The organism is Streptomyces sp. SID8374 (assembly GCF_009865135.1).
GTDB lineage: Bacteria > Actinomycetota > Actinomycetes > Streptomycetales > Streptomycetaceae > Streptomyces.
Genome location: NZ_WWGH01000001.1, coordinates 3,428,313 through 3,888,187, shown reverse-complemented (window position 1 = coordinate 3,888,187; position 459,875 = coordinate 3,428,313). Strand labels below are relative to the sequence as shown.

General features: G+C 70.9%; 403 protein-coding genes, 17 tRNA genes, 3 rRNA genes, 1 other RNA gene, 4 pseudogenes and 3 riboswitches (2 of these 431 cut by a window edge). Of the genes and pseudogenes, 236 read left to right on the top strand and 192 right to left on the bottom strand.

Going from position 1 to position 459,875, the window contains the following annotated elements; translation table 11 throughout:
• The 3 genes from GTY67_RS17075 to GTY67_RS17065 all read left to right on the top strand — a co-directional run.
• Positions 1-338: the 3' portion of a Uma2 family endonuclease gene (locus tag GTY67_RS17075; protein ID WP_161279235.1), read on the top strand. 289 nt of this gene lie to the left of the window's left edge; 338 of the gene's 627 nt are visible here — the last part of the coding sequence; its start codon lies off the left edge, out of view; the stop codon is at positions 336-338.
• Between the two features lie 63 nt (positions 339-401).
• Positions 402-1,700 carry a M18 family aminopeptidase gene (locus GTY67_RS17070; protein ID WP_161279234.1) on the top strand — a complete coding sequence of 433 codons (1,299 nt, stop codon included), beginning with the start codon at positions 402-404 and terminating at the stop codon, positions 1,698-1,700.
• Positions 1,701-1,801: 101 nt separating this feature from the next.
• On the top strand, positions 1,802-2,023 hold the full coding sequence (locus tag GTY67_RS17065) for a DUF6458 family protein (RefSeq protein WP_093687583.1): 222 nt from the start codon (positions 1,802-1,804) through the stop codon (positions 2,021-2,023).
• A gap of 70 nt (positions 2,024-2,093) precedes the next feature.
• Here the strand turns inward: GTY67_RS17065 and GTY67_RS17060 are convergent, their stop codons facing one another.
• Positions 2,094-3,911, bottom strand: a complete 1,818-nt coding sequence (locus GTY67_RS17060; RefSeq protein ID WP_161279233.1) for an NHL domain-containing thioredoxin family protein — start codon at positions 3,909-3,911, stop codon at positions 2,094-2,096.
• A gap of 236 nt (positions 3,912-4,147) precedes the next feature.
• On the opposite strand from GTY67_RS17060, the gene GTY67_RS17055 reads away from it, so the two are divergent.
• Together GTY67_RS17055 and GTY67_RS17050 are read left to right on the top strand one after the other, a co-directional pair.
• Positions 4,148-5,044, top strand: coding sequence for an SGNH/GDSL hydrolase family protein (locus tag GTY67_RS17055; protein ID WP_237502637.1), 897 nt, complete (start codon positions 4,148-4,150; stop codon positions 5,042-5,044).
• Between the two features lie 129 nt (positions 5,045-5,173).
• Positions 5,174-5,665 carry an LURP-one-related family protein gene (locus tag GTY67_RS17050; RefSeq protein WP_093687579.1) on the top strand — a complete coding sequence of 164 codons (492 nt, stop codon included), beginning with the start codon at positions 5,174-5,176 and terminating at the stop codon, positions 5,663-5,665.
• Between the two features lie 72 nt (positions 5,666-5,737).
• Here GTY67_RS17050 and GTY67_RS17045 read toward each other — a convergent pair whose 3' ends face one another.
• Positions 5,738-6,532, bottom strand: coding sequence for a carbon-nitrogen family hydrolase (locus tag GTY67_RS17045; protein WP_161279232.1), 795 nt, complete (start codon positions 6,530-6,532; stop codon positions 5,738-5,740).
• A 213-nt stretch (positions 6,533-6,745) separates the two neighbouring features.
• Here GTY67_RS17045 and GTY67_RS17040 point away from each other — a divergent pair, with 213 nt between their 5' ends.
• Positions 6,746-7,570, top strand: coding sequence for a maleylpyruvate isomerase family mycothiol-dependent enzyme (locus GTY67_RS17040; protein ID WP_161279231.1), 825 nt, complete (start codon positions 6,746-6,748; stop codon positions 7,568-7,570).
• Between the two features lie 71 nt (positions 7,571-7,641).
• Here the strand turns inward: GTY67_RS17040 and GTY67_RS17035 are convergent, their stop codons facing one another.
• On the bottom strand, positions 7,642-8,952 hold the full coding sequence (locus tag GTY67_RS17035; RefSeq protein WP_161279230.1) for an MFS transporter: 1,311 nt from the start codon (positions 8,950-8,952) through the stop codon (positions 7,642-7,644).
• The gene (locus tag GTY67_RS17030) at positions 8,949-9,632 is read right to left on the bottom strand and encodes a GntR family transcriptional regulator (RefSeq protein WP_161279229.1); all 684 of its coding nucleotides are present in this window, start codon (positions 9,630-9,632) and stop codon (positions 8,949-8,951) included. The genes GTY67_RS17035 and GTY67_RS17030 overlap by 4 nt, the downstream gene beginning before the upstream one ends.
• Positions 9,633-9,760: 128 nt before the next feature.
• Here GTY67_RS17030 and GTY67_RS17025 point away from each other — a divergent pair, with 128 nt between their 5' ends.
• The 3 genes from GTY67_RS17025 to GTY67_RS17015 all read left to right on the top strand — a co-directional run bounded on the left by GTY67_RS17025 (position 9,761) and on the right by GTY67_RS17015 (position 11,919).
• Entirely contained in the window at positions 9,761-10,096 is a 336-nt protein-coding gene (locus GTY67_RS17025) for a metalloregulator ArsR/SmtB family transcription factor (protein ID WP_093687715.1), read from the top strand.
• 3 nt (positions 10,097-10,099) lie between these two features.
• Positions 10,100-10,840, top strand: a complete 741-nt coding sequence (locus tag GTY67_RS17020; protein WP_161279228.1) for a cation transporter — start codon at positions 10,100-10,102, stop codon at positions 10,838-10,840.
• Positions 10,841-11,016: 176 nt separating this feature from the next.
• Positions 11,017-11,919 carry a D-alanyl-D-alanine carboxypeptidase gene (locus GTY67_RS17015; RefSeq protein ID WP_093687567.1) on the top strand — a complete coding sequence of 301 codons (903 nt, stop codon included), beginning with the start codon at positions 11,017-11,019 and terminating at the stop codon, positions 11,917-11,919.
• 75 nt (positions 11,920-11,994) lie between these two features.
• Here GTY67_RS17015 and GTY67_RS17010 read toward each other — a convergent pair whose 3' ends face one another.
• Positions 11,995-12,183 carry a DUF397 domain-containing protein gene (locus GTY67_RS17010; protein WP_161279227.1) on the bottom strand — a complete coding sequence of 63 codons (189 nt, stop codon included), beginning with the start codon at positions 12,181-12,183 and terminating at the stop codon, positions 11,995-11,997.
• A complete protein-coding gene (locus GTY67_RS17005) occupies positions 12,180-13,067 on the bottom strand; it encodes a helix-turn-helix transcriptional regulator (RefSeq protein ID WP_093687563.1) in 888 nt (295 codons plus the stop codon). The genes GTY67_RS17010 and GTY67_RS17005 overlap by 4 nt, the downstream gene beginning before the upstream one ends.
• Before the next feature lie 165 nt (positions 13,068-13,232).
• Here GTY67_RS17005 and GTY67_RS17000 point away from each other — a divergent pair, with 165 nt between their 5' ends.
• Positions 13,233-13,661: an ATP-binding protein gene (locus GTY67_RS17000; protein ID WP_093687561.1), complete on the top strand. Its 429-nt coding sequence runs from the start codon at positions 13,233-13,235 to the stop codon at positions 13,659-13,661.
• Between the two features lie 61 nt (positions 13,662-13,722).
• Here GTY67_RS17000 and GTY67_RS16995 read toward each other — a convergent pair whose 3' ends face one another.
• Genes GTY67_RS16995 through pdhA (GTY67_RS16985) form a run of 3 tightly spaced genes read right to left on the bottom strand, consistent with a single transcriptional unit; the run spans position 13,723 to position 17,306 of the window.
• Positions 13,723-15,150 carry a dihydrolipoamide acetyltransferase family protein gene (locus GTY67_RS16995; protein WP_161279226.1) on the bottom strand — a complete coding sequence of 476 codons (1,428 nt, stop codon included), beginning with the start codon at positions 15,148-15,150 and terminating at the stop codon, positions 13,723-13,725.
• A 12-nt stretch (positions 15,151-15,162) separates the two neighbouring features.
• Positions 15,163-16,143 (bottom strand): alpha-ketoacid dehydrogenase subunit beta, encoded by a 981-nt coding sequence (locus GTY67_RS16990; RefSeq protein WP_030563182.1) that lies wholly within the window; start codon positions 16,141-16,143, stop codon positions 15,163-15,165.
• Positions 16,144-16,145: 2 nt separating this feature from the next.
• Positions 16,146-17,306, bottom strand: coding sequence for a pyruvate dehydrogenase (acetyl-transferring) E1 component subunit alpha (gene pdhA, locus GTY67_RS16985; protein ID WP_093687555.1), 1,161 nt, complete (start codon positions 17,304-17,306; stop codon positions 16,146-16,148).
• Between the two features lie 349 nt (positions 17,307-17,655).
• Here pdhA (GTY67_RS16985) and GTY67_RS16980 point away from each other — a divergent pair, with 349 nt between their 5' ends.
• The 3 genes from GTY67_RS16980 (at position 17,656) to GTY67_RS16970 (ending at position 20,109) form a co-directional block, all read left to right on the top strand.
• Positions 17,656-18,315, top strand: coding sequence for a response regulator transcription factor (locus tag GTY67_RS16980; protein ID WP_093687553.1), 660 nt, complete (start codon positions 17,656-17,658; stop codon positions 18,313-18,315).
• 261 nt (positions 18,316-18,576) lie between these two features.
• Positions 18,577-19,014 (top strand): pyridoxamine 5'-phosphate oxidase family protein, encoded by a 438-nt coding sequence (locus GTY67_RS16975; RefSeq protein WP_161279225.1) that lies wholly within the window; start codon positions 18,577-18,579, stop codon positions 19,012-19,014.
• Positions 19,015-19,077: 63 nt separating this feature from the next.
• Entirely contained in the window at positions 19,078-20,109 is a 1,032-nt protein-coding gene (locus GTY67_RS16970) for a phosphotransferase (protein ID WP_093687549.1), read from the top strand.
• Positions 20,110-20,190: 81 nt separating this feature from the next.
• On the opposite strand, the gene GTY67_RS16965 is transcribed toward GTY67_RS16970, so the two are convergent.
• Positions 20,191-21,783 carry a protein kinase gene (locus tag GTY67_RS16965; protein WP_161279224.1) on the bottom strand — a complete coding sequence of 531 codons (1,593 nt, stop codon included), beginning with the start codon at positions 21,781-21,783 and terminating at the stop codon, positions 20,191-20,193.
• 357 nt (positions 21,784-22,140) lie between these two features.
• Here GTY67_RS16965 and GTY67_RS16960 point away from each other — a divergent pair, with 357 nt between their 5' ends.
• The 6 genes from GTY67_RS16960 to GTY67_RS16935 all read left to right on the top strand — a co-directional run bounded on the left by GTY67_RS16960 (position 22,141) and on the right by GTY67_RS16935 (position 29,783).
• Positions 22,141-23,784, top strand: a complete 1,644-nt coding sequence (locus tag GTY67_RS16960; protein ID WP_093687545.1) for a protein kinase — start codon at positions 22,141-22,143, stop codon at positions 23,782-23,784.
• 162 nt (positions 23,785-23,946) lie between these two features.
• Positions 23,947-24,669 (top strand): hypothetical protein, encoded by a 723-nt coding sequence (locus GTY67_RS34590; RefSeq protein ID WP_202461473.1) that lies wholly within the window; start codon positions 23,947-23,949, stop codon positions 24,667-24,669.
• 94 nt (positions 24,670-24,763) lie between these two features.
• Positions 24,764-25,387, top strand: a complete 624-nt coding sequence (locus GTY67_RS16950; RefSeq protein WP_093687543.1) for a PadR family transcriptional regulator — start codon at positions 24,764-24,766, stop codon at positions 25,385-25,387.
• Between the two features lie 81 nt (positions 25,388-25,468).
• On the top strand, positions 25,469-26,278 hold the full coding sequence (locus GTY67_RS16945) for an ABC transporter ATP-binding protein (RefSeq protein WP_093687541.1): 810 nt from the start codon (positions 25,469-25,471) through the stop codon (positions 26,276-26,278).
• Positions 26,275-29,130 (top strand): FtsX-like permease family protein, encoded by a 2,856-nt coding sequence (locus GTY67_RS16940; RefSeq protein WP_161279223.1) that lies wholly within the window; start codon positions 26,275-26,277, stop codon positions 29,128-29,130. Before GTY67_RS16945 ends, GTY67_RS16940 begins: the two co-directional genes overlap by 4 nt.
• Positions 29,131-29,231: 101 nt before the next feature.
• Positions 29,232-29,783 (top strand): bacterial proteasome activator family protein, encoded by a 552-nt coding sequence (locus GTY67_RS16935; RefSeq protein ID WP_093687537.1) that lies wholly within the window; start codon positions 29,232-29,234, stop codon positions 29,781-29,783.
• 63 nt (positions 29,784-29,846) lie between these two features.
• On the opposite strand, the gene GTY67_RS16930 is transcribed toward GTY67_RS16935, so the two are convergent.
• The 7 genes from GTY67_RS16930 to pdhA (GTY67_RS16900) form a co-directional block, all read right to left on the bottom strand.
• The gene (locus GTY67_RS16930) at positions 29,847-30,833 is read right to left on the bottom strand and encodes an NAD(P)H-quinone oxidoreductase (RefSeq protein WP_161279222.1); all 987 of its coding nucleotides are present in this window, start codon (positions 30,831-30,833) and stop codon (positions 29,847-29,849) included.
• Between the two features lie 48 nt (positions 30,834-30,881).
• A complete protein-coding gene (locus GTY67_RS16925; protein WP_093687533.1) occupies positions 30,882-32,039 on the bottom strand; it encodes a potassium channel family protein in 1,158 nt (385 codons plus the stop codon).
• Positions 31,997-33,619 carry a molybdopterin molybdotransferase MoeA gene (locus GTY67_RS16920; RefSeq protein ID WP_161280131.1) on the bottom strand — a complete coding sequence of 541 codons (1,623 nt, stop codon included), beginning with the start codon at positions 33,617-33,619 and terminating at the stop codon, positions 31,997-31,999. Before GTY67_RS16920 ends, GTY67_RS16925 begins: the two co-directional genes overlap by 43 nt.
• 65 nt (positions 33,620-33,684) lie before the next feature.
• On the bottom strand, positions 33,685-34,599 hold the full coding sequence (locus GTY67_RS16915; protein WP_161279221.1) for an NTP transferase domain-containing protein: 915 nt from the start codon (positions 34,597-34,599) through the stop codon (positions 33,685-33,687).
• Positions 34,600-34,691: 92 nt separating this feature from the next.
• Positions 34,692-36,125, bottom strand: a complete 1,434-nt coding sequence (locus GTY67_RS16910; RefSeq protein WP_161279220.1) for a dihydrolipoamide acetyltransferase family protein — start codon at positions 36,123-36,125, stop codon at positions 34,692-34,694.
• A complete protein-coding gene (locus GTY67_RS16905) occupies positions 36,125-37,156 on the bottom strand; it encodes an alpha-ketoacid dehydrogenase subunit beta (protein WP_093687777.1) in 1,032 nt (343 codons plus the stop codon). The genes GTY67_RS16910 and GTY67_RS16905 overlap by 1 nt, the downstream gene beginning before the upstream one ends.
• Positions 37,153-38,310 carry a pyruvate dehydrogenase (acetyl-transferring) E1 component subunit alpha gene (gene pdhA / locus GTY67_RS16900; RefSeq protein ID WP_161279219.1) on the bottom strand — a complete coding sequence of 386 codons (1,158 nt, stop codon included), beginning with the start codon at positions 38,308-38,310 and terminating at the stop codon, positions 37,153-37,155. Before pdhA (GTY67_RS16900) ends, GTY67_RS16905 begins: the two co-directional genes overlap by 4 nt.
• 239 nt (positions 38,311-38,549) lie before the next feature.
• Here pdhA (GTY67_RS16900) and GTY67_RS16895 point away from each other — a divergent pair, with 239 nt between their 5' ends.
• On the top strand, positions 38,550-39,155 hold the full coding sequence (locus GTY67_RS16895; RefSeq protein ID WP_093687773.1) for an Lrp/AsnC family transcriptional regulator: 606 nt from the start codon (positions 38,550-38,552) through the stop codon (positions 39,153-39,155).
• Positions 39,156-39,170: 15 nt separating this feature from the next.
• Here the strand turns inward: GTY67_RS16895 and GTY67_RS16890 are convergent, their stop codons facing one another.
• Positions 39,171-39,767 carry a TetR/AcrR family transcriptional regulator gene (locus GTY67_RS16890; RefSeq protein WP_093687771.1) on the bottom strand — a complete coding sequence of 199 codons (597 nt, stop codon included), beginning with the start codon at positions 39,765-39,767 and terminating at the stop codon, positions 39,171-39,173.
• Positions 39,768-39,922: 155 nt separating this feature from the next.
• On the opposite strand from GTY67_RS16890, the gene paaN reads away from it, so the two are divergent.
• Positions 39,923-41,623, top strand: a complete 1,701-nt coding sequence (gene paaN / locus GTY67_RS16885) for a phenylacetic acid degradation protein PaaN (RefSeq protein ID WP_161279218.1) — start codon at positions 39,923-39,925, stop codon at positions 41,621-41,623.
• On the opposite strand, the gene GTY67_RS16880 is transcribed toward paaN, so the two are convergent.
• The 3 genes from GTY67_RS16880 to GTY67_RS16870 are packed head-to-tail and all read right to left on the bottom strand — an operon-like array spanning position 41,624 to position 44,519.
• Entirely contained in the window at positions 41,624-42,364 is a 741-nt protein-coding gene (locus tag GTY67_RS16880; protein ID WP_161279217.1) for a TrmH family RNA methyltransferase, read from the bottom strand. It abuts the gene before it with no gap.
• A complete protein-coding gene (locus GTY67_RS16875) occupies positions 42,361-43,647 on the bottom strand; it encodes an HTTM domain-containing protein (protein WP_202462100.1) in 1,287 nt (428 codons plus the stop codon). The genes GTY67_RS16880 and GTY67_RS16875 overlap by 4 nt, the downstream gene beginning before the upstream one ends.
• A 41-nt stretch (positions 43,648-43,688) precedes the next feature.
• The gene (locus GTY67_RS16870; RefSeq protein WP_202462099.1) at positions 43,689-44,519 is read right to left on the bottom strand and encodes a DUF5819 family protein; all 831 of its coding nucleotides are present in this window, start codon (positions 44,517-44,519) and stop codon (positions 43,689-43,691) included.
• A gap of 115 nt (positions 44,520-44,634) precedes the next feature.
• On the opposite strand from GTY67_RS16870, the gene paaA reads away from it, so the two are divergent.
• The 6 genes from paaA (at position 44,635) to GTY67_RS16840 (ending at position 49,500) form a co-directional block, all read left to right on the top strand.
• A complete protein-coding gene (paaA, locus tag GTY67_RS16865) occupies positions 44,635-45,690 on the top strand; it encodes a 1,2-phenylacetyl-CoA epoxidase subunit PaaA (RefSeq protein ID WP_161279214.1) in 1,056 nt (351 codons plus the stop codon).
• Positions 45,687-45,977, top strand: a complete 291-nt coding sequence (gene paaB, locus GTY67_RS16860) for a 1,2-phenylacetyl-CoA epoxidase subunit PaaB (protein ID WP_093687759.1) — start codon at positions 45,687-45,689, stop codon at positions 45,975-45,977. Before paaA ends, paaB begins: the two co-directional genes overlap by 4 nt.
• Positions 45,974-46,690: a 1,2-phenylacetyl-CoA epoxidase subunit PaaC gene (paaC, locus tag GTY67_RS16855; RefSeq protein ID WP_161279213.1), complete on the top strand. Its 717-nt coding sequence runs from the start codon at positions 45,974-45,976 to the stop codon at positions 46,688-46,690. The genes paaB and paaC overlap by 4 nt, the downstream gene beginning before the upstream one ends.
• Positions 46,684-47,181, top strand: coding sequence for a 1,2-phenylacetyl-CoA epoxidase subunit PaaD (gene paaD / locus GTY67_RS16850; RefSeq protein WP_093687755.1), 498 nt, complete (start codon positions 46,684-46,686; stop codon positions 47,179-47,181). Before paaC ends, paaD begins: the two co-directional genes overlap by 7 nt.
• The gene (locus tag GTY67_RS16845) at positions 47,182-48,240 is read left to right on the top strand and encodes a 2Fe-2S iron-sulfur cluster-binding protein (RefSeq protein ID WP_161279212.1); all 1,059 of its coding nucleotides are present in this window, start codon (positions 47,182-47,184) and stop codon (positions 48,238-48,240) included.
• Between the two features lie 111 nt (positions 48,241-48,351).
• A complete protein-coding gene (locus tag GTY67_RS16840) occupies positions 48,352-49,500 on the top strand; it encodes an acyl-CoA dehydrogenase family protein (RefSeq protein ID WP_161279211.1) in 1,149 nt (382 codons plus the stop codon).
• 58 nt (positions 49,501-49,558) lie between these two features.
• Here GTY67_RS16840 and GTY67_RS16835 read toward each other — a convergent pair whose 3' ends face one another.
• From GTY67_RS16835 to GTY67_RS16820, 4 genes are all read right to left on the bottom strand, one after another.
• A complete protein-coding gene (locus tag GTY67_RS16835) occupies positions 49,559-49,903 on the bottom strand; it encodes a rhodanese-like domain-containing protein (protein WP_093687749.1) in 345 nt (114 codons plus the stop codon).
• 69 nt (positions 49,904-49,972) lie between these two features.
• Positions 49,973-50,890, bottom strand: coding sequence for a hypothetical protein (locus GTY67_RS16830; protein WP_161279210.1), 918 nt, complete (start codon positions 50,888-50,890; stop codon positions 49,973-49,975).
• 131 nt (positions 50,891-51,021) lie between these two features.
• Positions 51,022-52,515 carry a DUF2252 domain-containing protein gene (locus tag GTY67_RS16825; RefSeq protein ID WP_202461471.1) on the bottom strand — a complete coding sequence of 498 codons (1,494 nt, stop codon included), beginning with the start codon at positions 52,513-52,515 and terminating at the stop codon, positions 51,022-51,024.
• Positions 52,516-52,636: 121 nt separating this feature from the next.
• Positions 52,637-52,990, bottom strand: coding sequence for a helix-turn-helix domain-containing protein (locus GTY67_RS16820; protein ID WP_093687745.1), 354 nt, complete (start codon positions 52,988-52,990; stop codon positions 52,637-52,639).
• A gap of 133 nt (positions 52,991-53,123) precedes the next feature.
• On the opposite strand from GTY67_RS16820, the gene GTY67_RS16815 reads away from it, so the two are divergent.
• A complete protein-coding gene (locus GTY67_RS16815) occupies positions 53,124-53,735 on the top strand; it encodes an NAD(P)H-dependent oxidoreductase (RefSeq protein ID WP_093687743.1) in 612 nt (203 codons plus the stop codon).
• A gap of 126 nt (positions 53,736-53,861) precedes the next feature.
• On the opposite strand, the gene GTY67_RS16810 is transcribed toward GTY67_RS16815, so the two are convergent.
• Together GTY67_RS16810 and GTY67_RS16805 are read right to left on the bottom strand one after the other, a co-directional pair.
• Positions 53,862-54,674, bottom strand: a complete 813-nt coding sequence (locus tag GTY67_RS16810; protein ID WP_093687741.1) for a ScbR family autoregulator-binding transcription factor — start codon at positions 54,672-54,674, stop codon at positions 53,862-53,864.
• 333 nt (positions 54,675-55,007) lie between these two features.
• Positions 55,008-55,090: transfer RNA gene (locus GTY67_RS16805), tRNA-Leu, on the bottom strand.
• Positions 55,091-55,408: 318 nt separating this feature from the next.
• Between GTY67_RS16805 and GTY67_RS16800 the strand changes: the two genes are divergently transcribed.
• The 6 genes from GTY67_RS16800 to pknB all read left to right on the top strand — a co-directional run bounded on the left by GTY67_RS16800 (position 55,409) and on the right by pknB (position 63,433).
• Positions 55,409-56,266 (top strand): DUF3662 and FHA domain-containing protein, encoded by an 858-nt coding sequence (locus GTY67_RS16800; protein WP_161279209.1) that lies wholly within the window; start codon positions 55,409-55,411, stop codon positions 56,264-56,266.
• Positions 56,267-56,276: 10 nt separating this feature from the next.
• Positions 56,277-56,795: an FHA domain-containing protein gene (locus GTY67_RS16795; RefSeq protein WP_003967913.1), complete on the top strand. Its 519-nt coding sequence runs from the start codon at positions 56,277-56,279 to the stop codon at positions 56,793-56,795.
• Positions 56,796-56,930: 135 nt separating this feature from the next.
• Positions 56,931-58,376: a Stp1/IreP family PP2C-type Ser/Thr phosphatase gene (locus GTY67_RS16790; protein WP_161279208.1), complete on the top strand. Its 1,446-nt coding sequence runs from the start codon at positions 56,931-56,933 to the stop codon at positions 58,374-58,376.
• A 22-nt stretch (positions 58,377-58,398) separates the two neighbouring features.
• Entirely contained in the window at positions 58,399-59,808 is a 1,410-nt protein-coding gene (locus tag GTY67_RS16785; protein WP_161279207.1) for an FtsW/RodA/SpoVE family cell cycle protein, read from the top strand.
• Entirely contained in the window at positions 59,805-61,262 is a 1,458-nt protein-coding gene (locus GTY67_RS16780) for a penicillin-binding transpeptidase domain-containing protein (RefSeq protein WP_161279206.1), read from the top strand. Before GTY67_RS16785 ends, GTY67_RS16780 begins: the two co-directional genes overlap by 4 nt.
• A 173-nt stretch (positions 61,263-61,435) precedes the next feature.
• Positions 61,436-63,433 carry a Stk1 family PASTA domain-containing Ser/Thr kinase gene (pknB, locus tag GTY67_RS16775; protein WP_093686713.1) on the top strand — a complete coding sequence of 666 codons (1,998 nt, stop codon included), beginning with the start codon at positions 61,436-61,438 and terminating at the stop codon, positions 63,431-63,433.
• A gap of 91 nt (positions 63,434-63,524) precedes the next feature.
• Here the strand turns inward: pknB and GTY67_RS16770 are convergent, their stop codons facing one another.
• The 6 genes from GTY67_RS16770 to GTY67_RS16745 form a co-directional block, all read right to left on the bottom strand.
• A complete protein-coding gene (locus GTY67_RS16770; RefSeq protein WP_161279205.1) occupies positions 63,525-64,253 on the bottom strand; it encodes a class E sortase in 729 nt (242 codons plus the stop codon).
• Between the two features lie 25 nt (positions 64,254-64,278).
• Positions 64,279-65,682, bottom strand: coding sequence for a class E sortase (locus GTY67_RS16765; protein ID WP_161279204.1), 1,404 nt, complete (start codon positions 65,680-65,682; stop codon positions 64,279-64,281).
• Entirely contained in the window at positions 65,679-66,317 is a 639-nt protein-coding gene (locus GTY67_RS16760; RefSeq protein WP_018513899.1) for an aminodeoxychorismate/anthranilate synthase component II, read from the bottom strand. The genes GTY67_RS16765 and GTY67_RS16760 overlap by 4 nt, the downstream gene beginning before the upstream one ends.
• Entirely contained in the window at positions 66,314-66,502 is a 189-nt protein-coding gene (locus GTY67_RS16755) for a hypothetical protein (protein ID WP_093686716.1), read from the bottom strand. Before GTY67_RS16755 ends, GTY67_RS16760 begins: the two co-directional genes overlap by 4 nt.
• Positions 66,503-66,591: 89 nt before the next feature.
• A complete protein-coding gene (locus GTY67_RS16750) occupies positions 66,592-67,326 on the bottom strand; it encodes a class E sortase (RefSeq protein ID WP_161280129.1) in 735 nt (244 codons plus the stop codon).
• Positions 67,327-67,374: 48 nt separating this feature from the next.
• The gene (locus tag GTY67_RS16745) at positions 67,375-68,142 is read right to left on the bottom strand and encodes a DUF881 domain-containing protein (RefSeq protein WP_093686718.1); all 768 of its coding nucleotides are present in this window, start codon (positions 68,140-68,142) and stop codon (positions 67,375-67,377) included.
• Between the two features lie 142 nt (positions 68,143-68,284).
• Here GTY67_RS16745 and crgA point away from each other — a divergent pair, with 142 nt between their 5' ends.
• Positions 68,285-68,539, top strand: a complete 255-nt coding sequence (crgA, locus tag GTY67_RS16740) for a cell division protein CrgA (protein WP_093686719.1) — start codon at positions 68,285-68,287, stop codon at positions 68,537-68,539.
• A 292-nt stretch (positions 68,540-68,831) separates the two neighbouring features.
• On the opposite strand, the gene GTY67_RS16735 is transcribed toward crgA, so the two are convergent.
• Together GTY67_RS16735 and GTY67_RS16730 are read right to left on the bottom strand one after the other, a co-directional pair.
• The gene (locus GTY67_RS16735; protein ID WP_093686720.1) at positions 68,832-69,737 is read right to left on the bottom strand and encodes a rhomboid family intramembrane serine protease; all 906 of its coding nucleotides are present in this window, start codon (positions 69,735-69,737) and stop codon (positions 68,832-68,834) included.
• A gap of 188 nt (positions 69,738-69,925) precedes the next feature.
• The gene (locus GTY67_RS16730; RefSeq protein ID WP_093686721.1) at positions 69,926-70,453 is read right to left on the bottom strand and encodes a peptidylprolyl isomerase; all 528 of its coding nucleotides are present in this window, start codon (positions 70,451-70,453) and stop codon (positions 69,926-69,928) included.
• Between the two features lie 279 nt (positions 70,454-70,732).
• Here GTY67_RS16730 and GTY67_RS16725 point away from each other — a divergent pair, with 279 nt between their 5' ends.
• Both GTY67_RS16725 and GTY67_RS16720 read left to right on the top strand, forming a co-directional pair.
• Positions 70,733-71,449 (top strand): DUF5324 family protein, encoded by a 717-nt coding sequence (locus tag GTY67_RS16725; protein ID WP_093686866.1) that lies wholly within the window; start codon positions 70,733-70,735, stop codon positions 71,447-71,449.
• Between the two features lie 228 nt (positions 71,450-71,677).
• A complete protein-coding gene (locus GTY67_RS16720) occupies positions 71,678-72,190 on the top strand; it encodes a DUF3515 family protein (RefSeq protein WP_161279203.1) in 513 nt (170 codons plus the stop codon).
• Between the two features lie 153 nt (positions 72,191-72,343).
• Here the strand turns inward: GTY67_RS16720 and GTY67_RS16715 are convergent.
• Positions 72,344-72,416, bottom strand: a tRNA-Ala gene (locus tag GTY67_RS16715).
• Between the two features lie 178 nt (positions 72,417-72,594).
• Between GTY67_RS16715 and GTY67_RS16710 the strand changes: the two genes are divergently transcribed.
• Together GTY67_RS16710 and GTY67_RS16705 are read left to right on the top strand one after the other, a co-directional pair.
• Positions 72,595-73,143, top strand: a complete 549-nt coding sequence (locus tag GTY67_RS16710; RefSeq protein WP_073875146.1) for a DNA-binding protein — start codon at positions 72,595-72,597, stop codon at positions 73,141-73,143.
• A gap of 102 nt (positions 73,144-73,245) precedes the next feature.
• Positions 73,246-74,610: a serine/threonine-protein kinase gene (locus tag GTY67_RS16705; RefSeq protein WP_093686723.1), complete on the top strand. Its 1,365-nt coding sequence runs from the start codon at positions 73,246-73,248 to the stop codon at positions 74,608-74,610.
• 9 nt (positions 74,611-74,619) lie between these two features.
• Here the strand turns inward: GTY67_RS16705 and GTY67_RS16700 are convergent, their stop codons facing one another.
• Together GTY67_RS16700 and GTY67_RS35010 are read right to left on the bottom strand one after the other, a co-directional pair.
• Positions 74,620-75,930, bottom strand: a complete 1,311-nt coding sequence (locus GTY67_RS16700) for a hypothetical protein (RefSeq protein ID WP_202462093.1) — start codon at positions 75,928-75,930, stop codon at positions 74,620-74,622.
• A gap of 423 nt (positions 75,931-76,353) precedes the next feature.
• Positions 76,354-76,488 carry a DLW-39 family protein gene (locus GTY67_RS35010; RefSeq protein ID WP_003958712.1) on the bottom strand — a complete coding sequence of 45 codons (135 nt, stop codon included), beginning with the start codon at positions 76,486-76,488 and terminating at the stop codon, positions 76,354-76,356.
• Positions 76,489-76,779: 291 nt separating this feature from the next.
• Here GTY67_RS35010 and GTY67_RS16690 point away from each other — a divergent pair, with 291 nt between their 5' ends.
• Positions 76,780-77,148 (top strand): DUF6344 domain-containing protein, encoded by a 369-nt coding sequence (locus GTY67_RS16690; protein WP_093686725.1) that lies wholly within the window; start codon positions 76,780-76,782, stop codon positions 77,146-77,148.
• Between the two features lie 125 nt (positions 77,149-77,273).
• Here the strand turns inward: GTY67_RS16690 and GTY67_RS16685 are convergent, their stop codons facing one another.
• From GTY67_RS16685 to dnaA, 10 genes are all read right to left on the bottom strand, one after another.
• Positions 77,274-77,441, bottom strand: a complete 168-nt coding sequence (locus tag GTY67_RS16685; protein ID WP_161279201.1) for a hypothetical protein — start codon at positions 77,439-77,441, stop codon at positions 77,274-77,276.
• Between the two features lie 88 nt (positions 77,442-77,529).
• Positions 77,530-77,603, bottom strand: a tRNA-Ile gene (locus tag GTY67_RS16680).
• 71 nt (positions 77,604-77,674) lie between these two features.
• A complete protein-coding gene (locus tag GTY67_RS16675; protein WP_093686788.1) occupies positions 77,675-78,277 on the bottom strand; it encodes a DUF3566 domain-containing protein in 603 nt (200 codons plus the stop codon).
• A gap of 93 nt (positions 78,278-78,370) precedes the next feature.
• Positions 78,371-81,013 (bottom strand): DNA gyrase subunit A, encoded by a 2,643-nt coding sequence (gyrA, locus tag GTY67_RS16670; protein ID WP_093686789.1) that lies wholly within the window; start codon positions 81,011-81,013, stop codon positions 78,371-78,373.
• 47 nt (positions 81,014-81,060) lie between these two features.
• Positions 81,061-83,130, bottom strand: coding sequence for a DNA topoisomerase (ATP-hydrolyzing) subunit B (gene gyrB, locus GTY67_RS16665; protein WP_093686790.1), 2,070 nt, complete (start codon positions 83,128-83,130; stop codon positions 81,061-81,063).
• A 420-nt stretch (positions 83,131-83,550) separates the two neighbouring features.
• The gene (locus tag GTY67_RS16660; protein ID WP_093686874.1) at positions 83,551-84,054 is read right to left on the bottom strand and encodes a DciA family protein; all 504 of its coding nucleotides are present in this window, start codon (positions 84,052-84,054) and stop codon (positions 83,551-83,553) included.
• Positions 84,055-84,146: 92 nt separating this feature from the next.
• Positions 84,147-85,277, bottom strand: coding sequence for a DNA replication/repair protein RecF (gene recF / locus GTY67_RS16655; RefSeq protein ID WP_030563077.1), 1,131 nt, complete (start codon positions 85,275-85,277; stop codon positions 84,147-84,149).
• A 66-nt stretch (positions 85,278-85,343) separates the two neighbouring features.
• Complete coding sequence (gene gnd / locus GTY67_RS16650; RefSeq protein WP_073875172.1) at positions 85,344-86,228, bottom strand: phosphogluconate dehydrogenase (NAD(+)-dependent, decarboxylating); 885 nt, start codon at positions 86,226-86,228, stop codon at positions 85,344-85,346.
• A gap of 141 nt (positions 86,229-86,369) precedes the next feature.
• Positions 86,370-87,500, bottom strand: a complete 1,131-nt coding sequence (dnaN, locus tag GTY67_RS16645; protein ID WP_093686791.1) for a DNA polymerase III subunit beta — start codon at positions 87,498-87,500, stop codon at positions 86,370-86,372.
• A 905-nt stretch (positions 87,501-88,405) separates the two neighbouring features.
• Positions 88,406-90,253: a chromosomal replication initiator protein DnaA gene (gene dnaA / locus GTY67_RS16640; RefSeq protein WP_093686792.1), complete on the bottom strand. Its 1,848-nt coding sequence runs from the start codon at positions 90,251-90,253 to the stop codon at positions 88,406-88,408.
• A 381-nt stretch (positions 90,254-90,634) separates the two neighbouring features.
• Here dnaA and rpmH point away from each other — a divergent pair, with 381 nt between their 5' ends.
• The 9 genes from rpmH (at position 90,635) to GTY67_RS16595 (ending at position 97,536) form a co-directional block, all read left to right on the top strand.
• The gene (gene rpmH, locus GTY67_RS16635; protein ID WP_003967884.1) at positions 90,635-90,772 is read left to right on the top strand and encodes a 50S ribosomal protein L34; all 138 of its coding nucleotides are present in this window, start codon (positions 90,635-90,637) and stop codon (positions 90,770-90,772) included.
• A gap of 19 nt (positions 90,773-90,791) precedes the next feature.
• On the top strand, positions 90,792-91,163 hold the full coding sequence (gene rnpA, locus GTY67_RS16630) for a ribonuclease P protein component (RefSeq protein ID WP_073875176.1): 372 nt from the start codon (positions 90,792-90,794) through the stop codon (positions 91,161-91,163).
• Positions 91,160-91,519 (top strand): membrane protein insertion efficiency factor YidD, encoded by a 360-nt coding sequence (yidD, locus tag GTY67_RS16625; protein ID WP_015609841.1) that lies wholly within the window; start codon positions 91,160-91,162, stop codon positions 91,517-91,519. Before rnpA ends, yidD begins: the two co-directional genes overlap by 4 nt.
• Before the next feature lie 3 nt (positions 91,520-91,522).
• Positions 91,523-92,776, top strand: a complete 1,254-nt coding sequence (yidC, locus tag GTY67_RS16620; RefSeq protein ID WP_093686793.1) for a membrane protein insertase YidC — start codon at positions 91,523-91,525, stop codon at positions 92,774-92,776.
• A 14-nt stretch (positions 92,777-92,790) separates the two neighbouring features.
• On the top strand, positions 92,791-93,303 hold the full coding sequence (locus GTY67_RS16615) for a R3H domain-containing nucleic acid-binding protein (RefSeq protein WP_093686794.1): 513 nt from the start codon (positions 92,791-92,793) through the stop codon (positions 93,301-93,303).
• Between the two features lie 109 nt (positions 93,304-93,412).
• A complete protein-coding gene (gene rsmG, locus GTY67_RS16610) occupies positions 93,413-94,129 on the top strand; it encodes a 16S rRNA (guanine(527)-N(7))-methyltransferase RsmG (protein ID WP_018513875.1) in 717 nt (238 codons plus the stop codon).
• 317 nt (positions 94,130-94,446) lie between these two features.
• Positions 94,447-95,520 carry a ParA family protein gene (locus GTY67_RS16605; protein WP_093686795.1) on the top strand — a complete coding sequence of 358 codons (1,074 nt, stop codon included), beginning with the start codon at positions 94,447-94,449 and terminating at the stop codon, positions 95,518-95,520.
• Positions 95,517-96,596, top strand: coding sequence for a ParB/RepB/Spo0J family partition protein (locus GTY67_RS16600; protein WP_093686796.1), 1,080 nt, complete (start codon positions 95,517-95,519; stop codon positions 96,594-96,596). Before GTY67_RS16605 ends, GTY67_RS16600 begins: the two co-directional genes overlap by 4 nt.
• 322 nt (positions 96,597-96,918) lie before the next feature.
• A complete protein-coding gene (locus GTY67_RS16595) occupies positions 96,919-97,536 on the top strand; it encodes a GNAT family N-acetyltransferase (protein ID WP_093686797.1) in 618 nt (205 codons plus the stop codon).
• An 82-nt stretch (positions 97,537-97,618) separates the two neighbouring features.
• On the opposite strand, the gene trxA is transcribed toward GTY67_RS16595, so the two are convergent.
• From trxA to GTY67_RS16560, 7 genes are all read right to left on the bottom strand, one after another.
• Positions 97,619-97,951, bottom strand: a complete 333-nt coding sequence (trxA, locus tag GTY67_RS16590) for a thioredoxin (protein WP_093686798.1) — start codon at positions 97,949-97,951, stop codon at positions 97,619-97,621.
• 43 nt (positions 97,952-97,994) lie between these two features.
• Positions 97,995-98,966: a thioredoxin-disulfide reductase gene (trxB, locus tag GTY67_RS16585; protein WP_161279200.1), complete on the bottom strand. Its 972-nt coding sequence runs from the start codon at positions 98,964-98,966 to the stop codon at positions 97,995-97,997.
• Positions 98,967-99,109: 143 nt separating this feature from the next.
• Positions 99,110-100,114, bottom strand: a complete 1,005-nt coding sequence (locus GTY67_RS16580) for a hypothetical protein (protein WP_161279199.1) — start codon at positions 100,112-100,114, stop codon at positions 99,110-99,112.
• Positions 100,111-100,827, bottom strand: a complete 717-nt coding sequence (gene sigM, locus GTY67_RS16575) for an RNA polymerase sigma factor SigM (RefSeq protein ID WP_161279198.1) — start codon at positions 100,825-100,827, stop codon at positions 100,111-100,113. Before sigM ends, GTY67_RS16580 begins: the two co-directional genes overlap by 4 nt.
• A 100-nt stretch (positions 100,828-100,927) precedes the next feature.
• Positions 100,928-102,661, bottom strand: coding sequence for a serine/threonine protein kinase (locus GTY67_RS16570; RefSeq protein WP_161279197.1), 1,734 nt, complete (start codon positions 102,659-102,661; stop codon positions 100,928-100,930).
• Positions 102,662-102,789: 128 nt separating this feature from the next.
• Positions 102,790-104,952: a murein biosynthesis integral membrane protein MurJ gene (gene murJ, locus GTY67_RS16565; RefSeq protein WP_161279196.1), complete on the bottom strand. Its 2,163-nt coding sequence runs from the start codon at positions 104,950-104,952 to the stop codon at positions 102,790-102,792.
• 50 nt (positions 104,953-105,002) lie between these two features.
• The gene (locus tag GTY67_RS16560) at positions 105,003-107,297 is read right to left on the bottom strand and encodes a DUF6049 family protein (RefSeq protein WP_161279195.1); all 2,295 of its coding nucleotides are present in this window, start codon (positions 107,295-107,297) and stop codon (positions 105,003-105,005) included.
• A 182-nt stretch (positions 107,298-107,479) separates the two neighbouring features.
• On the opposite strand from GTY67_RS16560, the gene GTY67_RS16555 reads away from it, so the two are divergent.
• Complete coding sequence (locus GTY67_RS16555; RefSeq protein ID WP_161279194.1) at positions 107,480-108,922, top strand: CCA tRNA nucleotidyltransferase; 1,443 nt, start codon at positions 107,480-107,482, stop codon at positions 108,920-108,922.
• A 101-nt stretch (positions 108,923-109,023) separates the two neighbouring features.
• Here GTY67_RS16555 and GTY67_RS16550 read toward each other — a convergent pair whose 3' ends face one another.
• From GTY67_RS16550 to GTY67_RS16540, 3 genes are all read right to left on the bottom strand, one after another.
• On the bottom strand, positions 109,024-110,292 hold the full coding sequence (locus GTY67_RS16550) for an MFS transporter (protein ID WP_093686806.1): 1,269 nt from the start codon (positions 110,290-110,292) through the stop codon (positions 109,024-109,026).
• Positions 110,293-110,415: 123 nt separating this feature from the next.
• A complete protein-coding gene (locus GTY67_RS16545) occupies positions 110,416-111,498 on the bottom strand; it encodes an inositol-3-phosphate synthase (protein ID WP_161279193.1) in 1,083 nt (360 codons plus the stop codon).
• Positions 111,499-111,557: 59 nt separating this feature from the next.
• Positions 111,558-112,241, bottom strand: coding sequence for a helix-turn-helix transcriptional regulator (locus GTY67_RS16540; RefSeq protein ID WP_161279192.1), 684 nt, complete (start codon positions 112,239-112,241; stop codon positions 111,558-111,560).
• A gap of 399 nt (positions 112,242-112,640) precedes the next feature.
• On the opposite strand from GTY67_RS16540, the gene GTY67_RS16535 reads away from it, so the two are divergent.
• Both GTY67_RS16535 and GTY67_RS16530 read left to right on the top strand, forming a co-directional pair.
• Positions 112,641-115,343, top strand: a complete 2,703-nt coding sequence (locus tag GTY67_RS16535; RefSeq protein ID WP_202461467.1) for a transglycosylase domain-containing protein — start codon at positions 112,641-112,643, stop codon at positions 115,341-115,343.
• Positions 115,344-115,514: 171 nt separating this feature from the next.
• Positions 115,515-117,017 carry a glycosyltransferase 87 family protein gene (locus GTY67_RS16530; RefSeq protein ID WP_161279191.1) on the top strand — a complete coding sequence of 501 codons (1,503 nt, stop codon included), beginning with the start codon at positions 115,515-115,517 and terminating at the stop codon, positions 117,015-117,017.
• Positions 117,018-117,033: 16 nt separating this feature from the next.
• On the opposite strand, the gene GTY67_RS16525 is transcribed toward GTY67_RS16530, so the two are convergent.
• From GTY67_RS16525 to GTY67_RS16515, 3 genes are all read right to left on the bottom strand, one after another.
• Positions 117,034-118,065, bottom strand: a complete 1,032-nt coding sequence (locus GTY67_RS16525; protein ID WP_093686810.1) for an alanine racemase — start codon at positions 118,063-118,065, stop codon at positions 117,034-117,036.
• 61 nt (positions 118,066-118,126) lie between these two features.
• Positions 118,127-119,245, bottom strand: a complete 1,119-nt coding sequence (locus tag GTY67_RS16520) for a peptidoglycan bridge formation glycyltransferase FemA/FemB family protein (RefSeq protein WP_161279190.1) — start codon at positions 119,243-119,245, stop codon at positions 118,127-118,129.
• Between the two features lie 161 nt (positions 119,246-119,406).
• Positions 119,407-119,748 (bottom strand): hypothetical protein, encoded by a 342-nt coding sequence (locus GTY67_RS16515; RefSeq protein WP_093686812.1) that lies wholly within the window; start codon positions 119,746-119,748, stop codon positions 119,407-119,409.
• A 345-nt stretch (positions 119,749-120,093) separates the two neighbouring features.
• Between GTY67_RS16515 and rpsF the strand changes: the two genes are divergently transcribed.
• From rpsF to rplI, 4 genes are all read left to right on the top strand, one after another.
• Positions 120,094-120,384 (top strand): 30S ribosomal protein S6, encoded by a 291-nt coding sequence (rpsF, locus tag GTY67_RS16510; protein WP_015609864.1) that lies wholly within the window; start codon positions 120,094-120,096, stop codon positions 120,382-120,384.
• A gap of 74 nt (positions 120,385-120,458) precedes the next feature.
• Positions 120,459-121,088 (top strand): single-stranded DNA-binding protein, encoded by a 630-nt coding sequence (locus GTY67_RS16505; protein ID WP_093686813.1) that lies wholly within the window; start codon positions 120,459-120,461, stop codon positions 121,086-121,088.
• Between the two features lie 45 nt (positions 121,089-121,133).
• The gene (rpsR, locus tag GTY67_RS16500) at positions 121,134-121,370 is read left to right on the top strand and encodes a 30S ribosomal protein S18 (protein ID WP_003967857.1); all 237 of its coding nucleotides are present in this window, start codon (positions 121,134-121,136) and stop codon (positions 121,368-121,370) included.
• Positions 121,371-121,388: 18 nt separating this feature from the next.
• Positions 121,389-121,835 carry a 50S ribosomal protein L9 gene (gene rplI, locus GTY67_RS16495; RefSeq protein WP_018513854.1) on the top strand — a complete coding sequence of 149 codons (447 nt, stop codon included), beginning with the start codon at positions 121,389-121,391 and terminating at the stop codon, positions 121,833-121,835.
• A 150-nt stretch (positions 121,836-121,985) separates the two neighbouring features.
• Here the strand turns inward: rplI and GTY67_RS16490 are convergent, their stop codons facing one another.
• Positions 121,986-123,323 (bottom strand): MATE family efflux transporter, encoded by a 1,338-nt coding sequence (locus GTY67_RS16490; RefSeq protein WP_161279189.1) that lies wholly within the window; start codon positions 123,321-123,323, stop codon positions 121,986-121,988.
• A 459-nt stretch (positions 123,324-123,782) separates the two neighbouring features.
• On the opposite strand from GTY67_RS16490, the gene dnaB reads away from it, so the two are divergent.
• The 8 genes from dnaB to GTY67_RS16450 all read left to right on the top strand — a co-directional run bounded on the left by dnaB (position 123,783) and on the right by GTY67_RS16450 (position 135,272).
• Entirely contained in the window at positions 123,783-125,261 is a 1,479-nt protein-coding gene (gene dnaB / locus GTY67_RS16485) for a replicative DNA helicase (RefSeq protein ID WP_093686815.1), read from the top strand.
• A gap of 195 nt (positions 125,262-125,456) precedes the next feature.
• Positions 125,457-126,179 (top strand): TnsA-like heteromeric transposase endonuclease subunit, encoded by a 723-nt coding sequence (locus GTY67_RS16480; protein ID WP_202461466.1) that lies wholly within the window; start codon positions 125,457-125,459, stop codon positions 126,177-126,179.
• Positions 126,176-128,311 (top strand): helix-turn-helix domain-containing protein, encoded by a 2,136-nt coding sequence (locus GTY67_RS16475; protein WP_161279188.1) that lies wholly within the window; start codon positions 126,176-126,178, stop codon positions 128,309-128,311. Before GTY67_RS16480 ends, GTY67_RS16475 begins: the two co-directional genes overlap by 4 nt.
• The gene (locus GTY67_RS16470) at positions 128,308-129,426 is read left to right on the top strand and encodes an ATP-binding protein (protein WP_161279187.1); all 1,119 of its coding nucleotides are present in this window, start codon (positions 128,308-128,310) and stop codon (positions 129,424-129,426) included. The genes GTY67_RS16475 and GTY67_RS16470 overlap by 4 nt, the downstream gene beginning before the upstream one ends.
• Positions 129,423-132,104, top strand: coding sequence for a TniQ family protein (locus GTY67_RS16465; protein ID WP_161279186.1), 2,682 nt, complete (start codon positions 129,423-129,425; stop codon positions 132,102-132,104). The genes GTY67_RS16470 and GTY67_RS16465 overlap by 4 nt, the downstream gene beginning before the upstream one ends.
• Positions 132,104-132,439 carry a hypothetical protein gene (locus GTY67_RS16460; protein WP_093686820.1) on the top strand — a complete coding sequence of 112 codons (336 nt, stop codon included), beginning with the start codon at positions 132,104-132,106 and terminating at the stop codon, positions 132,437-132,439. Before GTY67_RS16465 ends, GTY67_RS16460 begins: the two co-directional genes overlap by 1 nt.
• 279 nt (positions 132,440-132,718) lie before the next feature.
• A protein-coding gene (locus tag GTY67_RS16455) for an IS5 family transposase (protein WP_343238740.1) occupies positions 132,719-133,548 on the top strand; the annotation gives its coding sequence in 2 pieces (ribosomal slippage) (positions 132,719-133,058 and positions 133,058-133,548; 831 coding nt in all).
• Positions 133,549-133,892: 344 nt separating this feature from the next.
• Positions 133,893-135,272 carry a serine hydrolase domain-containing protein gene (locus GTY67_RS16450; RefSeq protein ID WP_161279185.1) on the top strand — a complete coding sequence of 460 codons (1,380 nt, stop codon included), beginning with the start codon at positions 133,893-133,895 and terminating at the stop codon, positions 135,270-135,272.
• A 94-nt stretch (positions 135,273-135,366) separates the two neighbouring features.
• On the opposite strand, the gene GTY67_RS16445 is transcribed toward GTY67_RS16450, so the two are convergent.
• Together GTY67_RS16445 and GTY67_RS16440 are read right to left on the bottom strand one after the other, a co-directional pair.
• Positions 135,367-135,819: a GNAT family N-acetyltransferase gene (locus tag GTY67_RS16445; protein ID WP_161279184.1), complete on the bottom strand. Its 453-nt coding sequence runs from the start codon at positions 135,817-135,819 to the stop codon at positions 135,367-135,369.
• A gap of 10 nt (positions 135,820-135,829) precedes the next feature.
• The gene (locus GTY67_RS16440; protein ID WP_093686824.1) at positions 135,830-136,306 is read right to left on the bottom strand and encodes a MarR family transcriptional regulator; all 477 of its coding nucleotides are present in this window, start codon (positions 136,304-136,306) and stop codon (positions 135,830-135,832) included.
• Positions 136,307-136,445: 139 nt separating this feature from the next.
• Here GTY67_RS16440 and GTY67_RS16435 point away from each other — a divergent pair, with 139 nt between their 5' ends.
• Both GTY67_RS16435 and GTY67_RS16430 read left to right on the top strand, forming a co-directional pair.
• Positions 136,446-137,660, top strand: a complete 1,215-nt coding sequence (locus GTY67_RS16435) for an MFS transporter (protein WP_161279183.1) — start codon at positions 136,446-136,448, stop codon at positions 137,658-137,660.
• 62 nt (positions 137,661-137,722) lie between these two features.
• Positions 137,723-138,145 (top strand): heme-binding protein, encoded by a 423-nt coding sequence (locus GTY67_RS16430; protein WP_093686826.1) that lies wholly within the window; start codon positions 137,723-137,725, stop codon positions 138,143-138,145.
• A gap of 24 nt (positions 138,146-138,169) precedes the next feature.
• Here GTY67_RS16430 and GTY67_RS16425 read toward each other — a convergent pair whose 3' ends face one another.
• The 4 genes from GTY67_RS16425 to GTY67_RS16410 all read right to left on the bottom strand — a co-directional run bounded on the left by GTY67_RS16425 (position 138,170) and on the right by GTY67_RS16410 (position 141,265).
• The gene (locus GTY67_RS16425; RefSeq protein ID WP_093686827.1) at positions 138,170-139,063 is read right to left on the bottom strand and encodes a GNAT family N-acetyltransferase; all 894 of its coding nucleotides are present in this window, start codon (positions 139,061-139,063) and stop codon (positions 138,170-138,172) included.
• A gap of 126 nt (positions 139,064-139,189) precedes the next feature.
• Positions 139,190-139,669 carry an NUDIX hydrolase gene (locus GTY67_RS16420; RefSeq protein WP_093686828.1) on the bottom strand — a complete coding sequence of 160 codons (480 nt, stop codon included), beginning with the start codon at positions 139,667-139,669 and terminating at the stop codon, positions 139,190-139,192.
• Positions 139,670-139,713: 44 nt separating this feature from the next.
• On the bottom strand, positions 139,714-140,838 hold the full coding sequence (locus GTY67_RS16415; RefSeq protein WP_093686829.1) for a cystathionine gamma-lyase: 1,125 nt from the start codon (positions 140,836-140,838) through the stop codon (positions 139,714-139,716).
• Between the two features lie 49 nt (positions 140,839-140,887).
• A complete protein-coding gene (locus GTY67_RS16410) occupies positions 140,888-141,265 on the bottom strand; it encodes a phage holin family protein (RefSeq protein ID WP_161279182.1) in 378 nt (125 codons plus the stop codon).
• Between the two features lie 91 nt (positions 141,266-141,356).
• Between GTY67_RS16410 and GTY67_RS16405 the strand changes: the two genes are divergently transcribed.
• From GTY67_RS16405 to GTY67_RS16390, 4 genes are all read left to right on the top strand, one after another.
• The gene (locus GTY67_RS16405) at positions 141,357-141,674 is read left to right on the top strand and encodes a cupin domain-containing protein (protein WP_015609880.1); all 318 of its coding nucleotides are present in this window, start codon (positions 141,357-141,359) and stop codon (positions 141,672-141,674) included.
• A gap of 139 nt (positions 141,675-141,813) precedes the next feature.
• Positions 141,814-142,026 carry a DUF5326 family protein gene (locus tag GTY67_RS16400; RefSeq protein WP_093686876.1) on the top strand — a complete coding sequence of 71 codons (213 nt, stop codon included), beginning with the start codon at positions 141,814-141,816 and terminating at the stop codon, positions 142,024-142,026.
• 269 nt (positions 142,027-142,295) lie between these two features.
• Positions 142,296-143,066 carry a helix-turn-helix domain-containing protein gene (locus GTY67_RS16395; RefSeq protein WP_305125180.1) on the top strand — a complete coding sequence of 257 codons (771 nt, stop codon included), beginning with the start codon at positions 142,296-142,298 and terminating at the stop codon, positions 143,064-143,066.
• A gap of 101 nt (positions 143,067-143,167) precedes the next feature.
• Positions 143,168-143,605 (top strand): SsgA family sporulation/cell division regulator, encoded by a 438-nt coding sequence (locus GTY67_RS16390; RefSeq protein ID WP_015609883.1) that lies wholly within the window; start codon positions 143,168-143,170, stop codon positions 143,603-143,605.
• 30 nt (positions 143,606-143,635) lie between these two features.
• Here the strand turns inward: GTY67_RS16390 and GTY67_RS16385 are convergent, their stop codons facing one another.
• On the bottom strand, positions 143,636-144,979 hold the full coding sequence (locus GTY67_RS16385; protein ID WP_093686832.1) for a YibE/F family protein: 1,344 nt from the start codon (positions 144,977-144,979) through the stop codon (positions 143,636-143,638).
• A gap of 70 nt (positions 144,980-145,049) precedes the next feature.
• Positions 145,050-145,183: riboswitch (TPP riboswitch) on the top strand.
• Here GTY67_RS16385 and thiC point away from each other — a divergent pair.
• Positions 145,176-146,978 (top strand): phosphomethylpyrimidine synthase ThiC, encoded by a 1,803-nt coding sequence (gene thiC / locus GTY67_RS16380; protein WP_161279181.1) that lies wholly within the window; start codon positions 145,176-145,178, stop codon positions 146,976-146,978. It overlaps the preceding riboswitch by 8 nt.
• Before the next feature lie 304 nt (positions 146,979-147,282).
• The gene (locus tag GTY67_RS16375; RefSeq protein ID WP_093686834.1) at positions 147,283-147,639 is read left to right on the top strand and encodes a DUF805 domain-containing protein; all 357 of its coding nucleotides are present in this window, start codon (positions 147,283-147,285) and stop codon (positions 147,637-147,639) included.
• An 88-nt stretch (positions 147,640-147,727) separates the two neighbouring features.
• Here the strand turns inward: GTY67_RS16375 and GTY67_RS16370 are convergent, their stop codons facing one another.
• From GTY67_RS16370 to GTY67_RS16360, 3 genes are all read right to left on the bottom strand, one after another.
• Positions 147,728-148,549, bottom strand: a complete 822-nt coding sequence (locus GTY67_RS16370; protein ID WP_093686835.1) for a hypothetical protein — start codon at positions 148,547-148,549, stop codon at positions 147,728-147,730.
• 181 nt (positions 148,550-148,730) lie between these two features.
• Positions 148,731-149,897, bottom strand: coding sequence for a metallophosphoesterase (locus GTY67_RS16365; RefSeq protein WP_161279180.1), 1,167 nt, complete (start codon positions 149,895-149,897; stop codon positions 148,731-148,733).
• Positions 149,898-150,071: 174 nt separating this feature from the next.
• A complete protein-coding gene (locus GTY67_RS16360; protein ID WP_093686837.1) occupies positions 150,072-151,184 on the bottom strand; it encodes a LacI family DNA-binding transcriptional regulator in 1,113 nt (370 codons plus the stop codon).
• A 393-nt stretch (positions 151,185-151,577) separates the two neighbouring features.
• Here GTY67_RS16360 and hisC point away from each other — a divergent pair, with 393 nt between their 5' ends.
• The 5 genes from hisC (at position 151,578) to GTY67_RS16335 (ending at position 161,032) form a co-directional block, all read left to right on the top strand.
• A complete protein-coding gene (hisC, locus tag GTY67_RS16355) occupies positions 151,578-152,657 on the top strand; it encodes a histidinol-phosphate transaminase (RefSeq protein ID WP_161279179.1) in 1,080 nt (359 codons plus the stop codon).
• Between the two features lie 300 nt (positions 152,658-152,957).
• Positions 152,958-154,469, top strand: a complete 1,512-nt coding sequence (locus GTY67_RS16350; RefSeq protein WP_161279178.1) for a cytochrome ubiquinol oxidase subunit I — start codon at positions 152,958-152,960, stop codon at positions 154,467-154,469.
• Positions 154,470-154,487: 18 nt separating this feature from the next.
• Entirely contained in the window at positions 154,488-155,489 is a 1,002-nt protein-coding gene (gene cydB / locus GTY67_RS16345) for a cytochrome d ubiquinol oxidase subunit II (RefSeq protein ID WP_093686840.1), read from the top strand.
• Positions 155,490-155,567: 78 nt separating this feature from the next.
• Complete coding sequence (gene cydD / locus GTY67_RS16340) at positions 155,568-159,257, top strand: thiol reductant ABC exporter subunit CydD (protein WP_161279177.1); 3,690 nt, start codon at positions 155,568-155,570, stop codon at positions 159,255-159,257.
• Between the two features lie 68 nt (positions 159,258-159,325).
• Complete coding sequence (locus tag GTY67_RS16335; RefSeq protein ID WP_161279176.1) at positions 159,326-161,032, top strand: GAF domain-containing protein; 1,707 nt, start codon at positions 159,326-159,328, stop codon at positions 161,030-161,032.
• A gap of 19 nt (positions 161,033-161,051) precedes the next feature.
• On the opposite strand, the gene GTY67_RS16330 is transcribed toward GTY67_RS16335, so the two are convergent.
• Positions 161,052-161,897, bottom strand: coding sequence for a Cof-type HAD-IIB family hydrolase (locus GTY67_RS16330; protein WP_161279175.1), 846 nt, complete (start codon positions 161,895-161,897; stop codon positions 161,052-161,054).
• A gap of 155 nt (positions 161,898-162,052) precedes the next feature.
• Here GTY67_RS16330 and GTY67_RS16325 point away from each other — a divergent pair, with 155 nt between their 5' ends.
• Complete coding sequence (locus GTY67_RS16325; protein ID WP_161279174.1) at positions 162,053-162,925, top strand: DUF72 domain-containing protein; 873 nt, start codon at positions 162,053-162,055, stop codon at positions 162,923-162,925.
• Between the two features lie 10 nt (positions 162,926-162,935).
• Positions 162,936-163,832, top strand: coding sequence for an LLM class flavin-dependent oxidoreductase (locus GTY67_RS16320; RefSeq protein ID WP_161279173.1), 897 nt, complete (start codon positions 162,936-162,938; stop codon positions 163,830-163,832).
• 12 nt (positions 163,833-163,844) lie between these two features.
• On the opposite strand, the gene GTY67_RS16315 is transcribed toward GTY67_RS16320, so the two are convergent.
• From GTY67_RS16315 to GTY67_RS16300, 4 genes are all read right to left on the bottom strand, one after another.
• Positions 163,845-164,387, bottom strand: a complete 543-nt coding sequence (locus tag GTY67_RS16315) for an RNA 2'-phosphotransferase (RefSeq protein WP_093686845.1) — start codon at positions 164,385-164,387, stop codon at positions 163,845-163,847.
• Positions 164,388-164,535: 148 nt separating this feature from the next.
• A complete protein-coding gene (locus GTY67_RS16310; RefSeq protein ID WP_161279172.1) occupies positions 164,536-165,465 on the bottom strand; it encodes a MerR family transcriptional regulator in 930 nt (309 codons plus the stop codon).
• A complete protein-coding gene (locus GTY67_RS16305) occupies positions 165,462-167,234 on the bottom strand; it encodes an SDR family oxidoreductase (protein WP_161279171.1) in 1,773 nt (590 codons plus the stop codon). The genes GTY67_RS16310 and GTY67_RS16305 overlap by 4 nt, the downstream gene beginning before the upstream one ends.
• Positions 167,231-168,130 (bottom strand): M24 family metallopeptidase, encoded by a 900-nt coding sequence (locus tag GTY67_RS16300; RefSeq protein ID WP_237502632.1) that lies wholly within the window; start codon positions 168,128-168,130, stop codon positions 167,231-167,233. The genes GTY67_RS16305 and GTY67_RS16300 overlap by 4 nt, the downstream gene beginning before the upstream one ends.
• 186 nt (positions 168,131-168,316) lie before the next feature.
• On the opposite strand from GTY67_RS16300, the gene GTY67_RS16295 reads away from it, so the two are divergent.
• From GTY67_RS16295 to GTY67_RS16275, 5 genes are all read left to right on the top strand, one after another.
• The gene (locus GTY67_RS16295; RefSeq protein WP_161279170.1) at positions 168,317-169,471 is read left to right on the top strand and encodes an ABC transporter ATP-binding protein; all 1,155 of its coding nucleotides are present in this window, start codon (positions 168,317-168,319) and stop codon (positions 169,469-169,471) included.
• On the top strand, positions 169,461-170,369 hold the full coding sequence (locus GTY67_RS16290) for an ABC transporter permease subunit (protein WP_161279169.1): 909 nt from the start codon (positions 169,461-169,463) through the stop codon (positions 170,367-170,369). Before GTY67_RS16295 ends, GTY67_RS16290 begins: the two co-directional genes overlap by 11 nt.
• Entirely contained in the window at positions 170,366-171,277 is a 912-nt protein-coding gene (locus GTY67_RS16285; RefSeq protein WP_161279168.1) for an ABC transporter ATP-binding protein, read from the top strand. The genes GTY67_RS16290 and GTY67_RS16285 overlap by 4 nt, the downstream gene beginning before the upstream one ends.
• Before the next feature lie 30 nt (positions 171,278-171,307).
• Complete coding sequence (locus GTY67_RS16280; protein WP_018513726.1) at positions 171,308-172,027, top strand: ABC transporter permease; 720 nt, start codon at positions 171,308-171,310, stop codon at positions 172,025-172,027.
• A 327-nt stretch (positions 172,028-172,354) separates the two neighbouring features.
• Complete coding sequence (locus GTY67_RS16275; protein WP_161279167.1) at positions 172,355-173,062, top strand: hypothetical protein; 708 nt, start codon at positions 172,355-172,357, stop codon at positions 173,060-173,062.
• Between the two features lie 103 nt (positions 173,063-173,165).
• On the opposite strand, the gene GTY67_RS16270 is transcribed toward GTY67_RS16275, so the two are convergent.
• From GTY67_RS16270 to GTY67_RS16230, 9 genes are all read right to left on the bottom strand, one after another.
• On the bottom strand, positions 173,166-173,990 hold the full coding sequence (locus GTY67_RS16270) for an HAD family hydrolase (RefSeq protein ID WP_093686851.1): 825 nt from the start codon (positions 173,988-173,990) through the stop codon (positions 173,166-173,168).
• The gene (gene serS, locus GTY67_RS16265) at positions 173,987-175,264 is read right to left on the bottom strand and encodes a serine--tRNA ligase (protein WP_161279166.1); all 1,278 of its coding nucleotides are present in this window, start codon (positions 175,262-175,264) and stop codon (positions 173,987-173,989) included. The genes GTY67_RS16270 and serS overlap by 4 nt, the downstream gene beginning before the upstream one ends.
• A gap of 749 nt (positions 175,265-176,013) precedes the next feature.
• Positions 176,014-176,949, bottom strand: a complete 936-nt coding sequence (pheA, locus tag GTY67_RS16260; protein WP_093686853.1) for a prephenate dehydratase — start codon at positions 176,947-176,949, stop codon at positions 176,014-176,016.
• 87 nt (positions 176,950-177,036) lie between these two features.
• Complete coding sequence (efeB, locus tag GTY67_RS16255; RefSeq protein ID WP_161280125.1) at positions 177,037-178,287, bottom strand: iron uptake transporter deferrochelatase/peroxidase subunit; 1,251 nt, start codon at positions 178,285-178,287, stop codon at positions 177,037-177,039.
• Positions 178,288-178,351: 64 nt separating this feature from the next.
• Positions 178,352-180,268, bottom strand: coding sequence for a copper resistance protein CopC/CopD (locus tag GTY67_RS16250; RefSeq protein ID WP_161279165.1), 1,917 nt, complete (start codon positions 180,266-180,268; stop codon positions 178,352-178,354).
• Between the two features lie 10 nt (positions 180,269-180,278).
• Positions 180,279-180,728, bottom strand: a complete 450-nt coding sequence (locus GTY67_RS16245; RefSeq protein WP_093686856.1) for a copper chaperone PCu(A)C — start codon at positions 180,726-180,728, stop codon at positions 180,279-180,281.
• The gene (locus GTY67_RS16240) at positions 180,725-181,384 is read right to left on the bottom strand and encodes an SCO family protein (RefSeq protein ID WP_161279164.1); all 660 of its coding nucleotides are present in this window, start codon (positions 181,382-181,384) and stop codon (positions 180,725-180,727) included. Before GTY67_RS16240 ends, GTY67_RS16245 begins: the two co-directional genes overlap by 4 nt.
• Before the next feature lie 173 nt (positions 181,385-181,557).
• On the bottom strand, positions 181,558-182,313 hold the full coding sequence (locus GTY67_RS16235; protein ID WP_161279163.1) for a YcnI family protein: 756 nt from the start codon (positions 182,311-182,313) through the stop codon (positions 181,558-181,560).
• Positions 182,314-182,508: 195 nt separating this feature from the next.
• Positions 182,509-183,357 (bottom strand): hypothetical protein, encoded by an 849-nt coding sequence (locus GTY67_RS16230; protein WP_161279162.1) that lies wholly within the window; start codon positions 183,355-183,357, stop codon positions 182,509-182,511.
• 294 nt (positions 183,358-183,651) lie between these two features.
• Here GTY67_RS16230 and GTY67_RS16225 point away from each other — a divergent pair, with 294 nt between their 5' ends.
• A complete protein-coding gene (locus tag GTY67_RS16225; RefSeq protein WP_161279161.1) occupies positions 183,652-184,266 on the top strand; it encodes an ATP-binding protein in 615 nt (204 codons plus the stop codon).
• A 32-nt stretch (positions 184,267-184,298) separates the two neighbouring features.
• On the opposite strand, the gene GTY67_RS16220 is transcribed toward GTY67_RS16225, so the two are convergent.
• Positions 184,299-185,780: an aminopeptidase P family protein gene (locus GTY67_RS16220; protein ID WP_161279160.1), complete on the bottom strand. Its 1,482-nt coding sequence runs from the start codon at positions 185,778-185,780 to the stop codon at positions 184,299-184,301.
• A 113-nt stretch (positions 185,781-185,893) separates the two neighbouring features.
• Entirely contained in the window at positions 185,894-187,267 is a 1,374-nt protein-coding gene (locus tag GTY67_RS16215; RefSeq protein WP_161279159.1) for a PP2C family protein-serine/threonine phosphatase, read from the bottom strand.
• Positions 187,268-187,950: 683 nt separating this feature from the next.
• Between GTY67_RS16215 and GTY67_RS16210 the strand changes: the two genes are divergently transcribed.
• Together GTY67_RS16210 and GTY67_RS35525 are read left to right on the top strand one after the other, a co-directional pair.
• Positions 187,951-188,691: a bifunctional DNA primase/polymerase gene (locus tag GTY67_RS16210; protein WP_161279158.1), complete on the top strand. Its 741-nt coding sequence runs from the start codon at positions 187,951-187,953 to the stop codon at positions 188,689-188,691.
• A 500-nt stretch (positions 188,692-189,191) separates the two neighbouring features.
• Positions 189,192-189,479 carry a hypothetical protein gene (locus GTY67_RS35525; RefSeq protein WP_202461463.1) on the top strand — a complete coding sequence of 96 codons (288 nt, stop codon included), beginning with the start codon at positions 189,192-189,194 and terminating at the stop codon, positions 189,477-189,479.
• 258 nt (positions 189,480-189,737) lie between these two features.
• Here the strand turns inward: GTY67_RS35525 and GTY67_RS16200 are convergent, their stop codons facing one another.
• From GTY67_RS16200 to GTY67_RS16190, 3 genes are all read right to left on the bottom strand, one after another.
• Positions 189,738-190,703 (bottom strand): DUF5926 family protein, encoded by a 966-nt coding sequence (locus tag GTY67_RS16200; RefSeq protein ID WP_093686864.1) that lies wholly within the window; start codon positions 190,701-190,703, stop codon positions 189,738-189,740.
• 111 nt (positions 190,704-190,814) lie between these two features.
• A complete protein-coding gene (locus GTY67_RS16195; protein WP_161279157.1) occupies positions 190,815-191,426 on the bottom strand; it encodes an ATP-binding protein in 612 nt (203 codons plus the stop codon).
• A gap of 154 nt (positions 191,427-191,580) precedes the next feature.
• Positions 191,581-192,417 (bottom strand): glycerophosphodiester phosphodiesterase, encoded by an 837-nt coding sequence (locus tag GTY67_RS16190; RefSeq protein WP_176727383.1) that lies wholly within the window; start codon positions 192,415-192,417, stop codon positions 191,581-191,583.
• 201 nt (positions 192,418-192,618) lie between these two features.
• Here GTY67_RS16190 and GTY67_RS16185 point away from each other — a divergent pair, with 201 nt between their 5' ends.
• Positions 192,619-194,334, top strand: coding sequence for a trypsin-like peptidase domain-containing protein (locus tag GTY67_RS16185; protein WP_161279156.1), 1,716 nt, complete (start codon positions 192,619-192,621; stop codon positions 194,332-194,334).
• A gap of 76 nt (positions 194,335-194,410) precedes the next feature.
• Here GTY67_RS16185 and GTY67_RS16180 read toward each other — a convergent pair whose 3' ends face one another.
• Positions 194,411-194,728 carry a hypothetical protein gene (locus GTY67_RS16180; protein ID WP_237502630.1) on the bottom strand — a complete coding sequence of 106 codons (318 nt, stop codon included), beginning with the start codon at positions 194,726-194,728 and terminating at the stop codon, positions 194,411-194,413.
• Between the two features lie 7 nt (positions 194,729-194,735).
• Between GTY67_RS16180 and GTY67_RS35000 the strand changes: the two genes are divergently transcribed.
• Entirely contained in the window at positions 194,736-194,948 is a 213-nt protein-coding gene (locus GTY67_RS35000; RefSeq protein WP_237502629.1) for a hypothetical protein, read from the top strand.
• On the opposite strand, the gene GTY67_RS16175 is transcribed toward GTY67_RS35000, so the two are convergent.
• Positions 194,943-195,233 carry a hypothetical protein gene (locus tag GTY67_RS16175; protein WP_202461461.1) on the bottom strand — a complete coding sequence of 97 codons (291 nt, stop codon included), beginning with the start codon at positions 195,231-195,233 and terminating at the stop codon, positions 194,943-194,945. The two genes, GTY67_RS35000 and GTY67_RS16175, sit on opposite strands and share 6 nt — an antisense overlap.
• 497 nt (positions 195,234-195,730) lie before the next feature.
• Here GTY67_RS16175 and GTY67_RS16170 point away from each other — a divergent pair, with 497 nt between their 5' ends.
• Both GTY67_RS16170 and GTY67_RS16165 read left to right on the top strand, forming a co-directional pair.
• Positions 195,731-196,255, top strand: a complete 525-nt coding sequence (locus GTY67_RS16170) for a DUF6221 family protein (protein ID WP_161279155.1) — start codon at positions 195,731-195,733, stop codon at positions 196,253-196,255.
• A 257-nt stretch (positions 196,256-196,512) separates the two neighbouring features.
• Positions 196,513-196,602, top strand: a tRNA-Ser gene (locus tag GTY67_RS16165).
• 104 nt (positions 196,603-196,706) lie between these two features.
• Here GTY67_RS16165 and GTY67_RS16160 read toward each other — a convergent pair.
• Together GTY67_RS16160 and GTY67_RS16155 are read right to left on the bottom strand one after the other, a co-directional pair.
• On the bottom strand, positions 196,707-197,603 hold the full coding sequence (locus tag GTY67_RS16160; protein WP_161279154.1) for a bifunctional DNA primase/polymerase: 897 nt from the start codon (positions 197,601-197,603) through the stop codon (positions 196,707-196,709).
• Between the two features lie 169 nt (positions 197,604-197,772).
• A pseudogene (locus GTY67_RS16155) lies at positions 197,773-198,354 on the bottom strand (hypothetical protein); the annotation flags it as partial.
• A gap of 232 nt (positions 198,355-198,586) precedes the next feature.
• Between GTY67_RS16155 and GTY67_RS16150 the strand changes: the two are divergent.
• The 8 genes from GTY67_RS16150 (at position 198,587) to GTY67_RS16115 (ending at position 206,534) form a co-directional block, all read left to right on the top strand.
• A complete protein-coding gene (locus tag GTY67_RS16150; protein WP_161279153.1) occupies positions 198,587-198,901 on the top strand; it encodes a hypothetical protein in 315 nt (104 codons plus the stop codon).
• 217 nt (positions 198,902-199,118) lie between these two features.
• Positions 199,119-200,333 carry an acyl-CoA dehydrogenase family protein gene (locus GTY67_RS16145; RefSeq protein WP_093686335.1) on the top strand — a complete coding sequence of 405 codons (1,215 nt, stop codon included), beginning with the start codon at positions 199,119-199,121 and terminating at the stop codon, positions 200,331-200,333.
• Positions 200,334-200,380: 47 nt separating this feature from the next.
• Entirely contained in the window at positions 200,381-201,304 is a 924-nt protein-coding gene (locus GTY67_RS16140; RefSeq protein ID WP_161280122.1) for an OB-fold domain-containing protein, read from the top strand.
• Between the two features lies 1 nt (position 201,305).
• The gene (locus tag GTY67_RS16135; RefSeq protein WP_161279152.1) at positions 201,306-202,355 is read left to right on the top strand and encodes an acyl-CoA dehydrogenase family protein; all 1,050 of its coding nucleotides are present in this window, start codon (positions 201,306-201,308) and stop codon (positions 202,353-202,355) included.
• On the top strand, positions 202,352-202,858 hold the full coding sequence (locus tag GTY67_RS16130; protein ID WP_161279151.1) for a MaoC family dehydratase: 507 nt from the start codon (positions 202,352-202,354) through the stop codon (positions 202,856-202,858). The genes GTY67_RS16135 and GTY67_RS16130 overlap by 4 nt, the downstream gene beginning before the upstream one ends.
• Positions 202,855-204,021, top strand: coding sequence for a lipid-transfer protein (locus tag GTY67_RS16125; RefSeq protein ID WP_161279150.1), 1,167 nt, complete (start codon positions 202,855-202,857; stop codon positions 204,019-204,021). The genes GTY67_RS16130 and GTY67_RS16125 overlap by 4 nt, the downstream gene beginning before the upstream one ends.
• Positions 204,022-204,180: 159 nt before the next feature.
• On the top strand, positions 204,181-204,747 hold the full coding sequence (locus tag GTY67_RS16120; protein WP_161279149.1) for a SigE family RNA polymerase sigma factor: 567 nt from the start codon (positions 204,181-204,183) through the stop codon (positions 204,745-204,747).
• A gap of 134 nt (positions 204,748-204,881) precedes the next feature.
• On the top strand, positions 204,882-206,534 hold the full coding sequence (locus GTY67_RS16115; protein ID WP_093686330.1) for a long-chain fatty acid--CoA ligase: 1,653 nt from the start codon (positions 204,882-204,884) through the stop codon (positions 206,532-206,534).
• A 92-nt stretch (positions 206,535-206,626) separates the two neighbouring features.
• Here GTY67_RS16115 and GTY67_RS16110 read toward each other — a convergent pair whose 3' ends face one another.
• Together GTY67_RS16110 and GTY67_RS16105 are read right to left on the bottom strand one after the other, a co-directional pair.
• Positions 206,627-210,856 carry a PAS domain-containing protein gene (locus GTY67_RS16110; RefSeq protein ID WP_161279148.1) on the bottom strand — a complete coding sequence of 1,410 codons (4,230 nt, stop codon included), beginning with the start codon at positions 210,854-210,856 and terminating at the stop codon, positions 206,627-206,629.
• A 246-nt stretch (positions 210,857-211,102) separates the two neighbouring features.
• Positions 211,103-211,654 carry an SSI family serine proteinase inhibitor gene (locus tag GTY67_RS16105; RefSeq protein WP_161279147.1) on the bottom strand — a complete coding sequence of 184 codons (552 nt, stop codon included), beginning with the start codon at positions 211,652-211,654 and terminating at the stop codon, positions 211,103-211,105.
• Positions 211,655-211,949: 295 nt separating this feature from the next.
• Here GTY67_RS16105 and GTY67_RS16100 point away from each other — a divergent pair.
• Both GTY67_RS16100 and GTY67_RS16095 read left to right on the top strand, forming a co-directional pair.
• Positions 211,950-212,040, top strand: a tRNA-Ser gene (locus GTY67_RS16100).
• Positions 212,041-212,264: 224 nt separating this feature from the next.
• Positions 212,265-212,337, top strand: a tRNA-Arg gene (locus tag GTY67_RS16095).
• Between the two features lie 45 nt (positions 212,338-212,382).
• On the opposite strand, the gene GTY67_RS16090 is transcribed toward GTY67_RS16095, so the two are convergent.
• Positions 212,383-213,693, bottom strand: coding sequence for an FAD-dependent oxidoreductase (locus tag GTY67_RS16090; RefSeq protein WP_161279146.1), 1,311 nt, complete (start codon positions 213,691-213,693; stop codon positions 212,383-212,385).
• Between the two features lie 94 nt (positions 213,694-213,787).
• Positions 213,788-214,732 carry an RNA polymerase sigma-70 factor gene (locus tag GTY67_RS16085; RefSeq protein WP_161279145.1) on the bottom strand — a complete coding sequence of 315 codons (945 nt, stop codon included), beginning with the start codon at positions 214,730-214,732 and terminating at the stop codon, positions 213,788-213,790.
• Between the two features lie 52 nt (positions 214,733-214,784).
• On the opposite strand from GTY67_RS16085, the gene GTY67_RS16080 reads away from it, so the two are divergent.
• The 8 genes from GTY67_RS16080 (at position 214,785) to GTY67_RS16045 (ending at position 224,123) form a co-directional block, all read left to right on the top strand.
• Complete coding sequence (locus tag GTY67_RS16080; RefSeq protein ID WP_343238693.1) at positions 214,785-215,336, top strand: excalibur calcium-binding domain-containing protein; 552 nt, start codon at positions 214,785-214,787, stop codon at positions 215,334-215,336.
• 99 nt (positions 215,337-215,435) lie between these two features.
• On the top strand, positions 215,436-216,056 hold the full coding sequence (locus GTY67_RS16075; RefSeq protein WP_237502627.1) for a hypothetical protein: 621 nt from the start codon (positions 215,436-215,438) through the stop codon (positions 216,054-216,056).
• Between the two features lie 149 nt (positions 216,057-216,205).
• Positions 216,206-217,096, top strand: coding sequence for a DUF2797 domain-containing protein (locus GTY67_RS16070; RefSeq protein WP_161280121.1), 891 nt, complete (start codon positions 216,206-216,208; stop codon positions 217,094-217,096).
• A gap of 34 nt (positions 217,097-217,130) precedes the next feature.
• The gene (locus GTY67_RS16065; RefSeq protein ID WP_161279143.1) at positions 217,131-218,030 is read left to right on the top strand and encodes an amidohydrolase family protein; all 900 of its coding nucleotides are present in this window, start codon (positions 217,131-217,133) and stop codon (positions 218,028-218,030) included.
• 79 nt (positions 218,031-218,109) lie between these two features.
• Positions 218,110-218,856 carry a response regulator transcription factor gene (locus GTY67_RS16060; RefSeq protein WP_093686315.1) on the top strand — a complete coding sequence of 249 codons (747 nt, stop codon included), beginning with the start codon at positions 218,110-218,112 and terminating at the stop codon, positions 218,854-218,856.
• A gap of 19 nt (positions 218,857-218,875) precedes the next feature.
• Positions 218,876-220,579 (top strand): HAMP domain-containing sensor histidine kinase, encoded by a 1,704-nt coding sequence (locus tag GTY67_RS16055; protein WP_202462064.1) that lies wholly within the window; start codon positions 218,876-218,878, stop codon positions 220,577-220,579.
• A gap of 26 nt (positions 220,580-220,605) precedes the next feature.
• Positions 220,606-221,985, top strand: a complete 1,380-nt coding sequence (locus tag GTY67_RS16050; protein ID WP_161279142.1) for a bifunctional glycosyltransferase family 2/GtrA family protein — start codon at positions 220,606-220,608, stop codon at positions 221,983-221,985.
• Positions 221,982-224,123 (top strand): glycosyltransferase family 39 protein, encoded by a 2,142-nt coding sequence (locus GTY67_RS16045; RefSeq protein WP_202461460.1) that lies wholly within the window; start codon positions 221,982-221,984, stop codon positions 224,121-224,123. Before GTY67_RS16050 ends, GTY67_RS16045 begins: the two co-directional genes overlap by 4 nt.
• 43 nt (positions 224,124-224,166) lie before the next feature.
• Here GTY67_RS16045 and GTY67_RS16040 read toward each other — a convergent pair whose 3' ends face one another.
• Positions 224,167-225,423: a serine hydrolase domain-containing protein gene (locus GTY67_RS16040; protein ID WP_161279141.1), complete on the bottom strand. Its 1,257-nt coding sequence runs from the start codon at positions 225,421-225,423 to the stop codon at positions 224,167-224,169.
• 164 nt (positions 225,424-225,587) lie between these two features.
• Positions 225,588-226,517: an endonuclease/exonuclease/phosphatase family protein gene (locus GTY67_RS16035; RefSeq protein WP_237502626.1), complete on the bottom strand. Its 930-nt coding sequence runs from the start codon at positions 226,515-226,517 to the stop codon at positions 225,588-225,590.
• Positions 226,518-226,707: 190 nt separating this feature from the next.
• On the opposite strand from GTY67_RS16035, the gene GTY67_RS16030 reads away from it, so the two are divergent.
• Positions 226,708-228,369: an MFS transporter gene (locus tag GTY67_RS16030; protein WP_093686310.1), complete on the top strand. Its 1,662-nt coding sequence runs from the start codon at positions 226,708-226,710 to the stop codon at positions 228,367-228,369.
• Positions 228,370-228,523: 154 nt separating this feature from the next.
• Positions 228,524-229,309: a TetR/AcrR family transcriptional regulator gene (locus GTY67_RS16025; protein WP_093686309.1), complete on the top strand. Its 786-nt coding sequence runs from the start codon at positions 228,524-228,526 to the stop codon at positions 229,307-229,309.
• Here the strand turns inward: GTY67_RS16025 and GTY67_RS16020 are convergent.
• The 5 genes from GTY67_RS16020 to GTY67_RS16000 all read right to left on the bottom strand — a co-directional run bounded on the left by GTY67_RS16020 (position 229,303) and on the right by GTY67_RS16000 (position 235,095).
• The gene (locus tag GTY67_RS16020; RefSeq protein WP_161279140.1) at positions 229,303-230,256 is read right to left on the bottom strand and encodes an NAD(P)-dependent oxidoreductase; all 954 of its coding nucleotides are present in this window, start codon (positions 230,254-230,256) and stop codon (positions 229,303-229,305) included. The genes GTY67_RS16025 and GTY67_RS16020 overlap by 7 nt on opposite strands.
• 107 nt (positions 230,257-230,363) lie before the next feature.
• Entirely contained in the window at positions 230,364-230,834 is a 471-nt protein-coding gene (locus GTY67_RS16015; protein ID WP_161279139.1) for a PPOX class F420-dependent oxidoreductase, read from the bottom strand.
• A 76-nt stretch (positions 230,835-230,910) separates the two neighbouring features.
• Positions 230,911-231,726, bottom strand: a complete 816-nt coding sequence (locus GTY67_RS16010; RefSeq protein WP_093686306.1) for a YceI family protein — start codon at positions 231,724-231,726, stop codon at positions 230,911-230,913.
• 263 nt (positions 231,727-231,989) lie between these two features.
• Positions 231,990-234,551: an MFS transporter gene (locus GTY67_RS16005; protein WP_161279138.1), complete on the bottom strand. Its 2,562-nt coding sequence runs from the start codon at positions 234,549-234,551 to the stop codon at positions 231,990-231,992.
• Positions 234,552-234,582: 31 nt separating this feature from the next.
• Entirely contained in the window at positions 234,583-235,095 is a 513-nt protein-coding gene (locus GTY67_RS16000) for a MarR family transcriptional regulator (protein ID WP_093686304.1), read from the bottom strand.
• Between the two features lie 225 nt (positions 235,096-235,320).
• On the opposite strand from GTY67_RS16000, the gene GTY67_RS15995 reads away from it, so the two are divergent.
• Positions 235,321-235,536 carry a hypothetical protein gene (locus GTY67_RS15995; RefSeq protein WP_093686303.1) on the top strand — a complete coding sequence of 72 codons (216 nt, stop codon included), beginning with the start codon at positions 235,321-235,323 and terminating at the stop codon, positions 235,534-235,536.
• Positions 235,537-235,687: 151 nt separating this feature from the next.
• Here the strand turns inward: GTY67_RS15995 and GTY67_RS35520 are convergent, their stop codons facing one another.
• The 9 genes from GTY67_RS35520 to GTY67_RS15955 form a co-directional block, all read right to left on the bottom strand.
• Complete coding sequence (locus GTY67_RS35520; RefSeq protein WP_343238692.1) at positions 235,688-235,930, bottom strand: hypothetical protein; 243 nt, start codon at positions 235,928-235,930, stop codon at positions 235,688-235,690.
• Between the two features lie 797 nt (positions 235,931-236,727).
• A complete protein-coding gene (locus tag GTY67_RS15985) occupies positions 236,728-237,594 on the bottom strand; it encodes an RNA polymerase sigma factor SigF (RefSeq protein ID WP_093686301.1) in 867 nt (288 codons plus the stop codon).
• Between the two features lie 234 nt (positions 237,595-237,828).
• Positions 237,829-238,635 (bottom strand): RNA polymerase sigma factor SigF, encoded by an 807-nt coding sequence (locus tag GTY67_RS15980; RefSeq protein ID WP_051104691.1) that lies wholly within the window; start codon positions 238,633-238,635, stop codon positions 237,829-237,831.
• 375 nt (positions 238,636-239,010) lie between these two features.
• A complete protein-coding gene (locus tag GTY67_RS15975; protein ID WP_065486566.1) occupies positions 239,011-239,304 on the bottom strand; it encodes a Dabb family protein in 294 nt (97 codons plus the stop codon).
• Positions 239,305-239,323: 19 nt separating this feature from the next.
• The gene (locus tag GTY67_RS34585; RefSeq protein WP_176727355.1) at positions 239,324-239,488 is read right to left on the bottom strand and encodes a hypothetical protein; all 165 of its coding nucleotides are present in this window, start codon (positions 239,486-239,488) and stop codon (positions 239,324-239,326) included.
• A gap of 405 nt (positions 239,489-239,893) precedes the next feature.
• Positions 239,894-239,981, bottom strand: a tRNA-Ser gene (locus tag GTY67_RS15970).
• A gap of 67 nt (positions 239,982-240,048) precedes the next feature.
• Positions 240,049-240,477 carry a tRNA adenosine(34) deaminase TadA gene (gene tadA / locus GTY67_RS15965; RefSeq protein WP_093686299.1) on the bottom strand — a complete coding sequence of 143 codons (429 nt, stop codon included), beginning with the start codon at positions 240,475-240,477 and terminating at the stop codon, positions 240,049-240,051.
• Between the two features lie 328 nt (positions 240,478-240,805).
• Positions 240,806-241,399: a hypothetical protein gene (locus GTY67_RS15960; protein WP_093686298.1), complete on the bottom strand. Its 594-nt coding sequence runs from the start codon at positions 241,397-241,399 to the stop codon at positions 240,806-240,808.
• Positions 241,400-241,631: 232 nt separating this feature from the next.
• On the bottom strand, positions 241,632-241,904 hold the full coding sequence (locus GTY67_RS15955; protein ID WP_202461458.1) for a hypothetical protein: 273 nt from the start codon (positions 241,902-241,904) through the stop codon (positions 241,632-241,634).
• 107 nt (positions 241,905-242,011) lie between these two features.
• On the opposite strand from GTY67_RS15955, the gene upp reads away from it, so the two are divergent.
• Positions 242,012-242,647 carry a uracil phosphoribosyltransferase gene (upp, locus tag GTY67_RS15950; RefSeq protein WP_018513622.1) on the top strand — a complete coding sequence of 212 codons (636 nt, stop codon included), beginning with the start codon at positions 242,012-242,014 and terminating at the stop codon, positions 242,645-242,647.
• A 91-nt stretch (positions 242,648-242,738) separates the two neighbouring features.
• On the opposite strand, the gene GTY67_RS15945 is transcribed toward upp, so the two are convergent.
• Together GTY67_RS15945 and GTY67_RS15940 are read right to left on the bottom strand one after the other, a co-directional pair.
• Complete coding sequence (locus tag GTY67_RS15945; RefSeq protein ID WP_093686296.1) at positions 242,739-243,365, bottom strand: LytR C-terminal domain-containing protein; 627 nt, start codon at positions 243,363-243,365, stop codon at positions 242,739-242,741.
• Between the two features lie 184 nt (positions 243,366-243,549).
• Positions 243,550-243,846 carry a type II toxin-antitoxin system VapB family antitoxin gene (locus GTY67_RS15940; RefSeq protein WP_003967677.1) on the bottom strand — a complete coding sequence of 99 codons (297 nt, stop codon included), beginning with the start codon at positions 243,844-243,846 and terminating at the stop codon, positions 243,550-243,552.
• Between the two features lie 672 nt (positions 243,847-244,518).
• Between GTY67_RS15940 and GTY67_RS15930 the strand changes: the two genes are divergently transcribed.
• A complete protein-coding gene (locus tag GTY67_RS15930) occupies positions 244,519-244,692 on the top strand; it encodes a CsbD family protein (RefSeq protein WP_093686294.1) in 174 nt (57 codons plus the stop codon).
• Positions 244,693-244,891: 199 nt separating this feature from the next.
• On the opposite strand, the gene GTY67_RS15925 is transcribed toward GTY67_RS15930, so the two are convergent.
• The 4 genes from GTY67_RS15925 to GTY67_RS15910 all read right to left on the bottom strand — a co-directional run bounded on the left by GTY67_RS15925 (position 244,892) and on the right by GTY67_RS15910 (position 249,338).
• Positions 244,892-246,430 carry a M28 family metallopeptidase gene (locus tag GTY67_RS15925; RefSeq protein ID WP_161279134.1) on the bottom strand — a complete coding sequence of 513 codons (1,539 nt, stop codon included), beginning with the start codon at positions 246,428-246,430 and terminating at the stop codon, positions 244,892-244,894.
• 186 nt (positions 246,431-246,616) lie between these two features.
• On the bottom strand, positions 246,617-247,303 hold the full coding sequence (locus GTY67_RS15920) for an HhH-GPD-type base excision DNA repair protein (RefSeq protein WP_161279133.1): 687 nt from the start codon (positions 247,301-247,303) through the stop codon (positions 246,617-246,619).
• 328 nt (positions 247,304-247,631) lie between these two features.
• Positions 247,632-248,921 carry a DUF6596 domain-containing protein gene (locus GTY67_RS15915; RefSeq protein WP_161280117.1) on the bottom strand — a complete coding sequence of 430 codons (1,290 nt, stop codon included), beginning with the start codon at positions 248,919-248,921 and terminating at the stop codon, positions 247,632-247,634.
• Positions 248,922-248,930: 9 nt separating this feature from the next.
• Positions 248,931-249,338 carry a YciI family protein gene (locus tag GTY67_RS15910; protein WP_161279132.1) on the bottom strand — a complete coding sequence of 136 codons (408 nt, stop codon included), beginning with the start codon at positions 249,336-249,338 and terminating at the stop codon, positions 248,931-248,933.
• Positions 249,339-249,584: 246 nt separating this feature from the next.
• Here GTY67_RS15910 and cbiE point away from each other — a divergent pair, with 246 nt between their 5' ends.
• Both cbiE and cobM read left to right on the top strand, forming a co-directional pair.
• Positions 249,585-250,856: a precorrin-6y C5,15-methyltransferase (decarboxylating) subunit CbiE gene (gene cbiE, locus GTY67_RS15905; RefSeq protein ID WP_161279131.1), complete on the top strand. Its 1,272-nt coding sequence runs from the start codon at positions 249,585-249,587 to the stop codon at positions 250,854-250,856.
• Complete coding sequence (gene cobM, locus GTY67_RS15900) at positions 250,853-251,602, top strand: precorrin-4 C(11)-methyltransferase (protein WP_161279130.1); 750 nt, start codon at positions 250,853-250,855, stop codon at positions 251,600-251,602. Before cbiE ends, cobM begins: the two co-directional genes overlap by 4 nt.
• Positions 251,603-251,612: 10 nt before the next feature.
• Here the strand turns inward: cobM and GTY67_RS15895 are convergent, their stop codons facing one another.
• Entirely contained in the window at positions 251,613-253,109 is a 1,497-nt protein-coding gene (locus GTY67_RS15895) for a Fic family protein (protein WP_161279129.1), read from the bottom strand.
• 531 nt (positions 253,110-253,640) lie between these two features.
• Between GTY67_RS15895 and GTY67_RS15890 the strand changes: the two genes are divergently transcribed.
• Positions 253,641-254,357, top strand: a complete 717-nt coding sequence (locus tag GTY67_RS15890; protein WP_161279128.1) for a class I SAM-dependent methyltransferase — start codon at positions 253,641-253,643, stop codon at positions 254,355-254,357.
• A 99-nt stretch (positions 254,358-254,456) separates the two neighbouring features.
• Here the strand turns inward: GTY67_RS15890 and GTY67_RS15885 are convergent, their stop codons facing one another.
• The 4 genes from GTY67_RS15885 to GTY67_RS15875 form a co-directional block, all read right to left on the bottom strand.
• Positions 254,457-255,278, bottom strand: coding sequence for an aminoglycoside phosphotransferase (locus GTY67_RS15885; protein ID WP_161279127.1), 822 nt, complete (start codon positions 255,276-255,278; stop codon positions 254,457-254,459).
• Between the two features lie 101 nt (positions 255,279-255,379).
• Positions 255,380-255,517, bottom strand: coding sequence for a hypothetical protein (locus tag GTY67_RS34580; protein WP_176727354.1), 138 nt, complete (start codon positions 255,515-255,517; stop codon positions 255,380-255,382).
• Complete coding sequence (locus tag GTY67_RS15880; RefSeq protein ID WP_161279126.1) at positions 255,514-256,632, bottom strand: radical SAM protein; 1,119 nt, start codon at positions 256,630-256,632, stop codon at positions 255,514-255,516. The genes GTY67_RS34580 and GTY67_RS15880 overlap by 4 nt, the downstream gene beginning before the upstream one ends.
• A complete protein-coding gene (locus tag GTY67_RS15875) occupies positions 256,620-256,946 on the bottom strand; it encodes a hypothetical protein (RefSeq protein ID WP_161280115.1) in 327 nt (108 codons plus the stop codon). Before GTY67_RS15875 ends, GTY67_RS15880 begins: the two co-directional genes overlap by 13 nt.
• A 63-nt stretch (positions 256,947-257,009) precedes the next feature.
• Here GTY67_RS15875 and GTY67_RS15870 point away from each other — a divergent pair, with 63 nt between their 5' ends.
• From GTY67_RS15870 to GTY67_RS15855, 4 genes are all read left to right on the top strand, one after another.
• Positions 257,010-258,263 carry a helix-turn-helix transcriptional regulator gene (locus GTY67_RS15870; RefSeq protein WP_161279125.1) on the top strand — a complete coding sequence of 418 codons (1,254 nt, stop codon included), beginning with the start codon at positions 257,010-257,012 and terminating at the stop codon, positions 258,261-258,263.
• A gap of 15 nt (positions 258,264-258,278) precedes the next feature.
• Positions 258,279-258,644, top strand: a complete 366-nt coding sequence (locus GTY67_RS15865; RefSeq protein ID WP_161279124.1) for a hypothetical protein — start codon at positions 258,279-258,281, stop codon at positions 258,642-258,644.
• Between the two features lie 288 nt (positions 258,645-258,932).
• A complete protein-coding gene (locus GTY67_RS15860; RefSeq protein ID WP_161279123.1) occupies positions 258,933-260,039 on the top strand; it encodes a hypothetical protein in 1,107 nt (368 codons plus the stop codon).
• Complete coding sequence (locus GTY67_RS15855) at positions 259,930-260,505, top strand: UDP binding domain-containing protein (protein WP_343238753.1); 576 nt, start codon at positions 259,930-259,932, stop codon at positions 260,503-260,505. The genes GTY67_RS15860 and GTY67_RS15855 overlap by 110 nt, the downstream gene beginning before the upstream one ends.
• 37 nt (positions 260,506-260,542) lie before the next feature.
• Here the strand turns inward: GTY67_RS15855 and GTY67_RS15850 are convergent, their stop codons facing one another.
• The gene (locus tag GTY67_RS15850; RefSeq protein ID WP_161279122.1) at positions 260,543-261,652 is read right to left on the bottom strand and encodes a cobalt-precorrin-5B (C(1))-methyltransferase; all 1,110 of its coding nucleotides are present in this window, start codon (positions 261,650-261,652) and stop codon (positions 260,543-260,545) included.
• 30 nt (positions 261,653-261,682) lie between these two features.
• On the opposite strand from GTY67_RS15850, the gene GTY67_RS15845 reads away from it, so the two are divergent.
• Positions 261,683-262,447 (top strand): cobalt-precorrin-6A reductase, encoded by a 765-nt coding sequence (locus GTY67_RS15845; protein WP_161279121.1) that lies wholly within the window; start codon positions 261,683-261,685, stop codon positions 262,445-262,447.
• Here the strand turns inward: GTY67_RS15845 and GTY67_RS15840 are convergent.
• The 3 genes from GTY67_RS15840 to GTY67_RS15830 are packed head-to-tail and all read right to left on the bottom strand — an operon-like array spanning position 262,432 to position 265,904.
• Positions 262,432-263,943, bottom strand: coding sequence for a precorrin-2 C(20)-methyltransferase (locus GTY67_RS15840; protein ID WP_093686278.1), 1,512 nt, complete (start codon positions 263,941-263,943; stop codon positions 262,432-262,434). The genes GTY67_RS15845 and GTY67_RS15840 overlap by 16 nt on opposite strands.
• Positions 263,944-263,945: 2 nt before the next feature.
• Positions 263,946-264,572, bottom strand: a complete 627-nt coding sequence (locus tag GTY67_RS15835) for a precorrin-8X methylmutase (RefSeq protein ID WP_161279120.1) — start codon at positions 264,570-264,572, stop codon at positions 263,946-263,948.
• Between the two features lie 54 nt (positions 264,573-264,626).
• Positions 264,627-265,904: a nitrite/sulfite reductase gene (locus tag GTY67_RS15830; protein WP_161279119.1), complete on the bottom strand. Its 1,278-nt coding sequence runs from the start codon at positions 265,902-265,904 to the stop codon at positions 264,627-264,629.
• 189 nt (positions 265,905-266,093) lie between these two features.
• Positions 266,094-266,173: riboswitch (cobalamin riboswitch) on the top strand.
• A gap of 121 nt (positions 266,174-266,294) precedes the next feature.
• Here GTY67_RS15830 and cobN point away from each other — a divergent pair.
• Together cobN and GTY67_RS15820 are read left to right on the top strand one after the other, a co-directional pair.
• Positions 266,295-269,900, top strand: a complete 3,606-nt coding sequence (gene cobN, locus GTY67_RS15825; RefSeq protein WP_161279118.1) for a cobaltochelatase subunit CobN — start codon at positions 266,295-266,297, stop codon at positions 269,898-269,900.
• Between the two features lie 69 nt (positions 269,901-269,969).
• Positions 269,970-271,115 carry a DUF3592 domain-containing protein gene (locus GTY67_RS15820; RefSeq protein WP_202461457.1) on the top strand — a complete coding sequence of 382 codons (1,146 nt, stop codon included), beginning with the start codon at positions 269,970-269,972 and terminating at the stop codon, positions 271,113-271,115.
• 54 nt (positions 271,116-271,169) lie between these two features.
• On the opposite strand, the gene GTY67_RS15815 is transcribed toward GTY67_RS15820, so the two are convergent.
• On the bottom strand, positions 271,170-273,035 hold the full coding sequence (locus GTY67_RS15815; RefSeq protein WP_202461456.1) for a lysyl oxidase family protein: 1,866 nt from the start codon (positions 273,033-273,035) through the stop codon (positions 271,170-271,172).
• Positions 273,036-273,642: 607 nt separating this feature from the next.
• Between GTY67_RS15815 and GTY67_RS15810 the strand changes: the two genes are divergently transcribed.
• A complete protein-coding gene (locus GTY67_RS15810) occupies positions 273,643-276,579 on the top strand; it encodes a BTAD domain-containing putative transcriptional regulator (protein ID WP_237502625.1) in 2,937 nt (978 codons plus the stop codon).
• 26 nt (positions 276,580-276,605) lie between these two features.
• Here the strand turns inward: GTY67_RS15810 and GTY67_RS15805 are convergent, their stop codons facing one another.
• From GTY67_RS15805 to GTY67_RS35320, 3 genes are all read right to left on the bottom strand, one after another.
• Entirely contained in the window at positions 276,606-276,965 is a 360-nt protein-coding gene (locus tag GTY67_RS15805) for a hypothetical protein (RefSeq protein WP_161279116.1), read from the bottom strand.
• 241 nt (positions 276,966-277,206) lie between these two features.
• Positions 277,207-278,244 (bottom strand): hypothetical protein, encoded by a 1,038-nt coding sequence (locus tag GTY67_RS15800; protein ID WP_161279115.1) that lies wholly within the window; start codon positions 278,242-278,244, stop codon positions 277,207-277,209.
• Entirely contained in the window at positions 278,241-278,480 is a 240-nt protein-coding gene (locus GTY67_RS35320; RefSeq protein WP_161279114.1) for a 4-oxalocrotonate tautomerase family protein, read from the bottom strand. The genes GTY67_RS15800 and GTY67_RS35320 overlap by 4 nt, the downstream gene beginning before the upstream one ends.
• A 290-nt stretch (positions 278,481-278,770) precedes the next feature.
• Between GTY67_RS35320 and epsC the strand changes: the two genes are divergently transcribed.
• From epsC to GTY67_RS15745, 10 genes are all read left to right on the top strand, one after another.
• Entirely contained in the window at positions 278,771-279,484 is a 714-nt protein-coding gene (epsC, locus tag GTY67_RS15790; RefSeq protein ID WP_237502624.1) for a serine O-acetyltransferase EpsC, read from the top strand.
• 73 nt (positions 279,485-279,557) lie between these two features.
• Positions 279,558-280,532, top strand: coding sequence for a cysteine synthase family protein (locus GTY67_RS15785; RefSeq protein WP_161279113.1), 975 nt, complete (start codon positions 279,558-279,560; stop codon positions 280,530-280,532).
• Positions 280,533-280,534: 2 nt separating this feature from the next.
• Positions 280,535-281,089, top strand: a complete 555-nt coding sequence (locus GTY67_RS15780) for a cupin domain-containing protein (protein WP_161279112.1) — start codon at positions 280,535-280,537, stop codon at positions 281,087-281,089.
• A gap of 64 nt (positions 281,090-281,153) precedes the next feature.
• Complete coding sequence (locus GTY67_RS15775) at positions 281,154-282,104, top strand: DMT family transporter (RefSeq protein WP_161279111.1); 951 nt, start codon at positions 281,154-281,156, stop codon at positions 282,102-282,104.
• Positions 282,105-282,443: 339 nt separating this feature from the next.
• Positions 282,444-283,271: a cupin domain-containing protein gene (locus GTY67_RS15770; RefSeq protein ID WP_093686267.1), complete on the top strand. Its 828-nt coding sequence runs from the start codon at positions 282,444-282,446 to the stop codon at positions 283,269-283,271.
• A gap of 8 nt (positions 283,272-283,279) precedes the next feature.
• The gene (gene asnB / locus GTY67_RS15765) at positions 283,280-285,139 is read left to right on the top strand and encodes an asparagine synthase (glutamine-hydrolyzing) (RefSeq protein WP_161279110.1); all 1,860 of its coding nucleotides are present in this window, start codon (positions 283,280-283,282) and stop codon (positions 285,137-285,139) included.
• The gene (locus GTY67_RS15760; protein WP_093686265.1) at positions 285,136-286,227 is read left to right on the top strand and encodes a PrpF domain-containing protein; all 1,092 of its coding nucleotides are present in this window, start codon (positions 285,136-285,138) and stop codon (positions 286,225-286,227) included. Before asnB ends, GTY67_RS15760 begins: the two co-directional genes overlap by 4 nt.
• The gene (locus GTY67_RS15755; RefSeq protein WP_161279109.1) at positions 286,206-287,447 is read left to right on the top strand and encodes an acyl-CoA dehydrogenase family protein; all 1,242 of its coding nucleotides are present in this window, start codon (positions 286,206-286,208) and stop codon (positions 287,445-287,447) included. The genes GTY67_RS15760 and GTY67_RS15755 overlap by 22 nt, the downstream gene beginning before the upstream one ends.
• Positions 287,444-288,904 (top strand): dihydroorotase family protein, encoded by a 1,461-nt coding sequence (locus GTY67_RS15750; protein ID WP_161279108.1) that lies wholly within the window; start codon positions 287,444-287,446, stop codon positions 288,902-288,904. The genes GTY67_RS15755 and GTY67_RS15750 overlap by 4 nt, the downstream gene beginning before the upstream one ends.
• Positions 288,901-289,521: a flavin reductase family protein gene (locus GTY67_RS15745; RefSeq protein WP_093686263.1), complete on the top strand. Its 621-nt coding sequence runs from the start codon at positions 288,901-288,903 to the stop codon at positions 289,519-289,521. The genes GTY67_RS15750 and GTY67_RS15745 overlap by 4 nt, the downstream gene beginning before the upstream one ends.
• Positions 289,522-289,993: 472 nt before the next feature.
• On the opposite strand, the gene GTY67_RS34575 is transcribed toward GTY67_RS15745, so the two are convergent.
• Positions 289,994-292,165: a hypothetical protein gene (locus GTY67_RS34575; RefSeq protein WP_202461455.1), complete on the bottom strand. Its 2,172-nt coding sequence runs from the start codon at positions 292,163-292,165 to the stop codon at positions 289,994-289,996.
• Positions 292,166-292,507: 342 nt separating this feature from the next.
• Here GTY67_RS34575 and GTY67_RS15735 point away from each other — a divergent pair, with 342 nt between their 5' ends.
• Both GTY67_RS15735 and GTY67_RS15730 read left to right on the top strand, forming a co-directional pair.
• Positions 292,508-292,969, top strand: coding sequence for a GntR family transcriptional regulator (locus tag GTY67_RS15735; RefSeq protein WP_343238691.1), 462 nt, complete (start codon positions 292,508-292,510; stop codon positions 292,967-292,969).
• Entirely contained in the window at positions 292,966-293,538 is a 573-nt protein-coding gene (locus tag GTY67_RS15730; RefSeq protein WP_161279106.1) for an HD domain-containing protein, read from the top strand. Before GTY67_RS15735 ends, GTY67_RS15730 begins: the two co-directional genes overlap by 4 nt.
• Here the strand turns inward: GTY67_RS15730 and GTY67_RS15725 are convergent.
• Together GTY67_RS15725 and GTY67_RS15720 are read right to left on the bottom strand one after the other, a co-directional pair.
• Entirely contained in the window at positions 293,526-293,999 is a 474-nt protein-coding gene (locus GTY67_RS15725; RefSeq protein WP_161279105.1) for an NUDIX domain-containing protein, read from the bottom strand. The two genes, GTY67_RS15730 and GTY67_RS15725, sit on opposite strands and share 13 nt — an antisense overlap.
• A gap of 2 nt (positions 294,000-294,001) precedes the next feature.
• Entirely contained in the window at positions 294,002-294,763 is a 762-nt protein-coding gene (locus GTY67_RS15720) for a helix-turn-helix domain-containing protein (RefSeq protein WP_161279104.1), read from the bottom strand.
• A gap of 706 nt (positions 294,764-295,469) precedes the next feature.
• On the opposite strand from GTY67_RS15720, the gene GTY67_RS15715 reads away from it, so the two are divergent.
• The 15 genes from GTY67_RS15715 to GTY67_RS15645 all read left to right on the top strand — a co-directional run bounded on the left by GTY67_RS15715 (position 295,470) and on the right by GTY67_RS15645 (position 306,253).
• Positions 295,470-295,739 (top strand): DUF6284 family protein, encoded by a 270-nt coding sequence (locus GTY67_RS15715; protein WP_161279103.1) that lies wholly within the window; start codon positions 295,470-295,472, stop codon positions 295,737-295,739.
• 80 nt (positions 295,740-295,819) lie between these two features.
• On the top strand, positions 295,820-296,167 hold the full coding sequence (locus tag GTY67_RS15710) for a hypothetical protein (protein ID WP_237502623.1): 348 nt from the start codon (positions 295,820-295,822) through the stop codon (positions 296,165-296,167).
• Entirely contained in the window at positions 296,164-297,003 is an 840-nt protein-coding gene (locus GTY67_RS15705; protein WP_161279101.1) for a DUF2637 domain-containing protein, read from the top strand. Before GTY67_RS15710 ends, GTY67_RS15705 begins: the two co-directional genes overlap by 4 nt.
• The gene (locus GTY67_RS15700) at positions 297,003-297,320 is read left to right on the top strand and encodes an RRQRL motif-containing zinc-binding protein (protein WP_161279100.1); all 318 of its coding nucleotides are present in this window, start codon (positions 297,003-297,005) and stop codon (positions 297,318-297,320) included. The genes GTY67_RS15705 and GTY67_RS15700 overlap by 1 nt, the downstream gene beginning before the upstream one ends.
• 11 nt (positions 297,321-297,331) lie before the next feature.
• Complete coding sequence (locus GTY67_RS15695; RefSeq protein ID WP_161279099.1) at positions 297,332-297,712, top strand: DUF6251 family protein; 381 nt, start codon at positions 297,332-297,334, stop codon at positions 297,710-297,712.
• A 75-nt stretch (positions 297,713-297,787) separates the two neighbouring features.
• On the top strand, positions 297,788-298,111 hold the full coding sequence (locus GTY67_RS15690) for a hypothetical protein (RefSeq protein ID WP_161279098.1): 324 nt from the start codon (positions 297,788-297,790) through the stop codon (positions 298,109-298,111).
• Positions 298,112-298,189: 78 nt separating this feature from the next.
• Positions 298,190-300,268: a cell division protein FtsK gene (locus GTY67_RS15685; protein WP_161279097.1), complete on the top strand. Its 2,079-nt coding sequence runs from the start codon at positions 298,190-298,192 to the stop codon at positions 300,266-300,268.
• 151 nt (positions 300,269-300,419) lie between these two features.
• Entirely contained in the window at positions 300,420-300,680 is a 261-nt protein-coding gene (locus GTY67_RS15680; RefSeq protein ID WP_161279096.1) for a hypothetical protein, read from the top strand.
• Positions 300,671-300,859 (top strand): hypothetical protein, encoded by a 189-nt coding sequence (locus GTY67_RS15675; protein ID WP_161279095.1) that lies wholly within the window; start codon positions 300,671-300,673, stop codon positions 300,857-300,859. Before GTY67_RS15680 ends, GTY67_RS15675 begins: the two co-directional genes overlap by 10 nt.
• A 10-nt stretch (positions 300,860-300,869) precedes the next feature.
• Positions 300,870-301,133 (top strand): hypothetical protein, encoded by a 264-nt coding sequence (locus GTY67_RS15670; protein WP_161279094.1) that lies wholly within the window; start codon positions 300,870-300,872, stop codon positions 301,131-301,133.
• An 85-nt stretch (positions 301,134-301,218) separates the two neighbouring features.
• Positions 301,219-301,914 carry a DNA cytosine methyltransferase gene (locus tag GTY67_RS15665; RefSeq protein WP_161279093.1) on the top strand — a complete coding sequence of 232 codons (696 nt, stop codon included), beginning with the start codon at positions 301,219-301,221 and terminating at the stop codon, positions 301,912-301,914.
• A complete protein-coding gene (locus GTY67_RS15660; RefSeq protein ID WP_161279092.1) occupies positions 301,911-302,738 on the top strand; it encodes a bifunctional DNA primase/polymerase in 828 nt (275 codons plus the stop codon). Before GTY67_RS15665 ends, GTY67_RS15660 begins: the two co-directional genes overlap by 4 nt.
• Positions 302,739-302,741: 3 nt before the next feature.
• On the top strand, positions 302,742-304,226 hold the full coding sequence (locus GTY67_RS15655; protein WP_161279091.1) for an ATP-binding protein: 1,485 nt from the start codon (positions 302,742-302,744) through the stop codon (positions 304,224-304,226).
• A gap of 442 nt (positions 304,227-304,668) precedes the next feature.
• Entirely contained in the window at positions 304,669-304,896 is a 228-nt protein-coding gene (locus GTY67_RS15650; RefSeq protein ID WP_161279090.1) for a helix-turn-helix domain-containing protein, read from the top strand.
• 76 nt (positions 304,897-304,972) lie between these two features.
• Entirely contained in the window at positions 304,973-306,253 is a 1,281-nt protein-coding gene (locus GTY67_RS15645; RefSeq protein ID WP_161279089.1) for a site-specific integrase, read from the top strand.
• Positions 306,254-306,317: 64 nt separating this feature from the next.
• Here the strand turns inward: GTY67_RS15645 and GTY67_RS15640 are convergent.
• A tRNA-Ser gene (locus GTY67_RS15640) sits at positions 306,318-306,405 on the bottom strand.
• A 143-nt stretch (positions 306,406-306,548) separates the two neighbouring features.
• Here GTY67_RS15640 and ffs point away from each other — a divergent pair.
• From ffs to GTY67_RS15610, 6 genes are all read left to right on the top strand, one after another.
• An RNA gene (gene ffs / locus GTY67_RS15635) (signal recognition particle sRNA small type) lies at positions 306,549-306,643 on the top strand.
• A 114-nt stretch (positions 306,644-306,757) separates the two neighbouring features.
• On the top strand, positions 306,758-309,049 hold the full coding sequence (locus tag GTY67_RS15630; RefSeq protein WP_161279088.1) for a DNA polymerase III subunit gamma and tau: 2,292 nt from the start codon (positions 306,758-306,760) through the stop codon (positions 309,047-309,049).
• Between the two features lie 148 nt (positions 309,050-309,197).
• Positions 309,198-310,448, top strand: a complete 1,251-nt coding sequence (purD, locus tag GTY67_RS15625) for a phosphoribosylamine--glycine ligase (protein ID WP_093693571.1) — start codon at positions 309,198-309,200, stop codon at positions 310,446-310,448.
• Between the two features lie 329 nt (positions 310,449-310,777).
• Positions 310,778-312,490, top strand: coding sequence for a hypothetical protein (locus tag GTY67_RS15620; RefSeq protein ID WP_161279087.1), 1,713 nt, complete (start codon positions 310,778-310,780; stop codon positions 312,488-312,490).
• Between the two features lie 170 nt (positions 312,491-312,660).
• Positions 312,661-314,115 carry a N,N-dimethylformamidase beta subunit family domain-containing protein gene (locus GTY67_RS15615; RefSeq protein WP_093693569.1) on the top strand — a complete coding sequence of 485 codons (1,455 nt, stop codon included), beginning with the start codon at positions 312,661-312,663 and terminating at the stop codon, positions 314,113-314,115.
• A gap of 95 nt (positions 314,116-314,210) precedes the next feature.
• Entirely contained in the window at positions 314,211-315,125 is a 915-nt protein-coding gene (locus GTY67_RS15610; protein ID WP_161279086.1) for a phosphoribosylaminoimidazolesuccinocarboxamide synthase, read from the top strand.
• A 64-nt stretch (positions 315,126-315,189) separates the two neighbouring features.
• Here the strand turns inward: GTY67_RS15610 and GTY67_RS15605 are convergent.
• The 8 genes from GTY67_RS15605 to GTY67_RS15570 form a co-directional block, all read right to left on the bottom strand.
• A tRNA-Gly gene (locus GTY67_RS15605) sits at positions 315,190-315,265 on the bottom strand.
• Between the two features lie 23 nt (positions 315,266-315,288).
• A complete protein-coding gene (locus tag GTY67_RS15600) occupies positions 315,289-315,921 on the bottom strand; it encodes a response regulator transcription factor (RefSeq protein WP_093693567.1) in 633 nt (210 codons plus the stop codon).
• Positions 315,922-315,952: 31 nt separating this feature from the next.
• Positions 315,953-317,257 (bottom strand): histidine kinase, encoded by a 1,305-nt coding sequence (locus GTY67_RS15595; RefSeq protein WP_161279085.1) that lies wholly within the window; start codon positions 317,255-317,257, stop codon positions 315,953-315,955.
• Between the two features lie 65 nt (positions 317,258-317,322).
• On the bottom strand, positions 317,323-318,135 hold the full coding sequence (locus GTY67_RS15590; RefSeq protein WP_093693566.1) for an ABC transporter permease: 813 nt from the start codon (positions 318,133-318,135) through the stop codon (positions 317,323-317,325).
• On the bottom strand, positions 318,132-319,154 hold the full coding sequence (locus GTY67_RS15585) for an ABC transporter ATP-binding protein (protein ID WP_093693565.1): 1,023 nt from the start codon (positions 319,152-319,154) through the stop codon (positions 318,132-318,134). The genes GTY67_RS15590 and GTY67_RS15585 overlap by 4 nt, the downstream gene beginning before the upstream one ends.
• Positions 319,155-319,284: 130 nt before the next feature.
• Positions 319,285-319,360 (bottom strand) — tRNA-Gly (locus tag GTY67_RS15580).
• Between the two features lie 79 nt (positions 319,361-319,439).
• A tRNA-Gly gene (locus GTY67_RS15575) sits at positions 319,440-319,511 on the bottom strand.
• Between the two features lie 247 nt (positions 319,512-319,758).
• Complete coding sequence (locus GTY67_RS15570; RefSeq protein ID WP_093693564.1) at positions 319,759-320,094, bottom strand: Lsr2 family protein; 336 nt, start codon at positions 320,092-320,094, stop codon at positions 319,759-319,761.
• A gap of 422 nt (positions 320,095-320,516) precedes the next feature.
• Here GTY67_RS15570 and purS point away from each other — a divergent pair, with 422 nt between their 5' ends.
• The 9 genes from purS to purM all read left to right on the top strand — a co-directional run bounded on the left by purS (position 320,517) and on the right by purM (position 329,988).
• Positions 320,517-320,768: a phosphoribosylformylglycinamidine synthase subunit PurS gene (gene purS, locus GTY67_RS15565; RefSeq protein WP_015610108.1), complete on the top strand. Its 252-nt coding sequence runs from the start codon at positions 320,517-320,519 to the stop codon at positions 320,766-320,768.
• Positions 320,765-321,445: a phosphoribosylformylglycinamidine synthase subunit PurQ gene (gene purQ, locus GTY67_RS15560; RefSeq protein WP_018513563.1), complete on the top strand. Its 681-nt coding sequence runs from the start codon at positions 320,765-320,767 to the stop codon at positions 321,443-321,445. The genes purS and purQ overlap by 4 nt, the downstream gene beginning before the upstream one ends.
• A complete protein-coding gene (gene purL, locus GTY67_RS15555) occupies positions 321,442-323,691 on the top strand; it encodes a phosphoribosylformylglycinamidine synthase subunit PurL (protein WP_161279084.1) in 2,250 nt (749 codons plus the stop codon). The genes purQ and purL overlap by 4 nt, the downstream gene beginning before the upstream one ends.
• A gap of 119 nt (positions 323,692-323,810) precedes the next feature.
• On the top strand, positions 323,811-324,335 hold the full coding sequence (locus GTY67_RS15550) for a helix-turn-helix domain-containing protein (protein ID WP_093693562.1): 525 nt from the start codon (positions 323,811-323,813) through the stop codon (positions 324,333-324,335).
• A 36-nt stretch (positions 324,336-324,371) separates the two neighbouring features.
• Positions 324,372-325,262, top strand: a complete 891-nt coding sequence (locus tag GTY67_RS15545; protein WP_161279083.1) for a M23 family metallopeptidase — start codon at positions 324,372-324,374, stop codon at positions 325,260-325,262.
• A gap of 10 nt (positions 325,263-325,272) precedes the next feature.
• Entirely contained in the window at positions 325,273-326,076 is an 804-nt protein-coding gene (locus tag GTY67_RS15540) for a maleylpyruvate isomerase family mycothiol-dependent enzyme (RefSeq protein ID WP_093693560.1), read from the top strand.
• A gap of 50 nt (positions 326,077-326,126) precedes the next feature.
• A complete protein-coding gene (locus tag GTY67_RS15535) occupies positions 326,127-326,996 on the top strand; it encodes an META domain-containing protein (RefSeq protein WP_161279082.1) in 870 nt (289 codons plus the stop codon).
• Positions 326,997-327,327: 331 nt separating this feature from the next.
• Complete coding sequence (gene purF / locus GTY67_RS15530; RefSeq protein ID WP_030076797.1) at positions 327,328-328,854, top strand: amidophosphoribosyltransferase; 1,527 nt, start codon at positions 327,328-327,330, stop codon at positions 328,852-328,854.
• 60 nt (positions 328,855-328,914) lie between these two features.
• Positions 328,915-329,988, top strand: coding sequence for a phosphoribosylformylglycinamidine cyclo-ligase (gene purM, locus GTY67_RS15525; protein WP_161279081.1), 1,074 nt, complete (start codon positions 328,915-328,917; stop codon positions 329,986-329,988).
• A gap of 136 nt (positions 329,989-330,124) precedes the next feature.
• Here purM and GTY67_RS15520 read toward each other — a convergent pair whose 3' ends face one another.
• Positions 330,125-330,382, bottom strand: a complete 258-nt coding sequence (locus tag GTY67_RS15520) for a DUF3073 domain-containing protein (RefSeq protein WP_073875479.1) — start codon at positions 330,380-330,382, stop codon at positions 330,125-330,127.
• 281 nt (positions 330,383-330,663) lie between these two features.
• Entirely contained in the window at positions 330,664-331,755 is a 1,092-nt protein-coding gene (locus tag GTY67_RS15515; RefSeq protein WP_161279080.1) for a Glu/Leu/Phe/Val dehydrogenase dimerization domain-containing protein, read from the bottom strand.
• Between the two features lie 176 nt (positions 331,756-331,931).
• Between GTY67_RS15515 and GTY67_RS15510 the strand changes: the two genes are divergently transcribed.
• Positions 331,932-332,777, top strand: a complete 846-nt coding sequence (locus tag GTY67_RS15510) for a hypothetical protein (RefSeq protein WP_093693556.1) — start codon at positions 331,932-331,934, stop codon at positions 332,775-332,777.
• Between the two features lie 667 nt (positions 332,778-333,444).
• A complete protein-coding gene (gene bldC / locus GTY67_RS15505) occupies positions 333,445-333,651 on the top strand; it encodes a developmental transcriptional regulator BldC (RefSeq protein WP_003949541.1) in 207 nt (68 codons plus the stop codon).
• Positions 333,652-334,288: 637 nt separating this feature from the next.
• On the opposite strand, the gene GTY67_RS15500 is transcribed toward bldC, so the two are convergent.
• The 3 genes from GTY67_RS15500 to hrpA form a co-directional block, all read right to left on the bottom strand.
• Positions 334,289-334,585, bottom strand: coding sequence for a DUF6274 family protein (locus GTY67_RS15500; RefSeq protein ID WP_161279079.1), 297 nt, complete (start codon positions 334,583-334,585; stop codon positions 334,289-334,291).
• Positions 334,586-334,745: 160 nt separating this feature from the next.
• A tRNA-Asp gene (locus tag GTY67_RS15495) sits at positions 334,746-334,820 on the bottom strand.
• 115 nt (positions 334,821-334,935) lie between these two features.
• The gene (gene hrpA / locus GTY67_RS15490) at positions 334,936-338,868 is read right to left on the bottom strand and encodes an ATP-dependent RNA helicase HrpA (protein WP_161279078.1); all 3,933 of its coding nucleotides are present in this window, start codon (positions 338,866-338,868) and stop codon (positions 334,936-334,938) included.
• A 195-nt stretch (positions 338,869-339,063) separates the two neighbouring features.
• Between hrpA and GTY67_RS15485 the strand changes: the two genes are divergently transcribed.
• The 3 genes from GTY67_RS15485 to GTY67_RS15475 all read left to right on the top strand — a co-directional run bounded on the left by GTY67_RS15485 (position 339,064) and on the right by GTY67_RS15475 (position 341,217).
• Positions 339,064-339,480, top strand: a complete 417-nt coding sequence (locus GTY67_RS15485) for a hypothetical protein (RefSeq protein ID WP_161279077.1) — start codon at positions 339,064-339,066, stop codon at positions 339,478-339,480.
• Positions 339,481-339,544: 64 nt separating this feature from the next.
• Entirely contained in the window at positions 339,545-340,360 is an 816-nt protein-coding gene (locus GTY67_RS15480; protein WP_161279076.1) for a DsbA family protein, read from the top strand.
• Positions 340,357-341,217, top strand: coding sequence for a cytochrome c biogenesis CcdA family protein (locus tag GTY67_RS15475; RefSeq protein ID WP_161279075.1), 861 nt, complete (start codon positions 340,357-340,359; stop codon positions 341,215-341,217). Before GTY67_RS15480 ends, GTY67_RS15475 begins: the two co-directional genes overlap by 4 nt.
• 42 nt (positions 341,218-341,259) lie before the next feature.
• On the opposite strand, the gene GTY67_RS15470 is transcribed toward GTY67_RS15475, so the two are convergent.
• From GTY67_RS15470 to GTY67_RS15455, 4 genes are all read right to left on the bottom strand, one after another.
• Positions 341,260-341,333, bottom strand: a tRNA-Phe gene (locus GTY67_RS15470).
• Between the two features lie 22 nt (positions 341,334-341,355).
• Positions 341,356-341,430 (bottom strand) — tRNA-Asp (locus tag GTY67_RS15465).
• A 38-nt stretch (positions 341,431-341,468) separates the two neighbouring features.
• Positions 341,469-341,541, bottom strand: a tRNA-Glu gene (locus tag GTY67_RS15460).
• 80 nt (positions 341,542-341,621) lie between these two features.
• Positions 341,622-343,232 (bottom strand): metallophosphoesterase, encoded by a 1,611-nt coding sequence (locus GTY67_RS15455; protein ID WP_161279074.1) that lies wholly within the window; start codon positions 343,230-343,232, stop codon positions 341,622-341,624.
• Positions 343,233-343,400: 168 nt separating this feature from the next.
• Between GTY67_RS15455 and GTY67_RS15450 the strand changes: the two genes are divergently transcribed.
• The 6 genes from GTY67_RS15450 (at position 343,401) to GTY67_RS15425 (ending at position 348,568) form a co-directional block, all read left to right on the top strand.
• Positions 343,401-343,751, top strand: coding sequence for a metallopeptidase family protein (locus GTY67_RS15450; RefSeq protein ID WP_015610126.1), 351 nt, complete (start codon positions 343,401-343,403; stop codon positions 343,749-343,751).
• Complete coding sequence (crcB, locus tag GTY67_RS15445) at positions 343,748-344,257, top strand: fluoride efflux transporter CrcB (RefSeq protein WP_161279073.1); 510 nt, start codon at positions 343,748-343,750, stop codon at positions 344,255-344,257. Before GTY67_RS15450 ends, crcB (GTY67_RS15445) begins: the two co-directional genes overlap by 4 nt.
• The gene (gene crcB, locus GTY67_RS15440; protein ID WP_161279072.1) at positions 344,254-344,628 is read left to right on the top strand and encodes a fluoride efflux transporter CrcB; all 375 of its coding nucleotides are present in this window, start codon (positions 344,254-344,256) and stop codon (positions 344,626-344,628) included. The genes crcB (GTY67_RS15445) and crcB (GTY67_RS15440) overlap by 4 nt, the downstream gene beginning before the upstream one ends.
• A 444-nt stretch (positions 344,629-345,072) precedes the next feature.
• Positions 345,073-345,663, top strand: coding sequence for a hypothetical protein (locus tag GTY67_RS15435; protein WP_161279071.1), 591 nt, complete (start codon positions 345,073-345,075; stop codon positions 345,661-345,663).
• 239 nt (positions 345,664-345,902) lie between these two features.
• Positions 345,903-348,242: a DEAD/DEAH box helicase gene (locus GTY67_RS15430; protein ID WP_161279070.1), complete on the top strand. Its 2,340-nt coding sequence runs from the start codon at positions 345,903-345,905 to the stop codon at positions 348,240-348,242.
• Between the two features lie 252 nt (positions 348,243-348,494).
• A tRNA-Lys gene (locus tag GTY67_RS15425) sits at positions 348,495-348,568 on the top strand.
• Between the two features lie 84 nt (positions 348,569-348,652).
• Here the strand turns inward: GTY67_RS15425 and GTY67_RS15420 are convergent.
• Positions 348,653-349,279 (bottom strand): annotated as a pseudogene (locus GTY67_RS15420) (alpha/beta fold hydrolase).
• Between the two features lie 103 nt (positions 349,280-349,382).
• Between GTY67_RS15420 and GTY67_RS15415 the strand changes: the two are divergent.
• The 5 genes from GTY67_RS15415 (at position 349,383) to GTY67_RS15395 (ending at position 354,394) form a co-directional block, all read left to right on the top strand.
• Positions 349,383-349,456: transfer RNA gene (locus tag GTY67_RS15415), tRNA-Met, on the top strand.
• A 117-nt stretch (positions 349,457-349,573) separates the two neighbouring features.
• A complete protein-coding gene (locus GTY67_RS15410) occupies positions 349,574-350,320 on the top strand; it encodes a MerR family transcriptional regulator (RefSeq protein ID WP_161279069.1) in 747 nt (248 codons plus the stop codon).
• A gap of 139 nt (positions 350,321-350,459) precedes the next feature.
• Positions 350,460-351,782, top strand: coding sequence for a PP2C family protein-serine/threonine phosphatase (locus GTY67_RS15405; protein WP_343238690.1), 1,323 nt, complete (start codon positions 350,460-350,462; stop codon positions 351,780-351,782).
• 210 nt (positions 351,783-351,992) lie between these two features.
• Positions 351,993-352,145: riboswitch (cyclic di-AMP (ydaO/yuaA leader) on the top strand.
• A gap of 11 nt (positions 352,146-352,156) precedes the next feature.
• Entirely contained in the window at positions 352,157-353,200 is a 1,044-nt protein-coding gene (locus GTY67_RS15400) for a M23 family metallopeptidase (RefSeq protein WP_093693543.1), read from the top strand.
• Between the two features lie 249 nt (positions 353,201-353,449).
• Positions 353,450-354,394, top strand: coding sequence for an aldo/keto reductase (locus GTY67_RS15395; RefSeq protein WP_093693542.1), 945 nt, complete (start codon positions 353,450-353,452; stop codon positions 354,392-354,394).
• Positions 354,395-354,414: 20 nt separating this feature from the next.
• Here GTY67_RS15395 and GTY67_RS15390 read toward each other — a convergent pair whose 3' ends face one another.
• From GTY67_RS15390 to GTY67_RS15375, 4 genes are all read right to left on the bottom strand, one after another.
• The gene (locus GTY67_RS15390) at positions 354,415-355,947 is read right to left on the bottom strand and encodes a PrsW family intramembrane metalloprotease (RefSeq protein WP_161279067.1); all 1,533 of its coding nucleotides are present in this window, start codon (positions 355,945-355,947) and stop codon (positions 354,415-354,417) included.
• A gap of 182 nt (positions 355,948-356,129) precedes the next feature.
• Complete coding sequence (gene trmB, locus GTY67_RS15385; protein ID WP_161280109.1) at positions 356,130-356,996, bottom strand: tRNA (guanosine(46)-N7)-methyltransferase TrmB; 867 nt, start codon at positions 356,994-356,996, stop codon at positions 356,130-356,132.
• 172 nt (positions 356,997-357,168) lie between these two features.
• The gene (lhgO, locus tag GTY67_RS15380) at positions 357,169-358,425 is read right to left on the bottom strand and encodes an L-2-hydroxyglutarate oxidase (protein ID WP_093693540.1); all 1,257 of its coding nucleotides are present in this window, start codon (positions 358,423-358,425) and stop codon (positions 357,169-357,171) included.
• Positions 358,426-358,555: 130 nt separating this feature from the next.
• Entirely contained in the window at positions 358,556-360,139 is a 1,584-nt protein-coding gene (locus tag GTY67_RS15375) for a sporulation protein (protein WP_161279066.1), read from the bottom strand.
• Positions 360,140-361,008: 869 nt separating this feature from the next.
• Between GTY67_RS15375 and GTY67_RS15370 the strand changes: the two genes are divergently transcribed.
• Positions 361,009-363,120: an asparagine synthase-related protein gene (locus GTY67_RS15370; RefSeq protein WP_107439787.1), complete on the top strand. Its 2,112-nt coding sequence runs from the start codon at positions 361,009-361,011 to the stop codon at positions 363,118-363,120.
• Between the two features lie 33 nt (positions 363,121-363,153).
• Here the strand turns inward: GTY67_RS15370 and GTY67_RS15365 are convergent, their stop codons facing one another.
• A complete protein-coding gene (locus GTY67_RS15365) occupies positions 363,154-365,271 on the bottom strand; it encodes a sigma-70 family RNA polymerase sigma factor (protein WP_161279065.1) in 2,118 nt (705 codons plus the stop codon).
• 260 nt (positions 365,272-365,531) lie between these two features.
• A complete protein-coding gene (locus GTY67_RS15360) occupies positions 365,532-366,383 on the bottom strand; it encodes a helix-turn-helix domain-containing protein (protein ID WP_237502622.1) in 852 nt (283 codons plus the stop codon).
• A 432-nt stretch (positions 366,384-366,815) separates the two neighbouring features.
• On the opposite strand from GTY67_RS15360, the gene GTY67_RS15355 reads away from it, so the two are divergent.
• Complete coding sequence (locus tag GTY67_RS15355) at positions 366,816-368,282, top strand: NAD(P)/FAD-dependent oxidoreductase (protein WP_202461452.1); 1,467 nt, start codon at positions 366,816-366,818, stop codon at positions 368,280-368,282.
• A 192-nt stretch (positions 368,283-368,474) separates the two neighbouring features.
• Positions 368,475-370,175 (top strand): SpoIIE family protein phosphatase, encoded by a 1,701-nt coding sequence (locus tag GTY67_RS15350; RefSeq protein WP_093692634.1) that lies wholly within the window; start codon positions 368,475-368,477, stop codon positions 370,173-370,175.
• A gap of 27 nt (positions 370,176-370,202) precedes the next feature.
• Here GTY67_RS15350 and GTY67_RS15345 read toward each other — a convergent pair whose 3' ends face one another.
• Positions 370,203-371,546 (bottom strand): MFS transporter, encoded by a 1,344-nt coding sequence (locus GTY67_RS15345; protein ID WP_161280105.1) that lies wholly within the window; start codon positions 371,544-371,546, stop codon positions 370,203-370,205.
• A gap of 185 nt (positions 371,547-371,731) precedes the next feature.
• On the opposite strand from GTY67_RS15345, the gene GTY67_RS15340 reads away from it, so the two are divergent.
• The 4 genes from GTY67_RS15340 (at position 371,732) to rrf (ending at position 378,144) form a co-directional block, all read left to right on the top strand.
• Positions 371,732-372,289 (top strand): MarR family transcriptional regulator, encoded by a 558-nt coding sequence (locus GTY67_RS15340; RefSeq protein WP_093692632.1) that lies wholly within the window; start codon positions 371,732-371,734, stop codon positions 372,287-372,289.
• A 710-nt stretch (positions 372,290-372,999) separates the two neighbouring features.
• Positions 373,000-374,525 (top strand): 16S ribosomal RNA (locus GTY67_RS15335).
• A 299-nt stretch (positions 374,526-374,824) separates the two neighbouring features.
• Positions 374,825-377,949 (top strand): 23S ribosomal RNA (locus GTY67_RS15330).
• 78 nt (positions 377,950-378,027) lie between these two features.
• A 5S ribosomal RNA gene (rrf, locus tag GTY67_RS15325) occupies positions 378,028-378,144 on the top strand.
• Together the 16S, 23S and 5S rRNA genes form the textbook arrangement of a ribosomal RNA operon.
• 79 nt (positions 378,145-378,223) lie before the next feature.
• Here the strand turns inward: rrf and GTY67_RS15320 are convergent.
• From GTY67_RS15320 to GTY67_RS15305, 4 genes are all read right to left on the bottom strand, one after another.
• Positions 378,224-378,895 carry a response regulator transcription factor gene (locus GTY67_RS15320; RefSeq protein ID WP_161279063.1) on the bottom strand — a complete coding sequence of 224 codons (672 nt, stop codon included), beginning with the start codon at positions 378,893-378,895 and terminating at the stop codon, positions 378,224-378,226.
• A complete protein-coding gene (locus tag GTY67_RS15315) occupies positions 378,892-380,196 on the bottom strand; it encodes a histidine kinase (RefSeq protein ID WP_343238752.1) in 1,305 nt (434 codons plus the stop codon). Before GTY67_RS15315 ends, GTY67_RS15320 begins: the two co-directional genes overlap by 4 nt.
• Before the next feature lie 96 nt (positions 380,197-380,292).
• The gene (locus tag GTY67_RS15310) at positions 380,293-381,105 is read right to left on the bottom strand and encodes an ABC transporter permease (RefSeq protein WP_161279061.1); all 813 of its coding nucleotides are present in this window, start codon (positions 381,103-381,105) and stop codon (positions 380,293-380,295) included.
• The gene (locus GTY67_RS15305; protein WP_161279060.1) at positions 381,102-382,046 is read right to left on the bottom strand and encodes an ABC transporter ATP-binding protein; all 945 of its coding nucleotides are present in this window, start codon (positions 382,044-382,046) and stop codon (positions 381,102-381,104) included. Before GTY67_RS15305 ends, GTY67_RS15310 begins: the two co-directional genes overlap by 4 nt.
• A 195-nt stretch (positions 382,047-382,241) precedes the next feature.
• On the opposite strand from GTY67_RS15305, the gene GTY67_RS15300 reads away from it, so the two are divergent.
• Complete coding sequence (locus GTY67_RS15300; protein ID WP_161279059.1) at positions 382,242-382,811, top strand: GNAT family N-acetyltransferase; 570 nt, start codon at positions 382,242-382,244, stop codon at positions 382,809-382,811.
• 9 nt (positions 382,812-382,820) lie between these two features.
• On the opposite strand, the gene GTY67_RS15295 is transcribed toward GTY67_RS15300, so the two are convergent.
• The 6 genes from GTY67_RS15295 to GTY67_RS15270 all read right to left on the bottom strand — a co-directional run bounded on the left by GTY67_RS15295 (position 382,821) and on the right by GTY67_RS15270 (position 390,235).
• On the bottom strand, positions 382,821-384,464 hold the full coding sequence (locus GTY67_RS15295; RefSeq protein WP_202461450.1) for a type IV secretory system conjugative DNA transfer family protein: 1,644 nt from the start codon (positions 384,462-384,464) through the stop codon (positions 382,821-382,823).
• Between the two features lies 1 nt (position 384,465).
• Positions 384,466-385,884, bottom strand: a complete 1,419-nt coding sequence (locus tag GTY67_RS15290; protein ID WP_093690961.1) for an ATP-binding protein — start codon at positions 385,882-385,884, stop codon at positions 384,466-384,468.
• 84 nt (positions 385,885-385,968) lie between these two features.
• Positions 385,969-387,519, bottom strand: coding sequence for an SCO6880 family protein (locus GTY67_RS15285; RefSeq protein WP_093690963.1), 1,551 nt, complete (start codon positions 387,517-387,519; stop codon positions 385,969-385,971).
• Positions 387,516-388,883 carry a hypothetical protein gene (locus GTY67_RS15280; protein ID WP_161279058.1) on the bottom strand — a complete coding sequence of 456 codons (1,368 nt, stop codon included), beginning with the start codon at positions 388,881-388,883 and terminating at the stop codon, positions 387,516-387,518. The genes GTY67_RS15285 and GTY67_RS15280 overlap by 4 nt, the downstream gene beginning before the upstream one ends.
• Positions 388,873-389,745 (bottom strand): hypothetical protein, encoded by an 873-nt coding sequence (locus tag GTY67_RS15275; RefSeq protein ID WP_161279057.1) that lies wholly within the window; start codon positions 389,743-389,745, stop codon positions 388,873-388,875. The genes GTY67_RS15280 and GTY67_RS15275 overlap by 11 nt, the downstream gene beginning before the upstream one ends.
• A gap of 181 nt (positions 389,746-389,926) precedes the next feature.
• Entirely contained in the window at positions 389,927-390,235 is a 309-nt protein-coding gene (locus tag GTY67_RS15270; protein ID WP_015610155.1) for a hypothetical protein, read from the bottom strand.
• A gap of 534 nt (positions 390,236-390,769) precedes the next feature.
• Here GTY67_RS15270 and GTY67_RS15265 point away from each other — a divergent pair.
• The 7 genes from GTY67_RS15265 (at position 390,770) to GTY67_RS15235 (ending at position 398,881) form a co-directional block, all read left to right on the top strand.
• The gene (locus GTY67_RS15265; protein WP_343238689.1) at positions 390,770-391,201 is read left to right on the top strand and encodes a hypothetical protein; all 432 of its coding nucleotides are present in this window, start codon (positions 390,770-390,772) and stop codon (positions 391,199-391,201) included.
• Between the two features lie 32 nt (positions 391,202-391,233).
• Positions 391,234-393,036 (top strand): alpha/beta hydrolase, encoded by a 1,803-nt coding sequence (locus GTY67_RS15260; RefSeq protein ID WP_161280101.1) that lies wholly within the window; start codon positions 391,234-391,236, stop codon positions 393,034-393,036.
• Entirely contained in the window at positions 393,033-393,593 is a 561-nt protein-coding gene (locus GTY67_RS15255; protein WP_161279055.1) for a hypothetical protein, read from the top strand. Before GTY67_RS15260 ends, GTY67_RS15255 begins: the two co-directional genes overlap by 4 nt.
• A gap of 232 nt (positions 393,594-393,825) precedes the next feature.
• Positions 393,826-396,117 carry an alpha/beta hydrolase gene (locus GTY67_RS15250; RefSeq protein WP_161279054.1) on the top strand — a complete coding sequence of 764 codons (2,292 nt, stop codon included), beginning with the start codon at positions 393,826-393,828 and terminating at the stop codon, positions 396,115-396,117.
• 11 nt (positions 396,118-396,128) lie between these two features.
• A complete protein-coding gene (locus GTY67_RS15245) occupies positions 396,129-396,698 on the top strand; it encodes a hypothetical protein (RefSeq protein WP_161280099.1) in 570 nt (189 codons plus the stop codon).
• A 125-nt stretch (positions 396,699-396,823) separates the two neighbouring features.
• Complete coding sequence (locus tag GTY67_RS15240) at positions 396,824-397,843, top strand: bifunctional lytic transglycosylase/C40 family peptidase (protein WP_343238688.1); 1,020 nt, start codon at positions 396,824-396,826, stop codon at positions 397,841-397,843.
• A gap of 306 nt (positions 397,844-398,149) precedes the next feature.
• Positions 398,150-398,881, top strand: coding sequence for a phosphatase PAP2 family protein (locus GTY67_RS15235; RefSeq protein ID WP_093690974.1), 732 nt, complete (start codon positions 398,150-398,152; stop codon positions 398,879-398,881).
• 116 nt (positions 398,882-398,997) lie between these two features.
• Here the strand turns inward: GTY67_RS15235 and GTY67_RS35515 are convergent, their stop codons facing one another.
• Complete coding sequence (locus GTY67_RS35515; protein WP_343238687.1) at positions 398,998-399,210, bottom strand: hypothetical protein; 213 nt, start codon at positions 399,208-399,210, stop codon at positions 398,998-399,000.
• 166 nt (positions 399,211-399,376) lie between these two features.
• Here GTY67_RS35515 and GTY67_RS15230 point away from each other — a divergent pair, with 166 nt between their 5' ends.
• Both GTY67_RS15230 and GTY67_RS35315 read left to right on the top strand, forming a co-directional pair.
• The gene (locus tag GTY67_RS15230; RefSeq protein ID WP_093690978.1) at positions 399,377-400,246 is read left to right on the top strand and encodes a hypothetical protein; all 870 of its coding nucleotides are present in this window, start codon (positions 399,377-399,379) and stop codon (positions 400,244-400,246) included.
• A gap of 185 nt (positions 400,247-400,431) precedes the next feature.
• The gene (locus GTY67_RS35315; RefSeq protein ID WP_202462321.1) at positions 400,432-400,866 is read left to right on the top strand and encodes a hypothetical protein; all 435 of its coding nucleotides are present in this window, start codon (positions 400,432-400,434) and stop codon (positions 400,864-400,866) included.
• A gap of 40 nt (positions 400,867-400,906) precedes the next feature.
• On the opposite strand, the gene GTY67_RS15225 is transcribed toward GTY67_RS35315, so the two are convergent.
• Positions 400,907-401,311, bottom strand: a complete 405-nt coding sequence (locus GTY67_RS15225) for a metal-sensitive transcriptional regulator (protein WP_093690982.1) — start codon at positions 401,309-401,311, stop codon at positions 400,907-400,909.
• Between the two features lie 280 nt (positions 401,312-401,591).
• Here GTY67_RS15225 and GTY67_RS15220 point away from each other — a divergent pair, with 280 nt between their 5' ends.
• Entirely contained in the window at positions 401,592-402,212 is a 621-nt protein-coding gene (locus GTY67_RS15220) for a DUF47 family protein (protein WP_007449359.1), read from the top strand.
• A gap of 5 nt (positions 402,213-402,217) precedes the next feature.
• The gene (locus GTY67_RS15215) at positions 402,218-403,216 is read left to right on the top strand and encodes an inorganic phosphate transporter (RefSeq protein WP_093690984.1); all 999 of its coding nucleotides are present in this window, start codon (positions 402,218-402,220) and stop codon (positions 403,214-403,216) included.
• Positions 403,217-403,353: 137 nt separating this feature from the next.
• Here the strand turns inward: GTY67_RS15215 and pstB are convergent, their stop codons facing one another.
• From pstB to GTY67_RS15150, 13 genes are all read right to left on the bottom strand, one after another.
• Positions 403,354-404,130, bottom strand: coding sequence for a phosphate ABC transporter ATP-binding protein PstB (gene pstB, locus GTY67_RS15210; RefSeq protein ID WP_006125735.1), 777 nt, complete (start codon positions 404,128-404,130; stop codon positions 403,354-403,356).
• Positions 404,131-404,170: 40 nt separating this feature from the next.
• The gene (gene pstA / locus GTY67_RS15205) at positions 404,171-405,253 is read right to left on the bottom strand and encodes a phosphate ABC transporter permease PstA (protein ID WP_093690986.1); all 1,083 of its coding nucleotides are present in this window, start codon (positions 405,251-405,253) and stop codon (positions 404,171-404,173) included.
• Positions 405,250-406,251 (bottom strand): phosphate ABC transporter permease subunit PstC, encoded by a 1,002-nt coding sequence (pstC, locus tag GTY67_RS15200; protein WP_093690988.1) that lies wholly within the window; start codon positions 406,249-406,251, stop codon positions 405,250-405,252. Before pstC ends, pstA begins: the two co-directional genes overlap by 4 nt.
• 150 nt (positions 406,252-406,401) lie before the next feature.
• The gene (pstS, locus tag GTY67_RS15195; protein WP_093690990.1) at positions 406,402-407,541 is read right to left on the bottom strand and encodes a phosphate ABC transporter substrate-binding protein PstS; all 1,140 of its coding nucleotides are present in this window, start codon (positions 407,539-407,541) and stop codon (positions 406,402-406,404) included.
• A gap of 205 nt (positions 407,542-407,746) precedes the next feature.
• Positions 407,747-408,208: an NUDIX hydrolase gene (locus tag GTY67_RS15190; RefSeq protein ID WP_161279053.1), complete on the bottom strand. Its 462-nt coding sequence runs from the start codon at positions 408,206-408,208 to the stop codon at positions 407,747-407,749.
• Entirely contained in the window at positions 408,205-409,560 is a 1,356-nt protein-coding gene (locus GTY67_RS15185) for a CHAD domain-containing protein (protein ID WP_202461448.1), read from the bottom strand. Before GTY67_RS15185 ends, GTY67_RS15190 begins: the two co-directional genes overlap by 4 nt.
• Positions 409,529-411,781, bottom strand: a complete 2,253-nt coding sequence (locus GTY67_RS15180; protein ID WP_161279051.1) for an RNA degradosome polyphosphate kinase — start codon at positions 411,779-411,781, stop codon at positions 409,529-409,531. The genes GTY67_RS15185 and GTY67_RS15180 overlap by 32 nt, the downstream gene beginning before the upstream one ends.
• 342 nt (positions 411,782-412,123) lie before the next feature.
• The gene (locus tag GTY67_RS15175) at positions 412,124-413,113 is read right to left on the bottom strand and encodes an ABC transporter permease (protein ID WP_161279050.1); all 990 of its coding nucleotides are present in this window, start codon (positions 413,111-413,113) and stop codon (positions 412,124-412,126) included.
• Complete coding sequence (locus GTY67_RS15170) at positions 413,110-414,033, bottom strand: ABC transporter ATP-binding protein (RefSeq protein WP_161279049.1); 924 nt, start codon at positions 414,031-414,033, stop codon at positions 413,110-413,112. The genes GTY67_RS15175 and GTY67_RS15170 overlap by 4 nt, the downstream gene beginning before the upstream one ends.
• Positions 414,030-414,518 carry a GntR family transcriptional regulator gene (locus tag GTY67_RS15165; protein WP_161279048.1) on the bottom strand — a complete coding sequence of 163 codons (489 nt, stop codon included), beginning with the start codon at positions 414,516-414,518 and terminating at the stop codon, positions 414,030-414,032. The genes GTY67_RS15170 and GTY67_RS15165 overlap by 4 nt, the downstream gene beginning before the upstream one ends.
• A gap of 115 nt (positions 414,519-414,633) precedes the next feature.
• Positions 414,634-414,957: a MerR family transcriptional regulator gene (locus tag GTY67_RS15160; protein ID WP_093690998.1), complete on the bottom strand. Its 324-nt coding sequence runs from the start codon at positions 414,955-414,957 to the stop codon at positions 414,634-414,636.
• A 487-nt stretch (positions 414,958-415,444) separates the two neighbouring features.
• Complete coding sequence (gene mshD, locus GTY67_RS15155) at positions 415,445-416,368, bottom strand: mycothiol synthase (RefSeq protein ID WP_161279047.1); 924 nt, start codon at positions 416,366-416,368, stop codon at positions 415,445-415,447.
• 717 nt (positions 416,369-417,085) lie between these two features.
• Entirely contained in the window at positions 417,086-417,562 is a 477-nt protein-coding gene (locus tag GTY67_RS15150) for a DUF3515 family protein (RefSeq protein ID WP_093690213.1), read from the bottom strand.
• 205 nt (positions 417,563-417,767) lie between these two features.
• Here GTY67_RS15150 and GTY67_RS15145 point away from each other — a divergent pair, with 205 nt between their 5' ends.
• Positions 417,768-418,277, top strand: coding sequence for an RICIN domain-containing protein (locus GTY67_RS15145; RefSeq protein ID WP_093690215.1), 510 nt, complete (start codon positions 417,768-417,770; stop codon positions 418,275-418,277).
• Between the two features lie 182 nt (positions 418,278-418,459).
• A complete protein-coding gene (locus GTY67_RS34985; RefSeq protein WP_343238686.1) occupies positions 418,460-418,942 on the top strand; it encodes a TlpA disulfide reductase family protein in 483 nt (160 codons plus the stop codon).
• A gap of 4 nt (positions 418,943-418,946) precedes the next feature.
• Here the strand turns inward: GTY67_RS34985 and GTY67_RS15135 are convergent, their stop codons facing one another.
• Positions 418,947-421,451: a DEAD/DEAH box helicase gene (locus GTY67_RS15135; RefSeq protein ID WP_161279045.1), complete on the bottom strand. Its 2,505-nt coding sequence runs from the start codon at positions 421,449-421,451 to the stop codon at positions 418,947-418,949.
• 79 nt (positions 421,452-421,530) lie between these two features.
• Between GTY67_RS15135 and bldG the strand changes: the two genes are divergently transcribed.
• From bldG to GTY67_RS15070, 14 genes and pseudogenes are all read left to right on the top strand, one after another.
• Positions 421,531-421,872 carry an anti-sigma factor antagonist BldG gene (bldG, locus tag GTY67_RS15130; protein ID WP_093690221.1) on the top strand — a complete coding sequence of 114 codons (342 nt, stop codon included), beginning with the start codon at positions 421,531-421,533 and terminating at the stop codon, positions 421,870-421,872.
• A 205-nt stretch (positions 421,873-422,077) separates the two neighbouring features.
• Entirely contained in the window at positions 422,078-422,527 is a 450-nt protein-coding gene (locus GTY67_RS15125; RefSeq protein WP_161279044.1) for an ATP-binding protein, read from the top strand.
• A gap of 395 nt (positions 422,528-422,922) precedes the next feature.
• The gene (locus GTY67_RS15120; RefSeq protein WP_161279043.1) at positions 422,923-425,376 is read left to right on the top strand and encodes a sodium-translocating pyrophosphatase; all 2,454 of its coding nucleotides are present in this window, start codon (positions 422,923-422,925) and stop codon (positions 425,374-425,376) included.
• Between the two features lie 274 nt (positions 425,377-425,650).
• On the top strand, positions 425,651-426,289 hold the full coding sequence (locus GTY67_RS15115; RefSeq protein ID WP_161279042.1) for a small secreted protein: 639 nt from the start codon (positions 425,651-425,653) through the stop codon (positions 426,287-426,289).
• A gap of 421 nt (positions 426,290-426,710) precedes the next feature.
• The gene (locus GTY67_RS15110) at positions 426,711-428,243 is read left to right on the top strand and encodes a methyltransferase (RefSeq protein ID WP_161279041.1); all 1,533 of its coding nucleotides are present in this window, start codon (positions 426,711-426,713) and stop codon (positions 428,241-428,243) included.
• Between the two features lie 453 nt (positions 428,244-428,696).
• Positions 428,697-429,107 (top strand): annotated as a pseudogene (locus GTY67_RS34980) (transcriptional regulator); the annotation flags it as partial.
• A 233-nt stretch (positions 429,108-429,340) separates the two neighbouring features.
• Positions 429,341-429,712 (top strand): annotated as a pseudogene (locus GTY67_RS35510) (ATP-binding cassette domain-containing protein); the annotation flags it as partial.
• Positions 429,713-429,797: 85 nt separating this feature from the next.
• Complete coding sequence (locus GTY67_RS35505; RefSeq protein ID WP_343238751.1) at positions 429,798-430,256, top strand: ATP-binding cassette domain-containing protein; 459 nt, start codon at positions 429,798-429,800, stop codon at positions 430,254-430,256.
• 130 nt (positions 430,257-430,386) lie between these two features.
• Complete coding sequence (locus GTY67_RS15095; protein WP_161279040.1) at positions 430,387-431,199, top strand: ABC transporter permease; 813 nt, start codon at positions 430,387-430,389, stop codon at positions 431,197-431,199.
• 148 nt (positions 431,200-431,347) lie between these two features.
• Positions 431,348-432,052, top strand: a complete 705-nt coding sequence (locus GTY67_RS15090; protein ID WP_161279039.1) for an ABC transporter permease — start codon at positions 431,348-431,350, stop codon at positions 432,050-432,052.
• Between the two features lie 78 nt (positions 432,053-432,130).
• Complete coding sequence (locus tag GTY67_RS15085; RefSeq protein ID WP_237502621.1) at positions 432,131-432,382, top strand: hypothetical protein; 252 nt, start codon at positions 432,131-432,133, stop codon at positions 432,380-432,382.
• A gap of 281 nt (positions 432,383-432,663) precedes the next feature.
• Entirely contained in the window at positions 432,664-435,549 is a 2,886-nt protein-coding gene (gene topA, locus GTY67_RS15080; RefSeq protein ID WP_161279038.1) for a type I DNA topoisomerase, read from the top strand.
• Between the two features lie 154 nt (positions 435,550-435,703).
• Positions 435,704-438,988 (top strand): dTMP kinase, encoded by a 3,285-nt coding sequence (gene tmk, locus GTY67_RS15075; protein ID WP_161279037.1) that lies wholly within the window; start codon positions 435,704-435,706, stop codon positions 438,986-438,988.
• A gap of 172 nt (positions 438,989-439,160) precedes the next feature.
• Positions 439,161-440,366, top strand: a complete 1,206-nt coding sequence (locus GTY67_RS15070; protein ID WP_093690235.1) for a DNA polymerase III subunit delta' — start codon at positions 439,161-439,163, stop codon at positions 440,364-440,366.
• 9 nt (positions 440,367-440,375) lie between these two features.
• Here GTY67_RS15070 and GTY67_RS15065 read toward each other — a convergent pair whose 3' ends face one another.
• On the bottom strand, positions 440,376-440,723 hold the full coding sequence (locus GTY67_RS15065; protein WP_141712253.1) for a hypothetical protein: 348 nt from the start codon (positions 440,721-440,723) through the stop codon (positions 440,376-440,378).
• A gap of 152 nt (positions 440,724-440,875) precedes the next feature.
• Between GTY67_RS15065 and GTY67_RS15060 the strand changes: the two genes are divergently transcribed.
• From GTY67_RS15060 to GTY67_RS35495, 17 genes are all read left to right on the top strand, one after another.
• Positions 440,876-443,590, top strand: coding sequence for a BTAD domain-containing putative transcriptional regulator (locus tag GTY67_RS15060; protein ID WP_161279036.1), 2,715 nt, complete (start codon positions 440,876-440,878; stop codon positions 443,588-443,590).
• A gap of 474 nt (positions 443,591-444,064) precedes the next feature.
• Positions 444,065-445,063 (top strand): LuxR C-terminal-related transcriptional regulator, encoded by a 999-nt coding sequence (locus GTY67_RS15055; RefSeq protein WP_237502620.1) that lies wholly within the window; start codon positions 444,065-444,067, stop codon positions 445,061-445,063.
• On the top strand, positions 445,060-445,686 hold the full coding sequence (locus tag GTY67_RS15050; protein ID WP_161279034.1) for a pyridoxamine 5'-phosphate oxidase family protein: 627 nt from the start codon (positions 445,060-445,062) through the stop codon (positions 445,684-445,686). The genes GTY67_RS15055 and GTY67_RS15050 overlap by 4 nt, the downstream gene beginning before the upstream one ends.
• Before the next feature lie 204 nt (positions 445,687-445,890).
• Positions 445,891-446,763 (top strand): diiron oxygenase, encoded by an 873-nt coding sequence (locus tag GTY67_RS15045; RefSeq protein ID WP_093690245.1) that lies wholly within the window; start codon positions 445,891-445,893, stop codon positions 446,761-446,763.
• Entirely contained in the window at positions 446,760-447,659 is a 900-nt protein-coding gene (locus tag GTY67_RS15040; RefSeq protein WP_202461446.1) for a hypothetical protein, read from the top strand. The genes GTY67_RS15045 and GTY67_RS15040 overlap by 4 nt, the downstream gene beginning before the upstream one ends.
• Complete coding sequence (locus GTY67_RS15035; protein WP_093690247.1) at positions 447,656-448,087, top strand: holo-ACP synthase; 432 nt, start codon at positions 447,656-447,658, stop codon at positions 448,085-448,087. The genes GTY67_RS15040 and GTY67_RS15035 overlap by 4 nt, the downstream gene beginning before the upstream one ends.
• A complete protein-coding gene (locus GTY67_RS15030) occupies positions 448,084-448,317 on the top strand; it encodes a phosphopantetheine-binding protein (RefSeq protein WP_018514263.1) in 234 nt (77 codons plus the stop codon). The genes GTY67_RS15035 and GTY67_RS15030 overlap by 4 nt, the downstream gene beginning before the upstream one ends.
• A gap of 82 nt (positions 448,318-448,399) precedes the next feature.
• Entirely contained in the window at positions 448,400-449,227 is an 828-nt protein-coding gene (locus GTY67_RS15025; RefSeq protein WP_161279033.1) for an SAM-dependent methyltransferase, read from the top strand.
• Entirely contained in the window at positions 449,224-450,216 is a 993-nt protein-coding gene (locus GTY67_RS15020; RefSeq protein WP_161279032.1) for a 3-oxoacyl-[acyl-carrier-protein] synthase III C-terminal domain-containing protein, read from the top strand. Before GTY67_RS15025 ends, GTY67_RS15020 begins: the two co-directional genes overlap by 4 nt.
• Complete coding sequence (locus GTY67_RS34975) at positions 450,216-450,608, top strand: acyl carrier protein (RefSeq protein WP_237502619.1); 393 nt, start codon at positions 450,216-450,218, stop codon at positions 450,606-450,608. The genes GTY67_RS15020 and GTY67_RS34975 overlap by 1 nt, the downstream gene beginning before the upstream one ends.
• Entirely contained in the window at positions 450,605-451,417 is an 813-nt protein-coding gene (locus GTY67_RS15010; protein ID WP_161279031.1) for a hypothetical protein, read from the top strand. Before GTY67_RS34975 ends, GTY67_RS15010 begins: the two co-directional genes overlap by 4 nt.
• A gap of 149 nt (positions 451,418-451,566) precedes the next feature.
• Entirely contained in the window at positions 451,567-452,940 is a 1,374-nt protein-coding gene (locus GTY67_RS15005; protein WP_161279030.1) for a condensation domain-containing protein, read from the top strand.
• On the top strand, positions 452,937-454,001 hold the full coding sequence (locus tag GTY67_RS15000; RefSeq protein WP_161279029.1) for a polysaccharide deacetylase family protein: 1,065 nt from the start codon (positions 452,937-452,939) through the stop codon (positions 453,999-454,001). Before GTY67_RS15005 ends, GTY67_RS15000 begins: the two co-directional genes overlap by 4 nt.
• Before the next feature lie 51 nt (positions 454,002-454,052).
• A complete protein-coding gene (locus GTY67_RS14995) occupies positions 454,053-455,357 on the top strand; it encodes an MFS transporter (protein WP_161279028.1) in 1,305 nt (434 codons plus the stop codon).
• A 47-nt stretch (positions 455,358-455,404) separates the two neighbouring features.
• The gene (locus GTY67_RS14990) at positions 455,405-456,004 is read left to right on the top strand and encodes a 4'-phosphopantetheinyl transferase superfamily protein (RefSeq protein ID WP_161279027.1); all 600 of its coding nucleotides are present in this window, start codon (positions 455,405-455,407) and stop codon (positions 456,002-456,004) included.
• A gap of 174 nt (positions 456,005-456,178) precedes the next feature.
• The gene (locus tag GTY67_RS35500; protein WP_343238685.1) at positions 456,179-457,153 is read left to right on the top strand and encodes a serine/threonine-protein kinase; all 975 of its coding nucleotides are present in this window, start codon (positions 456,179-456,181) and stop codon (positions 457,151-457,153) included.
• A gap of 750 nt (positions 457,154-457,903) precedes the next feature.
• Complete coding sequence (locus GTY67_RS35495; protein WP_343238684.1) at positions 457,904-458,191, top strand: hypothetical protein; 288 nt, start codon at positions 457,904-457,906, stop codon at positions 458,189-458,191.
• Between the two features lie 29 nt (positions 458,192-458,220).
• Here the strand turns inward: GTY67_RS35495 and GTY67_RS14980 are convergent, their stop codons facing one another.
• A complete protein-coding gene (locus tag GTY67_RS14980; protein WP_141712254.1) occupies positions 458,221-458,487 on the bottom strand; it encodes a hypothetical protein in 267 nt (88 codons plus the stop codon).
• Between the two features lie 240 nt (positions 458,488-458,727).
• On the opposite strand from GTY67_RS14980, the gene GTY67_RS34970 reads away from it, so the two are divergent.
• Positions 458,728-459,030: a DUF6444 domain-containing protein gene (locus GTY67_RS34970; protein WP_343238683.1), complete on the top strand. Its 303-nt coding sequence runs from the start codon at positions 458,728-458,730 to the stop codon at positions 459,028-459,030.
• A gap of 234 nt (positions 459,031-459,264) precedes the next feature.
• Here the strand turns inward: GTY67_RS34970 and GTY67_RS34965 are convergent, their stop codons facing one another.
• Positions 459,265-459,875: the 3' end of a DEAD/DEAH box helicase gene (locus GTY67_RS34965; RefSeq protein WP_161279026.1), read on the bottom strand. Its footprint extends 4,762 nt past the window's final position; 611 of the gene's 5,373 nt are visible here — the last part of the coding sequence; the start codon falls outside the window, past its right edge; its stop codon occupies positions 459,265-459,267.

Sequence of the window (459,875 nt, the reverse complement as noted above, 5' to 3'; positions counted from 1 at the left end):
CCCCGGAGCCCGACCTCCTCGTGGTGACCGCCGCGGCGGACGGCGACCAGCGCACCACCCGCTACCAGGCCGCCGACGTCCTCCTCGCCGTAGAAGTCGTCTCCCCCGAATCCGAGGACCGCGACCGGGGCACCAAGCCGCACAAGTACGCGGCGGCGGGCATCAAGCACTTCTGGCTCGTCGAGATGACCGGCGAGAGGGACCGCCCCATGGTCATCACCTACGAACTGGACCCGGTCAACAAGACGTACGTCTCCACCGGCGTCCACCACGACCGCCTCAAGCTCTCCGCCCCGTACGACATCGACATCGACCTGACCGCGATCGACGAGCTGTAGCCCCGGGCAGCGCCCAGCCGGTCACCGGATAGCGGACGCGGGTCCCTCGATACAGTGAAGACCATGATTTCTCGCCACCGGTTCGACCGTGCGCACACCGATGATCTGATGTCCTTCCTGGCGGCGAGCCCGTCCCCGTACCACGCCGTGGCCAACGCGGCCGCCCGGCTGGAGGTGGCCGGATTCCGCCGGGTCGAGGAGACCGCCGCCTGGGACGCGAGCGCCGGCGGGAAGTATGTCCTGCGCGGCGGGGCGATCATCGCCTGGTACGTGCCGGAGGGCGCGGCCGCGCACACCCCGTTCCGGATCGTCGGCGCGCACACCGACTCCCCGAACCTGCGGGTGAAGCCGCTGCCCGACACCGGCTCCCACGGCTGGCGGCAGATCGCCGTCGAGATCTACGGCGGCACGCTGCTGAACACCTGGCTGGACCGGGACCTGGGCCTCGCCGGCCGGATCTCGCTGCGGGACGGGACGGACCGGCTGGTCAACATCGACCGGGCGCTGCTGCGGGTGCCCCAGCTGGCCGTGCACCTGGACCGGTCGGCCAACACCGACGGCCTGAAGCTGGACCGGCAGCGCCATATGCAGCCGATCTGGGGGCTCGGCGAGGTGGCCGAGGGCGACCTGATCCGGTTCGTCGCCGAGGAGGCGGGTGTCGACGCTGAGGACATCACCGGCTGGGACCTCATGCCGCACGCCATCGAACCGCCGTCCTACCTGGGCCGCGACCGCGAGCTGGTCGCCGGGCCGCGCATGGACAACCTCCTCTCCGTGCACGCCGCGACCGCCGCCCTGGCCGCCGTCGCCGGAGAGCCGGACGAGGAGCTGCCGTACATCCCCGTACTGGCCGCCTTCGACCACGAGGAGAACGGCTCCCAGTCCGACACCGGGGCCGACGGGCCGCTGCTCGGCACGGTCCTGGAGCGCTCGGTCTTCGCCCGGGGCGGTACGTACGAGGACCGCGCCCGCGCCTTCGCCGGGACGGTCTGCCTCTCCTCCGACACCGGCCACGCCGTGCACCCCAACTACGCCGAGCGGCACGACCCGACGCACCACCCGGTCGCCAACGGGGGCCCGATCCTCAAGGTCAACGTCAACATGCGGTACGCCACCGACGGCAGCGGCCGCGCGGTGTTCGCCGCCGCCTGCGAGAAGGCGGGCGTGCCGTGGCAGACGTTCGTCTCCAACAACTCCATGCCCTGCGGCACGACGATCGGCCCGATCACCGCCGCCCGGCACGGCGTCCGGACCGTGGACATCGGCGTCGCGATCCTCTCCATGCACAGCGCGCGCGAACTGTGCGGCGCGGATGACCCGTATCTGCTGGCCAACGCGCTCACGGCGTTCCTGACGGACTGACACCCGGGTTCAACGGCCGCCTCGCACATGGTTGTTGCCGGGCCGGGTACCCGACCCGTACACCGGTCCGGATTCACCGGATCGTCGAGGAGGCGGGATTCATGGGACTCGGAGGATGCATTCTCCTGATCGGTGGTGGCGCGATTCTGGCGTTTGCCACCGACTGGAAGGTGGACACCGTCAATGTCGACCTGGTCGGCTGGATCATGATGCTCGTCGGCCTCGTCGGGGTCTTCGTCTACATGAGCATCGCGCGCCGTCGGCGCATGATCATGCCGCCCACCACCACGGTCGTCCAGGACGACGAGCAGCGCTACCACTGACCGGGGCGGGCAAGGCCGAGCCTTGCCCGCCCGGCGGTGTCCTCGCCCGCCCGGCCGGCGGCACGCGGCCTCAGTCCTGCTCGTCCATGCCTGCCAGCACCAGCGGCAGCCGGGGCGTTCCCTCCGCACTCACGCGGACGGGGACGCCCCAGTCCTGTTGGTGGACGTGGCAGGCCGGGTACTCGTTGGCCGGGTCGTCGTCGCAGGACGCCGCCATCGCGGAGACGTGCAGCACGCCCTCGGTCACCCCGTCCGCGAGGACCAGGTCGCGCCCGAGGTCCGTGCCCGCGCCGGACCCCTCGGCCAGCAGCTCGGGCGGGGTGGCGGAGACCAGCAGCCGGGTGGAGGGCCCGTAGCGGGTGTCCAGCTTCTGGCCCGCCGGTGCCTGGAAGACCACGTCGAGGCGGAGGGTGCCCGGGGCGATCTCGGTGGCGGCGCGCTGGGTGCGGTGCGCCTGCTCGGCGACGCGTACGGCCTCCTCGGGCAGCCGGAGGCGGGTGAGGCGGTGGCGGGCCGACTCGACGACGACCAGGTCACCGTCGACCAGCACCGCGTCGCTGGGTTCGCGTACGTCGGTGGCGAGCGTGGTGACCTCGTCGGAGGCCGGGTCGTAGCGGCGCAGGGCGTGGTTGTACGTGTCCGAGATGGCCACGGACCCGTCGGGCAGCGCGGTCACGCCGATCGGGTGCTGGAGGAGCGCCTGGGCGGCCGCCCCGTCACGGTGGCCGAAGTCGAAGAGGCCGGTGCCGACGGCGGTGTGCACGTGCTCGTCCCGGTCGACCCAGCGCAGGGCGGAGGTCTCGGAGTCGGCGACCCAGAGCCGCTCGCCGTCGGCGGAGACCGCGAGCCCGGACGGCTGGGCGAACCAGGCCTCGGCGGCCGGTCCGTCGACCAGGCCCTCGTTGGTGGTCCCGGCGGCGACCTGTACGGTCCCGGCCTCGGGGTCGTATGTCCACAGCTGGTGCACGCCCGCCATGGCGATCCAGAGCCGGTCGCCGAACCAGGCCAGGTCCCACGGCGAGGAGAGGTCGACCTCGCGGGCCGGGCCGCCGGTCGCCGTCCCCTGCCACCACTGGCGGCCGGTCCCGGCGAGGGTGACGGTCACCCCGGTCGTGAGGTCCAGGGCGCGGATCGCGTGGTTGACGGTGTCCGCGACGGCGATGCGGCCGTCCGGCAGCACGGCGAGCCCCTGCGGCTCACTGAACCGGGCCTCCTCCGGACCGCCGTCGTGCAGCCCGCGCTCGCCCGTGCCGAAGTGGCGCCGTACGGTCTCGCCGTCCGCGTCCAACTCGACCAGGCGGTGGCGGGTGGTGTCGGAGACGAGGAAGCCGCCGTCGGGCAGGAGCAGCGCCTTGCCCGGGAAGCGCAGATGCGTGGCGACGGGCTCGGGCGCCACGTACGGGCCGTCGCCCCGGCGGAGCGTGCCCTTGGCGCCGTGCTCGGCCTCCAGCTCCTCGACCAGCTTCTCGATGGCGTGCGCGTGGCCCTCGCCCGCGTGCTGGGCGACGACATAGCCCTCGGGGTCGATGACGACGAGCGTCGGCCAGGCCCGTACGGCGTACTGCTTCCAGGTGGCCAGCTCGGGGTCGTCGAGGACCGGGTGGTGGACCTCGTACCTCTCGACGGCGTCGACGACGGCCTGGTGCTCGGCCTCGTGGACGAACTTCGGCGAGTGGACCCCGATGATCACCACGGTGTCGCGGTGCTTCTCCTCCAGCTCCCGCAGCTCATCCAGGACATGCAGACAGTTCACACAGCAGAAGGTCCAGAAATCGAGGATGACGATGCGTCCTCGCAGTTCGGAGAGGGTGTACTGCCGGTCGCCTGTATTGAGCCAGCCGCCCTTGCCGATGAGTTCGGGGGCGCGGACGCGTGCACGTGTTGCCATGCCACAAGTCAACACCGCCCCCGGCCGGACGCATTCCGCCGGGGGCCGTTCCGGGTCGACGGCGGTGAGCTCCGTGGACCGTCGTCCTCGGTGTGGTGAACCCCGGGGCCGGGGGCGGCGTAGTCGAAGGGTGGACCCCATCTTCTCCCGGAACGAGGCCCCACGTGAGATCACGCTCCACCTCTCCCGCGCACCTTGCACGTCTTCCCCGGCTCCCGCACCGGCGGACCGCCGCGTTGGGCGCCGTGATCGCCTCCGGCGCGCTGGCGCTCGGTATGGCCACCGCACCCATGGCAGCGGCAGCGCCGGCTCCACCCACAGCCGCGCCGGCCGGGCACCGCACCGTCCCGTTCCCTTACGTCGCGCTGGGCGACTCCTACGCCTCCGCGCCCGGGGTTCCCGAGCAGATCGACGCCGCGTGCGCCCGGTCGAACAGCAACTACCCGCATCTCGTGGCGGCGAAGAAGGGCGCCCGGCTGACCGATGTCACGTGTTCCGGGGCGACCACGGCCGACCTGTCCCTGGCCAAGGGAACAACGCCCGCGCAGTACGACGCCCTCTCCCGCGCCACCGCCCTCGTGACCGTGACCGTGGGCGGCAACGACATCGGTTTCTCCTCCGTGCTCGGGCGCTGTGCGGCCCTGGGCGCCGACGCTCCAGCGGCCGCCCCCTGCCGCGACCAGCTCACCGAGGGCGGCACCGACCAGGTCGAGCAGAGCATCGCGGCGACCGGTCCGAAGGTTTCCCGGGTACTTGCCGAGATCCACCGCCGCTCTCCCCGCGCCAAGGTCCTGCTGGTCGGCTACCCCTCGCTCTTCCCCGACGACGGGGTCGGCTGCACGAGCCCGGCCGTCCCCTTCGCCATGGGCGACTTCCCCTACCTGCGGGACAAGACGAAGTCCCTCAACTCCATGCTCGCCCACCGGGCGAGGCTCGGCGGGGCCACGTACGTCGACACGTACAGGCCGACCGTCGGCCACGACATGTGCCGTCCGGCCGGGGAGCGGTGGATCGAGACGCTCGCCCCCGCGACCCCGGCCGCGCCCGCCCACCCCAACGCACAGGGCGAGCAGGCCATGGCGGCGGCCGTGAACCGGGCCCTGGCCTGGTGCCCGGTGTTCCGCACCGCCTGATCGCACGCGGCGACCGGCACGCCCCGGCCCGTCCACCCGCAGCGCTGCGGGTGGACGGGCGACCCCGACCCGGCGAACGACCCGCCCGCCTCCCCGCATTGCACCGGCGCCCGGGGGAACCTGGAGGACATGAGACTTCTCGTACGTGAGCGCCTGTTCGCCATCGGTGACGACTACTGGATCGAGGACACCGAGGGCCGCAAGGTCTTCCTGGTCGACGGCAAGGCCATGCGGCTGCGCGACACCTTCGAGCTGAAGGACGCCGACGGCCGCGTGCTGGTGGAGCTGCGGCAGAAGCTGATCAGCCTGCGCGACACGATGCTCATCGAGCGCGGCGGCGAGGAGCTGGCCAAGGTCAAGCGCAAGCGGCTCTCGCTGCTCCGCAACCACTACCGGGTGACCCTGCTGGACGGTACGGAGATCGACGTCAGCGGCAAGATCCTGGACCGCGAGTTCGCCATCGAGTACGAGGGTGAGCTGCTGGCCCAGATCTCGCGGCGCTGGCTGACGATCCGGGACACGTACGGCATCGACGTGGTCCGGGAAGACGCGGACACCGCGCTGCTCGTCGCCGTGGCGATGTGCGTGATCGTGCTGGCGGACAAGGAGAACGAAGACTGATCGCCTTGCCGGGCACGGAAGTTCGTTGTTTCACGTGAAACAGGGCGTTTCACGTGAAACAACGAAAGGCGCTCAGATGCTCGGCGGCGCGAGCCCCAGGCGGCGGTCCTTCAGGGCCGGGAACTGCTCCCGGGTCGCGGCCACCTTTGCCGGGTCGAACTCCACGGTCAGGACCTCCTCGCCCGCCCCGGCCTCGGCGAGCACCTCGCCCCAGGGGTCGACGACGATGCTGTGCCCGGCCTGCGGGACATCGGCGTGGGTCCCCGCCGTGCCGAGGGCGAGGACGTACGCCTGGTTCTCGACGGCACGGGCCTGTGCGAGGAGCGTCCAGTGGGCGCGGCGGCGCTCGGGCCACCCCGCCGACACGACGAGCGTCTCGGCGCCCGCGTCGACCAGGGCGCGGAACTGCTCGGGGAAGCGGAGGTCGTAGCAGGTGGCCAGGCCGAGCGTGGTCTGCGGCAGGGCGACGGTCACCAGTTCGTCGCCCGCGCCCATCATCACCGCCTCGCCCTTGTCGAAGCCGAAGCGGTGGATCTTGCGGTAGGCCGCCGAGGGCTCGCCGTCCGGGGAGAAGACCAGCGCGGTGTTGTAGAGGGTGCCGTCCGGTGCGCGCTCCACGAACGAGCCCGCGTGCAGCCAGACCCCGGCCTCGGCGGCCGCCTTCGCCATCACCTCGTGCGTGGGGCCCTGGAGCGGCTCGGCCTCCTGCTCGAAGACGGTGTAGGCGAACGCCCCGACCGGCCAGAGCTCGGGAAGGACCACCAGGTCCGCGCCGCGCTGGGCGACCACCAGGGAGGCGGCCCGCTCGCGGCGGGCCTCGACGGATTCGTCCGGGTCTACTGCGATCTGGATGAGGGAGGCGCGCACACTACCACCGTCCTGGCATTCGAGCCGTCAACACGGGCCTACGATCGTCACACGAAAGCACTGCCGGGGTGCCTGCTCGCAGCGTAACTTAGGCGACTGAACCTCCCACGCAGCAAGCAGACAGCAGCCCGCAGACAGCGTCGTCCGTGCCGGCCCGCCCGCCGGCACTCCCTGCTCTCCAGCCCATGCACCGAAGAACCGCCGAGGGGTCCCGTGACCGTCCATCCCAGCCTCCAGACCTACGCCGACTCCGCGACTCACTCCATCGAAGCGATAGCCGACCTGGTCAAGCCACTCGCGGAGGGGGAGTGGAACCGCCGCACACCGTGCCCCGGATGGTCGGTGCGGGACATCGTGTCGCACGTCATCGGCATGGAGTGCGAGATGCTCGGCGACCCGCGGCCCATCCACACGCTGCCGCGCGACCTGTACCACGTACAGAGCGACTTCGCCCGGTACATGGAGATGCAGGTCGACGTCCGGCGCCACCACACCGCGCCCGAGATGACGTCCGAGCTGGAGTACGTCCTCATCCGCCGCGCCCGCCAGCTGCGCAACGAGTCCCGCTCCCCCGACGCCACGGTCCGCGCGCCGCTGGGCGCCGAGCAGACCCTCGAAGTGGCGCTCAACATGCGGGCCTTCGACGTCTGGGTGCATGAGCAGGACCTGCGGACGACGCTCGGTCAGCCGGGCAACCTGGACTCCCCCGGCGCGCACATCACCCGGGACGTGCTGCTCGCCGCGCTGCCGAAGGTGGTCGCCAAGGACGCGGGCGCGCCGGCCAACTCGGCGGTGGTGCTGGACGTGCACGGTCCGGTGGAGTTCCTGCGGACGGTACGGGTCGACGCGGAGGGCCGCGGTTCGATAGACGGTTCGCCCTCGCTGGGCCCGGCCGTGACGCTCTCGATGGACTGGGAGACGTACGTACGCCTCGCCTGCGGCCGGGTCCGTCCGGCGGCGGTGGCCGACCGGATCAAGGCCGAGGGCGACCAGGAGCTGGCCACGGCGATCCTGGACCACTTCGCCGTCACCCCGTAGCTCCCGGCGGCGCCCGCCCCGGAGTTGACGGGTGGGCGGGCGCGCCGCCGGGCACGACGTACCGCAGAGGCCTACGCCGGTACGTGCACGGCCTCCACCCGGCTCACCACATGGTGGTCGCGTTCCCTGAGCGCCGCACGACGGCGCAGCCGCAGGATCTGGGCGACGCCGAGCGCCTCCAGGACGAAGACCGAGGCGAAGGCGGCGCGGTAGTTGCCGCCTGTGGCGTCCAGCAGCACCCCGACGGCGAACAGCGTCGTCATGGAGGCGATGAACCCCCCCATGTTGACGATCCCCGACGCGGTGCCCTGACGCTCCGGCGGATTGGCGGGCCGGGCGAAGTCGAAGCCGACCATCGAGGCGGGGCCGCAGGCGCCCAGCACCACGCACAGGACGGTCAGCAGCCACACCGGCGTGTGAGCGGCCGGATACAAGATCGCGCACGCCCAGAGGAGGGCGGTCGTCGCGACCGTACCCAGCGCGATGGGGGCCCGCGCCCCGTGGTGCCGGGCGATGATCTGCCCGTAGACGAGCCCCACCACCATGTTGGAGAGCACCACCAGGGTCAGCAGCGTGCCCGCCGTCCCCCGGCTGAGCCCCTGCGCCTCGACGAGGAACGGCATCCCCCAGAGCAGCAGGAACACCATCGCCGGGAACTGGGTGGTGAAGTGCACCCACATCCCGAGCCGCGTCCCCGGCTCCCGCCAGGCGGCGGCGATCTGCTTGCGTACGTAGGCGGCACCCGCGTGCTCGGCGGGCGGCGGCTCGTGGCCGTCGGGGTGGTCCTTGAGGAACAGCAGGAGCGGGACGAGCACGACGACCCCCGCCAGCGAGCTGCCGACGAAGGTCGTCGTCCAGCCGAAGCTGTGCAGGGCCCGCGCGATGAAGAGGGTCGAGACGAGGTTGCCCGCCATCCCGAACAGCGCGGCGACCTGGCCGATCAGCGGCCCTCGCCGGGCGGGGAACCAGCGGCTGCCGAGCCGCAGCACGCTGATGAACGTCATCGCGTCACCGCAGCCGAGCAGGGCGCGTGCGGCCAGCGCCATGCCGTACGAGGGGGAGAGCGCGAACCCGAGCTGACCGACCGTGAAGAGGACGGCCCCGATGGTGAGGACCCGCTTGGTGCCGAGCCGGTCGACCATCAGCCCCACGGGTATCTGCATGCCCGCGTAGACGAGGAGCTGGAGGATGGAGAAGGTGGAGAGGGCCGAGGCGTTGACGTCGAACCGGTCGGCGGCGTCGAGACCGGCCACACCCAGGCTCGTACGGAAGATGATCGCGACGAAGTAGACCGCGACGCCGATCCCCCAGACCCAGGCGGCACGTCGGCCCCCGGGTGGATCGCCGGGCAGCGGGAGCGGGGGGGCGGCGGCCGAACTCACCGGTCCTCACCCCGGACCAGCACCCGCACGCGGCTGACATGGCGCCGCACGACCTGCGCGGCCTCCTCGGCGTTCCCGCCCCGGATCGCCTCCAGCAGCTCGCTGTGCTCGGTGATGTTGGCCTCGATCCTGCCCGGATGCGCCTCCATCACCGCGACGCCCATCCGCAACTGGCGGTCGCGCAGCTGGTCGTAGAGGCGCGAGAGGATGTCGTTGCCCGCGTTCTTGACGATCTCGGCATGGAAACAGCGGTCCTTGACGGCCACCTCCGCCAGATCCCCGACCTCCGCGAGCTGCCGCTGCTCCTCCAGGAGCTGTTCGAGCCGCGCGATCAACCGGGGTGACGCGGGAACGGCTTTACGCGCCGCGAACTCCTCCACCAGCAGCCGGGTCTCCACCACGTCCTTGATCTCCTGCGCGGAGACGGCCAGCACGAGGGCGCCCTTCTTCGGGTAGAGCTTGATCAGCCCTTCGACCTCCAGCCGCAGCAACGCCTCCCTCACCGGCGTACGCGACACCCCTACCGCATCCGCGAGCCCACCTTCGGTGAGCAGCGTGCCGCCCTCGTAGCGACGGTCGAGAACCGCCTCCTTGATGTGCGCGTAGACGCGCTCGGCGGCGGGCGGCTGCTTGGGGGAAGTGGTCGTCGGCTGTACGGGGGCGGGGGCTGCGGCAGGCATGCGCACAGCATAGATACAACATGCACGCATCGAGGAGGGGCGTCCGGATTCTGGAATCCAGGGAAGGCCGCACGACATCCGACGATTCACGCTTCCCTGAATTCACGATGAGCTGTACCGTCGTCCTCATGCTGACTGTCGCTTCCGACATCGAGGTGCTCGCACGGTTCGGCCGCGCGCTCGCCGACCCGATCCGCTGCCGCCTGCTGCTCGCACTCCGCGAGGCCCCGGCCTACCCTTCCGACCTCGCCGACGCCCTGGGCATCTCGCGCCCCCGGCTCTCCAACCACCTCGCCTGCCTGCGCGACTGCGGCCTGGTCGTCACCGTGCCGGACGGCCGGCGAACGCGCTACGAGCTGGCCGACGAACGCCTGGGCACCGCCCTGGACAGCCTGCGCACGGCCGTGGTGGCCGTGGAGACCGACCGCACCTGCGCGGACGCCGACACGGAAGGGTGCTGCTGAGCGATGACCGCGCTCTCCCTGGGGCCCTCCCCGGCCCGCCGTGACACGCTGGCCCGCCGGATACGGCTGCTGGTCGTGGCGACCATCGCGTACAACCTCATCGAGGCGGTCGTCGCCCTCACCGCCGGAACGATCGCCTCCTCCAGCGCACTGGTCGGCTTCGGCCTGGACTCCGTCATCGAGGTCTCCTCGGCCACCGCCGTCGCCTGGCAGTTCTCCGCCCGCGACCACGCGGTGCGCGAGGCCCGGGAGAAGACCGCCCTGCGGATCATCGCCCTCTCCTTCTTCGCGCTAGCCGCGTACGTCTCCGTCGACGCCGTCCGGGCACTCGTGGGCGACGGCGAGGCCGACCGATCCCTCACCGGCATCGTGATCGCGGCGCTCTCCCTGGCGGTCATGCCGTTCCTGTCGGCCGCGCAGCGCCGGGCCGGCCGCGAACTCGGCTCCGCCTCCGCCGTCGCGGACTCGAAGCAGACCCTGCTCTGCACGTACCTCTCCGCCGTCCTCCTCGTCGGCCTCCTCCTCAACGCCACGCTCGGCTGGTCCTGGGCGGACCCGGTCGCCGCCCTCGTCATCGCCGTCATCGCGGTCAAGGAGGGCCGGGACGCCTGGCAGGGCAAGGGCTGCTGCGCGCCGTCGGCCCCCGTGGCGGCCGACACCGCTCCGGCGGGTGCCCCGGCGGACGCGTGCGGCTGCCGGCCCGGTTGTACGTGCTGCGCCCCGGCGGAGACCGGCGGGCGCTGACCGGGCATCAGGCCGGCATTCCGACCCGGCCGGCTCACGGTCAGGCCGACCGGGCTCAAGGTCAAGTCTGCGCAAATTCACCCGTTCGGGAACGCATCCATTCACCCGCCCCAGGAGTCTCACCACCGAGCGGCACCCTTATGTGGCCGCATATCAGGGGCATTTGGAGCGTTCAGTTGAAATTCGGGATCAAGCGCATAAATCGCGTCACCATCACGAGCACGGTGGCCCTCACCGCGGGTGCGGTGCTCGCGAGCGGTGCCTTCGCTTCGACGGCCCAGGCCGCCACGGCGCCGCCGGTTCCGACGATCGTCGCCAAGGGCGGCTTCGTGATGAACAACGGCACCGGCAAGGCGCTCTACACCAAGACCGCGGACACCCGCCGCTCCACCGGTTCCACCACGAAGATCATGACCGCCCTCGTGGTGTTGCAGCAGAAGAACGTGAACCTCAAGACCAAGGTCACGATCCAGAAGGCGTACAGCGACTACATCGTCTCGAAGAACGCCTCGTCCGCCCGGCTCATCGTCGGCGACAAGGTGACGGTCGGCCAGCTGCTCTACGGCCTGATGCTCCCGTCCGGCTGCGACGCGGCGTACGCCCTGGCGGACAAGTTCGGCTCCGGCAAGACCCGTGACGCCCGCGTCAAGTCGTTCATCGGCAAGATGAACTCCACGGCGAAGACGCTGAAGCTGAAGAACACCAAGTTCGACTCGTTCGACGGCATCGGGGGCGGGAACAACTACTCGACTCCCCGGGACCTGACGATCATCGCCAGCCAGGCGATGAAGAACCCCACGTTCCGCACGATCGTCAAGACGAAGTCGACCACGCAGAAGGTCACCACGAAGAGTGGCGGCTACCGCAACATGGCGTGGACCAACACCAACAAGATGCTCAGCAGCTACAGCGGGGCGATCGGCGTGAAGACGGGCTCGGGCCCGACCGCCAAGTACTGCCTGGTCTTCGCCGCGACGCGCAACGGCAAGACGGTCATCGGCACGGTCCTCACGTCCACCAACGAGACGACCCGCACGGCCGACGCGAAGAAGCTCATGGACTACGGCTTCAAGAAGTAACCGGCCCGCGCGTACGGAAAGGGGCCCGGCCCGCACACACCGTGCGGGCCGGGCCCCTTCGTCGTACGTACGGCCCTACGGGTGCTGCGGCCGGCGCAGGTCGGCCGTGAAGGCATCCCACGCGGCGGGCGCGACGGTGAGCAGGGGGCCGCCGGGACGCTTGGAGTCGCGGACGGCGACGGTGGTGGGGATGTTGCGGGCGACCTCGACGCAGTCGTGTTCCTTGGTGCTGTGGCTGGACTTGGTGAACTGGAACGTTCTCATTCACTCATCCCTTTGGCGATGCTCTGCATGAGCTGTACCGAATCGTGTGGCGACAGGCTCGAGGTCACCAGGCTGTTGAACATCCCGACGAAGACCGCACTCCGCTCCGCATCCTCGATCCAGATCTCGGAGCGGGACGCGTCCATGTGGACCACGTCCACAGCCTTGTCCTCGCTGAACGACAGGATATTGAACGGGCCGCCGACGCCGCTGTGTCCACCTGCCCGGAACGGCAGCACCTGGATGTGGATGTTGGGGAGCTCCGACAGCTCGCACAGGTGGTTGAGCTGGCGCCGCATGACGTCAGGCCCTCCGATGAGCTGCCGCAAGGCGGCCTCCCAGATGACGGCATGCATCAGCAGCGGGTTGTCGCCGTGCAGTCTTCGCTGGCGCCGCGCCCGAGCCTCGACCACGGCTTCGAGCTGGTCGATGTCGTCCCAGGGCAGATCCGCCACGCCCATCGCCCTGATGTACTCGGCCGTCTGGAACAACCCCGGAATCAGGGCCACCTGCCACTGCCTGTTGCGCAGGGCGCCGTCCTCCATCGCGATGTAGTCCACGCCGCCTGGCACGAGGCCGTTGTCCCACCAGCCCTTTACCTTCCGGCGCTCACGGTCCGTCTTCGCGATGTCCAACAGCCCTGCGACAACCTGGTCGTCCGTCACTCCGTACAGCTGGCACAAGGCCCGGATGTCCGGATCGCGGATCGGAACCCACCCGCTCTCCATCTTCACCACCTTGGTCGCCGTCGCGCTCAGGTACTCGGCGGCCTGCTGCTGCGTCATGCCTGCTCCGATCCGCAGGCGTTGCAGCTCGCCACCGAGGCGTCGCCCAAGCACGGTGGACGTCCGATTGCCACGTGCAGCGGCTCCGGAACTGCGCATCTCGTCCTCCCGATGATCGCGCCCAGTGTGCCAGCAAGCGCACCGACAACGCCCCCATTCGCTCGTTCGGGGAATATATTCCCCAAACTGCTTGAGCACGAGAGCTTTCTGTCACTACGGTCGGCACTCTGCTGACCACCCCACCCCACCCGGAGGCAAGCGACCATGACCGCAGCCCAAGAGCTCTCCGCCCCCGCCCCCGAGCCCGTCCTCCGGGAGGACCGGGTCGACTACACGCCCACCGCTCGCAGCGTGTCCCTCAGCCGGCATCGGGCCGCTCGGCTCGTCCTTCAGTGGGGGCAGCCGGGGATGGCCGGGGACGCGGCGCTGCTCGTCAGCGAGCTGGCCACCAACGCCCTGCTGCACGGGGCCATCCGGGGGCGGCTCTTCCGGGTCCACCTCACGCTCACCGAGTCCGTCCTCCGGATCACCGTCAGCGATCCGCGCGGGGAGCGGTTGCCCTGCCTCCAGCGGCCCGGCGCCGACGACTGCTACGGGCGCGGGCTCCTGATCGTCGCTCAGCTCGCCGACCACTGGGGCGTGGAGCCGCGCACCGTCGGCAAGTCGGTGTTCGCCGAGCTGTCCGTACGGTGATGCCCGGACATGCCGGTGGGCCCGTACGCAGAGCTGCGTACGGGCCCACCGACCGAGCGACCTACGCCCAGGTGATCAGGCGCTTCGGCTGTTCCAGGATCGCCGCCACATCGGCCAGCACCTTGGAGCCCAGCTCGCCGTCGACCAGGCGGTGGTCGAACGACAGGGCCAGCGTGGTGACCTGACGCGGCTTCACCTTGCCCTTGTGCACCCAGGGCTGGAGCTTGATCGCGCCGACGGCCAGGATCGCGGACTCGCCCGGGTTCAGGATCGGGGTGCCCGTGTCGACGCCGAAGACGCCGACGTTGGTGATCGTCACCGTGCCGCCCGCCATCGCCGCCGGGGACGTCTTGCCGTCCCTCGCCGTGGTGACCAGCTCGCCCAGGGCCGCCGCGAGCTGCGGCAGCGTCTTCTCGTGCGCGTCCTTGATGTTCGGCACGATCAGACCGCGCGGGGTGGCCGCCGCGATGCCCAGGTTGACGTAGTGCTTCTGCACGATCTCCTGGTTGGCCTCGTCCCAGGCCGCGTTGACCTCGGGGTTCCGCTTGATCGCGACCAGGAGGGCCTTGGCGATGATCAGGAGCGGGTTGACCCGCACCCCCGCCATCTCCTTGTCCTCCTTCAGCTCCGCCACCAGCTTCATCGTGCGCGTCACGTCGACCGTCACGAACTCGGTGACGTGCGGGGCGGTGAACGCGCTGCCCACCATCGCCTGCGCGATCGCCTTGCGGACCCCCTTGACCGGGATACGGGTCTCCCTCGCGGAGGCCGTGGCGTCCACGACCTCCACGGCAGCCGCCACCGGCTCAACGGTCTCAGGCGCCACAGCCGCGACCGCAGCCGCGTGCACGTCCTCGCGGGTGATGATGCCGTCCTTGCCGGTCGGCACCACCGTCGCCAGGTCGATCCCCAGGTCCTTCGCCAGCTTCCGTACCGGCGGCTTCGCCAGCGGGCGGCCGACCGGAGCCTCAGGAGCGGCGGGAGCGACAGGCGCAGCGGGCGCCGGCGCTCCGTGTCCGTTCAGCTCCGCCTGTACCGCCGCCGCGACCGCAGCCGCCTCCGGAGCAGCCGCCCCCTTGCGCGGGCGGCGCTTGGTGGAGGACTCCGCGACCCCGTAACCGACCAGGACCGGCGTACGGCCCTTCGGCTCGTCGGCGGCGGGAGCGGGAGCCTCCACCGGCTCCTGCACCGGAGCCGGAACCGGAGCCTCCTCACCGCTCCCCGGCGCCACATCCACCGTGATGATCACCTGGCCGACATCGACCGTCGTACCTTCGGAGAACCGCAGCTCGTGCACCACGCCGTCGAACGGGATCGGCAGCTCCACCGCCGCCTTCGCCGTCTCGACCTCGCACACGACCTGGCCGTCGGTGACCGTGTCGCCGGGCTGGACGAACCACTTGAGGATCTCGGCCTCGGTGAGCCCCTCGCCCACGTCGGGCATCTTGAACTCGCGGAAGCGAGCGGACGTCTGTGTCATCGTCGTCACGACTCCTGTCCCTCAGTACGCAAGCGAGCGGTCGACGGCGTCGAGTACCCGGTCCAGGCCGGGCAGGTACTCGTCCTCCAGCCGGGCCGGCGGGTAGGGCACGTGGTAGCCGCCGACCCTGAGCACCGGCGCTTCGAGGTGGTAGAAGCTGCGCTCGGTGATGCGGGCGGCGATCTCCGCGCCGGAGCCGTAGAAGACGGGCGCCTCGTGGACGACGACGAGCCGGCCGGTCTTCTCGACCGAGGTCTGGATGGCGTCGAAGTCGATGGGGGACATGGAGCGCAGGTCCAGGACCTCGACCGACTTGCCCTCCTCCTGGGCGGCCGCGGCCGCTTCCAGGCAGACCTTGACCATCGGACCGTACGCGACGAGCGTCAGGTCGCTGCCCTCGCGGACGGTGACGGCCTTGTGGAGCGGGCCGGGGATGGACTCGGTGTCGACCTCGCCCTTGTCCCAGTAGCGCCGCTTGGGCTCGAAGAAGATGATCGGGTCATCGCTCTGGACGGCCTGCTGCATCATCCAGTAGGCGTCGCTCGCGTTGGACGGCGAGACCACCTTCAGGCCCGCGACGTGCGCGAAGAGCGCCTCGGGGGACTCGCTGTGGTGCTCCACCGCGCCGATGCCGCCGCCGTACGGGATACGGACGACGACCGGGAGCTTGATCTTGCCGAGCGCGCGGGCGTGCATCTTCGCGAGCTGCGTGACGATCTGGTCGTACGCGGGGAAGACGAAGCCGTCGAACTGGATCTCCACGATCGGGCGGTAGCCGCGCAGGGCCAGGCCGATCGCGGTGCCGACGATGCCGGACTCGGCGAGCGGGGTGTCGATCACCCGGTCCTCGCCGAAGTCCTTCTGGAGACCGTCGGTGATCCGGAAGACGCCGCCGAGCTTTCCGACGTCCTCGCCCATGATGAGGACCTTGGGGTCGGTGTCGAGGGCCAGACGCAGCGACTCGTTGAGCGCTTTCGCGATGGACATCTTTTCCACGGCCATGGCTACTTGCCCTCCTCGGCGGAGTCTGCGAACGATGCCTGGTAGGCGGAGAACTGGGCGCGCTCCTCGTCGACGAGGGAGTTGCCGTCGGCGTAGCCGTGCTCGAACAGGGAGAGCGGCTCCGGGTCGGGCATCGCCCGTACGACCTCGCGTACGCGCTTGCCGAGGGTCTCGCTCTCCGTCTCCAGCCCGGTGAAGAACGCCTCGTCGGCGAGCTTCTCCTTCTCCAGGTACGTGCGCAGGCGCAGGATCGGGTCCTTCGCCTCCCAGGCGGCCCGCTCGTCGTCGGCCCGGTACTTCGTCGGGTCGTCGGAGGTGGTGTGGGCGCCCATGCGGTACGTGAACGCCTCGACCAGGGTGGGGCCTTCGCCTCGGCGGGCGCGCTCCAGCGCGGAGCGGGTGACGGCCAGGCAGGCGAGGACGTCGTTGCCGTCGACCCGGACGCCGGGGAAGCCGTAACCCTGCGCGCGCTGGTAGAGCGGCACGCGGGTCTGGCGCTCGGTGGGCTCGGAGATGGCCCACTGGTTGTTCTGGCAGAAGAACACGACCGGGGCGTTGTAGACGGCGGAGAAGGTGAACGACTCCGCGACATCGCCCTGGCTGGAGGCACCGTCACCGAAGTACGCGATCACGGCCGAGTCCGCGCCGTCCTTGGCGACGCCCATGGCGTAGCCGGTGGCGTGCAGGGTCTGCGAGCCGATGACGATCGTGTACAGGTGGAAGTTGTTGGTCGTCGGGTCCCAGCCACCGTGGTTGACCCCGCGGAACATGCCCAGCAGGTTGGTGGGGTCGACCCCGCGACACCAGGCCACCCCGTGTTCCCGGTAGGTCGGGAAGACGTAGTCGTCGTCGCGCAGCGCCCGGCCGCTGCCGATCTGCGCGGCCTCCTGGCCCAGCAGCGAGGCCCACAGGCCCAGCTCCCCTTGCCTCTGGAGGGCGGTCGCCTCGGCGTCGAAGCGGCGGGTGAGGACCATGTCCCGGTACAGGCCGCGCAGCTCGTCGGCGCTCAGGTCGATGCTGTAGTCCGGGTGTTCCACCCGCTCGCCCTCGGGCGTCAGCAGCTGCACGAGCTGGGGCTCGGAACTCTGCGGCTTCTTCGCGGCGCTGGTCCGCTTACTGGCGCGTCGCGGTTTACGCGCGGCGGCAGTGCTCTCCACGGTCACGTGCGTGCTCCTCCGTCGGTCCGGCCCCCGGGGTCTGCCGGGAAACCAGTGCGGCTCGCCTGTGTCCGGACCCGTGCACGGGGTGGGTGCTTCTCGGCCGGGATACAGGCGTGACAGGTGCCCCGGCGAGCGCCCTGTCATAGGCACGTTACCCAGTGCATCGCATAACTGCGAAACCCTATCTGACCTGCGTTTTTGCTTGGATTTCCAAGTAAATCGAAAAAATCACGAAGCTCTGCTGGTCACAGCACTGGTAACAGCCTTGCAGGCCGCCGGAACAACGGCACGTTATCCCGCGGATCAGCGGCTGGGAAGAGCGGAGGAGAGGCGAGTGTGTGAGACTGCGACCGTGCGCGAAGATGGAAAAATCACCGTATTTCTGCTGGACGATCACGAGGTCGTCCGGCGTGGCGTCCATGAGCTGCTGGCCTCCGAACCCGACATCGAGGTGGTCGGCGAGGCGGGTACGGCCGCCGACGCCCTGGTCAGGATCCCGGCGACGCGTCCCGATGTGGCGGTTCTCGACGTCCGGCTGCCCGACGGCAGCGGGGTGGAGGTGTGCCGGGAGGTCCGTTCGCTGGACGAGAACATCAAATGCCTGATGCTCACCTCGTACGCCGATGACGAGGCACTTTTCGACGCCATCATGGCCGGTGCGTCGGGTTATGTGCTGAAAGCGATCCGGGGCGATGAACTGCTCAATGCCGTACGGGACGTCGCCGCCGGAAAATCCCTGCTGGACCCCGTCGCGACCGCCCGGGTGCTGGAGCGGCTGCGCGACGGCGGCACCGCCAAGGGCGACGAGCGGCTCGCCAACCTCACCGAGCAGGAGCGCAAGATCCTGGATCTGATCGGGGAGGGGCTGACCAACCGGGTCATCGGGGAGCGGCTGCACCTCGCCGAGAAGACGATCAAGAATTACGTCTCCAGCCTGCTGTCCAAGCTGGGCATGGAGCGCCGCTCGCAGGCGGCCGCGTACGTCGCACGGCTCCAGGCCGAGCGCCGCTGACGCCCGGGGGCCTAGGGCCTGTCGTCAAACTGCCGTCGTCGCCCGAAGGGCGGCCGCGCGGCGTCTGGTGCGTGCGATCGCAAGGCGCCGGAATGGCCTCGTAGCGGAGCTACTTGGCCATTTCGGCAACGCCGCGAGCGTGCGTGCCAGGCGTCGCACGGCAGACGGCAGTTTGACGACAGGCCCTAGGGACTTTGGTCCCGGGCCGCCCGGGGCCGGGGACTCTTACCCGGCCCCTACGCGTGCCGGAGAGTGGACCGTATGCCCTCCGACGAAACCCCCGCGCCCACGGCGATGGAGCTGCTCCGCCGGGTCCCGTACGGCCGTCTCGCCACCAGCATGCGCGCCCTGCCGTTCCTGGCGGTGGCCCGGCACATCGTGAGCGACGGCCGCATCCTGCTGCGGATGCACAGCGGCTTCGGCTACCACGAGGCGTGCGACGGGAGCGTCGTCGCCTACGGGGCGGACAACTACAACGCGGCCTCCTCGGGCGACGGCGGGGACCTGTGGTCGGTGCAGTTCACCGGGCCCGCCGAGATCGTCCATCCCTGCCCCGAGCAGGCGGAACTCTTCGGTACCGCCCCCGTCCTCGCCAACGGTGAGCCCTTCGCTCCGGCCTACCTCCGGGTCGACCCGCACTTCGTCACGAAGCACACTCTTGACTTCAGCGCAAGTCAGCTTGTCCGCCACGCAGCGTGATCTACCATTTGGTAAGTGCCGCGCTCATATGTAACCCGCCCACCAGTTCCTCCGGTCGGCGAGGTGCTGCGCCGCTACCCGGAGGTGGGAGAACCGCTCGCCTGCGAGCCGATCACCAAGGGCCTGCTGAACCACGGATACCGCGTCTCCACCACCCGCGGCTCCTACTTCCTCAAGCACCACCTCGACAAGAAGCACATCGACGACGCCACCGGTGAACGCGCCACGATCGTGCGCCAGCACCGCGCCACCCAGCGCCTGGCCTCCCTCGGTGTGCCCGTCGTCCCGCCGCTGACCGACGCGGAGGGCACCACGGTCACCGTCATCGGCGACCGCTGCTACGCCCTGCACCCCTGGGTCGACGGACTGCACCGGGTCGGATCCCAGCTCACCCCCCACCAGTCCCGGCGTCTCGGGACGCTCCTCGGAGCCGTACACACCGCTCTTGAGCAGGTCATGCCGACGGACGGTGAACCCGAGCCCGCGGTGGGGCCGTTACCCGCCGGGTACGGCAGCCCGCACGCCGCCGACACCTTCGCGCTGATCGACGAACTGCTCGCCGTGGCGCGGGGGCAGCGGCCCCGGGACACCCCGCGCGACGCCTTCGACGAGCTGGCCGTGCACCGGCTCGTGGAGCGCCGGGTGCTGCTGGAGCGCCATGCGCACCGCCGGCCGCCGACGCCGGACGGGCCCGCGACCGGGTGGGTGCACGGGGACTTCCATCCGCTCAACCTGCTCTACCGGGGCGCCGATCCGGTCGCGATCGTGGACTGGGACCGGCTGGGGGTGCAGCCGCGCGCCGAGGAGGCGGTCCGGGCTGCCGCCATCTTCTTCGTGCAGCCGGGCGGGGAGCTGGACCTGGCGAAGGTACGGGCGTACGCGCGCGCCTACCGGCGTGCGGCGGGGGCGGGGGCCGCCGAACTGGCCGCCGCCGTGCACCGGGTGTGGTGGGAGCGGCTCAACGACTTCTGGATACTCCGCTGGCGCTACCGCCTGGACGACCGAAGGGCCGACCCGCAGTTCCCTGCGGTGTCGGCCCTGGCGGTCTGGTGGACCCGTGAGTACGAGGCGGTCTGCGCGGCCTTCACGGAGTGAGACGGGCGGCCGAGAGGTCACGCGTGCGGCTGGAGGGTCACGCGTGCGCCTCAAGAGGTGACGCGTGACCCGTGCGGGCTGCTACGGGGTGAGGCCAGCCGAGGAGCCGGGGGTCGTTCCCGTACCCCCGTCGTCGCCACCGCCGGCTCCGCCGCCCGGCTCCCCGCCGTTGCCGCCGCCCGGGGTGCCCGGGTCGGTCGTCGGCGTGCTGGGGTCGCCGCTCGGTTCGCCGCTGCTGCCCTCGTTGGTGTTGCCGTCCGTCGTGCCCGCGTCCGTGTTGTCGGACGGGGTCGGCGAGGGCGTGAACGTGGGCTGGCTCCGGGTCGGGGGCGGGGTGTACGGCGGCGGGTTCGGCTGCGTCTGGCCGCCCGTCGGGTCGCTCGGCTGCTCCGGCTCCTCGGACTCCTCCTCGGACGGCTCCTCCGAGGGCGTCTCCTCGGACGAACTCACCGACGGCGACGGCTTGACCGGCTGCTTGTCGTTGTCGTCGCCCTTGGACGCGCTGATGGCGAAGGCGACCCCGGCACCGATCGCGACCAGGGCGAGCACCACGAACAGCCACATCTTGTTGCGCCCGCCACCGCCGCGCTGACCGCCGTCGTAGCCGCCGTCGTCCGGGTTGTACGGGGGCAGGATCGGGCCCTGCGAGGTGTCCCCGTGCACCGGGTGGCCCATCGCCCGGGTCGACCCCGTCATCCCGTGCGGCGGGGTCTGGCCGCCCTCGTGGAGCGCCACCGGACCGGTGTTCCAGGTCCCCGTGTGACCGCCCTGCACCTGGAGCATCTGAAGGCTGTACTGGACCAGCCCGCGCATCTCCTCCGCGCTCTGGAACCGGTCGTCCGGGTCCTTCGCCAGCGACCGCATCACCATCCCGTCCAGCTCCGGCGGCACCACGTCCGAGACCTCGGACGGCTGCACCGGGATGTCCTGGACGTGCTGGTAGACCACCGAGAGCGGGGTCTCACCGGTGAACGGGGGCCGCAGCGCCAGCAGTTCGTAGAGCAGGCAGCCCGTCGCGTAGAGGTCGGAGCGGTGGTCGACGGCCTTGCCGAGCGCCTGCTCGGGGGAGAGGTACTGCGGCGTGCCCATGACCATGCCGGTCTGGGTCATCGTCGACTGGGCGCCGTGCAGCGCCCGCGCGATGCCGAAGTCCATCACCTTGACCGCGCCGGAGTCCGTGATGATCACGTTGGCGGGCTTGATGTCGCGGTGCACGATGCCGTGCTGGTGCGAGTAGGCCAGCGCCTCCAGCACCCCCGAGACGATGATCAGCGCCTGCTCGGGCGGGGGTGCCTCGGCGGTCAGGAGGAGGTCGCGGATGGTGCGGCCCTCGACCAGCTCCATCACGATGTACGGGACGGTCTGGCCGCCCACGGTGTCCTCGCCGGAGTCGTACACGGCGACGATCGCGTGGTGGTTGAGCCCGGCGACGGACTGCGCCTCGCGCGTGAAGCGGGCCTTGGAGACCGGGTCCTCGGCCAGGTCCGAGCGGAGCAGTTTGACCGCGACCGTACGTCCGAGCCGGACGTCCTCCGCCGCGTACACCTCTGCCATGCCGCCCCGGCCGAGCCGGTAGGTCATCCGGTAGCGTCCGTCACCGACGACGCCGCCGACACCCCAGGCGTCGGAGCCATCCGAAACTCCGCCGCCGTTTGCTTCGGAATCGGGTGCCATCAGTCCTCGCCGTCGTATCTGTCCGCGCGTCCGCGGGTTCTCACGGTGCCTTGCTGCATTGCCACGTCACGCTACAGCCTCCACCGGACACCCAGGTTCCGCTCCGGACGGATCATCCGACCGGTCGGCGCGTCCTGCACCTGCCATCGACGCCTTTCCTGTAACGCTTCCGAGACGCTTCCTGTGCGTAGGGTCACGGAACGGGCACCCGGCTTGACGTGTCGGACCCCTCGGGCAGACTTGGCGCGTAATCGCGTTGTACGGAACCGGATCGCACCCGACCGCGTCCTACAAAAACATTGTGTGTGCATCACAGCGCGTGCCAAGGGATGCGCGCCGCCGAGGGGGAAGCAAGTCATGAGCCAGGACGGCGCACAGGGCCGCTACGCGGGCGGGGCGGTGGCAGGCGGCCGCTACCAGCTGCGTGACCTGCTCGGCGAGGGCGGCATGGCCTCCGTCTACCTGGCCTACGACTCCGCCCTCGACCGCCAGGTCGCGATCAAGACCCTCCACACCGAGCTCGGGCGCGAGCAGTCCTTCCGCGAGCGGTTCCGCCGCGAGGCGCAGGCCGTCGCCAAGCTCCAGCACACCAACATCGTCTCGGTCTTCGACACCGGCGAGGACGAGCTCGGTGGCGCGCTGATGCCGTACATCGTCATGGAGTACGTCGAGGGCCAGCCGCTCGGCTCCGTCCTGGCCGACGACATCCGGCAGCACGGCGCGATGCCCGCCGACAAGGCGCTCAAGGTGACGGCCGACGTGCTGGCCGCGCTGGAGACCAGCCACGAGATGGGCCTGGTCCACCGCGACATCAAGCCCGGCAACGTGATGATGACCAAGCGCGGCGTCGTGAAGGTCATGGACTTCGGCATCGCCCGCGCCATGCAGTCCGGTGTCACCTCGATGACGCAGACCGGCATGGTCGTCGGCACCCCGCAGTACCTCTCCCCCGAACAGGCTCTCGGCCGCGGTGTGGACGCCCGCTCCGACCTGTACTCGGTCGGCATCATGCTCTTCCAGCTGCTCACCGGGCGCATCCCGTTCGACGCGGACTCGCCGCTCGCCATCGCGTACGCGCATGTGCAGGAGGAGCCGGTCGCGCCGTCCACCATCAACCGGTCGGTCACCCCGGCGGTGGACGCGCTCGTCGCCCGCGCTCTGAAGAAGAACCCGAACGAGCGCTTCCCGAGCGCCGCGGCGATGCGGGACGAGATCTCGCGGGTGCTGAACGCCTCCGGCGGCCAGACCGGGGCCCCGGCGATCGTGGCCGGCGGCGGACCGGCCAACAGCGGTGCGGGCGTCGGCTCGGCCGTGTTCCCGCCCGTCGACCAGGCCGCCCCGGCCCCGCAGAGCGTCCAGACGCCGTACCAGCCGCACCCGCAGTCGCCGTACCCGTCGGGCCCGTACAACCAGCCGGCCCCCACTCCCGCGCCGAGCTACGGTTACCCGCAGGCGGCCCAGGGCTACCCGGGCCCGCTCGCCCACCAGACCCCGCCGCCGTACACGATCAACCCGCAGCACCAGACGGCCGTCACCACCACGGGCGGCTCCTCGTCCAAGCGGAACATGCCGGTCATCGTCGGCTCCATCGTCGTCGCGCTCCTCGCCGTCGGCGGCCTGATCACCGCCCTCGCGCTCCAGGGCGGCGGCAAGGACGACGAGGCGGGCAAGGGCGGCGACCCGGGCACCAGCGAGACCTCGACGGACGACGGCTACCGGCCGCCGGAGCGCAACCGGACGATGAAGACGACGGCCTGCACGGACGCCACCGAGGACTCCAACGACCCGCAGAAGGTCCAGGCGCCCAACTTCGTCTACAAGGACATCTTCTCGGCGAAGGAGTGCGCGGCGGCCGCCGGGTGGACGATCAAGGAGATCGAGGAGCCCGGCAACACGTACGCGGAGGGCCAGGTCGTCGGACAGTTCCCGTCCTCGGGTGCGGCCGTCGCCGAACGCGGCGCCCACTTCGAGCTGAAGGTCTCGACGGGGCGGCCGTCCTAGCCCGACGGGGCGGGCTTCCCCAGTGGTCCTGAAGGACCGTTTCTGATCACTGTGGGCCTGTGGATCTCCGTTCCGAGGTGGCAATCGACCCCTGAACGGCCGGTTATCTCCTCCTCGCCCGTCCGGGATGCCGGATGCCGGAGCCCATGTGACGCTGATCTCATGGCTCCAGGACTTCCGGCCGTGTGGCCGTCGAGGTGCGCGGTCTGTCTGCTGGTGGCGGTCGGCACGGCGCTGGGGCCGTGGGAGCCGCTGGGCGGGACCGCCTCCGCATCCACCTCCGCATCCGCCTCCGTCGACGGGCCGTCCGTCAGTGCGACGCCCTCCGGGGCGTCGAGTCCCGCCGTCACGCCCGTTCCGCCGGGTGCCTCGCCCGCCGCCACGCTTCCCTCGGGGCTGCCCGGCCTGCCCGTGCCGCCGTCCGAGGCCCCCGGCGCGAGCGGGGCCGTGCAGCCGGCCGAGACCGACGCCGGCCCCTCCGCGGACGCCGGTGACGTCGAAGGCGCCGAGGCCCCCGAAGGTTCCGCATCGCCCTCTCCCAGCCGTTCCGCTTCCGTCGAGGTGTCGGGGTCGACCGCACCGATGGCCGGGCGCGAGGCCGGGGCCGGGAAGGCACGCCCCGGGCGTTCGCTGACCCCGCTGGAGCTGGCGCGGGCCGAGACACCGGACGAGCCGGAACCCTCGGACGAGTCCGAGGAGGCCGCCGCCGACCTGCTGGTCTTCACCCCGCCGCCCGAGGCGTTCAGCGAGCAGGGACCTCCGGCCGTACGTGCCCTGGACGCCGCCGCCGTACGTCAGGTCCAGCAGGTCTCGCTCGGTTCGGGCCTCACCCTGGTCGGGCTCGGAATCGCCTTCCTCGCCTTCCGGCTGCGCCGTGTGAACTGATTCCGCTTCACGCCGTGTGAGCGGCCTCCACCACCCCGTGGCCGTACCCCCAGGAGACTTGCCAGGAGCGACATACTCGGTATACATACTCAGTATGTCGATCCGCCACGGGCTGCTGGCCCTCCTGGAGCGGGGCCCTCGGTACGGCTCCCAGCTCCGCACCGAATTCGAGTCCCGCACCGGCTCCACCTGGCCCCTCAACGTCGGCCAGGTCTATACGACGCTCAGCCGTCTGGAGCGCGACGGCATGGTCGTGCAGGAGGGGGCCGACGAGGCCGGGCACGACCTCTACGCGATCACCGACGGCGGCCGGGCCGAGCTGCGCAGCTGGTTCGAGACCCCGGTCGACCGGACCAACCCGCCCCGCGACGAGCTGGCCATCAAGCTCGCCATGGCCGTGGGCGCCCCGGGTGTCGACATCCGCGAGGTCATCCAGTCCCAGCGCCACCACACGCTCAAGGCCATGCAGGACTACACCCGGCTCAAGGCCCAGGCCCTGGCCGACGTCCCCGCCAACCGGGACGAGGTCGCCTGGCTCCTCGTGGTGGAGCAGCTGATCTTCCAGGCCGAGGCCGAGGCCCGCTGGCTGGACCACTGCGAGTCGCGGCTCGTCCGCCTCGCCGAAGCCGCCGCCACCGAGCCCTCGGCCGAACCCGGCCCGGCGGCTACCCGGGGCCCGGCCCGGTCCCTGGCCGGACGCACGAAGGCCCGGCGCTGACCCCGGACCCGCCTTCCGCCACCGCGCCTCGCCACCCCACGTACCAGAACCGCACGCACGCCTCAGGGGGAACCACCCGCCATGTCCCTGCCCGCCGCCACACCTCCGCCGCCGTCCTCCGGGACACCCGCAGGCGACCCCGTACTCGAACTGCGGGCCCTGACCCGTACCCATGGCTCCGGCATCGCCGAGGTGCACGCCCTGCGCGGGATCAGCCTCTCGGTGCACCCGGGTGAGCTGGTCGCCGTCATGGGGCCCTCCGGCTCCGGCAAGTCCACCCTGCTGACCCTGGCCGGGGGCCTCGACAACGCCACCAGCGGCCAGGTGATCATCGAGGGCCAGGACATCGCCGCCCTCGGCCGCAAGGGCGTCGCCGCCCTGCGCCGCCGCAGCGTCGGCTACGTCTTCCAGGACTACAACCTCATCCCCGCCCTGACCGCCGCCGAGAACATCGCGCTGCCCCGCGAACTCGACGGCGTCTCCGTGCGCAAGGCCCGCAAGGAAGCTCTCGCCGCACTGGCCGAGATGAAGCTGACCGAGATAGCCGACCGCTTCCCCGACGAGATGTCCGGCGGCCAGCAGCAGCGCGTCGCCATCGCCCGCGCCCTCGTCGGCGACCGGCGCCTCGTCCTCGCCGACGAACCGACCGGCGCCCTCGACTCCGAGACCGGCGAGGCCGTCCTCGCCCTGCTGCGCACCCGCTGCGACCAGGGCGCGGCCGGGGTGATGGTGACCCATGAGCCCCGGTACGCGGCCTGGGCCGACCGGGTCGTCTTCCTCCGCGACGGTTCGATCGTCGACCAGACGCTGACCACCGGGGCCGAATCGCTGCTCGCGGCGGGAGCCACGGGTGCGGCCGGAACCTCCGGATCGACCGAGGGCGCCAAGTGAGCCTCTTCTCCGGATGGCGCGCCGCCTTCCGCATAGCCAGACGTGACGCGGCGCGGGCCAAGGCCCGCAGCGCCCTCGTCGTCGCGATGATCGCTCTGCCGGTCCTCGGTGTGACCGCCGCCGACCTGACGTACCGCAGCGCCCTGCCCACCGTGGCGGAGGAGCTGACGGCGGCTCTGGGAGCGGCCGACGCCCTCTTCGAGGACCAGGGGATGGGCCCGGTCCGGCTGGAGCAGATGCCCGACGGCATCATGTGGCAGACGCCGGAGGACGCCCCGGAGACGCTTCCCGGGGACGAGCGGAAGCCCGTCGACGTACCGGCGACCTTCCCGAAGGGCTCGCGGTACCTCACCGAGCAGTCCGTGCCCGCTTCCGTGACGACCCGCCACGGCATCGCCGACACCCAGATCACCGAACTGGACGTCGCGGACCCGCTGCTGCGCGGCCGCATCGAACTGACCGACGGCGCCTACCCGCGGGCCGGGGACGAGATCGCGGCGACCGATGCCTTCCTCAAGGCGTCCGGGCTCTCCGTGGGCGACCGCATCACCGTGCGCGGCCCCCAGCAGGTCTACACCCTCACCGGCGCGGTGGAACTCCCCGCCGACCTGAAGGACGAGTCGCTGTTCGCCGTCCCCGGCGCGGTCGTCGCCCCGTGGCAGAAGGCCGCCGACGGCGACAAGAAGATCCTGCCGCCCCAGGCGAGCGACCTGAAGTGGCTGGTCCAGGGCCCGCCCGGGGCGGGTGTGACCTGGCCGGACGTGCTCGCCGCCAATGAGAAGGGCGTAGTGGTACGGGCCCGGCAGGTCGTCCTGGACCCGCCGCCGGACTCCGAGGTCCCCATGGCCGCCAACCGGCAGGACTGGGAGGTGAACAACGCGGAGATGACCGCCGCCGCCCTCACCGTGGCCGCCATGGCGGTCCTGGAGATCGTGCTGCTGGCCGGTCCGGCGTTCGCCGTGGGCGCCCGCCGTTCGCGCCGCCAGCTGGGCCTGGTCGGCTCGTGCGGCGGCACCCGCAGCCAGGTCAGGGCCGTGGTGCTCGCGGGCGGTGCGGTGCTCGGCGGGGTCGGCGCGGTCGTCGGCGTCGGGGCCGGGTTCGGTCTCACCGCCCTGTTCCGCCCGATGATCGAGGACTTCACCGGCCGCCGCTTCGGCGAACTGACCGTCCGGCCCTGGGAGATCCTCGCCATCGCCGTGCTCGGCCTGGTCACCGGTGTCCTCGCCGCACTCGCCCCGGCGATCGTGGCGGGCCGCCAGTCCGTCCTGGAGTCGCTCACCGGCCGGCGCAGCTCCCGCCGCAGCTCCCGCGTCCTGCCGGTCGTCGGCTCCGTCGTGCTCGTGGCCGGGATCGCCCTCGCGGTGTACGGAGGCCTCAGCGGCAGCACCAAGCTGGTCGCGGGCGGTTCCGTCCTCGCCGAACTGGGCCTCCTCGGCTGCATCCCGGTCATCGTCGGCTTCCTCGGCCGGCTCGGCCGCCGGCTGCCGCTGACGCCCCGGATGGCCCTGCGCGACGCGGCCCGCAACCGGGGCCGTACCGCCCCGGCCGTCGCCGCCGTCATGGCCGCCGTCGCGGGCAGCGTCGCCATCGCCACGTACACCAGCAGCAGCGCCGCCGAGCAGGCGTACGACCAGCGGCCCAACCTGACCGAGCGCACGGCGGCGCTGCTGACCTTCGACACCACCGAGAAGGCCAACCTGCCCCGTGCCCGGGCCGCCGTGGAGCAGAACTACCCGGTCAGCGGCGGCCGTTCCGACCTCGGCAGGGTCTGGGCGGGCAGCGACTGCTCGGTCTACTACGAGGAGGACGGCTGCGGGACCCTGACGCTCGTCAAGCCCGCCGGAAAGGCCCACTCCTGCCCCCTGAAGGGCAAGGGCGCCAAGGAGCTGGCGCTGCGGATCTCCGCCGACGAGCACAAGCGGCTGATGAACTCCCCCGCCTGCATGGACGAGCAGTTCACCTCGGTCTCCCTCGGCACCGACGACAACAAGATCGTCATCGGTGACGCCGGGCTGCTCACGTCGTACGTGAAACTCGACGACCCGGCGGCGGCGAAGGCCCTCGCCGAGGGCACGCCCGTCCTGCTCAACTCGGCGTACGCGCAGGACGGCGAGGTCACCCTCAAGGCCGTCCACACCTACAACGACCGGGACAGGAAGAACCGGGCCCTGCACCCCGGCAAGGCCCGCACCACCACGGACCGGCTGAAGGTGTACGTCGCCCCGGACCGGTACGCGGCGACCCCGGGCATCCGGATGATCCTGCCGCAGCGCACCGCCGACGGGCTCGGCCTGCACACCGAGGACCACGGCAGCATCTACGCGCTGAGCCGCGAGCCGAACGACGCCGAGCGGCAGGCGGCCGACGCGGCGATCGAACAGGCCGGGAACCGGTCGTACGTGATGACCTCGGACCCCGCCCAGCAGGGTGACGACGAGGCGATCCTGCTGATCCTCGCCCTCTTCGCCGGGGTCGTGACCCTGGGCGCCGCCGCCATCACGACGGGGCTCTCCAAGGCCGACGCGGAGGCCGACCTCACCACCCTCAGCGCGGTGGGCGCGCCCCCGGGCGTACGGCGTTCGCTCTCCGGCTTCCAGTGCCTGGTGGTCGCCCTGACCGGGGTGCTGCTGGGGACGGCGGCGGGGATCGTCCCGGCGGTCGCGCTGCGCCTGACCGACCTGCGGGCGGCCCTGGCGGAGATGCGGGCGGATCCGATGGAGTCGGCGTACACTCCGATCGTGCTGCCGTGGCCGACCATCGCGCTGCTGGCCCTGGTGGTCCCGGTGCTGGCCGGGCTGCTGGCCGCCGGGCTCACCAGCTCCCGGCTGAAGCTGGCCCGCCGGGCGGGGTAGCGAGCGGCACCTGGGCCCTGCCGGTGCCCCCGGAGACGGTGGATCATCCGTTTCCGGGGGCACCAACGTGGTGTACGGCATGTGTGCGAGACAATGGCGGCATGGAAATGCCGAGGAATGACCGGTCGCAGGAGCACCCCCAGGTCCTTGTCGTGGGCCAGGACGGAATGGCTGTCGGCGGCGGTGCCAGTGACGACGAGTCGCGCGAGGTCCCGGTGACGGAAATGGTCGAACAGCCCGCGAAAGTCATGCGCATCGGCAGCATGATCAAGCAGCTCCTGGAAGAGGTCAGGGCGGCCCCTCTCGACGAGGCGAGCCGGGTCCGGCTCAAGGAGATCCACGCCAGCTCCGTGAAGGAGCTGGAGGACGGTCTCGCACCGGAGCTGGTGGAGGAGCTGGAGCGGCTCTCGCTGCCGTTCACCGAGGAGTCGGTGCCCTCCGAGGCCGAGCTGCGGATCGCGCAGGCCCAGCTGGTGGGCTGGCTGGAGGGCCTCTTCCACGGCATCCAGACGGCGCTGTTCGCCCAGCAGATGGCGGCCCGCGCGCAGCTGGAGCAGATGCGCCGCGCGCTGCCGCCCGGGATGGCCCACGAGGACGAGGAAGGCGGCGGCGGGGACCCGCACGGACCGATCCGTTCGGGCCCGTACCTGTAAGCAGACGGCGTGAAAGCTGCGGGGCCCGGCACACGGTGGTGTGTGCCGGGCCCCGCAGTGGTTCTACGCGCCCGGTGCGACCAGCAGCACCTTGCCGATGTGGGCGCTGGATTCGAGGACCCGGTGCGCCTCGGCGGCGTCCTCCATCGGCACCTTACGGTCCACCACGGGCCGGACCACCCCGTCCGCGATCAGCGGCCAGACATGCTCGCGTACGGCGGCGATGATGGCGGCCTTCTCGGCGAGCGGGCGGCCCCGCAGCGAGGTCGCGGTGACGGCGGCCCGCTTGGTCAGCAGGGCGCCGAGGTTCAGCTCGCCCTTGGCGCCACCCTGGAGGCCGATGATCGCCAGGCGGCCGTTGACGGCGAGCGCCTTCACGTTCCGGTCCAGGTACTTGGCGCCGACGATGTCCAGGATGACGTCGGCCCCCGCCCCGTCGGTCGCCTTCGCCAGCTCCTCGACGAAGTCCTGCTCGCGGTAGTCGATGAGGATGTCGGCGCCGAGCGCGGCGCACTCGGCGAGCTTCTGCGGGCTGCCCGCCGTGACCGCCACCCGGGCGCCGACCGCCTTCGCCAGCTGGATCGCCATGGTGCCGATGCCGCTGGAGCCGCCGTGGACGAGGAGGGTCTCGCCGGGGCGCAGGTGGGCGACCATGAAGACGTTGGACCAGACGGTCGCGGTCACCTCGGGCAGCGCGGCCGCCGTCGCCAGATCCACACCGTCCGGTACGGGGAGGAGCTGGCCCACCGGTACGGCGACCTTCTCCGCGTAACCGCCGCCCGACAGCAGGGCGCACACCTCGTCGCCGACCGCCCAGCCGGTCACCCCCGGGCCGAGCGCCGCGATCCGGCCCGCGCACTCCAGACCGGGGTAGGGGGAGGCGCCGGGCGGCGGGTTGTAGAAGCCCTGCCGCTGGAGGACATCGGCACGGTTGACGGCACCGGCGACGACCTCGACGAGGACCTCGCCGTCGCCGGGTACGGGATCGGGCACCTCGGCCCAGACGAGCGCCTCGGGGCCACCGGGTTCGGGGATCGTGATCGCATGCATGGCCGCGAGGCTACTCCCGCCACCGGCCACATGCCCCGTGTCCCCGGGTCAGGAGCGGTGCGGCGGCAGCGGCAGGTGGGGCAGGGAGGGGCCGGACGGACCGGAGCCGGGGGGCGGGGTGGCGCGCACGATGGTGATGACCCGGTCCGTCAGCTGCAACGGACTGGCCGCCGGGTCGTCGTAACCGAGCAGCCGGTGGCCGCGCAGCACGCTGACGACCAGATCGTCGGTCTCCCGGACGCTCTTGCCCACCTCGGCCTTTATCACCGGCCGCTCCACCAGATCGAGGCCGCTGCCCTGCTGGATCAGGTCCTCCATCACCGTGCCCGCGCTCGGGCTGAGGACGGAGAGGCCGAGCAGCCGCCCGGCCGCGCTGGCGCTGGTGATCACCGCGTCGGCGCCGGACTGCCGCAGCAGGGGCGCGTTCTCCTCCTCGCGGACCGCCGCCACGATCTTCGCGCCCCGGTTCAGCTGGCGCGCGGTCAGCGCCACCAGGACGGCGGTGTCGTCGCGCTGGGTGGCGATGATGATCTGACGCGCCTTCTGGAGCTCGGCCCGCAACAGCACATCGCTGCGCGTGGCGTCGCCGAGCACGCCGGTGTAGCCCTCGGCGTTGGCGGCCTCGATCACCTTGGAGGCCGGATCGACGACGACGATCTGCTCCTTGGCCAGGCCGGTGGCCCGGAGGGTCTGGATCGCCGAACGGCCCTTGGTCCCGAAGCCGACGACGACGGTGTGGTCACGCAAGTTGGATCTCCAACGCTTCAGCCGGAAGTCCTCCCGGGTCCGTTCCGTGAGGACCTCAAGAGTGGTGCCGACCAGGATGATCAGGAAGAGCACGCGCAGCGGTGTCACGAGCACCACATTGATGAGCCGGGCGCCGGAGCTGAACGGCGTGATGTCGCCGTACCCGGTGGTGGAGAGGGTGACCGTCGCGTAGTAGATCGCGTCCAGCAGGTCGACCTTGCCGTCGGCGGTGTCGTTGTACCCGTCGCGGTCCAGCCAGACGATCAGCACCGTCGCGGCCAGCACGAGCAGCGCCATCAGCAGCCGCTTGCCGACCTGGCGCGCCGGACCGTCGACGACCCGGCGGGGGAGCATCACCCGCGTCGGCACGACATGTTCGTCGGCCCGCCTGGCCATCGCGTCGTGGCCGGGAAGTTTCACGTGAAACACCCTTCCGTCCACGGCGTCGCCGGGGCCCATGGGAGATCCAGAATCTCCACCTCGGTGCCGGACCGTACCCCGCCGGCCGGTACGACGGCCAACCCGTCCGCCACCGCGATCCCGCGCAGCATGGCGGGACCGTTGTAGCGCAGGGGCGCCACATGGTCCCGGCCGCCCGCCCGGCCCGCGCGGTGGACCACGGGGACGAGGCGGGTGTCGTGCGGATGGCCGGGCACCTCGGCGTGGACGAGCGCCCGGTACGCGTCCTGGGCCGGGCGGCCCGCGAGCCCGGCTAGGAGCGGTTCGGCGAGGGTCAGCAGCCCCGATACGGCCGCGAGCGGATTGCCGGGCAGCCCGACCAGGTACGGCCCCTCCGGGGCGAGGAGCGCGAGCAGCATGGGGTGGCCGGGGCGTACGGCGACGCCGTCCACGAGCAGTTCGGCGCCGAGAGCCGCCAGGACCGGGTGCACATGGTCGACCGGGCCCGAGGCGGTCCCGCCCGTGGTGACGATCAGGTCGGCGTCGGAGGAGGTGAGGGCCTCGCGCAGGGCGTCGGCGTCGTCCCCGAGGCGGCGGGGGGCGGAGACCTCGGCACCCAGGGCCCGCAGCCAGGGGCCGAGCATGGGGCCGAGGGCGTCGCGGATGAGGCCGTCGTGCGGGAGGCCCGAGGCGAGGAGTTCGTCACCGAGTACGAGGACGTCGACGCGGGGGCGGGGGACGGCGGGCAGGGCGTCGTACCCGGCGGCCGCGGCGAGCCCGACCACCGCCGGGGTGACCACCGTGCCGGCCGGCACCAACTGGTCGCCCGAGCCGCACTCCTGGCCCCGGGGGCGGATGTCCTGGCCGGTGACGACGGGCCGCCGGGCGGAGAGCAGCCCCCTGGCCTCGTCCACGTGGGCGTGCTCGCTGCGGATGACCGCAGTGGTGTCGGCGGGGACACGGGCGCCGGTGGCGATGCGTACGGCGGTGCCGTCGGGGAGGGGCGCGGTGGGGTCCCCGCCTGCCCGCAGCCCGGTGCCCTCCTCGTACGACCAGGGGCCCGGTCCGGCGACGGCCCAGCCGTCCATGGCCGAGGTGTCGAAGGACGGCAGGTCGGTGAGGGCCGCGAGGGGCTCGGCGAGCACATGGCCCAGCGCCCGTTCCAGCGGCAGCCGCACCACGGCGGTCGCCCCGCCCCGCCCGGCCCGCGCGGCAACGGCCCGCGCCCGGTCCCAGGGGAGGTCCGGGGCGGGGGAGGCGGGGGTGGAGGCGGCGGAGGTTGCGTACGGGGAGGGGTGCGGGTCGGTGGGCTCGCTGGGGGGCTGGTTGCGCGGCCGGTCGTCGGCCGGGGCGCCCGCCTGATCGTTCACAGGGGTGCGCGGCCGGCGGTTCGCCTGGTCGTCGGCTTGGTCGCGCGCATGGCGGTTCGCCTGGTCGTCCGCCGGGGTACGTGTCCGGTCGCCCGCCTGGTCGCCGCCTCGGTTACGCACCCGGTCGTTCGCCTGGTTGCGCGCATGGTTCCGGCCGCCGACCAGTGCCAGGGCCTGTTCGACGGCCAGCTCCTCGGCCTCGGCGCGCGCCAGAGCACTGTCGGGGCCGGTCGTGCTGCCCGTGCCGCGCGTACCGCTCCTGCCGCGCATGCCGTTCGTACCGCCCATGCCACTCGTACCGCTCGTACCGTTCCGATCCGGCAGATCGCCGCCGGTCATGGCGTCCCGGCCCCTTCGCCGCTCGCCTCCGCCTGGGTCTCCTTCTTCGCCCCCTCCGCCGCCTCGGCCTCCGCCTCCCAGCGCAGGGCGAGCGCGGCAGCCTTGCGGGCGAATTCGGCGACCGCGGCCGCGCCTTCCTCCGGCCCCGCTCCGGCGCTCGCCCGGGCCGCCGCGTACCCGACCAGGAAGGTCGTCAGCGGTGCGGCAGGCCGCGCGACCCCGTGCGCGGCGTCGCGGGCGAGGTCGAGCAGGACGTCGGTGTCGACGTCGAGTTCGATTCCCAGTTCGTTCTTGACCGAGGTGATCCATTCGTCCAGCACGGACCCATGCTCCCTGATCCGGGCGCGGGCGGCGGCGATGTCGTCCCAAGTGTCGCAGTCGAACGCGGCGTGCGGCCCGGCATCGACCCGGGCGAGGTCCAGCTCCCCGGTCAGCAGCCGGAGCGGCAGCCCGGCCAGGGAGCCGTGCTCGGTGGCGATGAGGGCCAGCTCGCGGCGGAGCGGCTCGCCCCGGTAGACGGCGACGAGCGGCTGGTCGCGGCCGTCGGGGTCGGTGCAGAGCGCACCCTCGCGGCCGTCCTCACCTGCGGCGGCGAGCAGCGCCTCGACCGTGGCGGGGCCGAGGAACGGGAGGTCGGCGGAGAGTACGAGCACCCGCTCCGCGGTCGTCAGCCGCACGCCCGCCCCGAGAGCCGCCAACGGACCGCCGCCTTCCGGGACTTCGCGGGTCCAGATGACCGGCCGGGAGGTGGGCCTGCGGCCGCCCACCACGACGGTGGTGCCCGCACCGGAGCAGGCCGCCAGCACCCGGTCCAGCAGCGCGCGGCCACCGACCCGCACAGCCGGCTTGTCGGCGCCGCCGAGCCGCTTCGCGGCCCCTCCGGCCAGGATGATCACGTCGTAGGCGGTCATACGTCGAGTATGGGCACCGCCCGACGCCGACGCCCCCTCCGGGGTGGCCGGGCAGGCCGGATCCGGAGAGGGCGTCCGCGTGACGACGGGCCCTACAGAGTGCGCAGCAGGACCGCGGGCTGCTCCACGCAGTCGGCCACGTACCGGAGGAATCCCCCGGCCGTTCCGCCGTCGCACACCCGGTGGTCGAAGGTGAGCGAGAGCTGGACGACCTGACGTACGGCCAGCTCACCGTTGTGCACCCAGGGCTTGGGCATGATCCGGCCGACGCCGAGCATCGCGGCTTCGGGGTGGTTGATGATCGGCGTCGAACCGTCGACCCCGAACACCCCGTAGTTGTTCAGCGTGAACGTGCCGCCGGTCAGCTGCGCCGGGCTGAGCTTCCCGGTCCGCGCCAGCTCGGTCAGCCGGGCGATCTCGGCCCCGATCGACTCGGCGTTGCGGGTGTGCGCGTCGCGGACGACCGGGACGACGAGGCCCCGCTCGGTCTGCGCCGCGAACCCGAGGTGCACGCCGGGCAGGCGCACGATCTCCCGCGCGGCCGTGTCCACCGTGGAGTTGAGCTCCGGGTACCGGGCGAGCGCCGCCGTGCAGATCCTCGCCAGCAGCGCCAGGACCGACACCTTGGGCCCGCCGGACGGACCCGACGCGGCGTTCATCGCGGCCCTCGCGGCCATCAGCTCGGTGGCGTCCGCGTCCACCCAGCAGGTGGCGTCGGGGATCTCGCTCCGGCTGCGCGACAGCTTGTCGGCGACCGCGCCGCGCACCCCGCGCAGCGGAATGCGCTCGGCGGCCGCCGGTGCGGCCGTGCCCGCGTGGACCGTGGGCGCCGCGGCCACGACGGATTCGGCGGTCGTACGCGCCTCCGGCTCCGTGGCGCTCCCGGCCTCCCCGGCCCGCCGGATCGCGGAATCGACGTCGGCCCGCAGGATCAGCCCGTCGGGGCCCGAGCCCGTCAGCTGCCGCAGATCGATCTCGTGCTGCCGGGCCAACCGGCGTACGAGAGGGGAGACCACGGCCACAGGACCCTGCCGCCCGTTCACTTCGCCCACGGCCACCGCGACCGGTGCGGGCCGGACGGGCGCGGGATCCACGGCGGCCACAGGCGCGGGAGCGGCAGCGGCCACGGGTGCGGCCGCGCCGACCCCCGCCGGCCGGATACGCCGACGCCGCGCGGCCGGGGCGCCGGTCCCGTACCCCACGAGCACGTTCCCGGACCCGGACCCGGCGGAAGGCTCCTCATCCGCCGAGGGCTCCGGGGATGCCGAGGGGGCCTCCGTCGCACCGACCGCGACCGTCAGCAGCGGTGCACCGACCGGGAGTTCGGAACCCTCCTCGCCGAACCGCGCGGTCACCACACCCCCGTAGGGGCACGGGACCTCCACCATCGCCTTGGCCGTCTCGACCTCGACGACGGGCTGGTCGATGGCGACGACATCGCCGACCTCCACCAGCCAGCGCACGATCTCCGCCTCGGTCAGCCCCTCGCCGAGGTCCGGCAGCTTGAATTCGAGGACCTGGGCCATCAGCTGTCCGCCTCCCACTGCAACCGGGCCACCGCGTCGAGAACCCGGTCCACTCCCGGCAGATGGTGCCGCTCCAGCATGGGCGGCGGGTACGGGATGTCGAAGCCGGCCACCCGCAGCACCGGGGCCTCCAGGTGGTGGAAGCACCGCTCGGTGATCCGGGCGGCGATCTCGCCGCCGGGGCCCCCGAAGCCGGGGGACTCGTGGACGACGACCGCACGGCCGGTGCGCCGCACCGAGGCCGCGACCGTCTCGTCGTCGAACGGCACCAGCGAACGCAGGTCCACCACTTCGAGGTCCCAGCCCTCCGCGACGGCGGCCTCGGCGGCCTCCATGCAGACCGGCAGGGACGGCCCGTACGTGATCAGCGTGGCGCTGCGGCCGGTGCGGCGGACCACGGCCTTGCCGATCGGTCCGACCTCGGCCGGAGCCTCGGGCGACCAGTCGGCCTTGGACCAGTAGAGCCGCTTGGGCTCCAGGAAGACCACCGGGTCGTCCGAGGCGATGGAGGCCCGCAGCAGGCCGTACGCGTCCTCCACCGTGGCCGGTGTGACGACGTGGAGGCCCGGGGTGGCCATGTAGTACGCCTCGGAGGAGTCGCTGTGGTGCTCCACCCCGCCGATGCCACCGCCGTAGGGCACGCGCACGGTGATGGGGAGCGGCATGGCTCCCCCGGTGCGGTTGCGCATCTTGGCGACGTGGCTCATCAGCTGCTCGAACGCCGGGTAGGCGAACGCGTCGAACTGCATCTCCACCACGGGCCGCAGCCCGTACATCGCCATGCCGACGGCCGCCCCGAGGATGCCCGCCTCGGCCAGCGGGGTGTCGGTGCACCGGTCGTCGCCGAACTCCTCGGCCAGCCCGTCGGTGATCCGGAAGACCCCGCCCAGGGTGCCGACGTCCTCGCCGAGCACGTGCACGGTCGGGTCCTCGGCCATCGAGTCGCGCAGCGCACGCCCGAGGGCCTGCGCCATGGTGGCCGGTTTCGCCTTCGCCGTACGTGCGCCGGCTTTCGTCGCCGCAGTGGTCATCGGCCTTCCTCCGCGCTGTGCTCGTGGTCCTGCTCGGCGTCCAGCTCGGCGCGGAGGGCGGCGGCCTGCTCGCGGAGCTGGCTGGTCTGCTCGGCGTAGACGTGGGTGAAGAGGTCCATCGGTGCCAGCTCCGGGTCGGCGTTCATCCGGTCGCGGAGTGCGGCGGCCATGCGCTCGGCCGCTTCCTTCGCCTGCGCGATGCCCTCGTCGTCCAGCAGCCCGCGGCCGGTCAGCTCGCGCTCCAGGAGCTGGACCGGGTCGTGTGCCCGCCAGGCCTCGACCTCGCTGTCGACCCGGTAGCGGGTGGCGTCGTCGGCGTTGGTGTGGGCTTCCATGCGGTAGGTGACGGCCTCGATCAGCGTCGGCCCTCCGCCCCTCCGGGCCCGGGCCACGGCCTCGCTGAGCACCTGGTGCACGGCGGGCGCGTCGTTGCCGTCGACCAGCCGGCCCGGCATCCCGTACCCCACGGCCTTGTGCGCGAGGGAGGGGGCGGCGGTCTGCTTGGCCAGCGGCACGGAGATGGCGAAGCCGTTGTTCTGCACGAGGAAGACCACGGGGGCCTTCCAGACGGCCGCGAAGTTCAGCGCCTCGTGGAAGTCGCCCTCGCTGGTGCCGCCGTCGCCGACCATGGCGAGCGCGACGACGTCGTCGCCCTTGAGCCGGGCCGCGTGCGCCAGGCCCACCGCGTGCGGCAGCTGGGTGGCGAGCGGGGTGCAGAGCGGGGCGATGCGGTGCTCACGCGGGTCGTAGCCGGTGTGCCGGTCGCCGCGCAGCAGGGTCAGCGCCTCGACCGGGTCGAGTCCGCGCGCCACGGCCGCCAGCGTGTCCCGGTAGCTGGGGAAGAGCCAGTCGCGCTCCTCCAGCACCAGGGCGGCGGCGATCTCGCACGCCTCCTGGCCGGTGCTGGAGGGGTAGACCGCCAGCCGGCCCTGCTTGGTCAGCGCGGTGGCCTGCGTGTTGTACCGGCGGCCGCGCACCAGCTCGGCGTGGAGCCGGAGCAGCAGCTCGGGGTCGGCATCCGCGATCGCGTCCGTACCGAGCACCCGGTAGGGCTCCGGGTCCGGGAGCAGCGGGGCGGGGTCGGTGATCGGCTTCCAGGCCGGGGGCGGCGTGGGCCGGTAGGTGGCCGCGCCGGGCAGCTCTTGGACCGTCATGGAAAGCACCTCCAGGCATCGATGGAGATCAAGAGATCGAGGGTGTCGATATGTGTGGTGATGGCAAGAGATGTCGCGAGGGTGTCGCGGGGCAGGCAAGGCACCGGTGTGGTGTGCCTCACCTACCGATTGTTCGGTCGCGAGCGCATTTTGGCTACAGGCACCTTCAGCCTGTGGACAAACGGTTCTCCACAGCCTGGGATAGAGGCAGGTCGTCCACAACAGGGAGGCGCGGGCAGATGGCAGCTGAACAAATGGCCGACACGGGCGAGGAGCCCGGCCGGACCCCGCCCCCGGCGACGCCCGCAGCGGCCCCCACGGCCACCCCGGCGGCTTCCTCCCCGTCACCGGGCCCGGCGTCCCCCACGCCCCCGCCTCCGCGCCCCCTGGACGCCATCGACCGCGACATCCTGCGCATCCTCCAGACGGACGGCCGCGCCTCGATACGGTCGGTGGCCGAGCGGGTCCATGTCTCGCGCGCCAACGCCTACGCCCGGATCAACCGGCTCGTCGAGGACGGCGTGATCCGCGGTTTCGGCGCGCGGGTCGACCACGAGCGGGCCGGGCAGGGCGCGTCGGCGTACATCACGCTCAAGATCGTGCAGAACTCCTGGCGTACTGTGCGCGAGCAGCTCCAGGCGCTGCCCGGTGCCACGCACATCGCGCTGGTCAGCGGCGACTTCGACGTTCTGCTGCTGGTGCACACGCCGGACAACCGGGCGCTGCGCGAGCTGGTCCTCACCCGGATCCAGTCCATCCCCGAGGTGCTGTCGACGCGCACCCTGCTGGTGTTCGAGGAGACCGACCTCGGCCCCCGCCCGGACCGCCCGGCCGAGCTGGCCTGACCGGGCCGGACGGGCTCAGCGGCCGGTCGCCCGCATCCCCTCGAAGGCGAGCTGGACGACCGTGTCGGCGAGCTGTTCCTCGCCCGGGAAGCCGCCCGGCTGCGGCCGGTACCACTCGACCAGCGAGTTGACCATGCCGAAGAGCAGCCGGGTGGCCAGCCGTATGTCCACATCGGCCCGGAGGTCCCCGTCGGCGACCGCGGCCTTCAGCAGCTCCGCCACCCGCTGGTCGAACTCGCGCCGCCGCTCCAGCGCCCAGCGCTCGGTCTTCGTGTTGCCGCGCACCCGCAGCAGCAGCGTGACGTACGGAACCTCCGCCATCAGCACCTCGACGGTCCGGCGCGTGACGTACTCGACCCTCTCGATCGCGCGCCCGCGCACCGCCCCCGGCTCGTCGAGGACGGCGAAGAGCCCGTCGAGTGCCCGGCTCACGGCCCGGCGCAGCAGCTCCTCTTTGCCCGCCACATGGTGGTAGATGGAGGACTTGGAGATGCCCGCCGCTTTGGAGAGGTGCTCCATGGAGGTGCCGTCGTAACCGCGCTCGTTGAAGACACGGACGGCGACGGTGAGCAGAGTCTCCGGGGTGTACGTGTCCCGCTTGGCCGTGGTCATGTCCGCGATCCTCCCCCATGAGGGGCCTTCCCCGCGCAGCCGGGGACCTCCGAAGTTGTCCACAGGTTCGCCGGGCCCCTTGTCCCGACCGATCGTTCGGTTACTCTGACTCCGTCCGTACGTCCCCGCCCGGCTCGATGAGGAGTTGGTCCGCCATGGCCGCCGCGCTCACCCCCCAGCAGCTGTCCGAGACCCACCGGCCCACGCTCGACCAGGCCCTCGACACGATCGGTACACGCGCGTACTGGTCCCCGCACCCCGAGCACCCGAAGGCGTACGGCGAGGGCGGCGCTCCGGGCAGTCTGGGGGCGCCCGAGGGCAAGGCCGCGTTCGACGCGGTGCTGAACACCCGCCTCGACCTGGACCAGCCGGGCACCGACGGCTGGACGGGCGGGGAGGTCTCGCCGTACGGCCCCGAGCTCGGCGTCGAGTATCCGCATGCCGACCTGGACGTCCTGCTCCCCGCGATGAAGGCCGGCACGGCCGCCTGGCGCGCCGCCGGTCCCGAGACCCGGGCCCTGGTCTGTCTGGAGATCCTTTCGCGGATCAGCGCCCGCACCCACGAGCTGGCCCACGCCGTGATGCACACGAGCGGCCAAGCCTTCATGATGGCGTTCCAGGCGGGCGGCCCGCACGCCCAGGACCGGGGCCTCGAAGCCGTCGCGTACGCCTATCAGGAGCAGGTCCGCACGCCGGAGACGGCCGACTGGTCCAAGCCGCAGGGCAAGCGCGATCCGCTGAAGCTGACCAAGACGTTCACCACGACCGGCCGCGGGATCTCGCTGCTCATCGGCTGCAACACCTTCCCCACCTGGAACGGCTACCCGGGCCTGTTCGCCTCGCTCGCCACCGGCAACCCGGTGCTGGTGAAGCCGCACCCCCGGGCCGTGCTGCCGCTCGCGCTCACGGTCAAGATCGCCCGTGAGGTGCTCACCGAGGCGGGATTCGACCCCGACCTGGTCGCGCTCGCCGCCGAGCGTCCCGGCGAGGGCATCGCCAAGACCCTCGCGGTACGCCCCGAGATCCGGATCATCGACTACACGGGCTCCACCGCCTTCGGCGACTGGCTGGAGGCCAACGCCCGCCAGGCGCAGGTCTACACGGAGAAGGCCGGCGTCAACACGATCGTCGTCGACTCCACCGACGACTACCGGGGCATGCTCGCCAACCTGGCGTTCTCGCTCTCGCTCTACAGCGGCCAGATGTGCACCACCCCGCAGAACCTGCTGATCCCCCGGGACGGCATCACCACGGACGACGGCCCCAAGTCGTACGACGAAGTGGTCGCCGACATCGCGGCGGCCGTCACCAAGCTCCTCGGCGACGACGCCCGCGCGGCGGCCCTGCTCGGCGCGCTGGTCAACCCGGACGTCAAGGCCCGGGTGGAGGCGGCCGGTGAACTGGGCGAGGTGGCCCTGGAGTCGCGTACGGTCGCCAACGCCGAGTTCCCCGACGCCGTCGTGCGTACGCCGGTCGTCGTCAAGCTGGACGGCAGCAAGACCGACGAGGACGCGGCGTATCTCTCGGAGTGCTTCGGCCCGGTCTCCTTCGCCGTGGCGGTCGAGTCGACGTCCGCCGCCCTGGAGCTGCTGCGCCGCACCATCCGCGAGAAGGGCGCCATGACCGTCGGCGCCTACACCACCTCCCCCGAGGTGGAGCGGGCCATCGAGGACGTCTGCCTGGACGAGTCGGCCCAGCTCTCGCTGAACCTGACCGGCGGGGTCTACGTCAACCAGACGGCGGCGTTCTCCGACTTCCACGGCTCCGGCGGCAACCCGGCGGCCAACGCGGCCCTGTGCGACGCGGCCTTCGTCGCCAACCGCTTCCGGGTGGTCGAGGTGCGCCGCCAGGCGTAGCTAGAGGGCGTCGCGGGGATCGGGGACATCGGCGTAGCGCTGCACCCACGCGTGCATCGCGATCGCCGCCGCGGCCCCCGCGTTGATGGACCGGGTCGATCCGAACTGGGCGATGGAGCACACCATCGAGGCGTGCTTCCGCGCCTCCTCGGTCAGGCCGGGACCCTCCTGCCCGAACAGCAGCACACACCGGCGCGGCAGCTCGGTCCGCTCCAGCGGTACGGCGCCGGGGAGGTTGTCGATCCCGATGATCGGCAGCCCCTCGGCCGCCGCCCACGCGGTCAGGTCCGCCGTGTCCGGGTGGTGGCGCACATGCTGGTAGCGGTCGGTGACCATGGCGCCGCGCCGGTTCCAGCGCCGTCGGCCCACGATGTGGATCTCCTTGGCGAGGAAGGCGTTGGCGGTGCGCACGACGGAGCCGATGTTGAAGTCGTGGCCCCAGTTCTCCACGGCCACGTGGAAGTCGTGGCGCCGCAGGTCGAGATCGGCGACGATCGCCTCCCGCGTCCAGTAGCGGTACTCGTCACCGACGTTGCGCCGGTCGCCGTGGGCCAGCAGCTCGGGGTCGTACCGCTCGCCCTCCGGCCAGGGCAGCGGGTGCGGCCCGACGCCGATCTCCTGGCCGTAGCCGTCGTCGTACTGGACGGGCTCCGCCGGTACGGGGTCCTCGGGCGGGGGCTCCGGTGCCGAGGAGTCTGAGGAGTCTGGGGTACTGCCGGTGCTGCCGGTCTCGCTGCTCACCCGACGAGCGTATGGCCCCCGCCGGTGCCGTGCGGCGGGGCCTCCCCCGTACCGCCGCGTTCCTCCGGCGCCGAGCGTGCGGTGGGCACCTCCTGCGGGCCGCCGGCCTCAGGGGAGCGCGACCGCCGCGGCAGCCGCGCGAGCAGCCGCTGACGGCCCAGCGCGGCCCGGCCTCCCAACCGGACGAGGAAGACCGTCGGCAGGAACACCGCGTCCGCCGCGATCATCGCCATCGAGAAGAACGGCAGCCCCAGCAGCAGGGCGATCCCGGCGTGCTCGCCGATCATGATGACCAGCAGGACGTTCTTGAGCCGCCGGTTGAACAGCGTGAACGGGAACGCCACCTGGACGATGACCGTCGCGTACGTCAGCACCATCACCATCAGCCCGCTGGAGGCGAGCACGTCCGAGAGGGCGGGCCAGGGGGCGAAGTAGTCGAGTTTGAGCGGGTAGTAGAGCGCGGTGCCGTCCTGCCAGCGCGAGCCCTGGATCTTGTACCAGCCGGCGGTCGCGTAGATCAGGCAGACCTCGACCATGATCACGAGGAGCGTCGCGTTGTGGGCGAGGTTGGCGAGCACGTCGAGGAGGGCGCGCTGCTGTCCCTGCGGCGCGAAGCGGTTCGCGGCCCACCAGGCGGCGGCGGAGAGCCAGAGGATCCACAGCAGGACCGGGAGCCACCAGGTCCCGCCGAGGCCGTCCGTCAGGGTGGCCCCCAGCAGGACCGGGCCGAGGACCGCCCAGAGCACCGGGCCCGTGACGTCCCGCCGGGACGGCAGGCCGCGCGCGGTGCGCTCCGCGTCGCGGGCCGCGCGGCGGGCGTCCAGCGACCAGACCTGGGCGCAGCGCGTCAGGACGAGGTAGATCGCCATCAGGTGGATGACGTTGTCGCCGCCGTCGCCCATGAAGACGCTGCGGTTCTGTACGGAGAGCACGCCGACCATGAAGAGGACCGACGTGGTCCGGGTGCGCCACCCCAGGAGCAGTCCGGCGGCGGACAGCACGGTGAGCGCGTAGACCACCTCGAACCAGAGCGCGCTGTCCGACCAGAGGAGGACGGAGAAGGCCTCGTTCCCGGCCGTGAGCTGCCGGGCCAGGTCCCAGTGCCACGGGCTGTCGGGGCCGTACAGCTCATGGCGGTGCGGCAGCTCGCGGACCAGGAAGAACAGGTAGGTGGCGGCGAAACCGATCCGGATGACGGCGCTCTGGTACGGGCCGAGGGCCGATGCGGTGACGCGCTGGATGGCACGGGCCAGAGCGGTCCCGGCGGTGGCGATCCGGTCCAGTGCGGGCGGGCTCGCAGGCGGTGCGGTGGGCGGGGTGCTGGTCACTTGTCCCCCTCCTCGGCGCGCGCCGCGTCACGCGGTGCGGGCAGATCGTCGGGGGTCACGGACCACCAGGGGAGCACGCGGTAGCTCGGGCGGGTGTTGACCTTCTCGGTGGACCACGGGGGCGGGGCGATCATGCTGGTGGCCGACCTCATCTGGATCCGTTCGACCGTGCCGCCCAGATCGCGCTCGCCCAGCCGCAGCATCGCGATGCGCCGGATGTAGCGCTCGGAGAGGTCGCCGCGCAGACCGTTGGGCTTGTTCTGGTCGTCGTGCGAGTTCAGGTAGAAGTCCCAGCCCCGGCGCAGCTCGTTCTGGTTCACATGGCTGGGGAGGAGGTTGCCGCGTATCGCCTCGGCGTCGGCCTCGGTGAGGCTGATCCAGTCGGTGGTGCGGGGCCCGTCGGTGCCGGACACCTCGGCCCGGACGTGGACGGCGATGTTCTGCTGGAGCGGATTGGGGGCGAAGAGCTTCCAGTTCTGCTCGAACTCCGGGTAGATCCAGTCGTCGACCGTCTTGCCGTGCTGCTTGGTCAGCGTGTTGGACGGGGCGACGTGCAGGAAGACCATGGCCACCTGTGCGCAGGCCAGCAGCCCGACGAGGGAGAGGGCGAGGGCGGCGACGACCTGGTAGCCGAAGGAGAGGCCGGCTATGCCGGTCCCGGTCCCGGGGGGTTGCGCGGCGTCCGGAGTACGGGGCGCCGGGGCCTCCGCTTCGGGCGCCGGAGCCTCCGGTCCGGCGGGCCCGGGCTTCACGGCCTGCGGCCGGTCGTCCTCGTGCACGCTGCCGGAATCCCCGCGCCCGGAGCTCCCGCCGTGGTCCGCATCCATCCCGCCCCGCTCACGATCGATCACCACTCGGTTATCCACAGGGTTGACACCCTACGGGCCTCCGACCGACCATTGAAGTCAATGAACCGAACGATCGGTCGGTAGGGAGCCCGGGATGGCGGCAGTGACTGCGGACCAGAAGACGCAGAGCACCTCAGGCACGGCAAAAGCGGCAGGGCAGCCCGCGGGCACGGCCCCGGACGCGGCGGACGCGGCACGCCTCGCGGTCTTCGACGCCGCCGTGGCGGCCGACGACCGCATCGAGCCGCGCGACTGGATGCCCGAGGCGTATCGGGCCACGCTGGTCCGCCAGATGGCCCAGCACGCCCACTCGGAGATCATCGGCATGCAGCCCGAGGCCAACTGGATCACCCGCGCGCCCTCGCTGCGCCGCAAGGCGATCCTGATGGCCAAGGTCCAGGACGAGGCCGGCCACGGCCTGTATCTCTACAGCGCGGCCGAGACGCTGGGCACCAGCCGCGAGGAGCTTCTCGACAAGCTGCACGCCGGCCGCCAGCGCTATTCGTCGATCTTCAACTACCCGACCCTGACCTGGGCCGACGTCGGCGCGATCGGCTGGCTGGTGGACGGCGCGGCCATCACCAACCAGGTGCCGCTCTGCCGCTGCTCCTACGGCCCTTACGCCCGCGCGATGGTCCGCATCTGCAAGGAGGAGTCCTTCCACCAGCGCCAGGGGTACGAGCTGCTGCTCGCCCTCAGCCGTGGCACCGAGGCCCAGCACGCGATGGCCCAGGACGCGGTGGACCGCTGGTGGTGGCCGTCCCTGATGATGTTCGGCCCGCCCGACGACGCCTCATCCCACTCCGAGCAGTCGATGGCCTGGAAGATCAAGCGGCACTCCAACGACGAGCTGCGGCAGCGCTTCGTGGACATCTGTGTGCCGCAGGCCGAGGCCCTGGGCCTGACCCTGCCGGACCCGGACATCCGGTGGAACGAGGAGCGCGGGCAGCACGACTTCGGCGCGATCGACTGGACGGAGTTCCAGGAGGTCCTCAAGGGCAACGGCCCGTGCAACGAGCAGCGGATCACCCAGCGGCGCAGGGCCCACGAAGAGGGCGCCTGGGTCCGGAACGCGGCCGCCGCGTACGCGGCCAAGCACACCACCACCCCCTCGGCACCGCAGGCACAGCACGTGGAGGAGACGGCATGAGCAACTCGACCGACTGGCCGCTGTGGGAGGTGTTCGTGCGCTCGCGGCGCGGGCTGTCCCACACCCACGCGGGCAGCCTCCACGCGCCCGACGCCGAGATGGCCCTGCGCAACGCGCGCGACCTCTACACCCGCCGCTCCGAAGGTGTCTCGATCTGGGTGGTCCCCTCCACACAGATCACCGCCTCCTCCCCCGACGAGAAGGACTCGTTCTTCGAGCCGGCCGGCGACAAGCCCTACCGCCACCCGACCTTCTACGAGATCCCGGACGGGGTGAAGCACCTGTGAGCGCGGCCCTCGCCCTCGGCGACGACGCACTGGTGCTCTCCCACCGGCTGGGGGAGTGGGCGGGCCACGCCCCCGTCCTGGAGGAGGAGGTGGCGCTCGCCAACATCGCCCTGGACCTGCTGGGCCAGGCGCGGGTGCTGCTCTCCCTCGTCGGCGACGAGGACGAGCTGGCCTACCTCCGCGAGGAGCGGGCCTTCCGCAACCTCCAGCTGGTGGAGCAGCCCAACGGGGACTTCGCCCACACCATCGCCCGGCAGCTCTACTTCTCGGTCTACCAGCACCTGCTGTACGAGCGGCTGGCGGCCGGGGGCGGCGAGTTCGCGGACCTCGCGGCGAAGGCCGTCAAGGAGGTCGCCTACCACCGCGACCACGCCGAGCAGTGGACCCTGCGGCTCGGCGACGGCACCGGCGAGAGCCATGAGCGGATGCAGGCGGGCCTGGAGGCGCTCTGGCGGTTCACGGGCGAGATGTTCCAGCCGGTCGAAGGACTGGACGCCACCGGCTCCGGCGTCGACCGGGAGGAGCTGGAGAGCGCTTGGCTCTCCTCCGTCACCACCACCGTGGAGCGGGCCACGCTGACGCTGCCGACCGGTCCGCGCACGGGCGCCTGGACGGCGGGCGCGGGCCGGCAGGGCGTGCACACCGAGTCGTTCGGCCGGATGCTCGCCGAGATGCAGCACCTGCACCGCAGCCACCCGGGGGCGTCATGGTGACCGACACCCCGCTGGAGGCGGAGCTGCGCTCGCTCGCCGGTTCCGTCCCGGACCCCGAGCTGCCGGTGCTGACCCTGGCCGAGCTGGGCGTCCTGCGGGGCGTGGAGGTGGAGGGCCCGGGCCGGGTGACGGTCCGGCTCACCCCGACGTACACGGGCTGCCCGGCGATCGAGGCCATGTCCGCCGACATCGAAAGGGTGCTGCATGAGAACGGCGTGCCCGAGGTCTCCGTGGTCACGGTGCTCGCACCGGCCTGGTCGACCGACGACATCAGCGCCGAGGGCCGCCGCAAGCTCGCCGAGTTCGGCATAGCGCCCCCGCGCGCCCACAGCGCCGACGGCGGCCCCGTGCCCCTGACGCTCTCGGTGCGCTGCCCGCACTGCGGCTCCACCGACACGGAGCTGCTCAGCCGGTTCTCCTCCACGGCGTGCAAGGCCCTGCGCCGCTGCGTCGCCTGCCGCGAACCGTTCGACCACTTCAAGGAGTTGTAGATGTTCCATCCGCTCCGGGTCAGCGCGATCGAACGGATCACGGACGATGCGGTGGCCGTGACCTTCGCCGTGCCGGCCGAGCTGCGCGAGATCTTCCGCCACAAGCCGGGTCAGCACCTCAACGTGCGCTACAGCGTGGACGGCAAGGAGATCCGCCGTTCGTACTCGATCTGCGCACCGGCCACCGAGCAGCCCGCCGAGCCGGTGGTCCGGGTCGGCATCCGCGGGGTCGAGGGCGGGGCCTTCTCCACCTACGCCCTCACGGAGCTGTCCGTCGGGGACCAGGTGGAGGCCATGCCCCCGATGGGCCGCTTCGTCCTGGAGCCGCGCCCGGGGCTCTTCGCGGCGGTGGTCGGCGGCAGCGGGATCACACCGGTGCTGTCCATGGCGGCCACGCTCCTGGCGCAGGAGGAGAAGGCGCGGTTCTGCCTGATCCGCAGCGACCGTACGGCGGCCTCCACGATGTTCCTGGACGAGGTGGCCGACCTCAAGGACCGCTATCCGGACCGCTTCCAGCTGATCACCGCGCTCTCGCGGGAGGAGCAGTCGGCCGGGCTCCCCTCCGGCCGCCTGGACACCGAGCGGCTCACCGCCCTGCTGCCGGCGGTGCTCCCGGTGGCGGAGGTGGACGGCTGGTTCCTGTGCGGGCCGCTCGGTCTCGTACGGGGGACGGAGAAGGCCCTGCGCGCGCTGGACGTCGACCGGGCCCGGGTCCACCAGGAGATCTTCCACGTCGACGACGGCCCGTCCGATGTCACGGTCGTCAAGGTGGCCGCGCCCTCGGACGCCACGCTGACGGCCACCCTGCACGGCCGCTCGGGCAGCTGGCCCGTGAAGGACGCGGAGTCGCTGCTGGAGACGGTGCTGCGGAGCCGGTCGGACGCTCCGTACGCCTGCAAGGGCGGGGTGTGCGGGACCTGCCGGGCGTTCCTCGTCTCGGGAGAGGTCCGGATGGAGCGGAACTTCGCGCTGGAGCCGGAGGAGACGGACGCGGGCTTCGTGCTGGCCTGCCAGTCGCATCCGCTCACCCCGGAGGTGGAGCTGGACTTCGACCGCTGACGCCGCCCCCTCCCGCAGGGGACACCCTGTTCCCGTAGAACCTGTTCCCTTCTCCTAGAACCTGTTCTATCTTGACGGCCCGCCAGCGACCGCCAACGGGAGGCCGGGACAGTGGACTTCACCTTCACCGAGGAACAGCAGGCAGCCGTGGAGGCGGCCCGGGCGGTCTTCTCCGGCACCGCGCCCGACAGCGTGCCCAGCCCGGCCCTGACCCCGGGGGCCGTGGCCGAGGACATCGACCGCCGGCTGTGGGGCGAGCTGGCGAGCGCGGACCTGCTCGGCCTCACGCTCTCCGAGGAGTACGGCGGCGCCGGTCTCGACCCGGTCGCGCTCTGCCTGGTCCTGCGTGAGTCGGCCAAGGTCCTGGCCAGGGTGCCGCTGCTGGAGAGCTGCGCGGTGGCGATGGCCGTGGAGCGGTACGGGGAGAGCGGCCTCGCGGCCGAGCTGCTGCCCCGGGCGGTCAGGGGCGAGCTGATCCTGACGGCCGGGGCCAACGGGCGCACCGGCCACGACCCGGCCGAGCTCGCCGTCACCGCGCGGCCCGAGGGCCCCGGGGCGGCCCCTTCGGGCTGGGTGCTGGACGGCGCGCAGTCGGCGGTCCCCTGGGCGCAGGTGGCCGACCGGATCGCCGTCCCCGCCCACACCGGCGAGGGCCGGGCCGTTGTGGCCCTCGTGGACCCCGCCCAGGAGGGCGTCACCCTCGCGGACCAGGTCTCCACCAGCGGCGAACGCCTGGCGGAGGTCCGCCTCGACGCCGTACGCATCGACGCCCGCGACCTCGTCGACGCACCCGGCGCCTGGGAGTGGCTGCGGGCCCTGCTCACCACGGGCACCTGCGCCCTGGCCCTGGGACTGGGCGAGCGGGTGCTGGCGATGACCGCCGAATACACCGGAGAGCGCGAGCAGTTCGGGTTTCCCGTCGCCACGTTCCAGGCGGTGGCGGTGCAGGCCGCCGACCGGTACATCGACCTGCGGGCGATGGAGGTGACGCTCTGGCAGGCCGCCTGGCGGATCTCCACCGAAGCCGGGGGCCCGCTGCCCGCCGCGGGCGACATCGCCGTGGCGAAGATCTGGGCCTCCGAGGGGGTGCGCCGGATCGTGCAGACCGCCCAGCACCTGCACGGCGGCTTCGGCGCGGACACCGACCACCCGCTGCACCGCTTCCACGCCTGGGCGAAGCAGATCGAACTCTCCCTGGGCCCGGCGGCGGCCCATGAGGAGGCGCTCGGCGACCTGCTGGCCGCCCACCCACTGGCCTGAGGCGGGCAGGAGACGCCCGACCATCACATGGCCCGACGCGGGCAGGAGACGCCGAACGTCACAGGACGAAGGCCGAGGCCCCGTCGTCCGCCACCATCGGGCGCCCGGCCCCGTCCCAGGCGAGCATGCCGCCGTCGATGTTCACGGCGTCGATCCCCTGCTGGACCAGGTACTGGGTGACCTGGGCTGACCGGCCGCCGACCCGGCACATCACATGGACGCGCCGACCGTCCCCGGCGGCCTCGGTCAGCTCACCGAACCGGCCCACGAAGTCGCTCATCGGAATGTGCAGCGCACCCTCGACATGACCGGCCGCCCACTCGTCGTTCTCACGCACGTCCAGGACGAAGCCGTCCGACGGCACCTGGGCGACGTCCACCGAGGGCAGCGGGGCGAAATTCATGGGTCATGCCTTCTCTCGTACGTACGCGGGCCAGGGGTCCGCCGGAGACCCCCCAAGTCACCGGGAACGCTACTGCACCAGCTCCGCCAGCTCGGCCTCACGCCGGGACACCTCGCCGAGCAGCTGCTCCCCGATGTCCTCCAGCAGCTGGTCCGGGTCGTCCGGGGCCATCCGGAGCATCGACCCGATCGCGCTCTCCTCCAGCTCGTTCGCCAGCACCGTCAGCAGCTCCTTGCGCCTGCTGAGCCACTCCAGCCGGGCGTAGAGCTCCTCGCTCTCGCTCAGCGGGGCGAGCGGCTGGGCCGGACCCGCCGCCCACTCCGCGGCCAGCTCCTTGAGCAGCTCCACGTCACCGCGACCGTAGGCGGCGTTCACGCGGGTGATGAACTCGTCCCGGCGCTCCCGCTCCGGCTCGTCCTGCGCCAGGTCCGGGTGGGCCTTGCGGGCCAGCTCGCGGTAGAGCTTGCGGGCCTCCTCGCTGGGCCTGACCCGCTTCGGCGGCCGCACCGGCTGCTCGGTGAGCATGGCGGACGCCTCGGGGGAGAGGCCGTCGGAGTCCATCCAGTCGTGGAAGAGCTCGTCGACGCCGGGCATCGGCATGACGATGTCCCGCGCCTCCTTGGCCTTGCGCAGGTCCTCGGGGTCGCCGGTCTTCGCCGCCCGCGCCTCGGCGATCTGCGCGTCCAGCTCGTCGAGGCGCGCGTACATCGGGCCGAGCTTCTGGTGGTGCAGCCGGGAGAAGTTCTCGACCTCCACCCGGAAGGTCTCCACCGCGATCTCGAACTCGATCAGCGCCTGCTCGGCGACCTGCACGGCCCTGGCCAGCCGCGCCTCGGGACGCGGCGCGGCGCCCTGCGGGTCACCGGCTTCCGACGCGCCCTGCGGATCACCCGCTTCCGGTGCGGGCTGCGGCTCGGCGGGCCGGGCGTCGTCCTGCCGGTCATCATCGTTCCGGGTGGGAGGCACCCCGGCGGCTTCGTGGGTCACCCGTCCAGCGTATGGCCACGGCCGCACGCCCCGTACCGCACGGCCCTCACCGGGGCCCGTCACGGAGGGCGCCCCGGCCCCGGAACCGGGCGCCGGCCGTGACGGGACCTACGTCCAGGCCCGGAAACCCCTCATATCCCCCGCTCGGCGGCCACCCGCCCCGTCTTGATCGCCCGCTCCAGCTCCGCGTGGTCCGCCTCCGTACGATCCGCGTAGGCCACCGCGAAGTCGGCCACCGCAGCGTCGAGTTCGTCGTTCTTGCCGCAGTACCCCGCGAGCAGCCGGGGGTCGGCGCTGTGGGAGTGCGCGCGGGCCAGCAGGGCGCCGGTCATCCGGCCGTAGTCGTCGACCTGTTCGACGGTGAGCGCGGCGGGGTCCACGCTGCCCTTGCGGTTACGGAACTGGCGCACCTGGTACGGCCTGCCGTCCACATCCGTCCAGCCGAGCAGGATGTCGCTGACGACCTGCATCCGCTTCTGGCCGAGCACCACCCGGCGCCCCTCGTGGCCCTCCGGGGGCGCCTCGAAGCCGACGGGCGGCAGATAGGGGGCCAGCGCCGAGGGACGCGCCTCCTTCACCTGGAGGACCAGCGGCTCCCCGCGGTGGTCGAGGAGCAGCACCACGTACGACCGGGTCCCGACGCTGCCCGTGCCGACCACCCGGAACGCCACGTCGTGGATCGCGTACCGCGCCAGCAGCGGCACCCGGTCCTCGGAGACCGTGGAGAGATAGCCGCCGAGCCCGGCCGCCACCGCCGCAGCCTCCGCGTCCGGCACCCGGCGCAGCACCGGCAGGGCGTCGACGAAGCGCCGGCCGCCGTCGAGGCAGTCCTCGGTGGACCGGGCGGCGAACCGGGCGCTGGTGTTCCTGCGGGCCTTCTCCGAGACCTTCTCCAGGGTGCCGACCAGATCCCGGGCGTCCGTGTGCGAGACGAGCTCCTCGTCCGCGATGGCGTTCCAGGCGTCGAGGGCGGGCAGCCGTGCCAGCAGCCGCATCGTGCGCCGATAGGCGCCCACGGTGTCGTACGCGCCCTTGCGGCAGGTCTCCTCGTCCGCCCCGGCGGCCCGGCCGGCCAGGACGAGGGAGGTGGCGAGCCGCTTGAGGTCCCACTCCCAGGGGCCGAAGACGGTCTCGTCGAAGTCGTTGAGGTCGATGACGAGGTTGCCCCGGGCATCGCCGTAGAGGCCGAAGTTGGCCGCATGGGCGTCGCCGCAGAGCTGGGCGCCCACCCCGGTGACGGGGGTCCCCATCAGGTCGTGGGCCATCAGCCCTGCCGAGCCGCGCAGGAAGGCGAAGGGCGAGGCGGCCATCCGCCCCACCCTGATCGGCGCGAGCCCCGGCACCCGGCCCCGGTTGGACTCCTCGACGGCCCGCACCGCGTCCGGACGGCCCGACGGCAGGACCAGCGAACTGTGCGCGGAGCGCGGCACCCGGCCGCGGAGCGCCTTGCCCGCCGCCCTCGGTGACCCCGCCTCCCCGCGCCGGGCGAACCCGGGCACGACCGGTATGCGGGCATCCGCCCCCACGGGCCGCCGGTCCGGCACCGGCCCCTCGTCGGAGCCTGCCCCTTCACCGAGGCCCGCCCCCGCGCCGCCGTCCACGCCCATGCCTTCGATGACGCCCATGGAGCGTCGCCTCCCCCGCCTCGTCAACTCTCGGACCGAGCACGACCGTACCGCCGTTCCCCCGCGTCCGCCCGCCCCTGTGGACAACTCCGCAGCGGCCCTGTGCGCCCCGCTGCGGCCCTCAGCAGCCGGTGCCCGGCTCCGGTTCCGCGAGATACGTGTCCGCCCACTGGCCGAGCTCCTTGAGCGCCGGCTCCATCGCGGCGCCGGCTTCGGTGAGGCGGTACGCGACGCGCAGCGGCGGCCCCTCGTCGACCTCACGGATCACCAGGCCGGCCGCCCCCAGTTCGGTCAGCCGGTCCGAGAGCATCCGCTCGCTGATGCCCGGAATCGCGCGGCGCAACTCCGCGAAGTACACCGGCCGTTGCAGCAGCACCGAGACGATCGGCCCGGTCCAGCGCTTGCCGAACAGCTCGAAGACGCGGCTGATGCCGACATCGACCCGCCGACAGGTCTGCTCGCTGTGATCTGCCATATCCCTAGGGTACTGCGCCGCCGTAGGTCGCTTATGAAAAGTAAGGGACTATGCTATTAGTAGTTACGTACGGAAAAGAGCGGCGGGTGAACATGCGCCGCCGCCCTCCCCCTTCGCTCCCTGTGGAGACCCCATGGCCACGCTTCTGCACCTCGACTCCGCCGTCCTCCCCCAGGGCTCCGCGTCCCGCGACGTCACCGCCGCGTTCGTCCAGGCCTGGCGCGACGAGAACCCTGACGGGACCGTCGTCCGCCGCGATCTCGCCGCCGACCCGGTACCCCACCTGAACGCGGCGGCGGTCGTCGCGGGCGCCGAGGACCCGCTGCGCCGGGAGCTGGCCGAGGAACTGGCCGCGGCGGACGCCGTGCTGATCGGCGCACCCATGTACAACTTCACGATCCCGTCCACCCTCAAGGCCTGGCTGGACCAGGTGATCATCGTCGGGCACAACACGGGACCGGACTCCCCCGTCGCCGGAACCCCGGTGACCGTCGTCGCCAGCCGCGGCGGCTCGTACGCGCCGGGCACCCCGCGCGAGAGCTTCGAATTTGTCCAGAATTACTTGGAGAAGCTGCTCACGAGCATGTTCTCCGCTGAGGTGGACTTCATCGTTCCGGAGCTGACCCTCGCCCACACACAGCCGTCGATGGCCGAGCTGATCCCGCTCGCCGAGGCCTCCCGTACCAAGGCGTTCGACGAGGCCCGGCAGAAGGCCAAGGCCCTCGCCACCCGCCTCGCCGCCTGACCCGGCAGGCACCGCGACAACCGAAGAACAGGGCGGCGGAACTCGATCGAGTTCCGCCGCCCTGTGATGTCGGCAACGATGTCAGCAACCGGACGTTTCACGTGAAACCAAGCACGCACGCTCCGGTCAGAGCCGCCCGCCGGCCGTCACAGCGGCCCCGGCAGGTTCATCGGCACCTTCCGCCTCGGCCTGGTCCCGCGTACCGCGACCGGCAGCGCGCGGGCCGCCTCCGCTGTTCCGCCCCGCTGCCGCGGACCCCCGGGCCGCCTCCGCCGCCGCGGCGATCTCCCGGGCCTCCCGCTCCGCCTGCTCCGCCTTCTCGCGCGCCTGGGCCGCGAGATCCACGCGGCCCTCGGGCTTGATGTGGGCGATGACACCGGGGTGGGCGATCGACGGAAGGAGGTGGCGCCACATCTCGGCAACCTGCTCCCGCAGATCGGCTCGTCCGGAGTCGGCTTCCGATATCAGCTGGATACCCGTGAAGGAGGCCACGATGACCTTGGCGGACACCATCGGATCGACATGGGGCAGCACCTCGCCCCGCTCCTTGCCCAGCTCCAGCATCCGGGCCGTCGCATCGATCCAGTCGCCCCACGGGTGGGGCCCGCCGAGGAAGACGCCTTCGATGGAGAGGCGGGTCCCGGCGCGCGCCATCGCGTTGTGGCGCAGGGCGTAGGCGAACTGCTGGCCGCCGTCCACCAGCGACTGGAGCGGCGACCCTTCCTGGGCGAAGTCGACCGTGGAGGTCTGCTCGTCCATGATCGCCTGGGCGATGGCCTCCTTGGAGGCGAAGTGGAAGTACAGCGCACCCTTGGTCACCTTGGCGCGGCGGAGGATCTCCGAGATGGCGGCGCGCTCGTAGCCGTAGTCGTCGAAGACGCTCGCCGCGGCATCCACGATCGACCGCCACGTCTGCACCGCGCGAGCCTGCTTCGCCATTTCCTGCCTCCGGGACGTTCTGTGCGCTCAGCCCTTCACTGCCGAGCAGCCGTCGATCCAGCCTCTGCGGTCAGCGTATGCATGTATGCCGCCTCGCAGACCATCGGTCTGTCCGGAAACCGCTCCAGTAACCGCCGGGCCCCGGCGGGGCATACCGACCGCCCTGCCTGTTTACCCCGCCGTTCGGCAGCCGACACAGCGGGCGGATCAGCAGCCGGCACAGCGAGCGGACCGGCGACGGAACAGAGGAACAACGAAGAACCCCCGCTCCGGATCTCTCCGGAGCGGGGGTTCTCTCGATTCAACCTCAGCGGCTGCAAGCAACCGCCGTTGTGCGCGAGGGGGGATTTGAACCCCCACGTCCCTAAGGACACTGGCACCTGAAGCCAGCGCGTCTGCCGTTCCGCCACTCGCGCAAGAGTGGTGTTTCCAGAATCTCTCTCACCTGTGTGGTGCGAGCGCCTGGCGACATCCGGAAGATTAGCACGGTGGACAGGGTGGATTCACATCCGTTGTTTTGCCGAACCCTGGACGGGAAACGGGAACGCGGAGCCACCGCCCCCACTCCTCCAGAGAGCATCGCGTGTGCGGGACACTGTGAGGAGGCCACCTCTACGATCCGTGTGAGGGGTGACACTCATCCACAGGGCAGAGAAGGGGAACCAGCCGATTTCCCGACGCGTGGATACGATCAGTAAGCAGTACAGGGACGATGACACCGGAGGAGGTGCCCCATGGGGGTCATGAAGCGTTTCGAGCAGCGCCTCGAGGGGCTGGTCAACGGCACCTTCGCCAAGGTCTTCAAGTCCGAGGTGCAGCCGGTCGAGATCGCGGGCGCCCTCCAGCGGGAGTGCGACAACAACGCGACGATCTGGAACCGCGAGCGGACCGTCGTCCCCAACGACTTCATCGTGGAGCTCAGCACCCCCGACTACGAGCGGCTCAGCCCGTACTCGGGCCAGCTGGGCGACGAGCTGTCCGGCCTGGTGCGCGACTACGCCAAGCAGCAGCGCTACACCTTCATGGGCCCGATCAAGGTCCACCTGGAGAAGGCCGACGACCTCGACACCGGCCTCTACCGGGTGCGCAGCCGCACCCTGGCGTCGAGTTCGTCACAGCAGGACCAGTTCGACCAGCCCCAGCGGCCCGCCCCCGGGCGGCCCGCCGCCCCGCAGGCCCCCGGCGGCTACGGCTACCCCCCGGCCGCCGCTCCGCCGATGCCCGCGGCCCCGCCGCCCGGCGGTGGGCGCCCGGCGGCCCCCATGAGCGACCGGCGCCCGCCGGCCGGGCCCGGCGCACTGCCGGACGCCCAGGTGCGGCGCTGGATCGAGATCAACGGCACCCGCCATCAGATTTCCCGCCCGACGTTGGTGATGGGACGATCCACCGACGCCGACGTGCGGATCGACGACCCCGGCGTATCGCGCCGGCACTGTGAGATCCGGACCGGAACGCCCTCGACGATCCAGGATCTCGGGTCCACCAACGGCATCGTGGTGGACGGGCAGCACACCACCCGCGCTACGCTCCGCGACGGCTCACGGATCGTCGTGGGAAGCACCACCATCGTTTACCGGCAAGCCGAAGGGTGAAGCGGGGGCAATGTCAGAGCTGACCCTGACGGTCATGCGGCTAGGTTTCCTGGCTGTTCTGTGGCTGTTCGTGATCGTGGCCGTCCAGGTCATCCGCAGCGACCTGTTCGGAACGCGCGTCACGCAGCGCGGCTCACGCCGCACTGCCGCCGACGCGCGCCCGCAACAGGGCCGCCAACAACAACAAGCGGCGCCGCCCCAGCAGCGCCAGCAGCCCGGGCGCCAGCGCCGCGGGGCACCCACGAAGCTCGTCGTGTCCGAAGGCACCCTCACGGGCACCACGGTCGCACTCCAGGGCCAGACCATCACCCTGGGCCGGGCGCACGACTCAACGATCGTGCTGGACGACGACTACGCGTCCAGCAGGCATGCCAGGATCTATCCCGACCGGGACGGCCAGTGGATCGTGGAGGATCTCGGGTCCACCAACGGCACGTATCTGGAACGGACCCGGCTCACCACCCCGACGCCTGTTCCGCTGGGCGCGCCGATCCGTATCGGCAAGACCGTCATCGAGCTGCGGAAGTAGTACGACAATGAGCGAGCGGAGCGAGCGAGCCGCGGCGGCCCCGACGACGGACGCTGCCCGGTTCCCGACCGGAGGGTGGGCAGTGTGGCTCGAGACAGGCTGTACCCCGAGGCGGCGTCGACGGGGCAGGTGCGCATGAGTCTGTCCCTGCGCTTCGCCGCCGGATCGCACAAAGGCATGATCCGGGAGGGGAACGAGGACTCCGGCTATGCCGGCCCGCGCCTGCTCGCCATCGCCGACGGCATGGGCGGCCAGGCGGCCGGTGAGGTCGCCAGCTCCGAGGTGATCTCCACGCTCGTCCAACTCGACGACGACGTACCGGGTTCGGACATCCTGACCTCCCTGGCCACGGCGGTGCAGCAGGCCAACGACCAGCTGCGCGTCATGGTCGAGGAGGACCCCCAGCTGGAGGGCATGGGCACCACGCTCACCGCCCTGCTCTGGACCGGCCAGCGGCTCGGCCTGGTGCACGTCGGCGACTCCCGCGCGTATCTGCTGCGCGACGGCGTCCTGACGCAGATCACCCAGGACCACACCTGGGTGCAGCGCCTCGTCGACGAGGGCCGCATCACCGAGGAAGAGGCCACCACCCACCCGCAGCGCTCCCTGCTGATGCGGGCGCTGGGCAGCGGCGACCACGTGGAGCCGGACCTCTCCATCCGCGAGGTCCGCGCCGGTGACCGCTACCTGATCTGCTCCGACGGCCTCTCCGGCGTGGTCTCGCACCAGACGATGGAAGAGACCCTGGCCAGCTACCAGGGCCCGCAGGAGACCATCCAGGAGCTGATCCAGCTCGCCCTGCGTGGCGGCGGCCCCGACAACATCACGTGCATCGTGGCCGACGTCCTGGACGTCGACAACAACGACACCCTGGCCGGCCGGCTCAACGACACCCCGGTCGTCGTCGGCGCGGTCGCGGAGAACCAGGCGGCCCAGCTGAGCGACGGCGGGGCTATGCAGACCCCCGCCGGACGCGCGGCCGGCCTCGGCCGCCCCGTACCGCCCCCCTCGGGCGGCTTCGGCCCGCCCGGCAGCGGTGACTCCGGTTACGGCGCCATGCCGGACGGCTCGTACGACTCCTACACGGACGACGACCTCACCAAGCCGCGCGGCGGCCGCAAGTGGCTCAAGCGTTCCGTCTTCACCGTGCTGGCCCTGGCCGTGATCGGCGGCGGCCTCTACGGCGGCTACCGCTGGACGCAGACCCAGTTCTACGTCGGCGCGCAGAACGAGAACGTGGCGCTGTTCCGGGGCATCAGCCAGGACCTCGCCTGGATCTCGCTCTCCAAGGTCGAGAAGAACCACCCGGAGATCGAGCTCAAGTACCTGCCGCCGTACCAGCGCAAGCAGGTCGAGGCGACGATCGCCGAGGGCAACATCACCGACGCCCGCCAGAAGGTCGACGAGCTGGCCGCCCAGGCATCCGCCTGCAAGAAGGACGCGCAGCGCCGCGCGGCCGAGGCCGAGACTTCCGCCACTCCCCCCGCGACGGGGACCAAGCCGAACACCGCGACTCCCACTCCCGGCCCCAGCCTCTCGGAGGAAGAGAAGAAGCTGGTCCCGCAGTGCGGTAAGCAGTAAGCCGTAGGGGGCCTTCAGCACCATGAGCGTTGTCACCAACACGACCACCATCGGCGCGATCGACGCACCGAGCCGCCGCAACACCGAGCTGATGATGCTGGTTTTCGCCATCGCCATCTCGGTCTTCGCCTACGCCAACGTCGGCCTCGCGCTGGACGGTTCACTGCCGTCGGGCATGTTCGGCTACGGCGCCGGGCTCATCCTGCTCGGCGGCGTGGCCCACCTCGTGGTGCGCAAGTTCGCGCCGTACGCGGACCCGCTGCTGCTGCCGCTCGCGACTCTGCTCAACGGGCTGGGCCTGGTGCTGATCTGGCGGCTGGACCAGTCGCCGCGGCTGATCCAGCGGGCGGAGCAGCTGTACGGGGCGTACAGCCCCGACGCACCCAAGCAGCTGCTGTACTCGGCGATCGGCGTCGCCTTTTTCGTCGCCGTGCTGATGATCCTCAAGGACCACCGCATCCTCCAGCGCTACACCTACATCTCCATGGTGGCCGCGCTCATCCTCCTGATCATCCCCATGTTCTTCCCCGCCGTGAACGGCGCGAAGATCTGGATCAGCCTGGGCCCCTTCTCCATCCAGCCGGGTGAGTTCGCCAAGATCCTCATCGCGGTCTTCTTCTCCGGCTATCTCATGGTGAAGCGGGACGCACTGGCGCTGGCCAGCCGCCGCTTCATGGGGATCTACCTGCCGCGTGGCCGCGACCTCGGACCGATCATCACGATCTGGGCGCTGTCGATCCTGATCCTGGTCTTCGAGACCGACCTCGGTACCTCGCTCCTCTTCTTCGGCATGTTCGTGGTGATGCTCTACGTCGCCACGGAGCGCACCAGCTGGATCGTCTTCGGTCTGCTGATGTCGGCGGTCGGCGCGGTCGGTGTGGCCTCCTTCGAGTCGCACGTGCAGCAGCGTGTGAGCGCCTGGCTCGACCCCTTCTCCGCGGAGACCTGGGCGCAGAGCGACCAGCTCGGCCAGTCCCTCATGGCCTTCGCCTCGGGCGGCACGCTCGGCACCGGCCTCGGACAGGGCCACTCCGACCTGATCATGTTCGCCGCCAACGCCGACTTCATCCTCTCCACGGTCGGCGAGGAGCTGGGACTGGCCGGGATGATGGCCGTCCTGCTGGTCTACGCCCTGATCGTCGAACGGGGCGTCCGTACGTCGCTGGCCGCCCGTGACCCCTTCGGCAAGCTGCTCGCCATCGGCCTCTCCGGGGCGTTCGCCATCCAGATCTTCGTGGTCGCCGGCGGCGTGATGGGCCTCATCCCGCTCAGCGGTATGACCATGCCGTTCCTCGCGTACGGTGGTTCGTCCGTGCTCGCCAACTGGGCGCTGATCGCCATCCTCATCCGCATCAGCGACACCGCCCGGCGGCCCGCCCCCACGCCCTCACCGTCCACCGACGCCGAGATGACCCAGGTGGTCCGACCGTGAACAAGCCCCTGCGCCGGATCGCCATCTTCTGCGGCATCCTCATGCTGGCGCTGATGGTGCGGACCAACTATCTGCAGTACGTCCGCGCCGACGAGCTCAACACCCGCGACGAGAACCGCCGCATCCGCATCGAGAGGTACGCCCACGAGCGCGGCAACATCATCGTCGACGGCAAGGCCGTCACCGGGTCCGTCGAGACCAACGGCAGCGACTTCAAGTACAAGCGGGTCTGGAAGGACGGGCCCCTGTGGGCCCCCGTGACCGGCTACTCCTCGCAGGCCTTCGACTCCTCGCAGCTGGAGAACCTCGAGGACGGCATCCTCACCGGCAACAGCGACCAGCTCTTCTTCAACCGCACCCTGGGGATGTTCACCGGGGAGAAGAAGCAGGGCGGCAACGTCGTGACCACGCTCAACGGGGCCGCCCAGAAGGCCGCGTTCAAGGGGCTCGGGGACAAGAAGGGCGCCGTCGTCGCCCTCGACCCGCAGACCGGCGCCATCCTCGCGCTGGCGAGCACCCCCTCGTACGACCCCTCGGTCTTCGCGGGCAACTCCAACAAGGACTCCGAGGCGCGGGAAAAGCTCCTGAAGGACAAGGACAAGCCGATGCTCAACCGGGCATTGCGCGAGACCTACCCGCCCGGCTCCACCTTCAAGGTCGTCACCGCCGCCGCCGCCCTGGAGAACGGGCTCTACGACGACATCGACGCCAAGACGGACTCGCCGCTGCCCTGGACGCTGCCGCAAACCACCGTTCCGTTGCAGAACGAGGGCAACATCCCCTGCGAGAACGCCTCGTTGCGCGAGGCCCTGCGCTGGTCGTGCAACACCGTCTTCGGGAAGATGAGCGACGACCTCGGCAACAAGAAGATGATCGAGCAGACGGACAAGTTCGGCTTCAACAAGGAAGTCTTCACGCCCGTCCGCGCCGACGCGAGCATCTACCCCGAGGACAACAAGCCGCAGAACGCGATGGCCGGTATCGGCCAGGCGTCCAACCGGACCACCCCGCTCCAGATGGCCATGGTGGCCTCCGCCATCGCCAACGACGGCAAGCTGATGCAGCCGTACATGGTCGCCAAGCGCCAGGCGCCCAACCTGGACGACATCTACACCGCCGAACCCGAGGAGCTGAGCCGGGCGCTGTCCGGCGAGAACGCCCAGAAGGTCCAGCAGATGATGGAGACCGTCGTCAAGGACGGTACGGGAACCAGGGCACAGATCCCCGGCGTCACAGTGGGCGGCAAGACCGGTACCGCCCAGCACGGCCTGAACAACAGCGAGAAGCCGTACGCCTGGTTCATCTCGTACGCGAAGACCGACAACGGCTCCCCGGTCGCCGTCGCCGTCGTGGTCGAGGACGGCAACGCCAACCGGGACGACATCTCCGGTGGCGGACTGGCCGCCCCGATCGCGCGCGACGTGATGAAGGCGGTCATCGACAGCAAGCAGTGAGACCCGTCACGGCGGCCGCCCGTCCATACCGGACATCGCATACCGGTCGGATATCGGCTTGCCGGGTGCGGGCTGATCACCTGCCGCGTGCCCGGTAGCGTATGCGCGAACAGCGCACCGCCGGACCACACACACGGGTGCGGTCAGGACTGACGGAGAGGGCTGGAACAGTTATGGAAGAGCCGCGTCGCCTCGGCGGCCGGTACGAGCTGGGCTCGGTGCTCGGCCGTGGTGGCATGGCCGAGGTCTACCTCGCCCACGACACCCGGCTCGGCCGCACCGTAGCTGTGAAGACGCTCCGGGCCGACCTGGCCCGTGACCCGTCCTTCCAGGCCCGGTTCCGCCGTGAGGCCCAGTCGGCCGCCTCGCTCAACCACCCCGCGATCGTCGCCGTCTACGACACCGGCGAGGACTACGTCGACGGGGTCTCCATCCCGTACATCGTGATGGAGTACGTCGACGGGTCGACCCTGCGGGAGCTGCTGCACTCCGGGCGCCGGCTGCTGCCCGAGCGGACGCTGGAGATGACCGTCGGCATCCTCCAGGCGCTCGAATACTCGCACCGCGCCCAGATCGTCCACCGTGACATCAAGCCGGCCAACGTCATGCTGACGCGCACCGGCCAGGTCAAGGTCATGGACTTCGGCATCGCCCGCGCCATGGGCGACTCCGGCATGACCATGACGCAGACCGCCGCGGTCATCGGCACCGCCCAGTACCTCTCCCCGGAGCAGGCCAAGGGCGAGCAGGTCGACGCGCGCTCCGACCTGTACTCCACCGGCTGCCTGCTCTACGAGCTGCTCGCGGTCCGGCCCCCGTTCGTCGGGGACTCGCCCGTCGCCGTGGCCTACCAGCACGTGCGCGAGGAGCCGCAGCCGCCGAGCACCTTCGACCCGGAGATCACGCCCGAGATGGACGCGATCGTGCTGAAGGCGCTCACCAAGGACCCGGACTACCGCTACCAGTCCGCCGACGAGATGCGGGCCGACATCGAGGCCTGCCTCGACGGCCGGCCGGTCGCGGCCGCGGCGGCGATGGGTGCCGTGGGGTACGGGGGCTACGACGGCTACAACGCCGACCAGCCCACCACCGCCCTGCGCCCGACCGACCCGAACAACGCGCCCACGTCGATGCTGCCCCCGGTCAACCCGGACGACGGCGGCTACGGCTACGACGACCGGGCGGGCCGCCGGCGCCAGCCGCAGAAGAAGAGCAACCTCTCGACGATCCTGCTGGTCATCGCGGGCATCCTGGTGCTCGTCGGCGCGATCCTGATCGGCAAGGCCGTGTTCAGCGACAACGGCAGCGACGGCCAGGTCCCGGTGCCGAACATGGTCGGCTCCACCGTCAAGGAGGCGGAACAGCTCGCCGAACGGGCGGGGGTGGTCCTCAAGGTCGCCGGCGAGGAGCCGTGCGAGCAGCAGGAGAAGGGCAAGATCTGCTCGCAGACCCCCACGAACGGCAGCACCATGGAGGAGAACGGGACCGTCGAGGTCAAGGTCTCCACCGGCGCGCCGAAGATCGAGGTGCCCGACGTCCTGGAGAAATCCGAGGACAGCGCCCGCAAGGCCTTGGAGGACAAGGGCTTCACGGTCAACGTGACCGCGGTCGAGTCCGAGAAGACCGAGGGCACGGTGATCGAGCAGAAGCCCAAGGGCGGTTCGCAGGCGGAGGACGGCTCCGAGGTGACCATCACGGTCGCCAAGAAGGAGACCCTGGATCTGCCCGACATGCGCACCCGCACCTTCGCGGCCGCCGAACAGCAGCTGCGGGGCATCGGCTTCACCAACATCTCGCGCACCGACGTCGACTCGGAAGAGCCGAAGGACGTGGTCATCGACCAGACCCCGCAGCCCGGCAAGCACGCCAAGGACGCGCAGATCGTCCTCAAGGTCTCCAAGGGCCCGGCGGAGCCGCCGGAGCCCGAGAAGACCCAGGTCCCGCAGATCCAGGGCATGAAGCTCGGCGAGGCCAAGGCGAAGCTCCAGGAGGCGGGCCTCCAGGTCGGCAACGTCCAGGGCTCGCAGGACGACAACGCCACGGTGGTCGTCGTGCAGCCGGGGGTCGGCGAGACCGTCGACAAGAACTCGGCGGTCAACCTGATCGCCACCCCGGGCGGCGGCGGGGACCAGGGCGGCGGCGGCATCTTCGGAGGCCCGTCCGGCAGGTAGCGCCTGGACAGCTGTACGAGGAAGGGCCCCGGTCACCATCCACGGTGACCGGGGCCCTTCGCCGTAACCGGCGGGCACATGAAGCGGAGGGCTAGAGGAGCTCCACCGGCTTCGTACGGTCCTTGTCGACCTTCTCCGTACGCTCCAGCTCGCCCCAGACGATGTACCGGTACTTCGACGTGTAGACCGGGGTGCAGGTCGTCAGCGTGATGTAGCGGCCGGGCTTCTTGACGCCCGACTCCTCCGGGACCGGCTGGATCACGTCGACGTTGAACTTCGACGTCTCGGGGAGGGACTTGTAGACCTTGTAGACGTACCAGGTGTCCTTGGTCTCGAAGACGACCGCGTCACCGTTCTTCAGCTTGTCGATGTTGTGGAACTTGGCGCCGTGCCCGTCCCGGTGGGCGGCCAGCGTGAAGTTGCCCTGGTCGTCCCAGGGGAGGGCGGAGGGGACCGGGTCGGTGTAGTAGCCCGCGATGCCGTTGTTCAGGGTCTTGGGGTCGGTGCCCTTCTTGACCAGCACCTCGCCGTTCTTCATGGCGGGTACGTGCAGGAAGCCGATGCCGTCCTTGGTGTCCAGGGCGCCCGGGCCCTCCGCCCACTTGCTGCGGACCGTGTCGCCCTGCTTGTCGGCCTCGCGGTCGGCGAGCACGTTGGTCCACCACAGGGAGTACGCGACGAAGAGCGCGAGCACCAGGCCCGCGGTGATCAGGAGCTCGCCGAAGACGCTGACGGCCGTGGCGATGGGGTGCCTGCCGGGCCGGGGTGCGGGAGGCGCGGACGCGTCGGTCCGCTCGTCGTGCTCGGTCCTCGCTGCCACCGCACCGCCCCTGTCGTGATGATGTTCAGCCCACGAGCGCCTTGGGCTTCCCCTCGCTGCGCGGCCGTTCGTCGACCATCTTGCCCCAGACGATCAGCCGGTAGGTACTCGTGAACTCCGGTGTGCAGGTGGTCAGCGTGATGTACCGGCCCGGCTCGGTGAACCCGGATCCGACCGGGATCGGTTCGATCACCGAGATGTTGGACGGTGAGGTCTGCGGCAGGACGCTGGTCATCTCGTACGTGTAGTACGCGTCCCGGGTCTCGACGACGATCGGGTCGCCGGGGCTGAGCTTGTTGACGTAACGGAACGGTTCCCCGTGGGTGTTCCGGTGGCCGGCCACCGCGAAGTTGCCCTGCTCGTCCTCGGGCATCGCCGTCTTCAGCTTGCCCTCGCCGTAGTGGCCGAGCATGCCCCGGTCGAGGACCTTCTCCTTGTTGATGCCCTCGGCGATCGGGACGACGACGTCCAGCTTGGGGATGTGCATGATCGCGAAGCCCTGGCCGGGCGCGAACACCCCTGGCTTGCCCGCCCCCTTGGCCCACTCCTCCTGGATCTTGTTCGTCTCCTTGCCGGCGATCTGCTCGGCCCGGACGTTGGTCCACCAGAGCTGGTAGGTGACGAACAGCAGCATCAGGACGCCCAGCGAGATGAAGATCTCGCCGACGGCCCGGCTGGCGACCACGGCCGGACTGTCCTTGGCCGCCTTCGCCGCGCGCCGCGCCTCCATCCGGGACATGGGGGCGGCGGGCTTGGTGCCCGCTGCCGCGGCCGTGGGGGCGGGGCGGCGGCCGCGCCCCTTGGCCGCCTTGCGCCGCTCGGCCCGACCGCCGGTGACCGGTTCGGCCGGCGCGGACCGCTCGGGCCGTTCAGCCGGCTCGTACGGCTCCGGCGGCTCGAATCGTCCGGTCGGCTCGTACGTCTCGGACGGCTCCGGTCTTTCGCCCGGCTCCGCCACTATTCGCCGGGTGTCCGCCGTCCGCAGCCCCAGGGTCTCGTCGGCCGGAGGCACCGGGGCGGAGGCCGCCACGGAAACGGGAGCGGACACAGGAGCGGGCGCGGGCGCGGGAGAAGGCCCGGGGGAGGGCGCAGGCGCCTGCTGGGAGCCGTACCAGTCCCGTCGGTACCCCTCGGGGTCGTACCACTCGCTCGGGGCCCCCTGGGGCTGCTCAGGCCCCCCGTACGCCAACGGCCCGCCGCCCGCGTCCCCCTGGGCGGACTCGCTCCGGAACCACGGGGAGGCGTGCTGCCCGGACAGCGGATCGTGGAGCGGGTCCGGCAGGGGGTCCTTGAGCGGGTCCGGCAGCGGATCGCTGAGCGGGTCCGCGAGGCCGTCCACCGCCGCGACGAACGCCCCGTCGGCCCCGTACGCCCCGTGCGCGTACGGGCCCTGAGGTCCGGTGCCGTCCTCGGGGCGGGGTGCGGTCACGCGGCGGCCTTGCCCACCACCGGCGCGAGACCCGCCGACCGCGCCACGGCCCCCTGGTCGCCGCACTGCTCCAGCCAGTTGGCGAGCATCAGGTGGCCGTACTCGGTGAGCACCGACTCGGGGTGGAACTGCACGCCCTCCACGGCCCGGTCCCGGTGGCGCAGCCCCATGATGATGCCGTCCGCCGTGCGGGCCGTGACCTCCAGCTCCGGGGGCAGCGCGGCCGGTTCGGCGGCGAGCGAGTGGTAGCGGGTGGCGGTGAAGGGGGAGGGCAGCCCGGCGAAGACGCCCTTGCCCTCGTGGTCCACGGGCGAGGTCTTGCCGTGCAGCAGCTCGGGGGCCCGGTCGACGACCCCGCCGTACGCGACCGCCATCGACTGCATCCCCAGGCAGACGCCGAAGACCGGAACGCCGGTGTCCGCGCAGTGGCGCACCATCTCGACGCAGACCCCGGCCTGCTCCGGTGTGCCGGGGCCGGGGGAGAGCAGGACGCCGTCGAAGCCGTCCTGGGCGTGGGCGGTGGTCACCTCGTCGTTGCGCAGCACCTCGCACTCGGCGCCGAGCTGGTAGAGGTACTGGACGAGGTTGAAGACGAAGCTGTCGTAGTTGTCCACGACGAGGATGCGTGCGCTCACTGCCCGGCTCCTGCCCCACCGGCGCTCGCGCCGTCGACGGTCACATCACCGAACGGGAGCAGCGGCTCCGCCCAGGGGAAGACGTACTGGAACAGCGCGTAGACGACCGCGAGAACCAGCACGAGCGCGATGACGCCGCGCACCCATGCGTTGCCCGGCAGATGCCGCCAGATCCAGCCGTACATGCTGACCCCTCCATTCGGTACCCGCACCAGACTAGAGGGCCGCGGCCGGAGAGTGGGTCAGCCTGTGGAAAACCCCGGCCCGGCCCAGGTCAGCCGGTAAGCTCCGGCGGCCTCCCCTCGCCCACCGGCCGGGTCGCGTCCAGGTGCGCCCAGGCGATCAGCCGGTGGCTGCTGCCCCACTCGGGCTCGCAGGTGGTGAGCGTCAGGTAGCGGCCGGGCCCCTCGAAGCCGGAGCGGCGGGGGACGGGGTCGACGACGGCCGTGTCGGTGGGCACGGTCCGGTAGGGCTCCTTCGCGATGCGGTACGTGAACCAGGTCGTGCCGTCGTTGACGATCACCGCGTCCCCGGGGCGGAGCCGGGGGAAGTCCTTGAAGGGGTCCCCGTACGTCCGGCGGTGCCCGGCCACCGCGAAGTTTCCCCTCTCGCCCGGCCGGGCGGTACCGCTGTAGTGGCCGAGGCCCTTCTGCAAGGTCCTGGCCTCGGTGTTCTCCAGGACGGGCCACTCCCAGCCGGCGCCGAAACGGGGGATGTGCAGGGTCGCGAACGGCTCTCCGTCGCGGTACGGGGACGGGGCCGGTGACACGGAGGGGCCGGGGCCCGGGGCGGGGGCCGCGGGCTGCTCCTGGGCCCAGCGGCTGCGGAGTGTCTCGATCTCGCCCCCGGCCGCATCGGCGGCCTTGACGCCGGTCCACAGCAGGACGTAGGCGACGAACAGGACGATCACCGCGCCCACGGTGATGCACAGTTCGCTGAAGGTCCTGACGACGAGCCGTACCGCTCGCGTCGTACGCGCGGTCCGCGCCCCTCGCGCCGATGGCCGCACCGACAGTCGTGACGACACCGGACGGCCTCCCGGGGGCTCAGCGCGGGTTCACTCCACAGGCTTCGCGTAGTGGAGATCCACTGTGCCCGAGTAGCCGGGAAGAGTCACCGCGTCGTCCTGGTCGACTTTCCAGCCCAGCCCGTACGCCTTCACGTACAGCTGGTAGTTCTGGATCGCCGTGGAGTTGTCGAGGGCCCGCCTGAGCTTGCCGGGGTCACCCACGGCGGTGACCTTGTACGGCGGGGAGTAGACGCGGCCCTGGAGGATCAGGGTGTTGCCGACGCAGCGGACCGCGCTGGTGGAGATCAGCCGCTGGTCCATCACCTGGATCCCGCGCGCCCCGCCCTGCCACAGGGCGTTCACCACGGCCTGGAGGTCCTGCTGGTGGATGACCAGGTCGTTGGGCTGGGGGTCGGGGTAGCCGGGGTTGGCGGTGGCGTCCGGGGGCGCGTCGTCGAGTGTGACGCTGACGGCGTCGCCGGTGATCTTCGTGGTGCCGGCCGCCTTCTCCAGGGCCTTCAGCTTGGCGTCCTCCGCCGCGGTGGAGCCGTCGTCGCGCTGGGCGAGCGCGTCGATGTCCGCGCGGGCGGAGGCGACCGCGTCGTTCAGCCCGGCGTTGTTCTCGCTGCGCTCCCTGATCAGGTCGGAGAGCTTGAGCAGGGAGGAGTCGCTGCGCAGATTGGTGCCCTTGGCGGTGTTGGCGCTGGTGACGAAGATCAGGCCGGCCAGGGCGAAGACAGCAGCGGTGAGCCCCCGGACCGCCCACGCGGAGGTGTGCCGGACCGGGCCTTCGGGAGAGTCGGCAGAATTGCTCAACGTACCCTTATCTCATCGGGCGCCATGGAAGCACTACGCTAACGGACGCCCGGGGGAGGCAGCATTCCCCCTGGCACCACCGCCCCGGCGCCCGCCACAGATCCCTGCGCGGTCACGCAGCGCATCGACAGGAGAGTCCCTCGTGCCGAAGTCACGTATCCGCAAGAAGGCCGACTTCACGCCGCCCTCGGCGAAGCAGGCAACCGCTATAAAGCTGACCAACCGCAGCTGGGTCGCTCCGGTGATGCTGGCCCTGTTCCTCCTCGGGCTGGCCTGGATCGTGGTGTTCTACGTGACCGAGGGCGATCTGCCGATCGACGCCCTGGGCAACTGGAACATCGTCGTGGGCTTCGGCTTCATCGCCGGTGGCTTCGCCGTCTCCACGCAGTGGAAGTAGCGCGCGCTCACAGCACATGGGGCGCACCCGCACAAGCCTTGCCCTGAGTTACCCACAGAGTTATCCACAGCTGGGGGAAAAGGTCAGACGATCTGTGGATAACCTCCACTCAAGTTGACGCCGGTGTGACCGCAGCCTCCCTCTTCCGAGGGGGGCTGCGCCGTGTGCTGCCAAGGAAAAACCCAGCTCAGCGATGGCGGGCACAGATGTTCCCCTTGCCATGCACAAGGTTGGGGGCTCACTGTGGACAACTGGGGTCTGCCCTGGGGGCGGCGCCCCCTTTCCACCCGGCTCAGGTCAGGGACATCGTGCGCGCGACGACGATCGCGACGCAGGCCAGCAGCACCAGCGCACAGGTCCCGGCCTGCACCGCCGTACGCCGCTCACGCGGTGCGTGCACCATCCCGACCGCGATCAGGGCGCCCGCGACAAGGCCGCCCACATGCGCCTCCCACGCGATCCCGCCCATGGTGAAGGTGAAGACCAGGTTGATCGCCAGCAGCACCAGCACCGGACGCATGTCGTAGTTCATCCGGCGCATGAGGACGGCGGTGGCGCCGAACAGGCCGAAGACCGCACCGGACGCACCCAGCGAGGGCTGGTTCGGCGCGGCGATCAGATACATCAGCGCGCTGCCCGCGAGGCCGGAGAGCAGATAGAGCGCGAGATAGCGGACGCGGCCGAGCGCCGCCTCCAGCGGCCCGCCGAGCCACCACAGACCCAGCATGTTGAACCCGATGTGCCACACCTCCTGGTGCAGGAACATCGAGGTCACCAGGCGGTACCACTGCCCCTCGGCGACGCCTTCGATCGAACCCGGCGGCGGGGTCGGGTCCCAGGCCCGGCCGAGCAGCACCAGGTCGTCGAGGAGGGACTCGGGGGCGGCCGCGACCAGGATGAAGACCGCGAGATTGATGCCGAGCAGGATCTTGGTGATCAGCCGGGGATCGGCGGCCACGGTGCCGCCGGCCAGCGTGCGGGGCGTGCTGGCTGCCGGGTGGTGGCCGGTGCCCGAGCCCTGGCGTACGCAGTCGGGGCACTGGAAGCCGACGGAGGCGCTGACCATGCACTCCGGGCAGATCGGCCGCTCGCAGCGCGTGCAGCTGATCCCGGTCTCCCGGTCGGGGTGCCGGTAGCAGACCGGCAGGGCCGTCCCGTCCTGCCGTATGCCCCGGTCCGCCGGTGGCTGCTGGTCCATCGGCCTGGCCTGCCTCTCGGTCTCGCCCCGGGCGCCGCACACACGGACGCCCCGCTGGTCCGCTATGTAACAGTACGGACGGGCGGGGCGGTTGGTTCCCGTACGGATCTCTCCCGCGGGCTCTGCCGACAGGTCTCCTGCGGGCTCCGGCGACAGGTCTCCTGCGGTCTCCGCCGGGGAGCGGGCCGTCAGCGGGTCTCGACGACCACGGACTCGATGACCACGTCCTGCACGGGGCGGTCGGTACGCGGGTTGGTCGGGGTGGCCGCGATGGCGTCGACGACCTTGCGGCCCGCCTCGTCGGCGACCTCGCCGAAGATGGTGTGCTTGCCGGTCAGCCAGGCGGTGGGCGAGACGGTCAGGAAGAACTGCGAGCCGTTGGTCCCCGGGCCCGCGTTGGCCATGGCCAGCAGATACGGCTTGGTGAAGGCCAGCTCCGGGTGGAACTCGTCGGCGAACTTGTAGCCCGGGCCGCCCGTCCCGTTGCCCAGCGGGTCGCCGCCCTGGATCATGAACCCGCTGATGACCCGGTGGAAGACGGTGCCGTCGTACAGCCGGTCCGTGGACTTCACACCGGTCTCGGGGTTGGTCCACTCCCGCTGTCCGGTGGCCAGCTCGACGAAGTTCCTGACCGTCTTGGGGGCGTGGTTCGGCAGGAGCCGGATCTCGATGTCGCCCTGGTTCGTCTTCAAGGTGGCGTAAAGCTGCTCGGCCACGATCTGCCTTCCGTAATCCTTCGCTGACGTCCGCCGATCCTCCCACGTACCGGGAAATGTACGGCCGGATGCCTGGTGGAACGGCGCGTTCACCGCCGAACCATGGCATTGTCGTCGGCACACTTCACTTGCACTGTTTTACCCACTTGCACGGTTTTGACGGATATAGCGATCATGACCCGGATGCCCGTCCCGAGTGCCGGTCATGGCCGCGACAGGCATGATTTCGAATTGGGCGGAAAGGCGGAGTACCTACCCGCCACCAAGGAGGAGGATCCCGTGACCCGCATCGACAGCGTGCGCGCCGCAACCGACTCGGCCAGGGACAGCGCGCAGCACGCCGCGGAAGTGGTGGCGCCGTACGCCGACACGGCCAGGGAGCAGGCTGCCCACTATGCGCACGAGGCCCGTGTACGGCTCGCGCCCAAGGTGACCAAGGCCGCCAAGCAGGCCCGTGTCCAGTACGAGTCCCATCTCGCACCGCGTCTCGAACAGGCCCTGACCCACGTACCGCCGAAGGTCGACGAGGCCGCACAGCGTGCGGCGCACTCGACCCGCAAGGCCGCCCGGACCGCCGCCGACTACACCGCACCGCGCGTGGAGCAGGCCCGGGCGGCGGCCGCGCCGGTCGCCGAGCAGGCGAGCGCCCGCAGCGCCGCCGCGCTGGCCGCGCTGCGGAGCAACGTCACGGCCAAGGAGATCCAGAAGCTGGCCCGTAAGCACGAGCGGCGGGCCAAGGCCGGCCGGGCGACCAAGGGGCTGCTGGTGCTGGGTGTCCTCGCCGGTGGCGCCTATGCCGCCTGGCGCTGGTGGGACAAGCAGGCCAACCCGGACTGGCTGGTGGAGCCGCCCGTCGCCACCGAGGTGGGCGACGAGCGTTCGCCGCTGAGCTCGGTCGACGGCAGCGGCCAGGCCGTACTCGACCCGGAGGTCAAGGCCAAGCAGGCCGAGGCCGAGGCCGACGGGGACACCCCGGGCCTGGACGACCGCCCCTGACGGCGGCGGTGGTCCCGTAACCGCGTGACAACGTAAAACGCTGGTCCGCCGCAGACCCCCGACGGGGCTGCGGCGGACCAGCGTTTTACGTTGTCACCGCCGCGGGGGCCTTCTCATTGCCGCCCCAGGACGCCGCGGGGACCTTCCCGTCGCCGCCCCAGGACGCTGGTGTAGCTTCCGATGAGTACCTGCTCCCATGAGTACCTGCTCCCACGAAAGGCCCTTCCTGTGGTCCGAGTCCCCCGGCCGCGGAAGGCCGTCGTCGCGGTGGCGGCCTGCGCCCTGACCGCCGGTGCCCTGGTGTCGTGCGGAGCGGACTCCCCGGGGGAGGGCGTCACCTCCGCCCCGCACGCCGAGGACGCGGCCTGCGAGCAGCTCGCCGACCGCTACCCGGACCGCCTCGGCGGCCAGGAGCTGACGTTCACCGACCGACCCGGGGTCGCGGTCTGGGGCGAGAACACCATCGTGCTGCGCTGCGGGGTCGAGTTGCCCGTCCCCACCACCGACCCGTGCGCGACCGTCGACGGCGTGGACTGGGTCCTGCGCGAGGACCGCTCGAAGGACGGCGGGAAGGTGGTCGTCACCTACGGCCGCGACCCGGCCGTGGAGGCCGTGATCTCCGACGGCATCGTGGCCGTCGACGACGTGATGGTGGACCTGTCCGCGCTGGTCAGGCCGGTGAAGACGTACACGAAGTGCATCAGCCTCGACGACGTCCAGCCCCCGTCGCCCTCCGGCTGACCGAGCCCCCGCCCGGACCCGTCGGCCCCGCTTGCCAGTCGCGAAGGAGTCGCGATGGCCGTGGCCCCCTGCTCCGCAGGGGCGGACGGACCGGCAGCCGAAAAAGACCCCCCTGACCGGAGGAGAACAGGTCAGGAGGGTCTTTCCTCGATGTGGAGCCTAGGAGATTCGAACTCCTGACATCTGCCTTGCAAAGGCAGCGCTCTACCAACTGAGCTAAGGCCCCGAAACACAGCAAACAAGGACAACGCCGAACACGTCCGTGCCACGGCGGCCGTCGCAGACAAGAGTACCGGGTGCCCGGCGAATCTTGTAAAAGGATAGGGACTGCCGGTGGGCGACCACTCTCCGTAAGATGCTCGACGAGGTTCGCAGCAGCGAAGCCGCAGCGAAGGGGAGACGCAATGGACGCAGCGCAACAAGAGGCGACGGCAAGAGCCAGGGAGCTTCAGCGCAGTTGGTACGGGGAGCCGCTGGGGGCGCTCTTCCGTCGGCTGATCGATGACCTCGGCCTGAACCAGGCACGGCTCGCCGCGGTTCTCGGGCTCTCGGCCCCCATGCTCTCCCAGCTGATGAGCGGTCAGCGGGCCAAGATCGGGAATCCGGCGGTCGTCCAGCGCGTCCAGGCACTTCAGGAGCTGTCGAGTCAGGTCGCGGACGGCAGCGTCAGCGCGGGGGAGGCCACCGACCGCATGGAGGAGATCAAGAAGTCGCAGGGCGGGTCCGTCCTGACCGGCACCGGCCAGACCACCTCGACCGGCGGCGCCCCCACCGTCCGCCGCGTGGTGCGCGAGATCCAGTCCCTGCTGCGGTCGGTCTCGGCGGCCGGCGACATCATCGATGCCGCCGACGCCCTCGCCCCGACCCACCCGGAGCTGGCAGAGTTCCTCCGGGTGTACGGGGCCGGCCGCACGGCGGACGCGGTCGCGCACTACGAGGGACACCAGAGCTAGCGGCTCAGGAGCACGACGGAACCAGGGCCTCGCACACGACCGGGGTCCCTGGTCCCGGCAGAGCCGTGGCGACGAACAGGAACTGGGAGCGGGCACAGCGCAATGGGTGAGGTCTTCGCCGGTCGGTACGAGCTGATCGATCCGATCGGACGTGGTGGGGTCGGTGCCGTCTGGCGGGCCTGGGACCACCGGCGCCGCAGGTACGTCGCCGCCAAGGTCCTGCAACAGAGCGACGCGCACACGCTGCTGCGCTTCGTCCGCGAGCAGGCCCTGCGCATCGAACACCCGCATGTCCTGGCCCCGGCCAGCTGGGCCGCCGACGACGACAAGGTCCTGTTCACCATGGACCTGGTCAGCGGCGGTTCGCTCGCCCATGTCATAGGCGACTACGGCCCGTTGCCGCCGCGCTTCGTCTGCCTGCTCCTGGACCAGCTGCTCTCCGGGCTCTCCACGGTGCACGCCGAAGGGGTGGTGCACCGTGACATCAAGCCGGCCAACATCCTGATGGAGGCGACCGGAACGGGCCGCCCGCATCTGCGCCTCTCCGACTTCGGCATCTCGATGCGCAAGGGCGAGCCCCGGCTGACCGAGACCAACTACGTGGTCGGCACGCCCGGTTACTTCGCCCCCGAGCAGATGATGGGCGCCGAGCCCGACTTCCCCGCGGACCTCTTCGCGGTCGGCCTGGTCGCCCTCTACCTCCTCCAGGGCCAGAAGCCCGACTCCCAGGCGCTGGTGGAGCACTTCGCCGCCCACGGCACCCCGGGCGCCCCCGAAGGCATCCCCGAGCCGCTCTGGCAGGTGCTCGCCGGGCTGTTGCAGCCCGACCCGCAGGCCCGGTTCCGTACGGCGACGGGGGCGCGCAAGGCCCTGACCGCGGCGGTCGAGATGCTGCCCGAGCCCGGCCCGGACGACGAGCCGGTGGAGGTGTTCGACCAGATCGGGCCGCTGCCCGCGGGGTTCGGCCCCGACGGCCCCGTAAAGGCGCCTACATCTCCTGCGTCTCCTGCGTCCCCCGCGCCCCTGTCGCCCCCGGAGCCCCAGCAGCCCTCACAGACGCCTCAACCGCCCGTCCAGGAGCCTCCCGTACCGCCGCCGCCCGTCTCCATGTCGGAGACCGGCAGCTTCCACCTGGCGCCCCCGCCCCAGCAGCAACCCCCGCAGCCCCAGCCCCAGTTCCACCAGCCCGCTCAGCCCGCCGCGCCTTCCCCGTACGCCGTCGGAGCCCCGGACCTCTCCCAGGCGCCGACCTCCGGCGTACCGCACGACGCCTCGGCGACCCGGCCCTACACCGCCCAGCAACACCAGCAGCAGCACGCCTTTTCCGCCCACGCTCCGGCGCACGCCCCCGCTCCCGTACCCGTACGGCAGACGCGGCCGGGACCGCCCCCGAAGGTGGCGGTCCCGGTCCTGGTGGTGGCGCTGATCTGTTTCGCGGTCGGCATCTGGGCGCTCACCCAGATGTGAGGGCGGCCGCTACCAGCCCTGCGGCGGCGGCCCCCCGAACGGCGGCTGCTGGTGGGCCGAGGCCACCCCGGCGGCCGCGCGGCGGCGGGCCAGCAGCGTCCAGGCGCCGAGGCCGAGCACCAGCACGGCACCCGTCCCGAACGCCCCGGCCGCGACCACCTGCATCGTCGCGCTCTTCGCGGCCTTCGGAGCGCTGTCCCCGCTCTTGGCCAGCTCCTTGTCCTTGCCGGTCACCGCGAAGATCCCGGGGTCACCCTCGTACGGCGACGCACCCGCCTCGTTCTTCACCTGGACCGTGGTCGTCAGCACGATCGGGTCCTCGCCGTAGGCCTCGGCGACCTTCGGGCTGAGCGTCACCGACAGGTAGTACCAGCCGGCGAAGCGCATCGCGCTGACCTGGGTGCCGTAGTCGTACCGATTGCGGTACGCCACCGGGGGCAGCGGTTTCAGCGCCGTGCTCGCGGACTTGCCGGCGTACGAGAGCGTCGTGTCCACGATGTGGCCCTGGGCGGGGTTGTCCAGCGAGAGCGTGAGCGCGTTGCCCACGAAGTCGGACTTCCCGCCCGGGGTGTTGCTCAGCACGGCGGAGGCGTAGATCTGCTGGCCCCAGTCCACCGGGACCCGGTAGAAGCGGGTCTGGCCCGGGGCGATCTCGTCGATCCACTCGCCGGTCTCCAGGCTGGTGGCGTCGTAGTAACTGCTGCCGCCCGTACGCTTCTTGGCCTCGACGGCCGGCGGGGCGGGGGTGGCGGAGGGCCAGTCCTTGGGCGCTGCGGTCTCCGTGGGTCCGCCGCTCCGCAGCCCGGGCTCCTCGACGAAACGCAGCTCCAGGTCCCACGCCTCGGGACTGGAGGCGGGCTTGCTCTCGCGCTCGATCAGGACGTCGTAGGGACCGGCGTCCCGGCAGGTGGTGCTCGTGCTCTTACCGATGGTCCGGTGGGCGTACGCGGCGATCGGCCGGGGGGTCTCGCCCGAGCCGAAGTTCACGCTGTTCGAGCTGCACCGGGAGTCGTTGAGGTCGCGGATGCTGATGGTGATCCCGTCCCCGTACGCCACCGTGCCGTCGCTCTTGGGGACCGCGACCGCCGAGACGTAGGCGTCGGTGAGGCTGTCGAGTTTCACCCGGTAGTAGAGCTTCTCGCCCGGCTTGATGGAGCTGCGGTAGACCGCCCCGGGCTGTAGGACGGATGCCTCGGCGTTGAGCTCCGCGCCCTGCACGTTCTTCGCGCCGGGGTCGAAGGCGTACGCCGGCGGCCCGGCCGCGTACGCCTGTCCCGGCAGCGCCGCCACCGCGCACATCGCGGCCACTGCCGCGAGCATCGCCCGCCCCCTGCTGCGCTGCCTTTTCACGCGCTTCCCCTCGTCGTCCGCATGGCCGCCCTGCGACGGCTGCGTACGAAGAGGCTCCCCCGGCCAGAATCGCCGGGCGCCCGCTCCGGCAGCGACCGCAATGCCGGTCCATCCTGCCCCGCCCGCACCGCCGCTGTCTCCGGCCACAGCCGGATTGCCCTACTTGTCCGTTCCCGCTCCCACCAGCGTCTTTGCTTCAGCAAGCTACTGATTTGCTCGGGTGAACTCAAGGGCAGGGCGTCACGGTCCCGCAACAGCACCGCGCTCCGCGTACGGCACCCACTGCACATCCGGCACCCGCCGCGCGTTCGGCACCCCCCTGCGCGTACACCCCCGGACAGCACGAAGCCCCGGCCGCTTCAGCGACCGGGGCCCCTAACAGACTGTGCCGTCTCACACACCCGAACCTGCGGGCACGGAGTCGGTCGCCTCCGTCCACAGATCCTGCTCGGCGCGATCCGCCTGGATCTGGCGGTACACGAGGAGCCCGCCGATGGCAGCCAGTGCGACCAGGAGAAGCTTCTTCACCGCGCGACCTCGTCTTTCCTTGGAATAGGGGCCTTCTGTCGCCGACTATACACACCGGCCGATACCGATCGGTGACCTGCATGGAACCCGAAAGCGGCCCGTCCCCGGCACCCCGACAGGGCTCGCACCGGCCCCCGTGACGCGTTCCGGACGGTCCGTCAGGCCCGGTTGCACCATACGAGTGGTGTTAATCCGAAGATCGGCGCAGCGCGGGCGTCGCTCCCCGAAATCGCGGTCCGGATCCACATGATCGGAGAAGTCAGCAACCGGACCACCTGAAAGCGAGGGGCCATGAGCACCTTCCAGCCCAAGAGCATCTGGACCGCCTTCATCACCGCCTTCTTCGCCCTGCTGGCGTCGCTGGGCCTCGCCACCGCCACGGCGAGCGCCGCGAACGCCACGAACGCCGCGCAGCCGAGCGCCACGACCCAGGAGCACACGGGTGCCACCGCGGCAACTCCACTCGCCCCCTCGGTCCGATGGACCCTTCCGCGTGACCGGGCCCTGCCGCCCACGATGAAGCAGCGCATCCGGGCGGAGGCCCACGGCTCCTCCCCGGCCACCCGCCACCTGTCGGCCGACACGACGGCCGCCGCCCGCACCACCGGCTCCTCCCACCACACAGCCCCGGAAGGCGACTCCCCGGTGCCACCCCCCTGATCCCGGCACCCACCGCACTCCGGGGCCCCTGGCCGGTACACACCGGCCAGGGGCCTCTCCGTATGTCCGGGCGCCGTTTCCCCTACGTCACCCGGCTTCTCCTACGTCACCCGACTTCTCCTACGTCAGCCGGCTCGGAACAGCGCCAGCTCCAGCAGCGCGTCCAGTCCCAACGCCCCCGCGACCGCCAGCGCGATCACCACGGAGAGGCACCCCAGCGCGCCCACCACCGACGCCCAGCCGCAGCCGACCGCCTGGTAGTAACCGCTGTCGTCGTCCCAGTCGTCCTGCACAGCCCCGCCCCGCGCCGCCCCCTGAGTCCCGCCGTCCTCCGCCAACGCGAAGACCCCCAGTCACTGCTGACTGGGGGTCTTCGTTCTGTGGGGCTAACAGGATTTGAACCTGTGGCCTCATCCTTATCAGGGATGCGCTCTAACCAACTGAGCTATAGCCCCGCCGCGCTCTCGCGCTGACTTCTGAAGATTAGCGCACGTCGGGGCCAGTCCCAAAATCGATACTCGGCGCGCTACTCGTCCTCGGCCAGCGTGAGCTCCACGCCGCCCACGAAGCCCGCCGAGAGGTTGTAGATGAAGGCGCCCAGCGTCGCCAGCGCGGTGGCCAGCACCACGTCGATCACGGCGATGACCGACGTGAAGATGAGCACGCGCGGCAGCGACAGGAACGACTGGAGGTCGAAGCCGTTGCTCTCGTTCGAGCCGGTGGCCTCGCTGATCGTGCCGCCCACGGTGGAGAAGACGCCCATCGCGTCCATCACCATCCACAGGACCGCCGCCGCCACCACCGTGCAGATGCCCAGGGCGATCGACAGCAGGAAGCTGACCTTCATCACCGACCACGGGTCGGCCTTGGCCACCCGCAGTCGGGCCTTGCGGGTACGCGGAGTGGTCCGCGCCCCCGTGCGCGGCTTGCGCGTCGCCTGCACGCCGCCCAGAGTGTCCCCGCCCTGCCCGGGGCGCTGCTGGCCGCCCTGGGTCCCGCCGCCGGGCGCCTGGTACGCCTGAGGCGGGTGGTACGGCCCCGACGGCCCCGGTGCGGGCTCACGCTCGCCGGGCAGCGGCCCGGTCGCGTAACCCTCGTACTGGGGCTGAGGCCCTCGTGTGTCCGTCACAGTGCCCCCTTGGGAGTCCGTGGCAGGGCCACGGGCACCGTTCGCTCCTGCTCCGGAAGCGGCCGAACCGGCGCCCGTGGCTCCACTCACGCTCTACTCCTCGTGCTCCCCGGTCGAGGGCTCCGTGCCCTCGACAGTGCCCTCTACCACGCTCTCGGCGTGGACCTCGGCCGTCTCGCCATCAGCATCATCGGCCCCATCGACCTCTTCCGCCTCACGACCGGCCTCGGCATTGCGCGCGATGCCGACGACGGCATCCCGCTTGCCCAGATTGATCAGTTGGACGCCCATGGTGTCACGGCCCGTCTCCCTGACTTCATTGACTCGCGTACGAATCACACCACCGCCGAGCGTGATGGCGAGGATCTCATCCGTCTCCTCCACCACCAGCGCACCGACGAGCGAACCGCGGTCCTCGACGATCTTGGCAGCCTTGATGCCGAGGCCGCCACGCCCCTGGACGCGGTACTCGTCGACGGGGGTGCGCTTGGCGTACCCGCCGTCGGTTGCGGTGAAGACGAACGTACCGGGCCGGACGACATTCATCGAGAGCAGTTCGTCCCCCTCGCGGAAACTCATGCCCTTGACACCCGAGGTCGCACGGCCCATCGGGCGCAGCGCGTCGTCCGTCGCGGTGAACCGGATCGACTGCGCCTTCTTGCTGATGAGCAGCAGATCGTCCTCGGCCGACACCAGCTCGGCGCCGATCAGCTCGTCGTCGCTGCCGTCCGGCATCTCGCGCAGGTTGATCGCGATGACACCGCCCGAGCGCGGCGAGTCGTAGTCCTTGAGCGCGGTCTTCTTCACGAGACCGCCCTTCGTCGCCAGGATCAGGTACGGCACGGCCTCGTAGTCGCGGATCGCCAGGATCTGGGCGATCTTCTCGTCCGGCTGGAAGGCCAGCAGGTTGGCGACATGCTGGCCGCGCGCGTCCCGGCCGGCGTCCGGGAGCTCGTAGGCCTTGGCCCGGTAGACGCGGCCCTTGTTGGTGAAGAACAGCAGCCAGTGGTGCGTCGTCGATACGAAGAAGTGGTCGACGATGTCGTCTTCCTTGAGCTTCGTCCCGCGCACGCCCTTGCCGCCGCGCTTCTGCGAGCGGTAGTCGTCCGTCTTCGTGCGCTTCACATAGCCGCTGCGGGAGATCGTGACGACGATGTCCTCCTCGGCGATCAGGTCCTCGATGGACATGTCACCGTCGAAGGGCACCAGCTTGGAGCGCCGGTCGTCGCCGAACTTCTCGACGATCGCGGCCAGTTCCTCGCTGACGATCTGGCGCTGCCGCTCGGGCGAGGCCAGGATCGCGTTGTACTCGTTGATCTTCGCCTGGAGCTCGTCGTGCTCGGCGGTGATCTTCTGGTGCTCCAGCGCGGCCAGCCGGCGCAGCTGCATCTCCAGGATCGCGTTCGCCTGGATCTCGTCGATCTCCAGCAGGCCCATCAGGCCCTCACGCGCGATCTCCACGGTGTTGGAGCGCCGGATGAGGGCGATGACCTCGTCGATGGCGTCCAGGGCCTTCAGCAGGCCGCGCAGGATGTGCGCCCGCTCCTCGGCCTTGCGCAGCCGGAACCGCGTACGCCGGACGATGACCTCGATCTGGTGCGTCACCCAGTGGCGGATGAACGCGTCGATCGACAGCGTGCGCGGCACCCCGTCGACGAGCGCCAGCATGTTGGCGCCGAAGTTCGACTGGAGGTCGGTGTGCTTGTACAGGTTGTTCAGGACGACCTTGGCGACCGCGTCCCGCTTGAGCACGACGACCAGGCGCTGCCCCGTACGCGAGGAGGTCTCGTCGCGGACGTCCGCGATGCCGCCGACCTTGCCGTCCTTGACCAGGTCGGCGATCTTCTGCGCGAGGTTGTCGGGGTTGGTCTGGTACGGAAGCTCCGTGACGACCAGGCACTGGCGGCCCTGGATCTCCTCGACCGCGACGACCGCGCGCATCGTGATGGAGCCGCGCCCGGTGCGGTACGCCTCCTCGATGCCCTTGCGGCCCACGACCAGCGCGCCGGTGGGGAAGTCGGGGCCCTTGATGCGCTCGATCAGCGCGTCCAGCAGCTCCTCGTGCGAGGCGTCGGGATGCTCCAGATACCACTGGGCACCGGCGGCGACCTCGCGCAGGTTGTGCGGCGGGATGTTGGTCGCCATGCCGACCGCGATGCCCGCGGAGCCGTTGACCAGCAGGTTCGGGAAGCGCGCCGGCAGGACCGTCGGCTCCTGGTTGCGGCCGTCGTAGTTGTCCTGGAAGTCGACGGTCTCCTCGTCGATGTCCCGGACCATCTCCATGGACAGCGGCATCATCTTGCACTCGGTGTACCGCATGGCGGCGGCCGGGTCGTTGCCCGGGGAACCGAAGTTGCCGTTGGAGTCCACCAGCGGCATGCGCATCGACCAGTGCTGCGCGAGGCGCACCAGGGCGTCGTAGATGGAGGAGTCGCCGTGCGGGTGGTACGTACCCATGACGTCACCGACGACGCGGGCGCACTTGTAGAACCCCTTCTCGGGGCGGTACCCGCCGTCGTACATCGCGTACAGCACCCGGCGGTGGACGGGCTTGAGGCCGTCCCGTACGTCGGGCAGCGCACGCGAGACGATGACGGACATCGCGTAGTCGAGGTAGGAGCGCTGCATCTCCGTCTCGAGCCCGACCGGCTCGACACGCATGCCCACGCCGGGGATCGCGGCTTCCTCGTCGGGCATCACGGGTTCAGGTGTCACAGGGGTGTTCTCGTCGGCCATTGCTGGTCAAAGTCCTTTCGAGCTGCGGCGTCGCTGGTACGGCCGACTCAGATGTCGAGGAAGCGGACGTCCTTGGCGTTGCGCTGGATGAACGAGCGCCGTGCCTCGACGTCCTCACCCATGAGCACCGAGAACAGGTCGTCGGCCTGCGCCGCGTCGTCCAGCGTGACCTGGCCGAGGACCCGGTGGTCGACGTCCATGGTCGTGACGCGCAGCTCTTCGGCGTTCATCTCGCCGAGGCCCTTGAAGCGCTGGATCGAGTCTTCCTTGATCCGCTTGCCGTTCTGCTTGCCGAGCGCCACGAGCGCGTCGCGCTCCCGGTCCGAGTACGCGTACTCGAAGTCGTCCCGGCCCCACTTGATCTTGTAGAGCGGCGGGCGCGAGAGGTAGACGTTGCCCTGCTCCACCAGCGGCCGCATGAAGCGGAAGAGGAAGGTCAGCAGCAGGGTGTTGATGTGCTGGCCGTCGACGTCGGCGTCCGCCATCAGAATGATCTTGTGATAGCGGAGCTTCTCGATGTCGAAGTCCTCGTGGACCCCGGTGCCGAAGGCCGAGATCAGCGCCTGGACCTCGGTGTTCTGGAGGATCTTGTCGATCCGCGCCTTCTCGACGTTCAGGATCTTGCCTCGGATGGGCAGGATCGCCTGGTACATCGGGTTGCGGCCGGACTTCGCCGAACCACCGGCGGAGTCACCCTCGACGATGAAGATCTCGCACTTGGTGGGGTCGTTCGACTGGCAGTCGCTCAGCTTGCCGGGCAGCGAGGCGCTCTCCAGGAGCCCCTTGCGCCGCGTCAGGTCGCGCGCCTTGCGGGCCGCCACACGGGCGGTCGAGGCGGCGATGCCCTTGCGGATGATGTCGGCGGCCTCGTTCGGGTTCCGGTCGAACCAGTCCGTCAGCTGCTCGTGGACGACCTTCTGCACGAAGGTCTTGGCCTCCGTGTTGCCCAGCTTGGTCTTCGTCTGGCCCTCGAACTGCGGCTCGCCCAGCTTCACCGAGATGATCGCGGTGAGACCCTCGCGCACGTCCTCACCGGTGAGGTTGTCGTCCTTCTCGCGCAGCAGCTTCTTCTCGCGCGCGTACCGGTTGACCAGGGAGGTCAGCGCCGCACGGAAGCCCTCCTCGTGCGTACCGCCCTCATGCGTGTGGATGGCGTTGGCGAAGGAGTAGACACCTTCGGTGTACTGCGTGTTCCACTGCATGGCGATCTCGGCCGAGAGGAGACGGTCCTTGTCCTCGGCCTCGATGTCGATCACCGACTGGTGGATGACGTCGCCCTTGCGGGAGTTGAGGTACTTGACGAAGTCGACGATGCCGTTCTCGTAGTGGTACGTGACGGAGCGGGTCGTCTCCTCCTCGGGCACGTCGACGGCCTCGGCGCTGTCGGCGCCCGCCGTGGCCTTCGCCGACTCGCGCTCGTCGGTCAGCTTGAGGGTGAGGCCCTTGTTGAGGAACGCCATCTCCTGGAAGCGGCGCGAGAGGGTCTCGAAGCTGTACTCGGTGGTCTCGAAGATGTCCCCGTCGGCCCAGAAGGTGACCGACGTACCCGTCTCGTCCGTGGCCTCGTGCTTGGCCAGCGGGGCGGTGGGGACACCGAGCTTGTAGTCCTGGGTCCAGCGGTAGCCGTCGGTCTTGACCTCGACGGCGACCCGGGTGGACAGGGCGTTGACGACGGAGACACCGACGCCGTGCAGACCGCCGGAGACGGCGTAGCCGCCGCCGCCGAACTTGCCGCCCGCGTGCAGCACGGTGAGGACGACCTCGACGGCCGGCTTGCCCTCGGACGGCACGATGCCGACCGGGATGCCACGGCCGTTGTCGATCACGCGCACGCCGCCGTCGGCGAGGATCGTGACGTCGATGGTGGTCGCGTGACCCGCCATCGCCTCGTCGACCGAGTTGTCGACGACCTCCTGCACGAGGTGGTGCAGGCCGCGCTCACCGGTCGAGCCGATGTACATACCAGGCCGCTTGCGGACCGCGTCCAGCCCTTCCAGCACGGTGATCGCGCTGGCGTCGTACGAGGCGGAGGCCTCGCCCGGCTCACCGGCTGTGGACGGAATGTTCTCGTTGGGGTTGCCGGAATCGGCCACGAAGCGCCCTTTCTGGCACAGCACAGGCCGTCTTCCGGACAGGCGGGAGCGGCTGCGTCGTTCGGCTTGTATCGACGACTCCCGCCTCAGCAGCGGGATTACTCACCAGTCTACCGGTAGCACTGACATGAATGGGGGTTTGCCGGTACCTGAGTACGCATGTGCCGCCCTGAATCAGCGGTTGACGACTCCCCATATTCAGGGAGGGGCCCCAAGAGGCCCTGACGGGCATGGAGCGCTTCGGCCTGTCAACCTCCCGCTACGGTGAGGGACACTCCGGCCGCACCCCCCGGTTTCCGCCGGTACGAACCCCGCCGAACCGGGAGCTCCGGGCGGCCCCGAGCCCCGTGCGAAGACATCAGGAACACGACAAGTTTCAGCCAGAAGTGCAGCTCAGAGCCGGGGAGCGGCGAGACGATCAGAAGGCGGGCGGGAGCGGGGACCTCACCCGTAGGTGTCCCCGGGGCCCTTGCTGCCGGGCGCCCGCAGCGGCCCGTACCGGCGCTCGGGGCCCGCCGGACCGACCACCTTGATCATCCGTACGGTGCCCTGTCCCAGATCCGCGTTGAGCCGGGCCACCAGTTGCGGGGCCAGCAGCCGCAGCTGGGTCGCCCACGCCGTGGAGTCGCAGCTCACAGTGAGCACCCGCGCGGCCGGGTCCTCGTCGTAGCGCAGGGGCACACAGTGGTTGGCCAGATCGTCGCCCACGATCTGCGGCCACCGCCCCATCACACCGCCCACCGCCGCCGGGGTCTCCCAGCCTCGCTCGGTGATCAGCCGGTTGATCGCGGAGCCCAGCGGCTGCGGGTCGCGGCCGTCCGAGCGGGCCCCGGAACGCAGCCCGCCGCCCCGCCGGGCCTGCCGCTTCTGCTGGGCCGCCGCACCTCGCGCCCGGGCCTGCTCCTTCGCCGCGCGCAGCGCGACCCGGGCGAGGTCGACCCCGGACACCTCGGGCGGCGCGGGGCCCCCCGCCGGCGTACCGCCTGAGGCACCGTCCGCACCGGGGACGCGCGCGCCCCCCGCCTCCTCACCCAGGCCGGTCATACGCGCTCCACCTCGCCCGCCGACACCGCGTACCGCGCACCCGCCAGCACGCCCGGGACGTCCTCCGCCACCGCGGCCGTCACCAGCACCTGCTCGCCCGGGGCCACCAGCTCCGCCAGCCGCTCCCGGCGGCGCGCGTCCAGCTCGGCGAAGACGTCGTCCAGGACCAGCACCGGCTCGTTGCCCTCGGCGCGCAACAGCTCGTAACTGGCGAGCCGCAGCGCCAGCGCGTAGCTCCAGGACTCCCCGTGGCTCGCGTACCCCTTCGCGGGCATGGACCGCAGGCCGAGCAGCAGGTCGTCCCGGTGCGGGCCCACCAGCGTCACGCCGCGTTCGATCTCCTGCTTACGGACCCCGACGAGCGCCGCGATCAGCCGCTCGTACAGCTCGTCACGGGTGCTCGCCGGGTCGATGTCCTCACCCACCGAGCTGCGGTACTCCAGGGTCACCGGACCGCCGCCCGGCGCCACGTCCCCGTACGCCTTGTCGGCCAGCGGCTGGAGCGTGGCGATCAGGTCCAGGCGCTGCGCGAGCAGCTCGGCGCCGACCCGGCCCAGGTGCTGGTCCCAGACGTCGAGGGTGGACAGGTCCATGGAACGGCCGCCGTGCCGACGGGCCATCGCGGCGGACTTCAGCAGGGTGTTGCGCTGCTTCAGCACCCGCTCGTAGTCGGAGCGGACCCCGGCCATCCGGGGCGAGCGCGCGGTGATCAGCTCGTCCAGGAACCGCCGCCGCTCCCCGGGGTCGCCCTTGACCAGGGCCAGATCCTCCGGCGCGAACAGCACCGTCCGTACGATCCCCAGCACATCACGCGGTCTGACCTGCGAGGACCTGTTGATACGGGCCCGGTTGGCGCGGCCGGGATTCAGCTCCAACTCGATCAGCTGCGAGCGCTCGCCCTGGGTCACCGCAGCCCGGATCACGGCCCGCTCGGCGCCCATCCGCACCAGCGGGGCGTCCGAGGAGACCCGGTGGCTGCCGAGGGTGGCGAGATAGCCGACGGCCTCGACGAGGTTGGTCTTGCCCTGTCCGTTGGGCCCCACGAACGCGGTGACGCCCGGGTCGAGAGGGACCTCGACCCGGGCGTACGAGCGGAAGTCGGCCAGCGAGAGATGGGTGACGTGCATGGTGGCCGACCTCTCCCGATGGTGCTTCCGGATCGTCGCGGCGCCGGCTCGAGGCCGGCGGCGCGATCAGTTCTCGTTCTTGGACTCGACCGCGTGGCCGCCGAACTGGTTGCGCAGCGCGGCGATCATCTTCATCTGCGGCGAGTCGTCCTGACGCGAGGCGAACCGCGCGAACAGGGACGCCGTGATCGCGGGCAGCGGCACCGCGTTGTCGATCGCGGCCTCCACCGTCCAGCGGCCCTCGCCCGAGTCGGCGGCGAAGCCCCGGAGCTTGTCCAGGTGCTCGTCGTCGTCGAGGGCGTTGACCGCGAGGTCCAGCAGCCAGGAACGGATGACCGTGCCCTCCTGCCAGGAGCGGAAGACCTCGCGTACGTCGGTGACGGAGTCGACCTTCTCCAGCAGCTCCCAGCCCTCGGCGTAGGCCTGCATCATGGCGTACTCGATGCCGTTGTGGACCATCTTCGCGAAGTGGCCGGCGCCGACCTTGCCCGCGTGGACGGAGCCGAAGTCACCCTCGGGCTTGAGCGCGTCGAAGATCGGCTGGACCTTCGCCACGTTCTCCGCGCTGCCGCCGTACATCAGGGCGTAGCCGTTCTCCAGGCCCCAGACGCCGCCGGAGACACCGCAGTCGACGAAGCCGATCTCCTTGAGCCCCAGCTCGACCGCGTGCTTCTCGTCATCGGTCCAGCGCGAGTTGCCGCCGTCGACGACGACATCGCCGGGCGAGAGCAGCTCGGCCAGCTCGTCGATCGTGGACTGGGTCGCGGCACCGGCCGGGACCATCACCCAGACGACCCGCGGGCCCTTCAGCTTGCCCACAAGCTCTTCGAGACTGTGGACATCGGCGACATCCGGGTTGCGGTCGTAACCGATGACGGTGTGGCCTGCGCGGCGGATGCGCTCGCGCATGTTGCCGCCCATCTTGCCGAGGCCGACGAGACCGAGCTCCATCAGAGATTCCTTAAGCGTCGTGGCGATAGCGTCGGGGCGTGTCCCGCCCGGGACCGAGCCTACGCCCGGCGGGGCGGAGCACGGCCGGGACAGCGCGGTGGGCCCGCTCCGCGACGGACGGGCCCACCGGAAACCGTCCGATCAGCCGGAGAGACGCACCGGCATGATCAGGTACTTGTACGCGTCGTCCGCCTCGGCGTCCACGGCCGGGCGCCCGCTGAGCAGGGCGGGCTTGGTGGACGTGGTGAAGGAGAGCTGGGCGACGGGGGAGTCGATCGCGCTCAGACCGTCCAGCAGGAACGTCGGGTTGAAGGCGATCGAGATGTCGTCGCCCTCCAGCACCGCGTCGACGCGCTCCACAGCCTGTGCGTCGTCGCTGGAACCGGCCTCCAGGATGAGCACGCCCTGCTCGAAGCTGAGCCGGACCGGGGTGTTGCGCTCGGCGACCAGGGCCACACGCTTGACGGCCTCGACGAAGGGGGCCGTCTCGATGACCGCGACCGAGTTGAACTCGGTGGGGAAGAGCGTGCGGTACTTCGGCAGGTCGCCTTCGAGCAGCCGCGTGGTCGTCGTGCGGCCCGCGCCCTCGAAACCGATCAGCCCCTCACCGGCACCGGTCCCCGAGAGCGCCAGGGTGACCGTGTCACCGCTGGTGAGCGCCTTGGCGGTGTCCAGGAGCGTCTTGGCGGGCACCAGGGCGACCGCCGAGGCCTCCGGGTCCTCCGGCTTCCAGAGGAACTCGCGGACCGCGAAGCGGTAGCGGTCGGTGGAGGCGAGGGTGACGGTGTCGCCCTCGATCTCGATGCGCACACCGGTCAGCACGGGCAGCGTGTCGTCGCGGCCCGCGGCGATGGCGACCTGGGCGGCGGCCGAGGCGAAGACCTCACCGGGGACGGTGCCCGTGGCGGTGGGCATCTGCGGCAGCGCCGGGTACTCCTCCACAGGCAGTGTGTGGAGGGTGAAGCGCGAGGAGCCGCAGACCACCGTGGCCCGTACACCGTCGGTGGAGATCTCCACCGGGCGGTTGGGCAGGGCGCGGCAGATGTCGGCGAGCAGCCGGCCGGAGACGAGCACCGTGCCGTCCTCGTCGACCTCCGCGTCCACGGAGACCTTGGCCGAGACCTCGTAGTCGAAGCTGGAGAAGGAGAGGGCTCCGTCCTCGGCCTTCAGCAGAAGGCCCGCGAGAACGGGCGCCGGCGGACGGGCCGGGAGGCTGCGGGCCACCCAGGCCACCGCCTCCGCGAGTACATCGCGCTCCACCCGGATCTTCACCGGAACCGCCTCCTGCTGTTGCTCGCTCGCCCTGCTGGCCTTCGTCGTCTGGACCGGAGCTCCCTGCCGACGGCCGGGGTGGCTCCGGGGTCCAGTCTGACGCACGGCACCGACAGTCGTTGCTGCTCGGGGTCAAGTCGCGCAGAACGCGGCGAGGCGGTCGCCGGTCGAGTTGTACACAGGCCCCACTTCGAAGCTGATTCCTGGCTAACTCTGAGTGGTAGTAGTAGTAGGCCCTGTGGAAACCGTGGATAACGTCGTTTGCGCAGGTCAGCATCGGTTTTTTGTCCACCGGTCCTGTGGGCGGCACCCGTGGACAACCAGGGCTTTCTGTGGACGGGCGGAAGTTCTGCACACCCGATGCACAGGAGGGGGTCACTTCTCCCCAGGCCTGTCCCCAGCTTTACCCACGTTCCCCACAGCCCAATCAGGCAGCTTGGTGTGACGCCTTTCACTCCGGGCGGTGAGAGCGGGTGTTGTGTTGCCGAACAGTGGACGAAGGTGTGGAGAAGCGGCCAGAAGCTGGGGACAAGACCGCCCAGCCTGTGGGCCGCCGGTGGACAACTGCGCGACCCTCCTGTGGACGGAAACTCTGTCCACAGGCTGTGGATCAAGGTTGACCACAAATCCCCAACCACGTGACCTGGCCTGATGGAGTATCGGCAGCCGGCCCTGTGGACGCAATATGGACAACTTCCCGGTCCCCAGGCTGTGGACGGAAGAAACTCCGCACATCTGTGGAGAAGGGCCTCTGAGCAGCCCGTATTCGAACAGTCCCGGTGCGGAGGAGACCGCCGCGACGGCTCCCGGGACCCCTCAGGAACGACGAAGGCGCCTCGCGCGGACCGTGGGAGGTCGGTGCGAGGCGCCTTGTGAGGCCTTGAGCGGTCTTGCGGGAGCCTTCGTCAGCCGTTCTTGATGCGGTTGGTGAGCTCGGTGACCTGGTTGTAGATGGAGCGGCGCTCCGCCATCAGCGCCCGGATCTTCCGGTCCGCGTGCATCACCGTCGTATGGTCGCGGCCGCCGAACTGGGCGCCGATCTTCGGCAGCGAGAGATCGGTGAGCTCCCGGCACAGATACATGGCGATCTGGCGCGCCGTCACCAGGACCCGGCTGCGCGAGGATCCGCAGAGGTCCTCCACGGTGAGGCCGAAGTAGTCCGCGGTGGCCGCCATGATGGCCGGCGCGGTGATCTCCGGCGCCGACTCCTCGCCGCCCGGGATCAGGTCCTTCAGCACGATCTCCGTCAGCCCGAGGTCCACCGGCTGCCGGTTGAGGGAGGCGAAGGCCGTCACCCGGATCAGGGCGCCCTCCAGCTCACGGATGTTGCGCGAGATCCGCGAGGCGATGAACTCCAGCACCTCCGGAGGCGCGTTCAGCTGCTCCTGCACCGCTTTCTTACGGAGGATGGCGATCCGGGTCTCCAGCTCGGGCGGCTGGACGTCGGTGGTCAGACCCCACTCGAAGCGGTTGCGCAGCCGGTCCTCCAGCGTCACCAGCTGCTTGGGCGGCCGGTCCGAGGAGAGCACGATCTGCTTGTTCGCGTTGTGCAGCGTATTGAAGGTGTGGAAGAACTCCTCCTGCGTCGACTCCTTGCTCGCCAGGAACTGGATGTCGTCGACCAGGAGGATGTCGACATCGCGGTACCGCTTGCGGAAGGTGTCGCCCTTGCCGTCGCGGATCGAGTTGATGAACTCGTTGGTGAACTCCTCCGAGCTCACGTACCGCACCCGGGTGCCCGGGTAGAGGCTGCGGGCGTAGTGCCCGATCGCGTGCAGCAGGTGGGTCTTGCCGAGCCCCGACTCCCCGTAGATGAAGAGGGGGTTGTACGCCTTGGCGGGTGCCTCGGCGACGGCCACGGCCGCGGCGTGCGCGAACCGGTTGGAGGCCCCGATCACGAAGGTGTCGAAGAGGTACTTCGGGTTCAGCCGGGCGTGCGGCTCCCCCGGTCCCGGCGCGGGCGCCGGCTGGGCGCCCATCGGGCCGGGACCCGGGCCACCGGTGCGCCCGGGGCCCGGCCCGCCCTGGCGGTGCTGCTGGTCGTGCTGGTCGTGGCGGTCGCGCTGCTGCTCGTACCCCTGGCGCTCGGGCGGCTGCGACCGGTAGTCGTGCTGCGGCTGCTGGGGGCGGCCGGTGCCGTAGGGCTCACGCCACTGCTCGGAGGGCTGGTCGCGGTACGACTCGGTCTCGCGGTAGGTGTCGGACGGGGGCTGCTCGCGGTCCTGGTAGCCCCCGTGGCGCGGCTGCTGCCAGGAGAGGTCCTCCTGGGTACGCGGCCAGGCGCCCGGCTCGGGGCGCTGCTGCTGGTAGTCGGGGTAGGCCGGGCGGGCCGTCGGCATGCCGTCGTCGGAGGGGCGGTGGCCGTAGCCGTCGTAGCCGTCGTCGCGTGAGTCGTCGCGCGGCTGGCCCTGGTAGCGGTGTCCCTGCTGGCTCTGGTGCGACTGGTGCATCGGAGGCGCAGGCGGGGAGGGCGGTTCGCCCGCGGAGTCGTCGACGGTGATCGCGATCCGGATGGGGCGGCCGCACTCGCGGGTCAGCGTCTCGCTGAGGAGCGGCGCGAGGCGGCTCTCGAGCACGCGCTTGCCCCATTCATTGGGGACGGCCAGGAGTGCGGTGTCGGCGACGAGTGCCAGCGGCTGGCAGCGTTCGATCCACTGCTTGTCCTTCGGCTCGATGCCCTGCTGGCCCTCCCCGAGGAGTTGTTCCAGCACTCGTGGCCACACTGCGGCAAGATCGGCAGGTACGTCAGCCACAAGGCACGCTCTCTCGCATGTCCCACGAATGTGTGGTTCTCGGGACGGGATGGGTCGGGATGGGTGAGGCCCGGCAGTCGGGAAGGAAAAGAACCGGAGTTCAGCCACGGTAGTCAGGCCGGGCCGCGTGGTTCAAGTTGTTGTCCACAGGCTGTGCACAATGGGGGGTCGTGCGGAGCCGGTTTGACCGGATGGCGTAGCCGCGCGTACCGTGACCAGGTCGAGTTGTCGATGGCTGCTGCCGCCTGCCTCCGATGGGCAAAGATCACGATCTGTGATTGTGAAGCGGTGCACTAAGGCGTTTACGCGAGTTCCTCGTGGGCGCACGGTGACAGCCAGGCGATGTCCCGCCAAGACACGAATCATTTCTGGAGCCCCCGAGTGAGCAAGCGCACCTTCCAGCCGAACAACCGCCGTCGCGCCAAGACCCACGGCTTCCGTCTGCGCATGCGTACCCGTGCCGGCCGCGCGATCCTCGCGAACCGCCGCGGCAAGGGCCGCAGCAGCCTGTCCGCCTGATCGCTCACAGGTCCATGACGTGCTGCCTACCGAGAATCGGCTGAGGCGGCGCGAGGACTTCGCGACCGCGGTACGACGAGGACGCCGAGCCGGACGTCCACTGCTCGTCGTCCATCTACGCAGCGGTGAAACGGACCCGCACGTGACTGGGGAGACTGTTCCCCCGCCGCGTGCGGGTTTCGTTGTCAGCAAAGCGGTGGGAGGTGCGGTCGTCCGCACCGCGGTGAAGCGCAGGCTTCGCCATCTGGTCCGTGACCGGCTGGCGCAGTTGCCCCCCGGTAGCCTTGTTGTCGTACGAGCGCTGCCCGGTGCGGGCGACGCCGACCATGCACAGCTGGCCCGAGACCTGGACGCCGCCCTTCAGCGGCTGCTGGGAGGGGGCGCGAGATGAAGTACCCGCTGCTTGCCCTCATCAAGCTGTACCAGTGGACGATCAGCCCACTCCTCGGGCCTGTCTGCCGTTACTACCCGTCGTGTTCCCACTATGGATATACGGCTATCGACCGGCACGGTGCGATCAAGGGAACAGCGCTGACCGCCTGGCGCATCCTGCGGTGCAATCCGTGGTCACCCGGCGGTGTGGACCATGTCCCGCCACGCAAGCGTCCGCGGTGGCACGAGCTGCTGCGCAACGGCCTGCGCGGCGGCAAGGGCGGGGAGCCCGCCGCTGATGTGCCGTCCGGGGGGTCGGTCTCCGAACCTCCGAGCCCGGCCACAGAGACCTCGCCCAATGCTCAAGGAGCCTGATTAGTGGACACGATTGCCAGTCTGTTCAGCTTTATCACCACGCCTGTCTCGTGGGTCATCGTCCAGTTCCACAAGGTCTACGGAGCGCTGTTCGGCGATGACTCCGGGTGGGCCTGGGGCCTGTCCATCGTGTCCCTGGTGGTGCTGATCCGGATCTGCCTGATCCCGCTCTTCGTGAAGCAGATCAAGTCGACCCGCAACATGCAGGTGCTCCAGCCGAAGATGAAGGCGATCCAGGAGCGCTACAAGAACGACAAGCAGCGTCAGTCCGAAGAGATGATGAAGCTGTACAAGGAGACGGGTACCAACCCGCTCTCCTCGTGCCTTCCGATCCTGGCGCAGTCCCCGTTCTTCTTCGCCCTGTACCACGTGCTGTCGTCCATCGCCTCGGGCAAGAAGATCGGCGCGATCAACCAGGACCTCCTCGACAGCGCCCGTCAGGCCCACATCTTCGGTGCACCGCTCGCCGCGAAGTTCACCGACAGCGTCGACAAGCTCACCTCCCTCGACGCCACGCTGCTGGACGTCCGGGTCGTCACCGCCGTCATGATCGTGCTGATGTCGGCCTCGCAGTTCTTCACCCAGCGCCAGCTGATGACGAAGAACGTCGACCTGACGGTGAAGACCCCGTACATGCAGCAGCAGAAGATGCTGATGTACATCTTCCCGGTCATCTTCGCCGTGATGGGCGTCAACTTCCCCGTCGGTGTCCTCGTCTACTGGCTGACCACGAACGTCTGGACCATGGGTCAGCAGATGTACGTGATCAACCAGAACCCGACGCCGGGCAGCAAGGCGCAGGACGCCTACCTCCAGCGGGTGCTCAAGACCGTGGACTCCCGCGGGCAGGTCCGTGGCCGGACCCAGCGCAGGACCGTCAAGGCGATCGTGGCCAAGGGCCCCGACCGCAACGACATCGAGCGCAAGTTCATCACCGGGCTGAGCAAGAAGGGCCTCGCGGCTCAGGAGGACGGCACCGTCCAGAAGAGCGAGACGGCCGTCCTCGAGGCCGAGGGCGGTGCGGCTCCCAAGCGCCAGCAGCCCAAGCGGCAGACCAAGGCGAAGCGCCAGACGGCCGCCACCGCCGGTGCGCCCAAGGACGAGCCCGCGGCCGGCTCCAAGACCTCGCTCCAGAAGCAGGACGCACCGCAGGACAAGCCGACGTCGGCGGGCAAGTCCGCCTCCGGCTCCTCACGCCAAGCCAAGTCCGGACAGCGCAAGGGCCCGCAGCGGCCCAAGCACCCGTCCAAGAAGTAAGAAGGAGTCCACCCGTGACGGAAGGCACCACCTCCACGGCCGCCGCCGAGGGCAGCGACACTCTGACCCGCCTGGAGCAGGAGGGTGAGATCGCGGCCGACTACCTCGAAGGCCTGCTGGACATCGCCGACCTCGACGGCGACATCGACATGGACGTCGAGGCGGACCGGGCAGCGGTCTCGATCATCAGCGACTCGGCGCGTGAGCTCCAGAAGCTCGTGGGCCGCGACGGTGAGGTGCTGGAGGCGCTCCAGGAGCTGACCCGGCTGGCGGTCCACCGGGAGACCGGCGACCGCAGCCGTCTGATGCTGGACATCGGCGGCTTCCGGGCCAAGAAGCGGGAGATCCTCGCCGAGCTGGGCGCCAAGGCGGCCAACGACGTCAAGACCTCGGGGCAGCCGGTCAAGCTGGACCCGATGACGCCGTTCGAGCGCAAGGTCGTGCACGACGCGATCGCCGCAGCCGGTCTCCGGAGCGAGTCGGAGGGCGAGGAGCCGCAGCGCTTCGTCGTCGTTCTCCCGGCCTGACCGGATCCTTGTACTGTCGGCCCCGTCTGTTCGCAGGCGGGGCCGATCTTTGTCAGCCTGATAGTCAGCCACCCACAGTGCGCTAGTGCGGTACGGAAGGACGGTCCCCGTGACGGACGCTGCAGAGCTCCCCCAGGCACCTGAAGAGGCGCAGGCGGTATTCGGAGAGCTCTTCCCGGAGGCTGTCCGGTACGCGGAGCTCCTCGCCGATGCCGGGGTGAAGCGTGGCCTGATCGGACCGCGTGAGGTGCCCCGGCTGTGGGAGCGGCACCTGCTGAACTGCGCGGTGCTCTCCGAGGTGGTGCCGGAAGGCGTCACGGTCTGCGATGTGGGCTCGGGCGCGGGCCTCCCCGGCATCCCGCTGGCCCTGGTACGCCCCGACCTCAAGATCACCTTGCTGGAGCCGCTCCTGCGCCGGACGAACTTCCTCCAGGAGGTCGTCGAACTGCTCGGCCTGGACCATGTGACGGTGGTACGCGGGCGGGCCGAGGAGGTCCTCGGGACGCTCCAGCCCGTCCATGTCGTGACCGCCCGCGCCGTGGCGCCGCTGGACCGGCTGGCCGGCTGGGGTGTGCCCCTGCTGCGTCCCTACGGGGAGATGCTCGCGCTGAAGGGCGACACGGCCGAGGAGGAGATCAACGGTGCCAGGGCCGCTCTGAGCAAGCTCGGTGTGCTGGAGACCGAGGTGCTCCAGGTCGGTGAGGGCGTGGTCGATCCGCTCTCCACGGTGGTGCGTGTGGTGGTGGGCGAGAGCCCGGGCGGTGTGAGGTTCGCCGCAAAGAGGGCCAAGGCCGCGCGGGTGGGGCGCACCCGTCGGCGCCGCTGAGGGGCGGCCGGCTGTGCCACGGCCGGGCCGACGGGGAACGTCCGCCCTGGCCCCTTCCGGGTGATCTCTGCCGTCTAGCAGGGAAATGCCGGAAAAGTAGCCATTCGTACCCCCTGCGGAGTGTCGTGGCCTGGTAGTTGCGCCGCGGGGGCATCGTGTTTCACGTGAAACGTCGCTCTCTGCTGCAGGGAATCATCGGCCGCGGTCGTGCGGCTGCTACACCGCGCGACCGGAAGCCCGTACGGGTTACCGAGTTGTCCACACACGCGGATTCATCCACAGAACAGCGGGCCTCGCTGGTTCACGACCCCGAAAGCATGGCAGGCTCTGCTCATTGCGAGCCTGTAGTCGAGGAGAGTGAACCGTTGCGGTCCGACGCCAACATCGCGGGACCGATGACCGATCCGGTCCCCGGTCCCCGAAGCGAGTCCGTGGGGGAGGGTGTTTCACGTGAAACACCGCCGCCGATGGACGACACCCCCATCGGTCGCGCCGCCCAGCTGGCCGTAGAGGCCCTCGGCCGTGCCGGTGAGGGGCTGCCTCGCCCTGACCGGACACGCGTCATGGTGGTGGCCAACCAGAAGGGCGGGGTCGGCAAGACGACCACGACGGTCAACCTCGCTGCTTCGCTGGCCCTGCACGGTGCGCGCGTCCTGGTGGTCGACCTCGACCCGCAGGGCAATGCCTCCACGGCGCTGGGGATCGACCACCACTCCGACGTCCCCTCCATCTATGACGTCCTGGTGGAGAGCCGTCCGCTCTCCGAGGTGGTCCAGCCGGTCCCGGATGTCGAGGGTCTCTTCTGCGCCCCCGCCACGATCGATCTCGCCGGTGCGGAGATCGAACTCGTGTCGCTGGTGGCGCGCGAGAGTCGGCTCCAGCGCGCCATCCAGGCGTACGAGCAGCCCCTCGACTACATCCTCATCGACTGCCCGCCCTCTCTCGGCCTTCTCACCGTGAACGCGATGGTGGCCGGGGCGGAGGTGCTGATCCCCATCCAGTGCGAGTACTACGCGCTGGAGGGCCTGGGGCAGCTGCTGCGGAACGTCGATCTGGTGCGGGGCCACCTCAACCCCGACCTGCATGTCTCCACGATCCTGTTGACCATGTACGACGGCAGGACCAGGCTCGCGTCCCAGGTCGCCGATGAGGTCCGTACCCACTTCGGCAATGAGGTGCTGCGGACGAGCATCCCGCGTTCCGTACGTATCTCCGAGGCGCCGAGTTACGGGCAGACCGTGCTGACCTACGATCCCGGGTCCAGCGGCGCGCTCTCCTACCTCGAAGCCGCCCGTGAGATCGCCCTGCGGGGTGTCGGGGTGCACTACGAGGCCCAGCACGCCCACGCGATTCAGAACAGCCAGCAGAACGTTTCGGAGGGCATTCAGTGAGTGAGCGACGTAGAGGGCTGGGGCGTGGGCTCGGTGCGCTGATCCCCGCCGCTCCCCAGGAGAAGCAGGTGCCGGGGCCCGGAGGTATTTCGGCGCCCGGTGGGGGGCCGGTTCTGACGGCGGAGCGGGGGGTGGCCGCCGCGAAGGTGACCGCACTCCCGTCGTCCCCGGTGGTGCCGGAGCCGGCGTCCGCGCCGGAGCAGGAGGTGGGCACGTCCGGTGCGTACTTCGCGGAGCTGCCCATCGGTTCGATCACGCCGAACCCCCGCCAGCCCCGTGAGGTGTTCGACGAGGACGCTCTGGCCGAGCTGGTCACCTCCATCAAGGAGGTGGGTCTTCTCCAGCCGGTCGTCGTACGCAAGGTGGGGGCGGACCGCTACGAGCTCATCATGGGTGAGCGTCGGCTGCGGGCCTGCCGCGAAGCGGGGTTGGAGCGCATTCCGACCATCGTCCGGGACACGGACGACGAGAAGCTCCTCCTGGACGCGCTGCTGGAGAACCTGCACCGGGCCCAGCTGAACCCGCTGGAGGAGGCTGCCGCGTACGACCAGCTCCTCAAGGACTTCAAGTGCACCCATGACCAGCTGGCCGACCGGATCGGGCGGTCCCGGCCCCAGGTGTCCAACACGCTGCGGCTTCTGCGGCTCTCGCCGCCGGTGCAGCGGCGGGTGGCGGCGGGCGTTCTCTCGGCCGGCCACGCGCGGGCCCTGCTGTCGGTGGACGACTCCGAGGAGCAGGACCGGCTGGCCCACCGCATCGTGGCGGAGGGGCTCTCGGTCCGCGCGGTCGAGGAGATCGTGACGCTCATGGGGTCGCGGCCCACGAGTTCGCAGAAGCCGAAGGGCCCTCGGGCCGGTGCGCGGCTGTCCCCCGCGCTGACCGATCTGGCGACCCGGCTCTCCGACCGCTTCGAGACCCGGGTGAAGGTCGATCTGGGCCAGAAGAAGGGGAAGATCACCGTCGAGTTCGCCTCGATGGAGGATCTGGAGCGGATTCTCGGATCCCTCGCCCCGGGTGAGGGAAAGGTGCTGGAGCGTGGGCTCGCCGAGGCGCCCGGCGAGGACGACGAGAGCTGAACTCCCTGGCAGCCGCTCGCCCGTAGGACCGCGTGAAGGGCGGGCCGTGTTCCGGTACTCACCGGAACACGGCCCGCCCTTTGCCCTTTCTCGGTATCCGCATCACGTCTGGGTGGATACGATGCGATCTGGGATGGCGCATCCACGGTGATCGACCTCGGAGGAGGGCGGGGACCTTGCGAACAGTGAGCCGCAGCCGGCTGGTGACGGTCGGGCTGGGCCTGGGAGCCGTCGGGGGATTCGTCGGCAGTCTGTTCCACGAACGGAACGCGCTGGCGGCCGCACGTGATGCGGCGGGCGAGAGAAGTGAGGGATCGCCGCCATGGGGCGTCGGCTTGTACCGCTCACCCTGGACAACCTCCAGGATCTCCCCGAGCGCTGCCGTGCGTGCGTCTTCTGGGAGCTTGACCCGGTCAGCGGGGAAGCCGCGGTAAAGGCGGGCAAGCCGGAGCTGGAGAAGGAAGCCTGGATCTCCGCGGTGCTCCTGGAATGGGGCTCCTGCGGCCGGGTGGTCTATGTGGACGACGTCCCGGTGGGGTTCGTTCTCTACGCGCCGCCGGCCTACGTCCCTCGCTCCACGGCCTTTCCCACCAGCCCGGTCTCCCCCGACGCCGTTCAGCTCATCACCGGGCTGATCGTTCCGGGGTACCAGGGCCAGGGGCTGGGCCGTGTCATGGTGCAGACGGTGGCCAAGGACGTCCTACGCCGGGGCTTCAAGGCGATCGAGGCGTTCGGGGATGCCCGGGCGGAGGAGTTCGGCTGTGTGCTCCCGGCGGATCATCTGCTGGCGGTCGGCTTCAAGACCGTACGGCCCCACCCCCGCTACCCGCGGCTGAGGCTGGAGCTGCGGACGACGCTCTCCTGGAAGGAGGACGTCGAGATGGCTCTCGACCGACTGCTGGGAGCAGTGCAGAAGGAACCCGTGCTCCGCCCGCTCTGATCGGACCCGGCCGACACGCGAACGGGCCCGCCCCCGGTGCGGGGGTGGGCCCGTTTCACGTGAAACATCGCGCCGGGTGCGACTACTTCGTGATGAAGGCGTCGAGGTCGCGGAGGATCGCGGCCTTCGGCTTGGCGCCGACGATGGTCTTGGCGACCTCGCCGCCCTGGTAGACGTTCAGGGTGGGGATGGACATCACGCCGTACTTGGCGGCGGTGGCCGGGTTCTCGTCGATGTTGAGCTTGACGATCTCGATCTGGTCGCCGTGCTCGGCCGCGATCGCTTCCAGCGAGGGAGCGATCTGACGGCAGGGGCCGCACCAGGCAGCCCAGAAGTCGACCAGGACGGGCTTCTCGCTCTTGAGGACGACCTCGTCGAACGTGTCGTCGGTTACGTGCTTCAGGTCGCCGGCCACGGCGGCCTCCTTAGTCTCTCGGGGTGGGCGTGCGGTGGGAAGTTCAGACGGCCGGGGTCTTCTCCGGCTCGGCGGGCTCGGCGTCGGCCAGCGCGGCGAGGAAGCGCTCGGCGTCCAGCGCCGCGGAGCAGCCGGTGCCCGCTGCGGTGATGGCCTGGCGGTAGGTGTGGTCGACCACGTCACCGGCGCCGAAGACACCGGTCAGGTTGGTGCGGGTGGAGGGCGCCTGGACCTTCAGGTAGCCCTCGTCGTCGAGTTCCAGCTGGCCCTTGAAGAGCTCGGTGCGCGGGTCGTGTCCGACGGCGATGAAGAGACCGGTCACGGGAAGCTCGGAGAGCTCGCCGGTCTTGGTGTTCCGCAGGGTCAGGCCCGAGAGCTTCTGCTCGCCCTTGACCTCGGCGACCTCGCTGTCCCAGGCGAACTTGATCTTCGGGTCGGCGAAAGCCCGGTCCTGCATCGCCTTCGAGGCACGCAGGGTGTCGCGGCGGTGGACGATCGTGACCGACTTGGCGAAGCGGGAGAGGAAGGTCGCCTCCTCCATGGCCGTGTCGCCGCCGCCGACCACGGCGATGTCGTGGTCCTTGAAGAAGAAGCCGTCACAGGTGGCGCACCAGGAGACGCCGCGTCCGGAGAGCGCGTCCTCGTTGGGCAGGCCGAGCTTGCGGTGCTGGGAGCCGGTGGTGACGATGACGGCCTTGGCACGGTGCACGGTGCCTGCCGTGTCGGTGACCGTCTTGATGTCACCGGTGAGGTCGACCGCGACGACATCGTCGGGGACCAGCTCGGCGCCGAAGCGCTCGGCCTGGGCCCGCATGTTGTCCATGAGCTCGGGGCCCATGATGCCGTCCTGGAAGCCGGGGAAGTTCTCCACGTCGGTGGTGTTCATCAGTGCGCCGCCGGCCGTGACCGCGCCCTCGAAGACCAGCGGCTTCAGTGAGGCACGAGCGGTGTAGAGCGCGGCGGTGTACCCGGCCGGTCCGGAGCCGATGATGATCACATTACGGACGTCGCTCACGGGTTTCTTCCTCGTCTCTGCAGACTGCCTACTGCCTACGGGGGTCGGTTCAACGACTCTCACCCCACCCAACGGATCCTACGGGTGATGCATTCCCGTGGTGCAATCCCACGTTGCAACACCGGGGCGTGCCGTAGAGGCCCTCAGGGGCGGTCGTACGCCTCCGTGAGCAGCAGTCGACCGGTCCCCCCGGGAGCGGTGTCCACACAGGAGGCGGCGACGACATAGGCCTGCACGCGGGCGGGGTCGCTCGGGTGCGGAAGGACGACGAGGAAGGCGTCCGTCCCCTGATAGGTCCCCTCGTCGATGGCGAGGGCCTGGGTGGTGCGGCCGGTCGCCTGCTGGACGCACGGGGGTACGGCGGCGGCAGAGGCGATGAGCGGGCTCCTGGAGGCCTTGGTGCCGGGAGACTCCGCTTCGGGTACCGCCCGCTCGTCCCCGCTCGGTGACTGCTTCTGCCCGTGGAAATCCTCGGTGCTCGCCCCGCCGGCCAGGAGCTCCTGGACCTTGCTTTCGAGTGTGTTCCGGGCGTAGCTGTGGGTTCCGTCCTCGGAGGCGGCGGCGGGCATGTCGGCCGACGTCGTCGAGTCCTGGGACGAGGGCAGGTTCTGGAGGAAGAGGACGCTCAGGCCGATGAGTGCGGCGCCGCAGGCGGTGCCCAGGAACACCGCACGCCCCCTGCGCCGGGCACGGCTGCGCCCGGGGCCTGTGGAGCCCTGGGGGCGGCCTGCGGGGCGGTCCTGGGGGGAGCTGGTGCGAGCCCTCACGGGAGCTGCGTCGGCGGTCTCCGTGTTCTCTGTTTCACGTGAAACGCTCGAAGCGCTCTTCGTTTCACGTGAAACATCGCCATCGTGTGGAACGGCTGTGGCTCGGGGGCCGTCGGCCGTCTCGGGGGCGTCCGTACGGGCCTCGGCGGCGAGCGCCGCGTCGATACGGGCGGCGATGTCCTCGGGCATGGGCTCGGGGTCCGGGAGGTCACCGAGCAGCTCGCGGATCTCCTCCAGGGAGTCCCGTACCTCGGAGCACAGCGCGCACCGGTCGAGGTGGTCGCGGATTTCGTCGGCGCGGGAAGCGGGGAGCAGCCCTTCGGTGAGATCGGAGATCTCGGAGACCTCCGGGTGCTGATCCGTGTCGGTCGTGGATGTCACGGGCGTCCACCTCCTCCCTTCGCAGCGGCCGGGTCGTTGGCTCCTGTGTCCTTCGGTCCTGACGCAGGTGGGACGGATGGGCCGGGCGTCCGGTTCCTTGCCGTGACGCGGGTCTCTCCGTCGGTCTCCTCGTCGCCTGTCGCGGAGCGCAGGTGCCGGACCAGGGGGGCCAGCCTCGCCCGTCCCCGGGCGCACCGGCTCTTCACGGTCCCGGTCGGTACGTCGAGGATGCGGGCGGCCTCGGCCACCGGGTAGCCCTGCATGTCGACCAGGACGAGTGCCGCGCGCTGTTCGGCGGGGAGGGTGGCCAGGGCGGCGAAGAGCTGGCGGTGCAGATCCTGCCGTTCGGCGGGGGCCTCGGCCGACTCGTGGGGTTCCAGGAGCTGGTCGAGTCGTTCCGCGTCGTCCACCGGTGACGTCTTGCGGGAGGCCGCCTTGCGTACCCGGTCGAGGCAGGCGTTGACGGTGATGCGGTGCAGCCAGGTCGTGACGGTGGACTGGCCGCGGAAGGTGTGGGCGGCGCGGAAGGCGGAGACCAGGGCGTCCTGGACGGCGTCGGCCGCCTCCTCCCTGTCCCCGAGGGTGCGCAGCGCCACGGCCCACAGCCGGTCGCGGTGGCGGCGTACGAGTTCACCGAAGGCGTCGGGGTCGCCCGCCACATGGAGGGCGAGCAGGTCCGAGTCGCCCGGTGCCTCTGGTGGAACGGAATCCACCGTGCTCCCCCTCCGAACCGGATCCGATGTCGTGTGCCACATTAACCGGCCCGGCGCCCGGTGATCAGGGCCGGTGCGGAGTCTCCACACCGGCTCCCGATCAGCCGAGTACGGAGATGTCGGTGATCCCGCCCCGGTAGCCACCGGTGCCGTCGGCGGGCAGCTCCGTGATGTGGATGAGGATGTAGCGCGTCCGGAGGGGCTTCTCCAGCTCTTCCTTGAGCGTCTTCCCCGCGACCTGCTTCGGGGCGATCCGCTGGGGGAAGTCCGCGGAAGAGGTGGGTGACGAGGCGTCCGGTCCCGCGGCGAACACCGCGGTCGTCTGGCCGCTGCGGTACATGTCCACATCGATGGCGCGGACGTCCTGGACCTTCCCCAGGTCGACGATGATCCCGCTGCCCTGCCGGCGCTGGGGGAGGTTGCCGAAGTTGGCGAAGCCCAGGTAGCGGTTGGTGACCCACGCCGTGGAGGAGTTGTCGTCGATGGCGTTCGGTACGTCCCCCGGCTGGATGCCCGAGCCGTCGGGCATGAACTCGGTGGCCTTCGCGATGGTCAGCGGCTTGGGCGGCGCGGGTGCCGGATCCTTCTTGTCCTCGGTCGTCTCGGTGACGCCGTTGTCGTCGGAGCCCTTGCGCTGGTCGAGGAGGGTCTCCGCGAGCTGCCAGCTGCCGAGGCCGAGGGCGGCGATGAGGAGCGCCGAGACGCCCCACTTGAGCACCCGTCCGGTACGGCTCTGGAGGGGCGCCGGAGGGGCCGCCAGCACCGGCTGGGGCACGGACGACGGGTGGCTGGACGGCCGCCCGTAGGTGCCCTGCTGATAGGTCGTCGGGTAGACCGGCTGCTGGTAGACGGGCTGGGCGGCGAACGTCGGCTCCGGCGGCAGGACGCGCGGCATGGCCGCGACGGCCTTGGCCAGCTCGTCCGGGGTCGTGCAGGGCGGTTCCTGCCGGGAGGCGGTGGCCCCGTCGTTGGCGAGCGCGCGCATGGCGAGCTCCGAGAGGCCGCGGTGGACGCCGGCGCGGACCTGGTCCGGGGCGATGAGCCCCATGCCCTTGGGCAGCCCGGAGAGGCCGTACGCATCGCTCTCGTAAGGCCAGCGCTTGGTCAGCGCCGCGTACAGGAGCGCGCCGATCGCCTCGGTGTCCTGACGCAGGGGGCGTTCGGAGGTGACGCCGCGCAGGGCGGCGTTCACCGCGAGGCCGCGGATCCGGTACTGGCCGGTGGAGCTGCGCAGTACGGCACCGGGGGTGAGCCGAAGGTGCGTCAGGCCCTCGCGGTGGGCGGCGGCCATGGCGTGGGAGAGCTGGCTGACGAGCTGGTAGGCGTCGTGGGCCTCCATCGGTCCGGCGGCCAGCAGAGCGGTGAGCTCCGTGGCGTCCGGGAGCCATTCGTGGACGACGTAGACGAGGTCGTCCTCCTCCACGGCGTCCAGCACCTGGACGAAGCGTGGGTCGCCGAGCAGCGCGGAGGACCGGGCCGCGGCCAGCACGGAGCGGGCCCGGGGGTGGTTGGCGGGCAGCAGGTGGACGCCGACCGCGCGGCGCAGTTTCTCGTCGACCGCCCGCCAGCTGCTGAAGCCGTCCAGACGGGTGACGCACTCCTCCAGGCGGTAGCGCTCGGCCAGTTTGTGTCCGCTGTGTACGTCAGGGGTCGCCGGAACGGTCTCGGAACGTGCCCGTCCGCCGCCGTCACCCTCGGACTTCTCGGGGCTCGCGCCCTCGGTCTCCTCGGCCTGAGCCGTTCCGTCGTTCGTGGCCTCGTCCGCCTTGGCGGCCGGCGGCTCGTCGCCGCCGTTGTCGGCCACGTCGACGGCAGCCGTGCTACGTTCCGCCACCGTCGTCCTGCCTCCCCATCCGTTGCGCGAAGCCGGCCAGCTCGCCACAGTCACGCCAATTGTGCCCACACTCCGGCGCTATCCACGACACGCGGAGTCCGGCGATGGTTGTGCGGCCGTGCGCTCATTCAGCGCCCGAGCCGTCCACGGACCATGCCGACCAGGCCGTTGACCTCTTCGATGCGCATCTTCTTCGCCGCGACGAAGAAGATGCCCATGAGGAGGACGCCGCCGCAGATCAGCGCGGCCAGCGACCCGAGGGCGCCGGTGCCGAGAAGTTCGAGGATCGCGAAGCCGATGCCGCCGCCGATGAGGGCCGCGGGTACCGCCGCCATGCAGAGCCGGGCGTAGGTCCGCACGATATGCGCACCGTCCAGGTCGCCGCCGAGCCGGGTGCGCAGTCGGCGCCAGGCGACCCCGACCCCGACCGCGTAGGCCAGACCGTAGGAGAACGCCATGCCGACGACGGCCCAGCGGGCGGGCAGGACGACGTAGCAGAGGGCGGAGGCGGCGGCGTTGACGGCGGCCACGATGACCGTGTTGTAGAAGGGGGTGCGGGTGTCCTCGTACGCGTAGAAGCCGCGGAGGACGACGTACTGCACGGAGTACGGGATCAGGCCGAGGGCGAACGCCATCAGGATGAAGCCCATGGACCGGGCGGCCTCGGCGCCGCTGGAGGCGTACAGCAGGGTGCACATCGGCAGGCCGAGCGCCAGGAAGGTGAAGGCCACCGGGACGATGGCGACGGCGGAGTTGCGCAGCCCCTGCGAGATGTCGTCGCGGACCGCTCCGGGGTCGTTGTCGTGGGCGGCCCGGGAGATGCGGGGCAGCAGCGCGGCCATGACGGAGACGGTGATGATGGCTTGCGGCATGCCCCAGATCAGCTGGGCGTTGGAGTAGGCCAGGAAGCCGGTGCCGTCCTTGCCGGCCAGCTTGCCCGCCGAGGTGGCGAGCTGGGTGACGACCAGGACGCCCGCCTGGTTGGCCAGGACGAACAGCACGGTCCACTTGGCCAGCTTGACCGTCTTGCCGAGCCCGTGGCCCCTCCAGTCGAAGCGGGGGCGGAAGCGGAAGCCGGCCTCGCGCAGGTACGGGATCATCGCCAGCGCCTGGACGACCAGTCCGAGGAGGGTGCCGATGCCCAGCAGCCGCACGCCCTCCGGCGGGATGGTGTCCACGCCCATCCGGGACTCGGCGGAGGTGCCGTAGACCCAGATGAAGAGGCCGAACGTGATGATCATGACGATGTTGTTGAGGACCGGGGTCCACATCATCGCGCCGAACTTGCCCCGGGCGTTGAGGATCTGACCCATCACCACGTGCACGCCCATGAAGAAGATGGTGGGCAGGCAGTACCGGGCGAAGGTGACGGCGACGCTGTTGGCCGCGACGTCGTCGGCGATGGTGTTCGACATCAGCTGGATCAACACCGGCGCGACGAGGACCGCGACGGCCACGATCAGCCCGAGCGCGACCATCACCAGGGTCAGCAGCCGGTTGGCGAAGGCCTCGCCGCCGTCCTCGTCGTCCTTCATGGCGCGGACGAGCTGCGGGACGAAGACCGAGTTGAGGCCGCCGCCGACGGTGAGGATGTAGATCATCGTCGGCAGGGTGTACGCGATGGTGAAGCTGTCACCGAGGAGCGCGGCGCCGAGAGCGGCGGTGATCACCAGGGACCGGATGAAGCCGGTGAGCCGGGAGACCAGGGTGCCGGCCGCCATCAGCGCGCTGGACTTCAGCACTCCGGAGACCCGGCCGCCGCCGGACTTCTGCGGGACGGGGGCGGGCGCCGGTTCCGGCTCGGGCGGGCCCGGGACCTTCCCCGACCCCTCCTGGTCCCGGAAGAGGTGGGCGAAGGCGTCCGGCTCCCGCCGGTCGTCCGACGCCTGCGTGACCAAGTCGTCGACGCCGACGAACTGCGTGGTCGCCGGACGGTCGCCGTAGGGGAGGTGGCGCGAGGGCCCTGAGGGCTCCGGAGGAGGCGTCTGGGCCCAGATGCGCGGGTCGGGGGCGTGCGGGGCCACGGGCGGCTGCTGGTACAGCGCCTGCGGCTCCTGGTAGGTGCCGGGGGGCGGCGGCGGGTGCGAGGCCCGGTCGTAGAGCGCCTCACCCACCGGGTCCTGGGCCGCGAGGTCCTGAGCCCGGTAGGGATCGTCCTCGTAGGCGTGCTGGAGGTACGGGTCGGGCGGCACCTGGCCGTCCTGGCCGGGGCCCGGAGGCACCGGGGGGCCGGACGGAGACCCCGCTCCGCCGGCGCCCTGGCCGCGGTCACCGTCGTACGGCGCGTTCATCGAAACCCCTACCTCATCGTCCCCGGCCGACCGGCCACGCCAGACATCGCTCAACGGTCCACTTTCTCACCCGTTCCCGACGGGGCCCCGCTTTCCGGTCCGGTGTCCGGGGTCGGGTCACTCGGCTGCTCGGGTTCGCCGCCGTCGCCGTTCGCCGTGTCGCTTGCCACGGCGCGTTTGCGGGCTGTGTACATCCGGACCCCGGCCAGCACCAGGAGCAGCAGGCCACCGGCGATGACGAGCAGGACGGTGGGTGTGACCTCGGAGACCTTCACGGTGAAGGTCATCTCCTCGCCGTACGGGGTGCCGTCCTCGGTGAAGAGGCGGGCGGTCACCTGGGCGCGTCCGTTGGCGCTCGTCGCCGTGTCGAACTTCACCGACTGGCTGTGGCCGCCGCCGATGCGGACCGGCAGCTCCGCCATCGTGCCGTCGTCGTTGAACTTCAGGCGGATGTTGTCCGAGGTCAGCCTCAGGACGAGCCGGTCGACACCCTGCACCAGCTTGTTCTGGACCGTCACGGGGATCGTCGCGCTGCGGCCGGAGAGCGTGACGTCCGACTTGTCGATCAGCTGGACCTCGCCGGTGAGGTCCTTCAGGTACTCGAGCACGTCGTCCCGGTAGTCCTGTGCCTCCTGGGCGCGGCCCCGCCAGGACGTCGACATGGAGCGGTTGACCGCGTTGCCGAAGGGCGTCACCACGCGCTCGGGCTGCGTGAGGATGGTCTCGAAGCTGTCGATGGAGGCCTGGGTGGTCCGGATGTCCTGGAACGCCTGGGTGGGCAGCTCCTCGTTGCGGAGCTTCTTCGGGTACGCGGAGGCGCGCGGCACCTTGGTGGTCGCCAGCGGGTCCGGCTTCGCCTCGGAGGCGGCGACCAGGTCCTGCGGCTGTGTCCAGCGGTCGCCCGACAGGGCCTCCAGGGCGCGGGCCATCGACTGCGCCTGGGCGGCCGTGGGCATCCGCTGCGGGGCCACGACGATGGAGCGCTCGTTGTCCGGTGCCTGCTCGGTCAGCGCGAGGGTCTGGGCGAGGAACTTCTGGACCGCGAGGGTCGAGGCGCCCGCCCGGAGCAGGCTGCCGCCGAACGCGGTCGACAGCCGGGAGTCGGCGACGACGGCGGTGGTGCCGCCGCCGATCGGCCGGGCCGCCGTCGGGGTGTACGGCAGGCTGCCGGTCTCCTGGAAGCTGTCGCTGCGGGCGATCACATGGTGGGCGCCCGCGGAGGTCGCCACGTCCACGATGCCCGGGTCGACCGCGCCGTTCACGGGCCAGGCGAAGTCGGTGGACGGCTTCACATGGAGGATCGTCTCCACCGTGGTGGCGCCCACCGTGGAGGCGGTCTGCAGATGGCTGAGCGTGCCCGAGACGCCCTTGCCGCGGTGCGCGATGGAGGCCAGGTCCGTGTCGCCGAACGGCAGCGCGATCACCTTGCCGTCCTCCACCACCTTCTGCAGGGCGGTGATCCACTGCCGGGCGACGGCCCGGTCCTTGCCGGGGACGGTCGTGTCACCGGACTTGACCTGGTACCCCCCGGCCATCGCGGCGACGCTCGCCAGCAGGTCCGGGTCGATGACCCAGGTGACGGGGAGCCGGCTGCCCAGGGCGACCATCTGCTCCAGCCGTCCGCCCGGCGCCAGCTCCTCGGCCAGCTTGTCGTCGGTGAACACCGGCGTCTGCTGTTCGTCCGAACCCGTCTCCGCGGTGACGTGCGGGGAGGCGATCAGCGGCCACAGGAAGGTGAGCTTCGTCCTCTTGTCGCCCTTCTCGGGCTGCCACGGAAGGAACGAGCGCTCGATGCCCAGCACCTGCTCGTAGGGGGCGGCCGCGGTACGGCCGGAGACCGAGACGCCCAGCTGGTAGACGCCCGACGCGTCGAGGTCCAGCTTGTCGACGGGAACGGCGAGCGTGAAGTTCTGGCTGACCCCCTTGGCGAGCTTCGGGATCTTCACCGTGTACTTGTCGTCGATCGCGGCCGGGTCGGCGCCGGGCGTGTACCCCTTGCGCTTGGCGGCGTCGTCGACCTCGCCCCGGCCGGAGAGCCGGGGGCCCACCCGCAGGCCGACCTCGGCGTCGTCGATCGTCTCCTTGCCCTTGTTGGTGAGGGTGCCGGAGACGGTCAGGGTGTCGCCCTCCACGGGGGCGGCGGGGGAGAGCGTGTCCAGGGACACATCGACCGTGCGGGAGCCCGTGGGGGCCTTCGCCGGTTCGGCGGCGCCCGCGCTCCCGGCGGCCGGGACGGTCAGCAGACCGGCCAGCAGAGGCGCTCCGAGAACCACGGAGGCCGTGCGCCGCAGCCACCGGCGGGCAGGAGAGGGACGCATCCCCTGGATGTCTGCCGCCTGGGCCACGCGCCTACCCGTCCCTCGTCGTCATCGGAGTCCGTCGATCGTTGTCGGTCCTGCGTCCCCGCATGGTAACGAGGTGCGGAGGGCCGAAGTGCTGGGGTCCGGCTCACATGATCGCGGGAGGCCCGCAGGGTCCGGATAAACGATGACGTCGCGACCGGTCCGTGCACGTACCCTTTTCTGTTGTGCCGAACGCCAACGAAGAGAACGCCAGTGCACTGAACCAGGTGCAGCATCGCGCGGTGAGTGAGCTGCTGCGAGTGTCCCCGGTCGCCGACGACCTCGCCCGCCGCTTCCAGGAGGCCGGATTCAGCCTCGCGCTGGTCGGCGGCTCGGTCCGCGACGCGCTGCTCGGCAGGCTCGGGAACGACCTGGACTTCACCACCGACGCCCGCCCCGAGGACGTACTCACCATCGTCCGTCCGTGGGCCGACGCGGTGTGGGAGGTCGGGATCGCCTTCGGCACCGTCGGATCCCAGAAGGACGGCTACCAGATCGAGGTCACGACCTACCGGTCGGAGGCGTACGACAGGACCTCGCGCAAGCCGGAGGTCTCCTACGGCGACTCCATCGAGGACGACCTCGTACGCCGGGACTTCACGGTCAACGCGATGGCCGTGGCGCTGCCGGAGAAGACGTTCATCGACCCGCACGGCGGTCTGAAGGACCTTGCCGAGGGCGTGCTGCGTACCCCCGGGACGGCCGAGGCGTCCTTCTCGGACGACCCGCTGCGTATGCTGCGGGCCGCCCGGTTCGCGGCGCAGCTGGACTTCGAGGTCGCCCCCGATGTCATCACCGCGATGACGGAGATGGCCGGCCGGATCGAGATCGTCTCCGCGGAACGGGTCCGGGACGAGCTCAACAAGCTCCTGCTCTCCGGCCACCCCCGCAAGGGCCTGGGGCTCCTCGTCGACACCGGGCTGGCCGACCATGTGCTGCCCGAGCTTCCCGCGCTCCGGCTGGAGAGTGACGAGCATCACCGTCACAAGGATGTCTACGAGCACTCGCTGACCGTCCTGGAGCAGGCCATCGACCTGGAGGAGGAGGGCCCCGATCTCGCTCTGCGGCTGGCGGCCCTGCTCCACGACATCGGCAAGCCGAGGACGCGGCGGTTCGAGAAGGACGGCCGGGTCTCCTTCCACCACCACGAGGTGGTCGGCGCCAAGATGACCAAGAAGCGCATGACCGAGCTGAAGTACTCCAACGAGCTGGTCAAGGACGTGTCGAGGCTGGTCGAACTCCACCTGCGCTTCCACGGGTACGGAGACGGGGAGTGGACCGACTCCGCCGTCCGCCGGTATGTGCGCGACGCCGGACCGCTCCTCGACCGCCTCCACAAGCTGACCCGGTCGGACTGCACGACCCGGAACAAGCGCAAGGCGAACGCCCTCTCCCGTACCTACGACGGGCTGGAGGAGCGGATCGCCCTGCTCCAGGAGCAGGAGGAACTCGACTCCATCCGCCCGGATCTGGACGGCAACGAGATCATGCGGACCCTCGGGGTGGGCCCCGGGCCGGTGATCGGCAAGGCGTACGCGTTCCTGCTGGAGCTGCGGCTGGAGCACGGGCCGATGGAGCACGACGCGGCGGTGGCAGCGCTCAAGGCGTGGTGGGCGGAACAGAGCTGAAGCGGTGCGGGTGATGTTTCACGTGAAACATCACCCGCACCGGATGCACTGAGGGGCGTTGTTTCACGTGAAACAACGCCCCTCAGTGCATCCGGGACCGGCTACCCGCCGCTGCTGCTGTACCGACGGCGGAACATCGCCACCGCGACGGTCGCGTAGAGCACGGCCACTCCCGTCACCACGGCGACGGACCTGCCGTCCGGCGGGAGCAACAGAGCGGCGACCCCGGCCGCGCTCACGAACGCGACGTTGAAGAGCACGTCGTAGAGCGAGAAGACCCGGCCGCGGAAGGAGTCGTCCACCGAGGTCTGGACGACCGTGTCCGTCGCGATCTTCGACCCCTGGGTCACGACACCGAGCACGAAGGCGGCGATCAGCATGGGCACCGGGGCGAAGGAGAGCCCCAGGGCCGGCACCAGGACGGCCGCGGATCCGGCGCAGGCCACGATCCATCCGTACCGCCCGAACCGTCCCACGGCCCAGGGGGTCACCACGGCGGCGACGAAGAAGCCCGCACCGGAGGCCCCGACCGCCAGGCCGAGGAGTGCCAGCCCGTCGGACTCCTCGTCCGACCAGGCGTAGCGGCAGAGCATGAGCACCATCACGGTGAGCGCGCCGTAGCAGAAGCGGAGCACCGTCATCGCGGCCAGCGCCCGGGCCGCGTGGGTGCGCTCTCCCAGGTGGCGCAGCCCGGCCACCAGCCCGCGGGCCGTGATGGCCAGTGCGGCCCGCAGCCGGAGAGGCGTTCCGTCGGGATCGGGCCCCAGCAGTGTTTTCGGCAGGCTCAGCGACGCCAGGGCGGAGAGCAGATAGAGCATGGCCCCGAGCAGGACGACCGCCGCATCGGACTCGTCGGCCACCAGGCGTACGACGAAGGCGAGGCCGCCGCCCGCGGTGGCGGCCAGCGTGCCGGCCGTCGGGGAGAGCGAGTTGGCGACGACAAGCCGCTCGTCGTCGACCACCCGCGGCAGTGCGGCGGAGAGCCCTGCCAGCACGAAGCGGTTGACGGCGGTGACGCAGAGGGCCGAGGCGTAGAAGAGCCAGTCCGGCACCGAAGCGAGGATCAGCAGGGCCGTGCAGGAGGCCAGGGAGGCACGCAGGAGGTTCCCGTACAGGAAGACCTGGCGGCGGGGCCAGCGGTCCAGCAGGACTCCGGCGAAGGGGCCGATCAGCGAGTACGGGAGGAGGAGTACCGCCATGGCCGAGGCGATGGCGGCCGCCGAGGTCTGCTTCTCCGGCGAGAAGACGACGTACGCGGCGAGGGCGACCTGGTAGACGCCGTCGGCGGACTGGGAGAGGAGCCGCACGGCGAGCAGGCGGCGGAAGTTCCGCAGGCGCAGGAGGGTGCGCAGATCACGCGCGACAGACATGGGAGCAAGCGTCACACACGTCGGGGGTCCACGGGCACATTGCCCGGGACCCCCGACGTGCGGCAGGTAGAGGTGAGCGTCTCCGCTCAGCGCTCAGGTGAGGCTGTCGGCCGAGAGGCCGGTTCAGCGCTCGGCGTCGCCGGCGATGAACTTCTCGACGTTCTCGCGGGCCTCGTCGTCGAAGTACTGCACCGGCGGGGACTTCATGAAGTAGCTCGAAGCCGAGAGGATCGGGCCACCGATGCCGCGGTCCTTGGCGATCTTCGCCGCACGGACGGCGTCGATGATGACACCCGCCGAGTTCGGGGAGTCCCACACCTCGAGCTTGTACTCCAGGTTCAGCGGGACGTCACCGAAGGCGCGGCCTTCGAGGCGCACGTACGCCCACTTGCGGTCGTCCAGCCAGGCCACGTAGTCCGAGGGGCCGATGTGGACGTTGTCCGCACCGAGCTCGCGGTCACGGATCTGCGAGGTGACGGCCTGCGTCTTCGAGATCTTCTTGGACTCCAGGCGCTCACGCTCGAGCATGTTCTTGAAGTCCATGTTGCCGCCGACGTTCAGCTGCATCGTGCGGTCCAGGACGACGCCCCGGTCCTCGAAGAGCTTCGCCATCACGCGGTGCGTGATGGTGGCGCCCACCTGGGACTTGATGTCGTCGCCGACGATCGGGACACCGGCCTCGGTGAACTTGTCCGCCCACTCCTTGGTGCCGGCGATGAAGACCGGGAGGGCGTTGACGAAGGCGACCTTGGCGTCGATGGCGCACTGCGCGTAGAACTTCGCGGCGACCTCGGAACCGACGGGCAGGTAGCAGACGAGGACGTCGACCTGCTTGTCCTTGAGGATCTGGACGACGTCGACCGGGGCGTCCGCGGACTCCTCGATCGTCTCGCGGTAGTACTTGCCCAGACCGTCGTGGGTGTGGCCGCGCTGGACGGTGACGCCCGTGTTCGGCACGTCCGCGATCTTGATGGTGTTGTTCTCGCTGGCGCCGATGGCGTCCGCGAGGTCGAGGCCGACCTTCTTCGCGTCGACGTCGAAGGCGGCGACGAACTCGACGTCGCTGACGTGGTAATCGCCGAACTGGACGTGCATCAGACCGGGCACCTTGCCGGCCGGATCTGCGTCCTTGTAGTACTCGACGCCCTGCACCAGCGAGGCGGCGCAGTTGCCCACGCCTACGATGGCTACGCGAACCGAACCCATTCCGGTTGCTCCCTGTGTGATCGGTGTTTCCGATGAAGTCCCCGCGGAGTGCGGTGACTTCACTTGGCGGTGTCGTCGGACGGATCCGGCGGGGTGTCACCCCGGCGCCGGGGCAGGCCGCCCGTCTCTCCTGATGTGTCCTGCTGAGCGGAGCCCTCGGGCGAGGACCGTCTCCGATCCCGTCCCGACCGCTCGCTCTCGATGAGCTCGTTCAGCCAGCGCACTTCGCGCTCCACGGATTCCATGCCGTGCCGCTGCAGCTCAAGTGTGTAGTCGTCGAGTCGTTCACGGGTGCGGGCGAGGGAGGCGCGCATCTTCTCCAGACGCTCCTCCAGCCTGCTGCGCCTGCCTTCGAGCACCCGCATCCGCACCTCGCGCTCGGTCTGCCCGAAGAAGGCGAAGCGGGCCGCGAAGTGCTCGTCCTCCCAGGCGTCCGGACCGGTGTGCGAGAGCAGCTCCTCGAAGTGCTCCTTACCTTCCGCCGTCAGCCGGTAGACGATCTTGGCCCGGCGCCCGGTGAGGGACGAGGCGGGCGTGGTGTCCGCCGGGTCACCGGCGGGCTCCTCGATCAACCAGCCGCTGGCCACCAGCGTCTTGAGGCACGGGTAGAGCGTCCCGTAGCTGAACGCACGGAAGATCCCCAGCGAGGTGTTGAGGCGTTTGCGCAGCTCGTAGCCGTGCATCGGAGACTCGCGGAGCAGCCCGAGGACGGCGAACTCGAGGATGCCGGAGCGTCGGCTCACGGGTGTCTCCTCCTTCTGCCGTCGGCTCCGCTGGAACCGTCTGCCGGATCCACTGACGTACTTATGCCGCCCTGATGTATCGACTCGATACATCAGCACGATAGATCGGTCCGGCGGGTTCGACAAGGGTGGCCTTCGTGAGCGGCATCACATCGCCAATTCGTAGGAAGCGACTTGCGTTGTTTGGGGTGAACTTCGGCCCTAGGAGGGTTTTGACCGTGCGTAGTCTGTGCGGCATGCAGACCACCGGGAACCGTGAGGCGTCGTTGTGCGTCAGTTATCGCGGACTGCCGGATGTACTGCGGATGAGCCTTCCGCAGGGCTGGTCCGTAATTCGGGGGGACCGGACCTCAACTGCCGCTTCCAGGCGCTCTCGCCTGCCCGAGGAGTAGTCGTTCCATGAGCGAGCACCGTCGCAAATCGTCCCAGCCGCAAGGTGGCGGACGGGCCGCGGCCAGACGAGCCGCCCAGCAGTCGACAGGACGCCGCGCAGCCCCGTCACGTAGAGCAACCTCCGTGTCACCTTCCGAATCGCCGTCCGGTCCGCACGGCGAGGAGCGCCAGTACAGCAGCCGTGCCGAGGCCCGTCGCGCGGCCCAGCGCGGTGGTGGCAGGCGGCGGGGCGGCGGCGATGCGGGGCCTCCCGGCAAGAAGCGGCTGATCGACTACCCGCGGCACGGCCGGTACGGATTCCGTCGCTGGCTGCCCTCGTGGAAGCTGGTCTCGGGCCTCTGCGTGGGCTTCCTCGGCATGCTGATGGGCGTCGCGGGTGTCTCGTACGCCCTGGTGAGCAAGCCGACCATCCAGGACGCGGCCAAGGCGCAGAACAATGTCTACTACTGGTCCGACGGCAAGCCGATGGTGGCGACCGGTGGTTCGGTCAACCGCCAGGTGATCAGCTACGAGCAGATCCCCGTGGCGATGCGCGACGCGGTGGTCTCGGCCGAGAACAAGAGCTTCTGGACGGACCGGGGCATCGACCCCAAGGGCATCGGCCGTGCCGTGTTCAACATGGCGACAGGCGGCCAGACCCAGGGTGGTTCGACCATCACCCAGCAGTACGTGAAGAACTCGCGGCTCAACCAGGACCAGACGTTCACGCGCAAGTTCAAAGAGCTCTTCATCACCCTCAAGGTGGCCGACGAGACCGACAAGCGGGACGTCATGGCCGGCTACCTGAACGTCTCGTACTACGGGCGCGGTGCCTCCGGTCTGCAAGCCGCAGCCCGTACGTACTACGACAAGGAAGCCACGGAGCTCAACCCGAGCGAGTGCGCCTTCCTGGCGACGCTGCTCAAGGGCGCCAGTTACTACGACCCGGCCGGTGCCACCGACATCGACTCCGACAACGCGACACCGGCGAAGAACCTCGACCGTGCCAAGAAGCGCTGGGCGTGGATCCTTGACGAGCAGGTCAAGGACGGCAGGATGCCGGCGGCGGAGCGGGCGAAGTACACCGAGTTCCCCATGCCCAAGCCGCTGAAGAAGGACGCCAAGCTGGGCGGCCAGACCGGCTATCTGGTGGAGCTGGCGCGCAAGTACTTCCTCGCCAACAACGAGCGCTACACCGCCAAGGACCTGGAGCTCGGCGGCTTCGAGATCCACACCACCTTCGACAAGAAGAAGGTGGACCAGCTCGCCAAGGCGGTGGACAAGGTCTACAAGGCCAAGATCCGCCCCGAGGAGCGTCCCGAGACGGACACCCATGTGGAGTTCGGCGGCGCCTCGGTGGACACGAAGACGGGTGCCATCCTCGCCACGTACGGCGGGCAGGACGCCACGAAGCACTTCACCAACAACGCCGACGCGACCGGCGCCCAGGTCGGCTCGACCTGGAAGCCCTTCGTCCTGGCTGCGGCGATGCAGTACGGCGTACGCGACCCGGAGGGCCCGCCGGAGCAGGGACTGTCCGAGCGGACCATCGTCTCGCCGGAGAGCATCTACAACGGCGACAACGAGCTGCAGATCAAGAACTACAACGGCGAGGTCTGGAAGGGCAAGGACGACAAGGAGTGGCTCCAGACGAACGACGGTGACTTCGACCACGGCGAGATCGACCTGCGGCACGCCATGGAGCAGTCGGCCAACTCCCCCTTCGTACAGCTCGGTATGGACGTCGGGACGGACAAGGTCAAGGAAGCCGCCATCGCCGCCGGTCTCAAGGACGACGACATGATGGCGGACGCCACCGTTCCGTCGTTCTCCATCGGTACGTCCTCGCCCAGCGCCATCCGGATGGCCGGCGCCTACGCCACCTTCGCCACGAGCGGCCAGCAGAACCCCACGTACTCGGTCAAAGAGGTCAAGTACAAGGGCGAGGTCGTCTTCCAGCACAAGAAGCAGTCCAAGCGCGCCTTCTCCCCGCTGATCGCGGACAACGTCACGGACGTGCTGAAGAACGTGGTGGAGAACGGCACGGGCAAGCCCGCGCGGCTCGAGGGACGTGAGGCGGCGGGGAAGACGGGTACGACGGACGGGAACAAGTCCGCCTGGTTCGTCGGCTACACCCCGCAGCTCTCGACGGCGATCAGCATGTTCCGGCTGGACGACGACGAGACCAACAAGGACCGCCAGTTCGAGAAGATGTTCGGTACCGGCGGCGAGAAGAAGATCCACGGAAACTCGTTCCCGGCGTCCATCTGGCACGACTACATGACCGCGGCGATGAAGGGGAAGAAGGTCCTCTCGTTCCCGGAGCCGCAGCCCATCGGTGAGACGGTCTGGGGCGGTGGCGCGGCCAGCCCGAGCCCGACGCCCAGCCCGACGCCTTCCCCGACGCCCTCCAGCGAGGAGCCGGAGCCGCCGACGCCGTCCCCGACGCCCACCACCCCCTCGCCCACGCCGAGCAAGACCTGTGAGCCCTGGGACTGGAACTGCCAGAACCCCAACGGCGGCGGGGCCAACACCGGCGCGGACGGCGGCGCCAACGCGGGAGCGGACGGCGGAGGAGCCAACGCCGGTGCCGACGGCGGGGCCAACACCGGTGCGGACGGCGGGGCCAATACCGGCACCACCGAAGGCACGACCGAAGGTGCCAACGGCGGGAACGGCGGCAACAACAGCGGCGGTGGCGGGTTCTGGAGCGGCACCACCGGCGGATAGCCGCACCGCAGCAGGGGCCGTGACAGGCCCTGGACGCCCGCAGGACGAGGGCCGCCGCCACCCGGACGGGTAGCGGCGGCCCTCGCCGCGTTCGGGGTGGTGTGAGCCCTCCTGCCGTGTCCCGGGCCGGTCCGTGCCCGGGCCACAGCCCCGTACGGCAGGATGTGCGGCATGCCAAGCCCCAGTGCAGAGGACACGAGCGTGCAGCAGCAGGAGCGGCCCGTCGTGCGGCCCACGGATCAGGACGAGGTCGCGGCGGCCGGCAGCGAGCTGTTCGGCGGCCGGGTGGGGCGCTGGGCCCGGCTCGGCGACGGTCCGCTGACGCCCGTACGGGTCGTCGCCCTGACCATGATCGGGATGTTCGCCCTCGGCATGGTCCAGAAGATCCCCTGCTACGAGTGGGCCTGGTTCCGCGGAGCCACCTCGCAGTACACCCACGCCTGCTACTCCGACATCCCGCACCTCTTCCTGGGACGCGGCTTCGCCGACGGTCTGATCCCGTACTTCGACCGGCTGAGCGGCGACATGCAGTACCTGGAGTACCCCGTACTGACCGGGGTGTTCATGCAGATCGCCTCCTGGCTGACCCTCACGCCGGACAGCGACCCCATCCAGCAGCGCGAGCAGATGTACTGGATGGTCAACGCCGGCATGCTGATGATCTGCGCGGTGATCATCGCGGTGTGCACCGTACGGACGCACCGGCGGCGGCCCTGGGACGGACTGCTGGTCGCCCTGGCGCCCGCGTTCGCCCTCACCGCCACCATCAACTGGGACCTGCTGGCCGTCGCCCTGACGGCCGCGGCGATGCTCATGTGGTCGCGGGGCCGGGTGCTCGCGTTCGGCATCCTCATCGGCCTGGCGACGGCCGCCAAGCTCTATCCCGTCCTGCTGCTGGGCCCGCTCCTGGTGCTCTGCTGGCGGGCGGGCCGGTGGCGCGAGTACGGCACGGCCCTGCTGGGGGCGGGGGCGGCCTGGCTGGCGGTGAACCTGCCGGTGATGCTCTACGCCCCCGAGGGGTGGCGGAAGTTCTACACCTTCAGCCAGGAGCGGCCCATCGACTTCGGCTCGTTCTGGCTGATCATCACCCAGCGCACCGGGAAGCCCATCGACGTCGAGACGGTCAACACCGCCTCCGTGGTCCTGATGGTCGTGTTCTGCGCGGGCATCGCGGGGCTGGCGCTGACCGCGGCGCGCAAGCCGCGCTTCGCCCAGCTGGCGTTCCTGGTGGTGGCCGCGTTCGTCCTCACGAACAAGGTCTACTCACCGCAGTACGTGCTCTGGCTGATCCCGCTCGCCGTGCTGGCCCGGCCGCGCTGGCGCGACTTCCTCATCTGGCAGGCCTGCGAGGTCATGTACTTCCTGGGGATCTGGTTCTACCTCGCGTACACCAGCGGCGGCGACAAGCACCAGGGGCTGCCGCAGGAGGGGTACCAGCTCGCGATCGCCCTGCACCTGCTGGGCACGCTGTACCTGTGCGCTCTGGTCGTACGGGACATCCTGCTGCCGGAGAAGGACCCGGTGCGCAAGGACGGCTCGGACGACCCGTCGGGCGGCGTCCTCGACGGGGCGCCGGACGCGTTCGTGTTCGCGCCCGACGCCCGGCCGTCCGGGCACACGGCCCCGACGGTCACGGGGCCTCAGGTGGAGTGGGGCACGGCCCGGGAGCGGTGACCCGGGGGCGGCCGGCTCAGTGGTCGACGAGCCGGTCGGGCTGCGTGGTCGTGTGGCGCAGATGGGCGACCAGCTCGTCACCGACCCGCGGCTCCTGCGCGTCCGAGGGCACGAACAGGATCGACACCTGCATGTGCGGCGGCTCGGCGAACCAGCGCTGCTTGCCCGCCCAGACGAACGGCGACAGGTTCCGGTTGACCGTGGCCAGACCGGCGCGCGCGACGCCCTTGGCGCGCGGCATCACCCCGTGCAGCGCCTTGGGCGCCTCCAGGCCGACCCCATGGGACGTACCGCCCGCGACGACGACCAGCCAGCCGTCGGACGCGGCCTTCTGCTGGCGGTAGCCGAACCGGTCGCCCTTGACGACGGGGGTGACGTCCAGGACGGCCCCCCGGTACTGCGTGGCGTCGTGGTCGCCGAGCCAGAGCCGGGTCCCGATGCGGGCGCGGAAGCGGGTCTGCGGGAACTGCTGCTGGAGCCGGGCCAGCTCCTCGGCGCGCAGATGGCTGACGAACATGGTGTGCAGCGGCAGCCGGGCGGCCCGCAGCCGGTCCATCCACCCGATGACCTCCTCGACGGCGTCCGAGCCGTCGGTGCGGTCCAGCGGCAGGTGCAGCGCGAAGCCTTCGAGGCGTACGTCCTCGATCGCCGCGTGCAGCAGCCCGAGCTCCTCCTCCTTGACGCCGTGGCGCTTCATCGAGCTCATGCACTCGATGACGACCCGGGCGCCCACCAGGGCGTGCACCCCGTCGACGGAGGAGACGGACCGGATGACGCGGTCCGGCAGCGGAACGGGCTCCTCGCCCCGCCGGAACGGGGTCAGGACGAGCAGATCGCCGCTGAACCAGTCCTTGATCTTGGCGGCCTCGTACGTCGTGCCGACGGCGAGGGTGTCGGAGCCGAAGCGGATCGTCTCGTCGGCGAGCCGCTCGTGGCCGAAGCCGTAACCGTTGCCCTTGCAGACCGGTACGAGCCCGGGGAACTGGTCGATCACGGACTTCTGGTGCGCCCGCCAGCGCGCGGTGTCGACGTAGAGGGAGAGCGCCATGGCCGGCCCGGAACCTTTCTGGTGGCTGTGGATGCGGTGGGTGGTGCTGTACTGGAGCCCGTCAGCGGCGCGACATGTAGATGTCGAGTGCCTTGTGGAGCAGCTTGTTGAGCGGGAAGTCCCACTCGCCGACGTACTCGACCGCCTCGCCGCCGGTGCCGACCTTGAACTGGATCAGACCGAAGAGGTGGTCGTTCTCGTCCAGCGAGTCGCTGATGCCGCGCAGGTCGTAGACGGTGGCGCCCATCGCGTAGCTGTCGCGGAGCATCCGCCACTGCATCGCGTTGGACGGCCGGACCTCGCGCCCGATGTTGTCGGACGCGCCGTAGGAGTACCAGACGTGCCCGCCGACGACGAGCATCGTGGCGGCGGAGAGGTTCACGCCGTTGTGCCGGGCGAAGTAGAGCCGCATCCGGTTGGGGTCCTCGGAGTTGAGGACCGTCCACATGCGCTGGAAGTACGAGAGGGGGCGCGGGCGGAAGTGGTCGCGCACGGCCGTGATCTCGTACAGCCGCTGCCACTCGGCCAGGTCCTCGTAGCCGCCCTGGACGACCTCGACACCGGCCTTGTCGGCCTTCTTGATGTTGCGGCGCCACAGCTGGTTGAAGCCCTTGAGGACGTCCTCCAGGGAGCGGTTGGCCAGCGGCACCTGGAAGACGTAACGAGGCTGTACGTCACCGAATCCGGCGCCGCCGTCCTCGCCCTGCTGCCAGCCCATCTTCCGCAGCCGGTCCGCGACCTCGAAGGCGCGCGGCTCGATGTGGGTGGCCTCGACGTCGCGCAGGCGCTTGACGTCCGGGTCCTGGATGCCGGACTTGATGGCCGCCGAGTCCCAGCGCCGGATGACCACCGGCGGGCCCATCTTCACGGAGAAGGCGCCCTGCTGCTTGAGGTGGGCGAGCATCGGCTGGAGCCAGTCGTCCAGGTTGGGCGCGTACCAGTTGATGACCGGGCCCTCGGGCAGGTACGCCAGATAGCGCTTGAGCTTCGGCAGCTGGCGGTACAGGACGAGCCCGGCGCCGACGATCTCGCCGTTCTTGTCGAACCAGCCCAGGTTCTCCGAGCGCCATTCGGTTTTCACATCAGCCCACGCCGGGACCTGGCAGTGACTGGCCGAGGGCAGGCTCTGGATGTACGCCAGATGCTGCTCTCGGCTGATGGTCCTCAGGGTCAGGCTCATGCGGGGCGCTCCTCGGCAGGTGTGTCCCCATCGGTCAGGGGCTCCGGCTCTCGCGCCGAAGCCTACTGTGACCGAGGGGCACCCGGCCTGGCCGCGTAGGGCCGGACCGCCCGCGACGCACCGGCACGACCGTCTTGACGGCCGCGCCGGGGGTGCGCCGGTCAGGTGATGACGCCGCCGAAGAGGCCGCCGTGCGCCATGCCGAGGTAGAAGCCCACCGCGGAGGCGCCGATCCCCATGATCAGGCCGAACCTCTCCCAGGTGGTCTTCGAGATGTACTGGCCGTAGAGGCCGGTCAGAATGCCGACCAGCCCCGCCCACGAGCTGATCAGGTGCAGGTTGTGGAACATCGCCGTCACGAAGGCGAGGACGCCGAGCACCCCGGTCACCACCATCAGGACGTCCTGGACGGGGTGCGGCCTGCCGTCCGTCGCGAAGAGCGAGCCGGTGGCGGGGCGGCCGCTCGTGGAGCGGGAGCCGGCGGGACGAATGGTCTGTGCCATGGATGAACCTCCTGGCCGGACGGGCGGTGGAATGTAGCGCCTCTCACACCGCATCTGTCTCGATTGTGCCTCCGGGGCTCCGGATCCGCCCTCCGGAATGCGGGCCGCATGCCCGCTGACCTCCGGATTTCAACCGGAAGCCGGTCTACAGGTAGTCTGTACGGTCTGCACCGGTGTCTGCCCAGGCCAGCGCGGCGAGCCCCTCCCTCAGGAATCTCCGGAATCTTTCCGGGAGCGGATTGTCAGTGCCGGGTGTTCTCCTCGGAGACGCCGTTGCAACACGCATCACGACCCTCCTGCCACGGAACGACCGTGGCCGCTGAGTCCAAAGGAGGTGGGTTCCACATGCGTCACTACGAGGTGATGGTCATCCTCGACCCCGATCTCGAGGAGCGAGCAGTCTCCCCGCTGATCGAGAACTTCCTCTCCGTCGTCCGTGAGGGCAACGGAAAGGTTGAGAAGGTCGACACCTGGGGCCGTCGTCGGCTCGCTTACGAGATCAAGAAGAAGCCCGAGGGCATCTACTCGGTCATCGACCTGCAGGCCGAGCCTGCGGTCGTCAAGGAGCTCGACCGCCAGATGAACCTGAACGAGTCGGTCCTCCGGACCAAGGTCCTCCGTCCCGAGATCCACTGAGCTCCTAGCTCAGCGGTTTTCGGGTCCGAGTAGCAGCAAGCAGCCAGAAGCAATCCCCGCCGAGAGGTTCACCCATGGCAGGCGAGACCGTCATCACGGTCGTCGGCAATCTCGTCGACGACCCCGAGCTGCGCTTCACCCCGTCCGGTGCGGCGGTCGCGAAGTTCCGTGTCGCGTCCACTCCCCGCATCTTCGACCGGCAGACCAATGAGTGGAAGGACGGCGAAGGCCTGTTCCTCACCTGCTCGGTCTGGCGTCAGGCGGCGGAGAACGTCGCGGAGTCGCTCCAGCGAGGCATGCGCGTCGTCGTGCAGGGCCGGCTGAAGCAGCGGTCCTACGAGGACCGTGAGGGCGTCAAGCGCACGGTCTACGAGCTGGACGTCGAGGAAGTCGGCCCCAGCCTCAAGAACGCCACGGCCAAGGTCACCAAGACCACCGGTCGAGGCGGTCAGGGCGGCCAGGGCGGATACGGCGGCGGTGGCGGCCAGCAGGGTGGCGGCAGCTGGGGCGGCGGCTCCGGTGGCGGTGGCCAGCAGGGCGGCGGCGGTGCACCCGCCGACGACCCGTGGGCGACCGGCGCGCCGGCAGGCGGCCCGCAGGGCGGGGGCCAGCAGGGCGGCGGGAGCGGCTGGGGCGGAAGCCCCGGTGGTTCCGGCGGCTCCGGTGGCTCCGGCGGCGGCTACTCGGACGAGCCCCCCTTCTAGGGGCGGGCTCGTACCCCCACTTCTTGATCACACAGGAGAAACACCATGGCGAAGCCGCCTGTGCGCAAGCCTAAGAAGAAGGTCTGCGCGTTCTGCAAGGACAAGACCCAGTACGTGGACTACAAGGACACGAACATGCTGCGGAAGTTCATTTCCGACCGCGGCAAGATCCGTGCCCGCCGCGTCACCGGCAACTGCACGCAGCACCAGCGTGACGTCGCCACGGCTGTCAAGAACAGCCGTGAGATGGCGCTGCTGCCCTACACGTCCACCGCGCGATAAGGGAAGGGTGACAACAGCATGAAGATCATCCTCACCCACGAGGTCTCCGGCCTCGGCACCGCCGGCGACGTCGTCGACGTCAAGGACGGGTACGCCCGTAACTACCTGGTTCCGCGTGGCTTCGCCATCCGCTGGACCAAGGGCGGCGAGAAGGACGTGGCGCAGATCCGCCGCGCCCGCAAGATCCACGAGATCGCGACGATCGAGCAGGCCAACGAGATCAAGGCCAAGCTCGAGGGCGTGAAGGTCCGTCTGGCCGTTCGCTCCGGCGACGCCGGCCGTCTCTTCGGCTCGGTCACCCCGGCTGACGTCGCTTCGGCGATCAAGGCCGCCGGTGGTCCGGACGTCGACAAGCGTCGCGTCGAGCTCGGTTCGCCGATCAAGACGCTGGGCGGGCACCAGGTGTCCGTCCGTCTGCACCCCGAGGTCGCTGCGAAGCTGGCCGTCGAGGTTGTTGCTGCCTAAGGGCAGAGCTCGGCAGAGCAGGTGGAGGGCCGCATCCCGTTGGGGTGCGGCCCTTTGCTGTGTGCTGGGGTGGGCGTGTTTCACGTGAAACAGCGCGGGTTGTGTCCGTCTCTGTTTCACGTGAAACAACGGGTCCGCAGAGCCTGCGGATCAGCGGGTCGCCCCGGTGACGATCCACCGGCCGGAGCGGGTACGCACCCAGAGGGTGATGAGCCGGACGGCCATCATCAGCGTCATCGCCCACCAGAGCGCGGTGAGGCCGCCGCCGAGGGTCGGCACCAGGAGCGCGACGGGAGCGAAGACGGCCAGCGTCACGAGCATGGCCCACGCGAGATAGCGTCCGTCTCCCGCTCCCATCAGTACGCCGTCCAGGACGAAGACCACTCCGGCGATCGGCTGGGAGACCGCCACGACCAGGAGGGCGGGGAGCAGGGTGTCCTTCACCGCCGGATCGCTGGTGAAGAGCGGGATGAAGAGAGGCCGGGCGAGCATGATCAGCACCCCGAGCGCGATGCCGCAGCCGATGCCCCACTCGACCATGCGACGGCAGGCCTCGCGCGCCCCCTTCTCGTCGTTGGCCCCCAGGTACCGGCCGATGATCGCCTGCCCCGCGATGGCGATGGCGTCGAGTGCGAAAGCGGTCAGGCTCCAGAGGGAGAGGATGATCTGGTGCGCGGCGATGTCCACGTCCCCGAGCCGGGCGGCCACAGCGGTGGCGATCATGAGGACGGCCCGGAGCGACAGGGTCCGGACCAGGAGCGGCACGCCCGCGCGGGCGCTGGCTCTGATGCCGGCGGCGTCGGGGCGCAGGGAGGCGCCGTGTCTACGGGCTCCGCGCACGACCACGATCAGATAGGCGACGGCCATGCCCACCTGGGCGATCACCGTGCCCCAGGCGGAACCGGCGATGCCGAGCCCGGCCCCGTAGACGAGGACCACGTTGAGGATGCCGTTCGCTGTGAAACCGCCGAAGGCGACGTACAGCGGGGTACGGGTGTCCTGGAGTCCGCGCAGTACGCCGGTGGCGGCGAGGACGACGAGCATCGCCGGGATGCCGAAGCTGGAGATCCGCAGATAGGTGATGGCGTACGGGGCGGCGGTGTCGGAGGCGCCGAAGACGTCGACGAGCCAGGGGGCCGAGGGGATGGCGAGCGCCACGACGACGGCTCCGAGGAGCAGGGCGAGCCAGATGCCGTCCATGCCCTGGCGGATCGCGGCGGGCAGATCGCCGGCGCCGACGCGTCGGGCGACGGCGGCCGTGGTGGCGTAGGCGAGGAAGACGAAGATGCTCACGGCGGTCATCAGCAGGGCCGCGGCGATCCCGAGACCGGCCAGTTGCGGGGTGCCGAGGTGGCCGACGATGGCGCTGTCGACCATCACGAACAGGGGCTCGGCGACCAGCGCGCCGAACGCCGGTACGGCGAGGGCGATGATCTCGCGGTCGTGCCGTCGACGGCCTGTTCGGGGAGTGGTGGGGGCCGGGGTCATGGGGGCCAATCTAATCTTCCACAGGTAAGAGATGCAATGGCTCATTGTCCCTTACTGGCACTCCCATGGGGTGCTCATCCGGGCGCCGCTTGCAGTGATCTTGAAATCGGGGTGAAAGTTTTTCTCCCCCACAGTCAGTGGACGGAGAACATGCAGGTCAAGCGGGTGATAGGGATCCTGCTATGAGTTTGTCCACAGTGCTGTCCCCCGGTCCGTGCACAGGTTCCGAGGAGTTCTCCACAGCATCTGGTCCTTCGTCCACATGCCCTGTGGATAACCAGATTGGCTGACGGTGGAGACAGGCCTACCGTGGTCCGGCGCCCGCACTCCGTTCCGGCACCGGAATCAGCAGAACCAGACGCGCCGGAAGCGGAGTCGGGCGACTTGTTTGTCGGTGCCGTGCCGTAAGAAAGAGTGGCACGGCTAGGTCCGCGAAGCGGACGGGAGGAGGTGGGCCCGGTGAGCATTCCCGAGCCTTTGGACGACCCCTGGACCGAGGCTGGTCCCGGCGACCGTCTGCCCGCCTCCCGCCAGCGCCGCGGGGAGCGCAAGGGGGGCCGCGAGGACCGGCACGACCGGGGTTCGGACGAGGGCTGGGGCGGCGGCTCCCCCTCCTTCGAACGGGTGCCGCCCCAGGACCTGGACGCGGAGCAGTCCGTCCTCGGCGGCATGCTGCTGTCCAAGGACGCCATCGCCGAGGTCGTCGAGGTCATCAAGGGCCACGACTTCTACCGCCCGGCGCACGAGACCGTCTTCACGGCGATCCTCGACCTCTACGCCAAGGGCGAGCCGGCCGACCCGATCACGGTCGCCGCCGAGCTGGTCAAGCGCGGGGAGATCACCAAGGTCGGCGGGGCACCGTACCTGCACACCCTGGTGCAGTCCGTCCCGACCGCGGCCAACGCCTCCTTCTACGCGGAGATCGTCCATGAGCGGGCGGTCCTCCGGCGGCTCGTCGAGGCCGGCACGAAGATCACGCAGATGGGATACGCGGCCGACGGGGACGTCGACGAGATCGTCAACTCCGCGCAGGCCGAGATCTACGCGGTCACCGAGCAGCGCACCAGCGAGGACTACCTCCCCCTCGGCGACATCATGGAGGGTGCACTCGACGAGATCGAGGCCATCGGCTCGCGCAGCGGTGAGATGACGGGTGTCCCGACGGGGTTCACGGACCTCGACGCCCTGACGAACGGCATGCACCCCGGTCAGATGATCGTCATCGCGGCCCGCCCCGCCATGGGCAAGTCCACGCTTGCACTGGACTTCGCGCGCGCCGCGTCGATCAAGAACAACCTGCCCAGCGTCATCTTCTCCCTCGAGATGGGGCGCAACGAGATCGCGATGCGTCTGCTGTCGGCCGAGGCGCGGGTGGCCCTGCACCACATGCGGTCCGGCACGATGACGGACGAGGACTGGACCCGGCTCGCACGCCGGATGCCCGAGGTCTCGGCCGCCCCGCTCTACATCGACGACTCCCCCAACCTGTCGATGATGGAGATCCGCGCGAAGTGCCGTCGGCTCAAGCAGCGCAACGACATCAAGCTCGTGATCATCGACTATCTGCAGCTGATGCAGGCCGGCGGCTCGAAGCGATCCGAGAGCCGTCAGCAGGAGGTATCGGACATGTCCCGAAACCTGAAGCTGCTGGCCAAGGAGCTGGAGGTCCCGGTGATCGCGCTCTCGCAGCTGAACCGTGGCCCCGAGCAGCGCACGGACAAGAAGCCGATGGTCTCCGACCTGCGTGAGTCCGGCTCCATCGAGCAGGACGCCGACATGGTCATCCTGCTCCACCGCGAGGACGCGTACGAGAAGGAGTCCCCGCGTGCGGGCGAGGCCGACATCATCGTCGGCAAGCACCGTAACGGCCCGACGGCCACCATCACCGTGGCCTTCCAGGGCCACTACTCGCGTTTCGTGGACATGGCGCAGACCTGACCGGGCTCGGTGTAGGGTCTCAGATTTCGCTGCACAGTCTCACGCTCCGCTTCATATCGGCTGCACTTATGAAGCGGCCGTGAGACAAGCAGGTCGGCGTGTTCACTCTTTCGGGCTCCTTGGCTCCAAGCCCAGGCGTCTGCTTTCGACGGCAGGCAGTCTGGCTGTACGGACCAGTCCTGGTGGGGGTACGCCTTGGGCATTGCTGCAGAAGTCGTGGTCAGAGTGCGCCGCCATGATGGCGACGAGGTCGAGGAGTGTGCCTGGACCGCCGCTTCAAAGGATCTGTTGTCCTCTGCGGCTCCGTGGCGGGTATTCCGCTGGTACCGAGGGCAGAAGCACTACTCCGGTACCTACTGGTCGGCGACCATACGTGACCACGTGATCTACGAGTCCCGCCTGGAACTGGCCCGATTGCTCTTCGCGGACTTCGATCGCGCCGTCCACGGCGTCGTGGCTCAGCCCTTCCTGCTTCAGACCGTGCTGGATGGGAAGATCCGCAAGCACATCCCGGACTTTCTCCTGCTCACTGACCAGGCGCCGGTGATCGTCGACGTCAAGCCGCTGCACCGCTTGTCCAAGCCCGAGATCGCGTTCACCTTCGACTGGACCCGGCAGGCGGTGGAGTCGCGCGGATGGAAGTACGAGGTCTGGAGCGATCCTCCGCCGGTGCAGCTGGAGAACGTCCGGTTCCTGGCGGGCTACCGCAGGGACTGGCTATTCAGCGCCGCAGTTCTGGAAGAGCTTCGTGGACTTGATCTCGATGGAGTGCCCTTGGGGCGAGCCGCGGACTGTCTGCCTGGCCACCCGGATCTCCAAGTTCGGTCAGCCATCCACCATTTGCTCTGGACGCAGAATCTGGTTACCGATCTCGACCGGCCGCTCAGCCCGTCGCACACGCTGCGGCAGCCAGCATGAGCAGGGCCGGAGCTCGTGTTGGAGTCGGTACGCGATTCCGCTATGACGGCGAGACCGTCGAAGTGGTCGAGCTGGCGGCGACGACCGCGGGAAACGAGGTGGTCCTCAAGGACGGGCACGGCTGCGTCCGGCGGCTGTCCCTGAAGGAGCTGTTGTTCTCCGACCGCGCCGAGATTGTTCCTGAACAGACCGGTCCGGCGGCAGATGATGCTGAAGAAATTGCTTCAGTTGTCCTGAGCCAGCTGCGTGATGGTGAGCGTCGGAAAGTCCTCGAACGAGCTGAACATGTCCGCGAGGTCCTGACGGGCTACCGCTCAGGCAGCGCGGAACTCGTACGCGAAGGAGAACCTCGCACCGAGTACGGCGATGACGAGTTGGCCGAGGCCAAGTACGCAGCGAAGGCTCGGGAACTTGGGGTGTCGGTCCGCTCGATCAAGCAATGGGTCGCGGATTTTCGGCGTCACGGTGAGGCCGGGCTCGTCTCGAAACACGGCTTGTCCGGGCCGGTGCCGCCGTCGGTCGATGACCGGTGGGTGGAGACCGCGTTGGAGGTTATGGTCGAGTACACCGACCAGTCGAAGCCATCGCGGACGCTGGTGATCGAGCGGACGAGGGCCCGGGTGATTGCCCGGTTCGGTCCGGAGGTAGTGCCGCAGCCGAGCCGGGCGACGGCGTTTCGGGTGCTGGAGGGCTTGGAGCGGCGGCATCCGCTGTTCCGGCTGAGTACGAAGCGGAACCGGGATATCGCGGGGCGTCCGGAGGGTCCGTACGGGAAGCTGCGGCCGACGCGGCCCGGTGAGTACCTGTTGATGGACTCCACTCGGCTGGACGTGTTCGCGTTCGACCCGTTCACGCTCAAGTGGGTCCGGGCAGAGCTGACGGTCGCGATGGACTGGTACACCCGCTGCATCACCGGGCTCCGCATCACGCCGGTCTCCACGAAGGCGGTAGACGTCAGCGCGGTGCTCTTCCAGTCGTTCCGGCCCCGCCCTGCGGGGCGGGACTGGCCGCGGCACGCGGTCTGGCCCGAGCACGGCATTCCCCGCACCGTCCTGGTCGACGTCGAGGGAGCCGAAGGCCCGGGGCTCGCGTCTCCTCCGTTGGCCCCCGAGACGCTGGTCGTCGACCACGGCAAGGTCTATGTCTCGGAGCATCTGACCAGCGTCTGCCGCCGGATGGGCATCTCGATCCAGCCAGCACGGCTTCGAACAGGGCGTGACAAAGGGCCAGTTGAGCGCTATTTCCGGACCTTGCGCGAGGGGCTGTTGCAGGTGTTGCCGGGCTACAAGGGCCCCGACATCCAGTCCCGGGGTGAGAGTCCGGAGGACGACGCGTTCTTCTTCCTCGATGAGCTGGAGGTGATCGTCCGGGAGTGGACGGCGGTGGTCTATCACTGCCGGCCGCATGAGGGTCTGGTCGATCCGGGGGTGCCTGGGCTGCGGATGTCCCCGGCGAAGATGTTCGAGCACGGCATGGCGAGGGCCGGCTATATCGAGGTCCCCCGTGACCGGGACCTTGCCTTTGAGTTCCTGCAGACGAAGTGGCGCACGGTCCAGCACTACGGCGTCGAGATCGGCCGCCGCCGCTACAGCGGACCGGGTCTGCCGGAGGCGGGTATCCGCAGCCCCTACGACGGCCCGGTGAAGAACGGCTGGCCGTTCCAGGTGAACCCGGATGACATCACCCGGATCTACTTCCGCAACCCCACAACCCGCGAGTGGCACACCCTGACGTGGGAACACGCGCCGTCGGCGCGGATGCCGCTGAGCGAGGACGCGCTGGTCTTCGCTCGTCAGTTGGCCGCTCAGAAATACCGCTTCCCCGATGACCGGCTGGCCGTCGCCGATCTGCTGGAGCGCTGGAACCTCGGGTTGGGCACAACCTTGGTGGAACGGCGCATGGTCCTGCGGCTCGCGCGTGAGCAGGCCGCCATCGAACTGCCCGCAACCGAGGAGGAGAGTGTCGTATCCCTTCCCTCCGTACGCAAAGCCCTCGGGCAGGCCGAAGCCCTGGAGGGACAGGTGGAAGAACTGCTGCCGGAGAGCGTCGAGATGGGCGATGACGACGAGGCCGATCTGGAAGATCTCGCCGCCGAGGACGACTTCTACGCGGACGCTCTGGAGGACGTGTGAGTGCGGTCGGCTCGCCGAGCCTGGGCAATCTGGCCCTGTCGCGGAAGGAGGACTGGAAGGCGTTCGCCGAGACCCCGCGCCGGATTCAGCCCGAACAATTGACCCGCCGCCAAGTGAAAGCCCTGGGCGCGGAGGCGAGAGTTGAGCGTGATCGGCTGCTGCGGGTGTGGCATGCCAACCTGGGGCCGATCAAGACGCCTCAGCTGGCGGAACTGCACGACGACTTGTGGGACATCGTCGACAGCAACGTACAGGACGGCGACAAGGCGAAGGGCGCCGTGGCGGTCGACGCGTTCCCCGGACTCGGGAAGACCACCTCGGTGCTGGCCTTCCTCGGCGAGTTCCATCGCAGGGAGATCGCCGAGCAAGGCGCCTTCACCGAGGCGGGGCATGAACGCCTCCCGGTCTGCCGGGTCGGACTGACCGGCAACACCGGGATGAAGGATCTCAACCGGTCCCTGCTGGAGTTCTTCGGCCATCCCGGGCGCAACCGCGGGACCACCGCCCAGTTCGGTCAGCGCGCCCTGGACTGTGTGGTGTCCTGCGAGGTCCGCCTGCTCGCACTCGATGATCTGCACTTCCTGAAGTGGAACCAGAAGAACGGCATCGAGGTCAGCAACCACCTTAAGTGGATCGCCAACGAGTTCCCCGTGACGCTCGTAATGATCGGCGTGGGCCTCGCCGACAAGGGCCTGTTCAGCGAGGGCGACACCAGGCGGGACACAGCACTGGCTCAGACCGGGCGCCGCACCACCCGGCTGGGCATGCGGCCCTTCACGATTAAGTCCGAGGTCGACCGACGGGAATGGCGGCAGATGCTGCTGGCACTTGAACAGCGCGTCGTCCTGGCCGACAAGCATCCCGGGATGCTCGCGGACGACCTCTCCGATTACCTCTTCGCCCGCAGCACCGGACACATCGGCTCCCTCATGACACTCATCAATCGGGGCTGCCAGCGGGCGGTTCGCAGCGGCGCCGAACGCCTCAACCGTGACCTGCTCGACGGGGTGAAGAACGATGAGGCATCCGAGGCGGCCCGCAAGGAGCTCGAAGCGGCCCAGGAGAAAAGGCAGCTGACGAGCCGTCCGCGCTCCCAGCGCCGCCCGGCGGCATGAACGACATCGTCCGAACCCTGCCGATCCGGATGCGTCCCCTGGCAGGCGAGGCACTCGATTCCTGGCTGGAGGCGCTGGCCGGGAGACTGGATGCCCAGCTCGGCGAGGTTTTGCGGCATCTGGGACTCCCGGTCAGGGACCGGTCAGGGAATCACCTTCGGGGCATTCCCTCAGACTGGACGATTCTGCTCAACGAGCAGCAGATCGGGGCCATCACGCACGCGAGCGGGCTCGACGAGCAGACCGTCACGGGCATGACGCTCGCCCACTTCGACTCACGTGCCGTGGAGATCAATTTCGAGCGGCGGTATGTGAACCGCCGTGTCCTCTGGGGACGCGGCCGGGGCTCGCGGTTCTGTCCGGACTGCCTGCGGGAGACCGGCGGGCGTTGGCCGTTGTTCTGGCGTCTGGGCTGGGCTTTCGCCTGCCCTCGCCATGGCCGGCTGCTGGCGGACTTTTGCCCGGAGTGCGGACGCATTCCCCGTCAGCGGCCTCGCTCCGGGAGAGTCGTTCCCCGCCCGGGACAATGCGGCAATCCGGCCGCCTACAAAGGCGGACCACTTTCCGGCGGCTGCGGCTTCGATCTTTCACTGACCCGTACGCTCCGACTGCCCGCGGAGCATCCCGCGCTCAGGGCCCAGGAGCTGCTGATGAACGTCATCGAGACGGACAGCGCAGCCTTCGGCTCCTACGCGCTCAGCCCACAGCCGTCCCGGGCGGCACTGGCTGACCTCCGGGCGATCGGCGGGCGGGTACTGGCAGACCTGCCCGGACACGACATCAGGAACCTGGTGCCGGCGGACATCGCCGAGGACCACTTCACCGTCGAGCCCGGCTCCCAACTCGCCCTGCGAGCCGTGGAACGGCCCGGCTTCATGGCCCCACCGCGAGCCGTGAGTACGGCCGTCGCGGTGAGTATCGCCCTGCACGTCCTCGGACAGCCCGATATTCACCGGGCGGGGACCGAGCTGCGTGGCCTGCTGGACGCGATGCGGGAAGAACTCTGGCAGATCAGCCCCACCAGTATCGACAGCTGGGGACGCGGACAGAGTCCCGTGCTGAGCGCGGTGAATCTGGCCGCCCTCGCCCCCTCGCTCCGGCCCAGCGAACACCTGCGCTATCGCACCCCCACCGCCATCCCCCGGCTCCCGAAAAGAACGGTCGGGGAGATCACCCGTCGGGCGCGGAAGATCCCCAGCATGCTCTGGCCTTCCTGGACGGTCCGGCTCACCCCTCCCGACGGCGTCTACCCCCGCACCCTCGCTCCGGTCCTGGCCGCGTCGCTGTTGGTCATCGACAGCAAGGTCCGCCTTGAGGACGCTGCTGAACACCTCGGATCAGTCACCGACGGCATCGGGATCTCCCGCATCTTGCAGATACTGGACGACCAGCAGCCCTGGCCGGACACCGTCACCGCACTGATCCGGCTCTCCGATCACCTCGACACGACCGAGGTTCCCATCAACTACCAGCGGCGCCGCCGCCTGGACTACATGCAGTTGCTGCCGCACGAGCGCTGGCGGGACATCTGCCGCCACACCGGCGCCATGCCCGGCAACGGGCTCCGCGAGCGGGTCGTCCGCTGCCAGCTGTTCCAGCACATCAGCGGCCTTCCCGCCGAGGCCGCCCCCGGACACTCCAGCATCAACGAAGCATGGTTCCGGGCCGAGGCCGTCCGCTTCGCCACCATCCAAATCCCGGATCTGGCGCAGGCGTTGGCCAATGAAGCCCGCACCTTCCTCGCCGACCACGGAATTCACGACGAGCCGGTTACCTGGCAGCCGCCCGTCACCCTGCTGACCGGACTCGACCTGCCCGGACCTGATCCGGACCGCATCGATGTTGCCCAGCTGCACAAGCTCGTCCGGCAGCGCAAGAGCCCGGTCCAGCATGCGGCCGAGACCTTCGGCACCAGCATCGAGGCCATCCGCCTCGTGCTGGATGAACATCCCGCCCCCGCACTCCCACCGAACCAGCCCACCGCCCAGGTGACCGGCCTCATCCGCCTCAAAGCTCGTCACGAAGTGCCGAAAGAGACCTTCGCCCGTCTCTACCTGGACGAACACTGCTCGCTACAGCAGATCGCCGAACGCACCGGCTTCTCCAGGCAACTGCTGACAGCTCTCGCCCACGAGTACGACATCCCAGTCCGCGACGGACCCCAGGACTACAAGCGACGCGGAACCATCGAACGAGCATGGCTCATCGAGCAGTACGTCGTCCGCCGGCGAACGCTGCCCGATCTCGCCCGCGAAACCGGCATGAGCCCCGCGAACATGGCCCGCTGGGCCCACAGCCACAAGATCCCTCTCCGCCCCCGCGGCGGAGCCAGTCACCACGCCGTCCTCCGCACCGCCGATGAAGCCGAGGCTCTTCCCGCCATCCTTCGAAAAGCTCTCACTGGCCCGTCCGCGCGGCAGCGGCTCTCGCGCTTCCTGGCAGCCCGGTCCTATCCCACCCTCACCGAAGCAGCCCGAGACCTCGGTATCCACCGGTCGGCCCTGGTGGTCCAGATCAACCGCCTCGAAGCGGACCTCGGACAGTCCCTCTTCGAGCGGGCCGAGCGGGGCCGGGCCATGAAGCTGACCGTCTTCGGGGAAGAGGTCGTGGCTGCTGCCAGGAATCTCGGACGGGGCAAGGACGGGACGCTACAGTCCGAGACGGGAGAGGGGGCGTAATGGCGCTGAACAAGAAGGGGTCCCGACGGATCACCATTGACGGGACCGAGTACCGCTGGCGAATCCGCAGGAAGCCCTCCTACTCGCAAGGACTGTGCTGGACGCCGCTGACTTTTTCGGTGGAAATCGCCAATGCTGACCAGCCCAGCACGACCTTGGTCGTCACCAGCGGTCAGCCACATCCCAGCAACTGGTTGGATATCGAGGCAGAGCCCATCCGGCCAGGTTGCGTTGCCGCGAGCATCCGTGAAGCACGGGCACAGGGTTGGAATCCGGCGAGCCCCGGGGCCCCCTTCATGCTCGACCAGTCAGCGGGATTTACTCCCATGCCGTGAAGACCGGGAGAGCGCGGCGCGGGATGAATGAGCTGCCGCAGAGGCTCCATACCTGGTTCACCGAGAACGAGGAGCAACTGCGATCACGCGGGGTCACGGGTGACATCCAACGATCACCTGATGACGGTCGACCCAAGACCAGCGCATGGATGACGGTGGAGACCGACGACTATGTCGCCATGCTCATCGTCTGGGACAGCGGCGAAGCTGAGCTGGAGTGCGGTGACTGGGCTAGGCAGTGTCTTCAAATGATCATCGCTGGTGGATCATGGTGTCGTGATACGTCGCCATGAACTGTCCGATGCTGAGTGGGAGTTCGTCCGGCCGTTGCTGCCCGTGTCGTTGCGGGGGCGGAAGCGGCTGGACGACCGCAGGGTCCTGAACGGGATCGTGTGGAAGTTCCGGACCGGGACGGCCTGGCGGGACGTGCCCGAGCGCTATGGTCCGTGGGCCACGCTGCATACCCGTTTCCGCAGGTGGGCGGCGGACGGAACGTTCGACCGAATGCTGCGGGCCGCCCAGGCGGAAGCGGACGCGGCGGGCGACATCGAGTGGCTGGTGTCGGTCGATTCCACGATCGTCCGGGCCCACCAGCATGGGGCGGGGGCTCGAAAAGGGGGCTCCGCGACCCGGCCCTCGGGCGGTCCAGGGGCGGCCTGACCAGCAAGATTCATCTTGCCTGTGACGGCAGAGGCCGTCCGCTCGGCTTCGTCGTCACGGGCGGCAACACCAACGACTGCACCCGGTTCACCGCCGTGATGGAAGCGATCCGGGTGCCCCGGATCGGACCGGGGCGACCCCGCACCCGGCCCGATCACGTCCTGGGCGACAAGGGCTACAGCTCGAAAGCGATCCGCGCCTGGCTTCGCCGCCGCGGCATCCCTCACACGATTCCCGAGCGTGCCGACCAGGTCGGCAACCGGGCCAGGCGGGGCAGTCGCGGTGGCCGCCCGCCGGCCTTCGACCGCGAGGCCTACAAGCACCGCAACGTCGTGGAACGGTGCTTCAACCGCCTGAAGCAGTGGCGCGGCATCGCCACCCGCTACGACAAAACCGCCCAGTCCTACGAAGCGGCCGTCACGCTCGCGTCACTCCTGATGTGGGCGTGACATTTGACGACAGGACCTAGTAGCCAGATCCGGCAAGAACATCGCGATCTCCGCACTCCGGACGAACTCCTCGATGCCATCGAGGCCCTTCTCGAATGGGCTCAGGCGAAGAGCGGATGACGGGCACCCCACAGCCTGTTCCCTTTGACCGGCCAAGCCGTTCGCGAGGAAATGCCACGCAACCTGAGACATAAGCGCGTGGACATCGACTGAGACAGGCATGAAGCCGCTGGTCAGCGGGATGCCATATGCCACGGGCGGCGAGATCCTACACTCGGACGGCGCGAGGCCCCGCGCCCGGTAATCCTCTCGTCAGGCGGCGGCCCGTCGGGTATGGGTTGACCATGACTTCTCCCAGTGAAGAACTGCTCCCCGGCACCCGTCGCTCGCTCCTCCACCGTCTCGCCACCGCGCAGCGGGAAGGCCGTGCGCCCTCGCTCGCGGCCGCGGTGCAGCGGGAGGGGCGGATCGTCTGGAGCGGGGGTCGTACGGGCCTGGAGGGGCGGGCCCCGGATGCCGATACGCAGTACCGGATCGGGTCGATCACCAAGACGTTCACGGCTGTTCTGGTCCTGCGGCTGCGCGACGAGGGGCTGATCGACCTGGACGACCAGCTGGAGAAGCACCTTCCCGGCACCGGCTCGGGCGGTGCGACCGTCTTCCAACTGCTCGGCCACAGCGCGGGACTCGGTGCCGAGGCGCCCGCCCCCTGGTGGGAGCGGACCCCGGGGACGCTGCGTCCCGAGCTCGCCGATGTGCTCGGTGAGCGGCCGCAGATGCATCCGGCGGGCCACCGTTTCCACTACTCCAACCCGGGCTACACCCTGCTCGGTTCGCTGGTCGAAGCCGTGCGCGGGGTCTCCTGGGAGGAGGCGCTGCGCCGCGAGATCCTGGAGCCGCTGGGCATGGACCGTACGACGGGCGGGCCGGTCGCTCCGTACGCGGAGGGCTGGGCCGTGCACCCGTGGGCCGATGTGGTGGTGAGCGAGCCCGCCGAGGACCTCGGACTGATGGCGCCCGCGGGTCAGCTCTGGTCGACCCCGGCCGACCTGCTGCGGTTCGCCGCCTTTCTGGCCGAGGGGGACGACCGGGTCCTGTCGGCTTCTTCCGTACGGGAGATGAGGACGCCCGCCGCGCCCGCCGCCGAGGCCGGGGGAAGCGGATACGGACTGGGCCTCCAGCTCGTGAAGACCGGCAGCCGGGTCCTCTTCGGGCACGCGGGCTCGCTGCCCGGGTTCGTCGCCGGCCTCTGGTTCAGCGAGGAGGACGATGTCGCCGCGGTCGCTCTCGCCAACGCCACCTCGGGGCTGCCCGCCGCCACGGTGGCCGCCGAACTCCTGAGCATCGTGGCGGACGCGGAGCCGCGGATCCCGGAGCCCTGGCGCCCGCTTCCCGAGGCCGACGAGGAGCTGCTGGCACTGACCGGGATCTGGCACTGGGGGACCCATACGTTCACGCTGCGGCTGACCGGGGGCCGGGGCCTCGAACTCAGGCCGCTGGGCGGTACCGGGCGCGGAGCCGCCTTCGTCCCCCGGCCGGACGGCACCTGGACGGGCCAGGACGACTACTACGCGGGGGAGACCCTCCGCGTCGTACGGAGGGACGACGGTTCGGTCGACCATCTCGACCTCGGCTCGTTCGCCTTCACCCGTGAGCCCTATGAGGCGGGAGCGGACGTTCCCGGGGGGCTGGACCCGGCGGGCTGGCGGGGGCTCGGCGGCTGACGCCTGAGCCATGACGGCCGGTGGGGTGGGTGTTTCACGTGAAACACCCACCCCACCGGCCGTTGTCGTTCAGAGAGGCCTTTCGAAGAGCCCTTCAGAGCGCGAGCTTGAAGCCCACGTGGCTGGCCGTGAACCCGAGCCGCTCGTAGAAGCGGTGCGCGTCCTTACGGGTGGCATCCGAGGTCAGCTGTACCAACTGGCAGTCCTGACGGCGGGATTCGTCGACCGCCCACTGGATCAGCTGCGTACCGAGGCCGCTGCCCCGCTCGTCGGCGTGGATGCGGACGGCCTCGATGATCGACCGGACGGCGCCGCGCCGGGACAGCCCGGGGACCACGGTCAGCTGGAGGGTCCCGACCACACGGCCCTCGCGGACGGCGACGACGACATGCTGGTTCGGGTCGTCGGCCAGCCGCCGGAGCGCGGCGCGGTACGGGGTGAGGTCGTCCGGCGACTCGCGCTGCGCGCCGAGGGGGTCGTCGGCCAGCATGTCCACCACGGCGTCGAGGTCGGTCTCGGCAACGGGGCGTATCTCAAGATCACTCATGATCGGCAGATTACGCGCTCCGCGGCTGTCGGACCGGGGCCTTCAGCTCTTCCACGGCCCGGACCAGGGGCGCGAGCTCGGGGTTCTCCGAGGCCTCGTCCAGCGCCGCCCGCAGGGCGCTGTCGTTGGTCGGCCGGGCCTCCGCGAGCAGGGTGAGGCCGGTCTCGGTGACATCGGTGTAGATGCCCCGGCGGTCGGTGTCGCACAGGTACCGGGTCAGCAGCCCCCGGTCCTCCAGCCTGGTGACCAGCCGGGTGGTGGCGCTCTGGCTGAGGACCACGGCGTCGGCGACCTGCTTCATCTGGAGATGGCCGCCGGGGCCGCTGTGCTGCCGGCTCAGCACATCGAGGAGCGAGTACTCACGCGCGCTGAGCCCGTGGCCCGACTGGAGGGCGCGCTCGATGCGGGCCTCGATCTTCCCGTGGAGCAGGGAGAGGGCGCACCAGCCCTGGGCCAGGGCGGTCAGCGCGGGGTCGGTCGCGGTCATGGTCTCTCCTCCGGGCGGGAGCTGCGTGGTTCCAGGATAGGGGACGCCTGCAATAGCCCGTGTTTGCAATTAACCAGCGTCTGCAATTATTGTGGACGCTCGTAAGGCGCAGACGCAATCTTCAGGGAAGGTGGAACCCATGCCGCTCGCGCTCCTGGCCCTGGCCATCGGGGCATTCGGGATCGGGACGACCGAGTTCGTGATCATGGGGTTGCTCCCCGAGGTGGCCGCGGACTTCCAGGTCTCGATCCCGACCGCAGGCTTCCTGGTGACGGGCTACGCGCTCGGGGTCGTCCTCGGTGCCCCGCTGATGACCCTCCTGGGCACCCGGGTCACCCGTAAGCGGATGCTGATGCTCCTGATGGGGCTGTTCATCGTGGGCAACCTGGTCTCCGCCCTCGCCCCCGTCTTCGGCGTCATGCTCGCCGGCCGGGTGGTCGCCTCCCTCGCGCACGGTGCCTTCTTCGGCATCGGCTCGGTGGTCGCCGCCGATCTGGTCGCCCCGCAGAAGAAGGCCGGTGCCATCGCCATGATGTTCACCGGGCTCACCGTCGCCAACGTCGTCGGTGTCCCGCTCGGCACCTACATCGGGCAGTCCGCCGGGTGGCGCACCACGTTCGTCATCGTGGCCCTCCTCGGCGTGATCGGGCTCCTCGGCGTCGCGAAGCTCGTCCCCGAGCAGCCCAGGCCCGAAGGCGTCCGCATCCGCCACGAACTGGCCGCGTTCCGCAACGTCCAGGTCCTCCTCGCGATGGCCATGACCGTCCTGGGCTTCGGCGGAGTCTTCGCCGCGATCACCTACATCACCCCGATGATGACCGGGGTCGCCGGCTACTCGGCCTCCTCCGTCACCTGGCTGCTGGTCCTCTTCGGCCTCGGCATGGTGGGCGGCAACCTGGTCGGCGGACGGTTCGCCGACCGCCATCTGATGCCGATGCTGTACGTCTCGCTCGGCGCGCTCGCCCTCGTCCTCGCCCTGTTCACCGTGACCGCCCACAACAAGGCGACCGCGGCCGTCACCATCGTCCTGATCGGCGCCCTGGGCTTCGCGACCGTGCCCCCGCTGCAGAAGCGGGTCCTCGACCAGGCGGCAGGCGCCCCCACCCTGGCCTCCGCCGTCAACATCGGGGCCTTCAACCTCGGCAACGCCCTCGCCGCCTGGCTCGGCGGCCTCGTGATCGCCGCCGGTCTCGGCTACACCGCCCCCAACTGGGTCGGCGCGGCCCTCGCCGCCTCCGCCCTGGTCCTGGCCGTGGTCTCCAGCCTGCTGGAGCGCCGTACCGACACCGCCGAAGGCCGGATCGTCGCCGGGAGCACCCCCGCTCCGGTCACCGCCCCGGCCGCCCGGCACTGAGCCCCGCCCCGAGCCCCCAACCGCACCACCCACCCCACCGCACAACGATCAGGAGCAGTTCCATGAGCACCACCACCGCTGTCGCCCCGCTGACCATCCAGGACGCCGAGGCCCTCGTCACAGCAGCCCGCACCGCCGCCGAGGCGGCCGGGGTCGCCGTCGCCGTGAGCGTCGTGGACGCGGGCGGCCACCTGCTGGCCTTCCGGCGCGAGGACCGGGCCGTCCTCATCGCCGGAGAGACCAGCACCCGTAAGGCGTTCACCGCGCTGCAACTCGACGCCCCCACCGCGGACCTGGTCGACGCGGTGCAGCCCGGCGGGCTCTTCCACACCCTGCCGACCGCACTGGACCGCCCGCTCCTCTTCATCGCAGGCGGGGTCCCCCTGCACCGCGACGGCCGGCTGATCGGGGCCATCGGCGTCGGCGGCGGAGCGCCGGAGCAGGACCACGGGTTCGCGTCCGCCGCGGCGGACTCCCTCGGCTGAGGCGGAGCACCCGCAGCAGGGGCCTCAGCCCGTCGCGATGGTCAGCGGGGCGAACCTGCGGGAGGCGTCACCGGGGAGGTCCTCGATGCCGTACGTCATCACCGCGGTCCGGGAGCCCGGCTCCAGGCCGCGCTCCACCAGCCAGCCGAGCAGCTCCTCGTGGCGCGCGTCCACGTCGGCCCGCAGCGGCCGGTCCGTCGTGGCCGCCAGCGCGGTGACGAGGGCCTTCGCGGTGGCCGTGTCCCGCGCCACGAGCGGGCCCACGACATGGGCGTCGCCGCTCGGCCAGAGGGCCGCGTAGCCGGTCAGCTCGCCGTTCTCCTCCGCGACCTGGAGCCGGTCCGAGAAGGCCGGGAGCCGGGCGATGAGGTGGGTGCGGTCGATACCGAAGACGGGCAGGTCGAGGCGGACCATCGCCTGGAGGTCATCCGCTGCGGCCGGCCGGGTGGTCGCGGCCGAGCCCCGGGCCACTGCCGGAGACGCCGCACCCCCGTCCTCCGCCCGGAACCGGCCCAGGACCCGTTCGGTCCGGCCCACCTGGGCGAAGCCGAGCTTCTCGTAGAGCGGCTGCCCCTCGGGTGTGGCGTACAGCGCGAGCGGGGTAGGCCCGACCTCCTCCATCACATGGCGCATGAGCCGCCGCGCGATCCCCTGACGGGCGTGGCGTCCGGCGACGAGCAGCATGCCGACGGCCGCCAGCCGGGGCCCGTACGACATCACCACACAGGCCGCCGCCAGGCCCTTCCCGTCGGGGTCATCGATCCCGTAGCCCGTACCCGCGGAGAGGAGCAGCCCCCATCGGTGCTCGTCGCGCGGCCAGCCCCGGTCTTCGGAGAGGTCGGCGCAGGAGACGAGGTCTCCCCGCGTGAGGCGCCGTACGGGCAGGTCGACGAGGGGCAGGGGTGATGGGCTGTGCATGGGGCCAGGCTGTCCGACCCGGTGATCGCCCGTCCAGCGGTTTCCCGGAACTGGCCGAGAACCGAAGCGTCCGCCGCTCGGTTTCACGTGAAACATGGAGCGCGGCCGCGTGCGAGTACGGGGCCGTCAGCTCAGGTCGGGGGCGTGCATCGCCCGTACGCCCTCGATGTTGCCGTCCAGATAGTGGCGCAGGGAGAGCGGTACGAGGTGCACGGCGGCGATCCCGACCCGGCTGAACGGCACCCGGACGATCTCGTACTCCCCGCACGGTTCGTCGATCTCCGGGCCGTGCCGCTGGGTGATGTCCATCGACGCGAGCCGGCAGACGAAGAAGTGCTGGACCTTCACCCCCGTGACGCCGCCGTCCGCGATGTGTTCGACGGTGTCGACGAAGCAGGGCACCACATCGACGATCTTGGCGCCGAGCTCCTCGTCGACCTCACGGTGCAAGGCCTCGACGACGGTGGCGTCCTCCGGCTCCACCCCGCCGCCGGGCGTGAGCCAGTACGGATCGACCCCCGGCTTGGTGCGCTTGATGAGGACGAGGTCGTCGCCGTCGAGAAGGATGGCGCGTGCGGTGCGCTTGACCACAGGACGTTCGGTCATGGCAAGAGAGTGGCCCGCACGCACCGGTCTGAAACTCCTCCGGCCTACCGGACCGCTTCGTCCAGCGCCCGCGCCACGTCCGCCAGCAGGTCCTCCGGGTCCTCCGCGCCCACCGAGAAGCGGATGAACCCCTCCGGAACGGCGTCGCCGCCCCAGCGGCCCCGGCGCTCGGCGGTGGAACGTACGCCCCCGAAACTCGTCGCGTCGTCGACCAGCCGCAGCGCGGCGAGGAAGCGCTCCGCCGTCTCCCGGTCGGCCAGCTCGAACGACACCACCGAACCGAAGCGCCGCATCTGGCCCACGGCGGTCCCGTACGACGGGTCGGTGGGCAGCCCCGGATACCGCAGCCCGGTGACCTCGGCCCGCTTGGCCAGCGCCTCGGCGAGGGCCAGGGCCGTGGTGCACTGCCGGTCGATGCGCAGCTGGAGCGTGGAGAGCGAGCGGTGGGCGAGCCAGGCCTCCATCGGGCCGGGAATCGCACCGGCCACCTTGCGCCAGCGGCGTACGTCGGCGGTCAGTCCGGGATCACGGCAGGTGACGTGGCCCAGCAGGATGTCGCCGTGCCCGGTCATGCCCTTGGTGTCACTGGCCACCGAGAAGTCCGCGCCGAGCTCCAGCGGGCGCTGGCCGATCGGGGTCGCCAGGGTGTTGTCGACGGCGACCAGCGCACCCGCCTCGTGCGCGGCGGCCACGAGCCGACGGATGTCGCAGACGTCCAGGCCCGGGTTGGAGGGGCTCTCGATCCACAGGAGCTTCGCGCCCTCCAGGAGCGCCAGCTGGGCGTCGCCCCCGGTCGGCGCGGCCTTGACCTCGACGCCGAAGGCCGTCAGCTGCTCCCGTACGAGCGGCAGCGCCTGGTAGCCGTCGTCCGGCAGCACCACGGTGTCACCGGTGCGGACCTGGGAGAGCAGCACGGCGGTGATCGCCGCCATGCCGGAGGCGAACACGGTGGTGCTCACGTCCTCGCCGGGCGCCTCCAGCTCGCCGATGGCCCGCTCCAGATGGGTCCACGTCGGGTTGGTGTCCCGGCCGTAGGTATAGGGGCCCACCGGGTCGCCGGAGAGGTGGAAGTGCGCGGCGAAGACCGGCCCGGGCAGGGTCGGTTCGTACTGCTCCGGTTCGGGAAGTCCGGCGCGTACCGCGCGCGTTCCGTCGCCCATGGTGCTCATGCTGCTCCGTCGTTCGTATGTGGTCGTGCGGCCCGGGGAGGGGCCGTGGTCAGTCCTCGTCCGGCAGGACCATGTTGAGGGCCCAGGAGACGACCGAGATGATCAGGGCGCCGAGCACCGCGGTCCAGAAGCCCTCGACATGGAAACTGAGATCGAAGACGCCGGCCAGCCAGGAGGTCAGCAGCAGCATCAGCGCGTTGACCACCAGGGTGATCAGCCCGAGCGTGAGGATGAACAGCGGGAAGGTCAGGAGCTGGAGGACCGGCTTGACCAGGAAGTTCACCACACCGAAGATCAGCGCGACCAGGATCAGGGTGAGGATCTTGCGGCCGGTGGAGCCGCCCTCCAGCGTGATGTTCCCGATCAGCCAGATGGCCACGGCCAGCGCACCCGCGTTGGCGATCGTCTTGACTACGAAATTCTTCATGTGTCTGATCGTGGCAGACATGATCGGTGGTTGACAGACACCGACAGCGCACACGGAACCGGTACCACGGGTCACTAGGGGCGGACGGGCCATGAAGGCATTCAGACTGGACGAGCTGGAGGCGGAACGGGCCGCCAACGACGGCGCCTACCTGCAGTTCGTGCGGGAGCGGAACATGTCCGTCGGCCTGTACGCCCTGGACGCGGGCGCACTCGATCCGCAGCAGCCGCACCAGCAGGACGAGGTGTACTTCGTCGTCAGCGGCCGGGCGTCGATCACGGTGGGGATGGAGACGACTCAGGTCGGCCGGGGGAGCGTCGTCTATGTGCCGGCCGGGGTGGCCCACAAGTTCCACCACATCACCGAGGACCTGCGGGTGATGGTCGTCTTCTCTCCCCCGGAGGGCTGAGGGTTCCGGCGCCTCCGGGCCCCGGGTTCCCTAAGGGTTCGATCAGGGGTCTTCAAGGGCTGCGGGGTCCCCGTCGGGGTCCCCCGCGCGCTTAGCATCGAGGCAGGAACCCAGAGAGACGAGGTAGATGGCGATGGCCGTGCGGGAGATATACGCGGGGATGCCCTGGTGGGTGAAGTGGATCGCGGTGCCCGTCATCGCGATCTTCGTGTTCGGCGGTCTGATCGCCAGTGTGATCGGCTTCGTGATCAGTCTGCTCTTCAAGGTGCTGGTCTTCGTCGTGCTGGTCGGCGGTCTGATCTTCGTCGTACGCAAGTTCACGTCCTCCTCGTCCTCGCGTGGTGATTGGTAGAAGAGGCCCCGCGGGCCGGTGTGGGGCGGGGGCACGCACAGGCCTGCGGATTAGCCCAGCAGAGCTAAGTCCCGGAGGAAAACACCCTCCTGGCGGAGGCGGCCGATACAGTGACATAACGCTGCCGCCATCTGGAATGTGACCCTCTGTCACCGAACCGACCGAGTGACCAGTGGTTTGTACGACAGTCCGGTCGTTGGTGCGGCAGCCCCGTGGGGGCGGCCTCCACGGGAGGGCTGACGGCCCGTCACCATGCCTGGGGGTGACCTTTGACCACGGCATCGAGTACCGCTGTCCCGACGTTGATCGGTTCGGTTCAGCGGGCGTTGAGGCTGCTGGAGGCTGTGGGCACCCATCGGGACGGGGCGCCCGCCAAGCAACTCGCACGTGAGGCAGGCCTACCGCTGCCGACCGCGTACCACCTGCTGCGCACGCTCACCCACGAGGGCTATCTCCGCCGGGAGAACGGCGTCTTCCACTTCGGTGCGGCCGCCGAGAACCTGACCGCCGCCCGGGCCCCGAGACACCGCCACTCCTCCGTCACCGACTCCCTCGCGCACTGGCGGGACGCCATCGGGGTCCCGGTGTACTGCGCGGTCTACCGCGACGGCGAGATCGAGCTCATCGCGGTCGCGGACGCCCCCGACGCCCCGGCGGTCGACGAGTGGGCGTCCTTCCGGGAGACCGGCCACGCACACGCGATCGGGCAGTGTCTTCTCGGCCAGCTGGACGAGAAGGACCGCGAGGACCACCTCGACCGGCACCCCGTACGGCCCCTTACTCGTTACTCAGTGCGAGATCGCGCGGCACTTCTGGAGCGGCTCCGAACATTGCGGCGGGGTGAACCGGTCATCGAACGCCAGGAGTACGCACTGGGGACCGTCTGCGCCGCCATTCCCGTCACAGCCGGTGCCACCATTGCGGCGATGGCCATTTCCGTACCCCTGGACCGGGAAGAACGGTTGCTGCCCGCAGTCGAACAGCTACGTGGCGAAGTGGCGAGCCTCTTGCGTTCGTTCGTGTTCTCTATCAGTATCTGAAAAATCACTCCTTGTGATCTGCTATCGCGTGCACCACGATGGCGTCAATAGGGCCATGGGGGATCATTCCTGGCCAGTTTCATCTACTGCGGGGTTGAACGATGCGCGAGTCGGTTCAAGCAGAGGTCATGATGAGCTTCCTCGTCTCCGAGGAGCTCTCGTTCCGTATTCCGGTGGAGCTCCGGTACGAGGTGGCTGATCCCTATGCCATCCGGATGACGTTCCATCTGCCCGGCGATGCCCCTGTGACCTGGGCATTCGGCCGTGAGCTGCTGCTGGACGGGCTCAACAGCCCGAGCGGCGACGGCGATGTGCACATCGGGCCGACCGAGCCCGAGGGGCTCGGCGATGTGCACATCCGCCTTCAGGTCGGCGCGGACCGCGCGCTGTTCCGGGCCGGTACGGCACCGTTGGTGGCGTTTCTCGACCGGACCGACAAGCTGGTGCCCCTCGGTCAGGAGCACACGCTGGGTGACTTCGACGGGAACCTGGAGGAAGCGCTCGGCCGCATCCTCGCCGAGGAGCAGAACGCGGGCTGAGCCGGTCCGTACATCCCCGCCTCGCGCCTCTCACGCCTTACGGCGGCGACCCCTGCCGGTCCGTGCGGGGGCGGCGGCCGTGGACGATGAGGTTCCGGCGCCCTGGCGGTCCGCGGAGACCACCAGTGCGGCGAGCACCGTCGTCACCGGCACCGAGGCGACCAGACCGATCGAACCGACCAGCGTCCGGACGATCTCCTCGGCGACCAGCTCGCTGTTGGCCACCGTGCCCACGCTGCTCTGGGCGATGGAGAAGAGCAGCAGCAGGGGCAGCGCCGCGCCCGCGTACGCCAGCACCAGGGTGTTCACGACGGAGGCGATGTGGTCCCGTCCGATGCGAATACCTGCCCGGTACAGCCCGCGCCAACCCATCTGCGGGTCCGCCTGGTGCAGTTCCCAGACGGCGGAGGTCTGGGTGACCGTCACATCGTCGAGTACCCCGAGCGATCCGATGATGACACCGGCCAGCAGCAGACCGCTCATGTCGATGTCCGGGTAGAGGCCGTGGATGAGGCCGGTGTTGTCGTCGGTGTTGCCGCTCAGATCGGCCCAGCCGATGAAGAGCGAGCCGAGCAGCCCGATCAGCAGCAGTGAGATCAGCGTGCCGATGACCGCGACGGACGTACGGGCCGTCACCCCGTGGCACATGTAGAGCGCCGCCAGCATGATGGCGCTGGCCCCGATCACCGCCACCACCAGCGGATTCGAACCTTGCAGGATCGCCGGCAGGATGAACAGGGTCAGTACGGCGAACGAGACGGCCAGCGCCACCAGCGCCATCACCCCGCGCAGCCGGCCCACCGCGACCACCGCCAGGGCGAAGATCGCCGCCAGCAGCGTCATCGGGATCCGCCGGTTCACATCGGTGACGCTGTACTGGAGGTCGCGGGGCGCGTCGGGGGCGTACGCCACCACCACGCCCTGGCCCTCGCGCAGTTGGCGGGGCGCGTCCGGCTGGACCACCTCGACGAACTTACGGCCCTTGTCGTCGCCGCTGGTCACCTCGACGGTCGCCTTCGCGCACTCCCCCTCCTGCCCGTTGACGGCCTCGCGGCCCGAGGGGGTGGAGGTGTCACCGGTGGGGGGCACCTGTGCGGCGTTGACGTCGGCGCAGTCGACCTTGACGACCTGGACGACCTTGCCGTCCTGGGTCTGCCGGTCGAATCCGACGCCGGTGCGCTCGTGGTCGGGGACGCCGCCGGGCCAGAACGCGATCAGGCCGACGACGACCGCCGTGGCGAACGGGATCAGTACGGCGGCGATGACCTTGCGCAGGTGCTTGGAGACCGGGGCGGCGGGGCCGTGGCTGTGCGTGTGGCCGTGGCTGTGGCCCTGGGGCGGCTGGGGTGCGGGGTCGCTTTGGGGGGAGGTCACGGGGCGATCATCGCAAGAACGGGAGGGCCCTCTGGTCAGCTCGCCGGAAAGGACGCTAGCGTGGAGGCACCTTTGCACACGCGGGAGCTCGGAGCACCGGGCTGAGAGGGCGCTGACCGCCGTACATCCGTACGGGACACGCTGCGCCGACCGCCGAACCTGTTACCGGGTAATGCCGGCGTAGGGAGTAGGTCTCATGACCACAGCGGACGCACGCACGCCTGCCTCGAAACAGAACGACGGAACGCCGGACGGCGCTTCGGACGGCGAGGCCGGGAAGTCCATCGGCTGGCACAAGGGGTACGTCCAGGGCTCGCGCCCTGACCTCCGGGTGCCGGTCCGACAGGTGCACCTCACCAACGGCAAGGACGTGACGCTGTACGACACGTCGGGGCCGTACACCGATCCCGCCATCGACACCGATGTCCGCCGGGGCCTCGCGCCCCTGCGGGAGAACTGGATCATCGCCCGCGGCGACACCGAGCAGTACGCGGGCCGCCCGGTCCGCCCCGAGGACGACGGGCTCAAGCACACCTCGCCGCGCGGCGGGCTGCGCAACCTCGACGCCGTCTTCCCGGGCCGCCCGCGCCAGCCGCGCCGCAGCCGCGACGGACGGCCCGTCACCCAGCTCGCGTACGCCCGTCGGGGGGAGATCACCCCGGAGATGGAGTACGTCGCGATCCGGGAGAACGTCGAGGCCGAAGTCGTACGCGAGGAGATCGCGGCGGGCCGGGCGGTGCTGCCGGCCAACGTCAACCACCCCGAGATCGAGCCGATGATCATCGGCAAGCGGTTCCTGGTGAAGGTCAACGCCAACATCGGCAACTCGGCGGTCACCTCCTCCATCGAGGAGGAGGTCGACAAGATGACCTGGGCGACCAAGTGGGGCGCCGACACGGTCATGGACCTGTCCACCGGCCGCAACATCCACACCACCCGCGAGTGGGTGCTGCGCAACTCCCCCGTGCCGATCGGAACGGTGCCGCTCTACCAGGCGTTGGAGAAGGTGGACGGCCGGGCCGAGGAGCTGACCTGGGAGATCTACAAGGACACCGTCATCGAACAGGCCGAGCAGGGCGTGGACTACATGACGGTGCATGCCGGAGTGCGCCTGCCGTACGTCCCGCTGACGGCCCGTCGTAAGACCGGGATCGTCTCGCGCGGCGGGTCGATCATGGCGGCCTGGTGCCTGGCGCACCACAAGGAGTCTTTCCTCTACGAGCACTTCGAGGAGCTCTGCGAGATCCTCGCGACGTACGACGTCACCTACTCCCTCGGTGACGGGCTGCGCCCCGGTTCGATCGCGGACGCCAACGACGAGGCGCAGTTCGCCGAGTTGCGGACGCTGGGCGAGCTGAACACGATCGCCAAGCGGTTCGGCGTCCAGACGATGATCGAGGGCCCCGGGCACGTCCCGATGCACAAGATCAAGGAGAACATCGACCTTCAGCAGGAGATCTGCGAGGAGGCGCCGTTCTACACGCTCGGCCCGCTGACCACGGATGTGGCGCCCGCCTACGACCACATCACCTCGGGCATCGGCGCCGCGATGATCGCCTGGTGGGGCACGGCGATGCTCTGCTACGTCACGCCCAAGGAGCACCTGGGGCTGCCCAACCGGGACGACGTGAAGACCGGGGTCATCACCTACAAGATCGCCGCCCACGCGGCCGACCTCGCCAAGGGGCACCCGGGCGCGCAGGAGTGGGACGACGCGCTCTCCGACGCGCGGTTCGAGTTCCGCTGGGAGGACCAGTTCAACCTGGCCCTCGACCCGGATACGGCCCGGGAGTTCCACGACGAGACACTGCCCGCCGAACCGGCGAAGACGGCGCACTTCTGCTCCATGTGCGGGCCGAAGTTCTGCTCGATGAAGATCTCCCAGGACATCCGCCGTCAGCACGGCGGTTCGCAGGAGGAGATCGAGGAGGGCATGGCCGAGAAGTCGAAGGAGTTCGCGGCGGCCGGCAACCGGGTCTACCTGCCGATCGCCGAGTAGACGGCCCTTCACACCCGCCCCCGGCATCCGATCGCGGTGCCGGGGGCGGCGTCCGTACGGGCCGGTGGCCGGTGACGTCACGCCAGAGATCGCCCCCTATGGGCGGATTGCTGGCTTGATCATCATCTGGCGTGATAGCGGATCTTGTTAAGCGACAGTATGGACACAGTCGTGTGGCAGGTGGATGTACGTTTCGCAGCTAGGTCAACTGGGCTTGACCCGTTCCTTATCTGTGGCTTACTTTCCGGCTTGCTTGGCTGAAATTTGGCGGCCCTCGTACGAGGGCCTCGGGGAGGGAAACACCATGGACTGGTACCTGGCAGTACTCAAGAACTACGCAGGCTTCAGCGGTCGCGCGCGCCGCAAGGAGTTCTGGATGTTCACGCTGATCAGCTTTGTGATCAGCCTGGTCCTGTCGATCATCGCCAGCCTGATCGGCACGGAGATCCTGTCCTACATCTACTCCCTCGCGATCCTCATCCCGTCGCTCGCGGTCGCCGTGCGCCGTCTGCACGACACCGGCCGTACCGGCTGGTGGCTGCTGATCGCGCTGGTTCCGCTGGTCGGTTTCATCGTTCTGATCGTCTTCTTCGCCTCCGAGGGCAAGCAGGAGCCGAACCAGTACGGCACCAACCCGAAGCTCGCCCCGCAGGTGGGCTGATCCACCGCTCCGGCAGGGCCGGAGCATCGCACAGGCCGGGCGCGGCACTCGCCGCCCCGGCCTGTGGCGTTTGCGGAAACGGCGGGCCCTACTCCGGCCGGTGGTCCGGGCCGCCGAAGTCCGGGCTGGTGAAGTCGGGGCTCGTGAACGTCGGCCGGGGTCCGGCCGACGGGCCGTCCTCCGGGCCGGAGAAGTCCGGCCTGCTGTAGCCGATCTTCGGGATGCGGTTGGGCGAGCGGTGCGGGGTCCGCGCGGCGGGGCCCGCGGTCGGGTCGGCCAGGGCGTCCCGCAGGAACGGCAGGATGCCGCGCTCCAGCAGGGCGTGGCGCCAGGCCTCCCGGGCCCGGGCGACCTCCTCCGGCAGCTCGTCCTCCTCGTCCTCGGCGGCCCGCGAGGTGGAGCCGTTGCGCAGGGCGGTGACCAGCAGCCCCACGGCGGCGACCAGGATCGCCGCGGCGGCGACGGCCGCGAAGAACCACCCGGCCGCGACCATGGTGGAGCCGAAGGCGACCGACGGGCTGACCGCCTTCAGCAGATACCCGACGAGCAGGAAGATGACGGCGGCGGTGCCCGCGAGCAGTGGTGTGAGGACCGTGAGGACCGCTCCTATGCCGGCGCCCGGCCCGGCCGCGCCGGGGCCTTCCGCGTACCGCTCGCCCTCCGGGAGGGTGGCGCTCGCCGCGCGCAGCTCGGCCCGGGCCTTCACGTAGTGCTCGTACTCGGTGGCGGCGGCCGCGGTTATCAGCGCTGTGGCGTTGAGCGCCATCGTGCGCAGCTGCTCGGTGTTGAGCCGGTCGCCGACGCCCTCCAGGTCCGGGCGTTCATGGGCGTGACGCAGTGCGTCGCCGAGGATCCGCGCGTACTCGGGACCGTCCTCTGCCTGCAGGTGCGGAGCGCTTGTCATCTGCATCCCCCGATGCTCCGTCGGGCCCGGCAGCCCGCGTTGACCGGGCGATCGGGCGGAAACGGAGGAGAGCCTGCCACTGATGAGCCGATGGTAGAGCGCTCACGGCGCGTGGTGACAGGGTGTTTCCGGAAATAGGCCCGATGATCGGCGCGGTCCGATCCAGAAGCGTCTTCCCCGTCAGGGCTCAGTCATGCAGGGGGAGTTGGACGACCAGTAGCTTTCCGGCCATGGTCACTCCGCCGTCCATGGCGATGGCGAGCCCGTCCGCGTACACGTGCGGACCGTTCACCACCGGCCCCGAACCGTCCTCGCCGTCCTCCGTGCCGACCTCGCCGAGGAGGTACGGAATGGGGCTGTGACCATGGACGACGCGCTGTCCGCCGTACGTCGTCAGCAGCTCGCGCACCGCTTCGGCGCCGCCCTCGTCGCGGAAGGCGAACCGCTTGGTGAGCTTGCGGAAGAGGTCCCAGCACTCGTCGGCGTCGTTGCGGGTGAGGATGGCGGTGATCGTGTCGTTGACGTCCTCGATGGTGGAGCCGTAGTCGAGGTAGGCCGTCGTGTCGGAGTGCATCAGCAGATGCCCGTCCTCCTCGACGACCGCGTCGAGTCGGGACATCCACTGGAGGTGGACGTCCTGGAGGCGGTCCATGTCGTTCTTCTGGCCGCCGTTGAGCAGCCAGGCGGCCTGGAAGGTGGCGGTGCCGGCCCCGGAGTTGACGGGGGTGTCGGAGAACCGCTTGGCGCCGATGAGCAGCAGCTCGTGATTGCCCATCAGGGCCTTGCAGTAGCCGCCCGCCGCCGCCGCCTCCGCCGAGAGCCGCATGACGAGGTCGATGACCCCGATGCCGTCGGGGCCGCGGTCGGTGAAGTCGCCGAGGAACCAGAGCCGGGCGTTGCCCGCGGCCCAGTTGCCGTCGGCGTCGATGAGGCCCTGGGCGGCGAGGGCGGCCAGCAACTCGTCGAGATATCCGTGGACATCGCCGACGACGAAGAGGGGGCCGCGCCCTTCCCCGTTGACGGGCCGTGGTTCGGGGACGGTCTCCATCTTGACGGTGTCGCCGCGGTTGATGACGGGGAGGTCGCGCTCGGTGGGAGTGTACCCCTCCGGGGGCTCGTCGCCGACAGCCGCGTTGCCGGGGTGCGGCGGCAGGTGGGGCGGCGCGGGGGCGTGCGGGGGCACGGAGGCGTGCGGCACGGGCGCCGACGGCTCCGGCGCGTGCGGGGGCAGTGACGGGTGCGGCGCCGCTCCGGGCGCCTGCGGTGGTACGGGCGTCCGTGCGTACGGCGGAACTCTGAAGTCACGCAACGTCGCCGTCCGCACCACGGGTTCCTGACCGGCCCCCTGAGTCATCGACCCCTCCACCACCGTCGCGCCGCCGTACACCTGACGGGCCTTGCCTGGTAGAGGTGGTCCGCGGTGTCGTGCGCCCATCATAGGAATGCGGATCGATCTGTGTGACGCACCAGGGGTGGTGAATCCGGGCGCACGTACGGTTCACCGGCCGATTGGTCCGAAAAGAGCCGATCAGTCCCTGCTGGGGGAGCGTGGCGCGCTGACCGTGGTGCGCGGCGGACGGCGTTGCGAGGAGGTCCGGATGATGAGCTCCGTCGGTATCACCTGCTCCACCGGCCCGTCGTGTTCGACGCCTTCGATGGCGTCGATGAGGAGCTGGACGACGGCGGTGCCGATGCGGCGGGGCTTCAGCGAGAGCGTCGTGATGGGCGGTTCGGTGGCCGCGTACACGGTGGACTCGCTACAGCAGACCAGCAGCAGGTCCTCGGGGACCCGCAGGCCGTAGCGGCGGGCGGCCGCGAGGAGATCGGTCCCGTTGGGGTCGAAGAGCCCGTAGACCGCGTCGGGGCGGTCCGGGCGGGCGAGCAGCCGATCGGCGGCGACCGCGCCCGCGCAGGGGTCGTGCGCCGGGTAGGACTCGTAGACGGGATCCTGGCCGACCCGCTCGCACCAGTGCAGGTAGGCGGTGGTGGAGAGCCGGGTGTACGTGTCGGTGGTGGTGCCGGTCAGCAGGCCGATACGGCGGGCCCCGGCGGCGGCGAGGTGGTCGAGGAGGTCGAGTACGGCGGCCCGGTGGTCGTTGTCGACCCAGGCGGTGACGGGGAGCGTCCCGGCGGGGCGGCCGTCCGAGACGACGGGCAGCCCTTGGCGGACGAGTTCGGTGACGACCGGGTCCTGGTCGGAGGGGTCGATGACGACGGTGCCGTCGAGTGCGACGTTCGACCAGACGTCGTGCCGGGAGGTGGCGGGGAGGATGACCAGGGCGTAGCCCCGGGCGAGCGCCGCCGAGGTCGCGGCTCTCGCCATCTCCGCGAAGTACGCGAATTCGGTGAAGGTGAAAGGTTCATCCCCGTACGTGGTCACGGTCAGGCCGATCAGCCCCGACTTGCCCGTACGGAGGGTTCGGGCCGCTGCGGAGGGGCGGTAGCCCAAGCGCTCTGCGACCTCGCGGACATGGCTGCGGGTGGCGTCCGGGAGCCTGCCCTTGCCGTTGAGCGCGTCGGAGACGGTCGTGATCGAGACTCCGGCCGCGGCGGCCACGTCGCGGATCCCCGCCCGTCCTGGCCGGCCGCTGCGCCGGGGGGTCTCCGTCCGGCTCACCTGGTGCTTCCCTGCTGCTGTCATGGCGAGCCGATAGTAGGGCTCGGAGGGGCGGTCGGTCCGGTCGCATATGCACCCATTGACAGGCACGTTTCTGCATGATCATCAACGGTCAAATGCCTTGCAATGAAAGGACGTTGGAGGTCACGGCATTGGTGTGTCAGGTGTTGGCGGTCGACGGCCTGCTGAATGGTCGATGTCTCGAAGAGGTCTCAACTCACCACTTCGGGGGACGCGCGCCACGGCGTGAGACACGGGCGCGCGCCGGAACCGGAAACGCTCCCCCCTGGAAAGCCTCCCGAGGGCGGGCCATTCCCGGCACTGCGGGAGATTCCGCTCCAGGCCCATTCGCAGCGGCGCCCAATCCTCATATGGTGAGCAGTATTGATGTGTACGGACGGTCGAGGAGGACCTGCGGTGAGCGAGACGAGCCCCAAGCTGCGCGCCGAGCTGGACGGCGTTCCCGCCTATGTGCCGGGCAAGCCGGCGGCGGCCGGCGGACCGGTCGCGTACAAGCTGTCCTCCAACGAGAACCCCTACCCGCCGCTGCCGGGGGTCCTGGAGTCGGCGCTCGCCGCCGCGGGCAGCTTCAACCGCTACCCGGACATGGCGTGCACCGGGCTGATGAACGAGCTGTCCGACCGTTTCGGGGTGCCGCTCCCGCACCTCGCAACCGGCACCGGATCGGTCGGCGTGGCCCAGCAGCTGCTCCAGGCCACCTCGGGCCCGGGCGACGAGGTCATCTACGCCTGGCGGTCCTTCGAGGCCTACCCGATCATCACGCAGGTGAGCGGCGCGACCTCGGTGAAGGTCCCGCTGACCAGCGGTGAGGTGCACGACCTCGACGCGATGGCCGAGGCGATCACCGACCGGACCCGGCTGATCTTCGTCTGCAACCCGAACAACCCCACCGGGACCGTGGTGCGCCGGGCCGAGCTGGAACGGTTCCTGGACCGGGTGCCCGGCGATGTGCTGGTGGTCCTCGACGAGGCGTACAAGGAGTTCATCCGCGACGCCGAGGTGCCCGACGGCATCGAGATCTACCGGGACCGGCCCAATGTGGCGGTGCTGCGGACCTTCTCGAAGGCGTACGGCCTCGCGGGGCTGCGGGTCGGGTTCGCCGTGGCCCATGAGCCGGTGGCCGCCGCGCTGCGGAAGACCGCCGTCCCCTTCGGCGTCAGCCAGCTCGCCCAGGACGCGGCGGTCGCCTCGCTGCGCGCCGAGGACGAGCTGCTCGGCCGGGTCGGTTCGCTGGTCGCCGAGCGGAGCCGGGTGGCCGGGGAGCTGGTGCGCCAGGGCTGGACCGTGCCGGAGTCGCAGGCCAACTTCGTCTGGCTGCGCCTGGGCGAGCGGACCCTCGACTTCGCCGCCGCCTGTGAGCGGGCCGGTGTGGTGGTACGCCCGTTCAAGGGAGAGGGCGTACGGGTCACCATCGGCGAGAGCGAGGGCAACGACCTCTTCCTGAAGGCGGCGGAGGCGTTCCGCGCGGAGCTGTAGCGCCCCGGCGCACCCTGCGGCGCCTGTACGGCCGGTGGCCCCGGACCTCGATCGACGAGGTCCGGGGCCTTCCGCATGCGCCAGGGGCCTTTCGCGTACGTCGCCGGGGGCGCCCCGGACCGAAAAGGGGTACCCCCGGCGAACGGCCCGAAAGTGTGTGCGCCATAATTGCTTGTGAATGTGAACGCGTTCACAAGCGTGCCCCCATTCCTCCCACGATGAGTGGGATCAAAGGGGCAGAGTGCCCGGTGTGGCCACGGAGACGTGGTGTCACCACGGCGACGTAAGGAGAAAGACGACGTGGACCTCGCTCTGGCGCCGGAGACCCTGGCGCGCTGGCAGTTCGGCATCACCACCGTCTACCACTTCCTCTTCGTTCCGCTGACGATCTCGCTCGCCGCGCTCACCGCCGGCCTGCAGACCGCCTGGGTGCGGACGGACAACGAGAAGTACCTCAGGGCGACCAAGTTCTGGGGCAAGCTGTTCCTGATCAACATCGCCATGGGCGTCGTCACGGGCATCGTCCAGGAGTTCCAGTTCGGCATGAACTGGTCCGACTACTCGCGCTTCGTCGGCGACATCTTCGGCGCCCCGCTCGCCTTCGAGGCGCTGATCGCCTTCTTCTTCGAGTCCACCTTCATCGGACTGTGGATCTTCGGCTGGGACCGGCTGCCGAAGAAGATCCACCTCGCCTGCATGTGGATGGTCTCGCTCGGCACGATCCTCTCCGCCTACTTCATCCTGGCGGCCAACTCCTGGATGCAGCACCCGGTCGGCTACCGCATCAACGAGGAGCGCGGCCGCGCCGAGCTCACCGACTTCTGGAAGGTCCTCACCCAGGACACCGCGGTGACGCAGTTCTTCCACACCATCACGGCGGCCTTCCTGGTCGGCGGGGCCTTCATGGTCGGCATCGCCGCCTTCCACCTCGCGCGCAAGAAGCACATCCCGGTGATGCGGAGCTCGCTGCGGCTGGGCCTGGTCACGGTGGTGATCGCCGGAATGCTCACCGCCGTCAGCGGCGACTCCCTGGCCAAGGTCATGTTCCGGCAGCAGCCGATGAAGATGGCCGCCGCCGAGGCGCTCTGGGACGGCCAGGAACGCGCCCCCTTCTCGATCTTCGCGTACGGGGACGTCAGCGAGGGCCACAACTCCGTCGAGATCTCGCTCCCCGGGGTGCTCTCCTTCCTCGCCGACAACGACCCGAACTCCTACGTCCCGGGCATCAACGACATCAACAAGGCCCAGGAGGAGAAGTACGGCCCCGGCGACTACCGGCCCAACATCCCGGTCGCGTTCTGGAGCTTCCGCTGGATGATCGGGTTCGGGATGGCCTCCTTCGGCCTCGGCCTGCTGGGGCTCTGGCTGACCCGGCGGAAGTTCCTGCTGCCACCGGCGATGCGGACCGGCGAGGACGAGGTCCCGAACCTGGTCCTCTTCCGGAACAAGGCGCTCAGCCCGAAGTTCACCAAGCTCTACTGGCTCACCGCGCTCTGGACCCTGCTCTTCCCGCTCATCGCCAACTCCTGGGGCTGGATCTTCACCGAGATGGGCCGCCAGCCGTGGGTGGTCTACGGGGTCCTCCAGACCCGCGACGGGGTCTCCCCCGGTGTGTCGCAGGGCGAGATCCTCACCTCGATGATCCTCTTCACCCTCGTCTACGCCGTGCTGGCGGTCATCGAGGTCAAGCTCCTCGTGAAGTACATCAAGGCCGGGCCGCCGGAGCTCACCGAGTCCGACCTCAACCCGCCCACCCGGATCAACGGCCACGACGACGAAGACGCCGACCGGCCCATGGCCTTCTCGTACTGAGAGCACAGGAGCTGAGAGATGGAACTCCACGACGTCTGGTTCGTGCTCATCGCCGTCCTCTGGATCGGCTACTTCTTCCTGGAGGGATTCGACTTCGGCATCGGGGTCCTCACCAAGCTGCTCGCCCGCGACCGCAAGGAGCGGCGGGTCCTCATCAACACGATCGGGCCCGTCTGGGACGGCAACGAGGTCTGGCTGCTCACCGCGGGCGGCGCGACCTTCGCGGCCTTCCCCGAGTGGTACGCCACCCTGTTCTCCGGCTTCTACCTGCCGCTGCTGATCATCCTGCTCTGCCTGATCGTGCGCGGGGTGGCCTTCGAGTACCGGGCCAAGCGGACCGGGGAGCGGTGGCAGACCAACTGGGAGAACGCGATCTTCTGGACCTCGCTGATCCCCGCCGTGCTGTGGGGTGTGGCGTTCGGGAACATCGTGCGCGGAGTGAAGATCGACGCCGACATGGAGTACGTCGGCAACTTCTTCGACCTCCTGAACCCGTACGCGATCCTCGGCGGGCTCGTCACGCTCTTCCTCTTCACCTTCCACGGTGCGGTGTTCGCGGCGCTCAAGACGGCCGGGGACATCCGGGTCCGGGCGCGGTCGCTGGCGCTGAAGCTGGGCCTGGCCACGGCGGTGCTCGCGCTGGGCTTCCTGCTCTGGACCCAGGCCGACAGCGGCGACCGCTGGAGCCTGGTGGCGCTGATCGTGGCGGTGGTGGCCCTGGTGGCGGCGATCGGCGCCATCGCCAAGGGGCGCGAGGGCTGGTCGTTCGCGTTCTCGGGGCTGACGATCGTGGCGGCGGTGGGGATGCTGTTCCTGACGCTCTTCCCGAACGTCATGCCGTCCTCGCTGAACGATGCGTGGAACCTCACGGTCACCAACGCCTCGTCCACGCCGTACACGCTGAAGATCATGACCTGGTGCGCCGGCATCGCCACACCGATGGTGCTGCTGTACCAGAGCTGGACGTACTGGGTGTTCCGCAAGCGGATCGGCACCCAGCACATCGCGGACGCGCACTGAGCCGCACCGGCCCCGCCGGGCCGTGTTTCACGTGAAACACGGCCCGGCTCGCTCCGACCCTGCTGGGGGATGTTTCACGTGAAACCGATCGACCCGCGTCTGGTGCGCTACGCACAGGCCACCCGCTTCTTCCTGGCGGCCGTGGTGGCCCTCGGTCTGGTCGGCGCCGCGCTGGTGATCGCCCAGGCGATGCTGATCGCCGAGATCGTGGTGGGCGGGTTCGAGGACGGGCTCACGGTCACCGAACTCCGTACCCCGCTGCTCCTGCTCGCGGCGGTTGCCGTGGGCCGCGCCCTGGTCGCCTGGCTCACCGAGTTGGCGGCCCACCGGGCGAGCGCGGCGGTCAAGTCCGAGCTGCGCGGCCGGCTCCTGGAGCGGGCCGCGCAGCTGGGCCCCGGCTGGCTGAGCGGACAGCGCACCGGCTCCCTGGTGGCGCTGGCGACCCGTGGGGTCGACGCACTCGACGACTACTTCGCGCGCTATCTGCCGCAGCTCGGGCTCGCGGTGGTCGTGCCGGTGGCGGTGCTGGCCCGGATCGTCACCGAAGACTGGGTCTCGGCGGCGATCATCGTGGTCACGCTGCCGCTCATCCCCCTCTTCATGATCCTGATCGGCTGGGCCACCCAGTCCCGGATGGACCGGCAGTGGCAGCTGCTCTCCCGGCTCTCCGGCCACTTCCTGGACATCGTCGCCGGTCTCCCGACGCTCAAGGTCTTCGGCCGCGCCAAGGCCCAGGCCGAGTCGATCCGCACCATCACCTCGCAGTACCGCCGGGCCACCGTGCGCACCCTGCGGATCGCCTTCCTCTCCTCGTTCGCCCTGGAGCTGCTGGCCACCCTGTCGGTCGCGCTCGTCGCCGTCACCATCGGCATGCGGCTCGTGCACGGGGAACTCGACCTCTACACCGGCCTGGTGGTCCTGATCCTGGCCCCGGAGGCGTATCTGCCGATCCGCCAGGTCGGAGCGCAGTACCACGCGGCGGCGGAGGGCCTCTCGGCCGCCGAGGAGATCTTCGCGGTCCTGAAGACCGAGCCCCGGGCGGCGGGCACCGAGGACGTCCCGGACTCGACGCGCCTGGAGCTGGAGCGCGTGACCGTACGCCACGAGGGCCGCACCGAACCCTCGCTGGACGCCGTCTCACTCACCGTCGAACCGGGGGAGACGGTCGCCCTGGTCGGCCCGAGCGGCGTCGGCAAGTCCACCCTGCTGAACGTGGTCCTCGGGTTCGCCGTACCCGCCGAGGGACACGTCCGGGTCGGCGGCCGGGACCTCGGGGAGCTGGACCTGGAGCGCTGGCGGAGCCGGATCGCCTGGGTCCCGCAGCGCCCGCACCTCTTCGCGGGCACGATCGCGGAGAACGTCCGCCTCGCCCGGCCCGACGCCGACGACGAGGCGGTGGTGGCGGCGCTGCGCGACGCGGGGGCGTACGACTTCGTCGCCGAGCTGCCCGATGGCGAGCGGACCCTGCTCGGCGAGGACGGCGCCGGGCTCTCCGCCGGTCAGCGCCAACGCCTCGCCCTCGCCCGCGCGTTCCTGGCCGACCGGCCGCTGCTGCTCCTGGACGAGCCGACCGCGAGCCTGGACGGGGAGACGGAGGCGGGGATCGTCGATGCCGTACGGAGGCTGGCGGCGGGCCGGACCGTGCTGCTGGTCGTCCACCGCCCGGCCCTGCTGGCGGTGGCGGACCGGGTGGTGACGCTGGAGCCGCGGTCGGCGGAGGCCCAGGGGCCGGCCGCGGTGGTCGCCGCGCCCGGACTGCCCGTGCCGCAGCCCCTCGCGGGCGGTGAGCCGCTGGACGCGCGGCGCCCCGGGGATGTGCTGGAGGCGGCGGACCTGCTGGAGCCTGGGGACGTACGGGTGAGCGGGGCCCTGCTGGAGTCGGGGGGCGTGCGGGATGGCGGGGCCCTGCTGGAGTCCGGGGACGCACGGGAGGTCGGGACCCTGCTGGAGTCTGCGGATCCGCGTAAGGCCGGGGGCGGTCCGGTCCCCGAAGCCGCACTGCTGCGGGAGACCGACGCCCGCCCCGGGCGGGTCCTCGCCCGGGTCCGGGAGGCGGCGGGCGCGCAGCGTGGACAGCTCGCCCTGGGGCTGCTGCTGGGCAGCCTCGCCGTGGGGTCGGCCGTGGGGCTCATGGCCGTCTCCGGCTGGCTGATCTCCCGCGCCTCCGAACAGCCGCCGGTGCTCTACCTGATGATGGCCGTCACCGCGACGCGCGCCTTCGGCATCGGCCGAGCGGTCTTCCGGTACGCGGAGCGCCTGGTCTCCCACGACGCCGTGCTCAAGCTGCTCGCCGAACTCCGGGTCGCGGTCTACCGGGGCCTCGAACGCGTCGCGCCCGCCGGGCTGCGCACGGTGCGGCGGGGCGACCTGCTCTCCCGGCTCGTCGCCGACGTGGACGCGCTCCAGGACTACTGGCTGCGCTGGCTGCTGCCCGCCGGGACGGCGCTGACGGTCTCCGTGGCCGCTGCCGGGTTCACCGGCTGGCTGCTGCCGGAGGCGGGCGTGATCCTGGCGGTCGGGCTGCTGGTCGCCGGGGTCGGCGTGCCGCTGGTCAGCGGGACCGTCGCCCGCCGCACGGAACGTCAACTGGCGCCCGCGCGCGCCGCCCTGGCCACCCGGGTCACCGATCTCCTCGGCGGCACGGCCGAGCTGACCGTCGCCGGGGCGCTCCCGGCCCGGCAGGCCCAGATGCGGGCGGCCGACGGCCTGCTGACCCGGATCGCCTCCCGCGCGGCCACCGCGACGGCCCTGGGCGGCGGGCTCTCCGCCCTGGTCTGCGGGCTGACCGTGGTGGCCGCCGCACTCGTCGCCGTGCCCGCCGTGAACGACGGCCGGCTGGCCGGGGTCGCGCTCGCGGTGGTGGTCCTCACCCCGCTCGCCGCCTTCGAGGCCGTCGCCGGACTGCCGCTCGCGGTGCAGTACCGCCAGCGGGTGCTGCGGAGCGCGGAGCGGGTGTACGAGGTACTCGACGCCCCCGTCCCCGTACGGGAGCCCGCGAGCCCGGCCGATGCGCCCGCCTCGCCGTTCCCGCTGGATGTGCGGGGGCTGTCGGCCCGCTACCCGGGGGCGCACCACGACGCCCTGGAGTCGGTGGACCTGACGCTGGTGCCCGGCCGCCGCATCGCGGTCGTCGGCCCCTCCGGCTCCGGCAAGACGACGCTCGCGCAGGTCCTCCTCCGCTTCCTGGACGCCTCCTCGGGGACGTACAGCCTCGGCGGTGTGCAGGCGGCGGACCTGGACGGCGACACCGTACGGCGCTCCGTCGGCCTGTGCGCCCAGGACGCCCACGTCTTCGACAGCTCCATCCGCGAGAACCTGCGCCTCGCCCGTACCGGCGCCACCGACGCCGAGCTGGCCGACGCGCTCTCCCGGGCCCGGCTGCTGGAGTGGGTCCGCTCCCTGCCCGAGGGACTCGACACCCTGGTCGGCGAGCACGGCGCCCGGCTCTCCGGCGGGCAGCGCCAGCGCCTCGCCCTCGCCCGGGCGTTGCTGGCGGACTTCCCGGTCCTCGTCCTGGACGAGCCGGCGGAGCACCTCGACCTGGCGACCGCCGACGCGCTCACCGCCGACCTGCTGGCCGCCACCGAGGGGCGCACGACCGTCCTGATCACCCACCGGCTGGCCGGGGTCGAAGCGGTCGACGAGGTGCTGGTGCTGGACGCGGGCCGGGTGGCGCAGCGCGGACCGTACGCCGAGCTCGCCGCCGAGGAGGGGCCGCTGCGCCGGATGCTGGAGCGGGAGAAGGAGACGGTGGCGGCGGGGGCGTGAGCCCCGTGGATGCCCCGGAGGGAGAAACCCGACTTTCCTCCCTTATCGCCACTAACTAGGCTCAGGTCATGGCAGAGCCGGACCCGCAGGACTCACTCGATGCCGCTACCCGGGCCACCCGCAGCCTCCAGGGCCTCTCCACCGAGCTCACCGCCCGGGTCCCGCAGCTCCTGGAAGCGATGCGTTCGGTCGGTACGGGGCTGGAGCTGCACTCCACCCTCGACCGCATCTGCGCGACCGCCGCCGAGCTCGCCCACGCCCGGTACGCCGCCATCGGTGTCGTCGACGAGACGGGCGACGGGCTCTCCGACTTCGTCACCCACGGCGTCCCGGAGGAGGTCGCCCGGGCGATCGGGCGCAGGCCCGACGGACACCGGGGCCTGCTGGGCGCGCTGATCCACGAGCCCGACCCCGTACGGCTGAGCGATCTGACCGACGATCCGCGGTACGCCGGGTTCCCGCCGGGCCACCCCCGGATGCGGACCTTCCTCGGTGTGCCGATCCGGGTCCAGGGGGAGGTCTTCGGCAACCTCTACCTGACCGAGAAGCAGGACGGCGGCGAGTTCAGCGACTACGACCTGCACATGGTGCGGGTGCTCGCCACCGAGGCCGGGATCGCCATCGGCAACGCCCGGCTGTACGAGGCGGCGCGCCAGCGGGAGCGCTGGATCGACGGTTCGGTGGCGGTGACCACCGCCCTCCTCTCGGGCGGGGACGCCGACGACGCGCTCTCCGTCGTCGCCGAGCAGGCCCGCCACCTCGCCGATTCGGCCGCCGGGGTCGTGCTGCTGCCCACGGAGGACGGCGGTCTGGAGATCGTCGCGGTCTCCGCCGACGACCCCTCGGACTCGCTCGGGGTGATCATCCCGGCCCGCTCCACGGTGGTGGCGAAGCTGCTGGCGGGCGAGGCGGTCTTCATCGACGACTCGGCCACCGACAGCCGGATGGTCACCAGGCTGGCCGGCCGGTTCGGGCCCAGCATGCTGCTGCCGCTACAGAGCGGCGGGCGGGTGCTCGGCGCCCTGGCGACGCCCCGGGCGCGGCGCGCGCGCCCGTTCAGCCGGACCGAGCGGACGCTCGCCACCCAGTTCGCCTCGCAGGCCGCGCTCGCGCTGATGATGGCCGAGGCGCAGCGCGACCGGGAGCGGCTCGCGGTCTACGAGGACCGGGACCGGATCGCCCGCGACCTCCACGACCTCGTCATCCAGCGGCTGTTCGCCACCGGGATGATGCTGGAGAGCGCCCAGCGCAGGTCGGTGGTGCCCGAGGTACGGACCGGGGTGGGCCGGGCGGTCGACGAGCTGGACGTGACCATCCAGGAGATCCGTACGGCCATCTTCGCGCTCCAGCAGGAGCCGGCCGAGGCCCCCTCGGGTCTCCGCACCCGCGTCCTGCGGGAGATCAACATGGCGGCGGTCCCGCTCGGCTTCAAGCCCTCGCACCGCTTCCTGGGCGCCGTCGACGCGCTCGTCGGCGAGCTGACCGGCAAGAACCTCGTCGCCGCGCTGCGCGAGGCCCTGTCCAACGCCTTCCGGCACGCCGGAGCCTCGGTGATCGACGTGGTCGTCGACGCCACGGCGACCCTGCCGGACGGGCGGGGTGCGGTGCGGCTCTCGGTGGCCGACGACGGGGTGGGCATCCCGGAGGGCGGCCGCCGCAGCGGACTGCGCAATCTGGCGCGCCGGGCCGAGTCGCTGGGCGGGGCGAGCTGGTTCGGCCCGGGCATCGGGGAGGACGGCGGCGGTACGACGGTGGTGTGGGAGGCGCCGCTGTGAGCCGATGAGCTGACGGCCGTCAGCGGGTGGCGAGGATCCGTTCGATGACCACGGCCACGCCGTCCTCCTCGTTGGTGAGGGTCTGCCCCGAGGCGGCGGCCAGGGCTGCGGGGTGGGCGTTGCCCATCGCGTACGAGACACCGGCCCAGCCGAGCATCTCGACGTCGTTGGGCATGTCCCCGAAGGCAACCACCTCGGCGGCGGAGATGCCGCGCTCGTCGCAACAGGCGGCGAGCGTACTGGCCTTGGAGACGCCCAGCCCGCTGACCTCCAGGAGCGCGGAGGGGCTGGAGCGGGTGATGGAGGCCCGCTCCCCGGCCGCCGTACGGGCCAGGGCGAGGAAGGCGTCCGGGGGCATCTCGGTGTGGTGGGCGAGGAGTTTGAGTACGGGGGCGCCGTCGCCCGGCACGTCCTCGTGCAGCAGCTTCTCCGCGATGGCGACCGTGGCGCCCGGGTCCAGGTGGAAGGGCGGGTAGGACGGCTCGTAGTTGATGCCGGTGGTCATCTCGACGGCGAAGGACGTGCCGGGGGCGACATCGCGCAGGGTCCGCACGACGTGCAGGGCCGCCTCGCGCTCCAGCGCCCGTACGGTGAGCAGCTCGCGGTCCGCCCGCAGATCGGTGACCACGGCACCGTTCGCGCAGATCGCCAGCCCGTGGCCCTGCACATGGTCGCTGACGACGCCCATCCAGCGGGCCGGCCTGCCGGTGACGAAGAAGACCTCGATCCCGGCCTCCTCGGCCGCTGCGAGCGCGGCGACGGTGCGTGCGGAGAGCGTCTTGTCGTCGCGCAGCAGGGTGCCGTCGAGGTCGGTCGCGATCAGCCGGGTCACGGCAGGCAGAGGCGCATCGGTAGCTGAGGTCACCCCGCCATTCTCGCCCACCGGGGTGCACGTGCGTGCGGAGGGGCGCACATTTGAGTGGGCGCGCCCCTGAGCTGCGGAACATTCCTCCGGCATATGCCAAGAGGTTTCGGGCGGAGCCGGTGAATCCGCCGACGGCTCGGGGGAAGGCGGCCGGGATGGGAGAGATCCGGGTCGGAACGTGCTCATGGACGGACAAGGCGCTGGTGGCCGGCGGCTGGTATCCGCGTGGCCGGCGCGACGCGGAGGGCAGGCTGCGGTACTACGCCGAGCAGTTCCCGGTGGCCGAGGTGGACTCCACCTATTACGGACTGCCCAGCACCCGCAACAGCCTGCTGTGGGCCGAGCGCACCCCCGAGGGCTTCCGGTTCGACGTGAAGGCGTTCTCCCTGCTCACCGGGCACCCGACCCGACCGGAAGCGCTCCCCGCCGACCTGCGCCCGGCCCTTGTGCGGCAGCGGGGGCGGGACGGCGTCGATCCCGGGCTCCTCGACGAGGTCTGGCAGCGCTACAGCGCGGCCCTCGAACCGCTGAGGACATCCGGACGGCTGGGGACGCTGGTGTTCCAGTTCCCGCACCGGCTCGCGCCGGGGAGGCCCGCGGTGGAGTTCCTGCGCCGGTGCCGTGAGCGCGCTGCGGGCTGGCCGGTGGCGGTGGAGTTCCGGCACCCCGGCTGGTGGCGCGAGGAGCACCTCGACGCGACAGCCGCCCTGCTGACGGAGCTGGACGCGACCGCCGTGGCCGTCGACATGGTGCAGACGCTGCCCACATCCGTACCGCCGGTCGTACGGGTCACCACCCCGGCCCTCGCCCTGGTGCGGTTCCACGGCCGCAACACTGCCTGGGGGACCGGCACCAAGGAAGAGAGGTTCCGGCACACCTATACACCGGACGAACTCTGCGAGTGGGCCCCGCGCATCCGTGAGACGGCTCAGCAGGCGCGCGAGGTCCACGTCCTGTTCAACAACTGCTGCGGCGACGCCGCGGTCCGTGCCGCGGAGTCGATGCGCCGCCTGCTCGGCCTCTCGTAGGGTCGCCCTCATGCGACTGAGCACTGTGATTCTGCCGATCGACCGCTGGCACGAAGGCGGCCGGGACAAGTGGACCCGAGCCGAGGAACTGGGCTTCCACACCGCCTACACCTACGACCACCTGTCCTGGCGGAGCTTCCGCGACCGTACGTGGTTCGGCGCGCTCCCCACCCTCACCGCCGCCGCGACCGCCACGAGCCGGCTGCGCCTGGGGACGCTGGTCACCTCGCCGAACTTCCGCCACCCCGTGACCCTGGCCAAGGAGCTGATCTCCCTGGACGACATCTCCGGCGGCCGGATCACCCTCGGCATCGGCGCCGGGGGCAGCGGGTTCGACGCCACCGTGCTGGGCCAGGAGGCCTGGACCCCACGGGAGCGCGCCGACCGCTTCGGCGAGTTCGTGCCGCTCCTGGACCGTCTGCTCACCGAGGACGCGGTGACCCATGAGGGGACGCACTACTCCGCCGTGGAGGCCCGCAACATCCCGGGCTGCGTCCAACGGCCCCGGCTGCCCTTCGCGGTCGCCGCGACCGGCCCGCGCGGTCTGCGGCTCGCCGCCCGGTACGGGCAGGCGTGGGTGACCACCGGCGACCCGAAGCTGTACGAGACCGGCACCCCCGAGCAGTCGGTGGAGGCCCTGCGGGAGCAGGGCAAGAGGCTCACCGCCGCCTGCGAGGAGGCCGGCCGGGACGCTTCGGAGCTGGACCGGATCCTGCTCACCGGCTTCACCCCCGACCGCAACGCCCCGCTGGAGTCGGTGGACGCCTTCGTCGACTTCGCGGGCCGCCACGCCGAGCTCGGGTTCACCGAGATCGCCATCCATGCCCCCATCCCGGACTCCGACTTCGACATCGATCCGGCTGTCTACGAGCGCATCGCGACGGAGGCGCCCGCCCAGCTGGGCTGACGGCCAGGGGGCTCACTCCCGGAGCAGCAGAAACTCCGGCGGTACGGCGTCGGCGAGCCAGACCCCGTTGGCGCTGACCCGGAACACATGGCCGGCGCGGTGCATGGCGCCCGCGTCCACGGTGAGCACCAGGGGGCGGCCGCGCCGGGCGCCGACCCGGGTGGCCGTCTCGCGGTCGGGGGAGAGGTGGACGTGGTGGCGGGCCATGGGGCGCAGGCCCTCGGCCCGGATCGCGTCCAGCACCCGGGCGACCGTGCCGTGGTAGAGGTACGCCGGCGGCTCCGCGGGCGGCAGGTCCAGGTCCACGGTGACGGTGTGGCCCTGGTTGGCCCGGATGCGGTCGCCGTCCACCGTGAAGCGGCGCTTGTCGTTGGCGGCGACGACATGGTCCAGCTCGGCGCGGGTGAAGGCGAACCCGTGCCGGGCCGCCGCGCTCAGCAGCGTCTCGACGCCCACCCAGCCGTTGTCGTCGAGGGTGATGCCGATGTCCTCCGGCTGGTGCCGGAGGTGTTTCGAGAGGTACTTGGACACCTTGACGGTGCGACGTTCGTCCATCCCGCCAGAGTGCCCGTGAGCAGATCACCGGTGCATCCGGATTTCCTACAGGCTTCTTTTCGGCTTTTCCCGTGCCGATGTTTGATCCACAGCCAACTTGACTTATCCACAGGCTATTTGGCGACTCTGTGGACAACAGGCAGGCTATTTAACCCTTTTCGTCAACTTTGTTGGTTTCTGCGTGAGATGAGGCCAGGGCGTCCAACGTGCGGGCCTGCACCTCACGTTCGGTGGCCGCCGCTACGAAGGCGGCGACCTGGTCCGCGCCAACCAGCGCCTCCACTGCCTGCGTTGTCCGGACCGGGAGCAGCACCGGGCGGGTCTCGCTTCCCTCGATGGCGCTCTCCTGGGCGCCGAGGTGGTGGTGCAGATGGCGGGTGGCGAACATCCGCATCGCGCGCGCCAGTTCGGCATCCACCGTCTGCTGGGCGAGCGGCCGCAGCCGGCGCACCATCGACGCCGCCTCGGCCGCGTCGGAGTCGGTGGGCGGCCGGTGGCCCAGATAGCGCGCGAAGACGTGCTCGGTGGTGAACTCCAGGAAACGGGAGGCTATGTGTTCGACCTGGCCGCGAAGTTCCTTGAGGTGGGAGGAGATCGCGAGCAGCGGGACTCCCGCGGCGTGCAACTCCACGGCCACCGCCAGCTCTTGCGGGCTCGGTACGAGGAACTCGTCGGCCTTGCCCGGGACGCGCTCCAACACCCCGAGCTCCACCGCCTCCGCGATCGCCTCGTCGTCCTGCGAGCCGCCGAACTTCGTGTCCAGCTCCTCGCGGGTGATCCGGTCGGCCTCCTCGTCGGTCCAGGGCCCGTGCACCTCGGCGACCAGGCCCAGCACCCCGCCCAGCCCCCGCCCCGCGTCCCACGCCTCCAGCAGCTCCTTGATGCTGGCCAGGGTGTAGCCGCGCTCCAGCAGGTCCGCGATCTGAAGGAGCCGGGCCAGATGCGCCTCCCCGTACACATTGGCCCGCCCGCGCCGCTCGGGCGTCGGCAGCAGCCCCCGGTCCTGGTACGCCCTGATCGTGCGCACCGTCGCCCCGCTGGCGTGGGCCAGGTCCTCGATCCGGTACTCGGCGCTCACAGCGGCGGCTTCACTCGGGCGAGCCGTCGCAGCACCCCGGGGCTGACCCGCGAGAGCAGCCGGGCGCCGCGCGCCTCCGGGGTCACCGGCACCACGGCCCGGTTGCGCACGACCGCGTCCAGGATCGCGTCGGCCACCTTCTCCGGCGGGTAGTTGCGGCGGCCGTAGAGCCGGGTGGTCCGCTTCCGCAGCCGCTGCTCCTCCTCCGTGTCCGTCCCGGCGAAGCGGGTGGTGGCGGTGATGTTGGTGTTGACGATGCCGGGGCATATGGCGCTCACCCCGATCGACTTCTCCGCCAGCTCGGCCCGCAGGCACTCGCTGAGCATCAGCACGGCCGCCTTCGACGTGCTGTACGCGGGCAGGGCCCGGGAGGGCTGAAAGGCCGCAGCCGATGCGGTGTTGACGATGTGGCCGCCCTGACCCCGGTCGGCCATCTGCTTGCCGAAGATCCGGCAGCCGTGGATGACACCCCAGAGATTGACGTCGAGGACCCTCTTCCACTCCTCGCTCGTGGTCTCCAGGAAGGAGCCGGAGAGTCCGATCCCGGCGTTGTTGACCAGGACGTCGACGGTGCCGTACTCGGCGGCCACCTTCTCGGCGAGCTTCTCCATCGCCGCCTCGTCGCTCACGTCGGCCGCCTCGCCCCAGGCCGCCGGAGCCCCCACCAGCCGGGCCAGCTCCGCCGTCCTGGCAGCCCCCTCCGCATCCCGATCCACGGCCACCACCCGGGCGCCCGCCTCCGCGAACGCGAAGGCCGTGGCCCGGCCGATCCCGGAGGCGGCTCCCGTCACCAGCACCAGCTGGCCGCCGAACCGCTCCGCGTACGGGCCCTTCGCCGCGGGCTGCTGGGCCGTGGGCCCCTCCTGACCGCCCGCCTCGTTGGCGGCGGCGAACTCGCCGATCCACGCGGCCAGCTGGTCGGGCCGGGTGCGCGGCACCCAGTGCTTGGCCGGCAGCGACCGGCGTACCAGACGGGGGACCCACTGCTCCAGGTCGTCGTAGAGCCGCTCGGAGAGGAAGGAGTCACCGGTCGGCGTGATGAGCTGGACCGGTGCGTGGGCGTAGGCGTCGGTGCGCGGCCTGCCCAGCCGGGCCCGGACGTTGTCCCGGTAGAGCCAGGCCCCGTGCGCCGCGTCGTCGGGCAGGGACGCGGTCGGGTAGTCGCCCGCGGGCACCTTCTCCAGCCGCTGGAGGATGCCCGGCCACCGCTTGCCGAGGGGGCCGCGCCAGGCCAGCTCCGGCAGCACCGGCGTATGGAGCATGTACACGTACCAGGACTTGGCGCCCTGGCCCAGGAGTTGGCCGACCCGGCGCGGGGTGGGCCGGGCCATCCGCTGCTTGATCCAGTGCCCGAAGTGGTCCAGGGACGGGCCGGACATCGAGGTGAAGGAGGCGATCCTGCCCTCGGTCCGCCCGACCGTGACGAACTCCCAGGACTGCACGGACCCCCAGTCGTGCCCCACCACATGGACCGGCCGGTCCGGGCTGACCGCGTCGATCACCGCCAGGAAGTCGTCGGTCAGCTTCTCCAGGGTGAAGCCCCCGCGCAGCGGCTTGGGGGCCGTGGAACGGCCGTGGCCCCGTACGTCGTACAGCACGACGTGCCACTCCTCGGCCAGCCGCACGGCGACCTCGGACCAGACCTCCTTGCTGTCCGGATACCCGTGGACCAGCACCACCGTCGGCCGGTCCCCGTCCCCCAGCTCGGCGACGCACAGCTCCACGCCACCCGTACGCACCGTGCGCTCGCGCGCTCCTGGCAGATTCACGCCGCCACCTTCTCCTCGGCCCAGCGCCGCACATGCGGCAGATCGTCGTCCAGCCAGAAGGCGCTCTGCTCGGGGTCCTTGGAGTCGGTGACGACCAGGATCTCCTCGAACTTCGCGCCCGTACCCCGGAATCCGAGGTGGGGTTCGACCGCCCACAGACCGGGCTGCGGGGGATGGTCGGAGAAGCGGTACGGGCTCCACAGCGGTGACCAGCCGTCCCGGTGGCCGTGCACCGCATCGCTCAGCAGGCCCTTGAGGGACTGCGTGCCGAACCCGAACACGCTCGGGGACCAACGCCGTTCGGCGACGCGGTCCACCTTGTGGGCGATCACGCCGAAGGGGTAGGCCCGGTGCCTGTTCGCGTATCCCTGGGCGGTCATGAGGCGTTCGACGTCCTCGTAGATCTCGCGCAGTGAACGGCGCTCGCGCACCTCCCGCAGGATCAGCTCGCGGTGCGCCTCCAGATCGGCCAGAAGCTTGTCGTGGAGCGGATTGAGGCCGAGGCAGCCCGAGTAGCCGATGTCGGCGGTGAAGCCCTTGTACACCGGGGCCATGTCGAGGATGAACGGCATGCCCGGCTCCAGCTTCCGGTCGGTGGGGAAGAACTGGAGCGGCACCTTGAACCCGGCGAACGCCGTCCGGTCCCCGAACCAGGCGAAGGGCAGGTGGAACCAGTCCCGCACGCCCCGCTCCCGCAGCCACACCCGCTGCATCCGGGCCGCCTCCCGCTCGGTCACCCCGGATCTGAGCTGACCGGCGACGGCTTCGGCGCAGGCGTAGGCGAGGCGCTGCACCTCTCTGAACCCCCGCAGCTCAGGTGAGTTGAACCCCCGCAGCTCCTGCGCCCTGAACTCCCGCCGCTCCGGGGCGTTTCCGTCCTGCACTGCCGAGACCATGCCACCGTCCGTTCCCTGCCGTGTGCGGTACGTGCCCGTAACGTGACACTGATGAATGTGACAATGTCCAGCGGCTACGTCAAGGGGTGTGCACGGCCTGTGGAAAACTCCGGGCAGGGGTCGGCAGCGGAGGCCGGAACTCCTCCTTCGCGGGGTCCCCCTACGGGCCCGTACGCCTGGAGTCTGATGCCGATCCAGCCGTCAGGGCTGACGATCCCTGTGGTCCACGCCACTACCGTCGTACCTGTGACTGCCGTTATCGCTACCGAAGCCCTGAGCAAGCGGTTCCCCCGGGTGACCGCACTCGACCGGCTCACGTTGGACATCGGACCAGGTGTGACCGGTCTGGTGGGTTCCAACGGAGCCGGCAAGTCCACGCTGATCAAGATCCTTCTGGGTCTCTCCCCCGCCACCGAAGGCCGGGCCGCGGTGCTCGGGCTGGACGTGGCGACCAGCGGCGCCGCCATCCGGGAACGGGTGGGGTACATGCCGGAGCACGACTGCCTCCCGCCCGATGTGTCGGCCACCGAATTCGTCGTGCACATGGCCCGCATGTCGGGCCTGCCGCCGACCGCGGCCCGTGAGCGCACCGCCGACACCCTGCGCCACGTCGGCCTCTACGAGGAGCGCTACCGCCCCATCGGCGGCTACTCGACCGGCATGAAGCAGCGGGTGAAGCTGGCCCAGGCCCTGGTCCACGACCCCCAGCTGGTCCTCCTCGACGAGCCCACCAACGGCCTCGACCCGGTCGGCCGCGACGAGATGCTCGGCCTGATCCGCCGTATCCACACCGACTTCGGCATCTCCGTCCTGGTCACCTCGCACCTCCTGGGCGAGCTGGAACGCACCTGCGACCACGTCGTCGTCATCGACGGCGGCGCCCTCCTGCGCTCCAGCTCCACCAGCGACTTCACCCAGATCACCACCACGCTCGCGGTCGAGGTGACCGACAGCGACACCCACCCCGACGGCACCGACGCCCTGCGCCAGGTCCTCACGAAGGCGGGCGTCTCCCTGGTCGGCCACGACGGACTCGACGCGGAAGGGCTGCCGGGCGCGGGCCACATCCTGCTGGTCGAGGCCACCGGCGAGGAGACGTACGACCTGGTCCGCGACAGCGTCGCCGGGCTCGGGCTGGGCCTGGTCCGCATGGAGCAGCGCCGCCACCACATCGCCGAGGTCTTCCGTTCCGAACAGGGCGGGGCGGCCACCACCGCCGTGCCGACCCAGGCCGCCACCGCAGGGGCCGGTGCCGTACAGCAGGCCACCGCCACCGGCGTACAGCAGGCCACCGCGCCTGCGCCGTACCAGCAGAAGGGGAGCGGTCGCGATGAGCACTGAGACCGGTACCGCGACCGGGCGCGACACCTCCCGGATCCACAACATCGGCTACCGCTCCTACGACGGCAGGCGGCTCGGCCGGGCCTACGCCCGCCGCTCGCTCTACTCGCAGACCCTGCGCGGCTCCTTCGGACTCGGCCGTTCCGCCAAGTCCAAGGTGCTGCCCATGCTGCTGTTCGGCGTGATGGCCCTGGTCGCGGCGATCCTGGTGGCCGTCTCCATGGCCGCGCCGGACGCCACCGAACTCGTCGTCAAATACACGTCGTACGCGATCTATCTACAGGCGGTCATCGGCCTCTTCATCGCCGCACAGGCCCCGCAGGCGGTCTCCAGGGACCTCCGTTTCAAGAGCGTCCCCCTGTACTTCTCGCGGCCGATCGAACGTGCCGACTACGTGCTGGCGAAGCTCGCCGCCACGGCGTCCGCGCTCTTCATCCTCACCGGGGCGCCGCTGCTCATCCTCTATGTGGGCTCTCTGCTCGCGAAGTTCGACTTCGTCGACCAGACCAAGTGGTTCGGCCAGGGGCTGGTGTCGGTGGCGCTGCTGTCCGTGCTGTTCGCCGGGCTCGGCCTGGTGATGGCCGCTCTGACCCCGCGCCGGGGCTTCGGCGTCGCCGCGGTCATCGCGGTGCTGACCATCTCCTACGGTGCCGTCTCCACGGTCCAGGCCATCGCCTGGGAGACCGGGTCCCCCGGGGCCGTGGAGTGGCTCGGCCTCTTCTCGCCGATCACCCTGATCGACGGCGTACAGACCGCGTTCCTCGGCGCCACCTCCGCCTTCCCCGGAGGGGAAGGCCCGGGGGCCGGTACGGGCGTGGTCTACCTGTTCGTTGTTCTCGCGCTCGTCGCCGGCTCGTACGCCGTCCTGATGCGCCGCTACCGGAGGGTCGGGCTGTGACCACCATCGAGATCGACCACACCTCCCGCTGGTTCGGCAATGTGGTCGCCGTCAACGACGTCTCCATGACGGTGGGCCCCGGCGTCACCGGACTGCTCGGCCCCAACGGCGCCGGGAAGTCCACGCTCATCAACATGATGGGCGGCTTCCTCGCCCCCTCGACGGGAAAGGTCACCCTCGACGGACGGACGATCTGGCGCAACGAGAGCGTCTACAAGGAGATCGGCATCGTCCCCGAGCGGGAAGGGATGTACGACTTCCTGACCGGCAAGGAGTTCGTCGTCGCCAACGCCGAACTCCAGGGCCTGGGCGGCGCGGAGGCGCGGCGGGCGCTGGCCACGGTCCAGATGGAGTACGCGCAGGACCGCAAGATCTCCACGTACAGCAAGGGCATGCGCCAGCGCGTGAAGATGGCGTCCGCGCTGGTCCACGAGCCCTCGGTGCTGCTGCTGGACGAGCCGTTCAACGGGATGGACCCGCGCCAGCGGATGCAGCTGATGGGGCTGCTGCGGCGGATGGGGGCCGAGGGCCGTACGGTCCTGTTCTCCTCCCACATCCTCGAAGAGGTCGAACAGCTCGCCTCGCACATCGAGGTGGTCGTGGCGGGGCGGCACGCCGCATCCGGCGACTTCCGCAAGATCCGCCGGCTGATGACGGACCGGCCGCACCGCTACCTGGTCCGCTCCAGCGACGACCGGGCACTGGCGGCCGCGCTCATCGCCGACCCGTCGACGGCCGGCATCGAGGTCGACCTGACCGAGAAGGCGCTGCGCATCCAGGCGGTCGACTTCGGACGGTTCACCGAACTGCTGCCGAAGGTCGCCCGTGAGCAGGGCATCCGGCTGCTGACCGTCTCCCCGTCCGACGAGTCCCTCGAATCGGTCTTTTCCTACCTCGTAGCGGCCTGAGTAGTGGCCTGAAAGGAGCTGTGCACCGTCATGTACGACCCCACAGTCGCCCGGCTCACCTACCGGGCCCTGCTCGGTCGGCGCCGGGCCGCCATCCTGTTCGTCCTGCCCGCGCTGCTGCTGCTCCTCGCGGCGGCGGTCCGTATGTTCGCCGGGGCCGATGACCAGGTCGCCGCCAACGTCCTCGGCGGGTTCGCCATCGCCACGATGGTGCCGCTGATCGGGGTGATCGCCGGAACCGGGGCGATCGGTCCCGAGATCGACGACGGGTCGATCGTCTACCTGCTGGCCAAGCCGGTGAAGCGCCCCACGATCATCTTCACCAAGCTGATCGTCGCCATCGCGGTGACCATGGTCTTCTCCGCCCTGCCGACCCTGCTCGCGGGGCTGATCCTGAACGGCAACGGGCAGCAGATCGCCATCGCCTACACGATCGCGGCGCTGGTCGCCTCGATCGCGTACAGCGCGCTGTTCCTGCTGCTGGGCACCGTCAGCCGCCACGCGGTGGTCATCGGCCTGGTGTACGCGCTGGTCTGGGAGGCCCTCTTCGGCAGCCTGGTGCCGGGTGCGCGGACGCTCAGCGTCCAGCAGTGGTCCCTCGCCGTCGCCGAGAAGGTGGCGGGCCAGGGCATGGTCACCTCGGACGTGGGGCTGCCGCTCGCGACGGTCCTGCTGGCCGCCGTCACTGTGGCCGCCACCTGGTACGCGGGCCAGAAGCTGCGCGCGCTGAAGCTGGCCGGGGAGGAGTGAGCAGCCCGGCCGTGTGACCGGAGGCATTTTGTGCAACCCCCGCCCCTGTGTTGTTTGGGGCGGGGGTTGTCGTATGACAGGGGGAGTCGTATGACCGGGACAGATGTGCGCGTAACCGTACGTTTATCGGGTCGTTGGGCAGGGTGCGTGGAGGCAACTGGAATCCGTGGCGTCGTAGCGTTCGTGAAATCGGGGAGTGCCGGACCCGGGTGAGGCTCAGCCCACCGGTCCGGTCATCGAGTGAGTGGCAACCGTGAGCGTCCTCCACCCCTTGCAGCCCGGGGTAGGGGCCGTCCCTTGTCATTCCCTCGTACGGAAGGCATGCCCATGCCCACGGAAGTCGCCCTGCTCGAATCGCGCGCGCTGCGCGTCGAGCAGATGGGGCGCGTCGACATCCTCGACAAGGTGAAGAGCCTTGTCATGCTCCCGGACGGAATTCACGTTCGCACAGAGGACGTGGCACGTTACTTCGAAGTATCCACAGCCTCGGTCAGGAGGCTCACCGATCGGCATCAGGAGGAGTTCGCTGAGAATGGGCTGCGCGTTCTGCGCGGCTCTGACCTGCAATCCTTCCATAGCGACATGATGTCGCTATGGAAGGTGGAGGGGGTGGAAAGTTATCCACAGGCGGCCACGCAGCTGCGTCTCTACACCCGCCGAACCGTCCTCAACGTCGCCATGCTTCTTCGCGACAGCGACATCGCCCGCTGCGTCCGTACGTACCTCCTCGACGCCGAGGGGACGCTCCGGGCCGAGTACGAAGCGCTCGAAGTGCGGGTCACCCGGATCGAGAGCTGCCTCGCCGATGTCGGCAGTGCGCTCCAGGAGCTCGGGCCGGTGCTCTGCCGGATGTCGGAGCGGCTGGACAGCCTGGACCGGAAGGTGGAGGCGACGCAGCAGCTGGTCGGCGCGATGAGCGTGCGGCTCTCCGACCTGTCGCAGGACGTCGTACGGATGGACGCCCGGTTCGACGCGCGGATGGAGGCCTTCGCGTACCGGCTGAGGGACCTGCGGCGCCGCACCGGACGCCGCTGACAGCCGTCAGCTGAAAAGGCTGAGAGGCGGAAAAGGCCCTGCCCACCGCCACTGTCGATCCAGTGGCGGCGGGCAGGGCCGAAGGGTCCTCTACAGGCTCGCGTCAGTGGGGCGTGGCGAGGGAGCCCGTGCGGAGCAGCTCCTCCAGGACCACGGCGATCCCGTCGTGCTCGTTGGACGCGGTGATCTCGTGCGCCACGGCCTTCAGGGTGTCGTGGGCGTTGGCCATGGCCACGCCGTGCTGCGCCCAGCCGAACATCGGGATGTCGTTCGGCATGTCACCGAAGGCGATGGTGTCGGCGGCCTTCACCCCGAGCCGGCGGGCGGCCAGCGAGAGGCCGGTCGCCTTGCTCAGCCCGAGCGGCAGGATCTCCACGACGCCGGGGCCCGCCATGACCACGTCGACCAGGTTACCGACGGCCGCCCGGGCCGCGGTGGCCAGGGCGTCGTCGTCGAGGTCCGGGTGCTGGAGGTAGACCTTGTTCAGCGGGGCCGCCCACATCTCGGAGGCGTCGTCCACGAAGACGTACGGGAGCGGCCCCTCCTGCACCCGGTAGCCGGGGCCGACGAGCACCTCGCCCTCCAGGCCGTCGCGGCTGGCGGCCAGGGCCAGCGGGCCGACCTCCGCCTCGACCTTGGAGAGCGCGAGCCCGGCGAGCTGCCGGTCCAGGGTCAGCGAGGTCAGCAGCTTGTGCTCGCCCGCGTGGTAGACCTGCGCGCCCTGACCGCAGACGGCGAGGCCGTCGTAGCCGAGGTCGTCCAGGATGTGCCGGGTCCAGGGGACCGAGCGCCCGGTGACGATGATGTGCGCGGCACCGGCCGACGTGGCGGCGGTCAGTGCCTCGCGCGTGCGCTCGGAGACCGTGTCGTCCCCGCGCAGCAGGGTGCCGTCGAGGTCGGTCGCGACGAGCTTGAAGGGGAAGGTCACTTGGCGACCGGTTCCAGGACCTCGCGTCCGCCCAGGTAGGGACGGAGCACCTCGGGGACCCGGACCGAACCGTCGGGCAGCTGGTGGTTCTCCAGGAGCGCCACGATCGTGCGCGGTACGGCGCAGAGGGTGCCGTTCAGCGTGGCCAGCGGCTGGACCTTCTTGCCCTCGCGCATCCGGACGGAGAGGCGGCGGGCCTGGAAGCTGTCGCAGTTCGACGCGGAGGTCAGCTCGCGGTACTTGCCCTGGGTCGGGATCCACGCCTCGCAGTCGAACTTGCGCGAGGCCGAGGCGCCGAGGTCACCGGTGGCGACATCGATGACCTGGAAGGGCAGTTCGAGGCCGGTGAGCCACTGCTTCTCCCACTCCAGGAGCCTGCGGTGCTCGGCCTCGGCGTCCGCCGGGTCGACGTACGAGAACATCTCGACCTTGTCGAACTGGTGGACGCGGAAGATGCCGCGGGTGTCCTTGCCGTACGTCCCGGCCTCGCGGCGGAAGCAGGGGGAGAAGCCCGCGTAGCGCAGGGGCAGCTTGTCCGCCTCCACGATCTCGTCCATGTGGTACGCGGCGAGCGGTACTTCCGAGGTGCCGACCAGGTAGTAGTCGTCCTTCTCCAGGTGGTACACGTTCTCCGCGGCCTGGCCGAGGAATCCGGTGCCCTCCATGGCGCGCGGGCGGACCAGCGCGGGGGTCAGCATCGGGACGAAGCCGGCCTCGGTGGCCTGGGCGATCGCCGCGTTGACGAGGGCGAGCTCCAGGAGCGCGCCGACGCCCGTGAGGTAGTAGAACCGCGAGCCGGAGACCTTGGCCCCGCGCTCCATGTCGATCGCGCCGAGCGCCTCGCCGAGCTCCAGGTGGTCCTTGGGCTCGAAGCCCTCGGCGCCGAAGTCGCGGATGGTGCCGTGCGTCTCCAGGACGACGAAGTCCTCCTCGCCGCCGACCGGCACGTCCTCGTGGACGATGTTGCCGAGCTGGAGGAGCAGCCGCTTGGCCTCGGCGTCGGCCTCGTCCTGGGCGGCGTCGGCCGCCTTGACGTCGGCCTTGAGCTGATCGGCCTTCTTGAGGAGCTCGGCGCGCTCCTCGGGGGTGGCCTTGGGGATCAGCTTGCCGAGCTGCTTCTGCTCGGAGCGGAGTTCGTCGAAGCGGACGCCGGACGACCTGCGCAGCTCGTCGGCGGAGAGCAGGGCGTCGACGAGTGCGACGTCCTCTCCACGGGCGCGCTGGGAGGCGCGAACACGGTCGGGGTCCTCACGGAGCAGGCGAAGGTCAATCACCCCTCCAGGCTACCGGTGCGTGGATCTCGCACTCGAACCGATATTGCCGAGCGTGTCACTTTGACCGAATTGCCGGAATTGATATTTCTGAGGGGGAATCGCGGGGCGTGATCCGGCGGGCTGCGTCAATAACGGCGGTTAACTCCCCTGAACAGGGCAGAAGGTGCAGGCTCTCTTGACGTACGAGCCTTGGGTCGAGGGGGAGTTGGGGCCGTTCTCCCTTGTGTTGTCCACAGGAGAGGGCGTTCCGGAATAGTTATCCACAGGCTGTGAAGAAGTTCTGTGGATCCCGGAACGGAATGTTCTGGGAGGTGGACGAAGGGCCGTCGCTCCCCCGGTGTTCGCAGCCGAAACCTGTCCCGCACGCTCATTCGGGTGGCAATTTGTCGCTCTGGTGAGTTGATCAAGGGAATTCGCGCGACCCGGGAGGGCTCGTACGGAGTCGGCGCTCTGTGGATGCATCCGGACGCGCTGCGTTGATTTGTCGACGATGTCGCATTGTGGTGTCGACTTGTCCCCAGGTCGAGAAGCCAGCCTGTGGATAACTCTGTGGGTGAATGACTATCTGTATGTAGGACCACAGCGGAGCGCACAGAGCGGCCCGAAACGGAGTGCTCGGAGCGGCCCGGAGCGGAGTGCTCGGAGCGGCCCGGAGCGGAGTGCTCGGAGCGGCCCGGAGCGGCCCGGAGCGGAGTGATCCGCTCCGGGCTGAGCCGGGACGCTACGGGCCGCTCCGCCGTCGGCCTCCGTCAGATCCGTCCGTCCTGGCTGCGCGCCAGCCAGTCCGAGGCCTCGGTGAAGGCGCTGTCCGAAGTGCCCGCCCGCAGCGGCCGGACCTCGTCGGCGGAGACGCCGGCCCGCGGGTACGAACCGAGGAACCGCACCTTCGGGCAGATCCGCTTCAGCCCCATCAGCGCCTCCCCCACCCGCCGGTCCGCGATGTGCCCCTCGGCGTCCACGGCGAAGCAGTAGTTGCCGATCCCCTCGCCGGTCGGGCGGGACTGGATCAGCATCAGGTTGACGCCGCGCACCGCGAACTCCTGGAGCAGCTCCAGCAGCGCACCGGGGTGGTCGTCCCCCAGCCAGATCACCACGGACGTCTTGTCGGCCCCGGTCGGGGCGGACGGCCGGGCCGGGCGGCCCACCAGGACGAAGCGGGTCTGGGCGTTCTCCGCGTCGTGGATCTCCGTGACCAGCGGTTCGAGGCCGTAGGTGGCAGCGGCGAACTCACCGGCGAACGCGGCGTCGTAGCGCCCCTCCTGGACCAGCCTCGCGCCGTCGGCGTTGGACGCCGCCGACTCCCACACGGCCTGCGGGAGGTGGGCGGCCATCCAGTTGCGGACCTGCGGCTGGGCGGCCGGGTGCGCGGTGACCGTCTTGATGTCCGACAGCTTGGTGCCCGGCCGTACGAGCAGCGCGAAGGTGATGGAGAGCAGCACCTCGCGGTAGATCATCAGCGGCTCGCCGCTGGTCAGCTCGTCGAGGGTGGCCGTGATGCCGCCCTCGACGGAGTTCTCGATCGGCACGAGGGCCGCCGCCGCCTCCCCGTTGCGTACGGCGTCCAGGGCCGCCGGTACGGAGACCATCGGGACGAGCTCGCGGGTGGCGGCTTCCGGGAGCGTGCGGAGGGCGACCTCGGTGAAGGTGCCTTCGGGACCGAGATAGGCGTAGCGCGTGGCTGACATACGCTCACCCTATTGCGCTGTACGGCGGGGGCCCTGCCGTCTCAGAATCCGGTCGGAGCCGAGCCCAGGACCCCGTACGGTCCGCCCTCACGACTCCAGCAGCCGCTGCCCCACGTACTCGCCCTCCGCCGCCCCGCCCGGCACCGCGAACAGCCCGCTCGCCTCGTGCCGGATGAAGGGGGACAGCGCGTCGCCCCGGTCGAGTTTGCGCTGCACGGGGACGAACCCCTTGAACGGGTCCGCCTGCCAGCAGACGAAGAGCAGCCCGGCGTCCGGAGTGCCGTCCTCCGAGATCCCGTCGTGGTACGAGAACGGGCGCCGCAGCATGGCGGCCCCGCCGTTCTTCTCGGGGGAGGAGATCCGGGCGTGCGCGTTGTCGGGGATCAGGAGCCGGCCGTCCGGGCCCGCCTTGTCGAGGTCCATCTCCGTGGTCTCGCTCCCGCCGCTCAGCGGGGCCCCGTCCGCCTTGCGCCGCCCGATGACCCGCTCCTGCCGGTCCACCGGAAGCTTCTCCCAGTCGTCCAGCAGCATCCTGATCCGGCGTACGACGGCGTACGAACCGCCCTCCAGCCACTCGTGCGGGGTACCGGGGGAGGCGGGCACGAACACCCGCCGCTCGAAGTCCTCGTCGGCCGGCTTCGGGTTGCCGGTCCCGTCGATCTGGCCCATCAGGTTGCGGGCGGTCATCGGCCGGGCCGTGGCCCCAGGGGTGCGGTTGAAGCCGTTCATCTGCCACCGCACCTTTACTGTTCCCGCGCTCTCCTTCTGTACGGCCCGCAGGGCGTGGAACGCGACGAGCGCGTCGTCGGCGCCGATCTGCACCCACAGGTCGCCGTCGGAGCGCTTGGCGTCCAGCTGGTCGGAGGAGAACGCGGGCAGCGGGTCGAGTCCGGCGGGAAGCCGCGAGGTGAGACCCGTACGCGCGAAGAACGTACGGCCGAAGCCGAAGGTGACCGTGAGGGAGGAGGGGCCCGCGTCCAGCGCGATGCCGGTGTCGTGGCCGGGCCCGTCCGCCGAGCCCCCCGCCGGACGGCCCGCCATCAGCTCACGGGCCACCGCCGACCAGCGCCGCATCAGGGCCACGGCCTCCTTGCGGCCCGCGCCCGGCACCAGGTCGAAGGCGACGAGGTGGCCCCGGGCCTGAAGCGGAGTGGTGATCCCCGGTTGATGTTTCCCGTGAAACATCGCCTCGGTGGAGCCGACGGTGGTCAGGGCGGTCGGCGGATCGGGGCGGGTCGCGGCGTATCCGGCCGCCCCGCCCGCCGCACCGAGCACCAGCCCGGTGGCGCCCGCCGCGCCCACGCCGCCCAGCAGCCGCCGGCGCGAGACCCCGCCCATCGCGGGGTCCGGAGCCTGTCCGCCGTTCTCGGTCCTGCTCACGTTCTCGGTCCTGCCCACGTACTCAGCCGATCTTCGCGTTCTTGTCGATGGTGACCTGGTCGATGTCGGACGTCCGTACCGTCACATCGACCTTCCACTCCCCCGCCATCGGGATCTGGACGCCGCTCGCCGACCAGTGCCCCTCGGCGAGCCGGTCCGGCACGACCGGCAGCGGGCCGATCTCCTGCGCCTCCAGGGTGAGGGCGATCTTCACCTCGGGGACGTCCATCGGCTTGCCGTCGCTGCCGTCGATCCACACGTGCAGCTCGTTGGAGCCGGTGCGCCCGGGGTCGATGTCGATCCGTACGGTCCCCTTGCCGTTCTGGCCGCCGGTGTCGAAGGGCATGCTCAGGTTGACGGGCCCCGCCGCCGGGGCGGTCGCCGAGGTGGCGGCGCCCTTGGCCTCCACCTCCGTACGGCCCGGCTCGGTCGACGTCAGCACGGTGGTGACGGCCAGCAGGACCACGGCGATCGCGGCCTCGGCCAGGACCGAGCGGCGCAGCCCGGAACGCTCCGGGTCGGCGTCCCGCATCCGCTTCTTCTTCGTGGCGGTCAGGACGGCCTGCTGCCGGGCCAGTTGGGCGGCGCGTGCGGGGTCGACATCGTCCGGCGTCTCGACCGGATCGACCGGATCGGCATGATCCTCGGAGGCTTCGGAAGCCACGGGCGTATCCGTCAGCCGCCCCGTCCACCGCCGAGAGAACCACGCCACGGCGAGCAGGAGGGCGATCAGCACGACCTTGGCGATGAGGAGCTGCCCGTACCGCGTACCGGTCAGTGCCGACCAGGAGCCGACCTGCCGCCACGACTGGTAGATCCCGGTCGCCGCCAGGACGAGGACGCTGCCGAACGCGACCCGGGAGAACCGTCGTACGGCCGTGCTCCCGATGTCCGGCGTCCGGTACAGCGCCACCAGGAGCGCGACCAGACCGCCGAGCCAGGCGGCCACGGCCAGCAGGTGCGCCACGTCCACCGGCATGGCGATGCCCGCCTGGATGCCGGTCGAGGCGTGCTCGGACATGGCCCAGGTGGCGGCGATGCCCGCCGCGACGACCCCGCCGCCGATGGCGAGGCCGAAGGTGAGGTCCTTCTTCTCGACGGCGTCCTCGCGCCGGGCGTACGTACCGAACAGGACGGCGATGAACAGCGCGGCCGCGCCGAGCAGCAGCAGCCGCGAGACGAGGGCGGCTCCCGGCTTGGTGTCCAGGACGGCCTGGAGCCCGTCCAGGTCGAAGGCGTCGGCGAACTTCCCGCTGCCGGTGTACGGGTTGCGCAGCAGCAGCATGACCAGGGTCGCCGCGGTCAGGGTGATCCAGCCGCGCACCACGAGCCGCTGCATCGGCCGGGCGGACGCCCCCCGGGGCCAGCAGCCCAGGACGAAGGCCGCGCCGCCCACGAGCACGGTGAACCCGGCGTACGCGGCGTACCGCGCGATGCCGTAGACCGTGCCGACCGGACCGCCGCCCACCTCCTCGGAGGGCAGAGCCACGGTGGTCTCGGAGGGGGCGCCGATGGAGAACGTGAAGGCGCCCGAGATGGGGTGGCTGTCGGCGGAGATGGCCTGCCAGGCCACGGTGTAGGTGCCGTCCGGCAGGCCGGAGTGGAGTTCGACGCCGTAGCGGACGGTGGAGCCGTCGGACAGGTCCTTGGGCTCGGCGCCGGTGTCGGCGCGCTTGCTGCTGGGGTCCAGGACCCGGATCGACCCGTCGCCGACGGCGATCGCCTCGGAGAAGGTGAGGGTGACCTCCTTGGGCGCGGTGGCCACCACCGCCCCGTCCTGCGGATCGCTCCCGGTGAGGGCGGCGTGCGCGGACGCCGGTCCGGCGCCGGCCAGCATCAGCCCGAGGAGCAGGCCGGTGAGGGCGGCGACGAGCGCGGCGGCGGTGAACGGCCGTCGTATCGGGGACGCTCCGGGGCGCGGGGCGGTGGCAGTCGTCACGGTCGGTCCCTCACTGCTTCTTCGGGTTGTGGGTCGTTTCCTTCACCGGCAGGTCGACCGTGATGGGGTCGGCCTTCTCGAAGTGCAGCTCGACGGAGACCTTCTCGCCCTGCTTGGGCTTCTTCTTGAGATTCATGAACATGATGTGGTTGCCGCCGCGTTCGAGGTCCAGCTCGCCGTTGGCCGGCACCTCGAACGACGAGACCTCGCGCATCTGCTGGTTCTTCGTCTCGTGGATCGTGACGTCGTCGGAGAGCGGGCTGGTCACCGAGGTGAGCCGGTCGGCGGATGACCCGCTGTTCTGTACGACGAGGAAACCGGCGGCCATGTCGCTGACGGGCTGCGGCATGAACGCGCCGACGACCTTCAGCTCGGGGCCGTCGCTTCCGGTGGAGCACCCCGCCAGCGCCAGCCCCGTGGTGAGGGCGAGGGCGGCGGCGAGGGCCGTGCGGCGGTTCACGGGTTCTCCCCCTTGATCAGCTTGGGGAGGTCCTTGGCGTACTCCTCGGCGGTGGTGTCCTCGCCGTAGAGCACATAGCCGCCGTCCGTCTTCGGGGAGAAGGCGACGACCTGCGCCCCGTGCATCGAGACGGGCTTGCCGTCCTTGTCCTTCGTCGCCGGCTCGATGCCGATGCCGATCTGCCGCGCCCCCGCCTGGATGGTGGGGAAGTCGCCGGTCAGGCCGGTGAAGGTGGGGTCCTGGGCCTTGAGCCACTTGCCGAGCGAGGCGGGGGTGTCGCGCTCGGGGTCGGTGGTGACGAAGACGACCTGGAGCTTGTCCTGGTCGGCCTTGGGCAGGTCCCGCTTGGCGATGGAGATGTTGCTCATGGTCAGCGGGCAGACGTCGGGGCAGTTGGTGTAGCCGAAGTAGATGAGCGTCGGCTTGCCCTTGGTCGCCTCGCGGAGGTCGTACTCCTTGCCGTTGGTGTCCGTGAGGACCAGGTTCGGCTTGGTGAACGGGCGGTCGAGGACGGTCGCGGCCTTGGTCTTCGGCGAGGCCTCGACATCGGCGATCGACGAGGAGTCCGTCTTGCCGTCGCTGCTGCCGCAGGCCGAGAGGGCCAGCGCGGCCGCGGCGGCGAACGCCACGGCCGTCACTGCTTTTCTGTTGCGCATGGAGGGGTGTCCTGAACGTGGTGCGGGTGGTGGAGCCGGCGGGGCCGGGCCGTCGGGCGACGGCCCGACCCGGTGATCAGGTCGTACGGGACGGCCCGACCCGGTGGATCAGGTCGTACGGGATCGCCCGACCCGGACGGTCAGGCCGTACGGCGACGGCCCGACCCAGGGGATCAGGCCGTACGGCGACGGCCCGCGAGCACGCCGAATGCCACGCCCGCGATGCCGATCAGGATGCCGATGATGCCCAGCGTGCGGGCCGTGGTGTCGCTGGAGGAGGCCGACGCGGCGTGCGTCTCCTTCTTCTCGCCCTCCGCCGACGCGGCCTTGTCGTCGGCCTCGTGGTCGTCGTCACCCTTGGCGGCCGCGCCGCCGTGGTGGTCCTCGGTCGCGGCGGCCAGCTTCAGGACCGGGGCGGGGCTGTCGGGCTCCTCGTCGCCCTTGGGCTCCTCGATCCAGCGGACGACTTCCTTGTTGTCGTACGTCTGGATGGCCTTGAAGACCAGCTGGTCGGCGTCCTCGGGGAGCTGCCCGACGGAGACCGGGAACTGCTGGAAGTAACCGGGCGCGATCTTGGAGCCGTCGGCGGTCCAGGTCACCTTGGTGACGGCCTCGGTGATCTTCCGGCCGTGCACCTCCAGGGGCTTGTCCAGCTTGCCCTTGGTGATGTCGATCTTCCAGCCCGGCACGGCCTCCGGGGTGACGGAGGAGAGCGGGTGGTCGGCCGGGAAGTTCACCTCGACCTTGACCGTGGAGGCCTGGTCCCGCTCGTTGGGGACCTTGAAGTTGAGGGTGGCGTAACCGCCCTTGGCGGCCTCGCCCTGCGGCTGGACGCTGACGTGCGCGGCGGCGGGGCCCGCGAGCAGCAGGACGGTGGACGCGGCGACGCCCGCGGCGACGGCGATGCGGGAGACGTTGGTGGCGCTCATGGCAGGAATCACTCCACAGAGGAAGAGGGACACGAAGGAAGAGGAACATGGTGGTCCGGCGCACGGGTGCGCGACGGCGGCACGACACCTCGTCCGGTCCATGAGGGATCCGGCCCAGCCCGGGAGAGCCGTCCACGGAGGACCGCCCGTGGTTGAACGGCGGTGCTCGGTACGGCGGGGGGCGCAGGTGTCGCGTCAGGCTGCGAGGGCGTACGGGGCCGGAGGCCCGCGCCTGACCACCAGGTGCTGAAGAGGGTCCCCGGTGGCCGGGGCCGGTTCGTCGTCGGCCGTACGCAGGGCGCGCGGGGAGCCCGCGAGCTGCTCACGCGCCCCGGCGCACAGGGCGCGTACGAGGGCGAGCGCGGCGCGAAGGGAGCGCAGCCGGGCCCCGGCCGCCAGCTCCTGGGCGCCGTACGCCGAGAGCCGGGCCAGCCCGAAGAGGGCGGCCTCGCCGCGCCGCAGCAGCCAGCCGGCGGCGAGCGCGGCCAGCAGGTGGGCCAGGAACATCGGCAGGCCCGGCAGCAGCGCGGCCACCGAGGCGAACGCCGCCGTCAGGCCCGATCCGCCGTTCGGAGCCGCGGTGGCCGCCGCTCCCGAGGCGAGATGGCTGTGGCCCGCGACGGTCGAGGGGTCTATGCCCGCCGTCGAGACGATGCGGTGGGCGTCGGCGGCGTCGATCTGCCCCGGCCCGCCACCGCACACCAGCCCGGCGGCGAAGCGGATCAGCGGGTTCTCACCGCTGCCCCGGGGCGCGGCGGCGACGGCCTGCGCGCTGCCGTGGCTGCCGTAGGCGAAGAGGACATGCAGGGCGACCTGGCCGCCCGCCAGCGCACCCGCGATCGACGGCAGGGAGCGTTCCCGTCCGGCGAGGGCCGAGGCCACGGCGAGGACGCCGAGGAATCCGGCGAGCAGGGTCCACGCGGGGACCGGCGCCCCGGCGGCGAACGCATGCCCCGCCGCGGACAGCACGACGCAGACCGCGGTGAACACCGCGGCCCTCATGAGCCGCAGACCGGCTCCGGCGTGTGCGACAGGCGTGGACATGGCCGGAACATCATCGCACTGCGCACCCTCCCCCGGTACGGCAGGTCCGGAAGATCAGCCTCCGTCCCCAATGCGTGCTTGTCGTGGCTGTTGGCGGGGGATGTACGGACCGTGGACTCGCCGCTTCCGGAACCCGCCCCCGCCTCCGCCGGGGTGCTCCCCGGGCGGCCATACACCGGGGCGCGGAATATCCGCATCCGCCGAATGAGGGCTCTCACAGCCGATCCGTGCTTACGAAGTGCCTTGTGCGGCAATACGTATCGGTACGTCGAGCCGCAGCCAGGAGGCTGGAGCATGAGCATCTGGTGGTCACTCCATTTGCGGCGCGAAGCTGCGAGCGTTCCGCTCGCCCGTCGTTTCCTGCTCGGCACCATGGAAACCGCGGGGGTGGATCCGGACATCTCCTTCGACCTGTCGGTCGCGCTCAGCGAGGCCTGTGCCAACGCCGTCGAACACGGCGGCGACCGGTCGGGCCTCGAGGAGCACGGGGATCGCGGACCCGAGAAGCCCCCGGCGGACTCCGGGCAGTACCGGGTCACGGCCTATCTGGACGGCGAGAAATGCCGTATCGAGGTGGCCGACTCGGGGCCGGGCTTTCCCGCCCGGCGCGCGCTTCGCCCAGCCGCGCACACCGAACACGCGGAGCACATCGAACGGGCCCAGCACCCGGGCCACGTCGAAAGGACCCAGGGCTCCGAGCACGTGGAACGGACCCAAGGCTCCGAGTCCGTCGGTGCCCAGCCCACGTTCGCCCCGTACATCCCCTGCGTCGCCGAGAGCGGCCGCGGGCTGGACCTCATCGAACAGCTCGCCGACCACGTCCAGTTCGGCAACCGGCCGGGCCGGGGCGCGGTGGTCAGCTTCGACAAGGTCCTGAAATGGCGGGAGGGCGCGCTGCTCATGGTGTGAGCAGCGCGCCCTGTCATCAGGCGGTCGGACGGTCAGCCCTTCAGCTGGGCCATCCAGGCCTCGACCTCGTCGGCCCGGCGGGGCAGCTTGTCGGAGAGGTTCCGGTTGCCGTCCTCGGTGACGAGGATGTCGTCCTCGATCCGGACGCCGATGCCCCGGTACTCCTCGGGGACGGTCAGGTCGTCGGCCTGGAAGTAGAGGCCCGGCTCCACGGTGAGGCAGACGCCCGGCTCCAGGATGCCGTCGACGTACGCCTCGGTGCGCGCGACGGCGCAGTCGTGGACGTCCATGCCGAGCATGTGACCGGTGCCGTGCAGGGTCCAGCGGCGCTGGAGGCCCAGCTCCAGGACCTTGTCCACGGTCAGGTCGCCGAGCAGGCCCCACTCGACGAGCTTCTCGGCGAGCACGCGCTGCGAGGCGTCGTGGAAGTCGCGGAAGGCGGCACCGGGCTTCACGGCGGCGATGCCCGCCTCCTGGGCCTCGTACACCGCGTCGTAGATCTTGCGCTGGAGCGGCGAGAACGTGCCGTTGATCGGCAGGGTGCGCGTCACATCGGCGGTGTAGAGCTCGTTGGTCTCCACGCCTGCGTCCAGGAGCAGCAGCTCGCCGGAGCGGACGGCGCCGTCGTTGCGGACCCAGTGCAGGGTGGTGGCGTGCGGACCGGCGGCGCAGATGGAGCCGTAGCCGATGTCGTTGCCCTCGATGCGGGCGCGCAGGAAGAACGTGCCCTCGATGAAGCGCTCGCTGGTCGCCTCGGCCTTGTCCAGGCTCCTGACGACGTCCTCGAAGCCGCGCGCGGTGGCGTCGCAGGCCTTCTGGAGCTCGGCGATCTCGAAGGCGTCCTTCACGAGGCGGGCCTCGGAGAGGTAGACGCGCAGCTCCTCGTCGCGCTCGGCGGTCACCTTGTCGGTGAGGGCGGCCTCGATGGAGGCGTCGTGGCCGCGCACGGTGCGGACGGGGCCGGTGGCCTCGGCCAGCGCGGCGGCGATCTCGCGGACGTCCTTCGCGGGGATGCCCAGCAGCTGCTCGGCCTCGGCGAGGGAGTGGCGGCGGCCGACCCACAGCTCGCCCTGGCCGTCCAGCCAGAACTCGCCGTTCTCCCGGTTGGAGCGGGGCAGCAGGTAGATCGTGGCCTGGTGGCCGCTGTCGCCGGCCGGCTCCAGGACGAGGACACCGTCCTGGGTCTGGTCGCCGGTGAGGTACGCGTACTCGGTGGAGGCGCGGAAGGCGTACTCGGTGTCGTTGGAGCGGGTCTTCAGGTTGCCCGCGGGGATGACCAGGCGCTCACCGGGGAAGCGCGCGGAGAGCGCGGCGCGGCGGGCGGCGGTGTGCTCTGCCTGGGCGATCGGTTCGAGCCCGCGCAGCTCGGTGTCGGCCCAGCCCGACTTCATGTTCTCGGCGAGCTCGTCGGAGACGCCCGGGTACAGGCCGTTCTTCCGCTGCTTGATCGGCTCCGCGGCCTCGTTCTCTTCGGTCTCCTGCTCCGGGGTCTCCGGGATGAGCTCCTCAGACACGATGTGATTCTCCTTGATACGACACTGGACCACCCCCCATCGTACGGGCGTACGGAAGGGGGCCCAGGGCCGAAGGACCTGTTACTCAGGAGGTCTCACGTGCCGCTCGGGCCTCAGTCGAAGTGCGCCGCGAGGACCACCACGTCCTCGGTGGAGTCGGTCCGGTCGAGTCCGTCGGGCAGCATCGTGCGCAGGACGTGGTCGGCGACGGCGGCGGGGTCGTGGCGGCCCGCCTTCGGTACGGAAGCGGCCGCCGAGTGCAGCCGGGCGAAGGCGCGGTCCATCGCGTCGCCGGTGCGGCGCAGCAGGCCGTCCGTGTAGAGCAGCACCGTTTCTCCGGGCGCGGGGGAGAACTCCACGCTCGGCGCCTCCCAGCAGGCGAGCATCCCCAGCGGGGCGGAGAGCGTGGTCTCGACGTACTCGCAGCGCCGCTCACCGAGCACCAGCGGCGGGGTGTGCCCGGCCCCGGCGAGCACGACCTTGCGGGCGGCGGGCTCGCAGTAGGCGAAGAGGGCGGTGGCGGTCCGGGCGGGCTCGGTCAGCCGGAGCAGGAGTTCCAGATCGGAGAGTACGGCGACGGGGTCCTCGCCCTCCATCACGGCGTACGCCCGCAGGCTGGCGCGCAGCCGTCCCATGGCGGCCATCGCGCTCGGCCCCGATCCGCCCACCGAGCCGACCGCGAGCCCGAGCGCGTGGTCGGGCAGCGGCAGCGCGTCGTACCAGTCGCCGCCGCCCCTGGGCCCGGTCCGGTGCCGGGCGGCCAGCTGTACGCCGGGGATGCGGGGCAGCCGGCTGGGCAGCAGCTCCTCGGCGACGGTCGCGATGTCGGCGCGGGCGCGCTCCAACTCGATCAGGCGGGCCAGGTGCTCGGTGGCGTACCGCGCGTAGAGGCCGACGAGGTGGCGCTGCTTCTCCGAGGGCTCGCCGGGTTCGTCGTAGAGCCAGACGGCCGCGCCGAGCCGTCCGGCCGCCTCGGAGGCGAGGGGGAGGGCGTAACTGGCGGCGTAGCCGAGGCGGGTGGCGACCTCGCGGTGGCGGGGGTCCAGGCCGGGGTCGCCGAGCAGGTCGGGGGTGGGGAGCCCGTCGGCGGTGCCGGGGCGGCCGTCGAGGACGCGGCCCAGGGCGGTGGCGGAGCGCTCCACGGTCTCCAGGTGGCCGAGGTCGGCGTGGCTGAGCCCGAGGCCGAGGGTGGTGGACGGCGTCGTGGTGCTGTCCGCCGGTTCCAGTACGAGGAGTCCGCGGCGGGCGCCGACGAGGGGGGCTCCGGCGTGCAGCAGCTCGTTCAGGGCGGCGTCGAGGGTGGTGGTGGAGGCCAGCCGCTCGGTGAGTTCGTGCAGGGTGGTGAGGTCGGAGACCCAGCCCGCGAGGCGGTCCTGGATGAAGGCTCCGGGCGCTGCCGGAACCTCCCTCAGGGGAGCGGCAGTCTGCGTTGAAACCGGAACTTCTGGATCGATTCCAGCCACTTTCGGCAGGTGTGGGGCGCTCATGGCAGCCAGCTTTCAGGCCGGTGCGATTCGTCGAATAGCATCGCAAACCCCCATGTGATTCTGCGCCACTATCAATGCATCCACATGTACACGCACAAGTAACCCGATGTCCAGCATTGTCCCCTGGAGGCTCGCCGGATTCCCTCCTCTCCAGTGTCAGTCAACTTGGCCGAAAAATGCACCCTCCGGCAGCTATTTGCGGTCGACTGGGGCTGCTCGACAAGGTTCAACAAGGCTCTACAAGGGGTGCCCCCGGGAGGAAATCCCAGGGGCGGCGTCATTCCGGGCAGGCTGGGTACGTAATCGACGATGCCCGGGGCAGACGCTCACGGGCGGATGTGATCGCCCAGGAACCTGACAGCGGGTCCGGACGTCCTTACCCGTGACGGTCGCGATCAGTGACGGTCACGCCTCGCCCCGCGCGGCGGGGTCCGGGCCCGGCCGACCAGGCACGAGGCGCCCGTGGCGGGCGCCCCCGGCTCCACGCAGCTCGGCACCACCCCAGATCGGTTCCACTCGGATCGGTTCCACTCGGCTCGGCTCGGCTCACGCTCGGTACCGACGGCACGCCCGTACGGCAGCAACCTGATGAGCACGTACGCACAGCGAAGAGACGCACATGCGGTTTTTCCCACGCGTGGCGTCATGTGGACTCGGCGTTCAACGGAAAGGAACGAGCGCTCATGCGCGAGATCCTCGGAAGGCGACGCAGGCTCCGGCTCCGGCGCAAGGAGGGTGCCGCCCGACTCGACGCGGCCCTGACCTTCGCCACCGCATGGCAGTGGCCCGTGCTCCCCGCAGCCGGGACCGCGCCGGCCGCCCTGCGCGACGGGCGTGGCCCCGGCTGCGCCTGCCCCGACCCCGACTGCGCCGTTCCCGGCGCACACCCCTTCGATCCCGGACTGCTGGCGGCCACCACGGACGAGCGCATGGTGCGCTGGTGGTGGACCAACCGCCCCACCGCCCCGGTGATGCTGGCGACCGGCGGCCGGGCCCCCTGCGCGGTGAGCCTGCCCGCCCTGGCCGGGGCCAGAGCTCTGGTCGCCCTGGACCGCATGGGCATGCGGCTGGGCCCCGTCGTGGCGACGCCCACCCGGTGGTCGCTGCTGGTGGCCCCGTACACGCTGGAGCGGCTCGGCGAGCTGCTGTACAGCAAGGACTGGGTGCCCAGCTCGCTCCGGTTCCACGGGGAGGGCGGCTATCTCGTCCTGCCCCCCTCCGAGATCGGCGCGGGCCAGGTGCGCTGGGAGCGGCCCCCCGCGCCTCCGGCGGCCCCCGCCCCTACGGCTCCGGTCTTCCGCCGGGCCTCCGCGAAGGGCGCCCCGGCGGCGGCCCCCTGGCTCCCGGATGTCGAGGCGGTCCTGGACGCCCTGGTCGAGGCGAGCACCAGCGCCCCGGACGGCGGCAGCAGGCTCGCGTACTGACGGGCGGACGGACGGCCCGGCTCTCACTCGTACGGGTGCGAGCCGGGCCGTATTCGTGGTGAACGGGTGCGGGACGGCCCGGCCGCGTGTCCTACGTCGATATCGTCGCCCCCGAATACCCGCGCGCCCGCCACGGCCCGCGCGGACGGCAAGGGGGCCACATGAATCTCCGCATGATCGGCCTCACGGCTGCCGCCGCCTTCGCCTGCCTGATGCCGATCGTTGCTTCCGCAGATCCCGGAGGTTCCCCGGAAGTCGCAACGGCCGACGGCACATCTGCGGACAGGTCATCAGAAAGCCATGAAAAAAAGCTTTCTGATGACCTGTCCGAAGATAAGGCCGATTCTTCTTCCCCGCCTTCTCCGCCACCGTCGAAATCACCATCGAAAATCGGTGCCGAGGGCCCGGACGTTTTCGAGGACGCGGACATTTCCGGGGACGCGGCCCGGTGCGGTCCCGAGCTGGTCTCGCCGGTGGGCATCGAGGCGCAGACCTGTGTCATGACCGGGGGCGGTGAGACCTGGGCGCGCGCCTACCACCGCAACACCTCCGGTACGGAACTCCGCACCGTACTCACGCTGATGGGGCCGGACGGGCGGACCGTGGAGCTGCACTGCGTCCTGGCGGCCCACGACGAGCCGGGCAGCTGCGAGACCCCGCGAAGCCGCTCGGCGGGCGCTCCCGACGCCTACACGGCGGTGGCGGAGTACGCCGGCGCGGGGCCGGTGGCGGAGGCGCCCCTGCTGCTCCGGGCCGGATCACATCGCGCGCCGGGCGCATCGGGCTGAGTCGGAGGCGAGGGGCTCCGGGCGGCGGGCAGACGCGGGCCGCGACCGGAAACGAAGACGCCCGGTCGCTGGCGACGGGGGATGCACCAGCGACCGGGCTTCTAGAACGGTAACAAGAGATCTGCCGTTCGCAAATTCGATCTCGCCTACAGGGGCGGGGATTTACTTGTGAGTACGGTGAGTTGTGACGCGGGTCACCGACTCGGAGGGTCTGCCGGAGGGGTCCTCGGGTGGATCACCGCAGGGGCCTCGGCGGGATCAGCTGAGGGTCACCTGTCGGTTGGTGAGGCCGCCGCGGGCACGGCGCTCCTCGGCGGTGAGCGGGGCGTCGGAGGCGAGCGCCGTCGCCAGCCGCTCGGCGAACGCGACGGCCGGCTTCTCGCACGCCTCGGCGCCCATCGACGTCGGCAGGTCCCAGACCGGGACGACCAGACCGTGCGCCCGGAACGAGCCGACCAGCCGGGTGTCCTCACCGAGCGAGGAGGTGCCGGCCGCGTGCAGCCGGGCGAGCGCGTCGAGGAGCTGCTCCTCGGGGTGCGGCATGACCCAGCGCAGGTGGTTCTTCTCCGGGGTCTCGCACCAGTACGCGGCGTCGACGCCGGAGAGCAGCACCGTCGGGATCGCGGCGGCGTTCGCGCGCTCCAGGGAGGCGGACACCTCGGGGGTGGCGTTCTCCGCGTCGGGCACCCAGAACTCGAACCCGGTGTGGACGACCGGCTCGAAGGCGGCGTCCGGGTCGAGGAGGTCCTGGAGGCGCGGCCCGTCGGCCGGGACGCGGCGGGCGGTGACGGGGGTGCCCGGGTCGACCTCCAGCGCGCGCTGGAGCGTGTCCGCGAGGTCGCGGCTGAGGTCGCCGGAGGAGGTGTCGTTCTGCAGGGCGAGGAGGACGGAACCGTCGTCGCGGCGCAGGGCCGGCCAGGCCATCGGCAGGACGGTCGCCAGCGTCACCGACGGAACGCCCTCGGGCAGCCCGCCCTTCAGCGTCAGTCCGACCGTGGCGGCGGGCACCAGCTCGCGCAGCGCGACCCAGTCGCACTCACCGGCCAGTCCCTCGAACGGGCGGTGGACCAGCTCGGTCACGGCCTGGGCGGCGGCGCGTCCGTGACACGCCTTGTAGCGACGGCCCGAACCGCACGGGCAGGGCTCACGGGCCCCGACGACCGGGATCTCACCGTCCTTGAGCTGCTGCTTCCCGGCCTTGGTCTGAGGGCGCTTCTTGGCCATGGTGGGCATTCTCCCGATTGCGACAGTGCGGTCTCGGCGCGAGCCTAGCCGCCCGGGACTCCGCCGCCGTACACACGCCTGCCGCCACGTTCGCCGGGTGAGGCCGCCCTCTCAGCTCACGTCGTCGAGGACATCGGAGAAGTCCAGCCCTTCGAATCCGGTGAGCCCGCCGACCGCTCCCCCGAGCTCGGGCGGCTTGGGGGAGGGCACGTGGGCCCAGACGGTGACCTCGCCCGAGGAGTCGTCCCGTACGCCCCACTCCTGGGCCAGGGCGCTGATGATGTTGAGCCCCCGGCCGCCGCGTGCCGTCACCGAAGGGGTGGACGGAACGGGCCGGGTGGGCCCGCCGCCGTCCGTGACCTCCACGGTCAGCCCGCCGCCCGTGTCCACGCGCCAGGCGGCCCGGATGTCGCCGTCACCGACATCCGCGTGCCGCCCCAGCGGCCTGCCGTGCCGGCAGGCGTTGCTGAGCAGTTCGGAAAGAATGAGAACGGCGTCGTCCACGACCGCGTCCGACACCCCGTTGCTGCGCAACTGCTCGCGCATCCGGTGCCGTGCCTGCCCCACGCCCGCAGGCCCATGGGGAACGGCCATGCTCGACGACGCAGGCACCTCTTGTGCCACCACCAACGCCACCCCCGAGACCTCCTTTGCCCCATGCCACGGGTTGGATGCCCCACTGAGCTGCGCCGGAAACCGGCCAGGGGGCTGCCGGTGACGCACTCGACACAACCGAACGCGCGGTGAATGCGCCGGTGTACTCCCCGTCATGGTGGTGCGGGGGTGCTGTTGTGCACCGAAGGTGTGCCGTTATGTGCTAACGCCGCGAGCGTGCGTGCCAGGCGTCGCACGGCAGACGGCAGTTTGACGACAGGCCCTAGATGCCGCGCAGTTGGGACAGAACCTGCTTCGGGCGGTTGGTGATGATCGCCTCGACGCCGAGTTCGGCGCAGAGCTCCACGTCCGCCGGTTCGTTCACAGTCCACACGTGCACCCGGTGGCCCGCCCGGTGCAGCCTCTCGATGTATCCGGGGTGGTTGCGCACGATTCGCATGCCGGGTCCGGCGATCCGGGAGCCGGCGGGCAGCCGTCCGTCCCGCAGCCGGGGCGAGACGAACTGCATCAGGTAGACGGTGGGCAGCGCGGGCGCCGCCGCCTGGACGCGGTGCAGGGAGCGCCCGGAGAAGCTCATGATGCGGATGGGGGAGGGCTCGTCGGCCGGCGGCGTGGCCAGCTCGAAGCGGTTCAGGAGCTGGAGGAGCCGCTCCTCGACCTGTCCGGCCCAACGGGTGGGGTGCTTCGTCTCGATGGCCAGCTGGAGCGGCCGCCCCGTGGCCCGTACCTCGGTGAAGAGCTCCAGGAGCCGTTCCAGGGTCAGCACGGAGGTGAGCTCGCCCGGCACCGGATCCCAGTCCGGTGACTCCTCGCGGTCCTTCCAGGAGCCGAAGTCGAGGGCGGCGAGATCGGCGAGCTCCAGGGCGGAGACGGCGCCGCGCCCGTTCGACGTACGGTTCACCCGGCGGTCGTGCACGCAGACCAGGTGGCCGTCGGCGGTCAGCCGGACGTCGCACTCCAGGGCGTCGGCACCGTCCTCGATCGCCTTGCGATAGGCGGCCAGGGTGTGTTCGGGGGCGTCGTCGGACGCCCCGCGATGGGCGACGACCTGGATCGAGGTGTGCGGGCTGCGCTGCCGTGCGTGGGTCACCCGGGTCATGGTGTCACCGCCTCGGGGGTAGGCGAACACATGTCACCCTGGAGGTCCGTTTTGTCTGATGTAAAGATTGGTGTGCGGATGCACAGCTCCTGCTTACAGTGGCCCGACGCGCTGTGGGAAAAGCTGACCGCAGACACGTGCACAGCGGATTTCCTGCCGAATGCCGACTGGATGCCGAGTGGAACCGAGGAGTAAAGAGCTGTGAGCACCGAGAACGAGGGCACCGAGGGCAACGCGGTACCGGCCGTGCCGCCCGTTCCGCCCGCACCTCCCGTGCCGGCCACCACTCCCGACGCGGCGGCGGACGGAGCCGCGTCCCGGACGTCCCCGGACTCCGGGACCTCTCCGGCGGCGGACGGCGTACGCGAGGGGGCCGGGAGCGACTCCGGTACGGAGACGGCGCCCCCGGCAGCCCCGGCCGCGCCCCCGACTGCCCCGGCGCACGCGGACGCCCCGCGCCACACTCCGACGGCCCAGGGCGCCCCGGCGCACCAGGCCGCGCACCAGGAGTCCGCGCCGCACTCCGGCACGCACCAGGTCCCCCCGGCGTACTCCGGCCCGACCGAGCCCCACACCCCTCAGCCGCAGCACCCCCCGTACGGGGCGGCGCCCGAGCCCCCCGCGGGCGCCGCCTCCTGGCCCCCGCCCCCGCCCGCGGTCCCCTCGTACGCGGGTGGCGGACCGTACGCGGGCGGCGGCGCGGCCCACACGCCCGGCGGCGGCAACGGGAGCGGCAACGGCCCGGTCTGGGGCGCCCCGCAGCCCGGCCACGACCCCTCCCACGGCAACGGCAAGCGCCGGGGCGCGGGTGCCCTGGTCGCGGCCGTCGCGGTGGCGGCCCTGGTGGCGGGCGGCGTCGGCGGCGCCCTCGGCTACTGGGCGGCCGACCGCAACGACAACGGCTCCTCCGGCAGTTCGACCACGGTCTCCGCCTCGGACTCCCCGAGGGACCTCAAGCGCCCGGCGGGCACCGTGGCCGGGGTCGCGGCCAAGGCGCTGCCCAGCGTGGTCACGATCGACGCGCAGGGCGGCGACGGCGAGGGCGGCACGGGTACGGGCTTCGTGTACGACAAGGAGGGCCACATCCTCACCAACAACCACGTGGTGGCCTCCGCCGCGGAGTCCGGCGAACTGTCGGCGACGTTCTCCGACGGCAAGAAGTACGCGGCCGAGGTGGTCGGCCGGGCGCAGGGCTACGACGTGGCCGTACTGAAGCTCAAGAACCCCCCGTCCGGCCTGGCCCCCCTCCCCCTCGGCAACTCGGAGAGCGTGGCGGTCGGCGACTCGACGATCGCGATCGGCGCCCCCTTCGGCCTGTCCAACACGGTCACGACGGGCATCATCAGCGCGAAGAACCGCCCGGTCGCCTCCGGGGACGGCTCCAGCAGCAAGAACTCGTACATGAGCGCCCTGCAGACCGACGCCTCGATCAACCCGGGCAACTCCGGCGGCCCGCTCCTGGACGCCACGGGCGCGGTCATCGGCATCAACTCCGCGATCCAGTCGACGGGCGGCGGCCTCGGCCAGTCCCAGGCCGGCTCCATCGGCCTCGGCTTCGCGATCCCGATCAACCAGGCGAAGAACGTCGCCGAGCAGCTGATCAAGACGGGCAAGCCGGTCTACCCGGTGATCGGCGCGACGGTGACGATGGAGGAGAAGACCGGCGGCGCCGCGATCTCCGCCAAGGGCGCGGACGGCACCCCCGCGGTCACCCCGGACGGACCGGCGGCCAAGGCGGGCCTCAAGGCGGGCGACGTGATCACCAAGTTCAACGACACCGTGATCGACAGCGGCCCGACCCTGATCGGCGAGATCTGGACCCGCAAGCCGGGCGAGAAGGTGACCCTGACGTACGAGCGCGACGGCAAGACGGCGACGGCGGAGGTCACCCTGGGCCAGCGCGAGGGCGACAGCTGACGGTCCAGGGAGACGGCCGGAGCCCCCGCACTCACGCTTGAGTGCGGGGGCTCCGGCCGTGTCGATCAGGATCTGCTTACGGAAGCTGCTTCTTCTCGGAGTAGTAGGCGTAGGCGTAGCCGCCGCTCTCGGCGCCGGTGGCGACGGCCGAGAAGCCGAGAGGGCCCGAACCGGGCGTGTCGATGCTCCGCTGGAAGATGGTGGAGCCGTCGCACACGTGGGTGCCCGCGGCCGACGCCACCTCCTTGCCCGCCAGGCGGAAGGTCAGCGCCACCTCGGCGCCACCCGTGCAGGTGAACGCGAACGACACGCTCAGCACGTCCTCGGGCACGGAGGCCAGTGTGTTGCCGAACTGCTTCTGCAACCCACCGTCCCCGTCGCTGAGGGATTCCATGTTGACGATGCCCTTTTCCAGCACGGACTTCGCCGTTTGGGCGGCGGACGTGTCCGGAGCGGCCGAGGCCGACCCCGTCACGCTCGGGCTGGTCGAGGACGACTCGGGCTGCTCACTCGGGCTGCACGCCCCCGCACCGAGCAGCGCCGTGACGGCCAGGGCGACGCCGACCCGCCGTACCGCCCGGCCGTCCGTACCCCTGGCCCCGTCCCCGTCATGAGTTCTGCCGACCGATCGACATGTCACCCTTTCGCGGCGCCACGACGGTGATGGCCTTCTTACGGTCTGCGTCGACGCTGACCTTGGCCTTGGCCAGGATGGCCCCCGCCTCTGCCTCGGCGCCGGCGCCGATCTCCCACGTGAAGATGTGGCTGCCAGACACGGCCCACGACACGGTCTGACGGGGCAGCAGCCAGGTCGTCTGCGGCTTCTTCTTGTCGGGCATGAAGTGGGGCGATCCCTCGACCGTGTACTTCGGCCGGTCGTTCACCTCCGGGCCGGCCATCGCGCTGAATTCACCGGAACCGGCTCGTCCGACGGAGCGGCGGCACCCGTGCCGGCTCTCGCGAACAGGACGGCGCCGGCGGATATGAGAGGCAGTGCGGTACGCATGGCGATGCGGTTCAAGTGTCCCCGTTCTTAGGTGGGTCGGGAAGGCTCCTGGTCAGGGAGCCAAGCCCCATCACCCCCAGCGATATTTCAGAGGAAGCTCTGGACGCTCTCGGTGATTTTCTTGCGCCGTTCCTACCGCGCTGCGCCGAGAAGAGCAATCGCCAAGTGGTGCAGATCACGCGTGAGGTCCGAATTGTGCGCCGCCGGTGAGGAGTTAGCTCAGCCAGCGGGCTGTTGACCGCTCCGCAGCAAGTGACGCGGGGCGAATCTCTACGGCTCGGCGCATGGACTATGCCGCAGCTTCGCTCTTCGCATGTCGACAACGTTTCGACCGAGGGGCGCGGTGGCTAAACTCTGCCAGGCCGCTGCAAACCTGACAGGGAGTAGCACATGAATGACAAATTGGTCGACTTCCTGCGTGCCCGACTCGATGAAGACGATGCCTTCGCCGAGATGGCGGTGGCTACGAGCGGCGGAGGCGAGTGGCTGATGCGCGGGCGTTCTGGTGAACAAGGGCCTATCGAGGAGAAGTCGAACGGCCGGATCGTGGTCCCTGACACAGGGGTCCCGGACCGGCTGGAGGCCATTCATATAGCCCGCCACAACCCGGCTCGCATCCGCCGTGAGGTAAAGGCCAAGCTCGGCATCCTCGACAAGTACCGGCCCGGCGCCACTGATCCCCATCCGGGCTTTCCCTGCACCAACAGCGTGCACTTCGATCCGGACGGGGATGAGTATGACCCTGATGTCATCTGCGAGCGCCATTCGCGGGCCATCGATGAGCGCCCGGACGGGATCTTCGGCAACGACGCGGTGCTAAGGCTGCTCGCAGTGCCCTACGCGGACCATCCCGATTACCAGCCTGAGTGGGCACCGGACGCGCGACCTCGGTCGTGGGACATCTCGCACATGTAGCCAGGACATTGCGAAGGCGCCATTCTCTTGATGAGCCCGCTTGGTTTGCGGGCCTGCTTGGCTTTCTTCCCCGCATCAGTCGTAGAGCCAGGGGTACGACCAGGCAGCCCGTAGCGGTGGCCGTCAGCATCTGCGGGGCGGGCGAACAGCCCACACGTGCGACGCTGTCCCCGTGGACCCCGCGTGGACCAAGCTCCGGTACGGAGCACGCGGACGCTAAGCTGTAGCCCGCTCCGCAGCAGGTGACGCGGGGCGAAGGTGGGTTGCCCGAGCGGCCTAAGGGAACGGTCTTGAAAACCGTCGTGGCAGCGATGTCACCGTGGGTTCAAATCCCACACCCACCGCCAGATGAGAGATACAGAAGTAGCAGGTCAGAGGGCGGGCTCCGGATTCCGGGGCCCGCCCTCCGCGTTCATCGACCCATAGGCCGGCGGCCGAGAAGCAGGGGAGTTCAGTCGCCCCGGCCCCGGGTCAGCCGCTCCGCCGACGCGATCGCCGCACGCGCCTCCTGTTCCGTGAGGCCCGTGCGGATCGCTGCGGTGGTGAGGGCGTCGGCCAGGGCGTCGCCGAAGCCGTGTTCGTAGGCGCGGCAGGCGGCCCAGAACAGGCGGGTGTTGCGCTGGCCCTCGTGGGCCGCCAGGACGAACTGGATCAGGCCCTCGCCCCGGCGGCCCGGGGCCTCCGGGGTGTTCGCGCTGCCGGTGGCCGGGCCGGTCGGGCGTCGTGGGGGCGGGGTGAGAAGGCGCAGGAGGGGGCGGGGGCAGGGGGCCGGGGTGAGGTGGGCGGTGCCGGGGGCCAGGCGGTAGCGGCCGTGGGCGGTGACCGAACCGGGGCCGACCAGGTAGCCGCCCGCGCCGCGGACGTCGATGCCGGGGGCGAGGCGGCCGGCCGAGTTGGGGACCGTGGTGTCGGCGGGGCCGGTGAGCCAGAGGTGGCGGCCGCCGCTCGGGGTGAGCACGGTGACCGTCGGCGGGATCGTGAACAGGTGCTGGAGCGCCAGCTGCTGGAGGGCCCCCACCGAGTCGTTGTCGTGCGCGGTGTCGATGTCCAGGTCGATGCCGATGAGCCGGTGCGGGGTGCGGCCGCAGGCGATGCCGTAGCCGGTGGCCCGGGGCGCGGCGGCGAAGAGGGCGCGGACGGCCGCGGGGTCCGTGGTGGCGTCGTGCACCCCGTGGCCGGGCAGCCCGCACTCGCCCCGGCAGTGGACCGGCGGGCGCTCGCCGTGGTGGGGGGAGCGCAGCGCGGGGAGCTTGGTGGCGGACAAGGGGAAGACGGGGAGCCCGCGCTCGGCGGCGGAGAGGGCGTGGGCGAGGGCCAGGGTGGTGGTCTGCCGGTCGATGGTGGCCATGGTTCTAGTTTCGTACACGAGTTCGAATATGGGAAGTGGGGGAGAGTGGGCAGGGAGGGCGTACGTACGACTGAGCGCGCTGCTCGGCCTGTCCGGCCGAGCAGCGCGCTCAGGGTTCTCGCGGTGCCCCGTTGCGGGGCTTCTGTCTCGCGGTGCCTGTCCCGCGTGCCTATCGAACGGCGACGTCGTCCCCGGGTGACGACTTTGCTCCGGACATGGTGTTCCCGTAGTACGTCCACCGCCACGTTCCGGAGCCGGTGGCCTTCACCGTGGTCTTGAGCGCACCCGTCTTGGTCGACGTCACCTTCTTGACCGTTCTGTACGAGGAGGAGCCGCCGCCTTGAACTGGAAGCTCACCGTGCGGCCGGCGTAGGCCTGGTGCGTGTGGCTGCCCCAGTTCGCGGGTGACCCGGCCGGTCACGGTGATGGTCCTGCCCTTCCTGGCCGGCTCCGGCGAGGCGTTGACGGTGACGCGTGTGGCTCGCTTGACCTGCAACGGCAGCTTCTGGTCATCGGTGTCCTGGGCGCCGCCGAGGAGGTGGAGGCGTGCGGCGGTCTTCCAGGTGCCGGCGGCCTTGTTCCCGAAGTCGACGTGCCGGGAGGCGATGTACAGCCAGTTCTCGAAGTCGCAGATGCCCTTCGCCTTGTTCACGACCTTGCAGTCACTGCCGATGATGGAAGTCCACAGCTCGTCCCCGGAGTCGAGTTTGCCCCGGTAGGGGAACACCGTCGGTGCGGAGCTGTACTTCAACGTGCCTCCAGGAGGGTCTGATGTCGGCGTTTCCCGGCCCGTACAAGGTTTATCACCTCTTCTTCATGCTTGAGAGGGAATCAGTCGGCATCGCACGGTTCACCGGGGATGTGCTGGGCAACTCTGGTCTCGCGACGTCGTGACCAGCACCGGGGTGGTCGGGCCAACTTCCCCGGAAACAGACGCACATGGACCAACCAAGCCGTACTTCCGGTTCCCTGGAGGAATTGACATGGCAAGCATCCGTACCGCTCGTGTTCTCGCCGCAGTCGCCGCGCTGCCTCTGACCGTCGCACTCTGCGGCGGTGTGGCCCTGGCGGACAACGGCTCCTTCGCGAACGACGGATCGAACGCGGCCGTGGCTACGGTCGGCGGCAGTGGCGTCGGCGGTAACAACACCGGCAACTCCTCGACGACGCAGCAACAGGCCGTCGGATCCGGTGCGTCCAACCAGAACACCTCGGCCCAGGTGAGCGGCTCGGCCTTCACCGCCATCGACCAGTCGGACCACAGCGTCGCCGTGAACTTCACCCCGTTCTTCTGGTGAGGCCCCCGGCGGCCACGCCTCCTCGGTGAGCAGACGCCGAGGGCCTTCCGGGGGGTGGGTCCCGGGCGTCTGAACAGCAGCCCGTGCGGCGGCACTTCGGTGTCCCGTGCGGGCTGCTGCCGTGCTCCGGCTCTTGACAGGGAGAGTGAATCTGACGGACAGTCAGAAACCGTTCCGGTGATTCGGTGACGTGATTCGCCCCTCTGGAGGTTCCGCCGTGCACCTCGCCCCGACGGAGCGCCAGCAGCAGCTGCGTACCGAACTGCGCGCGTACTTCGCGGCCGTGCTGCCCGAAGGCGGCGGTTGGCGCGACGATCCGGGTGAGCAGCGGCGGCTGCTGCGCAGGATCGGTGCCGATGGCATGCTCGGCCTCGGCTGGCCCCTCGCGTACGGCGGTCAAGGGCGGGGCCCCGACGAGCAGTTCGTCTTCTTCGACGAGGCGTACCGGGCCGGCGCCCCCGTCTCCATGGTCACCCTCAACACCGTCGGCCCGACCCTGATGAAGTACGGCACCGAGGAGCAGAAGGCGTACTTCCTGCCCCGCATCCTCAGCGGCGACCTCGTCTTCGCGATCGGCTACAGCGAACCCGAAGCCGGTACGGACCTGGCGGCCCTGCGGACCCGTGCCGTACGTGACCCCGGCGACGGCGACACCGGCGAGGGCGGCGAGGACGGCGACGACTGGGTCATCGACGGGCAGAAGATCTTCACCAGCAACGCCCAGCAGGCCGACTGGATCTGGCTCGCCTGCCGCACGGACCCCGACGCCCCCAAGCACCGCGGCATCTCGATCATCCTGGTGCCGACCGACGACCCCGGCTTCTCCTGGACGCCCATCGAGACCGTGGGCGGGCTGACGACGACCGCCACGTACTACGACGGCGTACGCGTCCCCGCCTCGAACCTCGTCGGTGCGGAGAACGAGGGGTGGGGGCTCATCACCAACCAGCTCAACCATGAACGCGTCGCCCTCGCCGCCATCGGCATGCAGGCCGAGGACTTCTACGAGGAGGCCCTCGCCCACGCCCGTACGCCCGACCCCGCCACGGGGCGCCGCCGGATCGACGAGCCGTGGGTACGCGCCCGGCTCGCGGAGGCGTACGCCCGGCTTGCGGCGACCCGGCTGCTGAACTGGCGGCTGGTCGGGGCCGTGGGGGCGGGCGCGCTGGCCCCCGGTGAGGCGAGCGGCGTGAAGTTCGCGGGGACCGAGAGCGCCGTGGAGGTCTATCGGATGTGCCAGGAGGTGGTGGGGGAGGCCGCACTCCTTCGGCGCGGATCCCCCGGCTGCTTCGGCGCGGAAGGCAGCGGTGGTGGTGAGCTGGAGCGGATGAACCGGGCCGCGCAGATCAACACCTTCGGCGGCGGTGTCAGCGAAGTGCAGCGCGAGATCGTCGCCACCATGCGGCTCGGGATGACCCGGGGCAAGCGGTGAACGGCCCGGGGGGCGCCCAAGAGGTACGGGCCGACGCCCCGGCCCCCTTGGCCGACGCCCCGGACCCCCTCTACGACCGGCTCACCTCCTACACCGGCCGCCCCGCCGCCACCGCCGGCACCGGCAAGGACCCCGTCAACGCGCCCATGATCCGCCACTGGTGCGAGGCCATGGGCGACACCTCCCCCGCCTACCAGGGCCCCGACGCCGTCGCCCCGCCCACCATGCTCCAGGCCTGGACCATGGGCGGGCTGACCGGGCACCCCCACGGCACCGGCCGCTCGGCGGCGTACGACGAACTCCTCGGGCTCCTCGACGGTGCCGGGTACACCTCCGTCGTCGCCACCGACTGCGAGCAGGAGTACCTGCGGCCGCTCCGCCCCGGCGATCTGATCACCTTCGACGCGGTCATCGAGTCCGTCTCCCGCCGCAAGACCACCAAGCTCGGCACCGGGTACTTCGTCACCACCCGCATGGACGTCCGCGCCGACGGCGAGCCCGCCGGGACGCACCGCTTCCGCATCCTCAAGTACCGCCCCGCCAAACGTAAACCGCCCCTCCGCCCCCGCCCCGTCATCAACCGCGACAACGCCGGATTCTGGGCCGGGGTCGCCGAGCACCGCCTCCTCATCCAGCGCTGCACGGACTGCGCCACCCTCCGTTTCCCCTGGCTCCCCGGCTGCAACGCCTGTGCCGGCCAGGAGTGGGACACGGTCGAGGCGAGCGGCGAGGGCACGGTGTTCAGCCATGTCGTGATGCACCACCCGTCCTTCCCGGCCTTCGACCCGTCGGGCGAGGGCGGCCCGTACGCCGTCGCGCTCGTCGAACTCGCCGAGGGCGTCCGGATCGTCGGCAACGTGGTCGGGGTGCCATACGACAAGGTCCGCGTCGGCCTGCCCGTACGCCTGGAGTTCCACCGCATGGACCCCGATCTGGAACTCCCGGTCTTCCGGGCGAGCGAGGGCGGTTGAGATGGACTTCACCCCGAGCGAGGAGCAGGCGGCGGCGCAGGAGCTGGCCGCGCGGATCTTCGGCGACCTGTCGACGCACGAGCGGCTGGTGGCGGCGGGCACAGGGACGGACGCGGGGCTGTGGAAGGAGCTGTGTACGGCCGGGCTGCCCGGCGCGGTGGAGGACATCGGGCTCCTCGGCCTGGTCCTGCTCCTGGAGGAACAGGGCCGGACCACCGCCCAGGTCCCGCTGGCGGCGACCTGTGTGTACGGGCTCCTCGCGGTCGCCGGGCACGGTACGCCGGAGCAGCGGGAGCGCCTGCTGCCCGCCCTGCGCGACGGTACGGCGGTGGCGACGGGGGCCTTCCCGGCGCGGGGCGGGGTGCGCTCGGTGGACGGCGCGCTGTACGGGGCCGTGCCCTGGGTGCCGTGGCTGCGGGACGCCACCCAGGTGCTGGTCGCGGATGACGAGCGGGAGTTGTGGATCGTCGACACCCGGGCGCCTGGGGTGACCGTCGTGCCCGTGGAGACGACCGCGCCCTGGTCGGCGGGGCGGGTCGGCCTCGACGGCGTACGGGGAGAGTCCCTCGGTACGGGCCCGGGGGCCTGCGCCTCGGTCCTCGCCGCCGGCCGGACCGCCTTCGCCGGGCTCCAGGCGGGCGTCTGCGCGGGCTCCCTCGCCCGCGCCGTGCAACACACCACCACCCGCGAGCAGTTCGGCCGCCCCCTCTCCACCAACCAGGGCGTCCTGCTCCGCGCCGCCGACGCCCACATGGACACCGAGGCCATCCGGGTCACGGCGTACGAGGCGGCCTGGCGGTACGACCGGCAACTGGGCCACGAGGCACAGGCGTTGACGGCCGCCTGGTGGGCCTCGGAGGCAGGGCGGCGGGTCGTGCACGCGGGCCAGCACCTGCACGGCGGCACCGGGGCCGACCTCGACCACCCGGTCCACCGGCACTTCCTCTGGGGCCGCCAGCTGGACGCGTACCTCGGCTGCGGCGCCGAACTGCTGGAAGAGCTCGGGCTGTTGCTCGCGAGCGGCGACCGTGGGAAGGAGGGCACGCCGTGAACGAGACGTACCGCGTCGGCGACGCCCTGCCGCCCCTGGAGATCCCCGTCACCCGCACCCTGATCGTCGCGGGCGCCATCGCCTCCCGCGACTACCAGGACGTGCACCACGACGCCGAGCTGGCCCGGGAGAAGGGCTCACCCGACATCTTCATGAACATCCTCACCACCAACGGGCTGGTCGGCCGCTACATCACCGACCACTTCGGACCCGCCGCCGTCCTCCGCAAGGTCGCGATCCGCCTCGGTGCTCCCAACTACCCGGGGGATGTGCTGCGGTTGTCCGGCCGCATCGTGTCACTGGAAACCATGGCCCTGGAAGACGTGGCCCTGGAAAACGTGTTCCTGGAAAACGTGTTCCTGGAAAACGTGGCCTTGGAAAACGTGTCCCTGGAAGACGGAAACCACCCTCTTATAGAGGTCGCGGTAGTCGGCGACAACCGTATAGGGCGTCACGTCACCGGAAAGGTCACCGTCGCCATCACCCCGGAGGGCGGCGCATGAGCATCCGCAGACCCGACACCCTCGGCGGAAAAGCGGCCATCGTCGGCATCGGCGCCACCGAGTTCTCCAAGGACTCCGGCCGCAGCGAACTGAAGCTCGCCGTCGAAGCGGTAGGCGCAGCCCTCGACGACGCGGGCCTCACCCCCGCCGACGTCGACGGCCTCGTCACCTTCACCATGGACACCAGCCCCGAGATCACCGTCGCCCAGGCCGCCGGGATCGGGGAGCTGTCGTTCTTCTCCCGCATCCACTACGGGGGCGGTGCGGCCTGCGCCACCGTCCAGCAGGCCGCCCTCGCGGTGGCGAGCGGGGTGGCGGACATCGTCGTCTGCTACCGGGCGTTCAACGAGCGCTCCGGCCGCCGCTTCGGCTCCGGCGTCCAGCGCCGCGAGCCCACCGCCGAGGGAGCGGCGCTCGGCTGGAACCTGCCGTCCGGGCTGCTCACCCCCGCCTCCTGGGTGGCGATGGCGGCCCGGCGCTACCTGCACACGTACGGCCTCGACCCCGAGGTCTTCGGGCACGTGGCGGTCGTCGACCGGCGCCACGCGGCACGCAACCCGGCGGCGTACTTCCACGGGAAGCCGATCACGCTCGCCGACCACGCCGCCTCCCGCTGGATCGTGGAGCCGCTGCGGCTGCTGGACTGCTGCCAGGAGACCGACGGCGGCCAGGCGCTCGTCGTCACCACCGTGGAGCGCGCCCGCGACCTGCCCCGGCCGCCCGCCGTCGTCGTCGCGGCGGCGCAGGGGGCGGGCCGGTCCCAGGAGCAGATGACGAGCTTCTACCGGGACGGGCTGACCGGGCTGCCGGAGACCGGTGTGGTGGCCCGGCAGCTCTGGCGCAGCTCGGGTCTTGCCCCGGCCGACATCGACGTGGGCATCCTCTACGACCACTTCACGCCGTTCGTCCTGATGCAGCTGGAGGAGTTCGGTTTCTGCGGCCCCGGGGAGGGCGGGGCGTTCGTCGCGGCGGACGTGCTGCCCCTGAACACGCATGGGGGTCAGCTGGGGGAGGCGTACCTCCATGGGATGAACGGCATCGCGGAGGCCGTCCGGCAGCTCCGCGCCACCTCGGTCAACCAAGTGGCGGGGGCGGCGAGGTGCCTGGTCACAGCCGGTACGGGGGTGCCGACGTCCGGGCTGATCCTCGGCGCGGACGGCTGAACCACCCCGGACGGAGTCGGGGGCGGACCCTTACGGCAGAGCTACGGCCCGTCCACCTTCAGGAGGTGGAGGGTGAGGCGGCCCTACAACCTGAGGCGGACGGGCCTTCGGGACCTGGGGGCGATCCCCCGGGCGGGCCCCGCTCCTAGCGTTGAGTACATGACCACGCCAGTCTGCACGGGCGCCTCCAGGGCGGCCTCCGCCACCGCCGCCGGCCACCACGCGCACACGCCGTACGCCTCGTTCTCCTCGTACGTCCGGGCCCGTGGCCCGGTCCTGCTGCGCACCGCGCGCTCGCTCACCGCGAACCCGTGCGACGCGGAGGACCTGTTGCAGACCGCGCTCGCCAAGACGTACGTCGCGTGGGAGCGGATCGAGGACCACCGGGCGCTGGACGGGTACGTCCGCCGGGCCCTGCTGAACACCCGGACCTCGCAGTGGCGCAAGCGCAAGGTCGACGAGTTCGCCTGCGAGGAGCTGCCCGAGCAGGGCGGCGTCCCGGCGCCCGACCCGGCGGAGCAGCAGTCGCTGCACGACGCGATGTGGCGCGCGGTGCTCAAGCTCCCGGACCGCCAGCGCGCGATGGTCGTCCTGCGGTACTACGAGGACCTCAGCGAGGCGCAGACGGCCGAGGTGCTCGGGGTGTCGGTCGGTACGGTGAAGAGCGCCGTCTCCCGCGCCCTCGGCAAGCTCCGCGAGGACCCGGAGCTGACGCCGGTCCGCTGATCGGCACCTCTCCGTACGCTCCCCCACATGACTCCCGGACAGGAATTTTCTCCCGCGAGTAGTGACATACCGCGTGGTATGTGCGCAGAATCAGCGCAACCTTACTGCCGCGTAGCGCCCACCGGGAGGACGCCGTGCTGAGCACCATGCAGGACGTACCGCTGACTGTCACCCGCATCCTGCACCACGGGATGACGATCCATGGGAAGTCGCAGGTCACGACCTGGACCGGCGAATCCGAGCCGCACCGACGCACTTTCGCCGAGATCGGCACCCGCGCGACCCAGCTGGCCAACGCGCTCCGCGACGAGCTGGGCGTCGACGGCGACCAGAGGGTGGCGACCCTCATGTGGAACAACGCCGTCCATGTCGAGGCCTACCTCGCGATTCCCTCCATGGGAGCCGTGCTCCACACCCTCAACCTCCGGCTGCCGCCGGAGCAGCTCGCCTGGATCGTCAACCACGCGGACGACAAGGTCGTCATCGCGGACGGCACGCTGCTGCCGCTCCTCGTGCCGCTCCTGCCCCACCTGCCGAGCATCGAGCACGTGGTCGTCTCGGGGCCGGGCGACCGCTCGGTCCTGGCCGGGGTCGCGCCGCGCGTGCACGATTACGAGGAGCTGATCGCGGGCCGCCCGACCACGTACGACTGGCCGGAGCTGGACGAACGCCAGGCCGCCGCCATGTGTTACACCTCCGGCACCACCGGGGACCCCAAGGGCGTCGTCTACTCCCACCGCTCCATCTACCTGCACTCCATGCAGGTCAACATGTCCGAGTCGATGGGGCTGACGGACAAGGACACCACGCTGGTCGTGGTCCCGCAGTTCCATGTGAACGCCTGGGGCCTGCCGCACGCCACCTTCATGAGCGGCGTCAACATGCTGATGCCGGACCGCTTCCTCCAGCCCGCCCCGCTCGCCGAGATGATCGAACGCGAGCGCCCGACCCACGCCGCCGCGGTCCCCACCATCTGGCAGGGCCTCCTCGCCGAGGTCACCGCCAACCCGCGCGACCTCACCTCCATGGCCAACGTGACCATCGGGGGCGCGGCCTGTCCGCCGTCCCTGATGGAGGCGTACGACAAGCTCGGCGTCCGCCTCTGCCACGCCTGGGGCATGACGGAGACCTCGCCGCTGGGCACGATGGCCCACCCGCCCGCCGGGCTGAGCGCCGAGGAGGAGTGGCCGTACCGCATCACCCAGGGCCGCTTCCCGGCCGGTGTGGAGGCGCGGCTGGTCGGCCCGGCAGGCGAGCACCTGCCGTGGGACGGCGAGTCGGCCGGTGAGCTGGAGGTCCGCGGTGCCTGGATCGCCGCCGCGTACTACGGCGGGGCCGACGGCGAGCACCTGCGGCCCGAGGACAAGTTCAGCGAGGACGGCTGGCTGAAGACCGGCGACGTCGGCGTGATCAGCACCGACGGCTACCTCACCCTCACCGACCGGGCCAAGGACGTCATCAAGTCCGGCGGTGAGTGGATCTCCAGCGTGGAGCTGGAGAACGCGCTGATGGCCCACCCGGACGTCGCGGAGGCCGCCGTCGTCGCCGTACCGGACGAGAAGTGGGGCGAGCGGCCGCTCGCGACGGTCGTGCTCAAGGAGGGCACCACCGGGACCGACTACGAGGCGCTCAAGGCGTTCCTCGCCGAGTCGGGCATCGCCAAGTGGCAGCTGCCGGAGCGGTGGTCGGTCATCCCCGCCGTGCCGAAGACGAGCGTCGGCAAGTTCGACAAGAAGGTGATCCGGAAGCAGTACGCGGCCGGGGAGCTGGACGTCACCCAGCTCTGACGCCTTGCACCGGTTGTTTCACGTGAAACAGGGCGGGGGCGGTACGGGAACTCCGTACCGCCCCCGCCCTGTTGTGCGTGCGTCCCGAGGTCCTAGTTGGTGCCTATCTTCGCCAGCAGGTCGACGATCCGGGACTGCACCTCGTCGCTGGTCGACCGCTCCGCCAGGAAGAGAACGGTTTCCCCGGAAGCCAGCCTCGGCAGCTCCGAGGGGTCCATCCCGGCCGAGGTGTAGACGACCAGCGGGGTGCGGTTGAGCTGCCCGTTGGCCCGCAGCCAGTCGATGATCCCGGCACGCCGACGGCGTACCTGCATCAGATCCATGACCACCAGGTTCGGCCGCATCCGCCCCGCCAGATCGACGGCCTCGCTGTCGGTCGCCGCCCGCGCGACCTGCATCCCGCGCCGCTCCAGGGTCTGCGCCAGCGCCGCCGCGATCTCCTCGTGCTCCTCGATCAGCAGGACGCGGGGCGGGTGCTGTTCGCTGTCGCGGGGGGCCAGCGCCTTGAGGAGGACGGCCGGGTCGGCCCCGTACGCGGCCTCCCGGGTCGCCTGCCCCAGACCGGCCGTGACCAGTACCGGGACCTCGGCGGCGACGGCGGCCTGGCGCAACGACTGCAAGGCCGTACGCGTGATGGGCCCGGTCAGCGGGTCGACGAAGAGCGCGGCGGGGAACGCGGCGATCTGGGCGTCGACCTCCTCACGGGAGTTGACGATCACCGGACGGTAGCCGCGGTCGCTGAGCGCCTGCTGCGTCGGTACGTCGGGGGCGGGCCAGACGAGCAGCCGGCGCGGGTTGTCCAGCGGTTCGGGCGGCAGCTCGTCGTCGAGGGGGCGGGGCTGCGGCCGGTTGGCGACCTCGACCGCGCCACCGGGGCCGTCCAGCGGCTCCGGACCCTCGGCACCCTCGTCGGGCGCCCCTATGGCGTACGCGCGCCCCTCGGCCACCGGAGGCGCCAGCAACTGGCCGGAGCCGGGGTTGGTGGAGTCGGGTCCTTGCGTCTCCGGGGCCTGGGGCTGGGGGTGCGGCTGGGGTGCTTGGGGCTGCTGGGCCTGCGTGCCCTGAGCGGGGGTGGCGGTCGGGTCCTGGCCTGCGACGGGCGGCTGGGCCGTGGGGCGCTCGCCCTCCGGCGGGGCGGCGAGCTTGCGGCGGCGGCCGGCCCCGCCGAGGCTCTGCTGGCTGGGCGGAGTGGACTGGGCGGGCTGGTTCTGCTGCTGGGTGAGGTGCTGCGCGAACGGCACCCCCTGGCCCAGCGTCCGCACGCTGAACGCCCGCCCCTGGGTGGAGTCGGGGTTGGCGCCCGCCATCGGCTCCTCGGCGGGCAGCGGCTGCCGCCGCGCGTCCGGAACGCCCGCGCCGGAGTCCGCCGGGTGCGCCGCCGGGACGGCCGCGGTGCCGGTGGCGTGGGCGGTCTGCCCGTTGCCGCCCCAGGACCGGTCGTCCGGTGCGGGGCGGGGGGCGCTCGGCGCTTCCGGCACGGCGGCACCCCAGGGCTGCTCGTCCGGGCCGTCGAGGGGCGCGCCCTGCTCCCACTCGGCGTGCGGGGGCACGGGGTGGGCCTGCGGGGGCGTGTGCGTGTGACCGGCTTCGGGAGCGGTACGCCCGTGGTGGCTCTCGTCCCCGAGGGCGCCCGGAACGTCGGGGGCGGTTCCTGGTGCCTGTGCGGGCAGGGGGGCGCCGCCCGGGCTTTGTACGGGCGCGGGCATACCCGGTGCCTGTACGGGTGCGGGCGCGCCCGGTGGGGTCTGGGGTGCGGCCGGTACGCGGTCCGCGTCGGCGGGGGGCAGGGCGAAGGCGGTACGCGGACCGGCCTCGGCGGCGGTGCGCTCCTGGGCGGCGGCCAGCGCGCGGCGGGCGCGGCGCCCACCGGGCTGCTGGGCCTGGGCCTGGCTGAGGGCGAGGGCCTCGTCCTGGGGCTGGCCGCCCTGCTCCGGGCCCGAAGCGCCGTTGCCGGACGCGAGGGCGGGGAGCGCGGGACGGTGTTCGCCCTCGCGCCGGGCCCGTCGCCCGGCGGGCGGTACGGGCTGCTGCGGGTCGGCCGGTACGCCCTGCGGCGGCACGGTCTGGCCGCGCTGGGGGCGCCCGGCGCCCTGGGCACCCTCGGCCGCGGTGACGACGGACCCCTCGGACGGCAGGGAGGACGAGGCGGAGGTCAGCGCGAGGGCCTGCCGCTGCGGTTGCTGCCGAGCGTGCTGGGCGTGCTGCGCCTGCTGCTCAGGGGTCTGGGGCGGACCGAGCTGGGAGGGGCCGAGCTGGGGCGGGCCGCTCTCCGCCGCAGTGCTCCCGGCCGTCCCGCTCGCGGGCGTCCCGTTCGCGGCCGTCGCGTTCTCCGCCGGGCTGGGCCGTCCGCGCCGGCGCCCCGACCCCTCGCCCTGCTGGGCCGGGATCAGCTCGGGTGCCACCTGCTCCTCGGCTGCCGCGGGCCCACGACGGGCCCGGCGCCGCCCGGTCGGCTCGGCGACAGGACCGTCCCCCGGCCCTGCCGCGCCCCCCGCCTCTTCGGCTCCGGCTCCGGCCTCGGGCGCACCGGGGCTGCCCAGGAACGCGTCGGTCGACGACCGGCGGGCCCGGCGCCGCCCGCCGCTGGTGACGCCCGGCGCCCCCACGCCTTCGGGGGAGGGCGGCGGAGCCGGGGCGGGCTCCACCGGCGCCTCCGGGGGCGCGATGGTGCCCGAGGCGGCGCCGATCGGGATGTCGAGGACGTACGCGCTGCCGCTCATCCCCGGCATCTCGTGGGTCTGGAGCACACCGCCGTGCGCCTGGACGATGCCGCGCACGATCGGCTCGTGCACCGGGTCTCCCCCGGCGAACGGCCCGCGCACCTCGATCCGTACGACGTCACCGCGCTGGGCGGCGGCCACGACGACGGTCGAGTCGACGTATCCGCCGCCGGGGACGGCCCGGGTCTTGCCGGTCGAGTCGACGCCGCAGACGTCCGCGACGAGGTGGGCGAGGGCGTTCGAGAGCCGGACCGCGTCGACCTCGGCCTCGATGGGCGGGGCGTGCACGGCGAACTGGGCGCGCCCGGGCCCGATCAGTTCGACCGCTCCGTCGATCCCGCCCGTCACGATCCCGTCGATCATCGCGGGGGCCTTGTGCAGCCCCTCCACACCCGCGTCGAGGCGCTGGTAGCTCAGCACGCTGTCGACGAGCGTGGTCATCCGGGCGTACCCGGCGGCGAGGTGGTGCAGGATCTGGTTGGCCTCGGGCCACAGCTGCCCCGCCGGGTCGGCGGCGAGCATGGACAGCTCACCGCGCAGCTCCTCCAGGGGCCCGCGCAGCGAACCGCCGAGGACGGCGGTGAGCTGGGAGTGCTGGGCGCCCACGGAGGCGAGCAGCTCGGCCTGCCCCTCCAGCTCGGCGGCGTACCGCTCGGTCCGGTCGGCCAGCTCGGCGGCGTGGGCCTCCTTGAGCGCCTCCAGCTCGGCCGCGTGCGCTTCCTTCAGCGCGGTGACCTCGTCGGAGTGGCTGGTGGTCAGCTCGGCGACGACGCTCTTGTGCTGGGCGGAGAGCTCCTCGTACGGCCTGCGGTCGGTGAAAGTCATCACGGCGCCGACGAGCTGGTCCCCGTCGCGCACGGGCGCGGTCGTCAGGTCCACCGGCACCTGGGCGCCGCTCTTGGACCAGAGCACCTGGCCCCGTACGCGGTGCTTGCGCCCCGACTTGAGGGTGTCGGCGAGCGGCGACTCCTCGTACGGGAACGGCTCGCCCTCCGCCCGCGAGTGCAGGATCAGCGGGTGCAGCTCCTGGCCGCCGAGGTCGCTGGCGCGGAAGCCGAGGATCTGGGCGGCGGCGGGGTTGACGAGGACGACGCGCCCGTCCGTGTCGGTGCCCACGACGCCCTCGGAGGCGGCGCGCAGGATCATCTCGGTCTGGCGCTGCGAACGGGCCAGCTCGGCCTCGGTGTCGACGGTGCCGGAGAGGTCCCGTACGACGAGCATGAGCAGCTCGTCACCGGTGTAGCTGGAGTGGATGTCGTTGTACGCGGCCTGGCCGCTGTCCAGGCTGGCGCTGGTGACCTCGACCGGGTACTCGTGCCGGTCGGTACGGCGCGCGATCATGCGCGTCGGCTTGGTCCTGCCCTGCTCGTCCGCAGCCTCGGGCCGGCGCATCGATCCCGGGATCAGCTTGGAGTCGAACTCCGGCAGCAGATCCAGCAGTCCACGACCGACGAGCGCGGTGCCCGGGGTCTCGAACATCTCAAGGGCGATGGCGTTGGCGTTGACGACCGTGCCGTTGCAATTGACGAGCAGAAGCCCGTCCGGAAGGGCATCGAGTATGGCTGCGAGGCGAGCAGTGCCTCGGGATGGCCTGCTGCTCACGACGACGCTTCCTCCCTGGTTACCGCACCTTGCCGACAGCGGGCCCCATCTTGCCCCTCGGGCCGCAGACTGTCACTGAAGGAGTCTAAGGCCAGGGGAGGGCCCGGGGGCGGCGGATGAGGGGGAGCTCTCACCAAGGTTCTGTGCACGGCGTGTACGCCACCGGCCTATGACGTGAGCGTCCGCGCACCCTGTGACGTGCGCGGACGCGGTACGGCAAGGCCTGGCCGAAGATCGGCGAGGGCCCTATCGGAGATCGGGGAGCACCGGAACCAGGTTGTTCCAGCGCGCGATCTCGCAGCCGTCGCCCCGGGTCACGGTGGTGTCCACGGGCCGGCCCTCCCAGGTCCCGACGATGCGTGCGGAGGCGTCGCCGCCGTAGATCATGGTGCACATGGTGCCCTCGGGCGCCGCCCGGAACAGCTCCTGCCCCGCCCGGGTAGCCCCGACCTCCGCGAGCCGGTCGCAGGCGCCCTGCCGCTCCGGGTGGTCGCCCCCGGTGGGCCCGCAGGTCAGCTCGAACGTCCCGTCGGCCCCGGCGACCCCGGAGCGCTCCACGGTCACGGTGAGCCGGGTCCGCGCGGCGGGCTTCTCCTGGCCCACACCGCTGCCGCCCTCCAGGAACGAGGGCAGCGGCGGAAGCGGCACGGGCAGCGGCCCGAGCGCGGGGAAGGCCGAGGAGAGGGGCCCGGCGGTGGGCACGGCGGAGGGCACCTGACCGGAGGCGGTCGCGGCGGGCGCCGCGGTGGACAGGGCGGCGAGCGATACGACGGCGGCGAGAGCGAGACGGCGCAACATGCGGGCTCCTGTATCTCCGCACCACGGTCACGGACGACCGCGGATGCGAGGGATGACGGACGACGGGCGGCGGGGTGGCGGGCACCGGGCCGACCGCTCCCGGCCGCACCCGACCGACGGAGGCCGAAGCCCCCACGCCTCTCTAACGCCTCTCCCGCCCGGACGTTGCGCCACCACGCCGAAGTGCTTTGCCCTGGCCCCCGCATGGCTAGTAACGTGAGCGGCGATTGGTGGCACGACGTTCGACTGTGTCATCATCTGCACGCACCACTCGCGTCCGCGCGAGGTGTGTGGAGGAGGCGTCGCCTAGTCCGGTCTATGGCGCCGCACTGCTAATGCGGTTTGGGTCTTAAAGCCCATCGAGGGTTCAAATCCCTCCGCCTCCGCTCCACCCCGAAGTCCCGTGCCCCTGGCACGGGGCTTCGGCCGTTCCGGGCGGGCCGCCGTCCGTGTCACCCGTACGGCGTGGTCAAGGGGGTGACCCAGATCGGCCCCGGAAGAGTGTTTCCGCAGGTCAGAGGCGGTGCGGGCAATGGATTTCGCGTCACGGCGCAGGTCATGTAATGTTGTTCCCGCAACGCCGACCAGGCAGAAAAGCCCGGAACGCCAAGCACTCGTAGCTTAACGGATAGAGCATCTGACTACGGATCAGAAGGTTGCAGGTTCGAATCCTGCCGAGTGCACAGCAGGTGGGAGGCCCCCAGGAGAAATCCTGGGGGCCTCTCGCGTTATCGGGCGTTCGCGGTGGTGTGGTGCGGCAAGGGGGTCGGCTCCTGTGTGACGCCGCGTCGCCGAGTCGGCAGGCCCAGGGTCGGGTTGGTGACGCCCCAGGCTGCGCCCTTGCAGACCAGTTCCTTGTAGAGGGCGGCGGTTCGGCCGGTGAGGGCTGCGGGGCGGGTCTGGTCGTCGGCGGTGACGTACTGGATCAGGCCGTCCTTGCGGCCCAGGGAGATGCACTGGTTGAAGTAGCGCAGCGGCGCGGTCTTGGCCTTGGTGCCGGTGAGGCGGGACGCGATGGAGTCGGCGGCCTGCCAGGCGGTGGGGACGGCCGAGGCGCAGGACATGCGTAGCGGCTTGTCGCCGGGGCCCGTCACCAGGGCCGTGTCGCCGATCGCGTACACGTCCGGGTGGGAGAGCGAGCGCATCGTGCCGTCGACCTCGATCCGGCCCGTGGCGTCGGTCTTCAGCGTGGTTGCCTGCGCGATCGGGTGGACCGCGAAGCCTGTCGTCCACACGGTGGCCGCGGCCGGGATGGTGGCGGACGCGGTGGTGACGTGGCCGGGCCTGTCGGTGGAGGGCGTCGTCGTGACGTGGTCGGGGCCTACGGCGGTGACCGTCGTGTGTTCGTGGACGGTGATGTTGAGCCTGGCGCAGACCTTCCGCAGGTGGCTGCGGCCCTTGGGGGAGAGCCAGTCGCCCAGTGCGGCGCGGGCGATGAGGGCCACGTCGAGGTCCGGGCGGGCCTCGGCTATCTCGGTTGCCGCCTCCAGGCCGGTGAGGCCGCCGCCGACGACGACCACGGGCTGTCCGGCGCCGAGGGCGGCGAGGCGCTCGCGGAGCCGGAGTGCTCCGGGGCGGGCGGCGATGTCGTGGGCCTGTTCGGCGGTGCCGGGGACGCCTTGGGTGTTCCAGGCGCTGCCGAGGGCGTACACGAGGGTGTCGTAGGGGAGTTCCTCGGTCCCGTCCCCGGTCGGCCCGTTCCCGGTCTCGTTTCCGGACCCGGTCTCGTCCTTGTGCCAGTCCTTGACGGTGACCGTCCTGGCGTCCACGTCGACCGCCGTGACCTTCGCGAGCCTCAGCCGGACGCCCGTACCGGCGAACATCTCGCTGAAAGGGCGGGCCCTGAGCTCCTGGCCGACCGCCAGCTGGTGCATCCTGACCCGCTCGACGAAGTCCGGCTCGGGGTTGACGAGGGTGATGGCGACATCCTCGCTGCGCAGCCGCCTGGCGAGGCGGCCGGCGGCGATCGCTCCGGCGTATCCGGCTCCGATGACGATGATGCGGTGCTGTGTGGCCTGTGTGGCCCGCGTGGTCTGCATGGCCCGACTCCCTGTCTCGCGCGGTTTTGCCCCTTGAACCGGGCAGCCCGCTGATTCCTGACAGGTGGGGGATGTGACCTGTGTCACAGAGTGGTCAGAAGGCGTGGAGCAGCGGCTCTCCGTGGTCGGTGGCCGCCCACCGCCGGGTCGCGCGTTCGAGCTTGTCGGGGTTGGCCTGGCTGCGGAGGCCGGCGATGCCCTCCGGGGTGACCTCCACGCACAGGACGCCGATGACCCGGCCGTCGAGGACGACCAGGATGGCGGGGGCGCCGTTGGCGGTGGTGAGGTGGATCTCGGGGGAGCCGCCGACGAGATCGCGCTTGGCCTGGCCGGGCTTGAACAGGCCCCGCATGAACCGCGCGACCGCGACGGCGCCCTGGAGCGCCTTGGTGCGGGCCGGTACCTTCCCGCCGCCGTCGCCGACCGCGACGACGTCCCTGGTGAGGAGCCTTACGAGCGGCTCGGTCTGCCCGCTGGTGGCGGCGGTGAGGAACTCCTCGACGATCCGCCGGGCGGCGGCCTCGTCGATCTCGGTACGGGCCTTGCCCTCCGCCATGTGCTTCTTGGCGCGGTGGAAGATCTGCTGGCAGGAGGCCTCGGTGATGTCGAGGATCTCCGCGATCCTCCGGTGCGGGTAGTCGAACGCCTCCCGCAGCACGTACACCACCCGCTCGTTGGGCGTCAGGCGCTCCATGAGGACGAGGACGGCGTACGAGACGGACTCGCGTTGCTCGGCGGTGTCGGCGGGGCCCAGCATCGGGTCCCCGGCGAGCAGCGGCTCGGGCAGCCACTGGCCCACGTACGACTCGCGGCGGGCGCGGGCCGAGGTGAGCTGGTTGAGGCAGACGTTGGTGAGGACCTTCGTCAGCCAGGCCTCGGGGACCTCGATGCGATCGATGTCGGCCGCCTGCCACCGCAGGAACGTGTCCTGCACGGCGTCCTCGGCATCGCTCGCCGAGCCGAGCAGGCGGTAGGCGATGGCCTCCAGACGGGGCATGGAGGCCTCGAACCGGTCCATCTGGGTCCGCGTCAGAGCCATGGGCCGGATCCTACGCCCGCGCTCCTCGGCTCCCGCCGAGGTGACCGCCACGGTGACCAGTACCGTCACCGCCTCCCCGCAGAGGAAGGCGCCTCCTGAGAGGAGCGCGCCGCCTCCGGCGCCCTCCGCGTCGAGTTCCCTGAGTGCCGAGGCGACCGTGATCGCCTACTTCGACGCCATCAACGACCAGGACCACCGGGCGGCTTGGGAGCTGGGCGGCAAGAACCTCGCCGGTGACTACCGGGCCTTCGTCGACGGGCTTGCCGGGACGGAGCGGGACACCGTCCGGATCCTCGGCGTCGAAGGGAACACGGTCCGGGCGGAGTTGGAGGCGCTCCAGACCGACGGCAGTCTGAAGGTCTTCGAGGGGATTTATACCGTTCGCTCCGGTGTGATCACGGCGGCCGATGTGCGTGAGGTGACGGGAGCGGAGGGCGGGGTTACGCCAAGCGACGAGCCGGGGGTGTCGCCGTCTCCGTCCTACGAGAACTGCGATGCGGCCCGGGATGCCGGAGCTGCGCCTCTGTACCCGTGGCAACCCGGGTACGGGGGCCATATCGACCAGGACGGTGACGGGATCGCCTGCGAGCCTGACCCCCGTTGAGGCTGCCCGGACGTGCCTCGCCCGCCGCATCAGTGCCCGGCGCCGGGGTAGCCGGAAATGCACGGGGCGTGATGGGCGCGCCCGGCGCGGAGGTTACCGATGGGGTCGCAAGGGCACGGCCAGGTGCAGCGGTGGCAGGACCGGTGGTGGGCGGTGGCGCTGCTGGTGCTGGTGGTGTGGGTCGGTATCCGGCTGGCCTTCGACGGGTGGTCGGGGTGGCCCGGGATTCTGGTCGGCGGGTTCGTCTATGCCGGGTTCATGACCTGGTACGTCATGCGGCGCCGGCGTCGTGATGCCCGGGCGGTGGGCACCGACGCCGCGCGCGTGCCGGAGCTGGAGCGGCAGATCGCGAAGAACGGCGAACTGCCCCAGGACCCCGCCGAACAGGTCGCCATGGTCCGGCTGATCCGGCGCCGGGAGGAGAAGCTGCGGCGTCACTCGTGGTGGGCCTTCCCGCTGCTGGGGCTGGTTCTTTTTGGGACGCCGATGCTCTGGTTCGCCGCGGGGAAAGTGGCGGCGGGCCTGTGGGGGGTCGGGTTCGGTGCGGCGTTCCTGGGGTGGATGGTCTGGTTCAACCGGCGCTTCGTCCGCCGCATGGCTGGGATGCGGCAGCGGATCGAGGGCGTCGGCGGCGGCCTGGCGGGCGGGCCGGAGGCCGGGTCGGCGGCCGGGCCGGTGATGGGGCCACCGGCCGGGCCGGGAACCGCCCCGGGGCACTGACCCGGGGCGGCATCGGTCACCGGCCCGGTCATCGGGCAGGCCGGTGGTCCCGTGGGCGGTGCGGAAGGGGTCGCTCCCGGCGCCCGTTAGCCTTCGCGGAGAGGTGAGCGGCGGCGTCGTCGGGGCGCGGTGGAGAGAGCGGAGTGCGGGTGGCCTTGGGGTGGCGGTGTACCGGGGTCGCGTGGCCGGGGGATGTGCCGCAGCTGGGGTGGAGCAAAGGCTCCGAGCGGCGGGTGAGCGTTCTCTCGTACGGCGGCGGGCTCGGGTTCCGCGCGGTGGGTGAGCGGCACTGCGTGGGGGCCCGGGGGAACGTGTGTCCTCTGGGGGCCGTGGTGTCCGTGCGCAGTACCGGGGCCCGGTGCCCGGAGTGTGCGCGGCTGGACCGGGCCCACTCGGTGGCCGCCGATACGTTGCTGGACGACCCGAGGACGTACCGCGTCTATCTCGCCTGGTTCGGGCCCGGCATGGTCAAGGTCGGGATCACCCGCGAGGAGCGGGACGCCGCACGGCTGCGGGAGCAGGGGGCGGTGGCCTTCACCTGGCTGGGGCGTGGGCCTCTGATGGCCGCCCGGCGGACCGAAGAGGTGCTGCGGGCCGCCCTCGGGGTGCCGGACCGGATCCCGTACGCCAAGAAGCGGGGCGTGCGCGGCCGACTGCCTGGAGAGAAGGAGCGGTTGGCAGAGGTGGTGGAGTTGTACGGGCGGGCCGCCGCGCTTCAAGGGCGTGGGTGGCCCGAGTCGTTGGAGCCTTTGCCTCTTGAAGTCGTCGATCACGTACGGATCTTCGGGCTGGACCGGTCGGCCGTTGCTACGCGGTCGGTGAGTGAGCTCGTTGACGGCGGCGTGGTGGCCGGGCGGTTGGTGGCTGCCGCCGGGCCCGATCTCCACCTTGCCGTGGGCGGTGGCGGTGGCGTGGTCGTGCTGGACACGCGGCTGATCACCGGGTGGGAGCTGGCCGCCGTGGATCCGGCCGCGGCGGACGATGTGCGTGTCCCCCTCATCGACATCGGGGGCGGCGGCGTGCAGGGTGGGTTGTTCTGAGCCTGTACTGATCCATTCTGCGAGGAGCCCGCGCGTGGAAGCCGAGAGTGCCGAGAACGCCGAGAGCCATGACGTCGTGCGGTTCTGGGAGCGGCTCGGGCTGCCGGGGCTCATCGACGTACACACCCACTTCATGCCCGAGCAGGTCCTGCGCAAGGTGTGGTCCTACTTCGACTCCACCGGACCGCTCACCGGGCTGGAGTGGCCGATCACCTACCGGTACGAGGAAGAGCAACGGCTGTCCGTACTGCGGTCGTTCGGCGTTCGCCGCTTCACCTCCATGCTCTATCCGCACAAGCCCGGCATGGCCCGCTGGCTCAACGACTGGGCCGCCGGGTTCGCCGCCCGGGTGCCCGACTGCCTGCACACCGCGACCCTCTTCCCCGAGGAGGGCGTGGAGTTGTACGTGAAGGAGGCCGTCGAGAACGGGGCGCGGGTCTTCAAATCGCACCTCCAGGTCGGCGCGTACGACGCCAATGACCCGCTGCTGGAAGGGACTTGGGGGTTGCTCGCCGAGGCCGGGGTGCCCGTCGTCATGCACTGCGGGTCAGGGCCAGCCCCGGGGAGGTTCACCGGGCCCGAGCCCATCGGGCGGCTTCTCGCGCGCCATCCCCGGCTGCGGCTGATCGTGGCGCACATGGGGATGCCGGAGTACGCGGAGTTCCTGGCGCTGGCCGCCGTGTATCCGGAGGTGCGGCTGGACACGACGATGGCGTTCACCGACTTCAGCGAGGGGTTCACGCCGTTCCCGGCCGGCCAGCGCGGGCGGCTCGCCGATCTCGGGGACCGGATCCTGCTGGGGACGGACTTCCCGAACATTCCGTACCCGTACATCCACCAGCTGGAGGTGCTGGAGCGGCTGGGGCTGGGGGACGAGTGGCTGCGGGCCGTCTGTTACCGGAACGCGGAGGCGTTGTTCGGGGCCGGTTCCTGAAGGGCCTGCCCGCGCTTTCTCAGGCAATTCACAGAAACGGGTCAGGCTTCTCTCACGGGCGTCTCACAGGCTGGTGCCCATGACGACGACGACCGCGCCCCAGGGGCGTACCGAACTGCTCAGGCCGGACCGTACGCCCGTGCGCGTCCTGGTCGTGGACGACGAGGCTCCGCTCGCCGAGCTGCTCTCGATGGCCCTGCGGTACGAGGGCTGGGAGGTGCGCAGCGCCGGTGACGGGGCCGGGGCCGTGCGCGCGGCCCGTGAATTCCGGCCGGACGCGGTGGTCCTGGACGTGATGCTCCCGGACATGGACGGCCTCGCCGTGCTGGGCCGGCTCCGGCGCGACCACTCCGACGTGCCCGTCCTCTTCCTGACCGCCCGCGACGCCGTGGAGGACCGGATCGCCGGGCTCACGGCGGGCGGCGACGACTACGTGACCAAGCCGTTCAGCCTGGAGGAGGTCGTGGCCCGGCTGCGCGGGCTGATCCGCCGCTCCGGTACCGCGCTCGCCGCCGAGCGGAGCCAGTCCACGCTCACCGTCGGGGACCTGGTGCTGGACGAGGACAGCCATGAGGTCAGCCGGGGCGGGGACGCGATCCACCTGACCGCCACCGAGTTCGAGCTGCTGCGCTTCCTGATGCGCAACCCGCGCCGGGTGCTCAGCAAGGCGCAGATCCTGGACCGGGTCTGGAACTACGACTTCGGCGGCCAGGCCAACGTCGTGGAGCTCTACATCTCCTACCTCCGCAAGAAGATCGACGCCGGGCGGACGCCGATGATCCACACCCGGCGCGGGGCGGGCTATCTGATCAAGCCCGGTGAGTAGGCGCCCGCGAGGCGCGGGGCTGCTGCGGCGGCCGTGGACCCTGCGGACCCGGCTCGTGGTGTCCGCCGTCTCCCTCATCGCCGTCGTCGCGGCCGTCATCGGGTCCGTCACCGCGATCGCCTTCCACAGCTACATGTACGGCAAACTCGACGACCAGCTCCGCTCCGTCGCCGTACGCGCGGAGCGGCCCCCGGGTCCCGGGCCGGTGCCCGAGGCCGTGCGGGACGCCGGTCCGCTCGGCTTCGTCGGCGGGGGCGGGCAGCCGCTCGGCACGTTCGGGGCCCTCGTCGACGCCGACGGGGACATCACCGCGTCGAAGGTCGTCGAGGACAGCGGGCTGCGCTCCCAGGAGAGCGCGAAGCCGCTGACCGAGGCCCAGCAGCGGGCCCTGGAGGCCGACGCTCCGGCCACCGGCGAGGATGCCCGGAGCATCGATCTGCCGGGGCTCGGCGGCTACCGCGTGGAGGCCGCCACCACCACCGAGGGCCACACCGTCCTCGTCGGCATCCCCACCGCCGAGGTGAGCGGCGCCCTCACCACCCTGATCGTCGTCGAGGTCTGCGTCACCGCCGCCGGGCTCATCGCCGCCTCCCTCGCGGGCACCGTCCTCGTCGGCGTCGCCCTGCGCCCGCTGCGCCGGGTCGCCGCCACCGCCACCCGGGTCGCCGAACTCCCCCTGCACAGCGGTGAGGTGGCGCCCCTCGAACGCGTGCCGGACGCCGAGGCCGACCCCCGTACCGAGGTCGGGCAGGTCGGCGCGGCGCTCAACCGGATGCTGGGGCACGTCGGTTCGGCGCTGGCCGCCCGGCAGGAGAGCGAGACGCGGGTACGGCAGTTCGTCGCCGACGCCAGCCATGAGCTGCGCACCCCGCTGGCCTCGATCCGCGGGTACGCCGAGCTGACCCGGCGCGCGACGGGGCGGGCGACGGGGTACGACGCGTCGGCGTCCGATCCCGTCACCCGGCACGCGCTGGGGCGGATCGAGTCGGAGGCGGACCGGATGACCGGGCTGGTGGAGGACCTGCTGCTGCTCGCCCGCCTCGATGCCGGACGCCCGCTCTCGTACGAGAGCACCGATCTCCTGCCGTTGGTCGTGGACGCGGTCAGCGATGCCCGGGCCGCCGACGCCGACGCTACGGAGGCCGAGGCCGACGCCCTCCACCGCTGGCGGCTGGAGCTGCCCGGTGAACCCGTGACCGTACGCGCCGATCCCGCCCGGCTCCAGCAGGTGCTCGTCAACCTGCTGGCCAACGCCCGTACGCACACCCCGCCGGGGACGACCGTCACCGTCTCCGTCCAGCCGTCCGTACGCGCCGGAGACCCGGTCACGCTGGAGGTGCGGGACGACGGGCCGGGCATCCCGGCCGAGCTGCTGCCGCACGTCTTCGAGCGGTTCGCGCGCGGGGACGCCTCCCGCTCACGCGGGGCCGGCACGGAGACGGCCACCGGCTCCACCGGCCTCGGTCTCGCCATCGTGCAGGCCGTCGTCTCCGCGCACGGCGGGCGCGTACGGGTGGACTCGGCGCCCGGCCGGACGGTCTTCGCGGTCGAGCTGCCCGCGGAAGCGGCCCCGGACGCCCCGGACGCCCCGGACGCCTCGTACGCCCCGGACGAGGACTCTCCCGCCGAAGCAGCCCCGGACGCCCCGTACGAGAACTCTTCCGCCGAAGCAGCCCCGTACACGCACTCACAGGGCAGGGACAGGCTCACCACACCGGTGTGACAGCGCGGTTGGCGAACGTCGGTGCCATGACCACCACCGACAGCCTCCGGAGCGGCCCCGGCGCCAACGGCCGCAGCAGCGGAACGGGCAGGGACAGCAACAGGACGGGCAGGGACACCGGCCGCCTGCCGGTCAGGGAGCACCTCCCGGCCGGCCAGGCGGCGGCCCCCTCCGCCGCCCCCGTCCTCGACGTCGTCGTCCCCGTCTACAACGAGGAGAAGGACCTCCGCCCCTGCGTCCTGCGCCTCCACGACCACCTGTCGCGGACCTTCCCGTACCCCTTCCGCATCACCGTCGCCGACAACGCCAGCACCGACGCCACGCCCGCCGTCGCGGCCCGGCTCGCGGCGGAGCTGCGCGGGGTGCGGTACGTACGGCTGGAGGAGAAGGGGCGCGGCCGGGCGCTGCGTACGGTCTGGACCGACTCCGACGCGCCTGTCCTCGCCTACATGGACGTCGACCTCTCCACCGACCTCAACGCGCTCCTCCCGCTGGTCGCCCCGCTGATCTCCGGCCACTCCGACCTGGCCATCGGCTCGCGGCTCGCCCGGAGTGCGCGGGTGGTACGCGGGTCGAAGCGGGAGTTCATCTCGCGCGCCTACAACCTCATCCTGCGCTCCTCCCTCGCCGCCGGATTCAGCGACGCCCAGTGCGGGTTCAAGGCGATCCGGAGCGAGGTGGCCGAGCGGCTGCTGCCGATGGTGGAGGACAGCGGCTGGTTCTTCGACACCGAGCTGCTGGTCCTCGCCGAGCGCGCCGGGCTGCGCATCCACGAGGTGCCCGTCGACTGGATCGACGACCCCGACTCGACCGTGCACATCGTGCGCACGGCCACCGAGGACCTGAAAGGCGTGTGGCGGGTGGGGCGGGCGCTCGCCGTGGGCGCGCTGCCGCTGGACCGGCTGGCCCGGCCCTTCGGCGACGACCCGCGCGACCGGGCGCTGACCGGCGTGCCGCGCGGACTGGCCCGGCAGTTGGTCGGGTTCTGCGTGGTGGGGGTCCTCTCCACCCTCTTCTACCTGGCCCTGTACTCCCTCTTCCGGCTCGGCGTCGGCCCGCAGCTCGCCAATGGCGGCGCGCTCCTCGTCTCCGCCGTCGCCAACACCGCCGCCAACCGGAGGCTCACCTTCGGCGTACGCGGCCGGGGCGGCGCCGTACGCCATCAGGCCCAGGGCCTCGTGGTCTTCGCCATCGGCCTCGCCCTCACCAGCGGTTCGCTCGCGGCGCTCGGCGCGGCCACCGGCTCGCCCTCGCACGGCACGGAGCTGGCCGTCCTGATCACCGCCAACCTCGCGGCCACCGTGCTGCGCTTCCTGCTCCTGCGCGCCTGGGTCTTCCCGGCCCGCGCCGGCTCCCACCCTGGCCCCGACCCCGTTTCCGATTCCTATTCCGAGGACGTCCGATGACCGCGACCGCCGCCCCCGCACCTCCGATCCCGGTGCCCGCGCCGCCCGAATGCGCCGGCGGCCCCCGCTGGGCACGCCCCGCGCTGTACGGGCTCCTCCTGGCCGTCGGGCTCGCGTACTTCTACAACCTCAGCGCCTCCGGTTACGCCAACTCCTTCTACTCCGCCGCCGTCCAGGCGGGCAGCCAGAGCTGGAAGGCGCTCTTCTTCGGCTCGCTGGACTCCGCCAACGCCATCACCGTCGACAAGCCCCCGGCCGCGCTCTGGCCGATGGCTCTCTCCGTACGGCTCTTCGGGCTCAACTCCTGGGCGATCCTGGCCCCGCAGGTGCTGATGGGCGTGGCCACGGCCGCCGTACTGAACACCGCCGTACGCCGTCGGTTCGGGCCGGTCGCCGGGCTGATCGCGGTCGGCGTGTTCGCGCTGACACCGGTCGCCGCGCTGATGTTCCGCTTCAACAACCCCGATGCGCTGCTCGCCCTGCTGATGACCGTCACCGTGTGGTGCGTGCTGCGGGCGCTGGAGCAGGGGCGGACGAAGTGGCTGCTGTGGGCGGGGGTCGCGGTCGGGTTCGCGTTCCTGACGAAGACCTTGCAGGCGTTCCTGATCCTGCCGCCGCTGGCCGTGCTGTACGCGGTGTGCGCGCCCGTTCCCGTACGGAAGCGGCTCGGCCAACTCGCCCTCTCCGCCCTGACGATGGTCGTCGCCGGTGGCTGGTGGGTGGCGATCGTGGAGCTGATGCCCGCGTCGTCGCGGCCGTACGTCGGCGGCTCGCAGAACAACTCGTTCCTGGAGCTGACCTTCGGCTACAACGGGCTCGGCCGGATCAACGGTGAGGAGACCGGGAGCGTCGGCGGTGGGGGCGGCGGCCGTGGGGGCGGTGGCGGTGGCTGGGGTGAGACCGGCATCGGGCGGATGTTCAACTCCGAGATCGGCGGCCAGATCGCCTGGCTGCTGCCCGCCGCGCTGATCCTGCTGCTGGCCGGTCTCTGGCTGACCCGGAAGGCCGCCCGGACCGATTCCGCGCGGGCCGCGTTCCTGGCGTGGGGCGGGGCGCTGGTCATGACGGCTGCGGTGTTCAGCTTCATGGCGGGGATCTTCCACCAGTACTACACGGTGGCCCTCGCCCCGTACATCGCGGCGCTCGTCGCCATGGGGGTGGCGGTGCTGTGGGAGGAGCGGGGTGCCTGGTGGCCGAGGGCGGTGCTCGCGGGGACCGTCGCCACGACGGTGATCTGGGCGTACGTCCTGCTCGGCCGGACCCCGGAGTACCTGCCGTGGCTGCGGTGGGCAGTGCTCGTGGGCGGGCTCGTGGGGGCGGCCGGGCTGCTGGTCGTGGGGCGGTTCGGCGGGCGGGGGCTGGCCCTCGCGGTGGTCGGGCTGAGCTTCGCGGCCTCGCTGACGGGCCCGACGGCGTACACCCTCAACACCCTGAACTCCGGGCACCAGGGGTCGATCGTGACCGCCGGGCCTTCGGGTGGCGGCATGGGCGGTCCTGGGGGCGGGGGCCGGGGCGGTCCCGGTGGCCCTGGCGGCGGTGACGGCGGTGGGCAGCGCGGGGGGATGCAGCCGCCTGGCGGGCAGGTCCCCGGTCAGGGGCAGGCCCAAGGTCAGGCCCCGGGTGGTCAGGCGGGTAACGCGCCCGGCGGGATGCCTACCGCGCCTGGAGGAACCGCCCCCGGAGGAACCGCGCCCGGCACCGGAACCGGAACCGGCTTCGGCGAAGGTATGAGGGGCGGCGGAGGCGGCGGTATGGGCGGGCTCCTCAACGGCGCGTCCGTCTCCACCGAGGCGAAGGCGCTCCTGGAGAAGGACGCCGACGCCTACACCTGGACCGCAGCGGCCGTCGGCGCCCAGAACGCGGCCAGCTACCAGCTCGCCACCGGCGACCCGGTGATGGCCATCGGCGGGTTCAACGGCAGCGACCCCTCCCCGACGCTCGCCCAGTTCAAGAAGTACGTGGAGGAAGGGAAGATCCACTACTTCATCTCAAGCGGAACGGGCGGCGGCATGGGCGGCGGCGGAATGGGAGGAGGCAACGGGACCTCGTCCCAGATCTCCTCCTGGGTGACGGAGAACTTCACCGAGGTCACCGTCGGCAGCGCCACCTTCTACGACCTGACGCAGCCCGCCAGTTGAGAGTCGAGGGTTGAGGACAGGGGCGTACGCGGCCGGGGCCGGGTCAGAACCCGGCCGCGTACGTCCAGAAGTCCCGCATCACCTGGGGCGCGGTCGGTCCGGCCAGCTCCATCTGCGTGAGCAGGACCGCGACCGTGCCCGTGGCCGGGATGACGTGGGCCGTGGTGCCGGTGCCGCCGACCCAGCCGTAGCGGCCCGGCACGTTCCACGGGGCCGTGATCTCGACGTCCACCGAGCCGCCGAACCCCCAGCCCTGGCCCTCCGTGAACAGCCCGCTCGCCGCGCGCTGCTCCGGGGTCAGCTGGTCGGTGATCATCTGCCGCACCGACTCTCCGGCCAGCACCCGCCGCCCGTCGTCCGCCAGGCCTTCGGCGAGCAGCATCCGGCCGAAGGCGTACCAGTCGTCGACGGTCGAGACCAGGCCGCCGGCGCCGGAGGGGAAGGCGGGCGGCGTGCTCCACCGGCCGTCGGGGGCGTCGACCAGCTCGGGCCCGCTCCCGCCGTCCTCCCCGGCCCGGTAGTAGCCGGTGAACCGGTCCAGCGCGCCGGGCGCCACGGCGAACCCGGTGTCCGTCATCCCCAGGGGCTCGAACAGCCGCTCCGCCAGGTACACGGGCAGCGGGCGGTCGGCGACCCGGGCGATCAGGACGCCGAGGATGTCGGAGCACGTGTTGTAGAGCCAGCCCTCGCCCGGCTGGTGGAGCAGCGGGATCCGGGAGAGCGCGGCCATCCAGGCGTCGGGCTCGGGCACGGCCTGCGGCTGCGGAGGGCCCTGTTTCAGCTCGGCGAGCAGCGGGGCGAGGGCCGGGAGCGAGAAGTCGGACGGGAAGCCGTACCCGGCCCGGAAGGTCAGCAGGTCCAGGAGGGTGATCGGGCGGACCGCCGACACCACGTCGTCGACCGGGCTCTGCGGGGTCCGGACGACGAGCGGCGAGGACAGTTCGGGCAGCCAGGCGGCGACCGGGTCGGCGGGCGCGATCAGCCCGTCCTCGACGAGGGTCATGGCGGCCGCGGCGACGATCGGCTTGGTGATCGAGGCGAGGCGGAAGAGGGAGTCCCGCCGCATGGGCGAGGCGGAGGCTCCGGTTCCGAGCGCGCCCTCGGTCCCCGCCCCGGTCCCGGTCCCGCCCTCGGCCTCGGCCTCGGTCCCGGTCCCGGTCCCGGTCCCGGCGAGCGTGGCCGAGCCGGCCGTCGCCACCTCCACCCGGTCGCCCCGGGCGACCAGCGCCACCGCGCCCGGCGTCGGCCCCTCGGCGATGTGGGCGTCCAGCAGTTTCTGAAGTCCGTGCGGGGTGCTCATGGTCGGCCTCTCTCCGGTACCGCGTGCTCGGTCATGAGTCCGCCCTCCTTGGTGCGTCCCCCCGTGGGCAGCGGTCCGTGAGCGGTGCTCGGACTGTAAGACGTCACCGGGCACCGAAAGAAAGCGGCACGACGGTAAAAAGAGACTCCGCACCCTCTCCGGACTCATCGCCCCACCTCACCCATCCCACCCATCTCACCCCTCCCACCTGCCTCAGGCCTCTCACCTCCCCCGGCCTCACCGCCCCGCAGCACCACATCCGCCACCACAGCCCGGTGGTCCGAGGCGACGCTCTCCGGCACCCACGCCCGCCGCACCTGGGCCGCCCGCTTCGACACCGCCACGTAGTCGATCCGCTTGACCGGGTCCTGCGCCGGGAAGGTCGGCGCCCCCGGGTCGGCGTCCGTCAGCTCCTCCCAGAGCGGGGCCAGCTCCGGGGCGCCCGGTTCCGCGTTGAAGTCGCCGAGCAGGATCTTCGGGCCCCGGTCCTCGGCCATGATCCGCCGGGTGTCGGCGACCTGGGCGGTGCGTACAGCGGGGTCCGGGCGGAAGTCCAGGTGCGTCACGTACACGTGCACGGGCCGCCCCTTCACCCGTACGACGGCCTCGCCGAATCCCGGAGCCGGGGCGGGGGACGGGTTCGGGTCCTGGGTCGAGAGGCGGGTGATCTCGTGGTTCTCGGCGCTCACGATCCGGTACCGGGACAGCACCGCCACCCCGTACTCCGCCCGTGGCCCGCCCACTTCGGCCGGGTCCAGGCTGTAGATCGGGGCGAAGAACACGTACATGCCCAGCCGCTCGGCCAGCTCCCCCGCCAGATCGCGCCATTCGCTGCGGGAGCCCCAGTGCCGGTCGACCTCCTGAAGGCCGATCACATCGGCACCCAGCGCACGGAGTTCGGCGGTCTGCCGGTCGAGATCGAAGACGTTGTCCATGCCCGCACCGGCGTGGATGTTGTACGTGGCCAGCCGCAGCGGCACGGCACGGGAGGACGCCGTCGAGGCGGCGGCGGCCGGGGGCGATCCGAGTAACGCGCCCAGCAGGGCGGTGGTGAGGAGGAGGTACGGGAGGCGGATGCGGCGACGCAGGGACATGGCTCTCTCCGATCGGAGCGGGGACGGCGCGCGGGCCGTGGGCGAAACCGAGTTGTACGCCGTACAGGGAGTGTCCTACGGTGTACAACGCTCACGTCCTATACACCGTAGAACCGGTCACGCCGGTCGAACCGCCGCACCACGAAGGCGTCAAGGCACCGGCCGCACCGGAGACCAGAAGAGAGCCCGCATGACGGCGCCCGCCGCTCCGCGACCCGACCTCGCCCCCCAGGCGCATCCGCAGCGCTGGCTGATCCTCGGCGTCATCTGCCTCGCCCAGCTCACCGTGCTGCTGGACAACACCGTCCTCAACGTCGCGATCCCCTCCCTCACCACGGAGCTGAACGCCTCCACCGCCGATGTGCAGTGGATGATCAACGCCTACTCGCTCGTCCAGTCCGGCCTGCTCCTCACCGCGGGCAGCTCCGCCGACCGGTACGGGCGCAAGAAGATGCTGGTCGTGGGGCTCGCCCTGTTCGGCATCGGCTCGCTGGCGGCCGGGCTCGCCCAGTCCTCCGGCCAGCTCATCGCGGCCCGGGCCGGGATGGGGATCGGGGGCGCGCTGCTGATCACCACCACCCTCGCCGTCGTCGTCCAGATCTTCGACGACTCCGAGCGGGTCAAGGCGATCGGCCTCTGGGCGACCGTCAACTCCCTCGGGTTCGCCGCCGGACCGCTCGTCGGCGGGGTCGTGCTCAACCACTTCTGGTGGGGCGCGATCTTCCTCATCAACATCCCGGTCGCCCTGATCGGCCTGGTCGCCGTCGTCCGGCTCGTACCCGAGTTCAAGAACCCGCGCGGGGAGCGGCCCGACCTGCTCGGGGCGCTGCTCTCCACGATCGGGATGACCGCGGTCGTGTTCGCGATCATCTCCGGGCCCGAACACGGCTGGATGTCGGGCCGGGTGCTGCTGACGGCGTCCATCGGGGTCGCCGTGCTCGCCGGGTTCGTCCTGTGGGAGCTGCACATCCCGCACCCGATGCTGGACATGCACTTCTTCCGGAACCAGAAGTTCATCGGTGCGGTGGCGGGCGCGATCCTGGTTGCCTTCGGCATGGGCGGCTCCCTCTTCCTGCTCACGCAGCACCTTCAGTTCGTTCTCGGGTACGGGCCGCTGGAGGCGGGTCTGCGTACGGCGCCGATGGCGCTCACCGTGGTCGCCCTCAACCTGACGGGGCTGGGCGCCCGGCTCGTGCAGAGGATGGGGACGCCCGCCACGATCGCGGCGGGGATGAGCGCGCTGGCGGCCGGTCTCGCGGCCATCGCGGTGCTGGGGCGCGACGGGTACACCGGGATGCTGCTCGGCCTGGTCGTGATGGGCGCGGGGATCTCCCTCGCGATGCCCGCGATGGCCAACGCCATCATGAGCGCCATCCCGCCCGCCAAGGCCGGGGTGGGCGCCGGGGTCAACGGCACGCTCGCGGAGTTCGGCAACGGGCTCGGGGTCGCGGTGCTCGGCGCGGTCCTCAACATCCGCTTCGCCGCCCTCGTACCGGCCGCCGTCGGGGCCGCGTCCCTGCCCGCAGCACTGGCCGCCGCCGACGGACCGGGGGAGCGCGCGGTCATCAAGGACGCCTTCGCTTCGGGCCTGGAGGCCAGCCAGCTGGTCGGCGCGGCCGCGGTACTGGCGGGCGGCCTGCTCGCGGCGCTGCTGCTGCGCCGGGCGGAACGGACGGAGGCGGCTGCGGAACCTACGGAGGCGGCGGCTGCGGAACGTACGGAGTTGGCCGTGACTGAGCGTACGGAGGCGACACCGGCCGACCGTACGGAGGCGGCACCGGCCGGACCGACGGAAGCGGCACCGGCCGACCGTACGGAGGCGGGCGCCGGGAAGCCGGAGACGGCGGCATAGCATCGGAGGGGGCGCGCGTACCGGACCGTAGGCGTCCGGTACGTCGGCCGTTCCGCAGCGCGGGGTAGGACACAGCGGCGCGGGGCAGTACAGGACAGGGCAGGGCAGGACCGCACAGGCGGTGGTGGGCCCGGCAAGACGAGGAGAGTGCGCCATGGTGTCCGCGTCCGACCGTGCGGAGAGCCCCGCTCGGACCAGCGTGTGGCTCGACCAGCGGCCCCCTTCACGCACCCGCAGGACCGAGTCCCCGGCGGGCCTCGACCGGAACAGGATCACCGAGGCGTCGGTGCGGCTGCTGGACGCCGAGGGCCTCGCCAAATTCTCCATGCGCCGGCTCGCCGCCGAACTGGACGTCACCGCGATGTCCCTCTACTGGTACGTCGACACCAAGGACGACCTCCTGGAGCTGGCGCTGGACTCGGTCTACGCGGAGATCACCCCGCCGCGCGAGGACGCCGACTGGCGGGAGCGGCTCCGCGAGCTCGCCCGCAGCTACCGCGAACTGATCGTCCGCCACATCTGGGTCTCCCCGCTCGCCGGGACCTTCCTCAACATCGGCCCGAACTCGATGCTGTTCTCGTACGCCGTCCAGGACGTCATCCGGGCCACCGGCCTGCCCCTGGGGCGGCAGACGGGCGCGCTCTCGGCGGTCTTCCAGTTCGTGTACGGATTCGGCACCGTGGAGGGCCACTTCAAGGCGCGGTGCGACGCGACCGGGCTCACCCAGGACGCGTACCACCGGCACGCGATGGGCACGATCCGGGCCCAGCCCCACCTGCGGGCGATCGTCGAGTCGTCCGACGAGCTGATGGCGGCCCGGGGCGGCGACACGGTCGAGGAGATGCGCGAGCGGGACTTCGTCTTCGCGCTGGACCTGCTGATCGCGGGCATCGAGACGATGTGCGAGCGTACGGGCTCCTCGCCGACCGCCGCTCAGTAACCGCGCCCCACATCCACCGCCGGCTCCGGCCGCCGCCCCTCCCGTACGGCCTCCCAGCAGGCGGCGAAGTCCACGGCCACGTCCTCGTCGGCGGTGATCCCCGCGGAGTGCGAGGTGATCACCGTACGGGGCAGCCGCCAGACCGGGTCGCCGGGCGCGGCCGGCTCCTCCGCCAGCACGTCCAGCACCGCGCGCCGCACCCCACCGCCCCGCAGCGCGCCCTCCAGCGCCCCCAGGTCCACGGTCGCGCCCCGCCCCACGTTGACGAACGTCGCGCCCCGCACCGCCGCGAACCGCCCCGCCCCGAAGAACCCCTCCGTCGCCCCGGTCGACGGCAGCGCGGCCACCACCCACCTGGCCCCCGCCAGCTCCTCGGCCTCCGCGTCCTCCCCGGCCCCGATCACCCGGTCGAAGCCCGGCGGAGGCGGCCCGGTCCGCGCGGTGCGCCCCACGCCCACCGTCCGCACGCCACAGCCGCGCAGCAGCCCGGCGACGGCCCCGCCGATGCGCCCGGTGCCGTAGACGAGGGCGGTCTGCCCGGCGACCAGCTCGGTGGGGAGGCGGCGCCACTCGGCCCGGGCGTGCTGGGCGGCGTACTCCGGGACGGCCTGGCACTCGGCGAGCACCCAGCCGAGGACGTACTGCGCGATCCGCTCGCCCATCCGCCCGACGGTCCGGGTCAGCAGCGCGTCGGCGGGCCAGGGACCGGCGGCGAGCAGTGGATCGGTACCGGCGTTGACGCTGTGGAACCAGAGCAGCCGGTCGGTACGCAGCGCGGCGGGCAGCGCGGCCCCCACGCAGAGGAGCGGTCCCTCGGCCGGCGGTCCGTCCCCCAGGGGCTCGGCACCGCGCCCGGCGATCCGCTCCAACTCCCGTACGAGAGAGGCGCTCAGCTCGGGCGCGACGAGCAGCCGCGCCCGCGCGAGAAGCTCCGGCCCGGGCACCATTGCAGGAGCCCCAGGAGCCCCAGGAGCCCCAGGAGCCCCAGGAGCCCCACCGGCCCCGGGCGCCGCACCGGCCCCGGGCACCCCACCCGCCCCCGGCACCGCGCCTGTCACTGTCCCGGCGCCAGATGGGCCGGGAAGCCGCCGGTCGCGATCGGCCCCCAGCGCTCCGGGGTGACCCGGATGATCGACTTGCCCTGCTTCACCATGGCGGCCCGGTACTCGTCCCAGTCCGGGTGCTCACCGGAGATGTTCCGGAAGTATTCGACGAGCGGTTCGACCGACTCCGGGGTATCGAGGACCTCCGCCACGCCGTCGACCTGCACCCACGGCCCGTCCCACGCGTCGGAGAGGACGATCACGCTGACCCGCTCGTCGCGCTTGGCGTTGCGGGTCTTCGCGCGCTCCGGGTACGTCGACATGACGATCCGGCCCGCGTCGTCGACGCCGCAGGTCAGCGGGGAGCCCTGGGGGCGGCCGTCGGCCCGGGCGGTCAGCAGGATCGCCCGGTGCCGGGGCCGTACGAACGCCAGCAACTCGTCGAGGTCCACGGTGGTGTTGGTCGCGATGTTGGGAGCCATGGCGACCACCTTACGACCGGTCGTACGCGCGACCGCCGCAGCGAACCACGCTCCCCGGGGCCGCTCCCAGGGACCGCTATCCGGGCAGCGCGTCGCCCTGGACCGCCTGGATGTCCAGCTCCACGCGCAGGGTGGTCCCGATGGCGGAGATGCCCGCCTGGACGACCTGGTTGTAGTTCATCGCGAAGTCGTCGCGGCGCAGCTCGGCCGTGGCGTTGAAGGCGGCGCGCACCCCGCCCCACGGGTCGGGGCCGGTGCCGAGGTAGGTCAGGTCCAGGTCGACCGGGCGGGAGACGCCGTGCATGGTCAGCTCGCCGTGGACGGTCCAGCGGTCGGGGCCGGCCGGGGCGAGGCCGGTGGAGCGGTAGGTGATCTCCGGGTAGCGGTCCACGTCCAGGAAGTCGGGCGAGCGCAGGTGCTTGTCCCGCATGCCGTTGCCGGTGTCGATGCTGGCCGCGGCGATCACCGCGTCGACCCGGGAGCGGGAGACGTCCTCACCGACCTCGATCCGCCCGCCGAAGTCGGTGAACCGGCCGCGCACGCTGGAGATCCCCAGGTGCTGGGCGACCGCGCCGACCGAGGAGTGCACCGGGTCCAGCGACCAGGCGCCCGGTGGCGGAAGCTCCACCCCGCCCTGGCGGGCCAGCACGATCTGCCCGCCCTCGATGCGGCCGCTCGCCGTGACGAGGGCGGTGGAGGCGGCGGGGGCGTACCCGACCGCCGTGACGATCACCGTGTACGCGCCGGCCGGCAGGGAACCGTCCGTGCGGACGGCTCCTTCCTCGTCGGCCGCGGCCCGCAGCACCTGGGTGCCGGTCATGTCGGTGACCGTCACGACGGCGTGCTGGACCGCCCAGCCGTCCCGCGTCCGTACCTGTGCGCGAAGTCCCATCCGTATCTCTCTCCTAGCTCCATGGCCCGGGGCCACATGAGTCGGGCCCCGGGGCGGGCACGGCAGGCCGTCCCCTGCCTGCCGTACCCACCGCCGGGGCCCATTTCCACCTGGTCGCGACAGCCTCTCCGCAAGAAGTGCCGTCCGACCAGGAGGCTTTGCGATCCCTTCACGTACTCACTTGTTCACGCGCGTCCCTATAGGTGCACGCGAGAACGTACTGAAGGGATCAATTTCGCAGCGGGCTGTCACTGCGGGACCGGTCACTCACCCGGGTGGGCGAGTTCGATGTCGTGCCCGTCGATCCCCGTACCGCTCACCGTCACCGCGCCCGCCACCGGCGGGTAGCCGGTCGCGATGACCGTGTACTCGCCCGCGTCCAGGTCGGTGAAGGCGTACGCGCCGTCCTCGCCGGTCGTCGCGGTGGCGACCACGTTGCCCGCCGCGTCGATCAGCGTGACCCGGGCGTCGGCCAGCGGCCCCCGGGCGGACCCGGCCCGCACGGTGCCCCGCACCAGCGCACCGGCCCGCAGTGCGGCCTCGACGCGGGTGACGCCCTGGCCGCCGATCTCCACCGGCAGCGCCAGCGGGCGGAACCCGGCCGCGTTGACCGCGACGGTCACGGAGCCCGGGATCAGCTCGCCGAACGCGAACTCACCGGTCGGGCCGGACGCGCCGGTCGCCAGGACGTCGCCGCGTACGTCGGTCACGATGACCATCGCGCCGTCCACCGGAGCACCGGACTCGGCGGCCCGTACGGTTCCGGCCAGTCCGCTCGTACCGGAGAGCAGGATGTCGAAGGCCAGCGGCTCCTCGCCGACGACCACCGTGGACGCCTGCGGCTGGAAGCCGTCGGCGGAGGCGATCAGGACGTAGCTGCCGGAGCCCGGCGCGTCCAGGGTGTAGCCGCCGTCGGCACGGGCGACGGAACGCCCCAGTTGACGGCCGCCCAGCGAGATCAGGGTGACGGCCGCACGGGCGACCGGAGCCCCTTCGGCGCCGCGCACGACGCCCTGTACGGGCGTGCCCTGGAAGGACTCCGGGGAGCCGGCGGTGTCGTAGGCGTCCTGTGCCGTGTCGACCGAGGTGACCCCGGCCGCACCCTCGGAGACGAGCCCGGCGGCGCTGACGGCACCGACGGCGGCCGGAACCCCGGCCTCCACCGGGGCGGTCCCCGTCTGCGGGCTGTCATCCTGCGGGGCGTCGCTCCGCGGGGTGTCGTTCCCGGCGCTGGTCTTCAGGGCGACCTCCTTGATGAAGAGCGTCACGATGAAGGCGACCAGCGCGCACGGGGCGGCGTAGAGGAAGACGTCGCCGACGCCGTGCCCGTACGCGGCCTCCACGACCGTACGGAAGGGCTCGGGCAGCTTGCTCAGGTCGGGGATGCCCCCGCCGCCCGTACCGCCGTGACCGAAGGCGGCGCCCTCGGGGCCGAGCGCGGCGAGGCCGTCCTTCACGTAGTGGGTGACGCGGTTGCCCAGGACGGCACCGAGCGCCGAGACGCCGACCGCACCGCCGAGGGACCGGAAGAAGGTGACGACGGAGCTCGCGGAACCGAGGTCCTCGGGAGCCACCTGGTTCTGCGTCGCGAGGACCAGGTTCTGCATCATCATGCCGATGCCGAGGCCCATGACGAACATGAAGATCGCGACGTGCCAGTACGGGGTGTCGTACCGGATCGTGCCCAGCAGCCCGAGCCCGGCCGTGACCAGGAAGCCGCCGCTGACCAGCCACGCCTTCCAGCGGCCCGTCTTGGTGATGACCTGCCCGGAGACGGTCGAGGAGAGGAAGAGGCCCGCGATCATCGGGATGGTCATGACGCCGGACATCGTCGGCGACTTGCCGCGCGCGAGCTGGAAGTACTGGCTGAAGAAGACCGTGCCCGCGAACATCGCGATACCGACGAACAGCGAGGCGATCGACGCCAGCGTGATGGTGCGGTTGCGGAAGAGGCGCAGCGGAATGATCGGTTCCTTGGCCCGCGACTCGATGAGGACGAAGACCAGGCCGAGCAGGACCGAGCCCGCGACCATCACGTACGTCTGCCACGACAGCCAGTCGTACTTGTCACCCGCGAAGGTCACCCAGACCAGCAGCAGCGAGACGGCGGCGCTGATGAAGAACGCGCCGGACCAGTCGACCTTGACGCCCTCGCGCTTGACGACCGGAAGCTTCAGGGTCTTCTGGAGCACGATGAGGGCGATGATCGCGAACGGCACACCGACGTAGAAGCACCAGCGCCAGCCCATCCAGCTGGTGTCGGTGATGACACCGCCGAGCAGCGGGCCACCGACGGTGGCGACGGCGAAGACCGCGCCGAGGTAGCCGCTGTAGCGGCCGCGCTCGCGCGGGGCGATCATCGCGGCCATCACGATCTGCGCGAGGGCGGAGAGACCGCCGACGCCGATGCCCTGGACGACGCGGCAGGCGATGAGCATGCCGCTGCTGGTCGACAGACCGGCGACGACCGATCCCAGGACGTAGATGATCAGGGCTATCTGGACCAGCAGCTTCTTGCTGAACAGGTCCGAGAGCTTGCCCCAGAGCGGGGTGGTGGCGGTCATGGCCAGCAGCGAGGCCGTGACGACCCAGGTGTAGGCGCTCTGCCCGCCGCCGAGGTCGGAGATGATCTCGGGGAGGGCGTTGGAGACGACCGTCGACGACAGGATCGCGACGAACATGCCGAGCAGCAGCCCGGTCAGCGCCTCCATGATCTGCCGGTGTGTCATCGGCGTGCCGTCGGAGGCGCCGGAGCCGCTGTGGCCTCCATGACCTCCGTGCTTGGCGTGGCCGCCCCGCACACCGGTCGGTGTGGTCGTAGCCATTGAGTTCCTTATCCGTGCGTATTTGCTTCTGTTACACAGGTGTACGGGTGTACGCGTCGTCGCCGAGCCCGTTCCGGCACTCGCCGGAGTGGCTTCCGGGGGCGCAGCCACCGGGTCCGCGACAGGCGAAGCTGTCGCGCAGCCGGGACAGCAGCGCGTTGAGCCGGCCGACGTCCTCGTCGGACCAGTCGGCGAGATTGCGGGCGAACATCTCGGTGGTCCGCCGCGTCAGCTCGTCGAGCTGCGCGTGGCCGCCGGGGGTCAGCCGCAGGATGCGGGACCGCTTGTCCGCCGGGTCAGGGGACCGTTCGATCCAGCCGTGCTCGGCCACATGGGCCACGTGGCGACTGGTCACCGAGAGGTCCACGGCCATCAGCTCGGCGAGTCTGCTGATCCGCATCTCGCCGTGCCGGTCCAGGAGCGTCAGCACGGCGGCGGAGCCACCGGGACACTCGGGGGGCAGTGCGCGGGCGAGCCCCCGCTTGACGGCGCCGACGGCGCTGAGCTGCCGGGCCAGTTCCTCGTACCGACTCCGTGCGGCCACCGGGACCCCCCAACGCACTGATGCCTATGTTGTTGCTTAGGGCAACCATAGAAGCCGTTGGTTGCTACAGGCAAACGAAAACGGGCTTGCAGAAGTAAAGGAACGCAAAAGCCTCCGTAGGGTCCCGGTCAAGCCCGATTTCCGCGCGCTCCGCCGCTGGTCGGACGGGGTGCGAGGTGGCCCGGGGGTTGGGCGGAAGGCCCGAGTTCGCTAGGGTCCTGCCCCATGGCACACAACCCCCACGCCCCTCAGCCGGGCCCCGAGGGCACCCCTGATCCGGCGGGCAGCACGCAGATGTTCCGCGCCTTCGTCGACGAGGGCGAGCCGCAGCGCCGGGCGCAGCCGGCCGCGACCTCGTCCGGGCCGAGAGTCGGGGTGATCGCGGCGATCGTCGCGGTCGTCGTCGTCCTCGGCGCGGTGGCGTGGCTCGCACTGGGCTGACGCACCGACCACTGAACGACGTACAACGGCATCCCCGTCGTACGACGGCCTGAACGCCCGTGGGGCGGACTGCGGAACCGCGCACGCGCGCCCGCTGCCCGCCCCACGGGCGTTCGGCGTCTCCACGGCCGGGGTTCACTCCGTCGAGGGCTCACTCCCACACGGCGGAGACGCCCTGGGTCTCGACGCGCATCCCCAGGGGCACGCGCCAGGACTCCACACAGACGGTGTACGTCTCCGAGCGCGTCGCACCGGCCGCGATGGGCGTCGGCAGCGACTGGCTGGACCGGATGGTGGCCCAGTCGACGCCCAGGGCCCCGATGATGTGCGTGGCGAAGGTGACGGTCCCCGAACGAGCCGGGGAGCCGCCGGTGTTGCGGAACTCCACGGTCACCTTCTCGCACCACCGCTTCTCCGCCGGCGTACGCTGCGGCGCGCTGAGCTTGAGCGCGGCGGGTGTAGGTGGTGGCGGGGGCGGTGCGGGTTCGGCGGGCGGAGGAGGACCGGCCGTACCGCCTCCTCCGCCGCCGGGCTTGGGGGCGCCCGGGGGCGAGGGAGTGGCTCCACTGCCGGGCCCGGACGGTGCGGACGGCTTGGACGGTTTTACGGGATCGGCGGGCCGGGCGGGCGCCGGGGCGCCGCCGGGCCCGGTGCCCGCCCCGGACCCGCCAGGCGCCTCCGTATGCGCTCCGCTCCCGCTCCCGCCGCCTGTCGGCCCGGAACCCGTGGACCGCGCCGCAGGACCTCCCGTAACCGCATCAGCGGCGTCAGGGCCGGTGGCGGGCGACGAGGGGCCTGCGGGGCTCGGGCTGCCATCCGGCCCTCCGCCCCCGCCGTCCAGCGGGACCAGGGTCACCTTCCCCGAAGGCCCGGTGCCCCCGGACCGCGCGGGACCGCTGCCGGCCGCGCCCACCGCCACGTAACCGTCCCCGTCCGGGCCGCCCCCGCAACCGGTCAGGAGGCCACCGCCCAGACACAGCGCGGCCGCCGAGGCGACGATCGCGGTGCCCCGGCGGCGACTGTGCGGCCCGCATGCGTGACGGGCCTGAGGTGTCTCAGGCATCCGGGGTATCCGAGGTGTCTGACGCATCTGACGTCGCATCGCGCCAGTGTCTCTGACGCCCCGTCAAATCAGAACCCCCGTGCGCGGACTCACGTCCTACGTCCCACGGCTGACGGCTGAGTCGGATCTCAGTCGGAGATGAGCCCTTCCCTGAGCTGGGCGAGGGTGCGGGTGAGCAGCCGGGAGACGTGCATCTGGGAGATGCCGACCTCCTCGCCGATCTGCGACTGGGTCATGTTGGCGAAGAACCGCAGCATGATGATCTGGCGCTCGCGCGGGGCGAGCTTGGCCAGCAGCGGCTTCAGCGACTCCCGGTACTCCACGCCCTCCAGCGCCGCGTCCTCGTACCCCAGGCGGTCGGCGAGGGAGCCCTCGCCGCCGTCGTCCTCGGGCGAGGGGGAGTCCAGCGAGGAGGCGGTGTACGCGTTGCCGACGGCGAGACCGTCGACCACGTCCTCCTCGGAGACCCCGAGCGCCTTGGCGAGCTCCGGCACGGTCGGGGAGCGGTCCAGCTTCTGCGCGAGCTCGTCGCTGGTCTTCGTCAGCGCGAGCCGCAGCTCCTGGAGGCGCCGGGGCACCCGTACGGACCAGGAGGTGTCGCGGAAGAAGCGTTTGATCTCCCCGACGACGGTCGGCATCGCGAACGTGGGGAACTCCACGCCCCGTTCGCAGTCGAACCGGTCGATCGCCTTGATCAGGCCGATCGTGCCGACCTGGACGATGTCCTCCATCGGTTCGTTACGGCTCCGGAACCGCGCCGCGGCGTAACGCACCAGCGGGAGGTTGAGCTCGATGAGTGTGTCCCGCACATAGGTCCGCTCCGGACTGTCCGTTCCGTCGGGCCCTGACGCGGGGCCGAGCGCGGCGAGCCGCAGGAACAGGGAGCGGGACAGAGTGCGGGTGTCGATGGCTTCCGGCGAGCTGGTGAGCACGGCGGGTGCCGGCACGCTCTTCGTGAGCGTGAGCACCTTCGAGCTGCCCTGTTCTGCGGACATGCCACCCCCTTGAGGTCGCGGACGGTCGCGGTGGCCGCGACCATCGGAGGAACGCAGCCTCCACCTGAATACCGGAGGCGGGGCTGCGGCAAACGCGCTTCGAGCAGAATGTCACATGTCGGCAACACGCTGTAGTGACATGTCGACAAGTCAGCGCCGAATCTGCCCTGGAAACAAGGGGTGTGAGCCTTTTACGCCGTCAGAACTGCTCTCTTCAGGGTCTACCCGTTCCGGTTATGCCTCGATCCTGTTTGCGGACCTCAGTCGGGCGAAACTTCTGGCCAGAAGCCTTGACACATGCATCTGGGAGACGCCCAGTTCGGCGCTGATCTGAGACTGGGTCAAGTTGCTGTAGTAGCGCAGGAGGAGGATGCGCTGCTCGCGCTCGGGGAGCTGGACGAGGAGGTGGCGTACGAGGTCGCGGTGTTCGACACCGGCGAGCGCGGGGTCCTCGTAGCCGAGCCGGTCGAGGAGGCCGGGCAGCCCGTCGCCCTCCTGGGCCGCCTCCAGGGAGGTGGCGTGGTACGAGCGCCCCGCCTCGATGCAGGCGAGCACCTCGTCCTCGGAGATCTTCAGCCGCTCGGCGATCTCGGCGGTGGTGGGGGAGCGCCCGTGAGCCGTCGTCAGGTCCTCGGTGGCTCCGGTGACCTGGACCCAGAGCTCGTGCAGCCGGCGGGGGACGTGGACGGTGCGGACGTTGTCGCGGAAGTAGCGCTTGATCTCGCCGACGACGGTGGGCATCGCGAACGTGGGGAACTGGACGCCGCGTTCCGGGTCGAAGCGGTCGATCGCGTTGATCAGGCCGATGGTGCCGACCTGGACGACGTCCTCCATGGGCTCGTTACGGCTCCGGAAGCGCGCGGCGGCGTACCGGACGAGGGGCAGGTTCGCCTCGATGAGGGCGGCCCGGACGCGGCCGTGTTCCGGGGTGCCGGGCTCCAGGTTCTTGAGCTGCCCGAAGAGGACCTGGGTGAGGGCCCTGGTGTCCGCCCCGCGGGTCCTGGCGGGCGGGGTGGTGGGGTCCGGGGTCTCGGTCTGGATCTCCTCGGCCGGGGCGGCCTGGACGCCCTGGGGGGCGGTCTGGGGGGTGCCCGGGGAAGTGGCCTGCGAGGTGGCGGCCTGGGAAGTGGCCTGGGCGGCCTGGACGGCCGCCGGGGATGGCTGGACGGACTGGGGAGGCACTTGAGGCGCTGTACTGGCCGGCACGGTGACGCCACCCCTTCGCGGTCAACTACGGTCAACTCATCCGTCAAAAGCGGTCATAGCATCACAAGACATGTCCACTGTGTGCAAGCACCGCAAAGTGCCGTGTTGAGGTCATAGAGGTTTAAACGGGACAGAGAAACCCCTCGCCTGAACGGCGAGGGGTCGGTCGTAACGGCTCCCGCATCTGCACGCAGGAGGGTCCGGAACGGATCAGAAGGGATAGTCCGCGATCACCCAAGTGGCGAATTCACGCCACTGACCCGCGGCGGCCTGGTGGGCCGGGTGCTCGATGTAGCGCTTGAGGGCGTCCTCGTCGGCGACGGCGGAGTTGATGGCGTAGTCGTACGCGATCGGCCGGTCGGTGATGTTCCAGGCGCACTCCCAGAACTCCAGCTCCGGGACCTGCCCCTCCAGCTCCCGGAAGGCGCGGTCCCCGGCGACGACCCGCGGATCGTCCCTCTCGACGCCGTCGTTGAGCTTGAAAAGAACAAGGTGACGGATCATCGATACCCCTACTGCTTCGCTACTTCACCAGTTCGGTCATGAAGTCGCCGACGCTCTGAGCAGCGCTGGAGACGCCTTCGAACCCCACCCCCACGAGCTCGGCGGACCGTTTGGGAGAGGTGATGATCGAGTACAGCACGAAGACCACCAATATGTAGAGCGCGATCTTCTTCGCTTGCGCCACTGCCCTTGCCTCCCCGTAGACCCCGCTGGACCCCGCGTGCGATCGGCAGATTGTATCCGCACGTATGGCCGTATCCAGGGGCTGCTCTCGATCACTGATGCGCCCTTTAAGGACCTAGGCCCTGCCCATCGAGGCCTTTTGCCCGCCGGTACGGCTTCTGCGCCCCGGCAGGATGGAACCCGGGCCCTCCGGCCCTGGCAGGAACCGGAGGGCCCGGAACAGGCCTCACCACGGGGTCACCGCCGCGCGACTTCCCCCTGACCGCGGCGGCCGACCGGGAGGCCCTGTTCTCATCGGGGGAAGCGGCCTGTCCCCCCGGCGCCGCTTCCCCCGACCTGACTTCGGCGCCGTAGACGCAGAACGCCCCCTTGATCGCGTTTCCGCGGATCAAGGGGGCGTCAGAAGCGGTAGCGGTGGGATTTGAACCCACGGTGACGGGTTACGCCACACTCGCTTTCGAGGCGAGCTCCTTCGGCCGCTCGGACACGCTACCGAGAGAGAGCTTAGACCATCCCGGGGCGTGCACAGAAATCGGTTCCCGGAGGCGGGGGCGTACGTCCTCAGAGCGTGCGGAAGAACGCCGTCAGCTGGGTCGCGCAGTCGTCCTCCAGGACCCCCGCGATGACCTCGGGGCGGTGGTTCAGGCGGCGGTCGCGGATGACGTCCCAGAGGGAGCCGGCCGCGCCCGCCTTCTCGTCGCGGGCTCCGTAGACGACCCGGGCCACCCGGGACTGGACCAGGGCGCCCGCGCACATCGTGCAGGGCTCCAGGGTGACCACCAGCGTGCAGTTGGTCAGGCGCCACTCACCGACCGCTTCGGCCGCCCGGCGCAGGGCCAGGATCTCGGCGTGCGCGGTCGGGTCGCCGGTGGCCTCGCGCTCGTTGTGGGCGGCGGCCAGCTCGGTGCCGTCGGGGCCGAGGACGACGGCGCCGACCGGAACGTCACCGGCCGACGCCGCCCGCTCGGCCTCGGCCAGGGCGCGGCGCATCGGGGCCTGCCACGGATCGCGTACGGGGTCGGGCTCAGGTGCGCGTACGGGATCCGGGGTGGGCCGGGGGGAAGGGTCCGGCGGTCGTGCGGTCACCCGCGGACCTTAACGGACGGGTAGGAGAGGGGACGGAAACGGGCCGGGGCGGGAGCCGGAGGGTGAGTGGCCCGGCCCGGTGCGGGAAGCCGGAAGGGCGCCCGGCCCGGTGCGGGAAGGGTGCCCGGCCGGTGCGGGAAGCTGAGCGGTCCGGCCCAACCCGGTGCGGAAGGGTGCCCTGCCAGGTGGGGAGGCGGGAAGGGTGTCCGGCGATATGACCGCCGGACACCCCCTAGCGGACCGCCTCCAGGACCTCGGCCGCTCCCAGCGCGTCGGCGATCTCCGTCAGCGCGTCGGTTCGCAGCGTCAGCAGGTCCTTCTCGGAGACCCCGAAGTCGGCGAGGATGCCCAGCTCGCCGATCGGGCCCGCCGGTACGGAGTCGGAGTCGGGATCGGAGTCCGTACCCGCGTCGGGGGCGGTGGTCCGGTCGGTGGTCGTCGAGGAGGAGGACGCGGGGCGGGCCGGGCCGTCCGGGTCGTCGTCCTCCGTGCCGTCGAGGTCGACGAGCTCTTCCAGCGCGGCGATCTCGACCTCGGCCCCTGGTTCGCGGCCGAGCAGTTCGTCGGTGAGCAGGATCTCCCCGTACGAGGAGCGGGCGGCGGCGGACGCGTCCGAGACGTAGATACGGGGGTCCTCCTCACCGTCCACCCGGAGGATGCCGAACCAGGCGTCCTCCTGCTCGATGTAGACCAGGACCGTGTCCTCGTCCACCGAGGCCTCCTGGGCCAGATCCGTCAGGTCGGACAGGGTCTCCACATCGTCGAGCTCTGTATCGCTCGCTTCCCACCCGTCTTCGGTGCGCGCGAGCAGTGCGGCGAAGTACACCGTGACTCTCCCACTGGTCATAGGTGAATCGGTCCGACGGGAGGGCAGACGGGCAAATCCGTCTGCTCTGAGCCCCGCCCAATCGGCATCGTGGCAGAAACAAGCGCCGAGCGAGACCTCTTCGACCGTTGCGTCGGCCATCAGTTCCAGGAGTGCCTGGTCGGCCCTCTCCCTGACGCGACCGGCGGGAGACCCGATCAGCGGGGGAGTGCGCCGGTGGTACGGGGCGGCTTCACCAGCGGAACGTACGCATCCGCATCTGTTGCCGCATACGGGCGGCACGGGCCCGGCGCGGCTGCACCCGGTCCCGTAGCTGCTTGGCCTCATGGAGCTCACGGAGGAACTGGGCGCGCCGCCGGCGCCTGGCCGCGTCACTCTCCTGCGCGTCGGTCATGTCACCCGTCACGCCCTGCGGCTCGCGCGCGTCGCGCGCGCCGCCCGTCGTGTCGCGCACATCGCTCACTCCGCGTGAGCCCGGGTCACGCGGCTGTTCCCCGTCCGCCATCGACACGACACACCACCCCAATGCTGGGTCCGTATGCCCCCACCTTCCCCCCGAACAGGTGGTTGATGCCAGCGCAGAGTGGCGGAAGGCGCGGTTACTGTTGACGCATGCGGATCCACGTCGTCGACCACCCGCTGGTGGCGCACAAACTGACCACGCTGCGCGACAAGCGCACCGACTCCCCGACCTTCCGGCGCCTCGCCGACGAGCTGGTCACCCTTCTCGCCTACGAGGCCACCCGGGATGTGCGTACCGAGCAGGTCGACATCGAGACCCCGGTGACCCCCACGACGGGCGTCAAGCTCTCGCACCCCCGGCCCCTCGTCGTCCCGATCCTGCGCGCCGGTCTCGGCATGCTGGACGGCATGGTGCGGCTGCTGCCCACCGCCGAAGTGGGCTTCCTCGGCATGATCCGCAACGAGGAGACGCTCCAGGCGGAGACGTACGCGACCCGGATGCCCGAGGACCTCTCCGGCCGCCAGGTCTACGTCCTCGACCCGATGCTGGCCACCGGCGGCACCCTCGTCGCCGCCATCCGCGAGCTGATCAAGCGCGGCGCCGACGACGTCACCGCGGTCGTCCTCCTCGCGGCGCCCGAGGGCGTCGAGGTGATGGAGCGCGAGCTGGCGGGCACCCCTGTCACCGTGGTCACCGCCTCCGTCGACGAGCGGCTCAACGAGCACGGCTACATCGTGCCGGGCCTCGGCGACGCCGGAGACCGGATGTACGGGACGGCGGAGTAGCCGCCCGCGTACGAGAAGTGCAGGACGGTGCCCCTCCCGCGCGTACGTTGCGGGAGGGGCACCGGTGTGTCCGCTGCTGCGTGTGCCGCGCTCAGCCGCTCTTCGTCGTCGGAGTCGGCGCGCAGGAGCCGGACGGCGCCGGGGACGGCTTCGTGAGGGCCGTCATGGCGGCGGTCGCCTCGGCCGGGGTGCTGAACGCCTTGAACTTCGCGCCGAGGATCAGGTCGACCTCCGCCGTCTTGCGGCCGTCGGTCTTCTGCACCGTGCCCGGCAGCTGCGTGCCGAGCACGGTGAAGCTGCCGTCCGCCGCGGTCGGGGCGCCGAGCAGCACTCCGGGGCCGGGGACCTTCTTGTCGTACGCCTCCGGGGCGTTCCCCACCTCGCCGATGGTGAACCCGCGCTTCTTCAGCTCGTCGGCGGCGGACTTGGCGAGACCGCTGCGGGTCGTCGCGTTGTAGACGTTGACCTTGATCCCGGCCGGCTTCGGCAGCGCCTTGGCGGGGGCCACGGGCTTCGGGGTCGGGCAGTCGCGCTGATGGCCGGCGGCGCTGGCGCTCTGGTCGCCGCCGGTGAAGACGTCGATGAGCTGGAGCGTTCCCCAACCGGCCAGGCCGAGGGCCACCACGGCCGAGACGCCCGCTAGGACGATCCTGCGGCGGTTCCGGGGGCGGCGCATGCGGGGGTAGGTGTCGCCCGTGATGCGGTACTTTCCGCCCATGCCGGGGGGAGTGAGCATGCTCATGGAGGCAGCGTAGTGCGACCCGGTGATGCCGCGTACTAAATGATCAACGTATGGCACCCGGATGAGCGCGAAAGCACCCGAAAGGCCCGAATTCACGTGCGACCGCTGGAGCGGTCGTTATGAGGGTGATACGCACGGGTGCGCGGGGGACGCGACGGCGTCAGCCCAGGTCGAGGACGCGTGCGTGCAGCACCTGGCGCTGCTGGAGCGCGGCGCGGACCGCCCGGTGCAGCCCGTCCTCCAGGTACAGATCGCCCTGCCACTTCACGACGTGGGCGAAGAGGTCCCCGTAGAACGTGGAGTCCTCGGCGAGGAGGGTCTCCAGGTCCAGCTGGCCCTTGGTGGTCACGAGCTGGTCCAGGCGAACCGGACGCGGCGCGACATCCGCCCACTGTCGGGTGCTTTCCCGGCCGTGGTCGGGGTATGGCTTCCCATTTCCGATGCGCTTGAAGATCACACGGAAAGCCTACCGGGCAAGGGGTGCCGGGCGCAGCCAGGGAACCCTTCGTACCCGAAGCTTCCTGCCTCCTGTCCTCCTGCCCTCTTGCCCCCCGGGCCTGTGAACCCTTTCCGTTGTTCACGCGTCTGATCTGGTGTCGGAGGCCGTCTACCACCCGGGAGGGCGCGTGGCCAGTAAGGACCGGACAACGGACGCGGCGGAGGAGAAGGCCCGCGAGAAGTGGATGGCGCGCTTCCAGGTACGGCTGGCCATGCAGCCGGGCGTGGACCGGGCCGTGGTGCTCCAGGGCGGTCAAGGAGGTCACGACGCACTGCGCGGACAGGGGAGAGAGCCCGCAGACCGTTTACGGGGACCCGGATGCCCATGCCGTGCGGACCGCCGAGCGGCTGGTGCCGCCGGACGTCGCGTCGCGGGCGAAGCGGCGCGGTGCCGCTGTGGACTCGATCGGCTCCGCGCTGAAGAAGGCACGGGACATCACCGGTCTGTGACCCCCGCGACCGGTCTGTGATCCCCCGCGCCGGGGGCGCCGCCGAGCTGAGGTTTCGCCGCACCGGTGGGGCGCTCTCGCTCGGCCGGTCCGGTGCCGGTACGGGCTCCGGCGGGTTTGAACGGGACGGAGCGGGTCAGGCGGCGGGGGAGACATTGTCGAGAAGTCAGGGTGTGAGTGGCATGGCTGCTGATGAGAAGGCCCAGGCCAAGACCGAGCAGGCCAAGGGCAAGGTCAAGGAAGCGGCCGGGCGTGCCGTGGGCAATGAGCGTCTGACGGCCGAGGGCCGGGCGGACCAGGTCAAGGGCGACGCCCGCCAGGCCAAGGAGAAGGTCAAGGACGTCCTCACCGACTGAGGTTCCGTTCCCGGCGTACGACGGCCCCGCAGGAGATCCCTCCCGCGGGGCCGCGCTGTGCCACCCTCTTCGGGCTGATGACGCGTGCCCTACTCCGTCACGCGTGCCCTACTCCGTCACGCGGTCGACGTCGTCCTACTCCGTGACGCGTGCCCTACTCCATGACGTAGGCCCTACTCCGTCACGTGGTCGACCTGGCCTACTCCGTGACCTCGTGGCCGTGGCCGTCGTGCAGGCCGCCGCCGCTGCCCGGCGTGCCGGTGCTGGGAGCCGGGGTGACCGGACGGGTCAGCGAGCGCAGGTCGTGGGCGTACGTGCCGACCGCGTTGGCGATCACGTCGATGTTGACGTCGAAGTGCCGCATGTCGATGTTGCTGAGGTTGTCGCAGGCCGCGTGGTAGCACGCGTCGTAGGCGACCCCCGCCTCCCCGCCGTAGACGCGGGCCTGGGCCGCCGTCTTGATGCCCTCGGCGCCCGTGAACGTACCGCCGGAGGGGACGCCCACCTCGATGAACGGCCCGTAGTCCGAGCGGCCGGTGAAGTCCGTGCCCTCGTGCTTCTTGCCCTTGCTGTCGAGGAACTTGTTGATGTCCCGCTCCAGCTGGGCGGAGCCCTCCGGGCCGGGGCCCGCGCCGACGCCGTCGGAGTCGTCGCCGTCGTAGACGAACTGGACGCCGTTGGGCGAGGCGATCATGTCGAAGTTCAGGTAGAGCTTGATCTGCCCGCGCTGCTTCTCGGAGAGCCCGGCGACGTACGCCTCCGAGCCGAGCAGGCCGTTCTCCTCGGCCGACCACCAGGCGAACCGGACCTTGTTGGCGGGCTTGCTCTTCGACTGGGCCAGTTTCAGGGCGACATCGAGGAGGCCGGCGGAGCCGGAGCCGTTGTCGTTGATGCCGGGGCCCTCGGTGACGGAGTCGAGGTGGGCGCCGAGCACCACGGTGTTCGCTGCCTTGCCGCCGCGCGTCTCCGCGATGACGTTGCGGGTCGTGCGCTCCTCCTGGAGCTGGCGGACCTCGAAGGAGACCGTGACCTCGCCGGCCGCCAGGTCGGCGACGAGCTTCTCGCCCTCCTCCTGGGTGACGCCGCCGGTCGGGATGCGGCCCGCCGCGGCGTCGCCGAGCGTGCCGGACAGGAGGCCCTCGGTGTTGTTGTAGATGACCGCCCCGGCCGCTCCGGCGTCCGCTGCCGCCGCCTGCTTCTCGGCGAAGGTGCAGCCGCCGCGCTTGATCAGCGCGATCTTGCCGGTGAAGTTGGCGGAGGCGTAGTCGGACGCCTCGCAGCCGGAGGTGTCGTCGACGGGGACGTTGACGAGCCCGGCCGTCAGACCGCCCACCCTGGTCGACGGGGTGTACGTCATCGCCTTGATCGACACGTCGCGGGGCGTCGGCGACACCACGGCGAGCTTTTCGGCCAGCGTCTCCGTGTAGGGGAAGCGGAAGGTCTCGTAGGAGACCTGGTACCCGGCACGCTGGAGCTGCCGGTAGACGTACGCCGCCGAGGCATCGTGGCCGAGCGATCCCGCCGCGCGGTGACCGTCGGCCGAATCGGCTATCGCCTGGAACTGCTGGAGATGGCGGTAGGCGTCACGCGCGGACGCCTTCTTCACCAGCTCCCGGGACAGCTTGACCGCCTCCTTCGAGGGGCCCTTCGAATGGCCTGGCCCGTGCCCATGCCCGTGGTTCGGGGCTGCGCCCAGGAGGAGCGGTGCGGCCAGAGCGGTGGCGGCCACAACTGCCATGGCTCTGCGACGTGTTGCGTGCACAAGAGTCCTTCCGGTCGAGACGTGACGGACGTACGGACGAACGTGCTGCGAAAGCTGTTGCGAAAGCTAGCGAGTGGGGTGGCTCCTGGGAACAGCTATGGCTGGTTTTGATCGTTTCCGCCGGGTGTTCTGTCCGGCTGCGTGCTGGACTGTGCATTCCGGTCACCCCTGGGAAGAGCCCTTGGCCGACTTCGCCGTATTCGCCGTTCCCTTGACCGTTTTCGCCGCCTTGGACGTTTCCTTCTTCGCTTTCGCCGCCTTGGCCGCGGCCTTGGCCTCCTGCTTGTACGCGCGTACCTCCGCCAGCGACTCCGGCCCGGTGATGTCGGCCACCGACCGCCGCGACCCGTCCTCCCCGTACGCCCCCGCCGCCGCCCGCCACCCCGGGGGACGTACGCCGAACTGCTTGCCGAGGAGCGCCAGGAAGATCTGGGCCTTCTGGGTGCCGAACCCCGGCAGCTCGTTCAGCCGCCGCAGCAGCTCCTCCCCGGTGCCCGCGTCCCGCCACACCGCGCTCGCGTCCCCCTCGTACTCCGCCACCAGGTACTGGCACAGCTGCTGGACCCGCTGGGCCATGGAGCCGGGGTAGCGGTGGAGGGCCGGTTTGGTGGTGAAGAGGGAGGTGAAGGCCTCGGGGCCGTACGCGGCGATCTCCGCCGCGTCGAGGTCGTCCGAGCCCATCCGCTCCGCCAGCGTGTACGGGCCGGTGAACGCCCACTCCATCGGGACCTGTTGGTCCAGCAGCATGCCGACGAGGGCGGCGAGGGGGCTGCGGGCGAGGAGCTCGTCCGCGGCCGGCTGCTGGGCGATCCGCAGGGTGATGTCCTTGCCGCTGTCACTCTTGGTCATACTTCCGATGATCGCGAGGGCGGGCGCCGACGGCGACTCCAGTCGCGCCGATGGCTCTGCGGGCTTCGGCTGAAGGGGGTACGCGTGCGTGCTCGTGATGTCGCTGTACGTGATGCCGTACGTGATCGGGCGAGGGTGTTGCCGTACGTGATCGGGTGAGTGGCGTTGCCGCATGTGTTCAGGGGCGTGACGTGGGCGTACGTGATCGGGCGCGGGCGCTCCGGGACGAGCCGGTGCGAGGGCGTCCCGGGGCCATCGGGTGTCGTACGGGCGCTACGGGAGCGGCCGCTGTCGTCCGGGCGCTGAGGGAGCGGCCGGTGTGCGGGCGCTACGGAACCAGCCGGTCCGCCCGCGCCCGTAGGTAGCGGGCCTCGGGCTCACTCAGCGTCCCCTCGGCGGCCGCGCGATAGGCGACCCGTGCGGCGTCCAACTCCCCCGCCCGCTCCAGGAGATGGGCGCGTACGGCATCAAGGCGATAGCGCCCCGCTCCCGCCCCTGCCCCTACGCCAGCCCCCGCCCCCGCCAGCGCGTCGACCTCCGCCAGCCCCGCCCGCGGCCCGTGCACCATGGCCACCGCGACCGCCCGGCCCAGCGCGGCGGCGGGGTCGGGGGTGCGGTGCACAAGGAGCTCGTACAGGGCGAGGATCTGCGGCCAGTCGGTGTCCTCGGCGCGCTCGGCCTCGTCGTGCAGGGCGGCGATGGCGGCCTGGAGCTGGTAGTCCCCGGCGGGCCCCTGGGCGAGCGCCTCCTCGGCCAGTGCGGTGCCTTCGGCGATGGCCGTACGGTCCCAGAGGGCCCGGTCCTGTTCGTCGAGGGGGATCAGCTCGCCGTCGGGCCCGGTGCGCGCCGGAGCACGCGCCTCGGTGAGGACCATGAGCGCCAGCAGCCCGGTCACGCGCCCTTCCTGGGGGAGGAGCCGGCGTACGGCACGGGTGAGCCGGATCGCCTCGCGGGCCAGGTCGGTGCGGTGCAGCTCGGGTCCTGCGGTGGCGGTGTACCCCTCGTTGAAGATCAGGTAGAGGACCTGGAGCACGGCCGCGAGCCGCCGGTCCCGGTCCTCCGGCTCCGGCGCCCGGAACTCCGCGCCCCGCACCGCCCGCTTCGCCCGGCTGATCCGCTGCGCCATCGTCGCCTCCTCCACCAGGTGGGCGCGGGCGATCTCCGCCGTGGTGAGCCCGCCGACCGCGCGGAGGGTGAGGGCGATCTGGGCGGCGGGGGAGAGGGCGGGGTGGCAGCAGAGGAAGAGGAGGGTGAGGGTGTCGTCCTCGGAGGGCGCCCGGCCACCCAGCCCGGTGGGGCCTTCCCCGGGCGGCGGGGCGACGAACGCGTCGGCCGGGGTGAGGGCGGCCACGGTCTCCTCCCGCCGCCGACGGGCCTCGTCGCTGCGCAACCGGTCGGTGAGGCGCCGGGAGGCGACCCGGATCAGCCAGCCGCGCGGATTCTCCGGCACCCCGTCCTCGGGCCACTGCCCGGCGGCCGCGATCAGGGCCTCCTGGACGGCGTCCTCGGCCGGGTCGAAGTGCCCGTACCGGCGGACGAGCGCGCCGAGGACCTGCGGCGCGTGGCGGCGCAGCAGGTCCTCGATGTCGTGGTCGTCGTTCGTACGGTCCGCCTTCAGCGGTTGCTCCTAGTCGATCCCGCCACCGATGGTCCGGATGAGCACCGGGTACTCGGGCGCCCCGGCCGGCTGCGGACAGCGTGTCACGCGGGCGGCGATCTCGGTCACCCTCTCCAGGCTCTCGCATTCGAGGATCCAGAACCCGGCGAGCAGCTCCTTCGTCTCGCTGTACGGCCCGTCCGACACCACCGGCCGCCCCTCGGCGTCGACGCTCACGGCCCGCCCCTGCGCGGGCTCCGTGAGCCCGTACGCGCACACCAGCTCGCCCGACTCGGCGAGGTCGTCGTTGATGCTGCCCATGTGGGCGAACATCGCCTGCATGGCCTTCTCGTCCCAGACCGGACTGTCGGGCGACCCCTTGCCGGCCTGCGCTTCGTAGTCCTTCTGGCTGCCCTGGACCATCACCAGATACTTCATGACCGTCGCCTCCTGTAGCGAGCTCTCGGTTCCCTCTTCTCCGCTTACACAGGGGACGTCGGGGCCGGGCCGGGGTTCTCGACACGACGCGCGGTTCTTTCGCGGTTCTTTTCGGGATTCACCCGCTGGAGGGGTCGGAACGGGACGTTCAGTAAGGTTCGGCTGCGTCCAGTTTCCGCTCGTTGCGTCTCGTTTCCGCTTGTTGCGCGTCCCTTCCGCCCCTTCCCCACGACGAGGTCCCGGCCCGTGTCCCCATCCCCAGCCCTGCCCCCGCCGCCCGTCTCCGTCGTGGGGATCGGCGCGGACGGCTGGTCCGGCCTGTCGGGCGGGGCGCGGGAGGCGCTGCGGGAGGCGGAGGTGCTGATCGGCGGGGCGCGTCAGCTGGAGCTGCTGCCGCCGGAGTGCGCGGGCGTACGGGTGGCGTGGCCGTCACCGCTGCGCCCCGCCGTACCCCGGCTGCTGGCCGAGCACCGGGAGCGCCGGATCGCGGTGCTGGCGAGCGGGGACCCGATGTTCTACGGGATCGGGCGCGCGCTGGCGGAGGAGCTGGGCCCGGAGGGCCTGCACGTCCTGCCACACCCGTCCTCGGTCTCGTACGCCTGCGCGCGCCTCGGCTGGCCCTTGGAGGACACGGAGGTCGTGACGCTGGTGGGCCGTCCGGTGTCCCGCCTGGCCGTCTCCCTCCACGAGGGCCGGAGGCTGCTGGCCCTGAGCGCGGACGCTTCGACGCCCGCGACGGTGGCGGCCCTGCTCACGGCGCACGGCTTCGGCCCGAGCCGCATGCGGGTGCTGGAACAGCTGGGCAGCGAGGCGGAGGCGTACGTGGACGGCGTCGCGGAGAGCTGGGCGCACGCTCCCGGGGACCGCCTGAACGTCATCGCCATCGACTGCGTGGCATCGGCGGACGCGCTGCGGCTCGGCGCCGTACCGGGCCTGCCGGACGAGGCGTACGAACACGACGGCCAGCTCACCAAGCGCCACATCAGGGCCGCCACGCTCGGGGCGCTGGCGCCCGCGCCCGGGGAACTGCTGTGGGACGTGGGGGGCGGCTCCGGCTCGATCGCGATCGAGTGGATGCGTACGCACGCTTCCTGCCGGGCGGTGAGCGTGGAGAGGGACCCGGCGAGGGCGGACCGGATCGCGAGGAACGCGGACCGCCTGGGAGTCCCGGGCCTGAAGGTCGTCACGGGCCCGGCCCCTTCGTCCCTTTCGGAACTCCCGCCTCCGGACGCGGTGTTCATCGGCGGCGGCCTGACGGCACCGGGCCTGCTGGACGCGTGCTGGGAGGCGCTGCGGCCGGGTGGCCGGCTGGTGGCGAACACGGTGACGCTGGAGTCGGAGGCGCTGCTGGCCGAGCGATACCGGTCGTACGGCGGTGAGTTGACCCGGCTCGCGGTGGCGCACGCGGTCCCGGTGGGCGGATTCACGGGCTGGCGCCAGGCGATGCCGGTGACGCAGTGGTCCGTACGCAAACCCTCAGCCCCAGCCCCATTCCCAGCCCCAGGAGATCGAACATGACGGTGTACTTCATCGGCGCGGGCCCGGGCGCGGCCGACCTGATCACGGTGCGCGGCGCGAGACTGCTCGCCGCCAGCCCGGTCTGCCTGTACGCGGGCAGCCTGGTCCCGGTGGAGCTGCTGGCGGAGTGCCCGCCGGACGCCCGCCTGATCGACACGGCGAACCTGGACATCGACCAGATCACCGAGGAGCTCGTACGGGCCCACGCGGACGGCCACGACGTGGCGCGGCTGCACTCGGGCGACCCGTCGGTGTTCAGCGCGGTGAACGAGCAGATGAAGCGCCTGGACGAGGCGGACATCCCGTACGAGGTGGTCCCCGGCGTCCCCGCGTTCGCCGCGGCGGCCGCGGCCCTGAAGCGCGAGCTGACGGTCCCGACGGTGGGCCAGACGGTGATCCTGACCCGCATCGCCCAGCGCGCCACGGCCATGCCGGAAGGCGAGGACCTGGCCACCCTGGGCCGCAGCGGCGCCCTGATCGTCCTCCACCTGGCGGCCCGCTACGTGGACCGCGTGGTGGAGGAACTGACCCCGCACTACGGCGCGGACTGCCCGACAGCGGTGGTCGCGATGGCGTCCCGCCCGGACGAGATCGTACTGCGGGGCCCCCTGGACTCGATCGCGGAGCAGGTGAAGTCGGCGGGGGTGATCAGGACGGCGGTCATCATGGTGGGGCGGACGCTGGGGGCGGAGCAGTTCCGGGACAGCCATCTGTATTCGGTGGGGCGGGAGCGGGGCGGGTGCTGAGGGGCTGCTTCTACGAGCCGGGCAGGCGCAGGCGGAGGCCGGAGGATTCGGCCAGCGCCGGGTCGTTGTACCCGAACGTCTCGGTGATATCGGCGTGGGCCTGGTCGAAGCTCCTCCAATCGACCGCAGCGACCCAGCGTTGAGCAAAGCGGAGAACAGAGAGGAAGGCTTCGCCTCGGCCGGCTTCGTTGCTGACGGAGGACAGCCCTGCGAGGTAGTTGTTGCGGTACACCGTGGGGATGATGAGCCGCACCTGCCCGGTGGCAGTGAGCTCGGCGTTGGCAATGATGCGGGCCACGCGACCGTTGCCGTCGTCGAAGGGGTGACACTCGGTGATCAAGAACATCATGGCTGCGGCCCGCTGAAGTGGGTCGGTCACGGAAGCGAAGGCATCGAAGCCGCGCCTGAGCGTACCGACCAGCAGGGCCGGTTCGACGAACTGATATCCACCGGCGTAGTTCTGCTTCTCTTTGAACTCCCCGGGGCGTTTGTCCGGCCGAGCGGCCATGAGGATGCGGTGGTGCTCTCTGAGCAGGTCCAACATGTCGCTGCCTGAGATCGGCTTGCGGCCGGCGAGGGCGGGGTCGGACAGGATGCGGAAGGTGGCCGCGACATCGTGAGCGTCTTGGGGCCGCGCGGCGGGGATGTCGCCGTCGATCGCGATGCTGCGGGCTTCCTCGACTCCGAACTCGGTGCCTTCGATGAAGTTGGAGAAATAGGCCTCGAAGAACGCCAGCCACTCCCACCGGGAAGAGCCGCCCAAGGCTGGTGCTGGCAGTGGGGGCATGGCGGTCAAGCCTTCGGCAAGCCGCTCGAACATCCCCACCCTGTGTGCATCGAAGGGTTCGCCTTCCAAGCGGGCCTGCAACCGTGCTGAAGCAGGGGCGGTGGGGGCGAAGGTACCCAGCAGTTCCGCAAGGCGGCTACGGACGATCTCGACAGCTCCGGCGTCCAGGCTGCCCTTCAGGAGATCTACTTCCGCGAGGACGTTTTTGATCTTTCCGGATCCGCCTGTCCGGGCCAGCGCATCGATGCGGTCCTCGACGGCCTGAGTACCGGCGGCCCGTGCCGGCCGCCCTACGGGTGGCCGGCCGCGGCCCGTGACGTTCTCCACGAGTCCACGAGCCACGCCCGACAGGTGCAAGCCTTCGGGCATGGGCATGTCCCCCGGGAGGGGACCCGGGCCGTCCTGGACGGTGACGGTCACCCCCGGCAGCACGAGATCTGCGCGACGCTGGGGGTCGGGGTGACGAATGAACAGCCAGCCTTCGTCGGGTTGACCACCGGCGAAGGCAGAGCGGTCCGAGATCACGGCACCAGGCCAGAGGCGCGCAACGATCGCGTTGAGGTGCTTGCGGGCGACGGTCTCCGGAGGAAGCGTTGCCCCTACCGCATAGATGGCCGGCGCGAGCCTGACAGCTCGGCCGGCTTTGACCTGCCGACTCCGCGAGCCACTCGTGCCGAACTCCAGCGTCCCGGCGGGCGACGCCTGGGGGGCAACTTTCATGCTCTAAATGTCCTTTTGTGCCGTTTGAGAGCCGCTAGAGGCAAGGATAATCTATAAATTTCCACCTGAGGGCAAGGAAAGTCTGCTAAACCTGCTACTCAGGAGGGGCTCGGCGCTGGCGGGCTGGTCTCCGCTCGCGGCTGGAGGCCGGGGCTGCGGGCTGGGCCCAGGGAGTCGTCGCGCTGTCCGGCTTGGTAGGCAACTTTCGCACCACAAAGTGCCCGCACATCCTTGCTGTAGGCCAGCAGAGGCAAGGTTTGTGCAGATAAATAGCGCCTACAGGCAAGAAAACTGAGATAAATATGGAAGGCTATGCGTCGTAGGGGTGGACGAGCGCGGGACCGACGCGGAATGTACGACGACTCCCGGCCGGGGGCCGACCCGGAGGACGCTGCCCCAATGACCGCAGTCCTGGACACCCGGGTTCGCGGGAGCAGCGGACCTGTCAGTTCCCCGCGAGACCCGCACGCGTACGGGTGAATGCTGTGAGGCCGCTGCGGCGGCTGCGATGGGCAGGCCAAGATATGGGCCGTGACTTCGACCTCGTCCTCCCCGGCAGACGTCCTCGACCGCTGGCATCACTACGGAACCTCCTCGAACGGGCGTCGCACTGTTGGCCGCCTGTACTGGGACTGGTACCAGCGCATGGGACCGGGCGATGAACTGCTGGGCGACCTAGCGGGTCGTACGGTCGCGGAACTGGGCGCCGGAGCCGGTCATCAGGCCGCCTATGTGGCGACCGAGTTGAAAGCGGCACACGTCATCGCGATCGACAGCTCCGCCGCGCAGCACAGCCGCAGCTGCGGCTTCTACGAAGCAGTGCCCCGCCTGGACTTCGTCCACGAAGACGCTGCCGCCCACCTCCAGGGCCACCCGTCCAGTCTCGACGTCGCCTACAGCGTCTTCGGCGCACTCGACTTCAGCGACCCACAAGCCTTGCTCCCGGCAGCCGCAGTTGCGCTCCGACCAGGCGGCACCCTGGTGTTCTCCACTCTCGCCCACTACCGAACGGGCGCTCCACCCGAGACGGAGTGCCGGCCCGCCGACATCCCGGCCCGCATGCCTGACGGCAGTCCCGGCACCATGCAGCGATGGGTCCTGGAATCCACGGTATGGACGACGCTGCTGGACGAGCACGGGTTCGACCTGATCGATTCGGACACCGTGCACGACCCGGGTCCTGATGGCGGGGCGCCGATGGCCACCAGCGTCTTCCGGGCGAGGAGGAGGAGCCCGCACGTTCTCTGATTCGGTGGCTGCTTAGGGGCCTTGGCCCCCCACCCCCGAACGTACGGAAGACAGGACGACCACGGCTGACATCCCGCAGTGGTCAGCGCGGATTGTCGTTCATCCCATCCTGCGGTGTGCGTGCCAGGCGTTGGCGGCAGTCGCGAGGCGCCGGGTCCACGGGTCGGGGTCGGCATCGCTGATCTCGGACCAGATGGTGGCGTTGGCGGTGGCGAAGGCGGTGATGCCCTCGGCGGGGGCCGTGTGCCAGGAGGGGATTTCGGCGGCCCAGTGTTCGGCGGAGGCGGGGGTGTGGCCGGCGGCGATGAGCCAGATGACCCAGTAGCCCGCGTCTAGCCAGGCCGCTCCTCGGGTTGCCCAGGCCCAGTCGACCAGGCGGGCCCGGTCGCCCGCCGGGGCGTGGTCGTCGATGAGGACGTTGGCGTTGTTCAGGTCGGTGTGGAGCAGGTGGGTCCCGGCGAAGTGGCGGAGGTCGTCGGGGTGGGCGGCGTAGTGCTCCAGGCGCTGTTCGGCATGGCGCAATTCGATGCCGGGACAGGGGGTCCCGCCGAGGCGGCGCAGGAGGGCTGCGACTTCGGGGAGGTCGGGGGAGCCGGGGGCGTAGTTGGCGTGGTGGCCGTCCAGGGCTGCGAAGCCGAGGAGGTCCCAGCCTGCCGTTTCGACGCGCCAGCGGAGGGCGGGGGCCAGGTCGGTGAGGAAGGGGGTGACGGCGGCCTCTCGACGCTGGGTCCAGGCGCGGGGGTGGTCGGTGCGCAGGCCCTTGATGTGCCAGATGCCCGTGGCGGAGGTTACGCGGGCCGCGATCTCGCTGTTGAAGCCCTCGGCACTCTCCTCGACCCTGAGGAGGGGGCCGGTGTGCTCTTCGACGGCGGCGCGGGCGGCAGGCGGCAGTCGGCCGAGGCCGATCCGGGTGGTCGCCATGGGGCTTCACTCTTCCACGGAGGCGGGTACGGGTGCGGTGGTGCGGGGGCTTCGGACGGAAGAACGTCCCGGAGCCCCCACGGTTCTGTGCGGCCGGGCGTCTACCTGTACGGGTTGTCGTCGTTGCAGCCCGGGACGGCGCCTTCGGTCAACGCCTCCAGGTCGTCCAGGAGGATCACTTCCTCGGGCTCCTCCAGGGCCGGCGGTCGGGGGCCGATCTCCACCATGACAGCGGTCATGACGCTTCCTCGCTTCCGTGTCGGCAGTAGGTGTTCAGTGGTGCCTTCGCCTCCTGGTAGGCCTTGGCGAGCGGTCGGCAGACCCGGCAGGTGCCGGAGAGCTGACAGCCGCCGCAGTCACCGGTGCGAAGCATCTGGGCATCGGCGATGCCGGGCAGACGGAGGAGCCCGTCCAGGCCCTCGGACATGAGGTCGACGGGGTTCCCGCGGCCGACCTTGCACATGGTCGCCAGACCGTACGGGTCGACGTGGAAGAAGCTGTGGCCGGCGGGGCAACCCTTGAAGACGCTGGTCTTGTCCAGGAAGCCGGGCGCCTGCGCGGCCAGCGGTTCGGGCGTGCCGGTGTACGTGGGGGAGATCGTGCCGTACTCCTGGCGGCCCGCCCCGTACCGCTCCGCGAGGGCGCGCATCGCGTCCAGCTCGTGGGCGTTGTGCCGGGTGATGATCAGCGCAAGTTCCAGCGCGATGCCCGCCTCGCGTGCCGCGACGAGTCCCTTCTCGACCAGCTTGAACGCCCCCGGCTTGCGCGTGAGCGATTCGAAGCTGTCCGGGGTGGCCCCGTAGAGGGAGACGGTCACCTTGTGCGGCGGCAGGTCACGCAGCAGGCCGATGATCTCGGGGCGGTGGAGCCGGGAGCCGTTGGTGAGGATCTCGATCAGCATCCCGGAGCGGTGAGCGAGCGTGTACGCGTCCACGAAGTCCGGGTCGATCAGCGGCTCGCCGCCGGTGAACTGGAGCCACGGCACTCCGGAATCCCGCAGCAGGTGCAGGAGCCGGACCTTGTCCGGCCAGGGCAGTCCCTCGAACCTCCGTTCCGCGAGGTAGCAGTGCTCGCAGTTGAAGTTGCAGCCCTTGTTGATCTCGTACGTGACCCGCCCGTAGCCGAGGCCGGTACCGGAGCGTACGAGGACGGCGTCCCGCATCACCGTGCCCGCCAGGTCCATGCTCCAAGCCGTGCGGGCGTGGTCGAGGAGCCAGGCAGGAAGAGGGCTACTGCTTTCGGCAGTTGAGGCCAGCTCTTCGTACAGCGACTGCGGGATGCGCATGCCGCCCATGGCCCCGGGGCGGGCGACCAGGAACGTTCCGTTGTACGGGCTCGCGATCAACCGGTGCACAGGGCCTCCTCCGAGGTGTCTTCCCAGGTGTGCTGCTCCGGGTGGCCGGCGAAGAGGCAGCAGCCCTCCCCGTCCGGCCCTGGCCCGGGCACCGGGCAGTCCCGCAGCACGACCAGGTCCATGTAGGCCCCGCGCCAGCGGAGCCAGAGGGCGGTGCCGTACGTGTCGAGTTCGGCCAGGAGGCCGTGGTGCTGGTCGCCCTCGTGGGTGGACAGTTGGCACTGGACGGCCCTGTCGACGCATCCTGCCGGAGCCTTCTGCCGCGCTTCCTGCGCCAGGTCCAGCGGCACCCGGCGCCAGCGCCTGCACCGCATCACGCGGGAAGCAGATCTGTGCACGGATGCCGAAGGGGTCGGAGCTGCGCGAGAGTGGATGCCATGGGACTGGCGGAACGACGCAGGGCGCTGGGCTACGGCCAAGAAGAATTGGCCCACTTACTCGGTGTGGATCGCACAACGGTCGGGCGCTGGGAGAACGGCAGGGTCTATCCGCAGCCACCCCAGCGGCGGGGCCTGGCTGCCGCCCTCGAAGTCAGCCTCGAAGAGCTGGACGCCTTCCTCGGCCCCTCACGAACCGCAGCCCGGAACACCGTCGGGCACCAGCCCAGTGAGCCCCCGAACGCGGGAGACCCTGACGACATGATCCGCCGCGCATTCCTCCGCATACTGACCGTCAGCGGTGCGTTGACCGCGCTGCCTGTAGATGAGGCGGAAGCCCTCGCCGAGGGAGTCCGAGGCGGTGTTCCTGCCGATTTCGCCCGGATGAACAGTCATCTGTGGCAGGTCTACCAACTGTCCCGTTCCAAGGGGTCTGTCTATCCGGTCGTACGCGACCAGCTGGCCACGCTGAATGAGGCCTTGGCCGGTCATCGTGGCAGCCCCCGACCGCTGTTGAATGCGGCGGCGGACCTGTTCCAGCTGGCCGGGGAGGTGGCGTTCGACGCGAACCGGTACGCCGATGCCTCCGCTTCGTACGCACTCGCGGCCTCGATCGGCAAGGACGCCCAGGCGTACGACCTGTGGGCGTGCGCGCTGGTCCGGCATGCGTACGTCGACATGTCCGAGCGCCGCCACCACCAGGCGGAGCAGATGCTCGGGGCGGCCGAGCGCCTGGCAGGCCGGGGCGACAGGAACCTCTCGACCCGCCATTGGGCCGCCTCGGTCCAGGCCGAGGCGTACGCAGCTCTCGGTGACCTGGACGCGTGCGAGCACGCGATGGAGCGTGCGGAGGCTGTCCGCGACCTCAGCGCGGAAAGCGTCAACGGCGGGTGGCTCCGGTTCGACGGTGCGCGGCTGGCGGAGGAACGGGGATCGCGCTACGTACAGCTCGGCCGTCTCGACCTGGCGGAGGAGGCCCTGGAGCGGGCGCTGGCGCAGATGGCCCTGGCACCGGGGCAGTCCTACCGCCGACGGGGTGCGGTGCTGACGGACATGGCGGCGATCGGGGCGAAGAGGCGGGATGCCGACCAGGTCGTCGCGTACGGCAAGGAGGCGATCGGCCTGGCTCGCGCCTCAGGATCCGGGTACGCCGCCCGTAGACTTCAGGTCCTGTGCGACGAGTTCGGTCCTTTGAGCCGTGACCGCCGCGTGGCGGAGCTGGGGGCGGAGTTCGCCACGCTGAGGACGCCGTGACGAGAAGGGGATGGCATGTCGCAGGTTGAGGGTGCACGGCTGTTCCGGGAGGCCTGGATCGCGGGGGTTCGGCGGCATTTTCCCGGGGAGCCGAAGGCTGGGTACGTGACTCCGTGGGACGACACCCCGCAGTGGGAGCGCGAAGCGGCGGGAGCCGTGTGCGAGCAGGTGCGTCAGTTCGTCACGGTCAGCGGTGGGCGTACGTCGCGGTTGTCCCGTGAGCAGCGGGGGCGCTTCGTCGCGATCTGCTGGACGGCCCAGATGTTCAAGCACTTCGAGGACCCGAAGCCGGGCTACGTGGCGGACTGGGCCGACCTGCCGGTCTGGCAGCAGAAAACCGATGCCGACATCTTCGACGCCATTGAGAAGGCGACGAGCTGACCGGACGGGACGGGGCGGGCGCCCCGGACGAGGCTGTCACCAGATGGCAGGGGCGTTCCACGCCCATCAGCGCGTCAACACGAACTGGCTTTCCACCCTTACGGGTTGATCTGCTTTGGTCTGCCCGCCCGTTCGGCGGATTGTCCCCGAGGCACTTCTAGGCTGCGGTAGCGTCATCCTGTCATCACGCTCTGTGTGCACTTCGTGTGCATGGGGCGGCCCCCGGAGGTGTTCCTACGCACCGGTCCGAGGGCCTTCACCCACTAGTGGAAGTCAAGGTCCACCGGGATGCTTTGGCATGCTATCGCGCCTGTTCGGCGCTACACGAAGGCCTCGCACGATGTCGTGCGTCATCCGCGTCTGTGCAGTGACGCGAAGATCTTGTTGTTGTACGTGCAGGGGTTGCCCGATGGGCAGACCCATGTGGCGTTGTCCGAGCATGGCCGGAAGCTGGGTATCAAGGGGCGTGCGTTCCAGCGGGCCAAGGAGCAGTTGGTCGTGAACGGGTTCGTTCATGAGCGGCGGGTGTCCGGTGAGCGGGGGTTGTGGGTCACCCATCAGCTGTTCTCGAATGTGCCGTTGAGTGAGGGTGATGCTCTGGTGGTGTGGCGGGATGCTGGGGTGGGGGTCCGGTCGTCGGCTCCGAGTGTGCAGTTTCCGGCCGTCGGTGAGCCGGGTCCTCGGACCGTCGGTCATCAACTACCGGCAGACGAAGAACTGGGGGAGAACTCATCCCGCCCACCCACCGAAGCGCCTAGCGAAGTTGAAAGCGAAGGGGAAGACGGAGTCCCAGCTGTGGAGCCGCCTCCTCAAGAAGTTGAGGCTGAGCGGGTGTTGTTGTCCCTGCGGAACTCCGACCGGCAGTTGCGGCTCGGGGTTCGTGAAGCTCGTGAGCTGGTCGGGCTGGCTGTTGAGTGGTTGCGGCGGGGGGTTTCGGCCGGTGAGCTTCGGCGGGTGTTGAGCAGTGGGTTGCCGTCGAATGGGGTGCGGTCCGCTGTGGGCTTCCTGCGGCATCGGCTGGAGATGAAGATGCCCGAGGCGCCCGTGAGCGAGCAGCGGGCTCCGGGGCGGGAGACGGTCGAGGAGGTGCAGGAAGCGGTGGAGGAGGCTGCGTTGCCTGCCGCCCTTCCCCCGCCTCCGTACGTTCCGCCTCTCGTCACCTGCCAGGGGGCCGGAAACGAGCATGTCTTCCGGGCCTACAGCGAGGAGACCGAGTGCCCCGACTGCCAGCAGGCCGCTGCCTATGCGCGGTGGGCCGAGCGCCGGGCCGCCGATCTCGGGATCGATCTCGCCGAGGACGCTGCGAAGGCCGTGGAGGCCGGGCGGGATCCGGACGGGTGGCGGTCACGGCTCGCCGCCGCTGCCGCCGCAGCCGGGGGCGGTTCCAGGCAGTAGCTGCGAAGGCCGGGGGCGGGGGTCCTCAGGCCGTGATGCCGAGTTCTGCGCCGGTGCGCTGGAGGAGCTCGCGGGCCGCTGGTTCGCGTCGCCAAGTGGGCGGCGGATCACCGTCTGGGGTGCGGCCTTCAAGCCGAACACCGACGACATCCGTGACTCGCCCGCCCTCGCCGTTGCCCGGAAACTCCACGAGCTCGGTGCCACGGTCACCGTCACCGACCCCAAGGCCCTCGACAACGCCCGCAAGGTTCATCCCGAACTTGACTATGTGGAGGACCCGATCGCCGCCGTCGAGGGCGCCGATCTGCTGCTGCATCTGACGGAGTGGCCCGAGTTCAGCCGCGTCGATCCCGGGCAGCTTGCCCGGCGGGTCGCGGACGCCACGGTCGTCGACGGGCGCGGCACCCTTGACGTCGACGTCTGGCGTACGGCCGGGTGGACCGTTCGGGCACTTGGCCGCGCCTGACATACGGCCTTGGTGGTGGGGCGGGCGCGGAAACGAGCTACGACCGCCCCACCACCACCCCCGCCCTGTCGATGCAGATCACGTCCACCTCCACCGGTGCGCCCCGCAGCACCGACAGCGCCTCGTCGCGGGCGCGGGACGCCACCAGGTCGCCCAAGCGCACACCCTCCGCCTCGCTCAGCCGCAGCGCCTCCAGGCCCGTGTTGGCCGTGGCTATGCGGGACGCCAGCTCCTCGGTCGCGCCGCCCTCGCGGGCCAGGGCCGCCAGGAAAGGCTTGTTCACCTGGGAGCGGGCCGAGTGGAGGTCCAGGTGGCCGGCCGCCAGTTTGGAGAGTTTCGCGAAGCCTCCGCAGATCGTGAGGCGGGGGATGGGGTGTCGGCGTACGTACTTGAGGACCGCGCCCGCGAAGTCGCCCATGTCCAGGAGTGCTATGTCCGGGAGGTTGTACTCCGCGACCACCGTCTTCTCCGACGTCGAGCCCGTGCAGCCCGCCACATGTGTCAGGCCTGCCGCTCTTGCCACGTCCACCCCCCGGCGGATCGAGTCGATCCAGGCCGAGCAGGAGTACGGGACGACCACCCCTGTCGTGCCCAGGATCGACAGGCCGCCCAGGATGCCGAGCCGGCCGTTCCACGTGGAGCGGGCGATCTCCTCGCCGTGGTCCACCGACACCGTCACCTCCACGTCCCCCGGCTCCCCGTACTCTGCCGCCACCCGCTCCACATGCTCACGCATCAGCCGGCGCGGCACCGGGTTCACCGCGGGCTCCCCGACGTCCAGCGGCAGGCCGGGGAGGGTGACCGTGCCGACGCCGGAGCCCGCCCGGAACACCACCCCGGAGCCCGGCGGCAGCCGCCGTACCGTCGCCCTCACCAGCGCCCCGTGCGTCACGTCCGGGTCGTCCCCCGCGTCCTTCACCACCCCGGCGCTCGCCCGCCCGGGGCTCAGCTCCTCCACCGCCAGCGCGAACGCCGGTGTCTGGCCCCTCGGCAGTGTGATGCTCACCGGGTCCGGGAAGTCGCCGGTCAGCAGGGCCGTGTACGCGGCCGTCGTCGCCGCCGTCGCGCACGCACCGGTCGTCCAGCCGGGGCGCAGACCCGTGTGCTTGAGTTGGGCACTGCGACCGCCCCGCGCCTCAGCGGTCATGAGCGTCGTTCATGAGAAGAGTCCGTTCCGATGATGCACGTGAAGCATGTTCTTGTTCTGGGAGGGACCACCGAGGCCCGTCGACTCGTCGAGAGCCTGGTCGGTGAACCGCGCGTGCGCGTCACCACCTCCCTCGCCGGGCGCGTGGCCGCTCCCCGGCTGCCGCCCGGTGGCGTGCGCGTCGGCGGGTTCGGGGGGCCCGACGGGCTTGCGGCGTGGGTACGTGAGCACCACGTCGACGCTCTGGTCGATGCCACCCACCCCTTCGCCGCCACCATGAGCCGGAACGCGGCCCTGGCCGCCGCGCAGGCCCATGTTCCTCTCCTCGCCCTCCGCCGGCCCGGCTGGGTCGCCCAGGAGGGTGACCGCTGGCACTCCGTCGCGTCGCTCGCCGAGGCCGCCGAGCTGCTGCCCGCACTCGGTGAGCGGGTCTTCCTCACCACCGGGCGGATGGGGCTCGCCGCCTTCGCGGAAGCCGGACTCGATTCCCTGTGGTTTCTCGTACGCTCCGTCGATGCGCCGGAGCCGCCCTGCCCGAGGAGGATGGAAGTCCTCCTGGATCGGGGGCCGTTCGGCCTTGAGGGTGAGCGCGAGATCGTCCGGCGTCACCGCATCGACGTCCTCGTCACCAAGGACAGCGGCGGCGACGCCACCGCCCCCAAGCTCACCGCCGCCCGTGAGGCCGGGATTCCCGTCGTCGTGGTGCGGCGGCCACCGGTTCCCGAAGGGGTGCCGGTGGCCGCCACGTCCGACGAGGCCGCGGAGTGGGTCCGGCGCCGCTACGCCTCCGGGTAGCGGCGCGGGGTCCACACGATGGACCGGCCCGCCTCGCCCCTCCGTACCCAGCGCGTCTGCGACGAGCCCACGATCAGCAGCGTCCGCATGTCCACCTCCGCCGGGTCGACGTCCGCCAGCCGTACCGTACGGACGGTCTCCGTCGGGCCGCCCACGTCCCGGGCCAGGACGACCGGGGTGTCCGGGGAGCGGTGTTCCAGGAGCAGGTCGCGGGCCTTGCCGACCTGCCACGTACGGGACTTGGAGCCCGGGTTGTAGAGGGCCAGGACCAGGTCTGCCGAGGCCGCCGCGCTCAGGCGTTCCGCGATGACCTCCCATGGCTTGAGGCGGTCCGAGAGGGAGATCGTGGCGTAGTCGTGGCCCAGCGGTGCGCCGGCGCGCGCCGCCGCCGCGTTGGCCGCGGTGACGCCGGGCAGGACCCGTACGGGAATCTCCGCGTACTCCTCCTGCGCGGCCACCTCCAGCACCGCCGTCGCCATCGCGAAGACCCCGGGGTCGCCGCCGGAGACGACCGCGACGCGGTGGCCCCTGCGGGCCAGGTCCAGCGCGAACTCCGCCCGCTCCGACTCCACCTTGTTGTCCGAGCCGTGCCGCGCCTGGCCGGGGCGGACCGGGACCCGGTCCAGGTAGGTGGTGTAGCCGACCACGGCGTCCGCCGCCGCCAGGGCGCCCCGCGTCTCCGGCGTCAGCCACAGCGGGCCCGCCGGGCCGGTGCCCACCACCACGACCTCGCCGTCGGACGGCCCCGAGGGGCGAGGCGCGTCCACCCGGCTCGGCAGCACCGCCACCGAGAAGTACGGCACCGACGCCGGGTCGATCTCCGCCAGGTCGCCCGTGCGCTCCCCGGCCATCGTCGCCCGCTCCACGTACCGCGCCTCCGCCAGCCGCCCCGAGGCCTCGAACGCGCCGCGCACCGCCGGGAACGTACGCCCCAGCTTCATCACCACCGCCGTGTCCGTCGCCGCGAGCCGGGCCGTCAGCTCCTCCTCCGGGAGCGTGCCGGGGAGGATCGTCAGGATCTCCTCGCCCTCGACCAGCGGGGTGCCGAGGCGGGCCGCCGCCGCGCTGACCGACGTCACGCCCGGGATGACCTCGGTGGCGTACCGGTCGGCCAGGCGCTTGTGCATGTGCATGTACGAGCCGTAGAACATCGGGTCGCCCTCGGCGAGGACCGCCACCGTCCGGCCCGCGTCCAGGTGCGCCGCCAGGCGGGCCGCGGCCTTCTCGTAGAACTCCTCCAGCGCGCCCCGGTAGCCGCCCGGGTGGTCCGTGGTCTCCGTCGTGACGGGGTAGACCAGCGGCTCTTCGATGTGGTCGGGGCGCAGGTGCGCCGCCGCGATGGACCGGGCGATCGAACGGCCGTGGCGGGCGCTGTGGTACGCGATCACGTCGGCCTCGCCGATGACCTGGACGGCCCGGAGCGTCATCAGGTTCGGGTCGCCGGGGCCGAGGCCGACGCCGTAGAGGCGGCCGGTGCCGCCGCTGGACTCGCTCATCACTACTCTTCCTCGCTGGCTATGGCGTTCAGCGCCGCCGCCGCTATCGCGCTGCCGCCCCGCCTGCCCCGCACGATCAGGTGCTCCAGGCCCGACGCGTGCTCGGCCAGGGCCTCCTTGGACTCCATCGCGCCGACGAAGCCGACCGGGACGCCGATGACGGCGGCCGGGTGCGGGGCGCCCTCCTCGATCATCTCCAGCAGCCGGAACAGGGCCGTCGGGGCGTTGCCCACCGCGACCACCGCCCCCTCCATCCGGTCCCGCCACAGCTCCAGGGCCGCCGCGCTGCGGGTCGTGCCCATCTTCGCGGCCAGCCCGGGCACGGACGGGTCGGACAGCGTGCACACCACGTCGTTGTCCGCGGGCAGCCGCTTGCGCGTGACCCCGCTGGCCACCATCGCCACATCGCAGAGGATCGGGGCGCCGGAGCGCAGGGCCGCGCGGGCGTCGGCCACGGCGTTCGGCGAGAAGGCGAGGTCGCGTACGAGGTCGACCATGCCGCAGGCGTGGATCATGCGGACGGCGACCTGGCTGACGTCGGCGGGCAGCCCGGCCAGATCCGCCTCCGCGCGGATGGTGGCGAAGGACTGGCGGTAGATCGCCGGTCCGTCCTTCTCGTACTGGTGCACAGTGCTGTCGCTTTCTTCTGCCGTGAGGTCGTCAAGGAAGGGTGTTACGGGTGTTCAGGCGCGGGCCTCGGCCACCGCTGCCGCCAGCCGCGCCGGGTCGTTCCGTACGGTCGCCCGGGCGTCCCGCCGCTCTCCCCGTACGTGGGAGATCCGGTGTCCGTCCGGCGTGACGACCACGTCGATCCACTCCCCGTGGGGGTGGCCGCAGCGGCGTTCGCACCCGGACCAGTACACAGGTAGCCGCCCGGGCGGTCCGAGGGCGGCCCCCGCTTCGGCCCGGACGTCGGACAGCGACTTCGCGCAGCCGGGGTGGCCGATGCAGGCGCCGACGCCGGTCCAGGGGGAGTCGGGGGCGGTGATCAGGCCGGACTCGGAGAGCGTGCGGAGTGCGTCCGCCGCCTCCGGCTGCGGGACCGGCCCGGGGAGGACGATCCCGCGCCACGGGGTGAGCCGCAGCTCGCCGCCGTACCGCCTGGCCGTGTCGGTGAGCAGCCGCCACTGGGCGGGGGTGAGCCTGCCCAGGGGTACGTCGGCGGTGAGCGCGGAGCCGTGGCGGCCGGGGGCGGGGGGCGTTGCCGTACGGGGGCGGGGGCGGTAAACCGCCGGGCCCGGCGCCGCCGAGCCGATGGACCGGACCAGCTCCGCCCGTACGTCTTCCGGCAGGTCCTTCACCCGCCACGCGCCCGACTCCCCGGCCGCGCGCAGGAACGCCTCGGCGGCCAGCAGCACGGCGCGCGGGGCCTCGGCGGCCGGGACCCGGAACACCTCGTCGGCCGCCCCGATCCGCAGCACGGCGGGCCCCGAGGGCCCCTCCGCGATCAGCGTCACGTCCGCGCCGAGGGCGTCCACATCGCCCCGGCCGTCGTCCAGAGCGAAGAGGAAGCGCCCGGAGAGCGTGGCGGCGGCGGGCGACGAGCAGACCAGGTGGTCCAGCTCGCTCAGCCACCGCCCGACCGACGGTGAACCGTCCAGGCCCGCCAGCGGCGACGCCACGATGTTGCGGGCCCGCTCGTGGGCCGCGGAGGGCAGGAGGCCCGCCTCCGTGAGCAGGGCGGCCAGCTCGCCGCCGCACTCCGCACCCAGGCCGCGCAGCTGTACGTTGCCCCGCGAGGTGAGATGCAGCTCACCGTCCCCGAACCGGGCCGCCGCCGTCAGCAGCGCCTCCGCCCGGTCCGCGCTCAGCACACCGCCGGGGATGCGTACGCGGGCCAGCGCCCCGTCGTCCGCCCGGTGCAGCCGCAGCGTTCCCGGGCAGGCGTCACCACCGGCGCGGGGGGAGACGCCGCCCGCGGAAAGGGGCGAGGGGGCGGAATCGGGCATGGCGGCGAGCATACCGACCGGGCCCGGCCCGGCGGTGGGGTCGCGTCTGTGACCTGCGGGACAGGGGATCACGGCCACCCGCCCCACCGCCCGCGAACAGTGATCACCACCGCACCCCCGCCCCCTGCCCCGCCCCCACCCCGGCCGCTTAGGATGCAGGCGGTGGTCCGTTCAGGCCGCCATCGCCAGACGGCGACAGGGGAGGAAGCCCGGTGAGATTCCGGCGCGGTCCCGCCACTGTGAGCACGGCCGCCACCACCGGCCGGGCGAGTCAGGAACTCCCTTCCCCGAGCGCCCGGTTCCTCCGATCCGGGTGCAGCGCCCGGCCCTTGGAGCCAGGCGCGGGGAGACCCCTCCGACACCGCCCGGGGCGTGGACACCCCGAGGAAGGCCTGACGCAGCATGATCCTGCTCCTGTCGACGTCCGACACCGACCTCCTGAGCGCCCGAGCATCCGAGGGACCGGTCAGCTACCGGTACGCCAACCCCTCCCGCGTCGACCTCGAAGGACTCCCCGAGCTGCTGGACGGCGTCGACCTCGTCGTCGTACGCCTCCTCGGCGGCGTACGCGCGTGGCAGGAAGGCCTCGACGCGGTGCTGGCCACCGGGCGGCCGGTCGTGGTCCTCACCGGTGAGCAGGCTCCGGACGCCCAGCTGATGGCCGCCTCCACCGTGCCGATCGGGATCGCGGCCGAGGCGCACGCCTACCTCGCGCACGGCGGGCCCGCCAACCTGGAGCAGCTGGGCCGGTTCCTCTCCGACACCGTGCTGCTGACCGGCCACGGCTTCGAGCCGCCCGCCCCGGCCCCCGCGTGGGGCCCGCTGGAACGTTCCGCCCGTGCGGTGGACGAGGGCGCCCCGACGGTGGCCGTCCTCTACTACCGCGCCCACCACATGAGCGGGAACACCGCGTTCATCGACGCGTTGTGCAGTGCTGTGGAGGACGCGGGGGCCCGGCCGCTCCCGCTGTACGTCGCCTCTCTCCGTACGCCGGAGGCCGAGCTGATCGAGGAGCTGCGCGCCGCCGACGCCATCGTGACCACCGTCCTCGCGGCGGGCGGCACCCGGCCCGCCGAGGCCTCGGCCGGTGGCGACGACGAGTCGTGGGACGCGGGCGCGCTGACCGGTCTCGACGTGCCGATCCTCCAGGCGCTCTGCCTCACCAGCCCGCGCGCCGCCTGGGAGGAGAACGACGAGGGCGTCTCCCCGCTGGACGCGGCCACGCAGATCGCGGTGCCGGAGTTCGACGGGCGGCTGATCACCGTCCCCTTCTCCTTCAAGGAGATCGACGAGGACGGGCTCCCGGCGTACGTCGCCGATGCCGAGCGCGCGGCCCGCGTCGCCGGAATCGCCGTACGCCACGCGAAGCTGCGGAACATCCCGAACGCCGAGAAGCGCATCGCGCTCGTGCTCTCCGCCTACCCGACCAAGCACTCCCGCATCGGCAACGCCGTCGGCCTCGACACCCCTGCCAGCGCCGTGGCGCTGCTGCGGCGGCTGCGCGCCGAGGGGTACGACTTCGGGCCCGAGGAAGACATCCCGGGGCTGGTCTCCGGCGACGGCGACGAGCTGATCTACGCGCTGATCGAGGCGGGCGGCCACGACCAGGAGTGGCTGACAGAGGAGCAGTTGGCGAAGAACCCGGTCCGTATCCCGGCCGCCGACTACCGCCGCTGGTTCGCCACGCTCCCCGAGGAGCTGCGCCTCGCGGTGGAGCGGCACTGGGGGCCGGCACCGGGTGAGATGTTCGTGGACCGGTCCGCCAACCCGGAGGGCGACATCGTCCTCGCGGCCCTGCGGCGCGGGAACCTCCTCATCCTCATCCAGCCGCCGCGCGGCTTCGGCGAGAACCCGATCGCGATCTACCACGACCCCGATCTCCCGCCCTCGCACCACTACTTGGCCGCCTACCGCTGGATCGCCGCCTCCGCCGACGACAACGGCTTCGGCGCGGACGCGATGATCCACCTGGGCAAGCACGGCAACCTGGAGTGGCTGCCCGGCAAGAACGCGGGTCTGTCGGCCGCCTGCGGTCCGGACGCCGCCCTCGGTGACCTGCCGCTCGTCTACCCGTTCCTCGTGAACGACCCGGGCGAGGGTACGCAGGCCAAGCGGCGCGTCCACGCCACGCTGATCGACCACCTCGTGCCGCCGATGGCCCGCGCCGACAGCTACGGCGACATCGCGCGCCTGGAGCAACTCCTCGACGAGCACGCCCAGATCGCTGCCATGGACCCGGCGAAGCTGTCCGCGATCCGCGCGCAGATCTGGACCCTGATCCAGGCCGCCAAGCTGGACCACGACCTCGGCCTGGAGGACCGGCCGGAGGACGAGGGCTTCGACGAGTTCATCATGCATCTCGACGGCTGGCTCTGCGAGATCAAGGACGTCCAGATCCGCGACGGCCTGCATGTGCTGGGCAACCCGCCCGCCGGGAACGACCGGGTCAACCTGGTGCTCGCCGTGCTGCGCGCCCGCCAGATCTGGGGCGGTACGGCGTCGCTGCCGGGTCTCCGTGAGGCGCTCGGTCTCGACGAGTCGGCCGCCACGCGTACGGCTGCCGATGAGATCGAGGAGCAGGCCCGCACGCTCGTCCAGGCGATGGACGACGCGGACTGGGACCCGGCGGCGGTGGCAGGCGTGGCGGCTGGCCTGCCGGACGCGGTGGCCGACATCCTCACCTTCGCGGCGACCGAGGTCGTCCCGCGCATGGCGGCCACGACCGACGAACTCACCCACGCCGTCCACGCGTTGAACGGCGGCTTCGTCCCGGCGGGTCCGTCCGGCTCACCTCTGCGCGGTCTGGTCAACGTCCTGCCGACGGGCCGTAACTTCTACTCGGTCGACCCCAAGGCCGTTCCCTCCAAGCTGGCCTGGGAGACGGGCCAGGCCCTGGCGGACTCCTTGCTGACCCGCTACCGCACGGACAACGGCGACTGGCCCACCTCCGTCGGCCTCTCCCTCTGGGGGACGAGCGCGATGCGCACGGCGGGCGACGACATCGCCGAAGCCTTCGCGCTGCTCGGCATCCGGCCCGTCTGGGACGACGCCTCGCGCCGCGTGACGGGCCTGGAGCCCATCCCGTACGCCGAGTTGGGCCGTCCCCGGATCGACGTGACGCTCCGCATCTCCGGCTTCTTCCGGGACGCGTTCCCGCACACGATCGGGCTGCTGGACGACGCCGTACGGCTGGCCGCCTCGCTGGACGAACCGGCCGAGCAGAACTACGTACGGGCCCATGCCCAGGCCGACCTGGCCGAGCACGGCGACGAACGCCGGGCCACCACAAGGATCTTCGGCTCGCGCCCCGGCACGTACGGCGCCGGGCTCCTCCAGCTCATCGACTCCCGCGACTGGCGCACCGACGCCGACCTCGCCGAGGTCTACACGGTCTGGGGCGGCTACGCCTACGGCCGCGAACTCGACGGCCGCCCGGCCCGCGAGGAGATGGAGACCGCGTACAAGCGCATCGAGGTCGCCGCCAAGAACACCGACACCCGCGAGCACGACATCGCGGACTCGGACGACTACTTCCAGTACCACGGCGGCATGGTGGCCACCGTGCGCGCGCTGAAGGGCACGGCCCCGGAGGCGTACATCGGGGACTCCACCCGCCCCGAGACCGTCCGCACGCGCACCCTCGTCGAGGAGACCTCCCGCGTCTTCCGCGCCCGGGTCGTCAACCCCAAGTGGATCGAGGCGATGCGCCGCCACGGCTACAAGGGCGCGTTCGAGCTGGCCGCCACGGTCGACTACCTCTTCGGGTACGACGCCACGACCGGCGTCGTCGCCGACTGGATGTACGACAAGCTCACCGAGACGTACGTCCTCGACCCGGAGAACCGGCAGTTCCTCCAGGAGGCCAACCCCTGGGCCCTGCACGGCATCGCGGAGCGCCTGCTGGAGGCCGAGTCACGCGGCATGTGGGCCAAGCCGGACCCGGCGGTGCTGGAGGCGCTGCGGCAGGTGTACCTGGAGACGGAAGGGAACCTGGAGGGCGAGGACTGATCCCCCTTCCCCTGCCGTTCTTCTTCCGCCCCCTGCCCCCTCCCGCCTCCGACCGGCACAATCACGGTCATGGGGACGACGGGGCAGGGGCAACGGGGTGCCGGTGAGGTCAACGGGCGGGCCGATAAGGCGCGTTCGGCCCCGGACGGCGGGTTTCCGGCCGCCCTGCGCCTGACGGTCGTCCCGGGCGTCACCGGCGCGGCGCTCGCCGCCCTCGTGGTCGGCGTGATCCTGGAGCGGGTGCCCGTCTTCGTCACCGGGGGCGGGGTCCTGGTCCTGCTGATCCTCCTCGCCGCTCTCGGCGGGCGGCGGCGCTCGGCGCGCGAGGAGCCGCCGGCCGGGCGGATCGCGCTGGCCCGGATCGAGGACCTGCGGGCGACGGGCGGCGAGACCGCCGACGTACCGGTGAAGTTCCGGCTGACCGTGGCCCCGGAGCCGGAGGACGGCCGGCCGGCGTACCGCGTGAAGATCAGCCAGTACATCAACCTGGTCGACATCCCCGCCTACCGGCCTGGCGGGAGCGCCGTCGTGGAGTACCGCCCGGACAAGCCCTGGGACGTCCGTATCGTCACCCGGCCCACCCCGGAGTGGAGCCGCCGGGCCGAGGCGGCGGAGATCGGCTCCGCGCCCGAATCCACCCTGGTGAGCGACCCGGACGCGGTCGAGGGCTCGTGGTGTGTGCTGGGGCTGGTCGCCCTGCTGGCGGGGGCGGCGCTGGTCGTGCTGCTCTTCCGGGGGGAGCTGTTCACGTCGGACGAGTCCCCGGCCGCGTCGCAGCCGCCGTCCTCTTCTTCCTCCCGTACGTTCTCCACCTCGACCACCGTCTCCGGGCCCTCGTCCTCCCTGCTCACCTTCGGGCGGATGCGGGCGACCGCGATGGAGCTGGAGACCCGGGTGGACACCGCGTACGTCACCGCGATCACCATCGAGGACCACCGCATGGCGGTGCGCGGCGACTCCGCCCTCCCGCCCGCCGAGACGGTCCACCTCCAGTCCCTCCCGTACGAACTCTTCCCCGGCCTGGTCCGTGAGGCGCGTACGACTCTGGGCGTACGCGAACCCGAGAGCTGGCGCATCGACGTGACCCCGGGCACCGGCAGCGGGGTGGGGCCCCGGGTCCGCGTCACGGTGAGCGGCGCGGAGGGGACGGCCAGCCTGGACGCGGATGCGACGGGGCGGGTGACGGACCGGCGGGCGGTGGGGAAGCCCGGGTGATACCGGCCCCGGGAGGAGTTCCCGGGGCCGGCATCACGGACAGAGAGGCGTGGATCAGTTGGCGTCCACCAGCTGATGGGCGGGCACCTTCACCGTACGGGCGCCCTTCTTGCCGCCCAGGACGACCTTGCGCAGCGCGCTGTTGTTCTTGTGGTCGGTCTCCTTGAGGCGGTTCTCCGGGTTGGCGAGGACCTGGATGTAGTAGGTGCCATTGGGCAGGCCGGTGATGTCGAAGGACTGGCCGGGCAGGTCCTGGGTGTAGGTGTCACCGGAGCCGACGTCGAGCACCTCACGGACGGAGATCGAGTTCTCCTGGCCGCACGCGGTGGACAGGTCGGTGTTGCCGGGGTGCCAGTTGGCGTTCTTGACCGTGTAGTCGACGGCGTCGGTGTTGGCGAGGCAGAAGGCCTCCTTGCCGCTGCGGACGGTCTCCTTCTTGTCGGCCTTCAGCAGCCGGTAGCTGGCGAAGTCCGTGAAGTGCCAGTGCTCGTGGCCGGGGCGCGGGTCCCACTCCATGGTGCCGGTCGGGGTGTAGCCGACCTGCTTGCCCTTGGCGTCGTAGAAGTACTGGTAGGCGTCCATCAGCTTCTTGCCCGGGGAGCGGAAGCCGTCCACGACGAGCTTGGCCGGCCCCGCGTTCCACACGTTGGCGCTGAAGGCGAGGTAGTCCTTGCCGGGCACGTCCTGGTAACCGTCGCTGACGGTGATGCCGTACGCGGGCAGCGAGCGCAGGTCGGGCTTGGGCACATCGGGCACGGACGCCTTGCCGGTGGGCCGCTTGGCGTTGGGCTGTGCCCCGGGGGCCTGCCGCGACCCGTCGGTCTGCCCGGCCCGGTCCCCGACGCGAGCGGCGGAGAAGCCCTGTGCCCCGAAGGCGCCCTTCCCGGCGGCCTGCTTCTTGAGCGCCCAGGGGAGAGCGGGCGGCGCGGGCGGGTAGGGCCCGTGACCGACGTTGTACGTGGCCCCGGCCCCGGTTGTCGCGGCGGCGGGTGCGTCGGTACGGGCGGGGGCGGCGTGGGCGTTGTGGGCGGCGTGGGCGTTGGGCGCGTTGTGCGCGTCGTGCGTGGAGGGGGCCGGGGCGGCGGCGCCGTGCCCGGCGTGCCCGGAGGGGGCGGCCGATCCGTGCCCGGCGTGGGCGTTGTGCCCGGCCTTGGCGGCGGACTTGGCCGAGGGCGGGGCAGCGGACGTGGAGACGCCCTCGTTCTCCTCCCAACTCCGCTCACGGACCACGACCTTGACGGTCTGCGGCTTGTTCGCGATCCCGAAGAGATCGCGGTACTTCTTGGTCACGGAGATCTTGGCGGTGTACTTCCCCGCGGCCAGCTGGACCGGCTCGGAGTAGTACCCGGCATAGGTGTTGGCCGCCCACCCGTTCTCCACGCCCCACACGGAACCGAGGGTGAACGGGTTGACCGGACAGCTCTGCGGATACTTCGAGTTGGCGGGAGCGTCGGGCCGCACGCGCCCGGAGGCGTTGTTGGGGCAGAAGGCCTCGGTCTTCTTCAGCACCGACTTCCCCGCCGCATCGGTGAGACCGACCGTCACGAAGCCCGGCAGCCCGGCGAAGTCCTTCACCAGCCCCGCGGGAAGCGTCTTGGTCTGCGTCTTCTTCCCGTTCCGGATGATCTGCCTGGCGACGACCGGGTCCTTGTAGGACTTACGGGTCACCTTGAGCTCGAAGGCCCCTTTCTCGGAGGTGAGATAGGTCCCGAGATCGAGATAGACCCCGGGATCCTCCTTCCACGAGTCGAGCGTCACCGAGGTGGAGGCAGCGATCAGGCTGAGCTTCGGCCCCGCCTGCGCGGTCTTCGCGTCAGGCGCGGCGGCCACGACCCCGGCCGTCACGGCGACAGCCGCGGCGATGGCGATCGAGGGGCGGGTGAGGCGGTTGGTGCGGCCCTGCTGGGATCTGGTCATCATTCCTCGTACTTCCGGCTTTTCCGAGTGCGCGATGGGACGCGGACGAACAGCACGGCCCCAACTCACCTGTGGCGACGCTGTGTCCGGCCTGTGAGAGGCGTTGGGGCCCCCATCGGTTGTCCGAGCTCCGGGACAACGCCCGGATGGCCGAAACGTGAGGCTGTGCGCCGAGGGGTCCGTACAGGCCTGCTGGGACGTGTACGCCGCGTCACCGGGCACGGCGGTGCGGTGTGTCCACCGACTGTCCGTCGACGCCCACCAGCGCGCTCGGGCACTTTGTCGCACGCGGTTTCCGGAGTCCGGCATCGCGCCGAACGGCGCAGTCCGTCAAGCGATACGTTCGAGTGCCGTCTTGCCGCCCGATACGGGGCCCTGATGAGATGGCTGTGCGAAGACTCATCTGGACGGCAGGAATGCGGAGCGTCGGCTATGCGTGGGTGGTGGCAGAAACCGCTCCGTGGCCGCTGGAGGAGGAAGCATCATGGACGAGGTCGCGGAGACACACAGATTGCAGTTCCGTATTCTGGGCTCGTTCGAATGCTGGGACGGGGCCGACCGAATCCGGGTCGGCGGACCTGTGCATGAAAAGGTTCTCGTCACACTCCTGTTGGAACCTCAGCGCGTACTCCCGGTCTTCCGGCTGGTGGAAGCCGCCTGGGACGAGAACGCGCCCGCCACCGCCGCCCATCAGGTGCGCAAGGCCGTCGCGGAGCTGAGGCAGCGCATTCCCGGCGGACGGGATCTGATCGTCACCGAGGGTCCCGGCTACCGAGCGCTCACCACGCCTGCGCAGGTGGACCTCAGCAGATTCACCGAGGGATTAAAACAGGCCAGGGCGGCCGCTGTCGCCGGGCAAAGCACATATGCCATGACGACACTTCGCGAGGCCCTGGCCCTGTGGCGGGGCCCTTTGCTCGCGGGCGCCGGTGGGTCGGTTCTGTCCGCGGCCTCCGCGGCCCTTGAGGAACGTCGCCTCACAGCCGTCGAGCAGCTTTTCGAGCTGCGCCTGGCCAGCGGCGAGGGCAGTGAACTCATCGGAGAATTGCGGGAATTCATCGACGCGCACCCGTTGCGTGAAACTCTGCGCGGCCAGCTCATGCTCGCCCTCTTCCGTTCCGGACGGCAGGCGGATGCGCTGGAGGAGTTCGCCAAGGTCCGGGACTTCTTGATCGACGAACTCGGCATCGGCCCCGGTGACGCACTCTCGGAGCTGCACAACGCGGTGCTCCGCAACAGTCCCGAACTCGCCGCCCCGCAGCCGCCCGCCACCGCCCCCTTCGCCGCGGAGAACAAGCCCTCCACCCTCCCGTACGATCTGCGTGACTTCACGGGCCGTGAGGAGGAAGTGAGCGAACTGCTCGGGTTCGTGGAGGAGGCCCGGGGTTCCGGGCCCCTGATCGTCGCGATCGACGGCATGGGCGGAAGCGGCAAGACCTCGCTGGCCGTTCGCGCCGCGCACCGGCTCGCGGAGAAGTACCCCGACGCCCAGCTCTACATCGACCTGCGCGGGTTCACCCCCAACGACCGTCCTCTGAGCGCGAGTGCGGCGGCCGAGGCCCTCCTGCGCATGCTCGGTGTGCCCGGCGACCGTATCCCGGATGACGCGGAAGGCCGCATCGCCCTGTGGCGGCGCACGATGAGCACCCACAAGATGATCTTGCTACTCGACAATGCCGTGGACGATTCCCAGGTCAGACCCCTGCTCACCTCCCCCACCGAGACCCTCGTGCTCGTGACGAGCCGTGCGCTGCTCGTGGACCTCGACGCCGCCCACACCGTGTCCCTGGGTGTCATGCCGCCGAACGACAGCGTCGCCCTCGTCGAGGGCGTACTCGGCCGGACTCGCGCACAGAACGAGCCCGAGGCCGTCGCTCAGCTCACGGAACTCTGCGGCCACCTTCCGCTCGCCCTGCGCATCGCGGCGGCCCGGTTGCGCAAGCGGCCCCGCTGGACCGTCCGGTACCTGGTCGACCGGCTCCGCGACGACGCCCACCGGCTGGCCGAACTCAATTCGGGTGAACGCAGCGTCGAGGTGACGCTGCGGCTCTCCTACGAGGGCCTGGCCGCCGAGACCCGAGAGGCGTTCCGGCTCCTCGGCCAGTATCCGGGGGTCGAGATCAACACCCACGCCGTGGGCGCCCTGTTGGGGACGAGTGCCCGGGAGGCGGAAGAAGTTCTCGAGTACCTCCTCGACATGCACCTGCTCCAGCAGCACGAAACCGGTCGGTACGCCTTCCACGACCTCGTCCGCAGCTTCGCGCAGAACCTCTCGCGCGGTGGTGCACACCGGCCGCAGGAAGCCGACGGGGAGAAGCGCGCCGAGGCCTACGGCGACGACGAGACCATGTCCGCCGTGGGCCGGCTCCTCGACTTCGCGCTTGCCGCGACCGACGCCGCCTGCGACCTGCTCTTCCCCGGGCGGGCCGGGATCGACCGCTCCGAGCACCCGCGGTCGGCCGCCGAGCTCCCTCCGCTGGACACCGTCGAACAGGCCCGCGACTGGCTGGAGCGTGAACAGGACTCGCTGCTGGCCGCCGTATCACTGGCCTACCGCTGGGGAATGGACCGGCACGTAGGTCTGCTGGCCGCCAACGTTGTCTTCCCTCTCGACCTGCGCGGCCGCCTGGAGGAGTTCAGGGAGTTGGGCCTCGTCGCGGTCGCCGCATCCCGCCGATTGGGTGACGCCGCTCTGCTGCGGCTCAGCCTGTCCAACCTCGCGGTGGCCTGCTGGAAGCTCGGGCGCCTCACGGAGGGCATCGAGATGTCGGAAGAGGCCCTGGCCCTGGCCAACGGTCTCGATGACCAGCGCGGGGTGGCGAAGGACACCGGCGTTCTCGGGCTCCTGCTCAGCACCCTGGGGCGCTACGACGAGGCGCTGCCGCGCCTGCGGCAGTCCATCGAGATCAAGCGGCAGTTGGGCGCGGAGCGCGCCGAGGCCGAGTCCCTGACCAACCTCAGCAATCTGTACGCCGAATGGGGGCGGTATCCGGAGGCGGTGGAGGCGGCCACCCGCTCCGTCGCCCTTTCCCGCTCCATCGGTTCGGTCGACAAGGAGGTCGAGGGGCTGACCGACCTGGCTGTGGCCAGGATCGGTCTGGGCGAGGTCGCCGAGGCCGCGGAGCTCCTGGCCCGGGCCCGCAAGCTGGCGGGGGACGTCATCTCGCCCGCCGACCTGTCGCTGGTCCTCGCCCTGTCCACCGAAGCCGCCGACCTGCTCGGCGAGAGCGCGCAGGCCGCCGAGTGGGGGGAGTCGGCCCTTCAGCTGGGCGATCTCAGCGGTGTACCCATGCGCGAGGCCGCCGTCGGCAACATCGTCGGCCGGTTCCACACCCGTAACGGCAGGTACTCTCCGGCCCTCGAACTCCACGCGCGGGCCCATGACGCGGCCTCGCGCATCGGCTACCGGGTCGAGGAGGCGCGGGCGCTGGCAGGCATGGCCGACGCTCTGGAGTACATGGGAGAGCAGGGAGCGGCCTCGGCTCACCGGGAGTCGGCCCGCGAGGCTTTCGACGCCATGGGGGTCCCGGCGCCTCCGGCCGCGTGACGAGGCCCCCGCCGACAGGAAGCGGATCAGGCCGTGATGCGCGGGGAGGCGTCACGGGAAGCGGCGGCCAGGTTCGGTCCTTCGCCGTCCGAGGCGTGGGTGGTGTTGGGCCCTTCGCCGGTGTCGGACTGTGCGGGGGAGGTGTTCGGCCCTTCGCCGGTGCCGGACCGTGCGGGGGTGATGTTGGGTCCCTCGCCGGTGTCGGACTGGAGGGGCGTGATGTTCGGTCCCTCGCCGGTGCCCGGTCCGCCGTGGACCGCGGAGTGGTGGGTGGCCGGCACGGCGGAAAGGCTGCCGTCCGCCGCCGCCGCCGAAGCGGCCGCGCCTCCGCTCATGAGAACGGCTGCCGTAAGAATTCCCACCATCGCCGACACCGAGTTCCGCATGATCTACCGCCTTCTTGAGTGGTCTTGCCGGGGCGTTCCTGCTGACGGGAATGACTCTCGCGGGCCCCGCTCCCGGGGCGTTCCACTTCCGCTACCGGCCCTCGCAAGGCAGCCGGGAACGCGACAGGAAACCCCTGCGGCCGACGGAAGAGGCGTCCGCCGGGTCGCTGTGGCGGGAGGGCGCGTACGCGAAGGGGCCCGCCGACGACATCGGCGGACCCCTTCGACGAGCGGATTCGGATCAGGCGGGACAGCCGAGCACAGCGGCCGTGCGGGCGGCGAGTTCGACGGGGGTGAGTGCGGTGAGCAGGACGTACCCGTCCCGCGACTCCCGCACGTCCGCGGGTGCCTTCATCTGCCCGGGTGCGCCGGGTGGATCGAGCAGGGGGACGGCGGCCGCGAACCCCACCGGCAGCGCTGCCTTCAAGGGCTTCCCCGACAGGGCACGGACCAGTTCCCGCTCCGCGACCAGTCCCGTCGTCAGTTCGATCAGCCGCGAGGCGGGCCAGCTCGCCTGACGTGGCACCGCGTCGATGACGCACGGCCCCTGCTCCGTACGCGCGATACGGGTGAACGCGTACCCGAACTCGTAGCCGACCAGGTCGAGAAGGCCCGTGGCCAAGGCTCTGATCTCCGCTTCTTCCGGACCGGTGATCGGGGCGGGGAAGGTGTGGAGGGCGAGCCCGGCGCCCTGCGGAATCGTGGAGTCGGCTCCGGGCACCCGGTCCGCGCCCGGTCCGCTGCCGGCGTCGGGCTCCCCCCGGCCGCTGAAGGCCCGGTCGGCCGGGAACCGGCCGCTGGGACTCCCTTCGCCGAACCGGAATTCCACGATGCCGGTGACCCGGTGCATTCCTTCGACCGTCAGGGTTTCGACCCCGTACACGACATCGCACAGCGACGGCCTGTCCTCCGGCCCGTCCGGCAGTACCAGCGACTGCCATGGGGGGCCACTGCGGTTCAGCAGGTTTCTGACCTCTGCGGCATCCGCGAGCAGCCGGGCGGCGGAGGCGGGATTCGGCGACACCCCCAGTTCCTCGGCCGTCTCCAGAACGGCGGGATGGGTGCCCGCCTCCCCGCAGGCGACCAGTCTGTCCACCCGGTGGGTGAGCACGGTGTCCCTGAGGTGTGTACGCAGTTCCTCGTCCGTGAATCCGGCCGTGTCGGCGACCGTGACGATGTGGAAGCCGGCCTCCGCCGCCGCAGCCGCCAGCTGGTGCGTCGGTGCGACGAGAAGGAGGCGCCGGGGATCGGCGGCGCCGGATCCGGCTGATGCCGTCACGGCTGCTGTCCCCCGGTGTCCTGCGGGCCGGGGGAGGAAGCGGCGCCCACGACGAGAGCGTCGGCGAGCACGCCGCCCTTCCCCCAGTGGTCGGTCTCCACATCCCGCACGATGACGGTGACGGCCTCCTCCGGGCATCCGGCTATCCGGGACACACTGGCGGTCAGTTCCTCGACCAGCTCCTGGCGCTGTGCACGATCGTTCCCTTTCCACCAGTCAACGGAAATCACAGGCACGGGAAACTCCTTCTGCTCGGGGCGGGGGGCTGCTCTGGGCGGGTGGGAAAGAAGAGCGGGGCCTCGGTGTCCGTCGACGCGGAAACGGGCCGGCTGTCCGACGGACGGTCGCGCGGCACTCAGGCGAGTGTGGGCCGGGACGTTCCTGAATGTTTCCCGCACCGTTCCCCTCTCGTTCCGCCACGGCCCGAGACGCTCCCGCCGGGTGGGAACGCGGCGGGACTCCAGTGGGAAGCCCACCGGGCACGCTCAGCTCCAGTCATGAGGCCCACCCCGCCCCTGGAGCCACGATGAGCCTGCTCAGTCCGACGAAACCGGAATCCGATCCGGCCCTCGGCCCCGCACCCGGCACCGCATCCGCCGCCGGTGAGCCCGAGGGGCCGACGGCCACCCCCGCCTCTCCCACCCCCCGCCTGCTCGCGGCGCTGCGTGAGGATCTCGACGTGGTCGTGGCCCGCGACCCCTCCGTGCGGGGCAGGAAGGAAGCGATCCTCCACCCCGCGCTCACCGCGCTGTGGGCGCACCGCATCGCGCACCGCATGCACGGTCGCGGCCTGCGCATCCCGGCCAGGCTGCTGGCCCGGTGGGCCCGCCGGGTGACAGCCGTCGAGATCCACCCCGGGGCCGTACTGGGCCGCAGGGTCTTCATCGACCACGGCGCCGGGGTCGTCATCGGGGAGACCGCCGTGATCGGTGACGACGTGACGATGTACCACCAGGTCACCCTGGGCGCGGTCGGCTGGTGGAGCGACAACAAGCGGCCCGAGGGCGACCGCCGCCATCCCGTCGTCGGCAGCGGCGTCATCCTCGGCGCCAACGCCACCGTCCTCGGGCCGGTGACGGTCGGTGACCGGGCGGTCATCGGTGCCCAGGCCCTGGTCAACAAGGACGTCCCGGGCGGCGCCCGGGTCCTCGCGCCCACCGCCGTCATCAAGGAACCCGGTCGGCGGCCGGAACTCATGGAGGACGTCTTCACCGTCATCGCCTCCGCGGGGTCCTGGTGACACCCGCCCGCCGGTCCCTGGTGACACCCGGGACCACCCGCCCCCGACTCCCCCGATTGCGAGAGACGCAGCCATGACCACCACCGCTCACGCCCCGCTCACTCCCGTCGCCTCCGCCCGCCCCGCCGTCGCCTCACGCATCGAGGACCTCGTCGGCTCCACACCGCTGCTGGAACTGCGGCTGCGTGATCTGGCGCCGGGCGCCCGGGTGCTGGCGAAGCTGGAGTCCGCCAACCCCATGTCCTCCAGCAAGGACCGCGCCGCCCTCTACATGCTGCGTGCCGCCGAGGAACGCGGCGCGCTCCGGCCCGGCGGCACCGTCATCGAAGCGACCTCCGGGAACACCGGAATCTCCCTGGCCGCGTTCGCCGCCTCCCGCGGCTACCGCTGCGTGATCGTCCTTCCGGACAACGCCACGGCCGAGCGGGTCAGGCTGCTGCGCGCGTTCGGGGCCGAGATCGTCCAGACGCCGAGCTCGCTCGGCTACCCGGGGGCGATCGCCGAGGCCGAGCGGTTGCACGCGGCCACTCCCGGCTCCTGGTTTCCCTGCCAGCACGAGAACCCCGACAACGTGAGGGCCCACTACGAGACGACGGGGCCGGAGATCCAGGCGGCCGTGTCCTCCCTCGGCCGGCGCATCGCGGCTTTCGTGTGCGGGGTGGGCACCGGCGGCACTCTCACCGGCGTCGCCCGCGCCCTCAAGGAGCACGACCCCGACGTACGCGTGATAGCCGTCGAGCCGGAGAAATCACCGATCCTGTCCCAGGGGCACGCGGGCCAGCACCGCATCCCCGGGCTCAACGGCGGGTTCGTCGCCGATACGACCGACGTCTCCCTCATCGACGAGGTCGTGACGGTCTCCGACGAGGACGCCCTTCTCACCGCGCGCCGGCTGGCGACCGGTCAGGGCCTCTTCACAGGCGTCTCGTCCGGTGCCGCCGTGCACGCCAGTGAGCGCGTCGCCCGCAGGCCGGAGTTCTCCGACGGCATCGTGGTGACCCTCCTGCCGGACACCGGCGAGCGCTATCTGAGCATGTGGGAGGGCTAGACATGAGCCACGCGATGTTCCGGGCCTACGCGGACGCGGTGAAGGCCGAGATCGGCACCGCCACGACCACCCGCTTCATAGCACTCGCCGAAACCACCGACGGGCGGTTCGGACTCTTCCACCACTCGATGCTGCCGGGGGCCGGAGGGGCGGACCCGCACTACCACTCCCGGATCTCCGAGTCCTTCTACGTGCTGACGGGCGAAGTCCGGCTGCACGACGGCACCGGCTGGCGTACCGCACGTGCCGGCGACTTCCTGCACGTGCCGGAGAACGCGGTGCACGGCTTCCGCAACGAGAGCGACTCGCTCGTCGAGATGCTGATCATCTTCACGCCGGCCGAACACCGGGAGGGCTACTTCGAGGGCCTGGCCGCGCTGCTCGCCGACGGCAACCGCCCCTCCCGCGAGGAGATGGTCGCCCTGATGGAGAAGTACGACCAGTTCGAGGTCGACGCCCCGGACACGGATCACGACCACCCCCACCCGCATACGCACGGCGACGGTCACCGTCACCACCACGGTCCCGCCGGCGCACACGCCGCCCCACAGCACTGACCGGCGGGGCTCACCGGCCCTGCTCCTGTCCTCCCTTCCCCCGTCTCTTCGAGGAGATCACCGCATGAACATCGCCAACTGGGGCCGCTTCGGTCTGCTGGCCGCCCTGTGGGGCTGCAGCTTCGCCTTCATCAAGATGTCGCTGGAGGCGTTCGCGCCCCTCCAGCTCGCCTCAGGCCGACTGGTCGTCGGCGCACTCGTCGTCCTCGCCATGCTCGCCGTGAAGCGCCTTCCCCTGCCGTCGCGCCCGCTCTGGGGACACATCGCCGTCGCCTCCGTCTTCGGCAACGTCATCCCCTTCACCCTCTTCGCCATCGGCGAGCAGCACACCACCGCGACCATCGCCGGCGTGATCCAGGGGGCCACCCCGCTCATCACCATGGGCGTCGCCGCCCTCGCGCTCTCCGAGGAGAAGCCGACGCGCCGCAAGGTGGCCGGCCTGGTCGGCGGGTTCGTCGGGCTGATCATCGTGGTCGGGCCGTGGAACACCGACGGCTTCGGCTCGATCGGCGGCCAGCTCGCCTGTGTCGGCGCCGCCGCGAGCTACGCCGTCAGCTTCGTGTACATCCGCCGCTTCATCGGCCCCCACAAGCTGCCCGCGCTCTCCGTGACCGCGGCCCAGCTGAGCGCGGCCTCCGTCATCACGGTGGTGCTCACCACGTTCGTGACCGGCTGGAGCCTGCACGGCGACCTCACCGCCAAGCCGCTGCTCGCCCTCCTGGTCCTCGGCGCAGCCTCCACGGGTATCGCTTTCGCGCTGCTCAACCGACTGATCGCGGACGCCGGTCCGACCACGGCCTCCGGCGTGAACTACCTCGTACCCGTGTTCTCCGTGGTTGTCGGGGTGCTCGCCCTGAGCGAACCGCTGACCTGGAACGTACCGGTGGGCGGGGTCATCGTCATCGCCGCCCTCGCCCTCGCGGAAGGCCGGATCTCGGCCCTGTCGCAGTCGGGGAAGCCCAAGCCGACGTCACCGGTCGCACCCGACCGTGTGCCGCAGAAGAGCCGCCCGTAGTACCGCTCCCGCAGTACCGCGGTACAGCCCAGCCCAGCCCAGCCACGCCTCAACGAGCCGGGGCCGGCGCGGACACCCTTCCCAGGGTCCGCTCCGGCCCCGGCTCGTTGCGTCATGGCGCAACGAGCCGGGACGGCCGTCGAGACCGCCGCGGCAGCACGAGAAGTGGCCTGCGGTACGGATCGGTTCCCGGCCACCTCCCCGGGCCCGGTAGCGATGCGGGAGTGCGACAGGACCGGCCGGCGCGAACCTTGCCTCACAGGTCGCCACCAGGCCCCGCCCACCCCGTCCGTTCCCGGCGTCCTCTCGCCTCCCTCCCCTCCCCAAGGAGCACTTCGCATGACGCGCACCACCACCTCGCCGGCTCCCGTCACTCCCTCTCTCGGGGACGCCCGGATCATCTCCACCGCCGACTTCGTCTTCGCCCCGCTGGCCGGGCGGCTCACCGAACTCGCCACCCCGGTCAGCCCTGCCGTCGGCTCCACACACGTCACGCTGCACGTCGTACGGATCGCCCCGGGCGAGTCCTTCGGCCCCGAGTCGAGTGTCGAGGAGGAGAACACCGCGGTCGTCTTCGAAGGCCTGGGGACGGCCACGGTCGGCTCCCGCAGCCGGAGCGTCGAACGGTCCCACGCCGTCTACGCGCCCACGGGTCAGGCCCTCAGCCTCACGGCAGGCGCGGACGGACTCGTCGTCTACATCTGGCGTACGCCCCTCACGGCGGGGCGCCGGCCCGGCACCGACCCCGAGCCGTTCTCCACGCTCTGGGACGAGACCACCCAGCTGCGCGGGTTCGGCGGCACCGGCCAGATAGCCCCCGACGCCGACCGCGCCACCATGAACTTCGTCTTCTGGCCCGGCAACGGCAGCAGCCAGCTCTGCCTGCACTGCGGCATCCAGCAGCCGGGCCAGACCTTCAACGTCCACCTGCACCCCGACAGCGACGAGGCGTTCATCGCCTTCGAAGGCATCGGCCAGATGTACCTGCGCGACCGCTGGATCGATGTCGCCGCCGGGGACGTCCTGTACGCCGCGCCGGGTGTCCTGCACGGCGCCCGCAACCCGCACACCGCGCCCGGCGCCCGGCGCTTCGTGACCTGTGGTGGTCCCAGTCCCTATGACCCGGCGCTCTATTCCGCAGCCGGCCTCTCCTCCGACGTCAGGTGATCTGAGCCATGTGCCGAATCCACGGATCCTTCCACGCCCGCACCACCGATGACGAGATGCGCCGGGTCGCCGCCCTCCAGCACCACGGCGGCCCCGACGCCCAGTCCTTCGCCCGGCAGTCCGGCTGGGCCCTCGGCAACAACCGGCTCTCGATCATGGACCCCGAGGGCGGGGACCAGCCCTACCGCCTGGGCGACATCACCGTCGTCTTCAACGGCGAGATCTACAACCACGACCGGCTGCGCACCGAACTCATGCGCCAGGGCTTCCACTTCGACGACCGCTGCGACGGATCGATTCTTCCCGCCCTCTACCTCACGTACGGGGACCGCTTCGCCGAGCACCTCGACGGCATGTTCTCCGTCGCCGTGATGGACCTGCGCCGGGAACCGCGCCTGGTGATCGCCACCGACGCCTCCGGCATGAAGCCGCTCTACTACCACTGGGAGGAGCGCAGCGGCCGGTTCCACTTCGCCTCCGAACTGCCCGCCCTGCTCGGCTTCGACGGCGTACGCCCCTACGAGGACGAGCTGGGCCTGCACACCTACCTGTCGGCCAAGACCCCCTTCGGCCAGCGGACCATGTTCGAGGGCATCGACGTCCTGCCGCCCGCCACCACCGCGGTCGTCACCCGCGAGGGCGGCCTGCGCCTCACCTCCCGGCGCATGGGGTACGAGTCGGCTCCGCCGGTCGACGAGGAGCGGAGCCTGTCCCGGGCGGGCGAGTCGCTGCGGGAGCTGCTGACCCGCGAGGTCTCCCGGCTGCTGATCGCCGACGCGCCGGTCGCGGCCATCACCTCCGGCGGACTCGACTCCAGCCTGGTGACCGCGCTCGCGGCCCGCATCCTGTTCGACCGCGGCTCCAGCGAGGCGCTGCACACGTTCAACATCGCCTACACGGGCAACTGGCCCGGGGACGAGCGGGCCTTCGCCTCGGAGGTGTCCCGGCACACCGGCACAGTGCACCACCAGGTGGAGATCGACCCGGCCACCTTCCCGGACCTGATGGGTGACGTCGTACGCCACCTCGGCCAGCCCAACGCCGACCCGATCACCCTCTCCACCTTCTCGCTGTTCCGGGCGGTCCGCGACGCCGGATTCAAGGTGGCCCTCACCGGGGACGCGGCCGACGAGCTCTTCGGCGGCTACAGCCGCATGACCCAGGCGCTCGCCGCACCCGAGGGGGCCGACTGGGCCACCCCCTACCTCGACCATCTGGCCGCGGTGCCCGATTCGCTGCGCCGGCAGCTGTACACCGCCGACTACGCCGCCCGGGTCCACGCACCCGGCGCGTCCCCCCTGCCGCCCGGCCTCACCGACATCCTCACGCACGGCGAGGGCAGCCGCCTCCAGCGCATCACCCGGATCGAACAGCGCTACCGGCTGCCCGCCTACCACCTTCGCCGCGTCGACCACCTCTCGATGGCCAGCTCGGTGGAGGCCCGGCTCCCGTTCTGCCAGCCCGGCGTGGTGCGCTTCGCGGCGTCCCTGCCCGACCAGCACCGCACCGTCCCCGGCGTCGGCGTCAAGCGCGCGCTGTACCGGGCGGCCGAAGGACTGCTGCCGGACAGCGTCCTGAACCGGCCCAAGCAGCCCTTCACCCTGCCGATCACAGCCATGCTGAGCCCGGGGCAGCGGCTGTGGGCGATGGCCCGCGACGTCCTGTCCCCCCAGGCCCTGCGTGCCGACGGGCGACTGCGGTACGAGGTGGTCGACGCCCTGTTCGCCGAGCAGGAGGCCCGGCCGTCCGACGGCACCTCGCTGGCCCTCTGGGCCCTGATGTCGCATCAGATGTGGCGCAGCGAGTTCTTCGGCACGTCCGCCGGCTCGAACCGGCAGACCCGCGAGCTGGCGGTGGTGGCCGGATGATCGTCTCCCTGGTCAAGGCGGCCGGCGCACCCTGCCCCACCGCGGTGCTGGACGGCCGCGACCTTCCCGAGTCCGATCCCCAGTTGCTGGGCGCGCTGGCCGGTCTGCGGGCCGACCTGGCCCGGCATGGCTCGGCCGATGTGCTGAAGAACGCCATCGTGCGGCCCTCCCGGCACCCGCTGTTCGACCTGGACTACCGGTTCGTCCAGTCCCTGCCGCAGAGCCACGACAGCTTCGACCTCCGCGGCTCCTGCGGCCACTCGATCCTGGCCGCCGTCGAGGCGGCCGCCCGCATCGGCATGATCCAGCCGCTGGTGCCGGGGTGCCGGGTCCGGGTCAACGTCCTCAACAACGGTGACAACGTGGTCTGCGAGGCCGAGGAGACCTTCGGCGGCGGCACCCGGTTCACGGCGCACTTCCTGTGCTCACCGCCGCTGGAGCTGCCGGAGCTCCTGATGACGGGGGAGCCGGTGACCCACGTCCCCTTCGAGGGCCGGTCCGTGCCCGTGTCCCTGGTGTCGATGGGCAATCCGTACGCCTTCGTCGACGCCACGCACCTCGGCGTCGACGGACCGGACGCCCTCTTCGGCGACGCCCCCGGCCTGTTCGACACGATGACCCGGCTGCGGATCGCGGTCTGCGCCTCGCAGGGCTGGGGCACCTTCGGCGCCTTTCCCAAGATCGCGGCCGTGCTCCCGCAGGACGGCGGCGGCCTGTACGTACGGGCCGTCTCGGTTCCCTCCTGGCATCCCACGGTCGCGCTGACCGGCGCCATCTGCCTGGGCGCCGCCGCCGGCATCACCGGCACCGTCCCCTGGTCGCTGGCGGGCCGCGCGGCCCGGGACCCTGACGCCCTGCTCCAGGTCCGCACCCCGGACGGCTGCGTCCGGGTGGCCGCCCATTCGACGTCCGGCCCCGACGGGCGGCGCCGGCTCGCCTGGGTGTCGGTCGCCGAGAAGCAGGTCGAGTACCGGGGGCTGCTGCCGGGTCCCCGGTCCGCGACGGCCCAGCCCCCCGCTGTCTCCGCCCGCCTCACCCCGCCCGCCCCCCTATCCGAGGAGAACCCGTGGGTTCCGCTGACAGCCTGACCGCCGTACGCGACGACACCGGCCCCCGAGCGTTGTCCGACCCCTTCGGCATCGATCCGTTCCCCGGTGACCACCGCCGATCCGTCCCCGGCGTCATCGCGCGCCCCGCCCCCGTACTGCCGACACCTCCGACCCTGGAACGGCTGGCGGCCTGCGCCGAGGCGGCCGACCTCACCGGGGAGCCGGACCGCGAAGCCGTCGCGGTGCTCCGCGAGAGCGGGCTGCTGGCCCTCGTCGTACCGAAGTGCTACGGCGGTGCGGGCGCCGACGCGGTGGCCCTCAACACCTGTGTGGAACAGGTCGCCTCGGTGAACGCCTCGGCGGCGATCATGCTGTTCCAGCACTGCGCCGTGACCAGCCGCATCGTCGAGAACGGCTCGCCCGCCCAGCACCGCGAGGTGCTGCCCAGGCTGGCCGACGGCAGGTGGCTCGCCGCCTCCGCCTGGTCGGAGAGCGGGGCCGGCGCCGACAAGAAGAACCTCGCGACCCGGGCGCACCGCACGCCCGAGGGGGACTGGCTCCTGGACGGCGCCAAGTCCTTCACCACCAGCGCCGGCCTCGCAGACGTTTACCTCGTGCTGGCGCAGACGGTGGACGAGGCCCCGGCCGCCGCCTCCCAGGACACCGGGTACGGGTCGGCCGGGCAGACGTTCTTCCTGGTCCCGGGCGAACACCCGGGGCTGGTGCCCGACACCTCGATGCGGCTGACCGGGATGCGCGGCTCCGCCACCGGGTTCGTGTCGGTACGGGAGTGCGTGGTGCCGGACTCCGCACGCCTCGGCGCGACGGGCGTCGCGGCGTCCATCATCGCCCGGGTCCGCGACAGCGGCGCCTCGCTCGGTGCCGTCGCCGTGGGCGTCGCCCAGGCGGCCCTCGACGCCGCCCACGCGCATGCCGGCCGCCGGGGGCTCTACGCCCACCAGGCGGTACGCCACCGCCTGGTGGACCTGGCCACCCAGGTCGAGGCCGCCCGCGCGGTGGTGGAGCGGGCCGGCCGGCGCAGCTCCGCCGCCCCCGGCATGACCACGCTCCACTCCAAGCTGGCCGCCTCCGAAGCGGCGGAGCGGGTGGTGGCGGACGTGGCCCGCTTCCTGGGATCGGCGGGCTACGTGGAGACGCATCCGATCAACCGGTTCGGGCGCGACGCCCGGGCCGTAGCCCTGATGGGACCGACCAACGACCTCTGCAAGGAACTGGTGAGCCTGCCGTGGAACCGATGAACTCCCCCTCTCCCATATCCCCTGCCTCCTCCCGGGCCGACCTGGTGGTGGAAGGAGGCCGACTGGTCACCCCCGAGGGAGTGGCCGAAGGCAGCGTCGTCGTCCGTGACGGCCGCGTCGTGGCGATCCTCGCCCCCGGTGCTCCGCTGCCTCCCGGGCCCCGTCTGAGCGCTGCGGGCAAGTACGTCCTGCCCGGGCTCATCGACTCCCATGTGCACTTCCGCACCCCGGGCCTGGAGCACAAGGAGACCTGGGAGAACGGCAGTCGGGCCGCGCTCGCCGGGGGCGTCACGACGGTGATGGACATGCCCAACACGCGCCCGCCGTCGCTCGACCCGGCGACCCTGCGGGCGAAGGCGGCGCTGATCGCGGGCCGCTCCTACGTCGACCACCGGTTCCACATCGGAGCCGACCCGGACCACCCCGAGGTCCTCGCCGACCTCGCCCCGGAGGTGGCGACCTCCGCCAAGGCGTTCATGGCGGGCCACCACACGGCACCGGTGGTGTTCCGCGAGGCGCACCAGCTGGAGGCGGCGTTCGCCGCCGCCGCGCGGGGCGGGGTGCGCCTCGTGCTGCACGCCGAGGACCAGCACGTCTTCGACCTGCTCGACTCCCGTGCCGGCGACCCCGAGTCGTACGACGCCTACGAGCCGCACCGGCCGCGCTCGGGGGCGATCGTCGCGGTCGCCAAGGTCGTCCAACTGGTCCGGACGTACGGCACGAAGACGCACATCCTGCACGTGTCGTCCGCCGAGGAGACCGATCTGCTCGTCGCCGCCGCGGCCGAGGGGCTGCCGATCAGCTTCGAGGTCACCGGGCACCACCTCGCGTTCACCGACCACGACACCGCCCTGCGCGGTCCCCGCACCCGGCTCTCACCGGCGATCCGCGCTCCCCGGGACCGGGAGCGGCTCTGGCAGGCCGTGCTCGGCGGGGAGGCGTCCACGATCGGCAGTGATCACGCCCCGCACACCGTCGAGGAGAAGAACCGGCCCCCGGCCGAGGCGCCTCCCGGGCTCCCGGGGGTCCAGGAACTGGCCGTCTCCGTGTGGACGGGCATGCTCGCGCGCGGCATCACCCCCGACGCCGCCGCCGTCCACCTCGCCCGGCTGATGGGAACGGGTCCCGCGGACCTGTTCGGCCTGGCCGGGAAGGGCCGGCTGACGGTCGGCGCCGACGCCGACCTGGCCCTCCTGGACCCGGCCGCCCGCTGGCAGCTCTCGGCGCCCCACGTCGAGTCGCTGTGCGGCTGGTCGGCGTACGAGGGCTGGATGTTCACCGGCCGGTTCACCACCGTGGTGCGGGGTGGACACGTCGCCTGGGACCTGGAGCGGGGCACGCTGGGCGAGCCCCTGGGCCGCTGGCTGACCGGGCCGCCCCCGTCCCTGCCGGACTTTCCCGCGAACGGGGTACCGGCCCCCGCGCCGGCCCGGGAACTGGAAGGAGCGGTCCGATGAACGCCACCTCCCTGCTGACCGCGTCCACCAGGCCCCGCTCCACCCGCCCCGCCTCCGCGCCGCGAGCCGACTCCCCGGTGACCGGCACCCCCGCCCCGGCCCCGACGGCGCCCGGCGACATAGCGGCCGACGAGTTCCGTTCCGCCATGGCCTCCCTCGCCGCCCCGGTCACGGTGGTGACCTGCTACGACGCGACGGGCACCCCGCGGGGGCTGACGGCCAGCGCGGTGTCTTCCCTCTCCCTGGACCCGCCGCTGCTGCTGGTCTGCCTGGACCGGAACTCCCGCACCCACGACGTTCTCGTATCGGCGGACGCCTTCGCCCTCCATCTGCTGGGCCCGGAGAACGAGGCGCTGGCCAAGCGGTTCGCGGGCCCGACCGACCAGCGCTTCACGAACGTTCCCCTGGCCGCCGGACCGACATCACACCGCGCGCCGCAACTGGCCGACTGCGCACTGCGGTTGACCTGCGCCCGGTACGACGTCATCGAGGGGGGCGACCATTCGATCCTGGTGGGCCGAGTCACCGCGTCCGACTGCCTGGGCCGCCCGGCCGGAGGCCTGATCTGGCACCACAGAGGCTTCGCCCACGCGAGGCCGGCGGAGTCCTCCGCCTGATCGCGGCCACTTCGGTGCCCGTCGCCGCGCGGCGGACCGTTGTGGACAGAGGCCGGAACAACGAGTGCTGAAACGTCGAAGGCCCCCGCAGCAAGCTGCGGGGGCCTTCGACGTATTGCCCGGTGAGAGCAATGGCGGAGGATACGAGATTCGAACTCGTGAGGGGTTGCCCCCAACACGCTTTCCAACTGTGCGAGTGGCTGTTTACGAGCGTCCATGTGCGGTCGCCTTGCAGCTCAGTGGAGGTCGTTGTACAACGACGAACCTGCGCGGGCACCAGCGAACTGAACAATGAACAGGACAACGAACGTGAGTCAGCTAGGTCGTCAGCGATGCTCGTCAACCGGCGTAGGCATCGTCGTACGTCTGGTCACTCACGGACATCGGCCCGCCCGGCACGCCGCCCGGCTATGTCCCCTAGCCCGCGCAGGGACCATGCACGTGAGCTATAGACCCGTCGGGGGATAGGCATTTATGTCATTTTGGGTTGATTCAGCATATCTTCCGCCAGCCAGCTGAATTTCTCGGTCTTCGATTGGCCAGCCATTCTCTTCACGTACTTGACCTCTCGCTCCTTAACTTCATCCAAGTTAAGCGGATTCCATTGGAATGGATCGCTACCAAGAGACCAAATTGGCCGACCGAGAAGCGCATCATAACTCAAGACAATGCGCGAGTGCCCCTCACTTTCCGAGTAAGCTGCAAGCTGTTCAAAATCCGTTCCCGCATCTTTTCCATATTGACAGCAGGCGACTACTGACCAGGGGGATTTCAAAAATGAAGCCAAGTGGCCAAGTTTGTCGATTTCTCCATCTGTGAAACCGGAGGACGTCCGCTTCACTTCCACTGGCACGAATTCTCCCCTCCTCGTGAAGAGAAGAACGTCTGCTTCTCCTTCGAGGCGTGTTTCCCCCTTTTTGTGAACCTCTATTCCAGGATGGAGACCGACTAGCCTGCCTCTCCTTCCCGCCTCAAATAGCTGGTAAAAGTATCGCGCTACCAGCAGGTGTCCCATCGCATCCTGCTCATACACGCGCCGCAGGCGTTCAGATAGACGATATCTAAATTCGATATTACTTCGGTCTCCGAAGGGAGTTGACATCTCTCGTGCACACCCGCGACAGATAATGGGCGGGGCAAAAGCTGCAACGGGTATCCACTGCTTCGCGTCGCAAGCATCGCACGCCAATTGAAAACCCTTCAAGATGAGGTGCGACTTTTCGGCCCACAGGAGCCAATTCTTGGTAGCTCTATCGCTATTGCCGAGCGCCTTCTTGAACTCATTGAACGTTTTTTCCGGGAGTTCATCCGTGGTGGGTCCGACCGAATGTCCAGGGTTTGCCTCCAGGCCAATATTTCGCAGCCGGTTCTTGTACCACCCAAACCCCTGACGTGCCGCCATTTCCTCCAGCATATTAAGAAGTGGGGCATGAGCTAGATTATCGAGCATGCTGATGCTGGCGAGTCCAGACAGAAGCACACGAGCCGCGCGGCCAGGCTCTGACTCTTGGAGATCGAAACCTCTCCCGGACGCCACCGATCTGGCCATGAGCATTTTACTGGGCCACGACAGATGCCGGACCTCCGCGCGCTTGGAGTGCACGGGCCGTGTACTGCTGGCACCCGCAGAAAAGGTGGCATTAGATGTAGTGACTCTAATGTCAGGCCCTTCAGGGAAAGGGCTATCTAGCACGCTGACGTCCGCCCGCATGCTTGATGTGGGAGAAAAAATGCCGTGCTTAAAAATACTGCGATGGGTATCAGTCGGCAGAGGAACGAACTGACTATTTCCCTTATCCCAAACGAGCACTTCATTGCGTGAGACGCTACCCGGGTAGCCGAAATGTAGCATATCCGCGTAGCTCGCAATTCCCACACTCGCGACGTCTTCGCCAATAAGCGCGCGAATTTCTTCGGGTGCTAGGCTGGCGCTAGTCACATACAGGCCGTTCACCGCAAAGCCATTTCGTGATAGGCCGGGAGTCTTCAGCAAGGAACGAAGACTGTCAGCGGTGACGCACTCTACGGGAATCCCGATTGGCAGTGGCGCAGAGTCTCCATTTGCGCCACGTAGATTCCAAAGCAGCGCGGAATCGTGCACGTCACCGGGTGAGCAAATTACAACTACATTAGGACCTGCGTCAGTTCGAGGGAACTCGGGAGCAGGGAGAACTACGCCTGCTGTCCTAATTCCGGTACTACCGGCATTTCCATACCCAAGCCCCAACATGGAAAGTAGGCGTGGAGAAAGAGAACTGCGTGAGCTCAAGCGTTGCAAGAGGTCATCCAATGACCCTTGAGCTTCGACCCTGTTGACGCGGATGAAGTTCTCGAAGGTGAGATTAGGAATCAACTGGTGAGAGCTCAATAGTTCCGGATTTGGATTTTCTGGCAAAAGCCCAAGGCATGCAGCATAGATCATTTTCCATGGGTCTGACGCTGCCAGCTCCACTACTTCTACAGGCCGGTATTCATCGACCTTTCCAGATTCCAGAAGCGTGAAAGCCAGCTGAGGTCCGTGGGCCGGTAGTTTCCAAGGGTATTCCACCTTTGCCTCGGAAAGGTGGATCAAGTTCCACGGGTGAAGCCCTTCGATCCCATCTATTGCCGAGCCGGGAATAATGCGGGCGTAGGTATCATCCACAAGGCCATCGGAAGACAGAGGAACCAGAGGTGCTACGGCCCCACCCCAGATCTGGCATTCATCGCGCACTGTGTTGATGAACGCACTCTGGCTTAGGGGGGCGGCCAGAGGGACAGCCATTCGCTCTGGGCGGTAAGAGATACGGACCTCGTTTGTTCCTTCCAGTGTCTCCTCATCGAGTAGGCCTCTCATTGGTTTCCCTCCGAACGCAGACTGCGGTGGTCCAGAGCCCGAAGCCTACGCGGGTGAGCGTCTCAGAGTTGCGTTCCTGGCAGCATGGGGGCGCGTTGGAAGGAGTACATGGCAGGCTTGAGGTACCTACGAGGAGAAGAGGGAAGACGCGTGTCGCAGGCCAGCCCTCGCGGGACCTTCCTGAAGATCGCTGATGTCGTCAAAGCCCAGATTGAGGCCGACGACGGGATGACCGAGCTGCCGTCGGCTGCGGACCTCATGCGCGACCACGGTGTATCCCGTGGCGTAGCGCTTCGAGCGTTCCTCGCCCTTCAGGACCAGGGGGTGGCGGAGCCGGTGCCCGGTGGGCGCTGGCGAGTGGTGCGACGCGGGCAGCACGTCGACCGCCGTCCTTTGTCCGAACGCCTGGCTGACGTGATCAAGGACGACAAGCTCAAGGTGGGTTCGCCCTTCCCCAGTACGTCAGCCCTGTGTTCGCGCTTCGGCGTCTCGCGGCCCACCGTGAGGAGGGCGCTCGACAAGCTTCAGGCTGCCGGGCTGGTATCAGAAGGCAAGCAGGGCAAGCAGCGAACGGTTCTGTCCCTGCCGAACGGAGAGGAAGCCAGACTTTGAGCTCCACTGCATTGACGGCGTGGGCCTACCCCCTCGCGGAATCACTGCTATCCGAACCCCTGCCTCGCCGGTGGGCTCACTCGCAGGGCGTGGCGGAGAGGGCTCGCACTCTGGCCCCCATCCTCGGTTCGGACGCGAACCTTCTGGAGGCAACGGCGGTACTGCATGACATCGGCTACGCGCCGAGTCTCGCGAAGACTGGATTTCACCCACTGGACGGGGCGCGATACCTACGCGACGTCGCTCACGCCGACGACAGGGTGGTGCGCCTTGTGGCTCATCACTCCTGTGCCTGGATGGAGGCAGAAGCGCGTGGGTTGCGAGACGAGCTGGAAGAGGAGTTCCCGCGCGAGAACGCGCACCTGACTGACGCGCTCTGCTTCTGCGACATGAACACCACACCGGACGGCACCCCGACGAACCCGGTGGACCGAGTGAACGAGATCGCGGGCCGCTACGGGCCGAACAGCTTGATCGGGACGTTCATCCGGCGAGCCGAACCCGAAATTCTGGGTTGCACGGCACGAACCCTTGAGCGGCTCGCTGCCGTCAAGCGTCAGCCGACGTAAGGGGCAGTCCGGTCCCGGTCCAAGGCGTGCTCGATCCTGAGCCGCATGGTGGGGTGGATGTCGAACTCACGCAGGTCCGATGGGCTGACCCATCGGACCTGCGTCGTCTCGTCACTCGTCCTGACCTCGCCCCCGACCGGGCGGGCGCGGAAACAGATGCTGAACTGCTGCCGTGCTTCGCCATCGTCGTACAGCATCACGTGGCCGGGGTCGGTGTAGATCCCCGACATGTCCACGACCTCGGCCTTGACGCCGGTCTCTTCCCAGACTTCCCGCACGACAGTGTCGCTGATGGACTCGCCCACATCGTGCCCACCGCCCGGCAGGGCCCACCGGCCGTTATCGGAACGCTGGATCAGCAGCACATCACCTGATTCGTTCTGCACGAAGGCCACGACGGACGGCACCACCGAGTTGGCCGGCGGGGCGTCGGGGTCATGAAGGTAGTCGATGCGTCCCATGCTCAAACTCCGGTGATGTCGTGGTCAGAGACCGGGCGGGCGCCGCCCCAGGTCTGTTCGATGCTATTTGCATAGGTGTCGAAGAGCCCACCGCCAGGCAGTCGCCGTAGGTGCAGGACCGGAGCCATGTAGGCCCCGATTCCGTATACGTGGGTGTTCACCAGCATCTCGTCATCGGACCGGAAGAGCGAGTTGTAGAGCGTCCCATCATGTAGGCGAAAGCCGATACCGGGATGGCTCGCGAACAGCGGGCGATAGTTCACCAGCGCATTGCGAATCTTGCCGTCCATGATGCGGTGACCTTCGTCTATGCCTCGTTGACGCACAGCAGCGCACCCGGGATCACCCAGAAGAATTCTGATCTGTGTCGTCCCCTGCGACTTTCGCTTCAAGAGGTCGTGAAACAGCGGGTCTTCGGACATCCACAAGCCTGAGTAGACGAGTAGGTCGATGTGCGACTCAGCCCGCTCATAGATGTCCCGCCACAGGTTGTTGGGAACCATGTGACGGTGCGGGTAGATGGTGACGATCTCCGCCTTGCTGAGGTCAGTTGCCGATTCAACCGCGCGCGAGTCGTCGGGCCACAACGTCGTCACGTCCACCCTGAGCTGTGAGGCAGTGGCGTACTGATGCCGCCGGTACGGAACTTTGCCCTGAGTGATCCACCGCTCCACTGTCTTCGGATTGACCTCGATCGCCTCGGCGAGATCGTGGACGCTCATCCCCTGCGCCAGCATGGCCGACCGTAGGCGCTCGTTGGACATCGCAACCCCCGTGGGACGTCTTGGGACCTCTCGACGGTAGCGAGATGAACTTGAGCTGTCCACGCATGGGGTAACCAACGCCCTTGAGCTGCGGCGATGCTGATGGCACGCCAGGGACTCCCCGGCGCAAAACCAAGAAGTTCCACAGCTCCGCTTGACGGAACCTCAATGCAGGACCTGTAATACAGGTACTGCATTGACTTCGAGTCGGAGCGCAGAAGGGGCCCTCTTTGGGTTGCTTCGACCTGAACGAGCAGCGGGACCCCGCCGGACTTGCTTACACGCGGTTCGAGCGGCAGGGGAGGCGTAAAAGTCCGGCGTCTTCACGGAGTAATCGGTGTCATCGGCTAAGTCGTCGGTCTGGCCCTCGGGAGAGTCCCCGAGGGATCGGATCGCGGGGACCCCGGTGGTTGGGCTGCACCCGGTCCATGACACCCGTGAGGGAGGGAGATCCACTCAGCGAGTAGCGACTGAGTGGCCGCAGTAACCACGTGCCGGCCGAGCGAAGGAGCGTAAGGCGCGCAAGGAACTGCGGCACGACAGTGACGGGCTTCCCGTCACTCGTCATGCGGGCAGGGCATCGGCCGTTGCGTCGGTGGCCTGCCCGCTTGACGAGTCCCACCACCACCTGAAACACGGCACGGCCCCGGGGTGCCACCCGGGGCCGCTGTCGAGCCGCCACACCTTCACAGGGAGAGAACGACTCATGAAGAGCATCGCAGCACTTCAGGCCGTTGGTACGGCCAACCCGTTCGACGGTGAGCCGTCGGACGCCGAGCTGGACGCGATCGACCGGGAGATGCCCGCCATCCTGGCTGGCATCGCTCTGCTGGACGCGGAGATCGTGACCATCGACCGCAGCCCGACCGAGCTGGACGAGCGGCGTATCCGCCGGGCCCGGCGGCGAGTGCTGGCCGCTCGTCGGGAGCTGGCCAACCGGTCGGTCGGCGTGAGCCTGTCGGGGGGTGCTGCCTGATGGGCGGTCGCTTCGATCTCACTGCGTACGACCGCAGCCGTATCCTCGCTGCCCGGCAGGCCTTGGCGGATGCGCAGTCCATGAGCCTGCTGGATGTGTCCGCCATGGCCCGGATGATCGGTCGCCTTGAGGTGACCGTGGAGCAGCTGGTCGAGATGGTCGACGCGCCGCCCGCCGGGGCTCCGGTGCGGTGCCCGGCCGCGCACCCGGAGGACTCGACCCTGTGCGGGGGCCCGGTTGTCGTGACCGTCGTCGATGCGGAGAACGCGGGTGCCGACGGGTGCGAGCACCACGCCGCCCGCATGCTGGCCTCGATCAGCGGCGCCCGCCCGGTCGCCAAGCCCGACGCCCCCGCCGGCGTGGCGGTGCGGATCTTCCGCACCGCCCACCACACCCGCCCCTTCCCGTGGCGGGGGGAGCAGTCGTGAACCGCTTCGGCAAGGGCCTGCTGGTCGCCGCTCTGGTCGGTGTGGTCGCGATGGCGTTCCGGGTGTCCTGGAACGCGCTGCGCGACGTCGCCACCGCCACCGGGGCCGACCCCACCGCCGCGACGCTCTACCCGTTCGTCGTCGACGGACTGATGGCGCTCGCTCTGGTCGCGACCCTGGTCCTGACCGGTGACGCACGACGGTTCGCACTGCGGGTGCTGGCCGCCTACACCCTGGCCTCTCTCGTCCTCAACTATGTCCACGGTCTCGTCCCGCAGTTGCATGACGAGGTGGTCGACTGGGGTCGACTGGCCGACTGGGACCCCGCGAACTGGGCCCTGGTGCTGCTGGCCACGTCGCTGCCGGTCGGGTCGATCTACTTCGGCTCCGACCTCGTCGCTAAGGTGCTGCACCACCAGCCGATCGAGCCTCCGGCCGATTCCACGAATCGGAAGGAAGCGCCCGAGAACACCGTAAAACGGTCGACGGCTGACCTGGAGGTATCGACCCCCGCCCCGATCGCCCCGGCACCGGTCCCGGCGGCGCTGGAGGCCCCGGTGGTGGTCGACCTGGTGAAGTCGACCGATCGGGCACCGATCGGTGCGGTGGCCGCCGAGTCGACCCGGCCGCGCCGGGCGACCGGACGCGTCCCCGATGCCGCCCGATCGAGTCGACCGGTCCGCACCGCCGAACAGCTCCTGATCGAGGCCCGTACGGCTACAGCCGATTGGCCGGTGAAGGAGCTGACGGCCGAGGGCATCCGGCGGGCCGTGCGGACGTCGCCCGCCAGGGCGCGCGATCTGCGCGAGACCCTGCGCGCCGAACGCGCTGCCTGATGGCCGACGTCTACCGGTGGCGGCTCGCCCCCGATGGTTTGGCCACTCGCCGTCAGCTCCGGTCCATGGGGTTGCGGCCGGGTGGTCAGGACGTCGTCGCGGAACTGCACCGCCCTCGCCGCCGTCGGGCCCCGCTGGTCGCCTACCTCTACCGCATCGAGCACGCCAAGCCCGTACGCCCCATGACCCCGGCCCGCGCCGCCGCGCTGGATGCGGCGATGCGAGCCCGCCGCACCTGCCCCAACTGCCTTGTCGACGCCGGGTACTGCATCCCGCGTTCGCTCGGCATGTGTGTGCCCTGCCACGACTCCCCTTGAGAGGTCACCGGATGGAACCCCACCTGCCCACACCCCGCCCGTCGGCCGTCGTCACGCTGCCGGACGGCACCCCCGCCTACGCCGACCACCTCCCCGCCACCTACCAGCCCACCACGGCGGTGCCGCAGGTGGTCCACGTCCACCAGGCCCCGCCGGACCGGACGGTGCAGCGCCTCGCGCTCGGCTCCGGCATGGGCGCCGGTGCGGTGGCTGCCGGCGTCTACTTCGGTCCCCTCCTCGTCGGCGCGCTCACCGCGATCGCCGCGAACCTTGCCCTTCTCGCGTTCCTCGCCGTCGCCCTGACTTGGGGCGTGGTGACGGTCGTGAAGTCGGTCGGCGGTGCGGACGGCAAGGCCGCCGCCTCTTCGCTGCGTAGGGGCCGCCGTCGCTGACGGCCCTCTGTCCGTCCGGTCTCGTACCGGGCGGGTGGAGGGCCGGACAGACCGGCCCCACCAGGGAGGTTCACCGTGTACAGCTACACCCGAGCCGAGTCCCGCGAGCGCAACAAGCTGTTCCGCAAGGGCTTCAAGCAGGCCCTTGCCGACTGCGTCGACGCCAAGGTCACCGCTCGCATCCACGCCATTGACGCCGTGGCCGCCGAGCGCGGGCAGCGGGAGCTGAGGGCGCTGCACGAGGTGCAGGCCACCGCCCGGCAGGAGTTGGCCAGGGCCAAGGCCGCCGAGCGCACCGCACCCCGCACCGACAAGACCGCCGCCCGCCAGGCCCGCAAGGACGCCGAGCAGCGCGTGCGCCTGGCGGAGCGGGCCGTCCACAAGGCCGAGCGCGACTGAGCGGGGGCGGCCGGACCCGGCCAAGGAAACCGGCCGCCCTCTTTCCTCTCCACCCATCGAGCAGGAGGAAGTACCAGCATGACGGACACCACGGCACCGGCCGCGCATCTGCGGCCGGTGCCCGACCTGGACGACGACACCGAGACCACCGCGCCCGTCGCGGTCGACAACCCCGCGCTGCCTGAGCCGAAGGTCACCGTGGAGAAGCGCAAGCCGGTGCTTGCCGGTTGGCTGACCGACCGGCGCGACTTCACTGCCACCGCCCGCCACGCCGGCGCGAACGCCGGATACAGCGCCCTGTTCCACGGCGTCCGGCTCCCGGTCTACGCCGGGCGTCTCGCGCTGATGTCCCCGCGGGGAGCCTGCCGGTTCATCGCCACCACCAACCGGTGGGTCTGGGACCGCGAAGCCGCCCCCCTGCGGGCCGCCGCCGTCCGCGCCGAGGACGTCGAGGAGTACATGCGCCTGGCCCGGCTGCGGGCCGGACGGGTTCGGCTGCGCGGCTTGGTCGCCCTGGTCGCGGCCGTATTCGGCGTCGGTTTCGCCCTCTGGCTCTACGTCATGGCCCCCGCGCTCATGTACGCGTTCGCGGCCGGCGGGGTGCTGCTCCTCGGCACGGCCGGTCAGCAGCCCGACGCCCCGGTCATCGGCCCCGCCGTGCTGAAGACGGAGGTGCAGAAGCTCACCGGGTCGATCGTGCTGCGCGGTCTCGACTCCATCGGGAGCGCAAAGATCTCCGCCGCGATCAAGAAGGGCGGCGACATGAACGGGCTGCGCTTCACCAGCGAGATTGTGCGCGACGGGCCCGGCTACCGTGCCGACCTCGATCTCCCGTACGGGGTGACGCCCGAGGACATCATGGAGGCCCGCAAGCCGCTGGCGTCCGGGCTGCGCCGCAAGGTCGGCTGCGTCTGGCCCTCCCCCGATCCGGCCGAGCATGAGGGGCGGTTGGTGCTGTGGGTGGGGGACAAGCCGATGAACGAGACCACCAAGCCGGCCTGGCCGCTGCTGAAGTCGGGCACGGTGGACCTGTTTCGGCCGGTGGTGTTCGGCAACGACCAGCGCATGCGCGACGTGTCCGTGACGCTGATGTTCGCCGCCGTGGTCGTCGGCTCTATCCCCCGCATGGGCAAGACGTTCCTGATGCGGCTGTTCCTCCTCATCGCCGCACTCGACCCGCGCGCCGAGCTGCACGCGTTCGACTTCAAGGGCACCGGCGACTTCGGAGCCCTGGAACCCGTCTGCCACCGCTACCGGGCAGGCGAGGAGAACGACGATATCGAATACGTCCTGGACGCGCTGCGGGAGCTGAAGGAGGAGCTGCGCCGGCGGGCGAAGGTCATCAAGTCCCTGCCGCGTTCCCGCTGCCCGGAATCCAAGGTCACCCCCGAACTGGCCAGCGACAAGAGTCTGGGGCTGCACCCGATCGTGGCCGGGTTCGACGAGTGCCAGGTGCCGTTCGAGCACGAGGAGCACGGCAAGGAGATCGAGGCGATCTGCACCGACCTCGTCAAGCGCGGCCCGGCCCTCGGCATCGTGACGCTGTTCGGGACGCAGCGCCCCGACGCGAAGTCGCTGCCCACCGGGATCAGCGCCAACGCCGTGCTGCGGTTCTGCCTGAAGGTTATGGGGCAGCCCGCCAACGACATGGTGCTGGGCACGTCGATGTACAAGGCCGGGTACCGGGCCACCATGTTCTCCCGCTCCGACCGGGGCATCTGCTGGATGGCCGGTGAAGGGGACGACCCGCGCATCGTCGCCAGTGCGTTCGTGGACGCGGTGGCCGCCGAGCAGATTGCCGCCCGCGCCCGGCAGGTCCGCGAGGAGTACGGCAACGTCACCGGCCACGCCATCGGCGCCGGGCCTGAGAAGTCCGGGCAGTCCGATGTGCTGGCCGATGTCCTCGCGGTCATCGCCCCCGGCGAGAAGGCCGTGTGGTGCGAGCGGATCGCCGCCCGCCTGGCCGGCGCGCAGCCGGATGTCTACGGCGGGTGGAAGGGCGAGAACGTCACCGCCGCTCTCAAGCCGCACGGCATCAAGGCCGGGCAGGTCTGGGGCCAGACCGACACCGGGGAAGGCAAGAACCGGCGCGGCATCGATCGCGCCGACATCACCGCCGCCATCACCCTCCGTAACCAGAACAAGGCCGCTGCCTGACCCCAGCAGGACTGCTAGACCTAGCAGCCCCGGCTGCTAGGTCTAGCACCCCCGCTAGCACCCCACACCGCCCCTGAGCTGCGACCTAGCGTCTAGCAGCCCACCTGTGCAAACCCCGGAAACCCGCCTAACGAAGGGATGTGAGCCCCTCGTGGCGCTCGCTAGCCTCCTCATCCTCCTCAACGCCGCCGGTTACGCAGTGTTGTGCGCGGTGAAGCCGTTCGCCCCGTGCCGGAAGTGCTCCGGCATTGGCGTCCGCACCCGCCGCCGCACCGTCACCCTCTGCCGCCGCTGCCACGGAACCCGCGCCCGACTCCGCATCGGGCGACGGCTGCTGAACGACAGCCGCACCATCCACGCGGCCGGCACTCGCCCCCGCGCCATCGACCGGAAGGCCACCCCATGGCAGTGACCCTCTCCCTCGTCGCCCTCTTCGGACTCGTCCTGTTCTTCCTGCTGCGCTCCGGCAGCCTCACCCCCGGCGCCGCGTTCACCGCCGCCGGGTTCGGGTTCTTCCTCGCCTCCACCGGAGCCGCCGGACCCATCAACGAGATGGCCGCCGCCCTCGTCGACGCCCTCCCCAACATCTGAGGAGCACCCCGTGCGACTGCGCCTCCAGCTCACCGGCTGGGACCGCCGGACCCTGACCCTCACCGACACCCCCCGCCCCGACTGCCCCCGCTGCGGGGGCGAGGGGGGCCACGCCTGCGACTACGGCGACCACGAAGGGGAGTACGCCGGCACTGAGTGGAACTCCTGCACCTGCTGGGACGAAACCCGCCGCTGGACCCTGCTCCCCCTGCCACGCATGCCCCGCCGACGCAGGGCCGACCGCGACCCGTGGAGCAACGAACCGCCCTTCTGACACAGCCAAGGGCGGCCCCTCTCTCGCCAAAGAACCGGGGCCGCCCTTGTCTGCCAGCGTTTCTCACAGAACTGGAGACACCAGCATGACCCAACACGCCCCCATCCGGCGAGACCACACCCGTCGGCCGCGCTTACTCGACCTGTTCTGCTGCCAGGGCGGCGCGGCCAAGGGCTACGCCGATGCTGGGTTCGACGTGACCGGCGTCGACACCGCACCGCAGCCCCGCTACCCGTTCCCGTTCGTCCAGGCCGACGCCATCGCCTACGTGCTGGAGCACGGCGGGGAGTTCGACGTCATCCATGCGTCGCCGCCGTGCCAGCACGACAGCGACTGCCAGCGCCTCCAGGGCAACACCCACCCCGACCTCATCGCCCCCACGCGCGCCGCCCTCCAGGCAACCGGGCGGCCGTGGGTGCTGGAGAACGTACGCGGGGCCCTGCCGAAGCTGGAGCGGCCCGTGATGCTGTGCGGGCCCATGTTCGGGGTGGAGACCTACCGGCACCGGTACTTCGAGACCGGCGGCAGGCTCGCCCTCCACCAGCCCCACCACCCCGCTCACACCGTGCCGCAGGCGAAGATGGGCCGCCCCATCCCGCCCGGCCATTACGGCCAGTTCGTTGGCAACTTCTCCGGCGTCCAGCACGCCCGCGACGTCATGGGCGTGCCCTGGATGAACCGCGACGGCATCCGCGAATGCGTCCCGCCGGCCTACACCCAGTGGATCGGCACCACCGCCCGCACCCTGCTGGCCGCGACCGGGCTGGAGGTGGCCGCGTGAGCGCCCACCTGAGCACCGCCCTGGATCTGGCGTCCCGAGGTGTTCCGGTGCTGCCGTTGCGGGCGGGGAAGGTCCCGTTCGGGAACTGCCCGGCCTGCCGGGACAACGCCTGCGGCGGCCGGCCGAACATGAAGACCCCTGGCCCGTGCGACTGCCCGCGCCCCTGCCATGCATGGGCCGCAGCCAGCAACGACCCTGCCGTCATCACCGGCCCTGCATGGGCGCCTGCTTGGAAGCAGGTGGCGGCCGTGGCTTACCACCCTGGGGGAATCGGGCTCACCGTCGTCGACCTGGACCACGCCGACGCGGTCGCGTGGGCCCGCCGGACACTCCCCGCCACGCGGATCGTGCCGACCACGCGGGGCGAGCACTGGATCTACCGGGGGGCGATGTCGTCCGCGAACGCGGTCCGGGATGGGGTCGACGTCAAGTCGACCATGGTCTACGCCCGGTGGCTCGGAGCGGGCACCGGCACGATGACGGTTCTGCCCGACGTGGTGCGGTCCCTGGTCGTCAAGAAGCCGTCGCCCGTACGGCCCGTCACCGCGCCCGTACCGGCCGGGGGCGGGGAGTGCCGCCACCGCACCTCCGCCTACCTGGAGCGCGGTATCGCTATGGCGGAACAGCGCATCACCGCTGCCACGAGCGGCGTCCACGCCACGGTGTACCGGACGTTCCTCGCCGTGCTGTCCGCACACGGCCGGTGCGGGTGCCTCACCGACACCCACGCCGCCCGGCTGTTCGCCGCCGCGCAGACCAAAGGCGAGAGCGCCCGGCACTGCACCGACGCCTGGTCCAACGCCCGAACCGCTCTGGGGATGTGAGTCATGTCCGAGGACGAGAAGAACCCGGCGCGTGAGGTGATCAGCGACTACGCGCAGTCCCACTTCCGGTACTTCCGCACCGCCGACGGCACCGTCTACGCGCAGAAGAACGGCCATCCCGTGGCCCGTCCGATCCGCTCCCAGGGCACGACGGGAAGCCACCGGCAGGAACTCATGGTCGGCATGTTCAAGGACGGGGTCGGCGTCTTCAACGGCACCGCGCTCAAGGAGGCGCTGGACCTGATCGAGGCGCTGGCGATGACCGAGACCACTCAGGCCGTGCACATCCGCGTCGCCCCCGGCTTCGACGGAGCCACCTGGCTGGACCTCGGTCGCGCGGATGGGCAGTCGGTCCGTATCCACCCCAACGGGTGGGAGATCACCGTGCCGGACCCGCGTGAGGTGTGCTGGCGACGTACTCAGCTCACCGGGGAACTCCCCCTGCCGGCCAAGGACACCGACGGCAAGGGCATCGACCTGCTGATGCGGCTGTGCAACTTCGCCAACGCCGAAACCGAGTGCCTGGCCATCGCGTGGCTGATCGGATGCCTGGGGCCGGGCGTGCCCGTCCCGGCCCCGTTCCTCACCGGCCCGCAGGGCGCGGGGAAGTCGACCGGGGGACGGATGCTGGTGCGGATCGTGGAGGGCATGAGCGGGGACCTGCGGCGGGCGCCGAAGGACGAGGAGAACCTGATCGCGGCCGTGGCCGCCGGATGGGTCACCGCCCTGGACAACCTCTCCCACATGACGCCGGACCTGTCCGACGCCATGTGCTGCATCGTCACCGGAGCCGAGTCCGTGAAGCGGGCGCTGTTCACGGACGGGGACGTGCACCGGGCCCGCTACCGCCGGCCGCTTCTCCTGACCGGGATCGATGTCGGGGTCATCCGCCCGGACCTCGCGGAGCGGCTGCTGCCGCTGCGGCTGGAGCGGCCCACAGTCCGGCGGACCGAGGCGGAGTTGTGGGCGGAGTACGAGGAGGTGCTGCCCGTGGTCCTCGGGTCGCTCCTGGATCTCACGGTCAAGGTACGGGCCGCCGTGGCGGAGACCCCGACGGATCTGCGGATGGCGGACTTCGCCCACCTCTGCGCCCAACTCGACGTCGCCACCGGGCTCGGAGCGCTGCCCGCGTACCGGGCGAGCCTGGACGACCTGAACGACGACGTCATCGAAGGCGACCTGTTGGCGCAGACCGTCCTTCAGCACGCCGACACCCTCGACCCTGGTGGCGAGCAGCGAATGACGTCCACCGAGTGGCTGAACGCCCTGAGTCGCCTCTACAGCGGCGAGGAGCTACGGCCCCTGCCTAAAGGGTGGCCGACCACGGGCAAAGTCCTCTCCGACCGACTCAAGCGCCTTCAACCCACCCTCGCCGCCCGGGGCGTTCTCATCGACAGCGGACGCACCAAAGCGGGCCGCTACCTCGAAATGGCCCGCAAGGTCGCACCCCCGCCCCCCGAGCAGCCGGAGCAGGCCGCAGCGTTCTGACCGCACCACCGGTTATCCGAACAGCAAGAGGAGCACGCCGCGCCGGGTGCTCTTCTTGCTGTTCGGCGGAACGCCGGCCAGAGGTCGTGCCCGAAGGGCCCCTCACTTCGCCTGAGGGATCACTGCCACTACTACAGACACCCTTCTCTTTTTCCTAAGTAGGGAAGGTCTGCGTCACCTGCGTCACCACGGACAGAAAACGGCCCCTGAGCAGCGCAGACAGGGGTGACGCAGACGGCGAATCCTGCGTCACCCCTGCGTCACCCGCGTCACCCCCGCGTCATCCGGTGACGCAGAAGGTGACGCACGGGTGACGCACACCCGATCCGCTGCGTCACCCAAAACCGCAGGTCAAAGCCCCGGATGACGCGGGTGACGTGGTGACGCAGAAATCCACACCTCGGACAACCACGCCGCCAGCCTCACCGACAGGAGAGATCCAGTGCCGCACCTTCACGTAGCCGCACCTGATGCGGCAGACGACCCGACCCTGATCCTGCTCACCGTCGAAGAAGCAGCACGTCGACTTCGCGTCGGCCGAACCACCTGCTTCGCCCTCATCCGCTCCGGAGCACTGGAGTCGCTGACGATCGGCAGCCTCCGCCGCGTACCCGCCGACGCCCCGGCCGCGTACCTCGCACGCCGCCGCGCCGAACAACAAGCCGCCTGACCTCTCCCACAACCACGGGACGCCACCCCCACCGGGTGGCGTCCCGTTCTCACACTCACCCCGAAGGAGTCCGCCCGTGGCGGAAGAGAAGAAGCGCACGCGCCGGGCGAACGGCGAAACCGCCATCTATTTCGGTAAGGACGGTCGTTGGCACGCTCGGGTGCCGATGGGCTACAAGGACAACGGCGAGCCCTACCGCAGGCACATCACCCGCCCCGACGAAGGCGCGCTGAAGGCCGAGGTGCAACGACTGGAGAAGCAGCGCGACCAGGGAACCGCACAGCAGCCCGGCAAACTGTGGACAGTCGAGAAGTGGCTGTGGCACTGGGTCGAGAACATCGCCAAGGACGTCGTCAGCGAGAACACCTACGACGGGTACGAGGTCGCGGTTCGCGTGCACCTCGTACCCGGCATCGGTAAGCATCGCATCGACCGCCTGGAGCCGGAGCACCTGGAGAGCCTGTACCGCCGGATGCAGAAGAACGGCAGTAAGGCAGCCACCGCCCACCAGGCCCACCGGACCGCCCGTACTGCCTTCGGTGAGGCGGTGCGCCGTGGCCATGCCGCGAAGAATGCCGCCGCCCTGGCCAAGCCCCCACGGGTGGAGGAGCCGGAGGAGGAGATCGAGCCCTACTCGGTCGAGGAGGTGCAGAGCCTGCTGATCGAGGTGAACAAGCGCCGCAACAGTGCTCGTTGGATGCTGGCGCTGGCCCTCGGTCTGCGGCAGGGGGAGACACTGGGGCTGCGTTGGGTCGATGTGGACCTGGACCACGAGTACCTGAAGCTGCGCCGGAACCGGCTGCGCCCCAAGTACGAGCACGGGTGCAAGGAGGCAGCCCCCTGCGGCAGGAAGGCCGGCTACTGCCCCGACCGCAAGCAGGTGCGGCGCGAGACGAAGAACACCAAGTCGCGCGCCGGCCGCCGAGCCGTTCCCCTGCCGGGCCCCCTGGTCGTGATGCTGCGCAAGCACAAAGAGGTCCAGGCGCGGGAGCGCAAGACCGCCAGCAACCTGTGGACCGAGTCCGACTACGTGTTCACGAAGCCGCTCGGTGGGCCGCTCAGCCCGAACACCGACTACCACGACTGGAAGAAGCTGCTGGAGGACGCCGGGGTACGTGACGCGCGGCTGCATGACGCCCGTCACACCGCCGCCACCGTCCTCATGCTGCTCGGCATCCCGGACCGTGTGATCGACCAGATCATGGGCTGGGAGGCAGGCACGTCCTCGCGCATGCGCGCACGGTACCTGCACGTGCCCGACGTCATGCTGAAAGAGGTGGCGCAGAAACTCGCGGACGCCATCTGGGGGCCGGCGCCGAGCGTCCTTGTGGACAAAGACCAGAACAACGAGGGCTGAGACAACGCCGAAGGGCCCCACCGCGAACGGTGGGGCCCTTCAACGTATTGCCCGGTGAGAGCAATGGCGGAGGATACGAGATTCGAACTCGTGAGGGGTTGCCCCCAACACGCTTTCCAAGCGTGCGCCCTAGGCCACTAGGCGAATCCTCCGCCGCAAACAATACAAGACGTTGGAGGGTGCTCGCGAACACGTTCGCCGGAGATCGTCCCCGGAGGGCGTGCAGGTCGTTCGGCGGGCGAGCGGGTGGGCGGGTGGGTGGACCGGAGGCGGTGGGGATCCGCTAAGGTGGGCGTCAGCCCCTCACGTGGCGCTATCTGACTGAACTCCCCCAGGGCCGGAAGGCAGCAAGGGTAGGTTGGCTCTGGCGGGTGCGTGGGGGGCCCTTCGCGTTCCGGGGCCGGAGTGCGGGGACCCTTGATCGGTGCCGTCCGAGCTGGGGTGGGAGGGTCCGCGTGGGCCGTGTGGGGTTGGTTGTCAGTCCGCCCCGATAACCTCGTAGATGTGTCGTCCCTTGCGCTGTACCGCCGCTACCGCCCCGAGTCGTTCGCCGAGGTCATCGGTCAGGAGCATGTCACTGACCCGCTCCAGCAGGCCCTGCGGAACAACCGGGTCAATCACGCGTACCTGTTCAGCGGGCCGCGTGGCTGTGGAAAGACGACCAGTGCGCGCATCCTCGCCCGCTGTCTGAACTGCGAGCAGGGGCCCACGCCGACCCCGTGCGGGGAGTGCCAGTCCTGCCGGGACCTCGCGCGCAACGGGCCGGGGTCCATCGATGTCATCGAGATCGACGCCGCCTCGCACGGTGGTGTGGACGACGCCCGTGATCTGCGCGAGAAGGCGTTCTTCGGGCCCGCCTCCAGTCGTTACAAGATCTACATCATCGACGAGGCCCACATGGTCACCCCAGCAGGGTTCAACGCCCTGCTGAAGGTGGTCGAGGAGCCGCCGGAGCACCTCAAGTTCATCTTCGCGACCACCGAGCCCGAGAAGGTCATCGGGACGATCCGGTCGCGTACGCACCACTATCCGTTCCGGCTCGTTCCTCCCGGGACCCTGCGCAGCTATCTCGCCGATGTCTGCGGGCGGGAGAACAGCCCCGTCGAGGACGGCGTCCTGCCGCTCGTCGTGCGGGCCGGGGCCGGGTCCGTGCGTGACTCCATGTCCGTCATGGACCAGCTGCTGGCCGGTGCGGGCGACGACGGTGTGACGTACGCCATGGCCACCTCGCTCCTGGGGTACACGGACGGCTCGCTCCTCGACTCGATCATCGACGCCTTCGCCGCCGGTGACGGGGCCGCCGCCTTCGAGGTCGTCGACCGGGTCATCGAGGGCGGCAACGATCCCCGTCGGTTCGTGGCCGATCTGCTGGAGCGGCTGCGCGATCTGGTGATCCTCGCCGCCGTGCCCGACGCCGGGGAGAAGGGGCTCATCGACGCCCCCGCCGATGTCGTGGAGCGTATGCAGGCCCAGGCCTCCGTCTTCGGTGCCGCCGAGCTCAGCCGCGCCGCCGACCTGGTCAACGACGGGCTCACCGAGATGCGCGGCGCCACCTCGCCGCGCCTCCAGGTGGAGCTGATCTGCGCCCGGGTCCTGCTCCCCGCCGCCTTCGACGACGAGCGGTCCATGCAGGCCCGGCTGGACCGGCTGGAGCGCGGTGCGTCCGCCGCCGCTGCCGCCTCGTTCGCGGCGCCGCCCGCCGCCGCGGTTCCCATGGGGTACGTCCCCGGGACCGAGGCCCATGCCCCGCAGGCCCACGCCCCCCAGGCCGCACCCGCAGCTCCCGCAGGTCCGGATGCCGCGCGTGCTGCCGTACGGGGAGAGGCGCCGGCCCCCGCCCCTGCCGCCTACGCGCCGCCCGCCGCCGAGCCCGTCGCACCGCAGCCCCCCGCCGAAGCCCCGGCCCCCGCCCAGCGGCCCGGGTCCTGGCCCACCGCCGCCACAGGTGGCGAGCAGACCCGGCGCCCCGGCGGCTGGCCCACCGCGTCCGCCCCCGGCAGCGGCCCCGCCGCCCCGGCCCCCGCCGCACCCGCACCGGCCGCCCCCGCCCCGGCGGCCCCCTCCGCACCCGCCGCCCCGGCAGCGGGCGGCCCGGGCATGGCCCAGGGCGCCGGGCAGGTCCAGAGCATGTGGCCCGACATCCTGGAGGCGGTGAAGAACCGGCGCCGCTTCACCTGGATCCTGCTCAGCCAGAACGCCCAGGTGACCGGGTTCGACGGGACCACCCTCCAGCTCGGCTTCATCAACGCGGGCGCCCGGGACAACTTCGCCAGCAGCGGCAGCGAGGAAGTCCTCAAGCAGGCCCTCGCCGAGCGGTTCAACGCCCAGTGGCGGGTCGAAGCGGTCGTCGACACCTCCGGCGGCGGTGCCCCGCTCCCGCCCCCCGCCGGCGGACGCCCCCCGGCCCCGCAGTACACGCCCGCCCCGGCCCCTTCACCCGCCGCCCCGACCCCGACGGTGTACGAAGGCACCCCGGCGCACGCCCCCCAGCAGCACAGCCAGCCCTACAACCCGCAGCAGTCCCAGCAGCCCCCGCAGAGCGCCGCCCCGGCCTCCTCCGGGCAGCAGCAGTCGTCGCAGTCCCACCAGGCCCAGCAGAGCCGGGGCACGGCCCCCTCCGCCCCCGAGCCCTCCCACGGCGGGTACGCCTCGGAGCCGCCGCGCTCCGTCGCCCCCGAGGACGACACCGCGGAGGCCGACGATCCGGATCTCGTCGACTCCGCCCTCTCCGGCCACGAGCTGATCGTCCGCGAGCTGGGCGCCACCGTGGTGGAGGAGTTCACCAACGAGCAGTGAGGCCGACGAGCAGCAAGATGACCGGGCCGCCGAGCAGCAGGACGCCCCGACCGACGAGCGGCAAAGCGCCCCGAGACCCAGCAGCCCCAGCTGTCCACGGACCGGCGCCCGTCCGGCCCCTTCCGCCCCGGCGGCTAGGCTGCACCCCGTGAAGGTCCTCGTCATCGGCGGCGGCGCCCGCGAACACGCCCTGTGCCGCTCTCTGTCCCTCGACCCCGATGTCACCGCTCTGTACTGCGCCCCCGGCAACGCCGGCATCGCAGAGGTGGCCGAACTGCACCCGGTCGACGCCCTCGACGGTGACGCCGTCGCGCGCCTCGCGACCGAGCTGGGCGCCGGGCTGGTGGTCGTCGGCCCGGAGGCGCCGCTCGTCGCCGGGGTCGCCGACGCCGTGCGCGCGGCCGGCATCCCGTGCTTCGGCCCCTCCGGCGAAGCCGCCCAGCTGGAAGGCTCCAAGGCGTTCGCCAAGGACGTCATGGCCGGGGCCGGGGTCCCCACCGCCCGCAGCTACGTCTGCACCACCCCCGCGGAGATCGACGAGGCCCTCGACGCCTTCGGCGCTCCGTACGTCGTCAAGGACGACGGCCTCGCGGCGGGCAAGGGCGTCGTCGTCACCGACGACCTCGCCGCCGCCCGCGACCACGCCCTCTCCTGCGACCGCGTGGTCATCGAGGAGTTCCTCGACGGCCCCGAGGTCAGCCTCTTCGCCATTACCGACGGCACCACCGTGCTGCCGCTCCAGCCCGCCCAGGACTTCAAGCGCGCCCTGGACGGCGACGAGGGCCCGAACACCGGCGGCATGGGCGCCTACTCCCCGCTCCCGTGGGCCGACCCCAAGCTGGTCGACGAGGTCCTCGAAACCGTCCTCCAGCCGACCGTCGACGAGCTCCGCCGCCGAGGCACGCCCTTCTCCGGGCTGCTCTACGCGGGCCTCGCGATCACCTCGCGCGGGGTGCGGGTCATCGAGTTCAACGCCCGCTTCGGCGACCCCGAGACCCAGGTCGTGCTGGCCCGGCTCCGTACGCCGCTGGCCGCCGTCCTCCTCGCCTCCGCCAACGGCACCCTGGACGTGCTCCCGCCGCTGGCCTGGCGCGACGACGCGGCGGTCACCGTCGTGATCGCCTCGCACAACTACCCGGGCACCCCGCGCACCGGCGACCCGATCGACGGGCTCGCCGATGTCGCGGCGCAGGATGCGCCCGATGCGTACGTCCTGCACGCCGGGACCCGTACGGAAGGCGGCGCCGTCGTCAGCGCGGGCGGCCGGGTCCTCTCGGTGACCGCGACCGGCAAGGACCTCGCCGCGGCCCGTGAGCGCGCCTACACCGCGCTCGGCCGCATCCGCCTCGACGGCTCCCAGCACCGGACGGACATCGCCCTGAAGGCCGCCGGAGCCTGATCCGCCGGGCACCCGCCCGCCCCCGCATCACGGGCAGCCCCTCCCACCCCCTCCGTACGCCACCGGCGTACGCGGGCGGCGCGAGGGGCTGCCGTACGTGGGGGTGGCCGCCCCAGCCCTGCCCTACGGACGCGGACACGTCAGCAGCTTTGCCCAAAGCCATTCCATCGGGTGACGACTGGGCCAGACGGATGACGCCCGCCGAGGCCCCAACTAGGGTGCGGCGCAAGCGTTCCGGCACTTGGCCCACCGGCATTGCGATGTCAGTGACGGGTGCCACAGTGGGGGAGTGAGCAACCGTCGCGGGGCAGAGGGGGTGACATCCGGCCGTGTCCGGTATCGACGTGGGTGAGGAGCTGGGTGCGCGGGCCGCACAGGCCCGAGCGCTCGCCCTGCTGCGGATCCGCAGCAGGGCGCTGGCCGTGGTGATCACGCCCGCGGCCGTGGCGGTCGTGCTGTTCGCCGCGGGCGCGCAGGGGCACCTCGGCGGGCCCGTCTGGGACGGTGTCCGCTGGGCCGTGCTCGGGGTCGCCGTCGTGGTGCTGCTGGTGGCCGCGGCCGTCGCGGTGGCCGTCGCACGGGCCCGGCCCGCCGTGAGCCCGACCGTCCCCGTGGCGGAGGAAGGCGCCCCCGATCTCTACCGGCTGGTCCGGGATCTGGCCGACCGGCTCGGCGTCCCCGCGCCCTCCGCCATAGCGCTGACCCCGGACTGCGACAGCTGGCTGGAGGACCGCACCCACCGCAGCAGCCGCATCCACCGCAGCAGCCGCACCCACCCCAGCAGCGGAGAAGCGGCACCGGAAGCCAAGAACAATGCGGCATCGGAAGCCAGAAACCCCGCCCCCGTCCTCGTCATCGGCTCCCCCTTCCTCTGGTGGATGCGGGTCGCCGAACTCCGCGCCGTCCTCGCCCCCGTCGTGGCGGGCACCGACTCGTCCGCGCACCCCGACATAGCCGCCGCCCGCCGCTTCGTCCGAGGCCTGGACGCCGCCGTGGCCGACGGGGCCGCCCCCGGCCGGGGCGCGCTGCGCGGGGCGCCGGTCACCTTCGCCGGCTGGGTCGCCCGGCTGCTGCTGCGCGCCTGCCGGGAGCACGCCGCCGAGATGGAGCGGTGCGTGGCGGCCACGGCCTCCATGCGCGCCCAGGGCGTCGACTACGCGCTCCGCATCGCCGCCCAGGAGCAGGTCGGCCTCGCCTACGCAGGCTGGGACCGGCTGCTGACCCGGGTCGCGCTGCCCGCCTGGCGGATGGGCCGCTGGCCCTCCCGGCTGGACGCCGGGGTGGTCTCCGCCCTCACCGAGCTCTCCCGCCGGGACCGGCTGGCCGACGGCTTCACCTCGCGGCTCGGCGAGCGCCCCGCCTGCGACCTGCTGGAGGAGCCCGGCATCGCCGACGAGGCCACCTCCCTGCTCGCCGCCCGCCTCTTCCACGGCGGCCCGGCGGAGAGCGGCCCGGACTGGGCACCGGTGGACTGGCAGCAGTATCCGGACGAGGTCGTCGACCGGAAGTGGCGTACGGAGGCGGCCCGGCTGCACCGGGTGCTGGACGCCATGGGCGTGCCCCCGGCCTCCGCCGCCGACCCGGCGGTCCCCACCCTGGCCCGTGTCATGGAGCACCTGGCCGGTCCCGGCGAGCCGGGGGAGGAGCTCGCGGCCGGTATCGGGGCCGCGGTCGCCCGCGACGACGCCCAGGCCCCCGCCCCCGGCCCGGCCCAGCAGGCACCGCCCGGCACCGGCCCGGACCCCCTCGACCTCTGGGGCCCCGACCCGCTCCCCCTCTTCCCGCTCCAGCCGCCGCGTACGGGCACGGAGCTGCTCGCCGACCACGTCGCGGCCATGGTCTGCTGCGCGGCCGTGGACACGGCGGGCGCGGCCCCCGGCCTCGACTGGCTGGACGGCCCCGCGCTGCTCGTCGACGGCGAGCGCCGGGCGGACCTGGCGGTGCCGGTCCTCAGCCTGGTCGAGGACGGCGACCCGGACCCGCTGCGGTCCTGGCTGGCCGAGGTGGGCGTGCGCTCCGACAAGCCCGTACGGCTGGTGTGACCGTGCGGGCCGTCGCCGGTAGCACACGACACGGTCCGGAAGGGAAGGTTCCGTTCACGTCAATTCACGACGAAGGGTGACGGAGTGCGTGCGTTATGTGATGTGCTGGGGATCGGCGCTGACATCGTGCGCGCCTGAGTTGTCCGGGGGACCTGAGGGAGGGGCGCGGCATGGGGGCGGAGCAGATTCGCCGATGGGAGTCGGGCGCCCTCGCGCACGCGGTGAGCGACCCCTTCGGCCAGGGCCCGCTGCCCTGGCTGCGCGGCAGTGAGAACTACTTCGACGACACCGGCCAGGTCGTCCCCTGGTACGCCGACCTCGGCCGGGGCACCGGCGGCGGCACCCGCACCGCCGACGACGTGCACCGCCAGATCAAGGGCTTCGTCTCGCCCGGAGCGGCCGCCCCCGGCGAGGCCATCGACTTCCACATCACCGTCGACCCGCCCCAGCAGTTCTCCGTGGACATCTACCGGATCGGTCATTACGGCGGCGACGGCGCGGCCAAGATCACCACGAGCCCGCGCCTCTCCGGCATCGTCCAGCCGCCGCCGCTGGCCGCCGACCGGACCGTCTCCTGCCACCACTGGTGGATGTCCTGGCGGCTCCAGATCCCCGGCTACTGGTCGGTCGGCGCGTATGTGGCGGTCCTGACGACCGCCGACGGATACCGCTCGCACATTCCGTTCACCGTCCGCCACGACCACCCCGCCGACCTGCTGCTCCTGCTCCCGGACATCACCTGGCAGGCGTACAACCTCTATCCGGAGGACGGCCGCACCGGCGCCAGCCTCTACCACGCGTGGGACGAGAAGGGGCGGCTGCTCGGCGAGGAGGACGCGGCCGTCACGATCTCCTTCGACCGCCCGTACGCCGGGGCGGGCCTGCCGCTGCACGTGGGGCACGCGTACGACTTCATCCGCTGGGCCGAGAGATACGGCTACGACCTCGCCTACGCAGACGCCCGCGACCTGCACGCGGGCCGCATCGACCCCAGCCGCTACCGGGGCCTGGTCTTCCCCGGCCACGACGAATACTGGTCCACCCCCATGCGCCGGGCCGCCGAGCGCGCCCGCGACTCCGGCACCTCGCTCGTCTTCCTCTCCGCCAACACCATGTACTGGCAGGTGGGCCTCGCCCCCTCCGCCTCCGGTATCCCCGACCGCCTGCTGACCTGCCGCAAGCGCCGGGGCCCGGGCAAGTCCGCGCTCTGGCGCGAGGTGGACCGGCCCGAGCAGCAGCTCCTGGGCATCCAGTACGCGGGCCGGGTCCCCGAGCCCAGCCCGCTCGTCGTGCGCAACGCCGAGCACTGGCTCTGGGACGCCACGGGCGCGGCCGACGGCGACGAGGTCCCGGGCCTGGTCGCCGGTGAGGCCGACCGCTACTTCCCCCGTACGAGCCTGCCGGAGCACGACAACCGGATCCTGCTCGCCCACTCCCCGTACCAGGACTCCGAGGGCGCCACCCGCCACCAGGAGACCTCGCTCTACCAGGCCCCCTCCGGCGCGCTCGTCTTCGCCTCCGGCACCTTCGCCTGGTCCCCGGCCCTGGACCGCCCGGGCCACACCGACCCCCGGATCCAGCGGGCGACGGCCAACCTCCTCGACCGCATCTGCAAGCGGGACTGACGATCGCCGGGCGTGTTCACGGACCCGCTCCCGCCGCCGCCCCGCGGATACGGGACAATCGGAACCGCTCCTGGATCAATCTACGCGGAGGCACCGTGTCCGGTTTTGTAGAAAAGCCCGAGCCCGTACAGGTTCCGGGCCTCACCCACCTGCACACCGGCAAGGTGCGTGACCTGTACCGGAACGAGGCGGGCGACCTCGTCATGGTCGCCAGCGACCGTATCTCCGCGTACGACTGGGTCCTGCCCACCGAGATCCCCGACAAGGGCCGCGTCCTCACCAAGCTCTCGCTCTGGTGGTTCGACCAGCTCGCCGACCTGGTGCCCAACCACGTCCTCTCCACCGAGCTGCCCCCCGGCGCCCCGGAGGAGTGGGAGGGCCGCACCCTCATCTGCAAGTCGCTGCGCATGGTCCAGGTCGAGTGCGTGGCCCGCGGCTACCTCACGGGCTCCGGGCTCACCGAGTACAACGCCACCCGTACGGTCTGCGGCATCGGCCTGCCCGAGGGGCTGGTCGACGGCTCCGAGCTGCCCGGCCCGATCTTCACCCCGGCCACCAAGGCGGCCGTCGGCGACCACGACGAGAACGTCAGCTACGAGGAGATCGCCCGCGAGGTCGGCGTGGAGACCGCCGCCGAGCTGCGGCAGACCACCCTCGACGTCTACCGCCGGGCCCGGGACATCGCCCACCAGCGCGGGATCATCTTGGCCGACACCAAGTTCGAGTTCGGCTTCGAGGAGACCGGGACCGGTGGCGAGCGGCTGATCATCGCCGACGAGGTGCTGACGCCCGACTCCTCGCGCTTCTGGCCGGCCGCCACCTGGAAGCCGGGCCGCGCGCAGCCCTCGTACGACAAGCAGTTCGTCCGCGACTGGCTGACCTCGCCGGCCTCCGGCTGGGACCGCGCGAGCGAGCAGCCGCCGCCGGCGCTGCCGCAGGAGATCGTGGACGCGACCCGCGCCAAGTACATCGAGGCGTACGAGGTCCTGACCGGCTCCAACTGGTCGTAAAGGGCAGGCAGTAGGAGGCACGCAGAAGGCCCCGGTCGGTATCGACCGGGGCCTTCTGATCATCTGGAGCGGACGACCAGGTTCGAACTGGCGACCTCAACCTTGGCAAGGTTGCGCTCTACCAACTGAGCTACGTCCGCGCTGCGCCGAAGCGCGATGCTCACTATACCCAACCCCGCTCGCGGGCGAGACGCACCGCCGTGTGCCGGTTCTCCGCCCCGATCTTGGACGCGGCCGAGGACAGGTAGTTGCGGACCGTCCCCTGCGAGAGCGAGGCCCGCTCCGCGATCTCCGCGACCGGCGCCCCGTCCGCCGCCAGTTCGAGGACCTCGGCCTCCCGGGCGGTCAGCGGGGAGTCCCCGGCGGAGATGGCGTCGGCCGCCAACTCCGGGTCGACGTAACGGTTCCCGGCGTGGACGGTACGGATGATCTCGGCGAGCCGCCGGGCGCTGACGGTCTTGGGCACGAACCCGCGCACGCCGGCGGCCAGCGCCCGCTTGAGGTGCCCGGGGCGGCCGTGGCTGGTCACGATCATGGTGCGGCAGCCGGGCAGTTCGCTGCGGAGCGATGTGGCGACCTTCACACCGTCCGCGCCCGGCATCTGGAGGTCCAGGACGGCGACGTCGGGGTGGTGCGCGAGGGCCATCGCGAGCGCCTCGGGGCCGCTCGCCGCCTCCGCGACCACCACGAGGTCGTCCTCCAGGGCGAGCAGCGCGGCCAGCGCACCCCGGATCAGGTGCTCGTCGTCGGCCAGCAGGACCCGCAGGGGCCGGCCGCCGGAGCCTTCGGTGGTCATCGTCCCTCCGGGAGGCCGGTACGGGTGGTGGTCATCGTTCCTCCGAAGAACGTTCTTCCGAAGAAATGGAGCGGGAGCGGTCACGGGGGGCCGCCACCGGGACCGTCGCCGTCACCCGGAACAGGCCGTCCCCGGCCGCCCCCGCCTCCAGCGACCCGCCCAGGGCCGCGAGCCGCTCCCGCAGCCCGGCCAGCCCGGAGCCGCCCTCGCTCGCGGAGGCCGCCCCCGCCCCGTCGTTCTCGACCTCCAGCACCACCGCGCCCGCCCCCGTCGTGAGCCGGATCACGCAGTGCCGGGGGTCGCCGTGGCGCAGGACGTTGGTGGCCGCCTCGCGGACCACCCAGCCGAGGGCCGCCTGGACGGCCGGGGGCGCCCCGATCCCCGCCGGGCCGTCGGCGCCCTCGACGGTGCAGGAGATCCCGGCGGCCTCCAGCACGCCCTTGGCGCCGAGCAGTTCGGTGGGCAGGTCGGCCTCGCGGTAGCCCCGTACGACATCGCGTACCTCCTGCTGGGAGGCGCGGGCGATCCGCTGGACCTCGACCATCTGGTCCACGGCCGCCGCGTTCCCGCGCTGGGCCAGCTCCACGGCCAGCTCGCTCTTCAGCGCGATCACCGCCAGGTTCCGGCCCAGCACGTCGTGCATGTCCCGGCCGAACCGCAGCCGCTCCTCCGCCACCGCGAGCCGGGCCTGCATGTCCCGCGCCTCCTCGGCCTGCCACATCACGGTCAGGCTCCAGGCGCTCGGCCGGCCCGATAGGAGCACCAGCAGGGAGACGACGAGCAGCGAGAAGGCCGCCCCGAACAGCAGCCGCCCGGGCACCCCGACGGCCGCCAGCAGCGCCACCACCGCCACCGCGTAGGCAGCGCAGAGGAGCAGGTACTTCCGGACGGGGACGATCAGCACGTACGGCGTCGCGAACGCCAGCGGCAGGTCCAGCACCAGCAGGCTCAGCCCCGCGTCCTCGACACCGCCCACCGCCGCGAGGGCCACCAGCAGGCCGGTCAGCACCGCCAGCAGCACGGCGGGGAGCCGCAGCCGCCGCAGCGGGAAGGACTCCACACCCCGGTAGTGGGCGAAGGCGGGGGCCACGTTGCGGTTGCTCAGCAGGCACTGGGCGGCGTTCACCACGAGGAACGCCACCGCCAGGGAGACCGCCACCGCGCCTTCGCCGAAGGCCCCGACGAGCGGCAGCAGGCCCCAGGTGACGAGGAAGACCCACGGGAGCGCGCAGAGCGTGACCCGGGTGTAGAGGTCGATGCGCTGGAGCTTGGTGCGCTCGTGCCACCCGCGCCGCCAGCCCCGTACCCGACCGATCACCTCGTCCAGCTCCTTCATGCCGTCCCCCGTGGCCCTGACCGCCGGGCCCACGTCGTCCCGTGGCCCTGACCGCCGGGCCGTCGTCAGCCCCGCGGGTCCCAGCGGAACCACCGCTGCACAGCAAACACCGCGAACGCGGTCCAGGCCAGCGCCGCCACGGCGGCCGTGAGCAGGTCGCCGCCCTCCACACCGCCGAGCCAGCCGTGCCGGACGAGGGTCATCACGCCGGTCAGCGGCAGCAGTTCGAAGACCGAGGCCAGGCCGTCCGGGAAGACCTCCAGCGGGACGAAGATCCCGGAGGCGAAGAGCGAGACGAAGAACAGCGGCAACGTGGTGAGCTGCGAGGTCTGGACCGTCCGGGTCACCGCGGAGGTCGCGGCCGCCAGGCCGGACATCATCACGAGACCCACCAGCAGCCCCGCCAGGAAGATCTCGGGCCGCTTCGGCGCGCTCAGATCGAAGGCGACCGCGCCGGCCGCGACCAGCAGGACGACCTGGAGGAGCGCCAGCGCGACGGCGGGCAGCGCGTTGGCGGCCAGGATCTCGCGGTCGGTGACCTCGCCGGTGCGCAGCCGCTTGAGGACGAGCTCCTCGCGCCGGGTGACGTACCCGGTGACGAGGGTCATGTAGACGACCTGGACCAGCACGATGCCGATGCCGCCGGTGAGGGCGGCGCCCGCGATGGAGAGGCCGGTGCCGGCCAGGTCGATCTGCTGGAGCGAAGCCCGGATCGAGAAGATCATCACGACCGGCAGCACCAGGGCCACGAAGATCGCGGACCGGTTGCGGAGCAGCAGGATCAGCTCGGCGCGGGCGAGGGCGGTGAGCCGCCGCGCGGAGGCGGTGGCCTTCGAGGGGGATGGGCGGGGGTCCGTGAGGACGGTCGTGGTCGTCATGCCGTCACCTTCTTCTTCGCAGCGTCCATGGGCTTGCTCCCCGCCCGGCGCGGGTCCTCCGCCCGGGAGCGCAGCTGGGTGTTCGCGATCTGGAGGAACGCCTCCTCCAGGGAGGCGGAACGGGCGTCCAGCCCGAGCAGCCGCACGCCCGACTCCCGGGCCCAGCCCAGCAGTTCGTGCAGCGACTCCTGGAGTTCGGCGGTGCGGATCTCCACCCGCTGCCCCTCCGCCGCCGCCCGCAGCGAGAGCGGAAGATGCCCCGCCGGTACGCCGTCGGGCAGCGTGAACCGGATCCTGGCGGGCTGCGACGCGGTGACCTCGGCGGTCGTCCCGGCCGTCACGATCTGCCCCTGGTGCATGATCGCCAGCCGGTCCGCGAGCGCCTCGGCCTCCTCCAGGTAGTGCGTGGTCAGCAGTACGGTCGTGCCGCCGTCCCGGAGCGCCCGGATCAGCTCCCAGGTGTCCCGCCGCCCCTCCGCGTCCAGCCCCGTCGTCGGCTCGTCCAGGAAGAGCACCTCGGGCCGCGAGGTCAGGGCCAGCGCCAGGTCCAGGCGCCGCTTCTCCCCGCCGGAGAGCTGCTTGACCCGCACCCCGGTCCGGCTGGTGAGGCCCACCATCTCCAGGGCCTCGGCGGCGGGCCGGGCGCCGGTGGTGCACGCCGACCACATCCGCGCGGTCTCCAGCACGGTGAGGTCGGAGGGGAAGCCGCCCTCCTGGAGCATCACCCCGGTCCGGGGCCGGACGGCGGCGCGTTCGCGGTACGGGTCGTGGCCGAGGACCTTGATGGTCCCGGAGGTCGGGAGCGCCAGCCCTTCGAGGAGCTCCACGGTGGAGGTCTTGCCCGCACCGTTCGTCCCGAGCAGGGCGAACAGCTCACCGCGGGCCACGGAGAAGGAGACCCCGGAAACGGCCTCGAAGCCGTCCTTGTAGCTGCGGCGGACCCCGTCCGCCGCGATCACCGTCTCCGCGTCTGCCGTGCCACCGGTCGTTCGGTCGCTGAGAAAGTCGTCGCTGGTCATGCTTCAAGGTTTCCGCCGCAGCGGGCCCGCGAGCAGTGCGCGCTGTCATCACTGCTCATGACAAACGTCATGGGGAGGGTGCGGGAACGACAGAGGCCCTGACCGGAATCGGTCAGGGCCTCTGTCTCTGTGGAGCGGACGACCAGGTTCGAACTGGCGACCTCAACCTTGGCAAGGTTGCGCTCTACCAACTGAGCTACGTCCGCAGTGCAGCCACTCGGCTTTCACCGGTGGAGCGAGCACTACTCTACCTGATCCAACGGAGTGGTCCGAAGAGTTGTGCAGAGCGGGTGACAGGAATTGCACACTGCGCCTTCCCCCTGGAAGGGGGATGTTCTACTACTGAACTACACCCGCACGCGGCTCGGGATCCGGCCTTTCGGCCTCGCCCCTCGGCGTGCTCCAGACTCTAGCCGACCTGCGGGGGTGTCGCGCAAGTCGGCTCCCGGCGGGTCCCCCGGAGCGGGGTGCCGACCGGCTCCCCGGACCCCGGCCCCGCCCCTGCGCCCCCCGCCCGCAACCCGCCTGACGGAGCGTCCGCCGCCGGGAGCATCCGCCTTCCGGAGCGTCCGCCGACGGGGCCGGAGCCCCGGGGGCCCGCTCCTCAGTCGGCGGCGTTGAACGCCTCGTACACCTTCTTCGGGATCCGGCCGCGGGCCGGCACCTCCATCCGGTGCGAGCGGGCCCAGGCGCGGACGGCCGCGGGGTCCGGGGCGAGGGAGGTGTGGTGGTACGTCGCGGGGGTCCTGCCGTGCTTACTGGCATTTGTCTGCTTTCGGCCGGCCGCCACGTAAGGGGCCAGGGCCTTCCGCAGTTTCTTCGCGTTGGCGGGATTGAGGTCGATCTCGTACGTCTTCCCGTCCAGGGCGAAGGTGACCGTTTCCGCCGCTGTTCCCCCGTCGATGTCGTCGGAGAGCGTAACCACTACGCGCTGGGCCACGGATATCGGTCCTTTCCTACGGCGTCGGCGCGTCGTGCGTGCGCCGGTGGGCCGGCCTTCCGGCTGTTAGGCGGATACGGATCGACTGATGTCGAGTGTTCCGGTGTTCCCGGGGCAATGCTGCTTTCCCCGGTAATCATTTGTACAGCGGTGGACACCGCATTGTGAAGCCCAGCCAATTACATCCGCGTGTCCGTGCGCAATCCGGCGCATGATTTTTTTCCCAGGACTTTTCCCGCATGTTGTCGCGGCCGATATCCCGGCGTGATCTGCGCGGAACCCCCACCCTCTCCCCGCCTCGTCCGTTCCGTCCCATATCTACCCGCGTAGAATTTTCGGCCAGGTACGCTGAGTGGACCCGCGGGGGTCTGGGGAACCCCCCGGAGAGACAGCCGCACCACACCACCACACCGGGAGTGCCAGTGGCACGCGTCGTAGTCGACGTCATGCTCAAGCCGGAGATCCTCGACCCGCAGGGACAGGCGGTGCAGCGTGCGCTGCCCCGTCTCGGCTTTGAGGGAATCGCGGACGTTCGTCAGGGAAAGCGTTTCGAGCTGGAGGTCGAGGGGCCGGTGGACGACGCCGCCCTCGCCCGTATTAACGAGATGGCCGAGACCTTCCTCGCCAACACCGTCATCGAGGACTTCACCGTGAAGGTGGAGGAGGAGAAGTGACCACCCGTATCGGCGTCGTCACTTTTCCCGGCACCCTCGACGATCAGGACGCTCTGCGGGCCGTCCGGATCGCGGGCGCGGAGCCCGTATCCCTCTGGCACCGCGACAAGGACCTGCACCAGGTCGACGCGGTCGTCCTGGCCGGCGGTTTCTCCTACGGGGACTACCTGCGGGCCGGCGCGATCTCGCGGTTCTCGCCGGTGATGGAGCCGCTCATCGAGCAGGCGAAGGCCGGTATGCCGGTCCTCGGCATCTGCAACGGCTTCCAGATCCTGACCGAGGCGCACCTGCTGCCCGGCGCGATGCTGCGCAACAACCACCTCCACTTCATCTGCCGCGACCAGAGCCTGCGGGTGGAGAACGCGGAGACCGCCTGGACCTCGGACTACAGCGCCGGCCAGGAGATCAAGGTCCCGCTCAAGAACATGGACGGCCGGTACACCGCCGACGAGCACACCCTCGACGAGCTGGAGGCCGAGGGCCGCGTCGCCTTCCGCTACCTGGACGGCAACCCCAACGGCTCGCTCCGTGACATCGCGGGCATCACCAACGCGGCGGGCAACATCGTCGGCCTGATGCCGCACCCGGAGCACGCCGTGGAGCCGCTCATCGGCACCGGCCGCACCGACGGCCTCGGTTTCTTCACCTCGATCATCAAGAAGCTGGTCAACGCATGAGCCTGGATACGGTCAAGCACGCGGCCGAGACCCCGGACGCCGAGCAGCCCTGGAAGGAGCTCGGCCTCAAGGAGGACGAGTACGCCCGGATCCGCGAGATCCTGGGCCGCCGTCCCACCGGCGCCGAGCTCGCCATGTACTCGGTGATGTGGTCGGAGCACTGCTCGTACAAGAGCAGCAAGGTCCACCTCAAGCAGTTCGGCGAGAAGGTCCCCGCCAACGACGCGATGCTCGTCGGCATCGGGGAGAACGCGGGCGTCGTCGACGTCGGCCAGGGGTACGCGGTCACCTTCAAGGTCGAGTCGCACAACCACCCCTCGTACATCGAGCCCTACCAGGGCGCGGCCACCGGCATCGGCGGCATCGTCCGCGACATCCTCGCGATGGGCGCCCGCCCGATCGCGGTCGTCGACCCGCTGCGCTTCGGCGCGGCCGACCACCCCGACACCAAGCGCGTCCTGCCGGGCGTCGTCGCGGGCATCGGCGGCTACGGCAACTGCCTGGGCCTGCCCAACATCGGCGGCGAGGTCGTCTTCGACGCCTGCTACCAGGGCAACCCGCTGGTCAACGCCGGCTGCATCGGCGTGATGAAGCACGAGGACATCCACCTCGCGCAGGCTTCCGGCCCCGGCAACAAGGTCATCCTGTACGGCGCCCGCACCGGCGGCGACGGCATCGGCGGCGTCTCCGTGCTGGCGAGCGAGACCTTCGAGTCGACCGGCCCGGCCAAGCGCCCGGCCGTCCAGGTCGGCGACCCGTTCCAGGAGAAGCTCCTCATCGAGTGCACCCTGGAGATCTTCAAGGAGAAGCTCGTCGCGGGCATCCAGGACCTCGGCGGCGCCGGGCTCTCCTGCGCCACCAGCGAGCTGGCCTCCGCCGGTTCCGGCGGTATGCGCGTCGAGTTGGACACCGTGCCGCTGCGCGACTCCTCGCTCTCGCCCGAGGAGATCCTCATGAGCGAGTCGCAGGAGCGCATGTGCGCGATCGTCGAGCCGCGGCACGTGGACCGCTTCCTGGAGATCTGCGAGAAGTGGGACGTCATCGCCACCGTCATCGGTGAGGTGACCGACGGCTCCCAGCTGGAGATCTTCTGGCACGGCGAGCAGATCGTGGACGTACCCCCGCGCTCCGTCGCCCACGACGGCCCGGTCTACCACCGCCCGTTCGCCCGCCCGTCCTGGCAGGACGCGCTCCAGGCGGACGACGCCGGAAAGCTCGCCCGCCCGGCGAACGCGGCCGAGCTGCGCGAGCAGGTCCTCAAGCTGGTCGCCTCCCCGAACCAGGCCTCCAAGGCGTGGATCACCGACCAGTACGACCGCTTCGTGCAGGGCAACACCGTGCTGGCGATGCCCGAGGACGCGGGCATGGTCCGCATCGACGCCGACTCCAACCTGGGCGTGGCCATGGCGACCGACGGCAACGGCCGGTACGCCAAGCTGGACCCGTACACCGGCGCGCAGCTCGCGCTGGCGGAGTCGTACCGCAACGTCGCCGCCTCCGGCGCCAAGCCGCTCGCCATCTCGGACTGCCTCAACTTCGGCTCCCCCGAGGACCCGGACGTCATGTGGCAGTTCGCCGAGGCCACCCGTGGTCTCGCGGACGGCTGCCTGGAGCTGGGCACCCCGGTCACCGGCGGCAACGTCTCGCTCTACAACCAGACCGGTGAGACGGCGATCCACCCGACGCCGGTCGTGGCCGTGCTCGGTGTGATCGACGACGTCACCCGGCGTACGCCGGTCGCGTTCGCGGAAGAGGGCCAGCTCCTCTACCTGCTGGGCGACACGGCCGAGGAGTTCGGCGGCTCGGCGTGGTCCGAGGTCGTCCACAACCACCTCGGCGGCCTGCCGCCCAAGGTGGACCTCGGCCGCGAGAAGCTGCTCGCCGAGATCCTCATCTCCGCCTCGCGCGACGGCATGATCGACGCCGCGCACGACCTGAGCGACGGCGGCCTGATCCAGGCGGTCACCGAGTCCTGCCTGCGCGGCGGGAAGGGTGCCCGGCTGGTCGTGCCGGACGGCCTGGACACGTTCACGTTCCTCTTCTCCGAGTCGGCGGGGCGCGCGGTCGTCGCGGTCCCGCGCAGCGAGGAGCTCCGCTTCAACGACATGTGCGGGGCGCGCGGTCTGCCCGTCGCCCGCATCGGTGTCGTGGACGGCGAAGAGATCGAGATCCAGGGCGAGTTCAGCATCCCGCTGAGCGAGCTCCGTACGGCACACGAGGCGACGATCCCGGCGCTGCTCGCCTGAGCCGCGCGCCGACCGGCGTTTTCCGAAGCCCCCGACCGGGTCATCCGGGCGGGGGCTTCGGCCTTTCCCCACAGCTGTTGTCAAGAATTACGTAATTACGTAAGGTTGGTGTCATGGAGCTGGAGCTGGAGCAGCGGGTCGCCGAGCTGGAGCGGCGGCTCACGGCGCTGGAGCGGCAGGACCGCGAGTCCCCCCGCCTGGGCGACGGCGACTTCTGGGCGCTGAACGGGCTGAAACAGCAGCTCGCCGACGTCGGGGAGACAGCCGCCGACGGGGGAGTGCTCTTCACCGGAGCGGTCCGGCTGCCCACCGGCGAGAGTTACGAGTGGCAGTACGGCGCCCTCACCGGCGCTCTCCTCGAAGAGGCGGGCGAGGACGGTGACGACCCGTCGGCCACGGCGGACTCGCTCGCCGCCCTCGGCCACCCGGTACGGCTGCGCCTGCTCCGCGAGATCCTCGGCGGCCGCCGTACCGCCGCCGAACTGGCCGCACTCGACGCGGTCGGCACCACCGGCCAGATCTACCACCACCTGCGCCAGCTGACCGGCACGGGCTGGCTGCACACGACCGGCCGCGGCCGGTACGAGGTGCCGGCCGCCCGGGTGGTGCCGCTGCTGGTGGTGCTGACGGCGGCGCGGCCCTAGAACCAACGCGAAAAGCAGCGACAAACAAGGGGAGACATGTCCGTCCGCACCGTCCTCGCGACCGCCCTGCGGCTGTCCTGGCTGGTCCTGATCGCGCTGGTGATCAGCGAGTTCGTCACGGATCTGCCCGGACCCGGGTGGGCGACCACCCTGCTGCCCGCCGGGGTCGTCCTCGTCCTCATGGCGGCCGTGATGACCCTCCAGGCCCGGGCCGCCGCACCCCGGGGCGAGCCGCGCGGCCCGGTCGAGGTGGCCCCACCGGTGAGCGGCCGCTGGACGGCCCTGAACAGCCCGGCGGACAAGGTGCCGAGCCACGGGACGCACATCTACGGGCAGACGTACGCGATCGACATCGTGGCCGAGCGGGAGGACGAGGGCGGTGGCGAGGGCGGTGAGGCCCAGGCCCGCCCCGCGTTCCGGTGGCTCTGGCCGGTCGTCCGCCGCAACCGCGACTTCCCGGCCTTCGGCGCCCCGCTGCTCGCCGTGGCGGATGCCACCGTCGTCCGGGTGAGCGACGGCCAGCGCGACCACCTGAGCCGCAACTCGCTGCCCGCGCTCGCCTATCTGATGCTCATCGAGGGGAACGTGCGGTCGGTCCTGGGCGTCCACCGGGTCCTCGGCAACCACGTGATCCTGGACCTCGGCGACGGTACGTACGCGGCCTACGCGCACATCCGGCGCGGCTCGCTCCAGGTGAAGGCCGGGGACACCGTCCGGGCCGGGCAGGAGATCGCCCGCGTCGGGAACTCCGGCAACACCACCGAACCCCACCTCCACTTCCACCTGATGGACGGCCCGGACCCCGATGACGCCCGGGGCGTTCCGTTCACCTGGCGGGGCGTCGGAGTCCCGGCAGGCGGCGAGACGTTCACCGTGGGGGAGCGGGCCGAGCAGGTCCGGCCGGGCGATGTCGGTGGAGCCGGTTAGTCTCGCCCCCATGCCCCCGGCCAAGAAGCGCCCCCGCGCCTACGACCACCTCAGGACCCGGACGGCGGTCCTGGCCCAGTTCGGCCATGTCCGCGACGCCGTAGTGACGTTGACGCCCGAGCAGCTCGCCCGGCCGACCCGGCTCGGCGACTGGACGGTGCGCGAGCTGGCCGCCCATGTGGCGATGGTCCTCGGCAGCGTGAGCCGGTCCCTGGCCCTGCCGGAGCCGCCCGGGCCCAAGCCCGGGCTCACGCTCCTTCAGTGGCCGCCCGCCACCGCCGCGTACGCCGCCCGGATCGCCGAGGACGTCGAGGAGCTGGCGACCGGCCGCCCCGACCTGGCCACGCTGTACGAGGAGGTGGAGGCGGGCTTCCTCGCGGACGTCCCGGCCTCCGGCACGGGGGAGCGGCTGCTGCCCACCCGGGTCGGCTCCATGCGGCTGGCCGACTTCCTGGTGACCCGGACCGTCGAGTTGACCGTCCACACGGACGACCTGAACGAGGCGCTCGGCCTGGAGATCCCGTACGACCGCCAGGCGCTGGCCGCCTGCACCCGGCTGCTGGCGGACACCCTCGCGGACCGGGCGCCCGGCGGTTCGGTGGAGGTGCGCGTCCCGCCGTTCGCCGTGGTGCAGTGCATCGGCGGCCCCAAGCACACCCGGGGCACCCCGCCCAACGTCGTGGAGACCGCTCCGCTGACCTGGCTCCGCCTCGCCACCGGACGTACGGAATGGGCGCGGGCCTTGGAGAACGCCGAGGTAAGCGCCAGTGGCGAGCGGGCCGATCTGGCGGAGCTGCTGCCCCTGATGGGCTGACGCGCCCCCGGCGACGGAACCGGATCGGGGGCCCGTCCCGTCCCATCGCCATGCACACACAACGTATGGCAGTCAGCGTCAGCGTCCTGGCCCTCCTCACCCTCGCCGCCTGCGGTACGGAGTCGGGTTCCGGCTCCGGCGGCGACGGCGGCGACACCGTGCAGAGCGATGTGCCCGTCACGGGGGTGGCGTGGAGCGTCGACTCCATGACCGTCGGCGGGAAGAAGACCGAGGCCCCGGAGGGCTCCCGGCTGGAGATCGACCCGAAGGGCCGGGCCAAGGCCGACTTCGGGTGCAACCACATCGGCGCGGACGCCCGGGTCGAGGGCGACCGGATCACCTTCGGCAAGGCCGTCTCCACGCAGATGGCGTGCGACGAGGACATCGAGAAGGCCGAGAAGGCCGCCCTCGCGGTGATGGACGGCGAGCTCACCGCGAAGCTCTCCGGCGAGAAGCTGACCCTCACCACCGAGGGCGGCGACACCATCGCGCTCAGCGAGGAGAAGGCGGCCGACCTGGTGGGCACCCGGTGGGCGGTGAACACCCTGCTCAGCGGTGAGACGGCGACCTCCGTGCCCGCCGACCTCCCCGAGGACCGGGTGCCCCACCTGACCTTCGGCGAGGACGGCACCGTGCACGGCAACTCCGGCTGCAACTCCTTCCACGGCACGGCCGAGGTCAAGGGCTCCGCGATCACCTTCGGCCCGCCGGCCGGTACCCGGAAGATGTGCCCGGAGGCCGAGATGAAGGTGGAGCGCGCGGTCCTCGCGGCCCTGGACGGCCCGGCGACGTACACGATCAAGGGCTCCACGCTCACCGTCACCTCCAAGGACGGCAAGGGCCTCGGCGCCACGGCCACCCCGGCGAAGACCGGGGGCACCCAGGAAGCGACGACCGGGGGCGGCCAGGAACACGGCTGAGGCCGGCTCCCCGGTGTGAGGCTCACCACGAAACGAGCGTTCGGCCAGTGGCCGGGGCGGGCTCGGGGCGGGTTCACCGAGCGCCACGGCCGGACGGTCGCGGCCCACCGTTCCTACCGGTCGGTAACCGGCCTCCCGGCCCGTCAGTGAGCCCCGCGCCCGCACCTCGGGGCCCGTGACGCCCGCCCTGCGGTCACTCACCGTGACCGTCCGAAGTCCCGCGAATCGCCCGCCCGGTCCGGCGCGCGCACCCGTTCCCCGTGATCCGCACCGGCTTTGCCGACCGGTCCCCAATTCGGACCAGTGGTCGATCTCGCCTACACTCGGTGCCGTGCCCCGTGGTGATGGACGACTCAACCACGACCTGCTCCCCGGAGAGAAAGGCCCCCAGGACGCTTGTGGCGTCTTCGGTGTCTGGGCTCCGGGTGAAGAGGTCGCCAAGCTCACCTATTTCGGACTGTATGCCCTGCAGCACCGCGGACAGGAATCCGCGGGCATCGCAGTGAGCAACGGGTCCCAGATCCTGGTCTTCAAGGACATGGGACTGGTCTCGCAGGTCTTCGACGAAACGTCTCTGGGTTCCCTCCAGGGCCATATCGCGGTCGGTCATGCCCGCTACTCCACCACCGGTGCCTCGGTGTGGGAGAACGCGCAGCCGACGTTCCGTGCCACCGCGCACGGCTCGATCGCCCTCGGCCACAACGGGAACCTGGTCAACACGGCCCAGCTCGCGGAGATGGTCGCCGACCTCCCCCGCAAGGACGGCCGCGCCACCCAGGTCGCCGCGACCAACGACACCGACCTGGTCACCGCGCTGCTCGCCGGGCAGCGCGACGAGGACGACAAGCCGCTGACCATCGAGGAAGCCGCCGCCAAGGTGCTCCCCGACGTCAAGGGCGCGTTCTCGCTCGTCTTCATGGACGAGCACACCCTCTACGCCGCCCGTGACCCGCAGGGCATCCGCCCGCTGGTGCTCGGCCGCCTGGAGCGCGGCTGGGTGGTCGCCTCCGAGTCCGCCGCCCTCGACATCTGCGGCGCCAGCTACGTACGCGAGATCGAGCCGGGCGAGCTCGTCGCCATCGACGAGAACGGTCTGCGCACCTCCCGCTTCGCAGAAGCGAAGCCCAAGGGCTGTGTCTTCGAGTACGTCTACCTGGCCCGTCCCGACACCGACATCGCCGGCCGGAACGTCTACCTCTCCCGGGTGGAGATGGGCCGCAAGCTGGCCGCCGAAGCCCCCGTCGAGGCCGATCTGGTCATAGCGACCCCGGAATCCGGCACCCCCGCCGCGATCGGGTACGCGGAGGCCAGCGGCATCCCGTTCGGCGCCGGACTGGTGAAGAACGCCTACGTCGGCCGGACCTTCATCCAGCCCTCGCAGACCATCCGCCAGCTCGGTATCCGGCTCAAGCTGAACCCGCTGAAGGAAGTCATCAAGGGCAAGCGCCTGGTGGTCGTCGACGACTCGATCGTCCGCGGCAACACCCAGCGCGCCCTGGTCCGGATGCTCCGCGAGGCCGGGGCCGCCGAGATCCACATCCGGATCTCCTCGCCGCCGGTGAAGTGGCCCTGCTTCTTCGGGATCGACTTCGCCACCCGCGCCGAGCTGATCGCCAACGGCATGACCGTGGACGAGATCTGCACCTCGATGGGGGCCGACTCCCTCTCGTACATCTCGATCGACTCCATGATCGAGGCGACCACGATCGACAAGCCCAACCTGTGCCGCGCCTGCTTCGACGGTGAGTACCCCATGGACCTCCCGGACCCGGAGCTGCTCGGCAAGCAGCTGCTGGAGACCGAGCTGGCGGCAGGACCCGCGGCCACCGCCGCGGCCGACGCGCTGCGCCGTCCGTGACCCGGACGCGCCGCCGCCCCTCCCACCAGCCCCGTATCTCCACACGAAAGATCCCAGGCCATGTCTGAGACAACAGGTGCCTCCTACGCGGCGGCCGGCGTCGACATCGAAGCCGGTGACCGTGCCGTCGAGTTGATGAAGGAGTGGGTGAAGAAGACGCAGCGCCCCGAGGTCGCGGGCCTCGGCGGGCTCGGCGGTTTCGCCGGCCTCTTCGACGCCTCGGCGCTCAAGCGCTACGAGCGTCCGCTGCTCGCCTCCGCCACCGACGGTGTCGGGACCAAGGTGGACCTGGCGCGTCAGATGGGCGTGTACGACACCATCGGCCACGACCTCGTCGGCATGGTCGTGGACGACCTCGTCGTCTGCGGTGCCGAGCCGCTCTTCATGACCGACTACATCTGCGTCGGCAAGGTGCACCCCGAGCGTGTCGCGGCGATCGTGAAGGGCATCGCCGAGGGCTGCGTCCTCGCGGGCTGCGCCCTGGTCGGCGGCGAGACCGCCGAGCACCCGGGTCTGCTGGGCCCGGACGACTTCGACGTCGCCGGCGCCGGTACGGGCGTGGTCGAGGCCGACCGGCTGCTCGGCCCGGACCGTATCCGCAAGGGTGACGCCGTCATCGCGATGGCGTCCTCCGGTCTTCACTCGAACGGGTACTCGCTCGTCCGCCACGTGGTCTTCGACCGGGCCGGCTGGACGCTGGACCGCGAGGTCGAGGAGTTCGGCCGGACGCTCGGCGAGGAGCTGCTGGAGCCGACCCGGATCTACTCGCTGGACTGCCTGGCGCTCACCCGGACGACCGAGGTGCACGGCTTCAGCCACGTCACCGGCGGCGGCCTGGCGAACAACCTGGCCCGGGTCATCCCGGACGGGCTGCACGCCACCGTGGACCGCTCCACCTGGACGCCGGGCGCGGTCTTCGACCTCGTCGGCAAGGCCGGTCAGGTGGAGCAGCTGGAGCTGGAGAAGACGCTGAACATGGGCGTCGGCATGATCGCGATCGTCCCGGCCGACTCGGTGGACGCCGCGCTGACGACCCTGGCCGACCGCGGGGTCGACTCCTGGGTCGCCGGTGAGATCACCGACCGCGGCGACCACACCACGGGCGCCGAGCTGACGGGCAGCTACGCACGCTGAGCAGTCGTACGCCGGTGGGTGCGCCGGGCGGGAAGCCCGGCGCACCGCACCCCTCAGGAGCCGCTCCGGACCGGATCAGGACACACAGAACCCGGCCCGGGGCAGGCCCGGACCGGGTTGATGTGTCAGCGCGAGGTCAAGCGCCGCGGCGCTGTGACGACGGACCGGACTGATCGTCCTGATCCTCGTCATCGTCCTTGTTGTAGCGATCCGCGTACTGTGCGTACGGGTCATCTTCCTCGTCGTCGTCCTCGAACGGCTCGGCGTTCGGTGGCTGACTCGAAGGCGATGCGCCCAGCTCATTGGCCAGACGCGACAGGTCCGTCCCGCCGCTGCTGTACTTCAGCTGGCGGGCGACCTTGGTCTGCTTGGCCTTTGCCCGGCCGCGCCCCATGGCTCGACCCCCTCGGTGACGGGGCTCGACGGCCCCAGAGTCTTGACACGCGTTCATGTTTCAGGACGGACTCTCGACAGAGAGACCGCGCCCGTAGGGCTTTAACGGTACCTGCTTCCAAGGCCATACGGTACGCCGCCCGCGTCTTGCGCCCCGGTGCAGGGCCAGTGAGGAGCCCCGTCCCCGCTGGTCAACTGCGATTTTAACCTCTTCTGTACGCACGACCCGCCGACCGGCGTGAGTCTTGTCTCCCACCGGCCCGCGGGTCGTACGTGTGCGCGTCAGCGGCCGCGCGCCTCGGCCATCCGCTGCTCGGCGATCCGGTCGGCCGCCGCGGCGGGCGGAATGCCGTCCGCCTTCGCACGTGCGAATATTTCCAGCGTGGTGTCGAAGATCTTCGCCGCCTTCGCCTTGCACCGGTCGAAGTCGAACCCGTTGAGCTCGTCGGCGACCTGGATCACGCCACCGGCGTTGACCACGTAGTCGGGGGCGTAGAGAACCGACCGGTCGGCCAGGTCCTTCTCGACGCCCGGGTGGGCCAGCTGGTTGTTGGCCGCGCCGCAGACCACCTTCGCGGTGAGGACCGGGACGGTCTCGTCGTTCAGCGCGCCGCCGAGCGCACAGGGCGCGTAGATGTCGAGGCCCTCGGTGCGGATCAGCGCCTCGGTGCCGGCCGCCACGGTGACCTCGGGGTGCAGATCGGTGATGCGGCGCACCGACTCCTCGCGGACGTCGGTGATCACGACCTCGGCCCCGTCGGAGAGCAGGTGTTCGACGAGGTGGTGGCCCACCTTGCCGACCCCGGCGACGCCGACCTTGCGGCCGCGCAGCGTCGGGTCGCCCCACAGGTGCTGGGCCGAGGCCCGCATGCCCTGGAAGACACCGAAGGCGGTGAGGACGGAGGAGTCGCCGGCGCCGCCGTTCTCGGGGGAGCGGCCGGTGGTCCAGCGGCACTCCCGGGCGACGATGTCCATGTCGGCGACGTAGGTGCCGACGTCGCAGGCGGTGACGTAGCGCCCGCCGAGCGAGGCGACGAACCGGCCGTAGGCCAGGAGGAGTTCAGTTTTTTGCGAGGCCTCGATCTTCTCCGGGTCGCCGATGATGACGGCCTTGCCGCCGCCGTGGTCGAGTCCGGCCAGGGCGTTCTTGTACGACATCCCGCGCGAGAGGTTCAGCGCGTCGGCGAGGGCCTCGGCCTCGGTGGCGTACGGGTAGAAGCGGGTGCCGCCGAGGCCGGGGCCGAGGGCGGTGTTGTGGAGGGCGATGACGGCCTTGAGGCCGGTGGCACGGTCCTGGCAGATCACGACTTGCTCGTGACCCCCCTGATCCGAGTGGAACAGGGTGTGCAGGACGCCGTCAGTCACATCGGTCACTGTGGTGACTCCCAAGTACGAAGCGGCGGGAGGCCCTCCTAGGGGTGGGGAGGGCCTCCGGACCGACCGGCACGGCCGGTCCGATGGGCAAGAGCGTAAGTCCTCCGGCGGCGCGGATCTGCCCCCGTGCCGAGGATCACCCCAAGGGGGTGTACCGGCGTGGCACGATGCGCTGCATGTCGGTGGTGTCTTCAGTGCTCGTCCCTTACACGTCGTACCTCCGGGTGTACGAGCCGCTCGCCGCCTTCGCGGAGCCCGAGCGCAGTCACTGGGCCCGTTACGCCGAGCGTTCCGTGCTGCCCACGGCCCAGGACGAACTGCGCCGCTCGCTCGCCGACTTGGTGCCGGTGCCGCCGGTCGGGGTGCCCGTGCACGAGAGCGGCGACGCGTTCGTGGCGGAGCTGTACGGGGTGGTGTGCGTCTGCCCGTGGCGGACCCGGCTGCGGGGGTGGCTCGCACTGGAGGAGCTGGGGGGAATGTTTCCGGCCAACGTGCTGGACGCCCTGCTGCCCGAGGTGGTGCGGGGCCAGGCGCAGGCCGACCACGAGCGCTGGCGGCGCCGGAACCCGGACGCGCGGCCGTGGATCCGTACGACGGTGTGGCAGGTCCCGGTGCGGTGGTTCGTCCTCTTCCGGGACGAGGAGCGGGAGTACACGGCGGCGGACGGCGAGGGCGGGGAGCCGGTGCTGCGCTACCGGACGCCGATGGTGGAGGCGCGGCGCCGGCTGGCCCGGGGGCTGCGGACGCTGCGGGAGAACGTCACCGACGGGCCGCTCGTCGAGGGCCTGGTGGACGTGGGGCGCTGGCTGGAGGAGTTCCATCCGCACTCGCTGGTGGAGCTGGACTACGGGGGCCTGGTGCACGCGCTCTCCGCCGAGCAGCTGGCCGGGGACCGGTCGGCGGCGGATGTGGCCGAGGGGCTCACCGCGCTGGGGAACGGCGACAGCGAGGGCGCCGGAGCGGCGTACGCGCGGCTCGCGGAGCGGTGGCGGGCGGTCCGGGACCGCCAGTTCACCAATTGACGTGAAAAGACCCACAGCGGCATCAACGTGACGGAACCGGGGCATCCTTCATCCAGGACGGAACGGAAGGCCGATCGGGCGGGAAGGAGGAGGAGAGCGAGCCCGGCGAGGGAGCCGGCCGGATCGCCTGGGCAGGGGCCGCGAAGGGGAATTGACGGGCCGTGAACCTGCGTCCCGTGTGGCACGTGTGGTGGGTGGGGCGGCAGCGTACGCCTTCCGACCCAGGACCTACGTCCCGAACCGGGCCTTTGCCTCAAGCGTGATGGATAGCACTAACGGGGCCCTTGCGCCCATCCCTACTCCTCGTGCCAAAATAGGACAAGGAGTCCGGGGAGGGCTCCTTCCGTCCAAGTAAGGGCGGAATACTCAGCATTGCACTCTATGGGGGGTCTGACGACTCCTGATCGCTCTGTGACTGATCGTCACGGTGGTGTGACTGTCCGCTATGGCATGGTCCATCGGCTTCCGTCGCTGATGAACACCTGGGAGGGCAATTCCATCGGTTTGGCCGACGCGGCTGGACGGATGGTGTAGTTGTAGTGCCGAGGACAAGCCGTTCGTCCTATAACCGACTCGGCCCGCGTCCGCCATTTCGGGCAACGCGGGTCAAGGTGCAGAATTTAGAGGAAAGAACCGAGAAGGTTCGGTTCTCCCGAGGAGGCCGCTCATGACCGCTCGCACCCCTGATGCCGAGCCGCTGCTGACCCCGGCTGAGGTTGCCACGATGTTCCGCGTGGACCCGAAGACGGTCACCCGTTGGGCCAAGGCTGGCAAGCTCACGTCCATCCGCACGCTCGGTGGACATCGCCGGTACCGCGAGGCAGAGGTCCGCGCACTGCTTGCGGGTATTCCGCAGCAGCGCAGCGAGGCCTGACACACCCCTGTCACGCAGCTCAACAGCAGCACAGCATCACAACCGGGCAGCCGCCAGGTCCCCCAACCCCAGGCCGCCCCTGCATAGCTCCACTTCGACGGACGCCTGCCCCAACGGGCGTCATACCTGTGTACGGGTGCGTCGTTTTTGATCGCGCTGGACTCCGCCGGGTCCAGCGCGATCTTTTTATGTCCCGGGCTCCGCGGCCCTTTTCGACGTCCTGGCCCCTGGGCCGGCATCACACCACCGAGGGCTCTCGTGCCCCCGTACGCCCCTCTCACACCCTCTGCGGGGCCCCGGAACGGGTGACCGATAACCGGGTGGTCGGTCGGCTTCCGGGCCCTCTGCGGCCCGCGCTGCGCAGTGGCCGCCGTCCGTCCCGGCGCCCTTCGTGGGTCTGTGAGCGGGTCTGTGCGGGAGTGTGGGTGAGCGTCCCGGACTCGGTGGGACAGCCCCGGACGGAACGGTCCGGCCGAACGGTCGGGGCGGTGCAATTGCACATATTAAATTCGCCAGTTGTAGGACAGGCGTAAAGTACCCCGGTCTGAAAACTCTTTCGGTGACACCCGTCACACTGCCTGATGCTTGCCAACTACGAGCCTGCCACTGTCCGGACGCGGAATCATCCGGCCGATGGTCATGGAGTGGAGGGTCTTTCGTCCTCGTCCCCGGCCGGCTCGGCGGGCGCGCTCCCGGCGGCCGAAGGGCTTCCGGCGCGCTCCCGGGGCTCCTGCGGCTCGTGCGGAGGCTCCGGGGCCGCCTCCGGCCCACGGGTCTCCCTGGTGTCGCCCTCCCCGTCCCCGGGCTCCATGGCCAGGCGCAGGAGTCGGTGGCAGACCGGGCAGTGGCGGGTGAGGTGGCCGTAGCCGTAAGCGGCGGCCAGATGGGCGCGGAGCAGTGCGCGGGTCTCGTGTCGTGCTGTGGACGCGGACATACGAGCCACCTCCCGGTGAGCCCGGCCGCCTCTCGCCGAGGGAAACAGGGGCGGCCTCGTCTCTACGGGGTACCCGCGGCGGAAGGCGCCGTCAAGGGTGCGAGGGCACGTCAGGACGCGAGAAAGCCCGGATCGAGATGATCCGGGCTTTCTCCTACTGCGGTCCTGACGGGATTTGAACCCGCGGCCTCCACCTTGACAGGGTGGCGAGCACTCCAAACTGCTCCACAGGACCAGGTTTTCGCTGCTGCCTTGCGGCTTGCTGCGAAACCAGACTGTACAGGAGGTGGGAGGTCCAGGTCGACTTCACTCCTGGTGGTGACACCGTCACCGCTCCCGGCGCCTCCGTGTCAGGGTGCCAGGGCGTCGATCGCCTTCACGATCCGCTTGTCGGAGACCGGGAACGCGGTGCCCAGCGCGTGCGCGAAGTAGCTCACCCGCAGCTCCTCGATCATCCAGCGCACGTCCAGCACCTCCTGGCCCACCGGCCGTCCCTGCGGGAGCTGTTCGAGCAGCCACGCGTACTCGTCCTGCATCTCGTGGACCTTCGCCATCCGCGTGGTGTCCCGCTGCACGGCCGTCGGCATCTGCTGGAGCCGCCGGTCGGCCGCGACCAGGTACCGCATCAGGTCCGGCAGCCGCCGCAGCCCCGTCGCCGTGACGAAACCGGGCGGTACGAGACGGGCCAGCTGCTCCCGTACGTCGGCGACGTTGGCGACCAGCGTCAGGCTGTTGGTCGACTTCAGCCGCCGCTCACAGGCCTGCCAGGCGGCCAGGATCTGCTGCACCTGGTCGATCGTGCGGACGGTCAGGTCCACCAGATCGGCGCGCACCTTGTCGTACAGCGTCCGGAACGCCTTCTCGTCCGACGCCGGGCCCCCGTGCGCGGCGATCAGCCGGTCGGCGGCGGCGGTGGCGCAGTCCTCGAAGAGGGCCTGGACCGAGCCGTGCGGGTTGCGGGACAGGGCGAGCTTCTGCTGGTTGGTGAGCCGGTCGGAGGCGAACTTCGCCGGGTTGACCGGGATGTTCAGCAGGATCAGCTTCCGGGTCCCGCACCACATGGCCTGCTGCTGCTCGGCCTCGGTGTCGAAGAGGCGTACGGCGACGGTCTCGCCCTGGTCCACCAGTGCCGGGTACGCCTTCACCGGCTGCCCGGCCCGGCGGGTCTCGAAGACCTTGTTCAGCGTGCCGATCGTCCAGTCCGTGAGGCCCGAGCGTTCGATGGACTCGCCGGACGGTCCCGCGGTCGCCGCGGCGGCCTTGGAGAGCGCCTGGCGGGCCTTCGGGCGCAGCTGGAGCTTCAGCGCCTCCAGGTCCTTGTCCTCGGCGACCTTGCGGCGCCGCTCGTCGACGATCCGGAAGGTGATCTTCAGGTGGTCCGGGACCCGGGAGAGGTCGAAGTCGTCCGCCGTGACGGGCACGCCGACCATCCGCTGGAGCTCCCGAGCCAGGGTCTGCGGCAGCGGCTCCTGGAGCGGAACGGCCCGGTCGAGGAACTTGTCCGCGTAGTTCGGCGCCGGGACGTAGTGCCGGCGGATCGGCTTCGGCAGCGAGCGGATCAGCTCGGTGACGACCTCCTCGCGCAGCCCCGGGATCTGCCAGTCGAACCCCTCGGAGGTGACCTGGTTGAGCACCTGGAGCGGGATGTGGACGGTCACGCCGTCCGCGTCCGCTCCGGGCTCGAACTGGTACGTCACCTTGAACTTGAGCTTCCCCTGCCGCCACGAGTCCGGGTAGTCGTCCTTGGTGACGGCCCCGGCCTTCTCGTTGATCAGCATGGAGCGCTCGAAGTCGAGGGCGTCGGGCTCCTCGCGCTTCTTGTGCTTCCACCACGAGTCGAAGTGCGCCCCGGAGACGATGTGCTCCGGAATGCGCTGGTCGTAGAAGTCGAAGAGCGTCTCGTCGTCCACGAGGATGTCGCGGCGCCGGGCGCGGTGCTCCAACTCCTCGACCTCGCCGAGGAGTTTGCGGTTGTCGTGGAAGAACTGGTGGTGCGTGCGCCAGTCGCCCTCGACCAGGGCGTTGCGGATGAACAGGTCCCGCGAGGCCTCCTGGTCGATACGGCCGAAATTGATCTTGCGCTGGGCGATGATCGGCACCCCGTAGAGCGTCACCCGCTCGTACGCCATCACCGCCGCCTGGTCCTTCTCCCAGTGCGGCTCGCTGTAGGTGCGCTTCAGCAGGTGCTGCGCCAGCGGCTCGATCCACTCGGGCTCCACCTTGGCGTTGACCCGCGCCCAGAGCCGCGAGGTCTCCACCAGCTCCGCCGACATCACGAAGCGCGGCTGCTTCTTGAACAGCGCCGACCCCGGGAAGATCGCGAACTTGGCGCTGCGCGCGCCCAGGTACTCGTTCTTCTCGGTGTCCTTCAGCCCGATGTGCGACAGCAGCCCGGCCAGCAGCGAGGTGTGCACCGCCTGCTCGGGGATGGACGCGTCGCCCTTGGGCTCCTCGACCACGATGCCCATCTGCTTGGCGACCGTACGCAGCTGCGCGTAGATGTCCTGCCATTCGCGGATGCGCAGGAAGTTCAGATACTCCTGCTTGCACATCCGGCGGAACGAGGACGAGCCACGCTCCTTCTGCTGCTCGCGGACGTAGGCCCAGAGGTTCAGATACGCCAGGAAGTCGGACGTCTCGTCCTTGAACCGGGCGTGGTTCTGGTCCGCCTGCGTCTGCTTCTCCTGGGGCCGCTCGCGCGGGTCCTGGATGGAGAGCGCGGCGGCGATGACCATGACCTCGCGGGCGCAGCCGTTCTTGTCGGCCTCGATGACCATGCGGGCCAGACGCGGGTCGACGGGCAGCTGGGAGAGCTTGCGGCCGAGCGGGGTGAGCCGCTTCTTCGGATCCTTTTCACCCGGGTCGAGGGCCCCCAGCTCCTGGAGGAGCTGCACGCCGTCGCGGATGTTGCGGTGGTCCGGCGGGTCGATGAACGGGAACTTCTCGATGTCGCCGAGCCCGGCCGCGGTCATCTGGAGGATGACGGAGGCCAGGTTGGTCCGCAGGATCTCCGGGTCGGTGAACTCCGGCCGGGTGACGAAGTCGTCCTCCGAGTAGAGCCGGATGCAGATGCCGTCCGACGTACGGCCGCAGCGGCCCTTGCGCTGGTTGGCGCTGGCCTGGGAGATCCGTTCGATCGGCAGCCGCTGGACCTTGGTGCGGTGGCTGTAGCGGGAGATACGGGCGTTGCCCGGGTCGATCACGTACTTGATGCCGGGAACGGTCAGCGAGGTCTCGGCGACGTTGGTCGCGAGGACGATGCGGCGTCCCGTATGGCGCTGGAAGACGCGGTGCTGCTCGGCGTGCGACAGGCGCGCGTAGAGGGGGAGCACCTCGGTATGTCTGAGGTTGCGCTTGTTCAGCGCGTCCGCCGTGTCCCGGATCTCGCGCTCCCCGGAGAGGAAGACCAGGACGTCACCGGGGGCCTCGTGGCCCAGCTCGTCCACGGCGTCGCAGATCGCGGTGATCTGGTCGCGGTCGGAGTCCTCGCTGTCCTCTTCGAGCAGCGGCCGGTAGCGCACCTCGACGGGGTACGTACGCCCGCTGACCTCCACGATCGGCGCCTCGCCGAAGTGGCGCGCGAACCGCTCCGGGTCGATGGTCGCCGAGGTGATGACGACCTTCAGGTCCGGGCGCTTGGGCAGCAGCCGGGCCAGATAGCCGAGCAGGAAGTCGATGTTGAGGGACCGCTCGTGGGCCTCGTCGATGATGATCGTGTCGTACGCCAGCAGCTCGCGGTCCGTCTGGATCTCGGCGAGCAGGATGCCGTCCGTCATCAGCTTCAGATACGTCGACTCCGGGTTCACCTGGTCGGTGAAGCGGACCTTCCAGCCGACGGTCTCGCCCAGCGGCGTCCTCAGCTCGTCCGCGACCCGCTCCGCGACCGTACGGGCCGCGATCCGGCGGGGCTGGGTGTGCCCGATCATGCCCCGGACGCCGCGCCCCAGCTCCATACAGATCTTAGGGATCTGCGTGGTCTTCCCGGACCCGGTCTCACCGGCGACGATCACGACCTGGTGGTCGCGTATCGCCTCCAGGATCTCGTCCTTCTTCTGGCTGACCGGCAGCTCTTCCGGGTACGACAGGGCCGGCAGCCGGGCCGCGCGCGTGGCGAGCCGTTCGGCCGCCTTGCCCGCCTCGGCCGCGATCTCGTCCAGCACGGACTGGCGGGCCTCGGGCTTGCGGATGCGGCGCGCTCCTTCGAGGCGCCGGCCGAGCCGGTTCGCGTCACGGAGCGAGAGCTGTCCGAGCTGGGACTGGAGATCGGCGAAGGAAGTAGACATACGGATCCCAGGATCTCACCCGGGCGTCAGGAGTGGCGACCTCATTTCGCGCGGACTGCGTCACGCGGAGGGGGCGCGGGGGCGCGGGTGACCGGTGACCGATGCGGCGGGCGCGGTGACAGCACGTACCATTTCGGGCAGTCGAACGCTCAGCCTCCCCGCACGCAGTCTCCCCGCACGAAAGGTGCCGGTCCCGTGTCCCGTACGCAGTGGTGCTGCCTGACAGCGCTGCTGGCGATCGTGATGGGGCTGCTGTGCGGACCGGTGGGCGCGGCTCCTTCTTATGCTGACGCGTCATCCCCTGAGGGCGTCGCGGTCACTGTGGGGGAGGCCGTTACGGCGACCGCTGTGGACGCTGCCCCGGCCCCTGTGGTGGAGGCCTTCGATACGGGCGCCCCGATCCCCGGCTGCCGGGAGCCCGGCGACCACGACAGCGAGCCCGCCGTGCCGACCCGGGCCCGTGCCGCGTACGACCAGGCCCCCGGCCTCGCCCCATGGGGGCTGCCCGCCGCGACGGGCGCCCTGCCGGCCGAGCCGCCGCCGGGGATACAGGTCCGGACCCCGGTCCCGGCCACACCGACCCCCGTAGAGCTCTCCGTGCTGCGGGTGTAGGCCGGGCCACCCGCCCGACCCGCACCTTTCCCTCTCCTTCCGCACCACCAGCACGGAGTGCCGCATGCCCACGCCCAAGAACACCAAGCCCTCCTCCCGCAAGCCCCTCCTCTACGGCGCCGTGATCGTCGTTGCCGCCGCCCTCCTCGGCTTCGCCTCCTACAAGGCCACCGCCCCCGGCAGCTCCTCGGCGGAGACCACCCCCGCGGCCGAGGTCTCCGGCGACCCGCAGGCGGGCGTCTACCCCGAGCTGGCGAAGCTGGCCCGCCGCGACGCCGACGACAGGCTGGCGGTCGGCCGCGCGGACGCCCCGGTCGTCCTGATCGAGTACGCCGACTTCAAGTGCGGCTACTGCGGCAAGTTCGCCCGGGACACCGAGCCCGAGCTGATCAAGGAGTACGTCGAGGACGGCACCCTGCGCATCGAGTGGCGCAACTTCCCGATCTTCGGGGAGGAGTCCGAGACCGCCGCGCGCGGGGCCTGGGCCGCCGGGCAGCAGGACCGCTTCTGGGAGTTCCACGCGGCCGCCTACGCCGAGGGGGCGAAGGAGAAGGGGTTCGGCAAGGACCGGGTCAAGGCCCTCGCACAGGAGGCCGGGGTCAAGGACCTGGCCCGGTTCATGAAGGACCTGGACGGCGAGGCGGCCCGCGCCGCCGTCGCCAAGGACCAGGAGCAGGGGTACGGGATCGGCGCCACGTCCACCCCGTCGTTCCTGATCAACGGCCGCCCGATCGCGGGGGCGCAGCCGAAGGAGACGTTCACGCAGGCGATCGAGGCGGCGGCGGAGCAGGCGAAGACGACGGGCAAGGCGGGCGCCACCGGGGACACGACCACGGGCTCCGGCGACGCGTCCGCCGACTCCGGGGACTCCGCCAAGTGACGGCGGACATCGGCTACTTCGCGGCCTTCCTCGGCGGGCTGCTCGCCCTGGTCAGCCCGTGCAGCGCCCTGTTGCTCCCGGCCTTCTTCGCGTACTCCATCGACTCCACCTCGCGCCTGCTGGCCCGTACCGGCATCTTCTACGCCGGTCTCGCCACCACCCTCGTCCCGCTCGGGGCGGCCGGTTCGTACGCGGGGCGGCTCTTCTACGGCCACCGCGACGCCTTGGTGACGGGCGCGGGCTGGCTGATCATCGTGCTCGGCGCCGCACAGATCGTCGGCCTCGGCTTCGCCTCCCGGCGCATGGCGGAGATCAGCGGCCGCATCCGCCCCACCACCGCCTTCTCCGTCTACGCCCTGGGCGCGGTCTACGGCCTGGCGGGCTTCTGCGCGGGCCCGATCCTCGGCAGCGTCCTGACCGTGGCGGCGGTGAGCGGCAGCCCGGTCTACGGCGGCCTGCTGCTGGCGGTCTACGCGCTCGGGATGGCGGTCCCCCTCTTCGTACTCGCCCTGCTCTGGGAGCGGTTCGACCTGGGCCGCCGCACCTGGCTGCGCGGGAGGACCGTCCGGCTCGGCCGGTTCCGGCTGCACACGACATCGCTGCTGTCGGGCCTGTTCTTCATCGGCCTGGGCGTGCTGTTCCTCGTCTACGACGGGACGACCGCGCTCCCCGGCCTGCTCGGGGTCGACAGCTCGTTCGCGGTGGAGCAGTGGGTGCAGAAGCTGGGCGAGCGGGTGTCGGACGCGGTGCTGCTGGGGGCCGTGGTGCTGGTGGTGCTGGGTGTTCTCGGCGTACGGGCATGGCGGCGGCGCGAACCGGCGTCGCGGAAGGTCGGGAAGGAGGCCGGGGAGGGGTGAGAACGGCGAAGGCCCCGTCCAGAGGACGGGGCCTTCGAGAGGTGGCTGGGGCCGGGATCGAACCGGCGACCTATCGCTTTTCAGGCGATCGCTCGTACCAACTGAGCTACCCAGCCACGCAGCCGCTGGGGCTGCAAGCGGTCCTGACGGGATTTGAACCCGCGGCCTCCACCTTGACAGGGTGGCGAGCACTCCAAACTGCTCCACAGGACCAAGCAATGTGCGAAACAAGTCTCGCACACGGTGAAACGTGCCCCCAACGGGATTCGAACCCGTGCTACCGCCTTGAAAGGGCGGCGTCCTGGGCCACTAGACGATGAGGGCTATTGGCCCGCCGGTTCGCTTTGCAGCGCGTCGGGGACGTGAGAAGCATATGGGATGGGTGGAGCTATCGCCAAAACGGTTTACGGCGAGGGCGTCGGCGGTGCCGACGACCCTGTCGTGGACGGGCCGGGAGAGGGCGAGGCGGGGGTCTCCTTCTTCAGGTTCTCCTCCGGCAGATGGCGGCTGACCTCGGCGGTCGTCAGCCCGAGACCGCCGAGCGTGATCTCGTCCCAGGCCTGGAGACGGCGGGTCTCGCGGTCCAGGTAGAGCACCGAGGCGCGTACCTTCTCGGGCTTGTCGTTCTGCACCGCGCGCAGCCCGCCGCCGCCCGTGGAGCCCTCGACCTTGAGCCGCGTACCGAGCTTGAGCTGTTCGTTGACCCGGTGGTGGACATGGCCGGCCAGCACCAGCGGAACCGTGCCGTCCGTCTGCCGGGCGGTGTTCGGGTCGTGGGCGACCGCGATGTCGACCGGGGTGCCGGCCTGCTCCTGGTCGCGGAGGGCGGAGGCCAGGCGCATGCCCTCCAGCTCCGCGGCCGCCTTGCCGCCGACCGGCTTGGTGCGGTCCGGGGTGAACGAGACGTCGCCGGTGCCCGCGATGCGCAGTCCGGCCACGTTCACGGCCCGGCCGTTGTCCAGGACGCGTACGTTCCGGAACTTCTCCAGGTACGCCTGCGTGACCTTGGAGTCGTGGTTGCCGCGCACCCAGACGTAGGGGGCCCCGAGGTCGCGGATCGGGTCGAGGAAGCCGTTCTCGGCGGCCGAGCCGTGGTCCATCGTGTCGCCGGAGTCGATGATCACGTCGATCTCGTACTGCTTCACGAGCGAGGCGATGATGTGCCAGGCCGCCGGGTTGAGGTGGATGTCGGAGACGTGCAGGGCGCGGATGGTCCCGGGGTCCGGCTGGTAGACGGGGAGCGTGGAGGTGGCGTCGTACAGCCGGGTGACGTTGGTGACCAGGCGGGCCAGCTCCTGCTGGTAGATGTCGAACTCGGTGACGATCGACCGGGCGTCGCCGACGAGGGACGGGGCGCTGGAGAGCAGCCCGGAGAACTTGGGCTCCAGGACGGACTTCGGGTTCCAGGTGGCGTACGCGCTGACGCCCGAGGCGGCCAGCAGGGTCAGGGCGAGCCCGCCGGCGGCCAGGGCGCGGCGCGGGCGGCGGTAGACGACGAGGCCGAGCGCGGTCGCCCCGGAGATCACGGCGACGCAGGAGCGTACGGCCAGCTCGCGGGTGCCTGCGGCGACGTCCCGGGTGACCTCGTCCTGGAGGCCGGAGAACCGTTCCGGCTGGTCCACCAGGGCCTGCGAGCGCACGGGGTCGAGGCGGTCCACGTCCACGTCGAGGCGGAGCGGGGCGATGTGCGAGTCCAGCTCCAGGGCGCCGAGCGGGGACACGTTGATCTTGCTGCCGCCGGTGAGGGACGGACGCAGGGTCATGTTGGTGTCCATGGGGCCGACCGGCGTACGGATGGACCCGACGGCGAGCAGCCCGAGCCAGGCCCCGATCACGACGACGGCGAGCATGGAGAGGGCCCGTACGTACGGCTTCGGGGTGGCGGTGCCCAACAGGTCGCCGGTGGCGGGCTTGCGTGCCGGGTGTTTCGGGGACTTCGCGGAGTTCGGGCGGACGAGCTGGGTGAGGCGGTGCCGGACGCGGTCGGCGGCGGCACGGAACGGGGCGCGGACCATTGGGCGCGTATGCCCCGGTACGGCTCCGCCCATGCGGGGTGCCGGCGGCGGAGTGGATCACACGCCAGGCGCGGAGTGGCCGTGCAGGGGATCGGGTCCCGGCCGCGAAGTGGATCAGGGGCGGGCGCCACCTGCCCGTGGCGGGCCCCGGTACGTGACAATGGCGGGGTGCTGGAGATGACGCGGGAGCAGTTCGAAGAGCTGGTGAGCCAGGCTCTTGACCGGATTCCGCCGGAGCTGATGCGGCTGATGGACAACGTGGCGGTGTTCGTCGAGGACGAACCGGAGCCCGGCGACCCCGACCTGCTCGGGCTCTACGAGGGCACCCCGCTCACCGACCGCGGGGAGTGGTACGCCGGGGTGCTGCCGGACCGGATCACCATCTACCGCGGCCCGACGCTGCGGATGTGCGAGACGCACGAGGATGTCGTGGCCGAGACCGAGATCACCGTGGTCCACGAGATCGCCCACCACTTCGGCATCGACGACGAACGGCTGCACGCCCTGGGTTACGGGTGAGCGAGCGGGCACCGGACGAGCTGCCGGAGCCGGGGCCGCCCGCCGCCTCGCAGCCACGGGTGCTGGGCGCGGTCGCGGCGGGCGGCGCGCTGGGTGCTCTCGCGCGCTACGTGGCCCTGGTGCTCTGGCCGACCACCCACGGCGGCTTCCCGTGGACGGTGTTCGCGGTCAACGTGAGCGGCTGCGCGCTGATCGGCTTCCTGATGGTGCTGACCGTGGAGCGCGGCCGGGTGACGCACCCGCTGGTCCGGCCCTTCCTCGGCGTCGGCGTACTCGGCGGGTTCACAACGTTCTCGACGTACGCGGCCGATGTCTCGGGCCTGCTGGTGCGTCAGGAGCTGGTGGTGGCGGTGGCGTACATGGCGGCGACGGTCGTGGCGGCGCTGGCGGCCGTGTGGGCGGGTGCGGTGGTGACGCGGCGGCTGCTGGACGGGGGAGCCCGGAGCGGTCGGGGCGTACGGGACGGGGAGCGCGGGTCCGCGCGTGGCGGGGGGCGGGCGGCGTGAACTGGCTTCTGGTGGCGGTCGGCGGGGCGGTCGGCGCGCCCCTGCGCTATCTGACGGACCGGGCGGTCCAGGCGCACCAGGGCCGGGGTGTCGCGTACGTCTTCCCGTGGGGCACGTTCACGGCCAACGCGGCGGGCAGCCTGATCCTCGGGGTGCTGACGGGGGCCGCGGTCTCCTCCCCGGTGCACGCCCTGCTGGCGACGGGGCTGTGCGGGGCGCTGACGACGTACTCGACGTTCTCGTACGAGACCCTCCGCCTGGCCGAGACGGGCCGGCCCTTCCTCGCCGCGGCCAACGTGCTGGCGTCGCTGCTGGTGGGGCTGGGGGCGGTGTTCCTGGGGGCGGAGCTGGCGGGCGGGTTCGGGGGGTAGGGGGGGGCGGCTTGAGGTTGCCGGGTTCGGGGGGTAGGGGGGGGCGGCTTGAGGTTGCCGGGTTCGGGGGGTAGGGGGTTCGGCTCCGTCCGAGGCTGCCGGGTGGGCCTGGCGGGTCCCGTGAGCCGGGGCCGAGGTGTGCTGGGGGCCCGGGGCTGGAGCGGGGCTTCGGCCTGGGGCTCGGGCGGGGCTTCGGCCGGGCCTGGCGGGTCCCGTGAGCCGATCCGGCGCGCCCTCCGGCCCGGGGCCGCCCGGTCCATCGGTGCTTCGGGCGTGTCTCCGGCGGGGTCCGGGGAGTTGGGCACGGCACCACACCACCGCGTACGGCGTGCTCCATGCCGTACGGGACAACCCACACCACCGCGTACGGCGCGCTCCATGCCGTACGAGACATCCCACCCCGCCACCCCGCCCCCCGCTCTCCCCGCCCCGGAGGTGCCACCCGTGCGCAAGTTGTCCGTCCCTGTCCGCTGGGCAGCCGTCACCGTGCTGACGATCGCCGCGTCCACCGGCTGTATGAGCGTCGGCGACGACGGCGCGAGGCCGGGCCCCTCCGGCTCCTCCGACTCGAAGGGCCGGACCGCCGACCCGGACGACGACACGACGGCCGGATCCGGCGACGCCGGACACCGTGGCGGTGACGCCCACACCCACTCCGACGGGGACCCCTCCGACCGCAAGAGCCCCAAGGGGAAGCCGAGCCCGGAGGCGTCCGGGAGCGCTGTGCCGTCGGACACGTCGAAGGGCCCGCGCCCCCAGCCCGGCGCCCCTCACCCGCCGCGCCCCGGCCATCCGGCGCCCCCCACGCCTTCCACGCCCGGCCCGGGGGAGCCGCCGCCGGTCGTTCCGGAACCGCCCGCCCCGCAGCCTTCCCCCGACCCGGACCCGGACCCCGAACCGGAGCCCACCGAACCCTCCGAGCCGCCCCCTTCCGCGTCGCCCGCCGCGCAGCTGCGGACGCAGTCGATGGGGGGTGCGGAGGAGAGTAGGCCGTTGCGGACGCCGGAGGCATCACCGCAGGTCAGGCCGGTGTAGCCGGAGGCGGGAGGGGGCCGGGTTGCGCAATGCGGGTGAGGGTGCGTATGGTGGTAGATCGTTTGATCCCATTGCCCGGCGCCGACACAGAAGAGCGCCGTGTGGCGCGTACTCTCCCTTGCCGTGGCTGGACCGCATTGAGGCGGTCGAAATTGCGAATCACGGAGTTACGGGCGCGTGCCGAGACTCCGGAAGGTTTCGCATTTCGCATGTCAATTTCCAGTTCTGACCACACCGTCATGCCCGAGAACATCGACAACGCCGAGCTCACCGAGCTCGTCGAGGCCGCTGTGACCGAGGCCCCCGCCGGCGCCACCACCGCAGCCGAGAAGGCTCCGGTGGCCGAGAAGGCGGCCGAGAAGTCCGTCGCCGACTTCATCACCGAGGACAAGCCGACCGAGGCGCCCGCCAAGACCGAGGCCGCCGCCGAGGCCGAGACGGACGAGGCTCCCGTGGCGGAGACCGACGCCGAGCCGACCGTCACCTTCGGCGACCTGGGCCTGCCCGACGGCATCGTCCGCAAGCTCGCGCAGAACGGTGTGACCGCCCCCTTCCCGATCCAGGCGGCGACCATCCCGGACGCCCTGGCCGGCAAGGACATCCTCGGCCGTGGCCGTACGGGCTCCGGCAAGACGCTCTCCTTCGGCCTGCCGCTGCTGGCCACGCTCTCCGGTGGCACCACCGAGAAGAAGAAGCCGCGCGGCATCATCCTCACCCCGACCCGTGAGCTCGCGATGCAGGTCGCGGACGCCCTCCAGCCGTACGGCGACGTGCTCGGCCTCAAGATGAAGGTCGTCTGCGGCGGTACGTCGATGGGCAACCAGATCTACGCGCTGGAGCGCGGTGTCGACGTCCTCGTCGCCACCCCGGGCCGGCTGCGCGACATCATCAACCGTGGCGCCTGCTCCCTGGAGAACGTCCAGGTCGCCGTCCTCGACGAGGCCGACCAGATGTCCGACCTGGGCTTCCTGCCCGAGGTCACCGAGCTGCTGGACCAGATCCCCGGTGGGGGGCAGCGGATGCTCTTCTCCGCCACCATGGAGAACGAGATCGGCACGCTGGTCAAGCGCTACCTCTCCAACCCGGTGACGCACGAGGTCGACAGCGCCCAGGGCAACGTCACGACCATGTCGCACCACGTCCTCGTCGTGAAGCCGAAGGACAAGGCGCCGGTCACCTCCGCCATCGCCGCCCGCAAGGGCCGCACGATCATCTTCGTCCGCACCCAGCTGGGCGCCGACCGCATCGCCGAGCAGCTCATCGAGTCCGGCGTGAAGGCCGACGCGCTGCACGGCGGCATGACCCAGGGCGCCCGTACGCGGGTCCTGGAGGACTTCAAGAAGGGTTACGTCAACGCGCTCGTCGCGACCGACGTGGCCGCCCGCGGTATCCACGTGGACGGCATCGACCTGGTCCTGAACGTGGACCCGGCCGGTGACCACAAGGACTACCTGCACCGCTCGGGCCGTACCGCCCGGGCCGGCAAGTCCGGTGTCGTCGTCTCGCTGGCGCTGCCGCACCAGCGCCGCCAGATCTTCCGCCTGATGGAGGACGCGGGCGTCGACGCCTCGCGCCACATCGTCCAGGGCGCGGGCGTCTTCGAGCCGGAGGTCGCCGAGATCACCGGCGCCCGTTCGCTCACCGAGGTCCAGGCCGACTCCGCGAACAACGCCGCCAAGCAGGCCGAGCGCGAGGCCGCCGACCTGACGAAGCAGCTGGAGCGCGTCCAGCGCCGCGCCGTGGAGCTGCGCGAGGAGGCCGACCGCCTGGTCGCCCGTGCCGCGCGCGAGCGGGGCGACGACCCGGAGGCAGCGGTGGCCGAGGTCACCGCCGAGGCGGAGGCCGCCCTGGTGGCCGCCATCTCCGTCCCCGAGCAGCCGGCCGCCCGCGAAGAGCAGCGCCGCGACGAGCGGGGCAACTACGAGCGCCGCGACAACCGCGGTGGCGACCGTGGCGGCTACCGAGGCGGCAACGACCGCCGCGACGACCGCCCGTCCGGTGGCTTCCGCTCCGGTGGTGGCGACCGTCGCGACGACCGTGGTGGCCGTCCGTTCGAGCGTCGTGACAACGACCGCCCGTCGTTCAACCGCGACCGCCGCGACGAGCGCCCCTCGGGTGGCTTCCGCTCCGGTGGTGGCGACCGTCGCGACGACCGTGGTGGCCGTCCGTTCGAGCGTCGTGACAACGACCGCCCGTCGTTCAACCGCGACCGCCGCGATGACCGCCCCTCCGGCGGCTTCCGCTCCGGCGGCGACCGCCCGACCGGTGGCTTCCGCTCGGGTGGCGGTGACCGTCGCGACGACCGTGGTGGCCGTCCGTTCGAGCGTCGTGACAACGACCGCCCGTCGTTCAACCGCGACCGCCGTGACGAGCGCCCCTCGGGTGGCTTCCGCTCCGGCGGCAGCGACCGCCCGTTCAACCGCGACCGCCGCGACGACCGCCCCGCGGGCGGCTTCCGCTCGGGTGGCAGCGACCGCCCGACCGGCCGTCGTGACGACCACCGCGGCGCCAACACCGGTACCAACACCGGCACCTTCGGCCGCCGCGACGACAAGCCGCGCTGGAAGCGCAACGGCTGACCCCGCACCGGCCGCTTCCCGGCCGGCCAGGTCCGCCTGACAGACCGGCAGGGCCCGTACGCCACCGAACCGACTCGGTGACGTACGGGCCCTGTTGCTGTTCCCCGCGCCGCCCCCACAGGGGCGCGAACCGGCGCGAAAGGGACGCGACGGGGGCGTGACAGGGGCGTGACCGGGGCGTGACAGGGCCCGACACCGATACCGGATCGGCTGCTGGGATCGGGCGGGCTATGCTCGTGGGTGATGTTGCAGGGGCCGTTAGCTCAATTGGTCAGAGCAGCGGACTTTTAATCCGTTGGTTGTGGGTTCGAGTCCCACACGGCCTACCGACACGGCACCGGGCGTACGCCCGTGACATGCGAGGAAGCGCCCCCATCCGGTTCTGCCCGGGCGGGGGCGCTTCGGCGTTCTCACCCCCACACCCGGTCCAGGAACCGCGATCAGCGGTGCGATGGCGGGCAGTTGGTCCTCCAGGGCGAAGTGGCCCGTGTCGAACAGGTGGAGTTCGGCGTCGGGTACGTCGCGCAGGTAGGCGCGGGCCCCGGGCTCCGGGAAGAACGGGTCGTTGCGGCCCAGGTGATCAGGGTGGGCGGGGTGTGCTCGCGTAGCCAGGTCTGCCAGTGCGGGTACTGCTCCACGTCGCGGTGGTAGTCGACGACCGGGCCCGCAATCCGCTCCGGGTGGCGCAGGGCCAGCCGGGAGCCGACGGGGGCGCCGAAGTCGAAGACGTACAGCACGAAGCGGGTCAGGCCGAGCCGTTCCGTGAAGCCCTCGGTGATGTCGGCGAGGCGGTCGAAGGAGTACGTGAAGCCGGCGGGGGCCTCCGTGTGGCCGAAGCCCGGGTAGTCCGGCGCGATCAGCCGGTGGTGTGGTGCCCATCGCGTCGCTCAGGCGCCGGAACTGGTGCGAGGCCGACGGGAAGACGTGCAGCAGCAGGAGGGCCGGGGCGTCGGGCGGTCGGGGACCGACTCGCGGTAGAAGACCCGGACGCCTTCGACGTCCACGTGGCGGTGGGGGTGCTTGGCGGTGACGCTCAATCGGGCGCTGGCTCCAGCGCCATCGCACCGGCTGACCCCGCCGACCCCGCAACGGGGTGTGGTCGGAGTGGCCGCTCCGATGGCGTAGAGTGGTGTTTACCGACGCGGGGTGGAGCAGCTCGGTAGCTCGCTGGGCTCATAACCCAGAGGTCGCAGGTTCAAATCCTGTCCCCGCTACTGAAGATCCAGGCCCGGTACGCAGATCACTGATCGCGTGCCGGGCCTGAGTCGTTTCCGGAGCCCGACGCTTTCCGGCTTGACCTTGACGCAGCGTAAAGATCTAGCGTTTCCGGCATGGAGTGGTCCATCCAGGAAATCGCCAGAAGGGCCGGCACCACGAGCCGCACGCTCCGGCACTACGGGGACCTCGGTCTCCTCACGCCGAGCCGGGTCGGGAGCAACGGCTACCGCTACTACGACCAGGACGCCCTCGTCCGGTTGCAGCGCATCCTGCTGCTGCGGGGGCTGGGGCTGTCCCTGCCCGCCATCAAGGGGGTGCTCGAAGGGCAGCGGGACACGGCCGTGGCGTTGCGGGCGCATCTGCTCCTGCTCGAACAGGAACAGGAGCGCATCGGGCGGCAGATCGCCTCGGTGCGGACCACTCTCCACAAGACGCAGGAGGGGAGGGAACTCATGGCCGAGGAAGTGTTCGACGGGTTCGACCACACCGCTCATGAGCGGGAGGTGACCGAGCGCTGGGGGCGTGAGGCGTACGAGAAGGGCGACCGGTGGTGGCGTTCGCTCGGGGAGGCCGGGAAGCAGGCATTCCGGGACGAGCACGACGCCATCGCGCGGGACTGGGGGCGGGCCAGGGAGGCCAGGGTCCGTGCCGACAGCGAGGAAGCGCAGGGGATCGCTCGGCGGCACTGTGCGTGGCTGTCCACGACGGTCGCTCCCAGCCGGTCGTACGTCATCGGGCTCGGCGAGATGTATGTCGCCGATCCGCGCTTCGGAAAGAACTACGATCGCTACGGGGACGGCACCGCCGCCTTCGTACGGGATGCACTGACGATCTACGCGGAACAACGGCTCTCCGGCTGACCAGGGGAGCGCAGGGGTTCCCGGCCGCTTTTTCCCCCTATTTGGCCGACGACGAGTCGCCGCACGGCGCGGCTCCGGGAAGCCTGGACGGGGCGCGGTACCGTCCGCAGCCGTGGCCGGACCGGGCAGGAGTGCACAGGTGGGGATGGCGGAGAAGGGGCGCGGACGCGTGACGGGGAGCTTCGGCCTCCCGGGGCGCGGGCTGTCCGGCTCCGGGCGGGGCAGGTCCGGCTCCCCGGGAGGTTCCGCGGGGCGAGGGAAGCCGGGAAGTTCCGCCGGGCGCGGGAAGCCGGGAGGGTCTGCGGGGCGCGGGAAGCCGGTGGTGGCCCAGAACCGGGGCACCCGGCGGTTCGTCCGGCTGCTGCCGGTGCTGCTGATCGGCGGCGGGCTCCTCTTCGACTCGCTCGCCCCGCCCAACTTCACCGCCGTGCCCCTGTTCGTGGCCGCGCCGCTGATCGCCGCGCCCTTCTTCTCGCTCGCCAGCACCATCCGTACGGGTGTGGCCTCGGTCCTCTCCGTCATCGCGATGCGGCTCTCCGACGGGACGTCCACCCAGGTCGTCCCGGTCATCGAGATGATCACGGTCCTCACCGCCGCGGCCCTGGCCCTCGTCATCAACGGGGTCGTGCGCCGCAGCAACGAGCAGCTGGCCTCGGCGCGGGTCATCGCGGAGACCGCCATGCGGGCCGTCCTGCCGACCCCGGCGGAGCGGATCGGCGGGCTCCAGGTGGCGGCGCGGTACGAGGCGGCGCAGGCGGACGAGTTCGTCGGCGGGGACCTGTTCGCGGTGGCGGACACCCCGTACGGCGTACGCCTGGTCGTCGGCGATGTGCGCGGCAAGGGGCTGGACGCCGTGGAGGCGGTGGCGGTGATCATCGGGGCGTTCCGGGAGGCCGCCGAGCAGGAGCGGTCCCTGGAGGGCGTGGCGCAGCGGCTGGAGCGGGCGCTGGCGCGGGAGGGGACGCGGCGGTACGGGCTGGACGCCATGGAGGGGTTCATCACCGCCGTACTGGCCGAGATCCCGCCCGGTTCGGCCTCGCTGCGCCTCGTCAACCGCGGCCACCCCGAGCCGATCCTGCTGCACGCGGACGGGGCCCTGGAGGTCCTGGCGCCGTCCGTGCCCGCGATGCCGCTGGGGATGGACCTCGGGGTGTGGCCGGACCGGTCCGACGAGTGGGAGATGCCCCCGGGGTCGACGCTGCTCGCCTTCACGGACGGGCTCTCCGAGGCGCGGGACGCGCACGGGGTCTTCTACGACCCGGCGGCCCGGCTGCGCGGCCGGATCTTCCCCGGCCCCGAGGAGCTGCTCTCGGCGCTCACCGACGACGTACGGCTGCACACCGGGGGCCGGTCGACGGACGACATGGCGCTGCTCGCGGTCAGCCGGCCGGCGGAGGGGCAGCCGCCGCGGCGTACGACGGTGAAGATCGTCGGCCGGGGCGATGACACGGTGCGTAATTGAAGGGCGCCGCTCCGCATAACAGTTGACACACCATCAGAAAAAGAGGTGTGGGCGAGGGGTCGTCAAGTCGTCCGATTCGGGCCGCTTGTGGACGGTAAGTTCCCGCCGGAGCCGTTAATGATCAACAGGAACAGCTTGGAATCGGGCCCGTCTGTCTATTAACGTTCGATAACGCAGCGCGGTCGTCCCAGCCGTCGTCAGAGACGGCGCCGTGCGCGAGCGCCGAATCCCGCAAGGGAACCGGGGAACCACCTACATGGGGTGAATCGGACGCCTGTGTCTCGTGAGAGGCGGAGGGGTCCGTAGGAGACCTTCCTGCTCCGAACCCGTCAGCTAACCCGGTAGGCGAGAAGGAAGGAAAGGAGTGCGCCCACGTGGCGTCCAACAAGCCTGCCCCTGAGGCCCCGTCACCCTTCACTGCCGATGGCCTCGGTGGTCCGGAGCGGACGTGGGAGGAGTGGAACCCCACCGCGGAGTCCGTCCGTCCCGTGCGCGGCAAGCACCGCGTGGCCAAGCAGCGAGGCCTCGCCCGCAGCTCCACGGTCCTCGGGGTCGGCGTCATAGCGGCTGTCGGTGCGGGTGGCATGGCCACCGCCCAGTCCAAGCCCCCGGTCTCCATCTCCCTTCCCGATTCCATCGCGGACAACCTCCCCGACGCCAAGTCCCTTCCCGGTGTCGGGGCCTTCATGTCCGACGAGGCCGAGGCCGCCCCGGTCACCGCCGCCCCGCTCACCACCGCGGGCATCACGACCGCCGAGGCCGACCAGGGCACCACCGACGCCGGTGAGGCCCTGCGCGCCCGCATCCTCCAGCAGGCCGAGCAGCAGCAGGCCAGCGCCGACGCCGAGGCCAAGGCCGCCGAGGAGAAGGCCGCGGCCGAGAAGGCCGCCGCCGACGCGAAGAAGCAGCAGGACGAGGCCGAGGCCGAGGTCAAGGCCAAGCTCGCCGCGGAGAAGAAGGCGGCGGAGGAAGCGGCCGCGAAGAAGGCCGAGGAAGAGCGCCTCGCCAAGCTCCGCGCCAGCTACACCCTGCCCACCTCGTCGTACACGCTCACCTCGACCTACGGTCAGTCCGGCGCGATGTGGTCCTCGGGCCAGCACACCGGCCTGGACTTCGCCGGGGCGGCCGGATCGCCGCTCAAGGCCGTGCACAGCGGCACGATCACGTCGGCCGGCTGGTCCGGTTCATACGGCTACCGCACGGTCCTCCAGCTGGAGGACGGTACGGAGATCTGGTACGCCCACCAGTCCTCGATCGACGTCTCGGTCGGCCAGAAGGTCAGCACCGGCGAGACCATCGGCCGCATGGGCGCCACCGGCAACGTGACCGGCGTCCACCTCCACCTGGAGGTCCGCACCGCCGGCGGCTCGGCCATGGACCCGGCCGCCTGGCTGAACAGCAAGGGCCTCTCCGTCTGATCCGTCCGAGGAGCCCTGATCCCTCTGAGGAGCCCCGATCCCTCCGAGGATCCCTGATCCGTCCGAGGGTCCCGCTCCGTCCGAGGGTCCCGCGCTCCTTGCAGGTGCGCACCCCTCGCAGGGGCGTACGCACCACCCCGAAACCCCGGCAGCCCTGACGCTCACCCCCCGACGTCAGGGCTGCCGGTCTCTCCGGCGGAGTGCGGGCGGATGGAATATCCGGCTCCGGCACCGTCGTTGAACACCCACATGACTTCTCTGCGCACCCTCGGCAGCTCCGACCTCCAGGTCTTCCCCCTCTCCCTCGGCGGCAACGTCTTCGGCTGGACGGCGGACGAGGACCAGTCCTTCGCCGTCCTCGACGCGTACGCCGCGGCCGGCGGCAATTTCGTCGACACCGCCGATGCCTACACCGCCTGGATCGAGGGCAACCACGGCGGCGAGTCGGAGACCGTCATCGGCAAGTGGCTCGCCTCGCGCTCCAACCGCTCCGACATCGTCGTGGCCACCAAGGTCGGCGCCCACCCCGACTACAAGGGGCTCTCCGCCACCACCATCAAGGCCGCGGCCGAGCAGTCGCTGCGCCGCCTCGGCACCGACCACATCGACCTCTACTACACGCACTTCGACGACGAGACCGTCCCGGTCGAGGAGATCATCACCGCCCTCGACCAGCTGGTGAAGGACGGCAAGGTGCGCCACATCGCCGCCTCCAACATCAGCCCGGAGCGCCTCCAGGCGTCCCTGGACTTCTCCGAGCGCGAAGGCCTGGCCCGGTACGTCGCCCTCCAGCCGCACTACAACCTGGTCTCCCGGGACACCTACGAGGGCCCGCTCCAGGAGACCGCCGCCCGCGCCGGGCTCGCGGCCGTACCGTACTTCGCGCTGGCCGCAGGCTTCCTCACCGGCAAGTACCGCCCGGGCGCGACCGTGGAGAGCGCCCGCTCGGCCAAGGCGGGCGAGCACCTGGAGTCGGAGCGCGGCCGCAAGGTGCTGGCCGCCCTCGACAAGGTCGCCGCGGAACGGGACGCCGAGATCGCCACGGTCGCCCTCGCCTGGCTCGCCGCCCGCCCGACGGTCGCTGCCCCGATCGCCTCGGCCCGCACGGTCGACCAGCTCCCCGCCCTGCTGGCCGTCGCCGACCTGGAGCTGACGGACGCGGAGCTGACGGCGCTCACGGAGGCGTCGGCCTGAGCCGGACCGCCTGAACCGCCTTACGGGGGAGGCGGGGTGGGGCCGTAGGGGGTGTGGTGGCCGTACGGAGGTTGCTGCGGGGGCGGGGCGCCGTAGCCGTACCCGGTTCCGTAGCCCTGCCCCTGCCCGTAGCCGTAGCCCTGCCCCTGCCCGTATCCCTGGCTCTGCCCGTAGCCGTACCCGTACCCATATCCGTACGGCGTCTGCATCGGCATCGGCGGCCGGGGGTACGGGCGCGGGCGCGGGGCCGTGCCGGTCATGTGGGCCGCGTGGGTGAGGGCCGGGGCGGCGATGTCGCGGCGCTGCCAGAGGTGGTGCAGCAGCTCCCGTTCCCGGGCGGCGAAATCCGGGCCCACCGCGTCGTGGCGGGCGCGGCGGCGCAGGCCGGCCAGGGTCGTCGCGAACGACTCGTACTCGGCGACCGCGCGGGCCGCCGCCCGGCCCCGGGAGCGGTCCTGCTTGCCGTGCCAGTGGCGGGCCAGGTCGCGGGCCACGCCCCGGGTCCGCATCGAGGAGAGCGCCAGGGGCTCGGCCGGGGTCAGCCAGCCGGCCGTGGCGTACGCGGGGAGTTCGGCGGCGAGCGTCCGCAGCTCCCGCCTCCGCCACCAGACCGCCAGCCAGGTCACCAGCGCGAAGACCGGGACCATCACCACCCCGTACACCGCGTAGAAGCCGTACGGGCCGAAGGCCGACGAGCCGTTCCACAGGGCGTGCAGGCCCATCGCGGAGACCAGGCCGAGCACCGGCAGGGCGATCCGGCGGACCCGGTGGTGGCGGGCGCTGATGGCCGCGAAGCCGAAGCCGAGGCCGGTGAGCACCGTGAACAGCGGGTGCGCGAACGGCGACATCACGATCCGTACGAAGAACGTCCCGGCCGTCACCGAGGCGATCCCCGAGCTGCCCAGCTGTTGGTCCTCGTCGAACGCGTTGCCCAGGTAGAGGATGTTCTCGGTGAAGGCGAAGCCCGTCGCGGTGAAGCCCGCGACCACGATGCCGTCGACCACGCCCCGGAACTCCCGCCTCCGGAAGATGAAGATGAGCAGGACGGAGACGGCCTTGGCGCTCTCTTCCACGATCGGGGCGATCACTGTCGCCCCCAGTGTGTCCGCGCTCGTCGGGTCGGCCGTCGCCGTGGCTATCCAGCGCATCGCGAACGAGTTGGCGATGATCGCGACGAGCGCGGCCGCGCACGCGCCCCAGGCGAAGGAGAAGATCAGGTTCCGCCAGGGGCCCGGTTCGACGCGGTCCAGCCAGCGGAAGGCGGCCATCAGGAGCGGCACCGGCAGCACCGCCAGGCCGAGGCCGACGAGGAACCCCTCCGGGCCCGTCTGCTCGCGGACCAGGGCCAGGATCACCAGCCCGCACAGCGCGAGCGCCACGATCACCGCCCCGGCGCGGAACACCTTGCTGCGCCACACCATGCCGACGCGGCGCGGCCGGTACGTCCACCGGCCGCGCTCCGGCACGGCGCCCAGCACCTCCTCGGGCCGCTGCTCGTGGAGGACCGGGACCGCCGGCTGCCGCTGCTGGTACTGCACGGAACCGTCGGACACCCCTCGACCCTAACGAGGACCACCGACACCCGGCGACGGTGCATCCGGCCAGGACACCTCACCGTTCGGCCAGGGCGCGGGCCGGTTCCCGCAGTTCCTCGGAAGCGGTTCCTCGGGGGTGGTTCCTCGGACGCGGTTTCTCAGACGTGGTTTCTCGGACGTGGTTTCTCGGACGTGGTTTCTCAGATACGGGCGAACAGCAGGTCGTGCACCACGTGGCCCTTGTCCAGGCCCTGGCCCTCGAACCGGGTCAGCGGCCGGAACGCCGGACGCGGCGCGTATCCGCCGTCCGCCGCCGTGTTCTCGAAGCGGGGGTGCGCGGTCAGCACCTCCAGCATCTGCTCCGCGTACGGCTCCCAGTCGGTCGCGCAGTGCACGATCGCGCCGGGCTTGAGCACCGGGGCCACCAGGTCCAGGAACTCGGGCTGGATCAGCCGCCGCTTGTGGTGGCGGGCCTTGGGCCACGGGTCCGGGAAGTAGACCCGCAGGCCGTCCAGCGACTCGGGGGCCAGCATCTCGCGGAGCAGGATCACCGCGTCGCCGTTGGCCACCCGTACGTTGGTGGAGCCCGCCTTGTCCGCGAGGCCCAGCAGGTTGCCCTGGCCGGGGGTGTGGACGTCGACGGCGAGGATGCCGGTGCCCGGGTCGTCGGCGGCCATCTGGGCCGTGGCCTCGCCCATGCCGAACCCGATCTCCAGGACGACGGGCAGGCCGTCGAAGAGCTGGTCCAGGTCCAGGACGCGCTTGCCGTCGATGTCCAGGCCCCACTTGGGCCACAGCCGCTCCAAGGCGTCCTGCTGGCCGGTGGTGACCCGGCTGCGGCGCGGCTGGAAGCTGCGGATGCGGCGCTCGTGGTGCGAGCCGGCCGGGTCGGCGGCGGGGCCGCCGGGGAAGCGGGGCTCCTGGCGCAGCCGGCGCGCCCGCTCGAAGGAGGCGGCCCGCAGCGCGGCGGCTTCGTCGGCCGGCACATCGGAGGCCGTGGAGCCGGTCGAGGCCGCGGCGTCGGCGACCGTGGAGCCGGAGGCCGTGGAGCCGGTCCCGGCCGTCATGTCGGCCGCCGTGGGGCCGCAGGCCGTGGCGCCGGTAGAGGCCGTCACGTCGGCCGCCGTGGAGCCGGTCGCCGATGCGTGGACCGTCGTGGTGTCGGCGTCGGCGGACAGCACGGCTTCGTCGGCCGTCCCGGATTCCGGGACCGGCGCGGTGGTGGGGTTCAAGGGCTGCTCAGACACAATGACCCGATTCTACGGCGGGCGGCCTCCACCCCGTCTCCTGAGCCCGGCGCAGCGCCCGCCGCGCCACCTCCCGCCCGATCGGCAGGCACGCCGTCGCGGCGGGGGAGGGAGCGTTGAGCACATGCACGGTGTGCGGGGCCTCGCGGATCAGGAAGTCGTCGACCAGCGTGCCGTCCTTCAGCACCGCCTGGGCCCGGACCCCGGCCGGTGACGGGCGCAGGTCCTCCTCCCGTACGGCGGGGAGCAGTCGGCGTACGGCCTGGGTGAAGGCGGACTTCGAGAGCGAGCGGTGCACCTCGCCCGCCCCGTACCGCCAGTGTCTGCGGGCGATGTGCCAGGTGCCCGGCCAGCTCAGCGTGGACAGCAGTTCGGCGGGGCGCACCACCGGCCAGCCGTACCCCTCGCGGGCCAGGGCGGGGACCGCGTTCGGCCCGACGTGGACCGAGCCGTCGAAGCCCCGGGTCAGGTGGACGCCGAGGAAGGGGAAGGCCGGGTCCGGCACCGGGTAGACCAGGCCGCGCACCAGCTCGGGGCGGGCCAGCTCGTAGTACTCACCCCGGAACGGCACGATCCGCACCTCCGGGTCGTCGCCCGCGAGCCGGGCCACCCGGTCGCAGTGCAGCCCCGCGCAGTTGACCAGGGTCCGGGCGCGGACCACCAGCCCGTCCGCCGTGCGCACCGCCACGCCCCAGGCGCGCCGGTCTATCGCGGTGACCTCCGCCCCGTACCGCACGATGCCGCCCGCTGCCGTGACCTCGCTCGCGAAGCGGGTGGCGACGGCGGTGAAGTCGCAGACGCCGGTCGTGCCGACCCGGATCGCCGCGAGGCCCCGGACCTCGGGCTCGTACTCCGCGATCTGCGCCGGGCCCAGCTCCCGCACGGGCAGTCCGTGCTCGCGGCCGCGCTGGACCAGGCTGTGCAGCCGGGGCAGCTCGGAGCGCTCGGTGGCGACGATCAGCTTGCCGGTGGTGGCGTGGGCGATCCCGTGCTCGGCGCAGAAGTCGGCCAGCTCGGCGGAGCCGCGCAGCGCGTACCGCGCCTTGAGCGAACCGGGGCGGTAGTAGATCCCGCTGTGGATCACTCCGCTGTTGCGGCCGGTCTGGTGGCGGGCGGGGCCGTGCTCCTTCTCCAGGACCGTCACCCGGGTGCCCGGAGCGGCCCTCTGGAGGGCGTACGCGGTCGACAGACCGACGATCCCGCCGCCGATCACCAGCACATCGCAGTCGTACGCCGCGTGCGTCATCATCACGCCACCTCCCACCCCGATAGTGCACTGACCCACTGACAACGGGCTCAAACCCGATCCGGGCAGGGCGTGGCACACAATCGGGCGTCCGCACCGGACGCCCCGCTCAGACCTGGATCACGACACCGGCTCAGACCTGGGTCACCAGCAGCGGCCTGGCCCGCTCCCGCAGCTCGGCGACGCGTGGCTCGTCGCCGTACGGTTCGAGCCGGTGGAGCAGGTCGCGTACGTACTCGGTGGTGCGCGCGGAGGAGATCCGGCCGGCCACCTCGACCGCCCGGGTGCCCGCCGCGCAGGCCGCGTCCAGGTTCCCCGACTCCAGCTCGGCGACGGCCGAGACGACGAGCCGCAGTCCGTGGCTCCGGACGAACTCGTCGGTCGGCCGGGAGAGCGCCTGCTCGGTGAAGCGCCGCACCTGGCGGGGAGCCTTGAGATCGCGGTAGCACTCGGCGGCATCGGCGGCGAACCGGTCGTAGCTGTAGAAGCCGAGCCAGGACGGGTCGGCGTCGCCCGCCCGGGACCGCTCCAGCCAGCTCTCGGCGCCTTTGAGCGCGGCCCCCGCGGCCGGTGCGTCGCCCGCCTTCGCATGGGCGCGGGCCTCCACCAGCCGGAAGAAGCTCATGGTGCGGGCGGTCGCCAGACCCCGGTTGCGCTCCACGGCGGCCTGCGCGAGGTCGACGCCCTCGTCGGCGAAGCCCCGGTAGGTCGCCTGGAGGGACATCGAGGCGAGGACATAGCCGCCCAGGGGTACGTCGGCGGCGGCGCGGGCCAGGCGCAGGGCCTGGATGTAGTAGCGCTGGGCGGCCTCCTGCTGGCCGGTGTCGAACGCCATCCAGCCCGCGAGCCGGGTCAGCTCGGCCGACGCGCCGAACAGGGCCCGGCCCACCTCGTCGGTGTACGAGCCGAGGAGCAGGGGTGCCGCGTCGACGCGTAAGCACTCCGGGACCATGGAGGAACGCCAGTCGCCGCCACCGTACTTGGAGTCCCAGCGCCGGGCGTCCTGGGCCGCCTCGCGCAGCTTCATGACGTCGCTGTGGCCCACCCGCAGGGGGGATGCGTCCGCGACGGACTCCGGGCCGGGCTGCACGGGCACGGACCCGCTCGGCGCGCCCGGGTGTGTGTGCGGATTGTGTGCGCCGCGGCCGTCCGGGGCGCCCTGCGGTCCACGGGGGCCGGGCGCGCCGGTGCCGTCCCGGCCGCCGCCGCGGGCGCCGAGGATCGCCGCCTGTGCCGCCGTCGGGTCGCGGGCGACCGACGGATCGGCGGGGGTTATCAGCCAGCGGGACGCGGGGGTCGCGTAGGCGCTCACCGCGAACGAACCGGCCAGCGACTGCCAGATCCCGCCGCCGCCCCTGCGCCCGGCCAGATCCAGCCGGTACAGCTCGGTCGCCGACCTCACCGCCTCACCCACGTCCCGGGGGAAGGCGAGGCCGACCTCCGGCGCGGGGTCCGCGTCGGCGAGACCGATCTCGTGCAGCGGGACCGGCCGGCCGAGCTTGGCCCCGATCGCCGCCGCGATCAGATGGGGCGCCGCACCCTGCGGCACCATCCCCTTGGCGACCCACCGGGCCACCGAGGTCTTGTCGTAGCGAAGTGTCAGACCGCGCTGTGCTCCGAGGTCGTTGACCCGCCGGGCGAGCCCGGCGTTACTGATTCCCGCGAGGGCGAGAACCGTGCCGAGCTTCTCGTTCGGCCCGCGTTGCTCCCTGGACATGCGCCACCCCTCGACACACAGACAGCCGCCGCGTCACCGAGGACGGCGCGCGGCATTCGTACCGATGCTCCCCAGGTTCGAACCCCCGTACTCCGCCTGCACACGCATGTGGCCGAGCCCCGAGGAATATGCCCCCCTGCTGAGAACACCAGTAAACACAGCGTAGTTCTCCCCATCCCTACCGTTAAGGGGCAGACGTCCGTATGGCGGGATTGTTGTCCGTGCGGGCGGCCGGGCCCGCGCTCCGGGGGTGCGCGTGGCGGGATGGGGCGTGCCCCTGGTGTGTGGCCGTGCGCCCGGCCGTGCGCTCTGGCCCGGCCCGTACGGGAGGGGCTTGGCTGGGTACCGCGTGGGTCGGCTCACTGCACTGGACTCAGTGGGCTGGGGGATACCGCCGCTCCATTCCCCGCGGGCGGCGGACCGGTCCGGGAGGTGAGGCCCACCTCCCGGACTGTGCGTGGAAGGGTCCGCCGCGGGGGCGCGGACGGGTGTGCGCGGGCGGCGGAGCCTGACGAGAATGGCTGAATAACGACTGTCCGGTGACGGTCTGGCCAACGGTCCGACTATGGCCGGATTTCGACCGCTCTCTCAGGGCGGTGGCTCCCTCTCCGCTTCTCTGTCCGATACGCCCTCGCGCGAGGCCGGGCCGCCTGCGGTGCCCCCTTAACTCCCGGAATCGGCACTTCCGTTGCCGGTGATGCGGTGAAGACGGCGGTGAGTCGAGGGTCCGGCCTTTGCCAGGGGCGCATGCTCATCCGGCGTGCGCCGCCCGTACCCCCTCTCCTGCGGCGCTGTCGTGGCAGCATGTCCCGCAGCGGCGATGCGACTCGGTACGGTGCGCCGCTTGTCCACAGCCTGTGGAGGCGGCGATGCGTTGGTTGGTGGGATGGAGCAGTATCGCCGCGAGCTTCGGCACCGTCGGGGCGGTCGGCAACGGCGGTGAGGGGCGCACGGTCCATCCCGTGGGCTCCCAACTCCTGTGGGGCGACCCGGATCCGCTCTGGGCGGTCGGCGACTGGCGCCCCGACGAGATCCGCGTCATCGGCGTCGCCACCCCCGAAGGCGCCCCCACCGCGCGCCTCGCCGTACTCGGCTGCTGCGGGGCCACCGACGAACAGCTGCGGGTCGGGCTGCTCGCCGCGCGCGGCGGGGCGATGCGCCACCTCACGGCCTGGCCGGGCAGCTACACCGCCGTCGTCCAGATCGGCCGCCGCATCACGGTCGCGGGCGACCTCGCCGGCGCCCGGCCCGTCTTCCACACCCCATGGGCCAACGGCACCGCCTACGCCACCGCCGCCCTCCCGCTGGCCGACCTCATCGAGGCCCAGCTGGACATCGGCCACCTCGCCGCCCTGCTCGCCTGCCCGGAGACGCCGGAGGCGCTCGGCGACGGCACCCCGTACGCCGGGGTGAAGCGGGTCCCGCCGGGCCACGCGCTGATCCTGCGGGAGGGCTCGCGGGAGATCACGGGGTACGAGGCCGTCGCCTCCCTCGCCGTCGCCGCGCCCCAGGTCGACCCGGTGCACGCGGTGGAGGGCGTACGGGACGCGCTCGTCGAAGCCGTACGGGCCCGGCTCACGGCCCCCCGCCATGCCCCCGAGACCCTGCCCCAGGACCCGGGGCCCGTCCCCGGCATGGGCCCCGCCGACCGCCGCGCGGCCCGGGGCGCCCCGGTGGCCGGAATCGGTGCCGACCTCTCCGGTGGCAGCGCCTCCGCCACCCTCGCCCTGCTCGCCGCCGGGCTGCCCGGACTGCCCGGCACCCTCCTCGGCCACGGCACCGGGGCGGGGGAGCGGCTGCTCGCGGTCACCTTCAACGACCTCACCACCCGCGGCCACGAGGACGAGCTGGAGCGCGCCCGCGCCATCGCCGCCAACCCGCGCCTGCACCACGTGGTCGTCGCGGCGGGCGAAGAGGCCCTGCCCTACGCGGCGTTGGAGACCGGCCCGCTCACCGACGAACCGGGCCCCTCCCTCGTCGTCGCCGAACGCCACCGCCGCCGCCTCTCCGCCGGCAGCGCCGACCACCTGGTGGGGCACGGCGCCCGGCAGGTCCTGGACGCCCACCCGGCCCGCCTCGCCGACCTCCTGATGGACCGGCGCAGACGCCACCTCCTGCGCCCGGTCGCCGCCCTCACCAAGGCCGAAGGCCCCTCGGCGCACTCCCTGTTCGTCCCGCTGACGCTCTACCGGGCCGCCCGCCGCCTGGCCCGCACGTCGTACCGCACCGGCCTGGAGACCGCCGCCGGACTCCTCCCCGACGCCAACCGGTACGCCCCCGACCTCGCCACCCCCGCCGACGCCTCGCTCGCCGCCCTCGCCTGGTCGCGCCCGGGTCCGGCGGCCCGCTGGCTGACGGGCGAGGCGCTGGCGGAAGTATCGGTTCGCCTCCAGGAGGCGGCGATCCGGCCCACCTCGGTCCAGCGCCCCGGCGAGGCCCGGGCCCGCGCCGCCCTCGCCCGCAGCGCCGCCGACCACCGCATCCTGGAGCAGGCGGCCGAGATCCGCAGCCAGCGCCTCCACGCCCCCTTCCTCGACAACCAGGTCGTACGGGCCGCCCGCGCGCTCCCCGAATCGCTCCGCGTCCAGCCGGGCGCCCGGGCCGCGATCCTGCGCCGGGTGCTCGGCGGGGCGGGCATCCACGACCTGCCGCCCGGCTGGGGCACGCCCTCCCAGGCCACCTCCACCGCCGTCACCCGCACCGGCCTGCGCACCGCGCTGCCCGAGCTGATGGCCCTGTTCGACGCCCCGCTCCTGGCCGACGCGGGCCTGGTCGAGGCCCGCACCGTACGCAAGGCCCTGCGCGCCGCCTCCGAGGGCGAGCCGCTCCCGCTGGACGGCCTGGCGGAGCTGGCCTCGACCGAGCTGTGGCTGCGCCGCCTGCTGGCCCGCCGGGGCACCTGCTGGACGGGCACGGCGGCCCCCCGCCAGCGCGCGGTGGCGGGCGGCGTGGTCCCGTCCCGGCGCACGCTCCAGCCGTGAGCGCCGCCCCGGAGGACCGCCTTCCGCGAGCGCTCAGGCGCAGCTGATCCGGGAATCCGCCCAGTCGGCCAGCGCCACCCCGCCGAGCGGTCCCTCGGGCTCCACCACGAGCCGGATCGAGGACTGCCCGGCGATCCCGACGCTGACCGGGACGGCGGGGGACCCGCCCTTCACCACGGGGGAGCGCCACAGCCGCGCCCCGTCCCCGTTGTAGACGGAGAAGCGGACCGCGCCCAGCCCCATCGTCAGGTCGTCCACGCCGACCATCGCCTCGTAGCGGGTGCACGGGCGGTTCAGCTGGATGGTGACCGAGGACCGGGCGTGCACGGTGACCCCGTGCGCGTACCGCGTCTCGGCGATCGACACGTTGGACCGCTGCCAGATCCAGCTGCTCCGCCCCGTCACCACCTCCGGCTCGGAGTGGTCGCCGAGCAGGGAGTACGAGAGCTCGCTGACCTGGTAGACGGTCGGGGCGGGCGGCGGCGGGGGCGGCGGCTTCGGGCTCGGCGTGGGCTGCGGGGACGGCGGCGGGCTCGGCGCGGGCTCCGGCGGCTCGGGGGAGGGCGTCGGCTCGGCGCTCGGCGGCGGGGTCGGCTCGGGCTCGGGCGCTGGGGACGCCGGCACCGGCTCCGGCTCGGGGGCCGGATCGTCCGGCGCGGGCGGTACGGGGGCGGGCGCGGCCGGAGCCTCCGGCTCGGGCTCAGGAGCGGGCGGCTCCGGCGACGGAACCACGGGCGCCACCGCCGGAGGCTTCGCGACCGGCTTGGCCTCCGGCTTCGGCTGGTCGTCCCCGACGAGCGCCCACACCAGACCGGCGGCGGCCGCCACGGCGACGGCGGCCGCGATCCCGGCCTTGGCGGGCGCGCCGAGCCCTTCGGAGGCGGCGCCCCCCGCGGCTCCGGAGGAGGAACCTCCCGCGGCACCTCCGGCAGCGGCACCGGTGGTGCCCGACCCGGTGGCCGCGGCGGCGGCTCCCGCCCCGGCGGCGCCGACGGCACCGCCCGCCACGACACCCGCGGCCTTGAGCGAGTACCCGGCGGCGAACCAGCCGATGACCGCGATCGGCAGCAGCGCCGGAATCCCGGCGTTCACATGCTCCAACTCGCCTGCTGCCACACGGCACTTCGCGCACTCGTCCAGGTGCTTGCGCAGCCCGCGCTCGGCCCGCATCCGCAGCCCGCCCCGGGCGTAGGCGCCGAGCCGGTCGGCGTACTGCGCGCAGTCGCCCCCAGTCGTGAGCGCCTGGCTCACATGGGCCTGGAGGTAGGCCTGCTTGAGCCCCTCACGGGCCCGACTGGCCAGTACGGCGGTGGCGTTGGCGGTCAGGCCGAAGAGCGGGGCGATCTCGCTGGGCGACTCCTCCTCGACCGTGGTGTGCCAGAGCACCGCCTGCCAGCGCTCGGGCAGGCTCCGGAACGCCTCCATCGCCATCGACTGCTCGGCCTCGTGCATCGCCAGCACATCGGCGCCGAGGTCGAGGGTGTCGTCGTCGGAGAGCTCCGAGGTACGCGCGGCCTGCGCGGCGAACACCGCGAAGTCGTCGACCAGCTGCTCCCGCTTGGCGCTCTTCGTCCAGGCGGCGGCGACATGGCGGACGGCGGTCATCAGATAGGCCCGGACAGCCTCCTGCGGACCCTTGCCGCCCCGTACGGCCTGGAGGGTGCGCGCGAACACCTCGGCGGTCAGGTCGTCGGCGGTGTGCCCGTCCCGGCAGCACGTACGGGCGTACCGCCGGACCGCGCCCGAGTGGCGCCGGAACAGCTCCTCGTAGGCGAGGTTGTCCCCCTCGCGCATGCCCTCGATCAGTTGCGCGTCGGAGAGCCCGGTGCCGGGGGACCCGGCGCGGCCCTCACGCTGCGAGGGCACGGCGTACGCCCCGACGCCACCGGAGGCGCTGTCCCCGGAGTTGTCCACGAGGCCGTCCCCGGCGTCGGCGACGGACGGCCACGGCCCGGGCAGGACGGTGCCGCCCTCGGCGCCACCGTCCGAACCATCCGGACGCTCCGACCCACCTGAGCTGCCCGAACCGTCCGACGGTCCGCGCCCCGCCTGGGCCGGCACGTGCCCGGAGGACATCCCGTCGGCCTTCGTGCCCCCGCCCGCCGCAGCGATCTCGCCGAGCGGCTCTTCCTGCTGCTCGTTACCGCTCATCGCGGAAGCCCCCGTATACACCCTCGGACCCGAATACCGGCCAAGACTGCCACATGGCTCAATCGCGTTGGCACCTCACTCCTGCCAACCACTCATCCGGGGCGTTTTCTCGAATGAGAGTGCTAAAGACCCCTCTTTCGGGGAATGAATCCCTGCTGTTTCGCCCGGCGGAACCCGTTCACCTGTTCCCCGACGCCAGCCCGACCCGTTCGGCCGCTCAGACAGGCAACGAGCGGCCGAACGGACTTCGTACAGCGGCATCAGACAGCCGGCCGGGACCGCAGCCCCTCCAGCAGGATGTCCAGCAGCCGGGCCGAGGCCGCCGCCTGCTGCACGGCGTCCGGCAGGGACGGGGCGGCCGTCGCGATGACCAGCAGCACATCGGCCACCGTCACATCGCCGCGCAGCTCGCCCGACTCCCTCGCCCGGTCCACCAGCCGGCCCACGACCTCCAGCAGCTCCGCCGCGCCCGAATCCTCACCGAGCTCGTCCAGCCCGTTCCCGTCGGGGGCCGCGTCCTCGCTGCCGGTGCGCTGGCCGATGACGCGGAAGTCCGCCTGGCCGGCCACTCCCTGCCGCTGCTGCGGAACGCGGGTCTCGTCCGCCGCGTCGCCGGCCACCGGCGCGCCCGTCTCCTCCGGGTCGACCCCGACGCGCAGCACCTGGGGCGGCAGCAGCCTGCCCGCGCCCGACGCCACCGAGGTCCGCAGGAAGCGGGAGAGCGCCGACCAGGGCTCCTCCTCCTGCCCCAGAGCCGTACGCGCCTGCTCGGTCAGCCGGGCGGTCTCCTCCTCGGCTATCCGCCGCACCAGCACGTCCTTGCTGGGGAACCGCCGGTACACGGTGCCCACTCCGACCCGGGCGCGGCGTGCCACGTCCTCCATCGGAGCCCCGTACCCCAGCTCCCCGAACACCTCACGCGCGGCCCGCAGCACATGCTCCAGATTGCGCTGGGCGTCGACGCGCAGCGGAGCCGAACGCGGAGCGGCCGCAGGTGAGATGGGTGCCGTCCCGCTCGCCGTGGGACCGGCCGGAGCCGCCCCCGCCGCGGCCGCGCCGATCGCGGCAGCGCTCACCGCGGCGGCGGAACGCACCGCGTCGGCCGAGCTCATGACACCGAGAGCGCCCACGGAACCCAGACGTCCATGGTCCTTGGACACGTGCGTGCGCGCGGACTGCCCATGCGAATCCTGAATCTGCATAACTTCCCCCGGTTTATGACGTCTCCCCCCGGAGACTTCCCCGCCATGTCTGTCGGGGAGCGAGCACAACGAAATCCGCACCGACTCCCGACGGGTAACGAACATAGTTGAGCCCGCGTCAATTCAGAAGGGGGTAGTTCCGCATGGCGAGCCCCCCGATCGGAGCAGGATCGCCCCGACCCCCCGCCGGCCTCCGCCCTCCCGCCCCTCGCACAGCGCCTGACCTGCACGCCTTCCGTACGGTCCGCACGCCCGCCGAGGGCCGCCCCGCCGCACCCTCCGGTCACACAATTTGCCGGGCCTGTGGACAAACCACCGACTCCGTTGCGTCATGGGGTGGTGATGGCTCCAGATTCCCGGGGGACGACCCCCGGCACCCGGCCAGGTGTGCGCATTCTCGTCGTCGGCGGCGGCTACGTCGGGATGTACACAGCGCTGCGTCTCCAACGGAAGTTGAAGCAGAGACTCAAGAGCGGGGACGCCGAGATCGTGGTCGTCACGCCCGAGCCGTACATGACGTACCAGCCCTTCCTCCCCGAGGCGGCCGCCGGATCGATCTCGCCCCGCCACGTGGTCGTACCGCTGCGCCGCGTCCTGGACCACTGCACGATCGTCATCGGCGAGGCCGGACGCATCGACCACGCCAAGCGCACGGCGACCGTCACCACCCTGGCCACGGCGGAGGACGGCACCGGCGCCCTGGAGATCGCGTACGACGAGATCGTCATCGCCCCGGGATCCGTCTCGCGCACCCTCCCCGTGCCCGGCCTCGCCGACTTCGGCATCGGGTTCAAGACCGTCGAGGAAGCCATCGGGCTGCGCAACCACGTCATCGAACAGATGGACATCGCCTCGGCCACCCGCGACCCCGCGATCCGCGACGCCGCCCTCACCTTCGTCTTCGTCGGCGGCGGCTACGCGGGCGTGGAAGCGCTCGCCGAGCTGGAGGACATGGCCCGCTACACCGCGCGGTACTACCACAACATCAAGCCCACGGACCTGAGATGGATCCTGGTCGAGGCCTCCGACCGCATCCTCCCCGAGGTCGGTGAGGCCATGGGCCGCTACGCCATCGGGGAGCTGCGCGGCCGAGGCGTCGACGTACGCCTCGAAACCCGACTCGACACCTGCGAGGACCGCGTCGCCGTCCTGAGCGACGGCTCCCGCTTCCCCACCCGCACGCTCGTATGGACCGCCGGCGTCAGACCGGCACCGCTCCTGGCCGCCACCGACCTGCCCTTCACCGAACGCGGCCGGCTCCGCTGTACCGCCACCCTCGCCGTCGAGGGAATGCCGCACGCCTGGGCCGCGGGCGACGCCGCCGCCGTCCCCGACCTCACCGCCGCCGAGCCGGGCAGGGAGACCGCCCCCAACGCCCAGCACGCCGTCCGCCAGGCGAAGGTCCTCGCCGACAACGTCCTCGCGACGCTGGAGGGGCGCGGGCCGAAGGAGTACCGCCACTCCTACGCGGGATCGGTCGCCTCCCTGGGCCTGCACAAAGGCGTCGCCCACGTCTACGGTCGCAAGCTCAAGGGATACCCCGCCTGGCTGATGCACCGCACGTACCACCTCAGCCGGGTGCCCACGTTCAACCGGAAGGCGCGCGTCCTTGCCGAATGGACCCTGGCCGGACTCTTCAAGCGGGAGATCGTCTCCCTCGGCTCGCTCGAACACCCCCGGGCCGAGTTCGAACTCGCGGCCGGTGGCGGCCCGGCGGCCCCGCAACGCCCCGGCACCCTGCCCCGCCCCGACGCCGACGGGAGCCCGGAGGACCCGCCGGGCGGAGTGCCGCCCCGCCCCTCCCGCTGACCAGGGCCGCTCCCCGGCGTACGCCGTTCGGACGCCGCCAGGACAGCGCCCGGACGGCAACTGTCAGTACGGTCGGTCACACTGGGCGTGTGACCATAGGTGGGCTCACACCTGCACAGAGTGACCCGGCCGGCAGTGACCAACAGTGACCAGCAGCGACGCACCGAACCGACACACGAGGCCAGAAATTCCGTGAACTTCACGCGTTGGAGCGCCCGCCTTCCCGGAACGCAGCGTCGAGCCGCCGCGCGGGACGACCGCAGTCCCGTCCCCGCAGCCCGGGCCGAGTACGCCCAGGCGCAGACCGAGGCCCCCCTGCCGGACGGCACACTTCCGGAACCCTCCGACACCACCCCCGCCCCGGCCGCACCCGGACCCGCCCCGGACGACCTCTCGGCCCGAGAGATCCTCGGCCGGCTCCCCGCCGCCGTCGCCCTGCTGCACGGCCCGGACCACCGCGTCGCCTACGTCAACGAGGCGTACGAGACCACGTTCGGCCCCCGCACCTGCGGCACGCCCGCCGCCGAGGCCCTGCCCGAGCTCGCCGAGCTGAGTGTGCTGCCCCTGCTGGACCAGGTCCTGCGCAGCGGCACCGCCCGTACGGTCAAGTCCCGCCGAACGGCCGGGGGCGGTTCGTACACGGTGACCTGCACCCCGGTCGCCGCCTGGGGCAGCACGGAGGAGAAGGGCGACGGCAGGAGGGAGGGCGGTGTCCTCGTCTACGCGGCCGACGTCACCGACCACGCCGAGGCCGCCGAGCGCCTGCGCACCAGCGAGCGCCGCCACCGCGAGACGGCCGTCACCCTCCAGCGCTCCCTGCTCCCGCAGGAGCTGGAGCAGCCCGACGACCTCCGGATCGCCGCCACCTACCAGCCCGGCGGCACCGACGCGGCCGTCGGCGGCGACTGGTACGACGTCATCACCCTCGGCGCCGGCCGCACCGCCCTGGTCATCGGCGACGTGATGGGCCGGGGCGTCCGCGCCGCCGCCGTGATGGGCCAGCTCCGCACCGCCGTCCGCGCCTACGCCCGCCTCGACCTCCCGCCGCACGAGGTGATCCAGCTGCTGGACGGCCTCGCCTCCGAGATCGACGCGACCCAGATCGCCACCTGCGTGTACGCCGTCCACGACCCGAACGAGGGACAGCTCGTCTACGCCTCCGCGGGCCACCTCCCGATCCTGGTCAGCGACGAGGACGGCACGGTCCACCGCGCCGCCGACCCCACGGGCCCGCCGCTCGGCACCGGCGGCTGGGTCCACACCTCGGGCACGATCGCGCTGCCGCCCGGCTCCACCGCGGTCCTCTACACCGACGGCCTGGTCGAGCGCCGCAGCGAGGACATCGACGAGGGCGTCGCCTCCCTGGCCCGCGCCCTCTCCGGCGCCAAGGGGACCCCGCAGGTGGTCTGCGACCGGCTGATCCGCTCGCTGGGGGTGACCGCCGAGCACGACGACGACGTGGCGGTCCTGGTGGTCCAGCACCCCGCCCGTACGGGGACCGACGCGGAGCTGTTCCACAACGCCGCCCTCGACCTGCTCGGCGGCATCGAGGCCACCCCGCGCGCCCGCGCCTTCGCCACCGGGGTCCTGACCTCCTGGCGCTTCCCGGCCGAGCTCCGCGACCTCGGCGTCCTCGCCGCCAGCGAGCTGGTCGCCAACTCGCTCCAGCACGGCACACCCCCGATGCGCCTGGGCCTGCGCCGCACGGACCGGCGGCTGATCATCGAGGTGACCGACGGCGACGACCACCTGCCGCGCCGCCGCCAGGCCGAACCGGCGGACGAGGCGGGACGCGGCATCGAGATCATCGCGTCGATCGCCACCTCATGGGGCAGCCGCCGCACCCCGGGCGGCGGCAAGGCGGTCTGGTGCGAGTTCGCCCTGCCCCGCTGAAGCCCCGCCGAGGCCTCGCCGCCCGGCTCAGCGACCGGCAGTGGCGGCCGCGGCCGCCGGCGCGGTGACCGACACGGCCCGGTCGGCCGCCTCCGCACCGCTCTCCCCACCCTCGGGCAGCGACACCGCCACCACCCGCGAGGGCGCGGGAGCCAGCGAAGGCTGATCCTGTACGGGGGTGAGCCGGCGCCCCAGCCGCAGCGCGAGCACCGTGATGCCCAGCGAGAACAGCACGAACGTCACGATGTACGGACCGTGCAGCGAGGCCCCCATCGGCCCGCCGACAGCGGGACCGACCGCGAGCGCGAGCTGCTTGCACAGGGCGAACGCCGAGTTGTACTGCCCGACCATCGACTCCGGCGCCAGATCGGCGACCAGCGGCGCCACGGTCGGCGACAGCATCGCCTCGCCCAGCCCGAACAGCGCGTACGTCGAGATGAACGCGGCCGTCGCCATGGCCTGGCTGCCGTGCCCGAGCCCGGCGTACCCCGCGACGATCCAGGCGAACGCCCAGATGAGCCCCACCGCAGCGATGACCCGGCTGCGCCGCCGCCGCTCCACGAGCCGCAGGACGACGAACTGGGCGATGACGATGACCGCGGTGTTGGCGGCCAGCGCGAAGCCGAGCGTGGAGGGCTGGATCCCGGCGGCCTCGGTGCCGTACGCGGCGAGACCGGACTCGAACTGCCCGTAGCAGGCGAAGAAGAGCACGAACCCGAGCACACACAGCTGGACCATGGCCCGGTGCGAGAGCAGTGCCCGCATCCCGCCCTTGGCGGAGCCGTCGGTCGGCCGGGCTCCGCCGATGGAAGCCGTACGCGGCATCTTCACGGTCACCGTCACGACACCCAGAACCACGAACATCCCGGCCTCGATCAGGAACAGCAGGGTGAAGCTCGCGGGCCTGCTCACGTCCACGAGCTGCCCGCCGACCAGCCCACCGAGCCCGAGCCCCAGGTTCTGGAGGAAGAACTGCATGGCGAAGGCGCGGGTACGGGTGGCGGTGCTGGAGCACCAGACGAGCATCGTGGCCAGGGCGGGCTGCATCACGGCGGTGCCCGCACCGAGGACCGCGGCCGACAGCACGGCGGCCGGCACGCTGCTCGCGTACCCCAGGGCAGCGGCACCCACGGCGGCGAGGCCGGCGGCCACCACCAGCACGGGCAGCGGCCCCCGCCGGTCGATGGCCCGCCCGGTGAACGGCAGAACGGCCAGCGCTGCCATCGCGAAGACAGCCAGGACGACTCCCGCCGTACCGGCGCCCAGATCCCGCACCTGCGCCACGTAGACGTACAGATACGGAACGGTGAACCCGAGCCCGAACGCGCTCAGCGCGCTGCCCAGCTGGATCCGCCGCAGCGCTGCGCCCATCTCCCTGGTCACACTCACCTACCTCAAGGTCTAGAAGTTCAGAAGTTCAAGAAGTTCCGGAGGCCCGAGACCCTCAGGGACACCCCAGGCGAACTCGGACTCGAAGACTTTAGCACTAAACTTAGAAGGTGAAAACTACAGCCTGAAGGACTTCAAGGGTGGTGGGGCGTGCCATACTGCCCGCCATGTCTGAGAGCACCGAGGAGCCCGGCCCCCACGAGCCGAGCCTCGACGAACAGATCGCCGCCTATCAGCGCGAGTTCCGCGACCTCGACCCCCAGGTCGAACAGGTCGTCTCCGCGCTGGGCCGCCTGAACCGCCGGATGAACGTCGCGTACGGGAGACAGGTCGCCGCCCTCGGCATCAGCAACGCCGAGTGGGAGGTCCTCAAGACCCTCGTCCTGTCGGGAGCCCCCTACCGCCTCGGCCCCGGCGAACTGGCGAAGCGCCTCGGCCTCACCCCGGCGGCCATGACCCACCGCGTGGACCGGATGGCCGCCGAGGGCCTGGTCACCCGGGACCGCGACGAGAACAACCGGGTCCGCGTCATCGTCGAGCTCACCGACGTGGGCCGTACGAAGTGGCTGGAGGCGATGCGCATGGCCACCGACTTCGAGGAGGACCTCCTCCAGGACCTCTCCGGCGACGAACGCGGAGTCCTCGGCGAGCTCCTGGTCCGCCTCCTGCGCCGCGTGGAACACGCCCAGCCGGACGCCGGCGGCCGCCTCACCGACCTGGACTGAAGGGGTACGGGACCGGGCCCGGCCCTGGTGCTCGGGCGGGGTTGACACGGCCCCGCCCGATCCGTAAGGTTCTTCGAGTTGTCACGGGGCCGGAACGGTTCCTCGACAACCGATCCCGCCGCACACGCGGCAACCAAACTTCAGCACGATCTCCCAGCCGGGAGAATTTCGGCATGCCGGAATTCATTTCGAACGGCCCGATTATGAGCCGCCGGGAGAATCCGCTAGAGTTTGAGCGTCGGAACGGCCCAACGGCCGGGAAGGCAAAGCCCGCTGACTGGGAGTCAGGCCCGAAAGGATCTGATAGAGTCGGACTCGCCGGAAAGGGAAAACGCGAAAGCGAAGGACCTGGAAAGCGAAACTGCTTGACCTGCTTCGACCGGGAATCGGACACGAAAGAGTCTGATAGAGTCGGAAACGCAAGACAGGAAAGAAAAACGAAGGGAAGCGCCCGGAGGGCCCCGGTGAAACGGGACCGAAGGAAGCGTCCGTTCCTTGAGAACTCAACAGCGTGCCAAAAGTCAACGCCAGATATGTTGATACCCCGGCCTGCACCTGGTGCAGGTTGGTGGTTCCTTTGAAAGTCCTGCACCGGGTCGCTTCGGCGGCACACGGGCAGGCGATTACACAGCGAGGACGCTGTGAACAACGGGTCTTATTCCGACCGGTTGTTCCGCTCTCGTGTGTGTGCACCCGATTACGGGTAAACATTCACGGAGAGTTTGATCCTGGCTCAGGACGAACGCTGGCGGCGTGCTTAACACATGCAAGTCGAACGATGAAGCCTTTCGGGGTGGATTAGTGGCGAACGGGTGAGTAACACGTGGGCAATCTGCCCTTCACTCTGGGACAAGCCCTGGAAACGGGGTCTAATACCGGATAACACTCTGTCCCGCATGGGACGGGGTTAAAAGCTCCGGCGGTGAAGGATGAGCCCGCGGCCTATCAGCTTGTTGGTGGGGTAATGGCCTACCAAGGCGACGACGGGTAGCCGGCCTGAGAGGGCGACCGGCCACACTGGGACTGAGACACGGCCCAGACTCCTACGGGAGGCAGCAGTGGGGAATATTGCACAATGGGCGAAAGCCTGATGCAGCGACGCCGCGTGAGGGATGACGGCCTTCGGGTTGTAAACCTCTTTCAGCAGGGAAGAAGCGAAAGTGACGGTACCTGCAGAAGAAGCGCCGGCTAACTACGTGCCAGCAGCCGCGGTAATACGTAGGGCGCAAGCGTTGTCCGGAATTATTGGGCGTAAAGAGCTCGTAGGCGGCTTGTCACGTCGGATGTGAAAGCCCGGGGCTTAACCCCGGGTCTGCATTCGATACGGGCTAGCTAGAGTGTGGTAGGGGAGATCGGAATTCCTGGTGTAGCGGTGAAATGCGCAGATATCAGGAGGAACACCGGTGGCGAAGGCGGATCTCTGGGCCATTACTGACGCTGAGGAGCGAAAGCGTGGGGAGCGAACAGGATTAGATACCCTGGTAGTCCACGCCGTAAACGTTGGGAACTAGGTGTTGGCGACATTCCACGTCGTCGGTGCCGCAGCTAACGCATTAAGTTCCCCGCCTGGGGAGTACGGCCGCAAGGCTAAAACTCAAAGGAATTGACGGGGGCCCGCACAAGCAGCGGAGCATGTGGCTTAATTCGACGCAACGCGAAGAACCTTACCAAGGCTTGACATATACCGGAAAGCATCAGAGATGGTGCCCCCCTTGTGGTCGGTATACAGGTGGTGCATGGCTGTCGTCAGCTCGTGTCGTGAGATGTTGGGTTAAGTCCCGCAACGAGCGCAACCCTTGTTCTGTGTTGCCAGCATGCCCTTCGGGGTGATGGGGACTCACAGGAGACTGCCGGGGTCAACTCGGAGGAAGGTGGGGACGACGTCAAGTCATCATGCCCCTTATGTCTTGGGCTGCACACGTGCTACAATGGCCGGTACAATGAGCTGCGATGCCGCGAGGCGGAGCGAATCTCAAAAAGCCGGTCTCAGTTCGGATTGGGGTCTGCAACTCGACCCCATGAAGTCGGAGTTGCTAGTAATCGCAGATCAGCATTGCTGCGGTGAATACGTTCCCGGGCCTTGTACACACCGCCCGTCACGTCACGAAAGTCGGTAACACCCGAAGCCGGTGGCCCAACCCCTTGTGGGAGGGAGCTGTCGAAGGTGGGACTGGCGATTGGGACGAAGTCGTAACAAGGTAGCCGTACCGGAAGGTGCGGCTGGATCACCTCCTTTCTAAGGAGCACTTCTCACCAAGCCTCGGTTTGGTCAGAGGCCAGTACACCGGCGAGTGTTCGGTGCTGGTTGCTCATGGGTGGAACGTTGACTATTCGGCACGACAGGTTGGTTGTCACTAGTACTGCTTCGGCGTGGAACGTGGGGATGGATCGGTCGGGTCGGGCACGCTGTTGGGTATCTGAAGGTACGGCCGTAGAGGTCGCCTTCGATCCGGCCCCAGTGAACTCGTCCTCAGGGACGGGGTGGTGGGTGGCTGGTCGTTGTTTGAGAACTGCACAGTGGACGCGAGCATCTGTGGCCAAGTTTTTAAGGGCGCACGGTGGATGCCTTGGCACCAGGAACCGATGAAGGACGTGGGAGGCCACGATAGTCCCCGGGGAGCTGTCAACCAAGCTTTGATCCGGGGGTTTCCGAATGGGGAAACCCGGCAGTCGTCATGGGCTGTCACCCGCTGCTGAACACATAGGCAGTGTGGAGGGAACGAGGGGAAGTGAAACATCTCAGTACCCTCAGGAAGAGAAAACAACCGTGATTCCGGGAGTAGTGGCGAGCGAAACTGGATGAGGCCAAACCGTATGCGTGTGATACCCGGCAGGGGTTGCGCATACGGGGTTGTGGGAGTTCTCTTGATCAATCTGCCGATTGGTCGGCAAGTCAGAAACCGTTGATGTAGGCGAAGGACATGCGAAAGGTCCGGCGTAGAGGGTAAGACCCCCGTAGCTGAAACATCAACGGCTTGCTTGAGAACCACCCAAGTAGCACGGGGCCCGAGAAATCCCGTGTGAATCTGGCGGGACCACCCGCTAAGCCTAAATATTCCCTGGTGACCGATAGCGGATAGTACCGTGAGGGAATGGTGAAAAGTACCGCGGGAGCGGAGTGAAATAGTACCTGAAACCGTGTGCCTACAAGCCGTGGGAGCGTCGCTGTATGTGCTTGCACATGCAGTCGTGACTGCGTGCCTTTTGAAGAATGAGCCTGCGAGTTAGCGGTGTGTAGCGAGGTTAACCCGTGTGGGGAAGCCGTAGCGAAAGCGAGTCCGAATAGGGCGAACTAGTTGCACGCTCTAGACCCGAAGCGGAGTGATCTAGCCATGGGCAGGTTGAAGCGGAGGTAAGACTTCGTGGAGGACCGAACCCACCAGGGTTGAAAACCTGGGGGATGACCTGTGGTTAGGGGTGAAAGGCCAATCAAACTCCGTGATAGCTGGTTCTCCCCGAAATGCATTTAGGTGCAGCGTCGTGTGTTTCTTGCCGGAGGTAGAGCACTGGATAGGCGATGGGCCCTACCGGGTTACTGACCTTAGCCAAACTCCGAATGCCGGTAAGTGAGAGCGCGGCAGTGAGACTGTGGGGGATAAGCTCCATGGTCGAGAGGGAAACAGCCCAGAGCATCGACTAAGGCCCCTAAGCGTACGCTAAGTGGGAAAGGATGTGGAGTCGCAGAGACAACCAGGAGGTTGGCTTAGAAGCAGCCACCCTTGAAAGAGTGCGTAATAGCTCACTGGTCAAGTGATTCCGCGCCGACAATGTAGCGGGGCTCAAGCGTACCGCCGAAGTCGTGTCATTCCAGCATGTACCCCCAACGGGGGCTGGGATGGGTAGGGGAGCGTCGTGTGCCGGGTGAAGCAGCCGCGGAAGCGAGTTGTGGACGGTTCACGAGTGAGAATGCAGGCATGAGTAGCGATACACACGTGAGAAACGTGTGCGCCGATTGACTAAGGGTTCCTGGGTCAAGCTGATCTGCCCAGGGTAAGTCGGGACCTAAGGCGAGGCCGACAGGCGTAGTCGATGGACAACCGGTTGATATTCCGGTACCCGCTTTGAAACGCCCAGTACTGAATCAGGCGATGCTAAGTCCGTGAAGCCGGCCCGATCTCTTCGGAGTTGAGGGTAGTGGTGGAGCCGATGAACCAGACTTGTAGTAGGTAAGCGATGGGGTGACGCAGGAAGGTAGTCCAGCCCGGGCGGTGGTTGTCCCGGGGTAAGGGTGTAGCCCGTGTGGTAGGTAAATCCGTCACACATGCAGGGTGAGACCTGATGCCGAGCCGATTGTGGTGAAGTGGATGATCCTATGCTGTCGAGAAAAGCCTCTAGCGAGTTTCATGGCGGCCCGTACCCTAAACCGACTCAGGTGGTCAGGTAGAGAATACCGAGGCGTTCGGGTGAACTATGGTTAAGGAACTCGGCAAAATGCCCCCGTAACTTCGGGAGAAGGGGGGCCATCACTGGTGATAGCACTTGCTGCTTGAGCTGGGGGTGGCCGCAGAGACCAGCGAGAAGCGACTGTTTACTAAAAACACAGGTCCGTGCGAAGCCGTAAGGCGATGTATACGGACTGACGCCTGCCCGGTGCTGGAACGTTAAGGGGACCGGTTAGTGCACTTTCGGGTGTGCGAAGCTGAGAACTTAAGCGCCAGTAAACGGCGGTGGTAACTATAACCATCCTAAGGTAGCGAAATTCCTTGTCGGGTAAGTTCCGACCTGCACGAATGGCGTAACGACTTCTCGACTGTCTCAACCATAGGCCCGGTGAAATTGCACTACGAGTAAAGATGCTCGTTTCGCGCAGCAGGACGGAAAGACCCCGGGACCTTTACTATAGTTTGATATTGGTGTTCGGTTCGGCTTGTGTAGGATAGGTGGGAGACTGTGAAGCGGCCACGCCAGTGGTTGTGGAGTCGTCGTTGAAATACCACTCTGGTCGTGCTGGATGTCTAACCTGGGTCCGTGATCCGGATCAGGGACAGTGTCTGATGGGTAGTTTAACTGGGGCGGTTGCCTCCTAAAGAGTAACGGAGGCGCCCAAAGGTTCCCTCAGCCTGGTTGGCAATCAGGTGTTGAGTGTAAGTGCACAAGGGAGCTTGACTGTGAGACCGACGGGTCGAGCAGGGACGAAAGTCGGGACTAGTGATCCGGCAGTGGCTTGTGGAAGCGCTGTCGCTCAACGGATAAAAGGTACCCCGGGGATAACAGGCTGATCTTCCCCAAGAGTCCATATCGACGGGATGGTTTGGCACCTCGATGTCGGCTCGTCGCATCCTGGGGCTGGAGTCGGTCCCAAGGGTTGGGCTGTTCGCCCATTAAAGCGGTACGCGAGCTGGGTTTAGAACGTCGTGAGACAGTTCGGTCCCTATCCGCTGTGCGCGTAGGAATATTGAGAAGGGCTGTCCCTAGTACGAGAGGACCGGGACGGACGAACCTCTGGTGTGCCAGTTGTCCTGCCAAGGGCATGGCTGGTTGGCTACGTTCGGAAAGGATAACCGCTGAAAGCATCTAAGCGGGAAGCCTGCTTCGAGATGAGTATTCCCACCCTCTTGAGGGGTTAAGGCTCCCAGTAGACGACTGGGTTGATAGGCCAGATGTGGAAGCCCGGTAACGGGTGGAGCTGACTGGTACTAATAGGCCGAGGGCTTGTCCTCAGTTGCTCGCGTCCACTGTGTTAGTTCTGAAATAACGAACAGCTGTGATTACACCGGTTGTTCTAAATTTCATAGTGTTTCGGTGGTCATTGCGTTAGGGAAACGCCCGGTTACATTCCGAACCCGGAAGCTAAGCCTTTCAGCGCCGATGGTACTGCAGGGGGGACCCTGTGGGAGAGTAGGACGCCGCCGAACAATTTTTCCGGGAAAGCCCCGCACCGTATGGTGCGGGGCTTTTCTGCGTTCCGGGCCATGAACGCGGCCCCCCGGGGGCCTACGAGGGCGTCACCAGTCGGCTGTCGTAGGCCAGGATGACCGCCTGCACGCGGTCCCGGCAGCCCGTTTTGGCGAGGATGCGGGTGACGTGCGTCTTCACGGTGGACTCGGCGAGGTGGAGGCGGGTGGCGATCTCCGTGTTCGACCAGCCTTGGCCGATGACCGTGAGGATCTCTCGTTCCCGGTCCGTCAGCGTGGTGATGCGGGGGTTCGACGCGGTGGCTGCGGTGTCGCCGGGGGTGACCGGCAGGTGGTGGGCGTAGGCGTCCAGGAGGCGGCGGGTCAGGGACGGGGCGACCACGGCGTCGCCGCCGGCCACCGCGCGGATGCCCGAGAGGAGCTCCTCCGGCAGGACGTCCTTGACCAGGAAGCCGCTGGCGCCGGCGCGGAGGCCGTCGTACGCGTACTCGTCGAGGTCGAAGGTCGTGACGATGAGGACGCGGGTGCGGGAGCCCGACCTGATGATGCGGCGGGTCGCCTCGATCCCGTCGAGGCCGGGCATGCGGATGTCCATCAGGGCGACGTCCGGCTGGTGCCGGGCGATCAGGTTGATGGCCTCGGTGCCGTCGCCCGCCTCGCCGACGACCGTCATGTCGTCCTGGCTCTCCAGCAGCATGCGGAAGCCGAAGCGCTGCATCGGCTGGTCGTCCGCGATGAGTACGGTCGTCACTGGGGCTGGTCCTCCAGGGGGAGGCGGAGGTGGACGTGCCATCCGCCGTGGTCCGGCAGCGGGCCGGCTTCGATCGTGCCGTTGTAGAGCGCCGCCCGTTCGCGCATGCCCATGATGCCTTGGGCGAGGGTGGGGGCTGGGGGGTCCTGCCCGTCCGCGCCTGTGCCGGCGCTTGGGCCCGTGCCTGTGTCCGTGATGCGGGCGTCGATGTGGGTGCGGGTGTAGGTGAGGGTCACCGTGGCGGACAGGGGTGCGGCGGCGGGTGGGGCCGCGTGCTTGAGGGTGTTGGTCAGGGACTCCTGGACCACCCGGTAGACCGTCAGTTGGCGGCCCGGGGTGGGTGCGGTGGACGGTTCGGGTTCGCCGTGGAGTTCCAGGTGCACGGGGAGGCCCGCGCGGCGGACGCGGTCGATGAGGGGGGCCAGGTCGGCGAGGGTCGGCTGGGGGGTGCGGTCGGCGGTGGGGTGGTCGTCGCGCAGGACGCCCAGGAGGCGGCGGAGTTCGGACAGCGCCTGCCTGCTGGTGGTGCCGATCGCGTCCAGTGCCTGGGCGGCGCGCTCCGGGTTCTTGGTGGCCGCGTAGGACCCGCCGTCCGCGAGGCCCGTGATGACGGAGAGGTTGTGGCCGATGATGTCGTGCATCTCCCGGGCGATGCGGGTGCGTTCGGCGGCGGCGGCGAGGCGGGCCTGCTGGTCGCGTTCGTGTTCCAGCCGGTGGGCACGTTCGACGAGTGCCTCGGTGTACTCGCGGCGCGTCCGTACGGCGATGCCCAGCAGGGCGACGAAGACCAACCCCCATACGTACGAGATGACTTGCTGCCCCCAGATGCCGGGGATGCGGATGGCGCCCGCGAGGAGCGGGGCGCAGAACACCAGGGCCGCCGTCCCGAGCGTACGGAGGGACGAGCGCAGGGCGATGTGGAAGACGGGGATCAGCTGGAGGAGGGCGGCCTGGACCACTGCGCCCGTCCAGATGTTGACCAGGGACACCGGGGCCGACAGCAGGAGCACGGTCATCGGGTGCGTGCGGCGCCACAGCAGCGGGAGCGAGAACCACAGGCTCATCAGCAGCACCAGCGGTTCGGGCGCGGTCACGTCGCGGGCCACGGTCCGCCAGCCGCCGGAGGTGTAGTCGAGGACGGCCGCCACGGCCCAGAACGCGGTCACCGCCGCGTCCCAGACCCGTGGCCGGCGTCGGTCGAAGGCGCGGAGCCGGTCCAGCGTGGCGCGGATGGTCCGGGTGAGCGGGGCCGTGGCCGCGTCGGAGGTGAGCGGAGCCGCTACCGGGTCGGTGTGGCGTATCCGGCCGGGGTGGTCGGCCCCGTCCGGGCGGTCGTCCGTCACCTGTTCCTTCTCCCTCTTCCTCTTCCTTGTACTCGTCCTCTTCTTCTCTCGGCCTCAGGCGTCCCGGCGGCGCAGCGTCCAAGCCGCCGTCGCCAGGACGGCCGCCACCCACAGGGAGAGGGCGAGCAGAGCTGCGGCGGGGGGCGCCGCATCCGGAAGCGGTGTGGCGGAGCCGAGTGCGCCGGCCGCCTGGGTGGGAAAGTACCGGACGGCCTGCTCCACCGTGTCGTACGGGAGCATCCCGAGGATCTCGGGGAGGAGCATGACCCCGCCGATGAACGCGCCGATCGCGCCGGGTACCGAGCGCAGGAGGGCGCCGAGGCCGAGCGCCAGGAGGCCCATCAGGGTGACTCCCGCCGCGGTGCCCGCCACGGCGCGCAGCACTCCCGGGTCGGTGAGCGAGGCCGCCTGGTCGGTGTCGTGGAGGAAGAGCTGGGCCGCGGTGAAGGTGATCAGGCCCGTCGCGAACATGACCGAGAACGCGGTGGCCGTGAAGACCGCGGCCTTGGCCCACAGGACGGGGAGCCGGGCCGGTACGGCGGTGAGGGAGGAGCGGATCATGCCGGTCGCGTACTCGCCCGCCGTCATCAGGATGCCCAGCACCACCAGGCAGAGCTGGCCGAGCATGCTGCCGTACAGGGTCATGATGACCGTGTCGATGTCGGAGTCCCCGCCGCCGGAGGTGTACGTGCCGCCCATGATCAGGCCGACTCCCAGGACCAGCGCGGCTGCTGTGGTCAGGGTGATCCAAGTGGAGCGCAGGGAGCGGATTTTGTGCCATTCGGAGCGGAGGACGCGGGCCGGGGTGATGCGGTACCGGGGTGCTTGCCGTGCGGGAGTGGCGGCGTGCGGTGTCGTGGTGGTCATGCTGCGGCTCCGGTGAGGTGAGCGTGGGGAGTGGTGGCCGGTGGCTGTGACCGGTGGTCGGTCGCGTCCTGGGTGAGGTCCATGAACGCCTGCTCCAACGAGACGGTCTGCGGGGTCAGTTCATGGAGGGTGATCCCGTGCTCGGCGGCCACGGCGCCGATGTGGGCCGCGTCCGTGCCCCGGACGCGGAGTCCGTCGGCCGATGCGGTGATCTCCACGCCCGGGGCCGCCAAGTACCGACGTAGCGACTCAGGTTGTGGGGTGGCGACCTTCACCGAGGCGCCGCCCGCCTGGCGGACCAGCTCGTCGACCGTCGTGTCGGCGAGGAGGCGGCCCCGGCCGATGACGATCAAGTGGTCGGCGGTGAGGGCCATTTCACTCATCAGGTGGGAGGAGACGAGGACCGTACGGCCTTCGGCGGCGAGAGACCTGAGCAGGGTGCGGATCCACAGCACGCCCTCCGGGTCGAGGCCGTTGACCGGTTCGTCCAGGATGACGGTGGCCGGGTCGCCGAGGAGTGCGGCGGCGATGCCGAGCCGTTGGCCCATGCCGAGCGAGAAGCCCTTGACCCTCCGGTGGGCGGCCTCGGTCAGGCCGGCGAGGGCGATGACCTCCTCGACGCGGCGGCGCGGGATGCCGTGGGTGTGGGCGAGGGCCAGCAGGTGGTTGCGGGCGGATCTGCCGGGGTGGACGGAACGGGCCTCCAGCAGGGCGCCGACCTGGGTGAGGGGTGCTCCATGGGCGGCGTAGGCGCGCCCGCCGACGGTGGAGCGGCCGCGGGTCGGGGTGTCGAGGCCGAGGAGCATGCGCATCGTGGTGGACTTCCCGGCGCCGTTGGGGCCGAGGAAGCCGGTGACCGTACCGGGGTGGACGGTGAAGTCGAGGTCCTGGACGACGGTTCGGTCGCCGTACCGCTTGGTGAGTCCGTATGCCTTGATCATGCGGTCGACGCTACGGAGCCGGCCCGGGGGCGGTCGTCCGACCGGGGGTGGGACCTGGGTGGGGGCGTAGTACCGGGGTACGACGGGGCAGGCGGGGCGGGGCTGGGTCGGGTGGCTCCGGAGGGGCCCGGACCGGGGGATGTGAGGGGCGGCGGGCGGTTGAGCGGCGTGCGGGCGGCGGGCGAGGATCGGGGCATGGACTATGTGATGCGTTCCGTACGGGCCGAGGAGTGGCCGCTGGCCAGGCAGCTGCGGCTGGAGGCGTTGCGGGACCCAGCGGCTCCCGTGGCGTTCCTTGACTCGTACGAGGCGGCCGTCGTGCGGCCGGATGCCTTCTGGCAAGAGCGTACGGCCGCGGCCGCCGAGGGCGGGGACGTGCGGCAGTTCGTCGCGGAGTCGCCCGAGGGGGAGTGGGTGGGCACGGTCACCGTGCTGGTGGAGCGCCCGGAGGACGAGGTGCGCTTCGGGGAGGCTCCTGTGATGGACCAGGGGCATCTGGTGGGGGTCTTCGTCCGGCCGGAGGTGCGGGGGACCGGGGTGGCGGACGCCTTGTTCCGGGTGGCCGTCGACTGGGCCTGGTCGCTGTCCGCGCCCCGGCTGGAGCGGGTGCGCCTGTATGTGCACGAGGACAACCCGCGGGCGGCGGCGTTCTACCGGCGGTTCGGGTTCGTACCGTCGGGGCAGCGGATGGCGGTGCCGGGTGAGCGGGGCGGGCCGGGCGGGCAGGTCGAGTGGGAGCTGGAGTATGTGATGGAGCGGGGGTAGGCAGGGTCCTCAGGGGGTGCCTGCGGCCGGGGCGTGCAGGTGTTGCTGCCAGCGGGCCCGGCCCTGCTCGCGGGAGCGGAGGAGGGCGATCGCGGGCATGCCCAACTCCTGGCCCTTCGCCAGCAGTTCAGGGAGCTGGGGGAGCGGTGCCACGGCGGCCACGTCGTCCAGGACCAGCGTCATTGGTGGGTCGAGCCGACCGTCGGATGACCGTGCGGCCATGCGGCGGCCGTACTCGACCACGTGTGAGGCGAGCGCGGTGAGGAGGGGCATCGCGCCGGGGCGGGTGCGGGGATCCTCGATGGGTTCACCGACCACATAGAGCGTTCCCCCCTCGCGGGCAAAAGATTCCAGCGCGGCCGAATCCGATCGGTTTGCCGTGCAGGCCTCGCGGATGTGCACCGATGAGAGGGCCGAGAAGGCCCGTACGTTCAACTCCTGCGCCACTTCCCGCCGTTCCGGGTACCCCGTGAGCGCGGACTCTAGGAGCCCGGCGAGGCCGGAGGCGGCCTTGGGGTGCGTACGGAGGAGGCGTACGGGTTCGTGGGCGGCGGCGCCCGAGGCCCAGCGGGCGACCTGGCGGAACGGGCGGCCATCCACCGCCGCGGCGTGCAGCCAGCACTGGAGGAGGGTCTGTGCGGTGTCGGCCACCGCCGCGTCGATCCGGGCCTGCGGGCGGACCGGGGCGAGGAGGGCGGCGGCGCGTACGGCGGCCGTGTCGGGGTCCTCGCAGCCTGCGGTGGGCGGCCAGTGGAGGCGGGCCGGGGTGTCGCAGAGGTGGCCGGGGTCGTAGACGAGGACCGGGCCCAGCTTGGCGCGGGCGTCCTTCGTCTCGGCCCAGACCGTGGGGTCCGAGGTGACGACCAGGGCGGGGCCCTCGGCGTCCTGGATGGCCTGGACGACGGTGGGGCGCCGGGCGGGAGCGGAGGCGTAGACGAGGAGGGGGGTGCGGGGGGAGGGCAGGGTGAGGGGCGCGGTGGGCGCCTCCGGTGTGGTCTTGGTGAAGGAGGGGGCGGCCTGGTGCTGGTGCTGGGCGGGAGCGGGAGTGTGGCGGGGCTGGGGCGTGTCGTGGGGCTTGGCGGTCGTGTGGGGCTGGTGTGCCTCTTGGGGCCCGTACGTCTCGTATGCCTCGGACGTCTCGTATGGCTCGTGTGCCTCATGTGCCTCGTGGGGTGTCCCGTACAGGCGTTCCTCGCGGCGCCGTTCCCGTACGGTCCGCCATCGGGCCACGGACCCGAGGGCGAACACGGTCAGCACCACCAGCACCATCAGCTCGCCGATGAACAGCCCCCAGAACAGGCCGTACCCGGAGAGCTGGGAGGCGGGCGTGTGGGGCCAGGCGCCGGGGAGGTCCTGCGGTGCGGTGGCCAGTTCGCGCAGGGCGAGCGGGGTCCGGGTGAAGGTGACGCCGTCCGGCCAGGACCCGTGCGCGAGGAGGCCGGCCAGACCCGTGGCCGCCCAGGCGAGCAGGGTCGCCGCGAACAGGAAGCCGATCAGGCCGACCAGCAGCCCGTCGGGGATGCCGCCCGTGCTGGAGTCCTCGTGGCGGGGCCGGGGGCGGTGGCCGGGGCCGGGGCGCGGATGGTTCCGCCGGTCGTACCGGGGGTCCTGCTCCGGGCCCGGGCCCGGTCCGGGGGCTGCTCGGCGTGCCATGTCAGGCCACCGTGGACCGGGACGAGTCGTCGATACGCTGCTGGTTCTCGATCCGGGCCGCCCGTTGCTCCGCCTCCAGCTCCGCGGCGCGGATGTCCTCCGGGAGCAGGTCGTCCGAGGAGCCCTCGGTCATGGCGCGGTCGGTGAAGACGAGGGGGCGTTCGGCCTCGGTGATCAGGTGTTTGACGACCTGTACGTTGCCGTTGACGTCCCAGACCGCGATGCCGGGGGTGAGGGTCGGGATGATCTCGACCGCCCAGCGGGGCAGCCCGATGACCCGGCCGGTGGCGCGTGCCTCGTCGGACTTCTGGGCGTAGATCGTGCGGGTGGAGGCCATCTTGAGGATGGCCGCCGCTTCCTTCGCCGCTGCTCCGTCCACGACGTCGCTGAGGTGGTGGACGACGGCGACGAAGGAGAGGCCGAGCCGGCGTCCGAACTTCAGCAGGCGCTGGAAGAGCTGGGCGACGAAGGGGGAGTTGATGATGTGCCACGCCTCCTCGACCAGGAAGATGCGCTTCTTGCGGTCGGGCCGGATCCAGGTGTGTTCCAGCCAGACGCCGACGATCGCCATCAGGATCGGCATCGCGATCGAGTTGCGGTCGATGTGCGAGAGGTCGAAGACGATGAGGGGCGCGTCGAGGTCGATGCCGACGGTGGTGGGGCCGTCGAACATGCCGCGCAGGTCGCCGTCGACGAGCCGGTCCAGGACGAGGGCGACGTCCAGGCCCCAGGCCCGTACATCGTCTATGTCGACGTTCATCGCCTCGGCCGACTCGGGCTTGGGGTGGCGCAGCTGCTCCACGATGTCCATCAGGACCGGCTGGCGGTCGGTGATGGTCGCGGTGACGTAGGCGTGGGCTACCTTCAGCGCGAAGCCGGAACGCTCGTCCAGACCGTGGCCCATCGCGACTTCGATGATCGTACGGAGGAGGGCGAGCTGGCCGGTGGTGGTGATGGAGGGGTCGAGGGGGTTGAGGCGGATGCCGCCGTTGAGGGCTGCGGTCGGGTCCAGGCGGATGGGGGTTATGCCCAGCTCCTGGGCGATGAGGTTCCATTCGCCGACGCCGTCCTCGCCCTGGGCGTCCAGGACGACGACCTGGCGGTCGCGGAAGCGGAGCTGGCGCAGGACGTAGGTCTTCTCCAGCGCCGACTTGCCGTTGCCGGACTCGCCGAGGACCAGCCAGTGGGGGGCGGGGAGCTGCTGCCCGTACAGCTGGAAGGGGTCGTAGATGTAGCCCTTGCCGCTGTAGACCTCGCGGCCGATGATCACGCCGGAGTCGCCGAGGCCGGGGGCGGCGGTGGGGAGGTAGACGGCCTGGGCCTGGCCCGTCGACGTACGGACGGGGAGGCGGGTCGTCTCCACCTTGCCGAAGAGGAAGGAGGTGAAGGCATCCGACAATGCGGACAGGGGGTCTCGCATGGCGTGGGTGCCCTCTCTTGTCGCGGGTGTTCGTCGCGGGTGCTGTCGTGGGTGGCTGTGTCGGTCTTGGGGGTGGTGCCCGTGTCAGCGGCGGATGCCGGTGGCGAACGGGAGCGTGTTCACGAAGGCGCGGTGGTGTTCGCGGTCGCACCACTCCAGCTTGAGATACGACTTGCCGGCCGAGGCGCGGATCGTCCGCTTGTCGCGGGCGAGGGCCTCGGGTGAGCGGGACGACACCGTGATGTACCCCACCAGGTTGACCCCGGCCGCGCCGCTGGCGAGATCTTCACCCCGCTGGTCGAGTCGGCCGTGGGCGGCGATGTCGCGGGGGTCGACGGTGCGGTTCATCTTGGCCTGGCGGCTGGCCTCGGCGTCGTCGTTGGTCTTCTCGGTCAGCATGCGTTCGATGGCGACCTCGGTGGGTTCGAGGTCCATGCAGACGGCGACCGTACGGATGACGTCGGGGGTGTGGACGAGGAGCGGGGCGAGGAAGTTGACGCCGACGGGGGTCATCGGCCACTCCTTCACCCAGGCCGTGGCGTGGCACCAGGGGGCGCGGGTGGTGGACTCGCGGGTCTTGGCCTGGAGGAACGTGGGCTCCACCGCGTCCAGTTCGGCGGGCCAGGCGTTGCGCTTGGTCATGGCCTGGATGTGGTCGATGGGGTGGTCGGGGTCGTACATGGAGTGCACGAGGGAGGCCAGGCGGCTCTGGCCGAGCGGCTGGCGGACCCGGATGTCGGCCTCGGCGAGGCGGGCGCAGATGTCGGTCAGCTCGCGGGCCATGACGATGGCGAGTCCGGCGTCGCGGTCGAGTCTGCGGCCGCCGTGGGGGCGGGCGGCGCGGGCGATGGCGTTGGCCTCGGCGGCGAGCTCGCGGCTGTAGTGCATGCAGGCGACGAGGTAGGCGCGGTGCTGCTCGCTGGAGGTGGAGACCATGGACTGGAGCTGGTCGTAGGAGTCCTGGAGCCAGCCGGGGGCCGATTTGTCGCCGCGCTGGGCGACGTCCTTGGCGTGGGCGTCGGGGTCGGCGGGGAGGGTGCGGGCGAGCATCTGGAGGCGGGTGACGAAGCCGTCGCCGTTGGCCACGTGCTTGAGGAGGGTGCCGAACCGGTCGACCAGGGCCTCCTGGTCCTCGCTGTCGCGGAGGCCGACGCCGGGGCCCTCGATCTCGATGGCGGCGGTGACGGTGCGGCGGTCGGCGTGGAGGAGTACGGCGATCTCGTCGGGGCCGAAGGGGGCGGCGAGCCAGCTGATGCGGCCGATGCCGGGGGGCGGGCCGATCTCGACCTCGCGGCCGTCGGCGCTGATGCCGGCCTCCATGGCGCCGGAGCGGTAGGCGGTGCCGCGGCGCAGGGAGCGCTTGTAGCTGCGGTTGATCTCGAACCACTTGTAGAACGTGCGGTGCTTGTACGGGACGTAGACGATGGCGAGGGCGAGGAGCGGGAAGCCCACGAGGCAGACGATGCGGAGGGAGAGGAGGGGGACGAGGAGTCCGCTCATCATGCCGAGGAACGCGCCGACGATGATCAGGGCGATCTCGCCGGTCTCGCGGTTCTTGCCGACGATCGCGTTCGGCCGGGCGCGGCCGATGAGATACGTACGGCGGGGCGTCATCGTGTGGGACTGAGTCGTCAACGCCCTCCACCTCCTGTGCTCGAGTTACCTGTGCTGCCGGAGCCGCCTCCCCGGAAGGGGCGGCTGCTGTGGGGGGTGCCGGAGGTGGGGCCGGAGCCGCCGCTGCGGGGCGGGGGTGCGGCGGAGGGGACAGATCCGCCGCCGACCCCGCCGCCGCCTCCGTTGGTGGTGCGGGAGCTGTGTGCGGCGACGCCGCCGCTGGCCGGGTTGGAGGGGCGGGCGCCGCCGCCTCCCCCTCCGCTGTTCTGGTCGTTGCGGCCGCTGTGGGTCTTGATGCCCTGGGAGACGAGGGCGGCCGGGGAGCTGATGAGGGCGGCGGCCTGGGCGCCGTCGGTGGCCTGCTTGCGGTTGGTGCGGGCGCCCTGGATCTCGTCGCCGAAGCCGGGGACGAAGCGGTAGATCATGGCGGAGGCGAAGATGGCCAGCAGGATGATGGCGAGGCCGGAGACGACGGCGGAGAAGGCGTCGGGGCCGTCGCCGGCGGAGAGCGCTCCGGCGAGGCCGAGGACGATGACGATGACCGGCTTGACCATGATCACCGCGATCATGATGCCGGCCCAGCGGCGGACGTGGCCCCACATGTTCTTGTCGACGAGACCGGCGTAGACGACGATGCCGAGCAGGGCGCCGACGTAGAGCAGGGCGGCGCGGATGACGAGCTCCAGCCACAGGACGCCGGCCGCGACGATCGAGACGAGCGAGACGACGATCAGCATGATCGGCCCGCCGCCGATGTCGTTGCCCTTCTTGAGGGCCTCGGCGAACGACCCGAAGAAGACATCGGTCTGGCTTCCGGTGGCGGAGGCGATGACCTCGGTGACGCCGTCGGTGGCGGAGACGATCGTGTAGAGGATCAGGGGCGTGAAGGCCGAGGCGAGGACGGTGAGCCAGAGGAAGCCGACGGCCTCGGAGATCGCGGTGGTGAAGGGGACGCCGCGGATGGCGCGCTTGGCTACGGCGAGGAGCCAGAGGACGAGGGTGAGGAAGGTGGAGGCCGCGAAGATGACGGCGTACTGCTGGCGGAAGGCGGGGTTGGTGAAGTCGACGTTCGCCGTGGACTCGACGGCCTCGCTGAGCTTGCCGACGATGTAGGCGGCGGCGTCGGCGCAGCCTTGGGCGAGGGAGGTGAGGGGGTCCAGGGCGTCGGTGGGGGCGATGTCCTGGGTACCGGCGCCGGCGCCTTCGCCGCCTTCGCAGTAGTCCTTGGCGGGGCCGCGAATCAGGTCGCAGGGGTCGTTGCTGGGTTCGGGCGAGGGCGTCGGTGTCGGGGCTGCCGCCGCGCGGCCGGCCAGCGTCACGGCGGCTACCTGGAGGCCCGTGAAGGCCGCTGCCAGTGACCGGATTCGGTGGGACTTACCGGGCATAGGTGAACCCTCCGAACCCTTGAACTGCGTCAGCCATCTCCTCGGCGGAGGAGGCGGCCTGGTCCCGGCCGACGGGTACGGGGCCGTCCTTCTGCGTGAAGTCGGTGACCCTCCAATCCCCGTCGACCCACTTCAGCTCGTACGTGGTGGTGTACCAGCTCTCGGACACCGGGTTCTTCGACCCTTCACCGGCCAGGCCGAACAGTGCGGAGTACCAGACGGCAACCGTGGCGGTGTCGCCGAGATACTTCTCGACCTTGGTGCCGACAGGATTGGCCCGGGAGATGAAAGTCAGTCCTTCGGGGGCCTTGCCATCGGGGTTCAGGCCGATGCTGGTGAGGAACGACTCCTGCGAGTAGACCTTGTCGAGGTCGTCCCTGCGTGCAGCGGCCACATCCGGCGCGTAGACCGCCTCGGAGATCTCACGACGGCGCTCCTGGTCGAACATCCCGTCCGAGACCAGCGCGACCGAGTAGTTCGCCGCCGCACTCTGCGCCCCCTGCTCATCGTGGGCGAAGCCGGAGGGGATCGTTCCGTTCTTGCCCTGGACCGGCTTGGTGCCGGTGGCGGCGGTGGGGGCCGAGCCTGCCGTCCCCGGGTTCTTCGTGCCCGAGGAGGCGTTGTCGTCGCTGCCGCCGCCCCGGTTGGCGAAGGCGATCGCGGCGATGAGGAGGACCACGACACCGGTGATCGTGACGATGGAGCGCGAGTTCCGGACGGGCCGGCGGCCGTGCGGAAGGTCCGCGTCGCCGTCCGGAAGGCGGGTACGGGTCTGGCGGGTGCCGCCGAGCGTGCTGTACGGGTCGTCCGCGCGCCCGCCCTGGTCCCTGCCGCGGTAGTCGTGCTCGTCACCGGGACTCATGCCGCGTTCGCTCCCTCGGTCGTGTGCGGTTCCGCGCATGACGACGGTAGCTGTGCTGGTTGCCGCGTGAGCGCGGTGGAGTGACTCGACATCAGGGAGACGCAACCTCAGCCGGTGGGCACGACGGACGGATGGTGGGGAGCGGGCGGGGACGGCCCGGTGCGGGCTGGCCGACGGTGGGTCAGACAGCCATTCCGTACACGATGGTGAAGAGAGTGCCCAGGGAGCCGATGATGAAGACCCCGGTCAGGCCCGCCACGATCAGGCCCTTGCCCTGTTCCGCGCTGAACGTGTCGCGCAGCGCCGTCGCCCCGATGCGCTGCTTCGCCGCGCCCCAGATCGCGATGCCGAGGCAGAGCAGGATGGCGATCGCCATCACCACCTCGATCATGATGCGCGCCTCGTTGCCCAGCGTGCCGAACGGCCCCCAGTTGGGGGCGATTCCGCCGATGATGGTGGTGATGTCGCCCTTCTCTGCTGCCAGGATCATGTAAGTCACCGCCCCTGTTGGGTAGTTAGCTTTCCGCGCCCGTGTGGCACGGGTCGCCTTCTATCTTCGCTGATGAAACCGCGCTCGCACGACGCCTTCCCGGTCTCTTTACCCGGATCTCGCACGTTCGACCGACACGGCCGCCCTGACCTGCGACTCGTCCCCGTATCCACATGCATATGCCTGGTCACTCTGTGTATCACGCGGTGTGACCGCGAGCAACGACGGTGGCCATGGGTTCCCGGTGCGGTTGCAGCGTTCGTGGGGCACGACGTGTTCGTATGCGCCGTTCGAGGGCCGGCGGTGCGCCGGTGAGCCGGGGCGATGCGCCGTCAGGGAGGGCTGCCGCAAAGGGAGGAGGAAGCCGCGCGTCCATCGTCCGGGTGAATCCCGTGTCCGTCCGGTACGGCGGTAAGCCCCGCGATCACGGGCTGCCCGCCCTCGCCCCGGCCGCTCGGGCGTGCAGGTGGGCGGCGCGTCGGGCAGGCCGTGTTTGGCACAGTGCCGCTCCACGATCGAGGAACGGGGAGCGGTGTGAGCGGTGCGGGTGTGCTGGCGCAGCCGGGCGGTGACCGGCCGTGGTGGTGGGGCGGGCCGGAGGGGAGTGGTGGGGGCGGAGGTGGTGACCTGAAGCACAGTGACGGGCCGTGGCTGCGGGCTGCCGGTGGAGCGGAGGGCCTGGTCGCGCACCTCGGGCCGGTGGAGGCCGAGTTGGGGCGTGCGCACCAAGGCCTGACAGCCGGGGCCGGAGAGCTGTCGGCGCTCGCCGAGCTGGGCACCGTACGGGCCTCCTGGGAGCGGCGGATCGAGACCGCCCGGGACGAGTGCCGGAGCCTGACGGGGAAGCTGCGGGCGGTGGCCGCCACCCAGACCGAGGTCAACGAAGCCGTCAAGGGGTCTTTTGACGGGGTGAAGGTCGCGGGTGCGGGAGGGGGCTCCGGTGCGGGTGTGGGTGGGGTGCGGTGAGCGGGGCGGGTGGGCCGAGCGGGCCGGGTGGTCTGAGTGCGCTCAGCTCCACGCTGACGTGGGCGAAGTTACGTGAGGTGAGGTGCGCCGAACTGGAGGAGGCGGCCGACGGGTGGGGCAGGGCCAGTAACCGTGCCGACGCCGCCCGGGACCGTATCGACACCCAGCTCGTCGACGACCTGCGCCGGACGCAGAAGGGCGAGGCGGCGCGGGCAGCGGTGCGGCGGTTGCGCCGGCTGTCGATGAACTTCCAGTACATCTATACGGAGTGCGGGCTGCTGCGGACCACGCTGAACAGCCTGGCCCACGAGGTGAAGGCCCAGCAGCGCGTCCTTCAAGGGGCGCTTGACGAAGCGGCGGCCCTGAAGTTCACGGTGCACCCGGACGGTTCGGTGACGTACCCGGCGGCGGGCGAGGGCCTGGTCGACGGCAAGCCGTTGGCCGGCGGCAGGGCGTCCGGGGTGCCCAACCCGGGCCTGGCCGGTCCCTCCGGGCTCGTCGCGCCCAACCCGAACGCCGCAAAGGCCCAGGACATCGCGGACCGGGTGGCGCGGGCGGTGCGCACGGTGGCCGATGTGGACTGGCGGTACGCGAAGATCCTGCGGGCGCTGAGGGCGGAGGAGGGCCTGGGCGTTCCCGCGGCGACCTGGACGGATGCGGCGGGCGACGCGGCGGCGGTGCGGCAGGCGGCGAGCGGCTACCTGAAACAGGGGATCCCGCACGACGCGTCTCCGGCCGAGCGGAAGGCGTGGTGGGAGGGGCTGACGGACGAACAGCGTGAGGAGTACCTCGCGGTGTACCCGGACCGGATCGGCAACCTGGACGGGATTCCGGCCTTGGTCCGTGATGCGGCGAACCGGGACAACCTTCAGCTGTTGATGGGGAAGCTGGAAGGGCGGGGCGACGAGGACTCGGTGACGAAGCTGGCGGCATTGCGGGAGATCGACCGGCAGTTGCAGGCGGTGCGGGGGCCGGGGGAGCCGCCGATGTATCTGCTCGGTATCGGGGATCAGGGGAATGGGCGGGCGATCGTTTCGTATGGGAATCCGGATGCGTCGAGGAATGTGGCGGCTTATGTTCCGGGGTTGAATACGTCGCTTGATGAGGAGTTCGCCAAAGGCGATCTGAAGCGGGCACGTGACACGGCCGCGGCCGCCAGAGAGATCGATCGTTCAACAGCAGCGATCGTTTGGCTGGGGTACGACGCGCCTCAGAGCCCGGACGGGCTGAGTAGCCTGGCTGTAGCCGGTACCGAGAGAGCGGAGACCGGAGGTCAAGCGTTCCGGGGGTTTATGTCCGGGTTGATGGTTTCGAATGATCAGGGCGATCCGCACATGACAGCCATTGGGCACTCGTACGGTTCGCGGACAGTCGGAGCGGCAACTCAACAAGGCGGCGGTATCCCGGGGGTCGATGACATTGTTCTGGTCGGTAGCCCCGGGGTTGGTGTGGACCGTGCGGAGGACCTCGGGGTGGGGAGGGACCACGTATTCGTCGGTGCTGCGGACAATGACGTGGTGACTCACCTTCCGTCCAAGGGGCAAGCGGTGCTCGCTGCCGCGGGGCGCGCCCTCGGGCCGGCAGGATCCTTGGCGGTGGATGTTGTCCATCCGGGTGATGACGACCTTTGGTTCGGGAGGGACCCTGCGAGTGAAGGATTCGGCGCGCGGCGTTTTGCGGTGGATCCGGGTCCTCCCCTGATCCGCCTCGGTCGGCCTTCGCTGGACGCGCATTCTCAATACTTCGATCCGGGCTTGGATTCTGCATCGGCAGGCAGTATCGCGCTTGTGGCCGCAGGACACGGACATAGAGTCAGGCAGGAGGAAGCTCGGTGATGCGCCTGGCCCGATCTCTTCTGCTCGCCGTGTTTTTTGGCCTTGCAGTAGTTGGATGCGGGGTTCAGAGGGAGTCGAGCATGGATATGCAGGCAGCGGCGGAACGATCCGACACGATCCTTGACGCGGTGTTGAGAGAGGTTCGGCCGGAGCTGAGATGGGTGCATGGGCCCACAACTGTGGGAAGCTGCGACCTGACACGGAGGCGCGTCGTCATGACAGATGTCTCGGCTGCGCGGCGAGGGAATCTTCTGGGGGTTGTGGACCGCTTCTGGCGAAAGAGTGGATACCGGATGACTGCTGTAAATAACGATGAGGTATTTCCAGCAATTTATGCCCAGACGCGCGATGGTTTCTCGGTGAGCCTTCGCATTGGCGGCAAGGGGCAAGCCTTCTTCCAGGTGGACTCCCCCTGCGTGCGTGAGTCAGCAGTGGCTGACTCCACCAGCCAGGCGACCGCGCCCACCTTTGAGGGGGAGTTCATCCCCCGCCCCAACATCCACTCCGACTTCTGGTCGGCGACGGCGCCGGAAGTCGGGGTGACATCCGGGCCGTGACTGGGGCAAGTTGCCTCAACTTGCCTGCTGCGTAAGGGCTTTGAGCCCTTCATTGGGTCCTGGGGCCCATGTCGTGTCCCCTGCTCGTGTGGTCGCATACGCGGAGTGACTGACCTGTCGCTGCGCCGCCCACTCACGAGGTAGGGGACTGCCCTTGTCCGGCATGCGAGGAAGTGCGGTTTCTGCTGACGTCGATGTAAGCGCTGCCACCGCCGGCGCTGGTGGGCGTTCCATGCCCCGGTCGTTGCAGGCGGTCCTGGTCCTCGTTCAGCTGCTGTTCGTGGCCACGCTCGTGGGTGCGGTCGGTGCTCTCTCCACGGCCTCCTCGGTGGATGCCTTGGACGGGCATCTGCTCGGGTTGCTGCTCTACGCCTCCTTACCGGGCGTCAGCGCCTTCGTGCTGTCCCTGTACGTCCGTACCGGCGGCATCGGTGTCTGGCGCGGGCTCTTCGCCGTACAGGTGTGGTTCGTCCTCGGTGCGCTCGCCGAGTTGGGCGGGGAGGCCGGGGCGCAAGGGGCCGCGCGGGTTGCGGTGCCGGTCGCCGTCCTCGTGTTGCTCGCGCGGCCGGAGAGCCGGCGGTGGTTCCGGCTCGGGGCTGGTGAGCGGGCCGGGCAGCGGTCGTTCGGCCTGGTCCGGATGGTGAGGCTGCGCCGCGACGGTGGGCAGAGCGCGCTGGAGTACCTCGGGCTCGTGCTGGTGGTCGTCGCCCTCGTCGGCGCGATGATGGCCACCGGGATCGGGCAGCAGCTCACCGCCGAGATGCGCGCTGCCATCTGTTCTCTGACTGGTGGTTCGTGCTCCGCGCCCGGCAGCGATGTCATCGCCGGTCCGGGGGGAAGCGGCGGATCCGGTGCTGATACCGGGGGAGTTTCTGGTGGCGAGACCGGTGGTGCGAGCAGCTCCGGGGGCGGCGGTACCGGTGGTGCCGGCGGTACTTCCGGGGGTGGGGCCGCCGCCTCGACCGCCTCCGGCGGTTCTGCCGGAGGCGACTCCTCCACCGCAGGCGGATCCGTCGGGCCCGACTCCTCCCCTTCCCTCCAAGTCGACGCGGGTAGACCCGGTGGGCCCTCCGGTTCCGACCGGCCCGACACCCCCACCCCCCGCCCCACCCCCACCTTCCTCGACGGCCTCCTGGGCGACGGCCTCGGCTGGGATCTCCAAGGCGTTGCCGACGCCGTGTTCCGGCCCGGGGAGAGCGGGCGCCGCATCGCTGATCGGTGGGTGCGGGATTCCCAGGGCGCGCGGGACAAGTGGGGGCGCGGCGACTACATCGGGGCGGCCTGGGAGTGGAACAAGGCCGTCGGGGGCGGCGGCATCGGGCTCGGGCTTCCCGGGGCCGGGGCGCGGGTCGACCAGCAGGTGCGGGAGGACGAGCGGCGGTATCTCGACGCGCGGATCCCCCGGAACGCCACCCCGCAGCAGCGCAAGGCCTGGTGGGACGGGCTCAGCCCCGAGGAGCGCGAGCGGTACATCGAGCTCGTCCCGGAGCGGATCGGGAACCTCGACGGCATCCCCGTCGCCGCCCGCGACGCCGCCAACCGGAAGAACCTCCCCGCGCTCATCGAGAAGCTGGAGGGCGTCGACACCGACAAGGCCCGCAAGCAGCTCGCCGGGCTCCGGGAGATCGACCGGCAGCTCAAGGAGAACGGGCAGCCGCCCATGTTTCTCATCGGGATCGGTGATGAGGGGAACGGGCGCGCCATCGTGTCGTTCGGGAATCCGGACGCCTCCCAGCATGTGTCGGCGTACGTCCCCGGGCTCAACACCTCCCTCGACGAGGAGTTCGCCAAGAACGACCTCGGGCGGGCCCGGGACACCGCTATCGGGGCCCAGGGGTACGACGAGTCCACCGCCTCCATCGTCTGGCTCGGCTACGACGCCCCGCAGCTGCCGGACAGCGACGGGGTGGCTGGGTACTTCGCCGTGATGGGGACCGGGCGGGCGGAGAAGGGCGGGGTCGCCTACCGCGAGTTCATGGGCGGGATCGCTGTGACCAACTCGAACAAGGACCCCCACCTCACCGCCATCGGGCACTCCTACGGGTCCCGGACGGTCGGTGCCGCGGCCGCCGTGCCGGGCGGGATACCCGGCGTCGACGACATCATCCTGGTCGGCAGCCCGGGGGTCGGGGTGAACCATGCCGTGGACCTCGGCGTCGGCAGCGAGCACGTCTTCGTCGGGGCCGCCGCCAACGACCCGGTGACCAAGCTGCCGTCCAAGACCCAGGTCGTCGTCGGCGGGGTCGGGCTGATCGTGGGCGGGCCCGGCGCGGCCTATCTCGCGGGGGATCTCGCCGATCCGGGCGACGACGACCTCTGGTTCGGGAAGGATCCGGCGAGCAAGGCGTTCGGGGCCCGGCGCTTCCCGGTGGCCGATGGGCCGCCTCTGGTCGGTGGCAGCGGCCTGAGCCTGGACGCGCACTCGAACTACTTCAGCCCCGAGCGCGACGCCGTCTCCGCGGACAGCATCGCCCTGATCGTGTCGGGGAACGCCGACCGGCTCAAGATGGAGGAACCGAAGTGAGAGGTACCAAGGTGAGCCGGCTGTTCCCGGTCGTCGCTACGGTCCTGGCCCTCGCCCTCTCCGGTTGCGGGAACGAGGACCCTGCGAGCGGAAGCGGAAGCAGTAGCGGAAGTGCAAGCGGACGGGAGAGTGGGCGCATGGACATGCAGGAAGCCGCCGAGCGGTCCGACGCCATGCTGGACGCCGTCCTCGAAGCCGTCGACCCGGACCTCCAGTGGGCCCATGGGCCCACCACCACCCGGGCCTGCGGCGTGACCCGTCGGCGTACGGTCATGACCGTCGTCTCCGCCGACCGGCGCCAGACCTTCCTGGACCGGGCGGAGGCCTTCTGGCGGAAGAGCGACTACCGGATCAAGGCCGTCAACAAGGACGAGGTCTTCCCGGCCGTCTACGCCGTCACGGAGGCGGGATTCGGTGTGAGCGTCTCCTTCCGGGGGAAGGGGCAGGCCTTTCTGGAGGCGGACAGCCCCTGTGTGAAGGAGTCGAAGGTGGCTCCTCCCACCGCCGAGCCGAACGGGCCCGCGTACGAAGGGGTCTATCCGCTGCCCCGGCCCAACGTCCGCTCCGACTTCTGGTCGTGACACACCGCCTGAGAGGCCGTCACCGCCCCCGTGTGCTCCGGGTGCGCCGGTGGTGTGCCGCGGATGACTCGTACACACCGTCGAAAACACCCCTGAACCGTTCCCCGATGGGGGATGGTTGAGGGGTGCGGAAATTCTGGGTCTTCGGTGGCATCGGCGTGGGCATGGCGGCGGCCTTCATGGCGCTGCTCCTCGTCGGTACGTACTCGGCCGCCGCCGGTCTGGCCGGGGCGGGCGGCGGTGCCGTCGCGCTCGCCAAGGGGGCGGTGCCGGCGCGGTTCCAGCCGCTGGTCCAGAAGTGGGGCAACCTCTGTCCCGCCATCAACCCGGCGCTGCTGGCGGCGCAGTTGTACCAGGAGAGCGGCTGGAACCCGAGGGCGCAGAGCCATGCCGCCGCGCAGGGCATCGCCCAGTTCATCCCCGGCACCTGGGCCACGCACGGCATCGACGGCAACGGTGACGGCAAGCGGGACGTGTGGGACCCGGCCGACGCGATCCCCTCGGCCGCTTCGTACGACTGCGAGCTCGCCGGGTACGTCAAGAAGGTGCCGGGCGATCCGACGAACAACATGCTGGCCGCGTACAACGCCGGTGCCTACGCGGTCATCAAGTACGGCGGCGTGCCTCCTTATAAGGAGACGCAGAACTACGTAAAGATCATCCGTTCGCTGGAGAAGAGCTTCGCCCGGCCCGTCGGCCGTGTCGCGCCCTCCCGGCAGGCGGCCGGGGCCATCTACTTCGCGCAGAAGAAGCTCGGTACGCCGTATCTGTGGGGCGGCAACGGGACGCCGGAGCAGCAGGGGCGGTTCGACTGTTCGGGGCTGACCCAGGCCGCGTACCGGACGGTGGGCATCGAACTGCCGCGGGTCGCCAACGACCAGTACAACGCGGGGCCGCACCCCTCGCGGGACGAGCTGCTTCCGGGGGACCTGGTGTTCTTCTCCGACGATCTGACCAACTCGCGGGCCATCCGGCACGTCGGGCTGTACGTCGGGGGCGGATATATGATCAACGCCCCCTTCACGGGAGCGGTGATCCGGTTCGACAAGATCGATACGCCGGACTACTTCGGTGCGACGCGGGTCACCAAGGACGGTGCCGCGGCCCTGCCGACCGACCTTCCGGGGGATTCCTCGCCGGGGTGAGGGATCTCTCCCCGGCGGGCACGCCGCCCTTCAGGGCTGACGGGCAGTCGGCCGTGGCCGGAACTCTCCGTGAAGCCTGGGCCCTGAGCTGCGACGACCAGTCACTCTTCGATAACGTCATGGTGATCATTCGGTGGAGAGTGGAACGCGGACGGGAGCCGGGCCGTTCCCTGGACAGGGACAGCATGCGCACTGACCATGCGTGCGCAGGAACGGGACCACACCGATCACGGGGGTTCGACCACGGTGGCGCGCACGGACGCGCGTTGCCACAGATGAAGCAGACAAGGCAAGGGGCCGCAGCAGATGGCTGGACTCGGACTCGACGGGTCGAACCCGGACGTCAGTCTGCTCTACGACATCAACGGGCTGGCGAAGGCCGCTCCGACCTGGTTCGACCGGGTCATGGAGTTCGTCGGTGAGTACGGGACCATGTTCGGCCTCGTCCTGGTGGGCCTCTGGTGCTGGTGGAGCATGCGCAAGCGCGGGAGCGCCGAGGATTCGGTGGCCACGGTCGCCGCGCTCGTCTGGGCCCCGCTCGCCGCCGCGCTCGCCGTTGTGATCAACATCCCGATCCGTGGCTTCGTCGAACGGCCGCGCCCGTTCAACGACCACGAGGGGCTGGAGGTCCTGGTCCACGGCAAGACGGACTATTCGTTCGTCAGCGACCACTCCACCCTCGCCATGGCCCTCGCCGTCGGCATCTTCGTGGCCAACCGGAAGTTCGGCTTCGTCGCGCTCGGCCTCGCGCTCTTCGCGGGCGTCAGCCGGGTCTACATGGGCGTCCACTACCCCACCGACGTGATCGGCGGCTTCGCCCTCGGCACGGCCGTCGCCCTGCTGCTGGCACCGCTCGCGATGGCGCTGCTGACCCCGCTGATGGCGGCGATCTCCCGCTCCGACCGGGTCGGCTGGATCGTACGGTCGAAGAAGGCGGACGCGGCGTACGACGAGGAGCACGGGGACACGCGGGGCATCCCCGAGCCGCGGCCGGGCACCGGGCGTGGCAACCCGGGAGAGAAGGACCTCGCCGCCTGACCCTGAGTCGGACGAACGCTTCCGGCGGTCCCCCAGGTGCTTCCCGCACCTGGGGGATCGCGCTGTTTTCGGCCAGGTCCTGGGTGGATCAGGGGGACCTGGGGGATCAGGAGGGGTCAGGACGCCGCGAGGTGTTCGGCGGCGTCCGTGCGTGCCCGGTCCCGTGATCTGCGTGCGGGGCCCGCCCAGCCGCAGGTGCAGCGGGCCAGACAGAAGGAGCCGCGTTCGGTCGTCGTGGTGCTGTGTCCCGCCGGGGGCGGTGCGGGGCACGAAGCGGGGAGGGGGTGCGGGGCAGTGGCGCGGGCAGTGGCGCGGGGTTCCTCGTGCACCCGTCCACGGTACTGGGGGCGGCCCCCCGAACGGGGTTGCGTGCGGCGGACAACCTCCCGGCCGCGCGGCGGACGCGCCGGGGCGGCGTGACGGGGGGCGCCGGTGGTCGTTATGCGGGACGGGTGAGGGCTCGGCCGAGCGGCAGTCGTTGGGGGTTGGCAGGCGATGGTGGTGCAGCAGTACAGGGACGGAGGCGGGGCCCGCGCTGCCCGCGCCCTCGCCGTGGCCGGAGTGATCGCGGTCACCGCCGGATGCGTCGGCGGGGAGGCGGGAGGCGGCGTGAGCGACGGTTCCGGGCAGCGCGCCGTGGCCGCGGAGCGCCCACTCGACGTGCTCGGCCGGGCCGCCGGCGTACTCACCCGGGCGGGCGGCGCGGAAGCCCGTACGTCGATGGAGACCGCGGCCGGCGGGACCCGGGTGACGATCCGGGGCGAGGGCACGTACGACTTCCGCAAGCAGATGGGGCGGCTCACCGTGGTGCTGCCCACGGACGCGGCGGGCGCGGAGGACCACCGGCCGATCACCGAGCTGCTGGCGCCGGGCGCGCTCTACATGAAGAACCGCGGTGCCGGGGTCCCCGACGACAAGTGGGTCAGGATCGACACCACCGCCCTGGAGGACGGCAACCTCGTCACCGGCGGGGTCACCGATCCGATGGCCGCCGCCGAACTGCTGCGCGGGGCCGGCGATGTGACGTACGAGGGGAAGACGGAGCTGGCCGGGGTGACGGTGCATCACTACCGGGGCGTCGCCGACCTGAACCGTGCGGCGCGGGCCGCCTCACCGCAGTCGCGCGGGGCGCTGAGTGCGGCGGCGAAAGGGTTCAGCAAGGACGCCGTTCCGTTCGACGCCTACCTCGACGAGGAGGGGAGGCTGCGGAAGGTCCGCCACCGCTTCAGCTTCTCCTCCCAGGGCCAGGAGGCGGCGGAGGTCACGGTGGTCTCGACGCTGCTGCTGTACGGGTTCGGGGCGCCGGTCACCGTACGGCTGCCGGACGAGGACGACATCTATACGGGGGAGATCCGGCAGGGCTGAGCGGCCCTGGAGCCGCCCTCGGGGAACGGGCGCGGGAAGGGCGGGGCGGGAGGGGCCGGTTGGGAGGGGGGCTAAATGGTCCGTCCGTGCCATGCGCGGCGCGTACCGCGCTCCCTACGCTAGGAAGCCGGTGCGCCAAGGGTTCGGCGAAAGGTCGGCGACGGCAGAGAGAGGTGACGCAGGTGGTGACGCTCAGCGCTCCGAACGCTCAGGACTACGTGGCCCTCGCCGAGATCGAGTTGTGCGGCGAGCTGATGATCGCGGCCTCGGCGGCGCGTGAGGAACGCCTCAGTCCCGACCGTATCGACGAGGTGCTCAACGTCGGGGACGAACTGCTCGGCACGGTGCGGGCCGGAGACGCCGGGGGTTCCGGAGGCGTCGGGGGTGCCAGAGACGCCGGGGGTTTCAGAGACGCCGAGGGTTCCGGGGGCGCCGGTACCGGCGTGGACTCCGGAGACGCCGGTACCGGCACCGGCACCGGCGTGGACGACGTGCTCCTCGGCAGCGACACGGAAGCGGCGTGGACGACCGTCCCCCGGCAGGCGACTCATCCGCAGGCGGCTCACACGCAGGCGGCCCACCCGCAGGGCGCTCACCGGCAGACCGCTCACCGGGGCTGACGCCCTCGGCGCCCCGCCCCGTCCCGCCTCGCCCCCGCTCTCAGGTGCGCAGCAGCCGGGCGATCGCCTTCGTGGCCTCCTCGACCTTCGCGTCGATCTCCCCGCCGCCCTTGACCGCCGCGTCCGCGACGCAGTGGCGCAGGTGCTCCTCCAGCAGCTGGAGGGCGAAGGACTGCAGGGCCTTGGTGGAGGCCGAGACCTGGGTGAGTATGTCGATGCAGTAGACGTCCTCGTCGACCATGCGCTGGAGGCCGCGGATCTGGCCCTCGATCCGGCGCAGCCGTTTGAGGTGCTCGTCCTTCTGGTGGTGGTAGCCGTGGATGCCGAGGTCGTGGTCGGTCACGACCCCCTCGGCGCTGGGCACACCGGGGGCGGAGATGGCCGCCTCCGGGACCTCCGTCGGTTCCGCTCCGGCTCCCGCGCCCGTGGTCTCGGTGGTGGTCATCCGCGTCCTCCCGTTGTCCTCGTCGTCGTCCTCGTGCAACCTGTCACAGCCTGCCGGCGCGTGCTCTGGCCTGATGTTGCCGGTGGTGGGCCCGGGTCCGCGCACGCACCTCCGATATACCCCTGCCGGGTATATCGTAACGAATCCGGCGGAAACGTGACCGGGGGCCCGTGCCGATCCCCGTTCCCGATGGGCGACACTGAAGAACGCCGGTTAGCCGTGGCCGGATGATGCGCCTAGCATCAGCCTGACCGAATCCAAAGCATCCCGAGGACCCCACGTGCGCTTTCGTCTGACCCCCAGGGAGACGAGCTTCTACGACATGTTCTCCGCGTCCGCGGACAACATTGTCACGGGCTCGAAACTCCTGATGGAACTGCTCGGGGCGGATTCTGCCTCCCGAGTCGAGATCGCGGAGCGTATGCGGGCAGCGGAGCACGCGGGGGACGATGCCACCCACGCGATCTTCCACCAGCTGAACTCCTCCTTCATCACGCCGTTCGACCGCGAGGACATCTACAAGCTGGCGTCCTCCCTCGACGACATCATGGACTTCATGGAGGAGGCCGTCGACCTGGTCGTCCTCTACCAGGTCCAGGAACTCCCCAAGGGTGTCGAGCAGCAGATCGAGGTGCTGGCCCGGGCGGCGGAACTGACCGCCGAGGCCATGCCGGGGCTGCGCACCATGGACAACCTCACCGAGTACTGGATCGAGGTCAACCGTCTGGAGAACCAGGCCGACCAGATCCACCGCAAGCTGCTGGCCCAGCTCTTCAACGGCAAGTACGACGCCATGGAGGTGCTGAAGCTCAAGCAGATCGTGGATGTGCTGGAAGAGGCGGCTGACGCGTTCGAGCACGTGGCCAACACCGTGGAGACCATCGCGGTCAAGGAGTCCTGAACCTCGTGGACACCTTTGCGCTGATCGTGACCATCGGTGTCGCGCTCGGCTTCACGTATACGAACGGCTTCCACGACTCCGCGAACGCCATCGCCACCTCGGTCTCCACCCGGGCGCTGACCCCGCGTGCGGCTCTGGCGATGGCGGCGGTGATGAACCTCGCCGGCGCCTTCCTGGGCCAGGGGGTCGCCAAGACCGTCAGCGAAGGCCTGATCGCCACGCCCGTGGGGCAGAAGGGGATGGGCATCCTGTTCGCGGCGCTGGTCGGCGCGATCATCTGGAACCTCATCACCTGGTACTACGGTCTCCCGTCCTCCTCCTCGCACGCGCTGTTCGGCGGCATGGTCGGGGCGGCGCTGGCCGGCGGGACGGACGTCATCTGGTCCGGGGTGCTGGAGAAGATCGTCATCCCGATGTTCCTCTCCCCGTTCATCGGCCTGATCGTCGGCTATCTGGTGATGGTCGGCATCATGTGGATGTTCCGGAACGCCAACCCGCACAAGGCCAAGCGCGGCTTCCGGATCGCGCAGACGGTCTCGGCGGCGGGCATGGCGCTCGGCCACGGCCTCCAGGACGCGCAGAAGACGATGGGCATCGTGGTGATGGCCCTGGTCATCGCCGACATCGAGGGCCCCAACGACGAGATCCCGGTCTGGGTCAAGATCGCCTGTGCGCTGATGCTCTCGCTCGGTACGTACGCCGGTGGCTGGCGCATCATGCGTACCCTCGGCCGGAAGATCATCGAGTTGGACCCGCCGCAGGGCTTCGCCGCCGAGACGACCGGCGCGTCGATCATGTTCGGTTCGGCGTTCCTCTTCCACGCCCCGATCTCCACGACGCACGTCATCACCTCCGCGATCATGGGCGTCGGCGCCACGAAGCGAGTGAACGCCGTGCGCTGGGGCGTCGCGAAGAACATCATCCTCGGCTGGTTCATCACCATGCCGGCCGCGGCGCTGGTCGCGGCGCTGAGCTACGGCGCGGTGCTGCTGCTCTTCGGCTGAGCCCGAGCCCCTGAAAAAGACAGGCAAAAGGCACAGACATGGGTCCGCCCCCGTTCTCCCAGGAGAGCGGGGGCGGACCCTTTCGCCTTGTGGTGGCACCGCCATGCAGCACCGCAAGGCCGTATTGAGGGAGCGGCTCAGCCGAAGCGGCCCGAGATGTAGTCCTCCGTGGCCTGGACCGACGGGTTGGAGAAGATCCGCTCCGTCTCGTCTATCTCGATGAGCCGGCCGGGCTTGCCGACCGCCGCGAGGTTGAAGAACGCGGTGCGGTCCGAGACGCGGGCCGCCTGCTGCATGTTGTGCGTCACGATGACGATCGTGAAGCGCTCCTTCAGCTCGCCGATCAGGTCCTCGATGGCGAGGGTCGAGATCGGGTCGAGGGCCGAGCACGGCTCGTCCATCAGCAGGACCTGCGGCTCCACCGCGATGGCGCGGGCGATGCACAGGCGCTGCTGCTGGCCGCCGGAGAGGCCGGAGCCGGGCTTGTTGAGCCGGTCCTTGACCTCGTTCCAGAGGTTCGCGCCGCGCAGGGACTTCTCCACGACGTCGTTCAGCTCGCTCTTGCGGTAGCTGCCGTTGAGCCGCAGGCCCGCCGCCACGTTGTCGAAGATCGACATGGTGGGGAAGGGGTTGGGGCGCTGGAAGACCATGCCGACCGTGCGGCGCACGGTGACCGGGTCGACGTTGGAGGCGTACAGGTTCTCGTCGTCCAGCAGCACCTTGCCCTCGACGCGGCCGCCGGGGGTGACCTCGTGCATCCGGTTCAGGGTGCGCAGGAAGGTGGACTTGCCGCAGCCGGACGGGCCGATGAAGGCGGTCACGGAGCGGGGCTCCACGGTCATCGAGATGTCCTCGATGGCCTTGTGGCTGCCGTAGTAGGCGGTCAGGCCGCTGATGTCGATGCGCTTGGCCATGGGAATCACTGCTTCTTTCGGGAGGTCGCTGATGGCCGCGTCAGCGACCGGTCTTCGGGGCCTTCCAGCGGGCGATTCCGCGGGCCACCAGGTTGAGGATCATGACGAAGGCGATCAGTACCAGGGCTGCCGCCCAGGCGCGGTCGTACGAGGCGGCCTCGCCGATCTTGTACTGCTCGTAGATGTAGAACGGCAGCGAGGACTGGGCGCCCGAGAACGGGTTCGCGTTGATCAGCTGGCTGCCGAAGACCAGCAGGATGATCGGGGCGGTCTCACCGGCGATGCGGGCGATGGCCAGCATGACGCCGGTGGTGATGCCGCCGATCGCGGTCGGCAGGACCACCTTCAGGATAGTGCGCCACTTCGGGATGCCCAGGGCGAGCGAGGCTTCGCGGAGCTCGTTGGGGACGAGCTTCAGCATCTCCTCGGTGGAGCGGACCACGACCGGGATCATCAGGATCGTCAGGGCGAGCGCGCCCATCAGGCCGGAGGGCTGGATCTCGAAGATCAGCATGATCGACAGGATGAAGAGACCGGCCACGATGGACGGGATGCCTGTCATCACGTCGACGAAGAAGGTGACGGCCTTGGCGAGCGAGCCCTTGCCGTACTCCACCAGGTAGACGGCGGTCAGCAGGCCGAGCGGGGCGGAGATCACCGTGGCGATGCCGACCTGCTCCAGGGTGCCGATCAGCGCGTGGTAGACGCCGCCGCTGGCCTCGGAGCCGAGCACACCGGCCATCGAGTGGGTGAGGAAGTAGCCGTCCAGGCGCTCGGCGCCGCGGCTGATCGTCGTCCACAGCAGGGAGGCCAGCGGGATGATCGCGATCAGGAAGCAGACCCAGACGACGCTGGTGGCCAGGCGGTCCTTGGCCTGGCGCTGGTTCTCCACGACGGTGGTGGCGACGTAGGAGATGGCCAGGAAGAGCAGCGCGGCGATCATGCCCCACTGCACCTTGCTGTGCCAGCCGGCGGCGGTGCTGATGCCGACGGAGAGCGCGATCGCCAAGGCGGCGAAGCCGACGGGTGCCAGGCGGGGCAGGGAGCGGCTGGTCAGGGCGGACTTCGGCGCGGGCCCGGTGGGCGGCGTCGGCCGGTCCTGTACGGCGGTTGCGTGGCTCATGCGTTGGCCCCCGAATACTCCTTGCGGCGGGCGATGATGAGCCGGGCCGCACCGTTGACCAGCAGGGTGAGGACGAAGAGGACGAGGCCCGAGGCGATCAGGGCGTCGCGCCCGAACTCGTCGGCCTCGCCGAACTTCGCCGCGATGTTCTGCGCGAAGGTTCCGCCGCCCGGGTTGAGCACGTGCAGCGAGATGATGAAGCTCGGGGAGAGGACCGTGGCGACGGCCATCGTCTCGCCGAGCGCGCGGCCGAGGCCGAGCATCGAGGCGGAGATGATGCCGGAGCGGCCGAACGGCAGCACCGAGAGGCGGATGACCTCCCAGCGGGTGGCGCCGAGCGCGAGGGCGGCCTCCTCGTTCATCTTCGGGACCTGGAGGAAGACCTCGCGGCTGACGCTGGTCACGATCGGCAGGATCATGATCGCGAGCAGTACGCCGACGGTGAAGAGGGAGCGGGCGACGCCGACCTCGGTCTTCTCGAAGATGTACGTCCAGCCGAAGAACTGGTCCAGCCAGAGGTTCAGGCCCTCCAGGTACGGCACCAGGACGAGGGCGCCCCAGATGCCGTAGACGATGCTGGGGACGGCGGCGAGCAGGTCGACGACGTACGCGATGGGGGCGGCCAGCTTGCGCGGCGCGTAATGCGAGATGAACAGCGCGATGCCGACAGCGATCGGAACCGCGATGACCATCGCGATGATCGAGCTGACGACCGTGCCGAAGAGCAGGACGGCGATGCCGAAGACCGGCGGGTCACCGGCCGGGTTCCAGTCGAAGGTGGTGAGGAAGTTGCCCTCGTCCTTCGAGATGGCGATGGCGGCCCGGTAGCTGAGGAACACGGCGATCGACGCCATGATCACGAGCAGCAGGATGCCCGATCCGCGCGAGAGGCCCACGAAGACCTTGTCGCCCATGCGCCCGGTGGACTTGGGGCTCTCGTCCCGTTCCGGAGGGGCCGGCGGGGCCGGTGGTGTGTCTATCGGTGTGGTGGAAGCCATGGTCTTTCCGGTCTGTGTGGGGGAGCTGTGGGCTCCCCTGGCGGCGGTGCACCGGATGGTCGGGGTGGCGGGCCGGTCCGGAGGGGTGCGCCGGGCCGGCCTGCCGGTGCCGCGTGCCCGGGGCGGGGCCCCGGGGTACGCGGCGGGAGATTACGAGAGGCCGTTGACGGTCTCGCGGACCTTCGCGTTGATCTCGGCCGGGATCGGGGCGTAACCCGCCTCGGTCAGGATCTTCTGGCCGTCGTCGGAGGCGGCGTAGGAGAGGAAGGACTTGACCGTGTCGAGGGTCTCGGCCTTGTTGCCGGTGTCGCAGACGACCTCGTAGGTCACCAGGACCAGCGGGTAGGCGCCATCGGCCTTGGTGGTGTAGTCGAGGTCGAGGGCCAGGTCCTTGCCGGTGCCCTTGATCTTGGCGGCGGCGATCGCCTTGGAGGCGTTCTCCGAGGTGGCCTCGGCCGGGGCGGAGCCGCCGGTGTCGATGTCGACCGTGGAGATGCTCTGGGACTTGGCGTAGGAGAGCTCGAAGTAACCGATCGCGCCGTCGACCTGCTTCACCTGGGCGGCGACGCCGGAGGAGCCGGACGCGGCCTGGCCACCGGGGGCCGGCCACTTCTTCTCGGCCTCGTACTTCCAGTCCTTCGGGGCGGCGGCACCGAGGTACTTGCCGAGGTTCTGCGTGGTGCCCGAGTCCTCGGAGCGGTGGAAGGCCTGGATCGACTTGTCCGGCAGCTTGACGCCGTCGTTGAGCTTGGCGATCGCCGGGTCGTTCCACTTCTTGATCTTCGTGTCGAAGATCTTGGCAAGGGTGGGGGCGTCCAGCGTGAGCTTGTCGACACCCTCCAGGTGGTAACCGATCGCGATCGGGCCGCCGACCATCGGGAGGTTGATGCCCTGGCCGGTCTTGCAGGACTTCTTCGACTCCTCGACCTCTTCCGGCTTCAGCGCGGAGTCGGAGCCGGCGAAGGCCACGGTGCCCTGGTTGAAGGCGACGATGCCCTCACCGGAGGAGGAGGAGTTGTAGTTGATCTCCACACCCGAACAGGCGGCCATGTAGTTCTTGACCCAGAGGTCCATGGCGTTCTTCTGAGCGCTGGAGCCGGAGGCGCGCAGCTGGCCCTTGGCCTTGCCGCAGTCGATACTCGACGCGGAGGAACTCTTGTCCCCGTTGGCCTTGGGCGTACCGGGGTCGCTGTTGTCGTCCGAACCGCACGCCGTGAGGACCAGGGCGCCGGAGACGGCGAGGGCACCGAGCGCGGTGGCACGAAGCCGGTTCTTGCGCTGAAGCTTCACTTTTCGGGTGTTCCTTCCAGGAGCCGCCGTGATCTGTTCGTTCTACGACGGCGTGCGATGAGGAGGGTGCCGCAGCTTGTCGCCGCGCACCGTGTACGTCCGAAATTAGGCAGAACAGGTGAAGCCGCCTACGGGGGAGAGTGAACGGCAGGTGAACCGTGTCGGGCAGACGGGTGCGGGCCGTGTCCTGCCGGTGACCTACGCCTCAGCTGCGGGGGAGCGCGGAGAGCAGCGCGGTGAGCTGTTCGCGGTCGCGCGGCTGGGTGAGGCGTACGCGGGCGGCCTCGGGCGCCAGCCACAGCAGCCGGTCCACCTCGTCGTTGGCCTCGAAGGCGCCCCCCGTCGCCTCGGCGGCCCAGTAGGAGACCTCCTTGGGGCGGCCGTCGACGAGATACCGGGCGGTGGGGAGCGCCGCGCCCGGGGTGCAGTGGTGGCCGGTCTCCTCCAGGACCTCCCGTACGGCGGCGGCCAGCGGCTCCTCGTCGCGCTTCAGCTTGCCCTTGGGGAAGGACCAGTCGTCGTAGCGGGGCCGGTGGACCAGGCACACCTCCACCCCACCGCCTCCCGGGGCGCGGCGCCACAGGACGCACCCCGCCGCCAGGACCGTACGGGCGGCGGGGGAGCGGTGCGCGCTGTCCCGCACGGGGTGTTCCCGGTCCTTGCTCATGGGGCCGTCATGGCCGCCGCGTACGGCCAGGTCTCCCGGAACACCGCTCGCGCGGCCTCCACCTCGTGGCGCTGGTCCGCGTGGAGCACGCCCAGGGCGTACGCGGTGGCCGGGGCGATCCGCGGGGTGCGGGCGGCCGATGCCGCAGCCGAGGCCGCCTCCGCCGCGTCCCGGTGCAGGTCCAGGGCGTGTCCGGCGCCGGTGAGGACCGGGTCGGCGGCGCCGAGGACGACCTCATGGGCGTACCGGTGCAGCCGCAGCAGCAGGCGGGCCTGGTGCCAGGCCGCGTCCTGTGCCTCGTTGTACGGCTCCGCCGAGGCGTCCGGCGGGAGGGCCGCCACCGCGCCGATCAGCCGTTGCTCGGCGCGTTCGGCGGGCTCCAGGAGCGCTTCGGAGCCCCGGCCCGCGGTGCCGGGGGCCAGCGGGACCTCGGAGGCGAGCAGCGCCACGGCGTCGGCGACCGCGTGGAAGCGGGAGGAGCCGAGGGCCTGGAGCGCGGCGGAGTGGGCCCGGGTCCGGGCGAGGGTGAGCTGGCGTTCCAGCAGCGCCCCGGCCCGCGCCGCCCCGACCCCGAGCACGGCCCGGCCCTGGGCGTCCGGGGTGGCGGCCGCTTTGGCGGCGGGCTTGGTGCCGCGGGCCGCCGGAAGGGGAGCTCCGGAGAGCTGGTGCAGGGCTTCGAGGAGGCGGGTGAGCCGGCCGGCGTAGGCGTGTTCGCGGGCGAGGGTGCCGGAGAGCCAGGCCAGTTCCGTACGGAGGTGGTCGGCCCAGACCGGGTCCAGGACGGAGCGGAAGGTGTGGAGCGAGCCGCTGATGCGCCGGGCCGAGCGGCGCAGGGCGCGCGCCGCGGCCTCGGCGCCCTGGCCGTTGGCGTCGGAGGGGGCGCTGTGCTCGCGGTGCATACGCAGGCTGCGCAGGAAGTCCGCGGCCTGCTCCCGGAGGTAGGGCGCGAGCACGGCCTCGGCGCTCACGCCGTCGGCGGGGCGGGGCGGGGCGGCGGTGGCCCTGCGGGAGCCGGGGCGAGGCGGGGCGGACTCTTCCGGGAGGGGCGCCTTCGGGAGGGCTCGCTTCGGGAGGGCTCGTTCCGGCAGGGCCCGTTCCGGGAGGGCCCCCTCTGGCAGGGCCCGTTCCGGGAGGGCGCGCTCCGGCTGGGCCCCCTCCGGAAGGCTCCCTTCCGGCAGGGCCCCCTCCTCAAGGGGACCTCCCTGGAGGGTCCCCTCAAGGGCCCCCTCCCCGAGGGTCCCCAGGGCCGCCCGGTCGGCCTGGGCCTCCGGGCTCCCGTCCGCAGCGGGTTTCGCGGCGGGACGGGGCGTCGTCTGGTGGTCAGGGCGTCGCACGCCTGCGCCTCCGGGCATCGATGAGCATCTCCTGGACGTGCCGCAGCGGCTGCCCCTCCGCGTCCGTGGCGTGCCGGGTCCAGTTGCCGTCGGGGCCCAGGTGCCAGGAAGAGGTGGTGTCGGCCATACCGGTCTCCAGGAGTCGGCTGAGTGCGGCGCGGTGGGCGGGGTCGGTGACCCGGACGAGGGCTTCGATCCGGCGGTCGAGGTTGCGGTGCATCATGTCGGCGCTGCCGAACCACACCTCGGGCTCGCCGCCGTTGCCGAACGAGAAGACCCGGGAGTGTTCGAGGAAGCGCCCGAGTATGGAGCGGACCCGGATGTTCTCCGAGAGCCCGGCGACCCCGGGGCGGATCGCGCAGATCCCGCGCACCCAGATGTCGACGGGCACGCCGGCCTGGGCCGCCCGGTAGCAGGCGTCGATGATCGCTTCGTCGACCATCGAGTTGACCTTGATCCGTACGTAGGCGGGGCGCCCGGCGCGGTGGTGGGCGACCTCCTTGTTGATCCGGGCGATCAGCCCGTCACGCAGGGACTTCGGTGCGACCAGAAGGCGGCGGTAGGTCTCGCGGCGGGAGTAGCCGGAGAGCCGGTTGAACAGGTCGGAGAGGTCCGCCCCGACCTGTGGGTCCGCCGTGAGCAGGCCGAGGTCCTCGTACAGCCTGGCGGTCTTGGGGTGGTAGTTGCCGGTGCCGACATGGGAGTAGCGGCGCAGGGTGTCGCCCTCCTGGCGGACGACGAGCGAGAGCTTGCAGTGGGTCTTCAGCCCGACGAGCCCGTACACCACATGGCAGCCCGCCTCCTCCAGCTTGCGGGCCCACTTGATGTTGGCCTGCTCGTCGAAGCGGGCCTTGATCTCGACGAGGACGAGGACCTGCTTGCCGGACTCGGCCGCGTCGATGAGGGCGTCCACTATCGGGGAGTCGCCGGAGGTGCGGTACAGCGTCTGCTTGATGGCCAGCACGTCCGGGTCGCCCGCCGCCTGCTCCAGGAAGGCCTGGACGGAGGTGGAGAACGAGTCGTACGGGTGGTGGAGCAGCACGTCCCGCTCGCGCAGCGCGGCGAAGATGTCGGGCGCGGAGGCGGACTCCACCTCGGCCAGGTCCCGGTGGGTGCCCGCGATGAACTTCGGGAACTTCAGCTCCGGCCGGTCCAGCGAGGCGATCGCGAAGAGGCCGGTCAGGTCCAGGGGGCCGGGCAGCGGGTAGACCTCCGCGTCGGACACCTTCAGCTCGCGGACCAGCAGATCCAGCACGTACGGGTCGATGGACTCCTCGACCTCCAGCCGCACCGGCGGACCGAAGCGGCGCCGCATGAGCTCCTTCTCCAGCGCCTGGAGCAGGTTCTCCGCGTCGTCCTCCTCGACCTCCAGGTCCTCGTTCCTGGTGACCCGGAACATGTGGTGCGCCAGCACCTCCATCCCCGGGAACAGCTCCTCCAGGTGGGCCGCGATGACGTCCTCGATGGGGACGTACCGCTGCGGGGACGCCTCCAGGAAGCGGGTCAGCAGCGGCGGGACCTTGACCCGGGCGAAGTGGCGGTGGCCGCTGACCGGGTTGCGGACGACGACGGCGAGGTTGAGCGAAAGACCCGAGATGTACGGGAAGGGGTGCGCGGGGTCGACGGCCAGCGGGGTCAGCACGGGGAAGACGCGCTGCCGGAAGAAGGTGAAGAGGCGGGCCTGCTCCTTCTCGGTCAGATCCGGCCACCGGATGAGCTGGATCGACTCGTCGGAGAGGGCCGGGGCGATGTCCTGCTGGAAGCAGGCTGCGTGCCGGGCCATGAGCTCGCGCGAACGGGTCCAGATCAGGTCCAGCACCTCGCGGGGCTGGAGGCCGGAGGCGGAGCGGGTGGCGACACCGGTGGCGATGCGGCGCTTGAGGCCGGCCACCCGGACCATGAAGAACTCGTCCAGGTTCGAGGCGAAGATCGCCAGGAAGTTGGCCCGCTCCAGGATCGGCGTCGCCGGGTCCTCGGCCAGCTCCAGCACGCGTTCGTTGAAGGCGAGCCAGGAGCGCTCGCGGTCCAGGAAACGGCCCTGGGGCAGCTCGTCGCCGTCCCGGTCGGGCTCGTACGCGTCGGCGTCGGCGTCGAGATCGGGGTCCAGGTCGGCGGCGGTGGAGAAGCCGACATTGCTGGAGGAAGGGTTGGCTACGGCGTGCGGCCTGTGCGCGGCGAGAGCGCCGACGGACGGCTGGGCGGGCTGGACCGGGACCTCGGAGCTGGGCTGCTGGCTCATGAACCCATTGTTCCGCGTGGAGGGCGAAGCAGGCGCGTCGGAGCCGGGAAAGATCGCGGAAGGCCCGGGAAACCCGGGGTCACGGCCGGGGGAGGCCGAGGAGGTGTTCCCCCCGCCTCTCCCGTTGCGGCGGGGGGCTGGCAGAGCTGGCTGCATCCCGTGAGGGTCGCAAGGGCGTCTGAATGGCCGGTAACGGCGACATGACGTACAGGAAGCGGTGTGCCTGCGGGATGGTCGGGCGGTGACTGTACGTGACTGCGCGCGGGTACGGGATCGCCGCCCGGGCCCACCCCTCGTGGGGCCCGGACGGCGAGGTCGGTGCGGCCGGTACCCGGCCCGGGGTCAGCCGTGCAGGCGGCGCAGGACCCGGAAGGCGGCGAACACGGCGAGCGCGGCGAGAGCGAGCAGGATGCCGGTCTCGACGAGCTGGAGGGGCCAGAAGTGGGAGGCGGGGTGGTAGTCGGTGAACTCGGTGACGCCGCCTCGGGCCTTCATGCAGGCGACGCCGTTCGGGTCCTCGACGGTGTAGGGGCAGTCCTGCCGGAGCAGCTTCTCGCCGGAGGCGGTGAGCATGCCCGTCTCGGTGATCCAGGTGTTGGCACCGGGGTGGCCGTTGCCGAGGAGCCGGTCGGCCGGCCACAGCATCCAGCGGCGCTGGGTGAAGCCGGCCATGACCCCGCCGAGTACGACGGTGGTGAGGGCCATGGACGGCAGCATGCGGCGGATCAGCAGGGCGCACAGGGCCCCGACGGCCACGCCGAACAGCGCGTGGCCGACGGCGACGGGTCCGATGCCCGGGAAGACGCCGGGGTCGAACCAGACGAGACGGTACGCGTTCGGGTTGCTGACCTCGGTCCAGGCCCAGCGGTAGACGAGGGACAGCAGACCGACCCCGGCGACGGACAGCGCGGCGGGCACGACGAGCCGGGCCGCCAGCCACCGGGCGGGGGAGACCGACTGGACCCAGGCCATCCGGAAGGTGCCGCTCTCCAGCTCGCGGGCGATCAGCGGACCCGTCACGAAGGCGCCGACGAGGCAGGCCAGCAGCAGCATGGCCGTACCGCCGCCGGAGAGGAGGCTCTCGGCCGTGCTCTGCGCGGTGGTGATCATGTAGAGGTCGCCGTTGCCGCACGCGGCCACGTCCTCGTCCGGGCACCGCTGTGCGGCGACCCACACGAGCAGCGCGGCCATGGCGCCGATGCCGAGGACCACGAGGGCGCCGGCCGCCCAGAGGCTGCGCCGGTGCGTACGCAGGAGTACGCGGACGGATCCGCGCAGGGGGGCCTCGGGCACCGTGGCGGTGCCGGGCTTCGGGGGCGTCAGGGTGCTCATGCGGAGGCCACCGCCTCACGGGGCCCCGTGACCGCAACCGGAACGGCGCTCGGCGTGATCAGCGGTGGTGCCTCCGGGGAGCGGAGGTGGGCGAGGAGGAGCTCCTCCAGCGAGGGTTCCGTGGCGGCCCAGAGGGACTCGTCCACCGGGCCCTCCTTCCGTACGAGTGCGGTGAGCTGACGCCCCGTCGTACGGGCTTCGACGACGGTGTGCGGGGCCAGCTCGCGACCGGCCTGCCCGGTGACCAGGGCATGCGCGCCCACGATGTCCTCGGCCTCGCCGCCGAGCCGGACGCGGCCGCCGTCGACGAACAGCAGGAAGTCGCAGGCGCCCTCCAGCTCGGTGAGGATGTGCGAGGACATCACGATGGTGGTGCCGTGCTCGGCGGTCTCCGCCATCAGCACGCCCATCAGCTCGTGCCGGGCGAGGGGGTCGAGGTCGGCCATCGGCTCGTCCAGCAGCATCAGTTCGGGCCGCTTGCCCAGCGCGAGGGCCAGCGCCAGCCGGGTCCGCTGCCCGCCGGAGAGCGTACGGACGCGGGCACCCCGCGGCAGCTTCCCGGCGATCCGGTCGGCGGTGGCGCGGTCCCAGCGCCCGGGGTTCAGCTCGCCGCCGGCCCAGAGCGTGTCGGCCACGGTGAGCTGAGGGTAGAGCGGCTTGTCCTGGGGCACGTAGGCGATGCGGTCGCGTACGGCGGAGGGTTCGGCGGAGCCGAGGACGGTGAGGGACCCGGCGCTCGGCCTGGCCAGCCCCGCCGCCAGGTTCAACAGGGTGGACTTGCCGGCCCCGTTGGGCCCGACGAGCGCGCAGACGCGCCCGGCGGGCAGGCGGAAGGAGCAGCCGTCCAGGGCCTGGCGCGCACCCCTTCTCCGCCCGTAGGTCATGCCGAGGCCGCGAGCCTCGATCACAGCACCTGTCATCTTTCCTGGTCCCCCTTGTGCGTGCTGTCAGGCTTGTGCGTGCCGCCGGGCCGGTACGCGCTGTCGGACCGGTGCCCGCCGTCCGGCCGGTACGTGCTCTCCAGTACGGCGGTGAAGAGCGCGCTGACGTCGTCCTTCTCCAGCCCGGCCGACCGTGCCCGGCGGGCCCAGTCGGCGAGTTCGGTGCGCAGCGGCGAGTCGGAGGCGGATGCCCCGGCCGCCGTGCCGAGCGTCCGGCGTACGAAGGTGCCGAGGCCGCGCCGTGCCTCGACGAGGCCCTCGCGCTCCAGCTCCCGGTACGCCTTGAGGACGGTGTTCGGGTTGATGGCGGTGGCCTCGACGACCTCGCGGGCGGTGGGCAGCCGGTCCCCGGGTTCCAGAACGCCCAGGCGCAGGGCCTGCTTCGTCTGCTGGACGATCTGGAGGTAGGTGGCGACGCCGCTGCGCCGGTCGATACGGAACTCGACCGCTGCGGATCCTGCCATGGCCACCACCCTTTCACTAATTGAGTAGTGAAAGGGTGCACCAAGGAAGGGGCGGCGTCAATCGACGCCGCCCCTGTCTTCCCGGGGAAGTGCCCGGGGTGTGTCTGTGGGAGGTCTACCGCGTCCGTGCGGACCGCAGTTCCTCGTTGATGCGCTGAGCCTCTTCGAGCTGGTCCTCGAGGATGACGATGCGGCAGGCATCCTCGATCTTCGTGCCCTGGTCCACGAGCTCACGGGCGCGGGCGGCGATGCGCAGCTGGTAGCGGGAGTAGCGGCGGTGGCCGCCTTCGGAGCGCAGGGGGGTGATCAGGCGGTTCTCGCCGAGTGCGCGGAGGAAGGCGGGCGTGGTGGAGAGCATCTCGGCGGCCCGGCCCATGGTGAAGGCGGGGTAGTCGTCGTCGTCCAGGTTGTCGGTGGGGCGGGTACTGCTAGCGGGCATAGCACCTCTTCTTTCGGGACACGTCGTCTTCGGCGTGGGGACACGTCGGGGGGCCCGAGTGCCATCCGGCACTCGGGCCCCGAGCTTCAACACCATCTGCCGACGCTACTTACGTCGGCCTTCTTTTTCCGCCGGTCCGCCGGTGAGGGCGGGAGAGCGGGGATCGCGGATGCGTGACCGGGGACCACCTTCCGATCTGGGGCCTGCGGTACCCGAGCGGTGTGTGCCTCGCCCGGGCGATCCTGATGGCGTCTGCTCCTTACCTCGTTCGGTTCGGTTCATTCGGACGGACAGGTCGGAGTACCGCTGTGCGGCCCCTGGGGGCCGCCCGGCCCGGCAATCAGCGGAGGAACCCACCGTTTCCGGCTCCACCACTCCACTGCCGTGCCGTCCTCGCTGTCCGGCTACGAGAGAAACACTAGACCCGCCGCCAGTGAGATGTCTACTCCCGCCACGACAGATTTTCTTCCGACCGGAGAGGCGAGGTTCAGGACTCCGTGCGGTACATCAGATCGACCTCGTGGGTGGTGAAGCCGATCCGCTCGTACACCGTCACGGCCGCCGTGTTGTCCGCGTCGACGTAGAGCATCGCGGTGGGCAGCCCTTCGGCGGCCAGGTGGTGCAGGCCGATCGAGGTCAGCGCCTTGCCGAGGCCGCCGCCCTGGGCGTCGGGCAGCACGCCGACGACGTACACCTCACCCAGCTGCTCCTCGGCGTGCACCTTCGTCCAGTGGAAGCCGACGATCTTCCCGTCCCGCTCGGCCAGGAAGAACCCCTTCGGGTCGAACCAGGGCTCCGCCTTGCGGTCGTCCAGGTCCTGCTGGGTGAGGGAGCCCTGCTCGGGGTGGTGAGCAAAGGCGGCGCGGTTCACGGCGAGCCAGGCGGCGTCGTCCCGGCCGGGCTCGAAGGTCCGTACGGTGACGCCTTCGGGCAGCACGGGCTCGGCGAGGTCGAGGGGGATCAGGCTCCGGCGGAGCTGGCGCAGCTCGCGGAAGAGGGAGAGGCCAAGGACCTGGGCCAGATGCCGGGCGGCCGAGCTGCCGCCGTGCGCCCAGACCCGCAGCCGCTTGCCGGTCGCGGCGAGGAGGGCGGCGCCCAGGGCCCGCCCGTGGCCGGTGCCGCGCCGCTCGGGGTGGACGACGAGCTCGGCGGCCGGGGCCTCGACCGGGTCGGTGTCCTCCAACTGCGCGTACCCGGCGAGGGTCCCGTCACTGGTGAGCAGGAAGTGGCGCACACCGACGCGGTGTCCGCCCCGGATCCGGAGCCTCCCCTGCTCGGAGACCGCCTGCCTGCCGTCGAAGCGGGCCGCCTCGCCGAGGAGTTCGAGTACGGCGTCGGCCTGGGCGGCATCGAGTGCGTCGAGGGCCTGAATCTCGCGTCCGGGGGAGGGGAGGGGTGCGTCAGTCGTCATGGGGACGAGCGTACGGGGAGCGGGGGCGCGGACGGGGGTGCGCGGAGGGGGCACGGGGCGGTCTCCGTCAGGCACATGGGGGACCCCGGCGGTCGGCCACACGGCGAACAGGCCAGGTGCGGGCGGCCGCATGACGAACAGGCCGGGTGCGGACACCCCGTCGTGGTCCGCGGTGACCCGCAAGGGCCGTGGCCGGCCCCCACCCCCGGAAGAACCGGTCCGCCCGGCCGAGCGCGGCGATATCCCGGTCGTACGAGAAGGGCCCGAACACCACCGGCCACAGGAGCCACACGACCGACAGCAGCCGACTTCCCACCCCGGACCGGCAGACCGCGAACGGCAAGCGCCGGACCTAGCAGCTCGACGCCACGGGCGCTCCGACCCGCTACGTGAACAACGTGAACTCGGTCTCCGGGGGCGGCGCCGCCACCACGGGCCTCAGGGATCCGGGAAGGGTGTACGAGCATCGAAGACGCGGGACTGGTGCTACTGGCTGTTGTCGCGCTCGCATCCGCCTACTCCCGGACGAGTCAGCAATGGGGCCATAAACTCGCCCTGCCTGGCGGTATCCGGCCGTCACCGGGGGCCTGCTGCCGCATGACGGGGTGGCTTGCGCCCGTGCCGTAGCAGGGACGGGCGCAGGCTTGGCCGGGCCGGTGCCGCCTTTCGGGCGGTGCGCGGCAGGGGGAGCCCAGGTCGCCCCGGAGTGGCGGGAGTTCACTCCGACCGGATGCACTCCGAGGTCTGCGGGATCGGTGCTATGAGGGCCGAGAGCTCCACGAGGACCTCGTCGGGCGCCTTCAGGGAGTGGGTGACGGTGACCTCGGTGGCCGGGGTGCGGCCGTAGGTGATGATCACCTTCTTGTTGTCGCTGGATCGCGCGGTGTCGATGACCCAGTCGACGCCGTCGGCCGCGAAGCAGGGGTCCGCGGTGGGCCCGATCTCGGTCACACCGCAGCGCAGAACGATGTTGCTGTCGCCCCAGAGTGCGACGCCGGCCAGCTTGGTGTCGTGCTTGGGGTGTCCTGCCAGCTTTCCGGGAGCGGTTTCCGTGATGCGCCCGCAGTGGGCGTTGCCGGACTGGGCGCCCGGCCGGACGTTGTAGTGGGGTTCCTTGGTCACGACGAAGATCAGCACGGCGGCGACGGCCACGACTGCGGCGGCCAGAGGGAGGGTTGTGCGTTTGCTGGGCATGCTCAACAGTTCGTCTTCCCGCTCCGGGAGAGGTGGTCGTGCGACACGTTATGGCATGGGGTGAGGCGTTCTGAATGCGGGTCTTTCTTCCGGCCCTTTGAGGCAATGCCCCTTTGGACACCTCCCCAAAGGACCTGGTACGGAGCGGAGTTCACCCTTAGTTTCGAGCGCTCAGCCTTTTGTTCCTGCATGAAGGGGGACCTCGATGCGTAAAGCGACCGGTTCGCTCGTACTGGCCGCGCTCACGGCAGGGTCGGTGGCGGCCCTTTCGGCACCCGCGCAGGCGGCGGCGCCCCAGGCGAAGGACCCGTACGCGCACACCCGGCTGGAGCGGGTGTGGGCGCCGGGCAACTGCCTTTCCATGGGCGGCAGCAAGAAGAACAACGCGCGGCTGGTGCTGGGCAAGTGCGCCAAGAGCGACAAGACGCAGCGGTGGACGCTCAAGCGGCTTTCCAAGAACAAGTCGGTGTTCACCATCAAGAATGACAAGTCCGGGAAGTGCCTGGTCGTCGGTGCCAAGGGCCGACTGGTGCAGAGCACCTGCAACTCGGCGAAGAAGAGCCACCAGTGGGCCCTCGGCGGTTCGAAGATCTACAGCAAGTCGGCGGGCAAGGCCATCGCCTCCAAGTCCACGAAGGCCGGTTCGCACCCGTACCTGGAGAAGCTCAGCGATTCGAGCGCGGCCCGCGGTCGCCAGGAATGGGGTCTGTCCTGACGAGAACGGTTCTCAGGTCCGGTCCCTTTTCCGGGACCGGGCCGGTGCCTTCGCCCCCCACCCGTCCGCAGAACCCGAAGGGGACGGTGGCATCATCGACGAGCGTGAGAACGCTACGAGCCTCATGTGCGGCGGTCCTTCTCTTCGCCGCGCTGGCGGGGTGCTCGGCATCCCCTCCGCCGGTGGACGACGCCCGCAGGCCCGGGCCGCTGAAGTCCTTCGCCCCTGCCGACCGTCCGGCGATGCCGGAGCTGGCGGGAAAGCGCGTGGACGGCGACGGCCGGGTCAGCCTGAAGGAGCTGCGGGGCAAGGTCGTCGTGGTCAACGCCTGGGCGTCGTGGTGCGGCCCGTGCCGTGCGGAGGCTCCCGGCCTCTCCCGGGTGCACGAGGAGTTGCAGGCCAAGGGGTTGCGGGTGGTCGGGGTCAACGCGGACGTCTCGGTCGAGGCGGCGCGTGCCTTCGAGAAGGACACGGCGCTCGTGTATCCGAGCCTGCACGACCCGCGGGGGCGCCAGCTTCTCCGCCTTCCGAAGGGCGTGGTCAGCACCGTCGGCTACCCGTTCACGGTCGTCGTCGACCCCGAGGGGCGGATCGCGGCGACCCGGATCGGGGCGATAGGTGAGGCGGAGCTGAAGAAGCTGGTCACGCCGCTGTTGCCGTCCTGATCCGTCAGGCCTCCGGCTCCGGCTGCGTCTCTGCCTCTGCCTGCGGCTCCGTCTGCGCCTCCGGTGGTGCCCCCCTGAGGAGTTCGGTGAGCAGGCGTACGGCGCCGCGTTTGTGCAGGGGCTCGTTGCCGTTCCCGCACTTGGGGGACTGGATGCAGGAGGGGCAGCCCGCCTCGCACTCGCAGGAGGCGATGGCTTCGCGGGTCGCCGTCAGCCACGTACGGGCGGTGTGGAAGGCGCGTTCGGCGAATCCGGCGCCGCCCGGGTGGCCGTCGTAGACGAAGACCGTCGGCAGCAGGGTGTCCGGGTGCAGCGGTATGGAGACGCCGCCGATGTCCCAGCGGTCGCAGGTGGCGAAGAGCGGGAGCAGGCCGATCGACGCGTGTTCGGCCGCGTGGAGGGCGCCGCCGAGGATCTCCGGGTTGATCCGGGCGGCGTCGAGTTGGTCCTCGGTGACCGTCCACCAGACGGCCCGGGTGCGCAGGGTGCGGGGAGGCAGGTCGAGTTTGGTCTCGCCCAGGACCTCACCGGTCATCAGCTTGCGGCGGAGGAACGAGACGACCTGGTTGGTGACCTCGACGGAGCCGTAGCAGAGCCGCCCCTGGCCCCAGGGGATCTCGGTGTCGGTCTCCAGGACGGAGATGGCCGTGGTGTCTCGGGCCACCGTCGAGTACGGCGGGTCGGCCTGTTCGACCAGGGCGACGGAGTCCTCCAGGTCCAGCTTCCGGACCAGGTGGGTGCGGCCCTGGTGGAGGTGGACGGCGCCCTCGTGGACGGCGGTGTGGGCGGCGGCCGCGTCGACCGTGCCCAGCAGGCGCCCGGTGGACTCCTCGACGATCTGTACGGGGCGTCCGCCCCCGCCCCGGATGTCGGTGAGGTCGGCGGCCCGCTCGCGGCGGGTCCAGTGCCAGCCCGACGCCCGTCGGCGCAGCAGCTTCGCGGCCTCCAGCTGGGGGAGCAGCTCGGGCACCGCGGGTCCGAAGAGGGCGATGTCGGGCTCGGTGAGGGGCAGCTCGGCGGCGGCCGCGCACAGGTGGGGGGCCAGGACGTAGGGGTTGTCCGGGTCCAGCACGGTCGACTCCACGGGCTGCCGGAACAGCGCCTCGGGGTGGTGCACCAGATAGGTGTCCAGCGGATCGTCCCGGGCCACCAGGACTGCCAGCGCCCCCTGCCCGGAGCGGCCGGCGCGGCCCGCCTGCTGCCAGAGGGAGGCCCGGGTGCCCGGGTAGCCGCAGATGACGACGGCGTCGAGGCCGGAGACGTCGATGCCGAGTTCGAGGGCGGTGGTGGCCGCGAGGCCGAGGAGCTCACCGGAGTGCAGGGCCCGCTCCAGGGCGCGGCGTTCCTCCGGGAGGTAGCCGCCGCGGTAGGCGGCGACCCGCTTCGGCAGGGAGCGGTCCACCTCCGCGAGGCGTTCCTTGGCGATGACCGAGATCAGTTCTGCGCCGCGCCGGGAACGTACGAAGGCGACCGAGCGGACGCCCTGGACGGTCAGATCGGTGAGCAGGTCGGCGGTCTCGGCCGTGGCGGTACGGCGTACGGGCGCGCCCTTCTCGCCGTGCAGGTCGGTCAGCGGGGGCTCCCAGAGGGCGAAGACCAGCTCGCCGCGCGGGGAGGCGTCGTCGGACACCTCCTTGACCGGCAGGCCCGTCAGGCGCCCGGCGGCGACCGAGGGATCGGCGGCGGTGGCTGACGCGAGCAGGAAGACCGGGTTCGCCCCGTAGCGGGCGCAGAGGCGGCGCAGCCTGCGCAGGACCTGGGCGACATGGGAGCCGAAGACGCCCCGGTAGGTGTGGCACTCGTCGATCACGACGAACCGCAGCGCGCGCAGGAAGGAGGACCAGCGGGGGTGGGACGGCAGGATCCCGCGGTGCAGCATGTCGGGGTTGGTCAGCACGTAGTTCGCGTACTGCCGCACCCATTCGCGTTCCTCGACCGGGGTGTCGCCGTCGTAGACCGCGGGCCGTACGGCGTTGCCCAGGGGCGCCGCCAGGGCCTTCACCGAGCGCCGCTGGTCGGCGGCGAGGGCCTTGGTGGGGGCGAGGTACAGGGCGGTCGCCCCGCGGCCGTTCGGCGCCTCGGAGCCCTCCAGCAGGGTGCTGAGGACCGGGGCGAGGTACGCGAGCGACTTGCCGGACGCCGTACCGGTGGCGATCACGACCGATTCGCCGTCCAGCGCGTGCTCGGCGGCGGCCGCCTGGTGGGCCCACGGATGGTCGATTCCGGCTTTTTCGATCGCCGAGATCACTTCTGGCCGGATGCGATCCGGCCAGATGGCATGGGTTCCCGATCTAGGGGGCAAGTGCTCCGTATGAGTGATGCGCGCGGCCCGGCCCGCCCCTGTGGCGAGCCGGTCGAGGATCATGGCGGGAGAGGGGCGCATGTCCCCACTCTCGGGTGGTCGTCCGGGACGGTGATTCTTGGCCATCGGCACCGAGTGTGTCACTGGCGTGACGGACAATGGTCCCAAGGCGTCGTGCATGGCTGCTGGTAAGTGATTGAATGCCATCGCGGCTGGCGATCCGTCCCCTGGCCTCCGTCGGGGAGACCGAGGGGCGACCGCTCGATAGCAAGGTGCTGGAGGATCCGTGGACCTGTCCCTGTCGACTCGCAATGTTGGCGACCGTACGGTTGTCGAGGTCGGTGGCGAGATTGATGTGTATACCGCGCCCAAGCTGCGCGAGCAGTTGGTCGAGTTGGTGAATGACGGCAGCTACCACCTGGTTGTCGACATGGAAGGTGTTGACTTCCTCGACTCCACCGGCCTCGGCGTGCTCGTGGGCGGTTTGAAGCGTGTCCGGGCCCATGAGGGCTCGCTGCGCCTGGTCTGCAACCAGGAGCGCATTCTCAAGATCTTCCGGATCACGGGCCTGACCAAGGTGTTCCCGATTCACACCACGGTCGACGAGGCCGTAGCCGCCACCGACTGAGGTCGGTTTCCCTGCCGGCCCCCGGGCCGGTCGTCAGGCAGTGAACGGGCCGACAGCGGCAGCGACCGGGCCGCGACGGGCAGGCGGTCGGCCTTCGGGTCGGCTGTCAGCTTTGTCGATCTTGTCGGTTCCGGAGGAGAGCAGGGGTGCCGGGCTCAGGCCCGGGGCCTCTGACGCGTACGCCCGAACGTTCCAGGGGGATCGCATGGCCACCGTTGAACTCCGCTTCAGTGCCCAGCCTGAACATGTCAGGACGGCCCGCCTGGTGGCGGCCGCCGTGGCGCGCCGGGCCGGCGTCGACGAGGCGGTGCTCGACGAGGTCAGGCTCGCCGTCGGTGAGGCGTGCAGCCGTGCCGTGGGGCTGCACCGCAGCCACGGCATCACCGCGCCGGTCAGCGTGGTGCTGACCGAGGAGGAGAAGGCGTTCTCCATCGAGGTCGGGGACGGCGTCCCTGATCCCGCGAGCGGGGCCGCCGCGCCCGGAGCCCGCAGCGCCTCCGGAGGCCCGGACGAGGCCGAGGGCGACGGGGGCGAGGACGAGATGGGCCTCGCGGTCATCAGCGGTCTCGTCGACGACGTGGAGGTCCGGTCCGGTGCGGACGGCGGAACCATCCGTATGAGCTGGCCGACGGCCCTTGCCGCGGTACGCCCCTGAGGGGTGCCGGTACGCCCTTGAGGCGCCCGGCCCGCACCTGAAGCGTCCAGCCCCTCCTTCAGGCGTGCGGCCCTGCGCGTCGGCGCCCTGCCGGTGTCCCGTACGGCGGCGCCGTTATGCCGGGGTCCTGTACGGCGGTGACATACCGGCAACCGCCCGTGCTGCTTTTCCCAGGCCCTGCTGAGCAGGGCCTTTTCCCTGTGGTCCCGCGCGGCCTCTCCCCGTAATGCGGCCGGGTAATGCACCTGCCCCGTTACTGCATTCGGGGAAATGCCTCCGTCGATCTTTCGGCGTTGGGGGGAGCGCGATCAATTCTCTTCCCGACCACTGTTTTGATCAGGTTCCGCTCCCTACAATCCGTCCACGTCTTGAGCGCTGAGCGTCAAGGAGGACGTATGGCGGAGTTCTTCACCACCCCAATGGCTGCACCGGCCGCAATGGCTGCACCGACGCAGGAATCCGCACTTTCCGACGGGCCCGTCTCCCTCGCGGCGGCGGTCCTCACCGACGACAACCGGCTGATCGTCATCATCGTGGCGGTCGTCGCCGTCGCCGCGCTCATCGTCGCCCGGCTGCTGGTACGCCAGGTGCTGGCGGCCGGCGAGGGCACCGAACGGATGAAGGAGATCGCCGCGGCGGTCCAGGAAGGCGCCAACGCCTATCTGGCCCGCCAGCTGCGCACGGTCGGCGTGTTCTCCGTGATCGTGTTCTTCCTGTTGTTCTTGTTGCCGGCCGACAACTGGTCGCAGCGCGCGGGGCGTTCCCTCTTCTTCCTGGTGGGTGCGCTTTTCTCGGCGGCGACCGGGTACATCGGTATGCGACTCGCCGTACGGAGCAATGTGCGTGTGGCCGCCGCCGCGCGTGAGGCGACTCCGGGAGAGGGCGAACCGGAAAAGGATCTCACCACCGTCTCGCACCGGGCGATGAAAATCGCCTTCCGTACCGGTGGTGTGGTCGGAATGATCACGGTGGGGCTCGGGCTGCTCGGCGCCTCCTGTGTGGTGCTCGTCTATGCGGCCGACGCGCCCAAGGTGCTGGAGGGCTTCGGCCTCGGGGCGGCGCTGATCGCCATGTTCATGAGGGTCGGTGGCGGGATCTTCACCAAGGCCGCCGATGTGGGCGCCGACCTCGTCGGCAAGGTGGAGCAGGGCATCCCGGAGGACGACCCGCGCAACGCCGCCACCATCGCCGACAACGTGGGCGACAACGTCGGTGACTGCGCCGGCATGGCCGCCGACCTCTTCGAGTCGTACGCCGTGACGCTCGTCGCCGCACTCATCCTCGGCATGGCCGCCTTCGGCGACTCCGGTTTGGCCTTCCCGCTGATGGTCCCGGCGATCGGTGTCGTCACCGCGATGATCGGGATCTTCGCCGTCGCCCCGCGCCGCGCCGACCGCAGCGGCATGACCGCGATCAACCGGGGCTTCTTCATCTCCGCCGTGGTCTCGCTCGTCCTGGTGGCCGTGGCAGCGTTCGCCTATCTGCCGTCCTCGTACGCCGGGCTCACGGGCGTCACCGATGAGGCGATCACCACGCACGGCGGCGACCCCCGCGTCTTCGCCCTGGTCGCGGTGGCCATCGGCATCGTCCTCGCCGCGCTGATCCAGCAGCTCACCGGCTACTTCACCGAGACCAAGCGCCGCCCGGTCCAGGACATCGGGAAGTCCTCGCTGACCGGCCCGGCGACCGTGGTGCTGGCCGGTATCTCCATCGGCCTGGAGTCGGCCGTCTACACCGCGCTGCTGATCGGCCTCGGCGTCTACGGGGCGTTCCTGCTGGGCGGTACGTCGATCATGCTGGCGCTCTTCGCGGTGGCGCTCGCCGGGACCGGGCTGCTCACCACGGTCGGCGTCATCGTCGCCATGGACACCTTCGGGCCGGTCTCCGACAACGCCCAGGGCATCGCCGAGATGTCCGGGGACGTGACCGGCGCCGGGGCCCAGGTGCTCACCGACCTGGACGCCGTCGGCAACACCACCAAGGCCATCACCAAGGGCATCGCCATCGCCACCGCCGTCCTGGCGGCGGCCGCGCTCTTCGGCTCCTACCGCGACGCCATCGCCACGGCGGTCGCCGACGTGGGCGCCGGGGCGGGGGAGCTGGGGCTGAGCCTGGACATCTCGCAGCCCAACAACCTCGTCGGCCTGATCCTCGGCGCGGCGGTCGTCTTCCTCTTCTCCGGACTCGCCATCAACGCGGTCTCCCGGTCCGCCGGAGCCGTGGTCCATGAGGTGCGGCGGCAGTTCCGCGAGCACCCCGGGATCATGGACTACACGGAGAAGCCGGAGTACGGCCGCGTCGTCGACATCTGCACCAAGGACGCCCTGCGCGAGCTGGCCACGCCCGGCCTGCTCGCGGTCCTGGCGCCGATCGCGGTCGGGTTCAGCCTGGGCGTCGGCGCGCTCGGCTCGTACCTCGCGGGCGCCATCGCCACCGGCACCCTGATGGCGGTCTTCCTCGCCAACTCCGGCGGTGCCTGGGACAACGCCAAGAAGCTCGTCGAGGACGGGCACTACGGCGGCAAGGGCAGCGACGCGCACGCCGCGACCGTGATCGGCGACACGGTCGGCGACCCGTTCAAGGACACGGCGGGCCCGGCGATCAACCCGCTCCTGAAGGTGATGAACCTGGTGGCCCTGCTCATCGCACCCGCGGTGGTGCAGTTCAGCTACGGGGCGGACGCGAACCCCTGGATCCGGGCGCTGGTCGCCGTCTTCGCCCTCGTGGTCATCGTCGGCGCGGTCTACGTGTCCAAGCGGCGCGGAATCGCCGTGGGCGAGGACGACAGCGGTGCGCCGGGCGGCGGCGGTCCTTCGGTGCCGTCACCGGACCCGGCTGCCGCCTCGTAGATCCACGGCTCCGGGTGACGTGCGGTCACCGTGCGGGCGGGTGGTGCGTGTTGACGTACCGCCCGCCTGCTCCTCTGTGTGGGAACCGGTGATCGAATCCCGCCGTTCCGGTGAGTGACCGTACGGGTGTCGGATTCTCCGGCCGAGTGGCATCTCCCTCATTTCCCTTGGTGCAAATGGCTTCAAAAGGGGGTACACCGGATGCCCGGCACCCGGATGGAGCCCCCTCGGCGTGTAAGTTCCGGGGCCGAGAGCCTTGGAAGGGACCCAACCGGTGAACAAGAAGCTTGCAGCCGCACTGTCCGGCGGTGCGGTACTCGTACTGACGCTGTCGGGTTGCAGCGACGACAGCGACGACAAGGTGAACGACTGGGCCAAGAAGGTCTGCGACCAGGTCCAGCCGCAGCTCCAGAAGATCGCCAACGCCAACGCCTCCATCCAGCAGCAGACCGCTGACAACAGCAAGCCCGCCGACGTCCAGAAGACGGACTCGGCCGCCTTCCAGCAGATCTCCCAGGCGTACAAGTCGCTGGGCGCGGCCGTGGACTCGGCCGGTCCGCCGCCGGTCGACGACGGTGAGACCACGCAGAAGGAGGCCGTGAAGGAGCTGAACGCCTCCGCCACGGCGTACGCCGGTCTGAAGACCAAGGTCGACGCCCTGGAGACCAAGGACCAGGCGAAGTTCGCCGACGGCCTCAAGGGCATCGCCGACGAGCTGAACAAGATCAGCACCAGCGGTGACCAGGCGCTGAAGAAGCTCCAGTCCGGTGAGGTCGGCACCGCGATGTCGAAGCAGAAGGGCTGCCAGAAGCCGGCGCCCTCGACCGGGCCCGCCAGCCCCGGGGGATCCGCGGCGCCGGAAGCGGGCGCGGCGACTCCCTCGGCGTCGGCCTCGGAGGAGAAGAAGGCGTAGCCCTGGGCCCTCGGCTCCCGGAAGACCGTTTCCGGCGGCCCGGCGGCCCGGCGGCCCGGCGGCCCGGGAGGACCCGGCCGCCCGCCGGCCCGGCACTCCTGTGGCCCGGCGACCGGGCGACCCGGCACTCCGGGGGCCCGGCGCCCCGGGAAGACCCGGCGGCCCGGTCGGCGCGGCGATCCGGCGGCTCGGGAGGGCCCAGCGACCCGGCGCTCGGTGCTCCGGGAAGACCCGGCGACCCGGTGGCCCGGTGCCCCGGGAGGACCCGGCGGCCCGGGAGGGCCCCGGCACCCCGGCAACCCGTCCCTCCGCGAAACCCGGCGCCCCGAAGGCCGCGAGAACGGTCTCGAAGCAGTGGCCCGGACACCCTGTGGGTGGCCGGGCCGCTGCCGTTGTCGGTGGGACCGGCCACAATGGTCGGGTGAGTGAGACCAGCCTTCCCGCACCCGACCACACCGCCGGCCTCCGCGAGGCGCTGCTCGCCGCGGCCTTCACCGCCGACGGCCTCCTCGACCGGCTCGGCGCCTCCGCCTATGCCGCGCTCGCCCGCAGCGAGACCGTGCCCGCCCTGCGTGCCACCCGGGGCGTGTCGCCGCTCGACACGCTGGTGCGGCTGTTCCTCCTCCAGCGCCCCGTCCCCCAGGAGCAGGCCCGCGCCGCCCTGCCGCTGGAGGAGTGCGTCCAGGACGGCTGGGTGAGCGTCGAGGACGGCCTGGTCCGCGCCACCGTCGACGTACGGCCTTACGGCGGGCCGGACGGTGAGGACTGGTTCATCGTCTCCGACCTCGGCTGCGCGGTCGGCGGTGCGGGCGGGATCGGCTCGCACGAGGAGGGCGTCGTCCTCGGCGTCGGCGGGGCCTCCACCACCCTCGCCTCCATCACCGTGCGTACGCCGGTGGCCTCGGCCCTCGACCTCGGTACGGGCTCCGGCATCCAGGCGCTGCACGCCGCCCAGCACGCCACCCGCGTCACCGCCACCGACCTCAACCCCCGCGCCCTGGAGTTCACCCGGCTCACCCTCGCCCTCTCCGGCGCCGCCCCGGCCGACCTCCGCGAGGGTTCCCTCTTCGAGCCGGTCGGTGCGGAGACCTTCGACCTGATCGTCTCCAACCCGCCCTTCGTCATCTCGCCCGGCGCCCGCCTCACCTACCGGGACGGCGGCATGGCCGGCGACGACCTCTGCCGCACCCTGGTCCAGCAGGCGGGCGACCACCTGAACGAGGGGGGATACGCCCAGTTCCTCGCCAACTGGCAGCACGTGGAGGGCGAGGAGTGGCAGGACCGGCTCCGCTCCTGGGTGCCCGCCGGGTGCGACGCCTGGATCGTGCAGCGCGAGGTCCAGGACGTCACGCAGTACGCCGAGCTCTGGCTGCGCGACAGCGGCGACCACCGCAGCGACCCGGAGGCGTACGCCGAGCGGTACGAGGCGTGGCTGGACGAGTTCGAGGCGCGCGGGACCACCGCCGTCGGCTTCGGCTGGATCACGTTGCGCAGGTCCGCCGCCGCGGCCGCGGGGCGCCCGTCGGTCGTCGTCGAGGAGTGGCCGCACGCCGTGCAGCAGCCGCTGGGCCGGGCCGTGGAGGAGCACTTCGCCCGCCAGGACTACCTGCGCGACCAGGACGACGCCGCCCTCCTCGCCGGGCACTTCACCCTCGCCACCGAGGTCGTGCAGGAGCAGGTGGGCCTGCCCGGGGCGGAGGATCCCGAGCATGTGGTGCTGCGCCAGCACCGCGGGATGATGCGGGCGACCAAGGTGGACGCGGTGGCCGCCGGGTTCGCCGGGGTGTGCGACGGTTCGCTGCCCGCCGGGCGGATCCTGGACGCCATCGCCCAGCTGATGTCCGAGGACCCGGTGCTCCTGCGCGACCGCACCCCGCAGGCGATCCGGCTGCTGGTCGAGGAGGGCTTCCTGGAGCCGGTGGCGGGCCCTGTCGCGGGACAGGGGATCGGGTGAGCGCGGCGTGATCCGGATCGAGTCGGACGAAGCCTCGCTCGGGCGACCCGGATAGCCATCAGCCCGCTGTGGGACGCGTCGTGCAGCCGTGTATCTGGCACTGCCGCACCGCACGCCCTTGTGGCCGTACGAGGAATGGGCCGGCCGCGCCCGCGAGGTGCTGCGGGACGACGAGCGGACCCGGCCGCTGCGGCTGCTGACCCATGGGCCGCACGGCTTCCCGGACTTCCTGCTGCCCCGGCCGGTCGGGGCCTCGTCCGTCGACGCCGAGCCGGACATCGTCCGGGCCACCCCGGCCGAGGTCGTACGGGCAGGGTGCGGGAGCACTACGCGGGGATGGAGGACCACCCGTTCGTCCGGCCGTACGTGGAGGACCCCGAGGCCGCCTGCGCCACGCTCGCCGATGCTTACGCGGCGTAGTGGGAAGGCGCGTTGGAGCAGCACTGGCCCACCATGCGCAGGCTCGTCGAGGACGAGGTGCTCGTGCGGGCCCGGAGCTTCGCGACCGAGGGCGTCGACGCGCTCTTCGCCGGACTGGAGTCCCGGGCCGGCTGGAAGCCCCCGGTGCTGGAGCTGACCAAGCACATCGAGGCCGACTACCGGGCCGGAGAGCGGCGGCTGCTGCTCGTCCCGCTCGTCTTCGCCGAGGGGTGCCGGCTCTACTCCACCGACGACCCCGAGGTCCTCGCCGTCTCCTTCCAGGCCCGGGGCGCCGCCGCCCTCCGCGACCGCTCCGCCGAGCCGAACGCGGAGAGCGGCGACCGTCCGGGGCTGCTGCTCAGCCGGGGCCGCGCCTCGTTCCTGCGCCAGCTCGGCGGCCCCCTCACCACACCCGGGCTGGCCGACCGGCTCGGCCTCGCCCCGAGCACGGTCTCCGAGCACCTCTCGGTCCTCGCCGACGCCGGTGTGGTGAGCCGGCACCGGGTCGGCCGCAGCGTCTACTACCAGCTCACGGACACCGGCCGGTCGCTGCTCGCCCTGCTCGCCGGTGAGGACGTGCTGCGGGCGGTGTCCTACCCGAGGCGGGTGCCGGGGGACGATTCGGGAGCGCCCGAATCGATGGCCCGGCGTGGTCGTGGGCTCCTGACGTCCCCGCCATGCCTGTCACCGAAGCCCCTCCGGCCATCGAGGCGTTCGGCCTCCGCCGCACCTACACCACCCGCACCGGGTTCCTGCGGCCGCGCACCACCGAGACCGAGGCCGTGCGCGGCATCGACCTCCAGGTGGCGCGCGGCGAGCTCTTCGGCCTGCTCGGGCCCAACGGCGCGGGCAGGACCACCACCATCAAGATGCTCAACACCCTCCTGCTGCCCACCTCCGGCACCGCCCGGGTGCTCGGCCACGACGTGGCGCGCGAGCCCGTCGCCGTACGACGCAGGGTCGGGTACGTCTTCGGCGGCGACCGGGGCCTTTACGACCGGCTCACCGCGCTGGACAACCTCCGCTGCTTCGCCGAGCTCCACGGCGTCGAACCCCGCGACCAGCGGCGCCGGATCGCCGAACTCCTGGAGCCGGTCGGCCTGCTCGGCCGGGAGAAGCCGGGAGAAGGAGCGGGTGGAGGGCTACTCGCGCGGTACGCGGCAGCGCCTCCACATCGCCCGGGGCCTGCTCCACCGGCCCGATGTCCTCTTCCTGGACGAGCCCTCGACCGGCGTCGACCCGGTCGCCGCCCGCGATCTGCGCCGTACGGTGGCCGACCTCCGGGCCGACGGCACCACCGCGCTCCTCACCACCCACTACATGGCCGAGGCCGACGAACTGTGCGACCGGATCGCGGTGATCGCGGGCGGCACGATCCGCGCCCTCGACACCCCCGGCCGGCTCAAGTCCCGCGTCCAGGAACGCGACGTCCTGGAGATCGAGGCGTACGGGGCGGGCGTCGAACACCTCGACCTGATCCGCGCCCTGCCCGGCGTCCGGGGCGCGGGGGCCGAGGAGCGCGGCTCCCTCCAGATCCTCACCGTGCAGGCGGGCCGGGGGCCGACCCGCACGCCCCGGTGCTCGCCGCACTGAGCGGGATCCGGATCGGACGGGTCGTCACGCGTGAACCGACCCTGGGGGACGCGTACATCGCGATCGTGGAGGAGGCGGAGGCAGGCGTTCCCGACGGTGAGCCCACGCCCGCCCGAGAGGCGGCCTCCGCATGAGAGCAGGGACCCGGATACCGTTCCCCGCCCGCCTGTCGCGGCTGATCTGGGCCGGAGTGCGGACCCATGTCTCGTACATGAGCCGCTCACCGCTGGAGATCACCTTCGCCGTACTGGTCCCGCTCGTCCACGCCACCCTCGCCGTCCACCTCTTCCGCGCCGCCGACGACCCGGGCCGGCTGCTCACCGCCGCTGTCGGGGCGGGGCTGATGGGCATCTGGTCCTCGGTGCTGTTCGGTTCGGGTGGTGCCGTGCAGAACCAGCGCCGGCTCGGCACGCTGGAGACCCTGGTCGCCTCGCCCACCCCGCTCGCCCTGGTGCTGCTGCCGATCACGCTCCCCACGGCCGTCATCGGCACGTACGCGATGGGGGCGACCGTCCTGTGGGGCGCGCTCCTCTTCGACGTACCCCTCGACTTCGCGCACCCGCTGCTGTTCCTGGTCGCCGTCCCGGTCTGCGTGCTGTCGCTGGGGATGACGGGGCTGCTGCTGGCCGCCACGTTCGTGCTGCTGCGCGACGCCAACGCGCCGGCCAACCCGCTGGACGCGCCCGTGCGGCTGCTGTCCGGGATGCTCGTCCCCGTCACCGTGCTGCCCCGGTGGACGCTGCCGGTCTCCTGGGCCCTGCCCACCACCTGGGGGGCGCGGGCCGTGCACGCGGCGACCTCCGGCGGGGCGGGCCGGGCCGAGGTGCTGGTGCCGATGGCCGCCGCTCTCGCCCTCGGTGCGCTGTACGCCCTGCTCGCCGTGCTGGTCCTGGGGCGGGTCGAACGCCGTGCCCGGGCCGCCGCCGCCCTCTCGCTCGCCTGATGGCCAGGAGCCGCCGCATGCCCGCCACACCCATTGCACCTGCCACATCGACCACCCCCACGGCCCGGTAGCCCCCAGCGCCCTCCGCCTCATCGTCGTCGGCGGAGCCATCTCGTACCGCGCGCTGTTCAACTGGACGGCGCCGCCCATGTTCATCGGCACCCTGCTGGTCGGCCCGCTGCTCCAGCTCCTCTTCTTCCTCTTCCTCGGGCGGGAGCTCCAGGTGGCCGACGATCACTTCTACCTGCTGGGCAACGCGGTGCTCGCCTCCTCCACCGCCTGCGTCTACGGCGGCACGATGGCGATCGCCGACGGACGCCGGTACGGCACCCTCGGCGCCGTCCTCCTCAGCCCTCGCCACCGGACTCCGCTCAGGATCGGCCGGGCCCTGCCCCATGTCCTCAACGGCCTCCTCATCAGCGTCTTCACGCTCACCGTCGCCGCTCTCCTGCTCGGTCTGCGGATTCCGCTCGGCGCTCTGCCGGGGCTCGCGGCGGTGCTGCTGGCGGCCGCCGCGGGGTGCTCGGCGTTCGGTCCGGCGCTGGGGGCGCTCGGACTCCGCTTCCGTGACGTGTTCCTGATCTCCAACGTGGCCGGATCCGTACTGCTCCTGCTGACCGGGGCCAACGTGCCGCGCGCGGGACCCCCCGAAGGGATGCGCCTGCCCGGCGGTCTCCTGCCGCTGGCCCATGCCGTGGAGGCCGCCCGGGCGCCGGCCGCGGGCGGCGGCCTGGACCGCGCGCTGCCCGGGACGGAGCTGCTGGTCGGAGCCGGGTACGCGCTGCTCGCCCTGGTGCTCCTGGCCGTCTTCGAGCGGGGCAGCCGCCGCCGCGCGACCCTTGACGTCATGTGACGGCGCCGGTACTCCCGGTGGCTGCGCGCTGTTCACCCGGGGTTCGTGTCGGCGATGCCCCGGGGTGGCAGCCTCCCCATGATCGAGCCGTACGACGGGCTTGAGCAGTACGACAAGGTCGAGGGGTACGACATGGAGAGCGTCGCAGCAGTCTTCGCCGGCACGGCCTTCGGGCTGTTCGGTGCCGCGCTCCTCCTCTGGACCGGGGCGCGCGCCATGCGTCGTGCGCCGGTGCTGCACGGTGTGAGCCCCGTCGCCTCCACCGCACTCACGACACTTTTCGGCGTAGTTTTCCTGGTCCTCGGCGTGTGGTGCTTCACGCTCGTCTGATCCCCGCTCCGGCCGGGGCCGCGCCCGGGTCGAGGGGGCGTCCGCAGGACTCCGCGACCACCCCGGAAAAGCCGCAGGCCCGGGCTTCGCACGGCGCGGACCCGACGGTCCGGGCGGCAGGAATGGCGGAAGTCGGGTTACCGTTCGAGTGGCCGTTGCGGGCTTTTGCCGTTTGACACGGGGGCGGGTTGTACCGTCACACTCCGCAGCGACAGCACCGCGGGAAGCGTTCCGACGCTGCCCGGATGCCCATCGAGTGTCGACCGGAGAGAAGAGCGAAGTTGTCCCCGACCAGCGAGACCGCACAGGGCGGCCGCCGACTCGTCATCGTCGAGTCGCCTGCCAAGGCGAAGACGATCAAGGGCTATCTCGGCCCCGGATACGTCGTCGAGGCGAGCGTCGGGCACATCCGCGACCTCCCGAACGGCGCGGCCGAGGTCCCGGACGAGTACACCGGCGAGGTACGCCGCCTCGGGGTGGACGTCGAGAACGACTTCCAGCCCATCTATGTCGTCAATGCCGACAAGAAGGCCCAGGTCAGGAAGCTCAAGCAGCTGCTGGCCGAGTCCGACGAACTCTTCCTCGCCACCGATGAGGACCGCGAGGGCGAGGCCATCGCGTGGCACCTCCAGGAGGTCCTGCGGCCCAAGGTCCCGGTCCACCGGATGGTCTTCCACGAGATCACCAAGGACGCTATCCGGGCCGCCGTCGCCAACCCGCGCGAGCTCAACCAGCGCATGGTCGACGCCCAGGAGACCCGCCGTATCCTCGACCGCCTCTACGGCTACGAGGTCTCGCCGGTCCTGTGGAAGAAGGTCATGCCGAAGCTCTCGGCGGGCCGCGTCCAGTCCGTCGCCACCCGCCTCGTCGTCGAGCGGGAGCGCGAGCGCATCGCCTTCCGCTCCGCCGAGTACTGGGACCTGACCGGAAAGTTCGCCACCGGCCGCACCGGTGACGCCTCCGACCCCTCGACCCTGACCGCCCGCCTCAGCGCGGTCGACGGCCGCCGCATCGCCCAGGGCCGCGACTTCGGCGCCGACGGCCGGCTCAAGGCCGGCTCCGCGCAGACCCTGCACCTGGACGAGGTGAACGCCCGCGCCCTGGCCGCCGCGCTCGCCGACACGTCCTTCGCCGTCCGGTCCGTCGAGTCGAAGCCGTACCGGCGCTCCCCGTACGCCCCCTTCCGTACGACGACCCTCCAGCAGGAGGCGAGCCGCAAGCTGGGCTTCGGGGCCAAGGCGACCATGCAGGTGGCGCAGAAGCTGTACGAGAACGGCTTCATCACCTATATGCGTACGGACTCCACGACCCTCTCGGACACCGCGGTCTCCGCGGCCCGGGCACAGGTCACGCAGTTGTACGGGGCGAACTACCTCCCCGAGAAGCCGCGTACGTACGCCGGGAAGGTCAAGAACGCGCAGGAGGCGCACGAGGCGATCCGCCCCTCCGGCGACCGCTTCCGCACCCCCGCCGAGACCGGCCTCACCGGCGACCAGTTCCGGCTCTACGAGCTGATCTGGAAGCGGACCGTCGCCTCCCAGATGAAGGACGCGACCGGCAACTCCGTCACCGTCAAGATCGGCGGCCGGGCGAGCGACGGCCGGGACGCCGAGTTCTCCGCCTCCGGCAAGACGATCACCTTCCACGGCTTCATGAAGGCGTACGTCGAAGGCGCCGACGACCCGAACGCCGAGCTGGACGACCGCGAGCGGCGGCTGCCGCAGGTCGCCGAGGGCGACGCGCTGACCGCCGAGGAGATCACGGTCGACGGGCACGCCACCAAGCCCCCGGCCCGCTACACCGAGGCCTCGCTGGTCAAGGAGCTGGAAGAGCGCGAGATCGGCCGCCCGTCGACGTACGCCTCGATCATCGGGACCATCCTGGACCGCGGCTACGTCTTCAAGAAGGGCACCGCGCTCGTCCCGTCCTTCCTCTCCTTCGCCGTGGTCAACCTGCTGGAGAAGCACTTCGGCCGGCTCGTCGACTACGACTTCACCGCCCGCATGGAGGACGACCTCGACCGCATCGCGCGGGGCGAGGCCCAGTCCGTGCCGTGGCTCAAGCGCTTCTACTTCGGCGCGCAGCCCGGCGACGACACCTCCGGCGCCGGTGCGGCCTCCGACGCGGGCAACGGCGACGGCGACCACCTCGGCGGCCTGAAGGAACTGGTCACCGACCTCGGCGCGATCGACGCCCGGGAGATCTCCTCCTTCCCGGTCGGCAACGACATCAAGCTCCGCGTCGGCCGGTACGGCCCGTACATCGAGCGGGGCGAGAAGGACGCCGAGGGCCACCAGCGCGCCGACGTCCCCGAGGACCTGGCCCCCGACGAGCTGACCGTGGAGCCGGCCGAGGAGCTGCTGGCCAAGCCCAGCGGCGACTTCGAGCTGGGCGCCGACCCGGTGACCGGCAACCAGATCATCGCCAAGGACGGCCGCTACGGCCCGTACGTCACCGAGGTGCTGCCCGAGGGGACGCCGAAGACCGGCAAGAACGCGGTGAAGCCGCGGACCGCCTCGCTCTTCAAGTCCATGTCCCTGGACACGGTCACCCTCGCCGACGCCCTCAAGCTGATGTCGCTGCCGCGCGTCGTCGGTACCGACGCCGAGGGTGTCGAGATCACCGCGCAGAACGGCCGGTACGGCCCGTATCTGAAGAAGGGCACCGACTCCCGGTCGCTGACCTCCGAGGACCAGCTCTTCGACATCACCCTCGAAGAGGCCCTCGCGATCTACGCCCAGCCCAAGCAGCGCGGCCGGGCCGCGGCCAAGCCGCCGCTGAAGGAGCTGGGCACCGACCCGGTGAGCGGTGCGCCGGTCGTGGTGAAGGACGGCCGCTTCGGCGCGTACGTCACCGACGGCGAGACCAACGCGACGCTGCGGACCGGTGACAGCGTCGAGGAGATCACGCCGGAGCGCGGCTACGAGCTGCTGGCCGAGAAGCGCGCCAAGGGACCCGCCAAGAAGAAGACGGCGAAGAAGGCCCCGGCGAAGAAGGCGACGGCCAAGAAGACGGCCGCGAAGAAGACGACGGCGGCCAAGACCACGGCCGCCAAGAAGACCGCGGCGAAGAAGACGGCCACCAAGTCCACGGCCGCCAAGAAGACGGCGACGGCGAAGAAGACGGCGTCGGCCTCGGCCTCCGCGTCGTCCTCGTCGGAGGACTGACCGGTTCTGTTGGCGTGACGCTGCCCGGCACCTGCATCCAGGTGCCGGGCAGCAGTACGTCAAGGGGCCTGTTCGCGAGCTGGCCGGAAGTGATCTGCGGCCATATGTTCGGACGGGCCGACAGTCACCGCACCGCTGCCGATAGGCTGGGCGGATGACGCGAGCCGAGCAGCCAACGGTCGTGAGCCCCACCTCCGACACACTTGCCGCAGACTCACGCGAGCGCGCCGTACGAGCCCTGTTGCGTGTTCCCCCGCTGAAGCGGTTGTGGAGCGCCCAGCTCGTCGGCGGTATCGGCGATGCACTCGCCCTTCTCGTGCTGGTGCTGTTGTCGCTGCAAGCAGCGGTCCTGGAGGGCTCATTCGGGGCCGGATACCGCGGGGCGGCCTTCGCCGTCGCCGCCGTGTTCGGTGCCCGCATCCTTTCCACCGTGCTCTTCGGAGCCGTACTCCTGGGGCCTTTGACGTCGCTCACCGCGCCCGGCGGGAAACTGGACCGGCGATGGCTGATGATCGGGGTGGACGGGCTGCGGCTCGCCCTGCTGATCATCGCCCCGCTGTGGATCGACTGGGTGCCGGACAAGGCGCTCATGATGATCCTCATCACCGTCTTCGTGACCGGTGCCGGTGAGCGCCTGTGGGCGGTGGCCAAGGAGAGCGCCGCCCCGGCGCTGCTGCCCGCCCCGCCCATCGAAGGCGCGGCCGTACGTCCGCTCCCCGACCATCTCGACGCCCTGCGCAGGCTGTCGCTCCGTACGAACTTCCTGGCCGTCCCCGCCGCCGCGGTGGTGCTGCTGGTCGCCACGCTGATCGGCAACCTCCTCGGCACCGGCCTGGAGTGGTTCTCCTTCCACCAGGCGGCCCTGGGTTCGTATGTCGCGGCCGGTCTGTTCTCGGCCTCCATCTCGACCCTGTACTTCCTCGAACTGCCCGACACCCAGACCCCCCGGCCGCGCTCGCCCCTGGAAGGCCTGCGCCGCCCCACCACCGGAAGCGGCCCCGACAAGGGCCGCACCGGCGCCCTGCCGCTGGTCGTCGCCGCCTGCGCGGCCGTCGCCGGGGCGATCGCGGCGGCCGCCGCCGTGTCCGTCCTGCACGCCTACGACCTGGGCGGCGGACCCGTCACGTTCGCGCTGCTGATCCTGGCGCTGACCGGCGGCACCGCCCTCGGCATCCGTACGGCGCAGAAGGTGCTGCCCGCCCTGTCGCGGCGCCGCCTGCTCGCGCTGGCCACCACCGTCACCGGCCTCGCGCTCCTGGCGCTCGGCCTGGTGCCGGACACCGCCACCGGGCTCGCGATCGCGCTCCTGGCCGGTTACGCCGCCGGGGTCGCCGCCAACATCGGGCACGCCATCATCGACCAGGAGACCGAGGCGGCCCGGCAGGCCCGGACCACCGAGCACCTCCAGGCCCTCGTCCGGGTGCTCGTCGCGCTCGGCGCGGTCGCGGGCCCGCTGCTCGCCGCAGCGATCGGGCAGCACCGGCTGGGCGGCGGCGACTTCGTCTTCGACCACGGCGGCGCCGCCTACACGCTGATGCTGATCGGGGCGCTGCTGCTGCCCGTCGCCGCGATCGTCCTCGCCAAGACGGACGACCGGGCGGGCGTACCGCTCCGCCGCGACCTGCGCGAGGCGCTGCGCGGCGGCGACCCGGCCGTGGCCCCCGCCACCACCGGCTTCTTCCTCGCCCTGGAGGGCGGCGACGGAGCGGGCAAGTCCACCCAGGTCGAGGCGCTGGCCGACTGGATCCGTGCCAAGGGCCACGAGGTCGTCGTGACCCGCGAGCCCGGGGCCACCCCGGTCGGCAAGCGGCTGCGGTCGATCCTGCTGGACGTCTCCTCCGCCGGACTCTCCAACCGCGCCGAGGCGCTGCTGTACGCCGCCGACCGCGCCGAGCACGTCGACTCCGTGGTCCGCCCGGCGCTGGAGCGCGGCGCGATCGTCATCTCCGACCGCTACATCGACTCCTCCGTCGCCTACCAGGGCGCGGGCCGGGACCTGGCCCCGACCGAGATCGCCCGGATCTCACGGTGGGCGACGAGCGGCCTCGTACCGCATCTGACGGTGCTGCTGGACGTCGACCCGCAGACCGCGCGCGAGCGGTTCACGGAGGCGCCGGACCGGCTGGAGTCGGAGCCGGCGGAGTTCCACGAGCGCGTACGGTCCGGGTTCCTGACCCTGGCCGCCGCCGACCCGACGCGCTACCTGGTGGTGGACGCCGGGCAGGAGCCCGAGGCGATCACCACGGTCGTACGTCACCGCCTCGACCGGCTCCTTCCGCTCTCCGAGGCCGAGATCCAGGCCATCGAGGAGGCCCGCCGCAAGGCCGAGGAAGAGGCGCGGCGCAAGGCGGAGGAAGAGGCCGCCCGCAAGGCCGAGGGGGAGCGCCTGGAGAAGGAGCGCCAGGAGCAGCTGGCCCGGCTGCGCGCCGAGGAGGAGGAGCGCAAGCAGCGCGAGCTGGAGGAGGCGCGGCAGCGCGAGGCCGAGCGCCAGGCGGAGGAGGCCCGGCAGCGCGCCGAGGAGGCCCGCCGCCGGGCCGAGGAGGACCGCCGCCGGCTGGAGGCCGAGGAGCGGGCCCGCGAGGCCGAGCAGGAACGCCTCCGCAAGCAGGCCGAGGAGGAGGCGCGGCTCCGCAAGGAGGCCGAGGCGCTCCGGCTGGAGAAGCAGCGGAAGGCCGAGGAGGCGCTGGTCCGGGCCGAGGAAGCCCGTCGGCGCGCTGAGGCCGAGGCGGCCGCTCGTACGGAGGCGGCTCGGGCCGAGGCGGAGCGCGCGGAGGCCGCTTCCCGTGCCTCCCGTTCTGAGGCGTCCTCGCGGTCGGAGGGGCACGGGCCGACCGTTCCGGAGAACGAGCTCACGGTGCCCACGCCGATCGTGAACCCGAACGAGATCACACAGCCGGTGCCTGCGGCGCGTCCGGAGGAGGGGCCGGGTTCGGGCTCTGCTTCGGGGTCGGGCTCGGGTTCGCGTTCCGGTTCGGGTTCGGGTTCCGGGGACGATGAGACGGCGATGCTGCCGCGGATCACGGACGAGCGGCCGGGGCGTGAGGCGCGCGACGGCCGGGACAGCCGTGATGCTCGCGGTGCTCGGGACAGCCGTGAGGCCCGGGACGCCCGCGACGCTCGGGCCGCCGATGAGACGGCCGTGCTGCCGCCCGTACGGGGGGACCAGCCCTCCGACCGGGTGCCCAAGGGCTACTTCCGGGACGAGGGCCCGGCGACCCCGCCGGCGGAGAGCGAGAACGAGCGCACGCGGGAACTGCCGCAGATCGAGGACCCGCAGGCCGCGGGCCGGGCCGACGAGTCCCGCTCCCGTCGCAAGCGCCCCCGTCCGGACTGGGCCGAGGAGACCCCGCTGGACGATCTGCCGACGCTGGCGGACGAGCTGCTCGGCGGGCACGACGACGAGGGCCCCACGGGCCGGGGACGTCGCCCGCGCGGCTGACCTGTAGGTGTCCGGAGTCCGGCCCGTCCGCCCCTGAGGGGTGGGCGGGCCGGACTTGTCAGTGGCGTCCCCCACAATGGAGTCCGACAGGGGATGGGGCATGCGATCCGGCATGGGATCGGGCATGGATCGGACCCGGCATGGAACCCCACGATGGGAAGGGCGGTGACCGATGACCGTATGGGACGACCTGGTCGGACAGGACCGGGTGAGGGAACAGCTCGCCGCTGCCGCCAAGGACGCCGACGCACTGGTCACGGCCGTCTCCGACGGTGAGCCGCTGGAGCAGGGCTCGAAGATGACCCACGCCTGGCTGTTCACCGGACCGCCGGGTTCCGGACGGTCCACCGCCGCCCGCGCCTTCGCCGCCGCGCTCCAGTGCACCAGCCCGGACCGGGCGCTGGGCGGGGAGCCCGGCTGCGGGTTCTGCGACGGCTGCCACACGAGCCTGATCGGTACGCACGCCGACGTCCAGGTGATCCGTACGGACCTGCTCTCCATCGGTGTGAAGGAGACCCGCGACCTGGTCCGCCGCGCCCAGCTCTCCCCGGCGGTCGGCCGCTGGCAGGTCATCGTCATGGAGGACGCCGACCGGCTCACCGAGGGCGCGGGCAACGTGCTGCTGAAGGCGGTCGAGGAGCCGGCGCCGCGCACGGTGTGGATGCTGTGCGCCCCGTCGCTCGAAGACGTCCTCCCCACGATCCGCTCGCGCTGCCGCCACCTCACCCTCGGCACCCCGCCGGTGGAGGCGGTGGCGGACGTCCTGATCCGCCGGGACGGGGTCGACCCCGAGCGCGCGCATGCGGCGGCGCGGGCCACCCAGGGGCACATCGGCCGGGCGCGCCGCCTGGCCACCGACGAGCGGGCGCGGGCGCGACGGGCGGCGGTGCTCAAGGTTCCGCTGCGGGTCGCGGATGTGGGCGGCTGCCTCAAGGCGGCCCAGGAGCTGATCGACACGGCCACCGACGACGCCAAGCAGATGGCGGAGGAGGTGGACGTCAAGGAGACCGAGGACCTGAAGGCGGCGCTCGGCGGAGTGGCGGGCGGCCGGATGCCACGCGGCACGGCGGGGGCGATGAAGGAGCTGGAGGACAAGCAGAAGCGCCGCAAGACCCGGACGCAGCGCGACAGCCTGGACCTGGCGCTCACCGAGCTCACCGGCTTCTACCGCGATGTGCTGGCGCTCCAGCTCGGTTCGCGGATCGCCATCGCCAATGTGGACGTGCAGGACTCGCTGGACCGGATCGCGCAGTCCTCGACGCCCGCGCAGACGCTGCGCAGGATCGAGGCGGTGATCGCGTGCCGCCAGGCGATGGACCGCAATGTGGCGCCGCTGCTGGCGGTGGAGGCGATGACGATGTCGCTGAGAGCGGGCTGAGCTTGATCGTCACCAGCCCTCGGTCGCAGGCCCATGGCCGAGAAGATCCTCTGTGCCTGCTTGTTCCATCAGCTCGGCGTGGGTGCGCGCCGCGTCGGGGTGGCCCATCTGCTGGTGGGTGGGGGAGAGGCGCAGGAGGCTGTCCGCCGCAGCGCGCCTGAACCTTGTCTCGCGGGCCAGGGCGGGGGCCTGTGCGACGGCGTGGAGCGCCCGGTCCATATGCCTGAGCTCTCGGTGGACGGCGGCCTCGTGCAGCCGGCCCAGGTCCCGGCAGGCCATGCCGAGGCCCGACCAGACCGAACCCGTCGAATTGAGCCGGTCCCCTCCGGACCAGCCGTCCCGACCGCTTTCGCCCACCCCCGTCCGCCCCCCGGATGTCCCCTTGCCTGACCCATTGGTCTAGTCCAAACTGATCCGCGACGAAGCCTCTGCGAAGTCGGCCGTGCACGGCCCGCAATGCCGCCGCCGGTCGTGACCGACAGGGGGGGTCATCGGACGAGGGGGATGCCATGTCAGAGAGGATGTCGGCCGCGGGGCTGTCCCGGGGAGGTCCGGATGGCGAGCAGTGTTCGTTCGGGCCACGGCTCCAGGCGTTCCGCAGGCGGGCCGGGCTGAGTCAGGAGGTGGCCGCGTTACGGGCCGGGATCAGTACCCGGGCGCTCCGTGACATAGAGCGCGGGCGGGTCCAGCGGCCGCAGGCCCGTACCCTTCAACGCCTGGCGGAAGTCCTGGAGTTGAGCGGCGGTGAGCTGGCGGACCTGCTGGCCACCACCCGTACCGGACCACCGCGCGGCGCCGGGCGGCCCCGGCTGCTGATCCTCGGGCCGCTCGCCCTCCAGCGCGGGCAGACCCCCGTCCCGGTCTCCAGCCCGATGCTGCGGCGGCTGCTCGGGCTGCTCGCGCTCAAGCACCCCGAGCCCTCCACCCAGCGGGAGATCACCGACACCCTCTGGCCGTCCGGGCCGCCCAGCTCCCACCAGAGCCTGGTCCACACCTACGTCAGCCAGGTCCGCCGGCTCCTGGACCCGGGCGGCGGACCGCGGACCGCGCCGACGCCCACCGTCGCCCGGACCCCCACCGGCTATCTGCTCCAGGCGTCCCGGAGCCAGATCGACCTCGGCCACTTCGACGAGTTGCTGGCCCAGGCGGAGCGTCTGCACCGGGCGCCGGACCCGGGGGCCGCGTACGAGTCGCTGACGCAGGCCCTGCGGTGGTGGCGGGGGCCGGTGCTCGCGGACGCGGACCCGGTGCTGCGGCAGCACCCGGCCGCGGTGGTCGCCAACGAGCGGCGGGTCAAGGCGGTGCTGCTGCACGCCGACACCGCGCTGCTGCTGCGCCGGCCCGAGGAGGCCGTCCCGCTGCTCTGGTCCATGGTGAACGCCGAGCCGCTCCACGAGGGCCTGCACGCCCGGCTGATCCTCACCCTCGGCAGCTGCGGGGAGCAGGCCGCCGCGCTCAACGTCTTCAGCCGGCTGCGCGACCGGCTGGACAAGGAGCTCGGCATCGCCCCCAGCGCCGAGGTCCGCGACGCCCACCTGCGGGTGCTGCGCCAGCAACTGCCCCTCGCCCAGCGCCCGGACCGCCCCGCACCGCCCGGCCGCCCGGCGCCCGCAGGCCCGCTCCCGGCCCAACTCCCCTCCATGGCAGGCTCCTACGTCGGGCGGCGGCGGCAGCTGCGGGACCTGGACGCCCTCCTCTCGCCCGACCCGGGCGAGCGCGCGCACGTGGTGGCGGTCGTCGGCGCGCCCGGCGTCGGCAAGACCGCCCTCGCCAAGCACTGGGCGCACACGCGGCGCGCGCACTTCGCGGACGGCCAGCTCTTCGTCGATCTGCGCGGCCACTCCCCGCTGCCGACGCTGCGCCCCGGCGACGTACTGGCGCAGTTCCTCCGGGCCCTGGGCGCGCCGCCCGACCAGCTGCCCGCGGACGAGGACGAGGCCGCGGCGCTGTACCGGACCCTGCTCGCCGACAAGCAGATGCTGATCGTCCTGGACAACGCGCGCGACGCCGAACAGGTCCGGCCGCTCATCCCGGGCGCCCGGGGCTGCGGCGTGGTGATCACCAGCCGCAGCCGCCTCGCCGGTCTGGTAGTGAGCGACGGCGCCCGCCAGCTCGCGCTGGACGTCCTGGACCCGGACGAGGCCCGACGGCTGCTGGGCAGCATCATCGGCGAGTGCGTCGCCACGGCGGACGAGGAGGCGGCCCGAAGACTCGTGGAGGTCTGCGGCGGCCTGCCGCTGGCCATCCGGATCGCCGGGGCCAACCTGGTGGCCCGGGACACGGGCATCGCCTCCTACTGCGCGGAGCTGGCCGGTGACGACATGCTCAGCCGGCTCCGCATCGAAGGCGACCGGCGCTCCACGGTCCGGGCCGCCTTCGACCTCTCCTACCTCGCGCTCCCGGCCGGGGCCCGCCGGATGTTCCGGCTCCTGGGCCTCATGCCGGGCCCTGACGTCTCCGTGAACGGCGCCGCCGCCCTGGCGGACACCACATCGGCGGCGGCGGCCGAACTGCTGGTGACCCTGACCGACGCCCATCTCGTACGGGAACGCGCGGCGGGCCGCTTCGGTCTGCACGACCTGCTGCGCTCGTACGCCCGTGAGCTGGCCGGGGCGGAGGAGGCGCGCGCCGCCCGGCAGCGGCTCTTCGAGTGGTACCTCCACCACGCCGACGCGGCGGCCCGGCTCCTCTACCCGGCGGAGCCCGCGCCCGGCCCGTCCGCCCAGGCGCCGCCCTCGGCAGCGCTGGTCTTCTCGGACCACGGCGAGGCCTCGGAGTGGCTGGAAAGCGAGCGGGAGAGCCTGTCCGGCGCCGTCCGCCAGGCCTCCGGATCGGGCTTCAGCGCGATCGCCTGGCGGCTGGCGGAGAGCCTGCACAGCTTCCTCTCGGTGGGGATGTACACGGGCGAGTGCCTGGAGGTCGCGACCGCCGGCCTGTTCGCCGCCGTCGCGGACGGCGAGCTGCGGGCCCAGGCCGCCGCCCAGCTGCGGCGCGCCGAGTGCCACTGGCTGCTGGCGGACCGGACGCGGGCCGTGGAGCTGTTCGGCAGCGTGGTGGAGCTGGCTCGGCAGGCCGACTGGGCCGACGGGCAGGCTCTGGCGCTGCGCCGCATCGGGGCCGCGCACCGGGAGAGCGGCCGCGACCCCCTGGCCCGTGGACTCGCCCGGCGCGGGGGTGCGGCGGGGCCCGTCGAGGGCGTCACCGGCCTGGGGCTGATCCGCTGAACGCCGGGCCTCCGCCTGCCGTCGAGGGGCCGGGTTCCGGCCTGGCCGAGAGCCGATCTTGTCCTGCCGCCGGACCGGCGGCAGGACAACTACTCCGGCAGTTGGACCAGTTCTGCCGGTGCCCGGGGCGCGGTCGGCGGCTGGAGGGATAACTCCAGGCCGTAGGGGGTGTGTTCGGCCTGGGCCGGGCTTCCGGGGTGCTTCCGCGCCTCTGGTCCGGCTGTAGGAGACCGACCAGCCGGGGACCGTACTGTGGCCGCACCGAACCGCACCGCACCGCACCGCAAGTCCCCGTGCCGACTCCTGAGGTGACGTGTTGCCACAGCTCGTCGGTGGCCTGCGCCACCGTCCGCACGGGGCGCGTTCCGGACCCCTCTCCTTCGGCCAGGCCACCATCATCCGCGCGCTCAGAATGAGGTAACGATGCACTTCGCGGCACAGGCCCCACGTCAGGGAGACCGGCAGACAGCAGAGATGGACGAGTTCGTGGTCGCGTTCTACGAACGGGCCATCGGCAGAGGCGAGTTCGACCCGCATCGGATCGCCGAGGAGCTGGGCGTCCCGCCGGAACGGACCGAGCAGGCGGTAGGAGTGCTGCGCGAACTGCGGCTGGTCAAACCGGCGGAGGGTGGCGGTACGGAACGGCTGGTGGCGGTCAGCCCGGAGGCGGCCCAGATGGAGCTGCTGGTCCCGCTGGAGCGGGAGATCCTTGACAGCCGACACCGACTCGCGGGGTTCAAAGGGCAGTTGAGCTCGTTCGTGGCCGCGTTCGAGAAGCAGGCCAGAACGCGCGCCGAGCCGGTGGTGATCACCGGCGACCAGGAGGAGATCGAGTTGCGGCTGCTGGAGGCCGCGCAGAGCTGCACCACCGAGGTCCTGGTCATGCAGCCCTGTGTGGCCCGCGAGACCAGTGAACTGCGCCTGGCCCGGCCGCTGGTGGTGGAGGCACTGCGGCGCGGCGCGCGGGGCCGGATCCTCTACCCCCACACCGCGCGCGGCGACTCCGGCACCCGCGCGCACCTCGGCGAACTGCTGCCCGCGGGCGGCCAGGTGCGCACCACCAAGGAGGTCAGCGACCGCTTCCTGGTCTTCGACCGGAAGACCGCCTTCATCCCCTCCGGCAACAACGGCGACAACGGTGAGAACGGTGAGATCGCCGTCGTCTACGAGAGTACGGTCGCGGCCTTCCTGGCCGGGCTGCACGCCCGGATCTGGGAGTCCGCCGTCGACTTCGACTCCGGTGCGGCGGGCTACGCCGGGACGATGGAGGAGCTGAAGGCGACCCTGCTCTCGCTGCTGGCCTCCGGCGCCAAGGACGAGGTCATCGCCCGCCGGGTGGGCATGTCCGAGCGCACCCTCCGCCGCCATGTGGCCACGATCATGCAGGACCTCTCCGCCAGCAGCCGCTTCCAGGCCGGCGTGCTGGCCGCCCGCACCGGCCTGGTCGACCTGGCCCTGAGGAGTGCCGCATGAGCCGCTTCAACCAACTCGCGCAGACCACGGCGGTACGTCAGGTCCAGGAGGAGATGGGCAGCGCCAAGGCGGCCGGCCGGCGGCTGCGGGAGCAGGTCGAGGAGCCCCAGCCCCTCGACGCGCGGTCGGCCGACTTCATCCGCGGCCTCGACGGGTTCCTCTTCGCCAGCGTGGGCGAGACCGGGTGGCCGTACATCCAGTTCAAGGGCGGCCCGCCGGGGTTCGTCCACGTCCTGGACGAGTACACGCTCGGCCTGCTGGACGTCCGGGGCAACCGGCAGTACGTCACCACCGGCAACGTACGCGGCGACGACCGGGTCGCCCTCTTCTTCATCGACCACGCCCGGCAGGCCCGCCTCAAGCTGTACGGCCACGCCACCGCCGTACCGGTCGACGACGACCTCGAACTCGCCGAGCGCCTGGAGTCGCCGCGGACCGAGGGCAGGGTCGAACAGATCATGATCATCCGGGTGGAGGCGTACGCCTGGAACTGCCCCAACCACATCACCCCGCGCTTCAGCCAGCGCGAGGTCTCCGAGGCCCTGGCGCCGCTCCATGAGCGCCTGGCGCGGCTGGAGGAGGAGAACGCCGCCCTCCGCGCGCAGCTCGCCGCCCGCCCGTGAACACATAGGCGCAGAGCCGGAGGGGATGGCCGGATACGGCAGCCGGTTCCGGCCATCGAGTAACTCCCGAGGGAAATCCCTGACCAGAACAGGACGGCCCACTGGCCGAATTCGGCAGCCGGTTCCGGGCATTGAGGAACCCATGGCCGGATTTCTAATCTGGATTCAGCAAAGAGCCCTCGAAGCGAACGGAGGAATCACTCGATGGTCAGCGACGTGATCGACCGGAACGACCGGTTTCGGGGAATCCTGGACCGGCTCGCCACCAAGTCGATCGACGACTACTACAACCCGTACCGGCTCTTCGAGTGGCCGGACCGGCTCCCCGAGGACATGTGGTGGATGAGCCCCGAGCTCACCACCACGTACGGGACGGAGTGGGCCGAGAAGCTCACGCCCGAGCAGCTCCACACGCTGTCCAAGCACGAGAGCATCAATTTCTACAGCCTGAATGTCCACGGTATCCGGGAACTGCTCGTCGAGGTCGTCAACCGGATCCACACCGCCGGTTTCGAAACGCCTTCGGAGTTCTTCCACCATTTCATCGGTGAGGAGAACGAGCACATGTGGTTCTTCGCCGAATTCTGCCTCCGCTACGGAAAGAAGATCTACCGGCAGCCCGCCGGCGGCGCGGAGACGGCCGCCCCCTCGGACAAGGTGCAGAGCCTGCTGGTCTTCGCCCGCATCCTGATCTTCGAGGAGCTGGTCGACCACTTCAACTCGGCGATGGCCGAGGACGAGCGGCTGCACGAGACGATCCGCGGCATCAACCGGATCCACCACCAGGACGAGTCCCGGCACATCGCCTTCGGCCGCGAACTGGTCAACCTGCTGCACCAGGACCTCAAGGAGACCGCCACCGAGCAGGAGCTGGACGAGGTCTCCACGTATCTGCGCCGCTACATGCGGCACAGCTTCGAATCCCTCTACCACCCCCAGGTCTACCGCGACGCGGGCATCGAACGCCCCCACGAGCTGCGCCGGTCCCTGCTGGAGTCGCCGGCCCGCGCCGAGGCCGAGCTGCGCACCTTCCGCAAGACCGCCAAGTACCTCGAGAAGACGGGACTCATCCGATGACCGGCCCGACCCGTCCGACGGCCCGTCCCACCCGGCTGACCGGCAGCGACGGCGAGTCCGCCCTGGCCATCCTGGGGCCGAGGGCCACCGCGCTCGTCAGGGAACTCGACCGGGTCTTCACCGGCTGGGGGCTGGGGGACGGCGCAGAGGAGATCAGCGCCCCGCCGCTCTTCCCGGTGACCGACCTGGAGAAGTTCGATGTCTACACCAACTTCCCCCACCTCGCCTGGGTGGCCGGTTCACTGGACCTGACTGATGATCAGTTCAAGCCGGTGGAGGGGAAGTTCGGCCCGGGTGCCGTCACCGAGGCGCGGTACGGGCTGCCGCACGCCACCTGCTACGGCGCGTACCTCTTCCACGAGGGCGGGCAGGTCTCCGACGACTCGCTGGTGACCCTGGTCAACCGCTGCTTCCGCAACGAGGACCACTACAGCGGGCTGCGCCGCCTCGCCAGCTTCCAGATGCGCGAGATCGTCGCCCTCGGCAGCTTCGACCACACCCAGGAGGTGCTGGCCCGCTTCACCGGGCGGATCCAGGCCTTCGCCGGATCGCTCGGCATCGACCTGGGCCGGGAGGCGGCCGGCGACCCGTTCTTCCGCAACGACAACGGGCGCGCGCTGATGCAGAAGCTCAGCCCGGTCAAGTACGAGTTCCAGTACGGCGATCTGGCCATCGCCTCGGTCAACACCCACCGCAATTTCTTCGGCGAGCGGTGCTCCATCCGGCTGGAGTCCGGCGAGCACGCCTACACCTCCTGCGTCGCCTTCGGCCTGGAGCGCTGGCTCGCGGTCCTCACCGAGCACTTCGACGGGGACCTCGACACCGCGCTGGCCGCCGTACGGACCGCCGCGCCCGGCTCCGAACCGGCCTCCGCACCCGCCGCCGGTCCGCCGTGAGCCAGCCCCTGATCGGCGTCGACCTCGTGCCGCTCGCCCGGGTCGGCGAACTGCTGGACCCCGGGATCGGGCCGGTGCTCAGGCGGTTCCTCTCCGCCGACGAACTGGCCGCCTCCCGGACCCCGGACGGGGAGCCCGACCGGGCCGGGATCGCCGGGCGGCTGGCAGCCAAGGAGGCCGTCTTCAAGCTTCTCGGGGCGGTCGGACGGCCGGTCCCCTGGCAGGCCATCGAGGTCCTGCGCGGGCCCGGCGGCCGGCCCGGCGTCCGGCTCTCGGGCGCGGCGGCCGAGTTGGCGCAGCACGCCGGACTCGGCCCGATCGACGTCTCCATCAGCCACGACGCCGGCTTCGCGATCGCCGTCGCGGCGGCCACCGCCTCACGCCCACCCCATCTCGCCGCATCCGTGACTTCGAAGGGAATGCCATGAGTTCCGCAGGTATCGACAAGGTCCGGGACTGGATCCTCGGCCGTCACCCCGAGCGCACCGAACTCGCCGCCGACGTCGACCTCATCGAGAGCCGGCTCGTCGACTCGCTCGCCTTCGTGGAGCTCGTCTACACCATCGAGGACGCGGCGGGCGTCGAGATCGACTTCGACACCATCGACATCGAGGACTTCCAGACCCTCGCGACCATCGAGAAGGCGTTCTTCGCCTGATCCCGAATCCCGAGGATGCGCACGGTTTCGAGGACGCGCACGGTCCCGAGGATTCGACCGATCCCGAGGAGGGGTCTTCACCATGGATGCAGTCTCGTACACCGCCCAATGGATGGCCGCGGCCCGCGCACAGGAGTCCGAGCGGGAGGACGCCCTGTTCGTCGACCCGCTCGCCCGCGACCTGGCCGCGCCCAGGGGCTTCGAACTGATCGACCGGTACGTCGGCGGCGGCGTGCTCCAGTTCATCTCCATCCGGACCCGGTTCCTGGACGACGCCATCAAGGACATCGTCGGCGCGGGCGGGATCCAGCAGGTCGTGCTGATCGCGGCGGGCATGGACACCCGTGCGTTCCGCCTCGACTGGCCGGACGGCACCGAGCTCTACGAGGTCGACCACGGCCCGCTGATCGAGGAGAAGCGCCGTCGGCTGGACGCCCTGGGGGCCGAGCCGCGCACCGACCGACGCGAGGTCTCCGCCGACCTGACGAAGGAGTGGCTGCCCGCTCTGGAGGCCGCCGGGTTCGACCGCACCCGGCCGACCCTGTGGGTCGCCGAGGGGCTGACCTTCTTCCTCACCGAGGAGCAGGCGGGCGGGCTGCTGCGGCTGCTCGCCTCCGCCTCGGCCCCCGGCAGCCACCTGGCCTTCGACCTGCTCGGGCGCGCCATGCTGCGCAGCCCGTTCTCGAAGCGCTTCCTGGACGCGCTCGCGGCCGACGACACACCGTGGCTCTTCGGCACCGACGAGCCCGAGCAGTTCGTGGCCGAGCACGGCTGGAAGACCACCGACCTGCGCGAGCCCGGCCAGCCCGGCGCGGGCGAGGGCCGCTGGCCGTACGAGGTCCAGCCGAGGGGACGTCGTGGGGCCAACCGGCTGTGGCTGGTCCGCGCCGAGGTCGTGACCGGCGGATGAGCGGCGCGACCGCCGATCGGCAGGTGACCGACGGCCGCCGGGTCACCCTGGAGCGGATCGAGTCGTACCTGCCCGAACGCAGCGTACGGATCGAGGAGTTGGGCGAGCGGCTGGGCCTGCACCGGGCCCAGCTCGGGGTGTTCCGCAAGTTCTACGGACTGGACACCCTCCGCTTCGACCCCGAGCTTCCACTCCTGGACCTGCTGCGGCCCGCCGCCCGCGCCGCCCTGGACGCCCTGCCTGCGGACGGCCGGGTCGACTACCTGGCGTACGCGCACACCACCCAGGCGGTGGCCCCGCCCGACGTGGACATCGCCCAGATGGTCGGCCAGGACCTCGGGCTGCCCCACGCGGAGGCCTTCGGCTTCAGCCACCAGGCGTGCGTCAGCAGTCTGGGCGCCATCGAGGTGCTCGGCGAGCTGCTGCGCGCGGAGGGTGAGGAGGGCGCGTACGCCTTGATGGTCACCGGCGAGCAGGCGTACTCGCCGATGGTCCAGCACATCCCCAACACCTCGATCATGGCGGATGCCGCGGCCTCCTGCCTGATCACCCTGGACGGCGAGGGCGATGTGGTCAGGTCCTTCGCCATCCGGACCCTCGGCGAGTACGCGCAGTGGCTGGAGCTGACCCCCGAGCAGAACACCGAGTTCGGGGAGCAGTACGGCCGCAGGATCGCCGACGTCATCCACGAGGCCCTGGCGGAAGCGGAGTTGACCCTCGACGAGGTCGACCTGGTGATCCCGCACAACGTCAACAAGCTGGCGTGGCGGCAGACCGTCAAGGAGCTGGAGGTGGAGCCGGAGAAGGTGTTCCTGGACAACGTTCCGCGCTTCAGCCACACCTACGCCTCGGACGTCTTCGTCAACTACACCACCCTGCGCGACGAGGGCCGCCTGGCCGACGGCGCCCACTATCTGCTGGTCTCCGTCGGCCTGGGCGCCACCTTCGGCGCGATGGTGATCACCCACCGTGTGGGAGGCGGTGCCTGATGGAACGTCAGGAATTGTTGCTGACCATCGAGAAGGCCCTGAGCGAGGTGCTGGAGCGGCCGATCAGCGGGCTCACGGAGGAGACCGCGCTCTTCGACGAGCTTCAGCTCACCTCGATCGCTGTGCTGGGGATGCTGATGAGCGTCGAGGAGGCGACCGGGATCTCGGTCGATCCGGAGGGGCTGGACATCGACGATCTGCGGACGCTCGGGTCCTTCGCCGATTACGTGGAGGCCGCGATCCGCGCGGAAGGTGCGGGGGATGCGGGAGGCGGGGTCGACGGGGGAGGCCCGGCAAGCACGGGAAGCGCGGGGAGCACGGCAGGCGTCGGCGGCGCGGGCGACACGGCAGGCGCGGCAGACGCGGGCCGCGCCGGAGAGGGGGCGTCATGAGCGGGCTCACCCTCCGGGCCGCCGCCTCGGTGCGCTCGCCGCAGGGGCGGACACCGGAAGGCGTCCCGGCCGCTCTCGACTACTTCCGCGATCTGCTCACCCCTTTCGGCGAGAAGCCGGACGAGGAGCTGCTGAGCCGTGGCCCGCACGTCCACCACCGCGACCTGGTGGACCTGCTGGTCGCCCACGAGGGCGTCGGCGGGAGTCGGCCGGAGCTGGCGGTCGTCGCCCACGCCCTGCCGGACGTGGTGCCGTTCACCGCCGTCGCCCCGCACCTGACCGAGCAACTCGGCGGCCGGGCGGTCAACTTCGCGATCGGCCAGCAGGGTCTGGCCGCGCCCTTCACCGCGCTGCGGATCGCCTCGGCGTACCACCGCTCGGGTCGGGCGGCGGAGGTGGTGATCGCGGTGCTGGAGCAGACCACCCTGCCGACGCCGTTCCCGCTCCCGCAGGAGACCCCGCTGACCGACTCGGCGGCGGCCCTGGTCCTCGGCGCCTCCACCGGCGACGGGCTGCGGTTCGTACGGGCGCACGCGGCCGGTTCGGCGGCGGCCGCCCTCGGCCGGGAGCTGGGGGAGGGGGAGGAGGACGGGACGCTGCTGGTCCTCGGCCCCTGGGTCACCGGGGACGTGCCCGCCCATGGCGCGGTGCACCGGGTGGCCCCGGGCAGCTACTGCACCAGCCTCTGGCTGGAGCTGGCCGACCACTGGCAGGAGTGGCAGCGCGCGTACCGGCGGATCGTGCTGTGCGACACGGACCCGCGCTCCGGCCGCACGCATGTGGCGCTCTTCGCCGCCACCGCCGCCTAGGGGGTGTACGGGCCGGACGCGGCGAGGCGTCCGGCCCGGCCCCAGCAGAAAGCCAGGGCAGAGAGCCCCAGCAGAGAACCACCACCGCAGCGCGCCACCACGGACATCGACGAGGCAGACGAGGCAAGGGAAAGGAAGGCGGGAAGACGATGACGACGGCCGAGGACCCGACCATCAGGCTGGACTCCGCGAGAGCCGGGAGCGGCCCGGCGACCTGGGGGCAGCGGGCGATCTGGGGGGTCGTGTCCCGGCTCGGCGACGACGCCCCCCGGTACAACCTGCCGGTCGAACTCCCCGTCTCCCCGCCACGCCCGATCGCGCGTGTGCTCGCGGACCTCAAGGAGCTGCTCCTGCTCCACGACAGCCTGCACACCCGCTTCCTGCCGCACGGCGAGGACGGTCTGGAGCAGGTCGTGGACGGCAGCGGTGATCTTCCCGTGGAGCTGCGTACGAGCTCGGCGGAGCTGGCCCCGGAGGTGAGCGCCGCCCTGCTGGGGCAGCTGGCCGGGCGCTCCTTCGACCACACCCGGGAGTGGCCCCTGCGGGTCGGCCTGGTGGAGAGCGGCGGCCTGGTCCACCGGTTGGTGCTGGTCGGCGCCCACACCGGGATGGACTACTGGGGTCTGGGCCGGCTGCTCCGCGACCTGGAGGCGGTCCAGGCGGGCGCGACCGCCGCGTCGCTGCGCGAATCCCGCCCCGCCCTCCAGCCCCTGGAGGCCGCCGAGGTCCAGGCGTCCCCGCTGGGCCGCCGCCGCGACGAGGCGGCCCGCCGCTACTGGGTCGACCAGCTGACGGCCGGCCCCCGGCAGATCTTCCGGAACCCCGCCGCCCCGGAACTCGCGGGCGACCCGGCCCGGCGCTTCCCCAACGCGCTGCTGCGCTCGCCCGCGCTGGCGGTGGCCGTCGGGCGGGTGGCCGAGGAGTTCGGGGTGAGCGATGCCGCCGTGCTGCTGGGCGCGGTCTCCCACCAGCTGGCGCTGTCGTCGGGGAGCAGCGAGGTGCTCCTCCAGGTGGTGGTGGGCAACCGGTTCCAGCCGGCCGCCGCCGCCGCGGTCTCCACGGTGGCGCAGGAGGCGCTGTTCCGGCTCACCGACGCGGACCGGGACTTCGAGGACGCGGTGCGGCGGACCCGGTCCGTCGCGTTCAGCGCGTTCCGCCATGCCGCGTACGACAAGTGGGCGCTGGACCGCGAGGTGGCGGGGCTGATCGAGAAGGAGGCGGCCGCCGACCACTCGTACTGGTGGAACGACACCCGTGACCCGGCCGTCACCCCGTTCGACACCGTGGAGCGGCCGGATGTCCCGCTGAGCGAGCTGACCGGCCGGACCGAGCTGCGCTGGCCGACCGAGTTCCTGCCCCGGAAGAACGTCTCGATCGCGGTGGACGCGCTGACCGCCCCGGGCGCCCTGGACCTGGCCATGACCGCCGACCCGGCCGTCATCAGCCGTACGGGGATGGAGCGCTTCCTCCGCGGGGCCGAGCGGCTGATCGTGGACAAGGCGATCGCGCTGGAGGGCCGATGAGCAAGCGGTACGCGGGCATCGCCTGGACGGAGACGGGCTACCGGGTCGAGGTCCTGGACGACGCGGGACGCCGGGTGGCCGAGCCGAGCAGCTGGAGCGGCGGCCGGGTCGCCGAACTGATCGCCTGGCTGCGGGGGTTGGGCGACGGCGAGGCCCCGGCCGTGGTCCTGGACAGCACCAACGGGCTCCTTGACGGCCCGATGACGGCGGCCGGTCTGGAGGTGTACCGCGCGGACCCCTGGCTGCTGCCGCCGCGCCCCCGGTTCGGCTCCGTCACCGCCGTACAGCTCGCGGAGCAGGCCCGGACCGCCCCTGGTGCGCTGGCCCGGGTGACCGCCGAGAGCGGCACGCTGGCCGGCCGCGCCGAGGAGTATTTCGAGGGCGTACGGCGTGGGGAGCCGGGCCGGGCGGCGCTGACGGCGGCCGGGCGCTGCTTCGACCACGGCCGCCGGGACGACCGGCGGGTCGCGCTCACCTTCGACGACGGGCCCGACCCGGTGTTCACCCGCCAGGTGGTGGAGATCCTGGGGCGGTACGGGGCCCGCGCGACGTTCTTCTGTGTCGGCCACCATGTCGTGGCGCTGCCCGACGAGGTACGCCGGATCGCCGCTTCAGGCCACGAGTTGGGCAACCACTCGTGGTCGCACCCGTTCCTGCCCGACCTGTCACCGCAGGAGCTGCGTGACCAACTCGACCGTACGGCAGAGGAGTTGGCCCGGCTGAACGGAACGGGCGAGGCCCCGGCCTGGTTCCGGCCGCCGTACGGGTCCCTCACCCCCGAGGTCCTGGCCGCCCTCGACGGGCATCCGGCCACCGTGACCATGTGGGACGTGGACGCCCGCGACTGGTCGAGGCCGGGGCCCGAACAGATCGCCGCGACCGTCCTGGAGGGTGCCGGGCCGGGCTCGGTGGTGCTGATGCACGAGGGCGCCGGCGACCGGGCCCAGACCGTACAGGTGCTCCCGTCGATCATCGAGGGCCTGCTCGAACGCGGCCTGGAACTGGTCACGGTGGGCGACCTGGCGGCCCCGGGCGGGCCCGGTCCCGCCGACGGCACCTGAACGACCTTCCGACCCAAGACCCCGATCAACGACCGAAGGATATGAACGGCCATGGAAGAGCGCTTGGCAGAGCACGCCACGGCGGAATCGCCACCGCCCCCGCCACCGCCGACGAAGGACGGCCCCGGCGGGTCCGGTGGCGGCCCGTCGGCGGGGGAGCCGGCGATCTGGTCCCGTAACTTCAAGTTCTACTTCGTCGGCCGCAGCGCGGGCCTCCTCAGCTGGGCCATGCTGCCGGTCGCCGTCGCCGCCGGTCTGCTCATCGACGGGTACGGGCTGGAGACCGCGGGCTACTCGATGGCCTTCCTGGTCGCCCCGTTCGCCGGTCTGGTGCTGTTCGGCGGGGTGCTGGCCGACCGGTTCACCGCCCGCCGGATGATGATCCTCGCCGACCTGGCGAACCTGGTCGCCCACGTCCTGCTGGCCCTCCTCTTCATCCACGGCATCGACCATCTCTGGCAGCTGTACGCGCTGTTGGTGGTCGCCGGTACCGCGAACGCGCTCTTCCAGCCGGGCGCCGCCTCGACCGTCCCGCTGGTCTCGCGGGACGTGCAGGGCGCCAACGGCATCCTGCGTACGTCGGAGGCGATCACCGGTCTCGGCGGCCCGGCGCTGGCCGGAACCCTGGTCGGATTCGGGTCCACCGGCTGGGTGATGGTGATCTCCGCCGTCGCCTACGGGACCAGCGCCCTCTGCCTGTTCGTGCTCAAGCTCGGCGTGGTGCCCGCCCCGCCGGCCGGCGAGTCCATGTGGCACAACCTGGCGGTCGGCTGGCGGGAGTTCTGGGCCCGCAGCTGGCTGTGGGGCGTCATCGTGATCTGGATGTTCTACGCGGTGCTCGCCTGGGGCCCCCAACTCTCCCTGGCCGCGGGGGTGATCGTCCCCGAACACGGCGCCCGCGCCTTCGGCCTGGTCAACGCCGCCTTGGGCGCCGGAACCATCATCGGCGGTCTGCTGGCCATCCGCTACAAGCCCGAACGGCCGCTCGCCGCAGGGGCGGTGGCGATGATGGCGTACCCCCTCTACCCGCTGGGCATCGTGCTCGGCTGGCCGGTCTGGATGCTCATCGCCGCCCAGGTCGCGGTCGGGACCGGCATCGGCATCTGGGGCGTCATGTGGTCCACCAGCGTGCAGACCCAGGTGCCGGGCGAGATGCTCAACCGCATCCACGCGTACGAGGTCGCGGGCTCCGTCGGCATGTACCCCATCGGCAGCGCACTGGCCGGCCCGGCGGTCGGCCTGTTCTCCACGAAGACGGTGCTCATGGTGGGTGTCGTGGTCTCCTTCCTCACCGCCTCCGCGCTCCTGATAGCCCGCCCGATCCGCGAACTGCGCCGGGTGCCGGACCGGCTCTGAACACCGTCGGAGCCTGCCCGTTCCGGTGGCGTACGGCTGCCGAGGGCGTGCACTACGCCGTCGGCCGGAGTGAGGAGGTGCTGGGCGCGCTGCCCGTCGCGGTGCGGGACCGGGCGGCGGCATCGCGGTTGCCGCCGTGGCGTGCGGAGGAGTACGCCGCTGCGCGGACCCTGCTGCGCGCCCTGCTGCGGGAGGTCGGCGCGGACCTGGAGGGCGGGCCGGTTGCCGCACACCCGAGCGGCCGGCCCTACCTGCCCGCCCGGCCCGACCTGGGCGTGAGCCTTTCGCACTCCTCCGGCTGGGTCGCCGCGGCGGTCGGCCGGGACCGTGACGTCGGCGTCGACGTACAGACCCCGGTCCGCGCCTCCGACCGGCTGCTGCGCCTGTGCTGTTCGCGTGCGGACGCCGAGGCGCTCGCCGCGATGCCCGAGAACCGGCGCCGAAGCGAGTTCGCCTGGATCTTCACGGTCCAGGAGGCGTGCGTGAAGACGGTGGGTCGCGGGCTCTCCGGCCGCCCCTGGAGCGTCCCGGTGGCTCTCGGCCAACAGGCGGGCGCCTGGGGGAGGGTGAGCTGGCGCGCCCCACGTGAGGGCGAGCCGGTCCCGGTCGGCTGCGCCTGGAACGAGCGCTTGGCGGCGTGCAGTTGAGCCGTCGGACCACCGGCCCCTGCGCCGCCCGCCGGGTGCGGCTTCTGTCCTGAGCCGAGCGCGAATGCTCGCAGGGGTACGGGCGCGTCGGGGGATCGGGCGGCATGAGCGGCAACAGGGAACAGCACGACGGCGAGCGGTACACGGCGATGGAGGGCATACGCCCGCCCCCTCGTGGCCGGCGATCCGGAACGGATCGGGCCCTGCCCGCTCCTCGGCCGACTCGGCGCGGGCGGCACGGGCCGGGTCTATCTGGCCCGTTCGGCGGGCGGCCGGACGGTCGCGGTGAAGGTCGTCCACGAGGAGCACATCTCCAACGGGGAGTTCCGGGCCCGCTTCCGCCGCGAGATCGAGGCGGCCCGCCGCGTCGGCGGCCGCTACACCGCCCCCGTCCTGGACGCGGACCCGGACGCCGACCACCCGTGGGTGGCCACCGGCTATGCGCCCGGACCCTCGTTGGAACAGGCCGTACGGGAACACGGCCCGCTCCCCGCCGAGTCCGTACACGCCCTGGCCGAAGGCCTGTTGCGGGCGCTGCGCGGCATCCACGCCGCCGGAATCGTGCACCGCGACCTGAAGCCCTCCAACGTCCTGCTCACCGTCGACGGCCCCCGCGTCATCGACTTCGGCATCGCCCGCGCACTCCAGGTCTCCGTCGAGTCGCTGCTCACCAGCACCGGCATGGTCATCGGCTCGCCCGGTTTCATGGCGCCCGAGCAGATCCTCGGCGAGGAGACCGGTACGGGGGCGGACGTCTTCGCGCTCGGCTGCGTACTGGTGTACGCGGCCACGGGGCAGCTGCCGTTCGGGAACGGGGCGAGCAACCAGCACGCCGTGATGTACCGGATCGTCGAGTCCGCACCGGACCTCACCCGGGTGGGCGACGCCCGGCTACGCGAACTGATGGGCCGCTGCCTAACCAAGAAGGCTGCTGAACGTCCGGGCGTGGAAGCGCTGTTGGCGGATGCCGGTACGTCGGAGAGCCCGGGCGCCACGCTGCGCGCCGGGGCGTGGCTGCCACCGCAGCTCCTGGCCCGCCTGGCGCGACAGGCGGCGGTGCTGCTGGACGCGGATGTGCCGAGGGGGGAGACCGAGGCTGCGGTGGCGGCGGGATCTGTTGCCGTAGGGGGGTTGAGCCGGGAGCCGTGAGGGTGCCTGAGGCTGAGCCGGAAGCCGTACCCGTAGCTGAGGTTGAGCCGGAGCTCGTACCCGTAGCTGAGGTTGGGCCGGAACCTGTGCCCGTACCGTCGGCTGTTCCTGAGGCTGCCCCGGAATCCGCACCCGCAGCGGGTCCCGCCCCGGAAGCGGCACCGATCCCCAAACCCAAGCCCACGCCCGCCCCCGTCGTCTCCGCGAGCGAGTCGGACGGCCAGGCCCCACCCCGCCGTCGCCGTACCTGGGTCGTGGCGGCCGCGGCGCTCGCCGTGCTGGCCACCGGCTCCACCGTCGCCTTCCTCCAGCACAGCCCCGGCGGCGGCACGGACCCCCGGGAGACCGACGCGGCCGCGCCTTCCGCCCCGCCCTTCGCAGACCCCACCGGCGGCGATAGGCCCGGGAACGAGGAGCAGGCGAAGGACAGGGAGCAGGGAAAGGAGAAGGGCAAGGGCGACGACACGGGCGCCACCGAGGCCTCCGGCGGCGCGGCCTCAGCTGGCTCGGAGGGCGCGGGCGGCACGGGCTTCTCCCAGCCCGACGGAGGCGGCGGCACCCAGCCAGGCTCAGGCTCGTCCGGCAACGGCGGCTCAGGCTCAGGCTCAGGCTCCGGTTCGGGATCCGGGGCGGGCGGCTCCGGAACCGCGCCCAAGCCTCCCGCCACGGACCCCGGCCCCCCCCCCGGTCCAGGACAACCTCGTACCGCAGCGCTTCGTCGGGACCTGGACCATCGCCTCGCAGTACGACGTGCTCCAGCCCCACACCGTGGTCATCCGCCGGGTCTCCCCGGGACAGATCGCGGTGACCCTCGTCGCCGACGTACAGGGCACGGGGCACTGCGAGTACGCGGCGAAGCTGACCTCCGTGGCGAACGGCGGGCAGCGCATCAACGTCGGTGCCGCCACCGTGGACAAGGCGCGCTCCACCGGGATGTGCCGCGACGGGGGCCCGTCCTTCTACACCGTCGCCGGCTCCGGCATCCTGCACGACGTAGGCCCGGCCCACGGCAGCGGCTACCACTACAACCGGGCCTGAAAGAGCAGCCGCGCCGTCGGGCACCGGGCTCAGAGGGCGCGGACGACCTGGATGACCTGCCGAAGGGGGGCGCCGGGGAATTCATCCCGTACGGCCTTGATCGCGGCCATCTCGCTCTGCGTCTCGCGTACGGACCTGATCCGGTCGCCGTCCGCCGCCACTGCTTTGCGGAATTCTTCCTGCGTACGGAACTGCTTCGTGAAGTCGTCACGGGTCTTTCGGTTCCGTCGTCCGGTGACGACGGCCACGACGGCGAAGGCGCCCACGGCGACTCCGGCAGCCACTGCTAGCAGCATGATTACCTGCTCCTTGGCCACGACCAGGGCTTCCGGGCGGGACCACTGACAGGTCAAGCCCCTGGACAGCAGAAAACCCCAGGTCACGGGTTATGTGACCTGGGGTTTTTCTGAGCCGCCTTCGGGATTCGAACCCGAGACCTACGCATTACGAGACCATGAGCGATCGTGTTGCGTGGTGCCTCGTCGTGCTGCCCGGTGATGTTCTGCCTGATCAGAGCACATCCAACATGTTGACCGGTGCCACCCCGTGATGCAGCGTCCAAAGGCGTCCGGCCACCGAATGGCCACCGAGACCGGTCGCACCGGGCTCGACGTGACCTGGAAGCTCCTTTGTCGAACTCCTACAGCACCCTATCCGAGGAGTTGGCAGTGGCCAATGAGCGGTTGACCGCGCGGCTGTCGGAGGTGGAGCGGCGTCTTGGCCTCAACTCGGCCAACTCCTCGATGCCGCCCTCGTCGGAAAATTTCGGGCGGCCGGAGAAGAAGGCGGCACCCAGGAGCAGACGCAAGAGGGGCCGTCAGCCCGGGGCTGGCGACTAGGGGGTGTCTTGCCGATCAGGCCGGATCAGGGAGCGGGGTCTGGTGCCGTGCATCGCAAGGCGGAGGAGGGAGTCGACGCGGAGCGTCGGCGAGTGACGACAACGCCGCGAGGTGCGGCACCAGACCCCGCGAGCCCGGCGTGATCGGCAAGACACCCCCTAGCACCGAGTGAGGTTCCCCCGATGAGAGGGGCGCCCCCGTCCGCTGCGTGCATGATGTCCGGAACTGGACCGTTCAGAGTCCCTGGAGCTGCTCGATGATCTGCATGGGGCTCTTCTCCAAGGTGAACCAGTCTGCGACGACGATCCGACCCGCGTCTTGCGTGTACTCAAGCGCGGCATCCAGCGCGGGCTGGAGGTCGGTGCTCACCGCGTCCATTTCGCACATGTGGAGCGGATGCTTCGCCACCACGGCGTGGCGCAGGCCCCCGCCCGAAGCGAAGGCCAGTCCGGGCAGGCCCCCGTTGAGGAGGGTGCCCTTCAACATCTTCTGGAGGCCGGTCAGGGACCGGCGGGCGCGGTCGGCGGAGGTGCTGGCGAGACCGCCTGACAGGACAGTCAGCAGGTCACCGGCGAGCCGCCAGTCGAGTAGGGAGTGGTAGGCCATGTTCGAGTAGTCGCGCAGGCAGCGGGGGCACGAGGAAGTGCAGATTCCCGCATGCTCGGTCTGCCTCAGCGCGTCCAGGTAGGTATGGACGGCCTGCATGAACTCGGCGATCACCTGCGGGCTGCCGAGGTGCGTGCTGAAGCCCGCACCGTTCTCCAGGGCATCGGCCAGGAAGGCGTAGGCGACAGGGCCGTCTGGGTGCGGTCCGGCGTGGATTCCGGCCAGCAGTTCCTGTCGGC

Bases quoted from the DNA above. Each gene is read 5' to 3' on its own strand.
- GTY67_RS15030 (WP_018514263.1), top strand. From the start codon at position 448,084: ATGAGTTCCGCAGGTATCGACAAGGTCCGGGACTGGATCCTCGGCCGT.
- GTY67_RS16280 (WP_018513726.1), top strand. From the start codon at position 171,308: ATGTACGACCCCACAGTCGCCCGGCTCACCTACCGGGCCCTGCTCGGT.
- GTY67_RS15300 (WP_161279059.1), top strand. From the start codon at position 382,242: ATGGACTATGTGATGCGTTCCGTACGGGCCGAGGAGTGGCCGCTGGCC.
- GTY67_RS15370 (WP_107439787.1), top strand. From the start codon at position 361,009: ATGCGTTGGTTGGTGGGATGGAGCAGTATCGCCGCGAGCTTCGGCACC.
- GTY67_RS15885 (WP_161279127.1), bottom strand. From the start codon at position 255,278: ATGGCGACCACCCGGATCGGCCTCGGCCGACTGCCGCCTGCCGCCCGC.
- GTY67_RS15225 (WP_093690982.1), bottom strand. From the start codon at position 401,311: ATGACCACCACCGAGACCACGGGCGCGGGAGCCGGAGCGGAACCGACG.
- GTY67_RS16915 (WP_161279221.1), bottom strand. From the start codon at position 34,599: ATGACCGCCTACGACGTGATCATCCTGGCCGGAGGGGCCGCGAAGCGG.
- GTY67_RS15720 (WP_161279104.1), bottom strand. From the start codon at position 294,763: ATGTCCAACGAGCGCCTACGGTCGGCCATGCTGGCGCAGGGGATGAGC.
- GTY67_RS16845 (WP_161279212.1), top strand. From the start codon at position 47,182: ATGTTCCATCCGCTCCGGGTCAGCGCGATCGAACGGATCACGGACGAT.
- GTY67_RS16135 (WP_161279152.1), top strand. From the start codon at position 201,306: ATGGACTTCACCCCGAGCGAGGAGCAGGCGGCGGCGCAGGAGCTGGCC.
- bldC (WP_003949541.1), top strand. From the start codon at position 333,445: ATGACCGCTCGCACCCCTGATGCCGAGCCGCTGCTGACCCCGGCTGAG.
- GTY67_RS15150 (WP_093690213.1), bottom strand. From the start codon at position 417,562: ATGCCCAGCAAACGCACAACCCTCCCTCTGGCCGCCGCAGTCGTGGCC.
- GTY67_RS15365 (WP_161279065.1), bottom strand. From the start codon at position 365,271: ATGAGCGGTAACGAGCAGCAGGAAGAGCCGCTCGGCGAGATCGCTGCG.
- GTY67_RS15235 (WP_093690974.1), top strand. From the start codon at position 398,150: ATGGCTGGACTCGGACTCGACGGGTCGAACCCGGACGTCAGTCTGCTC.
- GTY67_RS15510 (WP_093693556.1), top strand. From the start codon at position 331,932: ATGTCGGTGGTGTCTTCAGTGCTCGTCCCTTACACGTCGTACCTCCGG.
- GTY67_RS15355 (WP_202461452.1), top strand. From the start codon at position 366,816: ATGGCTCCAGATTCCCGGGGGACGACCCCCGGCACCCGGCCAGGTGTG.
- GTY67_RS15665 (WP_161279093.1), top strand. From the start codon at position 301,219: ATGACCCAACACGCCCCCATCCGGCGAGACCACACCCGTCGGCCGCGC.
- GTY67_RS15760 (WP_093686265.1), top strand. From the start codon at position 285,136: ATGATCGTCTCCCTGGTCAAGGCGGCCGGCGCACCCTGCCCCACCGCG.
- GTY67_RS15955 (WP_202461458.1), bottom strand. From the start codon at position 241,904: ATGGCGGACGGGGAACAGCCGCGTGACCCGGGCTCACGCGGAGTGAGC.
- GTY67_RS15180 (WP_161279051.1), bottom strand. From the start codon at position 411,781: ATGAGCCAGCAGCCCAGCTCCGAGGTCCCGGTCCAGCCCGCCCAGCCG.
- paaD (WP_093687755.1), top strand. From the start codon at position 46,684: ATGGTGACCGACACCCCGCTGGAGGCGGAGCTGCGCTCGCTCGCCGGT.
- GTY67_RS16605 (WP_093686795.1), top strand. From the start codon at position 94,447: ATGGCAGGCTCTGCTCATTGCGAGCCTGTAGTCGAGGAGAGTGAACCG.
- GTY67_RS15675 (WP_161279095.1), top strand. From the start codon at position 300,671: ATGGCAGTGACCCTCTCCCTCGTCGCCCTCTTCGGACTCGTCCTGTTC.
- GTY67_RS16150 (WP_161279153.1), top strand. From the start codon at position 198,587: ATGGCAAGCATCCGTACCGCTCGTGTTCTCGCCGCAGTCGCCGCGCTG.
- GTY67_RS14980 (WP_141712254.1), bottom strand. From the start codon at position 458,487: ATGCTGCTAGCAGTGGCTGCCGGAGTCGCCGTGGGCGCCTTCGCCGTC.
- GTY67_RS17025 (WP_093687715.1), top strand. From the start codon at position 9,761: ATGCTGACTGTCGCTTCCGACATCGAGGTGCTCGCACGGTTCGGCCGC.
- GTY67_RS15710 (WP_237502623.1), top strand. From the start codon at position 295,820: ATGAGCCTGCTGGATGTGTCCGCCATGGCCCGGATGATCGGTCGCCTT.
- GTY67_RS17070 (WP_161279234.1), top strand. From the start codon at position 402: ATGATTTCTCGCCACCGGTTCGACCGTGCGCACACCGATGATCTGATG.
- GTY67_RS15145 (WP_093690215.1), top strand. From the start codon at position 417,768: ATGCGTAAAGCGACCGGTTCGCTCGTACTGGCCGCGCTCACGGCAGGG.
- purL (WP_161279084.1), top strand. From the start codon at position 321,442: ATGAGCCTGGATACGGTCAAGCACGCGGCCGAGACCCCGGACGCCGAG.
- GTY67_RS15310 (WP_161279061.1), bottom strand. From the start codon at position 381,105: ATGACCACCACGACACCGCACGCCGCCACTCCCGCACGGCAAGCACCC.
- GTY67_RS17020 (WP_161279228.1), top strand. From the start codon at position 10,100: ATGACCGCGCTCTCCCTGGGGCCCTCCCCGGCCCGCCGTGACACGCTG.
- GTY67_RS15595 (WP_161279085.1), bottom strand. From the start codon at position 317,257: ATGAAGGAGCTGGACGAGGTGATCGGTCGGGTACGGGGCTGGCGGCGC.
- GTY67_RS16060 (WP_093686315.1), top strand. From the start codon at position 218,110: ATGACGACGACGACCGCGCCCCAGGGGCGTACCGAACTGCTCAGGCCG.
- GTY67_RS15920 (WP_161279133.1), bottom strand. From the start codon at position 247,303: ATGACCAAGAGTGACAGCGGCAAGGACATCACCCTGCGGATCGCCCAG.
- GTY67_RS34580 (WP_176727354.1), bottom strand. From the start codon at position 255,517: ATGACCGCTGTCATGGTGGAGATCGGCCCCCGACCGCCGGCCCTGGAG.
- lhgO (WP_093693540.1), bottom strand. From the start codon at position 358,425: ATGATGACGCACGCGGCGTACGACTGCGATGTGCTGGTGATCGGCGGC.
- upp (WP_018513622.1), top strand. From the start codon at position 242,012: ATGCGGATCCACGTCGTCGACCACCCGCTGGTGGCGCACAAACTGACC.
- GTY67_RS16445 (WP_161279184.1), bottom strand. From the start codon at position 135,819: ATGAGTGATCTTGAGATACGCCCCGTTGCCGAGACCGACCTCGACGCC.
- GTY67_RS15600 (WP_093693567.1), bottom strand. From the start codon at position 315,921: ATGACCACCGAAGGCTCCGGCGGCCGGCCCCTGCGGGTCCTGCTGGCC.
- GTY67_RS15845 (WP_161279121.1), top strand. From the start codon at position 261,683: ATGATGCACGTGAAGCATGTTCTTGTTCTGGGAGGGACCACCGAGGCC.
- GTY67_RS15160 (WP_093690998.1), bottom strand. From the start codon at position 414,957: ATGCCCGCTAGCAGTACCCGCCCCACCGACAACCTGGACGACGACGAC.
- GTY67_RS15165 (WP_161279048.1), bottom strand. From the start codon at position 414,518: ATGGCAGGATCCGCAGCGGTCGAGTTCCGTATCGACCGGCGCAGCGGC.
- GTY67_RS16190 (WP_176727383.1), bottom strand. From the start codon at position 192,417: ATGACCCGGGTGACCCACGCACGGCAGCGCAGCCCGCACACCTCGATC.
- GTY67_RS15095 (WP_161279040.1), top strand. From the start codon at position 430,387: ATGAGAGCAGGGACCCGGATACCGTTCCCCGCCCGCCTGTCGCGGCTG.
- GTY67_RS16240 (WP_161279164.1), bottom strand. From the start codon at position 181,384: ATGCGCAACAGAAAAGCAGTGACGGCCGTGGCGTTCGCCGCCGCGGCC.
- GTY67_RS16525 (WP_093686810.1), bottom strand. From the start codon at position 118,065: ATGGCGCTCTCCCTCTACGTCGACACCGCGCGCTGGCGGGCGCACCAG.
- GTY67_RS15840 (WP_093686278.1), bottom strand. From the start codon at position 263,943: ATGAGCGAGTCCAGCGGCGGCACCGGCCGCCTCTACGGCGTCGGCCTC.
- GTY67_RS34590 (WP_202461473.1), top strand. From the start codon at position 23,947: ATGGCTCCAGGACTTCCGGCCGTGTGGCCGTCGAGGTGCGCGGTCTGT.
- GTY67_RS15535 (WP_161279082.1), top strand. From the start codon at position 326,127: ATGCACACACAACGTATGGCAGTCAGCGTCAGCGTCCTGGCCCTCCTC.
- GTY67_RS15545 (WP_161279083.1), top strand. From the start codon at position 324,372: ATGTCCGTCCGCACCGTCCTCGCGACCGCCCTGCGGCTGTCCTGGCTG.
- GTY67_RS15360 (WP_237502622.1), bottom strand. From the start codon at position 366,383: ATGAGCTCGGCCGACGCGGTGCGTTCCGCCGCCGCGGTGAGCGCTGCC.
- GTY67_RS15925 (WP_161279134.1), bottom strand. From the start codon at position 246,430: ATGGCAGTTGTGGCCGCCACCGCTCTGGCCGCACCGCTCCTCCTGGGC.
- GTY67_RS15725 (WP_161279105.1), bottom strand. From the start codon at position 293,999: ATGGGACGCATCGACTACCTTCATGACCCCGACGCCCCGCCGGCCAAC.
- cobM (WP_161279130.1), top strand. From the start codon at position 250,853: ATGACGGTGTACTTCATCGGCGCGGGCCCGGGCGCGGCCGACCTGATC.
- GTY67_RS16210 (WP_161279158.1), top strand. From the start codon at position 187,951: ATGCGCGAGATCCTCGGAAGGCGACGCAGGCTCCGGCTCCGGCGCAAG.
- GTY67_RS14995 (WP_161279028.1), top strand. From the start codon at position 454,053: ATGGAAGAGCGCTTGGCAGAGCACGCCACGGCGGAATCGCCACCGCCC.
- GTY67_RS35525 (WP_202461463.1), top strand. From the start codon at position 189,192: ATGACCGGGGGCGGTGAGACCTGGGCGCGCGCCTACCACCGCAACACC.
- GTY67_RS15170 (WP_161279049.1), bottom strand. From the start codon at position 414,033: ATGACAGGTGCTGTGATCGAGGCTCGCGGCCTCGGCATGACCTACGGG.
- GTY67_RS15275 (WP_161279057.1), bottom strand. From the start codon at position 389,745: ATGAGTCCCGGTGACGAGCACGACTACCGCGGCAGGGACCAGGGCGGG.
- GTY67_RS16910 (WP_161279220.1), bottom strand. From the start codon at position 36,125: ATGGCCCAGGTCCTCGAATTCAAGCTGCCGGACCTCGGCGAGGGGCTG.
- GTY67_RS15820 (WP_202461457.1), top strand. From the start codon at position 269,970: ATGGGGACGACGGGGCAGGGGCAACGGGGTGCCGGTGAGGTCAACGGG.
- GTY67_RS35000 (WP_237502629.1), top strand. From the start codon at position 194,736: ATGCCCTTTTCCAGCACGGACTTCGCCGTTTGGGCGGCGGACGTGTCC.
- GTY67_RS16705 (WP_093686723.1), top strand. From the start codon at position 73,246: ATGGGTGAGGTCTTCGCCGGTCGGTACGAGCTGATCGATCCGATCGGA.
- purM (WP_161279081.1), top strand. From the start codon at position 328,915: ATGTCTGAGACAACAGGTGCCTCCTACGCGGCGGCCGGCGTCGACATC.
- GTY67_RS15775 (WP_161279111.1), top strand. From the start codon at position 281,154: ATGAACATCGCCAACTGGGGCCGCTTCGGTCTGCTGGCCGCCCTGTGG.
- GTY67_RS16035 (WP_237502626.1), bottom strand. From the start codon at position 226,517: ATGTCCCTGCGTCGCCGCATCCGCCTCCCGTACCTCCTCCTCACCACC.
- pknB (WP_093686713.1), top strand. From the start codon at position 61,436: ATGGAAGAGCCGCGTCGCCTCGGCGGCCGGTACGAGCTGGGCTCGGTG.
- GTY67_RS15340 (WP_093692632.1), top strand. From the start codon at position 371,732: ATGTCTGAGAGCACCGAGGAGCCCGGCCCCCACGAGCCGAGCCTCGAC.
- GTY67_RS15175 (WP_161279050.1), bottom strand. From the start codon at position 413,113: ATGAGCACCCTGACGCCCCCGAAGCCCGGCACCGCCACGGTGCCCGAG.
- GTY67_RS15025 (WP_161279033.1), top strand. From the start codon at position 448,400: ATGGATGCAGTCTCGTACACCGCCCAATGGATGGCCGCGGCCCGCGCA.
- GTY67_RS16440 (WP_093686824.1), bottom strand. From the start codon at position 136,306: ATGACCGCGACCGACCCCGCGCTGACCGCCCTGGCCCAGGGCTGGTGC.
- GTY67_RS15685 (WP_161279097.1), top strand. From the start codon at position 298,190: ATGACGGACACCACGGCACCGGCCGCGCATCTGCGGCCGGTGCCCGAC.
- asnB (WP_161279110.1), top strand. From the start codon at position 283,280: ATGTGCCGAATCCACGGATCCTTCCACGCCCGCACCACCGATGACGAG.
- GTY67_RS16225 (WP_161279161.1), top strand. From the start codon at position 183,652: ATGAGCATCTGGTGGTCACTCCATTTGCGGCGCGAAGCTGCGAGCGTT.
- GTY67_RS15010 (WP_161279031.1), top strand. From the start codon at position 450,605: ATGAGCGGGCTCACCCTCCGGGCCGCCGCCTCGGTGCGCTCGCCGCAG.
- GTY67_RS16595 (WP_093686797.1), top strand. From the start codon at position 96,919: ATGGGGCGTCGGCTTGTACCGCTCACCCTGGACAACCTCCAGGATCTC.
- GTY67_RS16360 (WP_093686837.1), bottom strand. From the start codon at position 151,184: ATGACAGCAGCAGGGAAGCACCAGGTGAGCCGGACGGAGACCCCCCGG.
- GTY67_RS15060 (WP_161279036.1), top strand. From the start codon at position 440,876: ATGTCAGAGAGGATGTCGGCCGCGGGGCTGTCCCGGGGAGGTCCGGAT.
- GTY67_RS16325 (WP_161279174.1), top strand. From the start codon at position 162,053: ATGGGAGAGATCCGGGTCGGAACGTGCTCATGGACGGACAAGGCGCTG.
- GTY67_RS16790 (WP_161279208.1), top strand. From the start codon at position 56,931: ATGAGTCTGTCCCTGCGCTTCGCCGCCGGATCGCACAAAGGCATGATC.
- GTY67_RS16215 (WP_161279159.1), bottom strand. From the start codon at position 187,267: ATGAGCGCCCCACACCTGCCGAAAGTGGCTGGAATCGATCCAGAAGTT.
- GTY67_RS16320 (WP_161279173.1), top strand. From the start codon at position 162,936: ATGCGACTGAGCACTGTGATTCTGCCGATCGACCGCTGGCACGAAGGC.
- GTY67_RS15860 (WP_161279123.1), top strand. From the start codon at position 258,933: ATGCTTTGGCATGCTATCGCGCCTGTTCGGCGCTACACGAAGGCCTCG.
- epsC (WP_237502624.1), top strand. From the start codon at position 278,771: ATGAGCCTGCTCAGTCCGACGAAACCGGAATCCGATCCGGCCCTCGGC.
- GTY67_RS15865 (WP_161279124.1), top strand. From the start codon at position 258,279: ATGTCGCAGGTTGAGGGTGCACGGCTGTTCCGGGAGGCCTGGATCGCG.
- hrpA (WP_161279078.1), bottom strand. From the start codon at position 338,868: ATGTCTACTTCCTTCGCCGATCTCCAGTCCCAGCTCGGACAGCTCTCG.
- GTY67_RS17010 (WP_161279227.1), bottom strand. From the start codon at position 12,183: ATGAGAACGTTCCAGTTCACCAAGTCCAGCCACAGCACCAAGGAACAC.
- tadA (WP_093686299.1), bottom strand. From the start codon at position 240,477: ATGCGCCGCGCCCTGGCCGAGGCCGAGCGGGCGGCGTCGGCCGGTGAC.
- GTY67_RS16535 (WP_202461467.1), top strand. From the start codon at position 112,641: ATGAGCGAGCACCGTCGCAAATCGTCCCAGCCGCAAGGTGGCGGACGG.
- GTY67_RS15045 (WP_093690245.1), top strand. From the start codon at position 445,891: ATGGTCAGCGACGTGATCGACCGGAACGACCGGTTTCGGGGAATCCTG.
- GTY67_RS16895 (WP_093687773.1), top strand. From the start codon at position 38,550: ATGGCAGCTGAACAAATGGCCGACACGGGCGAGGAGCCCGGCCGGACC.
- GTY67_RS15870 (WP_161279125.1), top strand. From the start codon at position 257,010: ATGGGACTGGCGGAACGACGCAGGGCGCTGGGCTACGGCCAAGAAGAA.
- GTY67_RS16170 (WP_161279155.1), top strand. From the start codon at position 195,731: ATGAATGACAAATTGGTCGACTTCCTGCGTGCCCGACTCGATGAAGAC.
- GTY67_RS16085 (WP_161279145.1), bottom strand. From the start codon at position 214,732: ATGGCTCTGACGCGGACCCAGATGGACCGGTTCGAGGCCTCCATGCCC.
- GTY67_RS15410 (WP_161279069.1), top strand. From the start codon at position 349,574: ATGGAGTGGTCCATCCAGGAAATCGCCAGAAGGGCCGGCACCACGAGC.
- GTY67_RS15090 (WP_161279039.1), top strand. From the start codon at position 431,348: ATGTTCATCGGCACCCTGCTGGTCGGCCCGCTGCTCCAGCTCCTCTTC.
- GTY67_RS15055 (WP_237502620.1), top strand. From the start codon at position 444,065: ATGGACGAGTTCGTGGTCGCGTTCTACGAACGGGCCATCGGCAGAGGC.
- GTY67_RS16950 (WP_093687543.1), top strand. From the start codon at position 24,764: ATGTCGATCCGCCACGGGCTGCTGGCCCTCCTGGAGCGGGGCCCTCGG.
- rplI (WP_018513854.1), top strand. From the start codon at position 121,389: ATGAAGATCATCCTCACCCACGAGGTCTCCGGCCTCGGCACCGCCGGC.
- GTY67_RS15020 (WP_161279032.1), top strand. From the start codon at position 449,224: ATGAGCGGCGCGACCGCCGATCGGCAGGTGACCGACGGCCGCCGGGTC.
- GTY67_RS16520 (WP_161279190.1), bottom strand. From the start codon at position 119,245: ATGAGCCTGACCCTGAGGACCATCAGCCGAGAGCAGCATCTGGCGTAC.
- GTY67_RS16010 (WP_093686306.1), bottom strand. From the start codon at position 231,726: ATGGGACTTCGCGCACAGGTACGGACGCGGGACGGCTGGGCGGTCCAG.
- GTY67_RS15185 (WP_202461448.1), bottom strand. From the start codon at position 409,560: ATGCCCGGAGGCGCAGGCGTGCGACGCCCTGACCACCAGACGACGCCC.
- GTY67_RS16890 (WP_093687771.1), bottom strand. From the start codon at position 39,767: ATGACCACGGCCAAGCGGGACACGTACACCCCGGAGACTCTGCTCACC.
- GTY67_RS16005 (WP_161279138.1), bottom strand. From the start codon at position 234,551: ATGGCTACGACCACACCGACCGGTGTGCGGGGCGGCCACGCCAAGCAC.
- GTY67_RS15005 (WP_161279030.1), top strand. From the start codon at position 451,567: ATGACGACGGCCGAGGACCCGACCATCAGGCTGGACTCCGCGAGAGCC.
- GTY67_RS16550 (WP_093686806.1), bottom strand. From the start codon at position 110,292: ATGTCTGTCGCGCGTGATCTGCGCACCCTCCTGCGCCTGCGGAACTTC.
- GTY67_RS15290 (WP_093690961.1), bottom strand. From the start codon at position 385,884: ATGCGAGACCCCCTGTCCGCATTGTCGGATGCCTTCACCTCCTTCCTC.
- GTY67_RS15430 (WP_161279070.1), top strand. From the start codon at position 345,903: ATGCCCGAGAACATCGACAACGCCGAGCTCACCGAGCTCGTCGAGGCC.
- GTY67_RS16075 (WP_237502627.1), top strand. From the start codon at position 215,436: ATGGGGTCGCAAGGGCACGGCCAGGTGCAGCGGTGGCAGGACCGGTGG.
- GTY67_RS16230 (WP_161279162.1), bottom strand. From the start codon at position 183,357: ATGTCCACGCCTGTCGCACACGCCGGAGCCGGTCTGCGGCTCATGAGG.
- thiC (WP_161279181.1), top strand. From the start codon at position 145,176: ATGACCACAGCGGACGCACGCACGCCTGCCTCGAAACAGAACGACGGA.
- GTY67_RS15050 (WP_161279034.1), top strand. From the start codon at position 445,060: ATGAGCCGCTTCAACCAACTCGCGCAGACCACGGCGGTACGTCAGGTC.
- GTY67_RS15395 (WP_093693542.1), top strand. From the start codon at position 353,450: ATGACTTCTCTGCGCACCCTCGGCAGCTCCGACCTCCAGGTCTTCCCC.
- GTY67_RS16295 (WP_161279170.1), top strand. From the start codon at position 168,317: ATGCCGATCCAGCCGTCAGGGCTGACGATCCCTGTGGTCCACGCCACT.
- GTY67_RS15695 (WP_161279099.1), top strand. From the start codon at position 297,332: ATGGAACCCCACCTGCCCACACCCCGCCCGTCGGCCGTCGTCACGCTG.
- GTY67_RS15615 (WP_093693569.1), top strand. From the start codon at position 312,661: ATGGGGGCGGAGCAGATTCGCCGATGGGAGTCGGGCGCCCTCGCGCAC.
- GTY67_RS16025 (WP_093686309.1), top strand. From the start codon at position 228,524: ATGGTGTCCGCGTCCGACCGTGCGGAGAGCCCCGCTCGGACCAGCGTG.
- GTY67_RS16050 (WP_161279142.1), top strand. From the start codon at position 220,606: ATGACCACCACCGACAGCCTCCGGAGCGGCCCCGGCGCCAACGGCCGC.
- GTY67_RS15700 (WP_161279100.1), top strand. From the start codon at position 297,003: ATGGCCGACGTCTACCGGTGGCGGCTCGCCCCCGATGGTTTGGCCACT.
- GTY67_RS16405 (WP_015609880.1), top strand. From the start codon at position 141,357: ATGAAGGCATTCAGACTGGACGAGCTGGAGGCGGAACGGGCCGCCAAC.
- GTY67_RS16315 (WP_093686845.1), bottom strand. From the start codon at position 164,387: ATGGACGAACGTCGCACCGTCAAGGTGTCCAAGTACCTCTCGAAACAC.
- GTY67_RS16965 (WP_161279224.1), bottom strand. From the start codon at position 21,783: ATGGCACCCGATTCCGAAGCAAACGGCGGCGGAGTTTCGGATGGCTCC.
- GTY67_RS16490 (WP_161279189.1), bottom strand. From the start codon at position 123,323: ATGACCCCGGCCCCCACCACTCCCCGAACAGGCCGTCGACGGCACGAC.
- GTY67_RS16545 (WP_161279193.1), bottom strand. From the start codon at position 111,498: ATGGGTTCGGTTCGCGTAGCCATCGTAGGCGTGGGCAACTGCGCCGCC.
- GTY67_RS15085 (WP_237502621.1), top strand. From the start codon at position 432,131: ATGATCGAGCCGTACGACGGGCTTGAGCAGTACGACAAGGTCGAGGGG.
- GTY67_RS15230 (WP_093690978.1), top strand. From the start codon at position 399,377: ATGGTGGTGCAGCAGTACAGGGACGGAGGCGGGGCCCGCGCTGCCCGC.
- GTY67_RS16460 (WP_093686820.1), top strand. From the start codon at position 132,104: ATGGCGCTGAACAAGAAGGGGTCCCGACGGATCACCATTGACGGGACC.
- GTY67_RS34975 (WP_237502619.1), top strand. From the start codon at position 450,216: ATGGAACGTCAGGAATTGTTGCTGACCATCGAGAAGGCCCTGAGCGAG.
- GTY67_RS17000 (WP_093687561.1), top strand. From the start codon at position 13,233: ATGACCGCAGCCCAAGAGCTCTCCGCCCCCGCCCCCGAGCCCGTCCTC.
- GTY67_RS16530 (WP_161279191.1), top strand. From the start codon at position 115,515: ATGCCAAGCCCCAGTGCAGAGGACACGAGCGTGCAGCAGCAGGAGCGG.
- gnd (WP_073875172.1), bottom strand. From the start codon at position 86,228: ATGGAGCTCGGTCTCGTCGGCCTCGGCAAGATGGGCGGCAACATGCGC.
- GTY67_RS16030 (WP_093686310.1), top strand. From the start codon at position 226,708: ATGACGGCGCCCGCCGCTCCGCGACCCGACCTCGCCCCCCAGGCGCAT.
- GTY67_RS15895 (WP_161279129.1), bottom strand. From the start codon at position 253,109: ATGAAAGTTGCCCCCCAGGCGTCGCCCGCCGGGACGCTGGAGTTCGGC.
- GTY67_RS15780 (WP_161279112.1), top strand. From the start codon at position 280,535: ATGAGCCACGCGATGTTCCGGGCCTACGCGGACGCGGTGAAGGCCGAG.
- GTY67_RS17050 (WP_093687579.1), top strand. From the start codon at position 5,174: ATGAGACTTCTCGTACGTGAGCGCCTGTTCGCCATCGGTGACGACTAC.
- GTY67_RS15280 (WP_161279058.1), bottom strand. From the start codon at position 388,883: ATGCCCGGTAAGTCCCACCGAATCCGGTCACTGGCAGCGGCCTTCACG.
- GTY67_RS15040 (WP_202461446.1), top strand. From the start codon at position 446,760: ATGACCGGCCCGACCCGTCCGACGGCCCGTCCCACCCGGCTGACCGGC.
- GTY67_RS16125 (WP_161279150.1), top strand. From the start codon at position 202,855: ATGAGCATCCGCAGACCCGACACCCTCGGCGGAAAAGCGGCCATCGTC.
- GTY67_RS16735 (WP_093686720.1), bottom strand. From the start codon at position 69,737: ATGGACCAGCAGCCACCGGCGGACCGGGGCATACGGCAGGACGGGACG.
- GTY67_RS16300 (WP_237502632.1), bottom strand. From the start codon at position 168,130: ATGGTCTCGGCAGTGCAGGACGGAAACGCCCCGGAGCGGCGGGAGTTC.
- GTY67_RS16800 (WP_161279209.1), top strand. From the start codon at position 55,409: ATGGGGGTCATGAAGCGTTTCGAGCAGCGCCTCGAGGGGCTGGTCAAC.
- GTY67_RS16410 (WP_161279182.1), bottom strand. From the start codon at position 141,265: ATGAAGAATTTCGTAGTCAAGACGATCGCCAACGCGGGTGCGCTGGCC.
- GTY67_RS16435 (WP_161279183.1), top strand. From the start codon at position 136,446: ATGCCGCTCGCGCTCCTGGCCCTGGCCATCGGGGCATTCGGGATCGGG.
- GTY67_RS16825 (WP_202461471.1), bottom strand. From the start codon at position 52,515: ATGGGCGTCATCGAAGGCATGGGCGTGGACGGCGGCGCGGGGGCGGGC.
- GTY67_RS15850 (WP_161279122.1), bottom strand. From the start codon at position 261,652: ATGACCGCTGAGGCGCGGGGCGGTCGCAGTGCCCAACTCAAGCACACG.
- GTY67_RS17060 (WP_161279233.1), bottom strand. From the start codon at position 3,911: ATGGCAACACGTGCACGCGTCCGCGCCCCCGAACTCATCGGCAAGGGC.
- GTY67_RS16390 (WP_015609883.1), top strand. From the start codon at position 143,168: ATGCGCGAGTCGGTTCAAGCAGAGGTCATGATGAGCTTCCTCGTCTCC.
- GTY67_RS16120 (WP_161279149.1), top strand. From the start codon at position 204,181: ATGACCACGCCAGTCTGCACGGGCGCCTCCAGGGCGGCCTCCGCCACC.
- GTY67_RS15250 (WP_161279054.1), top strand. From the start codon at position 393,826: ATGCCCCGGTCGTTGCAGGCGGTCCTGGTCCTCGTTCAGCTGCTGTTC.
- GTY67_RS15480 (WP_161279076.1), top strand. From the start codon at position 339,545: ATGCCCACGCCCAAGAACACCAAGCCCTCCTCCCGCAAGCCCCTCCTC.
- GTY67_RS15805 (WP_161279116.1), bottom strand. From the start codon at position 276,965: ATGCGGAACTCGGTGTCGGCGATGGTGGGAATTCTTACGGCAGCCGTT.
- GTY67_RS16370 (WP_093686835.1), bottom strand. From the start codon at position 148,549: ATGCAGATGACAAGCGCTCCGCACCTGCAGGCAGAGGACGGTCCCGAG.
- GTY67_RS16420 (WP_093686828.1), bottom strand. From the start codon at position 139,669: ATGACCGAACGTCCTGTGGTCAAGCGCACCGCACGCGCCATCCTTCTC.
- GTY67_RS16020 (WP_161279140.1), bottom strand. From the start codon at position 230,256: ATGGTGCCCGGGCCGGAGCTTCTCGCGCGGGCGCGGCTGCTCGTCGCG.
- GTY67_RS15985 (WP_093686301.1), bottom strand. From the start codon at position 237,594: ATGTCCGCAGAACAGGGCAGCTCGAAGGTGCTCACGCTCACGAAGAGC.
- cobN (WP_161279118.1), top strand. From the start codon at position 266,295: ATGATCCTGCTCCTGTCGACGTCCGACACCGACCTCCTGAGCGCCCGA.
- GTY67_RS16475 (WP_161279188.1), top strand. From the start codon at position 126,176: ATGAGCAGGGCCGGAGCTCGTGTTGGAGTCGGTACGCGATTCCGCTAT.
- GTY67_RS15770 (WP_093686267.1), top strand. From the start codon at position 282,444: ATGACGCGCACCACCACCTCGCCGGCTCCCGTCACTCCCTCTCTCGGG.
- GTY67_RS16905 (WP_093687777.1), bottom strand. From the start codon at position 37,156: ATGACCACTGCGGCGACGAAAGCCGGCGCACGTACGGCGAAGGCGAAA.
- paaA (WP_161279214.1), top strand. From the start codon at position 44,635: ATGGCGGCAGTGACTGCGGACCAGAAGACGCAGAGCACCTCAGGCACG.
- GTY67_RS16450 (WP_161279185.1), top strand. From the start codon at position 133,893: ATGACTTCTCCCAGTGAAGAACTGCTCCCCGGCACCCGTCGCTCGCTC.
- GTY67_RS16925 (WP_093687533.1), bottom strand. From the start codon at position 32,039: ATGGGCCCCGGCGACGCCGTGGACGGAAGGGTGTTTCACGTGAAACTT.
- pstB (WP_006125735.1), bottom strand. From the start codon at position 404,130: ATGGCCAAGCGCATCGACATCAGCGGCCTGACCGCCTACTACGGCAGC.
- GTY67_RS15540 (WP_093693560.1), top strand. From the start codon at position 325,273: ATGCCCCCGGCCAAGAAGCGCCCCCGCGCCTACGACCACCTCAGGACC.
- GTY67_RS16180 (WP_237502630.1), bottom strand. From the start codon at position 194,728: ATGGAATCCCTCAGCGACGGGGACGGTGGGTTGCAGAAGCAGTTCGGC.
- GTY67_RS16365 (WP_161279180.1), bottom strand. From the start codon at position 149,897: ATGACTCAGGGGGCCGGTCAGGAACCCGTGGTGCGGACGGCGACGTTG.
- GTY67_RS16755 (WP_093686716.1), bottom strand. From the start codon at position 66,502: ATGTACGGCTGGATCTGGCGGCATCTGCCGGGCAACGCATGGGTGCGC.
- murJ (WP_161279196.1), bottom strand. From the start codon at position 104,952: ATGAACGCGCCGTACGACGGTGACCGCGGCCAGGGCGCCGGCGGAGCG.
- GTY67_RS17005 (WP_093687563.1), bottom strand. From the start codon at position 13,067: ATGCGCAGTTCCGGAGCCGCTGCACGTGGCAATCGGACGTCCACCGTG.
- GTY67_RS15585 (WP_093693565.1), bottom strand. From the start codon at position 319,154: ATGACCAGCGACGACTTTCTCAGCGACCGAACGACCGGTGGCACGGCA.
- GTY67_RS15120 (WP_161279043.1), top strand. From the start codon at position 422,923: ATGGCGGAGTTCTTCACCACCCCAATGGCTGCACCGGCCGCAATGGCT.
- GTY67_RS16045 (WP_202461460.1), top strand. From the start codon at position 221,982: ATGACCGCGACCGCCGCCCCCGCACCTCCGATCCCGGTGCCCGCGCCG.
- GTY67_RS15815 (WP_202461456.1), bottom strand. From the start codon at position 273,035: ATGATGACCAGATCCCAGCAGGGCCGCACCAACCGCCTCACCCGCCCC.
- paaB (WP_093687759.1), top strand. From the start codon at position 45,687: ATGAGCAACTCGACCGACTGGCCGCTGTGGGAGGTGTTCGTGCGCTCG.
- GTY67_RS15655 (WP_161279091.1), top strand. From the start codon at position 302,742: ATGTCCGAGGACGAGAAGAACCCGGCGCGTGAGGTGATCAGCGACTAC.
- GTY67_RS16795 (WP_003967913.1), top strand. From the start codon at position 56,277: ATGTCAGAGCTGACCCTGACGGTCATGCGGCTAGGTTTCCTGGCTGTT.
- GTY67_RS16935 (WP_093687537.1), top strand. From the start codon at position 29,232: ATGGAAATGCCGAGGAATGACCGGTCGCAGGAGCACCCCCAGGTCCTT.
- GTY67_RS16960 (WP_093687545.1), top strand. From the start codon at position 22,141: ATGAGCCAGGACGGCGCACAGGGCCGCTACGCGGGCGGGGCGGTGGCA.
- GTY67_RS16785 (WP_161279207.1), top strand. From the start codon at position 58,399: ATGAGCGTTGTCACCAACACGACCACCATCGGCGCGATCGACGCACCG.
- GTY67_RS15745 (WP_093686263.1), top strand. From the start codon at position 288,901: ATGAACGCCACCTCCCTGCTGACCGCGTCCACCAGGCCCCGCTCCACC.
- recF (WP_030563077.1), bottom strand. From the start codon at position 85,277: ATGCACGTCACCCATCTCTCGCTGGCCGACTTCCGCTCGTACGCCCGG.
- rpsF (WP_015609864.1), top strand. From the start codon at position 120,094: ATGCGTCACTACGAGGTGATGGTCATCCTCGACCCCGATCTCGAGGAG.
- GTY67_RS16200 (WP_093686864.1), bottom strand. From the start codon at position 190,703: ATGGCCAAGAAGCGCCCTCAGACCAAGGCCGGGAAGCAGCAGCTCAAG.
- GTY67_RS16375 (WP_093686834.1), top strand. From the start codon at position 147,283: ATGGACTGGTACCTGGCAGTACTCAAGAACTACGCAGGCTTCAGCGGT.
- GTY67_RS15135 (WP_161279045.1), bottom strand. From the start codon at position 421,451: ATGGCATTCAATCACTTACCAGCAGCCATGCACGACGCCTTGGGACCA.
- GTY67_RS16105 (WP_161279147.1), bottom strand. From the start codon at position 211,654: ATGTTGCGCCGTCTCGCTCTCGCCGCCGTCGTATCGCTCGCCGCCCTG.
- GTY67_RS15945 (WP_093686296.1), bottom strand. From the start codon at position 243,365: ATGGGCGGAAAGTACCGCATCACGGGCGACACCTACCCCCGCATGCGC.
- GTY67_RS16920 (WP_161280131.1), bottom strand. From the start codon at position 33,619: ATGCGCGGCAGGAGCGGTACGCGCGGCACGGGCAGCACGACCGGCCCC.
- GTY67_RS16175 (WP_202461461.1), bottom strand. From the start codon at position 195,233: ATGGCCGGCCCGGAGGTGAACGACCGGCCGAAGTACACGGTCGAGGGA.
- GTY67_RS16515 (WP_093686812.1), bottom strand. From the start codon at position 119,748: ATGGCACAGACCATTCGTCCCGCCGGCTCCCGCTCCACGAGCGGCCGC.
- GTY67_RS15500 (WP_161279079.1), bottom strand. From the start codon at position 334,585: ATGTCCGCGTCCACAGCACGACACGAGACCCGCGCACTGCTCCGCGCC.
- rpsR (WP_003967857.1), top strand. From the start codon at position 121,134: ATGGCGAAGCCGCCTGTGCGCAAGCCTAAGAAGAAGGTCTGCGCGTTC.
- trmB (WP_161280109.1), bottom strand. From the start codon at position 356,996: ATGACGGCCGGGACCGGCTCCACGGCCTCCGGCTCCACGGTCGCCGAC.
- GTY67_RS15590 (WP_093693566.1), bottom strand. From the start codon at position 318,135: ATGACGACCACGACCGTCCTCACGGACCCCCGCCCATCCCCCTCGAAG.
- pdhA (WP_161279219.1), bottom strand. From the start codon at position 38,310: ATGACGGTCCAAGAGCTGCCCGGCGCGGCCACCTACCGGCCCACGCCG.
- efeB (WP_161280125.1), bottom strand. From the start codon at position 178,287: ATGGGCGGGGTCTCGCGCCGGCGGCTGCTGGGCGGCGTGGGCGCGGCG.
- GTY67_RS15375 (WP_161279066.1), bottom strand. From the start codon at position 360,139: ATGTCCAGGGAGCAACGCGGGCCGAACGAGAAGCTCGGCACGGTTCTC.
- paaN (WP_161279218.1), top strand. From the start codon at position 39,923: ATGGCCGCCGCGCTCACCCCCCAGCAGCTGTCCGAGACCCACCGGCCC.
- GTY67_RS16015 (WP_161279139.1), bottom strand. From the start codon at position 230,834: ATGGCTCCCAACATCGCGACCAACACCACCGTGGACCTCGACGAGTTG.
- GTY67_RS16090 (WP_161279146.1), bottom strand. From the start codon at position 213,693: ATGCAGACCACGCGGGCCACACAGGCCACACAGCACCGCATCATCGTC.
- GTY67_RS16930 (WP_161279222.1), bottom strand. From the start codon at position 30,833: ATGCATGCGATCACGATCCCCGAACCCGGTGGCCCCGAGGCGCTCGTC.
- GTY67_RS16990 (WP_030563182.1), bottom strand. From the start codon at position 16,143: ATGGCCGTGGAAAAGATGTCCATCGCGAAAGCGCTCAACGAGTCGCTG.
- GTY67_RS15345 (WP_161280105.1), bottom strand. From the start codon at position 371,546: ATGGGCGCAGCGCTGCGGCGGATCCAGCTGGGCAGCGCGCTGAGCGCG.
- GTY67_RS15305 (WP_161279060.1), bottom strand. From the start codon at position 382,046: ATGATCAAGGCATACGGACTCACCAAGCGGTACGGCGACCGAACCGTC.
- GTY67_RS16835 (WP_093687749.1), bottom strand. From the start codon at position 49,903: ATGAATTTCGCCCCGCTGCCCTCGGTGGACGTCGCCCAGGTGCCGTCG.
- GTY67_RS16275 (WP_161279167.1), top strand. From the start codon at position 172,355: ATGCCCACGGAAGTCGCCCTGCTCGAATCGCGCGCGCTGCGCGTCGAG.
- GTY67_RS16425 (WP_093686827.1), bottom strand. From the start codon at position 139,063: ATGCACAGCCCATCACCCCTGCCCCTCGTCGACCTGCCCGTACGGCGC.
- GTY67_RS15455 (WP_161279074.1), bottom strand. From the start codon at position 343,232: ATGGTCCGCGCCCCGTTCCGTGCCGCCGCCGACCGCGTCCGGCACCGC.
- GTY67_RS15190 (WP_161279053.1), bottom strand. From the start codon at position 408,208: ATGAGCAAGGACCGGGAACACCCCGTGCGGGACAGCGCGCACCGCTCC.
- GTY67_RS16465 (WP_161279186.1), top strand. From the start codon at position 129,423: ATGAACGACATCGTCCGAACCCTGCCGATCCGGATGCGTCCCCTGGCA.
- GTY67_RS16710 (WP_073875146.1), top strand. From the start codon at position 72,595: ATGGACGCAGCGCAACAAGAGGCGACGGCAAGAGCCAGGGAGCTTCAG.
- GTY67_RS16505 (WP_093686813.1), top strand. From the start codon at position 120,459: ATGGCAGGCGAGACCGTCATCACGGTCGTCGGCAATCTCGTCGACGAC.
- GTY67_RS15750 (WP_161279108.1), top strand. From the start codon at position 287,444: ATGAACTCCCCCTCTCCCATATCCCCTGCCTCCTCCCGGGCCGACCTG.
- GTY67_RS16820 (WP_093687745.1), bottom strand. From the start codon at position 52,990: ATGGCAGATCACAGCGAGCAGACCTGTCGGCGGGTCGATGTCGGCATC.
- GTY67_RS15520 (WP_073875479.1), bottom strand. From the start codon at position 330,382: ATGGGGCGCGGCCGGGCAAAGGCCAAGCAGACCAAGGTCGCCCGCCAG.
- pheA (WP_093686853.1), bottom strand. From the start codon at position 176,949: ATGTCAGCCACGCGCTACGCCTATCTCGGTCCCGAAGGCACCTTCACC.
- GTY67_RS16415 (WP_093686829.1), bottom strand. From the start codon at position 140,838: ATGAGCACCATGGGCGACGGAACGCGCGCGGTACGCGCCGGACTTCCC.
- GTY67_RS16290 (WP_161279169.1), top strand. From the start codon at position 169,461: ATGAGCACTGAGACCGGTACCGCGACCGGGCGCGACACCTCCCGGATC.
- GTY67_RS15875 (WP_161280115.1), bottom strand. From the start codon at position 256,946: ATGCGGTGCAGGCGCTGGCGCCGGGTGCCGCTGGACCTGGCGCAGGAA.
- pstA (WP_093690986.1), bottom strand. From the start codon at position 405,253: ATGAGCCACGCAACCGCCGTACAGGACCGGCCGACGCCGCCCACCGGG.
- GTY67_RS16815 (WP_093687743.1), top strand. From the start codon at position 53,124: ATGGCCACGCTTCTGCACCTCGACTCCGCCGTCCTCCCCCAGGGCTCC.
- GTY67_RS17030 (WP_161279229.1), bottom strand. From the start codon at position 9,632: ATGCCTGCCGCAGCCCCCGCCCCCGTACAGCCGACGACCACTTCCCCC.
- pstC (WP_093690988.1), bottom strand. From the start codon at position 406,251: ATGGCTTCCACCACACCGATAGACACACCACCGGCCCCGCCGGCCCCT.
- GTY67_RS15785 (WP_161279113.1), top strand. From the start codon at position 279,558: ATGACCACCACCGCTCACGCCCCGCTCACTCCCGTCGCCTCCGCCCGC.
- GTY67_RS15910 (WP_161279132.1), bottom strand. From the start codon at position 249,338: ATGAAGTATCTGGTGATGGTCCAGGGCAGCCAGAAGGACTACGAAGCG.
- GTY67_RS16975 (WP_161279225.1), top strand. From the start codon at position 18,577: ATGCCCTCCGACGAAACCCCCGCGCCCACGGCGATGGAGCTGCTCCGC.
- GTY67_RS15715 (WP_161279103.1), top strand. From the start codon at position 295,470: ATGAAGAGCATCGCAGCACTTCAGGCCGTTGGTACGGCCAACCCGTTC.
- GTY67_RS16335 (WP_161279176.1), top strand. From the start codon at position 159,326: ATGGCAGAGCCGGACCCGCAGGACTCACTCGATGCCGCTACCCGGGCC.
- GTY67_RS15930 (WP_093686294.1), top strand. From the start codon at position 244,519: ATGGCTGCTGATGAGAAGGCCCAGGCCAAGACCGAGCAGGCCAAGGGC.
- GTY67_RS17065 (WP_093687583.1), top strand. From the start codon at position 1,802: ATGGGACTCGGAGGATGCATTCTCCTGATCGGTGGTGGCGCGATTCTG.
- GTY67_RS16700 (WP_202462093.1), bottom strand. From the start codon at position 75,930: ATGCTCGCGGCAGTGGCCGCGATGTGCGCGGTGGCGGCGCTGCCGGGA.
- GTY67_RS15000 (WP_161279029.1), top strand. From the start codon at position 452,937: ATGAGCAAGCGGTACGCGGGCATCGCCTGGACGGAGACGGGCTACCGG.
- GTY67_RS15125 (WP_161279044.1), top strand. From the start codon at position 422,078: ATGGCCACCGTTGAACTCCGCTTCAGTGCCCAGCCTGAACATGTCAGG.
- gyrA (WP_093686789.1), bottom strand. From the start codon at position 81,013: ATGGCCGACGAGAACACCCCTGTGACACCTGAACCCGTGATGCCCGAC.
- GTY67_RS16040 (WP_161279141.1), bottom strand. From the start codon at position 225,423: ATGAGCACCCCGCACGGACTTCAGAAACTGCTGGACGCCCACATCGCC.
- GTY67_RS16690 (WP_093686725.1), top strand. From the start codon at position 76,780: ATGAGCACCTTCCAGCCCAAGAGCATCTGGACCGCCTTCATCACCGCC.
- yidD (WP_015609841.1), top strand. From the start codon at position 91,160: ATGAAGTACCCGCTGCTTGCCCTCATCAAGCTGTACCAGTGGACGATC.
- GTY67_RS15830 (WP_161279119.1), bottom strand. From the start codon at position 265,904: ATGCTCGCCGCCATGCCCGATTCCGCCCCCTCGCCCCTTTCCGCGGGC.
- GTY67_RS15295 (WP_202461450.1), bottom strand. From the start codon at position 384,464: ATGGCACGCCGAGCAGCCCCCGGACCGGGCCCGGGCCCGGAGCAGGAC.
- cydB (WP_093686840.1), top strand. From the start codon at position 154,488: ATGGAACTCCACGACGTCTGGTTCGTGCTCATCGCCGTCCTCTGGATC.
- GTY67_RS15270 (WP_015610155.1), bottom strand. From the start codon at position 390,235: ATGATCCTGGCAGCAGAGAAGGGCGACATCACCACCATCATCGGCGGA.
- tmk (WP_161279037.1), top strand. From the start codon at position 435,704: ATGACGCGAGCCGAGCAGCCAACGGTCGTGAGCCCCACCTCCGACACA.
- GTY67_RS16160 (WP_161279154.1), bottom strand. From the start codon at position 197,603: ATGGCCACCATCGACCGGCAGACCACCACCCTGGCCCTCGCCCACGCC.
- GTY67_RS15975 (WP_065486566.1), bottom strand. From the start codon at position 239,304: ATGATCCGTCACCTTGTTCTTTTCAAGCTCAACGACGGCGTCGAGAGG.
- GTY67_RS16235 (WP_161279163.1), bottom strand. From the start codon at position 182,313: ATGAGCGCCACCAACGTCTCCCGCATCGCCGTCGCCGCGGGCGTCGCC.
- GTY67_RS15070 (WP_093690235.1), top strand. From the start codon at position 439,161: ATGACCGTATGGGACGACCTGGTCGGACAGGACCGGGTGAGGGAACAG.
- GTY67_RS16430 (WP_093686826.1), top strand. From the start codon at position 137,723: ATGAGCACCACCACCGCTGTCGCCCCGCTGACCATCCAGGACGCCGAG.
- GTY67_RS16870 (WP_202462099.1), bottom strand. From the start codon at position 44,519: ATGGATGCGGACCACGGCGGGAGCTCCGGGCGCGGGGATTCCGGCAGC.
- GTY67_RS16945 (WP_093687541.1), top strand. From the start codon at position 25,469: ATGTCCCTGCCCGCCGCCACACCTCCGCCGCCGTCCTCCGGGACACCC.
- mshD (WP_161279047.1), bottom strand. From the start codon at position 416,368: ATGACGACTGACGCACCCCTCCCCTCCCCCGGACGCGAGATTCAGGCC.
- GTY67_RS16810 (WP_093687741.1), bottom strand. From the start codon at position 54,674: ATGGCGAAGCAGGCTCGCGCGGTGCAGACGTGGCGGTCGATCGTGGAT.
- GTY67_RS15995 (WP_093686303.1), top strand. From the start codon at position 235,321: ATGGCACACAACCCCCACGCCCCTCAGCCGGGCCCCGAGGGCACCCCT.